General features: G+C 71.4%; 405 protein-coding genes, 1 tRNA gene, 1 other RNA gene and 1 pseudogene (2 of these 408 cut by a window edge). 132 read left to right on the top strand and 276 right to left on the bottom strand.

Features of this window, described 5'->3' with window-relative positions:
• Both ACQP1V_RS08565 and ACQP1V_RS08560 read left to right on the top strand, forming a co-directional pair.
• Positions 1–1081 carry the 3' portion of an extracellular solute-binding protein gene (locus ACQP1V_RS08565; protein ID WP_433420615.1) on the top strand. It extends 752 nt beyond the left edge of the window, so the window shows 1081 of its 1833 coding nt (coding positions 753–1833); its start codon lies beyond the left edge, outside the window; the stop codon is at positions 1079–1081.
• Positions 1082–1096: 15 nt separating this feature from the next.
• Positions 1097–1846 (top strand): hypothetical protein, encoded by a 750-nt coding sequence (locus ACQP1V_RS08560; RefSeq protein ID WP_433420613.1) that lies wholly within the window; start codon positions 1097–1099, stop codon positions 1844–1846.
• 27 nt (positions 1847–1873) lie between these two features.
• Here ACQP1V_RS08560 and ACQP1V_RS08555 read toward each other — a convergent pair whose 3' ends face one another.
• A complete protein-coding gene (locus ACQP1V_RS08555; protein ID WP_433420611.1) occupies positions 1874–2818 on the bottom strand; it encodes a threonine ammonia-lyase in 945 nt (314 codons plus the stop codon).
• Between the two features lie 103 nt (positions 2819–2921).
• Here ACQP1V_RS08555 and ACQP1V_RS08550 point away from each other — a divergent pair, with 103 nt between their 5' ends.
• Together ACQP1V_RS08550 and ACQP1V_RS08545 are read left to right on the top strand one after the other, a co-directional pair.
• On the top strand, positions 2922–3242 hold the full coding sequence (locus ACQP1V_RS08550) for a hypothetical protein (protein ID WP_433420608.1): 321 nt from the start codon (positions 2922–2924) through the stop codon (positions 3240–3242).
• A gap of 84 nt (positions 3243–3326) precedes the next feature.
• Positions 3327–3968: a LysE family translocator gene (locus ACQP1V_RS08545; protein ID WP_387408552.1), complete on the top strand. Its 642-nt coding sequence runs from the start codon at positions 3327–3329 to the stop codon at positions 3966–3968.
• Between the two features lie 21 nt (positions 3969–3989).
• Here the strand turns inward: ACQP1V_RS08545 and ACQP1V_RS08540 are convergent, their stop codons facing one another.
• Genes ACQP1V_RS08540 through ACQP1V_RS08520 form a run of 5 tightly spaced genes read right to left on the bottom strand, consistent with a single transcriptional unit; the run spans position 3990 to position 10302 of the window.
• Positions 3990–5579, bottom strand: coding sequence for an acyl-CoA synthetase (locus ACQP1V_RS08540; RefSeq protein WP_433420605.1), 1590 nt, complete (start codon positions 5577–5579; stop codon positions 3990–3992).
• A gap of 21 nt (positions 5580–5600) precedes the next feature.
• Positions 5601–6749: a thiolase domain-containing protein gene (locus ACQP1V_RS08535; RefSeq protein ID WP_433420603.1), complete on the bottom strand. Its 1149-nt coding sequence runs from the start codon at positions 6747–6749 to the stop codon at positions 5601–5603.
• A complete protein-coding gene (locus ACQP1V_RS08530; protein WP_433420600.1) occupies positions 6742–7794 on the bottom strand; it encodes a lipid-transfer protein in 1053 nt (350 codons plus the stop codon). The genes ACQP1V_RS08535 and ACQP1V_RS08530 overlap by 8 nt, the downstream gene beginning before the upstream one ends.
• Positions 7794–8762: a Zn-ribbon domain-containing OB-fold protein gene (locus ACQP1V_RS08525; RefSeq protein ID WP_433420597.1), complete on the bottom strand. Its 969-nt coding sequence runs from the start codon at positions 8760–8762 to the stop codon at positions 7794–7796. Before ACQP1V_RS08525 ends, ACQP1V_RS08530 begins: the two co-directional genes overlap by 1 nt.
• Positions 8752–10302, bottom strand: a complete 1551-nt coding sequence (locus ACQP1V_RS08520; RefSeq protein ID WP_433420594.1) for an acyl-CoA synthetase — start codon at positions 10300–10302, stop codon at positions 8752–8754. The genes ACQP1V_RS08525 and ACQP1V_RS08520 overlap by 11 nt, the downstream gene beginning before the upstream one ends.
• A gap of 293 nt (positions 10303–10595) precedes the next feature.
• On the opposite strand from ACQP1V_RS08520, the gene ACQP1V_RS08515 reads away from it, so the two are divergent.
• Complete coding sequence (locus ACQP1V_RS08515) at positions 10596–11411, top strand: crotonase/enoyl-CoA hydratase family protein (RefSeq protein ID WP_387408547.1); 816 nt, start codon at positions 10596–10598, stop codon at positions 11409–11411.
• A 115-nt stretch (positions 11412–11526) separates the two neighbouring features.
• Positions 11527–12369 (top strand): SGNH/GDSL hydrolase family protein, encoded by an 843-nt coding sequence (locus tag ACQP1V_RS08510; protein WP_433420591.1) that lies wholly within the window; start codon positions 11527–11529, stop codon positions 12367–12369.
• A 23-nt stretch (positions 12370–12392) separates the two neighbouring features.
• On the opposite strand, the gene ACQP1V_RS08505 is transcribed toward ACQP1V_RS08510, so the two are convergent.
• The 6 genes from ACQP1V_RS08505 to ACQP1V_RS08480 all read right to left on the bottom strand — a co-directional run bounded on the left by ACQP1V_RS08505 (position 12393) and on the right by ACQP1V_RS08480 (position 19772).
• Entirely contained in the window at positions 12393–14252 is a 1860-nt protein-coding gene (locus tag ACQP1V_RS08505; RefSeq protein ID WP_433420589.1) for a hypothetical protein, read from the bottom strand.
• Positions 14253–14428: 176 nt separating this feature from the next.
• A complete protein-coding gene (locus tag ACQP1V_RS08500) occupies positions 14429–15541 on the bottom strand; it encodes an NAD(P)H-dependent flavin oxidoreductase (RefSeq protein ID WP_067129191.1) in 1113 nt (370 codons plus the stop codon).
• 206 nt (positions 15542–15747) lie between these two features.
• Positions 15748–16506 carry a decaprenylphospho-beta-D-erythro-pentofuranosid-2-ulose 2-reductase gene (locus ACQP1V_RS08495; RefSeq protein WP_433420586.1) on the bottom strand — a complete coding sequence of 253 codons (759 nt, stop codon included), beginning with the start codon at positions 16504–16506 and terminating at the stop codon, positions 15748–15750.
• A gap of 28 nt (positions 16507–16534) precedes the next feature.
• On the bottom strand, positions 16535–17875 hold the full coding sequence (locus ACQP1V_RS08490; protein WP_433420583.1) for an FAD-binding protein: 1341 nt from the start codon (positions 17873–17875) through the stop codon (positions 16535–16537).
• Positions 17872–18852 carry a decaprenyl-phosphate phosphoribosyltransferase gene (locus tag ACQP1V_RS08485; protein ID WP_433420581.1) on the bottom strand — a complete coding sequence of 327 codons (981 nt, stop codon included), beginning with the start codon at positions 18850–18852 and terminating at the stop codon, positions 17872–17874. The genes ACQP1V_RS08490 and ACQP1V_RS08485 overlap by 4 nt, the downstream gene beginning before the upstream one ends.
• On the bottom strand, positions 18852–19772 hold the full coding sequence (locus ACQP1V_RS08480; protein WP_433420578.1) for a DUF3068 domain-containing protein: 921 nt from the start codon (positions 19770–19772) through the stop codon (positions 18852–18854). Before ACQP1V_RS08480 ends, ACQP1V_RS08485 begins: the two co-directional genes overlap by 1 nt.
• Positions 19773–19883: 111 nt before the next feature.
• On the opposite strand from ACQP1V_RS08480, the gene ACQP1V_RS08475 reads away from it, so the two are divergent.
• On the top strand, positions 19884–21215 hold the full coding sequence (locus ACQP1V_RS08475; protein WP_433420575.1) for an acyltransferase family protein: 1332 nt from the start codon (positions 19884–19886) through the stop codon (positions 21213–21215).
• A 37-nt stretch (positions 21216–21252) separates the two neighbouring features.
• Here the strand turns inward: ACQP1V_RS08475 and ACQP1V_RS08470 are convergent, their stop codons facing one another.
• From ACQP1V_RS08470 to ACQP1V_RS08450, 5 genes are all read right to left on the bottom strand, one after another.
• Positions 21253–23574 carry a penicillin acylase family protein gene (locus tag ACQP1V_RS08470; protein WP_433420572.1) on the bottom strand — a complete coding sequence of 774 codons (2322 nt, stop codon included), beginning with the start codon at positions 23572–23574 and terminating at the stop codon, positions 21253–21255.
• A 7-nt stretch (positions 23575–23581) separates the two neighbouring features.
• Positions 23582–25795 carry an FtsX-like permease family protein gene (locus ACQP1V_RS08465; RefSeq protein WP_433420569.1) on the bottom strand — a complete coding sequence of 738 codons (2214 nt, stop codon included), beginning with the start codon at positions 25793–25795 and terminating at the stop codon, positions 23582–23584.
• Positions 25792–26484: an ABC transporter ATP-binding protein gene (locus ACQP1V_RS08460; RefSeq protein ID WP_433420567.1), complete on the bottom strand. Its 693-nt coding sequence runs from the start codon at positions 26482–26484 to the stop codon at positions 25792–25794. The genes ACQP1V_RS08465 and ACQP1V_RS08460 overlap by 4 nt, the downstream gene beginning before the upstream one ends.
• Positions 26481–27008 carry a PadR family transcriptional regulator gene (locus ACQP1V_RS08455; RefSeq protein WP_387408537.1) on the bottom strand — a complete coding sequence of 176 codons (528 nt, stop codon included), beginning with the start codon at positions 27006–27008 and terminating at the stop codon, positions 26481–26483. Before ACQP1V_RS08455 ends, ACQP1V_RS08460 begins: the two co-directional genes overlap by 4 nt.
• A 137-nt stretch (positions 27009–27145) precedes the next feature.
• The gene (locus tag ACQP1V_RS08450; protein WP_433420563.1) at positions 27146–29080 is read right to left on the bottom strand and encodes a hypothetical protein; all 1935 of its coding nucleotides are present in this window, start codon (positions 29078–29080) and stop codon (positions 27146–27148) included.
• A gap of 80 nt (positions 29081–29160) precedes the next feature.
• On the opposite strand from ACQP1V_RS08450, the gene ACQP1V_RS08445 reads away from it, so the two are divergent.
• A complete protein-coding gene (locus tag ACQP1V_RS08445; protein WP_433420561.1) occupies positions 29161–29913 on the top strand; it encodes a class I SAM-dependent methyltransferase in 753 nt (250 codons plus the stop codon).
• Here ACQP1V_RS08445 and ACQP1V_RS08440 read toward each other — a convergent pair.
• From ACQP1V_RS08440 to ACQP1V_RS08405, 8 genes are all read right to left on the bottom strand, one after another.
• The gene (locus ACQP1V_RS08440) at positions 29854–30897 is read right to left on the bottom strand and encodes a DUF3068 domain-containing protein (RefSeq protein WP_433420558.1); all 1044 of its coding nucleotides are present in this window, start codon (positions 30895–30897) and stop codon (positions 29854–29856) included. The genes ACQP1V_RS08445 and ACQP1V_RS08440 overlap by 60 nt on opposite strands.
• Positions 30894–32759, bottom strand: coding sequence for a hypothetical protein (locus ACQP1V_RS08435; RefSeq protein WP_433420555.1), 1866 nt, complete (start codon positions 32757–32759; stop codon positions 30894–30896). The genes ACQP1V_RS08440 and ACQP1V_RS08435 overlap by 4 nt, the downstream gene beginning before the upstream one ends.
• A gap of 5 nt (positions 32760–32764) precedes the next feature.
• Positions 32765–37105 carry an alpha-(1->3)-arabinofuranosyltransferase domain-containing protein gene (locus ACQP1V_RS08430; protein WP_433420552.1) on the bottom strand — a complete coding sequence of 1447 codons (4341 nt, stop codon included), beginning with the start codon at positions 37103–37105 and terminating at the stop codon, positions 32765–32767.
• Positions 37106–37128: 23 nt separating this feature from the next.
• On the bottom strand, positions 37129–38382 hold the full coding sequence (locus tag ACQP1V_RS08425) for a glycosyltransferase family 4 protein (RefSeq protein ID WP_433425782.1): 1254 nt from the start codon (positions 38380–38382) through the stop codon (positions 37129–37131).
• Between the two features lie 267 nt (positions 38383–38649).
• Positions 38650–38781, bottom strand: coding sequence for a hypothetical protein (locus ACQP1V_RS08420; RefSeq protein WP_281195720.1), 132 nt, complete (start codon positions 38779–38781; stop codon positions 38650–38652).
• A 136-nt stretch (positions 38782–38917) separates the two neighbouring features.
• Entirely contained in the window at positions 38918–40486 is a 1569-nt protein-coding gene (locus ACQP1V_RS08415) for a hypothetical protein (protein ID WP_433420549.1), read from the bottom strand.
• A 6-nt stretch (positions 40487–40492) separates the two neighbouring features.
• Positions 40493–42724 carry an acyl-CoA dehydrogenase gene (locus ACQP1V_RS08410; RefSeq protein ID WP_433420547.1) on the bottom strand — a complete coding sequence of 744 codons (2232 nt, stop codon included), beginning with the start codon at positions 42722–42724 and terminating at the stop codon, positions 40493–40495.
• A gap of 79 nt (positions 42725–42803) precedes the next feature.
• Positions 42804–43589 (bottom strand): hypothetical protein, encoded by a 786-nt coding sequence (locus ACQP1V_RS08405; RefSeq protein ID WP_433420544.1) that lies wholly within the window; start codon positions 43587–43589, stop codon positions 42804–42806.
• A 129-nt stretch (positions 43590–43718) separates the two neighbouring features.
• Here ACQP1V_RS08405 and ACQP1V_RS08400 point away from each other — a divergent pair, with 129 nt between their 5' ends.
• Positions 43719–44774 carry a S1C family serine protease gene (locus ACQP1V_RS08400; RefSeq protein WP_433420542.1) on the top strand — a complete coding sequence of 352 codons (1056 nt, stop codon included), beginning with the start codon at positions 43719–43721 and terminating at the stop codon, positions 44772–44774.
• A 72-nt stretch (positions 44775–44846) separates the two neighbouring features.
• Entirely contained in the window at positions 44847–45878 is a 1032-nt protein-coding gene (locus tag ACQP1V_RS08395) for an adenosine deaminase (RefSeq protein WP_433420540.1), read from the top strand.
• 258 nt (positions 45879–46136) lie between these two features.
• On the opposite strand, the gene ssrA is transcribed toward ACQP1V_RS08395, so the two are convergent.
• The 5 genes from ssrA to ftsE form a co-directional block, all read right to left on the bottom strand.
• Positions 46137–46522: a transfer-messenger RNA gene (gene ssrA / locus ACQP1V_RS08390) on the bottom strand.
• Positions 46523–46828: 306 nt separating this feature from the next.
• Positions 46829–48712, bottom strand: coding sequence for a penicillin-binding transpeptidase domain-containing protein (locus ACQP1V_RS08385; RefSeq protein WP_433420537.1), 1884 nt, complete (start codon positions 48710–48712; stop codon positions 46829–46831).
• A 3-nt stretch (positions 48713–48715) separates the two neighbouring features.
• Positions 48716–49198 carry an SsrA-binding protein SmpB gene (gene smpB, locus ACQP1V_RS08380; protein WP_067129232.1) on the bottom strand — a complete coding sequence of 161 codons (483 nt, stop codon included), beginning with the start codon at positions 49196–49198 and terminating at the stop codon, positions 48716–48718.
• Between the two features lie 60 nt (positions 49199–49258).
• The gene (ftsX, locus tag ACQP1V_RS08375; protein WP_067129236.1) at positions 49259–50158 is read right to left on the bottom strand and encodes a permease-like cell division protein FtsX; all 900 of its coding nucleotides are present in this window, start codon (positions 50156–50158) and stop codon (positions 49259–49261) included.
• A 74-nt stretch (positions 50159–50232) separates the two neighbouring features.
• Positions 50233–50922, bottom strand: a complete 690-nt coding sequence (gene ftsE, locus ACQP1V_RS08370; RefSeq protein ID WP_067129239.1) for a cell division ATP-binding protein FtsE — start codon at positions 50920–50922, stop codon at positions 50233–50235.
• Between the two features lie 179 nt (positions 50923–51101).
• On the opposite strand from ftsE, the gene ACQP1V_RS08365 reads away from it, so the two are divergent.
• Positions 51102–51287, top strand: a complete 186-nt coding sequence (locus ACQP1V_RS08365; RefSeq protein WP_387408520.1) for a hypothetical protein — start codon at positions 51102–51104, stop codon at positions 51285–51287.
• A gap of 244 nt (positions 51288–51531) precedes the next feature.
• Here ACQP1V_RS08365 and prfB read toward each other — a convergent pair whose 3' ends face one another.
• Positions 51532–52641: a peptide chain release factor 2 gene (gene prfB / locus ACQP1V_RS08360; RefSeq protein ID WP_387408519.1), complete on the bottom strand. Its 1110-nt coding sequence runs from the start codon at positions 52639–52641 to the stop codon at positions 51532–51534.
• Positions 52642–52762: 121 nt separating this feature from the next.
• On the opposite strand from prfB, the gene ACQP1V_RS08355 reads away from it, so the two are divergent.
• Positions 52763–53824 carry a hypothetical protein gene (locus tag ACQP1V_RS08355; protein WP_433420532.1) on the top strand — a complete coding sequence of 354 codons (1062 nt, stop codon included), beginning with the start codon at positions 52763–52765 and terminating at the stop codon, positions 53822–53824.
• Positions 53825–53842: 18 nt separating this feature from the next.
• Here ACQP1V_RS08355 and ACQP1V_RS08350 read toward each other — a convergent pair whose 3' ends face one another.
• A complete protein-coding gene (locus ACQP1V_RS08350) occupies positions 53843–58717 on the bottom strand; it encodes an NAD-glutamate dehydrogenase (RefSeq protein WP_433420529.1) in 4875 nt (1624 codons plus the stop codon).
• Between the two features lie 584 nt (positions 58718–59301).
• Here ACQP1V_RS08350 and ACQP1V_RS08345 point away from each other — a divergent pair.
• Positions 59302–60777, top strand: a complete 1476-nt coding sequence (locus tag ACQP1V_RS08345) for an FAD-binding oxidoreductase (protein WP_433420526.1) — start codon at positions 59302–59304, stop codon at positions 60775–60777.
• A 9-nt stretch (positions 60778–60786) separates the two neighbouring features.
• Here ACQP1V_RS08345 and ACQP1V_RS08340 read toward each other — a convergent pair whose 3' ends face one another.
• Both ACQP1V_RS08340 and ACQP1V_RS08335 read right to left on the bottom strand, forming a co-directional pair.
• Positions 60787–61590 carry an ABC transporter permease gene (locus tag ACQP1V_RS08340; RefSeq protein ID WP_387408515.1) on the bottom strand — a complete coding sequence of 268 codons (804 nt, stop codon included), beginning with the start codon at positions 61588–61590 and terminating at the stop codon, positions 60787–60789.
• On the bottom strand, positions 61587–62306 hold the full coding sequence (locus ACQP1V_RS08335; protein WP_433420522.1) for an ABC transporter ATP-binding protein: 720 nt from the start codon (positions 62304–62306) through the stop codon (positions 61587–61589). The genes ACQP1V_RS08340 and ACQP1V_RS08335 overlap by 4 nt, the downstream gene beginning before the upstream one ends.
• 169 nt (positions 62307–62475) lie before the next feature.
• Between ACQP1V_RS08335 and ACQP1V_RS08330 the strand changes: the two genes are divergently transcribed.
• Together ACQP1V_RS08330 and ACQP1V_RS08325 are read left to right on the top strand one after the other, a co-directional pair.
• Positions 62476–63684 (top strand): sensor histidine kinase, encoded by a 1209-nt coding sequence (locus ACQP1V_RS08330; protein ID WP_433420519.1) that lies wholly within the window; start codon positions 62476–62478, stop codon positions 63682–63684.
• The gene (locus ACQP1V_RS08325) at positions 63681–64355 is read left to right on the top strand and encodes a response regulator (RefSeq protein WP_387408512.1); all 675 of its coding nucleotides are present in this window, start codon (positions 63681–63683) and stop codon (positions 64353–64355) included. Before ACQP1V_RS08330 ends, ACQP1V_RS08325 begins: the two co-directional genes overlap by 4 nt.
• 7 nt (positions 64356–64362) lie before the next feature.
• Here ACQP1V_RS08325 and ACQP1V_RS08320 read toward each other — a convergent pair whose 3' ends face one another.
• The 4 genes from ACQP1V_RS08320 to ACQP1V_RS08305 form a co-directional block, all read right to left on the bottom strand.
• Positions 64363–65814: an ATP-binding protein gene (locus ACQP1V_RS08320; protein ID WP_433420516.1), complete on the bottom strand. Its 1452-nt coding sequence runs from the start codon at positions 65812–65814 to the stop codon at positions 64363–64365.
• Between the two features lie 82 nt (positions 65815–65896).
• Positions 65897–67816 carry an acetoacetate--CoA ligase gene (locus ACQP1V_RS08315; protein ID WP_433420513.1) on the bottom strand — a complete coding sequence of 640 codons (1920 nt, stop codon included), beginning with the start codon at positions 67814–67816 and terminating at the stop codon, positions 65897–65899.
• Positions 67817–67878: 62 nt separating this feature from the next.
• Entirely contained in the window at positions 67879–68772 is an 894-nt protein-coding gene (locus ACQP1V_RS08310; protein WP_433420510.1) for a serine hydrolase, read from the bottom strand.
• Complete coding sequence (locus ACQP1V_RS08305; protein WP_433420507.1) at positions 68769–69716, bottom strand: LysR substrate-binding domain-containing protein; 948 nt, start codon at positions 69714–69716, stop codon at positions 68769–68771. Before ACQP1V_RS08305 ends, ACQP1V_RS08310 begins: the two co-directional genes overlap by 4 nt.
• Positions 69717–69847: 131 nt before the next feature.
• Between ACQP1V_RS08305 and ACQP1V_RS08300 the strand changes: the two genes are divergently transcribed.
• Positions 69848–71422, top strand: a complete 1575-nt coding sequence (locus ACQP1V_RS08300; RefSeq protein WP_433420504.1) for a penicillin-binding transpeptidase domain-containing protein — start codon at positions 69848–69850, stop codon at positions 71420–71422.
• Here the strand turns inward: ACQP1V_RS08300 and ACQP1V_RS08295 are convergent.
• The 12 genes from ACQP1V_RS08295 to ACQP1V_RS08240 all read right to left on the bottom strand — a co-directional run bounded on the left by ACQP1V_RS08295 (position 71409) and on the right by ACQP1V_RS08240 (position 80809).
• On the bottom strand, positions 71409–72110 hold the full coding sequence (locus ACQP1V_RS08295) for an HAD family hydrolase (RefSeq protein ID WP_433425781.1): 702 nt from the start codon (positions 72108–72110) through the stop codon (positions 71409–71411). The two genes, ACQP1V_RS08300 and ACQP1V_RS08295, sit on opposite strands and share 14 nt — an antisense overlap.
• A gap of 31 nt (positions 72111–72141) precedes the next feature.
• Positions 72142–72774 carry an HAD family hydrolase gene (locus tag ACQP1V_RS08290; protein WP_433420502.1) on the bottom strand — a complete coding sequence of 211 codons (633 nt, stop codon included), beginning with the start codon at positions 72772–72774 and terminating at the stop codon, positions 72142–72144.
• Positions 72771–73076 carry a hypothetical protein gene (locus tag ACQP1V_RS08285; RefSeq protein ID WP_433420499.1) on the bottom strand — a complete coding sequence of 102 codons (306 nt, stop codon included), beginning with the start codon at positions 73074–73076 and terminating at the stop codon, positions 72771–72773. The genes ACQP1V_RS08290 and ACQP1V_RS08285 overlap by 4 nt, the downstream gene beginning before the upstream one ends.
• A gap of 108 nt (positions 73077–73184) precedes the next feature.
• Positions 73185–73811: a DUF4232 domain-containing protein gene (locus tag ACQP1V_RS08280; RefSeq protein WP_433420496.1), complete on the bottom strand. Its 627-nt coding sequence runs from the start codon at positions 73809–73811 to the stop codon at positions 73185–73187.
• 312 nt (positions 73812–74123) lie between these two features.
• Complete coding sequence (locus tag ACQP1V_RS08275; RefSeq protein ID WP_433420494.1) at positions 74124–74699, bottom strand: DUF6912 family protein; 576 nt, start codon at positions 74697–74699, stop codon at positions 74124–74126.
• Positions 74700–74720: 21 nt separating this feature from the next.
• Complete coding sequence (locus tag ACQP1V_RS08270; protein ID WP_387408502.1) at positions 74721–75362, bottom strand: HAD family hydrolase; 642 nt, start codon at positions 75360–75362, stop codon at positions 74721–74723.
• Positions 75363–75401: 39 nt separating this feature from the next.
• Positions 75402–76757, bottom strand: a complete 1356-nt coding sequence (gene nagZ, locus ACQP1V_RS08265; RefSeq protein WP_433420491.1) for a beta-N-acetylhexosaminidase — start codon at positions 76755–76757, stop codon at positions 75402–75404.
• A 63-nt stretch (positions 76758–76820) separates the two neighbouring features.
• A complete protein-coding gene (gene ptsP, locus ACQP1V_RS08260) occupies positions 76821–78509 on the bottom strand; it encodes a phosphoenolpyruvate--protein phosphotransferase (protein ID WP_433420488.1) in 1689 nt (562 codons plus the stop codon).
• Between the two features lie 2 nt (positions 78510–78511).
• On the bottom strand, positions 78512–78769 hold the full coding sequence (locus ACQP1V_RS08255; protein WP_067129293.1) for an HPr family phosphocarrier protein: 258 nt from the start codon (positions 78767–78769) through the stop codon (positions 78512–78514).
• A gap of 254 nt (positions 78770–79023) precedes the next feature.
• Positions 79024–79470 (bottom strand): PTS sugar transporter subunit IIA, encoded by a 447-nt coding sequence (locus ACQP1V_RS08250; RefSeq protein WP_067130336.1) that lies wholly within the window; start codon positions 79468–79470, stop codon positions 79024–79026.
• A gap of 33 nt (positions 79471–79503) precedes the next feature.
• Entirely contained in the window at positions 79504–79740 is a 237-nt protein-coding gene (locus tag ACQP1V_RS08245) for a glucose PTS transporter subunit EIIB (RefSeq protein ID WP_067129296.1), read from the bottom strand.
• 34 nt (positions 79741–79774) lie between these two features.
• On the bottom strand, positions 79775–80809 hold the full coding sequence (locus ACQP1V_RS08240) for an SIS domain-containing protein (RefSeq protein ID WP_387408499.1): 1035 nt from the start codon (positions 80807–80809) through the stop codon (positions 79775–79777).
• A 160-nt stretch (positions 80810–80969) separates the two neighbouring features.
• Here ACQP1V_RS08240 and ACQP1V_RS08235 point away from each other — a divergent pair, with 160 nt between their 5' ends.
• The 3 genes from ACQP1V_RS08235 (at position 80970) to ACQP1V_RS08225 (ending at position 83824) form a co-directional block, all read left to right on the top strand.
• A complete protein-coding gene (locus ACQP1V_RS08235) occupies positions 80970–81710 on the top strand; it encodes a GntR family transcriptional regulator (RefSeq protein ID WP_245658178.1) in 741 nt (246 codons plus the stop codon).
• A 41-nt stretch (positions 81711–81751) separates the two neighbouring features.
• Positions 81752–83122 (top strand): PTS transporter subunit EIIC, encoded by a 1371-nt coding sequence (locus ACQP1V_RS08230; RefSeq protein WP_433420485.1) that lies wholly within the window; start codon positions 81752–81754, stop codon positions 83120–83122.
• A gap of 201 nt (positions 83123–83323) precedes the next feature.
• On the top strand, positions 83324–83824 hold the full coding sequence (locus ACQP1V_RS08225) for an Rv3235 family protein (RefSeq protein ID WP_433420483.1): 501 nt from the start codon (positions 83324–83326) through the stop codon (positions 83822–83824).
• 186 nt (positions 83825–84010) lie between these two features.
• Here ACQP1V_RS08225 and secA read toward each other — a convergent pair whose 3' ends face one another.
• Positions 84011–86830, bottom strand: a complete 2820-nt coding sequence (gene secA, locus ACQP1V_RS08220; RefSeq protein ID WP_387408496.1) for a preprotein translocase subunit SecA — start codon at positions 86828–86830, stop codon at positions 84011–84013.
• A 205-nt stretch (positions 86831–87035) separates the two neighbouring features.
• On the opposite strand from secA, the gene ACQP1V_RS08215 reads away from it, so the two are divergent.
• Both ACQP1V_RS08215 and ACQP1V_RS08210 read left to right on the top strand, forming a co-directional pair.
• Positions 87036–87311 carry an HGxxPAAW family protein gene (locus ACQP1V_RS08215; protein WP_067129314.1) on the top strand — a complete coding sequence of 92 codons (276 nt, stop codon included), beginning with the start codon at positions 87036–87038 and terminating at the stop codon, positions 87309–87311.
• Between the two features lie 60 nt (positions 87312–87371).
• Positions 87372–88637: a winged helix-turn-helix domain-containing protein gene (locus tag ACQP1V_RS08210; RefSeq protein WP_433420480.1), complete on the top strand. Its 1266-nt coding sequence runs from the start codon at positions 87372–87374 to the stop codon at positions 88635–88637.
• Between the two features lie 7 nt (positions 88638–88644).
• On the opposite strand, the gene ACQP1V_RS08205 is transcribed toward ACQP1V_RS08210, so the two are convergent.
• The 6 genes from ACQP1V_RS08205 to mtrA all read right to left on the bottom strand — a co-directional run bounded on the left by ACQP1V_RS08205 (position 88645) and on the right by mtrA (position 95675).
• Complete coding sequence (locus tag ACQP1V_RS08205) at positions 88645–89325, bottom strand: response regulator (protein WP_433420477.1); 681 nt, start codon at positions 89323–89325, stop codon at positions 88645–88647.
• 133 nt (positions 89326–89458) lie between these two features.
• A complete protein-coding gene (gene hpf, locus ACQP1V_RS08200; RefSeq protein WP_433420474.1) occupies positions 89459–90109 on the bottom strand; it encodes a ribosome hibernation-promoting factor, HPF/YfiA family in 651 nt (216 codons plus the stop codon).
• Between the two features lie 556 nt (positions 90110–90665).
• Complete coding sequence (locus ACQP1V_RS08195) at positions 90666–91409, bottom strand: ComF family protein (RefSeq protein ID WP_433420471.1); 744 nt, start codon at positions 91407–91409, stop codon at positions 90666–90668.
• 53 nt (positions 91410–91462) lie between these two features.
• Positions 91463–93256 (bottom strand): LpqB family beta-propeller domain-containing protein, encoded by a 1794-nt coding sequence (locus ACQP1V_RS08190; protein WP_433420468.1) that lies wholly within the window; start codon positions 93254–93256, stop codon positions 91463–91465.
• The gene (gene mtrB, locus ACQP1V_RS08185) at positions 93246–94979 is read right to left on the bottom strand and encodes an MtrAB system histidine kinase MtrB (RefSeq protein WP_433420465.1); all 1734 of its coding nucleotides are present in this window, start codon (positions 94977–94979) and stop codon (positions 93246–93248) included. The genes ACQP1V_RS08190 and mtrB overlap by 11 nt, the downstream gene beginning before the upstream one ends.
• A gap of 18 nt (positions 94980–94997) precedes the next feature.
• Positions 94998–95675: an MtrAB system response regulator MtrA gene (gene mtrA / locus ACQP1V_RS08180; protein WP_030509347.1), complete on the bottom strand. Its 678-nt coding sequence runs from the start codon at positions 95673–95675 to the stop codon at positions 94998–95000.
• A gap of 332 nt (positions 95676–96007) precedes the next feature.
• On the opposite strand from mtrA, the gene ACQP1V_RS08175 reads away from it, so the two are divergent.
• The 5 genes from ACQP1V_RS08175 to ACQP1V_RS08155 are packed head-to-tail and all read left to right on the top strand — an operon-like array spanning position 96008 to position 101603.
• A complete protein-coding gene (locus ACQP1V_RS08175; RefSeq protein ID WP_433420462.1) occupies positions 96008–97408 on the top strand; it encodes a glycerophosphoryl diester phosphodiesterase membrane domain-containing protein in 1401 nt (466 codons plus the stop codon).
• Complete coding sequence (locus ACQP1V_RS08170) at positions 97405–98091, top strand: DUF4129 domain-containing protein (protein WP_433420460.1); 687 nt, start codon at positions 97405–97407, stop codon at positions 98089–98091. The genes ACQP1V_RS08175 and ACQP1V_RS08170 overlap by 4 nt, the downstream gene beginning before the upstream one ends.
• Complete coding sequence (locus tag ACQP1V_RS08165) at positions 98088–99257, top strand: DUF4350 domain-containing protein (protein WP_433420458.1); 1170 nt, start codon at positions 98088–98090, stop codon at positions 99255–99257. The genes ACQP1V_RS08170 and ACQP1V_RS08165 overlap by 4 nt, the downstream gene beginning before the upstream one ends.
• Positions 99254–100228, top strand: coding sequence for an AAA family ATPase (locus tag ACQP1V_RS08160; protein WP_067129337.1), 975 nt, complete (start codon positions 99254–99256; stop codon positions 100226–100228). Before ACQP1V_RS08165 ends, ACQP1V_RS08160 begins: the two co-directional genes overlap by 4 nt.
• A gap of 52 nt (positions 100229–100280) precedes the next feature.
• The gene (locus tag ACQP1V_RS08155) at positions 100281–101603 is read left to right on the top strand and encodes a DUF58 domain-containing protein (protein ID WP_433420455.1); all 1323 of its coding nucleotides are present in this window, start codon (positions 100281–100283) and stop codon (positions 101601–101603) included.
• 177 nt (positions 101604–101780) lie between these two features.
• Here the strand turns inward: ACQP1V_RS08155 and ACQP1V_RS08150 are convergent, their stop codons facing one another.
• Positions 101781–102773, bottom strand: coding sequence for a stage II sporulation protein M (locus tag ACQP1V_RS08150; RefSeq protein ID WP_433420453.1), 993 nt, complete (start codon positions 102771–102773; stop codon positions 101781–101783).
• Between the two features lie 45 nt (positions 102774–102818).
• On the opposite strand from ACQP1V_RS08150, the gene ACQP1V_RS08145 reads away from it, so the two are divergent.
• Positions 102819–103859 (top strand): RDD family protein, encoded by a 1041-nt coding sequence (locus ACQP1V_RS08145; protein ID WP_433420451.1) that lies wholly within the window; start codon positions 102819–102821, stop codon positions 103857–103859.
• A 162-nt stretch (positions 103860–104021) separates the two neighbouring features.
• Here the strand turns inward: ACQP1V_RS08145 and ACQP1V_RS08140 are convergent, their stop codons facing one another.
• Together ACQP1V_RS08140 and ahcY are read right to left on the bottom strand one after the other, a co-directional pair.
• Entirely contained in the window at positions 104022–105269 is a 1248-nt protein-coding gene (locus ACQP1V_RS08140; protein ID WP_067129346.1) for an adenosylhomocysteinase, read from the bottom strand.
• Positions 105270–105320: 51 nt separating this feature from the next.
• Entirely contained in the window at positions 105321–106748 is a 1428-nt protein-coding gene (ahcY, locus tag ACQP1V_RS08135; RefSeq protein WP_433223084.1) for an adenosylhomocysteinase, read from the bottom strand.
• Positions 106749–106949: 201 nt separating this feature from the next.
• Here ahcY and ACQP1V_RS08130 point away from each other — a divergent pair, with 201 nt between their 5' ends.
• The 3 genes from ACQP1V_RS08130 to ACQP1V_RS08120 all read left to right on the top strand — a co-directional run bounded on the left by ACQP1V_RS08130 (position 106950) and on the right by ACQP1V_RS08120 (position 109291).
• On the top strand, positions 106950–107282 hold the full coding sequence (locus ACQP1V_RS08130) for a MerR family transcriptional regulator (protein WP_387408482.1): 333 nt from the start codon (positions 106950–106952) through the stop codon (positions 107280–107282).
• A 78-nt stretch (positions 107283–107360) separates the two neighbouring features.
• Complete coding sequence (locus ACQP1V_RS08125) at positions 107361–108605, top strand: histidine kinase (RefSeq protein ID WP_433420449.1); 1245 nt, start codon at positions 107361–107363, stop codon at positions 108603–108605.
• Between the two features lie 20 nt (positions 108606–108625).
• On the top strand, positions 108626–109291 hold the full coding sequence (locus ACQP1V_RS08120; protein ID WP_433425779.1) for a response regulator transcription factor: 666 nt from the start codon (positions 108626–108628) through the stop codon (positions 109289–109291).
• Between the two features lie 9 nt (positions 109292–109300).
• Here ACQP1V_RS08120 and ACQP1V_RS08115 read toward each other — a convergent pair whose 3' ends face one another.
• The 5 genes from ACQP1V_RS08115 to ACQP1V_RS08095 all read right to left on the bottom strand — a co-directional run bounded on the left by ACQP1V_RS08115 (position 109301) and on the right by ACQP1V_RS08095 (position 113406).
• Positions 109301–110230: a cation diffusion facilitator family transporter gene (locus ACQP1V_RS08115; protein WP_433420446.1), complete on the bottom strand. Its 930-nt coding sequence runs from the start codon at positions 110228–110230 to the stop codon at positions 109301–109303.
• A gap of 32 nt (positions 110231–110262) precedes the next feature.
• Positions 110263–111420, bottom strand: coding sequence for an SIS domain-containing protein (locus ACQP1V_RS08110; RefSeq protein ID WP_433420444.1), 1158 nt, complete (start codon positions 111418–111420; stop codon positions 110263–110265).
• Entirely contained in the window at positions 111417–111590 is a 174-nt protein-coding gene (locus ACQP1V_RS08105) for a Trm112 family protein (RefSeq protein WP_084258702.1), read from the bottom strand. Before ACQP1V_RS08105 ends, ACQP1V_RS08110 begins: the two co-directional genes overlap by 4 nt.
• A 5-nt stretch (positions 111591–111595) precedes the next feature.
• On the bottom strand, positions 111596–112951 hold the full coding sequence (locus tag ACQP1V_RS08100) for a phosphomannomutase/phosphoglucomutase (RefSeq protein WP_433420442.1): 1356 nt from the start codon (positions 112949–112951) through the stop codon (positions 111596–111598).
• An 89-nt stretch (positions 112952–113040) separates the two neighbouring features.
• Positions 113041–113406 (bottom strand): DUF3499 domain-containing protein, encoded by a 366-nt coding sequence (locus ACQP1V_RS08095; RefSeq protein WP_066933011.1) that lies wholly within the window; start codon positions 113404–113406, stop codon positions 113041–113043.
• Between the two features lie 126 nt (positions 113407–113532).
• Here ACQP1V_RS08095 and ACQP1V_RS08090 point away from each other — a divergent pair, with 126 nt between their 5' ends.
• The gene (locus tag ACQP1V_RS08090; RefSeq protein WP_387408476.1) at positions 113533–113991 is read left to right on the top strand and encodes a metallopeptidase family protein; all 459 of its coding nucleotides are present in this window, start codon (positions 113533–113535) and stop codon (positions 113989–113991) included.
• 11 nt (positions 113992–114002) lie between these two features.
• Here the strand turns inward: ACQP1V_RS08090 and ACQP1V_RS08085 are convergent, their stop codons facing one another.
• The 4 genes from ACQP1V_RS08085 to ACQP1V_RS08070 all read right to left on the bottom strand — a co-directional run bounded on the left by ACQP1V_RS08085 (position 114003) and on the right by ACQP1V_RS08070 (position 120960).
• Complete coding sequence (locus ACQP1V_RS08085; protein ID WP_433420440.1) at positions 114003–115466, bottom strand: DUF5719 family protein; 1464 nt, start codon at positions 115464–115466, stop codon at positions 114003–114005.
• The gene (locus ACQP1V_RS08080; protein WP_433420438.1) at positions 115463–118303 is read right to left on the bottom strand and encodes a glycosyltransferase; all 2841 of its coding nucleotides are present in this window, start codon (positions 118301–118303) and stop codon (positions 115463–115465) included. Before ACQP1V_RS08080 ends, ACQP1V_RS08085 begins: the two co-directional genes overlap by 4 nt.
• Before the next feature lie 167 nt (positions 118304–118470).
• Positions 118471–118728 (bottom strand): WhiB family transcriptional regulator, encoded by a 258-nt coding sequence (locus ACQP1V_RS08075; RefSeq protein ID WP_061253439.1) that lies wholly within the window; start codon positions 118726–118728, stop codon positions 118471–118473.
• A 192-nt stretch (positions 118729–118920) separates the two neighbouring features.
• A complete protein-coding gene (locus ACQP1V_RS08070; RefSeq protein ID WP_433420435.1) occupies positions 118921–120960 on the bottom strand; it encodes a hypothetical protein in 2040 nt (679 codons plus the stop codon).
• 168 nt (positions 120961–121128) lie between these two features.
• Between ACQP1V_RS08070 and cofD the strand changes: the two genes are divergently transcribed.
• On the top strand, positions 121129–122085 hold the full coding sequence (gene cofD, locus ACQP1V_RS08065; protein ID WP_433420433.1) for a 2-phospho-L-lactate transferase: 957 nt from the start codon (positions 121129–121131) through the stop codon (positions 122083–122085).
• Positions 122082–123389, top strand: coding sequence for a coenzyme F420-0:L-glutamate ligase (locus tag ACQP1V_RS08060; RefSeq protein WP_433420430.1), 1308 nt, complete (start codon positions 122082–122084; stop codon positions 123387–123389). The genes cofD and ACQP1V_RS08060 overlap by 4 nt, the downstream gene beginning before the upstream one ends.
• 18 nt (positions 123390–123407) lie before the next feature.
• On the opposite strand, the gene ACQP1V_RS08055 is transcribed toward ACQP1V_RS08060, so the two are convergent.
• The 6 genes from ACQP1V_RS08055 to ACQP1V_RS08030 all read right to left on the bottom strand — a co-directional run bounded on the left by ACQP1V_RS08055 (position 123408) and on the right by ACQP1V_RS08030 (position 132657).
• Entirely contained in the window at positions 123408–125093 is a 1686-nt protein-coding gene (locus ACQP1V_RS08055; RefSeq protein ID WP_433420427.1) for a substrate-binding domain-containing protein, read from the bottom strand.
• A gap of 175 nt (positions 125094–125268) precedes the next feature.
• Positions 125269–127869 carry a bifunctional FO biosynthesis protein CofGH gene (locus ACQP1V_RS08050; RefSeq protein WP_433420424.1) on the bottom strand — a complete coding sequence of 867 codons (2601 nt, stop codon included), beginning with the start codon at positions 127867–127869 and terminating at the stop codon, positions 125269–125271.
• A 319-nt stretch (positions 127870–128188) separates the two neighbouring features.
• Positions 128189–129157, bottom strand: a complete 969-nt coding sequence (locus tag ACQP1V_RS08045; protein WP_433420421.1) for a DNA-3-methyladenine glycosylase family protein — start codon at positions 129155–129157, stop codon at positions 128189–128191.
• 165 nt (positions 129158–129322) lie between these two features.
• A complete protein-coding gene (locus ACQP1V_RS08040) occupies positions 129323–130426 on the bottom strand; it encodes a sugar phosphate nucleotidyltransferase (protein ID WP_433420418.1) in 1104 nt (367 codons plus the stop codon).
• Positions 130427–130787: 361 nt separating this feature from the next.
• Positions 130788–131741, bottom strand: a complete 954-nt coding sequence (locus ACQP1V_RS08035; protein WP_433420415.1) for a lysylphosphatidylglycerol synthase transmembrane domain-containing protein — start codon at positions 131739–131741, stop codon at positions 130788–130790.
• 70 nt (positions 131742–131811) lie between these two features.
• The gene (locus tag ACQP1V_RS08030; RefSeq protein ID WP_387408466.1) at positions 131812–132657 is read right to left on the bottom strand and encodes a class I SAM-dependent methyltransferase; all 846 of its coding nucleotides are present in this window, start codon (positions 132655–132657) and stop codon (positions 131812–131814) included.
• A 234-nt stretch (positions 132658–132891) separates the two neighbouring features.
• Between ACQP1V_RS08030 and ACQP1V_RS08025 the strand changes: the two genes are divergently transcribed.
• Positions 132892–133839: a lysylphosphatidylglycerol synthase domain-containing protein gene (locus tag ACQP1V_RS08025; protein ID WP_433420412.1), complete on the top strand. Its 948-nt coding sequence runs from the start codon at positions 132892–132894 to the stop codon at positions 133837–133839.
• Here the strand turns inward: ACQP1V_RS08025 and ACQP1V_RS08020 are convergent.
• The 3 genes from ACQP1V_RS08020 to ACQP1V_RS08010 form a co-directional block, all read right to left on the bottom strand.
• On the bottom strand, positions 133809–134885 hold the full coding sequence (locus ACQP1V_RS08020) for a glycosyltransferase family 4 protein (protein ID WP_433420409.1): 1077 nt from the start codon (positions 134883–134885) through the stop codon (positions 133809–133811). The genes ACQP1V_RS08025 and ACQP1V_RS08020 overlap by 31 nt on opposite strands.
• Positions 134886–134895: 10 nt before the next feature.
• Positions 134896–135831, bottom strand: coding sequence for a glycosyltransferase family 2 protein (locus ACQP1V_RS08015; protein WP_433420406.1), 936 nt, complete (start codon positions 135829–135831; stop codon positions 134896–134898).
• A 93-nt stretch (positions 135832–135924) separates the two neighbouring features.
• Complete coding sequence (locus tag ACQP1V_RS08010; protein WP_433420403.1) at positions 135925–138090, bottom strand: hypothetical protein; 2166 nt, start codon at positions 138088–138090, stop codon at positions 135925–135927.
• Positions 138091–138362: 272 nt separating this feature from the next.
• Between ACQP1V_RS08010 and ACQP1V_RS08005 the strand changes: the two genes are divergently transcribed.
• Both ACQP1V_RS08005 and ACQP1V_RS08000 read left to right on the top strand, forming a co-directional pair.
• A complete protein-coding gene (locus tag ACQP1V_RS08005; protein WP_433420400.1) occupies positions 138363–139796 on the top strand; it encodes a hypothetical protein in 1434 nt (477 codons plus the stop codon).
• Between the two features lie 451 nt (positions 139797–140247).
• A complete protein-coding gene (locus ACQP1V_RS08000) occupies positions 140248–142482 on the top strand; it encodes an LCP family protein (protein ID WP_433420397.1) in 2235 nt (744 codons plus the stop codon).
• Between the two features lie 223 nt (positions 142483–142705).
• On the opposite strand, the gene ACQP1V_RS07995 is transcribed toward ACQP1V_RS08000, so the two are convergent.
• Positions 142706–143077 carry a hypothetical protein gene (locus tag ACQP1V_RS07995; RefSeq protein WP_433420394.1) on the bottom strand — a complete coding sequence of 124 codons (372 nt, stop codon included), beginning with the start codon at positions 143075–143077 and terminating at the stop codon, positions 142706–142708.
• 223 nt (positions 143078–143300) lie between these two features.
• Between ACQP1V_RS07995 and ACQP1V_RS07990 the strand changes: the two genes are divergently transcribed.
• The 3 genes from ACQP1V_RS07990 to ACQP1V_RS07980 all read left to right on the top strand — a co-directional run bounded on the left by ACQP1V_RS07990 (position 143301) and on the right by ACQP1V_RS07980 (position 147315).
• A complete protein-coding gene (locus ACQP1V_RS07990) occupies positions 143301–145253 on the top strand; it encodes an acyltransferase family protein (protein ID WP_433420392.1) in 1953 nt (650 codons plus the stop codon).
• 60 nt (positions 145254–145313) lie between these two features.
• Complete coding sequence (locus ACQP1V_RS07985; protein WP_433420389.1) at positions 145314–146486, top strand: glycosyltransferase family 4 protein; 1173 nt, start codon at positions 145314–145316, stop codon at positions 146484–146486.
• A gap of 94 nt (positions 146487–146580) precedes the next feature.
• The gene (locus ACQP1V_RS07980; RefSeq protein ID WP_387408456.1) at positions 146581–147315 is read left to right on the top strand and encodes an acetoacetate decarboxylase family protein; all 735 of its coding nucleotides are present in this window, start codon (positions 146581–146583) and stop codon (positions 147313–147315) included.
• Between the two features lie 40 nt (positions 147316–147355).
• Here the strand turns inward: ACQP1V_RS07980 and ACQP1V_RS07975 are convergent, their stop codons facing one another.
• Positions 147356–148057, bottom strand: coding sequence for a hypothetical protein (locus ACQP1V_RS07975; protein ID WP_433420387.1), 702 nt, complete (start codon positions 148055–148057; stop codon positions 147356–147358).
• Positions 148058–148076: 19 nt separating this feature from the next.
• The gene (locus ACQP1V_RS07970; RefSeq protein WP_387408454.1) at positions 148077–148427 is read right to left on the bottom strand and encodes a hypothetical protein; all 351 of its coding nucleotides are present in this window, start codon (positions 148425–148427) and stop codon (positions 148077–148079) included.
• Positions 148428–148593: 166 nt separating this feature from the next.
• Between ACQP1V_RS07970 and ACQP1V_RS07965 the strand changes: the two genes are divergently transcribed.
• Positions 148594–150576 (top strand): histidine kinase, encoded by a 1983-nt coding sequence (locus ACQP1V_RS07965; RefSeq protein WP_433420384.1) that lies wholly within the window; start codon positions 148594–148596, stop codon positions 150574–150576.
• Positions 150564–151205, top strand: a complete 642-nt coding sequence (locus ACQP1V_RS07960; protein ID WP_433420381.1) for a response regulator — start codon at positions 150564–150566, stop codon at positions 151203–151205. Before ACQP1V_RS07965 ends, ACQP1V_RS07960 begins: the two co-directional genes overlap by 13 nt.
• Positions 151206–151238: 33 nt before the next feature.
• Here the strand turns inward: ACQP1V_RS07960 and ACQP1V_RS07955 are convergent, their stop codons facing one another.
• From ACQP1V_RS07955 to ACQP1V_RS07930, 6 genes are all read right to left on the bottom strand, one after another.
• Positions 151239–152120: a glycosyltransferase family 2 protein gene (locus ACQP1V_RS07955; protein WP_387408451.1), complete on the bottom strand. Its 882-nt coding sequence runs from the start codon at positions 152118–152120 to the stop codon at positions 151239–151241.
• 202 nt (positions 152121–152322) lie between these two features.
• Positions 152323–153081 (bottom strand): CDP-alcohol phosphatidyltransferase family protein, encoded by a 759-nt coding sequence (locus tag ACQP1V_RS07950; protein ID WP_387408450.1) that lies wholly within the window; start codon positions 153079–153081, stop codon positions 152323–152325.
• Positions 153059–154099 carry an iron-containing alcohol dehydrogenase family protein gene (locus ACQP1V_RS07945; protein ID WP_433425777.1) on the bottom strand — a complete coding sequence of 347 codons (1041 nt, stop codon included), beginning with the start codon at positions 154097–154099 and terminating at the stop codon, positions 153059–153061. Before ACQP1V_RS07945 ends, ACQP1V_RS07950 begins: the two co-directional genes overlap by 23 nt.
• Before the next feature lie 170 nt (positions 154100–154269).
• The gene (locus ACQP1V_RS07940; protein WP_433353341.1) at positions 154270–155001 is read right to left on the bottom strand and encodes a sugar phosphate nucleotidyltransferase; all 732 of its coding nucleotides are present in this window, start codon (positions 154999–155001) and stop codon (positions 154270–154272) included.
• A gap of 132 nt (positions 155002–155133) precedes the next feature.
• Positions 155134–155757, bottom strand: a complete 624-nt coding sequence (locus ACQP1V_RS07935; protein WP_433420377.1) for a DUF5941 domain-containing protein — start codon at positions 155755–155757, stop codon at positions 155134–155136.
• 32 nt (positions 155758–155789) lie between these two features.
• The gene (locus ACQP1V_RS07930; RefSeq protein ID WP_433420374.1) at positions 155790–157316 is read right to left on the bottom strand and encodes a CDP-alcohol phosphatidyltransferase family protein; all 1527 of its coding nucleotides are present in this window, start codon (positions 157314–157316) and stop codon (positions 155790–155792) included.
• Between the two features lie 129 nt (positions 157317–157445).
• Between ACQP1V_RS07930 and ACQP1V_RS07925 the strand changes: the two genes are divergently transcribed.
• Positions 157446–158852, top strand: coding sequence for an SDR family NAD(P)-dependent oxidoreductase (locus ACQP1V_RS07925; protein ID WP_433420371.1), 1407 nt, complete (start codon positions 157446–157448; stop codon positions 158850–158852).
• A gap of 18 nt (positions 158853–158870) precedes the next feature.
• On the top strand, positions 158871–160637 hold the full coding sequence (locus ACQP1V_RS07920) for a CDP-glycerol glycerophosphotransferase family protein (RefSeq protein WP_433420368.1): 1767 nt from the start codon (positions 158871–158873) through the stop codon (positions 160635–160637).
• Positions 160638–160668: 31 nt separating this feature from the next.
• On the opposite strand, the gene ACQP1V_RS07915 is transcribed toward ACQP1V_RS07920, so the two are convergent.
• Positions 160669–161655, bottom strand: coding sequence for a glycosyltransferase family 2 protein (locus ACQP1V_RS07915; RefSeq protein WP_387408445.1), 987 nt, complete (start codon positions 161653–161655; stop codon positions 160669–160671).
• Here ACQP1V_RS07915 and ACQP1V_RS07910 point away from each other — a divergent pair.
• Complete coding sequence (locus tag ACQP1V_RS07910) at positions 161654–161779, top strand: hypothetical protein (protein WP_387347851.1); 126 nt, start codon at positions 161654–161656, stop codon at positions 161777–161779. The genes ACQP1V_RS07915 and ACQP1V_RS07910 overlap by 2 nt on opposite strands.
• Before the next feature lie 8 nt (positions 161780–161787).
• The gene (locus tag ACQP1V_RS07905) at positions 161788–163275 is read left to right on the top strand and encodes an LCP family protein (protein ID WP_433420365.1); all 1488 of its coding nucleotides are present in this window, start codon (positions 161788–161790) and stop codon (positions 163273–163275) included.
• A gap of 17 nt (positions 163276–163292) precedes the next feature.
• Here ACQP1V_RS07905 and ACQP1V_RS07900 read toward each other — a convergent pair whose 3' ends face one another.
• Positions 163293–164495 (bottom strand): MFS transporter, encoded by a 1203-nt coding sequence (locus ACQP1V_RS07900; protein WP_433420362.1) that lies wholly within the window; start codon positions 164493–164495, stop codon positions 163293–163295.
• Positions 164496–164692: 197 nt separating this feature from the next.
• Positions 164693–165409 carry a TetR/AcrR family transcriptional regulator gene (locus ACQP1V_RS07895; RefSeq protein ID WP_433420361.1) on the bottom strand — a complete coding sequence of 239 codons (717 nt, stop codon included), beginning with the start codon at positions 165407–165409 and terminating at the stop codon, positions 164693–164695.
• Between the two features lie 85 nt (positions 165410–165494).
• Between ACQP1V_RS07895 and atpB the strand changes: the two genes are divergently transcribed.
• Positions 165495–166283, top strand: a complete 789-nt coding sequence (atpB, locus tag ACQP1V_RS07890) for a F0F1 ATP synthase subunit A (protein ID WP_433420358.1) — start codon at positions 165495–165497, stop codon at positions 166281–166283.
• A gap of 12 nt (positions 166284–166295) precedes the next feature.
• Here atpB and ACQP1V_RS07885 read toward each other — a convergent pair whose 3' ends face one another.
• The 4 genes from ACQP1V_RS07885 to ACQP1V_RS07870 form a co-directional block, all read right to left on the bottom strand.
• Positions 166296–166787 (bottom strand): hypothetical protein, encoded by a 492-nt coding sequence (locus ACQP1V_RS07885; protein WP_433420355.1) that lies wholly within the window; start codon positions 166785–166787, stop codon positions 166296–166298.
• 145 nt (positions 166788–166932) lie between these two features.
• Positions 166933–168354, bottom strand: coding sequence for a DUF2079 domain-containing protein (locus ACQP1V_RS07880; protein ID WP_433420353.1), 1422 nt, complete (start codon positions 168352–168354; stop codon positions 166933–166935).
• A gap of 319 nt (positions 168355–168673) precedes the next feature.
• Positions 168674–169453 carry a methylenetetrahydrofolate reductase gene (locus ACQP1V_RS07875; RefSeq protein ID WP_387408439.1) on the bottom strand — a complete coding sequence of 260 codons (780 nt, stop codon included), beginning with the start codon at positions 169451–169453 and terminating at the stop codon, positions 168674–168676.
• 165 nt (positions 169454–169618) lie between these two features.
• The gene (locus tag ACQP1V_RS07870) at positions 169619–171745 is read right to left on the bottom strand and encodes a prolyl oligopeptidase family serine peptidase (protein ID WP_433420351.1); all 2127 of its coding nucleotides are present in this window, start codon (positions 171743–171745) and stop codon (positions 169619–169621) included.
• An 896-nt stretch (positions 171746–172641) separates the two neighbouring features.
• Between ACQP1V_RS07870 and ACQP1V_RS07865 the strand changes: the two genes are divergently transcribed.
• The gene (locus ACQP1V_RS07865; RefSeq protein WP_433420348.1) at positions 172642–173109 is read left to right on the top strand and encodes a hypothetical protein; all 468 of its coding nucleotides are present in this window, start codon (positions 172642–172644) and stop codon (positions 173107–173109) included.
• Between the two features lie 192 nt (positions 173110–173301).
• Here ACQP1V_RS07865 and ACQP1V_RS07860 read toward each other — a convergent pair whose 3' ends face one another.
• A complete protein-coding gene (locus ACQP1V_RS07860; protein WP_433420345.1) occupies positions 173302–173790 on the bottom strand; it encodes a nitroreductase family deazaflavin-dependent oxidoreductase in 489 nt (162 codons plus the stop codon).
• On the bottom strand, positions 173787–174245 hold the full coding sequence (locus tag ACQP1V_RS07855; protein ID WP_433420343.1) for a hypothetical protein: 459 nt from the start codon (positions 174243–174245) through the stop codon (positions 173787–173789). Before ACQP1V_RS07855 ends, ACQP1V_RS07860 begins: the two co-directional genes overlap by 4 nt.
• 335 nt (positions 174246–174580) lie before the next feature.
• Here ACQP1V_RS07855 and ACQP1V_RS07850 point away from each other — a divergent pair, with 335 nt between their 5' ends.
• Together ACQP1V_RS07850 and ACQP1V_RS07845 are read left to right on the top strand one after the other, a co-directional pair.
• Positions 174581–175237 carry a TetR/AcrR family transcriptional regulator gene (locus tag ACQP1V_RS07850; protein WP_433420340.1) on the top strand — a complete coding sequence of 219 codons (657 nt, stop codon included), beginning with the start codon at positions 174581–174583 and terminating at the stop codon, positions 175235–175237.
• Positions 175238–175442: 205 nt separating this feature from the next.
• Entirely contained in the window at positions 175443–176264 is an 822-nt protein-coding gene (locus ACQP1V_RS07845; protein WP_433420337.1) for a ribosomal RNA small subunit methyltransferase A, read from the top strand.
• Positions 176265–176303: 39 nt separating this feature from the next.
• On the opposite strand, the gene ACQP1V_RS07840 is transcribed toward ACQP1V_RS07845, so the two are convergent.
• From ACQP1V_RS07840 to ACQP1V_RS07830, 3 genes are all read right to left on the bottom strand, one after another.
• Positions 176304–178481, bottom strand: a complete 2178-nt coding sequence (locus tag ACQP1V_RS07840; RefSeq protein ID WP_433420334.1) for an MMPL family transporter — start codon at positions 178479–178481, stop codon at positions 176304–176306.
• Between the two features lie 320 nt (positions 178482–178801).
• Positions 178802–179035: a hypothetical protein gene (locus tag ACQP1V_RS07835; RefSeq protein ID WP_433420332.1), complete on the bottom strand. Its 234-nt coding sequence runs from the start codon at positions 179033–179035 to the stop codon at positions 178802–178804.
• Complete coding sequence (locus ACQP1V_RS07830) at positions 179032–179391, bottom strand: ArsR/SmtB family transcription factor (RefSeq protein WP_433420329.1); 360 nt, start codon at positions 179389–179391, stop codon at positions 179032–179034. The genes ACQP1V_RS07835 and ACQP1V_RS07830 overlap by 4 nt, the downstream gene beginning before the upstream one ends.
• A gap of 263 nt (positions 179392–179654) precedes the next feature.
• On the opposite strand from ACQP1V_RS07830, the gene ACQP1V_RS07825 reads away from it, so the two are divergent.
• The 5 genes from ACQP1V_RS07825 (at position 179655) to ACQP1V_RS07805 (ending at position 182775) form a co-directional block, all read left to right on the top strand.
• Positions 179655–180203 carry an SHOCT domain-containing protein gene (locus ACQP1V_RS07825; protein ID WP_433420327.1) on the top strand — a complete coding sequence of 183 codons (549 nt, stop codon included), beginning with the start codon at positions 179655–179657 and terminating at the stop codon, positions 180201–180203.
• 107 nt (positions 180204–180310) lie between these two features.
• Positions 180311–180577, top strand: a complete 267-nt coding sequence (locus ACQP1V_RS07820) for a hypothetical protein (protein WP_433420324.1) — start codon at positions 180311–180313, stop codon at positions 180575–180577.
• A 340-nt stretch (positions 180578–180917) separates the two neighbouring features.
• A complete protein-coding gene (locus ACQP1V_RS07815; protein WP_433420321.1) occupies positions 180918–181106 on the top strand; it encodes a hypothetical protein in 189 nt (62 codons plus the stop codon).
• A gap of 27 nt (positions 181107–181133) precedes the next feature.
• Complete coding sequence (locus ACQP1V_RS07810; protein WP_433420320.1) at positions 181134–182402, top strand: FAD-dependent monooxygenase; 1269 nt, start codon at positions 181134–181136, stop codon at positions 182400–182402.
• Positions 182403–182457: 55 nt separating this feature from the next.
• Positions 182458–182775 (top strand): hypothetical protein, encoded by a 318-nt coding sequence (locus ACQP1V_RS07805; RefSeq protein ID WP_433420317.1) that lies wholly within the window; start codon positions 182458–182460, stop codon positions 182773–182775.
• A 121-nt stretch (positions 182776–182896) separates the two neighbouring features.
• On the opposite strand, the gene ACQP1V_RS07800 is transcribed toward ACQP1V_RS07805, so the two are convergent.
• Together ACQP1V_RS07800 and ACQP1V_RS07795 are read right to left on the bottom strand one after the other, a co-directional pair.
• Positions 182897–183343, bottom strand: coding sequence for a DUF1801 domain-containing protein (locus ACQP1V_RS07800; protein WP_433420315.1), 447 nt, complete (start codon positions 183341–183343; stop codon positions 182897–182899).
• A 137-nt stretch (positions 183344–183480) separates the two neighbouring features.
• Positions 183481–184644 (bottom strand): acyl-CoA dehydrogenase family protein, encoded by a 1164-nt coding sequence (locus ACQP1V_RS07795; protein ID WP_433420312.1) that lies wholly within the window; start codon positions 184642–184644, stop codon positions 183481–183483.
• Between the two features lie 89 nt (positions 184645–184733).
• Here ACQP1V_RS07795 and ACQP1V_RS07790 point away from each other — a divergent pair, with 89 nt between their 5' ends.
• Together ACQP1V_RS07790 and ACQP1V_RS07785 are read left to right on the top strand one after the other, a co-directional pair.
• On the top strand, positions 184734–185420 hold the full coding sequence (locus tag ACQP1V_RS07790; RefSeq protein ID WP_433420310.1) for a TetR family transcriptional regulator: 687 nt from the start codon (positions 184734–184736) through the stop codon (positions 185418–185420).
• 145 nt (positions 185421–185565) lie between these two features.
• Complete coding sequence (locus ACQP1V_RS07785; protein WP_387408422.1) at positions 185566–186885, top strand: UDP-glucose dehydrogenase family protein; 1320 nt, start codon at positions 185566–185568, stop codon at positions 186883–186885.
• A gap of 61 nt (positions 186886–186946) precedes the next feature.
• Here the strand turns inward: ACQP1V_RS07785 and purE are convergent, their stop codons facing one another.
• From purE to ACQP1V_RS07770, 3 genes are all read right to left on the bottom strand, one after another.
• A complete protein-coding gene (purE, locus tag ACQP1V_RS07780) occupies positions 186947–187468 on the bottom strand; it encodes a 5-(carboxyamino)imidazole ribonucleotide mutase (protein WP_067129489.1) in 522 nt (173 codons plus the stop codon).
• A complete protein-coding gene (locus tag ACQP1V_RS07775) occupies positions 187461–188630 on the bottom strand; it encodes a 5-(carboxyamino)imidazole ribonucleotide synthase (RefSeq protein WP_433420306.1) in 1170 nt (389 codons plus the stop codon). Before ACQP1V_RS07775 ends, purE begins: the two co-directional genes overlap by 8 nt.
• A gap of 65 nt (positions 188631–188695) precedes the next feature.
• Positions 188696–189646, bottom strand: coding sequence for a hypothetical protein (locus ACQP1V_RS07770; protein ID WP_433420304.1), 951 nt, complete (start codon positions 189644–189646; stop codon positions 188696–188698).
• Positions 189647–189969: 323 nt separating this feature from the next.
• Here ACQP1V_RS07770 and ACQP1V_RS07765 point away from each other — a divergent pair, with 323 nt between their 5' ends.
• Positions 189970–190455, top strand: a complete 486-nt coding sequence (locus ACQP1V_RS07765) for a GtrA family protein (protein ID WP_433420301.1) — start codon at positions 189970–189972, stop codon at positions 190453–190455.
• On the opposite strand, the gene ACQP1V_RS07760 is transcribed toward ACQP1V_RS07765, so the two are convergent.
• The 9 genes from ACQP1V_RS07760 to ACQP1V_RS07720 all read right to left on the bottom strand — a co-directional run bounded on the left by ACQP1V_RS07760 (position 190428) and on the right by ACQP1V_RS07720 (position 197715).
• Positions 190428–191696 (bottom strand): ATP-binding protein, encoded by a 1269-nt coding sequence (locus tag ACQP1V_RS07760; RefSeq protein WP_433420298.1) that lies wholly within the window; start codon positions 191694–191696, stop codon positions 190428–190430. The two genes, ACQP1V_RS07765 and ACQP1V_RS07760, sit on opposite strands and share 28 nt — an antisense overlap.
• A gap of 26 nt (positions 191697–191722) precedes the next feature.
• The gene (locus tag ACQP1V_RS07755) at positions 191723–192391 is read right to left on the bottom strand and encodes a response regulator transcription factor (protein WP_030451323.1); all 669 of its coding nucleotides are present in this window, start codon (positions 192389–192391) and stop codon (positions 191723–191725) included.
• Between the two features lie 264 nt (positions 192392–192655).
• Positions 192656–193141 (bottom strand): bacterioferritin, encoded by a 486-nt coding sequence (gene bfr, locus ACQP1V_RS07750; RefSeq protein ID WP_387408411.1) that lies wholly within the window; start codon positions 193139–193141, stop codon positions 192656–192658.
• 16 nt (positions 193142–193157) lie between these two features.
• A complete protein-coding gene (locus ACQP1V_RS07745) occupies positions 193158–193337 on the bottom strand; it encodes a (2Fe-2S)-binding protein (RefSeq protein WP_067129517.1) in 180 nt (59 codons plus the stop codon).
• Positions 193338–193454: 117 nt separating this feature from the next.
• Positions 193455–194060: an MBL fold metallo-hydrolase gene (locus ACQP1V_RS07740; RefSeq protein WP_433420295.1), complete on the bottom strand. Its 606-nt coding sequence runs from the start codon at positions 194058–194060 to the stop codon at positions 193455–193457.
• Positions 194061–194109: 49 nt separating this feature from the next.
• Positions 194110–195195, bottom strand: coding sequence for an S-(hydroxymethyl)mycothiol dehydrogenase (locus ACQP1V_RS07735; protein ID WP_067129524.1), 1086 nt, complete (start codon positions 195193–195195; stop codon positions 194110–194112).
• A 63-nt stretch (positions 195196–195258) separates the two neighbouring features.
• Positions 195259–196278, bottom strand: coding sequence for an adenylate/guanylate cyclase domain-containing protein (locus ACQP1V_RS07730; protein ID WP_084258715.1), 1020 nt, complete (start codon positions 196276–196278; stop codon positions 195259–195261).
• A gap of 17 nt (positions 196279–196295) precedes the next feature.
• The gene (locus tag ACQP1V_RS07725; protein ID WP_433420292.1) at positions 196296–196808 is read right to left on the bottom strand and encodes a PH domain-containing protein; all 513 of its coding nucleotides are present in this window, start codon (positions 196806–196808) and stop codon (positions 196296–196298) included.
• 73 nt (positions 196809–196881) lie between these two features.
• Entirely contained in the window at positions 196882–197715 is an 834-nt protein-coding gene (locus ACQP1V_RS07720) for a biotin--[acetyl-CoA-carboxylase] ligase (protein ID WP_433420289.1), read from the bottom strand.
• Between the two features lie 170 nt (positions 197716–197885).
• Here ACQP1V_RS07720 and fdhD point away from each other — a divergent pair, with 170 nt between their 5' ends.
• Positions 197886–198752, top strand: a complete 867-nt coding sequence (fdhD, locus tag ACQP1V_RS07715) for a formate dehydrogenase accessory sulfurtransferase FdhD (protein ID WP_433420286.1) — start codon at positions 197886–197888, stop codon at positions 198750–198752.
• Positions 198753–198786: 34 nt separating this feature from the next.
• Here fdhD and ACQP1V_RS07710 read toward each other — a convergent pair whose 3' ends face one another.
• The 3 genes from ACQP1V_RS07710 to ACQP1V_RS07700 form a co-directional block, all read right to left on the bottom strand.
• Positions 198787–201441 carry a phosphoenolpyruvate carboxylase gene (locus tag ACQP1V_RS07710; RefSeq protein WP_387408398.1) on the bottom strand — a complete coding sequence of 885 codons (2655 nt, stop codon included), beginning with the start codon at positions 201439–201441 and terminating at the stop codon, positions 198787–198789.
• A gap of 105 nt (positions 201442–201546) precedes the next feature.
• Positions 201547–203106 carry a hypothetical protein gene (locus tag ACQP1V_RS07705; protein ID WP_433420282.1) on the bottom strand — a complete coding sequence of 520 codons (1560 nt, stop codon included), beginning with the start codon at positions 203104–203106 and terminating at the stop codon, positions 201547–201549.
• Entirely contained in the window at positions 203082–203858 is a 777-nt protein-coding gene (locus ACQP1V_RS07700; protein WP_387408394.1) for an ABC transporter ATP-binding protein, read from the bottom strand. Before ACQP1V_RS07700 ends, ACQP1V_RS07705 begins: the two co-directional genes overlap by 25 nt.
• A 138-nt stretch (positions 203859–203996) precedes the next feature.
• On the opposite strand from ACQP1V_RS07700, the pseudogene ACQP1V_RS07695 reads away from it, so the two are divergent.
• From ACQP1V_RS07695 to ACQP1V_RS07670, 6 genes and pseudogenes are all read left to right on the top strand, one after another.
• Positions 203997–204433, top strand: a pseudogene (locus ACQP1V_RS07695) (lytic polysaccharide monooxygenase); the annotation flags it as partial.
• The gene (locus tag ACQP1V_RS07690) at positions 204434–204751 is read left to right on the top strand and encodes a carbohydrate-binding protein (RefSeq protein WP_433425775.1); all 318 of its coding nucleotides are present in this window, start codon (positions 204434–204436) and stop codon (positions 204749–204751) included.
• A gap of 60 nt (positions 204752–204811) precedes the next feature.
• Complete coding sequence (locus ACQP1V_RS07685) at positions 204812–206401, top strand: acyl-CoA carboxylase subunit beta (RefSeq protein WP_433420279.1); 1590 nt, start codon at positions 204812–204814, stop codon at positions 206399–206401.
• Between the two features lie 291 nt (positions 206402–206692).
• A complete protein-coding gene (locus tag ACQP1V_RS07680; RefSeq protein WP_067129554.1) occupies positions 206693–207634 on the top strand; it encodes an NYN domain-containing protein in 942 nt (313 codons plus the stop codon).
• Positions 207635–207810: 176 nt separating this feature from the next.
• Complete coding sequence (locus ACQP1V_RS07675; RefSeq protein WP_433420276.1) at positions 207811–209313, top strand: DNA-3-methyladenine glycosylase 2 family protein; 1503 nt, start codon at positions 207811–207813, stop codon at positions 209311–209313.
• Between the two features lie 104 nt (positions 209314–209417).
• A complete protein-coding gene (locus ACQP1V_RS07670; RefSeq protein WP_433420273.1) occupies positions 209418–209882 on the top strand; it encodes a methylated-DNA--[protein]-cysteine S-methyltransferase in 465 nt (154 codons plus the stop codon).
• A gap of 41 nt (positions 209883–209923) precedes the next feature.
• Here ACQP1V_RS07670 and ACQP1V_RS07665 read toward each other — a convergent pair whose 3' ends face one another.
• The 12 genes from ACQP1V_RS07665 to ACQP1V_RS07610 form a co-directional block, all read right to left on the bottom strand.
• Positions 209924–210937 (bottom strand): hypothetical protein, encoded by a 1014-nt coding sequence (locus ACQP1V_RS07665; RefSeq protein WP_433420270.1) that lies wholly within the window; start codon positions 210935–210937, stop codon positions 209924–209926.
• Positions 210934–211617, bottom strand: a complete 684-nt coding sequence (locus ACQP1V_RS07660) for a hypothetical protein (RefSeq protein WP_433420267.1) — start codon at positions 211615–211617, stop codon at positions 210934–210936. The genes ACQP1V_RS07665 and ACQP1V_RS07660 overlap by 4 nt, the downstream gene beginning before the upstream one ends.
• 80 nt (positions 211618–211697) lie before the next feature.
• A complete protein-coding gene (locus ACQP1V_RS07655; protein ID WP_433420265.1) occupies positions 211698–214913 on the bottom strand; it encodes a BTAD domain-containing putative transcriptional regulator in 3216 nt (1071 codons plus the stop codon).
• Complete coding sequence (locus ACQP1V_RS07650) at positions 214910–215362, bottom strand: pilus assembly protein TadG-related protein (RefSeq protein WP_433420262.1); 453 nt, start codon at positions 215360–215362, stop codon at positions 214910–214912. The genes ACQP1V_RS07655 and ACQP1V_RS07650 overlap by 4 nt, the downstream gene beginning before the upstream one ends.
• 155 nt (positions 215363–215517) lie before the next feature.
• Positions 215518–215952: a TadE/TadG family type IV pilus assembly protein gene (locus ACQP1V_RS07645; RefSeq protein ID WP_387408376.1), complete on the bottom strand. Its 435-nt coding sequence runs from the start codon at positions 215950–215952 to the stop codon at positions 215518–215520.
• Positions 215949–216395, bottom strand: a complete 447-nt coding sequence (locus ACQP1V_RS07640; RefSeq protein WP_433420260.1) for a TadE/TadG family type IV pilus assembly protein — start codon at positions 216393–216395, stop codon at positions 215949–215951. Before ACQP1V_RS07640 ends, ACQP1V_RS07645 begins: the two co-directional genes overlap by 4 nt.
• On the bottom strand, positions 216392–216652 hold the full coding sequence (locus tag ACQP1V_RS07635) for a hypothetical protein (RefSeq protein ID WP_433420257.1): 261 nt from the start codon (positions 216650–216652) through the stop codon (positions 216392–216394). The genes ACQP1V_RS07640 and ACQP1V_RS07635 overlap by 4 nt, the downstream gene beginning before the upstream one ends.
• Positions 216653–217591, bottom strand: coding sequence for a type II secretion system protein (locus ACQP1V_RS07630; protein WP_433222872.1), 939 nt, complete (start codon positions 217589–217591; stop codon positions 216653–216655).
• Complete coding sequence (locus ACQP1V_RS07625) at positions 217588–218541, bottom strand: type II secretion system F family protein (protein WP_433420255.1); 954 nt, start codon at positions 218539–218541, stop codon at positions 217588–217590. The genes ACQP1V_RS07630 and ACQP1V_RS07625 overlap by 4 nt, the downstream gene beginning before the upstream one ends.
• A complete protein-coding gene (locus tag ACQP1V_RS07620; RefSeq protein WP_387408366.1) occupies positions 218541–219860 on the bottom strand; it encodes a CpaF family protein in 1320 nt (439 codons plus the stop codon). Before ACQP1V_RS07620 ends, ACQP1V_RS07625 begins: the two co-directional genes overlap by 1 nt.
• Positions 219857–220639: a hypothetical protein gene (locus ACQP1V_RS07615; protein WP_433420252.1), complete on the bottom strand. Its 783-nt coding sequence runs from the start codon at positions 220637–220639 to the stop codon at positions 219857–219859. Before ACQP1V_RS07615 ends, ACQP1V_RS07620 begins: the two co-directional genes overlap by 4 nt.
• Before the next feature lies 1 nt (position 220640).
• The gene (locus tag ACQP1V_RS07610) at positions 220641–221324 is read right to left on the bottom strand and encodes a hypothetical protein (protein WP_433420249.1); all 684 of its coding nucleotides are present in this window, start codon (positions 221322–221324) and stop codon (positions 220641–220643) included.
• 767 nt (positions 221325–222091) lie between these two features.
• Between ACQP1V_RS07610 and ACQP1V_RS07605 the strand changes: the two genes are divergently transcribed.
• On the top strand, positions 222092–226927 hold the full coding sequence (locus ACQP1V_RS07605) for an FtsK/SpoIIIE domain-containing protein (RefSeq protein ID WP_433420247.1): 4836 nt from the start codon (positions 222092–222094) through the stop codon (positions 226925–226927).
• Positions 226928–227038: 111 nt separating this feature from the next.
• Here the strand turns inward: ACQP1V_RS07605 and ACQP1V_RS07600 are convergent, their stop codons facing one another.
• Complete coding sequence (locus ACQP1V_RS07600) at positions 227039–227311, bottom strand: WXG100 family type VII secretion target (protein ID WP_387408358.1); 273 nt, start codon at positions 227309–227311, stop codon at positions 227039–227041.
• Between the two features lie 120 nt (positions 227312–227431).
• On the opposite strand from ACQP1V_RS07600, the gene ACQP1V_RS07595 reads away from it, so the two are divergent.
• The 4 genes from ACQP1V_RS07595 (at position 227432) to eccB (ending at position 234016) form a co-directional block, all read left to right on the top strand.
• On the top strand, positions 227432–228160 hold the full coding sequence (locus ACQP1V_RS07595) for an SDR family NAD(P)-dependent oxidoreductase (RefSeq protein ID WP_433420244.1): 729 nt from the start codon (positions 227432–227434) through the stop codon (positions 228158–228160).
• Positions 228161–228337: 177 nt separating this feature from the next.
• Entirely contained in the window at positions 228338–229546 is a 1209-nt protein-coding gene (mycP, locus tag ACQP1V_RS07590; RefSeq protein ID WP_433420241.1) for a type VII secretion-associated serine protease mycosin, read from the top strand.
• Positions 229547–229786: 240 nt separating this feature from the next.
• Positions 229787–232321 (top strand): protein kinase domain-containing protein, encoded by a 2535-nt coding sequence (locus ACQP1V_RS07585; protein WP_433420238.1) that lies wholly within the window; start codon positions 229787–229789, stop codon positions 232319–232321.
• Positions 232322–232603: 282 nt separating this feature from the next.
• Complete coding sequence (eccB, locus tag ACQP1V_RS07580; protein ID WP_433420235.1) at positions 232604–234016, top strand: type VII secretion protein EccB; 1413 nt, start codon at positions 232604–232606, stop codon at positions 234014–234016.
• 42 nt (positions 234017–234058) lie between these two features.
• Here eccB and ACQP1V_RS07575 read toward each other — a convergent pair whose 3' ends face one another.
• The 10 genes from ACQP1V_RS07575 to ACQP1V_RS07530 all read right to left on the bottom strand — a co-directional run bounded on the left by ACQP1V_RS07575 (position 234059) and on the right by ACQP1V_RS07530 (position 241885).
• Positions 234059–234799: a hypothetical protein gene (locus ACQP1V_RS07575; protein WP_433420232.1), complete on the bottom strand. Its 741-nt coding sequence runs from the start codon at positions 234797–234799 to the stop codon at positions 234059–234061.
• Positions 234800–234853: 54 nt separating this feature from the next.
• Positions 234854–235900 (bottom strand): hypothetical protein, encoded by a 1047-nt coding sequence (locus ACQP1V_RS07570; protein WP_433420229.1) that lies wholly within the window; start codon positions 235898–235900, stop codon positions 234854–234856.
• 23 nt (positions 235901–235923) lie between these two features.
• A complete protein-coding gene (locus tag ACQP1V_RS07565) occupies positions 235924–237219 on the bottom strand; it encodes a hypothetical protein (RefSeq protein WP_433420226.1) in 1296 nt (431 codons plus the stop codon).
• Between the two features lie 11 nt (positions 237220–237230).
• Positions 237231–237752, bottom strand: a complete 522-nt coding sequence (locus tag ACQP1V_RS07560) for a hypothetical protein (protein ID WP_433420224.1) — start codon at positions 237750–237752, stop codon at positions 237231–237233.
• 25 nt (positions 237753–237777) lie between these two features.
• Positions 237778–239280 (bottom strand): WXG100 family type VII secretion target, encoded by a 1503-nt coding sequence (locus tag ACQP1V_RS07555; protein WP_433420221.1) that lies wholly within the window; start codon positions 239278–239280, stop codon positions 237778–237780.
• Positions 239281–239353: 73 nt separating this feature from the next.
• The gene (locus ACQP1V_RS07550) at positions 239354–239773 is read right to left on the bottom strand and encodes a hypothetical protein (RefSeq protein ID WP_433420218.1); all 420 of its coding nucleotides are present in this window, start codon (positions 239771–239773) and stop codon (positions 239354–239356) included.
• A 120-nt stretch (positions 239774–239893) separates the two neighbouring features.
• On the bottom strand, positions 239894–240208 hold the full coding sequence (locus tag ACQP1V_RS07545; protein ID WP_067129627.1) for a WXG100 family type VII secretion target: 315 nt from the start codon (positions 240206–240208) through the stop codon (positions 239894–239896).
• Positions 240209–240241: 33 nt separating this feature from the next.
• Positions 240242–240568, bottom strand: a complete 327-nt coding sequence (locus tag ACQP1V_RS07540; protein WP_433420215.1) for a WXG100 family type VII secretion target — start codon at positions 240566–240568, stop codon at positions 240242–240244.
• 163 nt (positions 240569–240731) lie between these two features.
• Positions 240732–241187, bottom strand: a complete 456-nt coding sequence (locus tag ACQP1V_RS07535; protein WP_433420212.1) for a YbaB/EbfC family nucleoid-associated protein — start codon at positions 241185–241187, stop codon at positions 240732–240734.
• A gap of 182 nt (positions 241188–241369) precedes the next feature.
• Positions 241370–241885, bottom strand: coding sequence for a YbaB/EbfC family nucleoid-associated protein (locus ACQP1V_RS07530; RefSeq protein ID WP_433420209.1), 516 nt, complete (start codon positions 241883–241885; stop codon positions 241370–241372).
• 166 nt (positions 241886–242051) lie between these two features.
• Between ACQP1V_RS07530 and ACQP1V_RS07525 the strand changes: the two genes are divergently transcribed.
• A complete protein-coding gene (locus ACQP1V_RS07525; RefSeq protein ID WP_387408328.1) occupies positions 242052–242366 on the top strand; it encodes a hypothetical protein in 315 nt (104 codons plus the stop codon).
• A 110-nt stretch (positions 242367–242476) separates the two neighbouring features.
• Positions 242477–243223 (top strand): hypothetical protein, encoded by a 747-nt coding sequence (locus tag ACQP1V_RS07520; RefSeq protein WP_433420206.1) that lies wholly within the window; start codon positions 242477–242479, stop codon positions 243221–243223.
• A 49-nt stretch (positions 243224–243272) separates the two neighbouring features.
• Here ACQP1V_RS07520 and eccD read toward each other — a convergent pair whose 3' ends face one another.
• Positions 243273–244709 (bottom strand): type VII secretion integral membrane protein EccD, encoded by a 1437-nt coding sequence (gene eccD / locus ACQP1V_RS07515; protein WP_387408324.1) that lies wholly within the window; start codon positions 244707–244709, stop codon positions 243273–243275.
• Between the two features lie 125 nt (positions 244710–244834).
• Here eccD and eccCa point away from each other — a divergent pair, with 125 nt between their 5' ends.
• The 5 genes from eccCa to ACQP1V_RS07490 all read left to right on the top strand — a co-directional run bounded on the left by eccCa (position 244835) and on the right by ACQP1V_RS07490 (position 253534).
• On the top strand, positions 244835–248842 hold the full coding sequence (eccCa, locus tag ACQP1V_RS07510) for a type VII secretion protein EccCa (RefSeq protein ID WP_433420203.1): 4008 nt from the start codon (positions 244835–244837) through the stop codon (positions 248840–248842).
• Positions 248843–249011: 169 nt separating this feature from the next.
• Positions 249012–249329: a hypothetical protein gene (locus ACQP1V_RS07505; protein WP_433420200.1), complete on the top strand. Its 318-nt coding sequence runs from the start codon at positions 249012–249014 to the stop codon at positions 249327–249329.
• A 31-nt stretch (positions 249330–249360) separates the two neighbouring features.
• Positions 249361–250467, top strand: a complete 1107-nt coding sequence (locus ACQP1V_RS07500; protein WP_433420198.1) for a WXG100 family type VII secretion target — start codon at positions 249361–249363, stop codon at positions 250465–250467.
• Positions 250468–250596: 129 nt separating this feature from the next.
• Positions 250597–252024: a hypothetical protein gene (locus ACQP1V_RS07495; protein WP_433420195.1), complete on the top strand. Its 1428-nt coding sequence runs from the start codon at positions 250597–250599 to the stop codon at positions 252022–252024.
• Positions 252025–252301: 277 nt separating this feature from the next.
• Positions 252302–253534 carry a pentapeptide repeat-containing protein gene (locus ACQP1V_RS07490; protein WP_433420193.1) on the top strand — a complete coding sequence of 411 codons (1233 nt, stop codon included), beginning with the start codon at positions 252302–252304 and terminating at the stop codon, positions 253532–253534.
• Here ACQP1V_RS07490 and ACQP1V_RS07485 read toward each other — a convergent pair.
• Complete coding sequence (locus ACQP1V_RS07485) at positions 253511–254902, bottom strand: NAD(P)H-quinone dehydrogenase (RefSeq protein WP_433420190.1); 1392 nt, start codon at positions 254900–254902, stop codon at positions 253511–253513. The genes ACQP1V_RS07490 and ACQP1V_RS07485 overlap by 24 nt on opposite strands.
• Before the next feature lie 151 nt (positions 254903–255053).
• On the opposite strand from ACQP1V_RS07485, the gene ACQP1V_RS07480 reads away from it, so the two are divergent.
• From ACQP1V_RS07480 to ACQP1V_RS07470, 3 genes are all read left to right on the top strand, one after another.
• Complete coding sequence (locus ACQP1V_RS07480; protein ID WP_433420188.1) at positions 255054–255506, top strand: gamma-glutamylcyclotransferase; 453 nt, start codon at positions 255054–255056, stop codon at positions 255504–255506.
• Between the two features lie 142 nt (positions 255507–255648).
• On the top strand, positions 255649–256452 hold the full coding sequence (locus ACQP1V_RS07475) for a purine-nucleoside phosphorylase (protein ID WP_387408308.1): 804 nt from the start codon (positions 255649–255651) through the stop codon (positions 256450–256452).
• Positions 256453–256460: 8 nt separating this feature from the next.
• On the top strand, positions 256461–258104 hold the full coding sequence (locus ACQP1V_RS07470; RefSeq protein ID WP_433420185.1) for a phospho-sugar mutase: 1644 nt from the start codon (positions 256461–256463) through the stop codon (positions 258102–258104).
• A 108-nt stretch (positions 258105–258212) separates the two neighbouring features.
• Here ACQP1V_RS07470 and ACQP1V_RS07465 read toward each other — a convergent pair whose 3' ends face one another.
• The 4 genes from ACQP1V_RS07465 to ACQP1V_RS07450 all read right to left on the bottom strand — a co-directional run bounded on the left by ACQP1V_RS07465 (position 258213) and on the right by ACQP1V_RS07450 (position 261116).
• Complete coding sequence (locus ACQP1V_RS07465; protein WP_433420183.1) at positions 258213–258782, bottom strand: PH domain-containing protein; 570 nt, start codon at positions 258780–258782, stop codon at positions 258213–258215.
• Positions 258779–259867, bottom strand: a complete 1089-nt coding sequence (locus ACQP1V_RS07460; RefSeq protein ID WP_067129699.1) for an adenosine deaminase — start codon at positions 259865–259867, stop codon at positions 258779–258781. Before ACQP1V_RS07460 ends, ACQP1V_RS07465 begins: the two co-directional genes overlap by 4 nt.
• Before the next feature lie 186 nt (positions 259868–260053).
• Positions 260054–260410 (bottom strand): cupin domain-containing protein, encoded by a 357-nt coding sequence (locus ACQP1V_RS07455; protein ID WP_433420181.1) that lies wholly within the window; start codon positions 260408–260410, stop codon positions 260054–260056.
• A gap of 13 nt (positions 260411–260423) precedes the next feature.
• Positions 260424–261116 (bottom strand): AMIN-like domain-containing (lipo)protein, encoded by a 693-nt coding sequence (locus ACQP1V_RS07450; protein ID WP_433420178.1) that lies wholly within the window; start codon positions 261114–261116, stop codon positions 260424–260426.
• A gap of 168 nt (positions 261117–261284) precedes the next feature.
• On the opposite strand from ACQP1V_RS07450, the gene ACQP1V_RS07445 reads away from it, so the two are divergent.
• Entirely contained in the window at positions 261285–263153 is a 1869-nt protein-coding gene (locus ACQP1V_RS07445) for a hypothetical protein (RefSeq protein ID WP_433420176.1), read from the top strand.
• A gap of 204 nt (positions 263154–263357) precedes the next feature.
• Positions 263358–263537, top strand: a complete 180-nt coding sequence (locus ACQP1V_RS07440) for a hypothetical protein (protein ID WP_433420174.1) — start codon at positions 263358–263360, stop codon at positions 263535–263537.
• A gap of 36 nt (positions 263538–263573) precedes the next feature.
• Here ACQP1V_RS07440 and ACQP1V_RS07435 read toward each other — a convergent pair whose 3' ends face one another.
• A complete protein-coding gene (locus ACQP1V_RS07435; RefSeq protein ID WP_433420171.1) occupies positions 263574–265007 on the bottom strand; it encodes an MFS transporter in 1434 nt (477 codons plus the stop codon).
• 101 nt (positions 265008–265108) lie between these two features.
• Here ACQP1V_RS07435 and ACQP1V_RS07430 point away from each other — a divergent pair, with 101 nt between their 5' ends.
• Positions 265109–265510: a MarR family winged helix-turn-helix transcriptional regulator gene (locus tag ACQP1V_RS07430; RefSeq protein ID WP_433420169.1), complete on the top strand. Its 402-nt coding sequence runs from the start codon at positions 265109–265111 to the stop codon at positions 265508–265510.
• A 72-nt stretch (positions 265511–265582) separates the two neighbouring features.
• Here ACQP1V_RS07430 and ACQP1V_RS07425 read toward each other — a convergent pair whose 3' ends face one another.
• From ACQP1V_RS07425 to ACQP1V_RS07385, 9 genes are all read right to left on the bottom strand, one after another.
• Positions 265583–266887, bottom strand: coding sequence for a thymidine phosphorylase (locus tag ACQP1V_RS07425; protein WP_387408295.1), 1305 nt, complete (start codon positions 266885–266887; stop codon positions 265583–265585).
• Between the two features lie 49 nt (positions 266888–266936).
• Positions 266937–267335, bottom strand: a complete 399-nt coding sequence (locus tag ACQP1V_RS07420; protein ID WP_387408293.1) for a cytidine deaminase — start codon at positions 267333–267335, stop codon at positions 266937–266939.
• Positions 267332–268603, bottom strand: coding sequence for an ABC transporter permease (locus ACQP1V_RS07415; protein ID WP_433420165.1), 1272 nt, complete (start codon positions 268601–268603; stop codon positions 267332–267334). The genes ACQP1V_RS07420 and ACQP1V_RS07415 overlap by 4 nt, the downstream gene beginning before the upstream one ends.
• A complete protein-coding gene (locus ACQP1V_RS07410; RefSeq protein WP_433420162.1) occupies positions 268600–269727 on the bottom strand; it encodes an ABC transporter permease in 1128 nt (375 codons plus the stop codon). Before ACQP1V_RS07410 ends, ACQP1V_RS07415 begins: the two co-directional genes overlap by 4 nt.
• Entirely contained in the window at positions 269724–271346 is a 1623-nt protein-coding gene (locus ACQP1V_RS07405; protein ID WP_433420159.1) for an ABC transporter ATP-binding protein, read from the bottom strand. Before ACQP1V_RS07405 ends, ACQP1V_RS07410 begins: the two co-directional genes overlap by 4 nt.
• 61 nt (positions 271347–271407) lie before the next feature.
• Positions 271408–272469, bottom strand: a complete 1062-nt coding sequence (locus ACQP1V_RS07400; RefSeq protein ID WP_433420156.1) for a BMP family lipoprotein — start codon at positions 272467–272469, stop codon at positions 271408–271410.
• Between the two features lie 422 nt (positions 272470–272891).
• Positions 272892–274139: an amidohydrolase gene (locus tag ACQP1V_RS07395; protein ID WP_084258725.1), complete on the bottom strand. Its 1248-nt coding sequence runs from the start codon at positions 274137–274139 to the stop codon at positions 272892–272894.
• Positions 274140–274528: 389 nt separating this feature from the next.
• Positions 274529–275710, bottom strand: a complete 1182-nt coding sequence (locus tag ACQP1V_RS07390) for a glutamate--cysteine ligase (protein ID WP_433420153.1) — start codon at positions 275708–275710, stop codon at positions 274529–274531.
• A gap of 62 nt (positions 275711–275772) precedes the next feature.
• A complete protein-coding gene (locus ACQP1V_RS07385) occupies positions 275773–275979 on the bottom strand; it encodes an SCO4848 family membrane protein (protein ID WP_067129737.1) in 207 nt (68 codons plus the stop codon).
• A gap of 98 nt (positions 275980–276077) precedes the next feature.
• On the opposite strand from ACQP1V_RS07385, the gene ACQP1V_RS07380 reads away from it, so the two are divergent.
• On the top strand, positions 276078–277241 hold the full coding sequence (locus ACQP1V_RS07380) for a D-alanyl-D-alanine carboxypeptidase family protein (protein WP_433420150.1): 1164 nt from the start codon (positions 276078–276080) through the stop codon (positions 277239–277241).
• 28 nt (positions 277242–277269) lie between these two features.
• Here the strand turns inward: ACQP1V_RS07380 and ACQP1V_RS07375 are convergent, their stop codons facing one another.
• The gene (locus ACQP1V_RS07375; RefSeq protein WP_433420147.1) at positions 277270–278529 is read right to left on the bottom strand and encodes an MFS transporter; all 1260 of its coding nucleotides are present in this window, start codon (positions 278527–278529) and stop codon (positions 277270–277272) included.
• 82 nt (positions 278530–278611) lie between these two features.
• On the opposite strand from ACQP1V_RS07375, the gene ACQP1V_RS07370 reads away from it, so the two are divergent.
• Positions 278612–279439: a LysR family transcriptional regulator gene (locus ACQP1V_RS07370; protein WP_433420144.1), complete on the top strand. Its 828-nt coding sequence runs from the start codon at positions 278612–278614 to the stop codon at positions 279437–279439.
• 20 nt (positions 279440–279459) lie between these two features.
• Here the strand turns inward: ACQP1V_RS07370 and ACQP1V_RS07365 are convergent, their stop codons facing one another.
• The 3 genes from ACQP1V_RS07365 to ACQP1V_RS07355 are packed head-to-tail and all read right to left on the bottom strand — an operon-like array spanning position 279460 to position 282810.
• Positions 279460–280395, bottom strand: coding sequence for a YihY/virulence factor BrkB family protein (locus tag ACQP1V_RS07365; protein WP_433420142.1), 936 nt, complete (start codon positions 280393–280395; stop codon positions 279460–279462).
• 47 nt (positions 280396–280442) lie between these two features.
• A complete protein-coding gene (gene trpS, locus ACQP1V_RS07360) occupies positions 280443–281450 on the bottom strand; it encodes a tryptophan--tRNA ligase (protein ID WP_433420139.1) in 1008 nt (335 codons plus the stop codon).
• A gap of 43 nt (positions 281451–281493) precedes the next feature.
• Positions 281494–282810 (bottom strand): hemolysin family protein, encoded by a 1317-nt coding sequence (locus ACQP1V_RS07355; protein ID WP_433420137.1) that lies wholly within the window; start codon positions 282808–282810, stop codon positions 281494–281496.
• Positions 282811–283002: 192 nt separating this feature from the next.
• On the opposite strand from ACQP1V_RS07355, the gene galE reads away from it, so the two are divergent.
• Positions 283003–283950, top strand: coding sequence for a UDP-glucose 4-epimerase GalE (gene galE, locus ACQP1V_RS07350; protein ID WP_433420134.1), 948 nt, complete (start codon positions 283003–283005; stop codon positions 283948–283950).
• Between the two features lie 35 nt (positions 283951–283985).
• Here the strand turns inward: galE and ACQP1V_RS07345 are convergent, their stop codons facing one another.
• Together ACQP1V_RS07345 and ACQP1V_RS07340 are read right to left on the bottom strand one after the other, a co-directional pair.
• Positions 283986–285143, bottom strand: a complete 1158-nt coding sequence (locus ACQP1V_RS07345; RefSeq protein WP_433420131.1) for a hypothetical protein — start codon at positions 285141–285143, stop codon at positions 283986–283988.
• 93 nt (positions 285144–285236) lie between these two features.
• Positions 285237–286688, bottom strand: coding sequence for an MDR family MFS transporter (locus ACQP1V_RS07340; protein WP_433420128.1), 1452 nt, complete (start codon positions 286686–286688; stop codon positions 285237–285239).
• 55 nt (positions 286689–286743) lie between these two features.
• Here ACQP1V_RS07340 and ACQP1V_RS07335 point away from each other — a divergent pair, with 55 nt between their 5' ends.
• Positions 286744–287418, top strand: coding sequence for a PadR family transcriptional regulator (locus ACQP1V_RS07335; RefSeq protein WP_433420125.1), 675 nt, complete (start codon positions 286744–286746; stop codon positions 287416–287418).
• 103 nt (positions 287419–287521) lie between these two features.
• Here the strand turns inward: ACQP1V_RS07335 and ACQP1V_RS07330 are convergent, their stop codons facing one another.
• Positions 287522–288151 (bottom strand): hypothetical protein, encoded by a 630-nt coding sequence (locus ACQP1V_RS07330; RefSeq protein ID WP_387408263.1) that lies wholly within the window; start codon positions 288149–288151, stop codon positions 287522–287524.
• A gap of 147 nt (positions 288152–288298) precedes the next feature.
• Between ACQP1V_RS07330 and ACQP1V_RS07325 the strand changes: the two genes are divergently transcribed.
• Complete coding sequence (locus tag ACQP1V_RS07325) at positions 288299–289381, top strand: helix-turn-helix domain-containing protein (RefSeq protein ID WP_433420122.1); 1083 nt, start codon at positions 288299–288301, stop codon at positions 289379–289381.
• A gap of 33 nt (positions 289382–289414) precedes the next feature.
• On the opposite strand, the gene ACQP1V_RS07320 is transcribed toward ACQP1V_RS07325, so the two are convergent.
• The 4 genes from ACQP1V_RS07320 to ACQP1V_RS07305 form a co-directional block, all read right to left on the bottom strand.
• A complete protein-coding gene (locus tag ACQP1V_RS07320; protein ID WP_433420119.1) occupies positions 289415–291613 on the bottom strand; it encodes a bifunctional serine/threonine-protein kinase/glutamate ABC transporter substrate-binding protein in 2199 nt (732 codons plus the stop codon).
• 284 nt (positions 291614–291897) lie between these two features.
• Positions 291898–293115 (bottom strand): NADP-dependent isocitrate dehydrogenase, encoded by a 1218-nt coding sequence (locus tag ACQP1V_RS07315; RefSeq protein ID WP_433420116.1) that lies wholly within the window; start codon positions 293113–293115, stop codon positions 291898–291900.
• A gap of 96 nt (positions 293116–293211) precedes the next feature.
• Positions 293212–293493 carry a DUF3017 domain-containing protein gene (locus ACQP1V_RS07310; protein WP_169806530.1) on the bottom strand — a complete coding sequence of 94 codons (282 nt, stop codon included), beginning with the start codon at positions 293491–293493 and terminating at the stop codon, positions 293212–293214.
• A gap of 171 nt (positions 293494–293664) precedes the next feature.
• Positions 293665–294786, bottom strand: coding sequence for a citrate/2-methylcitrate synthase (locus ACQP1V_RS07305; protein ID WP_387408254.1), 1122 nt, complete (start codon positions 294784–294786; stop codon positions 293665–293667).
• Positions 294787–294967: 181 nt separating this feature from the next.
• Here ACQP1V_RS07305 and ACQP1V_RS07300 point away from each other — a divergent pair, with 181 nt between their 5' ends.
• Positions 294968–295618 carry an FHA domain-containing protein gene (locus ACQP1V_RS07300; RefSeq protein WP_067129791.1) on the top strand — a complete coding sequence of 217 codons (651 nt, stop codon included), beginning with the start codon at positions 294968–294970 and terminating at the stop codon, positions 295616–295618.
• 68 nt (positions 295619–295686) lie between these two features.
• Here ACQP1V_RS07300 and ACQP1V_RS07295 read toward each other — a convergent pair whose 3' ends face one another.
• The gene (locus tag ACQP1V_RS07295; RefSeq protein ID WP_433420113.1) at positions 295687–297483 is read right to left on the bottom strand and encodes a phosphatidylglycerol lysyltransferase domain-containing protein; all 1797 of its coding nucleotides are present in this window, start codon (positions 297481–297483) and stop codon (positions 295687–295689) included.
• Positions 297484–297690: 207 nt separating this feature from the next.
• Between ACQP1V_RS07295 and ACQP1V_RS07290 the strand changes: the two genes are divergently transcribed.
• On the top strand, positions 297691–298821 hold the full coding sequence (locus ACQP1V_RS07290) for an alpha/beta hydrolase (RefSeq protein ID WP_433420111.1): 1131 nt from the start codon (positions 297691–297693) through the stop codon (positions 298819–298821).
• A gap of 7 nt (positions 298822–298828) precedes the next feature.
• Here ACQP1V_RS07290 and ACQP1V_RS07285 read toward each other — a convergent pair whose 3' ends face one another.
• The 3 genes from ACQP1V_RS07285 to purN form a co-directional block, all read right to left on the bottom strand.
• On the bottom strand, positions 298829–299680 hold the full coding sequence (locus ACQP1V_RS07285; protein WP_433420108.1) for a bifunctional methylenetetrahydrofolate dehydrogenase/methenyltetrahydrofolate cyclohydrolase: 852 nt from the start codon (positions 299678–299680) through the stop codon (positions 298829–298831).
• 29 nt (positions 299681–299709) lie between these two features.
• A complete protein-coding gene (gene purH / locus ACQP1V_RS07280; protein WP_433420105.1) occupies positions 299710–301251 on the bottom strand; it encodes a bifunctional phosphoribosylaminoimidazolecarboxamide formyltransferase/IMP cyclohydrolase in 1542 nt (513 codons plus the stop codon).
• A 67-nt stretch (positions 301252–301318) separates the two neighbouring features.
• A complete protein-coding gene (purN, locus tag ACQP1V_RS07275) occupies positions 301319–301948 on the bottom strand; it encodes a phosphoribosylglycinamide formyltransferase (protein WP_433420102.1) in 630 nt (209 codons plus the stop codon).
• A gap of 157 nt (positions 301949–302105) precedes the next feature.
• Here purN and ACQP1V_RS07270 point away from each other — a divergent pair, with 157 nt between their 5' ends.
• Positions 302106–302510, top strand: coding sequence for a hypothetical protein (locus ACQP1V_RS07270; RefSeq protein WP_433420099.1), 405 nt, complete (start codon positions 302106–302108; stop codon positions 302508–302510).
• 19 nt (positions 302511–302529) lie between these two features.
• Here the strand turns inward: ACQP1V_RS07270 and ACQP1V_RS07265 are convergent, their stop codons facing one another.
• The 4 genes from ACQP1V_RS07265 to ACQP1V_RS07250 form a co-directional block, all read right to left on the bottom strand.
• A complete protein-coding gene (locus tag ACQP1V_RS07265; RefSeq protein ID WP_387408242.1) occupies positions 302530–304143 on the bottom strand; it encodes a cell division protein PerM in 1614 nt (537 codons plus the stop codon).
• Positions 304144–304306: 163 nt separating this feature from the next.
• The gene (gene sucD, locus ACQP1V_RS07260; RefSeq protein WP_061253308.1) at positions 304307–305182 is read right to left on the bottom strand and encodes a succinate--CoA ligase subunit alpha; all 876 of its coding nucleotides are present in this window, start codon (positions 305180–305182) and stop codon (positions 304307–304309) included.
• Positions 305182–306363, bottom strand: coding sequence for an ADP-forming succinate--CoA ligase subunit beta (gene sucC / locus ACQP1V_RS07255; protein ID WP_433420096.1), 1182 nt, complete (start codon positions 306361–306363; stop codon positions 305182–305184). Before sucC ends, sucD begins: the two co-directional genes overlap by 1 nt.
• A 168-nt stretch (positions 306364–306531) precedes the next feature.
• Positions 306532–306930, bottom strand: a complete 399-nt coding sequence (locus ACQP1V_RS07250; protein WP_433420093.1) for a cobalamin B12-binding domain-containing protein — start codon at positions 306928–306930, stop codon at positions 306532–306534.
• Between the two features lie 326 nt (positions 306931–307256).
• Between ACQP1V_RS07250 and ACQP1V_RS07245 the strand changes: the two genes are divergently transcribed.
• On the top strand, positions 307257–308144 hold the full coding sequence (locus tag ACQP1V_RS07245) for a hypothetical protein (protein WP_433420091.1): 888 nt from the start codon (positions 307257–307259) through the stop codon (positions 308142–308144).
• 100 nt (positions 308145–308244) lie between these two features.
• Here ACQP1V_RS07245 and pcrA read toward each other — a convergent pair whose 3' ends face one another.
• Positions 308245–310476, bottom strand: coding sequence for a DNA helicase PcrA (pcrA, locus tag ACQP1V_RS07240; protein WP_433425773.1), 2232 nt, complete (start codon positions 310474–310476; stop codon positions 308245–308247).
• A gap of 204 nt (positions 310477–310680) precedes the next feature.
• Between pcrA and ACQP1V_RS07235 the strand changes: the two genes are divergently transcribed.
• From ACQP1V_RS07235 to ACQP1V_RS07225, 3 genes are all read left to right on the top strand, one after another.
• Positions 310681–311175 (top strand): hypothetical protein, encoded by a 495-nt coding sequence (locus ACQP1V_RS07235; protein WP_433420088.1) that lies wholly within the window; start codon positions 310681–310683, stop codon positions 311173–311175.
• Positions 311176–311376: 201 nt separating this feature from the next.
• Positions 311377–312489: a sensor histidine kinase gene (locus ACQP1V_RS07230; RefSeq protein WP_433420086.1), complete on the top strand. Its 1113-nt coding sequence runs from the start codon at positions 311377–311379 to the stop codon at positions 312487–312489.
• Positions 312490–312571: 82 nt separating this feature from the next.
• Positions 312572–313249, top strand: a complete 678-nt coding sequence (locus tag ACQP1V_RS07225) for a response regulator (RefSeq protein ID WP_433420083.1) — start codon at positions 312572–312574, stop codon at positions 313247–313249.
• 22 nt (positions 313250–313271) lie between these two features.
• Here the strand turns inward: ACQP1V_RS07225 and ACQP1V_RS07220 are convergent, their stop codons facing one another.
• The 4 genes from ACQP1V_RS07220 to ACQP1V_RS07205 form a co-directional block, all read right to left on the bottom strand.
• Entirely contained in the window at positions 313272–314039 is a 768-nt protein-coding gene (locus ACQP1V_RS07220) for a CPBP family glutamic-type intramembrane protease (protein WP_433420079.1), read from the bottom strand.
• Positions 314040–314122: 83 nt separating this feature from the next.
• Positions 314123–315580 carry a glutamate-cysteine ligase family protein gene (locus tag ACQP1V_RS07215; protein ID WP_433420076.1) on the bottom strand — a complete coding sequence of 486 codons (1458 nt, stop codon included), beginning with the start codon at positions 315578–315580 and terminating at the stop codon, positions 314123–314125.
• 28 nt (positions 315581–315608) lie between these two features.
• Positions 315609–316247 (bottom strand): response regulator, encoded by a 639-nt coding sequence (locus tag ACQP1V_RS07210; protein ID WP_387408224.1) that lies wholly within the window; start codon positions 316245–316247, stop codon positions 315609–315611.
• Between the two features lie 76 nt (positions 316248–316323).
• A complete protein-coding gene (locus tag ACQP1V_RS07205) occupies positions 316324–317508 on the bottom strand; it encodes a PspC domain-containing protein (RefSeq protein WP_433420073.1) in 1185 nt (394 codons plus the stop codon).
• A gap of 134 nt (positions 317509–317642) precedes the next feature.
• Between ACQP1V_RS07205 and ACQP1V_RS07200 the strand changes: the two genes are divergently transcribed.
• The 13 genes from ACQP1V_RS07200 (at position 317643) to ACQP1V_RS07140 (ending at position 331926) form a co-directional block, all read left to right on the top strand.
• Complete coding sequence (locus ACQP1V_RS07200; RefSeq protein WP_433420070.1) at positions 317643–319871, top strand: PspC domain-containing protein; 2229 nt, start codon at positions 317643–317645, stop codon at positions 319869–319871.
• Positions 319861–320067, top strand: coding sequence for a hypothetical protein (locus ACQP1V_RS07195; protein WP_067129851.1), 207 nt, complete (start codon positions 319861–319863; stop codon positions 320065–320067). Before ACQP1V_RS07200 ends, ACQP1V_RS07195 begins: the two co-directional genes overlap by 11 nt.
• Before the next feature lie 52 nt (positions 320068–320119).
• The gene (locus ACQP1V_RS07190) at positions 320120–320698 is read left to right on the top strand and encodes a CGNR zinc finger domain-containing protein (RefSeq protein ID WP_433420067.1); all 579 of its coding nucleotides are present in this window, start codon (positions 320120–320122) and stop codon (positions 320696–320698) included.
• Between the two features lie 355 nt (positions 320699–321053).
• Positions 321054–321497 (top strand): VOC family protein, encoded by a 444-nt coding sequence (locus ACQP1V_RS07185; protein WP_067129857.1) that lies wholly within the window; start codon positions 321054–321056, stop codon positions 321495–321497.
• A gap of 55 nt (positions 321498–321552) precedes the next feature.
• The gene (locus ACQP1V_RS07180) at positions 321553–322440 is read left to right on the top strand and encodes a pyridoxamine 5'-phosphate oxidase family protein (RefSeq protein ID WP_433420063.1); all 888 of its coding nucleotides are present in this window, start codon (positions 321553–321555) and stop codon (positions 322438–322440) included.
• A complete protein-coding gene (locus ACQP1V_RS07175; protein ID WP_433420060.1) occupies positions 322440–322628 on the top strand; it encodes a ferredoxin in 189 nt (62 codons plus the stop codon). Before ACQP1V_RS07180 ends, ACQP1V_RS07175 begins: the two co-directional genes overlap by 1 nt.
• Before the next feature lie 40 nt (positions 322629–322668).
• On the top strand, positions 322669–323121 hold the full coding sequence (locus ACQP1V_RS07170; protein WP_433420057.1) for a nuclear transport factor 2 family protein: 453 nt from the start codon (positions 322669–322671) through the stop codon (positions 323119–323121).
• A 78-nt stretch (positions 323122–323199) separates the two neighbouring features.
• On the top strand, positions 323200–323691 hold the full coding sequence (locus tag ACQP1V_RS07165) for a (2Fe-2S)-binding protein (protein WP_433420054.1): 492 nt from the start codon (positions 323200–323202) through the stop codon (positions 323689–323691).
• Entirely contained in the window at positions 323688–326105 is a 2418-nt protein-coding gene (locus tag ACQP1V_RS07160) for a xanthine dehydrogenase family protein molybdopterin-binding subunit (protein ID WP_433420051.1), read from the top strand. The genes ACQP1V_RS07165 and ACQP1V_RS07160 overlap by 4 nt, the downstream gene beginning before the upstream one ends.
• The gene (locus tag ACQP1V_RS07155; protein WP_433420049.1) at positions 326102–326965 is read left to right on the top strand and encodes an FAD binding domain-containing protein; all 864 of its coding nucleotides are present in this window, start codon (positions 326102–326104) and stop codon (positions 326963–326965) included. Before ACQP1V_RS07160 ends, ACQP1V_RS07155 begins: the two co-directional genes overlap by 4 nt.
• Positions 326966–327091: 126 nt before the next feature.
• Complete coding sequence (locus ACQP1V_RS07150; RefSeq protein WP_433420046.1) at positions 327092–327946, top strand: SRPBCC domain-containing protein; 855 nt, start codon at positions 327092–327094, stop codon at positions 327944–327946.
• Positions 327947–328033: 87 nt separating this feature from the next.
• Entirely contained in the window at positions 328034–330841 is a 2808-nt protein-coding gene (locus ACQP1V_RS07145; protein ID WP_433420044.1) for a CDP-glycerol glycerophosphotransferase family protein, read from the top strand.
• On the top strand, positions 330841–331926 hold the full coding sequence (locus ACQP1V_RS07140; RefSeq protein ID WP_433420041.1) for a glycosyltransferase: 1086 nt from the start codon (positions 330841–330843) through the stop codon (positions 331924–331926). Before ACQP1V_RS07145 ends, ACQP1V_RS07140 begins: the two co-directional genes overlap by 1 nt.
• On the opposite strand, the gene ACQP1V_RS07135 is transcribed toward ACQP1V_RS07140, so the two are convergent.
• The 3 genes from ACQP1V_RS07135 to ACQP1V_RS07125 are packed head-to-tail and all read right to left on the bottom strand — an operon-like array spanning position 331916 to position 334953.
• Positions 331916–332956: a sulfotransferase family protein gene (locus ACQP1V_RS07135; RefSeq protein ID WP_433420038.1), complete on the bottom strand. Its 1041-nt coding sequence runs from the start codon at positions 332954–332956 to the stop codon at positions 331916–331918. The two genes, ACQP1V_RS07140 and ACQP1V_RS07135, sit on opposite strands and share 11 nt — an antisense overlap.
• Positions 332957–333014: 58 nt before the next feature.
• Positions 333015–334079, bottom strand: a complete 1065-nt coding sequence (locus ACQP1V_RS07130; RefSeq protein WP_433420035.1) for a sulfotransferase family protein — start codon at positions 334077–334079, stop codon at positions 333015–333017.
• On the bottom strand, positions 334054–334953 hold the full coding sequence (locus ACQP1V_RS07125) for a CDP-alcohol phosphatidyltransferase family protein (protein ID WP_387408196.1): 900 nt from the start codon (positions 334951–334953) through the stop codon (positions 334054–334056). The genes ACQP1V_RS07130 and ACQP1V_RS07125 overlap by 26 nt, the downstream gene beginning before the upstream one ends.
• Positions 334954–335129: 176 nt before the next feature.
• On the opposite strand from ACQP1V_RS07125, the gene ACQP1V_RS07120 reads away from it, so the two are divergent.
• Positions 335130–336671 (top strand): stealth family protein, encoded by a 1542-nt coding sequence (locus ACQP1V_RS07120; RefSeq protein ID WP_433420032.1) that lies wholly within the window; start codon positions 335130–335132, stop codon positions 336669–336671.
• 18 nt (positions 336672–336689) lie between these two features.
• Here ACQP1V_RS07120 and ACQP1V_RS07115 read toward each other — a convergent pair whose 3' ends face one another.
• The 5 genes from ACQP1V_RS07115 to ACQP1V_RS07095 form a co-directional block, all read right to left on the bottom strand.
• Positions 336690–338171, bottom strand: coding sequence for a glycosyltransferase family 39 protein (locus tag ACQP1V_RS07115; RefSeq protein ID WP_433420029.1), 1482 nt, complete (start codon positions 338169–338171; stop codon positions 336690–336692).
• Complete coding sequence (locus ACQP1V_RS07110) at positions 338168–341491, bottom strand: CDP-glycerol glycerophosphotransferase family protein (RefSeq protein ID WP_433420026.1); 3324 nt, start codon at positions 341489–341491, stop codon at positions 338168–338170. The genes ACQP1V_RS07115 and ACQP1V_RS07110 overlap by 4 nt, the downstream gene beginning before the upstream one ends.
• 100 nt (positions 341492–341591) lie before the next feature.
• The gene (locus ACQP1V_RS07105) at positions 341592–345014 is read right to left on the bottom strand and encodes a CDP-glycerol glycerophosphotransferase family protein (RefSeq protein WP_433420023.1); all 3423 of its coding nucleotides are present in this window, start codon (positions 345012–345014) and stop codon (positions 341592–341594) included.
• A gap of 58 nt (positions 345015–345072) precedes the next feature.
• The gene (locus tag ACQP1V_RS07100; RefSeq protein ID WP_433420020.1) at positions 345073–346743 is read right to left on the bottom strand and encodes a glycosyltransferase family 2 protein; all 1671 of its coding nucleotides are present in this window, start codon (positions 346741–346743) and stop codon (positions 345073–345075) included.
• The gene (locus ACQP1V_RS07095) at positions 346740–348680 is read right to left on the bottom strand and encodes a glycosyltransferase (RefSeq protein ID WP_433420018.1); all 1941 of its coding nucleotides are present in this window, start codon (positions 348678–348680) and stop codon (positions 346740–346742) included. The genes ACQP1V_RS07100 and ACQP1V_RS07095 overlap by 4 nt, the downstream gene beginning before the upstream one ends.
• 239 nt (positions 348681–348919) lie before the next feature.
• On the opposite strand from ACQP1V_RS07095, the gene ACQP1V_RS07090 reads away from it, so the two are divergent.
• Positions 348920–349681: a polysaccharide deacetylase family protein gene (locus ACQP1V_RS07090; RefSeq protein ID WP_387408183.1), complete on the top strand. Its 762-nt coding sequence runs from the start codon at positions 348920–348922 to the stop codon at positions 349679–349681.
• A 161-nt stretch (positions 349682–349842) separates the two neighbouring features.
• Here the strand turns inward: ACQP1V_RS07090 and guaA are convergent, their stop codons facing one another.
• The gene (gene guaA, locus ACQP1V_RS07085) at positions 349843–351390 is read right to left on the bottom strand and encodes a glutamine-hydrolyzing GMP synthase (RefSeq protein WP_433420015.1); all 1548 of its coding nucleotides are present in this window, start codon (positions 351388–351390) and stop codon (positions 349843–349845) included.
• 124 nt (positions 351391–351514) lie between these two features.
• Positions 351515–352573 (bottom strand): alkene reductase, encoded by a 1059-nt coding sequence (locus ACQP1V_RS07080; RefSeq protein WP_433420013.1) that lies wholly within the window; start codon positions 352571–352573, stop codon positions 351515–351517.
• Between the two features lie 104 nt (positions 352574–352677).
• On the opposite strand from ACQP1V_RS07080, the gene ACQP1V_RS07075 reads away from it, so the two are divergent.
• Entirely contained in the window at positions 352678–353181 is a 504-nt protein-coding gene (locus tag ACQP1V_RS07075; RefSeq protein WP_433420010.1) for a MarR family winged helix-turn-helix transcriptional regulator, read from the top strand.
• 61 nt (positions 353182–353242) lie between these two features.
• Here the strand turns inward: ACQP1V_RS07075 and ACQP1V_RS07070 are convergent, their stop codons facing one another.
• Together ACQP1V_RS07070 and ACQP1V_RS07065 are read right to left on the bottom strand one after the other, a co-directional pair.
• A complete protein-coding gene (locus tag ACQP1V_RS07070; RefSeq protein WP_433420008.1) occupies positions 353243–354952 on the bottom strand; it encodes a GMC oxidoreductase in 1710 nt (569 codons plus the stop codon).
• Positions 354949–356484: a succinic semialdehyde dehydrogenase gene (locus tag ACQP1V_RS07065; protein WP_433420006.1), complete on the bottom strand. Its 1536-nt coding sequence runs from the start codon at positions 356482–356484 to the stop codon at positions 354949–354951. The genes ACQP1V_RS07070 and ACQP1V_RS07065 overlap by 4 nt, the downstream gene beginning before the upstream one ends.
• Positions 356485–356646: 162 nt before the next feature.
• Between ACQP1V_RS07065 and ACQP1V_RS07060 the strand changes: the two genes are divergently transcribed.
• Positions 356647–358821: a serine/threonine protein kinase gene (locus ACQP1V_RS07060; protein WP_433420003.1), complete on the top strand. Its 2175-nt coding sequence runs from the start codon at positions 356647–356649 to the stop codon at positions 358819–358821.
• 32 nt (positions 358822–358853) lie between these two features.
• On the top strand, positions 358854–360983 hold the full coding sequence (locus ACQP1V_RS07055) for a beta-propeller domain-containing protein (protein WP_433420000.1): 2130 nt from the start codon (positions 358854–358856) through the stop codon (positions 360981–360983).
• 78 nt (positions 360984–361061) lie between these two features.
• Here ACQP1V_RS07055 and ACQP1V_RS07050 read toward each other — a convergent pair whose 3' ends face one another.
• On the bottom strand, positions 361062–362804 hold the full coding sequence (locus ACQP1V_RS07050; protein ID WP_433419997.1) for a glycerol-3-phosphate dehydrogenase/oxidase: 1743 nt from the start codon (positions 362802–362804) through the stop codon (positions 361062–361064).
• 382 nt (positions 362805–363186) lie between these two features.
• On the opposite strand from ACQP1V_RS07050, the gene ACQP1V_RS07045 reads away from it, so the two are divergent.
• Positions 363187–364068 (top strand): SIS domain-containing protein, encoded by an 882-nt coding sequence (locus ACQP1V_RS07045; protein WP_433419995.1) that lies wholly within the window; start codon positions 363187–363189, stop codon positions 364066–364068.
• A gap of 86 nt (positions 364069–364154) precedes the next feature.
• Positions 364155–365297 carry an N-acetylglucosamine-6-phosphate deacetylase gene (gene nagA / locus ACQP1V_RS07040; RefSeq protein ID WP_433419992.1) on the top strand — a complete coding sequence of 381 codons (1143 nt, stop codon included), beginning with the start codon at positions 364155–364157 and terminating at the stop codon, positions 365295–365297.
• A gap of 130 nt (positions 365298–365427) precedes the next feature.
• On the opposite strand, the gene ACQP1V_RS07035 is transcribed toward nagA, so the two are convergent.
• Together ACQP1V_RS07035 and guaB are read right to left on the bottom strand one after the other, a co-directional pair.
• Positions 365428–366546, bottom strand: a complete 1119-nt coding sequence (locus tag ACQP1V_RS07035) for a GuaB3 family IMP dehydrogenase-related protein (RefSeq protein ID WP_174550693.1) — start codon at positions 366544–366546, stop codon at positions 365428–365430.
• A 93-nt stretch (positions 366547–366639) separates the two neighbouring features.
• Complete coding sequence (gene guaB, locus ACQP1V_RS07030) at positions 366640–368121, bottom strand: IMP dehydrogenase (RefSeq protein WP_433419989.1); 1482 nt, start codon at positions 368119–368121, stop codon at positions 366640–366642.
• A 496-nt stretch (positions 368122–368617) separates the two neighbouring features.
• Between guaB and ACQP1V_RS07025 the strand changes: the two genes are divergently transcribed.
• Positions 368618–369610, top strand: coding sequence for a helix-turn-helix transcriptional regulator (locus ACQP1V_RS07025; protein WP_433419987.1), 993 nt, complete (start codon positions 368618–368620; stop codon positions 369608–369610).
• Positions 369611–369808: 198 nt separating this feature from the next.
• Complete coding sequence (locus ACQP1V_RS07020; RefSeq protein WP_067130444.1) at positions 369809–370186, top strand: DUF5319 domain-containing protein; 378 nt, start codon at positions 369809–369811, stop codon at positions 370184–370186.
• Here ACQP1V_RS07020 and ACQP1V_RS07015 read toward each other — a convergent pair.
• The 4 genes from ACQP1V_RS07015 to groES all read right to left on the bottom strand — a co-directional run bounded on the left by ACQP1V_RS07015 (position 370147) and on the right by groES (position 373301).
• A complete protein-coding gene (locus tag ACQP1V_RS07015; protein WP_387408157.1) occupies positions 370147–370317 on the bottom strand; it encodes a hypothetical protein in 171 nt (56 codons plus the stop codon). The two genes, ACQP1V_RS07020 and ACQP1V_RS07015, sit on opposite strands and share 40 nt — an antisense overlap.
• Before the next feature lie 52 nt (positions 370318–370369).
• Positions 370370–370996 (bottom strand): sigma-70 family RNA polymerase sigma factor, encoded by a 627-nt coding sequence (locus ACQP1V_RS07010; RefSeq protein ID WP_157570275.1) that lies wholly within the window; start codon positions 370994–370996, stop codon positions 370370–370372.
• Between the two features lie 296 nt (positions 370997–371292).
• Complete coding sequence (groL, locus tag ACQP1V_RS07005) at positions 371293–372918, bottom strand: chaperonin GroEL (RefSeq protein WP_433419984.1); 1626 nt, start codon at positions 372916–372918, stop codon at positions 371293–371295.
• Between the two features lie 71 nt (positions 372919–372989).
• On the bottom strand, positions 372990–373301 hold the full coding sequence (groES, locus tag ACQP1V_RS07000) for a co-chaperone GroES (RefSeq protein ID WP_067129946.1): 312 nt from the start codon (positions 373299–373301) through the stop codon (positions 372990–372992).
• A 669-nt stretch (positions 373302–373970) separates the two neighbouring features.
• Between groES and ACQP1V_RS06995 the strand changes: the two genes are divergently transcribed.
• Together ACQP1V_RS06995 and ACQP1V_RS06990 are read left to right on the top strand one after the other, a co-directional pair.
• Positions 373971–375215 carry a THUMP-like domain-containing protein gene (locus tag ACQP1V_RS06995; protein ID WP_433419981.1) on the top strand — a complete coding sequence of 415 codons (1245 nt, stop codon included), beginning with the start codon at positions 373971–373973 and terminating at the stop codon, positions 375213–375215.
• A gap of 174 nt (positions 375216–375389) precedes the next feature.
• Positions 375390–376214: a hypothetical protein gene (locus tag ACQP1V_RS06990; protein ID WP_433419978.1), complete on the top strand. Its 825-nt coding sequence runs from the start codon at positions 375390–375392 to the stop codon at positions 376212–376214.
• A 140-nt stretch (positions 376215–376354) separates the two neighbouring features.
• Here the strand turns inward: ACQP1V_RS06990 and tsaD are convergent, their stop codons facing one another.
• From tsaD to ACQP1V_RS06940, 10 genes are all read right to left on the bottom strand, one after another.
• Entirely contained in the window at positions 376355–377392 is a 1038-nt protein-coding gene (gene tsaD / locus ACQP1V_RS06985) for a tRNA (adenosine(37)-N6)-threonylcarbamoyltransferase complex transferase subunit TsaD (RefSeq protein WP_387408149.1), read from the bottom strand.
• Entirely contained in the window at positions 377379–377849 is a 471-nt protein-coding gene (gene rimI / locus ACQP1V_RS06980; protein ID WP_387408147.1) for a ribosomal protein S18-alanine N-acetyltransferase, read from the bottom strand. The genes tsaD and rimI overlap by 14 nt, the downstream gene beginning before the upstream one ends.
• On the bottom strand, positions 377846–378568 hold the full coding sequence (gene tsaB / locus ACQP1V_RS06975; protein WP_433419976.1) for a tRNA (adenosine(37)-N6)-threonylcarbamoyltransferase complex dimerization subunit type 1 TsaB: 723 nt from the start codon (positions 378566–378568) through the stop codon (positions 377846–377848). The genes rimI and tsaB overlap by 4 nt, the downstream gene beginning before the upstream one ends.
• A 59-nt stretch (positions 378569–378627) precedes the next feature.
• Positions 378628–379128 (bottom strand): class F sortase, encoded by a 501-nt coding sequence (locus tag ACQP1V_RS06970; protein WP_433419973.1) that lies wholly within the window; start codon positions 379126–379128, stop codon positions 378628–378630.
• Positions 379129–379193: 65 nt separating this feature from the next.
• Complete coding sequence (locus tag ACQP1V_RS06965; protein WP_433419971.1) at positions 379194–379826, bottom strand: hypothetical protein; 633 nt, start codon at positions 379824–379826, stop codon at positions 379194–379196.
• A 140-nt stretch (positions 379827–379966) separates the two neighbouring features.
• A complete protein-coding gene (gene tsaE / locus ACQP1V_RS06960) occupies positions 379967–380422 on the bottom strand; it encodes a tRNA (adenosine(37)-N6)-threonylcarbamoyltransferase complex ATPase subunit type 1 TsaE (RefSeq protein ID WP_433419969.1) in 456 nt (151 codons plus the stop codon).
• Positions 380423–380713: 291 nt separating this feature from the next.
• Positions 380714–381766, bottom strand: a complete 1053-nt coding sequence (locus ACQP1V_RS06955) for an alpha/beta fold hydrolase (RefSeq protein WP_433419966.1) — start codon at positions 381764–381766, stop codon at positions 380714–380716.
• A gap of 56 nt (positions 381767–381822) precedes the next feature.
• Entirely contained in the window at positions 381823–382977 is a 1155-nt protein-coding gene (gene alr, locus ACQP1V_RS06950) for an alanine racemase (RefSeq protein ID WP_433419963.1), read from the bottom strand.
• A 40-nt stretch (positions 382978–383017) separates the two neighbouring features.
• Entirely contained in the window at positions 383018–384523 is a 1506-nt protein-coding gene (locus ACQP1V_RS06945; RefSeq protein ID WP_433419960.1) for an NAD(P)H-hydrate dehydratase, read from the bottom strand.
• Positions 384524–384650: 127 nt separating this feature from the next.
• Positions 384651–385001, bottom strand: a complete 351-nt coding sequence (locus tag ACQP1V_RS06940; protein ID WP_387408131.1) for a holo-ACP synthase — start codon at positions 384999–385001, stop codon at positions 384651–384653.
• A 252-nt stretch (positions 385002–385253) separates the two neighbouring features.
• Here ACQP1V_RS06940 and coaA point away from each other — a divergent pair, with 252 nt between their 5' ends.
• From coaA to ACQP1V_RS06910, 6 genes are all read left to right on the top strand, one after another.
• The gene (coaA, locus tag ACQP1V_RS06935) at positions 385254–386177 is read left to right on the top strand and encodes a type I pantothenate kinase (protein ID WP_387408129.1); all 924 of its coding nucleotides are present in this window, start codon (positions 385254–385256) and stop codon (positions 386175–386177) included.
• Positions 386178–386185: 8 nt separating this feature from the next.
• Positions 386186–387199, top strand: coding sequence for a DUF389 domain-containing protein (locus ACQP1V_RS06930; RefSeq protein WP_433419957.1), 1014 nt, complete (start codon positions 386186–386188; stop codon positions 387197–387199).
• An 81-nt stretch (positions 387200–387280) separates the two neighbouring features.
• The gene (locus tag ACQP1V_RS06925; protein WP_067129982.1) at positions 387281–388183 is read left to right on the top strand and encodes an ABC transporter ATP-binding protein; all 903 of its coding nucleotides are present in this window, start codon (positions 387281–387283) and stop codon (positions 388181–388183) included.
• Positions 388180–389046, top strand: coding sequence for an ABC transporter permease (locus ACQP1V_RS06920; RefSeq protein ID WP_433419954.1), 867 nt, complete (start codon positions 388180–388182; stop codon positions 389044–389046). Before ACQP1V_RS06925 ends, ACQP1V_RS06920 begins: the two co-directional genes overlap by 4 nt.
• Positions 389043–389996, top strand: coding sequence for an ABC transporter ATP-binding protein (locus tag ACQP1V_RS06915; RefSeq protein WP_433419951.1), 954 nt, complete (start codon positions 389043–389045; stop codon positions 389994–389996). Before ACQP1V_RS06920 ends, ACQP1V_RS06915 begins: the two co-directional genes overlap by 4 nt.
• A 120-nt stretch (positions 389997–390116) precedes the next feature.
• Positions 390117–390833 (top strand): ABC transporter permease subunit, encoded by a 717-nt coding sequence (locus ACQP1V_RS06910; protein WP_433419949.1) that lies wholly within the window; start codon positions 390117–390119, stop codon positions 390831–390833.
• 66 nt (positions 390834–390899) lie between these two features.
• On the opposite strand, the gene glmM is transcribed toward ACQP1V_RS06910, so the two are convergent.
• From glmM to rplM, 3 genes are read right to left on the bottom strand one after another with little or no spacing between them, the layout of a single operon-like run.
• Positions 390900–392258 carry a phosphoglucosamine mutase gene (gene glmM / locus ACQP1V_RS06905; RefSeq protein WP_433419946.1) on the bottom strand — a complete coding sequence of 453 codons (1359 nt, stop codon included), beginning with the start codon at positions 392256–392258 and terminating at the stop codon, positions 390900–390902.
• A 1-nt stretch (position 392259) separates the two neighbouring features.
• A complete protein-coding gene (gene rpsI, locus ACQP1V_RS06900) occupies positions 392260–392781 on the bottom strand; it encodes a 30S ribosomal protein S9 (RefSeq protein WP_067129996.1) in 522 nt (173 codons plus the stop codon).
• A 30-nt stretch (positions 392782–392811) separates the two neighbouring features.
• Entirely contained in the window at positions 392812–393255 is a 444-nt protein-coding gene (rplM, locus tag ACQP1V_RS06895) for a 50S ribosomal protein L13 (protein ID WP_387408118.1), read from the bottom strand.
• Between the two features lie 482 nt (positions 393256–393737).
• Between rplM and ACQP1V_RS06890 the strand changes: the two genes are divergently transcribed.
• The 3 genes from ACQP1V_RS06890 (at position 393738) to ACQP1V_RS06880 (ending at position 398465) form a co-directional block, all read left to right on the top strand.
• A complete protein-coding gene (locus ACQP1V_RS06890; protein WP_433419943.1) occupies positions 393738–394472 on the top strand; it encodes a CAP domain-containing protein in 735 nt (244 codons plus the stop codon).
• Positions 394473–394599: 127 nt separating this feature from the next.
• Positions 394600–395988 (top strand): hypothetical protein, encoded by a 1389-nt coding sequence (locus tag ACQP1V_RS06885; protein WP_433419940.1) that lies wholly within the window; start codon positions 394600–394602, stop codon positions 395986–395988.
• A 110-nt stretch (positions 395989–396098) separates the two neighbouring features.
• Positions 396099–398465, top strand: a complete 2367-nt coding sequence (locus ACQP1V_RS06880; protein ID WP_433419938.1) for a hypothetical protein — start codon at positions 396099–396101, stop codon at positions 398463–398465.
• On the opposite strand, the gene truA is transcribed toward ACQP1V_RS06880, so the two are convergent.
• The 49 genes from truA to ACQP1V_RS06635 all read right to left on the bottom strand — a co-directional run bounded on the left by truA (position 398455) and on the right by ACQP1V_RS06635 (position 436455).
• On the bottom strand, positions 398455–399360 hold the full coding sequence (gene truA / locus ACQP1V_RS06875; protein WP_433419935.1) for a tRNA pseudouridine(38-40) synthase TruA: 906 nt from the start codon (positions 399358–399360) through the stop codon (positions 398455–398457). The two genes, ACQP1V_RS06880 and truA, sit on opposite strands and share 11 nt — an antisense overlap.
• Positions 399361–399467: 107 nt before the next feature.
• Entirely contained in the window at positions 399468–399962 is a 495-nt protein-coding gene (rplQ, locus tag ACQP1V_RS06870; protein WP_433419932.1) for a 50S ribosomal protein L17, read from the bottom strand.
• 186 nt (positions 399963–400148) lie between these two features.
• Positions 400149–401165 carry a DNA-directed RNA polymerase subunit alpha gene (locus tag ACQP1V_RS06865; protein ID WP_061253237.1) on the bottom strand — a complete coding sequence of 339 codons (1017 nt, stop codon included), beginning with the start codon at positions 401163–401165 and terminating at the stop codon, positions 400149–400151.
• Positions 401166–401362: 197 nt separating this feature from the next.
• Positions 401363–401989, bottom strand: a complete 627-nt coding sequence (gene rpsD / locus ACQP1V_RS06860) for a 30S ribosomal protein S4 (protein ID WP_067130017.1) — start codon at positions 401987–401989, stop codon at positions 401363–401365.
• 20 nt (positions 401990–402009) lie between these two features.
• Positions 402010–402414 carry a 30S ribosomal protein S11 gene (gene rpsK, locus ACQP1V_RS06855; RefSeq protein WP_020542285.1) on the bottom strand — a complete coding sequence of 135 codons (405 nt, stop codon included), beginning with the start codon at positions 402412–402414 and terminating at the stop codon, positions 402010–402012.
• Between the two features lie 34 nt (positions 402415–402448).
• Positions 402449–402829, bottom strand: coding sequence for a 30S ribosomal protein S13 (gene rpsM / locus ACQP1V_RS06850; RefSeq protein ID WP_387408104.1), 381 nt, complete (start codon positions 402827–402829; stop codon positions 402449–402451).
• A gap of 388 nt (positions 402830–403217) precedes the next feature.
• Positions 403218–403331, bottom strand: a complete 114-nt coding sequence (rpmJ, locus tag ACQP1V_RS06845) for a 50S ribosomal protein L36 (RefSeq protein WP_003956441.1) — start codon at positions 403329–403331, stop codon at positions 403218–403220.
• Positions 403332–403379: 48 nt separating this feature from the next.
• Positions 403380–403601 (bottom strand): translation initiation factor IF-1, encoded by a 222-nt coding sequence (infA, locus tag ACQP1V_RS06840; protein WP_012887858.1) that lies wholly within the window; start codon positions 403599–403601, stop codon positions 403380–403382.
• Positions 403602–404005: 404 nt separating this feature from the next.
• The gene (locus tag ACQP1V_RS06835; protein ID WP_433419929.1) at positions 404006–404437 is read right to left on the bottom strand and encodes a DUF1707 SHOCT-like domain-containing protein; all 432 of its coding nucleotides are present in this window, start codon (positions 404435–404437) and stop codon (positions 404006–404008) included.
• A gap of 73 nt (positions 404438–404510) precedes the next feature.
• Complete coding sequence (map, locus tag ACQP1V_RS06830) at positions 404511–405338, bottom strand: type I methionyl aminopeptidase (protein WP_433419926.1); 828 nt, start codon at positions 405336–405338, stop codon at positions 404511–404513.
• Between the two features lie 114 nt (positions 405339–405452).
• Positions 405453–406106, bottom strand: a complete 654-nt coding sequence (locus tag ACQP1V_RS06825; RefSeq protein ID WP_067130026.1) for an adenylate kinase — start codon at positions 406104–406106, stop codon at positions 405453–405455.
• A complete protein-coding gene (gene secY, locus ACQP1V_RS06820; RefSeq protein WP_067130029.1) occupies positions 406106–407413 on the bottom strand; it encodes a preprotein translocase subunit SecY in 1308 nt (435 codons plus the stop codon). Before secY ends, ACQP1V_RS06825 begins: the two co-directional genes overlap by 1 nt.
• A gap of 168 nt (positions 407414–407581) precedes the next feature.
• Positions 407582–408037, bottom strand: coding sequence for a 50S ribosomal protein L15 (rplO, locus tag ACQP1V_RS06815; RefSeq protein ID WP_433419923.1), 456 nt, complete (start codon positions 408035–408037; stop codon positions 407582–407584).
• A gap of 2 nt (positions 408038–408039) precedes the next feature.
• Positions 408040–408222 carry a 50S ribosomal protein L30 gene (gene rpmD / locus ACQP1V_RS06810; RefSeq protein WP_067130034.1) on the bottom strand — a complete coding sequence of 61 codons (183 nt, stop codon included), beginning with the start codon at positions 408220–408222 and terminating at the stop codon, positions 408040–408042.
• Between the two features lie 3 nt (positions 408223–408225).
• Positions 408226–408858: a 30S ribosomal protein S5 gene (gene rpsE, locus ACQP1V_RS06805; RefSeq protein WP_067130036.1), complete on the bottom strand. Its 633-nt coding sequence runs from the start codon at positions 408856–408858 to the stop codon at positions 408226–408228.
• Between the two features lie 70 nt (positions 408859–408928).
• The gene (rplR, locus tag ACQP1V_RS06800) at positions 408929–409306 is read right to left on the bottom strand and encodes a 50S ribosomal protein L18 (RefSeq protein ID WP_067130039.1); all 378 of its coding nucleotides are present in this window, start codon (positions 409304–409306) and stop codon (positions 408929–408931) included.
• A 2-nt stretch (positions 409307–409308) separates the two neighbouring features.
• On the bottom strand, positions 409309–409851 hold the full coding sequence (rplF, locus tag ACQP1V_RS06795; RefSeq protein WP_387408095.1) for a 50S ribosomal protein L6: 543 nt from the start codon (positions 409849–409851) through the stop codon (positions 409309–409311).
• A gap of 18 nt (positions 409852–409869) precedes the next feature.
• Positions 409870–410268 carry a 30S ribosomal protein S8 gene (rpsH, locus tag ACQP1V_RS06790; RefSeq protein ID WP_066933619.1) on the bottom strand — a complete coding sequence of 133 codons (399 nt, stop codon included), beginning with the start codon at positions 410266–410268 and terminating at the stop codon, positions 409870–409872.
• Positions 410269–410428: 160 nt separating this feature from the next.
• Entirely contained in the window at positions 410429–410614 is a 186-nt protein-coding gene (locus tag ACQP1V_RS06785) for a type Z 30S ribosomal protein S14 (RefSeq protein ID WP_061253226.1), read from the bottom strand.
• 2 nt (positions 410615–410616) lie between these two features.
• Complete coding sequence (gene rplE, locus ACQP1V_RS06780; protein ID WP_067130045.1) at positions 410617–411186, bottom strand: 50S ribosomal protein L5; 570 nt, start codon at positions 411184–411186, stop codon at positions 410617–410619.
• The gene (gene rplX / locus ACQP1V_RS06775) at positions 411186–411476 is read right to left on the bottom strand and encodes a 50S ribosomal protein L24 (protein ID WP_245658205.1); all 291 of its coding nucleotides are present in this window, start codon (positions 411474–411476) and stop codon (positions 411186–411188) included. Before rplX ends, rplE begins: the two co-directional genes overlap by 1 nt.
• 9 nt (positions 411477–411485) lie before the next feature.
• Positions 411486–411854: a 50S ribosomal protein L14 gene (gene rplN / locus ACQP1V_RS06770; RefSeq protein WP_055482781.1), complete on the bottom strand. Its 369-nt coding sequence runs from the start codon at positions 411852–411854 to the stop codon at positions 411486–411488.
• 342 nt (positions 411855–412196) lie between these two features.
• Entirely contained in the window at positions 412197–412481 is a 285-nt protein-coding gene (gene rpsQ / locus ACQP1V_RS06765; RefSeq protein WP_433419918.1) for a 30S ribosomal protein S17, read from the bottom strand.
• Positions 412474–412710 carry a 50S ribosomal protein L29 gene (rpmC, locus tag ACQP1V_RS06760; RefSeq protein ID WP_061253673.1) on the bottom strand — a complete coding sequence of 79 codons (237 nt, stop codon included), beginning with the start codon at positions 412708–412710 and terminating at the stop codon, positions 412474–412476. The genes rpsQ and rpmC overlap by 8 nt, the downstream gene beginning before the upstream one ends.
• Positions 412710–413129, bottom strand: coding sequence for a 50S ribosomal protein L16 (gene rplP, locus ACQP1V_RS06755; RefSeq protein WP_067130055.1), 420 nt, complete (start codon positions 413127–413129; stop codon positions 412710–412712). The genes rpmC and rplP overlap by 1 nt, the downstream gene beginning before the upstream one ends.
• A 2-nt stretch (positions 413130–413131) precedes the next feature.
• Positions 413132–413980 carry a 30S ribosomal protein S3 gene (gene rpsC, locus ACQP1V_RS06750; RefSeq protein ID WP_066933634.1) on the bottom strand — a complete coding sequence of 283 codons (849 nt, stop codon included), beginning with the start codon at positions 413978–413980 and terminating at the stop codon, positions 413132–413134.
• Positions 413980–414333, bottom strand: coding sequence for a 50S ribosomal protein L22 (gene rplV / locus ACQP1V_RS06745; RefSeq protein WP_067130058.1), 354 nt, complete (start codon positions 414331–414333; stop codon positions 413980–413982). Before rplV ends, rpsC begins: the two co-directional genes overlap by 1 nt.
• Before the next feature lie 31 nt (positions 414334–414364).
• Positions 414365–414643, bottom strand: a complete 279-nt coding sequence (gene rpsS, locus ACQP1V_RS06740) for a 30S ribosomal protein S19 (RefSeq protein ID WP_030451498.1) — start codon at positions 414641–414643, stop codon at positions 414365–414367.
• 11 nt (positions 414644–414654) lie between these two features.
• Positions 414655–415491, bottom strand: a complete 837-nt coding sequence (rplB, locus tag ACQP1V_RS06735; protein ID WP_066933640.1) for a 50S ribosomal protein L2 — start codon at positions 415489–415491, stop codon at positions 414655–414657.
• Positions 415492–415633: 142 nt separating this feature from the next.
• Positions 415634–415936, bottom strand: a complete 303-nt coding sequence (gene rplW / locus ACQP1V_RS06730; RefSeq protein ID WP_067130061.1) for a 50S ribosomal protein L23 — start codon at positions 415934–415936, stop codon at positions 415634–415636.
• Complete coding sequence (rplD, locus tag ACQP1V_RS06725) at positions 415936–416583, bottom strand: 50S ribosomal protein L4 (protein ID WP_433419915.1); 648 nt, start codon at positions 416581–416583, stop codon at positions 415936–415938. Before rplD ends, rplW begins: the two co-directional genes overlap by 1 nt.
• Positions 416580–417233, bottom strand: a complete 654-nt coding sequence (gene rplC, locus ACQP1V_RS06720) for a 50S ribosomal protein L3 (RefSeq protein WP_067130068.1) — start codon at positions 417231–417233, stop codon at positions 416580–416582. Before rplC ends, rplD begins: the two co-directional genes overlap by 4 nt.
• A 14-nt stretch (positions 417234–417247) precedes the next feature.
• Positions 417248–417556, bottom strand: coding sequence for a 30S ribosomal protein S10 (gene rpsJ / locus ACQP1V_RS06715; RefSeq protein WP_012887830.1), 309 nt, complete (start codon positions 417554–417556; stop codon positions 417248–417250).
• 250 nt (positions 417557–417806) lie between these two features.
• Entirely contained in the window at positions 417807–419000 is a 1194-nt protein-coding gene (tuf, locus tag ACQP1V_RS06710; RefSeq protein ID WP_067130071.1) for an elongation factor Tu, read from the bottom strand.
• A 102-nt stretch (positions 419001–419102) separates the two neighbouring features.
• A complete protein-coding gene (fusA, locus tag ACQP1V_RS06705; RefSeq protein WP_433425771.1) occupies positions 419103–421151 on the bottom strand; it encodes an elongation factor G in 2049 nt (682 codons plus the stop codon).
• A gap of 84 nt (positions 421152–421235) precedes the next feature.
• Positions 421236–421706, bottom strand: coding sequence for a 30S ribosomal protein S7 (rpsG, locus tag ACQP1V_RS06700; RefSeq protein WP_067130074.1), 471 nt, complete (start codon positions 421704–421706; stop codon positions 421236–421238).
• 1 nt (position 421707) lies between these two features.
• Positions 421708–422082, bottom strand: a complete 375-nt coding sequence (gene rpsL, locus ACQP1V_RS06695) for a 30S ribosomal protein S12 (protein WP_067130077.1) — start codon at positions 422080–422082, stop codon at positions 421708–421710.
• 602 nt (positions 422083–422684) lie between these two features.
• Entirely contained in the window at positions 422685–426560 is a 3876-nt protein-coding gene (locus tag ACQP1V_RS06690) for a DNA-directed RNA polymerase subunit beta' (protein WP_433419912.1), read from the bottom strand.
• Between the two features lie 23 nt (positions 426561–426583).
• Positions 426584–430048, bottom strand: a complete 3465-nt coding sequence (gene rpoB / locus ACQP1V_RS06685; protein ID WP_433419909.1) for a DNA-directed RNA polymerase subunit beta — start codon at positions 430046–430048, stop codon at positions 426584–426586.
• Positions 430049–430462: 414 nt separating this feature from the next.
• Positions 430463–430978, bottom strand: coding sequence for a hypothetical protein (locus tag ACQP1V_RS06680; RefSeq protein WP_433419906.1), 516 nt, complete (start codon positions 430976–430978; stop codon positions 430463–430465).
• Entirely contained in the window at positions 430975–431490 is a 516-nt protein-coding gene (locus ACQP1V_RS06675; protein WP_433419903.1) for a hypothetical protein, read from the bottom strand. Before ACQP1V_RS06675 ends, ACQP1V_RS06680 begins: the two co-directional genes overlap by 4 nt.
• Before the next feature lie 139 nt (positions 431491–431629).
• Positions 431630–432019 (bottom strand): 50S ribosomal protein L7/L12, encoded by a 390-nt coding sequence (gene rplL, locus ACQP1V_RS06670; protein WP_067130090.1) that lies wholly within the window; start codon positions 432017–432019, stop codon positions 431630–431632.
• A gap of 81 nt (positions 432020–432100) precedes the next feature.
• Complete coding sequence (gene rplJ, locus ACQP1V_RS06665) at positions 432101–432625, bottom strand: 50S ribosomal protein L10 (protein WP_067130093.1); 525 nt, start codon at positions 432623–432625, stop codon at positions 432101–432103.
• 229 nt (positions 432626–432854) lie between these two features.
• Positions 432855–433679: an LppX_LprAFG lipoprotein gene (locus tag ACQP1V_RS06660; protein ID WP_433419900.1), complete on the bottom strand. Its 825-nt coding sequence runs from the start codon at positions 433677–433679 to the stop codon at positions 432855–432857.
• A gap of 184 nt (positions 433680–433863) precedes the next feature.
• Positions 433864–434577 carry a 50S ribosomal protein L1 gene (gene rplA / locus ACQP1V_RS06655; RefSeq protein ID WP_387408072.1) on the bottom strand — a complete coding sequence of 238 codons (714 nt, stop codon included), beginning with the start codon at positions 434575–434577 and terminating at the stop codon, positions 433864–433866.
• A gap of 74 nt (positions 434578–434651) precedes the next feature.
• The gene (rplK, locus tag ACQP1V_RS06650; RefSeq protein ID WP_067130099.1) at positions 434652–435083 is read right to left on the bottom strand and encodes a 50S ribosomal protein L11; all 432 of its coding nucleotides are present in this window, start codon (positions 435081–435083) and stop codon (positions 434652–434654) included.
• Positions 435084–435224: 141 nt separating this feature from the next.
• The gene (gene nusG, locus ACQP1V_RS06645) at positions 435225–435995 is read right to left on the bottom strand and encodes a transcription termination/antitermination protein NusG (RefSeq protein WP_387408068.1); all 771 of its coding nucleotides are present in this window, start codon (positions 435993–435995) and stop codon (positions 435225–435227) included.
• A gap of 52 nt (positions 435996–436047) precedes the next feature.
• The gene (secE, locus tag ACQP1V_RS06640) at positions 436048–436305 is read right to left on the bottom strand and encodes a preprotein translocase subunit SecE (protein WP_067130467.1); all 258 of its coding nucleotides are present in this window, start codon (positions 436303–436305) and stop codon (positions 436048–436050) included.
• A 77-nt stretch (positions 436306–436382) separates the two neighbouring features.
• Positions 436383–436455 (bottom strand) — tRNA-Trp (locus ACQP1V_RS06635).
• 197 nt (positions 436456–436652) lie between these two features.
• Between ACQP1V_RS06635 and ACQP1V_RS06630 the strand changes: the two genes are divergently transcribed.
• Positions 436653–437858, top strand: a complete 1206-nt coding sequence (locus ACQP1V_RS06630; RefSeq protein WP_433419896.1) for a pyridoxal phosphate-dependent aminotransferase — start codon at positions 436653–436655, stop codon at positions 437856–437858.
• Positions 437859–437916: 58 nt separating this feature from the next.
• On the opposite strand, the gene ACQP1V_RS06625 is transcribed toward ACQP1V_RS06630, so the two are convergent.
• From ACQP1V_RS06625 to ACQP1V_RS06610, 4 genes are all read right to left on the bottom strand, one after another.
• A complete protein-coding gene (locus tag ACQP1V_RS06625; protein WP_433419893.1) occupies positions 437917–439296 on the bottom strand; it encodes a hypothetical protein in 1380 nt (459 codons plus the stop codon).
• 19 nt (positions 439297–439315) lie between these two features.
• Positions 439316–439819, bottom strand: coding sequence for a SigE family RNA polymerase sigma factor (locus tag ACQP1V_RS06620; RefSeq protein ID WP_067130111.1), 504 nt, complete (start codon positions 439817–439819; stop codon positions 439316–439318).
• A gap of 132 nt (positions 439820–439951) precedes the next feature.
• Positions 439952–440914 (bottom strand): PASTA domain-containing protein, encoded by a 963-nt coding sequence (locus tag ACQP1V_RS06615; RefSeq protein WP_433419890.1) that lies wholly within the window; start codon positions 440912–440914, stop codon positions 439952–439954.
• Positions 440911–441411, bottom strand: coding sequence for a SigE family RNA polymerase sigma factor (locus tag ACQP1V_RS06610; protein WP_067130117.1), 501 nt, complete (start codon positions 441409–441411; stop codon positions 440911–440913). The genes ACQP1V_RS06615 and ACQP1V_RS06610 overlap by 4 nt, the downstream gene beginning before the upstream one ends.
• Positions 441412–441479: 68 nt before the next feature.
• Between ACQP1V_RS06610 and ACQP1V_RS06605 the strand changes: the two genes are divergently transcribed.
• Complete coding sequence (locus ACQP1V_RS06605; RefSeq protein WP_433425769.1) at positions 441480–442505, top strand: adenosine deaminase; 1026 nt, start codon at positions 441480–441482, stop codon at positions 442503–442505.
• Between the two features lie 15 nt (positions 442506–442520).
• Here ACQP1V_RS06605 and ACQP1V_RS06600 read toward each other — a convergent pair whose 3' ends face one another.
• The 3 genes from ACQP1V_RS06600 to ACQP1V_RS06590 all read right to left on the bottom strand — a co-directional run bounded on the left by ACQP1V_RS06600 (position 442521) and on the right by ACQP1V_RS06590 (position 447284).
• Positions 442521–443636, bottom strand: a complete 1116-nt coding sequence (locus tag ACQP1V_RS06600; RefSeq protein ID WP_433419888.1) for an ATP-binding protein — start codon at positions 443634–443636, stop codon at positions 442521–442523.
• Between the two features lie 262 nt (positions 443637–443898).
• The gene (locus ACQP1V_RS06595) at positions 443899–446166 is read right to left on the bottom strand and encodes an ATP-binding protein (protein WP_433419885.1); all 2268 of its coding nucleotides are present in this window, start codon (positions 446164–446166) and stop codon (positions 443899–443901) included.
• Positions 446163–447284 carry a LuxR C-terminal-related transcriptional regulator gene (locus ACQP1V_RS06590; protein WP_433419882.1) on the bottom strand — a complete coding sequence of 374 codons (1122 nt, stop codon included), beginning with the start codon at positions 447282–447284 and terminating at the stop codon, positions 446163–446165. Before ACQP1V_RS06590 ends, ACQP1V_RS06595 begins: the two co-directional genes overlap by 4 nt.
• 178 nt (positions 447285–447462) lie before the next feature.
• Here ACQP1V_RS06590 and ACQP1V_RS06585 point away from each other — a divergent pair, with 178 nt between their 5' ends.
• Together ACQP1V_RS06585 and ACQP1V_RS06580 are read left to right on the top strand one after the other, a co-directional pair.
• Complete coding sequence (locus ACQP1V_RS06585; protein ID WP_387408054.1) at positions 447463–448194, top strand: class I SAM-dependent methyltransferase; 732 nt, start codon at positions 447463–447465, stop codon at positions 448192–448194.
• Positions 448195–448332: 138 nt separating this feature from the next.
• Entirely contained in the window at positions 448333–450210 is a 1878-nt protein-coding gene (locus tag ACQP1V_RS06580) for an acyl-CoA dehydrogenase family protein (RefSeq protein WP_433419879.1), read from the top strand.
• Between the two features lie 95 nt (positions 450211–450305).
• Here ACQP1V_RS06580 and ACQP1V_RS06575 read toward each other — a convergent pair whose 3' ends face one another.
• From ACQP1V_RS06575 to ACQP1V_RS06550, 6 genes are all read right to left on the bottom strand, one after another.
• Positions 450306–451451 carry an acetyl-CoA C-acetyltransferase gene (locus tag ACQP1V_RS06575; protein ID WP_067130139.1) on the bottom strand — a complete coding sequence of 382 codons (1146 nt, stop codon included), beginning with the start codon at positions 451449–451451 and terminating at the stop codon, positions 450306–450308.
• Positions 451452–451626: 175 nt separating this feature from the next.
• Positions 451627–452526: a class F sortase gene (locus tag ACQP1V_RS06570; RefSeq protein ID WP_387408050.1), complete on the bottom strand. Its 900-nt coding sequence runs from the start codon at positions 452524–452526 to the stop codon at positions 451627–451629.
• A 10-nt stretch (positions 452527–452536) separates the two neighbouring features.
• Complete coding sequence (locus ACQP1V_RS06565) at positions 452537–453463, bottom strand: hypothetical protein (protein ID WP_433419875.1); 927 nt, start codon at positions 453461–453463, stop codon at positions 452537–452539.
• Between the two features lie 158 nt (positions 453464–453621).
• Positions 453622–455223, bottom strand: a complete 1602-nt coding sequence (locus ACQP1V_RS06560) for a DUF2079 domain-containing protein (protein WP_433419872.1) — start codon at positions 455221–455223, stop codon at positions 453622–453624.
• Between the two features lie 6 nt (positions 455224–455229).
• Positions 455230–456261 (bottom strand): class F sortase, encoded by a 1032-nt coding sequence (locus ACQP1V_RS06555; protein WP_433419869.1) that lies wholly within the window; start codon positions 456259–456261, stop codon positions 455230–455232.
• Between the two features lie 14 nt (positions 456262–456275).
• The gene (locus tag ACQP1V_RS06550; RefSeq protein ID WP_433419866.1) at positions 456276–457694 is read right to left on the bottom strand and encodes a hypothetical protein; all 1419 of its coding nucleotides are present in this window, start codon (positions 457692–457694) and stop codon (positions 456276–456278) included.
• Positions 457695–458018: 324 nt separating this feature from the next.
• On the opposite strand from ACQP1V_RS06550, the gene ACQP1V_RS06545 reads away from it, so the two are divergent.
• Complete coding sequence (locus tag ACQP1V_RS06545) at positions 458019–459164, top strand: acyl-CoA dehydrogenase family protein (protein ID WP_387408040.1); 1146 nt, start codon at positions 458019–458021, stop codon at positions 459162–459164.
• A 12-nt stretch (positions 459165–459176) separates the two neighbouring features.
• Here the strand turns inward: ACQP1V_RS06545 and ACQP1V_RS06540 are convergent, their stop codons facing one another.
• The 3 genes from ACQP1V_RS06540 to ACQP1V_RS06530 all read right to left on the bottom strand — a co-directional run.
• Complete coding sequence (locus ACQP1V_RS06540) at positions 459177–459338, bottom strand: hypothetical protein (RefSeq protein WP_433419863.1); 162 nt, start codon at positions 459336–459338, stop codon at positions 459177–459179.
• A 107-nt stretch (positions 459339–459445) separates the two neighbouring features.
• Positions 459446–460222 (bottom strand): alpha/beta fold hydrolase, encoded by a 777-nt coding sequence (locus ACQP1V_RS06535; protein ID WP_067130160.1) that lies wholly within the window; start codon positions 460220–460222, stop codon positions 459446–459448.
• Between the two features lie 44 nt (positions 460223–460266).
• A protein-coding gene (locus ACQP1V_RS06530; RefSeq protein ID WP_433419861.1) for a SpoIIE family protein phosphatase crosses the window boundary here: on the bottom strand, positions 460267–461373 show its 3' end. Its footprint extends 1119 nt past the window's final position; 1107 of the gene's 2226 nt are visible here — the last part of the coding sequence; its start codon lies beyond the right edge, outside the window; it ends in the stop codon at positions 460267–460269.

The raw sequence follows: 461373 nt of genomic DNA, 5'->3' as shown, positions 1-461373 counted from the left end.
CGTCCAGGGCGTCGAGCGGTCGATCGTCCACTACGGCGACACCACGCTCACCTTCCTCGCGAACCTCCAGCACGCCGACGACCAGGGCGCGGCGATGTCGTACATCTCGGCCGTGACCGTCGAGGAGAAGTCGGTCTGGGACTACAACCAGGGCAACCCGAGCGGCGACCCGAAGACCCTCGGCGACCACCCGAAGCCGAAGGTGCCGCTGGTGGCGATCTATCCCAAGGAGGGCACGCTCTTCTCGGACAACCCGTACGCGGTGCTGTCCTGGGCGGGCGACGAGAAGCGCGCCGCCGCGCTCGACTTCCTGAAGTTCCTCCACGAGGACGAGCAGCAGAAGAAGTTCGCGTCGTACGCCTTCCGCTCGGCCGACGGCAAGCCGGGTGAGCTGATCTCCGCCGCGAACGGGCTGGACCCGAAGCAGCCCGCGACCACGCTCAGCGTCCCGATCCCGAACGTGCTGGACAAGACGCTCAAGAGCTGGGCCCAGCTGCGCAAGCCGGCCAACGTGCTGATCGTCATGGACACCTCCGGCTCGATGGGCGCCGAGGTGTCCGGGACCGGCAAGACCAAGCTCGACCTCGCCCGCGAGGCCGCGATCAACGCGCTGCCCCAGTTCGGTCCGAACGACCGGGTCGGCCTGTGGATGTTCTCCCTCAACCAGGGCGGCGGCAAGGACTACCTCGAACTCGCCCCCATCGCCAAGAACAACAAGAAGACCCTGGAGATCAAGCTGAACGGCCTCATCCCGAACGGCGGGACCGGCCTGTACGACACCACGCTCGCGTCGTACCAGCACGTGATGTCGCACCGGCAGGGCGACGCGATCAACGCGGTCGTCTTCCTGACGGACGGCAAGAACGAGGACAACAACTCGATCTCGCTGAACACGCTGATCTCCAAGCTGCGCACGGAGGCCGGGCAGGACACGGTCCGCGTGTTCACGATCGCCTACGGCTCGGACGCCGACCTGGAGACGCTCAAGAAGATCTCCCAGACCACGGACGCCGCGGCCTACGACTCCCGCAAGGCCGGGAGCATCGACGACGTCTTCACCGCCGTGATCTCCAACTTCTGAGTCAGGAGCCCTCCCGTGTCCCGTTTCACCGACGAGCTCCGCGACCCCTGGGCGCTCCTCATCGGCGCCACCGCGGGCGGGGCCGCCTGGGCCGTCAACGTGCCCCCCGCCGCCGCGGCGGGCGTCGGGGCCGCGGTGTGGCTGGCCAAGTCGTTCGCCTCCGCGTGGGTGTCCACGGGCGGCGAACGCCGCCGGGACGAGCCGGAACCGCCGCCGGTCACCAAGGGCAGTCCGGAGGAGGGGTGGCTGCGGCGGGCCGAGCGGGCCGCCCGCTCGTTCGCGGACCTGACCGCCTCGATGCGCGGCCAGATCCTGCTCGACCGGATCGCCGCGATGGCGCCGCAGGTCGACGACACCGTCGCGACGCTGCGGCGGCTCGCCGGGCAGGCCTCGGTCACCGGCGCCGCTCTGGCCCGCTTCGACCCGCGCCAGCTCAGGCAGGAGCGCGCGCGGCTCGACCAGGCCCGCCGGGCGGCCACGCCGGACGTCGCGGGCGAACTGGACCGGTCGATCGCCGCGCTGAACGCGCAGCAGGAGGTGTTCGACCGGCTGACGGCCGCGCGCGGACGGATCCTGGCCCGCCTGGAGTCCGGCGCGATCAGCCTGGAGGGCCTGGTGGCGCGAGTGATCGAGATGTCGGCGATGACCGCCACCTCGGCGGTGGACGGCGGCACGGCGGCGCTCGACGAGCTGACCTCCGAGCTGGAACTCACCCGGCAGAGCCTGCGCGAGGCCGAGGAGGCCACCCGCGGCGACCTCGGTTAGCGGGGCCGGTTCGGTTCCGGGCCTCGGTCAGCTCGGCAACAGGCGGGCGAGCTCGGCGGGACCCGCGTTGGCCCCCGTACAGACCACGGCGACCTTCCGCCCGGCGAATTCGTCGCGGCGGGCGAGCAGCCCGGCCAGCGCGGCGGCGCCCGCCCCCTCCGACAGGGTGTGCGCGTGGGTGAGCAGCAGGCGCTGCGCCGCGTTGATCTCGTCGTCGCCGACCAGCGTGAAGTCCGAGAGGTCCGCGCGCATGATGTCCTGCGGGAGGGCGAAGGCCGATCCGGTGGCCAGCCCCTCGACGGTCGTCTTCACCGGCCGCCGAACGGCCTCGCCGAGACGCCAGGAGTCGTACGCCGCGGGCGCCTGCGCCGACTGGACCGCGATCACCCGGCAGCCGGGCGCGACGGCCCGCGCGACCACGCAGGCGGCCGCCGCACCGGTGCCCGATCCGACCGGGACGAAGATCGCGTCGAGGTCGGGCCGCCCGGCGAGGATCTCCAGGTAGAGCGTGCCGACCCCGGCGATGATGTCCGGCTCGTCCGCCGGACTGATCAGCCGCGCCCCCTGCCGCACGGCGCTCTCCCGCGCGTGCCCGGCCGCCTCCACCATGGTCGCGCCGGCGATCTCGACGGTCGCGCCCAGGGCCTCCACCGCCGCGACCTTGGCCGGGTTGGGGTTCTCCGGCATCACGATGGAACAGGGGACGCCGAACAGCCGCGCGGCGTACGCCACGGACTGGGCGTGGTTGCCGGTGGAGTACGTCAGCACGCCCGTCGATCGACCTTCCATCCGGGCCAGCAGCGTGATGCCGCCGCGGACCTTGAACGCGCCGGTCGGCTGGACGTTCTCGTGCTTGACGTGCACCTCGACCCCGGCGACCGCGTTCAGCACGGGATAGGACCACATCGGCGTCTCGGGCAGGTGGGGGGCGAGCAGCGTCCGGGCGCGCAGGACATCGCGAAGATCTGTCATGCGCTCCAGGGTCGCGGGCCCGGCATTCATCAGTCCAACAGAGATTTTCGCGGTTTCATATAGATGGGGTTGATATTTCCATTTGATCCGTCAGGGGGCGACGATGCTCGATCCCGTAGGGCTCCGGGTGCTGGTCGCGGTCGCGGCGCGAGGCTCCGTCGCTGACATGGCCCACCGCCAGAGTCGGCAGTCCTTCGTCGACGAGGTCCTTGCACTGATTCCAGTCGAGGAGTACACAACGGACGTCGCGCGAGTCCACGCGCGGCTCATGGCGCATGTCCGGCGACAAGGCAAGCCGCGCGGGGCCTACGATCTGCAGATCGCTGCCACCGCCGCCGCCACAGCGCGAACGTTGATCACGATGGACTCCTCGGCGGCCTTCGACGATCTGCCCGGGGTACGGGCGAGGGTCGTTCCCGTCTGAGCCGCGACGGGTGCCGGGGCGGCGTCTCAAGGGGCGGGAAAACGGGATGTCGCGGGGGTGGGGTGCGTGGTTATGCTCCGCTCCATGCCCGAGATCACCACTCTCCTTCTCTTCGCGGCGGCCACCATGGCGCTGCTCATCGTGCCCGGCCCGGCCGTGGTCTACATCGTGACCCGCAGCGTCGCCCAGGGCAGGTCCGCAGGTCTGGTCTCGGTGCTCGGCGTACACGCGGGCTCCGTGGTCCACGTCGTCGCCGCCGCGCTCGGCATCAGCGCCGTGCTCGCCGCCTCGGCCACCGCGTTCACGATCGTGAAGTACGTCGGCGCGGCCTACCTCGTCTACCTCGGTGTACGGAAGCTGATGGCCCGGGCCCCGGAGGGCGAGGAGCCCGCGATCGAGCGGGCGTCGCGGACCCGGCTCTTCGCCGAGGGGTTCGTGGTCAACGTGCTCAACCCCAAGACGGCGATCTTCTTCCTGGCGTTCCTGCCACAGTTCGCCGACCCCGCGCGGGGCCCGATCGCGCCGCAGATCGTGTTGCTCGGCGTGATCTGGATCGTGCTCGGGATGGCCAGCGACGGCACGTACGCGCTGCTCGCCTCGGCGCTCGCCGGGCGGCTGCGGCGCTCCGCCCGGGCCCGGCGGCGGATCGACGTGGGCAGCGGTGTCGTGTACCTGGGGCTCGGCGCGGTGGCCGCCCTGGCGGGCGAGGGCGCCAGGAAGCTCTGAGCCGCGCCGAGCGCGCCCGGTTCAGGTGGCGACGGCGCGTGCCGCCGTCTCCTTGGCCCACCGGTAGTCGGCCTTGCCCGCGGGCGAGCGGACCATCTCGTCCACGAACGCGTATGTACGGGGCACTTTGTAGCCCGACAGCCGCTCCCGGCAGTAGGCGTCGAGTTCCTCCCGGGTCGGGGCGGTCCCCTCGTACGGCTGGACGACGGCGGCCACCCGGGAGCCCCACCGCTCGTCGGGGATGCCGGTGACCACGGCGTCGAACACCGCCGGGTGGCCCTTGAGCACCGCCTCGACCTCCTCGGGGAAGACCTTCTCTCCTCCCGTGTTGATGCACTGGGAGCCGCGGCCGAAGACGCGGATGGTGCCGTCCTCCTCCACCAGGGCGAGGTCGCCGGTCAGCAGCCAGCGGGTGCCGTTCTCGTCGGTGACGAAGGTGCGGGCCGACTTCTCCGGGTCCTTGTAGTAGGCGGTGGCGATCCGTCCGGCCTTGGCCACCGTGCCCATCTCGCCGGATCCCGGCTTGACCGGGCGCAGCGCGTGGTCGAGCACGGCGATCGTCGAGTTGGTGTTGGGCTGGTACTTCATGCCGGACTCGGGCGAGGAGTCGGACAGCGCGGACGCGGTGTACCCCGACTCGGTGGAGCCGAAGTTGTCCACGATCATCACGTGCGGCAGCACCTCCTGGAGGCGGTCGCGGACCGCCCCGGTCAGGATGGCGCCCGTGGAGCTGATCACGCCGAGCGCGGACAGGTCGTAGGAGCCCGACGCGACCTCCTCGGCGAGCGGGCGGGCCATCGCGTCGCCGGTGAGGTTGACGGTGAGGACGCCGTTGCGCTCGATCGCGCGCAGGGCGTCGGCGGCGTCGAACTTCCGGGTGTAGACGATGGTCCCGCCGAACCACCAGGCGATGTACGTCGCCATCTGGGCCGCGCCGTGCATCAGCGGGGCCGCCGCCATCATGACCAGCGGGCCGGCGTTCCTGGCCTGCTCGATCAGCGCCTCCGGCGTCTTCACCGGCTCGCCGTACGGGTTGCCGGCGCCGAAGGCCATGAAGAGGTCCTCGACCCGCCACATCACCCCCTTGGGCATGCCGGTCGTGCCGCCGGTGTAGATGATGTAGAGATCGTCGCCGGAGCGCGGCGGGAAGCCCCGGGTGGGCGGGCTCCCCTCCAGCGCCGTGTCGTACGGCACCGCGCCCGGCACGCGGGAGTCGCCGCCGACCGCGATGAGGTGGCGCAGTTCGGGGGCGTCCGGGGCGACGGCCGCGACCCGGTCGTCGAACTCCACGTCGAACAGGAGCGCCGCGATGTCGGAGTCGCGGTAGAGGTAGAGCAGTTCGGACTCGACGTACCGGTAGTTGACGTTCACCGGCACCGCGCGGATCTTCAGCGCGGCCAGCAGGCCGACGACGTACTCCACCCCGTTGCAGAGGTGGAGCCCGACGTGCCGGCCGGGCCCGATCCCGTGCGCGGCCAGGTGGTGGGCCAGCCGGTTGGCCCGCTGGTCCAGGTCGGCGTAGGTGACGCGCTCGTCGCCACAGACGACCGCCGTGCGGTCCCCCACCGCGTCGGCGAGTCCCTCGAACAGGTCGGCGTGGTTGAACTCCATCGCGGGGACCTTCCCTGCCGTTTAGGGTTTCCGGTTGCTGACGATCCACATGGCGAAGAACTGGGCGCCTCCGCCGTACGCGTGGCCGAGAGCGGTGGCGGCGCCCTCGACCTGGTGCTCTCCGGCCATGCCGCGCACCTGCAGCGCGGCCTCGGCGAACCGGATCAGCCCGGACGCGCCGATGGGGTTGGAGCTCAGCACTCCGCCGGAGGGGTTCCACGGGATGTCGCCGTCGAGCGCGGTGCATCCGGCCTCGGTGAGCTTCCATCCCTCGTTCTCGGGGGCGAAGCCGAGGTTCTCCAGCCACATCGGCTCATACCAGGAGAACGGGACGTAGACCTCGGCGACGTCGATGTCCCTGCGCGGGTCGGTGACGCCCGCCTGGCGGTAGACGTCGGCGGCGCAGTCCTTGCCCGCCTGCGGGCTGACGGTCTCCCGCCCGGCGCGCGTGAGCGGCTCGGAGCGCATGGCCGCGCCGTGGATCCAGGCGGGCGTCCCGGTGACCGCCTTCTCCGACGCCAGCACGATCGCGCACGCGCCATCGGAGGAGGGGCAGGTCTCCAGGTACCGGATCGGCTCCCAGAGCATCGGGGTGGACTCCACCATGGCGCGGTCGATCCCGGGGATGCGCAGGTGCGCGTACGGGTTCTTCAGCGCGTTGCGCCGGTCCTTGACGGCGACGAGGGCGCCGATGTGGTCGGGCGCGCCCGACCTGCGCATGTACTCGCGGATGTGCGGGGCGAAGTAGCCGCCCGCGCCGACGACCAGCGAGGCGCCGAACGGCAGGTGCGTGGACAGCGCCCAGGTGGCGTTGGACTCCGACTGCTTCTCGAACGCCACCACGAGCACGCGGTCGTGGACGCCGCCCTGGATCAGGGACGCGCCGACCAGCGCGGTGGAGCCGCCGACCGAGCCCGCCGTGTGGACCCGCGTCATGGGCTTGCCCGCGGCGCCGAGCGCGTCGGCGAGGTACGCCTCGGGCATCATGACGCCCTCGAACATGTCCGGGGCCTTGCCGACGACGACCGCGTCGATGTCCGCGAAGGTCAGCCCGGCGTCGTCGAGCGCGCGCATGGCGGCCTCGCGGACCAGCCCGGCCATCGAGACGTCCGTGCGCTTGGTCGTGTAGCGCGTCTGTCCCACACCGATGACGGCGCAGCGTTCACCCACGACGGGCTCCTTCCTCGGACAGGGGCGCCGACTCCAGCACGGCGACAAGGTTCTGCTGGAGGCAGGGCCCCGAGGTCGCGTGCGCGACGGCCCGGCGGGCCCGGCCGTCGAGGATCCGCCGCGCGGCCTCGCCGAGGCGGATCAGCCCGGCCGCCATGACGGGGTTGGCGGCGAGCGGCCCGCCCGAGGGATTGATCACGGTGTCCTCGGGCAGGTCGAGCGCCGCGCGCAGCATGGGCTCCTCGTGGCTGAACTGCACGTGCAGCTCGGCCACGTCCACCGGCCCCTTGCCGACGCCCGCCGCGCGGGCCGCGTCCGCCGCCGACGGCGACCTGGACAGGTCGCGCATCCCGAGGTAGTGCGGCTCGATCCGGTGCGCGATGCCGCCGATGTACGCCGGGGTCTCGGCCAGTTCCCTGGCCAGGTCGCCGGCGGCCAGCACGACCGCCGCGGCCCCGTCGGTGATCGGCGCGATGTCGTACGGCCGGAGCGGTTCGACCTCGTACTCCGTTCCGGAGGGGTCGGGCAGGTCGAGGGCGTGGGGGTTGGCCCGGCCGTCGGCGCGGCTGCGCCGGACGATCTCGTCCAGTTCGGCCCGGTCACCGCCGAGGGCGGCGGCCTGCAGGGCGGCGTAGGAGACCTGGTCGAGGCCGAGCGGCGCGAGATAGTACGGATCGAGCTGGAGCGTCATGACCTCCCGCAGGTCGCCGGTCGACGACTTGCCGAAGCCGTAGACGAGGGCGGAGTCGATGTCGCCGTGCTGGAGCCGGACCCACGCCTCGTACAGCGCGAACGCGGCGTCCATCTCGACGTGGCTCTCGCTGATCGGCGGCCAGGCGCCGAGCGCGTCGAGGGCGGAGACGAAGGAGAACGGCGCGCCGGTGAGGTAGTCGCACGAGCCCGAGCAGGTGAAGCCGAACCGCGACAGCCCGGTCGCCCGGCGGACCTCCTCGATCACCGGATGCAGCGTCTCGGCCTCGGTCAGGCCGGTGTTGTGTCCGGTGTGCGCGGTCTGGGCGAACGCCACGACGGCGACGTCGCGCATCACACCCCACCTCCCGGCACGTCGGCGGAGAGGTCGACGTCGGGCTCGCCGGTGGGGGCGAACCACCTGATGTTGGCCATGGACATCGTGCGTTCCTCCGGAGGCACCCAGACGGCGCGCACCCGCATCCCCTGCCGCACCTCGTGCGCGGGGACGCCGCCGACCAGAGCGATCATCGGGATGTCGGCGCCGTCGAGCAGGATGTACGCGGAGACGAACGGCACCTCGGGGGCGCGCGGGTCGGGCAGGTTGTTGATGGCGAAAGTCGTGACGGTGCCGGTGTCGGAGACCTCCCGCTCCTCCTGGATCAGGACCCCGCAGGACGGGCAGGAGGTGCGGTAGGGGACGTACACCTGGTCGCACGTGGCGCACCGGCCGCCGAGGATGACGCCATCCTTGATCTTCGTGAAGAAGCGGGTGAGCGCCGCGCCGGGGCGCACCCGGTACTCCGCCCGCACCGGCGCGTTGATCATGGTGACCTCGGGGACGAAGCACTCGATGTCGGTGATGTTCCCGGAGGGCCGCTCCCGCCAGCGGGGCCGGACCCGCAGCCCGGGCCGCATCGCCTTGGCGGCGCCCGCGTCCACGGCGTGGACGAGCGAGGTGTCCGCGCCGTCCAGCCTGATCGTGGCCCAGGCGAACGGCCGGTCAAGGGGGTGGCCCGCGCGCGGGGCGCGCACCCACGCCCACGCCTGGACGGTGCCGGCCGGCCCGACCTCGACGTACTCGCCGGTCACGGCCTCGCCGGTGTCCGGGTCGTACTCCAGGGGAGGCACCAGCACCCGGGCTCCCGCCGTGCGGACGCCGACGATGCGCCGGTCGCGCAGCTCGGTGAGGAAGCGGCCGATGACCGGGCCGGTGCTGCGGGTGTAGCCGCCGGGGAACTCCAGCACGTGCCGGGCCTCCAGCGGGTCGGGCCCGGCGGCCGGGGTGCCGGCGGGTAAAGCGGACGGCGGGTCAGATGGCACGATCCCTGCCTTCCCAGTAGGGGGCGCGGAGCTTGCGCTTGAGCAGCTTGCCGTTCGGCTCGCGCGGCATCTCGTCGATGAAGTCGATGCTCCTGGGCCACTTCATCTTCGACAGCCGGCCCTTGAGCGAGTCGAGGATCTCGGCGGCCAGCTCGGGTCCGGGGGTGGCGCCGGGCGCGGGCTCGACGATGGCCTTGATCTGCTCGCCCCACTCGTCGTCCGGGATGCCGAAGACGGCGGCGTCGGCGACCTTGGGGTGGACCAGCAGCTCGTTCTCGATCTCCGCGGGGTAGATGTTCGCCCCACCCGAGATGATCATGTCCGCCTTGCGGTCGCAGAGGAACAGGAAGCCGTCCTCGTCGAGGTAGCCGATGTCCCCGACCGTGAAGTGGTCGCGCAGCCGGGCCGCCTCGGTCTTGGCCGCGTCGCCCTTGTACTCGAAGCCGGAGCCGGCCATCTTCATGTAGACGGTGCCCGGGGTGCCGACGGGCACCTCACGCAGGTCGTCGTCCACGATGAGGATCTCGCTGATCGGCCAGGCGTTGCCCACGGTGCCCGGGTGCTTCTTCCAGTCCTCGGGGGTCGCGACCGTGCCGCCGCCCTCGGTGGCCGCGTAGTACTCGTAGATCACGTCACCCCACCACTCCAGCATCTGGAGCTTGACCGGGACCGGGCAGGGCGCGGCCGCGTGGATCATCCACCGCAGCGAGGACAGGTCGTACGCGCGGCGGGTCTCCTCGGGCAGCGTCAGCAGCCGCTTGAAGTGCGTCGGGACCATGTGGGAGTTGGTGACCCGGTACTTCTCGCACAGGCGCAGGGTCTCCTCGGCGTCCCACTTGTCCATGTAGACGAGGGTGTGCCCCATGTGCAGGGCGGTGCCGCCGAACTGCGTGACGGCGGTGTGGTAGCTCGGCGAGGTGACCAGGTGGACGTTGGGCCGTCCGCTCGTGATGCCGAAGAACCCGAGCAGGAACGACAGGAGCTCGGCCGAGTCGTCCGGGTCCGCGCCGCTGAGCGGCCGCCGCACACCCTTGGGGCGGCCGGTCGTGCCCGAGGTGTAGTGCATGGTCGCGCCGGCGGTGCGGTTCTCGGGGAGGCTGTCCGGGCGGCCGTCGATCAGTTCGGCGAACGGGCGGAACCCCTCGACCCGGCCGAAGGCGAAGCACCGCTCCGGCGCGATGCCGGCCTCCTCGGCGCCCTTCGTCCCCTCGGCCGCGTACCGCTCGTCGACGAAGAAGGCCTTGGCCTCGCTGTCCGCGACGATGTAGCCGATCTCGGGTCCGGTCAGGTGCCAGTTGACGGGGGTGTAGTACCACCCGGCCTGTAACGCGGCGAGGTAGAGCGTCAGGCCGTCCACCCCGTTGGGCACCAGTCCGCAGATGCCGTCCCCCGGCTGGAGGCCGAGCTCACGGAGGCCGTGGACCAGACGGTTCGCCCGGGCGAGCAGGTCTCCCGCCCGGTGTTCCGTGCCGTCCGGATCCACCGCGGCGATCCAGTCCGGGTCGGCCTGCGCGATCCTCCAGAAACCAAGCGAGCCCATTCCATGCTCCCTGTCCGGTGCGTTTCGGCGCGCCCTTCCGTGAGCCGAGGACTCCGTCGCGGCGCGGTCTCTCCCCCTGTTTCTGCCCCCAGAACACGCCAGGCTGTGGGTCGGCCCCTGGCCCGGCCGGCGATGCCAAACGAGAATCGGTTCTAGTACGTTGCGGGCAGACTAACCCCGGGCACCGCCGCCGATCAAGCGCTTGATTTGTCAATCTGGCGGCGGCGGGCGGGGCCGATCTAGGATCAGGTTCTCTCTTGCGTGACCAAGCGCTTGACTAAGCGGAGGTGTCCGTGGATCTCCTGCCGATCAGCACGCCGCACTGCCGGGTCGAGAGGGACGGCCCCGTCGTGATCGTCACGATGGACCGCCCCGAGGCCAAGAACGCGCTCTCGACCGACATGCTGGTCGGCCTGGCCGACGCGTGGGCCTACATCTCGGCCGAGCCGGAGGTCCGGGCAGGCATCCTGACCGGCGCGAACGGCACGTTCTGCGCCGGAGCCGACCTCAAGGCCATGGGGTCGCCCTCGGGCGACGAGCGGACCCGCCGCCGGGCCGCGGAGATCGGGGACTACCACTGGAAGGGCCTGCTCCGCGACACCGCGTCCCTGCCCACCAAGCCGATCATCTCCGCGGTCGAGGGGTACGCCGTGGCCGGCGGCACCGAGCTGCTGGTCGGCACCGACCTGCGGGTCGTCGCCGAGAGCGCCACCCTCGGCCTGTTCGAGGCCAGGCGGGCGCTCTTCCCGATGGGCGGCTGCGCCATCCGGCTCCCGCGCCAGATCCCGTACGCGTTCGCGATGGACATCCTGCTCACCGGCCGGGCGATCAGCGCGTCCGAGGCGCTGGCGATGGGCCTGGTCAACCGGGTCGTCCCGGACGGCACGGCCCTGGAGCACGCCCGCGAGCTGGCCGCCGAGGTGGCCGCGTGCGGGCCGCTCGCCGTCCAGGCGATCCTGCGGACGTACCGCGAGACGCTCGGGATGGGCGAGGCCGAGGCGCTGGAGGTCTCCGACGCCATCGGATGGCCGGTCATCGGCTCGCAGGACGCCAAGGAGGGCGCGCTCGCCTTCCGGGAGAAGCGCCCGCCGGTTTACCGCGGAGCGTGACCGGGGCGCCGCGGGCGTTGTGAATTAGGACTGTTCGCGACACCGGGGGCACGTTACGATCCCTCCCGCCATTACCAAGCAGTAGCTTGGCTCACCCCCCGAGGAGGACGTCACGATGCCCCCGCGTATCGCGATCACGACCGCCGTCGGCGCCGCCCTGCTGGCGCTCGCCCCGGCCGCCCCCGCCCAGGCCGACGACGTGACCTACTACCTCGCCCTCGGCGACTCCCTCGCCGTCGGCGCGCAGCCGCTCGGACCGGACAACGCGACCATCCCGACCGACGAGGGCTACGCCGACCAGCTCTACGCCAAGCTCAGGGCGGAGGAGCCCACGCTGCAGCTGGTCAAGCTCGGCTGCCTCGGCGAGACCACCAAGTCCTTCGTCCAGGGCGGCGTCTGCTCGTACGACGGCGCGAAGTCGCAGCTCGCCGCGGCCAAGAAGTTCCTGCGTGAGCACGGCGCCAAGGTCAGGTACGTGACCGTCAGCATCGGCGCGCAGGACATCTACGGCTGCATCACGCCTGACGGCGGCGCGAACACGGGCTGCATGCTCAAGGGCACCGCCTCGGCCGCCCTCTACATGCCGCAGGTCGTCGGCGCCCTGAAGCTGGCCGCGCACCACTCGACCCGGCTGATCGGCATGGACTGGTACAACCCCGGCGTGGCCGCCTGGCTGCTCGGCGACGACGGCAAGAGCCAGGCCAAGCAGTCCGTGCTGCTCAACGACACGCTCAACAGCACCCTGCAGGTCAACTACGGCGCCTGGGGCTTCAAGGTCGCCAAGGTCAACGCCGACTGGCAGTCCAAGGACTGGACCGAGGACACGCCGTTCGGCTGGCCGCGCAACGTCTGGGAGCTGGTGGCGCGGAGCTGGATCGCCAACGTGCCCGGCGTCTGGCTGCCGAAGGGCCACGGGTACGGCAACATCGCCGACACGTTCTCCGCCGTGGCCCGCTGATATCCGGCCGCCGGACCCTCAGGTCACGGGGTGGTGTTCGGGCCGGGGATCCCGAGCACCACCCCGGTCACGCACAGGTCCACCGACGGGTCCGCCAGGGTGAGCGTCATCGCGGCGCCCGTCCCCGTGGCGGGGAAGTAGACCCGCGCCTGCCCCGCGCGCAGGGAGAGCTCGGCCCGCGCCGCCCCGAGCCGGGCCGTCGCCGCGGTGGCCCGCTCGGCGACGTAGGTGAACCCGGCCACGGCGTACGCCCCGTCGGACCGCACGGGGAGCGTCACCGTGCCACCCTCCTGCGGGAAGCACCGGCTGCCCCGCTCGGGCGCGGCGTATCCGCCGACGATCCGCGGCGGCACCAGGCTCCGGCCGTCCTCGGCGAGGACCACCGGCTCGGCGGCGGGGCGCGGGTGGCGCATCCGCTCCCGGAGCGGTTCCGGGGCGAGCGGGCTGAGCAGGTGCGAGCTGAGGTTGCTCTCGCCGAACCCGTAGATCAGCACGTCCGCCGGGAGCCACTGCGGATAGACGTCGGCCGTCGCCGGGGCCGCGGCCAGGGTGGCCCGGACCGCCTCGACGTAGCCGCGCGCCCGCGCCCGCTGCGCCGCGAACTGCGCCGTGTACGCGTCCGCCGAGACGTACGACGCGATGAGGAACGCGCCCACCAGCACGACCGAGACCGCCGGGACGGCGAGGCCGCGCGGCGGCAGCGCGCGGTACGGCCGCGCCTCCTCCCCCACCGGCAGGATCGTCAGGCCGGCGCAGAGGGCGAGGACGACGGCGGCGTCGGCCACGTAGCGCGGCTCCAGGGCCTGCGCCTCGAACGTGCCGCGCCCGAGCAGCACCGGGACCAGGTCGACGACCACCAGGTAGGCGAGCAGGATGGCCCACGCCCGCACCGCCCGCGCCCGCAGGACCAGCGTCGCCGCCGCGTACAGCCCGAGCACCGCCCACGCCAGCGCGACGCCCCACCAGGAGGGCGCGACGATCCCGCCGAACCAGGCGTCCGGGCCGCCGAGGGCGGTGGTGGGGAAGGTCTCGCCCAGGAGCCGCGCGGCGAACAGCGCGGTCTCGCCGGCTCCGGGCAGGCCCACTGGCTGGTGGCCGGTGTCGGCCCGGACGACGTACAGCACGGCCGCGGGAACGAGGACCGCGGCGAGCGCGCCCCAGACGGGCAGGTTCCGGCGCAGCGCGGTCCAGCAGCCGCGCGGCCACGGACCGGCCGTGAAGTACGCGCTCGAGAGCAGGAACAGCAGCAGCGGGATGCCGACCGCCGCCTTGAGGAAGTACGCGGCCAGCCCGAACAGGTACCACCCGGCGACCGCGACGACGTGCCGGGCCCGCCGGGTGCGCACGTAGTGCGCCTGCGCGGCGAGCGCCATGCAGATCGCGAGCTGCAGCGGCACCTGTTCGAGCCCGGCGGCCCACCACAGCAGGCCGGGCAGCGTCAGCGGCGTGAAGAGGTACAGCCCGAACGGCACCAGGATCAGCGCCCGCGCCCCGAACAGCACCCGCAGCAGCCGGTACATCGCGAACGAGGCGGCGGCCTGGAGCACCAGCAGCGCGCCGCTCGCCAGCTCCCAGCCGTACGCGTCGATCCGGGTGACGACCCACGCGAGCGCGAACCCGGCGGGCAGCAGCTTCGGACCCCACGGCGCGGTGAGGTAGTCCCACCCGAGGCCGCGCTCGGCGGCCCTGGCCACGAAGGCGAAGTCGTCACCCCAGAAGTAGCCGCGGCCGAACAGCGACCACTTCCAGAGCAGCTGCGCCGCGACGAGCGCGAGCGCGGCGGACGGCAGCGCCCACCGGCGCAGGAACGCCACGCTCACCCAGCGGGGGAGGTCGATCTCGAAGCTCCTCGGCGAAGCGCCCGTTCCAGCTCTCGATTCCACCGGCTCCGCTCCCCCGTGAGGTCGGCATCTCCCCGCAGCGGCCGAAAATCCTGCTGAGGGTCACGTTCTACCGCAGATCACCACAAGGGGATGAGCACGCCGCGATAACGGTTGCTCACGGAGCCGGTGGGCCCGATTTCCGGGACGCTCTCGACGTCGGCGCGGGGTGTGGCCGCTCAGTCGCCGGAGACGCGGCCGAGGCGCTCCATGGTCTCCACGTAGCCCTCGACCAGGTCGAAGACGACCTGCTTGGCCGACTTGACCTGGTTCATCGTGCCGATGATCTGACCCGCCGGGAACGTGGCCAGCTCGCCCGCGTCCGACCGGCCGATCCGGCGCAGCGCGTCGGAGATCAGCATGAACTGGAGCGGCATCGGCAGCGTGCCGGGCGACTCCGCCGACTCCCAGGCGTCGGTCCACTCGTTCTTGAGCAGCCGGGCGGGCTTGCCGGTCCAGCTCCGGGAGCGCACCGTGTCGCGTGAGGTGGCGGCGAGGATCCGCTGCCGGGCCAGCTCGGGCGTGTCGGCCTCCTCGACGGTGAGCCAGATCGAGCCGGTCCACACGCCCTCGGCGCCGAGCGCCATGCCCGCCGCCATCTGGCGCCCGTCGCCGATGCCGCCCGCGGCCAGGACCGGCACGTCCACCGCGTCCACCACCTGGGGGATGAGCACCATCGTGGAGATCTCGCCGGTGTGGCCGCCGGCCTCGGTGCCCTGGGCGACGACGACGTCCACGCCCACCTCGACCTGCTTGACCGCGTGGCGCGGCGTGGAGGCGAGCGCGGCCACCTTGACGCCGTGGGCGTGTGCCTGCTCCACCACGTCGGCGGGCGGCGGGCCGAGGGCGTTGGCGAGCAGCGCGATCGGGTGCCGCAGCGCCACCTCGACCTGCGGCCGCGCGGTCGCGTCGGTCCAGCCGAGCAGCACCTTGCCCGGGTCGTCCCCGGTGAGCGGCGGCACGTTGTGCCGGGCCAGCAGGTCCTCGACGAACTGGCGGTGCCCGGCCGGGATCATGCCCTGGAGCCGGGCGAGCAGGTCGGCGGGAGAGTCGACGCCGAGGTCCGCCCCCTCGTAGGAGGCCGGCATGACCACGTCCACGCCGTACGGCCGGCCGCCGACGTGCTCGTCGATCCACTTGAGCTCCAGTTCGAGCTCTTCCGGGGTGTAGTAGAGGGCGCCGAGCACTCCCATGCCGCCGGCGCGGCTGACCGCGGCGACGACATCACGGCAGTGACTGAACGCGAAGATCGGGAACTCGATCCCGAACATGTCGGTGACACGTGTCCGCATGGCCCGACTGTATGCCGGGCCCCAGCGCACTGCAACGTGTTCTAGTGAGAACCTTTCTGCGGCTTTTCTGAACGCCGACCTACTGATCAGTAACCAGAGCCGGACAGTCAAATAGAACGCGTTATACAGATCATTTCCGATATGTCGCCCGGCGGCTCCACCGAGCCGCCTCGGAGCCTCCCGCGGGACGCCCCTTTCGCGCGCCGTCAGCGGGGCATCCGCCGCCAGATCGCCTGCGGCAGCAGCCGCATCACCGCGAAGGCGGGCCGCAGCCGCGCCGGGACCCACACCACCCGCGCCCGCGACCTGAGCGCCTCGATCACCGCGTCGGCGACCTCGTCCACACCCACCGCCATCGGCGCGGGCGTCATCCCCTCGGTCATCCGCCCGATCACGAACCCCGGGCGGACGATCAGCACCCGCGCCCCCGAGCCGTGCAGGGCGTCCCCCAGCCCCTGCGCGAAGCCGTCCAGGCCGGCCTTGGCCGAGCCGTACACGAAGTTGGCCCGGCGGACCCGTACCCCGGCGACCGAGGAGAGCACGACCAGCGTGCCGTGGCCCTGCTCGCGCAACCGCCGCGCCGCGGCGAGCCCGGCCGAGACGTGGCCGCCGAAGTTGACCGCGACGTCGCGGGCGGCCGCCTCCGGATCCCGGTCGTAGACCGCCTGGCCGCCGAGCACGCCGAAGGCCGGGATCACCACGTCGAGATCGCCCAGCTTGGCCGCGGCCGTGTCGATCACGTCCTGGTGCGTCTCGGGCCGGGACGCGTCGAAGTCGACCACGTGCACCTCGGCACCGAGCCGCCGCAGCCGCTCCAGCTCCTCGTCCGGGACCGCGCCGCCGCGCGCCGCCAGCATGACCCGGCGCGCGCCGTCCCGGACCAGCCGGGCCACGATCGCCAGGCCGATCTCGCTCCTGCCGCCCAGCAGCAGCACCGTGTCCACCGAACCGAGCGCGTTCCTCACGCCCACCCCTCCTCACCCGACGGCCGGTTCACAGCCGCAGCCTCCTGGCCAGATCCGACCGGAACACGCCGTCCGGGTCGGCGGCGTCCCTGATCGCCCGCCACTCCTCCAGCCGGGGATAGCTCGCGGCGACCGACGCGGCCGACGTCCGGGAGTCCTTGGCCAGGTAGAGCCGCCCGCCCGCCTCCACGACCCAGTCGTCGAAGACCCGCAGCAGCCCGGCCAGCCCCGGCACGCCCGCCGGGATGTCCAGCGCCAGCGTCCAGCCCGGCATCGGGAAGGACAGCATGCCAGGAGTGCCCGCGCCGAACCGCTTCAGCACCGTGAGGAACGACACCACCCGGCGGGTCGACAGCGTCCCGACCACCCGCCGCAGGGTGTCCTCCGCCCCGAACGGCACCACGAACTGGTACTGCACCAGGCCGCCCGAGCCGTACATCCGGTTCCAGCCGGCGACGGCGTCCAGCGGGTGGAAGAAGGGGGTGACGCCCTGGATCAGTCCGCGCTTGGCCGTGGGGGCCTTGCCGTACCAGACGGCGTTGAACGCGCCGACGGTGGCCCGGTTGAGCAGGCCGTCCGGCACCCGGGGCGGCGCGACCAGGCGCTGCCGGGGGCCGAACGCGAGCGGGTCGCCGCGCACCACGCCGCGGACGTCCGCGCGCGTCGCGTGGTCGCCGCGGGTGAGCACGCTCCGGCCGGTGCGCCCGCCGCGGGCCATCAGGTCGATCCAGGCCACGGTGTAGCGGTAGCGGTCGTCGGTCGCGGTCATCACGTCGAGCGTCTGGTCCAGGTCGCGGGTCCGCTCGACGTCCACCCGCATCCGGGACGTCTCGATGGGGACGCACGCGAAGGTCGCCTCGACGATCACGCCGGTCAGCCCCATGCCGCCCACGGTCGCCCAGAACAGGTCGTCGGCCGGGCCGAGGACGCGGACGCTCCCGTCGGCCGTGACCAGGGTCAGCGCGCGCACGTGCGCGGCGAACGAGGAGTCGACGTGGTGGTTCTTGCCGTGGACGTCGGCCGCGATCGCCCCGCCCACCGTGACGTACCGCGTGCCGGGTGTGACGGGCACGAACCAGCCGCGCGGCACCAGGGCGGTCATCAGGTCGTGCAGGCTGGTCCCCGCCGACGCGGTCACCTCGCCCGCCTCCGGGTCGAGCGTCCAGGACGGCCGCAGGGCGGTGCAGTCCAGGACCGTGCCGCCGGCGTTCTGCGCCGCGTCGCCGTACGCGCGGCCGAGGCCCCGGGCGAGGAACCCGCGCCCGGCCGTGTTCTCCTTCACCAGCGCCGCGACCTCGTCGGCGGAGCGGGGGCGGGCGAGCGTGGCGGGGGTGGGGGCGGTGCGTCCCCAGCCGGTCAGAAGCGTCATGTCAGGTAGATCCCGATGGCGAGCAGGAGGAGCAGCAGGCCGAGGAAGACCTGGAGGGGCCGGTCCTTGAGGGCCAGTTCCTCAGGTTCCTCCCCTATGCCGCGATCCACAAGTAGCGCGTGTCTCAGGACGACGAGGACGAACGGGACGATGCTCAGCGCGTGCAGGCCGAGGGCCGCCCCCTGGTGCTCCTGGAGCGCCCACAGGCAGTACGTCACGATCATCGCGCCCGAGGTCATCGACCGGACTCCGGATAGATAGGACGTGGTGTACACGCTGAGCGTCGAGCGGGTTTCCCGCGCCTTGCCGGCGTTCCGGCTCTTCGCGGGGTGGGTAACTTTCACCCCCTTCCGCTCCTGTGCGCGCAGCTCGGCCTCCCGCTTGCCCGCGACCAGCAGGAGCGACCCCAGCGTGATCACGACCAGGAACCAGCTCGTGACCGGCACCGCCACCGCCACCGCGCCCGCGTACGCCCGGATCACGTGGCAGCCGGCGACCGCGACGAGATCGACCACCGGCTGGTGCTTGAGCCAGATCGTGTAGCAGAAGGTCAGCACGAGATAGCCCGCGACGACCGCGCCAAGCCGCCATCCCCCGGCCAGGCCGACGGCCAGGCCCGCGACCAGCAGCACCGCGCCGGCCGCCCGCGCCACCGGGACCGGCACGATCCCCGCGGCGATCGGCCGGAACCGCTTGCGCGGATGATTGCGGTCCGCCTCCACATCGGCGGCGTCGTTGAAGAGGTACGTCGCGCTGGCCGCCAGGCAGAACGCGGCGAACGCGATGAGCGAGCCGCGCGCCCCGGGCCCGGTCGTCAGCACCCCGGCGGCGGCCGGGGCCGCGAACGTCAGCACGTTCTTCAGCCACTGCCGGGGACGGCAGGCCCGCACCAGCCCGACGGCGAGGGACCTGCGCGCGCGAAAGCCCGCCGGCGGCGATGCCACCGGCGGGCGGACGGGGGCGCCTCCGCGCCCCATCAGGCGCTGCGGGACGACGGGACGCGGAGCAGCACGATCCCGCCGAGGATCAGGGCCACGCCCAGGATCAGCGAGACCAGCGGGAGTGTGATCGTGATGAGGGTGATCTGGCTCAGGTTGCCGCGAACCGTCTTGGCCAGGTCGGAGACGGACTTCGGCGTCATGACGGCGGTCGCGACGAAGGCCGGCCGCCGCTCGACGCCGTCCCTGGTCTTGAGCACCTCGTGGCGCTGCTGTTCCTGCTTCACCGGCGCGCCGGTCCTCGGCTCCACCCAGAACGTGTTCACGCCGTCGTACACGCGGTCGGCCGCGACGTCACCGGGCTCCGTCATGCCGAGCAGCGAGGCCGGGAGGTTGAGGCTGTCGACGACCGTCGGCGGCACCTGCTGCACGAACTTGTAGACCGAGAGGCCCTCGATCGTGTCCTCGCCCGCGAACACCGCGTCGTACGCCTTGCGCGTGGACGAGTTGAAAACCTTGTACGTCTTCTTCTCGACGCCGAAGGGGAACAGGTAGATCTGGCCTTCGAGCTGCACCGGCTCGCTGTCCACGTTCGCGCCGCAGCAGTTCACGCCGGCGCCGTCGTACTTGTTGAAGGCGCTGCGGAACTCGGTCCAGGAGATGCCCGGCCGCCCGTTGGTGACGTCGCTGGCCGAGGTGAACTGGTCCCAGACGACGTGGTCGTCCTTCGCCTCCTTGACGTCGCCCCGGGTGGTCACCGTGATGTCGACCGTTCCGGTGAGCACCTTCAGGTCCGGCTTGCTGAAGTACTGGGCGTTCTCCGCCCTGAGATAGGTGATCGAGTACTGGTCGGCCGGGGCCTGGATCAGCTGGCCCGCGTCCACGAATTTGACCAGTGGTGCGAGAACGATGAAGAACGCGCCGGCTGCCAACAGAACCAAACCAACTAAGCGGCGCATCGCTCCTCCTGGGGGGTGGGGGCATCGTCTGCCGTTTTCGTTCTGAAAACCGGTTCTATTTCGCGATATGTTAGTGCGGAGAGTGATCCACGTCACGAGGGATGCGGAAAAGTGACCGAAACAGGTTCTAGTAACGGCCCGCTCTCCTTCCCTCCGACCGCCCTTCCGGACAGTCCGTCGTCCGGATCTCCCGAGCCCGCCCCAGCGGAGGCCGAGCCGGTCGGGCTGCCCTCCGTCACCGGGCACCAGACGTCACTCGACGGCATCCGCGCGCTCGCCGCCCTCGGCGTCCTGCTGTTCCACGTCGCGATCGAGACCGGCGCCGCGCTGCGCAACGGCTTCACCGGCGGGCTGCTGGCCCGGGGCGAGGTGGGCGTGCCGATCTTCTTCACGCTGTCCGGGCTGCTGCTGTACCGGCCGTGGGCCCAGTCCGCGCTCTCCGGCGGCCGCGAGCCGGACACGCAGACCTACCTGTGGAAGCGGCTCTTCCGCATCATGCCGGCGTACTGGCTGGTCGTCGTGGTCGCCCTGCTGCTGTGGGCCGAGGAGCACCGCACGGACGCGTGGACGTGGACCGAGATGCTGCTGCTCCTGCACAACTACGACATCGACCACTGGTGGTTCGGCCTCGGCCCCCGCGGGCTCGGCCAGATGTGGAGCCTCTCGGTCGAGGTCGCGTTCTACCTCACCCTGCCGATCATGGCCGCGCTGCTCCGCGCGTACGCGACCAGGGGAGGCGTCACGGACGTCGGCCGCCGGGCCAGGCGGCTGCTGGTCGGCCTCGCCGCCGTCGGGGCGCTCTCGTACGTCTACACGATCTTCGAGTTCCACCCCGAGTACCGGCCCTGGATGAACCTGTGGCTGCCGCGCTCGTGGACGTTCTTCGTCCCCGGCATGATGCTCGCGGTGATCGCCGCCTGGGCGCGGCTGGAGGACGGCCTGCCGCGCCGCTTCTGCCACGCCATCGCCTCGTCCACCGGAACCCTCTGGCTGGTCGCGGCCCTGGCGTACGTCATCGCCTCGACGCCCGTCACCGGGGCGCGGTTCGTCGGCATCGACGGGATGTGGACCGGCCTGTTCGAGCAGGTCCTCTACACCACGGTGGCGTTCTGCCTGGTCGCGCCGGCCGCGCTGCAGCCCGACCGGCCGAACGTCGTGCGCTCCCTGCTCGGCAACCGGGTGATGAGCTACCTCGGCCGGATCTCCTACGGCGTGTTCCTCTGGCAGTTCATCGTCCTCTACCTGTGGTACGAGTTCACCGGCCAGCAGACCTGGACCGGCGACCTGCTGCTCAACTTCGTCCCGGTGGCCGCGATCACCGTCCTGGTCGCGCACCTGACCTACCAGTACGTCGAGGAGCCCGCCCGCCGCCTGATCCGCTACGTGAACACGCCGCGGCCCGCGGAGCCGAAGGAGGAGCGGGCCCTCGAACCCGCTCCCTGACCGAGTCGCCGTCAGCGGACCGGAGCGGTTTCCACGCTCACTCGTGCACGGTGGTGGTCCGCAGATGCGGGTCGGCGGCGATCTCGGCTTCGGTGAAGCGCCCGGTGACCCACTGGCCGCGCGAGAACACCACCGTCTGGTCGGTGTGGTGGGGCGAGGCGGGGTTCGCGGATTGGGAGTAGGTGAGGACGGTGCGGGCATGGGGGCCGTCGGGGGTGAGCTCGACGGCCATCATGAAGCTGGACCCGGTGTCCACCTCCGGATAGCGCCCGTCCGCGCCGAGCTGGCCGCGCATGCGCACCCTGTCGAAACAGCCCTCGCCCTCGGTGCAGCCGGGAAGCGGGATCGAGGAGTAGCGCTGCGCCTGACCCGGGGTGAGCATCAGGGGGATGTGGTTGGCCTGGAAGAAGAGCACCGCGTCGGCCAGGGCCTGCCGCACCGCCGGATGGTCATGCTTGAGCCCCCGAGGGGTGGTCAGCGGATGTGCGGAGTCGAACGGCACCCGCCACGGGCTGAACCCGGGCTCTTCCGGCCCGGTGGGACGCCCCAGCCGGGTGAAGAACTCGCGCCACAGGATGGCCCCCTGACCGTCCAGGGTGGCGCGCCCGTCCCAATCCCGCAGCGTCCCGCATGCCTCGCGCACGTTCACCCGCGTGCCGTCTGACGCGGTCGGCTCGGGGTGGCTGCGGCACAGCTTCAGCAGGTCCGAGCGCATGAGCTCGAAGCTGTAGTTGCGCTTGGCGTACGCGGTGGCCTGCAGCGTGTCCAGGGTGAAGCCGGGCGTGCCGAGCCCGTCGGTCCCGGACAGCCGCCGGTCGATCATGTCCAGGCTGACCCGGGGGCGCGGCTCCAGCTCGGTGCCCGCCATGCCCCACGCGCGCTGGAAGCCGGTGAGCGGCTCCGACGGGTTCGTCATCCAGAAGGTGTTGTTGGAGTTGGCCACGTAGTCGGCGCGGGTCAGCCTGGGCTGGTTGGCCGGCCCGAAGATGCCGGGCACGACGGCGTCGCGATCCTTGCCCCACAGGCACGTGGAGGTCGAGCCGTCCAGGACGTATGCGTCCAGCCCCGGAATGGGCGAGGGCTTGGCGCAGCGGCGCGCCTGGGCGTCGGTGACGTTGGGGACGACCGAGCTGTCGGCGAAGTAGGCGGTCCCACCGGCGTCGGTGGCGAGCGTGTGGACGAACGACATGCCCTGATGGGCGTCCTGGGCCGCGCGTAGCTGGGTGACGTCTTTCGCTTTGGCCATCGCCAGCCACTCGTCGGCCGCGCGCAGGTTGGCGGCGTTGGCGTCGCCCAGCGCGTACGCGACCGCGTCGGTGTGCCCGACGGCGAGCACCGGGCCGTACCGCGAGGTGTAGAGCGTGTGGCCGGCGACGGTGCCGTCCTGCAGGGTGACCTCCACCTCCTGGCGACCCAGCGGCTCCGCCCGGCCGTCCACCAGGTAGCTGGTACGGTCGCCCGCGAGCTTCAGCCGGTAGACGGTGAAGCGCTGGGCGTGGGAGACCGTGTGGGTCCAGGCCACGCTCGCGTTGTGGCCGATCTGGACGACCGGCGTGCCGTACAGGCTGCCGCCGGAGACGTCGAGCACGCCGGGGATGGTGAGCTGCACCTGGTAGAAGCGGCGGATCCCGTTCCATGGGAAGTGCGGGTCGGCGAGCAGCATGCCGTGGCCGTCGCGCGTCGCCTCGCGGCCCAGCGCCCAGCCGTTGCTGCCCGCGGCCGGTCTCTTGACCGGGCCTTCGGTCTCGGGCTCGCCGACCCCGGTGATGGCCTCCTTGAGCTGGGAGCTTCCGACCATGCGGTTGAGGTCGAGCAGGTTGTTCCAGATGTCCATGGCGGTGATGGGTCCGACCCAGGCCTTGCCGCGGCAGGTGGGATCGGGCAGGTTCGCCACGCCGGTGTCCGCCAGGTACCGGTTGTACCCGGCGGCGTAGCCGTCGACCAGGCGGCGCAGTTCGTCGCTCGGCCCCACCGGCGCGGGCCGGGCCAGCAGCCGCCGCACGACGCCCGAGTCCGCGACGCTCTTGTAGTAGACGTCGCTGGCGAGGTTGGTGACCGGGCTGACCGGGTCGTCGGACTTGGCGGTGGCGCCGAAGTACCGGGATCGCTCGCCCCGCAGCGTCACCGCCCACGAGGCCAGCACGCACAGGTTGTCCTGCGCGAAGGCGTAGCCGTACCCGAATCCGAGTCCGCCGTAGTCCTTGGCGGAGATGTGCGGGATGCCGTACTCGGTGCGCCGGATCGTGGCGGAGTAGCGCGCGTCATCGGCCGCGGCGGGCGCGTTCGTGCCTGTCAGCGTCACGGTGAAGGCGAGCAGGACCAGCGCGATCAGCGCGGCCGGTCGCGGTCTGAGCTTCATCGGGCTCCTATTCGAAACGGGCGTTGTCGGGCGCGGTCATACGCTTGAGCAGCGGCAGGCCCGTGAGGATCACGAGGAGGGAGGCGGCCAGGCCGCCGCCGACGGCCGCGAAGTAGGCGGGCCCGGGCATCGCCAAGGAGGCGCCCTTCATCGCGAGCTGCTCGATGACCGGCTCGGCCACGCCGAAGCCGGCGCCGGCGGCGAGCACGGCGGCCAGGACGAGGGGCAGCGCCGACTCCAGCAGCACCACCGTGGCAAGTGTGCGTGTGGGCGTGCCGGCCAGCCGCAGCAGGGTGAACGGCTGCCTGCGCTCCACCAGGCCGCCGCCGACCGCCACCACGAGGCTGCAGCCGCCGACGACGAGGGTGAGCGCCACCATGGCCAGTGCGACGCTTTCCGCCCGGGAGTACAGGTCGGCTCTGGTCTGGGCGACCTCGGCGAAGGTCATCGGGGCGTCGGCGGTGTGCTCCGCCAGCAGCGTGCGCAGCCGTTCCAGCGCCGCCGCATCGCCCGTGCTGATCAGGACGGCCTCCAGGTCGAGTCCCGTGGCGGTGACGGACTGGCTGGCCGGGCCCGCCAGCGGAAGGAGCTTGTCGATGGTGAGGGGGTTGTCGGCACCGACGATGCGGGCGAAGTTGCCCGTCACCGCCTGTGCCCCCACGGGGCACCGGCCGAGCACGGGGAAGCGGGCCAGGCTCGAACACTCGACGACGGATCTCGCCGGCGGCGGGCCGTCGAGCGGCGGGCGGGCATTCTCCTGGTCGGCCCGTGCGTAGATCGGCAGCACGTCCACGCCCGGATAGGCGCGCAGCCGGGTGAGCAGATCCGCCCCCTCCCGCGATGACAGGCCAGGGGCGCCCGGCCGGGAGAACGAGGCGCCCAGCACATCGGTGAGCGCGCCGCCGGCCACGGCCTGCTGGCCCGCGACCACCGTCGGCACGAGGGCCGCGATCGTCGTCCCGATGAACACCGCCAGCACCAGCCCGCTCACCGACCGGAAGGCGGCCTTCGGGTCGGCGGCCAGGCGCTGCGCGGCCAGCAAGGTCGCCGCGCCGCGGGTCAGCCGAGCGGTCAGGCGCGCGGCCAGCATCGTCAGCCACGGACCGGCCAGCACCAGACCGACCATGATGAGCGCGATCCCGGCGTCGGCCAGCAGGGCGTCGGGTTTGCCGTCCTGGAACGCCGGGCCCGCGAACAGGCCCAGCCCGGCCAGGAGCGGGATCACCCGCCATGCCCTCGGCGGTGGCGGGGTGGTCTTCCTGGCCACGCCGAGGGGTGAGATCCGCACCCGGCGCAGTGACCACAGGGCAGCGCAGGCCGCACCGAGCGGCACGCAGGCGAGCACCACCGCGTACTGCCAGGGGCTCGGGACGGCCATCTCCGGAAAGAAGGACGAACCGGTGATCCGCACCCCGGCCACGGCAGGTCGCACCAGCTGGAAGAGCACGACGCCGGCCAGCGCGCCGAGCAGCGCGCCCAACGCGGCATCCACCGCGGCGAGGATGTTGACCTGGCGGGAGGTGCCGCCGACCAGCCTGATCGCCGCGAAGCGCGTCTCGCGGCGGGTGGCGGCCAGCCGGGTGGCGGCGCCCACCAGCACCAGCAGCGGGACGATCAGCCCGATGGCCGCGATGCCGAACCCGAACTGGTAGACGTCCGCGCTCTCGTCGACCGCGGGCTCGGTGGCGACTGTGTCGACCTGGCGGGTGCCGATCATGGCGGCGACCTGCTGCGGCGTCCGCCCGACCACGATGGCCAACTCGTCTGGCCCGGACAGCGCGGCCTGGCCGATCAGGCCCGCCCGCGTCCCGGGGAAGCGGTCGGCGAGTTGCTCGCGGGGCGCCGAGTCCAGCAGCCTGGTCAACGCGGGCGAGGCGTAGTACTGGCCGGGGCCGGGCATGCGGGAGAGGCCGGGGATCACCGGCGCCCGGGCACCGAGCGCGGCGGCGTCCAGCCGTTTGATCGTCTGGCCCGCGTAGTAGTCCTCGCGGAAGTTCCACAGCGCGCCGTCGGCGGTGCTGTCCAGGGCCCAGCCGCTGGGCGCCGTACCTCGCGTGCACTCCCAGCAGGGGCGGCCGTTGGTGGCCTGGAAGGCGTTGAAGAGCGACAGCGTGGCCAACAGCACCGCGACGCCGACCGCCACCCCCGCCACGATCAGCGCCAGCCTGGCCGCCGTCTCCCTGCCGCTGCGCAGCGATAACCGCAGCCCCAGCAGGATCATCGGACGACCCCGCTCGCGTACGGGTCGGTCAACCGGCCGTCGCGCACGACGACCTCCCGGTCGGCGGACGCGGCCACCCGGGCGTCGTGGGTCACCACGATCACGGTGGCGCCCTCCTCGCGGGCCAGGGCCACCAGCAGCTCCATCACGAGCTCGCCGGTGAGCGAGTCGAGCGCGCCGGTCGGCTCGTCGGCGAAGACGACCCGCGGCCCCGTCACCAGTGCCCTGGCGATGGCCACCCGCTGCGCCTGCCCGCCGGACAGCTCCCCGGTGCTCCGGTCGCCCAGGTCGGCCACCTCCAGGCGCTCCAGCCAGGAGGCGGCCCGCGCGTAGGCGTCCTTGCGCCGGGTGCGGCCGAGCAGCAGCGGCAGCGCCACGTTGTCGGCGACGGTCAGCTCCGGCACGAGCTGGCCGAACTGGAAGACGAAGCCGAAGGCGGTGCGTCGCAGTTCACTGCGGCGTCCGTCGTCCAGCGTGTCCAGCCGCCGCCCGTCGAACCACACCTCGCCGCTGTCCGGGGTGAAGATCCCGGCCAGGCAGTGCAGCAGCGTCGACTTGCCGGAACCGCTGGGTCCCATGACGGCCAGGACCTCGCCCGCGGTCACCGACAGGCTGGCCTCCCGCAGCGCGGGCGTGTTGCCGTAGGAGCGGCTGATCTCCTCGGCCCGTAGCAGAGCGTTGACGATCACTGGTCGCGCACCGCCTCCGCCAGCGCGCCGAGCCGGGCCTGGGTGATGTCGATCCACCGCAGGTCGGCCTCAAGGCGGAACATGCCGTGATCGGCGAGGAGCGCGTCGACCAGGTTGCCGGTGCGCTTGATCTCGGTCAGCTCTCGCATGCGTCGTAGATGGGTCGCGCGCTGGGCATCGAGGTAGCCCGCCGCGTCGCGCCCCAGCATCAGTGACAGCACGACCTTGGTGAACAGCACCGTGTGCAGGTACGGCTCGGCCGCGACCGGCTCGGCCAGCCACGCCTCGACCTCGTCGCTGCCCAGGGGGGTGATGGCATAGCGCTTGCGGTCGGGACCGTCTCCCGGTTCGCTCTGCCCGGCGGTGACCTTGCCGTCTCTGGCCAGCCGGCCGAGCGTGGAATAGACCTGCCCGAAGGGTAAGGACTTGCCCCCGCCCAAGAAGGTGTCGTAGTCGCGTTTCAAGTCGTATCCGTGGCTCGGCTCCCGTTCCAGCAGGCCGAGCAATGCGAGGGGCACACTCATGATCGCGACTATACCCTGAGGGTATATACGGCGCGTATACGAGACTCGCGGCGTCGGACGCGCCGGCGGCGGCCGCGGGCTCGTGCCGCTCTCCCGCGTTCCTCTGGAGCTTGACCGGGATACGGCGCCGCGCGGGCTCAGGGAGCGTCGGCGGGGACGGCGGCGCCGAAGGCCACCGCCTTGAGGCAGAACCCGGTGGTCCCCGGGTCGTCGAGGGCGATGCGCAGCCCGTCTCCGGCCCCCGGGTGGGGGAAGTAGACGAGCCGGCTCTCCGCCGTCGCGGGCAGGTCGAGCCGCCGGATCACCTCGCCCAGGGACACCTCGACCGTGACGGGACGCGTGCTGCGGTACGACAGGGCGCCCACCCCTTCGGGGCCGCCGAACGACTCGACGGGGAAGGCGACGGCACCGGCCCGCAGCTCGTAGCACGCCCGTCCCTTGGCCCTGCCCCCGACGCTGCGGCCCGTGGTCCCCGTGGCCCTGCCGCCGTCGCCGTTCAGGTCCTCCACCATGTCGAAGTACCCATAAAGGTGATCTATCGCCACGATCTTCCCCGAGTCGTCCACGACGTACGGCCGTTCGGCCGGGGCGGGGTCGCGCATCCGGGCCCGGAGCGCCTCGTCCGCAAGCGGGGCGAGGACGCGCGAGGTCAGTCGCCGGTCGCCGTTCCACGGCAGGACCACCTGATCGGGAACGGGCCGAGGGTAGATCTGGGCTCCCTCGGGCAGCCGGGCCAGCGCGTCCCGCACGTTCTCCACGTACGGCCGGACCCGGTCGGCGGCGGTGACCGTGTTCCCGTACGCGTTGACGGACGCCACCGAGGCCACCAGGAACGCGACGGTGAGCAGGGCCGTGGTCAGCGGCATGACACCGGGCAGCGGCCTGCGGTAGGCGTCGCCCTCGCCCCGGAGCGGCAGCGAGCTCAGCGCGAGACAGACGGCGAAGACGACGACGGCGTCGGCGACGTAGCGGGTCTCGGTGCCGACCAGCGCCGTGTACCTGCCCCGCGCCAGGATGGTCGGGATCGCGTCGGCGACGACGACGTAGAGGGCGGCGACGGTCCACGCCCGCCAGGCGCGCCTGCGGTAGAGGCAGGTGAACACCACCACGGCGGCCAGCGCGAGCCAGGAAACCACGATCATGGCGACCGGCGGGTCGGCGAGCCCTCCGGTTCCGGCCAGGCCGCCCCAGTTCAGCGGGCCGCCGACGATCCCGGTCGGGAAGGTGCGGCCGAGCATCCAGCCGGCGAGGCCGAGGGCCACGTCCGCCTTGGGAGTCCCCGCCCCCTCCTCCCCCGCGGTCCCCTGCCGCAGGAGGTAGAGCAGGGTGTAGCCGGCGAGCAGCGCCGCGTACGCGCCCCAGACGCGGGGGCGGGCGCGCAGCTCGCGAACCGCCGCCCGCACCCAGCCTTGCGTACGGCCCGTCCCGAAGTACGCGGTGGTGAGGGCGAAGGTCACGAGGGGCAGGAAGGCGCCCTTGGTGGAGAACGCCATCCCGAAGGCCGCCCAGGCCAGGCCCTGCCAGGCGTGCCGCGCGGTCCCGTCGCGCAGGAACCGCGCGTGCGCGGCCAGGGAGAACACCATGGCGACCTGGAGCGGCACGGCGTTGAGCGCGGCCGACCACCAACTCAGCGCGGGCACGGTGAGCGGCGCGAAGAGGTACAGGGCGAGCGGGACGAGGATGCCGACCCGGTCGCCGAAGAGGCGGCGCAGCAGCACCAGCATCCCCACGGACGCCACCGCCTGCAGCGCCAGCATGACGGCGGCGACCAGGAACCAGTTATAGGGGGCGATCCGGGAGAGCACCCAGACGAGGCCCAGCGCGCCGGGCATGAGGTGCCCCTTGTGCACGCGGGTGAGGTAGTCCCAGGTGAGGTTGTGCTCGTACGCGTCCCCGACGAAGAGGAAGTCGTCCTCGATGAAGTAGCCGCGCGCGAGTACCCCGCCCTTGAGCAGCAGCGAGATCACGATCAGCGCGAGCGCCGCGAGGACGACCGGGCCCAGCCGCAGCGAGGGGATGCGGATCTGGACGACGTCCGGCCGCCCCTCTCGCGCGACGTCCGTCTCGGTCATGGAGGACCCTTCCGCAGAATTCGCCAATGAAACAGGTTCTATATCGCAACACGTTCTATATACCGTGTAAGCTCCGCCGCGTGGAGACCCACATCCCACCCTTTCGCGCCGACCTCGCCCGCTCGGTCCGGCTGCTGAGCGCGTTCCGCAAGGAGCAGACCGACCCCGACTTCTTCTACGGCATGCTCGCCACCGACACGGTCGCCCAGCTCCGCGGCTACACCCGCCTGGACGGGGCGCTGGTCGTGGACGTGGGCGGCGGCCCCGGCTACTTCGCCGACGCCCTCCGGGAGGCCGGCGCGCGCACGATGTGCGTCGACTGCGACGCCGGCGAGATGCGGGCCAGGGACGGCGCCATGCCGGAGGGCGCGGTGCTCGGCAGCGCCCTGTGCCTGCCGCTGCGCACCGGCTCCGTGGACGTCTGCTTCTCCTCCAATGTGCTGGAACACGTTCCGGACCCGGGCGCGATGGCCGCCGAGATGGTCCGGGTCACCCGGCCGGGAGGGCTCATCTATCTCTCGTACACGAGCTGGTTCTCGCCCTGGGGCGGCCACGAGACGTCGCCGTGGCACTACCTGGGCGGCCACCGCGCGGCCCGCCGCTACGAGCGCCGATACGGCCGCCGCCCCAAGAACGTCTACGGCGAGAGTATGTACGCGGTGACCGTGGCGGAGATGCTCGCCTGGGCCCGCCGTGAGCACCTCCGGGGGGACGCCGAGCTGGTCGAGGCGCTTCCGCGTTATCACCCCCGGTGGGCCAGGCATGTCGTCCTCCTACCGGGCGTCCGCGAGGTCGTGACCTGGAACCTGCTCCTCGTGCTCCGCAAGCGCTGACCTGCGGAGCAGCAGCCCCGCACCGACCAGGACGGCGCCGAGTGCGACCCCGGCGATCGGGAGGACCACGCGGATCCACCGCGTCCACGACGCGAACGCCTCGGCCTCGGCCAGGTTCGCGGCCAGATCCTCCGCCGGCGTGCGCAGATCCGCCTGGAGGGCGACCAGCCGGTCCACGCCGTCGGCGGTGCGGAAGGTGTGGCGGACCCGCTCCTCGGTCTTGACCGGGACGCCGCTGACCGGCTCCACCCAGATCGTCCGCTCGGTCCGCGCCCAGCGGGTGACCGGCGCCGAGCGCGTCCCGGGCAGGCCGAGCAGCCGCCCGGGGAGCGGCGTCGCCACGTCCTCGATCTTCACCGGCAGGGTGCGCTGCGTGTACCGATAGGTGAGCGTGCCGTTCAGCGTCTCGGCGCCGGAGAACGCGATGGGCAGCGCCCGCCGCGACTCGACGTCGTAGTACTCGTAGTCGCGCTCCTGCGCGCCGAGGGGCCACCGGAAGGCCAGGCCGGACTGGCGGGCCGAGGTGTCGCCGTCCACGTACGCGCCGCAGCAGTCGGCGATCGCGCCGGTCCGCCGGTCGAAGCCGACCCGCCGCTCGTGGTAGCCGATCCGGTCGCCTTCGAGCGTGGTGAGCGAGGCGAACTCGATCCACACCGCGTGGTCGTCGTCCCCGGCTTTCGCGTCGCCGGTGACCGTACGGGTCAGCACGATCGGCCCGGCGCGCCTCCGCTGGGTCCCCGGGTCGAAGAACGCCGCCGACTTGGCGTACAGGCGGGCGACCGACGACCGCTCCAGCGGGGCGCGCACCACCTGGTCGTACACGTAGCCGCGCAGCAGCGGCACCAGCGTCAGCAGGAAGCCGCCCGCGCCGACCAGCACCAGCGCCAGGGCGCGCCGCGTGGCGGCCGTGCGCAGCAGAGCGGCGGCCGCGCGGGCCGCGCTCGCGAGGGCCGGGGTGGAGGTCAGGGTCGTGGGCGGGGTCATGGCGTGGGCACGGCCTCCCCGACGGTGACGTCGCCGGTGCAGAAGCCGCTGCCCGCCGGGACGTCGGTGACCAGCACCCGGTCGACACCGGGCGGGACGAGGAAGAAGACCTTGCCGAAGCCCTCCCTGAGGAGGAGCTGGGTGCTCCTGTCCCCGATCCACAGCGTCACCCCGACCGCCACGCGCGAGGCGTACCCGAGCCGGACCAGCGTGCCCGCCGGACCCGCGGCCGTGGCCGGCCTCCTGATCGGCACCTCGACGGCTGCTCCGGACGCCGGCCAGCACCCGTCGAGGGCGGTCGGCACGGTCCTCTCCCCCTTCACCTCGGCCGGGACCAGCCGTCCGGCGTCGTCGAAGACGAACCCCACGGGCGACGCCGGGGGCCGGTACATCCGCTTCCGCAGCTCCGGCGGCGCGAGCGGCCCGAGCACCCGCGAGGTCAGCGCGTACGGGCCGTAGGACGGGGCCAGGACGTCCGTGGGCGCCGTCCGGTCGTAGACGACGGCGTCCGCGGGGGCGGCGGCGAGGGCCCGCTCGGCGGTCGCGAGGTAGGAATGGCGCCGCGCGCTCCCGAGGTGGCCGCCGAAGACGGCCGTGGACGCCAGCGAGGCGACCGTGAACCCGCCCACCAGCAGGCCGCCCAGGCCGTAGACGGCCTCCCGGGACGGCAGCGCCCTGCGGTACGGCGCCGCCTCGCCCGCGATCGGCAGCACGGCGAGGGCCGCGACCAGCGCGAGCAGCGGCACCGCGTCCGCCACGTAGCGCGAGTCGCTGCCCGCGAAGGAGCCCACCAGGGAGACGCGGCCGTAGAGCGGCGGCACGATGTCCGCGACCACGACGTACGCCAGGAGGATCCCCCACACGGCGGCGGCGTGGCGGCGGTAGCGCACGGTGCCGGCGAACAGGGCGGCGACCGCCACGAAGGAGAGCGCGACGAGCAGGCCGGGCGGCGACGTCACCGCCCAGTCGCCGCCGGAGAACCACTTCCACGGCCCGCCGAGCACGGTCGGCAGGAACGTGCGCGCGACCAGCTCCCACACGAACCCGACCGCGTCGTCCGCCTCGGGCACGCCGGCGCCCTCGGCGTCGCCCGCCGCCGCGCGGACCAGGTACAGCGCCAGGTAGGCGAGGAGCGTCCCGCCGTACAGGAGCCAGACCCGGGCGTGCCGCCGCAGCGCGGCACGCGGGCCGCCGAAGTAGACGGCGGTCAGCGCGAGCAGGACGAGCGGGATCGCGAACGCCTTGAGGAAGAAGGCCAGCCCGAACAGCGTCCACCCGGCGGCGGCCGCGACGTGGACGGCCCGCCCGGAGCGCAGGTACAGCACGTGCGAGGCGACCGCCATGGGCAGCGCGATCTGCAGCGGCGCGGTGTTGAGACCGGCCGCCCACCAGGCGAGCGCGGGCACGGTCACCGGGGCGACGAGGAAGACGAGCAGCGGCACGATGACGGCCCGCCGCGGCCCGAACACCACCCGGAGCATCCGGAAGACGGCCAGGCCGGCGCACGCGTGCAGCGCGAGCACGGTGCCGCTCGCCAGGCCCCAGCCGTACGGCGCGAGCCGGGCGGTCACCCAGGCGAGCAGGAAGCCGCCGGGCATGAACTGGCCGTGGTGGACCCGGGTGAGGTAGTCCCAGGTGAGGCCGCTCTCGACGGCGCGCGCCATGAACTCGAAGTCGTCCTCCTTGAAGAACGCCTCGGCGACGACGGACGCCTTCCACGCGGTCTGCAGCAGGACGAGTCCGAGCGCGGTGAGGAGGAGGCCGTGCCGGCGGAGAAGGTCACGCGTGCCGCCGAGGAAGGACACGAGTTCGGGCGAGAGCGTGATCCGGATCTTCGCCGTTCCCTCGACGGGCGTGATCACGTTTGTCACGGTACTCCCGAAAGGCTGGGATCACGAGTGGCGATCTCGACCCGCGGCGGCGGCGAGGGCGAGGGCGAGGGCGCCCGGACGACGGCCGGCCGGCCGGGGATGTTCCCGAACAGGCAGCCGAGCAGCGCCAGGCAGAGGAGCTGGGGCACCAGATCGGTCAGCGGGCGGCCCCACGCCGCGTTCTCCATGCCGAGCAGGTACGTCCCCACGGCCAGGCTCAGCCCGGCGAGCGCGAACGCCACGATCCCGAGGCGCGGCGAGGCGAGCGCCCGCAGCAGGCGGAACAGGACGCCGCGTCTGGCGTGCGCGGCGGCCGAGACCCGGCGGAACCACACCGTCGCGGCGAAGAGCGCGGCCAGCACGACGAGGCCCGCGACGCCGCCGGTCCAGAAGCCGTACGCGGCGGCGACCGGCCAGAGCCACCGCGCCGCGACACCCCTCGGCGCGCAGGCGGGCAGGACGCGGCCGTCCCGGCGGCGGGCGGGCACCAGCGCGAGCGCGACCACGAGGAGGGAGAGGACGCCTCCCGCCACCAGCCCGGCGCGGTACACCGCGTCCGGCTCATACCGCATGGTCACGGTCCCCGCGGTGCCCTCGGGCAGGATCCACGCCTGCCGCCAGCCGTCGAGCCGCACCGCGGTCAGCGCCCGGTCGCCCGCGTAGGCGTGCCAGCCCTGGTTGAAGTTCTCGTTGACGACCAGGTAGCTCTCCTGGCCGGCCGCGACGCGGACCCGGCGCTCCCAGCCGGTCCACTCCTCCTCGTCGACCGCGCGCATCGCGGTGGCCGGCCCAGTGGCCGGAGCCGTCGCCGCGCCCGGGGCCCGCACGACCGCCGTCTGGATGCGGTACGGATCGTTCGCCGCCGCGGTCAGCCGGGTCTCTCCGGGGAGGACGTTCACCCGCTCGCACGACCGGTACGTCAGCTCCCGGCCGGCCAGGACGTCCGCCAGCGTGCCCTCGACGATCTCGGTGTTCACCGGCACGTCGTTGACCCGCAGCGTCGGCCCGTAGCCGCAGGGCAGCCGCAGCGGGAAGCCGCCCAGCCCGCCGAGGGGACGCACGCCGGGGATCGTGATGTCGGTGACCTCCAGCGAGCGCGAGCTGGGCGCGCTGAACTCGATGGTCAGCTCGCGCGCCTTGAGCGGAGGGAAGGCGATCCAGCCGTCGCGGCCCACCCAGCCCTCGCGGACGCCGCCCTCCGCCCGCAGCGTCACCCGTACGGGAGGGGCCCCGAGGTGGGAGTCGGGGAAGACGACCTTGATCCGGGACAGCGTGGTCACCTGGGCCAGCCGCACGTCGAGCGACGGCTTGCGGTCGAACGGGTAGGCGTACCAGACCGTCTTGGGGTCGCCGTCGAAGGCGGACCTGGCGAGCGCCGCCGGGTGGCCGGTGAAGGTCGAGGAGCTCGTGACGGTCAGCGGGTCGTTCGGGAGCGTGGTGAGCTTCTCGATCGCCGTGCGGTCGGTGAGCACGGCCCGGCCGGTGACGACCCGGTCCCCCGACCCCTGCGAGACGTAGGAGCGGTCGAAGCCGTACCCGTCCTCGCCCAGCACCTCCAGCCGCCCCGAGCACGTCCACACGTAGGAGCCGCGCATGCAGCCGGGCACGTTCCCGTTGCGGCTGAACGACACGGTCGCCTCGCCGGACCGGTCGCCGGGCACCTCGGGGACGACGATGGTACGGCCCGGCCGTACGCCGGGGATGGTCAGCTCGGTGACGCCGACCCGGCTGCCGAGCGTCGTCTTCGGCGAATAGGCCAGCCGGGTGACCCGGACGCGGATCCGGCTCGTCTCGCCGGGCGGGACGGCGAGCCGCTGCTCATCCTCGGTGGCGCGTACCGGCTGGCGCAGCGTGCCCGCGTCGGTCTCCACCTCGATCTCCGACGGCGGCGGCCCGATCGCGGCCTGCTCCAGCGCGATCGTCACGTACGGCAGGCGGACCGGCCGGGTGAGGCGCACCTCCAGCCACTCGCCGACCGCTCCCTTCCAGCCGCTGGAGCGCCAGCCCGTCCGCCGGTCCCCGTCCAGCGCCGCGTACGGCTGGCGCCCGGGGTCGCGCGAGCCCGGCATGGCGGTCACGTCCGCCTCGGACGATGAGGCGCGCACGTCCACGATCTCGAACAGCCGGGCGGTCGACTGGAACGTCGTCCACGCCGGGTCGGTCAGGTCGGTGCCCGGGTCGGGGTCGTCCCTGGTCAGGGTGGCGGTGGACGACTGCCTGAGGTCGCTGAGCGCGACCCCCCTCTTCCGCAGGGTGTCGGTGACGATCGTGTCGTACGGCGGGATGTCCAGGGCGCCCGGGTCGTCCCCGAGAATCACCGGGCGGTCGCCGGAGAGGAGGTCCTGCTCGGCGAGGGTGAGCAGGGCCTCCGGCGCCCCGCCCACCCGCAGCGCGCCCGCGACCGGCACGGTCCCGGCGCGCTGGGCGGGGTCCCCGACCTGGTAGATCTCCACCGCGTGGTACGGCTGGTCCAGCCAGCCGGAGGCGGTGTCGTTCTGGGCGATCCCGACGCCGGGGCCGAACTGCGCCACCAGCCTGAGGCCGGGCGAGTCCTCGATCGCCTGGTGGACGCGGGCCGGCCAGGCGCCGCCGATCGTGCGCCGGTCGAGGTCGTTGCGCACGACGAGGTGGGAGACCCCGATCCGGCGCAGGGTGGCGGTGAGCCCGACCGACCCCCGGCCGCTGGAGAAGCGGTCGTCGATGGCCGCGAGCAGCCGGGTGACGCCCGCCGACCCCCACGGCACGATGGTGTACGTCGCCCAGCGCGTGGTGAGCAGCGGCTGCATGGGCTCGTCGAGGGGGCGGCCCCACAGGTATTCGCCGCGCTTGGACCCGGGCAGGGCGAGCACCGTGCCGTCGCCCGCGTTGTCGTCCAGCCAGGTGGTCGCCTGCTTCCAGTAGTCCGGAATCTCCGCGAACGCCCCGGAGGGGGCGAGCCCCTGGGCGACCACGGGCACGCAGGTGAGCGCGACCAGCGCGGCGCTCGCCGCGGCGAGCGGCGGCCGCCACCGCGCCCGGGCCAGGGTGAGCAGCCCGGCCAGGCCGAGCGCCATGGGCAGCCGGATCAGCGCGTCGAACTTGTGCAGGTTGCGGAACGGCGCGAGCACGCCGTCGAGCAGGCCGAGCACGGGAGGGTTGAGCGGGCCCGCGACCGCGCTGGCGTGCCCGGCGACCACGATCGCCACCCCGGTCAGGAGCGAGATCAGCAGGAAGGCGCGCTCGGGCAGGTCACGGCGCAGCAGGCCGGCCAGTCCGAGGCAGGCGGTCAGCACCGTGACGACGATCAGCCAGGGGCGCAGCGCCTGCTCGTAGGCCACGGCCATCCACGGCTCGCCGTCCACGGACAGGAACGCGAGCCAGCTCGACGTGCCGCGCAGGGTGTTGGTGAGCGACGTGACCTGGGTGGTGGCGGCGGCGTTCTCGATGTACGGCAGGAACGAGAAGACGTACCGGCCCATCACCAGCAGCGGGACCAGCCACCAGCAGGCGACGGCGGCGACCGCGCCGAGCCACCAGGCGAGCAGCCGCCGGCGACGCGGCCCCGGCGTCCGGGTGAGCAGGTAGACGAAGGGGACGATCAGCACGGCCAGTTCGGCGGCCGCGTTGACGCCGCCGCAGAACAGGAACGCGACCCCCGACAGCGCCGCCGCCCGGCGCGGCCCCAGCTCACCCCTGGCCCCCTTGACCAGCGGCAGCATGACCCACGGCAGCAACGCGCTGGGCAGGAACTCCGAGGAGTTGATGCCGATCAGCGCCTGCGCGTGCGGGGCCAGCGCGTACGCGAACCCGGCGAGGATCCGGGCGCCCGGCGTGCCGATCCGCAGCGCGCGGGCGAGCTGGACCGTCCCGAGGAAGGCGGCGCACAGCACGAACGTCATCCACAGGCGCTGCACGTTCCACGCGGGCATGTCCAGCGCGAGGAACAGCGCGTAGAAGGGGCCCATCGGGAACAGGTAGCCGTACGCCTGGTTCTGCAGGTGGCCGAAGTAGGCGTCGTCCCACAGGTGCAGCGCGCGGCCGAGGAACGCCAGCGGGTTGACCGCCATGTCGAGCTTGGTCTCGGCGATGATCTTCTCGGTGGCGGTGTTGAAGGCCACCGCGGCGAGGAGCAGGCATCCCGCGAGCAGGCGCAGCCGATGCCGGAAGCGCGCGCTGTAGCCGCCGTCCCCGCCACCGCCGTCCCGCCCGCCGCCACCGCCGTCCCGCCCGCCGTCACCGCCGTCGTGGTGCGACCGCGTCCCGGGGTCGGCCGCGGCGCGGCTCTCCGTGCCGTTCTCACGGCCGTTCCGGGGGCCGTTCCCGAGGCCGTTCTCCTGGACTGAGGGGGGTGGTGCCACCTGGCGGATCCAGCCGGCAAGGGTCACTGAGCTGCTCCGGGAAGGGGGGTGCTCTTGGCGAGCTCGGCGGCGATGAGATCCGCCATGCTAGCTCCGGTTTTGCCCCATGTGAACTCCCTTGCCCAGTTTCGGCATGCAGCCTGGATCCGGGCGCGCCGCGCCGGGTCGGCCAGCTCCTTGAGCGCGCGTTCGACGACGGCTGCCAGGCAGTCGCCCTCGCGCACCAGCCAGCCCGTCACCCCGTCGTTGACCGAGTCGCGCAGCCCGGCCACGTCGTACGCCACGGTGGGCACGCCGAGCGCCGCCGCCTCGATCACCGTGAGGCCCCAGCCCTCGAACTCCGAGGCGGTCACGTTGAGCACCGCCGCTTTGATGACCGCGTTCTTCTCCGGCTCCGAGAGGTAACCGTGCAGGCGCACCCGCTCGGTCACGCCGCGCTCCCGCGCCCGCCGCGCGAGCGCGTCCAGCTCGGGACCGCGCCCGACCACGTGGACGGCCAGGCCCGGCCACGCCTCACGCAGGTCGGCGGCGAGGTCCACGACCCGGTCGATCCGCTTGTGCCCGACGAGGCGGCCCACGTACACGAGGGCCGGCTCGCCCTGCACCGGCATGTCGGCGATGGGCCGGGCGACCGGGCTCCCGTTGGGGATGACCACGATCGGCGCCTGCCAGCGCAGCCGGGCGCGCAGCTCGTCGCGCGACGACTCCGAGACGGTGACCGTGGTCCGGTTCCGGTACACGACGCGGGCGACCGGCCCCTCGACGAAGCAGCCGATCCACGCCAGCCAGCGGGGGAAGAACGCGTAGAACTGCCGGTCGTGGACGTGGTGGACCAGCGACACGACGGCGGTGCGCCGCGCGACGACCAGGGGCGCGAAGAACGGGATGCCGTTCATCGAGTCGATGACCAGGTCGAACCTCCGCCGCCTGAGCAGCAGCCACAGCGACACGAGCAGGTAGACGAGGTAGCGATTCCCCATCCGCCGCAGCTCGATGTCGTCCCGCCGCTCGGCCGCGCGCTGCCCGGGCTCCCGGCTGGTGACGAAGTGGACCAGCGCGCCCTCGCCCACGAGGAAGCGGCTGACCTGCCAGGCGTACTCCTCGGCGCCCCCGGCGGCCGACTGGAGCGGTTCGCGGAAGTTGAGCACGGCGACCCGCACGCCGCGCAAGGAGCGCTGGGGGGCGGCGGCGGCCCCGAGGAGCTGGGGACGGTGCCGGCCGCGCCGCTCGGGCGCGAACGGGCCGCCGTTCGCGCCCACTTCCGGTACGGCCACGATCACTCCTCCCGTTCCTCGTACGGCTCCGCCGCACTGTGCTCCCTGGTGCGGGCTCCGCCGCACCCTGAGTCCGGTACGGCTCCGCCGCGCCCAGCTTTCTGATGTGGCTCCGCCGCGTTCTGCGAAGAAAATCGGAAAGGCGGGAAATTTCGTGAATACTTGCGGCGGCCCGGAGACCCGGAAAAAGGCATGACGAAACAGAACCCATCGCCCGCCGGGCCCGCGGACCGGAATTACCGGTGATCTAGATCAGTGCGATCGGAGAGATCAGCGAGTGCCGTAGTTGTAGAGCGGCTTGTTCGGAGGCTCCGGCGTCGGCGATGCGACATTGACAACCGCCACTGAGGCGACGCCGGCGAGCACCGCTCCGACCGCCAGCGCGGCAAGCACCTTCAACATCGTGCCTCTCCCTCCCGGGTCCGTACGCAGTGTGCCGAGAGTAGAACGTGATACAGGTCATAAGCCAGAGCGTTAGTCAAACCGTGACAATGCAAGTTACCCTCTGGTACTGGCCCAATTGCCGAATAATCGCAGCTCACAACCGCAACAAGAGCAGCTCTCCGGCACGGAGAATCGGCCGCACACCGGGAAACCGAGACGAGAACTCGTTCTCATTTTTTTGCGCGATGAGAACGAATCTCACTTCTTCGCGGACGAACGCCGCGGTGAGCGGGCCGCGCCCGTCCCGGATCAACGCGCCGATCCGCCGGGCCCGCGGCGCCTCCGCGGCGACCCGGATCACGCCCCCGGCCCGCCGCTCGACCACCAGCGTGTCGTCCCACAGGACCGGCCGGGCGAACATCTTGGTGGCCGGATCGAGGATCACCCGCCCGCCGTTCCACGCGAACGCGCGGTGCGCGCCCCACGGCAGCGACACCAGCGCGCCCGGGGCCGGGTCGGCGTTGACCACCGCCTGGACCCGCCGCCACTCGTCCGGATAGTCCACCGCCGCCAGCCGGCCGAACGCGCCCAGGGCGAACGTCGGCAGCACCAGGACCGGCACGGCCGCCGCGGCGAACCCGATCCGCCCGAGCCGGTCGGCGGCGTACGCGAAGCCCAGCGCCTGGCAGAGCACGAGAGGCACGATGAAGAGCTGGCCGTCGCGGAACGGGCCGAACCCCGGCCACCACCCGATCAGCCCCTTGAGCACGCCGGGCGCGAACGCGCCGAGGCCGGCCACGCCCAGACCCACGACAGCCGCCACGGCCGACCCGCGGGCGAACCGCCGCTCCCCCGCGACGGCGGCCCGGGCGAATCCCGCGAACCCGGCCAGCGCCACCAGGCTGAGGACGAGACGTACGGCGGCGACGCTCCACGAGCCCTGCCCCGGCACCTCCGCCTCGGCGTTCCAGACACCCCCGAGGCTGAGCAGGCTGCCGAGCGTCCCGAAGGGCCCGTCGGCCCGCGCCGCGAACGCCTCCACCCCCGCCGGGTCCGTCACCGCGCGCGAGCCCAGCGCCGGGACCAGCCACGGCAGGCTGAGCACCGCGACGAGCAGCGCGGTCACCGGCACGCCCGCCCGCAGAGCGCGGGGCCGCCCGGACAGCGCCGCCACCGGCAGCACGGTGATCGCGGTGACCAGCGTCGCCTGGAAGCCGCCGACCGCCGCCGGGACGAGCGCCGCCGCCAGCCGTACGGCGTCCCGCCGGGTGGTGGGGCCGCGCGCCGCCGCGCGCACCGCCCAGGGCAGCCCGGCGAACCCCAGGAGCAGTGCCCACTGGCCGAGCAGCAGCCGCTGCGCGAGATAGGCGTTCCACGCGTAGAAGGCGGCGGCCGCGAGCCGCGCCGCCGGCCGGTCCCCCGGCAGCAGCGCCGCCGCCCCCGACGCGGCGAGCACGAAGACGCCGAGCAGGAGCGCCTTCTGCACCACGTCCGCCGGGAGCGCGAGCGACAGCAGCGCCACGACCTGGTCGCTCGGCACCGCCCGGGGGAAGCCACCGGACCCGCCCGATCCGAGGACCAGCGGCGGGTCCGGCACGAACACCATGTCGTACCGCAGCACGTACCCCGGCCCCAGCGCGGGCCCGAGCGCCAGCGCCCCGAGCAGCAGCCCGAGCGCCGCAGGGCCGAGGCGGGCGAGCGCGCGGGCGTGCCGGGGGGCCAACCGGGACTACTTACCCGGTTCCGGATCGCGGGGCAGGCCCAGCATCCGCTCCGCGATGATGTTGAGCTGCACCTCGGTCGTGCCTCCGTAGATCGTCATCGCGCGGGTGGCGAGGATGGCCCGGTTCCAGTGGCCCGCGTCGCCGAGCTTCCAGTCGGCGGCGGTCACCGCCGCCGCCCCGAGGAGGCCGACCGCCACCTGCGCCACGTTCTGCGCGTGCGAGGTGGACAGCAGCTTGCGCACGGACGCGTCCGCGCCCGGCTCGTTCCCGGCGAGCTGCTTGAGCGTGACCCGCAGCGACAGCGCGTTGATCGAGTGGCTCTCGCAGACGACGTGGGCGAGCTCCTGCCGCTCCACCGCGGTGAGCTCCCGGCCGAGCCTGCCGCACAGGCCGAGCAGGTCGGGGACCGAGGCGCCGGTCCCGCCCGAGCCGGACGACAACGACACCCGCTCGTTCGACAGGGTGTTGCGGGCGACCTTCCAGCCCTCGTTGACCGCGCCAACGACGAGGTCGTCCGGCACGAACACGTCGTCGAGGAAGACCTCGTTGAACAGGTTCTCCCCCGTCATCTCGGTCAGCGGCCGCACGGTCACGCCCGGCGCCTTCATGTCCACGATGAAGTACGTGATGCCCTTGTGCTTGGGCCGGCTGCTGTCCGAGCGGGCGATGCAGATGGCCCACTCCGCGACGTGCGCCACCGACGTCCAGATCTTCTGACCGTTGAGCCGCCAGCCGCCCTCGACCTTCTCCGCCTTCATCTGCAGTGAGGCGAGGTCGGAGCCCGCACCCGGCTCGGAGAAGAGCTGGCACCAGATCATCTCGCCGCTCAACGTCGGCGGCAGGAAGCGCTCCTGCTGCTCCGGCGTGCCGTACGTGACGATGGACGGCACGACCCAGGCGCCGATGATCATCTGGGGCAGCGCGACCTTCGCCGCGCGCAGCTCCTGGTGGATCAGGACCTGCTCCAGCGGGTTGGCGCCCCGGCCCCACGGCTTGGGCAGGTGCGGCAGGACGAAGCCGGAGGAGGCCAGCGCGCGCTTCTGCTCGCTGCCCCGCTTGCCGGGGCCGTCCGGCGCGGTGGGCAGCTCGGCGATCCGGGCGATCTCCTCCCGGATCGCGGCGCGCAGCCGCTCGGCCTCCTCGGGCAGGTCGATCTCCAGCTCGCGGGAGACCCCGCCGAGCGCCAGCGAGGCGACGGTCTCGGCCCAGTCCGCCGACGGCCCGAGCAGCGCCCGCACGCTCAGCGCGCGCCGGTAGTACAGGTGTGCGTCGTGCTCGAAGGTGTAGCCGATGCCGCCGAACGTCTGGATGGCGTCCTTGGCGCACTGCACGGCGGCGTCGGGGGCCGTCACGCCCGCGATCGCGGCGGCGTAGGCCAGCTCCTCGCCGGTGGCGCGGGTCGCGTCCCACACCGTCGCCCTGGCCTGCTCCAGCGCGACCAGCATCCGCGAGATCTTGTGCTTGATGCCCTGGAACTGCCCGATCGGGCGGCCGAACTGCACGCGTACCTTGGCGTAGTCGGCAGCGGCCGAGACGCACCAGGAGGCGACGCCCGCCGCGTCCGCGCCGAGGACGATCGCGGCCAGATTGAGGACGTCCGGGCCCTCCAGTCCGTCGAGCACGCGCTCGGCGGGCACGGCCACCGACGCCACCTCGACCTTGGCCACGCCGCGGGTGAGGTCGAGCGACGGGATCGCGGTGACGGTCGCCTGGGCCGCGTCCAGCGCGACCCACTCCTCGCCGCGGTCGGTCGAGACCGGCAGCACCAGCACGTCGGCGAGCGTCGCGCCGAGTACCGGCTCGGCCACGCCGCTGATCGTCAGCACGCCGTCCTCGCGGACGCCGGAGATCGCTCCGGTGAGCGCGACCGCCCCGACCAGGGTGCCGTCGGCCAACCCGGGCAGCAGCTCCGCGTGGGCCTTGCCGTCGGCCGACAGGATCGCCGCGCCAGCGAGCACGGTCGGCACGATCGGGCCCGGGGCCACCCGCTCCGAAAGCGCCTCGATCGCCACCGCCGCCTCCAGCAGGCCGTACCCGGCGCCGCCGTGCTCCTCGGGGATGTGCAGGCCGAGCAACCCCTGTTCGGCCAGGCCGGCCCAGAAGGGAGGCCGTTCCTCGGCCCCGCCGCCGGCGGCCGCCACCGCGCTCCGCACCACGTCGGCGGGAATGGTGCGCTCAGCCCACCGGGTGACCGACTCGCGCAGCGCCTCGTGTTCCTCGCTCAGACCGATCGCCATCCGACCCTCCAGGCTCGAACCGTCGCAGGGAAATGCCCCAGAATCATATTCTGGAGCTTTGTTCTCCGGCTACACCTCTCTACATCGGGCGAAGGGTCCAAAAGAGCATATTGAGGTCGCGATAGAGCTCCTGGCTCGTGTCGGGGACCGTGGCGAACAGCAGCGCGGGCTTCGTCCTGCCGGTGCCGACCACGGCCACGATCGCCTCGGACACGTGCCTGCGCCCGTCGATCCGGTACGTCACGCGGTAGCCGAGCAGCCACCCCGACCCCCGGCGCAGCGGCTGCGACGCCGTCCAGTCGAGGGAACCGCCCTCCGGTTGGAAGCGCAGCGTCCACCTCGCCGCCCGCGCCGCGACCGTCCGGTACGCCTCCGGCGCGGTGAGGGCCTCCGGGACCGCGCCCGGCATCGGGCAGGAGACGATCAGCGCCCGGCCCGCGCGCTGCGCGTGCACGAACGGGGCCGGGGCGGTGGCGGTCCGCCACGGGGCGGCGAACCCGGCGTACCCGATGCCCGACTTCGCGTCCACCACGAAGTCCCCCGCCGGCGTGCCCGCGCCAGGGTGAACCACCATGGACAGCGCCGTGGGGACCGGGGGCAGCCGGACCGGCCGCGGTACGGCCGAGGCGGACGTGGAAGGGGCCGCCGAGGCGGCGGGACCGGTCGCCGACCGCCCCTGGTGGAGCGACGCGGGCGCGGCCCCCGGCCGGTCGCCGGAGAACGCCGTGAACACCAGCACGATGGCGGCGGCCGTCCCCGCGCACGCGAGCGCGGTGTAGATCAGGCGGGCCCGCCGCGGGCCGGGAGGCGGCTCCGGCCGCATCTGGGGCATCGGGGTCGTGTACGGCTCACCAGCCTCGGCCATGCCCGCAGATTACGCGACAAACGCCGGGTCGCGACGGCATTGTCACAGTCCGTCAGGAATACCTCCCTCCATGGGGGTAGTCGCTCGCGCATGGGATGTTCACGCACCCTCGGCCGCACCGCGGCGTCGATGGCACTGCTCGTCGGCACGGCCTGCGGAAGCCCGACAGCCGGCCTCACGGCGGGGCTGTCCGCTCCGACCGGGACGCCGCCCCCGTCACCGACCGCCCCGGCCGGCGCGCCACCCGCGCAACCGGGCGGCACGTCCGGGCAGGAGAGCACGTACGAGCAGGTCATCAAGCGGGTCCTGCCATCGATCGTGCAGATCACCACCAAGCAGGGCCTGGGCTCCGGCATCGTCTACGACAAGGACGGCCACATCCTGACGAACGCCCACGTGGTGAATGGGGCCAAGCGGTTCTCCGTGACGCTTGCGACGGGCGGGAAGCCGCGGACCGCCCGGGTGATGAACGTCTTCCCGGCCGGCGACCTCGCCGTGATCAAGGTGGACAACACGCAGGGCCTGCAGCCCGCGTCCTTCGGCCGCTCCGCCGACCTGCGGGTGGGTCAGATCGTGTTGGCCATGGGGAACCCGCTCGGCTACTCCGGCAGCGTCACCGAGGGCATCGTCTCCGGGCTGGGCCGCACCGTCAGCGGATCGAGCGGCGAGGGCACGCCCACCTCGACCATCCCGGACGCCATCCAGACCTCCGCCGCGATCAACCCGGGAAACAGCGGCGGCGCGCTGGTGGACCTGAACGGCAACGTCATCGGCATCCCGAGCCTGGCCGCGGTCGACCCCGAACTGGGCGCGGCGCCCGGCATCGGCTTCGCCATCCCGAGCGACACGGCGACCGACATCGCCAACCAGATCATCAAGAACGGCCGGGTCGTCAACAGCCGCCGGGCGGCGCTCGGCATCCAGGTGGGCACCGCGGTCGACGCGCTGGGCTCACCGATCGGCGTGCTGGTCGGCCGGGTCACCAACGGAGGCGCCGCCGAACAGGCCGGGATCAGGCCGGGCGACGTGATCGTCAAGGTCAACGACACCCCGACCCCGAACACGACGGCGCTGTCCGAGGCGCTCGCCCGGCTCCGTCCCGGCGAGAGCGCCAAGGTCACGCTGCTGTACCCGAGCGGGACCACGAGCACCGTCACCGTCACCCTCGGCCAGCTCCCCGGCTGATCCTGACATTCTTGTGTGAGAAAGGGCGTTCGGGCTTGGTATGGAGTCGGCGGCCGTTGTTACCGTCATCCGGTGATCGCTCCCGACCTCACCGAATTCATCGCCGGACTGCCCAAGGCCGAGCTGCACGTGCACCACGTGGGCTCCGCGTCGCCCCAGATCGTGGCCGAGTTGGCCGCGCGCCACGAGGGCTCCACGCCGGTCCCGGCCGACCCCGACCTCCTCGCGGACTACTTCGTCTTCCGCGACTTCGCCCACTTCATCGAGGTGTACCTGGCCGTCGTCGACCTGATCAGGGACCCCGAGGACGTCTGGGCGCTCTTCCACGGCGTCGGCCGCGATCTGGCCGCGCAGCGGGTCAGGTACGCCGAGCTCACCGTCACACCGCACCTGCACCTCTCCCGGGGGTTCGCCGCCGCCGAGTTCTGCGAGGTGATCGAGGACGCCCGGCGCGCGGTCGAGCGCGACTACGGCACGATCCTGCGCTGGTGCTTCGACATCCCCGGCGAGGACGGCATCCCCGGCGCCGACCAGACCCTCAAGGTGGCCCTGGAGCAGCGTCCGGACGGCCTGGTCAGCTTCGGCCTCGGCGGTCCGGAGATCGGCGTGCCGCGCACGCAGTTCGCGCCGCACTTCGCCGCGGCCCGCGCCGCCGGGCTCCGCTCCGTCCCGCACGCGGGCGAGACGACCGGGGCGGCGACGGTCTGGGAGGCGATCCGCGAGCTGAAGGCCGAGCGGATCGGGCACGGCGTGCACAGCGTCGAGGATCCCGCGCTGCTCGACCACCTCGCCTCCGAGGGGATCGTCCTGGAGGTCTGCCCCACCTCGAACGTGCGGACCCGGGCCGTCGGAAGCCTGGCCGAGCACCCACTCGCCGCCCTGGTCAAGGCGGGCGTGCCCGTGACGATCAACTCCGACGACCCGCCCATGTTCGGCACCACCCTGAACGACGAGTACGCGGTGGCCGCGGAGCTGCTCGGGCTCGACCGGGACGGCGTGGCCGACCTGGCCCGCAACGCCGTACGCGCGTCGTTCCTCACGGTGGAGGGCAAGAACGCCCTGATCGCCGAGATCGACGCGTACGCGGCGGGCGCCGACGCCTGAAAGACGCGAGCACGCCGCTGGTCGCCCGGCTGCGCGCCGCGAGCCCCGAGTTCGCCAAGTTGTGGGACCGGCACGAGGTCGCGGTGCGGCGCGGCAGCCGGCTCGGATCGGCCGCCCCCTGAACAAAGCAAAAACCCGCGGAAGACGGCCGCTAGGCCATCGACCACGGGTCAACGACGGAGTTCCAAGGGGGGCGCCCCCTGGGCAAAACAAAGACCCGCGGAAGACGGCTGGTAAGCCATCGACCACGGGTCTCCCATGTGGAGGTGGCGGGAATCGAACCCGCGTCCTTCAACACCAAGACAGGGCTTCTCCGGGTGCAGCCTGTTACGTCTTTCTCAGCCCCGGCAATCTCACAGGCGAGTCGCCGACGGGCTCAGTCACTGTTTGGTTTCCCGATCGACCCCGTGACCGGGTCGGCCGGTTGAGCCTTCTAGCGATGTCAGATCCGGGCCGAAGGCGCTCCCGGGCTGACAGAGGTCACTCGCTGCTTAGGCGGCGAGAGCCAGGGAACCCTGGCTGACCTCAGTGCGCGTGTTATTGGCACTTATTGGTTTGCGGTCACAGTGTTAACGAGGTTATGTCCGCAGTCCTCGACCCGCTTCCCCTGACTTGCAATGTCGAAGTCGAAACCGGTCACCCCCTGTTGAATTTTCAACCCGACCCCCGTGGGGATCGGCATCGCAACCATACATGCCCAACACCAGGCATGCGAACCCAATTCCCGACCAACGTCCGGAGACGGCGAAGCCCCCGGAGGCGCGCCATCACGCACGCCCCCGGGGGCCGACCGGCAGGGTCGAGCCGGTCCGGACGGCAGGGCTCCCCCCGAGATGGAGCCCTGGTCTCATCACGGTGACTGAGTCCGCAACCCCCCAAGCGGTGCTCAGTCACTTAGACAGACGCCTGGGGAGGCCCCGATGGTTGCTCGCCTCTCAAAATTTTTTCTGTCAGGGCTTCTTCAGGTCCGCCGCGCGGAAGAACCGCCCCGCCACCGTCGCCGCCGCGGAGGCGTCGGTGCTCTCCGCCACCACGGCGACCGCGATGTCGCCCTGCCAGCCCACGAACCACGACAGGTCGCGCCGCTGCTTCTTCACGACGTAGCCGATGCCGGCCGCCACGCCGTACACGGGGTCGCCGGGAGCGGCGGCGGCACGGGCCGACCCGGAGGTCACCCCGGCGCGCATGAGCGTGCGGATCTGCTCGACGACCGTGGGGTCGAGCGGTACGGGCGCGGGCGGCGCGGCCGGGGCCACCTCCGCGGTGGGGTCCGGCGAGGACGGCGAGGTGACCAGCACCGGCGGACGCCAGGTGCCCGACTTGACCGCCCCGGCGACGAGCGCCATGGTCAGCGGGCTCACCCGCACGCTCTGCCCCGCGATGAGCTTGGCGGTGGCGGCGTCGCTCGCCGGCTTCGGCCGGGAGCCGCTGAACGAGGCGAGCGGGAGCTCCCACGGGCTGCCGATGCCGTACTTTTCCGCGCTCGCGACGACCGCGTCACCCGAGACCCGCCGGGCCAGGGACGCCAGCGCGGTCACACAGCCATGCGCGAAGTCGGCCGCGAACGACGGGGTGGCCCCTCCGGTGTATCCGACGTGCTGGAACCGCGCGCCGGCCACCGAGCGGTCCGCGCTGCACGGCACCTTCTGCTTGGGGTCGAAGCCGCTCTTGAGCAGCGCGTCGGTGGCGATGATCGAGAAGGTGGTGCCGGCGGGGAACTTCCCGGCCAGAGCGTCCTTCTGCTGGCTCATCCCCTGGGTGGAGACCGCGCGGATCTCGCCGGTGGACGCCTGGAGCGCCACCAGCGCGACCTGCTGCGACGTGGCGACGGCGCTGTCCCCCGCGGCCTGCAGGCCGGAGTCGATCGTCGTGCGGACCGAGGTGTTCGCCCGGCCCGGCCACGCCTTGAGCTCCTTGACCTGCTTGCCCGAGGAGTCGAGGATCACGACCTTGGTCTCGGTGGAGCCGGTGAGCTGGTCCTGATAGGCCTTCTGCAGGCCGTCGCGGCCCACGGTGTCGCCGGCCCGCTGCGGGCCGCCGAGCTGCTGCTCCGCCTCCGGGGTGATCGCGGCGACGCGGCCGACGATGTCCTTCGGCGACTTGGGCGCCACCGGCAGGCTGTCCGTCAGGATCGTGATGCCCGTGATGGCCTTCAGCTTGTCCCTGACCTGGCCGAAGGTTTTGCCGCCGAACGTCGCGAGCGGCACGAACGACTGCGGCGGCGACGACTGGATGCGGCTGAGCAGGCGGTCCTCCGCGAACCCGGTCACCTGGGACAGCTTCTCGCACAGCGCCGCCTTGTCGGCGATCTTGTCCGGATAGACGCCCGCGACGTAGCGGATCGTCTCGTCCTGCAACGACTCGCCCGCCCGGTCGAGGATCGGCTGCCGCGCCAGCGCCTCCACGTCCACGGCGAACCGCTCCCCGGCGTGCAGCTCAGGGTGGATCACGCTCGGCGACCACTGGATCTTCCACTGGCCGTCCACCCGGTGGAGCGGCAGCGTGCTGTCGTACTCCCACAGCGGGTTGTTCTCACCGAGGTCCACCTCGGCGTGGTACTCGGCCTTCGCGCTGTCGCCGTCACGCTTCACGCCCTTGAGCGAGAACCGGAACGACGCGGCGTCGAGCTGGACGCCGACGTCCTCCAGAGCCTGCCGTACGACGGCCGGGTCGCCGTCGGCCCTACGGGCCGCGCCCGCGTAGTCCCCTCTCTGCCAGCCCACGAGGAAATCTCGTACGGCGTCGAGCGGGGACGGCTCCTCGAAACAGGCGGTCAGCATGGGCACGGCCAGCCCCAGGGCCAGCGCCGCCCGTACGGCTTTCGCGACGGACACGGCCTAGCGGCCCCCCCGACGCCGGACGGCGTTGGACATCGCCCGTGCCATCTCGCGGCCGGCCTGCTTCTCCATCAGGGTCTGCCGCTTATCGTAGTCCTTCTTACCGCGCGCGATGCCGATCTCGACCTTGGCCCTGCCGTCCTTGAAGTACAGGGAGAGGGGGATCAGGGTCAGGCCGCGTTCCTTGAGGACCTGGTGGATCTTGCCGATCTCCTTGCGGTGCAGCAGCAGCTTACGGGTGCGCCGCGCGGCATGGTTGGTCCACGTGCCCTGGCTGTACTCAGGGATGTACGCGTTGATCAGCCATGCCTCACCGCCGTCGACGGTCGCGTAGCCGTCGGTGAGATTGGCCTTTCCGGCCCGGAGGGACTTGACCTCCGTGCCGGTGAGGACGAGCCCGGCCTCGTACGTGTCCTCGATGAAATAGTCGTGCCGGGCACGCTTGTTCTGAGCGATGAGCTTGCGCCCGATCTCACGTGGCATATAGGGAGCCTACCGGCGGCCGGAGCCTCGAACGGCGCGGGAGAGCGCGACCATGGCCCGTCACACCTTCAGGTAGCGCCGGAGGGTCACGAAGGACGCGAGGAGACAGATCACCACACCCACGACCATGGTCAGCGTGATCACCCCGGCGAGCGTGTTCCAGCTCAGCGGCGCGGTCATGTACATCTGGATCTGGTCGAAGATCAGGATCTTCGTGACGATCAGCAGGACCGCGGCCAGAACACCACCGATCAGGCCGGCGATGACGCCTTCCATGACGAACGGAAGCTGGATGTAGACGTTCGAGGCGCCGACCAACCGCATGATGCCGGTCTCTCTCCGGCGGTTGTACGCCGAGAGCCGGACCGTGTTGCCGATCAGCAAGGTCGCCGCGAGCACCATCAGGATGGCGATCGCGAGGGCCATGTTGCGGAGCTTCCCCATGAAACCGAAGACCGAGTCGAGGATCTGCCGCTGGTTCACGATGTTGGAGACGCCCACCTGGCCCTTCAGGCTCTCCTCGACCGCCGACGCCTTGTCCGGGTCCTTGAGCTTCACCCGGAAGGATTCGGGCAGGTCCTCCGGCTTGATCACCGAGAGCAGGATGTTGTTGCCCCCGTTTTCCTTGAAGTTCTGGTACGCCTGGTTCTGGTCCTCGTAGTCGACCTTCTGGACGTCGGGCAGGCCCTCGATCGCCTTCTTCAGGTTGGTCTTCTGGTCCTGGGTGATCGCGCCCTTGTTCTTGCAGGCGGGGAACGCGTCGTTCTTCCCACAGAGGAAGACCGAGAGCTCGACCCTGTCCATCCAGTAGTTGGTCAGGGACGAGACCTGGGAGTTGATCATCAGTCCGATGCCGAGCAGCCCCATGCCGACCGCGACGGTCACGACGACCGCGATGGTCATCGTGAGGTTTCGGCGGAGGCCGATCCAGACCTCGGAAAAGATGAAATTGGCCCGCATGCTCCCTGTTACTCCAAACTGAATACGCGGCGCCCAGGCGGCGCCTCGCGCCGCCCCGGACCGCCACTCATGGGCTAGTACGCCTGGCCGTACACCCCGCGCGACTGGTCACGGACGATCTTGCCGTCCTCCAGCTCGACCACACGCTTCCGCATGGAGTCGACGATGGCCGCGTCGTGCGTGGCCATCAGCACGGTGGTGCCGGTCCTGTTGATGCGGTCGAGCACCTTCATGATGCCGATGCTCGTCGCCGGGTCGATGTTCCCGGTCGGCTCGTCGGCAAGGAGGATCATAGGACGGTTCACGAACGCGCGGGCCATGGCAACCCGCTGCTGCTCACCACCCGACAGCTCCTCCGGCATGCGGTGGGCCTTGCCTTCCAGGCCGACCAACTCGATGACCTCGGGGACGACCTTGCGGATGAACCGGCGGGGCTTCCCGATGACCTCGAGGGCGAACGCCACATTCTCGTAGACGTTCTTCTTGGGAAGCAGCCGGAAGTCCTGGAAGACGCATCCGATGCGGCGCCGCAGGTGCGGCACCTTGAAGTTCGAGAGCTTCGCGAGATCCTTACCGGCGACGTGGATCGCGCCGGAATTGGGCCGCTCCTCCTTGAGGACCAGCCTGAGGAAGGTGGACTTCCCCGATCCCGATGGACCGACGAGGAACACGAACTCGCCCTTGTCGACATCCACGCTCACGTGGTCGAGGGCGGGCCGGTTCTGGTTCGCATAGACCTTGGAGACATTATCGAAATGGATCACGGGCGCATCACGGCATGCCAGTCTAGGGGTTGGGACAACCAGCCCGGAGGGGCCGGTCTCTTTACGAAGGATCGACGTTCCGATTGGCGGAAGGCCAGTCTAGGGGGTAACACTGGCATGGAACGTCCATAACGGAAACAAAACGATTAGGGTCTACCTGAGGGGAAGGGAGAGCTGCCATGAGCTGTGAACATCTGATCTGCGCCGCGTGCGCCGGCCCCGTCGTCGAAGGCCGCTGCCCGGTGTGCCGAGCGGGCCGGGCCAAGGTCCACCACCACGGCTTCCTCGGGCTGCCGCCCATGGTCATCGCCCTGACGGTGGTCCTCGCCCTGGCCCTGCTCGCGCTCAAACACGTCGGCGGCTGAGCTGAATGGCCTCGCTCCGCTCGGCGGGCTCGGGGCGCCCGAAGGCGATGTCTTCCCTCGTCACTCGGGGCCTCGTCCCTCAGCCCACTCGTTCCTCAGTCCAGACACCGCCGCGCCCCTCGCGTGACGGTTTGGCACCGTAAAGATCCATGTGGCGCTCGCGCGGGCTCGGGGCGCCCTACGGGCGGCTCGCGCAGGGGTGTGACCCCTCGCGGGGTCGCGAGGGGTCAGGGAGGGCCGGACCCTACTGGTTCTCCTGGCGGCGCATCCAGCGGATCTCGCCCTCGATGAACTCGTCGAGGTCGCCGTCCAGCACAGCGGTCGGGTTGCCGGCCTCGACGGCCGTACGCAGGTCCTTCACGATCTGGTACGGGTGCAGGACGTAGTTGCGGATCTGGGTGCCCCAGGACGTCGTGGACTCGCCGCGGAGCTCGTTCATCGCGGCGGCCTCCTCCTGGCGCTTGCGCTCCAGCAGCTTGGCCGACAGGACCGCCATCGCGGAGGCCCGGTTCTGCAGCTGTGAGCGCTCGTTCTGGCAGGAGACCACGATGCCGGTGGGGACGTGGGTGATCCGCACCGCGGAATCCGTGGTGTTCACGCCCTGGCCGCCGGGACCCGAGGACCGGTAGACGTCGACGCGGAGGTCGTCCTCGTTGATGTCGATGTGGTCGGTCTGCTCGACGACCGGCACGATGTCCACACCCGCGAACGAGGTCTGGCGGCGGCCCTGGTTGTCGAACGGGCTGATCCGGACCAGGCGGTGCGTGCCGTGCTCGCCGCGCAGGGTGCCGTACGCGTAGGGCGCCTTGACGGTGAACGTGGCCGACTTGATGCCGGCCTCCTCGGCGTACGACGTCTCGTAGACCTCGGTCGAGTAGCCCTTGCGCTCGGCCCAGCGCAGGTACATGCGGAGGAGCATCTGCGCCCAGTCGGCGGCGTCCACGCCGCCCGCCTGCGAGTTGATCGTGACAAGCGCCTCGCGGGAGTCGTACTCGCCGGACAGCAGCGTGCGCACTTCCAGGGCGCCGACGTCCGACTTGAGCGCGGCCAGCTCCCTCTCGGCCTCGGCGAGCGTCTCGTCGTCGCCTTCCTCGGCGGCGAGCTCGAACATGATCGGCAGGTCATCAAGGCGCCGGGCCAGGCCCTGCACCCGATTGACCTCGCCCTGCAGGTGAGAGAGCTTGCTGGTGACCCGCTGCGCCTGCTCCACGTCGTTCCACAGGTCAGGCGCGGCAGCCTGCTCCTCCAGCTCGGCGATCTGCTTGTGCAGGGCGTCGAGGTCGAGCACGTCCTGAATGCTCTTCAGTGTGCCGGTAAGCTCGTTGATCTCTTCGGCTGGATCGATGACTGCCACGTCTGTAAAGGGTACGCGAACACGGGACCGTGTTGAGTACCGCGCCTGGCTACGATGTGGCCGGGATGTGGCCCCTCGTGCGGCCGCTGTCAGCGTGCCGCGTGCGCGAGAGGAGGCCACGGTGGACGGAGCCGCGCGTGTGCTCGCTTCCGCCTGCCGTCCGGCGGCTCTCGCGCTCGTCCTGGTCGCCACCGCCGCCTGCTCGGCGGGCGCGCCGACGCCCTCGCCCAGCCCGGTCGCCGCCACCGCGAGCGCGTCGCCCTCGGCGAGCCGCCCGCCGGCCCCGCCCGCCGTGACGCTGGCGGAGGCCCGCAGCGCGCTGGACACCTTCCTCGCGACCGACGACGTCGTCCGCGCCGGCCGGGCGCAGCGCTGGACGCTTCAGCTCTATCGGGACGGCCAGCGCCCGATCACGGTCTCTCAGCTCCACTCCTCCGGTGGGAAGCCGCCCCGCTACACCTGGGGCGAGCGCACCCTGCTGGTGCCCCGGCTGCCCGCCAAGGCGTCCCGGCAGTGGTTCGCCGCGGCCGTGGAGCGCCGGGACTCCTCCGGGCAGGCCAGGACCGCCCTGCTGACGTTCGTACGGCAGAACGCCGATTCGGCGTGGCAGAACAGCTTCCAGTCCCTGCTGTACAAGGGCGAGAAGGCCCCGAAGGTGGCCCTCGACCCGGACGGCTACGCCCTCGCCCTTGATTCCCGCGATCAGAGCGTGGCGATCAGCCCGAACCTGATGGGCCCGCTGCACGCCACGATCGCCGAGGAGGGCAAGGACGGCTTCGCCTCCGGCCTGATCGCGCCCGGCCCGCAGACCACCGGGTACGCCACTGAGATCAAGAAGCGGCGGGAGAAGGCGCGCCAGGCCGACTGCATGAACTTCGACTCGCTGTTCGCCTCGGCCGTGGACTACCCGGTCTTCGCGCTGCGCACGAAGGACGGCGGCGGCCTCTTCCTCTACACGCTGCTCCGGACGAGCACGTGGTCACCCGTGCTGAGCTGCGGGTACGGCCGGCCGCTCGCCATACCGAAGGACGCCCGCTGGGACCTGAGCAACCCGGTGGTGCGCAGGGAGCGGCGGATCATCGAGACGCAGCAGTACGCGAGCGCGGTGCCGCCCAAGAGCTCCACCGCGCCCGCGCACGTCATCGGCTACGACGGCCGGGTGACCAAGGCCACGACCCGCTGACCTCGGTCACCCCGCGTCTCATTCGCCGGTGTGCGGCAGGTTGCTGGACGCGACCAGGGTGCGCACCGCCCGCAACGCCACCGACAGGGTGGCGAGGTCGAAGTGGTCGCTCTCCCAGATCTCGGACAGCGTCTGCCTGGCCCGTCCGACGGCCGCCTCGTTCGCCTCCGACCAGCGGGCCAGCCGCTCCTCGGGAGACAGCCCCGACTCGCTGTGCAGCAGCACCTCCCTGGTGAGGGTGGCGTGCGCGGCGTACAGGTCGTCGCGGAGCGCGGAACGCGCCATCGAGTTCCACCGGTTGTCCCGGGGCAGCGCGATGACCCGCTCCCTGAGCCGGGCGAGCTGCAGGCGGTCGGCCAGGTCGAAGTACACCTCGGCGACCTCGTTCAGCGGCAGCCCGGTCAGCGCGGCGATCTCGACCAGGTCGAACGTGGAGTACGCGGGCACCATCGCGGCGACCCGCTCGGCCAGCTCGCCCGGCACGCCGCGCGCCACGAAGCCGTCCCTGCGCTCCTCGTACGCGGCCAGGTCGAGGCCGGTGAGCAGCTTGGGCAGGTGCGGCAGCAGCGTGCTCGCGCCGTCGGCGAAGAACCGGGCGGTCGACGTGAGGTCGAGCGGCGGCCGCCGGTTGCTGAGCAGCCAGCGGGTGCCGCGCTCGGAGAGCTTGCGCCCTTCGAGCAGCATCGCGAGCCGGGTCGCGGTGTCCACCTCGACGCCCAGCGCCTCGACCTGGCTGGTGAGGCTCGGCAGGTCGAAGACCTCGCGGGCGACGAGGTAGGCCCGGACGATGTCCGGGGTGGACGCGCCGGTCTCCTCGCCGAAACGGAACACGAAGCTCGTCCCGCCGAAGTTGACCACGTCGTTCACGACCCGGGTCGTGATGATCTCCCGGCGGAGCGGGTGCGCGTCCATGGAGCCCTGGTAGCGGTCCCGCAGCGCGGACGGGAAGTACGACACCAGCCACGGAGCGAGGTAGGGGTCGTCGGGCAGGTCGGAGGCGAGCAGCTCGGCGTCCACCACGAGCTTGGTGTAGGCGAGCAGCACCGAGAACTCGGGCTGGGTGAGCCCGAGGCCGGACTGCCGCCGCTCGGCCAGCGCCTTGTCCGAGGGGAGGTGCTCCAGCTCGCGGTTGACGAGCCCGGCCCGCTCCAGCTTCCGCAGGTAGCGGGCGTGGATGTGCAGCATCTCCGGCGCCTGGGCGTGAGCCGCGGCGAGCACGACGTTCTGCGCGTAGTTGTCGCGCAGCACCAGCTCGCCGACCTCGCCGGTCATGTCGAGGAAGAGCTCGTCGCGCTGCCGGTCGGTCAGATCGCCCTCGCGGACGGCCTGGTCGAGCAGGATCTTGATGTTCACCTCGTGGTCCGAGGTGTCCACACCGGCGGAGTTGTCGATGAAGTCGGTGTTGACCCGCCCGCCGTTCAGGGCGAACTCGATCCGGCCGAGCTGGGTGAAGCCGAGGTTGCCGCCCTCGCCGACGACCTTGCAGCGCAGGTCGGCGCCGTTGACGCGCAGGCCGTCGTTGGCCTTGTCGCCGACGTCCGCGTGGCTCTCCGACGCGGCCTTGACGTACGTGCCGATGCCGCCGTTCCAGAGGAGGTCGACGGGGGCCTTGAGTATCGCGCTGATCAGCTCGTTGGGCGCGAGGGCGGTGACGCTCTCGGGGATGCCCAGCACGACCCGCAGCTGCGGCGAGAGCGGGATCGACTTGGCGGTGCGCGGCCAGACGCCGCCGCCCGCCGAGATCAGCGAGGAGTCGTAGTCGGCCCAGGAGCTGCGCGGCAGCCCGAACAGCCGGCGGCGCTCGACATAGCTCGTCGCCGCGTCGGGCGACGGGTCCACGAAGATGTGCCGGTGGTCGAAGGCCGCCACCAGCCGGATGTGCTCCGACAGGAGCATGCCGTTACCGAAGACGTCGCCGGACATGTCGCCGACGCCGACGACGGTGAAGTCGGTGGTCTGGACGTCCACGCCCAGGCCCCGGAAGTGGTATTTCACCGACTCCCAGGCACCCCTCGCGGTGATGCCCATGGCCTTGTGGTCGTAGCCCACGGAGCCGCCGGAGGCGAAGGCGTCGCCGAGCCAGAAGCCGTACTCCTTGGCCACCTCGTTGGCGATGTCGGAGAACGACGCGGTGCCCTTGTCGGCGGCGACCACGAGGTAGGTGTCGTCGCCGTCGTGCCGCACGACGTCCGCCGGCGGGACGACCTCGCCGTTCACCAGGTTGTCGGTGATGTCCAGCAGGCCGGAGATGAACTGCCGGTAGCAGGCGATGCCCTCGGCCAGCACCTCGTCCCTGCCGCCCGCGGGCGGGTGCTTCACGACGAACCCGCCCTTGGACCCGGTGGGCACGATGACGGTGTTCTTCACCATCTGCGCCTTGACCAGGCCGAGGATCTCGGTGCGGAAGTCCTCCATGCGGTCGGACCAGCGCAGGCCGCCGCGGGCGACCTTCCCGAACCTGAGGTGGACGCCCTCGACGCGCGGCGAGTAGACGAAGATCTCGTACTTCGGGCGGGGCAGCGGCAGCACGCTGATCGCCTGCGGGTCGAACTTGAGCGAGATGTACGGCTTGCGCCCGCCGCCCTCGGCCTTCTGGTAGAAGTTCGTCCGCAGCGTGGCCGCGATCATCTCCAGGTAGGCCCGCAGGATGCGGTCCTCGTCGAGCGAGGCGACCTCGTCGAGGGAGGCGTGGATCTCCTCCTTGAGCGCGTCGCACAGCTCTGACCGGACCTCCTCCGAACGCCCGGGAGCGAGCCGCGCCTCGAAGAACCGCACGAGCAGCCGGGCCAGCCGGATGTTGCCCAGCAGCACCTTCTCGATGTAGTCCTGGCTGAACGTGGTGCCCGCCTGGCGCAGGTACTTGGCGTACGCGCGCAGGATCTCGGCCTGCTCCCAGGTGAGGCCGCCGGCCAGCACGAGCGCGTTGAAGCCGTCGTTCTCGACCTGGCCGCGCCACAGGGCCGCGAAGGCGTCGTGGAACAGCCGCTTGACGTCGTTCCTGTCGACCTCGCCGGAAGGGGTGTAGCGCAGGCCGAAGTCGTAGATCCAGGCGTCCTTGACCGCGTCGCCGTCCCGCCTGATCTCGTACGGCCGCTCGTCCACGACCTCGACGCCCATGCGCTGCAGCAGCGGCAGGGCGTGCGACAGGGAGATGTGCGCGCCGATCCGGTAGATCTTGAACCGCCGCTCGCCCTCGGCCGCGCCGTACGGCTCGTAGAGGTTCATCCCGATGTCGCCGGTCTCGTCCTCGCGGAGCTCCTCCAGCCGCTTCAGGTCGGTGACGGCGGTACGCGCCGGGAAGTCGGCCTTGTAGCCCTCGGGGAAGGCGTTGGTGTACCGGGAGACGAGGGCGGGGCTCTCCTCGGGGGAGCACAGCCCGGCGATGGCGTCGACCAGGTCCTCGTCCCAGGAGCGTGTGGCGGCGGCGAGCCGCGCCTCCAGCTCTTCGACGTCGACCGGCACCTCGGCCAGCGACTTGCCGCGCTCGCCGCGGATCACCACGTGCAGGCGGGCCAGCGGCTGCTCGCCGATCATGGTGCTGTAGTCGAGCGAGGAGCCGCCGAGCGTCTTGAGCAGGATCTCCTGCATCCGGAGCCGGATCTTGGTGGTGTACCGGTCGCGGGGGAGGTAGATCAGACAGGAGATGTAGCGGCCGTAGTCGTCCCGGCGCAGGAACAGCTTGACCTGCTTGCGCTCGCGCAGCCGGAGCACGCCGAGCGCGATCGGCAGCAGCTCGTCCACCGGGATCTGGAAGAGCTCCGCCCGGGGGTAGGTCTCGAGGATCTCCTTCAGGTCCTGGCCGTCGTGGCTGTCGGCGGCCAGCCCGGCCCGGTCGAGCACGTCGGCGAGCTTGCGCCCGAGCACGGGCATCCGCGTGATCGACTCGTTGTACGCGTCGTGGGTGAACAGGCCCAGGAAGCGGCGCTCGCCGATCACCTCGCCCTGCGGCGAGAAGAGCTTGACGCCGATGTAGTCGAGGTAGGCCGGGCGGTGCACGGTGGCGCGGCTGTTGGCCTTGGTGACGATCAGGAGCTGCTTCTCGCGGGCCTTGGCGCGCACCTTCGGCGGCAGCGCGGCGAAGCTCTCCGAGCCCGCCTTGTCGGCGCGGAGGATGCCGAGGCCGGTGCCGGGGATGGCGCGCAGCGCGTCGCCCTCCCCGGTCTGCTCTAGGCGGTACTCGCGGGAGCCGAGGAACGTGAAGTGGTCCTCGGCCAGCCAACGGAGCAGCTCGACGCTGTCCGCGATCTCACCGGCGGCGAGCGGCGGCGGGGCGGCGGCGACGTCCTCCGCCGTGTTGACGGCCAGCGCCCGCATCTTGGGGAAGTCCTCGCCGGCCTGGCGGACGTCCTGCAGGACCCGCTGCAGGTCGGACTCCAGCTCCTTGAGCACGGCGGGGTCGGTCTGCCGGTCGATCTCGAGGTGCATCCACGACTCGGGCAGGAACTGGCCGCCGGCCTCGTCCTGGTCGGAGCCGAGCATCGTGCCGGCCATGTCCCGGTGGACGCGCATCTGGGGGTGGACGAGAAGCTGGATGCCGATGTGGTGCCGGTCGAGCTCCATCGTCACCGAGTCGACCAGGAACGACATGTCGTCGGTGACGATCTGGATCACGGAGTGGCCGGGGTCCCAGCCGCACTCCTCCAAGGTCGGCGTGTAGGCGCTGACCAGCGCCCTGCCCTGGGGCCGGTACCGGGCGAGGTGCCGGTGGGCCATGGCCGGGCCGTACACGTCCACGGGGTCGCGGTCGGCCAGGTCCTCAAGGGGGACGTGGCGATAGTAGTCACGGAGGAAGGCGAGGATGTCCCCGCCCGAAGAGGCTTCCGGGGTGGGCGCGCACTTCTCGGCGGCGGCGCGGAGCAGTCTGTCCAGCGCCTCCTCCGGCTCGCGCTCCATCCGAGTCCCGTCAGGTTCCGGCTCTGTCTGGGCCGATTCCGATCCACGCGCCGTTCCCGGTTCGCGCCGGCTCCCCGCCGTCTCGAGCGGCATCTCGCTACTCACTCCTTTGTGAGGTACTGGATATTCGTCGCGGTCCGGTACCACCCCATGGCAAGGCGGCCGATCCGCGAAAGGGGGAATCATGTGTGGTCGGCACCCGCTGTCGGGATTCCGATGACCTCAGCGGAGGGTCCGTGACCTCGTGATAGGAGGCGGACCGGTCACACCGGAAGAGGACGGTGCGACCAGCATCCCACAGCGCGGGGCGCAGCCCCCGCGATCCGACCGACGCGTCCCCGACATGTCATCTCTCCTCAGGTGCCCGTCTCGTCCCCCGATCCCCATTGACCGGGAGCTCCACGCCACCCACGTTCCCGATACCACCTCAGAACGCCACACACGTCAACTCGACCGTCCCCGGCCGGACGCCTACGGCGCCGGGCTTCGCACCGGGCCGAGACAGCCCGGTGACGGGAATGTGACCAAACCATCATCGATCACAGGACGTCTCACGAGGGAGATCAAACCTCGGGGAGTTGACCATGATCGATCGACGTGCCTTCCTCCGTGTGTCGGCGCTGGCGGGGACGGCGCTCGCGTCGGGTGCGGCCCTCGCCTCCGGCACACCCGCGTGGGCCGGTCCGCGCCCGGCGGACTGGTCGGCGCTCGGCCGCGGGCTCGGCGGGCGGCTCGTCCGCCCCGGCGACGCCTCCTACGACGCCGCGCGCAAGGTGTTCAACACCGCGTTCGACGGGGCGCGCCCGGCCGCCGTGGCGTACTGCAAGACGACCGCGGACGTGGCCGAGTGCCTGTCCTTCGCCCGCAGGTACGGCGTGGCGGTGACCTCGCGGTCGGGCGGCCACAGCTACGCGGGCTGGTCGACCGGTCCCGGGCTGGTCGTCGACGTGTCGCCGATGAACACGGTCGGCTACTCAGGCGGCCGGGCCACGGTCGGCGCGGGCGCCCGGCTGGTGGACGTCTACTCCCGGCTCGGCGCGCACGGCGTGAGCATCCCCGCCGGGTCCTGCCCGACGGTCGGCGTCGCCGGGCTGACGCTCGGCGGCGGCATCGGCGTGGTCTCCCGCAAGTACGGCCTGACCTGTGACGTGCTGGAGTCGGCACGGATCGTGACCGCCGACGGGCGGGTCCTCACCTGCTCCGCCACCCAGAACCCCGACCTCTACTGGGCGTCGCGGGGAGGCGGCGGCGGCAACTTCGGCGTGGCGACGTCCTTCACGTTCCGGACCCACGCCACCCGCGACGTCACCGTGTTCTTCCTGCACTGGCCGTGGCAGAAGGCGGCGGTGGCCGTCCGGGCCTGGCAGGCGTGGGCGCCGTACGCGCCGGACGCGATGTGGTCCAACCTGCACCTCAACCACGACCCCTCGCTCGACGTGCAGATCGGCGGGCTCTACGTGGGCGGCCGGGCGGGCTGCGAGCGCCTGCTCGCCGACCTCGTCCGGCGGGTGGGGTCGGACCCGTCCAGCCGGTGGATCTCCCCCTCGTCGTACGGCCACGCCATGATGATCATGGCGGGCTGCTCGACGCTGACGGTGTCGCAGTGCCACCGCCCCGGCTCCCTGCCCGGCCAGACCGCGGACGGCCGGCTGGTGCGCGACACGTTCTCCGCCAAGTCGCACATGGCGTACGCGCCGCTGTCGGCGGCGGGGATCGGCGCGCTGGTCGGGCAGGTGGCCGCCTCCGGGCGGCACTCCGTGCTGCTCGACGCCCTCGGCGGCGCGGTCGGCCGGGTCGCGCCCGACGCGACCGCGTACCCGCACCGCCGGGCCCTGTACAGCGTGCAGTACTACGCCCACCGGGCCGGGGCCGCCGCCTGGGCCAGGGCGGCGCACACGGCGATGCGCCCCCACTTCGGCGACCACGCCTACGTGAACTACATCGACCCCGAGCTGACGGGCTGGCGGCGGCAGTACTACGGGGCCAACGCCGAGCGGCTGGCCCGGGTCAAGGCCGCCTACGACCCGGACCGCCTGTTCCGCCTCCCCCAGGGCGTCTGAGAGGTCCCGTCACGCGTCGCGGCGGCGGAACAGCACCGCCGCCGCGGCGAGGGGCACCACGATGTACGCCGCGAGCGCGACCGCCGCCCAGGCGGGCGACAGGACGGGGACCCGGGCCCACGGCCCGACCACCACCTCCTCGGATCGCCATCCCAGCGCGCCCGCGATCTGGTCCGGCAGGTTGGGCAGCATGACCGCCGACAGGCGCGTCCCCCAGGGCGCGGGCAGGTAGGTGATCGCGGCGGGGATCACGAACAGCAGCGCGACGACCGACACGATGCCCCCGGCCGTGGACCGCGTCGCCACCCCGAGGGCCAGGCCGACCATCGCGAACACCGCCACGGAGAGCCCCAGCAGGAGGAGTTGCGGCGCCTGCTGCGCGACCGGCGCGCCGTGGTCGGGGATGGGCCGGTCGCCGACGAGCGCCCGGGTGACGAGGAAGGTCGCGAACACGGCCGCCTGACCGGCCGCCAGCGCGACGGCGGCCACCGCCGCCGCCTTGGCCGCCAGCAGCGTGCCCCGCGCGGGCACGGCGACGAGGCTGGACCTGACGGTGCCGTGCGCGTACTCCGAGGTGATCGCCAGCACGCCCAGCACGCCCAGGGCGAGCTGGACCATCGGCAGCATGTACTCCTCCATCGGGATCACCCGGAAGTTCTCCCGCCGCTCCGGAGGCAGCCCGTCGAACACCGCCATCCCCTGCCAGACGAACAGGGCGCCGATGACCACCGCCAGGGCGACCACCGCGAGGACGACGTACGTCGAGCGGACCGAGCGGATCTTCAGCCACTCCGACGACAGGGACGCGATCATCGGCCCGCTCCGTGCTCCACGCTGCCCGCGGTCAGCCGCAGGTAGGCATCCTCCAGCGACCCGCCGTCGGACACGAGCTCACGCAGCGGGCAGTCCGCGATCAGCCGCCCCCGGCCGATGATCACGAGGTGGTCGGCGGTGAGCGCCATCTCGCTCATCAGGTGGCTGGACAGCAGCACGGTGCGCCCCTCTGCGGCGAGCGAGCGCATCAGCTCGCGGATCCAGCGCACGCCCTCCGGGTCCAGGCCGTTGACCGGTTCGTCCAACATCAGCACGGCGGGGTCGCCGAGCAGCGCGGCGGCGATCCCGAGGCGCTGCTTCATGCCGAGGGAGAACGTCCCGGCCCGCTTCCTGGCCACGCCCGCCAGCCCGACCAGCTCCACCAGCGCGGCCACCCGTCGCGGCCCGATCCCGTTCGTCCGGGCCAGCGCGAGCAGATGATCGTACGCGCTGCGCCCGGGATGCACCGCGCTCGCGTCGAGAAGCGCGCCCACCTGGTGCAGCGGGCGGCGCGTCGCGGCGTAGCGCCGGCCGCCGATCAGCCCCTCCCCCGAGGTCGGCGCGTCGAGGCCGAGGACGACCCGCATGGTGGTCGACTTCCCGGCCCCGTTCGGGCCGAGGAACCCGGTGACCTGCCCCGGCCTTACCTGGAAGGACAGCCCGTCAACGGCGACGGTGCTCCCATAGCGCTTGACGAGGTCTCTCACTTCGATCATGCCGGCCACGATCCCGCGCGGCGTCCGTCCGGCACATCGCGCCGGGGCGGGATTTCCCGGGTCGGCCGCCGCTCCGACACCGTCGTACGGACCCGGCCGGATGTCAGACCAGGGGATGACGGCCTCCGGGCGGAGGCGCGGCCGGAGCCCGGCGGGTACGGTCGGCCGGGTGCACGCTTCCCTGACGGAGAGCCCCGGGAGCGCCTCCGGGGACCGGTGGGCGCTCATCGCCTTCGACTGCGCGGTCGCCCTCTGCTACACCTCCCTCGTGGTGGTGGTCACGCTCCAGTCGGACCGGGCGACCTGGACGCCTCCGTGGGCGCAGGCGCTGGTGCTCGCAGGTGTGGGACTGCCGGTGGCGGTCCGGCGGCTGTGGCCGGTCACGGTCCTCTCCGTCGTCCTCACCATGTCGCTGGCCGCGCTGCTGCTCGGCGTCCTGCGCGACCCGTTCCTCGCGGCCTGCTACGCGCTCTACGCCGTCGTGCTCGCCCGGCGGCCACGCGGCAGGGTCGCGACCTCGATCGCCGGCGTGCTCACCGCGGCGGGCTTCACCGGGCTCCTCGCGTTCGGGATTTCCCTCCCCGAAACGCCGTCGTGGTGGATGAACCGGCTCGGGTCCATCCCGGTCAGCCTCGTGGCCATGGCCGGCACGCTGACGGTCGCCCGTGCCGTACGGGGACGCCGGTACTACGCCGCGCGCTGGGCCGAGCAGGTCGCACAAAGAGCGGTGGCCGAGGAGCGGCTGCGCATCGCGCGTGAGTTGCACGACGTCGTCGCGCACGGCATGAGCCTGATCGCGGTCAAGGCCGGCGTGGCCAACCACGTCGCCGAGGCCCGGCCGGAGGAGGCTCGCGAGGCGTTGCGCGTCATCGAGACGGCGAGCCGCGACGCGCTCGCCGAGATGCGGCGCATGCTCGGCGTCCTGCGGTCGGAGCAGGAGCCGGACCCCGGCGGGGGCGGCCTGGACGCGGAGGGCGCGCTCGGCCCGGCGCCCGGCCTCGCGGGGCTGCCCGCGCTGGCGGAGCGCGCGGGCATGGCGGGCGTCCGGGTGGATCTGGAGGTACGCGGCGCCGAGAGGTTGCCGGACAGCGTCGAGCTGTCGGTCTACCGCATCGTGCAGGAGTCCCTCACGAACGTGGTGAAGCACGCGGCCCCGGCCCGCTGCCGCGTACGGGTCGAGGCCGGCGCCGGCGAGGTGCGGGTCGAGGTGAGCGACGACGGCCCCGGAAGGCGCACCCTCCCGCCCGCTCCCGGGCACGGGCTCGTGGGGATGCGCGAGCGCGTCATGATGTACGGCGGAACGTTCGCCGCCGGACCGCGACCCGAGGGAGGCTTCGAGGTGTCCGCTCGCCTGCCGCTGACCGAGGCGCCGCGATGACCACGGCCTCGGAGGCCCCGGTGCGCGTGCTCATCGCCGACGACCAGGCCCTGCTGCGCGGCAGCTTCCGCCTGCTGGTGGAGACCGCCCCCGGCCTGACCGTGGTCGGCGAGGCGGGCGACGGCGCGGAGGCGGTGGAGCTGACCCGGCGCGAGCGCCCCGACATCGTCCTCATGGACATCCGGATGCCCGAGATGGATGGCATCGAGGCGACCCGCCGGATATGCGGCACGCCGGAGACCGCCGGGACGCGTGTGATCATCCTCACCACGTTCGACCTGGACGCCTACGTCTACGGCGCGCTCCGCGCGGGCGCGAGCGGCTTCCTGTTGAAGGACACGCCGCCGTCGGGCCTGCTCGCCGCCATCGACGTCGTCGCCTCCGGCGACGCGCTCCTCGCGCCGAGCGTGACCCGCCGCCTCATCGCCGAGTTCGCCCGCCGTCCGGAGCCCGCGCGCCGTCCCGCCTCCACGCTGGACGGGGTGACCGAGCGCGAGCGCGAGGTGCTCACGCTGATCGCGCGCGGGCTGTCCAACACCGAGATCGCCGACCATCTGTGCGTCAGCATGGCCACGGTGAAGACGCACGTCGGCCGGCTGCTCGCCAAGCTGAACGCCCGCGACCGGGCCCAGCTCGTCATCGCCGCGTACGAGGCGGGCCTCCGCCCCTGACCCGGCCTCAGCCGTACAACGTGGCGAGATCGGCGAGGAGGATGCCCTGGTCTCCCGCCGCGGCCTCCGTGAGCGAACGGTCGAATCCCGCGCCGCTGTAGAGGGCGAGCACGGTGTCCCGGGTGTCCAGCCCTCGGATGTGCAACTGGTCCCTGGCCTGTTGGAGGCGTCCCAGGTGCCGGAGTGTCATGACTTCCGACCACTTGGCCTCGCCCACGGAGAGGAGCCGTCGCCTGTGGGTGCCGTCCTGGGCCCCGAGTGCGATCACGTCGACCTCGATGTTCTGCCCCCTGCCGCTGCCCGGTGCGACACCGGCTGCCACCTCTGAGGGCAGCTCACCGGCCCATTCCACTCCCAGCGCGAACTGCCGGCAGATGTGCTCGAAGTGCGGCCCGATCACCTGCGACGCGAACCTGGACCGCGCGCCGTTCCACACCTGGGCCGCCCGGCCTCGTTCGAGCTGGCTCCACGAGGGCCGCATGATCGACTCGTAGAAGGTCACGAGCGGCTCGGCGACACGGTAGACGGACGCCTTCCGGATCGGATCGATCTCCTTCCTGATGAGCCGGCAGCCTTCCAGCACGGCGAGCGGATGCGCGATGTCGGTCGACTTGCGTTCCATGTGACCGGCGATGCCGCCGCGCGTGTTGTTCCCTGCGGCAATCGCGCCCAGGGCGGCGTGGTACAGCGCCTCGTCCCGTACCTCCATCTCGTTCGAGAGGAGGTAGCGGGCTTCGCGGAAGAGCGGCGACTCCGTACTCAGGACCCTCCTGATCACCCAGTCGTCGAACTCGTCCGGCCCCGCGGGTGACTCGCCGTCGACGAAACGGGTCCGGTAGGCGGGAGTCCCCCCGGTGATCGCGTTCAACTGGATCGCGAGCCGCAGATCGGAGATGCCCCAGAATCGCCGCGCCACGTGATAGTCGAAGGGGTGCACCACGAGTTCGAGCGAGGCCCGTCCCCGCAGGGGAGCCTGGCCTGCGAGCAGTTTCCCCATCACGGACATGGCGGACCCGGCGAGGATCAGGCGCGTGCGGCCGCGCGCCGGACGGTTCGCCCCGCGCGCGTCGATCTCCCTTTGCAGGAGCGAGGGGATGGCATGATCCGCCTTCATCAGGTACGGGAACTCGTCGATGACGATCAGCCGGTCCGGGCACCTGTCCAGGAGATAGGTGATGGCCTCGTCCCAGTTGGCGAACGCCAGCGTCCCTTCCACACCGAGATAGCTCGCCACCGCGGTGCCGAACTGGCGCAGGGCGTCCGCGGAGGTCGATTCGACCGCAACGAAGTAGAAGCCGCCGAGCGCGTCCGCGAGGGCCTGGAGGAGAAAGGTCTTCCCCTGCCGCCGGCGACCGCTCACGACGGCCAGACGCATCTCGTCGCCCGGCGCGGTCGCGAACCGCGCCAGCGCGGCCCACTCGCGCTCACGGTCGAAGACGTACTCCGGCTTGGGCACCACCGCATACCCCTCCTTATAAGTACGCTTCTAAGAGCTCTACTTCTTAGAAGCGTACTTATAAGGATGCTCATCGGTCAGGCGGTCAGGGTTTCGGCACGAAGTGGGTGAGGACCTCGGGATTGGCCATCGCGTCGCGGTTGGCGGCCTTCTCGACCGGGGTGCCAAGCAGGATCTTCCGTACCGGGACCTCCAGCTTCTTGCCGGAGAGCGTCCGCGGGATGCCGGGGACCCGATGGAACTCGTCCGGCACGTGGCGGGGGGACAGCTCGGTGCGCAGCGCCCCGCGCAGCCGCGCGACCAGGTCCTCGGTCAGCTCCGCGCCCGCCGCAAGGGTGACGTACAGCAGCAGCCGCCCGTCCTGGCCGAGCTGCCCGGTGTCGATCACCAGGCTGTCCTCGATCTCCTCGAACCGCTCGACGACCCGGTAGAACTCGCTGGTCCCCATGCGGACGCCGCCGCGGTTGAGGGTGGAGTCGGAGCGGCCGTAGATCACGCATCCGCCGTCCGGAAGGATCTTGATCCAGTCACCGTGCCGCCAGACGCCCGGGTAGTCGGCGAAGTACGACTCGCGGTAACGGTCGCCGGACGGGTCGTTCCAGAACATGACCGGCATGGACGGCATGGGCGTGGTCACCACGAGCTCGCCCACCTCGCCGACGACCGGGTTCCCGGCCGCGTCGAAGGACTCGACCCGGGCGCCCAGGCAGCGGCACGGGATCACACCCGCCCGGATCGGCAGCAGCGGCGTCGCGCCCACGAAGCCCGTGCAGACGTCCGTGCCGCCGGAGAACGACCCGAGCTGCACGTCCGGCTTCACGTCCGCGTAGACCCACGCGAAGCCCTCGGGCGGCAGCGGCGACCCGGTCGAGCCGATCCCCCGCAGCCGCTCCAGCCCGGACGGCCGCAGGCCCGCCTTCATCGAGGCCACGATGTACGGCGCGCCGGTGCCGAAGTAGGTGACGCCCTCGTGCGCGGCCAGCTCCCACAGCGCCCCGGTGTCCGGGTGGGCGGCGCTGCCGTCGTACAGGACGACGGTGGCGCCCACGAGGAGGCCGCCGATGAGGAAGTTCCACATCATCCAGCCGGTGGTGGTGTACCAGAAGAACACGTCGCCCTCGCCCAGGTCCTGGTGGAAGCTGAGCGCCTTGAGGTGTTCGAGCACGATGCCGCCGTGGCCGTGCACGATCGGCTTGGGCAGCCCGGTGGTGCCGGAGGAGTAGAGCACCCACAGCGGGTGGCCGAAGGGGACCCGATCGAACGCGGGCTCGGCCGCCTCGGCGCGCAGCGCCTCCCAGTCCAGCTCCTCGCCGGCGACGACGTCCGCGGCGGGGACCGAGGGGATCCACACCGTCGCGGCCAGGCTGGGCAGCTTGGCCGCGATGTCGCGTACGACGTCCGCCCGGCCGAACTCCTTGCCGTTGTAGCGGTAGCCGTTCACGGCGATGAGCACCTTCGGCTCGATCTGGGTGAACCGGTCGATGACGCTGGGCGCCCCGAAGTCGGGCGAGCAGGACGACCAGATCGCGCCCAGCGACGCCGTGGCCAGGAACGCGATCAGCGCTTCCGGGATGTTCGGCACATATCCGGCGACTCGGTCGCCGCGCCCCACGCCGAGCCGGATCAGGCCCGCCCGGACCCGGCCCACCTCGGCGCGCAGCTCACCCAGCGTGTACGTCCGCCTGTTTCCGGATTCATCACGAAATATCACGGCAAGGCGGTCGGGGTCGCCGCGCAGCGCGTTCTCGGCGTAGTTGAGGGTCGTGCCCTCGAACCAGGTGACGTCGGGCATCGTCCCGCTGAGGACCGGCCCGTCGCCCCGGTCGCCAACCACGGCGAAGTAGTCCCAGATCGACGTCCAGAACTCGGCCGGAGACTCGACCGACCACTGCCATATGTCCTGGTAGTCACCCTTCCTGCCGAGCCACTCGGCGTAGCGGGTGATCTTTGCGTTGCGCACGACCTCCGCGGTGGGTTCCCACAGCAGAGCACCTTCCTCGACCATGCCCCCATCCTGACGAGGCCGGCCCGCCGTGTCACCATCTCCGCCCACATACGACAGACCCGTCATATGGTGCCCGCCCCCATGAACCGCGACCGCAGATGATCCACCGCGACCCGCGCGGCGGTCCCGATCGCCGCGTCCGCGCGCGGCTGGTTCTGGGCGGTGCCGATCGACCGGGTGAACACGGCGATGGCGTACCGGCCGCCATCGGGGTACTCGATGACACCCACCTCGTTCCTGACCGTCGGCAGCGTCCCGGTCTTGCCGCTGACCGCCACGTCGTCGTACGGGAAGCCGGAGGCGAGCCGGTGCGGCCACACCTGCAGACCCATCAGCCGGCGCACGGCGGCGCACGCGGCGGGCCCGGCGGCCTCGTCCCGCCAGATCATGCCGAGCAGCCGGGTCATGTCCCGGCACGTGCTGCGGCTGGTCCTGGCCGGGTCGAGCACGCGGAGCCGGGAGAGCACGGCGGGATCGGTGGTCATCTGGGAGAGCTCGGCCATGTCCGCCGCCCCCGCGTCCTCCCGCATCGCCGTGAACAGATCGGCGCACGAGTGCTCGACCCACGTGCGGGGCAGACCGAGGTCCGCGAGCGTGGCGTTGACCTCGCCGAGGCCGATCCGCGCGAGCAGCGTGTCCGCCGACGCGTTGTCACTCACGCTGATCGTGAGGTAGGCGAGGTCCCTGAGCGAGGCCGTGACCTCGTCCAGCATGGCCGAGACGCCGGTGCCGCCCCCGGGACGCCCCTCAGGGGACACCGTGACCCGTTCCGCCGGGTCGACCAGCCCGCGCTCCGCCTGCCGGTAGAACGCGACCAGCAGCGGCACCTTGAACACCGAGGCCAGCACGACCGGCTCGTCGGCGCCCAGGCCGACCTCGCGGCCGGTGTCGATGTCCACCGCGTGCAACCACCCGGTGACCCCCGCCGTACGGAAGATCTGTTCGAGCTGCTTCACGAGAGGAACCCCGTGGCGGGACGGGGGGCCACCCACGTGCGCGGCGGCGCGCCTTCGTCGGACATCCCCGCATCATCCCGCAGAACGCGTGTCGTGAGATCGGCGAACCCCGCCACATGCTCGGACGGCTCGCCACGCCAGGCGGTGGAGATCCGCCAGGCCAGCGGAGAGCCCACCAGCGGGCGCCAGACCACCCCGGGCACGTCCGCGCGCTGCCCGAGCGCGACCGCGGTCCCGGCGAGGACGAGCCCGATCGTGAACTGGCCGTGGACGGCGTGCCGGACCTCGGCCGGGACGAAACCGTGCCGCCGGCAGCCGGCCAGGGTCTCGTCGTGCAGGCCGGGTTCGAGCGCGCGCGGCGGCAGCACGAGCTCGCGCCCGGCCAGGTCGGCCAGGTGCACCGTGGCCAGCGTGGCCAGCTCGTCCTCCTCGCGCAGCAGCACCCCCGGGTGCTGGACCAGGACGGGGCCGAAGCCGAGTCCCGACGCCGCCACGGGATGCCGCAGCACGCCCAGGTCGAGCTCGCCGCCGAGCAGCGCGTCCACCTGGTCCGACGTGCCCATCTCGGTCGGTATGAGCCGTACGTCGGGGTTGCCGCTGCGGAACCGGGCGATCAGCGCGGCGAGCACCGACGCGCCCAGGTCGGGCGGGACGGCGGCGCGCAGGCTCGTCGTGTCGCCCCGCACAGTCCGCGCCATCAGTTCCCTGATCCGCTCGGCCCGGGCCACGAGCTCGCGCGCCTCGGGCAGCAGCAGCCGCCCGGCGCCGGTGAGTCTGACCTGGCGACTGGTCCGGTCGAACAGCCGGACGCCCAGCTCGTCCTCCAGCCGCTTGACCCGCTGGCTGAGCGGGGGCTGCGCCATGCCGAGCCGGGCCGCCGCGTTGCCGAAGTGCAGTTCCTCGGCGATGACGACGAAGTACCTCAGGTGCCGTACGAGGTCCATGGGCTGTGATGATATCCGAATCAATATCAATGTGAAACCGATATCACTATTGGACACGAACGCCGAGGTCTGGTCCTCTTGCCTGCACGGACACACAAGGGGGAAATGTGCCGGAATTTACGGAACGTAGAGTGCAGCGACACCAGGTGAAGAAGCGGCGCCGGTGGCCGTTCGTGACGGCCGCCGCGCTCGTACCGGTCCTGGCGGCCGGCGGCGCGGTCTGGGCGCTGCGCACCACGGGGTCGCCCGAGGAGACCGCGGCGTCCTTCCTCGCCGCCTGGTCCAGATCCGACTACGCGGCGATGCGCGCGCTGACCGCCGACCCGCCCGCCGAATTCGAGCGCACGTACAAGGACTTCCGCGCCACCCTGAAACCCACCTCCGCCCGGTTCGCCGCGAAGGGGAAGGCCCGCGCGAACGACGACGGGAGCGAGTCCGTACGGTTCCGCGCGGTGCTCGACGCGGCGGTGGACTTCTCCTACGACGGCCGGCTGCGGCTGGTGGAGCGCGACCGCGCCTGGCGGGTGGCGTGGACGCCGGCTGCGCTGCATCCCGGCCTCGCCGGCGGCGGCAGGTTCCGGGTCACCTCCGCCGAACCGGATCCCGCGCCGATCACGGCGGCCGACGGCACCAGGATCGACACCCCGGACACGCCCGGTTCGGTCCAGCAACTCGTCGAGGCGCTCAAGGAGCGGTACGGCCCCCGCCTCGCCGGAACCCCGTCCGCCCGGGTGGACCTCGTCGGCGCGGACGGCGTGGCCCAGCCCGTCGCCGCCGCCGAGAAGTCGCCGGGGAAGGCGCTCAAGACCACGATCGACCTGGGCGTCCACCGGGCCGGGGCCCAGGCCCTGGAGCAGGTGTCCAAGCCCGCGTCGCTCGTCGCGCTGCGACCCTCGACCGGCGAGATCCTCGCCGTCGTGAACAAGCCGGGCGGCTTCAACCGCGCGCTGCTCGGCACCTACCCGCCCGGATCGACGTTCAAGGTCGTCACCGCGTCGGCGCTCGTCGCCGACGGCATGAGCGCCACCGAGACTGTGAAGTGCCCGGCGGAGCAGACGATCGGCGGCTACACCTTCCACAACTCCCACTTCGAGGACTTCGGCACGATCCCGCTGCTGGCGGCCTTCGCCCACTCGTGCAACACGACGTTCGGCGACCTCGCCGTCAGCCGTCTCGGCGCGAAGCGGATGAGCGCGGTCGCCTCCGGCTTCGGCTTCGGGCTGCCGATCCAGCCCGGCGTGCCCGCCGTCCGCGCGCAGTTCCCCGCCCCCGAGGACGCGACCGACCTCGCCTCAGCGGCGATCGGCCAGGGCAGGGTGCTGGCGAGCCCGCTCAACATGGCCGCCGTCGCCGCCGCCATCGCGGACGGCACCTGGCGACCGCCGCGGCTCGTGCCCGCCGACCTCGTCCCGTCCGGCGGCTCCGGCCCGCGCGAGCTGGAGCCGGGCGTGGTTCGCGCGCTGCGCCGCCTCATGCCGGCCGTCGTCTCCGAGGGCACCGCCCGGGGCGTCGCCTTCCCCGCCGGCACGGCCGGCAAGACCGGCACCGCCGAGTACGGCTCGGGCAAGGAGCCTCCATCGCACTCGTGGTTCATCGGCTACCGGGGCGACCTGGCGTTCGCCGTCATCGTCGAGGGCGGCGGCATGGGCGCCGCCGTGGCCGCGCCCGCCGCGGCTCGCTTCCTGAGCGGCCTCAGCGGCCGGTGAGACGGGCGACGGCCGCCACGACCTCCGAGGCGTTGGACAGGTCGGGCAGGACGATGTCCGCCCCCGCCTCACGCAGCTCGGCGGCGGTGGACCGGCCCGACGCGACCGCGATCATCGCCGCGCCGCCGATGCGGGCGGCCTGCACGTCCCGGGTCGAGTCGCCGATCAGCACCGTGTTCGCGGAGGTGAACGCCCCGCCGTACCGCTCCTTGGCCCGGCCCTGGGCCACCTGGAGCAGCGTGGCCTTGGGATAGACCTCCTCGCCGTACCCCCCGACTTCGAAGTCGATCGCCTTGTCCAGCTTGAACGCCGTCAGCTTGTGGACCGCGTTGCTCCGGATCGTCCCGGTGAGGACCGACTGGATCACGCCGTCGAGCCGGGACACCGCCTTGAGCGCGTCCTTCGCGCCGGGCATCGCCCGTCCCTCGGTGGTCAGCCGCTTGCGCTTCGCGGCGAAGCTGACCGCCAGCGCGTCGAGGAACTTGGGCAGGTGATGGTCCTCCACCGCGATGCCGTTGACGGCCAGCGTCTCGAAGACGATCTCGGAGTCGGGACGGCCCATCGCCGGGGCGAGCTTCACCAGCGGCCGCCCGGTCACCATGCGGAACGCGTCGGCGTACGCCTCCCGGGTGACGATGGTGACGTCGACCAGGGTGAGATCGACGTTCCAGAGAACGAGGCGGTTGATCGTGGCCTCCGAAGGGGGACGCGGGCCGGGTTCAGATCAGGTCGAGGGCGTTCGCGAGCGAGTCGACGACGGGGACGCCGACGGCGCCCAGCTCGGCGCGGCTGCTCATGCCGCCCGTGTAGAGGATGGCCCGCGCGCCGACATGCTGGGCGGCGTACGCGTCGTCCACGCTGTCGCCGATCACGACGACCTTCTCCGGGTCGACGCCGAGGGCCAGGACGTGCGCGGCCATGTGCTCGGCCTTGGGCCCGCCGGCGGCGGCGCGCAGGCCGTCCACCCGGCTGAAGTGCCGGTCGATGCCCATCTCGCCGATCTTGGGCACCAGCCGCTCGTGCGTCCACATCGACAGCAGCGACTGAGTCCGCCCGGCGTCCTCCCACTCCTGGAGGCAGGTCAGGGCGCCGTCGGCCAGCCCGCAGGCGAGCATCAGGCGGTGGTAGTGGTCGTGGAACCCCTCGTCGAGAAGCTCCCACTCGCCGTCGCGGAGCGACCTGCCGAGCATCCGCTCGTACGCCACCCAGATGGGGCGGGTGTAGACGGCGCGGAAGCCGTCGGGGTCGAAGGGGCCGACGCCATACGGGCGGAAGACCTCGTTGGTCGCGCCCACCACGGCATCGATGTCGTGAAACAGCGTGCCGTTCCAGTCCCAAACAATGTGTGTCATATCAACATGGATGATATCCAGCCACGCGTCGAGCGGCGGCCGTACGCACCCGACCCAGCGTCATCGAGTGCGGCACCTACCTCCTCACCCACGTGCAGCAGGTAGCCGAGGTCAAGGGCGTGCTCTCCCCGGCCCCGGCCGGGGCTCAGTACTCGGCTGCGGCCGGAGCCCAGGACGTGCCGCTGTGGAAGCAGAGTCGAGGTGCTGACGTACAGCCGGGTGGCCAGGGCGCCGTAGCTGCGGCCCGAACGCTCCTTGAGCTCGCGCAGCATCGCCGCGAACTCCTCGCGCTCCACACCCATGTGCTGCCCTTCCCCCACCTCGGCCCGGCCCGGGATGCCGTCGATCCGCGGATCACGGTACCGACACCCCGGGCGAAGGCCCGACGCAGGGGAGCGCAGCGGGGCAGGTCAGCTCCGGCCGACGGTGGCCGTGGAGGCGGCCGCGTCGGCGACGTTACCGCGGTACAGGCCGAGCTTCGGCTTTCCCACCTTCGCGCCGGGGCCGAGCGGGAAGTTCTGGGTGTCGGAGTTGGGCATCCGGTCGTCGGGCAGGATGTTCAGCTCGTTCACGTCGGCCGCGCTGCCGCCGCCGGGGTTGAGGTCGACCACCGCGTACGCCTTCTGACCGGGCGCCACCGGGTAGGCCGGGGGACCGCCCAGCTCGCCCGGCACCAGCGGCGTGAGGTCCTTGCTGTGGTCGGCGGCGCGCGAGTTGCCCAGGCTGACGAGCGGGTAGTAGCTCAGGCCGCAGGCGGTGGTGCCCTGGTTGCGCACCTCGATCACCCGCTGGTTGGGCGCCTCGGCCCGGGCGGTCATCTTGACGGCCAGCTTCTTGGCCTCGCAGGGGTGGGAGTAGGCGTAGGCCTCACTGCCACCGGCCTTGCCCCCGCCGCCCGCGGTGGTGGCAGCGGCAGACTGGGAGAGCTTCGCAGGCTGCGCCTCGCCGCCGTCGTCGCCGGACTGACAGGCGGTCAGGGTGAGGGTGGCGCCCAGGGCGAGAGCGGCCGGGACTAACAGGGCATGGCGAGCGGACATGGTGGTTCCCCCGTAACGGATGTGGGTGAAGGAGTGGACCGGGCGGCGGGCCATCGACGCCGACCGCCGAGAACCACTTTGGCCCGCGGTCCGTCCCGTCCGCAGCCTTTCCTGGAAAAGTCGGGACACTGGAACGGTCCCACCCCTTCTGACCTGCGGTTTCATACCCGCTTGGAATGGCCTTCCGGAACGTCCTGGGGCCGTTCGGGCCGCTGGGAGCCGGCAGAACAGCATCGGCGCCGCTCGACACGCGACACCGACGCAGGAGCGCTCCGCTCCCTCGACCCCGGGGAACGTTTGGCGGACAGCGACCTAAACCAGCAGGTCGGGGATCTCCTGGGTCGCGTACCACATCAGCTCGTGGGCCTCGGCTTCGTCCACGGCGAACCGGGCGTCGTCGTCCCCCAGGTCGGCGGCGGGCAGCGCCGCGACGGCGGCCTCGACGTCCGGAGCCGCGGCGGCATCGTCCACGTGTGCCGAGGCGATCCGGGACATCGGGACCGGCTCGGTCAGCCGCACCCGCGCCCGCTCGTCCGGATCGGGGCTCATCGCGACCCAGGCGTCCGGCACCTCGGCCGCCAGCACGACCCGCCGAGCCGGCCCCGCGGCCTTGCCCGCCCCGGCCGACTCCGCCCCGATCTGCTCTGTACCGCCCGGCCCGGTGAGGTCGCCCGCCCGCTCCCCCGCGTCTTCCTCGGCGAGCATCCGCAGCGAGGCCCGCGCCGCCTCGGTCAGGGCGACGTACTCCAGCTCCTCGGTGTCGCCGGAGGTGTACCACTCGACCAGCGCGGGCGTCACCGCGTACCCGGACAGCGGCGCGGGGCCGAGCTCGCCCTGCGCGACCACACGGGCCAGCGCGGAGAGCGTGCACGGGAGATAGACGCGCATGGGAACCTCTCGTCGGTCAGGTCAGGGGCGCAGCGGCAGGCCGAACAGGGCCTCCAGCTCGCCGATGGTGGCGAAGGCGTCGCTGTGGTGGATACCGACCAGCCCGAGCGCCCGGGCCGCGACGATGTTCGCCTCGATGTCGTCGATGAACACGCACTCCTCGGCGGGCAGCCCGACCTGGTCGAGCGCGTGGTGGAAGATGCGCGGCTCGGGCTTGCGCATGCCGACCTCGCCCGAGATGACGATCGCGTCGAACAGCCCGTCCCAGGAGGCACGGGGATAGTCGTTCTCCCAGGAGTTGGACAGCAGGCAGGTGCGGATGCCGGCCGCGCGGGCCCGCCGCAGCATCTCGTTCATCTCCTCGACCGGCTCGAACCCGAGGAACATCCGGGCGAGCAGCCCGTCGGCCACCGGCGGGACGCCGTCGAGGGTCATCAGCCTGGCCGCGAATTCCTGCTCGAAGTCGGTCGCCGAGATCTCACCGCGTTCGAGCGCGTGGATGGCGCTCTCACCGCCGCCCTCGTAGGCGTGCAGGACCAGGTCGCGCATCACGTCCTTGTAGTGCGACGCGTCGATCCGGTCCTGGGCGAGCCAGCCCGCGATCGAGTCGGTGAGGCTCGTGGTGAGCACCCCGCCCCAGTCGATCAGCACTCCCTTGAGCACGACACCTCCTGGTGGAATCTGGTTCAAAAGAATAGAGCGTCAGGGAAGGTTCGCCTCCCGGGCGAGCCGTCGGGCGGCGCTCAGATGGGCCGCCGAGCGCACCGCCGCGGGGTCGGTCGTGACCTTGCCGAACATGCCCCGCTTCGCCTTGAGCCGGAGGATCCGGGTCACCGAGGCGTCCAGGCGGGCGGCCGAGATGCGCCCGGACTTCACCGCCGCGAGGACCGCGCCGTACGCCTTGGGCATGTCCGGCGGCATGAGCAGCACGTCCGCCCCGGCCAGGACGGCGCGCACGGCCACCTCGGCGTCACCGTACTTCTCCCGCACGCCCGCCATGTTGAGCGCGTCGGTGCTGATCACGCCGTCGAAGCCCAGCTCGTCGCGGAGCAACCCGGTCAGGATCGTGCGGGACAGCGTGGCCGGGTCGCCCGAGGGGTCGAGCTTCGGCATGACGACGTGCGCCGACATGATCGCGTCCACACCGTGCGCGATGGCCTCACGGAACGGCGGGGCGTCGAGCTTGCGCCACTGCGCCTTCGTGTGCGAGATCACCGGGAGGCCGGTGTGACTGTCTGTAGAGGTGTCGCCGTGACCGGGGAAGTGTTTGGCGGTCGAGGCGATGCCGGCGGCGTGGAAACCGTCGACCGCCGCGCCCACCATGGTGGCGACCTTGCCGGGGTCGGAGCCGTAGGCCCGGGGCCCGATCACCGGGTTGCGCGGGTTGATGTTGACGTCGGCGACCGGCGCGAAGTCCATCGTGATGCCGAGGGCGCGCAGCTCGGTGCCGGTGAGCCGGGCGGCGGCCCGCGCGTTCGCCGGGTCGCCGGTCGCGCCGATGGCCATCGCCCCCGGGAGTTTGGTGACGACCGCGGAGAGCGGCGAGACCGTGCCGTTCTCCTGGTCCACACCGATCATCAGCGGGACCCGCGACGCCGCGCGCAGCCCGGTGGTCAGCGCGGCGATCTGCCGGGCGTCGGAGACGTTGCCCGCCCACGGGAACATGATCACGCCGCCCGGGCGGTACTTCTTGATCACCTGGATCGGGCTGCCCGCCCCGAACCGCGCGCTGTTCTCCTGGTGCGCCGCGTCGGCGCGTGAGCCGTACACCGCAGGCATGAAGAGCTGACCGACCTTCTCCTCCACGCTCATCCGGGCGAGCGTGGCGGCGACGTCTCCCGTCGCGGCTCCGGTGCCGCCGTCCTCCGCCGCCGCGTCGCCCGCACCGGTCGCCTCCCCGGACGGCGTCCCCTCCGGGGACGGCGTCGCGCCCGCCTCGCCGGGCGCGGCGGAGGAAGGGGGAGCGGCGGGGGTGGGGCGCGCCGTCTGCTCCGCCTCCACCGCGGAGCAGCCCGCCATCGCGATCACCAGCAGTCCGAGGCCCAGTCGTCGAAACACCCCTTCACCGTATCCGCGCTTCGCACCATCCGTCCCACAGTTATCCACAGGCGCTAGCGCCCCTCAAAGCGACAGATCGGCGAGGGCCGGGAGTTCGGCGCGGGCGGCGGCCCGCGCGGCCGACGCCGTACCGGCCGCGCGCGCGGCGGCCGCGGCCCGGCGGCAGTCGTCCACGGTGTGCCGGGCGAGCGCGGCGCGCACCCGGGGCAGCGCGGACGCGGCCATGGAGAGCGACGTCACGCCCAGACCCACGAACACGCAGGCCAGCGCGGGGTCGGCCGCCGCCTCACCACAGACGCCGCAGTCCCGGCCGGAGCCCCCGGCGGCCGCGGCGGTCAGCGCGACGAGGTCGAGCACGGCGGGATGCCAGGGGTCCTGCAGCCCCGCGAGCGCCCCCGCCTCCCGGTCGGCGGCGAGGGTGTACTGCGTCAGATCGTTCGTCCCGATCGAGAAGAAGCCGGTCACCGCGGCGAGGTCGGCGGCACGCAGAGCGGCCGCGGGGATCTCGATCATCACTCCGGCCGAGGGCAGCCCGGCCGCGCGGCACGCCTCGCCGAACCAGACGGCCTCCTCCGCCGTGGCGACCATCGGCGCCATCACCTGAACCCGCGCCGACGTGCCCTTGGCCGCCCTGGCCAGCGCTTCGAGCTGTGCGGCCAGCACCTCGGGGAAGCGGCGGAACAGCCGCACCCCGCGCTCGCCGAGCGCGGGGTTGGGCTCGGGAGCCGGCGGCGGCAGGAAGTCGAGCGGCTTGTCGGCCCCGGCGTCGAGGACGCGGACGATCACCCGCGAGCCCGAGAACGCCTCGAACACCTCGCGGTAGGCGTCCTGCTGCTCCTCCCAGGTCGGCGGGTCGACCCGGTCCAGGAAGAGGAACTCGGTGCGGAACAGGCCGACCCCCTCCGCGCCCGCCGCCAGCGCGGGCGCGATGTCGGCCGGCCCGCCCACGTTCGCGAGCAGCGGCACGGCGTGGCCGTCGGCGGTGGCGCCGGCCCCCGAGACGGCGGCGAGGAGCGCCGTGCTCTGCTCCGCCGCCCGCACCGCCCGGGCCACCTCGTCCTCGTCCGGCGACAGCCGTACGACGCCGGTCGAGCCGTCGACCAGCAGTGGCGTGCCGGGCGGGATCGCGCCCGCCCCCGCGCAGCCCACGACCGCGGGCACGCCCAGCGCGCGGGCCAGGATCGCGGTGTGGCTGGTCGGCCCGCCCTCCTCGGTCACGAACGCCACGACCGTCGCGGGGTCGAGCAGCACGGTGTCCGCGGGCGCGAGATCCCTGGCCACCAGCACGTACGGCTCGGCGGGGTCGGCGGGCAGGCCCGGCAACGCCAGGCCCTCCAGCGCCGCGACGACCCGGTCCCTGATGTCGTCGAGGTCGGCGGCCCTCGCGGCCAGGTAGCCGCCCGCGGCGGCCAGCAGCTCCCGATATCCGGTGAAAGCGTCGAAGACGGCGCGGGAGGCCGCGACGCCCTGCTCGATCAGCTCGGCCACCCTCGCGGCGAGGTCGGGGTCGCGGGCCATCATGGCCTGCGCGGCGAGGACGTCCCGCGCCTCGCCGCCCGCCTGGTCGCCGCGCGCGGCGAGGTCGGCGGCCACCCGCTCCAGGGCCTGCTCGGCCCGCAGCAGCTCGGCCCGCGCGTCCCCGCCGTGACGCGCGGCCCTGGGCGGCTCGGGGACGTCGCGCACCAGCCGGTGCGCCGGGCCGTAACCGGCGCCCGGGCTCACGCCCAGGCCGGCCAGCCGATCCGCGTGCATGGTCAGGGCGCCGACGCGATGGCGGCGAGCCGGTCCAGGAACTCGTCCGCGCCCTCGGCGTCGGCGCTGATGACGATGGTCTCGCCCTGGCGCACGTCCAGGGCCAGCACCGACAGGATGCTCTTCGCGTTCACCGGCGGGACGCCGAACTTGGCGACGGTGACGTCGAAGGGCGCCTGGGCCGCGGTCTGCACGAACGTCGCGGCGGGACGGGCGTGCAGCCCCACTTCGGACATGACGGTGACCTTACGCTCGGCCACGTTTCCTCCTCTTCTGTCGGGGTTCTCCCAGCGGTTTTCTTGCGGATTCCCCCGGATCGTCGGGGTCTCCCACGCGGATTCTGCTCGCCCCGGGCGGTCCACCGCCAACCGGGCCCCCGTTCGGCACTCATTTACCCGGCGGTCCGGCGTTCACGACCGCTCAGAGCCGCTCCGGAGCCGCGGTGGAACAGCGGACGACCCGCCAGGGCCCCGGCGCCGTCCTGGAATCGCCAGGCCGCTTTCGGGGGCCGCCGTCACGACCAGTGGAACAGCTCGTCGCCCGCGCCCACGCCACCGCGGACCTCGCCGTCGACCTCGCCGGCCGCCGCGTCCAGGGCGACCACCGGGCAGATCGGCGACCGGCCGCCCGCCTCGACCGCGGCCGGATCCCAGAAGACCACCGGCTGACCGGCCCGGACCCGGTCCCCCTCGGCGGCGAGCAGCCGGAAGCCCTCCCCCTTGAGCTGCACGGTGTCGATGCCGAGGTGCACGAGGACGCCCCGGCCGTCGTCCCCCAGGACGATGTAGGCGTGCGCGCGCAGCTTGACGATGGTCCCGCTGATCGGGGCGACGGCCTGGCCGGGCTCGCGCCGGGGGTCGATCGCCGACCCGGGCCCCACCATGGCCTGGGAGAAGACCGGGTCCGGCACGGCCACCAGACCGATCGCCGTCCCCGCCACCGGGGCGAGAACCGCCGTCACCACGCCCCCTCCTGTCCGGCTCGCCCCACGGCGTCAGCCGATGAGCTCCTCGATGTCGCTCGCGATCGTGTCGGCGTCGGGGCCCACCACGACCTGTACGACGTTGCCCGCGAGCATCACGCCGTGGACGCCCGCCGCCCTGAGGGCCGCCTGGTCGACCTTGGAGGCGTCGTACACCTCCGTCCGCAGCCGCGTGATGCACGGCTCGATCTCGATGACGTTGTCCACACCACCGAGCCCAGCGATGATCGCCCGGACATCTGCCGCCATGTCGGTCCTCCTCGAAATGCGTGCTGTGCGCAGGCTAATCCGTCTGCGTGACCTTGTTCAGACCTCGCGGAGCGTCGGGGTCGATGCCCAGCCTGCGGGCGAGCGCCTCGGTGAGGAGCTGGCCGGGGACGATCAGGCCCATGGGCGCCACCCATTCGGGCAGGTCGGGGCCGTTCAGCGCGGCGGTGGCCGCCGCGGCGAGCGCCGTGCCGCCGCCGACGCCGAACGCGGAGGCGCCCGCGCCGGTGACCCGCTCGGCGAGCGCGACCGTGCCGGGCAGCGTCGGCCCCTCGCCGGCCGCGACCAGGATGGCCGGGGTGTCCTCGTCCACGACGGCGATCGGCCCGTGCAGCAGGTCCGCGTACGACAGACCCATCGCGTGCAGGTAGCAGGCCTCCTTCAGCTTGAGCGCGAGTTCGAGCGCGGTGGAGAAGGCGAAGCCCCGGCCGGAGACGACCACGCCGGGCTTGCCGACGAGGCCCTCGACCACGGCGGCCAGGTCGCCGGGGTCGTCGACCAGCTTCTCCACCGCGTCCGGCACCCGCTGCAGGTCGTCGGCGTTCACGTCGGCGCCGACCCCGAGGGCGAGCACCGCGAGCGCGGCGAGCTGCGTGGTGTACGTCTTGGTGGCCGGGACGGCCTTCTCCTCGCCCGCCAGCGTGCAGAGGGCCAGGTCGGCGACCTCGGCCAGCGGCGAGGCGGGGCCGCCGTTGGTGATCGCGACGGTCTTCGCGCCGCAGCTCTTCGCCCAGTCGAGGGTCTCGACGATCTCCTCGGTGCGGCCGGACTGGGACAGGCCCACCGCCAGCACGCCGTCCAGGTCGACCCTGCGGCGATAGGTGGTGGCGATCGACGGAGCGCCGAGCGCGCACATGCGACCGGCGCGGGCCTCGATCAGGTAGCGGCCGTACACCGCCGCGTTGTCCGACGTGCCGCGCGCGACGAACAGCAGGTGCCGGGTCTGCTCGGCGAGTCGCCGCACCTCGTCCACCCGGGGCAGCAGCGCGTCAAGCGTGGCGCGGAGCGCGGCGGGCTGCTCGGCGATCTCGCTGCGCATCTTGGTCGTCATTTGGTGCCATCCTCAAATCTCGGCTTGGCGAGACCTTGCCGTTATCGATCCGTCTCTGGTCCGTACATTGACACACAATTCCCAGCTGTGGTCTAGTCCGGACTAGACCAGCACGAACCATAACCCAACTGAAATGATCAGATCGAGAGGGGAGGGATCAGTGGCTCAGATCGATCCGGACAGCCCGGTGCCCAAGTACTTCCAGCTCCGGGAGATCCTGCTCGATCTCATCGAGAGCAACGAGCTGGCGATCGGCGCGGCGATCCCCTCCGAGCGCGAGCTCTGCCAGCGGTTCCGCCTCTCCCGCATGACGGTGCGGCAGGCGGTCGACCACCTGGTGTCGGAGGGCAGGCTGCACCGGGTGCCGGGCAAGGGCACGTTCGTCGCCCGCCCCAAGATCGAGCTGGCCCTCCAGCTCACGTCGTTCAGCGACGACATGCGGGCCCGAGGCCTCACGCCCGGCTCTCGCGACCTGGACCGCCGGATCGTCCGGGCCAGCGCCCACCTCGCGCGTGAGCTCGGCATCCAGCCCGGCGACGCCGTCCACTTCATCGAGCGGCTGCGCACCGCCGACGGGGAGCCGCTCGCCATCGAGCGCGCCCACATCCCCGTGGCCCTCGCCCCGGACCTCGACGCCTACGACCTGTCCGGGCGCTCGCTGTACGCGCTGCTCGAATCGCGGTACAGCCTGGTGCTCGACGCGGGCGAGCTCACCATCGACGGCGGCATCGCCGACCCGGGCGACGCCGACCTGCTCAAGCTGCACAGGGGCGGCGCGGTCCTGCTGCTCGCCCGGCGTTCCTTCGCCGGCGGGGTGTGCGCCGAGCTCGGCGTCTCCACCTACCGCGCCGACCGTTACCAGCTCAGAACGCTCCTGGAGATCCCCGTCCGGCGTCCATAGCGCAAGCGATCCTCCCGAACCCCAGCCCTGGAGGAACACCGATGAGTTCACGCTCGGCCGAGACGGGACCACCCGCCGTTCCGTCGTCGGGATCCGTCGTGATGGGCCTGCTGCAGCGTCTGGGCCGTTCCCTGATGCTGCCGATCGTCGTACTGCCCGCCGCCGCGATCCTCAAGCGGTTCGGCCAGCCCGACATGCTGGGGTCCAACGGGCCCGCGCCCGGCGGCCTGGCGGACGTGGCGGGGTTCGAGTGGGTCGCCCACGTCGCCACCGTGCTGCTCAACGCCGGCGACGCGCTCTTCGACGCCCTGCCGCTGCTGTTCGCGGTGGGTGTCGCGGTCGGCTTCGCCCGCCGCTCGGACGGCTCGACGGCCGTCGCGGCGCTGGTCGGTTACCTGGTCTTCGACCGGGTGACCAAGGGGCTGTTCTTCCAGGCCCCCGCCGTGGACGCGGTGCACAAGCGGGTCGCGCACACCGTGGTCGGCGCGGACGGCGTCGCGCTGGACACGATCAACTGGTCCGCGAACAACCCGACCGGGGTGCTCGGCGGCATCGTCATCGGCGTCGTCACGGCGCTGCTGTGGCAGCGGTACTACCGGATCAAGCTGCCCGCCTGGCTGGCTTTCTTCGGTGGCCGGCGGTTCGTCCCGATCGTGACGGCCTTCGCCGGGGTCGTGCTCGGCGTCGTCTTCGGCCTGATCTGGCCGCCGGTCGGCGAGTGGATCAACAGCCTCGGCAAGGTGATCGCCGACAACAGCGTGGTCGGCGCCGGCGTGTACGGCGTGGCCAACCGCCTGCTCATCCCGCTCGGCCTGCACCACATCATCAACTCGATCGTGTGGTTCCAGGTGCCCGGCTGCTCGAACGCGGCCGGCGCGCAGTTCGCCGGCGACCTGACCTGCTACCTCCAGGGCGCGGACGGCTTCGGCTCGTTCATGACCGGCTTCTTCCCGGTCATGATGTTCGGCCTGCCCGCCGCCGCGGTGGCGATCTGGCGGGCCGCGCCCGCCCACCGGCGCCCGGCCGTCGGCGGCATCATGATCTCCGCGGCGCTGGTCTCCTTCGTCACCGGCATCACCGAGCCGATCGAGTTCGCGTTCATCTTCGTCGCCCCGCTCCTGTTCGTGGTGCACGCCGTGCTCACCGGCATCTCCATGGCGCTGACCGCCTGGCTGGGGGGTCGGCTCGGCTTCGGGTTCTCCGCCGGCGCCACCGACGCCCTGCTCAACATCAGCAAGAGCAACACCCACCAGTTCTGGCTGGTCATGGGCATCGGCGTCGTCTACGCCGTGATCTACTACGCGGTCTTCAGCTTCCTGATCAAGAAACTGAACTTCATGACCCCGGGCCGCGAACCCGAGCCGGACGTCGACTCCGGCGAGAGCGCGGAACCGGTCCGCACCCGCCTCTGATCCGGTCAGGGCAAAACCCCGTCACACGTGCGCCGTAATCCGGTGGGCGCCACTCCAACCGCCTGCTGCACCGGCCGGACCTTGCCCGCATAGCGTCACATCACCACCCCTCAGGCCGGAAAGTTGGCGGCGTTCGTATCAACCGGCCGGGCCGGAATCTCTAGTAGTCGTCACGTCCGCCGACGAACCTGGGGGGTTCCGATGCCCGAACCGACGCCGCGCCCGATCCGCCTGCCACGGCTCCTGCCCGTTCCCACAGCCGATCCCGCGTACGACGAGGCCCCGACCGGCCGCCTGTGGCCGGACGGGGCCGTGCCGGACGACCCGCCCCGGACGTACGGCGCGCTCGCCCTGGCCTCGGGCGGCGGGCCGCTCCTCCACGGCCCGTCCGGCGCGCTGCCCGACGAACGGCGGCTGCGCGGCCTCGGCCGCGCCATGGCGGAGATCCTCTGCGGGCGCCGCCCGCCCGCCACCGTGCAGGACCGGCTCAGCGAGCGCGCGTACGGCGAGCTGATCCGGGCCGGGAAGATGATCGACGCTCCACGGCCGCCCATGGTCGGCGCTCCGCACATCCAGCGGCCGGACGACGGCGTGGTGGAGATGTGCCTGCTGATCCATTGCGGGCCGCGCAGCCACGCCCTCGCCCTGCGCCTCGAACGCCGGGGTGTCCAGTGGCTCGTCACCGACTTCGAGACCGCGTGACGCCAGGGGACGTGGCGCCGCTGGACGGCCCGCCGACGCCGAAGCGGTCCCATGCCGCCCGATGCGCCTGTGATGCTCTCAGGCGCGGTTCAGCGGGCGGGCGCGGGACGGCCGGCGGACCGCTTCGCACCCGAAAAGGGGAGGCCCCCGCCGGATCTCCGGCGGGGGCCTCCCCTGATGACGCGATCAGGCCTCGACGTTCTTCGGGTCGCCGTGGCACCGCTTGTACTTCTTGCCCGAGCCGCACGGGCACGGGGAGTTGCGCTCCACGTTGCCGTACGCGGCGCGCTGCTCCGGCGTGGAGCGGACCCGGCTGACCTCGACGTCGCCGGTCTCGCCGGGCGCCGTGTAGACCATCTCGCTGGGGCGGGCCGGCTGGCGCAGCGCCCTGGCGATGATCGAGCTCGCCTCGTGCACGGAGTCGTCCGCGTGCTCGTGGTCGTGGTCGTGGTCGTGCTCCTCGACGATCGGGTTCGCCTGGACCTCGACCTCGAGGTTGAACAGGTAGCCGGCCGACTCCTCCTTGATGCCGTCGAGCATCGCGGAGAACATCTCGAAGCCCTCGCGCTGGTATTCCACCAGCGGGTCCTTCTGCGCGTAGGCGCGCATGCCGATGCCCTCCTGGAGATAGTCCATCTCGTAGAGGTGCTCGCGCCACTTGCGGTCGATCACCGAGAGGATCACCCGGCGCTCCAGCTCGCGCATCGCCTCGGAGCCGAGCTCCTCCTCGCGCCGCTGGTACGCCTCAAGCGCGTCGGCCTTGATCTTCTCGGCGATGAGATCGGCGCTCAGGTCCTCGCGCTCGCCGCCGACCTCCTGCACGAGCTGCTCGACGGTCATCGAGACCGGGTAGAGCTGCCCGAAGGCCTTCCACAGCTTGTCGAGGTCCCACTCCTCGGCGAAGCCCTCGGCCGTGGCGGCCTTGACGTAGTCGTCGATCACGTTGGTGACGAACCCGCGGACCTGCTCGTGTAGGTCGGCGCCCTCAAGCACCCGGCGACGCTCGGCGTAGATCACCTTGCGCTGCCGGTTCATGACCTCGTCGTACTTGAGGACGTTCTTGCGGATCTCGAAGTTCTGCTGCTCGACCTGGTGCTGGGCGGACGCGATCGCCTTCGAGACGATGCCGGACTCGATCGGCACATCGTCGGGGATGTTCAGCCGCGTCATGATCATCTCGACCCGCGCGGAGTTGAACAGCCGCATCAGGTCGTCCTCCAGCGACAGGTAGAACCGGGACTCGCCCGGGTCTCCCTGACGGCCGGAACGGCCGCGGAGCTGGTTGTCGATGCGGCGGGACTCGTGCCGCTCGGTGCCGAGGACGTACAGGCCGCCGAGTTCGGTGACCTCCTCGTGCTCGGTCTTGACGGCTTCCTTGGCCTTCTCCAGCGCCTCGGTCCAGGCCTTCTCGTACTCGTCGGGGGTCTCGGTCAGAGACAGGCCGCGCTGCTCCAGCTCGAGGCCGGCGCGGAACTCGGGGTTGCCGCCGAGCATGATGTCGGTGCCGCGGCCGGCCATGTTGGTCGCGACCGTGACGGCGCCCTTGCGCCCCGCCTCGGCGACGATCGTGGCCTCACGGGCGTGGTTCTTCGCGTTCAGCACCTCGTGCTGCACGCCCTGGCGCTTGAGCATCCGCGACAGCTTCTCGGACTTCTCGACGCTGGTCGTGCCGACCAGGACCGGCTGGCCCCGCTCGAAGCGCTCCTTGATGTCCTCGACGCACGCCTGGAACTTGGCGTCCTCCGTCTTGTAGACGACGTCCGCCTGGTCCTTACGGACCATCGGCCGGTTCGTCGGGATGGGGACGACGCCCAGCTTGTAGGTCTGGTGGAACTCGTTGGCCTCGGTCGCGGCGGTGCCGGTCATGCCGCCGAGCTTGGCGTAGAGGCGGAAGTAGTTCTGCAGGGTGATGGTGGCGAGAGTCTGGTTCTCGTCCTTGACCTTCACCCCCTCCTTGGCCTCGATGGCCTGGTGCATGCCCTCGTTGTAGCGACGGCCGTGCAGCACGCGCCCGGTGAACTCGTCGACGATCAGGACCTCGCCGTCGACGACGATGTAGTCCTTGTCCTTCTTGAACAGTTCCTTGGCCTTGAGCGCGTTGTTGAGGAACTGCACCAGGTGGGTGTGCTCGGGCTTGTAGAGGTTGTCGATGCCGAGCCAGTCCTCGACCCTCTCGACGCCGGCCTCCAGGACGCCGACCGTGCGCTTCTTCTCGTCGACGACGTAGTCGCCGGTGCTCTCCTCGCCGTCCTTGCCCTCGGTGCCCCGGCGGAGCCTGGGCACGATCTTGGCGAACTCGGCGTACCACTTGCCGGACTGCTCGCCGGGGCCGGAGATGATCAGCGGGGTGCGCGCCTCGTCGATGAGGATCGAGTCCACCTCGTCGACGATGGCGAAGTTGTGGCCGCGCTGGACGCACTCCTCGATGGACCACGCCATGTTGTCGCGCAGGTAGTCGAAGCCGAACTCGTTGTTCGTGCCGTACGTGATGTCGGCGTTGTACTGCTTGCGCCGCTCGTCCGGCGGCATGTTGGCGAGAATGACGCCGACCTCGAGGCCGAGGAAGCGGTGGACGCGGCCCATGTTCTCGGCGTCACGCTTGGCGAGGTAGTCGTTGACCGTGATGACGTGAACGCCCTTGCCGGAGATCGCGTTCAGGTAGGCGGGGAGAGTACAGGTGAGCGTCTTGCCTTCACCGGTGCGCATCTCGGAGATGTTGCCCATGTGCAGGTTGGCGCCGCCCATGAGCTGCACGTCGTACGGGCGCTGCCCCAGGACTCTGCGCGCGGCCTCGCGGACGGTGGCGAACGCCTCGGGCAGCAGGTCGTCGAGCGACTCGCCGTCGGCGTGGCGCTGCCGGTACTCGGCGGTCAGGGCGCGCAGCTCTGCGTCGGACAGGCTCTTGAAGTCTTCTTCAACGGAGTTGACCTGCTCGGCGATCCGCTTGAGCTTGCGCAGAGTCTTGCCCTCGCCGGCGCGAAGGATCTTGTCGAGAATGGCTGCCACTTTTAGTAAAGCTCCTCGCAGGTCTACCCCGGCGGATCCACCGGAGTGTGAGGACGAGACATACTTCCCCGCTGCCATCGTAGGCCGTTCCATCACTGGACACAGCCACCTGAGAGAGGACGGAGCGGCGTCATTACAACGGCCGAAGCCTCTCAGTCGTTCCCCGGCTCGCGTACCGACAAGGCCATCGGGTAGAAAACGGTGTATGGCAGAAAGCGCACATCAGGGCAGTCATGGCGGAAGCCCCAAGTCTTGGCTCGCCGTCATCATCATTGTCGCCGGTTTCACCGTCGGCGGCGTCGGCCTCACTCTCGGGCCGAGTTGGATCACTTTCTGGGTCGGAGCGGGCATCTGCGCGGTCGGTGGCGTGGTCGCCCTTCTGGTCGACATCTTCTCCGATGTGATCATCGACGCCCCGCGGGTGATGCCCGAGCGCGAGCACCGCTCCCCCTTCGAGCACCACGAGCTTCCCCAGCACTGATCCGGCCCCGTAACACCGTCGTAGTCGTTTTGTCGGTCACAGCGTCTAACATCGGCCGCTGTGACGGACCTGACAGCAGACGAGGCCCGCAGGATCATCCTCCGGGCCCAGGGTTTCCTCGGCGCCCGCTCCCGGAGTGGCGGAGTGCGCGGCATGCTCCGGCGCGTGGGCGCGGTACAACTCGACACCATCTCGGTGCTCGCACGTTCTCATGAACTCGTCGCGTACGCCCGGCTCGGGGCCATCGGCCGGGCGGCGGCCGAGCGGGCGTACTGGCGCGATCCGGCGCAGGCCTTCGAGTACTGGTGCCACGCCGCCTGCATCCTTCCCCTCGAACACTGGCCCCTGTACGCGTTCCGCCGCCGCGCCTACCGGGAGCGGCGGTACCGCTGGCACGAGGTGCCGCCCACGGTGGACAAGATCCTGGAGCAGGTCCGGCAGGACGGCCCGATCACGACGACCGACCTCGGCGGCGCCCGGGTCGATCGGCGTGCCTCCGGCGCGACGCAGGCGGGCGAATGGTGGGACTGGTCCGACGCCAAGATCTCGATCGAATACCTGCTGGACATCGGTGAGGTGGTCTGCACCCGGCGGGTCGGCTGGCGGCGCGTCTACGACCTGGCCGAGCGGGCCGTCCCCCGTGACCTGCTCGACCGGGAGGTGACCGACGCGGAGGGCGTGGCCGCGCTCACCGCCATCGCCGGCCGCTCCCTCGGCGTGGCTACGCGGGCCGACCTCGTCGACTTCACCCGGGTCACGGGCAGGTACGCGGAGCTCCTCGACGACGCCCTGGAGAGCGGGGCCGCCGGGCTGGCGCCGGTCCGCGTCTCCGGCTGGCCGGCCGCGCGGGCGCGGCGGGGCGCCACGGGCGACGGGGCGGCCAACGCCTGGGCCGATCCGGCCGCCCTGGAGGGCGAGCCCCGCGGACGGCACCGCACGACGCTCCTGTCCCCTTTCGACTCGCTCATCTGGGAGCGGGCGCGCGCCGAGCGCGTCTTCGGGCTGAGCCACCGTCTGGAGGCTTACGTCCCGAAGCACAAGCGCGTGCACGGATACTTCGCGATGCCGGTGCTGGCCGGCGGGCGGATCGTCGGCCGGGTGGATCCGGCCCGGGAGGGGTCGGTTTTCGTCGCCCGGCAGGTCGGGTTCGAGCCGGGGCCCCGACCGGCCGCGGCCGTCGAGGCGATGCGGGACGCGCTGTGGGAGGCGGCGAGCTGGGTCGGCTGCACAAGCGTCCGCGTCGAGCGCGTCACCTCGCCCGAGCACGAGGGTCCGCTGCGGGCCGCGCTCGCCGCTCAGGCGGAGCCGCCGGACGGCCCCGCCTGAGCCACCGTCAGGTGATCTCCAGCAGGCGCTCCCGGACGGCGTAGACAACCGCCTCCATCCGGGAGTGCAGCTGGAGCTTCTCCAAGATGTTGCGCACGTGGTTCTTGACGGTGTTCTCGGAGATGAACAGATCCTTGGCGATCTCCCGGTTGTTCATGCCCTTGGCGACCAGCCGGAGCACTTCCATCTCGCGGTCGGTCAGCCGGGGCACCGGGAGCTGCGGCGGCCGTTCGGCCTCCTTGCGGCTCATGTGCTGGAACTCGCTGATCAGCTTGGCCGCCATCGCCGGGTTGATGAGCGACTGGCCCTCGTGAACGCCGCGCACGGCGTCGGGCACCTCGTCCAGCTGGACGTCCTTGAGAAGGTAGCCGGTGGCGCCGGCCTTGATCGCGTCGAAGAGGTCCTCCTCCTCGTCGCTCACGGTCAGCATGATGATCCGCGTGCTCGGCACCGAGTCCTTGATGCTCCGCGTCGCCCCGATGCCGTCCTGCCGGGGCATCCGCACGTCCATGAGCACCACGTCGGGAAGCAACCGGCCGGCGAGCTCCACCGCTTCCTGGCCGTCGCTCGCCTCGCCGACCACCTCGATGTCGTCCTCGGCGGCCAGCGCGAGCTCCAGACTGCGGCGGATCAGCGCGTGGTCGTCCACGATGAGGACGCGGATCGGCTCACCGCTTCGCTCCCTCACTTCTCCTCCTTGCGGGGGTCAAGGTAGCCGGGTCGCCATCATTACACGGCTTCCGGCGCGAGAGAGGATCTTCGTTCGCGGGGGACGGGCCGGGCCCGTGGATTCCGCGGGGCGCGGAATCCACGGGTGGCTCCTATCGCTCGACCAGTCTGAGCACGCCGTAGCTGTAGCCACGCCGGCGGTAGACGACGCTCGGTTGCCCGCTTTCCTTGTCTCTGAAGAGGAAGAAGTCGTGCCCGACGAGCTCCATCTCAAGAAGAGCCTGGTCGATCGTCATCGGGTCGGCCTCGTGGAACTTCTCCCGGACGACGAGCGGCCCCTCGCCGTCCATTTCGATCTGCACGATCGGTTCCTCGTACGCAGTCTGCTGCGGGACCTCGGTCCGGGACTCAGCCTGGAGCGACGGCCCGGTGACCTCCGGGGTGGCCTCGCCCAGTCCGGCCGTGAGGATGCCCACCGAGGGCGGGCTGCTCTTCCCGTGATGGACCTTGCGCCGGTCCGCCAGCTTGCGCAGGCGGGCCTCCAGCTTGCTCAGCGCGAGGTCCAGCGCCGCGAAGCGATCGTCCGCCGCGGCCTCGGCGCGGATCGCCGGGCCCCGGGAGCGGACCGTCAGCTCCACGCGCTCCCGCTGATCGCTCATCCGAGGATTCCGCTCCTTGGACACTTCCACGTCCGCCCGGATGAGCCGGTTGTCCAGTCGCTCGATTCTGGCCAGCTTCGTGGTCACGTGCTCACGGAATCGGTCACTCACACCGGTGTGCCGTCCCTTGACGATGATGTCCACGCAAAAGCCCCCCTTCGCATCTCGACTGTGATGGAGAGCGCGACGCGCTCGCGGCACCCGTCCGGCCGACCTGGTCTTCGTCCCCACATCCGCCTGCTGAGGGATTCGCAGCTCTTTGCCACTAACGCCCTTCTCTCCTTGCGGGGGACATCTGGACCCCCGGGAAGGCAGGACTTACCTCTAAGCCGCACCGTGATCGGACGACCAAGAGTCGCCTTACGTGGACCGTTTCGCCTGCGGCTGGCATCGGCTAGCAGAACCGGCCCCCTCAAGGGGGTCGATCCGGCGCAACCACGGACCCGAACGGGTGCCATGTCCTGAACGCTAGTCGCTGCCGGGCCGAATGTCAGCCGCGCGCCTCGCCGATCGATCACAGTCGGTGACCTCCGGGAAGATCCGTCCCCCGCGCCACCGGTCCGGCGCGAACGGTTCGCCCCTGTCGCCCAGGGGTACAGTGCCCGCTGAACAGGACTTCCTGTCCATCGCGGACCAAAGTTGTGGCATCGGACACAAAGCCTGGATCGATCGTTTCTTTACCCTCCGTCAACGGCGTGATCTATGTCTCCCCGGCGTGTCGCGCCATCGGATTCCGGCCCCTTTCCCGGGTTCTCGGCGTGGCGGCGACGGTGATCGCCAGCGGCACCTCGGCACCGGTCTCCCGTACGGCGCGGGCCGCCTCCGCGAGGGTCGCGCCGGTGGTGACGATGTCGTCAACCAGCAGGACGGCGCCCACACGGCCCCCAGAGGGCCGTGCGACGGCGGGGCGGCCCGGGGCTGCCACGAATGCGTCCCGCAGGTTGGCGGCCCGCTGCGTGGAGCTGAGGCCCGCCTGGTCCGCCACCCGGCGGCCCTGCCGCAGCATCGGCGCGGCGGTGACCGGCAGCCCGCGCCGCCGCAGCAGTTTCGCCGCCCCGGACGTGATCACGCCGACCGGGTCGTGGCCGCGCCTGCGCGAGGCGGCGCGGGCGCTGGGCACGGGCACCAGGGCGACGGAGGGATGCCCAGGACGCCAGGCGTGGGCCGCGAGGGCGGTCTCCGCGACCTCGGCCAGGACCGCGGACAGCAGAGGGGCCAGGGCCGTACGGCCGCGCTCCTTGTAGGCCAGCAGGACCCGGCGGGCGGCGCCGTCATAACGGGTCGCCGACCAGCACTCGGGCAGGCCGGGAGGAACCGGGTCGGGCGGGCGCGTCGCCGGCTCGCGGAGGACCTCCTCCAGGCAGAGCGGGCAGACGAGCGCGCCGGGCTCGCCACACCCGGCGCACCGGGGCGGCAGGACCAGGTCGAGCAGGGCCGCGAGCACCCGCCCACCCTGTCAGGGACCACCGACACTTCCGCCCCGGCCCGGGGCGGCTGTCAGCCGAGGGGGTAGACGGGGGTGCTCGCGCCGTCCTTGGCCTCGGTCACCCATTGGCTCTTCTTGGCGTCCCAGGACAAGACCTCGCCTCTGTCGCCGCTGTCGTCGCTGTCGTCGCTGCCGGCGAGCAGGGAGTCCCCCGCCGCGCTGATGGTCGACACGTGCGCGGCCGACTTGGGCTCCTCGGACCGCCCGTCGGTCACCGAGTACACGGTGTAGACGCGCCCGCCCTTGAGGCTGTCGGACAGGACGACGACGTGCTGCCCGTCCTTCCAGGCGACGTCGAGGATGCGCTGGTTCTCCTTGGCCTCCACCAGCGTCCGCAGCTCGCCGATCCGCGGGTTGCCCTCGTCCCGGATGATCGGGCCGGTCCGCACCTCGGGTCCGTGGCCGTTGTCGACGATCATCGCCACGCGGGCGCCGTCACGGGCGACGCGAAGCGCCTCGACGTTGGCCTCGGCGATGTCGGCCGGGATGAGGACCCGCTGCGGCGCCGCGCCGTACGCGGTCCAGACGCGCAGCTCGCCGGCGATGTTCTCGGCCGCCCACACGGCGCCGTAGCGGTCCCAGGAGGGCGGGGTGAGGGTGCTGCCCTTCGTGCCGCCCATCCACTTGTCCCAGCGGCTGTCCTCGGTCATGGAGGAGACGTAGACGGCGCCGTCGTCGCCGAGCGCGGCCACCTTGGCCATCCGGTCGGTGCCGGAGATCGCCGGAGAGGAGAAGCCCATGGTCTTCTGGCCCGCCACGCCCTCGACCACCGGGTCGTCCGCGTCGTGGTCGATCCGGTGCAGCACCCCGCCCCTCATGAAGTAGGCGGGCTGCTCTCCGGTGAGGACGGCGGGGTTGAACTCGGGGTAGTTCTGCGACTTGATGCTGCGGCCGTCCCCCGGGAGCGGCTCCCCGTTCACCTGGATCTGGATGCTCTGGCCGGGGACGACCTGGCCGAGCGTCCAGGCGAGCTGCGCGCAGACCGCCCTGAGCTGGTCGGACCGGTCGCCGATCACCGCCATCGCGGAGGTGAAGTCGAGGATCACGCTGTCGCCGTCGGCGGCGACGCGGATCAGCCGGGTACCCTCGGGGAGGACGTTCCCCACCGCGCCGCGCAGCGACTGCCCGGGGCCGCGCAGCAGCCACCGCACCAGGGTCTCCACCTGGCTCTCGCTCGGGTCGATCGGGATGGCGACGTGATCGGCGACGAGCCACCTGCCGCTGACGTCCGGGTAGTAGAGGTCGAACGCCTCGTACGCGCGCTTGATGTCTGAGGACGAGAGAAGCAGTCCCGGCGGTGCGGCGGAGATGCGCCACTCCTCGCCGACCTTCTTGAGCGCGAACGTCACGTCCCGGTCGGCGCCGGTGAGCGTGAGGTCCTGGTAGCGCCCCTCGCCGTCGATGGTCGCGGCGACCGTGCCGCGGAAGGTCATGGTGACGCCGCTGCCGTCGCTCTCCTCCTTGGGGCGGGTCGCGTCGAAGACGGTGACGCCGCTCTCGGGGTTCCACTCGGTGAGCGCGTCGCCGGTGAGGTACTGCTTGGCGATCTTCCAGTCGGGATCCTCCACGCTCGCCATCGCGGCGCGGAAGCCCGCGACGATGTCGAGCGGTTGGGCGCCCGCCTTCGGCGGCGAGGCGATCATCCGCACGTACGGCGCGTTGAGCGGATCGCTGTTGCTCTCCTCCTTGGCCGGGATGGGGCTCCCGCTGGTCGGGATGATGGCGCACGCCGTCCCGCCACCCGCTAGCGCGAGCGCGGTGACCGCGGCCGCCGCGTACCTGAGCGGGCTCGACCTAATCCACATCGAAGACGCCCCCGTCCCCCATCCCCGTGGGCAGCGCGGACACGTGGCCGCGCCAGCTCCGCCGCATCTCGACCTCGGGCGGCACGAGGGGGAGCGGCGACCCCTTCAGTTCCGCCCCCTCCTGGCGCGGGAGCGAGAGCCGGAACTGGGTCCCCTCCCCCGGCGACCCCCACGCCTGGAGCCAGCCCCCGTGCAGCAGCGCGTCCTCGCGTGAGATGGCCAGGCCGAGCCCCGTCCCCCCGATGGTCCTGGCCCGCGAGGGGTCGGCCCGCCAGAACCGGTCGAAGACCAGGTTCTCCTCGCCCGGCTTCAGCCCCACGCCGTGGTCGCGCACGGCGACCGCCACGGCGTCCCTGTCGCCGCCCAGCGTGACGACGATGTCCTTGCCCTCGCCGTGCTCGATCGCGTTGAACAGCAGGTTGCGCAGGATGCGCTCCACCCGGCGGCTGTCCACCTCGGCCATGCAGGGCTCGCTCGGCAGGCGCAGCTCGAAGCGGGTCACGTGCTGCTCGGCCAGCGCCTCGGAGTCGCCGATCGCGCTCAGCACCACGTCGCGCATGTCCACCGGCTCCAGGTCGAGCGTCGCGGCTCCCGCGTCGTACCTGCTGATCTCCAGCAGGTCGGCGAGCATCGACTCGAAGCGTTCGAGCTGGTTCTGCATCAGCTCGGCCGAGCGCCGGGCGGCCGGTTCGAAGTCGTCGCGACTCTCGTACAGCAGGTCGGCGGCCATCCTGACCGTGGTCAGCGGGGTGCGCAGCTCGTGCGACACGTCGGACACGAACTGCCGCTGGACCTGGGACAGCTCCTCAAGCTGGTGGATCTTGACGGCGAGGTTGGACGCCATCTCGTTGAACGACGTGGCCAGCCGGGCCAGGTCGTCCTCGCCGCGCACCTTGAGCCGCTCCTCCAGGCGGCCGGCCGCGAGCCGTTCCGCCGCCTGGCGGGCGAGCCGTACGGGCGTGACGACCTGGCGGGTGACCAGCGAGGCGATGGCGGCGAGCAGCAGCACGAGGACGGCGCCGACGACGATGAGGAGCTGCCTGATGGACGACAGGGTCCGCTCCTCCTCGCCCATCGGGAAGAGGTGGTAGATCTCGTAGACGGTGCCGTTGTACGAGACGACCTTGGCGCCGACCACCATGCCGATCTCGGGGGCCTTGCCGAGGAAGTGCAGCGGGACCCCGATCTGGGCGTAGGGCGGGTCCAGCGGGCCGAGTTTGCGCACCTTCTCGCGCATCTTCTCGGGGACGCTCCGCCAGTCGATGTTGCCGGTCGCCCGGTCCTCGCCCACGGCCATGTCGTTGCGGATGACCACGCTGTAGCGGGACCCGGCCCGCTCGGCGAGGCTCTTGGCGACCAAATCCACGGGGTTGTCCGACGAGGTCGGCGCGCCGTCCCCGGACGCCTGCTGCTTGGTGGAATCGCCGGCGAGGGGGGCGTTCTCCAGGTAACCCGAGATGGTGGTGACGTTCGCGGCGGCCTCGGCGACGGCGGTGTTCCTGCGACCGTCGACCATGGACTTGACGATGGACTGCATCAGGAAGACGCCGAGGACCACGACCACGGTCATCGAGATGACCAGGGTGCTGGTCACCACCTGGAGCTGGAGCGAGCGCCGCCACACGCCGCGGGCCCGGCGCGCGGCGCGCCGGGCCCTCCGGCGGACGCCGCGCACGATCTGGCGTGGGCTCCTCCGGAGGGGATGTTTGGCGGGGACGGGCATCGCGGGTCGACCGGGAGGTTAGGCCGGGCCGGCCTTGTATCCGACGCCGCGGACCGTGACGACGATCTCGGGGTGCTCGGGGTCCTTCTCGATCTTGGCGCGGAGCCGCTGGACGTGCACGTTGACCAGCCGGGTGTCGGCCGCGTGGCGGTAGCCCCAGACCTGCTCCAGCAGGACCTCGCGGGTGAAGACCTGGCGCGGCTTTCGGGCCAGGGCGACCAGCAGGTCGAACTCCAGCGGCGTCAGGTTGATGGTCTCCTCGCCGCGCTTGACCGAGTGCCCGGCGACATCGATGGTGATGTCCCCGATCTGGAGGATCTCGGGGGTCGGCTCGTCGGTGCGGCGCAGCCGGGCGCGCACCCGGGCGACGAGCTCCTTGGGCTTGAACGGCTTGACGATGTAGTCGTCGGCGCCGGACTCCAGCCCGAGCACGACGTCGATGGTGTCGCTCTTGGCCGTCAGCATGACGATCGGCACGCCGGACTCGGCGCGGATGCGACGGCACACGTCGATGCCGTCGGCGCCGGGGAGCATCAGGTCGAGAAGGACCAGGTCGGGCCGCGTGTCCCGGAATGCGTCGAGCGCCTTGTCACCGTCGGAGACGAAGGACGGCTCGAATCCCTCCCCGCGCAACACGATGCCGAGCATCTCGGCGAGAGCGGCGTCGTCATCGACGACCAGCACGCGTCCTTTCATGGCCCCTCATTCGTTCTACGCAATTGGAGAGATATGGGCGATATCACACGTTCACCGGAAGGCTACCGTGGCGACCGTATGAGCGATACACGACCATGACAAAGGAAGGAGTTTAGGCGCACGGGGCGGAACGCGCGATGATGTGACCAAATGCGGCCAGAGTCGCAGGGCGCCCTTTGCCCGGCCGAACAGGAATTCCCGCCCGGATCCGCGCGAAGCTCTTGATCGTTTCGCTATTTCGATCATGGAAGTGGCGTTCACGCGGGCGGGATCGGGCTTTCCCGCGCCGCCTCTCCCTGCCACGAGGTCGTACATCATGCCAGGATTGGGACATGACAGACGGCCCTGACCACGACGGCCCCGCCCCCGATGTGCCGCCCGGTTGGGCGCCCGACCAGCCTCCGGCCTACTGGGGGCACCAGGGATCCTCCTGGGCCTCCCCGGGCGGGCCGGGCGAGACGCCGCCGCCTCCGCCCCCGCCGCCGCAGGGCCAGCCGTACGGGCAGTCCCCCTACGGCGGACAGCCCCAGTACGGCGGACAGCCCGGCGCGTACGGCCCATACGGCTCCTACGGCGCGTACGGCCCGGGCCCGCAGGGGTTCCGGCCGCCGCCGCAGGCACCGCGGCCGGGGATCGTCCCGCTGCGGCCGCTGGCCCTCGGCGACATCCTCGACGGCACGATCAAGATGGTGCGGTCACACCCGAAGGCCACCCTCGGCCTGTCGGCGATCGTGGCGGCGATCACCACGCTCCCGGTGTCGGCCGGGCAGGCGATCTACGTGCGCTCCACGTCGGAGCTGCTCGCCGACCCCGAGGCGTTCGGGACGGCCGACGCGCTGGGCGGGCTGGCCGCGCAGGCCCTCGGCACGCTGATCTCGATGGCGCTGACGTTCGTGGCCACCACGATCCTGACCGGCATCATGACCCGGGTGCTCGGCCGGGCGGTGTTCGGCGGGAAGATCACCGTCGGCGAGGCCTGGCGGCTGACCAGGCGGCGGCTCCCCGCGCTGTTCGGGCTCGTGGCGCTCGAAGGCCTGATCCTGATCCTGCCCGCGTTGCTCATCTTCGGCCTGTTCATCGGGCTGTTCACGTCCGGAGCCCTGGAAGACTCCTCCGGCAGCATCGTCGGCCTGGTCGGCCTCCTCATCCTGTGCCTCGCCGCCTACGCCGTGTACGCGCTGTTCTTCAGCACCAAGTTCGCGCTGTCGGCACCGGCGGTGGTGCTGGAGGGACGCGGCCCGGTGGACGCGATGCGCCGCTCGTGGCAGCTGGTCAAGGGCGACTCGTGGCGGATCTTCGGCATCGTGCTGCTGACCGGCCTGCTCGCCGGGCTCATCGGCTCCCTCCTGTCCTTCCCGTTCTCGCTCGCCGGCACGATGGTCGGCCTGATGGGCGGCTCGTCGGCGGGGATAGCCGTGGTGGTCACCATCCTCACCGCCCTCGGCAGCACACTGAGCGCGATGATCACCTATCCCTTCCAGGCCGGCGTGAACGGCCTGCTGTACGCCGACCGGCGGATGCGGGTGGAGGCGTTCGACCTCGTGCTGCGCTCGGCCGCGGCGCAGAACCAGACGCAGGGCTGGGTCCATTCCTCCGTGGACGACCTGTGGGACCCGTCCAACGCCGCCGCGGCCGGCGCCGGGGCCTCCGCGTACGGTCCCCCGTACGGCACCGGCCCGGGCCAGGACGGGTGGGGCGGGTACGGCGCGCCTCCGGGCGGTCCCCGGCTGTGACCCTGCCCGCATCCGCGCCGGCCGCCGCCCTGGCGGCGCTCGGCCCGCGGCTCCCCCGGGCGCCCGGTCCCCCGCTGGACCTCGGCCGTGACGAGGCCGGGCAGGAGGCCGCGAAGGAGTTGCTGCGCTCGGGATACCAGCAGGAGTCCCTGGTCGACCGGTTGTGGCGGCACCTGACGCAGCTCCTCGGCGACCTGTTCGACAGCGCGCCCGGAGGGCGGGCCGGGGGCGTGGTCGCGCTGATCGTCATCGTCGTGGCGCTCGTCCTGCTGGCGGCGCTTCTGGTGTGGTCGCTGCGCCGCGTGTCCCGGTCCCGCCGGGCCGTGGAGGAGGGCCTCCTCGGCGGCGCCGTGCGCACGGCCGCCGAGCACCGAGCCGAGGCCGAACGGCTGGCGGCCGCCGGGAGCTGGGCCGAGGCGATCAGGGAGCGGCTCCGGGCGATCGCCCGCGACCTGGAGGAGCGGGCCGTTCTCAGCCCCATGCCGGGCCGTACCGCCGCCGAGCTGGCCGCGGACGCCGGACGAGTGTTGCCCGCCCACGCCGCCGCGCTGACCGCCGCCGCGCGGCTCTTCGACGACGTCACGTACGGCGAGGCCCCGGGCAGCCGGGAAGGTTACGCGGGCGTGGCCGAGCTGGACGGGCGCCTCGCGGCGGCCCGGGTGAGCCTGGGGGCGGACGCGTGAGCGCCGCGACCCCGCCGACGTCGGTCTCCACCTCTCCGACGGCCGGGAGCATGTGGCGAGGCGGGCGCGGCGTGCTCGTGATCGCGTTGCTGGTGCTCGTGACCGCGGTGGTCCCCGTGCTGCTGTCGTCGCCGGGCACGGGCGACCGCCCGCTCGATCCGGCCGACTCCTCGCTCCAGGGCGGCAAGGCTCTCGCGCAGCTGCTCCGGCGGCACGGCGTGTCCGTCGAGCGGGTGGAGAGCGTCTCCGCGATGGCCGCGAGCGCGGGCCCGGACAGCCAGCTCCTCATCGGCGACACCGTCGCGCTCAGCGCGGACGACGCGCGGGTGATCGCCGCGTCCGGCGGGGACCGGCTGATCGCGGGCCCCCAGACGCACCTCGACATCCTGGCCAAGGGCGTGCTCACCGGCAAGGACGTCCGGTCCAGGTCCCGTGAGCCGGGGTGCGCGCTCCCCGAGGCGACCCGCGCGGGCAGCGCCTTCGTCGGCGGCGTTTCGTTCGTGGCCCCCGCAGGCGCCATCGGCTGCTATCCGGCGGCGGGGCGGCCGACGCTCGTACGGCACACCGTGGACGGCGCGACGGTCACCGTGATCGGCGACAGCGCGTTCATGACGAACATGCGCCTCGCCGAGGACGGCAACGCCGCGCTCGCGCTGAACCTGACCGGAGCCAAGCCCCGGCTGATCTGGCTCACCGCCCCCGAGAAGCCGGCGACCGGCGTAACCGGCACCGGCGAAGGCAAAACGCTGGGCGAGCTCATCCCGGACGCCGTCCCGTGGGCGATGCTGCAACTGGCCGTCGCGGTGGCCGTGGTCGCCGTGTGGCGGGGACGCCGCCTCGGTCCCGTCGTCGCCGAACGGCTGCCGGTGGTCGTCCGCGCGTCCGAAACCGTGGAGGGGCGCGGTCGCCTCTACCGGGCGAGGCGGGCCAGGGACCGGGCCGCCCAGGCGCTGCGCGCCGCCGCGATCGACCGGATGGCCCCCCGCCTGGGGCTGCCCCCGACGGCCTCACCCGAGGAGATCGTCGCCGCGACCACCGTACGGACCGGGCGGGAGGCGCCCGAGGTGCGCTCCGCGCTGTACGGGCCGGCGCCCGCGGACGACGGCGCCCTGGTGACCCTGGCCGGACAGCTCGACACACTCGAAAGGCAGGTACGAGACTCTTGACCACATCTACACCCGGCTCCCCGGGGGCGGACGCGGCCCGCGAGACGCTCGCCACGTTGCGCGCCGAGGTCGCCAAGGCGGTGGTGGGGCAGGACTCGGTCGTCACCGGGCTGGTGGTCGCGCTGCTGTGCCGGGGGCACGTGCTGCTCGAAGGCGTCCCCGGCGTGGCCAAGACGCTGCTGGTCCGCACACTCGCCGCGACGCTCTCGCTGGACTTCAAGCGGGTGCAGTTCACGCCCGACCTGATGCCCGGCGACGTGACCGGCTCGCTCGTGTACGACGCCAGGACAGCGGAGTTCGAGTTCCGCGAGGGGCCCGTCTTCACCAACCTGCTGCTCGCCGACGAGGTCAACCGGACCCCGCCGAAGACCCAGGCCGCCCTCCTCGAAGCGATGGAGGAGCGCCAGGTCAGCGTGGACGGCGCGGCCCGCAAGCTGCCCGACCCGTTCATCGTCGTGGCGACGCAGAACCCGATCGAGTACGAGGGCACCTACCAGCTTCCCGAGGCCCAGCTCGACCGGTTCCTGCTCAAGCTGACCGTGCCGCTGCCGCCGCGCGAGCAGGAGATCGCCGTGCTGGAGCGGCACGCGCTCGGCTTCGACCCGCGCGACCTCTCCTCGGTCGTCGCCGTCGCGTCCGCGGCCGACCTGGACGCGGGCCGGGAGGCGGTCAAGCAGGTCCACGTGGGCGCGGAGGTGCTCGGCTACATCGTCGATCTGGCCCGCGCCACCCGGAACTCTCCCTCGCTGCAGCTCGGGGTGTCCCCGCGCGGCGCGACGGCGTTGCTGGCCGCCTCCCGTGCCTGGGCCTGGCTGTCCGGCCGCTCGTACGTGACGCCGGACGACGTGAAGGCGCTCGCCCGGCCCGCGCTGCGGCACCGCGTCCAGCTCCGTCCCGAGGCCGAACTGGAGGGCGCGACCCCGGACGGCGTCCTGGACGGCATCCTCGCCGGCGTCCCCGTCCCCCGCTGATGACGCCGATGACGCTGATGACGCGCCGATCGGTGAACGGAGGGACGAGGCGGTGGCGCTGACCGGACGGGCGGGCCTGCTCGCGGCGCTGGGCGCGCTCGTGGTGCTGGTGGCGCCCGCCCCGCCCGTGGCCGTGCTGGGGCTCGCGCTGCTGCTCGCCGTACTCGTGGTGGTCGACCTGCTGCTCGCCGGCGGCGTACGCGGGCTGCGCCTCCACCGCGACGGCGAGCGGCTGGTACGGCTCGGCGAGTCGGTAACGGTCGGACTGGTCGTGGAGAACCCCGGCCGCCGCCGCGTCAGGGGCGTGGTGCGCGACGCGTGGCATCCGTCGGCGGGGGCGGCGCCGCGCCACCTGAAGCTGGACGTCCCCGCTGGGCAGCGCCGCCGCCTGGTCACCACGCTGACGCCGACGCGCAGGGGCGACCGTGAGGCGGTCACGGTCACCGTACGGTCGGTCGGCCCGCTGGGCCTGGCCGCCCGCCAGGGGTCGCACCTGGTCCCGTGGTCGGTGCGGGTGCTGCCGCCGTTCCTCAGCCGCAAGCACCTCCCCGGCAAGCTGGCCCGGCTGCGGGAGCTGGACGGCCGCCACCCGGCGCTCGTCCGGGGCCAGGGCACCGAGTTCGACTCGCTCCGCGAGTACGTGGTCGGCGACGACGTACGGTCGATCGACTGGCGGGCCACCGCCCGGCGCAGCGACGTCGTGGTGCGCACGTGGCGGCCGGAACGCGACCGGCGGGTGCTGATCGTCCTGGACACCGGCCGCACGTCGGCCGGACGCGTCGGCGTGGCGCCCCACCCCGGGCAGCCGTCCGGCTGGCCCCGGCTCGACTGGTCGATGGACGCCGCGCTGCTGCTCGCCGCCCTCGCGGCCCGGGCGGGCGACCGGGTCGACTTCCTCGCCCATGACCGCACGGTGCGCGCCTGGCTGTCCGGAGCGTCCCAAAGCGACCTGCTGTCGTCGCTGGTCAACGCGATGGCCCCGATCGAGGCCGAGCTGGTGGAGGCCGACGCGCCGGGGATGATCTCCGCCGTGCTGGCCAGGGCGAAGCGCCGCTGCCTGGTGGTGCTGCTGACCGACCTGAACGCCGCCGCGATGGAGGAGGGCCTGCTGCCGGTCCTGCCGCGGTTGTCGTCCCGCCACACGGTGTTGGTCGCGGCGGTCGCCGACCCGCGGGTGGCGGACATGGCCTCCGGCCGGGGTACGGCGGAGCTGGTCTACGACGCGGCGGCGGCCGAGCGGCTGCGCGGCGAACGGCGCTGGATCACCGCCCGGCTGCGCGGGCAGGGGGTCGAGGTGGTGGACGCCCCGCCGGAGGAGCTCGCCCCGGCGCTCGCCGACGCCTACCTGGCACTGAAGGCAGCCGGCCGCCTGTGATTTTGGCCTCGCTTCGCTCGGCGGGCTCGGGGCGCCCTCAGTCGATGTCTTCCCTCGTCACTCGGGGCCTCGTCCCTCAGCCCGCTCGTTCCTCAGTCCAGACACCGCCGCGCCCCTCGCGGGTGTGTGATTGGGCGCCGTAACGATTGATGGTGCTCGCGCGGGCTCGGGGCGCCCTTAGGCGGTGGGGGCGAGGTCGGGGGCGCGTTCGATGTCGCCGGTCTCACCCGCGCGGGCGGCCCGGCGGCCGAACACGACCACGTAGGCCAGGAAGAGGACCTCGGCCAGCACGCCGATGCCGATCCGCGCCCAGGTCGGCAGCCCGGACGGCGTGACGCCCGCCTCGATCAGCCCGGAGATGAGCAGGACGACGACGAGGCCGAGGGCGACGCTCATCACCGCCCGCCCCTGCTCCGCCAGTGCCTCGCCCCGCCGTCGCGGCCCCGGGTCGATGACCGTCCAGCCGAGCCGCAAGCCCACCCCGGCGGCGAGGAACACCGCGGTCAGCTCAAGCAGGCCGTGCGGGAGGATCAGCCCCCAGAACACGTCCGCCTTGTCATGCGCCGTCATCAACCCGCCGGTGAGGCCCACGTTCGCGGCGTTCTGCCACAGGATGTACGGGATCGGCAGCCCGAGGAGGACGGCCGAGATGATGACCTGCGCCGACACCCAGGCGTTGTTGATCCACACCTGTCCCGCGAACGAGGCGGCCGGGTTCTCCGAGTAGTAGTCGGCGAAGTCGTGCTCGACCAGCTGCCTGATCTCCTCGGGGGTGCCGACGGCCGCCTGCACGTCCGGGTTGCCCACCACCCAGGCGCCCATCACGTACGCGACCACGAGCGAGGCGAGGGTGGCGCCGAGCCACCAGCGCCGGGCGCGGTAGGCGACGACGGGGAACGAGACGGTGAAGAACCGGACCGCCTCCCGCCAGGCGGGCGTGTGTGCCCCGGTCACGGCCGAGCGGGCCCGCGCCACCAGCGAGGAGAGGCGGCCGACCAGGACGGCGTCGGTCGAGGCCGAACGGACGACGGACAGGTGGGTCGCGACCCGCTGGTACAGCTCGACGAGCTCGTCCACCTCGGCCCCGGCGAGGTGGCGGCGGCGCCGTACCAGGTCCTCCAGCCGGTCCCAGGCGGGCCGATGGGCCGCGACGAACGCATCGATGTCCACGGTGGGCACTCTATCGATCGCTAATGCCCCAGTAGGGTGCGGTATGTGGCCGATGTTGTGACCGGCGAGGCCGTCGTCGTCGAGGTGCGGATCGCGCAGCTCCCCACCCGGGGCGTCGCGCTCCTCATCGACTGGGTCGTCCAGTGGGCCGCCCTCATCCTGATGTACATCCTGCTGGGCAGCGCGTCTGTGGTCACAGACATGGCGCTGGCGACGGGGCTGATGATCCTGGTGACGGTGCTCGTGCTGGTGGGCTACCCCGTCGCCTTCGAGACCGCGAGCAGGGGGCGCAGCCTCGGCAAGCTGGCGATGGGCCTGCGCGTGGTCGGCGACGACGGCGGGCCCGAACGGTTCCGGCAGGCGCTGTTCCGGGGGCTCGCGGGCTTCCTGGAGTTCTGGATGTTCTTCGGCGCGCCCGCGCTCATCACGTCGCTGGTCAACCAGCGGGGCAAGCGGCTGGGAGACGTCTTCGCGGGCACGATCGTCATCTCCGAGCGCGGGCCGCGCCAGGAGCCGCCGCCGGAGATGCCGCCGGGGCTCGCGCCGTGGGCCGCCTCGCTGCAGTTGTCGCAGCTCACCGGTGAGCTGGCCGACACGGCCCGGCAGTACCTGAGCCGGTGGCACCAGCTCGGCCCGGACATACGGCACCAGATGGGCGTCCGGATCGCGGGCCAGGTGTCCGCCGTGGTGGCTCCCCCGCCGCCGCCCGGCCTGCCGCCGCACACCTATCTCGCCGCCGTCCTGGCGGAGCGACGCCGCCGCGAGGAACTGCGCCTCGCCCAGGTCAGGGCCGCCGCGCCGCCCTTCGGAGCCGCGTACGGCGGAGCCCCGTACGCGGGCGCGCCCGGATCCCCGTACGGCGGTGCCTCCTACGGGTCTCCCTATGGCGGGTCTCCCAATGGCGGGTCCCCATACGACGGGGCTCCGTACAGCGGGTCACCGTATGACGGGGCTCCCTACGGGGGCGCTCCTCACGGCGGCACACACGGCGGCGCTCCCCAGGGCGGCGCGCCGGCTCCCGTGAACCCGCCGCCTCCTTCGGATCCCGCCGGCCCCACTCCGGGGGGATTCGTCCCGCCAAATTGAGGTGTAAAAGCCGCACAACGGGGCACATGTGACGATCTGCGGGCGACAAGGGCATGCCGCAAGGGGGCAGGGTGGAGGCGGCCGGCCGCATAGGGACAGAGGCGGCCGGCCGTCTCCACCCGACTCAACCGCCAGGAAGCACCGCCCGGACGCCGCCCGTGCTCAGGAGCCGGCGCGCCAGGAGTGCAGGTAGTCCTCCTGCTCGGCGGTCAGCTCGTCGATCGCGATGCCGGTCGCCGCGAGCTTGAGCCTGGCCACCTCGGCGTCGATGTCGGCGGGCACGTCGTACACGCCGGGCGGCAGCCGATCCGCCTCACCGGCGAGCCAGGCGATGGTGAGGGCCTCGGCGGAGAACGACATGTCCATGACGGCGGCCGGGTGCCCCTCGGCAGCGGTCAGGTTGACGAGGCGGCCCTCGGCGAGCAGGAGGAGCCGTTTGCCGTCCGCCAGGACGTACTCGTCCACGTTGGGGCGCACCCCGTAGTTCACCGACGCGGCCAGCCCCTCCAGGGCGCGAACGTCGATCTCGACGTCGAAGTGGCCCGCGTTGGCCAGGATGACGCCGTCCTTCATCACCGACAGGTGCTCGCCCCGGATGACGTCGCGGTTGCCGGTGACGGTGACGAACACGTCGCCCACCCGCACGGCCCGCCCCATCGGGAGCACCTCGTAGCCCTGGAGCGCCGCGTCGAGCGCCTTCACCGGGTCGATCTCGGTCACGACCACCCGCGCGCCGAGCCCCTTGGCCCGCTCGGCCACGCCGCGCCCGCAGAACCCGAACCCGGCGACGACGACGGTCCGCCCGGCGAGCAGCGCGTTCGTGGCCCGCATGATGCCGTCGAGGGTGGACTGGCCGGTGCCGTACCGGTTGTCGAACATCCGCTTGGTGCGGGTGTCGTTGACCGCGACGACGGGGAATTCCAGCGCCCCCTCGGCGGCCATCTGGCGCAGCCGGATGATCCCGGTCGTGGTCGCCTCACAGCCACCGCGCACGGCGAGCTCCGTGCGCTCGGTGTGCAGAATGTTGACCAGGTCGCCCCCGTCGTCGAGCACGATGTCCGGGGAGACGTCCAGCGCCTGGTGGATGTGCCGGTAGTACGTCTCCATGTCCACCCCGGCCCGGGCGCGTACGGCGATGCCGTACGCGCCGAGGGCGGCGGCGACGTCGTCCTGCGTGGACAGCGGGTTGGAGGCGGCCAGCGCGATCTCCGCGCCGCCCGCCCGGAGCGCGCCCATCAGAACGGCGGTCTCCGCCGTCACGTGCAGGCAGGCGGCGACGCGCAGGCCGTCCAGCGGCCGCTCGTCGGCGAAGCGCGCGGCGATCGCGGTGAGCACCGGCATCGACCGCCGCGCCCACCCGATGCGCCGCTCGCCCGCCTCGATCAGGTCGGTCAGCTCGCGCGCCGTCATCGTCGTCCCCGCCCGCCGGTCGTCCCGCCCGGGTCCGGCCGGATTGCTCGATCAGTAGCGGTAGTGGTCCGGCTTGTACGGCCCCTCGACGTCGACGCCGATGTACTCCGCCTGCTTCTTGGTCAGCGTGGTCAGCTTGACGCCGAGCGCGTCGAGGTGCAGCCGGGCCACCTTCTCGTCCAGGTGCTTGGGCAGCACGTAGACGCCGACCGGGTACTGCTCGGTCTTGGTGAACAGCTCGATCTGGGCGATCACCTGGTTGGTGAAGGAGTTCGACATCACGAAGGACGGGTGGCCCGTCGCACAGCCCAGGTTCATCAGGCGGCCCTCGGCCAGCACGAGGATGGAGTGGCCGTCGGGGAAGATCCACTCGTCGACCTGCGGCTTGATGTTGTTCCGCTCGATGCCCGGGATGCGGGTCAGCCCGGCCATGTCGATCTCGTTGTCGAAGTGGCCGATGTTGGACACGATCGCCTGGTGCTTCATCTGCGACATGTGCTCGGCGGTGATGATGCCGAAGTTGCCGGTCGTCGTGACGAAGATGTCCGCGATGCCGACGACGTCCTCCAGCGTGGTCACCTGGAAGCCGTCCATCGCCGCCTGCAGGGCGCAGATCGGGTCGATCTCGGTGACGATCACGCGGGCACCCTGGCCGCGCAGCGCGTCGGCGCAGCCCTTACCCACGTCGCCGTAGCCGCAGACCACGGCCACCTTGCCGCCGATCAGCACGTCGGTGGCGCGGTTGAGGCCGTCGATGACCGAGTGGCGGCAGCCGTACTTGTTGTCGAACTTCGACTTGGTGACGGAGTCGTTGACGTTGATCGCCGGGAAGAGGAGCCGGCCCGCCTTGTGCATCTCGTACAGGCGGTGCACGCCGGTGGTGGTCTCCTCGGTGACGCCCTTGATGTCCTCGGCGATCCGGGTCCACCGCTTGTCGTCGGAGACCGTACGGCGCAGCGTCTCGAGGATGACGCCCCACTCCTCGGGGTCGTTCTCATCGGCGACCGGCACGACACCGGTCTCTTCGAACTCGGCGCCCTTATGGACGAGGAGCGTGGCGTCGCCGCCGTCGTCGAGGATCATGTTCGGGCCGGAGCCGTCGGGCCACATGAGCGCCTGCTCGGTGCACCACCAGTACTCCTCCAGGGTCTCGCCCTTCCAGGCGAAGACCGGCACGCCGGAGGGGCTGTCGACCGTGCCCTCGGGGCCGACGACGACCGCGGCGGCGGCGTGGTCCTGCGTCGAGAAGATGTTGCAGCTCACCCAGCGGACGTCGGCGCCGAGCGCGACCAGCGTCTCGATGAGCACGGCGGTCTGGATCGTCATGTGCAGCGAGCCCATGATCTTCGCGCCCTTGAGCGGCTGCGCGGCGGCGTACTCCCTGCGGGTCGCCATCAGTCCGGGCATCTCGTGCTCAGCGAGTCGGATCTCCTTGCGGCCGAACTCCGCAAGTGAAAGGTCGGCGACCTTGAAGTCCATGTGTGTCCCTCCGTATCAGTCGCCTGCGAGTTTAGGCGTCCCGCGCGGCACGACGCACGCCGAGAGGTCCGAACCTGACACAAGAATGTAAGGTTCACGCCTTCGGGGCTGCCAAAGGGCCGTCGCGGTGTCTACCGTTGCCACGGGGACGTCACGCGACGGGGCGTCGCCGGGGGAACGGGGAACGGAGCGGGGAGCCCGATGCGGATCACAGAGGCGGCCAAGCGGCTCGGCATGTCGCCTCGCATGCTGCGGTACAGGGAGGCGCTGGGGCTGCTGCCGCCCATCCGCGACCAGGGCGCGCACCGCAGGTTCGGCCCGGAGGAACTGGGGGCCGTCGGCCAGGCCCTGGAGCTGGAGCGCCGTTTCGACGTCTCCCCCGCCGAACTGGCCTTCGCCCTCCGGGCGCTGTCCGAGCCCGCGGTCGCCCAGGCCGTACGGGACCTGGGCGTGCGGATCGGCCGCATCCAGGCCCCGCGCCGGGCGCTGGACTTCGAGAAGGAGAAGGCCCTGCGCCTGCTCAGAAACCGCTGACCTGGCCGATGACTCAGTGGATGAGTTCACTCGAAAGAGTGACGACGCCATATCCGGACATCCGCCACAATTCCCGTCATGAATCACACGGCGAAGCTCGACAAGGTTGAGCGGCAGGTGGCGGATCTCGATCTCCGGAGGATCATCGAGTCCCCTCTCCTCGACATCGTCATCGGTGTCGGCCTCTTCCTCCTCGCGCTGGACCGGCTCGGGGCGTTCCTCGGCTACCTCAACACCCTCCAGGTGCTCGCGGCCGGGCTCGCCACCCTGCCGCACATCCTGCGCCGTCGGATGCCCCTCGTCGTCGTGGCCCTGACCGCCCTCGGAGCGCTCGGCCTGGTGTACCTCGGAGGCGGCAACATCTTCGGCCTGTCGGCCCCTGTCTACGCGTCGGGGCTGCTGTCCGCCTACACGGTCTTCCGTCAGGTGCGCCGGGGGACCTCCTGGCTCCTCTGCGGTGTCGCGATCGTCCTCCCCATCCTTCTTGGTTTCTGGTACCGCTTCCCCTTCGCGACGCCCTCCACCCTTACGTGGCAAATGGTCGTCGCCCAGGTGCCGCTTAGAGCTACACCTTTCATGCTGGCCGCGGCGGCGCTGGCCGCGGCGGCGTTCCTCGCCGACGTACGGCGCAGCCGAACCGAGGTGCGGCAGGCCCGGGCCGACAATGTGGAGGCACTGCGCGAGCAGGCCGCCATGGGCGAGCGGGCCAGGATCGCCCGCGAGATGCACGACGTGGTGGCCCACTCGATCTCGCTGATCGCGGTCCGGGCGGAGGCGGCGCCGTACACGCTCAAGGACCTCCCCGATCCGGTCCGGACCGAGTTCGCCGAGATCGCCACGTCGGCGCGGGAGACGCTGGGCGAGATGCGCAGGCTGCTCGGCGTGCTGCGGGCCGACAGCGGCGCGGAGACCGTACTCGCTCCACAACCGGGGCTGGAGCGAGTACACGAGCTCATCGAGGGACACGGCGGCGACGTGGACCTCGACATCGTCGGCGAGGAGCGACCGCTGCCGCAGGCGGTGGACGTGTCGGCCTACCGCATCGTCCAGGAGTGCCTGGCCAACGCCCGCGCCCACGCCCCCGGCGCGCGGGTGTCCGTCGAGCTGGCCTATCAGCCGAACCTCCTGTCCATCCGGGTGGCCGACGACGGCCCCGGCCCCGCCTCGGACGCCTCGGGCGGGCACGGCCCCGCCTCGGACGCCTCCGGCGGGCACGGCCTGATCGGGATGCGGGAGCGCGCCCTCGCGCTGGGCGGCTGGTTCAGCGCCGAGCGCGGCCCGAACGGCGGCTTCCTCGTCCGCGCGGGGCTCCCGACCGAATGACCGACTCCGCAACCGCGACGATGACCAGCGTCATCGTCGCCGACGACCAGCCCGTGGTGCGGCGCGCGTTCGCCGCCATCCTCGACGCCCAGCCGGACCTCACCGTGGCCGGGACCGCCGCCGACGGGGCGCAGGCCGTACGGCTCGCCCACGCCGTACGGCCGGACGTCGCGCTGATGGACATCCGGATGCCCGAGATGGACGGCATCGAGGCGGTCCGGCGGATCGTCGCCGACCTCCCCACCCGGCCCATCATGATCACGACGTTCGACCTGGACGACTACGTCTACGACGCGCTCGCGGCGGGCGCCGCCGGGTTCCTGCTCAAGGACGTGACGGCCGCCTCGCTTGTGGAGGCGGTGCGGATCGTCGCCAGGGGCGACGCCCTGCTCGCGCCGAAGGTGACGCGGCGGCTGATCGCCGAGTTCGCGCAGCGGCACCGCAGGGCCCCTCGAGCACCGGACGGCACGCCGCTGACGCCCAGGGAGACGGACGTGCTGACGCTGATCGCCCGCGGCATGTCGAACGCCGAGATCGCCGCCGAGCTGGTGGTGTCCGAGCACACCGTGAAGACACACGTGGCGCGCCTGCTGGCCAAGCTGGGCCTGCGCGACCGCACCCAGGCGGTCGTCCACGCGTACGAGACGGGCCTGGTCAGGGCGGGGACGGGCGGGGCTCGGGAATGAGCGGCGGGCTCAGCTCACCGGCGCGTTGCTTGAGCGGTAGAGGTCGGGCTCCAGGTAGATGACCCGGGCGATCGGCACGGCCTCGCGGATGCGCCGCTCCGCCTCGTCGATCCCCTGGGCGACCTGCGCCGCCGTGTCGTCGTGCTCGACCGCGATCTTGGCCGCGACCAGCAGTTCCTCGGGGCCGAGGTGCAGCGTCCGCATGTGGATGACCCGGGTGACCTCCGGAGCGCCTTCGAGCGCCGCGCAGATGCGCTCCTCGACCTCCGGGGCGGCGCTCTCGCCGATCAGCAACGACTTCGTCTCCACAGCGAGGATGACCGCGATCGCCGCGAGCAGCAGGCCGATCATCAGCGTGCCGATGCCGTCCCAGATCCCGTCGCCGGTCACGACGGCCATCGCCACACCGAACAGCGCGAAGAGCAGGCCGAGCAGCGCGCCGAAGTCCTCAAGCAGGACGACGGGCAGCTCGGGGGCCTTCGCCCGGCGGATGAACGAGAACCACGAGTGGTCGCCCTTGAGGGGGCGCGACTCTTTGATGGCGGTGCGGAACGAGAAGCCCTCGGCGATGATCGCGAAGATCAGCACCCCGAAGGCCCACTGGGGCGCCTCCACCGGGTGCGGGTCGGAGATCTTGTGCCATCCCTCGTAGATGGAGAACAGAGCGCCGACCGTGAACAGCACGACCGCCACCACGAAGGCGTAGAAATAGCGCTCGCGCCCGAAGCCGAACGGGTGCCTGCGGGTGCGCGCCCGCTCCGCCCGCCTGCCGCCGATCAGGAGCAGCGCCTGGTTGCCCGAGTCGGCCACCGAGTGCACCGATTCGGCGAGCATGGAGGACGACCCCGTGAAGAGGAACGCCACGAACTTCGCAACCGCGATCGCCAGGTTGGCGCTCAGCGCCGCGATGATCGCCTTGGTACCGCCACCCGCGCTCACAGAACACTCCTCACGAATCGACCAGAGGGATCCTATTGGGAAACCCTGGCCCGAAGCTCAGCGATGACCGACATCGGCGCGGGGTCGAGGCCGTAGCCGAGAGCGAGGTAGACAGCGGCGAAATCGCCCAGGCCGACCAGCGCGGCCAGCCGCTCGAACGGGTGCGCACCCTCGGACGCGATCTCCGAGACCGGTACGCCACGGTCCTGCGCGAGCCGCAGGGACGTCTGGCGGCACTCGGCCACCTGCGGGTGCTCGTCGGCGTCGCGCAGCAGGAACAGCCGCACCCGTGCCCGGGGGCCGGACGCCTCGTCGTCGCCGAAGTCCTCGAAGATGTCCCGGGCGGCAAGGGGTCCGTCGAGGACGCCCGCCTGGTCGTGCGCGGCCTCGGGCAGCGCGCCCCAGACGGCGGGACAGCCGGCCTGCTCGGCGAGCTGCGCCGCCAGCCGGTGCGCGGCCACGGCGGCGATCGGCGCGGTGCCCCAGATCATGGGGATGCCGTCGGCGAGCTCCATGGCGAGGGTCTTGCCGGGGTTGATGAAGGAGTCGCTCGCCGGCCGGCACCGGTGCGCGATGTCCTCAAGGCGCTGCGCCGCCGCCTCGAAGACCGGCTCGTCCGCGTCGGTCAGACCGAGCGCGGACGCGGCGACCAGCAGCGGCACCGCGAGGCCCCACATGGTCGCCTGGGGCTGGCCCGCCACCGACGAGATCGGCACGAAGGGCGCCCCGGCCTGCGCGGCGAGCGCGCTGAGCGGGGTGTCCGCCGGGCCCGCCGCGAGCAGCGAGCACCCCCGGCGCACCGCCTCGGCCCCGAGCGCGAGCGCCTCGTCGCCCCGCCCGGTGAACGACAGCACCATGACCAGGTCGGCCGCGCCGATCCAGCCGGGCAGGCGGTAGCCCCGGACGGTCACGACCGGCACGGGCGCGCCCGGCCCGCAGACCGCGTTCAGGACGTCGCCCGCGATCCCCGCGGCGCCGACGCCCGCCACCACCAGGGCGCGCGGCCTGCCCTGCCCGGCCACCCGGGCCGCCCCCGTCTCCACCGCGGCGCGGTACGCGGCGCGGATCTGGGCGGCCGAGGACGCCACGGTGCGGAGCATGCCGGACGGATCGCCGTCCGCAAGGCACGCCTGGTCGTCAAGCCTGCTCGGGTCGAACCGGGGGACGGACGCCCCGCCCGAGAGCGTCATGCCTTACGCGCCTCGTCCACGAGCAGGACGGGGATGTCGTCGCGCACGGGATACACGAGCCCGCACGACTCGGAGGTGCACGCCAGCTCGTCGGCGTCCGCGCACGGCCGCAGCGGGGACTTGCACGCCGGGCAGGCGAGGACGTCCAGCAGCCAGTCGTCGATCTTCAAATCTGTCAGCTCCTTAGGGCGGCGAGGACCTCGTCCCGCACGGCCGCCATCTTCTCCTCGTCGGCCGCCTCGGCGTTCAGGCGCAGCAGCGGCTCGGTGTTGGACGGGCGCAGATTGAACCACCAGTCGCGGCCGTCCACCGTAAGGCCGTCCAACTCGTCGAAGGTAACACCCTCACGACCCGTGAAGGCCCAGCGCACGGTCTCCAGGGCGGCGGCCTGGTCGGCGACCTCGCTGTTGATCTCGCCGGACGCGGCGTAGCGGGAGTATCGCCCGAGCAGCTCCGACAACGGCCGCTCCTGACCGCCGAGCGCGGCGAGCACGTGCAGCGCCGCGAGCATCCCGGAGTCGGCGAACCAGAAGTCACGGAAGTAGTAGTGCGCGGAGTGCTCGCCGCCGAAGACGGCGCCGGTGTGGGCCATCTCCGCCTTGATGAAGGAGTGGCCGACGCGGGTGCGGACCGGGACGCCCCCGTGCTCACGCACGATCTCGGGCACGCCCTTGGAGGTGATCAGGTTGTGGATGATCGTGGCGCCCGGGTGCCGGGCCAGCTCGCGTGTCGCGACCAGCGCGGTGATCGCGGACGGGGAAACGGACTCGCCGCGCTCGTCGATCACCCAGCACCGGTCGGCGTCGCCGTCGAAGGCGATGCCGACGTCGGCGCCCTGCTCGACGACGGCCTTCTGCAGGTCCACCAGGTTCGCCGGTTCGAGCGGGTTGGCCTCGTGGTTGGGGAAGCTGCCGTCGAGCTCGAAGTAGAGCGGGGTCAGCTCCACGGGCAGGCCGGCGAACACCTCGGGCACGGTGTATCCGCCCATGCCGTTGCCCGCGTCGACCACGACCTTGAGCGGCCGGACGCCGGAGAGGTCGACGAGCGTCTTGAGGTGCGCGGCGTACCCCGCGAGCACGTCCCGCTCGGTGACCGTGCCCGCGCCGGGCGTGCCGCCGAGGCCCGACTCCAGCAGCTCGGCGGCGCGGTCGCGGATCTCGCCGAGACCGGTCGCGCTGCCGATCGGCACCGCTCCCGCGCGGCACATCTTCATGCCGTTGTAGCGGGCGGGGTTGTGGCTGGCGGTGAACATCACGCCGGGCAGCCCGAGACTGCCGCTGGCGTAGTAGAGCATGTCGGTGGAGCCGAGCCCGGCGTTCACCACGTCGGCCCCGCGCGAGGTCGCGCCGCGCGCGAAGGCGGCGGCCAGCGGGCCGGACGACGCGCGCATGTCGTGCGCGATCACGAGGGAACGTGCCTGTGTCACCTCGGCGAAGGCCGCCCCGACCGCCTCCGCGATCCGCTCGTCGAACTCGCCCGGTACGACGCCGCGCACGTCGTACGCCTTGAAGATCTTGGTGAGGTCGCCCACCGCAGCCCCCCATCGTTGGATTTGCCGCGCCCGAGCCTACAAGGCGCCACCGACACGGCGCGCGTGATCCGTCGGCGGCCGGTCGGTCGTCACCGCTCCCGGTTGGGCTGGGCGGACTTGAGCACCCTCAGGTGACCGCGGCGGCCGACCTCGACGGCCTGACCGACGGGCTCGCCCGCGGCGGGCGCGGGCCGGGCGGCCTCGCGGACCGCGTTGGCGAGGGCTTCCAGATCGTCGCCGCTCGGCGCTCCGGGCTCGGACGGGAGCCGCACGACCTCCCAACCCCGGGGGGCGGTGAGCCGTTCCGCGTGCTCGGCGCACAGGTCGTAGCAGTGCGGCTCGACGTACGTCGCGAGGGGGCCGAGAACCGCGGTCGAGTCGGCGTAGACATACGTGAGTGTGAAGACGGCAGGCTGCCTGCAGGCGGTACGGGAACAGCTGCGGACGGGGCTCACGGAGGGACCGTATCCGGTCCGCGTTCACATTGCCACCACCCTGCCGCTCTTAACGAGCGTGTCGCCACAATCCGGACACCGCCTCACCCTCGGTACGGCGCGCCGCCACTCCTTTAAGCTGGCCGCGTGAGCGAGCGAAGCGGAGATTCCCGGCGCCGGGTGCGGCGGCGCGACCGGCACGGCCGCGGGCTGCGCGGACCATTGGCGCCGTCGCACGTCCCGATCGCGAAATCGCGCGGCGAACGCTTCGACGACCTGGTCCTCGACGCGGTGGACCGGCTGAAGCCCCGGTGGGGCAAGCAGCTCGCGACGATGGAGTTCGCGGTGGAGGAGGTGCCGCCGCCGGCCGAGCTGATCGACGGCCCGGCGCGGCTGGAGAGCGACCCGATCCCCTTCGGCCGGGCGGAGACCGCGGCGGGATCGGAGCCCGCGGTCGTGGTGGTCTACCGCCGTCCCCTTGAGGCGAGGGCGCGCGACCGCGACCAGCTGGGGGCGCTGGTGAGCGACGTCATCGTGGAGCAGGTCGCCAGCCTGCTCGGCCTCACCCCGGAGACGATCGACCCCGGATACGACGACCGGCACTGACCCCGCGCCTGCTACGGCAGGACCGCGCCCGGCCACTCGGCGGTGACGGGCACCAGCGCCCAGGTCCGCGCCTGCGCCAGCGGCTGCACGGTGAGCAGCACGCCTTCCGGGGTGTCCTCGCTCAGCACTCGTCCGCCGTACACGGGGCCCGATCCGGCCACCGGCATGACGTGGACCGCGAAGCCGGAGCCCGAGCCCGCCGGCGGCTTGAGTTTGATCTCCTTGCTCCGGGCGGCGGGCAGCGCCACCTCGACCGGCGCGGCCGGGGCGCCGTTCTGCGGCAGGATCCGGATCCGCACCGTCGCGGCGCCGAAGGGCGCGGACAGCACCAGCCGGGACTGCTGCCCGCCGGCCTTGGCGGACTTCGCGCCCGGACCGCCGTCGGCGACCACGCTGCCGAGGTCGATCGGCGCGGCGCCCGCGATGAAGGCGACGTCCTGTCGCGAGCCCGTACCGGTCATCCTCATCCCGGCCACGATCGGCTGGTCGGCGGTCAGCACCAGGGCGCCGGCCTGGCCTCCGACGCCCGTGGTCAGGTCGAGCGTGGTCGTGGAGCCGGCCGGCACCTCCACGGTCTCCTTGTTCTTCAGCGCGTACGAGCCGTCCTTCAGCACCGCCTTCACCTGGACGACGGCGTCCTGCTCGCCGGGGGTGGCGACGTACAGCTCGCGCTGGCCCGCGCTGCCCGGGATGCCGGGCACGACCACGCGGGTGGACGGCGGCGCGGCGGCGGGGAGCCAGTCCACCCCGCGGCCCTCTCCCAGGGACGCCCGGACCGCGGCGGCCACCCGGCCGCCGCTGGTGGTCACCTGCACGGCCATCACCAGCGGCGACGGCGCGAGGTCACGCAGCTTGACCTCGCGGTACTCGCCGGGCTTGATCACCATGCCGTTGCCGCGGTCGGAGAGCACCGGCCCCTCGCCCGCGTAGATCATGACGGCGACGTCGGCCGCGGCCTCGTCGGAGTTGGCCAGGTGGAGGGTGATGTCGGCGGCGGCCGGGCCGGGCCCGATGAACCACGCCTCGGCTCCGGGCTCGACGCAGCGCACGCCGGACAGCCCCCGCAGCGCCCCGGAGGTGACGCGGGTGGTCTGCGCGGCCTCCAGGCCCGCCGCCGCCGCGCCCATCCCGGCGACCGTGACCGGCCGGGTGCGCGGCGGGACGTCCCGCCGCCACAGCGCGCCGACCTTGTCGAGCGTGGCCAGCGGCTTGCCGCCCTTCATCTGCTCGACCGTGGCCGCGCCGGACCCGCCGTTCCCGGCTCCCTGATCGGCGGGGGGCGTGATCACGCTCAGCCGGCCGCCGCCGGGGTCGGGGCACACCATGGACACCGACTCCACCGCCGTCTTGACCTTCTGGGCCGCCTTCGGCGGCACGGGCGCGGGACGGCTGACGAAGGCCACGCCGTACAGCGCTCCGAGCACGACCAGCACCAGGGCGAGCAGGCCGAAGCGGTTCTCGATCAGACCCTTCATGCGGGCACCCGCTCCTCGGGGTTTCTCGGACGTCTCCGGGAGGTCCGGGCCGGCTCCGGCGCGTCGCCGTAGTCGTCGTACTGCTCCGCCGTACGGGCGCCGGGCGAGGCCAGGACCAGCACGAGCGCGACCAGGGCCGCCTGCGCCCACAGCCAGGTCCGGTGCCATCCGTCACCCCCGGCCGGAGGGCGCGGCACCGTGACCGTGCCGACCACGCGCCACAGCCCGCCCACCTCCGAGAGGCTCATCCGCGCCAGCGCGGGCTCGGAGTCGAGCGCTCGCTGCAGCGAGATCTCCACGGGGCCGGGCGCGGTGACGAACTGGATGCCGTAGGCGGCGAGCGTCCGCACGTCGTCGCCGCCCCTGCCGGAGGCGAGGCCCGCGACGGCCGCGCCGACCCGGGCGGTGTCCGCCTCCGGCGAGCGGAGGTCGGACTCGCCGATCAGCGGCGCGCGTCCCGGCAGGATCGTGTACGTCAGGCGGCCGCCCTCAGGGCGCATGAGCAGCGTGCGTTCGCCGCGCGGCGAGAACGCGGCGGCGAGCGGCGGCAGGGGATCGCGCAGGTCGCCGCGCAGCGGGCCGCCCGCCCCGCCCGCGATCCACAGGCCGGCCGCGGCCAGCGGCGTGGCGAAGGCCACCACGACGATCAGCAGGGCGCCCAGCCGCCGCATTACACCCGCCGCGCGGAACTCGGCGATCCGGTGCGCGGTGAGCGCGGTGGCGACGAGCAGGCCGGTGGCGGCGAACGCCAGCGGGACACCGGGCCACTCGCCGAGCCTGCCCACCACGACCGCGAGCAGCACGCCGAACAGCGTGACCCCCCAGCCGATCGCGACGACCGTCTGGTGGCGGCGCAGCAGCAGCGCGCCGAGGGCGACCGCGACCAGGCCGCCGGTGACCCAGACGGGCGGCGTCCCCGGCCCGCCGGGGTTGAGCATGAGCAGGGCCTCCGCGCTCACCCGCGGGTCGGCGAGCGCGGGGTCGGCCAGCCCCGATTCGAGCAGGATGCGGCGCGGCTCCCGGACGATCTCGACGAGCCAGGGGAACAGCAGGACGATCGGCGTGCCGAGGCCGATCCCCAGGGAGAGGCCCGCACCGCGCCGGATGCCGCCGAAGGACACGGCGGCGAGCCCGCCGAGGATGGCGACCATGACGTAGACGAGCGGATCGAACGCGGCGCCGACCGCGAGGAGCAGGCCGAACCCCCACGCGGCGCGGCGCGACCCGGCGACGACCCGGGTGGCGAGCGCGGCGTAGCCCGGGATCAGGATGAGGATCAGCGCGGTGCCGACCCGGCCGGCCGCGATCACGCCGGTCGCCACCGGCAGCAGGGCATAGGTCGCGGCCAGCCACACCCGGGCCGGGGTGTAGGAGATCATCCGCCTGGTCGCGACGTACGCGGAGAGCCCGGCGAGGGGCACGCAGCCGAGCAGCAGGACGGACACGGCCAGCGCGGTGTTGCCGAAGAAGAGGGTGGACAGCGCCGCGATGACCGCCACGTACGGCGGGGCCCAGGTGTCCGAGCCGAGTCCGGCGACGTGGTGGTTCTCGGTGTAGAGCCGCCACAGGTCGGAGGCGCCGCCGGTGACCGGGACGAGCGCGCCTCCGCCGAGCAGCCCGCCGCCGGTGAGCAGCGGCCACGCGGCGGCCACGGTGATCCCGGTGAGCAGGAGGAAGAGCAGCACCCCGGGGCTGGAGGTGATCCGCTGGAACAGCCCGGAGTCGGTGAGCAGCTCGTCGCCGTCGTCCTCGGCGGCGCCGGCGGCGTGGTGCCGCCCGGCCGAGTCGACCGGCCCCTCCCCCGCGAGGTACCGCTGGACCATGTCGGCCAGCCGCCGCCAGGTGGCACCGGGCGGGGTGAACAGCCGCGCGACCGCGGGATATCCCTGTTTCCTGCCTTTCTTCCGCGCCCGCCGGGCCTTGATGAGCCGTCCGGGACGGCCAAGGACCGAGCCGAGCGCGGCGAGCTCGTCCAGCGCGTTGGCCGGCTGCTTGGCGAGGAGGAAAAGGACCGTGCGGGCCAGTGAGCCGGCGATGTTGCGGAAGATCGAGCGGACCAGCGCCAGGAACGGCAGGTTCGCCATGATCACGAACAGGCCGTTGCGCCGGTCGAGGCGGCGGGGGTGGTCGTCGCTGACGGCGATCCGCCTGCGGCGCCGGGACGCCGCCTCCGCGTGCCAGGCGACGGCGGTGGTCACGTTGAGCACGCGGTGTCCAGCGATCCTGGCCCGCCAGCACAGGTCGAGGTCGTCGCGGAAGAGCGGCAGCACCGGGTCGAGCCCGGCCAGCTCCTCCCACACGTCGCGGCGGATCAGCATGCCCGCGGTCGAGACGGACAGGACGTCGACCACGCCGTGGGGGCCGTCGTGCTGGCCCTGGTCGTACTCGCGGGGTTCGAGCCCGGTGTCCCTGCGCCCGGATCGGCCGACGGTGGCACCGATCTCCAGCAGGACGCGCCGGTCGAGCCAGTCACGGAGCTTCGGTCCGAGGATCGCGGCCTTGGGGTTCTCGTCGGCGGCCCGCAGCAGCGCGCTCAGCGCGTGCGGGTCCGGAGCGCAGTCGTCGTGGAGCAGCCAGAGCCACTCCTGCCCCTGGGCGCGCGGAAGGCGTCGCACGACCTCGTGGACCGCCGCGCCGAACCCCGCGGAGCGGGGCAGGCTCAGCACGCTGCCCTGGCCGAACGCCTCGGCGAGGAGCCGGCCGCTTCCGTCACGGCTGCCGTTGTCGACGCCGGCGACGCGGTCGAGCGGCCGAGACTGGCGGAGCACCGCGTCGAGCGTCTCCTTGAGCCATCGGGCGCCGTCGTGAGCGACGACGATCGCGGTGACGGAGTGCACGTGGATGAGTCCTCGGGGGGTTGTCCCGCGATCTCATTACACGTCACGAAGCCGCGGGGGATTTCAGGTCAAGCGCGACAACCCTACGGCACCCCACGCTGAACCGATCAAACCGAGAGCCTTAAAACGCCGGCGGGGCCACGCGCCGATCGCGTGGCCCCGCCGAATCACACCGCCTGGCGCTTGATCCGGCGCCGTTCCCGCTCCGACAGCCCGCCCCAGATGCCGAACCGCTCGTCGTGTTCGAGCGCGTACTCAAGGCACTCCGCTCTCACCTCGCACGAGCGGCACACCTTCTTGGCCTCTCGGGTGGAGCCACCCTTCTCCGGAAAGAACGCTTCCGGGTCGGTCTGAGCGCACAACGCACGCTCTTGCCACCCAAGATCCTCACCGTCGAGCGCCTGTGCCATGACCTGGTCGGCCATTGCACACCTCCCTGTCGCTCGCCAGCCCACAATGGAGCCCCCCATGGAACGCCTTCCTGGTTACCCAGTTATTGGAAGGCGTAACAACATGACTGTAATTACACGCGCGTCTCGCGTGTGGCGTCAAGCGGCATACCGATACCCGGGGAAAGACCAGCTTGCCCCGGTTTCGCGACCCTTGTGTTAGCCGTATCAGCGTTGGGAACCGTACCAGGGGGCCTGCGGGTCAGATCCGTGACCTGCCTGCTCTGTGCTCACACCTTCCTCAAGCTTTGCCTGCGACCGCTCGGGAGCGTAGATCGCGGTCGGATCAATGGTGTCCTCGCGACGCGACGGCCCGCTGAGCGGGTCCCCTTGATAGAGGTTGGCGTCGAAACGCATGGTCTGGTCGCTCGGGGCGGAGTATCGGGAGGGCTCGGGCGTCTGGGAGTGCCCGAGCGGGTTGTCGTAGTAGTCGGGATAGTCCTGGGGCGCGGTCTGGGAGCCGGCGTAGTCCACCGGCTGGGAGTGCTGCTGGTAGTTCTGCGCCTGCTGGTAGGCCGCCGCGAGCTGCTGCTCCCTCGGGTCCACGCCCGGCTCGTACGGCCGGGACGGGTCGAAGGCCGTGGCCGGCTGCTCGAACGAGGAGCCCTGGTCGGCCCCCTGGCCGCCGAAGTGGCCGCCCTGGTGGCCGGAGAACGCCCCCTGGCCCTGCTGCCCCTGCTGGCCATAGGGCTGCTCGGCCTGCTGGCCGTACGCCTGCTCGGCCGGGTGACCCTGCTGGCCGTACGGCTGCTCGGCCTGCTGACCCTGCTGGCCGTACGACTGCTCGGCCTGCTGACCCTGCTGGCCGTACGACTGCTCGGCCGGGTGGCCGTAGGACTCCTGCTGGTACGGCTGGGCCTGCTCGGCGGCCGGGTAGCCGGGCTGGCCGAAGCCCTGGTCGGCGTACCCCTGGTTGGCGTAACCGGGCGTCTCGGTCTGGGGCGCCGGCGGGAACGGGGAGCCGTCCTGCCGGGACCCGAAGGCGCCGTAGCCCGCGCCCTCGCCCTGCTGCCCGGCGTAGCCGTGCTGGTCGAACATCGGACCCTGCGGCGGCTGGGAGTAGCCGCCGGTCTGCTGCTGGAACGCCTGCGGAGCGGGCTGCACCGGCTGGACGGGCTGCACCGGCTGCGGCTGCGGCTGCGGCTGGCCGGGCCCGGGCTGGTGGGGCGCCTGCTGCTGGGAGGGCTGCTGGGCGCCGTACGGCACGACCGCGGCGGCCGAAGGCTCGGAGGCGTACGCCGGGGAGTCGGAGCCGTAGCCCTGGGCGCCGAACTGGCCGGCGGGCTGGGCGTCCTGCTGGGGGAAGCCCTGGGTACCCTGCGCGTACCCGTCCTGGTAGCCCTGCCCCGGCGCGTACGGCTCGGCGGGCGAGGGGTTCTGGACCGGCGACGGGGAGGCGGGGGAGCCCGGCCCGGCGGCCGCGGCGGCGAAGGGCTGCTGGTCGTGCTGCGGCCGGCCGTACGGGGACTCCTGCTGGCCGAAGGACGAGTCCTGGGACTGACCGAACCCGCCGTCCTGCGGGTGACCGAAAGACGAGTCCTGACCCTGACCGAATCCGCCGTCCTGGGCCTGTCCGAAGGACGGCTCCTGCCCGGGGATGTACGCCTGCTCCAGCTGGGTGGGCGCGAAGGAGGGGCTGCCCTGCGCGCCACCGCCCTGAACCGGCTGCACCGGCGAGACGGGCTGAATCTGGGGGGCCTGGAGCGCCTGCTGCGGGTTGTAGCCGCCGAAGCCCTCCTCGGGGAAGCCGCGGAACCGCTCCTCGGAGCGGGCTGCTCCCCTGCGCGGCACGTCGGCGCCGATGGAGCTCCGGGCGAACAGCATCCCGACGGCGGTGAGCGCGACCTGGGGCAGCGCCAGGATCAGGTATTCGATCTTGTCGCCGAACGACCCGCCGGCGAAGAACCCGATGACCATGGTGACCAGGCCGAGCAGGGTGGCCAGGCCGAGCAGGGCCATGGTGCCGAGGTTGACCAGCCGGGCCCGAGCCGTGGGGTCGCCCGCCCGGGTCACCAGCAACACCGCGGCCGCGGCCAGCGCAGTGGGCACGGGACTCACGAACGCCGGCAGGGTCGCCATGGCGCGCAGCGTGAACGAACTCGACCCGAAGAAGAGGTGGACGACGCCGAGGAGGACGTTGGTGGCGACCACCGCCAGCATGATCCATGCGGCAGGCTCGCGCAGCCGTCCGGTATCAACCCTGAGCACCACTACCCCCAACGCCTTCCAAAAGACACTCGGGGAAGTTTCGCACAAGAGCGACTTTGGTGTCGGTAGACGCAAGAACCTCATCTTATTACAAGTGTTGCCTACGTCACATTTAGCCTCATATGAGGCGCGTGCCGCCGTCGACCAGCCGAGTGCGAGACTGGCCGCATGCGCATCGTTTGCCTCGCCGGCGGGATCGGCGGCGCCCGTTTCCTCCGCGGCCTCAAGGCGGCCTGTGTCGAAGCCGCTCCCGAAGAGCCCGCCGAGATCACCGTCATCGGCAACACCGGAGACGACATCACCCTGTTCGGCCTCCGGGTCTGCCCGGATCTCGACACCGTGATGTACACCCTCGGCGGCGGCATCAACGAGGAGCAGGGCTGGGGCCGCACCGGCGAGACGTTCACCGCCAAGGAGGAGCTGGCCGCCTACGGCATGGAGCCCCAGTGGTTCGGGCTGGGCGACCGCGACTTCGCGACCCACATCATCCGCACCCAGATGCTCGCCGCGGGCTATCCCCTGTCGCAGGTCACCGAGGCGCTGTGCGCGCGCTGGCAGCCCGGCGTACGGCTACTGCCCATGACCGACGACCGGGTCGAGACCCACGTCGTCGTCGAGGACGAGCAGGGCAGGCGCGCCATCCACTTCCAGGAGTGGTGGGTGCGGCTGCGCGCCTCGATCCCGGCCCGCCAGATCGCCCTCGTGGGCGCGGACGAGGCGAGCCCGGCGCCCGGCGTGCTCGACGCCGTACGCGAGGCCGACTTCGTGATCCTTCCGCCGTCCAACCCGGTGGTGAGCATCGGCACGATCCTCCAGATCCCCGGCATCAGGTCCGCCCTCTGCGAGAAGACCGTCGTCGGTGTCTCCCCGATCATCGGCGGCGCGCCGGTGCGCGGCATGGCCGACGCCTGCCTGACCGCCATCGGGGTCGAGACGAGCGCCCAGGCCGTTCTGGAGCTGTACGGCTCGGACCTGGTCAACGGCTGGCTCGTGGCCGAGGAGGACAAGGCCGTCTCCCTTTACGGCGTGGCCGTCGAGGCGCGTCCCCTCCTCATGGACTCCCCCGAGGCCACCAGGGACATCGCCGCCGCCGCGCTCACGCTCGCCCGCGGGCTCGCCTCGTGACCGCGCGCGAGGACGGCGTCGTGTCCCGTGTCACGATCACCGGCGTCCCCGGCCTGCCCGAGATCCGGCCGGGCGACGACATCGCCGCCCTGGTGACGGACGCCGTACCCGACCTGGCCGACGGCGACATCCTCGTCGTGACATCCAAGATCGTGAGCAAGGCGGAGGGCCAGGCCCGGCGGAGCGACAGCCGCACCGAGGCGATCATGGAGGAGACCGCGCGGGTGGTCGCCCGGCGCGGCGACACGGTCATCAGCCAGACCCGGCACGGGTTCGTGATGGCGGCGGCCGGGGTGGACGCCTCGAACACCGAGCTCGGCACGATCCTGCTGCTGCCGGAGGACTCCGACGCCTCGGCGCGGCGGATCAGGAAGGGCGTGCGGGCCCGGTCCGGCGCCGACGTAGGGGTGATCGTCTCCGACACCTTCGGACGTCCCTGGCGGCACGGGCTGACCGACGTGGCGATCGGTGCGGCCGGGGTGCGGCCGATGGACGACTTCCGGGGCGCGACCGACGCGTACGGGAACCCGCTTCGGGCGACGGTGACCGCGCTGCTCGACGAGATCGCGGCGGCGGCCGAGCTGGCCAAGGGCAAGCTCGCCGGAGTGCCGGTCGCGGTCGTGCGCGGGCTCGGCCACCTCGTGACGAGCGAGGACGGCCCGGGGGCGCGCGTCCTGGTCCGCCCTCCGGACGAGGACATGTTCCGGTACGGCTCCGCCGACGTGGTCTTCGCCCGCCGGACGATCCGGGAGTTCTCCGCCGCCCCGGTGGATCCGGAGGCGGTCCGGCGGGCGGTGGCCGCGGCCGTCGCCGCCCCCGCGCCGCACCACACGACCCCGTGGCGGTTCGTGCTCGTCGAGACGCCCGAGGCGCGTACGGCGCTGCTGGACGCGATGCGGGACGCCTGGATCGCCGACCTGCGCGGCGACGGCTTCTCCGAGGAGTCGATCGCCCGGCGGATCAGGCGGGGTGAGGTGCTCAGGAACGCCCCCTACCTGGCCGTTCCGTGCCTGGTGATGGACGGGTCGCACACCTATCCGGACGCGCGCAGGAACGCCGCCGAGCGCGAGATGTTCGTCGTCGCGGCCGGCGCGGGTGTACAGAACTTCCTGGTCCAGCTCGCGGTGGAGGGCCTCGGCTCGGCCTGGGTGTCGTCCACCATGTTCTGCCGGCCGGCCGTACGCGAGGTGCTCGGCCTGCCGGAGAGCTGGGACCCGATGGGCGCGGTCGCCATCGGCCACGCCGCGGCGCCTCCCAGGGACCGGCCGCCGCGGGACGCCGCCGACTTCGTGGTCACCCGCTGACGGCCGCGCCGCCCGGGCTCAGCCCGCCGAGCCCGGGCAGGTCGGGTGGCACAGCCGCCGGGCCAGCGCCGAGAGGAAGACGTCGATGATCTGGCCCGGCTGCTCGGCCACGTAGAGCTGGCCGTTGGTGACCGAGACGATCTCGTTCAGCGCGTTCCTGTCGGCGCCCGCGCCGAAGGCGACCACGATGATCTGCACCGGCCGCTCGGGGTCCCACTCCGCGCGCAGCGCCTTGACCAGCTCGGCCCGGGAGAGGCCGTTCCCGTCGTCCTTGCCCGCGGTGAGCAGGAGCAGCGAGTTGTTCATCAGCGGGTCGTAGTCCCCGGACACCTCGCGGAATCCGGCCAGGATCGAGTCGTACAGGGAGCTGGTCCGGCCGGGGAGCGCGCGGATGCCGTCCGCGATCCGGAACAGGCTGGTCCTGCGGATCTCCTGTCCCGAGTCGGGCTTGGCGATCGAGCCGAGGCTGACCAGCTCGCGTTTGTCCGCCCGTCCGGCGATGTGCCGGGCGAACTCCCACACGCCGATGGAGGTCTCGTCCGGGAACATCCGGATGCCGATCTTGGCGGCCTCGATCGCCACGTCGAGCCGGGTCTGGCCGCCCGCCCTGATCGGCTCCGCGGTCTCCTTGGAGACGTCGGCGAGGACCAGGATCCTGGTCGGCGGCGCCAGCCTGCTCCAGGCCTCCAGCGCCTCGTCGATGACCTCCGGGGTGATCGAGGGGCGCGGGTCGGGCGCGTCCGCCGGGATGTCCGGGCCGACCGGGAACGGCGGCTCCCCGCCGTCCGCCGTGCGGAAGCCGTCGCGGCGCATGGCCTCCTGCGTCTCGGCCGAGCGCAGCCAGCTCGCGAACAGCCGCGACCCCGCCGACCGGTCCGGCTCCGCCGAGGTCACGACGTACGGATAGTCGAGGGTGATCGTGCCCTCCTTGGGGTGGAGGGCGACGGCGGGCGCGGCGCCCGCCATCTGGTTGTGCGCCCACACCGACTGCTCGGGGACGACCACGACCGGACGCGCCCAGAAGCCGGGAGCGTCGACGGCGCCGAGCATGCTCCGGTAGTCGGGGGCGGATCCCGCCTGCGCCATCCGCACGAAGGCGGTGAGCTGCTTGCCCGCGTCCGGCCCCGTCCCGACGATGTCCCGGGCCGCGGCGACGGCGGCGATGCCCGCGCCGGAGACCGATGGGTCGGGGACGCGGACCACGTCGGGCTCGCGCTCCGTGGGCTCCAACCGGCCCCGTACGGTGGCGGGGAAGAGCATGTCCCAGCTCATCGCCGTGCCTCCGGCCGCGAACCGGTGCGCGAGCGGCCGGCTGGTGGCGAACACCAGCGGAGACGTGGCGACGACCGTCTCCCCCGACGCGACTCCCTGCGCGCCCTGCTTGCGAGCCAGCCGCACCCAGGCCGAGGAGTCGGCGATCCAGCCGTCCGGACGGCGCGGCAGGACCCCCGCGCGGTCGCCGATCAGGGTGCGCAGCACGGGCGCCGGCGGCTGCTCGGCCACCTGGACCTTGACGCACCGCCCGTCCACCTCGGCCCCGCTGTCGTTGAACAGCCGGGCCGCCTCCATGACGGGCGGCGCGATGTCCACCGCGGCGGCCACCGCGACCACGACCGGGTCGCGGACAGAACACGTTCCGGGCGCCGCGCCCACGAAGCGCACGGCCACTCCCACCAGGAGAAGCGCCGTCCCCGCGCCCGCCATGAGAAGGCGCCTCCGCACGGGAGGGCGCGGCTGGTCAGCGGATGTCGCGGCGCGGTGACGTCCGTACGGCACGGGCATGACCCCTCTCAGGCAAGGGATCACGATTGTGCCTAGCCGCCCGGTGCGGGACGCAAGCCCCTCGACGGGGAATTTGTAGAACTTGTTATAAGAACGCTCACAGGACCGGCAGGGTCCTCCTGACGCTCTGGCACACGCCGTCGCTGCGTTCGGCCGCGGCGATCCGCTCCGGGGTCGGCACGCCGTACTCCGTGGTCCGCTGTCGCAGCGGGCGGCCCGTGGGGGCGACCATCGCGGCGATCTCGCTGATGGTCTTGTAGGAGCCGTTCTCCGAGCCGGCCATCCGGCTGATGGTCTCCTCCATCAGGGTGCCGCCGAGGTCGTTGACGCCTCCGGCGAGCACCGAGCGGCACAGGTCGTCACGGAGCTTGACCCACGAGCACTGGATGTTCGGGATCGCGCCGTGCAGCATGATCCGGGCCAGGGCGTGGACGGCGCGGTTCTCGCGCGCGGTGGGCCCGGGGCGCGCGATCCCGGCGAGGTAGATCGGGGCACTGTGATGCACGAACGGCAGTAGCACGAACTCGCGGAAGCCGCCCGTCTCCTCCTGGATGTCGCGGATGAGGCGGATGTGACGGACCCAGTGCTCGTGCGTGTCGACGTGGCCGTACATCATGGTCGAGGTCGTCGGGATGCCGGCCCGGTGCGCGGCGGTGATCACCTCGATCCACTCGGCGGCCGGAAGCTTGCCCTTGGTCAGCACCCAGCGGACGTCGTCGTCGAGGATCTCGGCGGCGGTCCCCGGCAACGAGTCCACCCCCGCCTCCTTGGCCGCGTGCAGCCACTCGGCAATGGACAGGTTCGTCCGGGCGGCGCCGTTGACGACCTCCATCGGCGAGAAGGCGTGGACGTGGATGTCCGGGCAGCGCTCCTTGACCGCGCGGGCGATGTCGAAGTACGCGGTTCCGGGCAGGTCGGGGTGGATCCCGCCCTGCATGCAGACCTCGGTGGCGCCCGCGTCCCACGCCTCGGCCGCCCGGTCGGCCACCTCGGAGAGCGACAGCGTGAAGGCGTCGGCGTCCGTACGACGCTGCGCGAAGGCGCAGAACCGGCACCCGGTGTAGCAGACGTTGGTGAAGTTGATGTTGCGGTTGACGACGTAGGTGACGTCGTCGCCCACCGCCTCGCGGCGCAGGCCGTCCGCGATCCGGGTCAGCTCGTCGAGGCCCGCGTCGTCCGCGCCCACGCCGTTCTGGTCCCCGGCCAGGCCGAGCAGGGCCAGCGCCTGCTCGTCGGTCAGCGCGGCCGGGTCGCGCTCCGCGACGCGCAGCGCCTCCCGTACCTCGGCGGCCACCCGGCCGGTGGTCGCGGGGCGGGGCAGCCGGGCGCGGAGGGCGTCCCAGTCGCCGTAGACACTGTCGAAGTCGGCCCGGCGGTCGGCCGTCCGCCCCTCGGAGTCGATCGCGACGTGCAGGTCGGCGCGGCCGCTACTCGCCGCCGCGGCCTGGAAGCCGCCGTCGGGCTCCTGCCAGGGCCGCCCCTCCGGTGTCACGCCCTCCCGGGCCAGGCCGGTACGGGGGTCGGCCAGGGCGGCGACGTGCTCGCGCAGCCGGGGGTCGAGCCACGGCTCCCCAGCCACCACATATTCCGGATATATCGTGAGCCGTTCCTTGAGCTCGAACCCGGCGGCCGCCGTACGCGCGGCGAGGTCGTCGATCTGGGGCCACGGGCGTTCGGGGTTCACGTGATCGGGCGTGAGCGGTGAGATGCCGCCCCAGTCGTCGATGCCCGCGCGGATCATCAGGGCGTACTCGTCGTCCACCAGATTCGGCGGCGCCTGGATCCTGACCTTGGGGCCGAGCACGAGCCGGGCCACGGCGATCGTCGCGGCGAGCTCCCGCAGGTCGGCGTCCGGCATGCCGCGCATCGCCGTGTCCGGCTTGGCGCGGAAGTTCTGGACGATCACCTCCTGGATGCCGCCGTACTCCCTGGCGACGCGGCGGATCGCGAAGATCGACTCGGCGCGGTCCTGAACCGTCTCACCGATGCCGATCAGGATGCCGGTGGTGAACGGCACGCTGGTGCGCCCGGCGTCCTCCAGTACGCGCAGCCGTACGGCCGGGTCCTTGTCGGGTGAGCCGTAGTGCGCCTGGCCCTTCTCGGCGAAGAGCCGCTCGGACGTGGTCTCCAGCATCATCCCCATGGACGGGGAGACCGGCTTGAGCCGCTGGAGGTCCCGCCACGTCATCACGCCGGGGTTGAGGTGCGGCAGCAGCCCGGTCTCCTCCAGCACCCGCACCGCCATGGCCCGCACGTACGACAGGGTGTCGTCGTAGCCGTGCGCGTCCAGCCACTCGCGCGCCTGGTGCCAGCGGTCCTCCGGGCGGTCTCCCAGCGTGAAGAGGGCCTCCTTGCAGCCCAGCGCCGCACCCTGACGGGCGATCTCCAGCACCTCGTCCGGCGGCAGGAAGGGGCTGTCGAGCTTGTGCGGCGCGGTCGCGAACGTGCAGTAGCCGCAGCGGTCCCGGCACAGCCGGGTCAGCGGGATGAAGACCTTCCTGCTGTAGGTGACGACCCCCGAGCGACCCACGGCCGCCAGCCCGGCGTCCCTGACCCGTGCGGCGTGGTCGAGCAAGGTCTCCAGGTGATCGCCTCGGGCCTGCAGCAGGACGACGGTCTCGGTGACGTCGAGGGCCTTGCCGTCCCGCGCCCGAGCCAGTGCGCGCCGCAGCGCGGCGTCCGTGGGGTTCGCGCTCATGGGCTGCACATTACGGCGCGCCCCGGCGACGGCACCCGGCGGGGGCGATCATCGATTCAGCATCCCTTAAGAGATAGTGGAGAACATTTCAATAGACGTGAATAGATGCACGGGCACATACTTGAGGCATCACCCAACGCCACCGAGCCGCCACCGGTTCGGCCGTCCCCTCGCAAGGAGTCCGCCATGAGCTGGTTCGTCATCGCCTTCATGATCGCCGTCGCGGCGCTCGCCCCGTTCCTCGGCGCCGACACCCGGGACGGCCGCGACTGGAAGCTCGGCTAATGGGCTGTCCGCGGACCTCGGCCGCCGTGGACGGTCAGAACGACCGGTAGTCGCGCACCGACATCCGCGGGCCGCGCGCCGGCGGCCGTGGAGCGCCGAGCGCGATCAGCCACGCCACCCGGTGGCGCTGCCCCCGGAACGGCTCCAGGAGCTCCAGCATGGCGGCGTCGTCCACCTTCTGTCCGGTGAGCGCGTAGCCCACGTGGCCCGCCAGATGGAAGTCCCCCACGCTGGGCGCGTCGGGGTCGCCGTGGGCGCGCTGGCGGACCTCCGCCGACGTCCACACCCCGATCCCCGGAAGCGCCCGCAGCAGGCGGTCCGCCTCGGCGCACCCGCCGGACGGCGCCGTGGCCGTCGCCTCCAGCCGGGCCGCGTACCGCGCCGCGTTCACGATCGTCCGCGCGCGTACGGCCTCGGCCCCGGCGCGGTGCCAGTCCCAGGACGGGATCCGGCGCCACACCTCGGGCGCCGGGATGACCACCATGCCCTCGGGCGCGGGGCCGGGCGGCGCCTCGCCGTACCGGCGCATGAGCCACCGCCAGGCCCGCCACGCCTCCATGCCGACGACCTTCTGTTCGAGCACGGCGGGGACCAGCGCCTCGAAGACGCGCAGCGACCGGCCGACGCGCAGGCCCGGGATTCTGGCGGCCAGCTCGGTGACATAGGCGGCCGTACGCGCCGCGCCCGATGACGCCGCCCGCGCCAGCACGTCGGCGAAGGCCGCGACGTCGTCGTCCGCCCCGAGCAACGAGGGCAAGGTGTCGAGCAGCCACTCCGCGCCCGGGCCCCACGCCTGACCCAGGACCTCTCCGGCCGAGGCGGTGACGCGCAGCGTGCCGGGGCCGTCAGGAGTACGGCAGACCCGCCAGAACGCGCCGTCGGGAGTGCGGCGCCAGGCCGGGTCCCCGCCGCCGTGCGGGTGCGGCGACAGCGTCAGGACCAGGTCGAGGGCACCCGTGGGCCGCCACCGGCGTTCCCGCTCTCTCACCGCCGTGCTCGTCATCGCTCCCGCCACCACACCGTCTCAACGTAGTCGCCGACGGGTACCCTCCGATCCCGGGACCGCGGGCCGTTCAAGACGCGGCGGCGTCCCGATGACGACAGGACGCCGGGGATGACGCGCGCCTGCCTGCCGCCTCGGGGACTCGCGGGGAGGCCCGGACGGACGTCAGATGTCGCTGGAGAACCGCACCGAGCACTCGTCCAGCGTCACGCCGGGCCAGATGCGGGCGCCGGCGGCGAGCTCGTTGCCCGCGCCGATCACGGCCCCGTCGCCGACGACCACGTCGCGGAGCACCGCGCCCGTGGAGACCCGGGCCCCGGTACCGATGATCGAGTCGATGACGGTCGCCCCCGGCTCCACCACGGCCCCGTCGCCGAGAACGCTGCCCTGCACGGTGGCCCCGGCCTCGACCGTGACCCCGGCGCCCACGACCGTGCCGCCGCCGACCTTGGCCTCGGACGAGACGCTCGCTCCGTCCAGCAGGAGGAGCTCGCCCACCGGGCCGGGCAGGGCGGGCGACTCCAGCCGGCCCAGCACGAGGTCGGCGGACCCCTGGACGAAGGCGGCCGGGGTGCCCACGTCCAGCCAGTACGACGCGTCCGAATAGCCGAGGACCAGCTCGCCCGCCTCGATCAGCCCGGGGAACGTCTCCCGCTCCACCGAGACGACCTGCCCGGCCGGGATCGTGTCGATGACCGAGCGCTGGAACACGTAGCACCCGGCGTTGATCCGGTTGGTGACCGGATTGGGGGTCTTCTCCAGGAACGCGGTGACACGGCCGTCGGCGTCGGTCGGCACACAGCCGAACCGGGACGGGTCGTCCACCTCGGTCAGGTGGAGCGTGGCGGCGGCGCCGCGTTCGACGTGCATCCTGATCTGGTCGGACATGTCGTGCCCGGAGAGGATGTCGCCGTTGAGCACCAGCACGGGGTCGTCCGCCCCGCAGGTGAGCGCCTCGGCCGCGTTGCGGATCGCGCCGCCGGTGCCGAGCGGCGTCTCCTCGGTCATGTAGACGATCTCCAGCCCCAGGCCGGAGCCGTCGCCGAAGGCCTCGGCGAACATCGAGGCGCGGTAGGAGGTGGCGAACACGATCCGGCGCACCCCGAACGAGCGGGCCTTCGCCAGTTGGTGCGCGAGGAACGGAACCCCGGCGGTCGGCAGCAATGGCTTCGGCGTAAAAAGCGTCAAGGGCCGCAAACGCGTACCTTGGCCCCCAACCAGAAGAATCGCCTCATAATGGGCCGACTCCGGCAAACAGCTCGTCCTCACATTGGCGAGGTTAGCCTAACGATCCGCAGGACGCCGTGACGAAACCAGATGTGCCCGACCTGAGACCTGCACGTGGAATTCCGCTGGCCAGGCAAATGCCGCGAATCGCGCAATCGGCCACAACGGCAGGGTGGCCGGGATCACTTTCATCCGTCCGGGCGGCATCGGCCACCACACCACCCGAGCGCCAGACCGGCCCCAGGCCGGAGACTGGTCGGGCTGGTATCCGCCGGGCCGAAGAACTGTCCGCGGAATACCTCAAAGAACGCGAATCGGAGGAGAAGGAGCGATGACGAACTTTCCTAAGTGGAGCGACATCCGCGGCGACATCGTGGCCACCCCAATCCTCCGGGGCGCGTGGTCAGTCCTCCGACTGGTCGCCGCGCAACGATCCGGCGGGTGACTCGACCGGTACGGCAGGGGCCGACCGGCGCGCGGCCAGGCCGGCGAGGCCGGCGCACACGAGGTCGCCCACGGAGACGATCAGCCGCGAGCAGAGCGTCGCGGCGATCGCGGCGTCCTGGCTGAGCACGGGAGCCAGCGCGGCGACCATCGCGACCTCGCGCACCCCCACACCGGCCGGGGCGATCACCACGATGAAGCCCAGGGACCAGGCCAGGGCGAACGCGCCGACGCTGAGCAGCGCCGCCTGCGGGCCCGACGCCCCGAGCCCGTGGACAATCAGCGCGAGATGCGTGCCGTACGCCGCCCAGCCGCCGAAGGCCCAGCCGCACGCGACCAGCACGCCACGGCGGGTCAGCGGCCGCTCCAGCGGAGCCCGGCGCAGCAGCCGGAGCCCGCGGTTGATGCACCAGTTGACCACGGACGGGTGCAGGGCCGCCGCGAGCACCGGGATCAGCAGCAGCAGCCAGGCGAACCGGGCGACGGAGCCGCCCGCGAGCACCGGCAGGGTCACGGCGGCCGTCAGGAGGCCGCTGCCCAGATAGACGGGATAGGTGAGGAAGAAGGCCGCCGCGCTGCGCGCCCGGGGGATGCCGTGGTCGCGGCCCATCTCCATCTGCGCGAGCACCGGCCACAGCGAGCCCGGGATGTACTTCCCCAGCTGGCCGACGAAGAAGATCTTGGCGGCGTGCGTGAACGCCAGCGGCGAGCCGAGATCGGCGAGCAGTGCGCGCCACATCATCATGCCGCAGCCCAGCGCGGCGATCACGGCGAGCAGCGAGCCGCCGAGTTCCAGCCACGACAGCCGGGCGAACCCCTCGGACACCTCGGTCCACCGGCTGGCCACCGCCCACACGCCGAAGCCCAGCGCGACGGCCAGGAAGAGCAGCCGCAGCGCCTTGCGCCCGGTCACCTGCTCTCCCCCCGCACGCCCCGCACCGCCGCGCCGCCGACGGGCGCACCCCGAAGGTCTCGCGTGCGGGTCACGGCGTGCGTACCGGCTCGGGCGGTTGCGGGAGCGCGGGCCCGCGCGGACGACGTGGCCTCCGGGTCGCGACCCACAGGTATGTCGGCACGATCGGGAGCAGCGCCTGCAACGCCGTACGCGGCGCGCGCTCCAGGGTGCCCTTGGCGGCCCGCCCGACCGCTCCGGGGAACAGCTCGCCACCGGCGAACTGCTCAGGCGAGGCCAGCACCGGGAACGTGTAGTCCCACACGTGGAAGTCCCTGAGCATGCGGCGCAGGCCGCCGCGGGTGCGGAAACGCTCGTAGTAGCTGTCCGCCCGGCCGAACGCCCGCACGTAGCGGTCGGCGGCGGCGGGCGGCAGATAGGACAGGAACGGCAGCTTGTAGTGCGGCTCCATGACACCGAGCCGGTTGCCGAGGCCGAGGTAGAGCACGCCGTCGTCGGACAGCACCCGGTGCATGTCCTTGATCACGGCGTCGGGGTCCACCACGTGCTCGTAGATGTGGTTGAACACCAGCACGTCGATCGAGCCGTCCGGGAACGGCAGCGCCCCGCCGTCGGCGCACACGAACTCGACGCGCTCGCCGAAGCGATCCGCGGCCTTGCGCAGCCCGGGGACGTCGATGTCCACCCCGAAGGTGCGGCTCGCTCCGGCGCCCGCCAGCTCGTCGGCGATGAACCCGGCGGAGCAGCCGATGTCGGCGACGGTCAGCCCGGCCAGCGGGCGGGCGGGGTCCTGCGCGCCCAGGAAGTGCCCGAGCACCGCGATGATCTTCGCTGCCTTGCGGCGGCGCTTCTCCTCGTCCAGCATCGCGGACTGGAACTCGGAGTACTCAAGCTGGGCGGCCCGTTGCCTGCTCACCTGTCGCTCACCACTCCCCGGCCGCCGCGCGACCCGATCCGCTCGCCCCGATCCGCCGGGCCCCACAGGGCCCGCCGCCGCTCATCGGCCCGCTCACCGCTCTCGCGCCTCCCGCGGCGCGCACCCGTCGCTTCCCACGCCGCCCAACAGTACCGGCGCGCCCGGGCCTCCTCGGCCCGCCCTGTGGAAAACTCACCCCTACCAAACGGTAGCTTCGGGCCGTACTCTTGGCGGATGCTGCGCCGCCTGCGATCGAGCCCGCTGCTCAGGGGCCTGCTGGCCCTGATCGCGCTGGGGTTCCTGGCATACGGCCTGGCCAGGAACTGGACGGAGACCTCGGCCGCCCTCGCCCGCCTCTCGTGGTGGTCGCTGGCCGGCTGCGCCGCCGCCGTGCTGGCCGGCTTCGCCTTCATGCTGCTCGCCTGGAGGACCGTCCTGGGCGGCCTCGGCTCGCGCCTGCCGTTCCCCGTGGCCGCCCGCGTTCTCTACGTCGGGCAGCTCGGCAAGTACATCCCCGGCTCGGTGTGGGCGTTCGCCGCGATGATGGAGTTGGCCCGTGACCACGGGGCGCCTCCCCGGCGCACGTTCAGCGCCACGGCGCTCGCCCTGGTCACCTCGCTCGGCTGCGCGCTCACCCTGGCCGCGGTGACGCTCTCCCGCCAGATGGCCGGCCAGGCGTGGCAGTTGCTCGCGCTGATCCCGCTCATCCTCGTCGGCCTGCACCCCCGCGTGATGACCTGGGGCCTCAACCTCGCCCTCAGGATCGCCCGCAAGGAGCCGCTCGACCGGGTGCTGAGCGGCGCCGACATGGCCAGGGCCGCCGGCTGGACCATGGCCGGCTGGCTCTGCTACGGCGCCCACCTGTGGTTTCTCGTCGCCGGCATGCGCCCCGGCGGGCTCTCGCTCTACGCCGTCGCCGCCGGAGCGTACGCGCTGGCCTGGGCGACCGGCATCCTCACGGTCGTGGTCCCGGCCGGCATCGGCGTACGCGAAGGCGCCATGGTCGTGGCCCTGGCGCCCGTCCTCGACACCCCGAGAGCGTTGGTGGTCGCGGTCGTGTCGCGGGTGGCCTTCACGCTGGGGGACGCCGCGTGGGCCGGGATCGGCTTCCTGCTCGCCCGCGTCGCCCCGAGCCCGGCCCTCCCCTCGGGTCAGGAGAGCCCGGGCAGCGTGTCGAGGTAGGTGTTCCAGAACGGCTCGGGATCGACGGCCTTGACCCCCTCGGCCAGCCGCCGGGGCGTACCGGGCCGGTAGAAGCGCGTGATCGCCTCGGCCAGCGCGTCGGCGGAGCCCGGCTCGACGAGCAGGCCGTCCACGTCGTCGGTCACGTTGTCGGGCAGCGCGCCGACCCGCGTCGCGATGACGGGGACGCCGTGCTCGTGGCCGAGCCACACATTCTGGCTGGCCGTGGCCGAGCGGTAGGGCAGCACGAGCGCGTCGGCGCGCGCGAACAGCGCCGGCACGTCCTCCGCCGGGACGTATCCCGGCCGCAGCTCGACCCGCTCGTCCAGCCCCAGCTCGCCGATGAGTGACGTGGTCTCCTCCAGACCGCCCCAGAACTCGCCCGCGACCGTGAGGCGCACGTCCGGGACCCGGGCCAACGCCCGCAACAGCAGGTCGAGCCCCTTGTACGGCCGTACGATCCCGAAGAACAGCAGCTCACGGCGCGGCTCATCGCCCCGGGCGGCGACGCCTCCGGACGCGGGCAGGTGCGGCGCGAGCGCGGACACCGCGACCGGGACCCCGGTGAGCCCGCGGGCCAGCTCCGCCTGCTGCTCCGAATGCGCCAGGACCGCGTCCACCCGCGCGAGCAGCGCCTTCATCAGCGGCCGATCGTACGGCTTGTGCTCGTGCGGCAGCACGTTGTGGCACAGCGCCACCACGCGCGTCCGGCGGCGCAGGCCGAACAGGATGCCGAGATAGGCGGGCACCTGGACGGGGCTGAGCACGGCCAGGATCACGAGGTCGGCGTTCCGCAGGCGCCGCCCGCAGCGGAGCCAGCCGTCGGGCCGCCGCCAGTCCAGCTCGCGGCGCGTCCCGGGGTACGGCTCGCCCTCCGGCGTGTCGATCGTCTGCTGCCCGGGATAGAGGAAGGAGGGGTACTGCGCCCGCCAGGACTCGATCACCACGTCGTGGCCGCGCGCCCGCAGCCGGTGGGCCAGCTCGGTGGTGTGCTGGGCGCCGCCTCCCTTGTAGGGGTAGGTCGGACCGACGATCGCGATCCTCATCGTGCCGCCGTCACTCGGACCGGGAGCGGACGATCAGGTCGGCGAGCAGCGCCAGCGACCCGATCAGCAGGCCCGAGACGAGGATCAGGATCGTGTTGCTGGTGAAGTAGAAACTGAAGCCGTACTTCACCACGTCAAACAGGCTCTTGACCAGGCCGATGCCGACCAGCCACAGCGCGGGCGGCATCAGGACCTTCAGCGGGTTGAAGTACATGATCATCCGGAGCACCTGGAGGATGTACCGGTAGGCGTCCGAGACGAAGCCGAACTTCGACTTGCCGGCCCGCTTGGCGTACTCGATGGGCAGGTAGTAGACGTCGTGCTGGTTCGACAGGAACGCCAGCGTGATCGTCGTGACGCAGGAGAACCCGGGCGGCAGCAGCCGCAGGTACGGCTTGGCAACCGACTTGCGGAACGCCCGCAGGCCGGAGTTCAGGTCGGGGATCTTCTGCCCGGCCAGTTGTTCGGCGACCTTGCGGATGAACCACTTGGCCGGCACCCGCAGGAACTTGTGCGAGCCCTCCTCGGTGGTCCGCGCGCCGACGACCTGGTCGACGGTCGGGTCCTTGTCCAGGATGCCGACCAGCTCGGGGATGCGCTCGTTGGGGTACGTCATGTCGGCGTCGGTCCACACGACGATCTCGCCGCGCGCCTCCTGGGAACCGATCCGGCGCACCGTGCCGGATCCGCCGTTGCGGTGGAACGCCTTGATCCGCATGTGCGGGAACCGCGGCGCGGCCTCCCGGAGCCGGGCCAGCGTCTCGTCGGTCGAGCAGTCGTCGACGGCGAGCAGCTCGTACGTGTAGCCGCTGGAGTCCATGGCGGCGCAGATGCGCTCGACCTCGTCGATCACGTGGTCCTGCTCGTTGTAGCAGGGCAGGACGATCGTCACGTATGGGGTGTCGGCGGGGATCACGGCGCTTCCAGAGGTATCGGGCGTGCTCACGTCGGCAAAGGGTACTCTGCCGCGGCCACCTCCCTGCCCCACATGGGGATCTCGTACGGCTTTCTCCCCACTAACCCTCAAGGCACGGCGGGACTAACGCGGCTCCTGGGGGACGGTCATCCAGACGTCGGATCCGAGGCTCCAGACGGCGTCCGGCGGGCCCACGAGGGAGCGCTCGTCCTGGCTCGTCCGTAGCCCCAGCACCTGGGTGGCCGTGCCGTACCGCGTGAGCTGGGCCTGCTCGGCGGCGAGCAGCACGGGCCGGCGGCCGGTGGCCCGCACCTTCCCGATCACCCTGCGCACGTCGAGTGCCAGGGCGACGCTCGCCCCCTCGAGGTTCTTGACCCGCGCGGTGGGGACACCGCACTGTCCGCGAATCACCTGGGTGAACCTGTCTCCGGTGACCCGCTCGATGATCAGCACGGACGCGTCGCGCGGGATCGCCGCGCACATGCGGGCGATGCCGTCCGCCTCGCCCCGCTCGACGGGCGAGAACGCGGTCCCGATCGAGGTGACGGCGGGGGGAACCACGAACAGGAGCGCTCCGGCGACCATGGTGAGGCGGGTGCCGCGTCCCGCGCGGTGGAGGCGGTCGCGCCCCCAGCGCAGCCCCCAGACCGCGAGCAGGATCAGTCCGGGGATCACGACCGGCACCAGCCGCCGCGCTGCGAACGGGTGGTCCGGCGTGATCGCGGGACGCCACAGGGTCGTCACGGTCGTCCAGCCGACGATCGCGAGCGGGAGCAGCCACTCCAGGCCCCTCCCCCTGGCGAGGCGCCGCGCGAGGACCGCGGCGGCGAGCGTGGCCAGCACGACCACCGGAAGCCCGACGTACCAGATGACCCAGTAAAGGGAGTCCTCGTAGTAGAGCCGGGTGCCGTCCACCGGGAGACGGTTGGCCATCTGGGTCTTCTCGATGAAGTCGGCGTTGAGCTTGTCCTCCCATGTCACCGCCACGCGCCGCACGATCTGCACCCAGGGCCGTACGGCGAAGCCCGCCATGACGAGCACGACCAGCGCGGCGGCCCATCCCGGCAACGCCGACACCCGGAACAACTCCGGCAGCCGCGGCAGGCGGGAGAGCCCGGACCGTCCCGGCTGATCGCCCCGCTCCGGCCGGCCGGGCCGTTCCGGATGATCGGTACGTCCGGGGCGGGCCCGGCGGGCGGCGAGCCGGACGGCGATCCTCGGCGCGAAGACCGCGCCCGCGGCGGTGACCACGACGACGGCGGCGCAGATCGCGAGCAGCGGCAGCAGCGACCCCGAGAGGTAGTTCAGATAGGGCCGGGCCAGCAGGTAGCAGGCGGCGAAGCCGCAGAATCCGCCCACCCCGAGCCCCGCGAGGAGCGGCACGCCCAGCCGCCCGTCCGGGAACCGCCGCGCCGTCTCCGCGCCCGCCGGCGCGGGCGGCCAGGAGATGCGGCGCAGCGCGATCAGCACCCCCGCGTACGCCAGGACGGGGAGCACGTCACGCAGGCCGTCGATCCGTACGAGCAGGGCGAGGCCGAAGACGAGCCCGGCCAGCGCCGCGGCGGTGCGGGCGCCGTCCCCCACCCGGAGCCGGTGGCGGGCGTCGAGCAGCAGCGTCATGCCGCCGAACAGCAGGATCAGGGAGGGGATCTCGCTGAACGTCGTCCGCGACGTGTAGAGAATGGGCAGGCTGACCGCGAAGACCAGGGCCGCGAGCGGCGCCCAGCGGGCACCGGCCAGGCGGGCGGTGGTCCCGGCGACGACAAGCACCGCCAGCGCGCCCAGCACCGGCGGGACCAGCAGGAGCCCGGGCACCCCGCCGAGCCAGTAGCCGATCGCGTCCAGCATGGGCGGCCCCGGCATGAACTGGGGCACGACCGCGCCGTGGAAGTCGTAGAACCCCACACTGTCGAAGCGCAGCGCGGGGTCGAGGCCGCCGAAGTCGGCCTGGCCGTACGGGATGGGCAGCGACCCGTGCCGGGCCAGCCAGATCGCGTACTGCGCGTACGTCGCGGGGTCGCGCCGCACGAAGATCTGCTCGGAGCGCAGGAACCCGTTGAACAGTCCGGACGCGACGGCGATGCCCGCCACGGCGGCGGTGTGCCGTCCAAGGGCGGGCACGCTCTCCGGGAGGCGGCGCAGGCCGAGGACGCACAGGAGGAGGGCCGCGCCGCCGCCGAGCAGCGCCATGGGCAGCGGCCGGAACCAGCCGAGCAGCAGCAACGGCAGGCCCGCGAGCAGCCATCCGGCGAGCGCGAGCGCGGGCACGGCGGAACCGACGGCGAGCACCCGGCCCGCCGACGGCAATGTCGTTCGCGGCCGGAGCCGGCCGAACCGTTTTGTCGGGATGAGCCGAGCGTAACGGCCCGCCGCGGATGATCGGCCCACGCGCCTGCCCCCGACCGCGCCCGGACTCTCGCGGCGCTCGAACTGTCACCGCGGCGGGGTAGCGTACGCCGGGAAGAACGCGGGGGACGGGGAACGCCGGGGGGACGGGGAGTCAGGTGTCGTGGTTGCGGCGCATCGCGCCTTGGGCTCGCCGCCACAGGTGGTTCCTGGGGGTGCTTGGACTCGGCGCCGCCCTCCGGGTCGTGACCATGCTCGGGTACCGGCCCGCGCTGTGGTTCCCGGACTCCTACAGCTACGTCGTGACGGCGATGCGGCCGAAGCCCGATCTGGTGCGCCCGGCGGGCTACTCGATGTTCCTGCGGCTGCTGGAGCCCCTGCACGACTTCGGGTTCGTGGTGCTCACCCAGCACGTGCTCGGCCTGCTGACCGGCGCGATGATCTATCTGGCGGTGATCCGCCGCCGCAGGCCGCTCTGGGCCGGCGCGCTCGCCTCCGCACCCGTCCTGCTCGACGCGTACCAGGTGCAGCTTGAGCACCTGCTGGTCTCCGACGCGCTGTTCACGTTCCTGCTCGTGGCCGCGGTCTTCGTGGCGCTGCGCCCCCTGACCTGGCGAACGGCCGTCGCCACCGGCCTCCTCCTGGCCGCGGCGACGCTGACGAGGACGGTGGGCCTCCCGCTGATCGCCGCCTTCGCGGTCCTCCTGCTCTGGTACGGCTCGCGCGCCGCCGGGAAGGCCGCCGCGGACGACGCGACCGGCCAGGCGGGCGCGGCCCAAGGGTCACGGCGCGGGCTTCCCTGGCGGGTCGTCGGGGCGTTCCTCGCCGCGGCGCTGGTCCCCGTCGCCGCCTACGCGGGCTGGTTCTGGGCGGCCCATCACCGGGTGGGGCTGGTCGGGTCGAACGGCGCCTTCCTGTACGCGCGGACCATGTCCTTCGCGGACTGCCGGGTCATGCGGCCCCCGGCCGACCTGGCCGTCCTGTGCGACGACCGGCCTCCGGCCCGCAGGCCGCCGCCGCAGGACTACGTCTGGGACCCGGACTCGCCGCTGGTCCGGCTGCCCGGCATCACGTTCCTCAGCGAGACCGACGCGCTGGCCGGCCGGTTCGCGTGGCTGGCCATCCGCAGCCAGCCGCTCGACTACGTGTCCACCACGGTGGACGAGTTCGCCCGGACGTTCGTGTGGGGCCGCCCGGTCTATCCCGACCTCGAGGTCTACAGGTATTACGAGTTCCCCTCGAAGACCCCCGCTCCGCCCGGACGCCATCCCGCGGTCGTCGGCACCCGATTCGCCGAGCTCTACCAGCGGGGCCCGATCTCCACCCGGGTCGTCGAGCCGTTCGCCGGGGTGATGCGGGCCTACCAGAGCGTGGTGTTCCTGCCGGGCCTGCTGCTGCTGCCCGTCCTCCTCTTCCCGCCGCTGGCGGCCGCCGCACGGTGGGCCCGCCGGCTGACCGCCTCCCGCGGGTCGGCGTCCCGTACGGGTGACGGGTGGCGGCTGGCCTGGGCGGTGCCGTGGGCGGTCGCGGTGTCGCTGTTGCTCATCCCCGCCGCCACGGCCGAGTTCGACTACCGGTACGTCCTTCCGGCGACCCCGCTGGCGTTCCTCGCCGCCGCGCTCGCCCTGCGCCCGCGCTCCCGGCGCTGACCGGAGCCGTACGAAGCTAACCCGCTCTGACCGCCCTGACCGGCCCTGACCGGCGCCCTACGGAGCCGCGCGACCCCCATGGTCCGGCGTCTGCCGACCGCTGTGGACGGCTGATCGACGCGGGCTCCGGCCACGCTCTCGGGCGACCTCCGCGCTGACCTGGAAGATTCCTGAGAGTCCGACAATCATCAAGTATTTGGCATACCCCGAAATATCTATGTTTGAGTATGCTTCGCGCTGGATCACCCCGGTCGAAGCAAAAGACAGGTCACGTCCCAAATCAGCGATCTACCCGTTCGTTCACGCGTGCGTGGCCTAGCCTTCGGCGAAGAGCTGTCATGCTCTCGGTCAAATGGCCGTAAAGCGAGGAGGAAAACGTGTGCGTGCGGAGCAGTAGTCGGCCCAGCTGTTCGCCCACACATCCGGCGCGCCTCGCATCGAGGAGGAGCGCATGAGCGACCGCCGCCAGCCTCCGGGTACGCCGGGGAACGACCAGCGGGTCTGGGCACGCGAGGACACGGGACCGCACTACGGCCAGGGGGATCGGCAGGGCCGCCCCGACCGGCGGGACCAGCCCGGCGGCCCGCGCGGGCGCGACGGCCGCCCCTCCCGGCAGGAGGGGTATCAGGACTCCCCTCGCGACGCCTACGCCCAGGACGCCCACAACGCGCCGCGCGGCCGTCGCGGGGGTGGCGGCAGGACCGATGAGCACCAGGACCAGGGATACGGCGCCCCCGGATATCGCGATCAGGGGTACCAGGAACCCGGTTACCAGGACCGGGCCCACCAGGGCCAGGGATATCAGGACCAGGGGTTCCGGCAGGACGAGTACGACGAGCCCGAGCGCGGCCCGTGGGGTGAGCGCGAGCCCGACGACGACTACCTCGACGACCCGCCGAAGCGGCGCTGGGGACGGCGTTCCAACGTCGACCCCTGGGACGAGCCCGACGACGAACCGCGCCGCAAGCTCTGGGGGCGCCGCAGGTCCGGCGACGACGATGACGCCGCCGACGCCACCGACGAGGGTGCCGGGGGCGAGCCGGACGGCGGCCGGGGTCGCGCCAAGCGCGGCGGCCGGCGCGACGAGCACCACGAGATGGGCGGGGACGACCCGCACGACGACGACGCCCGGCGGGGATCACGCCGGGGGCGGGGCGACGGCGGCCGTCCCGGCGGTCCCCCCGGCGGCGGTCCGGGCGGTCCGGGCTCGCGCCGCCGCGACTCGGGCGACGCCAAGCGCGGCCTCGGCGTGCTGGGCTGGACCAGCATCGCGATGACCACCGTCCTGGTCGCGGGCACGCTCACCGGATACAAGCTCTACCGGGACACGTTCGGCATGATCCATGTCGGCCAATCAGACGACGACCTGGACAAGAACCGCCCGAAGAACGAGACCGGCGCCATCAACGTGCTGCTCGTCGGGTCCGATTCCCGGGCCGGCGACAACAAGAAGTACGGCCAGCACATGCAGGGCGACGGCGAGCGCACCGACACGATCATGCTGCTGCACATCGCCCCGAACCGGGACGGCGCGACCCTGGTCAGCTTCCCCCGCGACTCCATGGTCCTGATCCCCGAGTGCCGCGACGTCAGGACCAAGGCCGTCGTCGGACAGCACCTGGGCATGATCAACTCGGCGTTCTCGTCCGGCGGCATGATCTGCACCCGCCGCACCATCGAGTCGCTCACCCAGATCCCCATCGACCACTACGTGAAGGTCGACTTCACCGGCTTCAAGAACATCGTGAACGCCCTGGGCGGCATCGAGATCTGCCTGCCGAAGGACGTCAACGACAAGCAGGCCAAGCTGGTGCTGAGCAAGGGCAGGCACACCGTCAAGGGTGAGACCGCGCTCGCCTACGTGCGCACGCGGCACGGCCTCGGCAACGGCGGCGACATCGACCGGATCGACCGCCAGCAGGTCTTCATCTCCCAGGTGGTGAAGAAGGCCACCAGCAGCGGAATGCTCACCGACTTGCCCAAGCTGCAGAAGTTCATCGCCGCCACGGCCGACTCCGTCACGATGGACAACAAGCTCAACGGCGACGCGCTCATCCAGATCGCGATGAGCGCATCCAAGCTCAGCGCCAAGGGATTCAAGGGCACCAAGGTGCCCTGGGAGCCGTACACCCTGGACAAGAACCGCGTCCAGTGGAAGCAGCCGGACGCGAACAATCTGTTCGCCGGCATCCGGGGCGACGTGGAGGTCACCGCCTCCCCGAGCCCGGCCGCCACCTCCTCCGGTGGCACCGCGCCCGCCGCTCCGAAGGTGACCAAGCCCGAGCAGGTCAAGGTCCAGGTGTTCAACGGCACCAACACGGGTGGCAAGGCCAAGGAAGTGGCTGAGGCGCTGGCCGCCGAGGGCTTCCGCGTGGTCGGCGTGGGTGACGCCCGCAAGGCGGACGGCACCGACCAGCCGACGACCATGATCCGCTACGCCGGTCAGGGCTGGGACCAGGCCAAGATCCTCAGCGGCAAGCTGGAGGGTGAGGTCAAGCCCGAGACCGGCAAGCTGGCGACCGGCCCGGTGACCCCCTTCACGTCCGAAAAGACACCGGCCAAGCCCGGACGGGTCGCCGGCCCGATCATCCAGCTCGTGGTGGGCGCGGACTGGAAGGGCGTCAAGATCCCGCTGCAGGTGGGCGACGACGCCGTGACCTCCGAGACCGACATCTGCAAGGGCTGAGGTCAGTCCCTCACAGCGATTATTGATGTCCGTTACAGGGGTGATCCATGAGACTTGCGTTAAGGTTGGGCGGAGCGGACGCATTCCGTGCTTCCACGTTCGCCTGACCGCACGGGACGTCCGCGCTAGCGTCTTGGACGCAGGCTCCGTCTCGAATGAGCCACCGGCCCCCGCTCGGCGAACCTTGAGAGTTTTCTCCCGTGACTGACACTCGCCCATCCCCTCACGTACCGGGAGCGAACCCGGGCGAACCGCACGATCCCTCCGAGGACGCGCCCACCGGAGTGATCGGCCGCATCACCGGCGAGTGGCCGCCGCAGCCCGCCGCTCCCGGCGACGGCACGCCCGGGGACGCCCCGGCGCCCGAGCCGCCCGCACGGCAGCCCTGGGCGGCCACGCCTACGGGAGGCCACTTCGGCGCCTCCCAGGAGCCGCCGTCGACCGGGCACTTCGCGTCCTTCGGCTCCGCGCCCGCGTCCCCGACCGGGTCGGCGGGCTCGCCGCACGCCGCCGGGCCGGCGGGCGCCTCCGGCTCGGCCAGGTCCGGCAATCCGGCCGCGGCGCCTTCCGGCAGCAGGCCGTCCCACCCTGGCACCCCTGAGCCGGGTGCCGCGGGTCCGTCCGGCTTCGCGACCGGCGCGGAGCGCTTAGGCTCTCCGGCCTCCGGTACGGGCGCCTCGGCGGCCCCCGCCCCGGAAGCCGGCCTCTCGGGAGGCTCAGCCTCCGGAGGCCGAACCCGACCGTCCGCGTCCGGAAACGGCTTCGCGGGAACGCCCGCCCCGGGATCCGGAGCGTCGGCACCCGCCGCACGATCTGGAGTGTCCGGATCCGATGCGCCGGTCCGGCCCGAAGAGTCCGCTCCGTCCCCCTCCTTCGAGGCGTCGCCCGCGCCCTCGGCCGCCGGCTCGTTCTCCGAGCCCAAGCCGGCGTCTCAGGGATCCGCGGCCGAAAGCCCGGCCACGGCCCCGGCCCCCGAGACCTCCGCCGATCTTGGCGCCGATCTTGGCGCCGACCTCGGCGCCGAGCACCGGCCCCTGCCCAAGCGCCGTCCGCGCTCGCCCAGGGCCGACGCCGCGCAGGCGACGGGAGCGCCCGAGCAGGCCTCCCAGGGCTTCGACTACTTCTCCACCGGCCACGCGGCGGACGCGGGAACACCTCCCGCGGCCGGACCGGCCGCCGCGCCCGAGCAGAGCCTGTTCGGCGGCGCCCCGCCCGAGAAGAGCCGGTTCGGCAGATCCGCCCAGCGCCCGTACCCCGCGCCCACCCCGGATCTGGCCGCGCCCGCGGACGCCCCGATTCAGGACCCCTTCGCGGCGCCCGAGCAGGAGCCCGTCGCCGCGGAGCCGCCCGCGCCCACGACCGAGCGTCTGCCGCAGCGTCAGCGCCGCGGCTCGGCCATCTACGGACAGGCGCCGACGCAGTCGATGCCGGCCGTCCCGGCGGAGCCGGCGGCTCCCCCGGCCCAGCAGTGGCCCGAGCTGCCCGCGGACCCGTGGGACCCGTGGCGCCGGGCCGGGCACGAGGTGCCACAGGGCCTCGCCGTACCGGGCACCGAGCAGCCTCCGGCCGCCGCGCCGCCCGCGCCCGCTGCCCCGGAACCCGCTCCGGAGCCGCTCCCGCTGCCCGCGTGGGCCCAGGCGCCCCAGCAGGCGTCGCCGTACGGGCCCGGGTCGGCGCCCGGATTCGGCGAGACGCGGCCTCCGGCCGGGTGGGAGGAGCAGGAGCTCGAAGAGGAGCCCGCTCCGCGCCCCAAGCGACGCGACCCGTACCTGGACAACGTCAAGTTCCTGCTGATCGCGCTCGTGGTGACCTCGCACGCGATCCGCCCGACGGTCGACACGGACGCCAACCGCGCGCTGTACATCTTCATGTTCTCGTTCCACATGCCGCTGTTCGTGATGATCAGTGGCTATCTGTCGAAGAACTTCTGGAACTCGAACGCGAAGACGAACAAGCTCGTCGACACGTTCCTCGTGCCGTACGTGATCGTCCAGTTCGGCTACTCCGCCCTCCGCGTCGCCTTCGGGCACAAGTGGAGCGTCTCGATCCTCGATCCGTACTGGCTCAACTGGTATCTCATCGCCCTGTTGTTCTGGCGATTGTCCACGCCCGTGTGGAAACGGATGAGATATCCGGTGCTCACCGCGTCGATCGTCTGCCTGATCTCCGGACTGTCCCAGCTCAGCGGTGATTTCAGCATCGACCGCGTGTTCGGCCTGCTGCCCTTCTTCGCGATGGGCCTGGTGCTCAAGCCCGAGCACTTCGACCTGCTCCAGCGCGCCTGGGTCAAAATCGCCGCCGGCGTCACCCTGCTGGTCTGGGCGGTCGCGGTGTACATCCTCGCGCCGCGCCTCAAGTTGAGCCTCTGGTACTTCAACGCCAGCTACCACGACCTGCACATGACGTGGTGGTACGGCATGGGCTTCCGTCTGGTGTTCCTGGCGGGCGTCACCGTGATCTGCTTCAGCGTCATGGCCCTCGTGCCGCGGCGCCAGATGTGGTTCTCCGAACTCGGCACGCGCACGCTCTACGCGTACCTGCTGCACGGCGTTCCGGTGATGATCGGCAAGGAGATGGGCTGGCTGAAGGTCTCGTGGCTGAACGGGCCCCTCGGCGTGCTGACCGTCCTGACCGGCAGCTTCGTGCTGGCGACCATCCTGTGCCTGCCGATCACCCGGACCCTGTTCAAGTGGATGCTGGAGCCGCGCCTCACCTGGCTCTACCGCAAACCCAGGAAACCGGTGGAGCCACGGCCGGAAGTTCAGCGGTAGTTCCGCATGGATTAACGCGCCACATCCGGGCGCGACGGGATGAGACCCCAGAGTCGACACATGAGGGTATGTGTCGGCACGATCGTCCACCACCCCGAGGACGCCCGGATCGCGCACCGCCAGATCCGGGCCCTGCTCGACGCGGGGCACCAGGTCACCTACGTCGCCCCGTTCACCCACTGCAACGTGACGCCACCGCCGGAGATCCGCGCCGTCGACGTCCCCCGGGCCGTCGGCCCGCGGCGCCTCAAGGCGCTCCGGGCGGCGCGGGCCGCGCTGGCGAAGGGCTGCCGGGACGCCGACCTGCTCCTGGTCCACGACGTCGACCTCCTGCTCGCGCTGCCCCGCCGCAGGCCGGTGACCGTCTGGGACGTCCACGAGGACATGCGCGGGGTGCTGGAAGGTGAGGCGTACCTGCCCGGGCCGATGCGCCCGGTGCTGCCCCGGCTGATCGGCGCGCTGGAGCGGCGGGCGGAGCGCCGCCTGCACCTCATCCTCGCCGACGAGTCGCTGCGCGCCCGCTTCCCTGGCGGCCACCCGGTGGTGCCCGACCACACCGACGTCCCCGCCGTCGCGCCCGCCACCGGTGACGACCGGCTCGTCTACCTCGGTCGCGTCTCGCGAGCCCGCGGCGCCGCCGAGATGATCGAGCTGGCCCGCCGCCTGCGGCCGTACGGGATCCGGCTCGACGTGATCGGGCAGGCCGACGCCGGCGTACGGCCGCTGCTGCGGGACGCCCAGCGGGAGGGCCTGCTCGACTGGTTCGGGCACGTGCCCAACGCGCACGCGCTGCGGATGGCCGAGGGGGCGCTGGCGGGGCTGTCCCTGACGCACGACGTGCCCGGCTTCCGCGACGCCCTGCCGGCGCGGGTCATCGAGTACATGGCGCGCGGCCTCCCTGTGATCACCACGCCCCTGCCGGGCGCGGCCTCGCTGGTGACCGGGACCGGCTGCGGCCTCCTGGTCCCGTTCCCGGGCGCGGGCACCGACCTCCCGGCCGAGGGTGCCGCGGGCCGCGATCCCGGGGACACCGTGCAGGCGGCCGTGCGGGCCGTCCTCGCCCTCCGGGACGATCCCGCGACGCGTGCCGCGATGGGCGCCCGGGGGCACGCGGAGGCGCAGCAACGGTTCCACTGGCCGGTATGCGCCCCCGAGTTCGTGGCCCAGCTCGAACGCTGGGCGCGGGCTCCGCACCCCGCCGCCCGCCCCAGCGGGCACGCCCTCACCGCCTGACCGGAAGCCCGGGCCGGCCGTACGGGACGCCGATGAGGCCCCGAGCGCGCGAACGGCTACCGCCCGGGCACCCGGGCTTGTTCTACTGGGATGCGTGAGCAGCCATCTCATCCAGGGACGCCGGATCGACATGCCGGTACGGATCAGGGACGCGTCGGTGGGCGCGGCCACCTACCTCGTGCGAGCCGACGCCGCCCGTGCCGTGATCGCGTATTCCGGGCTGGACGTGACCGAGGTGCTGCCCGGCAAGGCCGCCTGCACGCTGGTGTTCGTGCAGTACCGCGACGGTGATCTGGACGCCTATCACGAGTTCGGCATGGCGTTCCTGATCCGGCCTCCCGGCTCGGGCCGCCCGCCGGGACGGGGGCCGCTGGCGGGGCTGAAGGACGTCCGCGCGGCCGGCTCCGGCGCCTTCGTCCACTGGCTGCCGGTCGACCAGGGGTTCACGCTGGAGGCGGGCCGCCGCATCTGGGGCTTTCCGAAGGAGCGGGCCGACATCGACCTGCGGCTGGCCACGCCGTACAAGCGGTGCGTGCTGCGCAGGGACGGGCGGCTGGTGCTCGACCTGCTGATCCGCCCCGGCCTCCCGCTCCCGCCGGGCGGGCTGGCCGGGGTGGACGCCTACTCCCACCTGGACGGGGTCACCCGGCGGATCCCCTGGAAGGCGCGCGGGAGCGGGGTGCGGGCGCGGCCCGGCGGCGCGCTGATCAGGCTGGGAAACCACCCGATCGCCAAGGAGCTGAGCGAGCTCGGCCTGCCGGGCAAGGCTCTGATGACGGCGACCGCCGATCACGTGACGATGTCCTTCGAGGACGCCGTCGCCGTGTGACCGGCCGCGTCGCCGTTTCGGCGTACGGCCCGCCACGACCTCATCGGCGGGCGGCCAGAACGCGCGTACCGGCGACGGCCAGGCCGACCCCCTCCAGGCACGCGCCCGCGAACTCGAACCATTCGCTGCCGACGATGAGCCCGGCCACGTGCAGCACGGGCCAGGCGATGACCGCGGCGCCGGCCCAGACCGGGACCACGCGGCCGCGGAGGAAGGCCAGCCCGAGCAGCAACGTCCCGACCAGGTTGCCGAGCACGAAGAGGAGGAACACCCACAGGGTGGACGGGTCGCTCTGCAAGCCGTCGATGACGGCCGCGTAATCCGCGGCGTTCCCCGGGTGCTCGACCATGGCGAACGTGACGTTCCCGGCGAAGACGATCCCGAAGTAGCAGATGTACCCCGCGCCCATGAGCAGCGCGCCGACCGAGCCGAGTTTCCGGCCCCGGCCCACGAGGAGCCCCCGGGCGCCGACGACCGCCGGGACCATGAGCAGGCACCCCAGCAGCGCGGCGACGGTGCTGAGGCGGATCAGGCCGGGATGGGCCTCCGACAGGGCGAGCGACTCCGCGCCGGTGCTGTCGCCTCCCCCGGCGCGGGTGGCCCACGCGTACGCGCCGTTGGAGACGGCCAGCGCCCACGGCGCGGTGAACATGGCCAGGACTGGCGCGATGCCGGGCCGCGGCGGTTCCGCCGACGGCGACGTGCCGGAGGTCCGCTCAGACGGGGGCAGGGACGTTTCCATGATTCTCCTTGAGACGTGATCAGGCGCGGGCGCGCAGCGCCGGAGCGACCAGCGCGACACCGGCGAGGGTCAGGACGACGCCGAGCCCGGCGAGGACGCGTACGGGACCCGGCACGCCGTCGGCGAAGAACGCGGGGACGGCGCCGAGCCCGGACAGCAGCCTGGTGACGATCACGACCACCGCGCCGGCCCGGCCGCCGCGCCAGGCGAGCACGACGCCGACCAGGGTGAGCAGCCCAAGGACGGCGCCCGCGACGGCCACCGCGAACGGCGGGTGCTCGCCGTCGCCGAACGGCATCGTCACGACGTCGACAAGGCCGAGCAGACCGGACAGGATCAGCCCGGCGACGAGAGTTCGGGAGCGGTTCACGCGACCCTCCTTGGGTGGACGGATCTCTCCATGACCGCAGTGTCCGCGCATCGCGCCGGCCCGCGGATCGGTGCCGTCCCGGGAGCTCGCCCCGTGCCGGCCCGGGTTCCGATCTCCGTGCTGCCACGTATTCACGGGCCCTGTCCGCCGGGCCTACCGTTGGCACGTGCCGTCTCCCCGCGCCCTCGCGTACGCCGCCGCGGTCGGCGTGTGCGGGCTCGCGGGCGCCGGGGCGGTGCTGGCCGGGCTCGCCGGCGGCGGGGACGCTGTCGCCGCGTTCCTGATCGGCGCGGCGTTCACGCTGCCCTCCCTCGTGCTCGGCGTGGTGGTCGCGGTGCGGCGGCCGAACAGCGCGGTCGGCCTGCTGCTCGTGCTCGTCGGCGCGACCGCGATGTGGCTCGGGGTCGGCGAGCTGTACTCGCTGGCGGTCGCCCGGCGGCCGGGTCTGCCGTTCACCGAGCTGTACGCGGCCGTGTCCGAGGGCGACTGGATGTTCCTGTACGTCCCGGCCGCGCTGCTCATGCTCGTCTTCCCCGACGGCCGCCTTACCGGGCCGCGCCGGCGCTGGACCGCTGCCGGGCTGCTCACCGTCTCGGTGCTGTTCACGGTGATCGCGGCGTTCAACCCCGATCCGTACCCGCCGCCCTTCCAGCACACGCCGCTCCTCCTGCGCGTGGATGAGCCGTACCTGTCGCTCCTGAACGCCGTCGGGATGGCGCTGCTGCCGGTCTTCCTCGGGCTGCTGGTCGCGTCCGCGGCCGCGATGGTGCTGCGCTACCGGCGGGCGACCGACGCGGTGCGGCGGGCGCAGCTCAAGTGGCTCGCGCTCGGCGCCTCCGTCCTGCCGCTGACGCTGCTGCTGTGCTGGGCCGGGTACCTCTTCACCGGCGGCGCCGACCTGGTCCTGATCGGCCTGGCGGCGACCGCCCTGACGGTCCCCGCGGCGACCGCGATCGCCGTGCTGCGGCACGACCTCTACGACGTCGACCGCGCGATCAGCGCCGCCGTCACGTACGGCCTGGTGACCGCGATCCTGCTGGCCTTCTCGACCGCCGCCTCGTTCGTGGTGGGCCTCGGCGCGGGCCGTGCCTCGCCGGTGGCGGCCGCGGCGGCGACGGCGGTGTGCGCGGCCGCGCTGGCCCCGCTGCGCGTACGGCTCCGGCGCTGGGTGGACCGGCGCTTCTACCCGGCGCGGCAGGCCGCCCTCGCCGCCGTCGAGGACCTTCGCGCCCGTTCGCACGCCGGCCAGGCGCAACCCGAGCAGCTGGAGGAGACGCTGCGCGGCGCGCTGCGCGACCCCGAGCTGCGGGTCGGCTACCGGCTGCCCGGCGAGACCGGCCTGGTGGGCGCGTCCGGCGACCCGCTGCTCCCCGGCCCGGCCCACGTGGCCCCGGTACGGCTTGGCGGGCACGACATCGGCGCGATCGTCCGCGGCGCGACCGGCAGCCGGGAGCTGCTGCGCGAGGTGGCGTCCGCGAGCGCCCTGCTCGTCGAGGTGGTACGGCTGCGCATCGAGGTCAGCCGGGCGCTCGACGAGGCCGAGGCCGGCCGCGCCCGGCTGCTGCGCGCGGGCTACGAGGAGCGGCGGCGGCTCGAACGCGATCTGCACGACGGCGCCCAGCAGCGCCTGGTCTCCCTCGGCATGGCGATGCGGCTCGCCCAGCGCCACCTCTCCGACGGCACGGTGGACGTCGACGGCCTGCTGGACCGGTGGGTCGCCGAACTGGCCGCGGCCGTCGCCGAGCTGCGGCAGATCGCGCACGGCCTGCGCCCGAGCAGCCTTGACGACGGGCTCGGCGCCGCGCTCTCCCTGCTCGCCGGGACGGCGCCGGTGCCCGTGACGCTCGACGTCGCCGACGGCGACCTGCCCGACGACGTCGCCACGACGGCGTACTACGTCGCGAGCGAGGCCATGACGAACGCGGTCAAGCACGCCGCGCCCGCCGCGATCGGCGTCCAGGTCAGCCGCGCGGGCGACCGGGTGACCGTACGGATCAGCGACGACGGCCCGGGCGGGGCCGTGATCCGCCCCGGCGCGGGGCTGGCGGGGCTGACCGACCGCGTCACGGCGGCCGGGGGTACGCTCCGGCTGTCGAGCCCGGCCGGCGGCGGAACCCTGGTGGAGGCGGTGCTGCCATGCGCGTGGTGATCGGTGAGGACTCGGCGCTGTTCCGCGAGGGGCTGGCCCATCTGCTCGCGGATGCGGGGTACGACGTCGTGGCCAAGGCCCAGGATGCCCCCGGCCTGGTCGCCGCCGTCGACGCCACGGCCCCGGATCTGGCGATCATCGACATCCGGATGCCGCCCGATCTCACCGACGACGGCGCACGAGCGGCGCGGCGGATCCGCGCCGCCCATCCGGAGCTGGGGATCGTCCTGCTCTCACAGCACGTGGAGTCCCGGCACTCGGTCGAGCTGGTGTCCAGCGGGCGGTTCGGCTACCTGCTCAAGGACCGGGTCCTCGACGTCGACGACTTCCTCGACGCGCTCCGGCGGGTGGCGGCCGGCGGCTCCGCCCTCGATCCCGAGGTCGTCTCCCGCCTCATCGGCGCGCACCGGGCGAGCGACCCCCTGCGCTCGCTGACCGCCCGGGAGCGCGAGGTGCTGGCCCTGATGGCCGAGGGCCGCACGAACGTCGGGATCGCCCGGCGGCTCTGGCTCACCGATCGTACGGTCGAGACCCACGTCAGCTCGATCCTCACCAAGCTCGGCCTGTCCGGATCCGACGAGGACCATCGCCGCGTGCTCGCGGTCCTCGTCTATCTCAACCGGTCGTGAGGAGCCGGGTTCAGGCGATCGCGTCCAATGTGCTCAGACGATCGGCGGGCGGCCGAGGCGGAGCATCCGCCACGCCGTGCGCCAGGCCATCGGCCGGCGCTCGCCGGCGGGCTCGCGCAGCCCCTCGCGGAAGCCCTGGAACCACGCTTTGAGCGCCGGCGACGACCGCTCCCGCAGCAGGGTGAGGACGATCCAGTTGCCCAGGTACAGCACGGCCAGCGACCAGGGCAGGTTCCTGCGCGCCAGCCACACCCGGTTGCGGGCGTTCAGCCGGTAGAAGTCGGTGTGCCGGCTCGGGAGCACCAGCGGGTGGTACATGACGGTCTGCGCGTCGTACTCGATCCGGTAGCCCTCGCCCAGCAGCCGCCAGGCCAGGTCGGTCTCCTCGTGCGCGTAGAAGAAGCGCTCCGGCAGCCCGCCGACCTGGAGGTAGGCCGAGCGCCTGATCGCGCAGGCGCCGCCGAGGAACGTGGTCACCGGCGAGGAGCGCTCGGGGTCGCCGGCGCGGAGCCGGGGGACGTGCCGCCGCTGCACCGAGCCGCCGTCGGGGTCCATCACGCGGAAGGAGATCACCGCGAGGTCGGGCTCTGAGGCGAAGCGCTCGCGGACGTGCGCGACCAGCTTGCCGTCGGCGTACCATCCGTCGTCGTCGAGGAACAGCACGACGTCGCCCGAGCACTCCTGGACACCGCGGTTGCGGCCCATGGGGATGCCCGCGTTGTGGCCGATCCGCACGGTCTTGACCGTCGCCCCGGAGCCGGGCCGCGGCCGGGCCGCGATCTCCGGCACGTCCGCGCCGTTTCCGACGATCACCACTTCGACGTCGCCGTCGGTCTGCGTGAGGGCGGACTCGACCGCCCGGTTCAGCTCGGCGACCCTGTTCCCCATGGTGAGGATGACGCACGAAATCTTCACCGCGTCATCGCCTCGACGCGTGGCAGCGAGCACACGATTTCATGATCACCGAGTCTGTACGGCCGAACCATCCCGAACCTGTCTGGTTTACTGCGCATCAAGGGTATCGGAACTGTGACCGAAGCCCCACCAAACACTCGGACGCGGCAGGCGGCCTCCCGGTTCCTCGATCCCCCTTCCGTAAACGTCGAGAAGTCCGGTGTCACGAGAGCCGCCGCGACGCCAGGATGCTGACGAGATGCAGCACGAGCTGGAGACCCGCGATCACCGCGCAGGCGACGGTGAGGATCCGCGTGGCCGGGAACCAGAAGTCGAGCAGCGCCGCCACCACCACGATCAGGGACAGCTCGACCGCCTGGATGACGCGGTGGAAGCGCAGCGCCGCGGCCACCTTCCGCGCCGCGCCGAGCCCGCGCGACTGGAAGTGCCCGGCGGACGCCTCGGTGGCGGCGGTCAGGCCGGAGCGCGCCCGGGCGACGTCGACCAGGTCGGTCTCCGCCTTGATCAGGATCGCGCCGAGCGCGGCCGCGACGCCGAGCACGGTGTACCAGTCGGGCAGCACCTGCGACGCACGGAAGCCCAGGCCGATGAGCAGCGCCGCCTCGGCGAGGTAGTGGCCCACCCGGTCGAGGTAGACGCCGGCGATCGAGGTACGGCCGGTCCACCGGGCGAGTTCCCCGTCCGAGCAGTCGAGCAGCAGGTAGACCTGGATCAACAGCGCGGCGGCGACGGCGGCCCAGAACCCGGGGATCGCGAGCACGGCGCCCGCGAGCACACCGCACACGATCATCAGGCCGGTGACCTGGTTCGGCGAGATCGGGGTCTTGGCCAGCACCCAGGTCGCGTAGATGGACAGTTTCCGCATGTACAGCAGGCCGGCCCAGTGCTCGCCGCTGCGACGGTCCATGGTGGTCTGCGGCTGCGCGACCGCGCGCAGCTCAGCGACCGACGGCGCGGACATAGCCCTCCACCCTCGTCTTGACCTCGGTCTCCGACAGCCGGAGGTGCTCGAGGATGGTGTATCTGCCGGGCCTGGTCGACGGCGCGAGCATCACCGCGTCGGTGAACTGGTCGACCGTCAGGCCGAGGTCGCCGGGCGTGACAGGCAGCGCGTGCTGTCTCAGGCAGTCAGTGATCTGATCGAGGCGCCGGCTGTCCTCTCTCAGGAAGAAGCAGAACGCCGCGCCCACTCCGGCGATCTCGCCGTGGTTGGACGTTCCGGGAAAGAGCTGATCCACGGCATGAAGGATCTCATGGTCGCCGCCACTCGAAGGACGGCTCGACCCGGCGACGACCATCGCCATCCCGCTGAGGATCAACGACTCGGCGAGGACGGTGAGGAATCCGTCGGACTCGATCGAGTCGGAGCGGCCCACCACCGCCTCGGCGGCCGTGCGGGCCATGGAGACCGCGACGCCGTCGATGGGCTCGCCGCGCTCGGCGTTGCCGAGCTGCCAGTCCTCGATGGCGGACAGGTTGCTCAGGACGTCGCCCACCCCCGCGCGGACCAGGGCCGGCGGCGCGCCGTGGACGAAGTCGAGGTCCACCATGATCGCCAGCGGCATCGGCACGCCGAACGAGGGCTTGCCCCCGTCGTGGACCAGGGAGGCGACGGGCGAGCAGATGCCGTCGTGCGAGAGGTTGGTGGCGACCGCGACCATCGGGATGCCAGCGAGGGACGCGGCGTACTTGGTCGCGTCGATGGTCTTGCCGCCACCGATGCCGATGACCGCCTCGTACGCCCCCTTCCGCAGGTCGGCGCCGAGGGAGACGGCGGCGTCCACCGACCCGTCGGCCACCCGGAAGACCTGGGCCTCTCCCAGGGTCGGTGCGATCACCTCCGCGATCTTGTCGCCCTGACTCACTCCGACCGCGACGGCGACGCGGCCGGAGGTGGCGACCCGGCTGTCGGACAGCAGCGCACCGAGTTGGGCGATCGCGCCCCGCCGTACCTCCATGATCAGAGGGGCGGGGAGCATCCTGGCCAGAATCGGCAAGAGGATCTCCTTAGGCGACGAGAGCTAACGCGCCGCCGGGCGGGATCTGCCCGGCGGAGCGATGTCCAGGGGGGTGCGTCGCGAGGCGGCGGGTCCACGTCCCCCGCGACATGAAGGAGCGGGGAGTGACCTGGCGCGCGCCGGGCCGCGGCCTAGTAGCGGCACGCGATCTCGCGCGCCTTGGCCAGGTCGTCGTGGTTGTCCACCTCGACCCAGTCGACCTTGCCGATCGGAGCGACCGAGATCTTCTCGCCCCGGCCGACCATCTCCTGGTAGCCGTCCTCGTAGTAGAGCTGCGGGTCGCGCTCGAACGTGGCGCGCAGCGCGTCGGCCAGCCGCTCGGCCGCGCCGGGACGGATCAGCGTGGCGCCGATGTACTCGCCGTACGCCTCGGCCGGGTCCATCAGCTTGGTGATGCGCTTGAGGCTGCCACCGTCGAGGGTGACCTTCATCTCCTCGTCGGCCAGGACCTTCACGTCGTCGACCGCGAGGAGGATGTCGCTGGTGGCCTCCGCCGACAGCAGGGTCTCCTCGACCGAGACCGGGTGCACGGTGTCGCCGTTGACCAGCAACGCGCCCTGCGCGAAGTAGTCGCGGGCGCACCACAGGGAGTAGGCGTTGTTCCACTCCTCGGCCTTGTCGTTGTGCACCAGGGTCAGCTTCACGCCGTACCGCCGCTCCAGGTCCGCCTGGCGCTCATGGACGGCCCCTGCCTGGTAGCCGACGATGATGACGACGTCGCGCAGGTCGACCGCGGCGAGGTTGCGCAGGGCGATGTCGAGGATCGTGGTCTCGCCGTCGACCGGCACGAGCGCCTTGGGCAGCGTGTCGGTGTACGGCCGCAGGCGGCGTCCGGCTCCGGCGGCCAGCACCATTCCCAGCAACGTGCACTCCTAGAGGTCGATCGACTGACAGTAACCCCAAAGATTAGTTGCCTTTGTGCCCTGATCGGGTAATCCGTACGCCCGGCGGCGTTCATCCGCGTGGTTCATGTGGCGCGGACGGTGGCCGCCGGGTCAGTCGCCGGCGCCGAGGTCGGCCGCCTCGACACCCGAGCGCGGCGCCGCGAGCCAGCAGGTCACGCTCTCCCAGCAGAAGAGGCCCGTCAGGTAGAGGCAGAGCAGCGCGAACATCCCGGTGACCAGGCCGAGAGCGCCGCCGACCGCGACGGCGAGCATCCGGCCGTCCCAGCCGAGGCCGGCCACCGGCAGCCAGGGCGGCGGGTACACGTGCTGCCGCACCCGGTACACGGTGTCGTAGTGGTGGAACACCACCGCGCCGAGCAGTGCGAAGGTCAGCAGCGGCGGGACGTCGTGCGCGAAGCCGACGCTGGCCACGAAGCCGTACTCGGTGAGCCGCAGGATCGGCGGGACCAGCCAGTCGAGCCGTCCGTCGTGCCGGTGGGAGCTGCCCGGACCGGCGAGCAGCAGGGCGACCGCGGGGGCGAAGACGGCCAGGCCGTCGGTGCCCGCGATGCCGACGAGCAGCAGCACCCCGGTCACGAAGGCCCCCGCGACCGCAGGCGGCAGCGGCGGGAGCTGGCCCGCGACCAGCGCGCCCATCGCCCGGGACAGCATGCCGTCGTCCCGGTAGGCGACGACCGCGCTGCGCGGCACCGGCGTCATTTGTACGGAGACCATGCCCGCTCCCTCGCCCTGTGCGAGACCCGTTGTCATGTGAGAGACCTGCCGACGCGACCGGCGAGGGTGTACGCGAGCGCGACCGCGCCCCAGCCGAGCAGGGCGATGAAGGTCACCCTGGCGTTGAACACGGCCGCGGTGACGGCGATGAGCGCCATCCGCTCGCCGATGGGCAGCACGACGACTTTCTTCGCCCACCGGGTCGCCGTGCCCAGGTCGAGCCTCCGGGACAGGCCGACCACGCGGCTCGCGACCGTTTCCGGAGGAGCGCCGCCCCCGTCGGCCCGCCGGCGGGCCGACGGGTCGTCCGGGCGGGACAGGTCGGCGGCGACGGAGAGCGGGATCGGCGGGCGCTCCTCGCCCCACGCCGCGTCCGCCAGCGCTCCGGCGTACGAGAAGTCGATCATGTGCCGGAGCGCCTGCAGCAGCATGGCGGCGACCGCGAGCGCCCAGATGCCGCCCGGCCCGGTCGGCCCCGCCGGGACGCTCGCGGCGTAGCCGATGGCCAGCCCGGCGTACATGAGGTATTCCTTCACCCGGTCGAAGGTGGCGTCGAGCCAGGCGCCGAGCGGCGAGAAGCCGCGGGTGTAGCGGGCGAGCTGGCCGTCCACGCAGTCGAGCGCGAACGACAGCAGGAGCGCCGCCGCGCCCGCGATCTGGGCGGTCCGCTCCCCCGCCGTGAACCAGATCGCCGCCACCACGGCCAGGCCGACCGAGACGCCGGTGACCGCGTTGGGCGTCATGCCCAGCCGCGCGGCGATCCGTACGAGATGGGGGGACCAGGTGCTCACGCAGTAGGTGGTGAACAGGCCGTCGTCGGACTTGACCGCGGCCCGCAGCCGGGCGGCGCGCTCGTCCACCTCGGCCAGGCGGCGCACCGCCGCGTCCGCCGCCGTCTGGCCCGATGCCCGCGCGCAGTGCAGCCCGCCCAGCGGCGCGGCCTGCACGGGGACCCCGGCGCGCACCAGGCCGGCGAGCAGCAGGTCGGCCACCTCGCTGTCGCCCGCCCGGCCGAGCCCGCGGTGCTGCGCGAGGTCGGCGAGTTCCTCGGCCACGTCGGCGAGGCCGGCGAGATGAGCCTCGCCGACCTGTAGGACGCCGCGGAAGGTGGCGTCCGGCGACTCGACCCGGTGGAAGGAGTTGCCCGCCGCCGCGATCCGTCCCCGTTCGGTGCGCACCGGCGGCAGGAGCGGCCCGGCGGCGCCGGGCTCGACCAGCGCGCGCGAGCCGCGTGAGGGATGCTCCAGCACCGCGGCGAGGGCGTCGGTGTGGGCGACGAGGTCGCCGTACAGCACGGCCACGGGGCCGCTCGCGGCGCGCGCCGCCTTGGCGACCGCGCGCAGGTCGTCGGCGAGGCCGCCCCCGGTGTCCTCGGCCCGGGTGACGACCTGGACGTCACGGACGGAGAGCGTGCGCAGTTGGGCGGTGAGGCGGTCGAGGAGGGTGGCGCTCCCCGACGTGAGACGGGACGCGGGTGTGGTCGCGAAGACCACGGCGACCGCGCCGGTCGAGGCGCCGGGTGTGGTGCCGGGCGTCTCCCGGGCCGCTGCTGCCCCCATGGGTCTCCCACTCCGCTGTGATCACTTCCGGGTCCACACCGCAACGTAACTGAGTGATCACGGGGTGGCAATGCCATTCGGCAGCGGTTCGCGAACGGCCTGCGGGTATGGTCAGTCCGGGGAGGCATCATGATCGCGAAATCGCGTCTGCGTACGGTTGGAGTCGTGCTGGCCGGCGGGGTCGGCCAGCGGGTGGGGCTGAACACTCCGAAGCAGCTACTCAAGATCGCCGGCAGGACGATCCTGGAGCACACGCTCAGCGTGTTCGACGGCCATCCGGAGATCGACGAGATCGTCGTGCTGATGACCCCCGGCTTCGCCGACGAGGTCGCCTCCCTGGTCGAGCGGAACGGGTACACGAAGGTCACCAAGATCCTCGAAGGGGGCGCGTCCCGCACCGAGACCACGTGGCGCGCGCTCCAGGCGCTCGGCGACGAGGAGTGCGACGTGCTGCTGCACGACGCGGTCCGCCCGCTCGTCGAGCCGCGCATCATCAGCGACTGCGTGACCGCGCTCGCCCGCTACGAGGCGGTGGACGTGGCCATCCCGTCGTCCGACACCGTCGTCGTGTCCGCCCCGGGGCCGCGCGGCGAGATCATCCGCGACATCCCCGACCGCTCGCGGCTGCGCCGCGGCCAGACCCCGCAGTGCTTCCGGCTGTCGGTCATCCGGGCGGCGTACGAGCGGGCCTTCGCCGACCCCGACTTCGAGAAGCTGCCCGCGACCGACGACTGCGGTGTCGTGCTGCGCTACCTCCCCGACGTGCCGATCTACATCGTGCCGGGCAGCGAGCACAACATGAAGGTCACCCACCCGGTCGACGTGTTCATCGCCGACAAGCTGTTCCAGCTCGCCGAGAGCACCGCCCCCGCGCCGACCGAGGAGGGCTACCACGAGGCGCTGCGCGGCAGATGCCTGGTCGTCTTCGGCGGCAGTTACGGCATCGGCGCCGACATCGTGCGGCTCGCCCGCGGCTACGGCGCGACGGTCCACCCCTTCTCCCGGACCGTGAACGGCGTGCGTGTCCAGGACGCCGCCGCGGTCGAGGACGCGCTCGCCCGCGCGTACGCCGAGACGGGCCGCATCGACTACGTGGTCAACACGGCGGCGGTCCTGCACATGGGCAAGCTGGGCGAGGCCGACCACTCCACCATCGAGGAGACGATCGGCGTCAACTACCTCGGCCCGGTCAACATCGCCCGCGCGTCGTTCAAGTACCTGGCGGAGACGCGCGGCCAGCTCCTGCTGTACACCTCGTCGTCGTACACGCGGGGGCGGGCCGACTACAGCCTCTACTCCTCGACCAAGGCGGCGGTCGTCAACCTCACCCAGGCGCTCGCCGACGAGTGGGCGGACCAGGGCGTCCGGGTCAACTGCGTCAATCCCGAGCGCACCGCCACACCGATGCGGTTGCGCGCGTTCGGCGACGAACCCGCCGGAACGCTGCTGTCTCCGGCCGCGGTCGCCCGTACCAGCCTCGACGTGCTGATCTCCCGCCTCACCGGACACGTCATCGACGTGCGGCTCACCAGGTGACTGGGTACGCAGCGATGCATGGGGGGATCGTTCAAGGGAAGAAACGCGCTGCTCAGCTGGGTGGTGCTCGCGTCATATCCGGCCCTGACGGCGGCCGCGCTGTATCCGCTTCCATGGGTCTTCGTGATCCTGGCGCCGTTGTCGTACGCCGCGGAGGCGGCCCTGCCTTCGGGCGCCGCGGAACGGCTCGGCCGACTACAGCTCCCGGCCACGCTGCGCTTCATGATGCGCGAGATGGCGGCCGTGCTGCTCCTCGCCAGGACCGCCGGAGCGGAGTCCCCGTGGTTCGCGCTCCTCGCGGGCGGGCTGTTCCTGTTCCACTGGATGCGCGCCGTGCAGAGCGGTCTCGCCACCTATCTGAACCGGTGCCACAACCTGAAGCCGGTCGACACCAGGAACCTCGACGTCTCCTCCCCGCCCGCGCCGCCTGAGACGCTGGTCAACTGGCGCGGCGCCCGCCTGCTGTACCTGGACGCGCTGCCCGTCGGCACCGCCGCTTTCGGCGCGCTGACCGGGAACGACTGGCTCGGCTCGGCCGGGGTGGCGGGCGCGCTCGTCCTGGAGACCGCCGCCGTGCTGGCGCTGTCCGTCTACGTACTGCGGGCCGCTCCGCTGGCCGACCGGCGGCACGTCGTCGCGACGGTGGACGAGCGGGTCCGCGCGTACCGCCCCGAGGTGCTGCTCTACTTCTCCGGCCCGGCCGACTCGGCGTACCAGGCGACGATGTGGCTGGGCGCGCTGGAGCGGATCCGCAGCCGGGTGCTGGTCGTGCTGCGGGAGCGGGATCTGCTCGGCGCGCTGGGCCGGACGACGCTCCCCGTTCTGTGCGTCCCCTCGGCGGTCGACCTGATGAACTTCCGCGGCCTGGACACGGCGCGGGTCGCCCTGTTCGCGTCCAACGTCGGCAACAACATCCACATGCTGCGGGTGCCCGGCGTCACCAGCGTCTTCGTCGGCCACGGCGACAGCGACAAGGAGGCGTCGTTCAACCCCTTCACGAAGGTGTACGACGAGGTCTGGGTCGCCGGTCCGGCCGGGCGCGACCGCTACCGCCGCGCCGGGGTCGGCGTGCGCGACGAGGCGATCGTGGAGGTCGGCCGCCCCCAGCTCGCCGGGGTGCGGCGGACCGGTCCGGGCCTGCCGTACCCGAGCGTCCTGTACGCCCCGACATGGGAGGGGTGGACGGACGACCTGTTCCACACGTCGATGATCACGATGGGGCCCGGGCTGGTGCGCGGGCTGCTCGCCCTGGGGGTACGGGTGATCTACAAGCCGCACCCGCTCACCGGGCACCGCTCCGCGCCCGCGCGCCGGGCGCACGCCGCGATCATGCGGACGCTGCGCGACACCATGACCGGGGACGCGACCGTGCCCCACCTGGTGGTGACCGGGGACGAGCCGCACCTGTACGAGTGCTTCAACCAGGCCGACCTGCTGATCAGCGACATCTCCAGCGTCATCGCCGACTTCCTGGCGAGCGGCAAGCCGTACGCGGTGACGAACGTCGCCGGGCTGCCGGAGCGCGAGTTCCGGGAGCGGTATCCGACCGCCTCGGCGGCCTACCTGCTCGGCCCGGACTGCGCGGAGCTGCCCGGCGTGGTGTCACGGATCCGCCCAGGGGAGGACGTGCTGGCGGAGGCCAGGCACGAGCTGAGGAGCTATCTGCTCGGGCCGGACCATCCGGACGCCCTCACCCGGTTCGACGAGGCCGTCATGGCTGCCCGCGCGAGAGCGGGCGCGGCGGCGGGCCGGAGCCTCGCGACGGCGGGCGACGAGGTCGCCTGACCGTCCGGGTCACCGCCCGCCGCCTGTGCGGCTATTCGCTGTAGTGATCCTGTACGGGCATCCGCTGCACGGCGGGACGCGGCTTGCTGAGCCCCGGCGGGCTGGTCAGGAAGCCGGTGCCCCATGAGACGTGCATCGTGGCGTAGACCAGCGGCAGCCGGAGCAGCGCCGCCCCGGACAGCTCCCGCCCGGTAAGCGCTGAGCCGGCCAGGATCGCCGCGATGTACGCCCCCGGGATGAGCAGTCCGGGCCAGAAGAACGGCGACACGACAAGGCCGAGGGCCATCGCGAGCACCGCCGCGGGCGGCGCGAGGTAGCGCAGGTTGATGGTCCCCTGGTGGGTACGGGAGACCACCCGCCGCCACCGGCCGTAGTAGAAGTACTGCTTGGCCAGGGCTCGGACGTTCGGCCGGGGACGGTAGGACACCCGCATGCGCGGCTGGAAGTAGACCAGGCCGCCGGTCTCGCGGATGCGGTGGTTCATCTCCCAGTCCTGGGCGCGCTGGAAGTGCTCGTCGTAGCCGCCGACCCGCTCCAGCGCCTCCCGGCGGAAGACGCCGAGGTAGACGGTGTCGGCGGGGCCGGCCTGGCCGCCGGTGTGGAACCGGGCGTTGCCGACGCCGATCTTGGAGGTCATCGCGCAGGCGACGGCCTGCTCGAACGGGCTGACGCCCTCGGCGGCCATGATGCCGCCGACGTTGTCCGCGCCCGTCTGCTCCAAAGTCTCGACGGCGGTGGCCAGATAGTCGGGCGGCAGCATGGCGTGGCCGTCCACCCGGGCGATGATCGGATTGCGGGACGCGGCGATGGCCGCGTTGAGGGCGTTGGGCGTGCGGCCGGTGGGGTTCGGCACGACGACGACGCGAGGGTCGGCAGCGGCGATCGCGTCGGCGACCTCCTGCGTGCGGTCGTGCGATGGGCCGACGCTGAGGACGACCTCGATGGGGCCCTCGTACTGCTGGGCGAGGACCTGCCGTACGGCTTCAGCCAGGTGCCGCTCCTCGTTGAGCACCGGCATGATCACCGAAATCGGCGGCCAGTGGCGCGTGCGCGACTGGCTCGTTTGTGGCGAGTCGGGGAAGGGCTTCATGGCCTGGCTCACGCTACTGTACGTGGGGGCGGAGACGGCAACCGAAAGGTGACCGCGGGGATGCGTGGCGACCACGAGGAGGACTCCGGCGTTCGTGTGGGGGGCGACGGCAACGGCGGGGTCAGGCTCGCGGCGCGGCGGGCCAAGCGCGGCCGCACCAGCCTCCGCTCGCTGATCGTCTCCGGCTCGCTCTCGACGGCGGTGCTGCTCGGCTCCGGGGCGCTGTGGGCGATCCCCAACTACGCCATCAGCCAGGTCAAATCGGTCGACGCGGGCACCGAGGCGTCGGCGCCGCAGGGCGCGATGAACATCCTCCTGGTCGGCGTGGACAAGCGCGACGACCTCAGCCGCCGGCAGCAGAACCAGCTCCACCTCGGCCGTGAAGAGGGCCAGCGCACCGACACGATGATGGTCATCCACCTCTCGGAGGACCACACGAAGGTCACGGTCGTCAGCCTCCCCCGCGACAGCTGGACCGAGATCCCCGGCTACGGCACCCACAAAATCAACGCGGCCTACCAGTACGGCGGGGCCAAGCTCGCGGTGCGCACCGTGCAGGAGGCCACCGGCCTCAAGATCAACCACTACGTCGAGGTCAACATCCTGGGCTTCATCAATGTGGTGGAGTCCCTCGGCGGCGTCACCGTCTGCACGCCGGTCCCGATCAACGACCCGAAGACGAAGCTCGACCTCCAGCCCGGCACGTACGACCTCAACGGGGCGGACGCGCTCGCCTACGCGCGCACCCGGGCCACCGCGCGCTCCGACCTGGACCGGATCGACCGCCAGCAGCAGGTGATCTCGGCGCTCATGCAGAAGGCCCTGAGCGGCGGCACGCTCACCAACCCCGCCAAACTGACCGGCCTGGTCAACTCGGCGCTCAAAACGCTGACCGTCGACGACGCCCTCAAGAAGGACGTCTTGGGCCTGGTCGGCCAGCTCAAGGACGTCTCGACGGACGACGTTTCGTTCGCGACCGTCCCCCTCTCCGACGTGAACTTCACGACGCCGACCAAGGAGTCCGCCGTCCTGTGGGACAAGAAGGCGGCGCGTGAGCTGTTCCAGCGCATCGACTCCGACCAGCCGCTCACCGGCCCGACCGCCACGGCGTCGCCCAAGAGTTCGCCCAAGGTCTCGCCCTCGGCGTCCGCGTCCCCGGCGCTCACCGTGCCGCCCCAGCGCATCTCGGTCCGCGTGCTGAACGGCACGCTGATCACCGGGCTCGGCGCCAGGACGAAGACGGCGCTGGTCGAGGCCGGCTTCATGGTGCCCGCCCCGGCCGGCGACACCGCCAAGCGGGACACCACCACCACCGTCGTCCGGTACGCCAAGGGCCGCGAGGACTCGGCGCGCACCGTCGCCGCCGCGATCCCCGGCTCCGAGCTGCGAGAGGCGAACGTCCAGGGCGTCGAGGTGATCGTCGGCCAGACCCACAACACCGTCAAGAAGGTGAAGGTCGCCGCCGAGCAGCCGACCGCCACCCCGTCGGAGACCGCCACGCCCGCGACGTCGGCCAAGACGGCCACGGAGAACATCTGCAAGAAGTGACCCGGCCGCGGGCCGGGTCACGCCGCTTCGGGGGCCCAGCGCTGCCGTACGGGCGTGAAGGCGGCGGCGCCGGCGACCAGCAGGCATCCGGCCCCGGCCGCCAGGTAGACCGCGGAGGAGCCGTACCCTTCCGCGGCGGCGGTGAGCACGGCGGCGCCGACCGGCCCGAGGGCGTAGTGGACGGTCCAGAACGCGGACGTGACCCGTCCGAGCAGGTGGTCGGGGGTGACCTCCTGGCGTAGCGACATGCTGCAGATGCCGGCGATGGTCGTGGCGAACAGGAACGCCGTCATCATCACCGCGACGACCGTGACGTGCCCCGCCATGCCCAGCGAGATGACGGCGATCCCGCCCAGGGTTTGCGCGCCGATCCAGCAGGGGCCGAAGCCGAACTTCCGGCGCGCGCGGCCGACGAGCGCGGACGCGGCGATCGTCCCGGCCGACGCGACCGCGAGGACCGTCCCCACGGCGGCGTCCGTCTGCCCCAGGTCCTCTTTCAGGTGGTAGATGGTGATGTCGGTCAGCCCGGTCGTGACGAAGATGAAGAAGGACAGCAGCACGGTGAGCGAGCGCAGCACCGGGTGCCGCCACAGGAACCGCACGCCGTCCAGGAAACCGGCGAGGCCGCTCATCGCCGGGGCGGGGCCGCGGTCGCCGCGCGGCCTCGGCCGTACGAGGCACAGCCCGAGCGCGGAGACCGCGAAGCTCGCCGCGTCCACGCCGATCGCGATCGAGGGGCCGAACGCCCCGGCGACCACCCCGGCCAGCACCGGCCCCGCCACCCCGGCCACCGCGTACGACGCGGAGAGGCGGCCGTTGGCCTCGGTGATGCGGTCCGGATCGACCAGCGCGGGCACCACCGTCACGTACGTGACCTGGAACGTCATGCCGAAGACCGCGCCGAGGGGGACGATCACATAGAGCAGCCACACCTGCGGCGCGAAGAGCCAGACGATCGGGATGAGCCCGTAGAGGACGGCGCGCGCGACGTCGCAGACGATGAGCACCGTGCGGCGGTCGAGGCGGTCGGCCACGACCCCGGCGAAGAGCCCTGTGACGACCGACGCGACCCCGGACAGGCCGGTCAGCAGGCCCATCTGGAGCACCGAGCCCGTCGCCTTGAGGGCGAGCAGCGGGATCGCGACGGCGGTGAACATGTCTCCGGCCACGGAGAGCGTCTGCGCGATCAGGAAGATCGTGAACCCGCGGTCTCTCCGCACTTACGGCCCCTCCGCTACATGATCGACCGATGATCGCCGCATCACGTTAACCGTCAGGCCGTCCGGGCCGCATCACGTTAAACCGCCGGGCCGTCGGAGGCGCGTCACGTTGATCCGGCAGCCTGTCCGGGCACATCAGGTCAGACCGTCAGGCTGTCAGACCGTCCGGGCCGCCGCCCTCGCGATCGCGCCGCCGATCAGCGTTCCGGCAGCCGGGCCTCGATGCCGTCCAGCAGGCGTTCGAGGCCGTATTCGAACCGCTCCTCGACGTCGCCGTACGCGCGCCCGCCCTCGGTCGCCATCTTGGTCACCATGGGGTGGTCGCCGCTCGCGATGATGGACATCAGGTACGGCTTCTGGAGGGCCGTCCACTCCCTCAGGTCGAGGCCGGTGCGGCGCAGCGCCTCGGCCTCGGCGAGCTCGCTCTGCACGAACCCGTTGACGTAGGCGAAGACCCCTCCGATGAGCGTCAGCATCTCGTCGACGCCGAGGCCGAGGCCGTCCACCATGTGGAGGGACGCCTCCAGGAGCCGCAGCCGGTTGGGGCTCGCTCCCTGGCGGCTCGCGGCCAGAGGCGCCAGCCATGGATGGCGCAGCATAGTCAGCCGCGCCCGCCGGGCCAGCGCGCCGAGATCGGCCTTCCAGTCGCCGCTGAGGACGGTGCCCTCCGGGAGGTACCGCGCGACGACGGCGTCGATCATCAGCTCGATCACGTCGTCCTTGCCCGAGACGTAGCGGTAGAGCGACATGGTCCCCGCGCCGATCTCGGTGGCGAGCCTGCGCATCGAGATGGCCTCCAGGCCCTCGGCGTCCGCGACGCGGACCGCCGCCTCGGTGAGCGCGGCCCGGCTGTAGTTCGGCTGCGGGCCCCGGGCCGGCCGCTCAGGGCGCATCCACAGGTTCTCGCGCACCATCGTCTCCCCCTATTGCGTACGCCGTACCGGGTAAGTATGGTCGAAACATAATTGAGTACGCCGTACCCGGTTTCATGGAGACCCCGTGACGATTCCCCTGGCAGACGATGTGTTCCGCGCCCCCGGCGTGGAGCTTTTCGACTTCCCCCCGCTGTGGGAGGGTGCGCCGTATTGGCTGACCAAGCCGGTCGTGCTGGCCGTCGGTGGGGCGCTGGTGGTGTGCGCGCTCGCCTGGGCCGCCTTCGCCAGGCCGACGCTCGTGCCGCGCGGGATGCAGAACGCGGGCGAGCTCGTCTACCTCTTCGTGCGCGACCAGGTGGCCCGGCCGTTCCTCGGCAAGGACGCCGAGCGCTGGATGCCGCTCCTGCTCAGCCTGTTCTGCCTGATCCTGCTCTGGAACTTCATCGGGGTCGTCCCGGGGCTCCAGTTCCCGGTGAACGCCCACATCGCGTTCCCCATCGTGTTCGCGCTCGTCGCGTACGTGATCAAGATCTATCTGGGGATCAGGCACCAGGGGCTGGTCGGCTACTTCAAGAACCTGATGTTCCCGCCGGGCCTGCCCAAGCCGCTGGCCCTCACGCTCTACGCGCCGCTCGAACTGCTCTACACCTTCGTCACCGCGCCGTTCACGCACGCCGTACGGCTGTTCGCCAACATGTTCGCCGGGCACCTGCTGCTGGCGTTCTTCAGCGCCGCCGGGTTCTGGCTCCTGCATGAGCAGCCGTCCCTGGCGGGAGCGCCCGTCGGGGTCCTGAGCGTGGCCGTCGCGGTCGCGATGACGGCGTTCGAGATGTTCATCCAGTTCCTGCAGGCGTTCCTGTTCACCCTGCTCACCGCGATGTACATCGGGGCCTCACTCCATCCCGAGCACTGATGCGGGAGACCGTCAGCGGACGGCGTCCTGGGCGTCCTGATAGGCGGCGGCGATCTTGATCTCGTACTCGTGGTGATCTGTCACGGTCTCGCGGTCGTCCGGGTAGCGCACGCAGAATTGCGCCGCGGTCCCCTGGATCCGCTTCGCGAAGCAGCGCCCGTCCGGTTCGTCGTCCGAAGCGGGTACGGGGCTCCAGCCGTCCTCCCGCGCCGCGTCCGCGTAGAAGGAGGCCACGTCGGCGCGAGACGTCGTCAGGTCGTGGCGGAAACCCCGCACGGCATAGGGAATCCTGTCGTCGCCGTCGCACCCGGGATAGGGGCGCTTCACCGCTCGCGCCCCCGGCGGGTGGAGGCCGAGGGCGGGCAGAGACGCGAGGGCGGCGGCCAGCCGCTGCTCCTCGACGGTGCAGCCGGACGCGTCGACGACCACCGCGCGGACCCCGGCGACGGCGAGGCCGCCGGCGAGCGCCAGACCGGCCAGGACCAGCGTGATTCCCCAGCGCATCGATACAGGGCCCGCACTTCTCGGAGGGGTTTCGCCGCGCGCCGCGTCGCTGATCCTTTTCATGCTGTCTCCGTTCGCTCGACGCCGTGGCGACACCAGAGGACGGCCCAGCGTGCCCGCCGCGCTGTTTTCGACCGGCCTTTCATCATCCACACCGATCCGCGGACGACGGGTCGCACAGCACCACGTAGCGGTCCCGCGAGAAGACCTCGCGATATCCGCGGCGCCGTAATAGTTGAACGTCGGCAGCCTGGTCCTGGACCGAATCGAAATGGGGCTGCCTGTCGTTGAGATCAGCCAGTATCCACGGGGCACGCTCGGGCCGTAGGGCCGTTTTCGCGGCCCAGGCGACGACTGTGGCCCGCGCGGACATATTCGGCCCGAGCGCGCCCGCCGCCTCCACGAGGACGCCGTCCGGAATCCGCCGAATGGCCTCCTGCGCCGCGGCGAATCGCGGCCCCGTGCGGTACCAGCTCGGTGAGAACAGATTGCCCAACGCGAAGAACGGCACGATCCCGACCGCCGCGACGGCGACGACGGCCGTCCAGGGCCAGACCACGTGCCGGAGTCGCCGCCCCTTCACCATGCGGCGCAAGCGCGCGCCGCCGTCCACCGCGGCGCAGAAGAGAGTCATGACGACCGCCGCGTTGTAGTGATAGCGCGTCCCCCACCAGCCGGCGGCCCCCGGGTCCGTGGCGAGCATCCGTTCGGCGAGCAGGACCGCCGCCGGCAGCACGTACGGCGACAGCAGTGGAAGGAAGAGCAAGGGAGCGAACAGCAGGAGCAGCGTCACCGGCTTCGTTCCGGGGGTGGCGAGGACGTGCAGGATCTCCTGCGGCCGGGTCACGATGTGGACGACCGCCTCGCCGACGTCGTCGCCCCATCCGCTGTAGTACCAGTAACGGCGCGGATCTCCGCCGAAGGCCGGGACGAGGACGTAGCCGACCAGCCAGAAGAAACCCACCCCACCGAGGACCATCGCGACGCCCGTACGCCGCCACTCGCGCAGGAAGAGAAGGCCCAGCCCGAGGCCGGCGACGAGGAGCGCCAGGTCTTCCTTGACCAGGAGCAGGGCCGTCGCCGCGGCCAGAACGTGCCATCGGCGCCCGGCCTGCAGTCGCTCGAACAGGATCGCGGTGATCAGCGGCACGAACGCGTATTCGTGGAAATGGAAGTTCACCGTCTCGGCGACCGGCCAGGAAATGACGTAGGCGATCGCCAGCAGATACGCGGAGGTCACGCCGAGAGCGCGCCGCGCGTAAACCCAGAAGGGCACCACGGCCAAGGCCAGCAGGGCGGCCTGCGCCACGATGAGCGTCTCCGGGCCATTGTGGATCCAGTAGAGCGGGGCCAGCACCGCGAGAATCGGCGAGAAATGGTCGCCCAGCAGCGAGAACGCCGAGCCGAGTTGCTCCCAGTTTCCCTTCACGGTCGAGAGGGGCGGCCCGAACCCCGCGTACCCACGTACACCCTGGTCGAATATGACCAGGTCATAAATCCCGGTCCTGAACGTGAAAAACTTGACCAGCCCGAGCAGCGAATACGCGAGGAAGGCGACTACCGCCACAACTCCCACCGCGTACCGGTGGCGGAAGAATGCGCGAGATCGACCCGAGAGCATGAGGTCGAGCATGTCATGATCTTGCTCTCCGCCACCGACGATCCGCAAAAATGGAAAGAACCGACATTCTGCGCGTTTTGTCGGGTTTACCCCTCCAGAAAATCCGACATAACGCCATAGTCACGCACTATGTCCATGAAATACCCGAGACAAGGTTCCGCACGTCACGGTCACCGTCCTTCCGCGGGAAGCGTCCGTTGACCTGCGCCCCGTTCGTCACCGGTGGGTCGACCGGAGGCCCTCACCGCACCACGGCAGGAGAGTCTCAGAGCGCTCTGGACAGCCGGGCTTCCACCTCGCGATAGCGGGCCACGGAGATCAGGTGCACGCCGTCGAAGGCGCCCGAATCGCGGATGCGCAGCACCTGCTCACAGGCGGCCTCGACTCCGGCGAGCCGGTCCCCCGCCACGCGCTCCACCAGCTCGGCGGGGATGTCGATGTCCGGGATCGCGGCGGACAACCGGCGGGCGTGGTTCTCGCTGGCGATGACCATCACCCCGGCGTAGACCGGCACGTCGACCGGGTTGGCCTCGCGCCAGCGCAGCAGCGCCTCCAGAGAGAAGCTGACCTGGGCGAACACGAAGTCGGCCGCGCGCTTCCAGGCGGGCAGGGGGCGCAGCCCCGCGGCGGTGCCGACCCGGAAGGCGGGGCAGCCCGCGAAGGCCGGGTCCTCACTGAGCGAACGAACCTCGTCGATCATGGATCGGACGGTGAGGTCGCTGGTCCGGTTGCCCGTCGTGGGCTTGTCGCCGTACACGAAGAGGAACTGGTCGACCCCGTAGGCCGCCGCGGTGAGCAGGTCCCGGCGGAAGCCCAGCAGGTTGCGGTCGCGCGAGTTGAGGCAGGCGATGCTCCTCCCGCCCATCGCCTGGACCTCGTGGGCGACGGCGACGCTGGACACCGTGGCCCGGCCGATGTGGTTGTCCGGGATCAGGAAGGAACCGGCGATCTGGCTGAGGGTGCCGATCTGGTGGCGGACACGCGTGAGGTCGGGACGGGTCGGCGGCTCGATCTCGCAGACGAGCTCGAAGGGGCGATCAGTCATGCCGCCAAACCTATGGGAATCGTGATCTCCAGGCCGGGCGTTCCGGCCAACTTGCACCGGGCCGGCCGTTCGGCCCGCAGACCGCCGCCCCAGAACCCGGCAGGCTCAGGGTCATCGTGGATCAATCGCGCCCGCTTTCGCGCGCCGCCTGATTTCAGTAGTCACTCAGCGTGATTCGACGGCGGTCTCGTGAACGCACATGCGTGGTTCTTCCGGCGACAGACCGGTGTATTTTCCGGCGAAGGCCAGGATGTCCGCGGTCATGGCGCGTTCCTTGCTCGCGGGAGACGCGGCGTGGGCGGTGTCGGGTTCTCGGCGCATGAGGATCGGCCGGTCACTGCTGGTGGCGTACTGGAGGGCCGCGCACATTTTGGTGACATGGGCTTCGCCGGTCTGCAGATCGGTTACCGCGCCGGCGAGAAGGAATGCGGGATAGGGAACTCCGCGCGTGACGTTGTGGTACGGGGAGTATGTGAGTAGCCATTGGAGTTCTTCGGGCCGGGAGGCGCTACCGAATTCGTCCGTCCATGTGCATCCCAGGCCGAATTTTTCATAGCGCACCATGTCGCACAGCGGGCCTTCGGCGATGACCGCGGCGTACAGGTCGGGTCGCTGCGTGGCCGCGGCGGTGACCAGGAGTCCGCCGCCGGACTGGCCGTAGATCGCCAGTTGGTCGCGAGTGGTTCGACCGGTGCCGATGAGCCAGGTCGCGGCGTCGTTGAAGTCGCTGATCGCGCGGTGTTTGTACGGTCCACGGCCGGCGTCGTGCCAGTGTTGGCCTTCTTCGCCGCCTCCGCGTACGCAGGCGACCGCGTACGTGCCGCCGGCGCCGACCCATGCGGCTGCCAGGGGGAAGAACCATGGGCGCATCGGCATGCCGAAGCTGCCGTAGCCGTAAAGGAGGGTGGGCCGCGGGCCCGCACGTTCATCAGCCGGGGTGAACAGGAACAGCGTGATCTCGGTGCCGTCGGCGGCGGGATAGCGAACGCTGCGGCTGCGGATCTCTGCGGTATGTCCGGCTGTTGTGGCGCCGGTTTCCTGTTCGGTCGTCCCGCTGATCGCGTCGTAGCGATAGATGGTGGGAGGGGTGGCCACGTCGCAGTAGCTGAACCACGCGTGACGTCCGTGCGGGACGTTCGTCCGCAGGGAGGACACGACGCCCGCGCCGGGAAGGGGCAGGCCGGTGAGCGGCCGGCCGGTGTCCAGGTCGTGCAGGGTCAGGGTGGAGGTGCCGTGGCGGGCGCGTGCCACCAGGAGGAGGGGCCGTGGAAGTGCCGGGTCGTCCAGGACCAGGCACTCGTCCAAGGGGGCCTGCGGATCTTCGGCGACCAGCGTGCGCCAAGCGGCCGGGTCCGTGTCGTGCAGGCGCGCCGTACAGATACGGCCACATGGGGCCTGGTAGTCGGTGACCAGCAGCAGATCTCCGTCCGCGAGGAAGCGCGGAAGAACCCGGGCGCCTGTGGTGCGTCCGTCCACGATCCTGACGAAACGCGGGGCTTCCGGATCGATGAGCTCGGCGACGTACACGTCGTTGGGTGAGGCGGTCCCGACCACCGCGGTGATCGCCAGATAGCGGCCGTCGGCGCTGACCGTGAGTCCGTAATAGTGGTCCGGGGCGTCCTCTCCGCCGAACACCACCGCGTCGCTCTGCCAGGGCGTTCCGATCCGGTGCAGCCGCACCCGCCGCTGCAGACGCATGTCGCCGGGGGCCAGTTCCTCGTCGGGAACCCGGCTGACGTAGTAGAACGCGTCCCCTCCCGGCAGCCAGGCGAGCGAGGTGTTACGGGCGCGCGGCAACGGCCCGTCCACCGTCTCCGCGGTACGCACGTCCAGCACCGTGATGTCGCTGCCGGGCTGCTCGGCGACCTCCATCTGGACGGCCACGCGTTCACCCTCGCGCGACGGCCACCAGGCATACAGCCCGGTATGGCCGGACGGATCGATCGCCGCCGGATCGACCAGCACCCGCCTGTTCCCCTCGGCGTCGACGACGAGCAGGCGCCGTTGCTCATCCCCGCGGAGCTGCTCGGCAAGGAACATGACCGGGCCACGCGCCATCGGAGGCTCGGACACGCCGAAGGATGACACCTGATCCAGCAAGGACGCCCACGATCGCGTCTCCGGCCATCCGGTGCTGTGCGTCCGGAACAGTCGGTCCTGCGCCGCGGCCCAATCCCGCACATGCGCGTCATCGCCGTCTTCCAGCCACCGGTACGGATCGGAAACCGGGAATCCGAACAGATCCTCCACCACATCGCCGCGCCGGGCGGCAGGGTAAAACAATCGCGCCATAAACGCCCCCAATGCGTCGCCCCGCTATATAGGTCGAGGTACTGCGGCCGGCACGCACCGCAGTACCTCGATTCGCTCAGCGGCTATGACTGACCGCGGAGAATGTCCGCCTGCCAGCCGCGTGCACCACCAACGCGACTAGCCGGAGCGTTCGCTGCATAGGGCAGGTATCCGCTCATGTAAGCCTCCCGGATTCGGCGATTCGCCCGGAGTGAGCGATTCCACAACTATATCTCCACGCCTGGATCAAGAAAGGCAGGCGTCACCCGACGGCGAGCGCTGGCGCTCCCGGCTTTTCGGCACGCTCTAGCCGAAAAGCCGACCGGCGTATCGACTATCTCCCTGCCAAGATCCACCGCAAAAGAAAAACGCATACGGGAATGCCGGATGAAACTCGATCTCACGCAAAAGCTACTCGGAGCCTTTCGAGATAGATCCCAGGACTGACGGAGTCCTCGCATCGCGAGACCGAGAGCAATCAACGGGTCACCGAGGTCATCGCGAGCCCCCTTGACGACGCGGAGCGGATTTCGCGGCCGCTCCTCCACCGCCCTCGGCCACATCCCCGCAGCAGGCGGAGGCTTCGTTCAGGTTGAAGAGCCCGTACGCGGTCGCCCGCCCCTTCGACGCAGACACCATCCGGTGGCACCACCTCGGACACGGCCCTCGGTGCCGCCGCTCTCGTAGGCCGGCGGGACCATGACCATGCGCTGGATCCGGCCGGCGCCCTCGTAGACCTGGGTGATCTCCGACGTGCGATCAGACCGCCGCCGAAAAATAACTCGATCATTGAAATGAGCAGTGGTTACCCTTGCGGGCGTCTCGCATCACTTCTCGCTGTTTTCGGTACTCCCACGGAACAGCGACGAAACAGAACAGAAGCGTGGAGGCGCCCCATGGCGATACCCAAGAAGGGCTCACGCCCCATCAGCGTCGACGGCACCGCCTTCCGTTGGCGCGTCCGGCATAAGGCCACCCGCCCCCAGGGCAACGCCGGGAATCCCCTCACCCTCGCCGTCGAGCGGGCCGAGGACCCGGGGCGTGTTCTCGTCGTGTCACTTCCCTGCGCCCGGCCGGACAACTCGCTCGGAGAACGGACGATCGCGGTTCGCCCCGCCCTCGTCGCCGGATGCATCCGGCGAGCCGTCGAACAGGGCTGGAACCCCGGGCAACCGGGCTCGGCATTCGCCCTCACCGTCACCGAGGACGAACTGGCCGTGCTTCTGGGCGAACCGCCTCAGTACCTGATCCCCTTCCTCTGGGGCGTGATCCCTGAAGGCGGAAGCATCGAAGACCTCCCTCGTTGCACCGAAATCTGGAGCCGCGACAAAGAAGACGCCGGCCAGGCGTCTTCTGTTGTATAGGGAAGAGCAGATACCTCGGCGACGCTTCCTGCCCTGTTCAGCCGGTGATTGCGCAAGACGGTGTCGCTGTACGGCGCGATTCAGGACCGGCCACTCGTCGATGTAGTCACCGCCATGCCGCGACATGCGAAGCGACGGAACCCCGCTTTCCGAGGGAAGCGGGGTTTTCGCTGATCAACCCCTATTTGAGGATCACCGGCCGCGGATCCGGAAGACCGGGTACCGGTGCGCGATCGCCTCGAACTCCGACAGCGGCGCCCGCCGGTCTACGGGGATGTGGGGCCGCGCGCCAGGGGCGACGGCGAGATAGCGACGGAGCACGGGAGCTCGTTGCTCCACCGGAATCTCCTCCAGTGTGACCTCCTCGCGGCCACGCCGACGCAGGATGGCGTGGCCACCCGCGGCGCGGACGTTGCGCACCCAGTTCGCGTCCGGTCCGAGCATCGACACCAGGAAGCGCTCCCCGTCATGTTCCGCGACGGCGACCGGCAGCGATGTCGGCCGGCCGGTAGTCCTCCCGACAACCTCCAAGGTGACCGCATTTTGCGGGGAGAAGACTCCCGATGCGTACAGCCGTGCGTCGATGCGGTTCCACGCCCGCATGAACGCCCCCGGCCGACTGCCTTCGTACAGCTTGCGCTTGAGCGCACCGAAGTACCCGGCCAGCGACTGAATGATCATGCCTGCGACGCCGGTCGCGCTCTCCTCCACAGCAGCGCGACCGCCAGGAGTCCGGCCAGGCTCGGCACCATCCCGACCCAGCCAAGCAGCGGCGGCAGGCCCGTGTCTCCGGAGCTGTCCCGCACGAGCAGGGTGAACAGGCCGACGCTCAAGCCGAGCGCGAACACGAGGGTCGCGACGCTGCGGGCCCACCGCTTGCCCGCCCCGACCGCCCAGATGGCGAAGAACCAGCAGCTGATGCCGAGCGCTCCGACAACTGACAGGCAGACAAGCCACGTCATGACGGCGGTGTCGACGCGGTCCTGCGGGAAGGTGGGGTAGCCGGCCCGGATGTGACCGGCCAGCACTCCGCCGGTGGCACGGTCGATCCACGGGACGATCGTCGCGACGACGGTGAGCCCGAGGCCCGCGTACATCGCGCCGACGGCTGATTGCTGACGCCGTGTCTTGGTCATCGATCTGTCTCCTTCAAAGTAAGCCGCACATGCCGTGCGCAACTGGCGGAATCAGGTGGTCACGCCGCTGCGCGGGCCGTGGTGGTGGGCGTTGCCGATCCACGTGCGGGTCGATTCGTAACGGCGGTTCGTCATGTCCCTTCCTCGGCCTTCTCGGTACGCCATCCGGCCAGGCAGCGAGTCATGGCCGAGCTGACAGCACCAGCTGATCCACACAGGTCGCGACGGTTTCCGGGGCAACGCACTGAGGCCCTACTACCTACACCGTAAGTATTACCTACGGCGTAGAATATAGGCCTACGGTGTAGGTTGAGCAAGGAGCGAGAGGACGGCGAGTGACGAAACGCGGACAGGGCAAACCGGCCGGGCTGAGCCGCGAGCGGATCGCCGTCGCGGCGGTGGACCTTGTCGATCGCCAGGGGCTTGAGTCATTCGGGGTGCGGCGCCTGGCATCCGAACTCGGCGTCGACCCGATGTCGATCTACAACCACATCAAGGGCAAGGCCGCACTGCTGGACGCCGTCTCCGAAGCCGTCCTGGCCGAGGTCTCGGCCACCGCCGCGCAGTGGCCGGACGACTGGATGGACATCGCGCGCACCATGGCCCGCGGATACCGGGACATGGCGATACGCCATCCCCGGATCTTCCCTCTGCTGGCGACCCGAGCGCAGACCTCAGCGGTGGCGTTCGAGGCGCTTGAGCGGCTCACCACGGCCATGCGCCGCGCCGGGATCGCCGACCAGGCGATCGCGGACGCTCCCCTGGTTCTCTTCGGCTTCCTCAACGGGTATCTGCTCGCCACCTTGAGCACGGATCCCGGCGAGGCCGGTGGCCCCGCGACGGGCGCGGCCGAACCGGCGTTCGATCCGGCCCTGTATCCGACGATGGCCGCCCTGGCTCCCCTGCAAGCGGGCTTCGGTGGTGAGCCTGAGTTCGAGCGGATGCTGGCAACGGTCCTGGCCGGCATCGCCGAGGGCGCGGCCAGAGCGTAGGCGGCGCGTTAAATGCGTTGCGAGCGGCCACGACGCCTTCGTAAGGTCGGCGGCATGCATCGCACGTCCTTCGTCTTCATCCGTATCCGCAGCGGCCGGGCTCTGGCTCGCTAGCGAACGCGGTGACTTCTTAGCGCGTCCGCAAGAGCGCGCCCAGGGCCCTTCGAGATCCCATTCGTCTCGAGGACCCGAAAGGGCTGCAGCTGTGGCGCAGAACTTCGCACACGGTAACTATTCCCACACTCAGAAGAAGGCCAGGAACAGCGGCGGCGGGCGCACCCCCAGCGACAGGGCGCGGCGCACGCTTTCCCAGAACCTCCTGGCCGACACCCATGCCATCGACCTGATGATCGAGGCGGCGCGACCGCACGGGCTCGTCCTCGAACCCGGCGCCGGCGAAGGTGCGCTGACGGCCGCCCTGGCCACGATGGCGGGCGTCGAGGTCGTCGGCTACGAGAACGACCCGCTGCTGGCCGCCAAGCTCAGGGCCAGGACGGGGCTGAAGATCGTCAAGGGCGACCTCACCGCCGCCACGCCGCCGCAGGAACCGTTCGCGGTGGTCGGCAACACCCCGTACCCGATCACGTCGCAGATCGTCGACTGGTGTCTCCGGGCCCCGGCGATGACCTCGGCGACCCTGCTCACCCAGTTGGCGTACGCCCGCGAGCACTCGGGCGACCTCGGCCTGTGGAGCCTGGTCACGGTCGAGAGCTGGCCGTGGTTCCACTGGGAGTTGATCGGCCGGGTCGGCCGGGAGAGCTTCCGGCCGGCGCCCCCGGCCGACTCGGGCATCCTGCGCATCGAGCGGCGGCCGGAGCCGCTGATCGATGCCGGCGGGACCTGGCGGGAGCTGGTGGAGCTCGGTTTCACCGGGGTCGGCGGCTCCCTGAGCGCCTCGCTCAAGACCCGCCACCAGGGCGTGGACGACGCACTGGCCCGGGCGGGCGTGGAGCGCGACACGGCGGTCGGCCACGTCCACCCGGACCAGTGGATCACCATCTACCGGGAGATTCATCACGATCTTTAGGCTCGGTCCACCACGTCGTCCGCCCCGTGCCCGGATGGTTCACACGCGCGTCGTGACTCCTCCGGGCGCGGGCACGCCGTGCGGCGCCGGGTGGAACGGCCACCACACTGCCCGGCCGAGAAGCGTCATCGCCGACGGCAGAATCAGAACGCGGATGACGAAGGCGTCCAGCAGCACGGCGGTCGCCAGGCTGAAGCCGATCTGTTTCATCTCGGCCAGGTGCAGGAACACGAAGGCGGCGAACACGGTCACCATCACGACGGCGGCGCTGGTCACGACACCGGCGGACGTGCCGATGCCGTCGACCACGGCCTGACGGGTGGGCACCCCGCGCATCACGGCCTCCCTGATCCGGCTCACCACGAACACCTGGTAGTCCATCGACAACCCGAAAAGGATCACGAAGAGGAACAGCGGCACCCGGGACCCGATCGCGTTCGTGGCGCTCGGGTCGAAGCCGAACAGCACCGACGCCAGGCCGTGCTGGAAGAACACCACCAGCAGGCCGAACGCTCCGGCTGCGGACAGCAGGTTGAGCGCGATCCCGACCAGCCCGAGCACCAGCGAACGGAACATCACGACCGACATCACGAAGGTCGCAAGCAGCAGGAACCCCACGACGAGCGGCAGCTTGGCGTCCTGGTTGGCGAGGTAGTCGGCGTCGCGGGCCACATCCCCCGTGACGGCCGCCTCCACCCCCGGCAGCCGGCTGACCGTGGCGGGCAGGTAGTCGTCACGGAGCCGGTCGAGCGACTCCCGGGCCTTCGGCGAACTCAACCGGAACGGAGTGGACAGTTCCAGGACACTGACGCGCCCGTCGGCCGACTCGCGTGCCTTCGCATGCTTGGCGAACAGCGGGTCCGCCTGCGCGCGTTGCGCGAGATCTCGCAGCGCCCGCGCGACCTCGGCCGCCTGTCCGGGCTCGGACCGTACGACGACCTGGTGCTGGACAAGCAACTCGGGGAACGCGGCGGTCTGCCGGTCGTACACCTGCAGCGCGGGGATCTCGCGTGAGTGGCTGTCCTTGTTCAGGACCCTCAGTTGCATGCCCAGCGCGGGAAGCGCCAGTGCGACCATGACCAGCACCGACAGGCACAACGTGATCGCCGGATGCGTGCTCGCCGGACGCAGCAGGGCGCTCCAGACCCGGCTCGTGCCGGCTCTCTTGGGTGCGACCGGCCTGCGCCTGCGGGCCGCCCGCCCGCCGATCTTGACCAGAAGCGCGGGCAGCACGGTGAGCGAGCTGATCACCGCGACCAGGACGACGACGATCGTGCCCGTGGCGAGGGAGGCGAAGACGATGTCCCCGGCCAGGTACAGCGTGGCGGTCGAGATGATCACTGCGAGGCCGGAGACCACGACGGCGCGGCCCGAAGTGGCCGCCGCAATCTCCACCACCGCCTCCGGGCTGAGCCGTCCCCCGGCGCGAGCACGCTCCTCGCGTTCCCGCTTGAGGTAGAACAGCGTGTAGTCGACGCCGACCGCCATGCCGATCAGCAGGATGACGTTGTTGCCCACACCGGCGTCCGGGACGATGTGCGAGACCATCATGCCGAGCCCCATCGCGGCGGCGATCGACGAAAGCGCCAGCAGCAGCGGCACACCCGCCATGACCACCGAGCCGAAGACCAGCAGCAGGGTCACCAGTGTGATCGGCAACGTGATCGCCTCGGAGAGCGCCAGGTCGTCGCCGCGCTGCTTGTCGACGCCCTTGCTGATCGAGGGGCTGCCGGTCTCCTCCACGACCAGGTTCGGGTGCTCCTTCTGCACCTGCGAGGTCTGGTCCAGCAGCGCGTCGACGTGCTTGCGGGCGTCGAGTTCCTCGCCCTTCATCGTCACGTCCACCCGGAGTACTGAGCCGTCCAGCGATCGCACCGGCGGGTCGACGTGGGCGACCTCGGGCAGAGCCGTCATGCGAGCGGTGAGGTCCTTCACGACAGCGCGGGACGCCGCCACGTCCAGCGGACCGGACCTGGCGCGGACCGTGACGTACTCCACGGGCCTGCGCTGCAGGTCGCCCGCGGCGGCCATCGCCTCCGCCCGGCCCGCCTCGCCGACCCGGTAGTCCTCGGTGGACGCGCTGCGGGTGCCGACTGCGGCGCCGGCACCGAGACAGAGCGCGACGAGCAGGAACCAGCCGATGATGGCCCGCCATGGATGGGCGGCGCTCCAGCCCGCGACCCGAACGGTCAGCGGCCGCCTCGTCTCGCCGTTCACCGGCCCGCGCCGTTCGGCTCGGGGACGGCACTGCGGGATGATTTGCGTTCGAGCAGCATGAGCTGCTCTCCTTTCCTTGAGGTTCGTGTGCGTTGAAGGCACGCCGTCGAGGCGTGGGGCACGCGACTTCGTTTCCGGGGTGGCGAGTGCCAGCTCGCCACCCCGCTCTACTACCGGCCGCTCATCAGAGCCTGGACGACGGGTGCCGCCTCGCGGCGCACGCCGTCTCACCGGTTGCGGTGAAACAGACGACCCCTCCGGCATCGCCCGCGAGTGCCAGCTCGCGTTCAACGCCGTCCGGGCTGTCCCTGATCATGCGCTCATCCGACGCTCCGGAGGATCCGCTCGACATCGGACAACCGGGTGGAGAGCTCGGCCAATTGCGCCTGGAGCTGATCCTGGTTGCTTACGGTCAGCTCGGCCAGCCGGCGGTACTCCGACATGGCCTCGATCTCGGTGCGGTGAAGCGTCAACCGGAAGTAGAAGACCATGCCGGCCACGACCATGACAGTGAGAAACAGGAAGACCACGCTGGGAATGATGATCTCCTTCAACTCTGTGGCTCCTGCATGTCATCGGGTCCTTCCCGGTCGTCGTTCCGTGAACCTTGATCCATCCGCGCCGCCTCATCCCTCTGCGCGGCCTCGTCGGCCAGGAGGGCGTCGAGGACCGTGTCCACCGACAGGCGCACATCGAACGGCGCCAGCTGGAAGTACTTCATCGCCTTGCCGTCCGGCGAAAGCTCCAGTTCGCCGGTGACCAGCCCGGCCTTCTCCATCCGCTCCAGGTGCATGTAGAGCAGCGGACGGGAGATACCGACCCGCCGGGCGAGCTCGCTCACGTGGACCCGCCCCTCGGCGAGCCTGGCGATGATCCTCAACCGCTGCGGATGCCCAAGGGCTGCGAGCACCGCCAACAGCTCCTCACTGGTCAGAACTCCTCCGCGGCATTTCAGCGTTACACCTGTTAGCCAACACTGACAGGTGGCCTCCCGCACCGTCAACTCAGGAACTGCTGCGCTCACGTCGCACGCTCGGAGCTTCCCCACTGTCCAGGGATCTTGGCGTAAGGCCCGTTCTCGCCGAAGATGGTCATCAGACTCCTCGAAGCCGGTCCCCGGCGGAGGGCGGGCGTCGAAGCCGGAGCCTTGAGCAGGATGAGACGGAGGAGAGCATGGCCGAGGGAGCACACAGGCCTGACATCCAGGCCGCGGCCGACCGTATGGCCAGCAAGTTCGGGTCCAGGCGCGAGATCCGCCATCTGGTCGACTACCTCCTTGAGGGTGAGGCCGTCGAGCAGATGGCGGGCGGTACCTTCGGCCCCGGCATCGGGCTTGTCGTTCTCACCGACCGGCGGCTGCTGTTCGTCAAGGACGGTTTGGTGGCGAAGGTCGCCGAGGACTTCATGGTGGGGATGATCTCTACGGTGCAATGGGATCCGGGCTCGTCGCACGGCACACTGACCGTGACCTCCTCCGGCGACAAGGCCAAGATCGAGGACATCCACAACGACGACGGAGCCCGCCTCGCCGGCGCGATTCAGCACCGCCTGGCCGGCGCGCGATCCGCCGCCCCTCCGGCCCCGGCTCCGGCCGAGGCTCCCGTCTCCGGAGATGATGATGTGTTCGAGGCTTTGCGGAAGCTGGGGGAGCTCCGCGACCAGGGTGTGATCACCGACGCGGAGTTCGCGGCGAAGAAGGCCGAACTGCTCGCCCGGATCTGATCCGCCACCCGTCGCGGCGCGCGTGCGGGGTTTCCGCACGTCAAGGACTACTTGAGGAGCTGGCGAGCCATGACCAGGCGCTGGAACTTCACCTTCAGTTCCGCACCGTGACCAGGGAGAAGGGACGAGACGACCCCGACGACTTCTCGGGGATCGGCTTCGGCGGCCTGGCCTTGATGTTGACCGTCATGGTCCTGAGCCACCCTTGGCAGTCGCTCAAGGAACTGCTCAGGGTGGTCCGTCGACTGGGCCGCCGCGGGGCGCTCAGGCTCGCAATGGTCCCTGCCGCACTGGTGGCCGCAATCGTGTTGTGGCGCCAAAGGGATCGACGCCCCACTTTCGAGGACTACCTGCATGGCCGCGACGAGGAATGAGACCACTCGCGACCGAGATCTTCCTCCGGATCGCCTGGTACAACAACCGGCGAAGGCACCGATGGGCACCAGGATTGGAATCCAGAGACGACGAACCCCGCTTCCCACAGAAGGGAAGCGGGGTTTCGCATGTCAGGGGCTACTTCATGAGCTGGCGGGCCATGACCAGGCGCTCTCGCCGCCTACCTCGCCGCCGCGCGCGTGATCGGAATCGACGGCCGGTGAGACCTCGGCGCGACGCCTCCCCTGACGGAACCGTGATCAGCGTGAACTGATCGCGGCGCCCTGAACGGAGTACGGCTCCCACCCCCCACCGGGGCGGGAGCCGTACCACTTTCGGGTGAAGCGTTTCGGCCCGGCACTGATCTCCGTACGGGAGGTCCGGATCCTCCCGGAACACATCGGGCCGGACGAACCGCTCGCGCCGGAGTTCCGCGACCACCGGGACGCGCACGCGCCCTGGCGGCTCGGCGCCTGGCTTGATGACCTGGACAGACACCACCGTCTGCTACTCTATGTAGCTACTTGATTACTATAAGCAACAACGGGGGCTATTGTGAAGATCGCCTGCGTCGGCGGCGGACCCGCCAGCCTGTACTTCTCGATCCTGATGAAACGCGTGGACCCATCCCACGACATCACCGTCCACGAGCGGAACCCAGCCGGTTCGACATACGGCTGGGGTGTGACCTACTGGGACGAACTACTCAACTACCTCCACGGCGCCGACCCCGAATCCGCACGCGCCATCGAGGAGAACTCAGTCCACTGGAACAGCTGGGAGATGCACGTCTACGACCGCGCCACGGTGGCGACGGTGACAGGGGAAGACTGGGGCGAAGGCTTCGGCATCGGCCGGCATCAACTGCTCGACATCCTCACCGAACGCGCCCGCTCCCTCGGCGTGCACATCGAGTTCGAACACGAGATCACCGACAAGGACGAACTCGCCGACGCCGACCTCGTCGTCGCCGGCGACGGCGTCAACAGCCTGCTGCGCGAACGCCACACCGACCGCTTCGGCTCCGAGATCACGGTCGGACGCAACGTCTACGCCTGGCTCGGCACCACCAAGGTCTTCCGCTCCTTCACCTTCGCCTTCGTGGAGACCGCGCACGGCTGGATCTGGTGCTACGGCTACGGATTCAGCAAGGACCACAGCACCTGCGTCATCGAATGCTCCCCCACCACCTGGGAAGGACTCGGACTCCACCAGGCGAACAAAGCCGACAGCCTGGCCCTCCTGGAGAAACTCTTCGCCGACACCCTGGACGGACACCCACTGATCGCCCAGGCGAACACCGAAGACGGCACACACTGGCTGAACTTCCGCACCCTGACCAACCGGACGTGGTACCACGACAACCTTGTCCTGCTCGGAGACGCCGCGCACACCACCCATTACTCCATCGGCGCCGGCACCGCCCTCGCACTGGAAGACGCCGCCTTCCTGGCCAACGCACTACACGGGGAGACACAACTCCAGACCGCCCTCGCCCGCTACGACCGGGAACGCCAAGCCGCGATCCGCCCCTCCCTGAGAGCGGCCCGCTACAGCGCCCGATGGTACGAGAACCTCCCGCGCTACGTCGGCCTTCCACCGGAGCAACTGTTCGAACTGCTCGGCCAGCGGCGCTCCCCGCTCCTCCCGCACATCCCACCACGGCTGTACTATCGGCTCGGCCAGGCGGCCGATCAGTTCTACTACCGGCTCGACCAGGTGGCCGAGCAGTTCAGGTCGCTACGCAACCGCGGACGCCGGCCGGACCCCGGACCACACGAACCAAACACGCCGGGACACCCGGACGAGATGATCCCGCGCTGACCCGCCCCGGGACGAAAGCGCGGAGAAGCCGAACGGCAAGCTCAGGACGTACAACTTGCTGTTCCGCCGGACCGACGACAAGTTCATCCGGGCGCGCGGCTACGGCGAACTCGTCTGGAAGCCCGCCCTCGTCGCCGCCGACACCATCCCGGCCCCCGAGAAGGACACCCGCGCCCGGAAGCGGTTCACCACATCTCGCAAGGAAGGGCTCCACCAGCTCAGGCACTACTACGCCAGCATCATGCCGGCCGGAGCCGTGGACACAGGAAACCCCGCCTCCCGAATACGGGAGGCGGGGTTCCTGCACGTCAAGGGTTACTTCAGGAGCTGGCGGGCCATGACCAGGCGCTGGATCTGGTTGGTGTCCTCGTAGATCTGGGTGTTCTCCGATGCGCTCTTGGGCCACCTGCGATATCCGCTGGATCTTGCCGCTGACCTGGGCGTACGCTTTCCGCGACCTTTCATCGGTTGCCGTTGATTTCGGCGGCTCCCCGTTATCGTCGGCGTTGGCTGGCCCGGTCGACGCCCTTATGCACCCGCACCGTGCGGTCGATGAGCTCGCGCAGCGCGCTCTCATCGACCTCGTCGAGCCGTTTCAGGTAGAGGCATCCCTTTCCGGTTTTGTGTGAACCGAGCCGGGCGAGCACCGATGCGTGCCGCTCCTCGAACCCGCCCACCAGGTAAACGACGAGCTGCTGCTTGCGCGGCGAGAAGGCAGCCAGGGGCCAGTCGCCCGTGCGCCCGCTCTCGTAGGTGTAGCGGTAGCTGCCGAAGCCGACGATGCTCGGGCCCCACATCACCGCGGCCTCGCCGGTCACCTCGCGCAGAATCGTGCAGAGGCGCTCCGCGTCGGCCCGCCGGCGTTCGTCGGGGACTGCGGCCAGGAAGTCGTCGACGCTGGCGTCCGTCGGGACCGTCACCGGCTGTTTCGATGTCGCCATGAAGTCATGCTCCCACGTCAGTCTGACAAAGCTCGTGGGGCGCATAGGGACGGAACAGTGATCGTTTAGGACTCCCTCCCAGAGCCAGCGAACCCCGCCTCCCGAATACGGGAAGCGGGGTTTGTGCACTTCAGGGGTTACTTGAGGAGCTGGCGGGCCATGACCAGGCGCTGGATCTGGTTGGTGCCCTCGTAGATCTGGGTGATCTTCGCGTCGCGCATCATGCGCTCGACCGGGTACTCCCGCGTGTAGCCGTACCCGCCGAGAAGCTGGACGGCGTCGGTGGTGATCTCCATGGCGGCATCGGAGGCGGCGCACTTGGCCGCGCTGGAGAAGAACGTCAGGTCCTTCACCGTGGCGCCGCGCATGGCGGCCTCGGACTTCGCGGCGGCGGCGTAGGTAAGCTGCCTGGCGGCCTCCAGCTTCATCGCCATGTCCGCGATCATGAACTGCAGGCCCTGGAACTCGGCGATCGGCTTGCCGAACTGCTTGCGCTCCTTGACGTACCCGATGGCGTAGTCGAGGGCGCCCTGCGCGATGCCGAGCGCCTGGGCGGCGATCGTGACGCGGGTGTGGTCGAGGGTGGCCAGCGCGGTCTTGAAGCCGGTGCCCGGGTCGCCGACCATGCGCCACTCGGGGATGCGCACGTTCTCCAGGATGACCTGCCGGGTGGGCGACCCCTTGATGCCGAGCTTCTTCTCCTTCGCCCCGAAGGAGACCCCCTCGTCGGACTTCTCCACCACGAACGCGGAGATGCCGCGCGCCCCGGAGGACGGGTCGGTCACCGCCATGACGGTGTAGTACTCCGACACCCCGGCGTTGGTGATCCACATCTTGGTGCCGTTGAGCACGTAGTGGTCGCCGTCCTTCACGGCCCGGGTCTTCATCGACGCGGCGTCGGAGCCCGCCTCGGGCTCGCTGAGCGCGTACGAGAACATCGCCTCGCCGCGGGCGACCGGCGGCAGATAATGCTGCTTGATCTCCTCGGACGCGGACAGCAGCAGCGGGACGGTGCCCAGCTTGTTGACGGCGGGGATGAGCGAGGACGAGGCGCAGGCGCGGGCCACCTCCTCGATCACGATCACGGCGGCGAGCGCGTCCGCTCCGGCCCCGCCGTACTCCTCCGGAATGTGTACGGCGTGGAAGTCTGAGGCGACGAGGTCCTTGTAGACCTCCCAGGAGAACTCCTCGTTCTCGTCCGCCTCCGCGGCGCGCGGCGCGATCTTCTCATCCGAGAGGGCACGGACGGCTTCGCGGAGCATCTGGTGCTCCTCGGACGGCTGGTACGACTCCGCGTCCACGGCTTATCCTCCTTTATGGCATTTTGTGCATCACTATAGGACACTGAGTGCCACCCGAGAAGGTGCTCTTACACGAAAGGACGGGATACGTGCCGGCTCGACGCGACGTACGGCGGAGCTTGACCGCCGCCGCGCTCGACCTGTTCCTCGCCCAGGGGTTCGACGAGACGACGGTCGACCAGATCGCCGAGGCCGCGGGCGTGGCCAGGCGCACCTTCTTCCGGCACTTCAAGGTCAAGGAAGACGCGATCTTCCCGGACCACGACGCCATGCTCCGGGAGATCGTCGCCCATCTGGAGGCGGCGTCGCCGCTGGTCCCGCCGCTGACGGCGGTCACAGAGGCCGCGCTGATGGTCCTGGGCACCTACGCCGCCGATCCCGAGACCTCCGTCAAGCGCTACGAGGTGACCCGGCGCGTCCCGTCCCTGCGCGAGCACGAGATCGCCGCGACCAGCCGCTACCAGCGGGCCTTCGCCGCGTTCCTCAACGAGCGCGACGGCGCGGCCGAGCCCCGGCGGCTGCGCCACGAGGTGATCGCGGCGGCCGTCGTGACCACGCACAACCACGTGCTGCGCGCCTGGCTGCGCGGCGGCGGGACCGGCGACGTGCAGGACCGGCTGTCCGAGGCGCTGTCCGGCATCCTGGAGGGGCTGGAGCCCTGGCTGGACGACCGCGACCGGCCCCGGGACGGCGAGGACGACGTCCTGGTCGTGGTGGCCCGCCGCGACACCCCGCTGTGGAAGATCGCCCAGGAGATCGAAGCAGCCAGAGGGTGAACGACGGATTGCCCTGCGGGGAAGGGATTTTGCACGTCAAGGGTAGCCGTCCCGGGCCCGCGTCGCTGTTTGCCGAGGTGCTGACTGGGGCAGTTGACTGGCCCGATACCATGCGCACACCCCGTACAAACAGGTAGATGGGAGCATGCCCGTGCCATACCGCCTCACAGTGCTCGGGACCGGATACCTGGGAGCCACCCATGCGGCGTGCATGGCCGAGCTGGGCTTCGAAGTGCTCGGTCTCGACGTCGATGCCGGCAAGATCGAGCGCCTGATGCGCGGCGAGCTTCCCATCCACGAGCCCGGCCTGGAGGAACTGCTCCGGCGCAACCTCGCCAGTGGCCGACTCAGGTTCACCACGTCCTACCAGGAGGCGGCCGAGTTCGGCGACGTCCACTTCGTCTGCGTCGGCACGCCGCAGAAGAAGGGCGAGTACGCCGCGGACGTCTCCTACCTCGACGCCGTCGTCGATTCCCTCGCCCCCTATCTCGACCGCGAGTGCCTGGTCGTGGGCAAGTCGACCGTGCCCGTCGGCACCGCCGAGCGGCTCGCCGAGAAGCTGGTACGGCTCGCGCCCGCCGGGTCGCAGGTCGAGCTGGCGTGGAACCCCGAGTTCCTCCGTGAGGGCTTCGCGGTCCAGGACACCCTCAAGCCCGACCGCATCGTCCTCGGTGTGACCTCGGAGCGCGCCGAGAAGGTGCTGCGTGATGTCTACGCGCCGCTCGGCGACATCCCGATGGTCGTGACCGACTATCCGACCGCCGAGCTGGTCAAGTCGGCGGCGAACGCCTTCCTTGCCACCAAGATCTCCTTCATCAACGCGATGGCCGAGGTGTGCGAGGCCTCCCACGCGGACGTCAAGCAGCTCTCCCTGGCGCTGTCGTTCGACGAGCGGATCGGCGGCAAATTCCTCAACCCCGGCCTGGGCTTCGGCGGCGGCTGCCTGCCCAAGGACATCCGCGCGTTCATGGCGCGGGCCGGTGAGCTGGGCGCCGACCAGGCGCTGACGTTCCTGCGCGAGGTGGACGCCATCAACATGCGCAGGCGGGCCCGCATGGTGGACCTGGCGCGCGGCCTGGTCGGGGGTTCCTTCCACGGCTGCACGGTCGGCGTCCTGGGCGCGGCCTTCAAGCCCAACTCCGACGACATCCGCGACTCGCCCGCCCTCGACGTGGCGGTGACGATCAGTCAGTCGGGCGGCCGGGTGACGGTCTACGACCCGGTCGCGCTGGACAACGCCCGCCGCGCCCACCCGAGCCTCGGGTACGCGGACAGTGTCACCGGCGCGGTCAGCGGCGCCGACGTGGTGCTGCTGCTGACCGAGTGGCAGGAGTTCGTGCTCCTCGACCCCGAGGAGCTGGGCCAGGCGGTGCGGACCCGCAACATCGTGGACGGCCGCAACGCCCTCGACGCCGAGACCTGGCGCGCGGCCGGCTGGAACTACCGCGCCCTCGGCCGCCCGTAGCGCGAACCCCCACCTGCGCGGCCGGGAGGGTTCCCGGCCGCGCAGGTGGGCGGACAGCTCGCTAGGAGAGCGAGCCCAGCGTCCGCGCCTCGGCGCGCAGCCGCTCGCCCTTGGCGTACGCCTGGGACTTGAGGTCGGTCTGGAACGCCTCCATCCGGCTCCGCAGGGCCGGGTCGGCCGCGGCGAGGATGCGTACGGCGAGCAGGCCCGCGTTGCGCGCCCCGCCGACGGCCACGGTCGCGACCGGCACCCCGGCCGGCATCTGGACGATCGACAACAGCGAGTCCATGCCGTCGAGGTACTTCAGCGGAACCGGTACGCCGATCACCGGCAGCGGGGTGACCGAGGCCAGCATCCCGGGCAGGTGGGCCGCGCCGCCCGCGCCCGCGATGATCACCTTCAGCCCGCGGGAGGCGGCGCGGGTGCCGTACTCGATCATCTCGGCGGGCATCCGGTGCGCGGAGACGACGTCGGCCTCGAAGGGGACGTCGAACTCCCGCAGCGCCTCGGCGGCCTGGCGCATGACCGGCCAGTCCGAGTCGCTGCCCATCACGATCCCGACGGTGGCTCCGGTCTCAGACATCGTTCGGCCCCCTCAGGCAGTCGGCGGCGTGCCAGGCGCGGGCCCGGACCTGGTCGAGGTCGGTGCCCAGCGCGGTGACGTGCCCGATCTTCCGACCAGGCCGTACGTCCTTGCCGTAGAAGTGGATCTTCACGCCGGGGTCGTTCGCCATGACGTGCTCGTACCGGGCGAAGACGTCCGGGTCGGGCCCGCCGAGCAGGTTGACCATGACCACGACCGGGGCTGTGAGCGACGGCGAGCCGAGCGGCAGGTTGAGCACCGCCCGCAGGTGCTGCTCGAACTGGGACGTTCTGGCGCCCTCGATGGTCCAGTGGCCGCTGTTGTGCGGGCGCATGGCCAGCTCGTTGACGACCAGCCCCGACTTGGTGGCGAACATCTCGACGGCCAGCAGGCCGGTCACGCCGAGCTGCTGCGCGATGCGCAGGGCGATCCGCTGCGCCGCCGCCGCGTTCTCCGGGTCCAGGTCGGGCGCGGGCGCGATCACCTCGACGCAGATGCCGTCCTTCTGCACGGTCTCCACGACCGGATAGCTGACGCCCTGCCCGTGCGGCGACCTGGCGACCAGTACGGCCAGCTCCCGCTCGAACGGCACGAACGTCTCGGCCAGCAGCGGCACACCGGAGTCGACGACCTCCCGGGCCTCGTCCGCCGACGCGCACACCCAGACGCCGCGGCCGTCGTAGCCGCCGCGCACCGCCTTCAGTACGACCGGCCAGCCGTGCTCCTCGCCGAACGCCTCGACGTCGGCGAGATCCGAGACGCGCCTCCAGGCCGGGCAGGGAGCGCCGATCTCGGTCAGCCGCTCGCGCATCACCGCCTTGTCCTGCGCGTGGACGAGCGCCTCCGCGCCGGGGTGCACGGCCACGCCGTCGTCGAGGAGGGCCTGGATGTGCGTGGTGGGCACGTGCTCGTGGTCGAAGGTGACCGCGTCGCAGCCTTTCGCGAAGTCACGCAGGTCGCTCAGGTCGCGGTAGTCGCCGATGCGGGTGTCCACGATGACACGGGCGGCGCTCTCGTCGCGGGAGTTGGCCAGGACCCGCAGCTCGACGCCGAGGGCGATCGCGGCCTGCTGGGTCATCCGGGCGAGTTGTCCCGCTCCCACGACACCGACCACCGGGCCGACGACCGGTCGGGGGGTAGGGGGCACGTTTGGGCTGTTCACGACATGTCAGCCTACCGACCCCCCGGACCGGGAATTCTCGCCGCCGGGCATCTGCGCGACGGCGGTCAGGACACCGTGACGTCGGAGAGGGCCCGGCGCATGGCGACCGTGTCGAGCACGCCCTTCGCCGACACCCGGGTGGCGAGGAAGAGCAGCTTGTGTCCGGTGACCGTGCCCCCGCCGGTCGCACCGCGTCCCGTGAAGGCCCCTACGGTGGCCGCCTTGTACGCGGGACGGCCCGCGCCGGGCTTCTGGGTGACGACGATCCGCAGGGTGTGGAACACCAGCGCGCCCCCGCCGGGCAGCGGGAGCGCGTACGCGGGCCCCTCCAGCCGGGCCTCGGCGGACATCCGGTCGGGCCGGTCGGCGGCGGACCGGTCGGTCAGCTCCCGCAGCAGGTCGCGCATCGGGTCGCCGGAGCGCACCCGCACCCCGCTCACGCCCGCCGGGTCGGTGAGGAAGGCGAGCAGCCTGGTCGGCGCCAGCCCCGCCCGGACCCGCGCGTCCCGGTTCGGCTCCGGCGCGACCTGCCCCTCCTCCAGCTCGGGGAGCGCGCCGACCACGGGGACGGGCCCGGCGCCGAGCCGCCACCGCCCGTCGGACCGTACGAACACGAAGTAGGCGGGCCGCGGCTTGTGGGCCAGGGCCGCGAACCAGGGCAGATCCCCGGGCTGCTCCGGCAGGTAGAACTCGGCGTCGGTGTAGCCGCCGGCGGCGGGGACCGGGTTCCCCCGCCTGGCCGCCTGGCAGGCCCGGCCGGACAGGACGCTCTCCGTCCATGTCGTGAGGAACTCGATCTTCGCGCAGTCGCGCCGCTTCCAGGCGTCGGCGAGGTCGGCGAGCGCCGCGAAGGCGGTCGTGGCGTCCTCGCGGGTGGCCGTCACCGGCCGGGGTGTCGCGTCGCGGGACGGCCGGGCGGCCGCGGCGGGGCCGCGCTCGCCGCATCCGGCCAGCAGGGCGGTCCCGAGCACGGCGGCGAGGACGGCGGAGGGCCCGATCAGGGGACGGCGCGGCACGGCTGAGCCACCTTTCCAGTCACGCGTCCGGTCGTGGGCGCTCGCGGCGCCCTCCCGTGGGCGCGTGAACCGCCGCACGCCGGCGTACGCGCTCACGACCATCAGAACCGGCTCATGATCCCCGAACCAGTCGGGAGAGTAGCCCGTCCCGCCCGCCTTGACCCCACATAGCCCGATATTTCATGAAACTTTCTTCCGGTTCTGCGAAGATCAGCCCTCCTTCCCAGGTGGTGAAATCGAAGCGGGGTGACGGGGACCACTGCGAGCCCGGTTACCGGTAGCCTGGATAGAACGCAGTGCAGGCCGGGAAGGATCAGCGAGTCGTGCAGCTTCTCCGAGGCGTCTACGAGCGGTTCGCCGCCATCCTCCATGAGCTGATCAAGTTCGGTCTGATCGGCGGGCTCGCGTTCGTGATCGACTTCGGCGGCACGAGCCTGCTGCGCTTCGGCGTCGAGCTGGGGCCGCTGACGTCCAAGACCGTCGCGACCGTCGTCGCCGCCACGTTCGCCTACTTCGGCAACCGCTACTGGACGTTCCGGCACCGCGAGCAGAGCGGCCTCGCCCGCGAGTACATCATGTTCTTCCTGCTCAACGGGGTCGGCCTGGCCATCTCGCTGGTCGTCATCAGCTTCGTCACCTACGTGCTCGGGCTGCACGACGCCGTCAGCTTCAGCGTCGCGCAGATCATCGGGCTGGTCCTGGGCACGCTGTTCCGCTTCTGGTCGTACAAGAAGTGGGTGTTCCTGGAGGTCCCCGACACCCCCGCCTCGGTGGTCGAGAATCAGGCCGGACCGCTCACCACCCGGTAGCGCCCGTCGCCCTCGACGTGCCGTAGGAAGATCGCGAAGGTCGCCGGCCGTCGCTTGATCAGCTCCAGCCGCCCGCCGTCCGCCGCGACGATCGATCGCGCGAGCGTCAGACCGAGCCCGGTGCCGCCGGCGCCGCTCACGTTGCGTTCGAAGACCCTGCCGCCGAGCTCCTCGGGGATGCCCGGCCCCTGGTCCGCCACCTCGATGACGATCGACTTCTCCGTGCTCGTGGTGGTGATGGTCACCGTGCCGCCGCCGTGCTGGAGCGAGTTCTCCAGGAGGGTCGCGACGGCCTGACTCAGGCCGCCCGTCGTGGCGAGCGCCCGCAGGCCGCGGCTGCCCACGAGCTTGATGGAGCGCTGCGCCCGGCGGAAGGCGGGCTCCCATTCCGTGACCTGCTGGTCGAGGACCTGATCGACGTCGATCGCCTCGGCCTGGGCGTGCCGCTGCCGCCGGGCGGCGGCGAGCAGCTCGTCGATGACCGCCGTCAGCCGCTCGACCTGCACGATCGCGGCCTCACCCTCCTCGCGGACGATCGCCGGCTCCCCCGCCGCCGCGACGATCTCCTCCAGGCGCATGTTCAGCCCCGTCAGCGGCGTGCGGAGCTGGTGCGAGGCGTCGGTGGCGAACTCGCGCTCCCGGCCGAGCAGGTCCGCGATGCGGACGGCGCTGCGGTCGAGCACCTGCGCGACGCGGTCCAGCTCCGGGATGCCGTATCTGTGCCGGCTCGGCCGGGCGTCACCTGAGCCGAGCCGCTCCGCGATCCTGGCGAGGTCCTGGAGTGGCAACGTCAGACGGAGCGAGGTCACGATGGCCAGCCCGACCGCCACACCCAGTGCCGCCAGGATGAGCGCGACAATGAGCACCAGCCGCGCCCGGACGCCCTGCTGGACCTGCGCGGCGTCCTGGCTGACCCGGACGTAGCCGTTCTCCGAACGCGCCTCTTCCGTCATCTGCCGGTGCGCGGGGGGCGCCGTACCCGCCGCGATCGGCGCGACCCCCTGCACGAACACCTGTATGTAGCGGTCGGGATAGTTCTTCTCCAGCTGCTTGGGGTCGATGGACTGCTCCTGGCTTATGGAGTATTCGACCCCGATCAGCAGCCGTGTGGCCTCCGAATGCAGCTCTGTCGCGGCCTCGTCGTGGATGAGTCTGACGACGACCACGCCCAGGGGGACCCCGAGCAGCAGTACCGCGATGACCGCGACGAGCAGCATCGAGGAGAGCAGGCGCCGACGCACGTGCTAGTCCCTTCGCCCATGCGGGCCTATTCGCGCTCGAATCGGAAGCCCACTCCCCTGACAGTGGTGATGTAACGCGGCTTGGCGGCGTCGTCCCCGAGCTTGCGGCGGAGCCAGGAGATGTGCATGTCGAGGGTCTTGGTCGACCCCCACCAGTTGGTGTCCCACACCTCCCGCATGATCTGCTCGCGGGTGACCACCTTGCCGGCGTCGCGGACGAGCACGCGCAGTAGGTCGAACTCCTTGGTGGTCAGATGGAGCTCCTTGTCCCCCATCCAGGCACGGCGGGAGTCTGCGTCGATCCTGACGCCCTGGACCACAGGTGTTTCGGAGGTGCCCCTCCGAAGCAGTGCCCGTACGCGGGCGAGCAGCTCGGCCAAGCGGAACGGCTTGGTCACATAGTCGTCGGCCCCGGCGTCGAGGCCGACGACGGTGTCGACTTCGTCGACACGTGCGGTGAGAATCAGCACCGGCGTGCCGTGCCCTTCGGCGCGGATCCGGCGCGCGACCTCAAGGCCGTCCATCTCGGGCAGTCCAAGGTCGAGAACAATGAGGTCGACACCTCCCGACAAAGCCCTTTCCAGGGCCTGCGGGCCATCAGGGCTCACCTCTACCTGATAGCCCTCCCGACGCAATGCGCGCGCCAGCGGCTCGGAAATCGAGGTGTCGTCCTCGGCGAGAAGTACGCAGGTCATGGTGCGATCGTAGGACCTTAAGGGGTTGTTTCCCGGCCACAGCGCGCGGTTTGACTTGTCGTTGACCCATCAATTGACGTAGGCAAACCCTGATAAATGGTCATTAGTCCGCACGCAAGGGTTCCAGCTTTTCGTGGCAGATCCCTGTCCGCCGTACCCAAAAGACGGATTGCCGACACGCGGCCGCCGGTTCTTAAGCAGAACGGAAAGGGCGGCAAAAAAGAACGCCCGCCGGAATGGGCGGGCGTCAAATGTCCGGAAATTTCAGGATGAGGACGAGGGCGGCTCGGCGTACCGCTGGAGGTAGAGCTGCTCCCCGAGGCTCTCGTAGAGGCCCAGCTCGGTCTCCAGGTAGTCGATGTGCATCTCCTCGTCCTTGAGGATGTCCTCGAAGATGTTGGCGGACGTGATGTCGCCACGCTCGCGCATGAACGCGATGCCCGGCTTCAGCCGCTTGACCACGCTGTACTCCAGCGCCAGGTCCGCCTGGAGCTGCTCCTTGACGGTCTGCCCGATGTGCAGCGTGTTCAGCTTCTGGTAGTTGGGCAGCCCGTCCAGGAAGAGGATGCGGTCGGTGAGCCGCTCGGCGTGCCTCATCTCGTCGAACGACTCGTGCCGGGTGTACTCGGCGAGTTTGGTGTAGCCCCAGTTCTCCTGCATCTTGGCGTGCAGGAAGTACTGGTTGATCGCGGTCAGTTCGCTGGTGAGCTGCTCGTTGAGCAACGCGATGATGTCCTTGTCGCCCTGCATCCCGGGCCCCCTCGGTCTATGCGCTGGTGACGAGGGCATCCGCCCTCTTCAGCATCGCACAGACCTTGCGCACACAGAGTGCACAGTCCCCTCCGGCGCCCGTCATGTCGCGCACCTGGCGGGCACTCTTCGCGCCGCCGGCGATGCAGTCGTGCACCTCGTCCTCGGTCACGGCTCGGCAGATGCACACGAACATGGGTCCTCGCTAAGGGGAAATCAGGTAAGGCATACCTAAGATAACGCACTCAGGTAAGGCTTGCCTAGGTGAGGCGCCCCACATCGTCGCAGGTGGACGATGTGGGGCGCCTTCCCGTTATGCGATGTTCGGCGCCTCGGCGCCGATGGTCGTGGAGTCACCGTGACCGGTGTTCACGACGGTGTCCTCGGGCAAGGTGAGCAGCCGCGTCCTGATCGACTCGACGATGGTCTCCCGCGAGGAGAAGGAGCGGCCGGTCGCCCCGGGGCCGCCCTGGAACAGGGTGTCGCCGGTGAAGACCGTGCCCAGCTCCGGGGCGTACAGGCAGACCGCGCCCGGGGAGTGGCCGGGCGTGTGCAGCACCCGGAGCTCCGGCCCGCCGGTCTCGATCACCTGACCGTCCTCCAGCGGCCGATACGGCACCTTGTCGCCGTACTCCATCTCCCAGAGGACCTGGTCGGCGGGGTGGAGCAGGATCGGCGCGCCGGTGCGTTCGGCCAGCTCGGCCGCGGCGTTGATGTGATCGTTGTGCGCGTGGGTGCACACGATCGCCCGCAACCTGCGGGAGCCGACGGCGTCGGCGATGGCGGCGGCATCGTGCGCCGCGTCGATCGCCACCACCTCATCGGCGGAGCCGACCAGCCAGACGTTGTTGTCGACCTCCCAGGTCCCCCCGTCCAGGGAGAACGTGCCCGACGTGATCAGGCGGGAGACAGCGCTCATCGTTGGTTCTCTTCTCGTGTCGTAGGGTTCGCCGGACGCGGAGGCGCCGTCACAGCACCACCACGGAGCGCAGCACCTCGCCGCGGTGCATCTTGGCGAACGCCTCCTCGACCTGGTCCAGCCCGATCGTCTCGGAGACGAACCCGTCCAGGTTGAGCCGGCCCTGCAGGTAGAGGTCGATCAGCATCGGGAAGTCCCGGCTCGGCAGGCAGTCGCCGTACCAGGAGGACTTGAGCGAGCCGCCCCGGCCGAAGACGTCGAGCAGCGGCAGGTCGAGCCGCATCTCGGGCGTGGGGACGCCCACCAGCACGACGGTGCCGGCGAGGTCGCGGGCGTAGAACGCCTGCTCGTAGGTCTCGGGCCGGCCGACCGCGTCGATGACGACGTCCGCGCCGTGGCCGCCGGTGAGCTCGCGGATCGCCTCGACGGCGTCGGTCTCCCGCGAGTTCACCGTGTGGGTGGCCCCGAAGTCGCGGGCCCAGGTGAGCTTGCGGTCGTCCACGTCCACCGCGATGACCTTTCCGGCCCCGGCCAGGTGCGCGCCGAGCACCGCCGCGTTGCCCACGCCGCCGCAGCCGATGACGGCGACCGAGTCGCCCCTGGTCACGCCGCCCGTGTTGATCGCCGCGCCGAGCCCGGCCATCACGCCGCAGCCGAGCAGCCCGGCGACCGCGGGCTTCGCCTCCGGGTTCACCTTGGTGCACTGCCCGGCGGCCACGAGGGTCTTCTCCGCGAACGCGCCGATGCCGAGCGCCGGGCTGAGGACCGTTCCATCGGCGAGCGTCATCTTCTGCGTCGCGTTGTGCGTGTTGAAGCAGTACCACGGACGTCCGCGCAGGCAGGCCCGGCACTGGCCGCACACCGCGCGCCAGTTGAGGATCACGTAGTCGCCCGGGGCGACGTCGGTGACACCGGGGCCGACCGCCTCGACCACTCCCGCCGCCTCGTGCCCGAGCAGGAACGGGAACTCGTCGTTGATCCCGCCCTCGCGGTAGTGCAGGTCGGTGTGGCAGACACCGCAGGCCTGGACGTTCACCACGGCCTCGCCCGGGCCGGGATCGGGCACGTGGACCGTCTCCAGCGTCACCGCCTCGCCCTTGCCCCGTGCGATCACACCCTGGACCTCATACGGCATTCTTGACACCTCATCTCGAATGGGAAAACCTCAGGATTTCCACCGTGCCGGAGTTCGTCAAGCTCACCGGCCTGTGGAAGGCGAGGTGCGACGAACGACATACGGTTGAACGAGCCCGAGGCCGCGGGCGGGACGGCGGCGGATCCGCATCACCTCGACCCCCTCGGCGCCCTCCAGCCGGTGCGCCATCTCGGCGTCGGCCAGGATCGCCCCGGGCCGTGCGATGGCGGTCAGCCGGGCCGCCAGGTTGACCGTCGTGCCGAACACGTCGCCCATCACCGGGAGCACCGGGCCGTAGGAGAGCCCGATGCGCACGTCGGGCCCCTCCTCGCCGCGCCCGTTGGACCGCTTGAGCTCGTCGACCAGGTCGAGGGCGATCCGTCCCGCGGTCACCGGATCGGTGGCGGTGAACAGCACCTCGTCGCCGAGCGTCTTGACCAGCCGCCCGCCGTGTGACGCGATCACGTCGGAGGTGCGCGCCTCGAACCCCTCGACCAGGTCGGCCAGCGCGAACTCGTCCAGCTGCCGCGAGAACGCCGTGAACGACACCATGTCGGCGAAGCCCACGGCCAGCGACAGGCGCGACGTGGTGGGCAGCTCCTCGGCCATCTCGGCGATGGCGAGCAGGCGGCTCGTGGTGGCGGCGAGCTGCGCCCGCCAGACGTGGAGCAGCGTCTGTTCGAAGTCCGGCAGGAACCGGGCGGCGATCTCCATCGACCGGGCCAGGTCCTCGTCGCTCGGCCGCGTCCCGGGCTCGAGGATCGCGCCCATCATGATCTCCGCCTGCCACTCCGCCAGCCGCGAGGTCGTACGGCCGAGCGCCCGCGCCATCCGGACGATCGCCTGTTCGTCGAGGAGGCCGGTCTCCAGCATCGCGCGGATCCGGCGCAGCGCGTCGACGTCGCCGTCGTTGAACGCGACGGCGTCGTCGGCGAGCGTGGCGAAGCCGAGCGCGCGCCAGATCCGCCCGGTGAACTCCTGCGGCAGATCGGCGGCGGCGGCGACCTCGCCGCGGGTGTAGCGGGGCGGCGACCCGACGAACAGCCGCCGGATGTCGTCAGAGGTGGGACGCCGTGTGGCCACCTTCCCCTCCTGCCGGGCTACTTGCCGTCGATGGTCCCATCGGAGGCATCCTCCACCAGGCGGAACAGCTCCTGGCGCACGAGCTGGATCTTCGGGATGTCCAGGAGATCGATCTCGCCCTTCTCGGAGGCCGACTCGACCCGGAGCGTCCCGCACCCGAGGAACCTCTCGAAGAACCTCTGGTCGGAGCTGACGCTGTTGACCTTCGCCATCGGGATGTCCTCTTCCGACTTGTTCAGGATGCCGGTGCTGATGGCGAAGCGGTGCGACGTCAAGGTGTACGACGTGGTCTTCCACCGCAGGTAGGGGATAAACGTCCACAGCGTCAGGGCGACGAACGCGACCACCCCCACCGCGATCCGAGCGTACGCGGCGTAGGTGTAGTCGCCGGGGATGAAGTAGATCGCCGCTCCGGCGACGGCCACGACGAGGACGAGGGCGAGGACGGGAAGCACGAGCCGCTTCCAGTGAGGGTGGAACGAGAGCACGAGGCGCTCGCCCTCGGTCAAATGGTGTTCGGGGAGACCCATGCGGCAAATCGTGGCACGTTCGGGGCCGGCGCGCGACGGTCCCCGCGGCGCGTCCGCCGATCTCCGCGGTCGTTCACGGGTTCGCGGGGCGCACGTGGACCACGTCGCCCGCGCTGAGCGCGTGCTCCTCGCCGCCCGCGCGTATGAGCAGGCAGCCGGTGCCGTCCACGCCGGTGGCGACTCCGATCAGCGCCCGGTTGCCCGGCAGCTCCACCCGGACCTCCTGCCCGATCGTCGCGCACGAGGCGAGATAGGCGGCGCGCAGGCCGCAGGCGTCCGGATCGCCGCCGACCGAGGTCCACTCGCGGTAGTGCGTCTCGATCTCACGGAGAATCGCCCGCAGCAGCGGGTCGCGGTCGAGGCAGGCGGCCTTCTCGACGGCCAGCGAGGTCGCCCGCTCGACCGGCAGCTCCTCCGGCCGCATCGAGACGTTGAGCCCGATCCCGACGACGATGCCGCCCTCCACCCGCTCGGCGAGGATGCCGGCCAGCTTGCGCTCCCCGATCAGCAGGTCGTTGGGCCACTTCAGCCGGACGTCCACCTCGGCCAGCCGCCGTACGGCAGCGGCGGCGGCGACGCCGACCAGCAGCGGCAGCCAGCCCAGCCGGGCGGGCCGCGCCGCCGCTGCGCCGGGCCGGAACAGCATCGAGACGGTCAGTCCGGAGCGCGGCGGCGCCGACCAGACGCGGTCCAGCCGTCCGCGCCCCGCCGTCTGGGCCTCGGCGACGAGCACCGCGCCCTCGGGCGCGCCGCCCCGGGCCGCCTCGGCGAGGTCGGCGTTCGTGGACCCGGCCCGTTCCACCACGGTGATCTCGGACCAGAGCGATCCGGGACGGACGAGGGCCTGACGCAGCGCCCGCTCCGACAGCGGCGGCCGATCAAGGTCGGTGAAGCGCGATTCCGGCATTTGCCCAGGCTACCGGCCGCGCCGGGTTCGCCTTCGATCGGGGACGGGCCCGGCGCCGCCGCGCGCGCCCGGCGGGCGTAGCCTGAACGCACCCGGGCGTCGGGACACGGGGCGGCGCACCGCCCGATCATGGTTCCAGGCCCGCCCCTGTGAGCAGCGACGATGGGATCGTGACCGTGCGACCGGCCGACAGCACCGCCCCCCGCCCCGGACCGGTCACCAGGATCCGGGTCCGGCAGGTGTCGGGCTCCGGCGTACGCGACCGGCGGGACGATCTGGCCACCGAGGAGCCGCTGGAGATCCGGCTCACCGCCGGAGGCGAGAGCCGTACGGTCGCGATCACCATGCGGACGCCCGGCGCGGACTTCGAGCTGGCCGCCGGGTTCCTGCACGGCGAGGGCGTCGCCGGCGCCGGGGACATCGCGGCCATCGGCTACTGCACGGACGCGGACCTGGAACCGGAGGCCCGCTACAACACCGTGACGGTCCGGCTGGCCGCCCCGCGGCTGCCGGACATCCCGCAGCTTGAGCGGCATTTCGTGACGTCCAGCGCCTGCGGGGTGTGCGGGACGGCCAGCCTGGACGCGCTGCGCGGCCGCTGTGCGCCCCTCGCCGACACGTCCCGGCTCACCGTCTCCCCCGAGGTGCTGTACGGCCTTCCGCACCGGCTCAGGCAGGCGCAGGGGGTGTTCGGGCGGACCGGCGGCCTGCACGCGGCGGGCCTGTTCACCGCCGACGGGACCCTGGTGACCGCCCGCGAGGACGTGGGGCGGCACAACGCCGTGGACAAATTGGTCGGCTGGGCGCTGCTGAACGGCCGGCTGCCGCTCGCCGAGCACGTCCTGCTGGTCAGCGGCCGGTCCAGCTACGAGATCATGCAGAAGGCGCTGGCGGCGGGCGTCCAGCTGGTCTGCGCGGTGTCGGCGCCCTCGTCCCTCGCCGTGGACCTGGCCCGCGAGTTCGGCCTCACCCTCGTCGGCTTCCTGCGCGACGAGCGGTTCAACATCTACTCCGGGGCCGAGCGGATCACCGCCTGACCCGGCGCCGGAGCCCGGCGCCGGGTTCGGAGGCTCAGCCGGTGTTCTGCAGGCCCGCGGCGACGCCGTTCACCGAGAGGAGCAGCAGCGTGGACAGCCGGTCCCGCTCGTTCTCGGAGAGGTCGCCGTCGGCCCGCAGCGCCGACAGCGCACGGAGCTGGAGGTGGCTCAGCGCGTCCACGTAGGGGTCGCGGAGCTGCACGGCCCGGGACAGGACGCGGCGGTTCTCCAGGAGCCGCGTGTGCCCGGTCGTCTCCAGGACGAGCTTCCTGGTCAGGTCGTACTCGGTGAGCACCTGCCCGGCGAAGTCGTCCCTGCCGCCGAGCGCGAGATAGCGCGCGGCGATCGACCGGTCGGTCTTGGCCAGCGACATCTCGACGTTGTCCAGCAGCGACGCGAACAGCGGCCACTCCCGGTAGGCCGACCGCAGCTCCGCCAGCCCGCCACCCGAGACCACCTCGGCCAGGCCGCTGCCCAGGCCGTACCAGCCGGGGAGGTTGACCCGGGTCTGCGCCCAGGCGAACACCCACGGGATGGCGCGCAGGTCGTCCAGGGAGCGGGGCGCGCCGAGCCCGCGGCGGGCGGGACGCGAGCCGAGCCGCAGCGAGCCGATCTCCTCAAGGGGGCTGACCAGGGCGAACCACTCGGGGAAGCCCGGCGCCTCGGTCAGCGCCCGGTAGGCGCGCTCCGATGCCGACGCCACCCGCTCGGCCAGCGCGCGGAACTTCGCCGCCGCGGCGGCCGTACGCGACTCGACGGTGGGCGTGGACGCGAGCAGCACGGCGTTGGTGACCTGCTCGATGTGCCGCCGCGCGATGGCGGAGTGCCCGTAGCGGGCGAAGATGACCTCGCCCTGCTCGGTGACCTTGAACCGGCCGGCGACCGAGCCCGGGGCCTGGGCGAGCACCGCCCGGTTCGCCGGGCCGCCGCCCCGGCCGAGGGCGCCGCCCCGGCCGTGGAAGAGGGTGAGCTTGACGTCGTTGTCCTTCGCCCAGGCGGTCAGCGCGGCCTGCGCGTCGTACAGGCGCAGCGTCGCGGCGGCTGGGCCGAGCTCCTTGGCCGAGTCGGAGTAGCCGAGCATGACCTCGAGGCGGCGGCCGTTGGCGGCGAGCCTGCGGCGTACCGGCTCCAGCTCCAGCATGCCGGTCAGCACGTCGGCGGAGTTGTCCAGGTCGGCGCCGGACTCGAACAGCGGCACGACGTCGAGGACCGGGGCCCGGTCGCCGAGCGCGTGCCGGGCCAACTCGTACACGGCCGCGATGTCGTCGGCCGAACGGGTGAAGGACACGACGTACCGGGAGCAGGCGGTCACGCCGAACCGCTCCTGGATCCAGGCGATCGTCCGGATCGTGGCGAGGACCTCCTCGCCGCGCTCGGAGAGCGACCCGGCGGCGATCTCCTCCAGGGTGGCCGCGTGGACCTGGGAGTGCTGGCGCACCTCCAGCTCGGCCAGGTGGAACCCGAACGTCTCCACCTGCCAGATCAGGTGCTGCAGCTCGCCGTACGCCTGGCGGACGGCTCCGGCGCCGCGCAGGGACTCCTGAGCGATCCTGAGGTCGTCGAGCAGCTCGGACGGCGAGCGGTAGGCGAGGTCGAGGTCGCGGCTGCGGGTGGCCGCGATGCGGGTGGCGACGTAGAACAGCCACTGCCGATGCGGCTCCTGCGGCGAGCGGGTGGCCATCTCCGACACCAGGTCGGGGAAGTCACCGGTGGCGCGGGCCAGCGCCTCGCGCAGCTTCGCGGACGGGGGCGTGTCCATGGCGCCCGCGGTCATCGTGCGCCCGATCCGGGTGGCGGCGTTCTCCAGCGCGGTGAGCACGTGATCGGCCTGGATCAGGATGGCCTCGCGGGTGACCTTGGACGTCACGTTCGGGTTGCCGTCGCGGTCGCCGCCGATCCAGCTTCCGTACCGGATGAACGCCTTGGCGAGCGGCTCGCGCGTCCCCGTACCGGGTTCGAGCGCCGCGTCCATCGCCCGGTAGATCATCGGCACGGTGCGGAAGAGCGTCTCGTCGAAGGCCGCCATGGCGGTGCGCACCTCGTCGAGCGGGTCGAGCTTGGTCGAGCGGAGCTGGGCGGTCCGCCAGAGCAGGTCGATCTCCTCCAGCAGCCGCCGGTGGGCCTCCTCCCGCTCGCCGGCCCCTCTGCCGGGCGCGTTGTACGCGTCGAGCTGCCCGCTGATCCGCTGGATGGCGGTGACGACGGCGCGGCGCCGCGCCTCGGTCGGGTGGGCGGTGAGCACCGGACGGTATTCGAGCCCCTCGACGAGGTCGGCGGGCCGCTGGTCGCCGCCCAGCCGCTCGTCGCCGCGCAGCTCCTGCACGGCCTCCGCGAGCGACTCCCTGAGCGGAACGTCGTCGCGGTCCCGCTGCCCCAGGATCCGGATGCGGTAGTGCTCCTCGGCGAGGTTGGCCAGATGGAAGTAGCAGGTGAACGCGCGCGCGATCTGGACCGCGCGGTCGAGGGGCCACTCGGCGACGAGGGCGGCGACCTCGTCGGCCGTCGTGTCGCCGCGCCGGGCGCCGATCACCGCTTTGCGCAGGCGCTCGACGTCGGCGAGGAGGTCGGGACCGCCGTGTTCGGCGATCACCTGGCCCAGGAGTCCACCCAGGAGTCGGACGTCGGCACGGAGCTCATCAGGCATCTCCGTGACGGCACTCTGTCGTTCGGCAGGAGCGATGGCGGCCATGTTTTGAAGACTAGCGAGTTCGGTCACAACGTCGGATATCGGTCTCACCAATTGGACTAGACCACTGCGCCGTCGCCGCCGGCCAGCGGAAACGCCGCGCCGGCGTCAGGTCGGGCGGGACACCGCCGCGACGATCTCCGGAAGCCGGTTGTTCCCGATCATGCCGCCGAGCCTGCGGCCTCCCCACGCGGCCAGCAGCCCGTACGGCACGGCGAGCACGCTCACCCAGGTAAGGCCGAACAAGGCCGGCAGCACGACGGGAAGCGCGACCATGCCGACGCCGAGCATCCCCAGCAGGGAGCCGAGGAACGCCTCGCCGCCCTGCCCGGGGGCCGCACCGCTGAAGGCGTTGAGCCGCTCGGGAAGGGTGTAGGGCACGAGGACGCTGGTCACCGCCCCAACACCGAGGCTGACCCCGAGCACGCCCCACGCGGTGAACATCGCGGGGACGGACCAGAGCGGCTCGCCCGCGACAAGGGACGCGCCGACGGAGAGCACCAGCAGCAGCGGCACCGCGATGATCGCGGCGGCGAGCTGCCGCCCGGCGAAGTCGGCGCGTACGTCGCGCTCGGTGGAGAAGGCGACCGCGTTCATCCAGAGGGAGCGGCCGTCGATGCCGAAGGAGTTGGACGCCTGGATTCCGATGATCATCGCGGCCATGCAGACGGGACCGATCACGAACAGGGGGCCGCGCCAGGCCTCCGGTCCGCGCAGCGAGAACATGACGATGCCGGACACCACGAGCGCCATGAACCAGGCGATCCGGCCGCGCGGCTCCCGCCGGGCGTACTTGAGCTCCTTGGCCGCGACCGCGCCGACCATGCCCTGCGGCAGGAGGCCGCCCAGGCGCGACCGGCGTACGGCGCCGCCGCTCTGGTTGGAGGAGTCGGGCGTGACCAGGGCGCGGCGCAGCGCCGCGATCCACAGCCAGGCGAGCACCGCGACCGCCACCACGAGGACCGCGAGCTCGCCGAGCCCGGCGAGGCCGCCGCTCGCGATCGCGTGGGCGGCCATGCCGGGCGGCGTCCAGCGCAGCACGGAGGCCGCCGCGTCGAGCATCGCGGCCGGGTCGGTGGACAGGCCGCCGTTGACGAGCAGCCCGGGGAGCTGGAAGACCAGGAGGAGCAGCACGGCGCCGACCGCGAGCGCGTCACGCCCGCGACGGCTGCGCAGCGAGGCCGACAGCGCGGTGGTGACGGCGCGCGAGGCGACCAGGCACAGCGCGAACTGCAGCAGCACGGCCGGGATGCCGATCAGCACGCCGACCGGCCCGGACGCGAGGCCGACCACCGCGCCCGAGAGCGCGACCAGCGAGGCCAGCGGCCACGGTCCGGTCGCGGAGGCGGCCAGCAGCCCGGCCGCCATCTGCCGGGTGGTGAGCGGGAAGAGCGCCAGCCGGGACGGGTCGAGCGTCTCGTCCAGGCCGAACGCCAGCAGCGGGACGAAGATCCACCCCAGTGTGAACAGGGTGAACGCCACGATCCCGATGTTCAGCGCGATGTCGGGGTCGGTGGCCAGCCGCAGCAGGGAGAACAGGGTGAAACCCCCGGCGGCGCAGGCCAGCGCGAGCAGGGAGGTGAAGGCGAAGCCGAGCTGCTTGGCCACGTCACCGCGCAGGTTGCCGCGGATCAGCCGCAGCTTCAGACGGACGAAGAGCCCAACCACGACAGCCCCTCCTCTCCGGTCCCGCGCGCGCCGACCAGGTCGAGGAACGCCTCGTTGAGCGTGCGGCCGTTCCGGATGACGTCGAGCGGCCCCTGGGCCACGACGCTGCCCCGGCTCATCACGGACACCCAGTCGCAGAGCCGCTCGACAAGGTCCATGACGTGGCTGGAGAAGACGACCGTGGACCCGGACGAGGTGTACCGCTGAAGGACGTCGACCAGCGTGTTCGCCGAGACCGGATCGACACCCTCGAACGGCTCATCGAGGAAGAGCACGTCGGGGTTGTGCAGCAGCGCGGCGGCCAGGCCGATCTTCTTGCGCATGCCCGTGGAGTAGTCCACGACCAGCTTGTCCTGGGAGTCGACGAGGTCCATGACGCGCAGCAGCTCGGCGGCCCGCTGCTCGACCTCGGCGCGCGGGATGCCCCTGAGCTCGCCGTTGTACATCAGGAGCTCACGGCCGGAGAGCCGCTCGAACAGGCGCAGCCCCTCGGGGAGGACGCCGATGCGCGACTTGACCTTGACCGGGTCTCTCCACACGTTGTGCCCGTTGATCTCGACCAGGCCGGCGTCCGGCCGCAGCAGCCCGGTGATCATGCTGAGGGTGGTGGTCTTGCCCGCGCCGTTGGGGCCGACCAGTCCGGCGAAGCTGCCCCTGGGCACCACGAGGTCCACACCCGCGACGGCGACCTGCGCGCCGAATCGTTTGACGAGTCCTTGGGTGCGTACTGCCTCGGGCTTTGCTTCAACCATGCCCTCAACTCTGCCAGATCACCGGTGGTGGACGCGTGGCCGCCGGCTGCGAGCTTAATCACGCTGACCAGGAGCATTTACTGTTAGGAAACTTTCCTTTAGATTTGCCGTAATCACCCCCAGCGAAGGAAGCACGACATGCGAAGAATGATCGCGTTCTTGGCAGGGCTGGCCGTCGCCCTCGCGACCGTGGTGGTCGTCGCCTCGCCGGCGTCGGCACACGGGTACATCTCCGACCCGCCGAGCCGCCAGGCGAACTGCGCCGAGCGCCGCGTGCCCAACTGCGGACAGATCATCTGGGAGCCGCAGAGCTGGAAGGCCCCAAGGGCCTGCGGAACTGCAGCGGCGGCGACGCGCGGTGGGCGCCGCTCGACGACGAGACCAAGCCGTGGCCGGCCGCCAGCGTCGGCGACACGGTCACGTTCAACTGGCTGATCGAGGCCCGGCACGCCACCAGCACCTGGGAGTACTACGTCGGGGACACCCGGATCGCAGTGTTCGACGACCACGGCAGGGAACCGGGATCGACCGTCGCGCACACGGTGAGCCTCGGCGGCAGGACCGGCCGCATCAAGGTGCTCGCCATCTGGAACATCGCCGACACCGAGAACGCCTTCTACAACTGCGTCGACCTCCAGGTCGGCCCCGGCGGCGGCGACCCGAGCCCGTCGCCCAGCCCGAGCCCGAGCCCGAGCACGCGGCCCACGCCCAGCCCGTCGCCGACGTCGAGCCCGACCTCGGGTCCGGCCGGCGACTGGACCGCCGGCACCGCGTACCAGGGCGGTGACGTGGTGATCTACAACGGCGTCGCCTACCGCTGCCTCCAGGCGCACACCGCGCTGGTCGGCTGGGAGCCGCCGAACGTCCCCGCGCTCTGGCGGCGCGTGGCTTGACGCACTCCCCGGCGGGGGTCGCCCCGTGCCGGAGCGGCCCCCGCTGGTTACCCTGCGAACATGACCGCGGAACGGGCACCTGAGATCGACGTCCACACGACCGCAGGAAAGCTCGCCGACCTGGAGCGCCGCCAGGACGAGGCGGCCCACGCCGGTTCGGCGAGGGCGGTGGAGCGACAGCACGCCAAGGGCAAGATGACCGCCAGGGAGCGGGTGCGCGCCCTGCTGGACGAGGACTCGTTCGTCGAGTTCGACGCCATGGCCAGGCACCGGTCCACGAGCTTCGGCCTCGACCGGGAGCGCCCATACGGCGACGGCGTGGTCACCGGCCACGGCACCGTGGACGGCCGCCCGGTCGCCGTGTTCGCGCAGGACTTCACGGTCTTCGGCGGCTCGCTCGGCGAGGTCTTCGGCGAGAAAATCGTCAAGGTCATGGACCACGCGCTCAAGACCGGCTGCCCGGTGGTCGGCATCAACGACTCCGGCGGCGCGCGGATCCAGGAGGGGGTCGTCTCCCTCGGCCTGTACGCCGAGATCTTCAAGCGGAACGTGCACGCGTCGGGCGTGATCCCGCAGATCTCGCTGGTCATGGGCCCGTGCGCGGGCGGCGCGGTCTACTCCCCCGCCCTGACGGACTTCGTGCTGATGGTCCGGGAGAAGTCCCACATGTTCATCACCGGCCCGGACGTCATCAGGACCGTGACCGGCGAGGAGGTGACGTTCGAGGAGCTCGGCGGCGCGCACGCGCACGGCTCCAGGTCGGGTGTGGCGCACTACGAGGCGGCGGACGAGGAGGACTGCCTGGAGTACGCGCGGGCGCTGCTGTCCTACCTGCCGTCCAACAACCTGGACGACGCCCCCGTCTACACCGCCGACACGCCGATGGAGGTCACCGGCGAGGATCTCGAACTCGACGCCGTCATCCCCGACTCGGCGAACAAGCCGTACGACATGCGCTCCGTGGTCGAGCGTGTCCTGGACGACGGCGAGTTCCTGGAGGTGCACGCGGGCTTCGCGCCGAACCTCGTGGTCGGCTTCGGCCGGGTCGACGGGCGCTCGGTCGGTGTGGTCGCGAACCAGCCGTTGAGTTTCGCCGGAACGCTCGACATCGCCGCCTCCGAGAAAGCCGCGCGTTTTGTACGGACTTGTGATGCTTTTAATATTCCGGTCTTGACATTTGTTGATGTTCCGGGATTCCTGCCAGGTACTGACCAGGAATGGAACGGAATCATCCGCCGCGGCGCGAAACTCCTCTACGCGTACGCCGAGGCGACCGTCCCCCTGGTCACGGTCATCACCCGCAAGGCGTACGGCGGGGCGTACGACGTCATGGGGTCCAAGCACCTCGGCGCGGACGTCAACCTCGCCTGGCCGACCGCGCAGATCGCGGTCATGGGCGCGCAGGGCGCGGTCAACATCCTCTACCGTCGCGAGCTGGCCGCGGCCGAGGACCCCGAGGCGGCCCGCGCCGGGTTCGTCCGGGAGTACGAGGACACGCTGGCCAACCCCTATCTGGCGGCCGAGCGCGGATACGTGGACGCCGTGATCAGGCCGTCGGAGACCAGGGTCCAGATCGTCAGGGCGCTGCGCTCCCTCCGCAACAAGCGGGCGGCACTCCCACCCAAGAAGCACGGGAACATCCCGCTCTGACCGGCCCGGAGGCGATATGCACCGGAATCGCGCGCGACGCCCCGACTCGGGAGGAACTCGCCGCACCCGTCCCGGGCGGCACTCCCGCCCCGATACCGGGCGCAAAGAATGGGCAAACCCCGCACATGGGATGCAGAAGGGACTGCTGCGCACTCATGGGGCTCGGCGTTCGGCCATGCTTCGGCATTAGATCAGCGGAACAGGGTGTCAACGGCCTCAAGAGTTGGGAGTATCTAGAAAAGGGGGAGATATAGTCAGCCGATCATCTAGTGACGAGTCCTGGAGGACAACATGGCCATCCCGGACCTCACCGCACACAGCATGGCTGCCAAGTACGCGGTCCTCGTAGACGTCGGTTACCTGTACGCGGCGGCCGGCGAAGTCCTACTGGGGGCGAAAGAGCGCAAAGAGTACCGAGTCGCCGCCGACGAGCTGATCCAGTCGCTGCAGAAGCACGCGCTGGAGCGCATTCCCGGCGAGCTGCTGCGCGTCTACTGGTACGACGCCGCGCGGGACCGGGTCCCGACCGTGGACCAGCGCGTGATCGCCCAGCTTCCCTGGGTGAAGGTACGGCTTGGCAACCTGAACGCGCGTGGCCAGCAGAAAGGCGTGGACGCCCAGATCCGCAGCGACCTGGAAGCCCTCGCCCGGCACCACGCCGTCAGCGACACCGTGTTGATCGCGGGCGATGAGGACATGGTTCCCGCGGTCGAGGCCGCGCAGGCATACGGCGTACGTGTTCATCTTTGGGGGGTTGAGCCGCCGTTCGGCACCAACCAGGCCGAGCGGCTGGTGTGGGAGTCCGACACCGTCGAGATATTGAGCGCCGATTTTCTCCGTCCCTACTTCAACCGCGCGCCCGTCCCCGTCCCCGTGCCCGTCACGCCCGCGCCGTCACCGGCGCAGGTGTTCGCCGGCCGTACGGTCAAGCCGGTGCCGAAGGCGCCGGTCGGGCAGATCACCAAGCTGGGGCCCGGGCGGCCGCACGTGGAGGAGGTCGGCGAGCACGTCGCGCAGAAATGGATCCTCACTCGGGGCCGCGACAACATCCGGGACCTACTTCCCGGGCCCATCCTGCCGACCGTGATCGACACCGAGCTGCTGATCGAGGCGGAGAAGGAGCTGGGCCACTCGCTGCGCCCGTACCCGGAGGCGCGGGTGTGGCTCCGGGACGGCTTCTGGGCCAGGGTCTACCGCGAGTTCGACCTCGGGGTCGGCGTCTCAAGCAAGTGACCGCCCGGCCGCGGAAGGAGAACGTGGCCGGGAGGTGTGCGACGACCGCGGGCGGCGGGTTCCGGCGCGCTCGCGCCGGGGACGGCGGAGCGGTCGGCGCCGGGCGTGACCAGCCTCGACGGTGAGGTCTGATTTCCGCCGGTGCGTGGGGGCGGACAGGGCATAACGTCGAATACGTGAGCACCCGAGAACTTGACTTCGACTCGTGCTACGCGGCGGCCTCCGCCCGTGATTCCCGCTTCGACGGGCGTTTCTACACGGCGGTCACCTCCACGGGCATCTACTGCCGACCGATCTGCCCGGCCAGGACTCCGGCGCGGAAGAACGTCCGGTTCTACCATCACGCCGCCGGCGCCGAGGCCGCGGGCTTCCGTCCCTGCCGCCGGTGCCGCCCCGAGCTGAGCCCGGGCGCGCCCGGCTGGAACGTGCGGGCCGATCTCGTCGGACGGGCGCTCCGCCTGATCAGCGACGGCGACGCCGACGACCACGGCGTCGCCGGGCTCGCGCGGCGGCTCAACGTCACCGAACGCCATCTCCACCGGCTGTTCGTCGCCGAGTTGGGCACCGGGCCGCTCGCCGTCGCCAGGACCAGGCGGCTGCTGCTGGCCAAGCAACTGCTCACCGAGACACATCTGCCGATGACCGACGTCGCGTTCGCGGCGGGCTTCGGCAGCGTCCGCCAGTTCAACGCCGCCATGAAGGAGTCGTACGGCTTCGCCCCCGGCGACCTCAGGAAGGCGAACGGGCCGATGGGCGGCGCGCCGGGATCGCGCCTGCTCCCCCACGGGCTCACGTTGCGGCTGCACTACCGTCCTCCCTACGACGCGGCGGCGCTGTTCCGCTATCTGGCCGCCCGTGCCATTCCGGGCACGGAGGCGGTCACCCAGCTGGACGAGCAGAGCGAGGGGAGCTACCTGCGGGCCGTCCCCGGCGGCTGGATCGCGCTGGCTCCCATGGCCGACCACATCCGGCTCACTGTACGTACCGGCGACACGCGGCAGCTCGCCCGGATCGTGGCCCGCTGCCGCCGCCTGCTCGACCTGGACGCCGACCCCGAGGCGATCGCCGCGGTGCTCGGCACGACGTCCGTCGGCCCGCTGGTCGAACGGCGTCCAGGGCTGCGCGTGCCGGGCGCGTTCGACGGCTTCGAGCTGGCCGTACGCGCCGTGGTTGGGCAGCAGATCTCCGTCGCCGGGGCGCGGACGCTTCTCGGCCGCATCGCGGCCCGGGCGGGCACCACCGCCACTGCGCCCGGCCAGGACGGGGCGGACGGCGAACCCGCCGCGCCGGTGACGACGCTCTTCCCGACGGCCGAGCGCCTCGCCGAAGCCGACCTCGACGGCATCGGGCTCACCCGGCGCAGGGTCGCCACGCTGCGGGCGCTCGCCGAGGCGGTCGCCGAGGGCCGGATCGACCTCGACGGCGCCGAGGACGTCCCAGAGACGACGGCCAAGCTGCTCACGATCCCGGGCATCGGCCCGTGGACCGCGAGCTACGTCGCGCTGCGCGCGCTCGGCGACCCGGACGCCTGGCCGGGCGGCGACCTGGTGCTGAAGAAGACCATGCAGTGCCTCGGCATCCCGGCCGATCACGCGGAGCGATGGCGGCCCTGGCGGGCGTACGCGGCGCTCCATCTGTGGAGCTCGACCGCCGACCCGGCCGCCGTCTGCGCCATCTGAAGAACGTCGGACAAGAACGCCAGACAGGAGGGAGCGGCGGGCCGGTCCGGCCCGCCGCGATCGAAATGATCGTTGCTCAAGTGCTGTCCACCCCCGTGGGTCCGATGAGCGTGCTCACGCGGGACGGCGCCGTCGTCGCGGCCGGGTTCTGCGCGGACCCCCACGACCAGTTCGTCCGCCTTCCGGCCGCGCTCCAGGAGCTGCCGCTGGTCGAGGGCGACCTCGGTGACATCGCGCAGGCCGTCCGCGACTATCTGGACGGCGAGCTCGACGCCCTGGACCGGGTCCCGACGACGCAGCCGGGAACTTCGACGCGGCAGCGTCTCTACACGGCGCTGCGCAGCGTGCCCGCCGGCACCACCGTGTCGTACGGCACGCTGGCCGAGATGGCGGGGCTGCCGAAGACAGCGGCCCGGGCCGCGGGGTCGGCGTGCGCGCAGAATTTGATCGCGCCGTTCGTGCCGTGCCACCGCGTCCTGCCCACGACGGGCGGGTTCGGCGGCTACTACTACGGCGTGCCGGTGAAGGAGTGGCTGCTCGCCCACGAAAGCCGCCGGCCCACCTCCTGACGACAGGGCCGTCGGCCGGGACCCGGCATGGGCCCCGGCTGTCAGCCCGTGACGACGGACTGGACCTCGCCGACGGGGACGTCCCTGGTGACGGTGGCCCGCAGCGGCGTGTACGCGATGGGCGCGCCGCCCTGGCCGACCGCGCCGGTCACCGGCCACACCGCGGTGACCGTCATGGTGTAGACCTGGCGCGGCAGGTCGATCGAGGCCCTCAGGTAGCGGACGCCGCAGGTGAAGTCGCCGCCCTTGGCGTACGGGTGCCCGGTGGCGCCGCAGCTCTGGCGCACCTCGGCGCGGTCGGACGTGGTGCCCGCGTCGATCTCGATGTTCTTCAGCGTGGCGGTCACCGTCGCGCTCATCACGCCGGGCAGGGTGGCGGTCACCGAGCGGGTCACCGGTCCCGCGCCGTCCAGCCAGACCCAGGTCGGCAGGTTGACGAAGCTCCGGGCGTCCGGGCTGAGCTTGAGCTTCGGCTCGGGGACGGTCAGCGCGGCCCGCGCGATCTGCAGCAGTTCCTCCGGGGTGATGCCCGCGGGAGGGGTCTGGCCGTTCTGCACCCACACGGCCGGGGTGAGCGCGCCGGCGCAGGCCAACCCGTTCGGGTCGGCATCGTTGTACGCGGGGCGCCACCAGCGCCCCTCCTGCCCCAGCTTGTCGCGGTAGCGCTGGAGGAGGCTGTTCGTGTCCCCGCCGGAGCCGGCGAGGTCGGGGTCGGCCCCCAGAGCGTGGCGCAGCGCCTCGTCCTGCTCGCGCACCATCTCGTCGGCGTTCTTGTACGGCTCGTACCAGCAGGGGCGCGGGATCCGATAGCCGTCGCCCTTCGCACCTCCGCCGCCGAGGCCGTTGCCGGACAGCACGATGGAGGAGTTCCTCAGCCGGATCCCGGCGGTGCGGCCCTCCTGGAACCCCTCGGCGGTCGGACGGCCCGGCCCCGGAGTCGGAGCCGCCGACACGGCGGCGCGCGCGGCCGGAGACAGGGACAGGACCAGGGCAAGGGGCAGGGGCAGGGCCAGGACCGCGGTCAGGGGCCGGGACCGGGCGGCGGACGATCTCATCGGACGCACCTCTTCGCGGACGCGGCGGGATAGGTGGCGAGGCGGAACAGCCTGACCCGCCAGACGCCGTGCTCGTCCCGGCCGATCGACCCGGCCCACAGGTAGGTCGAAAGCGGCGGCCGGGTCCAGCCCGGCTGGTCCGCGATCGGCTGCCCGGCCAGGTCGGTCATCCGGATCCCCGACTCGTCCACGCAGCCGAGCACCAGCACGCCCATCCGGTCGCCGATCGTGACCTCGGAGTCGATCCGCAGCGCGTAGAGCCGGGCCACGCCGCGCGCGGAGCGCCCGCGATCGCGGAACGCGTTCAGGCGGGTCGCGATGTCGCCGACGGCGCTCTCCTCCACCTTCTGGAGGTAGGAGCGGTCCCGTCCGCCGCTGGTGACGGCCCGCCACATGGCGGTGTAGCTCTCGGCGTACGTGCGGAGCGCTCCGGCCACGTGGGGGTCGGTCCCCGCGGGCCACTCGATCTCGACGCGTACTCCGTCGCCGGCCGCGACCCGCTCGGTGCCCGGGCCGATCGGCGACTCCGTGGGACGGCCGGGGCCGGGCGACGTCTCGCCTACGGCGGTCGCGAGGGCTCCGGCCGGCTCGAACCGCGGCTCCGGGTGAGCCGGGGCGCAGGCGGCGGCGATGAGACCGCCGGCCAGCACGGCGGCGGCGAACCGGACGTCACGTCGCACCGGCGGCCTCCTCAGTGCGGAACGCGGGTACGGCCGGCCCGCGCCCCCGCCGATCCGCCGCCGGGGCCGTCCGGCGCTCGTCACGCGAGCCGCGGGGCGCCGAGGTCCGACGCGAGGTCGCGGCGCCAGTCGGGGAGCAGCTCATCGATCAGCGCCTCCGTTTCGGGAGCCATGCCGTCTCCGTACGGATGGGAGGCGGCCCTTCGGTGCAGGCCGTCGACCACGGCACGCAGCCGCGTGGGATCGCCCGTGGCGTGCGCGGCCCGCAGCAGGTCGCGCCACAGGCCCTCGTCGTCGGCGGCGAGGAGCAGCCCGGCCCGGGCCGCCGCGACCGCCGACTCGGCCTCGCCGCGGGCCAGCCGCAGCTCGCCGAGGCGGTGCGCGGCGTCGGCCACGGCCGCGGTGACGTCGTACTCCAGGGAGTCGGCGGCGAGCCAGGCGTACCGGCCCGCCGGGCGGCCGGCCAGCAGCGGTCCGCGCACCAGCCCCACCGCCTTCTCCAGGAGGAGAACCTCCGCCTCGGGATGCTGGTCGCGGGATCGGCGGACCAGCTCCTGGAACAGGTGCCAGTCGCTCCTGATCTCGGGGCCGAGCCGCAGCCGTCCCGAGTCGTCCCGCTCGACGTGGGGGCGGCCCTCGTCGTCGGCGCCGAGCCAGTCGACGACGCGGGCGATGGCGGCGTCGCGGACCGCCGCCTGCGCGCCGCGCGGCCACAGGACGCCGCCGAGCACGACGGGGTGGACCCCCGCCGGGTGTGCGGCCAGGTAGACGACCATCTCGTGGGCGAGCGCCGCCCTGCCCTCCTCCAGGGACGGCGCCGGGCCGATCTCGATCGGGCCGAGGATGCGGACCTCGATCGACGGGGGCGCGTCGGGCACCCGCACCTCGGGCTCGGGCAGCGGCTCGCCGTCCATCCGCTGGGCCGTACGGAACAGGTCGACGACGGCGGCGTAATGGCGGCGCGGGAGGAGCTGGGCGTCGACCTCGAAGCCGAGCGCGTCGATCCTGGCCCGGTCGTCGCCGGTGATCTCCCAGGTCCAGGTCGCGTGCGCCGTGCCGCCCGCCACGACGTAGCCGGTGGCCGTACGGGTGGCCTTGCCGAGCAGGGCGAGGCGGCGCGCCTCGTCCTCGTCCGGGCGGATCGCGGAGAGCAGGTAGTGGGGCGTCCAGGCGGGGTCGGCGACCCGGGAGCGGACCCGCCCGGTGAGGACGTCTCCGCTCTCCCGCGCGGCGCGTTCCTCCAGCTCGGGCAGGACCTCGGCGAGGCTGCCCGCGACGCGGATGCGGTCGGGGGCGATCAGGGTGAGCTCCTCGCCGAAGCCGACGAGGGTGAGCCGCATGTGATCCGACCAGCGGTTGGTGGCCAGCTCGACGGCGAGCGCGGACATGGCGGCCACGGTCTGCGGACCCTCCATCGCGACGACGCCCTGCGCGGCCTCCAGGTCCACGAGGACCCGGCCGCCGTCGGCGGCGCCCAGCGAGACGAGCCCCGGGTACGGAGCGGGCGCCCCGGTGACCTCCCCCTCGTCGATCCGGCGCCCCTCCTGGGCGGGGAGCCGCCAGACCTGCCCGCCGTCGCACGCCTCCCAGGGCGCGGGCGCGTCCAGGTCGGCGGGGTGGATCCACAGATCCAGCCCCCTGCTGGACAGGTGGATCGCGTAGATCGTCGGCGGGCGCCGGTCCTGCTCGGCGAGCAGCCTGCCCAGCAGACGCAGGCCGAGGTCGAGCATGCGGCTGCCCGGCGCGTCGGCCCCGAGGCGGATCGCCACCTCGGCCCGCGCGGCGTCCCCTCGCGGCGGGACCACCCGGCGGCCGAACGCCCGCCGCCAGAGCTGTTCCCTGCGCCGCCGTCCGAGCAGGGCGAGCAGCCCGGCCGCCACCAGCGACGCCGCCGCGAGGTAGTCGGCCAGGTCGAGCCCGGCGTCGTCCTCCTGGGCGTGGCGTCCGGACAGGGAAGGCTCGCCGTCCGTCCGCCTCTCCTGCGACGGGTGCAGTGAGCCGTCCGACGAGCGGGACGGCGGATGGCCGGCGTTCTCCTCGCCGCGCCGCTCGGGCAGGGCGGGCGGCGGCAACCGGACCTCGTCCTTTCCCGCCCTCGCGTCGCCCTTCGCGTCCATGTCGTGGCCCAGGTCGTCGCTCAGATCACCGTGCGTGTCGGACGGCATCCGGGGGTGATGGTCCAGCGTGACCGGCCGGTCCTCATCTATCGGGACGATCAGGACGTTCCGCGCGTCGTCCGGCATGTCGAGGACCCATCCGGGCCGGATCAGGTCGGCCATCCGCAACCGGCTGCCGTCGGGCTGCTGCTTGTGCTGGTTGAGCCGGAAGATCTCCGGATAGCGGCGGCCCTCGCCGAGACACTTCTCGGCGATCTCCCAGAGGCTCTCGTGGTGCCGTCCGTGCGGGGGCTGCACCACGTAGACCTTCTTCACCTCGCGCGCCTGCAGCGGCGGCCGGTCCTCGGCCGTGACGACCGGCGCCGACAGCGTGGCGGCCTGCGGGCGGATCGCCGGCGGCTGGCCTCCTCCCGTCACGGGCCCGATCACCGGGCCGGCCACCGCCGCCGCGGCGAAGAGCAGCAGCACGGCCGAGACGAGCCGGTTGGCGAGCGCCTGGGTACCGCCGGACAGGGGCACCCGCGCGGGCATGCCCACCCGGCGGATGCCCGCGTACACCTCCACGATCACGCAGACGAACAGCTGCAGCCAGGCCAGCCACACCAGCAGGACGAGGATCGCGGTGACCGTCTCGGGGCCGACGTCGCTCGTGAGCAGGTCGAGGTCGCGCAGCTCGGGCCGCAGCGGCGGCCCGGCCAGCCGGATCAGCGCGTACGGCACGCCGCCCACCAGGGCGACCAGGGCCAGCAGCGCGGTGATCCCGGCGAGGACGTCGCGGGCCGTACGGCGCGGCGGGATGCGGACCGGGCGGCGGAGCGCGGACCGGCGGCCGGGCTGCCGGTCCGGGTGGCGGCCGGGGTGTTGGGGCGCGCCGAAGGCGGGCCGGTCGCCTTCCCGCGTGGAGGACCGGCCCGGCCGCTCGGGCCCGTCGCCGTACGGCATGGAGGACCGCGGCCGCTCCCGGGTGGAGCGCTCCGATTCGCCGCCGTACGGCCGGGTGGATCGTCCGTCCGGCGGCGCGGGGTCGCGGGACGGCGGGAACGCGGGCGGCAGCGGCGCGCGCTGCCCGGGAGGGCGGCCGCCTCCGGGAGGGCGCCCCCCGCCCGGCGGGCGTCCCGCTCCCCTGGGCCGGCGCGGCGAGTCCGAGCCGCGCGACCACGAGTTCCCGTCATCGGTCATACGTCCCCCGCGTCCCCCGCGTCCGGCCCGGCGGTGGCGGTCGCCGCCGCCTCCGAGCCGCTGAATCCGAGCATCGACAGGAAGATGGCGTCCCATCGCACGCCGACCTCGACCGTCACCTCCGCCTGGCCCCCGCCGATCTCGCACCGCCTCATCTGTACGTTCGGGTCGTCGTGGGCCGCCGCGATCTCGCGCGCCCGGCCGCACACCGTGCCCTCGTCGGCGAGCAGCCGGACCCGGCCGTCGGCCCGCAGCGCCTCGACGTCGATCTGGTCGGCCGCCGCGCGCGCGGCCTGTTCGGCGACATCGGCCGCCCTGAGCCGGGCGTTGATGGCCGCGCCGCCGTCCACGAGCAGCCCCGCGAGCAGGAACACGGCCACGGAGAAGACGACCACGAAGACCGACATCGACCCCCGCTCGCCTCCGGGAACCGTGGCCGGGTCGGTCACTTCGCCGGAAGGAACCTCCGGTCCTCGCGAAGCCCGCTTCGCTGGGCCAACGCTGCGGTCCTCGCTCCCTTCCGCTCCGCTCCCTCGCCCCCGGTGAACGTGTGCGCACAGCGCCCTGGACGACGGGACACGGCCGAGCCGGTCGGGTGTCGTGGTCACTCCACCCTCCGGAACTGTTCCAGCGGCGCGACGGACGTCCCCTTCATCCGCCGGGCCGCGCCGAAACCGAGGAAGTCGAGGTTCAGCTCGCACGTCACCGCGACGTGGACGACGCCGCCTTCCTTCCACTCGGTGCCGGACAGGCCGACCTGGGGGTCGCACTCGCCGGAGAGCGCCGCCTTGGCCGTCTCGGCGGCGGCCGACTCCGCCTCGGCCCGGGTCCGCTGGACGGACGCGGCGCGGGCCGCGTCCCTGGCCGCGCCGTTGACCTCTCCCTGCGCCTCGACGACCCGCCCCGCGCCCACAAGGAACATGAGGAAGAGCAGGAGGACGGGCGCGAGCATGACCGTCTCGACCGTCATCGACCCGGCGTCCGGGGGGCGGCGGCGGGCGGCGGCGCGGGCGGGCGGGCGCCGTACGGACCGGGTCACCGGCAGCCGTCCGAACCGTCGTCGGGGCGGAAGCACTCGATGGGTCCGCCGAAGTCGGACGTGACGGTGAAGGTCAGGTCGGGCAGCAGCGGCACCACTTGTACGGCGCTGCCGGTGACCTCGACGCCGCGCTGGTCGCCGCGTTCCCAGGCGCGCGCCGTCGCGTCGCGCAGGATCTTGGGCCCGATGGCGCGGACGATCTGCTCGGCCTTCGCCTCGGCGGCGGCCTGCCAGTCACCGGACGTCCCGGCGGCGCGGGCGATCCTGGCGCCTTCCCTGGCCGCGGCGTCGGCCACCTGGCGTCCGTGGAACCAGAGCGCGAGCTGTACGACGAGCAGCACCACGGCCAGCACGATCGGCATGATCATGGCCAGCTCGATGACGGTCGCCCCGCGCTCGCCGCGGCGGCGGGCGCCGCGCTGTCCGCCCGCGGGGCGTGTCACTGATCGCCCCCGGTGAAGACGCCTCCCCCGCCGCCACCGCCACCGCCGCCACCGCCGCCACCGCCACCGCCGAAGTTGGAGGTGATGTCGGCCTCCCTCTGGGAGACGAGGTTCTTGATGAGGGTGGCCAGACCCAGGGCGACCCCGGCGATGATCGCCGTGATGATCACCCATTCGACGGCCGAGGCCCCCTTGCTCGGCGCGTTACGGGCGCGCTCCATCCGCACGTGCAGCATCGCGATCAAATAGGTGAGCATCTACGCCCCCAACATCTTCATGGCCGCCGGGAAACTGAGAAAAATCACGAAACCGGCGCACAGCAGGAGCTGGGCCACCAGCATCGACTGGGATCGCTCCCCCGCCTTGCCCTCGACCTCCGCGAGCTCGCGCCGCCGCAGGGTGGCGGCACGCGCGCTCAGCGAGGAGCGGACCTTGGCGCCGTCGTCGGCGACCAGGCCGAGCGCGGCCGACAGGTCGCGCAGCTCGTCCACGTTGATCTCGTCGCCGAGCCGTCCGAGCGCCTGCCACGGCGTGATGCCGACGATGCGGGCGTTCCCGAGCGCCTCGCGGATGCGCTCCATCGCCCAGTTGGCGCCCGCGCCGGGGGTCCCGTCCGGGCTGCCGACGGCGACCGCCATCATCAGCGCCTCCGGTACGCCGCGCCCGCCCGCGAGGTTCATCGCGACGAGGTCGAGGAACGCGCCGACCGCGTGCCGGAAGTCGCGGCGGCGTACCGCGGCGTCCCGGCGGATCTGCAGGTCGGGCAGCAGGAAGAAGGCCGCGGAGACCGCCAGCGCGGACCAGAGCGGGATGCTCAGCGACAGTCCCCACCCCATCAGTGCGAGCCAGCCCACGAGCAGCGGGAACACCAGGAGCCCGGCCGCCGCGAGCAGGACCTTCGTCGCCAGGAAGCCTTCGAAGGATTTGCCGAGAAGCGCCAGGTCGGCCCGGATGGAGCGCGCCTCCCACCCCCTGGCGGCGTAGAGGCGGGCGAGGCGCAGGCCGAGGTCGCGGCGGAACGCGCTGACGTGCTCGTCCGGCGCGATGAGCGGGGCCTTGGGCAGCTCCGCGCCCGCCTGCGCCGCGTCCAGGGCCGTCAGCCGGGCGAACAGCCCGGGCCGGGGTGGGAAGAGCGCGCGGAAGAGCAGGAAGAGCCCCAGGCCGAGTACGGCTCCCGCCAGCGCGGGCTCGGTCATCGCACGCCTCCCGTCCGGAGCGGGCGGCCGCCCCTTCCGTCCCCCGGGTCCTCCGCGTCGCGTCCGGCCTCGCGCGGCTCGCCGCCCGGCCCCGACGTGTACGGCGCGAGGATCCGGGCGGGCTTGTCGAAGCGGGCCAGCCGGCGCATCCACGCGAACCCGGCGCCGAACAGCCCCGCCACCACGACAAGGACGGCCTGGCCGAGCAGGCTGCCGTACTCCGCGACGTACGAGCGGTTGAAGACCACCAGCGCGGCGGCGAAGGCGAGCGCCGTGCCGACCACGATCTGCACGCTCTTGCGGGTGGAGCGGCGCTCGGCCTCGACCCGCCGCCGCATGTCGAGCTCCTCGCGGGCGGACACGGCGAGCGCGGACAGCACGTCGCGCAGACCGGGGCCGCGCAGCCGCGAGTTGAGGATCAGCGCCGCCACGACGAGGTCGGCGGAGGGGTCGTCGAGCTCGTCGGCGAACATCCGCAGCGCGTCCCCCAGCGGCATGCGCGAGTGCAGCCGGTCGACGAGGGCGAGCAGGTGCGGCCGGAGCATGGGCGCGGCCGCCCGGATGGAGGAGGGGATGGCCTGTTCGAGCCCGGCCGCGCCGGCGATGGTGTCGCGCAGCGACTCGGTCCACGCGGCCAGCCCTTCGAGGCGCCGCATGGCGGCCCGCTCCTCGGCCGCGCCGCCGGCCAGGCCGCGCCAGGCGAGCACGAGCAGCACGGCGCCCACACCCATGACCGGCCACCCCGTCACCAGCAGGACGACGACTCCGGTGATCACGCCGACCGCGGTGCGGGTGGAGAGGGTCCTGAGCAGCTCGCGGCGGGCCGCCTTCCGGTCCGGCGCGGCGGGCCGGGGGCGCATGCCGTACAGGGCGAGCACGAGGAGGAACAGGCCGCCGCCGGTCAGCGCACCGGCCAGCAGCACCAGCGGATCGAGGAGCCCGGCGGGCATCAGCGCCACACCTCCCGCGTGGGGTCGTAGCCGTGCGCCGCCAGCTCGTCGAGGCAGGAGATCGGGGCATGGGGGACGACGCGGTCGCCGGCGGCGGTGAAGACCTCCGAGGACAGCACCCGCCCGTCGCAGCCGGTGACCTCGCGGACGCTGGAGACGAAGCGCCGCAGCGTTCCGCCGCGGTGGTAGTCGTTGCGCTTCTCGATGAAGACGACGAAGTCGATCGCGCCCGCGATGAGCATGTGGGTCGCCTCGATGGGGAGCCGCTCCTCCGCCTGGAGCGCGTACGTCGCGATGCGGTTGAAGACCTCCATCGAGGAGTTGGCGTGGATCGTCGAGAGCGAGCCGTCGTTGCCCTGGGTCATCGCGTTGAGCATGGTGACGATCTCGTCGCCGAGGACTTCGCCGACGATGACGCGCGAGGGGTTCATGCGCAGGGACCGCCGTACCAGCTCGGCCATGGTGATCTCGCCCTGGCCCTCGGAGTTGGGCAGGCGCTGCTCGAACGCGACCACGTTGGGGTGGAGTTCGGGGAACTGGTCGAGGCCGAGTTCGAGCGCGCGCTCGACGGTGATGAGCCGCTCGCTCGACGGGATCTCGTTGGCGAGCGCCCGCAGCAGGGTCGTCTTCCCCGCGTTCGTCGACCCGGCGAGCATGATGTTCTTGCGCGCGGCGACGGCGGCAGCGAGGAACCGGCCCAGCTCGGGGGCGAGCGTGCCGTTGCCCACCAGGTCGCTGAGGAACACCTTGCCGAGCCGGGCGCGGCGGATCGACACGGCGGGCCGCACGGTGACGTCCATGACGGCCGACAGGCGGGACCCGTCCGGCAGCCGCAGGTCGAGCTGCGGGTTCGCGGTGTCGAACGGCCGGGACGACAGGCCGGAGTACGCCGCGAGGATCTGGATGAGCTCGATCAGCTCCTCGTCGGAGTCGGCGACGGGCTCGTGCGCGACCTCCTGGCCGTCGGCGTAGCTCACGAACACCCGGTCGCAGCCGTTGATGTCGATGTTCTCGACCTCGGCGTCGTCGAGGAACGGCTGGAGGCGGCCGACGCCGAACAGCGCGGCGTGGATGCCCGCGGCGAGGGCCTCCTCCTCTTCCGCGGTGGGCGGGGTGCGGCCGACGCCGATCTCGCCCCTGGCGTACTCCTCCAGGACCTGGGCGATCAGGGCGCGGGCGAACTGCCGCTCGTCCTCACCGGTCATCGGCGGGATGCCGCTCGCCTGGTCCAGCCGCCGCTGGTGGGCGAGCCGGTCGCCGACCTCCTGGCGGAAGCGCTTCACCAGCGCGTGGTCGACGCCGCCTCCCTGCCCGCTCATCGGCCCGCTCCGCCGCGCCCCGCCGTGTGGTCCGGCCGCCCGGCCGGCTCACGCGGGGACAGCAGCGCGGCCAGCCGTCCGGCCAGCTCACGCGCGGTGCGGATCAGCAGGCTGCGGTCGAGCCGCCCGCCCCACTGGCCGCGCAGCAGCTCGGCACCCTTGGGGTCGTACGCGAGACCGGCCACGAAGGCGGCGTCCCAGGGCGCGACGATGCGCCGGACCTCCTCGATCGAGGCGCGGTACGACCGGGGATCGGCGATCACGACCACGACGGGCCGCCCGTCCAGCAGGGCGAGCCGTTCGCGCAGGTGGGCGACGTGGTCGAGGCTCGGCCGGGTGAAGAGCACGACCTGGGTGGCCTCGGCGACGAAGTCGCCCATCTCGGCGTGCCCGCCGAGGCGCCCGCAGTCGGCCAGCACGTCGGCGCGCGGCAGCGCGGCCAGGGACCGGCCGAGCGGCCCCCACAGCCAGGTGAGGCCGCCGGCCTGCTCGCCGTGGGTCAGGCCGGTGAGGACGTCCAGCCCGCCGACGAGCTTCTGCGTGTGCTCGTAGATCTGCTCGGCGTGCAGGCCGTGCCGGGCCACCGCTCCGAGGCTGAGCAGGCCGCGTGCCGGGTTCAGCACGCCGCCGTCCTCGGCGGGCAGCCGGTAGGCGAGATCGCCGCCGGACGGGTCGCATTCGGCCAGCAGCACCGGGCGCGGCCAGACCGCGCCGAGGGCGGTCGCCGCGGTCGTCACACCGGGCGCCCCCTTGTCGGCGGCGAGGACGATGAGGGCCACGTCACCCGGCTCCCGGCAGCACGGCCAGCGCGATCTCCCCGCTGGAGGCGTACGCGGCGACGACGGGCGAGATGGACGCGTCGACCACGATCGAGACCAGCCCGCCGCCCGACCTTCCGGGCGCGCCGATGCCGTGGACGCGGGCGGCGGGCGCGAGCACCCGCTCGGCCGACCCCTTGCCGCTCGCGGGGACGTAGATGACCTGGACGACGTCGCCCTTGCCCATGCCGACCGGCGCCTGGCCGGCCTTGAGCGACAGGCCCACGATGGCCTTGCCCGGGCCGAGTTCCTCGCTCGACCGGGTGACCATGGGGTTGGTCAGCAGCGTGCCGGGGAGCAGGGTGACGGCGGCGTAGGTCTTCTCGACCTCGCCGCGGAAGCGCCAGGGAACGTAGTCGACGCCGGTGTCGGCGATCTCGACCTCCTTCATGGCGGAGGCCGGGATGAGCTGCCCCGCGCCGACCCGCTGCACGATGCCCACGGCGGAGACGCGGTCGCCGCTGCGCAGGACGAGCAGCGTGGTCGCCAGTGCCCCGCCGAGGATGAGGAGGACGGCGAGCGCGGCCAGCGCGGGCTTGCGCTCGCGCGGCGGCACGGGGAGCCCCCGCGAGGCCGGTCCGGACAGCCCGGGACGCTCGTTCGCCGGTACGCGTCCGTCGGAGGCGGGCTTGTCGCTGATCCTCATGGGTGGGGGACTCCCAAGGACGATCGCTTCCGCTACTGAAATGAGGGCCGGATTAACGGTCGCGCCTTCATCCGCAGTATTGGTCAGTTCGAATTACAGAATTGACACCATTATCGACACTCACGCGCTTCCGTGTGGCCGGAAACCGGCCTTCCATGCTTATCCGTTAGGAATACCGGTGTCAATGCCGGCTTGATCAATGCTTGTTTACCACCATCCCTTTCCAGTGGTTGAATTTCGTGATAAGAAGCACTCTGTCTGCATTGATCACATTGGTCCCGCCGGCCCGTACGCCCCCCGGCCGTACGGCGGAGAAGGCCGCCCGGAGTTTCCCGGGAACCGGGAGATATCCGGGGGCGGCCCCGCTAGCTTGTCCTCGGCCGGGCCCTTTCGCGTGACGCCGCCTCGGAGGGACGCTCCCCGGGAAAGGGCTCCGTTGCCGGCTCCAGGGCGCCGCCCGCTCACCGCGTCCGGGATACCGCCGCCGGTCCCCGTACGAGTTCCCGGCATGACGACATCCCCGGAGGTTCTTCGCGCCGGAATTCCCACCATGGATTCCGGCGGAGGCTCCCCGATCGGGTGCGCGGGTGCCCGGCCGGAATGCCGAGAACGGGTTCCGACCGGAGGCGTCCCGGCGGCAAGGTCCGGCCGAGCCGGGCGACGCGCGACGCGACCGGCCACGCCAGGAGCCACACCACAGGTAACGCCACGAATCACGCGACGGCGGACCGCCCTCCCCCACGAGGGCGGTCCTTGGGGGTCTGGGTATGCGGATCACGCTCACCGTGGTGGCCGAGCACGGCCACCGCGACGTGCTGGTCGAGGGCGACGAGTCCACCACGGTCGGCGCGCTGGCCGGCGCGCTCGCCGGCCCGGCCCGCCCGTCCAACGTCGTACGGCTGCCGCCCGCCAGAGCGCCGTACGACCTGGACCGGGGGCGGCGCCGCCGGGCCGAGGGCCCGAAGCTGTGGGTGGACGGGCGGCCCCTCGACCCCGCCGCCCGGGTCTTCGGGCTGATCCGCGACGGCGACCTCGTCGCGCTCGACGGCGTCGCGGCCGCGGCGACGATGGCCGAGGAGCCGGACGGCGTGATCGAGCTCCGGGTGGCCGGCGGCCCCGGAGCGGGTTCCGTCCACCGGCTCGGCCCCGGCCTGCACACCCTGGGATCCGACCCCGGGTGCGCGGTCGCCGTGCCGGATCCCGCGCTGCCGCCGCACGCCGCGACGATCCGGGTCGCGCCGGACGGGGTCTCCGTCGAGCCGGCGCACCCCGCCGCCCGGCTGGAGCTGGACGGCCGGCCGGTACGCGAAGCGACCCCATGGGCCGCCCGCCGTACGCCGCCGAGCCCCGCCGAGGCGTCCGGCGGGAGCGCCCGGCGCGCCGCACGACGCCACGCCAGGAAGGCCCGCCGGGCGGGCAAGGCGGGCCGGGGAATCGATGCGGCGGGGCGCGCCGGCCGCGACGAGGCGGCGGGCCGGGGAGCCGCCCGGGACGTGCGCCGGGCCCTGCTGTCCTGCGGCGTCTCGGTGTTCTCCGTCGGCCCGGTGGAGCCGCCGGACGCCCACCTGGACGCGCTCCCCGACGGCGGACTGGCCTACAACCGGCCCCCGCGGCTGCGCGCCCCGGAGCGGCGCCCGCGCCTGGAGGTGCCCACCGAGCCCAAGCGGGCCGAGGGCGCCCGGCTCCACCTGCTCGCCGCGCTGCTGCCCGCGGTGTTCGGCGTGGGCATGGCCGTGGCGTTCCACAACGTGTACTTCCTGCTGATCGCGCTGATGAGCCCGTTGATCATGTTCGGCCAGTGGGCGAGCGACCGCAGGCACGGCAGGAAGAAGCACCGCCAGGCCGTCAAGGCGTACCGCGGGCGGCTCGCGGCGTTCGAGGCCGAGGTGGCGGAGGCGCGCGAGGAGGACGAGGCGGCCCGCGGGGAGGCCGCGCCGGACCCGGCCGAGATCCTGCTGACCGCGACCGGGCCGCGCCGCCGCCTCTGGGAGCGGCGGCTGCACGACCCGGACAGCCTGCGGCTCCGCGTCGGGCTGGCCGACCTGCCCGCGGACATCGCGTACGCGCCCGAGCGCGGAGCACCCGCCGACACCGAGCTGCCGGAGCCGCCGCTCGCGCGGCACGTGCCGGTCGCCCTGGCGATGCGCAGGCTCGGCGTGGCGGGCGTGACCGGTCCGCGGGAGGCGGCGATCGGCTCCGCCCGCTGGCTGGTCGGGCAGGCGGCGGCCCTGCACAGCCCCAGGGACCTGGCCGTCGTCGTGCTCTCCGCGCACGCGGACGCCGCCGAGCAGTGGGGCTGGGTCCGCTGGCTCCCGCACTGCGCCGCGGAGGGGGGAGCCACCGGGGCCGCCTCCCTCGTGTCCGGCTCGGTCGCCCTCGTCGGCGCGGACCCGGAGGCCGCCGCCCGCCGGGTCGCCGATCTCTCCGCGCTCATCGGCGAGCGGCTCGACCCGGCCGAGACCGCCCCGTCCGGCGCCGGCCCGGGCCCGTTCGGCGGGCCGCTGTCCGGGGGGCCGGCGGGCTGGGGGGACCTCGGCCGGGCCGGGAGCTCCCGGCCCGAGGAGGCGGCCGAGCCGGCGTTCGCGGCGTACGACGAGCGGCCCTGCGACGTGCTGGTCGTCCTCGACGGCGCCCAGGTGCTGCGCGGCCTGCCGGGGATGCCGCAGGTGCTCAGGCAGGGCCCGCGCGCCGGGGTGTACACCGTCGCGATCGACGACGACGAACGGCTGCTCCCGGAGGAGTGCGCCACCGTCGTGTCCTGCGACCCGGACGGGTCGGTACGGCTCCGCGGCGGCGGGCTGGACGCGATCGGGCCGATCCGGGCCGACCAGGTGTCGGCGTCGTGGGCGGAGCGGCTGGGCCGGGCGCTGGCCCCTCTGCGCGACGTGAGCAGGGACGACCAGGCGTCGGCGCTCCCCGAGTCGGTGCGGCTCCTCGACCTGGTCGCCGCCGAGGGCATCGCGCGGCGGTGGGGGCGCTCCACCCGCGCCGTCATCGGCGTCGGCCCGGACGGGCCGTTCGAGATCGACATCAGCAGGGACGGCCCGCACGCCCTGATCGCCGGGACCACGGGCGCGGGCAAGTCCGAGCTGCTGCAGACGCTGATCTGCTCGCTGGCCGCCGCGAACCGGCCCGACGAGATGACGTTCGTGCTCATCGACTACAAGGGCGGCGCCGCGTTCAAGGAGTGCGTACGGCTGCCGCACACGGTCGGGATGGTGACCGACCTGGACGGCCACCTCACCCAGCGGGCCCTGGCGTCGCTGGCGGCCGAGATCCGGCGCCGGGAGCGGCTGCTCCTGGCCGCCGGAGCCAAGGACATCGAGGACTACCAGGCGGCGCGGGAGTCCCACCGGGCGGGGAAGGCCGTGCGCGAGCTGCCGCCGCTGCCCCGGCTGGTGCTGGTCATCGACGAGTTCGCCGCGATGGTGTCCGAGCTGCCCGACTTCATGGACGGCCTGGTCGACATCGCGCGGCGCGGCCGTTCGCTCGGCATCCACCTGGTCCTCGCCACCCAGCGGCCCGGCGGCGTGGTCACCGCCGACATCCAGGCGAACACGTCGCTGCGCATCGCGCTGCGGGTGACCGACGCCAGAGAGTCCGACGACGTGATCGACACCCCCGACGCGGCGCGCATCTCCAAGGCGACCCCCGGGCGCTGCTATGTGCGTTCCGGCTCCGGCCAGCCCGTCGCCGTACAGGCGGCGCGGATCGGGGGGCGCACGCCGGACGGCGGCGACGGGGACGGGAGCGGGAGCGGCGGCCCGCGGGTGATCGACCTGCCGTGGCGGGCGCTGGGACATCCGCTGCCCGCCGCGGCGGAGGCCGCGCCGACGTCCGGCACGGACCTGGCGCTGTTCGTGGACGCGATCGACGCGGCGGCCAGGGGCGTCACGCGGTGTCCGAGCCCGTGGCTGCCGCCGCTCCCGGAGACGGTGACGCTGACGCCCGAGCGCGGCGTGGACGGGCGGCCGCCGCAGCCGGGCGGCGCGTCGTCGCTGCCCTTCGGGCTGACCGATCTGCCGTGGCTCCAGGCCAGGGGCCCGCTCGGCCTCGACCTGGAGCGCGGCGGCCATCTGCTGATCGCCGGGTCGGCCCGGAGCGGGCGCTCCACGGCCCTGCGCACGATCGCGGGGTCCGTCGCAGCGTGGGCCTCCCCCGAGGACGTCCACCTGCACGTGATCGACTGCGGGTCCGGCGCACTGCGCCCGCTGGTCGGCCTGCCCCACTGCGGGGCGGTCGTCACCCGGGACCAGCTCGACCGGGTCGAACGGCTGCTGTCCCGGCTGCGCGAGGAGGTGGGCCGCCGCCAGCAGCTCCTCGCCGAGGCCGGGTACGCGTCGCTGGCCGAGGCCAGGGCCGCGTGCGCGCCCGGAGCGGCCCGGCTCTCCGGGCCGTCCGGGGAACCGCCGGTCGGGCGGCTGCCGTGGCTGGTGCTGCTGCTCGACCGCTGGGAGGGCTACGTCGCCGCGTTCGAGAACTACGACTACGGGCGGCTCCTCGACGCGCTGCTGCAACTGCTGCGCGAGGGCCCCGCGGTGGGGCTGCGCGCGATCGTCACCTCCGACCGGTCGGGGCTGCTCGGCCAGATCTCGACCGTGTTCGAGGACCGCCTCGTGCTGCGTCTGGCCGACCCGGCCGACTACGGGCTGGCGGGGCTGCCGGTGAAGGACCTGCCTTCCTCCCTGCCGCCGGGCCGCGCCCTGTCCCTCGGCGAGAACGGGCTGGTGGAGAGCCAGATCGCGCTGCTCGCCGACGACCCGTCCGGCCCCGCCCAGGTGGCCGCCCTGCAGGCCCTCGCCCGTACGGCCGCCGCCCGGTTCGGCGGGGACCCGGAGCGGAAGGGGGCGTGGGCGTGGCGGTCCGCGCCGCCGCTGCGCGTGGACGCGCTGCCGGTCCGCGTCACCGCCGAGACGGCGATGGAGCTGGCTCCGGCGTTCAAGCCGCCCTCGCCCCTGTGGGCGTTGCTCGGCGTGGGCGGGGACGCGCTCGAACCGCTGGGGCTGGACCTTCTCGCCCAGGGGCCGGCGGCGGTGGTCGGTGGCCCGGCCCGCTCCGGCCGGTCGTCGTGCCTGGTGACGGCGGCGCGGTCGCTGGCCGGGCGGGGGACGCCGGTCCTCGTGGTCACGCCCCGCCGGAGCCCGCTGCGGGCGCTGGCGGGGGCTCCCGGCGTGCTCGCCGTACTGGACGGCGAGGCCAGGAAGGTGGCGGGCGCCGAACCGGACGGGCCGTCGGACGCGCAGGACCCGCGCACGATCCTGGACGGCAGGCGGGAGTACGTGGTGATCGTCGACGACGCCGAGCTGATCTCTCCGGACTCGCCGCTCGGGCTGGCCCTGGAGGAGATCCTGCGCTCCGCCCGGGACGGTGAGCACGGTCTCCTGATCGCGGGGGCGACGGGCGACCTGGCGACGGCCTACCGGGGGTTCGCGGCGGAGGCGCGCAAGTCGAGGACCGGCCTGCTGCTGTCGGTGCAGAGCCCGGCCGACGGCGACCTCTTCGGCGTACGGCTGCCGCGCGGCGCGGTCGGCGGCCCGCCGGGGCGGGGGCTGCTGATCACCTCGGGGACCGCGACCCCGATCCAGGCCGCGCTCCCCGGATGACGGGGGCGCGGCCCGGACCGGAGCCGGGAAGCGACGGCGAGACGGCATCCGTCCCGGGCACGCCGGACGACGTGCGGCGCCGGGGGGAGCGCGCCGGGGGCCTGGGCCGGACTACCTGGTGGCGGACTCGATGTTGCCGCGGTAGGTGTTGATCACGCGGGCCGCCTCGCTGAGCTCTTCGGACATGCGCTGGAAAGCCGACCGATAGCTCTGCCACGCCTCGCTGAAACGCTGCGCGCCGGGCCCCGTCCATGCGGTGCCGACCTTGGCCGCCTCACGGTCGAGACTCGCCATCGTGGCGCGAACCTGGTCGGCCTGCTGAGTGAACTGGGCCGCCATGCTCTGCATCTCCGCGGGGTCGCCGCCGAGCAGGCTGTTACTCATTCAGTGGCTCCTTCGTCGACAGTTCGGGCGCCCTCACCGTAGATCACATACCGTCTCTGTAAAGGTATTATGCCGACTGGTTATAAAGACGGGTAAAACCCTTATAAAAGGGAGTAGACCATGCGAAATGTGGTGATCACCGGCGGGGCGACCGGCATCGGTTATGCGATTGCGCGCCATTTCACCGAGGCCGGGGAACGCGTGACCATCACCGGCAGGCGTGAACACGTGTTGAAAGACGCCGCCGCGCGGCTCGGCGTCGCGTACGCCGCTTTCGACGCGACCGATCCGGACGCGGTGGGCGAGGCCGTCAAACGGCTTCCCGCGACAGTCCACGTCCTGGTGAACAACGCGGGCGGCAATACGGACCGGGCACGTCCCGCGCCCCAGGGCCTGCGGGCGGTGGCCCAGGCGTGGCGGGCCAACCTCGACCTGAACCTCATGTCCGCCGTGCTCGTGACCACCGCGCTGCTTCCCCGGCTGGGAGAGGGCGCGCGCGTGGTGAACATCGGCTCGATCGCCGCGCGCGGCACCGGCTCCGGCTCGTACGGCGCGGCGAAGGCGGCGCTCGAATCCTGGACCGCCGACCTGGCGGCGGAGCTGGGCGGCTCCGGCGGCTCCGGCGGCACGGCCAACCTCGTCGCGCCCGGTCTGGTCCTGGACACCGAGTTCTTCGGGGACGGCCTGGACGAGGAGGGCGTCCGGCGGCGGGTGGCGAGCACCCGGAACGGCCGGCCCGGCACACCGCACGACGTCGCCACGACGGTCGGTTTCCTCGCCTCGCCCGACGCCGGGCACATCACCGGCCAGGTGATCCACGTCAACGGCGGCGCGTACCTGGGCCGGTGAGCCCGCGGGCTTGACCTGGCCCCCTGTCTCGGCCCGGAACCGGCGGCCCCGGTTTCCGGGCCCGCGGTCCGGACAGCGCGGGGCCACGACCGCCCGCCCGCCGGAAATGTCGGTCTTGAGACGGTGGGAGGACGCCAATAGTCTGTCCCGCTGGATCTACTGCCGTGGGGGTCGGTCATGCGAGGTCTGGTCGGGGTCGCGCTCGCGGCGGCGACGGCACTGCCGATCGCGCTCGCGGCGCCGCCCGCACCCGCGTACGCACGCGCCGGGAAGGCCGCCGCGCACACCGGGAAGTTGGCGCGCGCGGCTTTCCCGGCGTACGCGAGCGACACCTGCGCGCCGTCCAAGCCGGGCAGCCTCACGCTGAGCGAGCCGTGGGCGCAGCGGAGGCTCGACTTCACCTCCGTGTGGCCCCTCACCCGGGGGCGCGGCGTGACGGTCGCGATCGTGGACAGCGGGGTGGACGCCCGCCACCCGCAGATCAAGGTGGCCAAGGCGGTCGACCTGACCGGGACGGGCACCCGGGATTGCATGGGCCACGGCACGAGCGTGGCCGGGATCATCGCCGGGATCGCGCGCAAGGGAAGCCCCTTCGTCGGCGTCGCCCCGGACGCCCGGCTGATCTCGATCAAGCAGACCAACGCGGAGCGCGGCAATCCCGCGCTGCTCGCCCGGGCGATCGCGAAGGCGGCCGACCTCGGCGCCCAGGTGATCAACGTCTCGGTCAGGGCCACCGACCGCATGGACCTGAGGAAGGCGGTGGGGTACGCGCTGTCGAAGGACGCCGTGATCGTGGCCGCCGCCGGGAACGCGACCAAGGACGACGGCACGCCCTCGCCCGCGTACCCTGCGGCCTACCCGGGCGTCCTCGCGGTGGGATCGTCCACCCCGGACGACGAGCTGGCCGAGTTCTCCAACATCAGCACGCCGGTCGCGGTCCTCGCCCCCGGCCAGGACCTGACCAGCACCTGGCCCGGCGGCACATACCAGAAGGATCTGAAGGGCACGAGCCAGGCGACCGCGTACGTCTCGGGGGTGGTCGCCCTGGTCCGCGCCCGCTATCCGCAGCTGGACAACGTACGGGTGCGGCGGCGTGTGGTGCTGACCGCCGACGGCACGAAGGGCACCGGGACCGGCGCGGGCATCGTCAACCCCCGGCTGGCCGTGACGATGCTCCTCCCCTCGGAGGTCGTCGCGGTCGCGCCCCAGCAGCCCGAACCGCTGACGGAGGCGGCGATCACCAAGGCCCCTCCGCCGGACGAGCGCACCATCGGCATGGCGGCCATCGTGGCGGGCGGCGCGCTCGGCACGGCGGTGCTCGTCGTCGTGGCCGCCGTCCTCACCCCGCTGGGCCGCCGCAGGAGATGGCAGCCCGGCCGGAGCTGACCGGCAGCCCGGCGGAAGGCGAGCGGGGGCGGAACGGGAGCCGAACGCGAGGCGACACCCGGCCCACATCGCGGACAACACCCGGCCCACATCGCGGACAAAATGCGGGCGACGTCCCATCTCGGCGGGCGTTTCCCAAATAGACATCGAAAACCGGTGATACGGCAGGGGCACCTTTGGTTGAATGTGATCTGATCATGAATGCCCTTATTGAACTGATACAGCCCGGAAGGAAGTTCGATGGGCGAGATGCTCCCCTTACTGCCTGACGATCCAGAGCAGGTAGGCGGCTACACCCTCCACGGGCGACTCGGCGAAGGGCCCCGAGGAGTCGCTTACCTGGGACGCCCCTCTCCGGAGGCAGAGGCGTCCGTCGTCAAGCTGATGCACCCCCGGCCGTCCGCCGACGCGGAGGCCCGGGACCGGCTCGTTCAGGAGCTGACCGAGGCCAAGGGCCTCTCCGGATCGCACGCCGTGCCGCCCATGGAGGCAGGCTGGCTGGGCGACCGACCGTACGTGGTGCGCGGATACGTCAACGGCGCCTCCCTCCAGGAGACCGTACGCACCGACGGGCCGCTGGAGGCCGACGCGCTGGAGCGCCTCGCCCTCGGCACCCTCACGGCTCTCACCGCGATCCACGCGGCCGGCCTGGTCCACCGCGGGATCACCCCCGACAACATCCTGATCGGCACGGACGGCCCCAGGGTGTCCGACATCGGCATGGGCGGGTCGGACGGCGCCTACCGCGCCCCCGAGCAGGTACGCGGCGAGCCCGGCGACGTGCGCTCGGACCTCTTCTCCTGGGCGGCGTCCATCGCCTACGCGGCGACGGGGACGGCCCCCGACGGCTCCGCGCGCAAGGACGCCCCCAGCGGCCCGGACGCCACCGAGAAGCCCGGCGCCTCCCCGGCCGAGGGCGGTCCGTCGGCCGATGCCACGGTGAACCTCCGCGAGGCCATCGCCGCCGCCAAGGCGGCCGGCGCGAAGGAGTCCGCCGCCGAGAAGCCGAGCCCTGCTGGGTCCGACGCCTCCGTCTCCGCCGAGAAGCCGGCGTCTGACGGCTCCACGGTGGAGGGCGGTCCGTCGGCCGAAGCGACGGTGAACCTCCGCGAGGCCATCGCCGCCGCCAAGGCGGCCGGCGCGGCCGGCGTTCCCGGCCCCGCCGCGGGCTCCGGAGGCGCGCCCGCCCTGGACGCGGTCCCGCAGCCGCTGCGGCGGATTCTCCTCGCCTGCCTCTCCCCCGACCCCGCCGCCCGCCCCACCGCCAGGAACGCGATGCTGCGGCTGCTCGGGGAGGACGACGCGGCCCCGGCCCCGTCCACGGACGTCATGGTGGCGGGCGCGCCGATGCCCGGGGGCCCCATGGCCGGCGTCGTCCTGCCCGCCCAGCAGCCCTTCTCCGGGCCGAACGGCGGGCAGCGCTGGGGAGCGCCTTCGATGCCCGGCGCCGTGCCGCCCGCGCACGGCCCGCACCAGAACGGTCCCCACCCCAACGGCCCGCATGGGAACCCGATGGCCGGTCCCGGCCAGGTCTGGCAGGGTCCGCCCCCGCAGCGCCCCGCCGCACCGGCGTGGGGAGCGCCTCCGATGCCCCACCAGGCGCCGCCCGGCTCGCCGGCCGGTGGGCCGACGCTGCAGAATCAGGGCGCGCCACAGCGCAAGGGGCCCTCTCTCGCGCTGGCCGCGTCGCTGGCCGCCGTTCTCGCGCTGTCCGTCGGCGGAGTGTGGGCGGCCGGGCACTACACCGGCACGGCGTCGTTCGACAATGCGGCTGCCGAGGGGACGGCGAAGGCCACCAACGCGGCGGCGGCTCCGGCCGATGCCATCCCCTCCGCCGAAACCACCGGCAAGAAGCGGCAGCAGCCCCAGACCCAGGTGACCGTCCCGTGGGCGAGTACCCCGGATCCGGACTCCACGGGCGTGTTCCCGCTGACCCTGCCCACCGACTGGGTGGACGAGACCCCCGCGCCCACCGTCACCGCGACGTTGCCGAACATCCCGATCACGCCGCCGGCCGTACCGACCTGGCAGCCTCAGTCGACCTGGCAGCCGCAGGCGACCTCGGCGCCGACCGCGACCGCGGCCGAGACGCCGACCGCGCGGCCGTCGCGCACCCGCCGGCCGAGGCCGAGCCCGTCTCCCACCACGGAGCCGCCGGCGCCCGCCGAGACGCCCACCGAGACGCGGGCGCCGGAGCCGGAGCCCACCACCCAGGCACCCGAGCCGACCCGGACCAGGCGACCCGAGCCGACCCGGACCGGGCGACCCGAGCACACCTGGACCAGGCGACCCCAGCCGACCCCGACCCCGACCAGGCAGCCCGAGCCGGAGCCGGAGCCGACGAAGGTGATCGCCCCGCCTCCCACCAAGAAGGCCGAGCCCGAGCCGGCGAAGACCCAGGCCCCGCCGCCGCCTCCGGCCAAGGCGGAGGAGGCCCGCAACCCGTACTCGCCGCAGCAGGTCTGCAACTCCGGCGGTCACGGGTCCGGTTTCTACGTCCAGCGGTCGGCGAGCTTCGACGGCGGGACGGTGTACCAGCTCTACAGCGACGCCTCCGGATACAACTGCGTGGTCGCCATGAAGACGACGAACGTCGGCAAGGCCAGCTCGATCTGGGCCAAGCTCGAAGTTCAGGGCGGCGGCAACTCGGGCGACAGCGGGTCGTTCGAGTACTACGCCGGTCCGGTGATGCTGTCCGGGAAGGGCCACTGCGTGCGTTACTCCGGCGGCAGCGGCTCCGGCAGCGGCGGAGGTGACTGGGCGAACTGCGGGTGACCCCGGCCGGGAACAAGCCCGGGGTTCCCGACGGCGGGTCCCTTCGCGGTGATCCGCCGTCGGGGACGCCCCTCGGAGCCCGTCCGGCGGATGCCGAAAGAGGCGCGGCGGCCACGACGATCGTGGCCGCCGCGCCTTCGGCCGTCCTGACCGGGTTCCCCTCCCGGGCCCGCCGCCCACGGCCCGCCCACGGTCCCGAGGGGATCGTGTTCCGCCGCACGCCGACCCGTACGCCCGCCACCGCCCCGCACTGATCACCCCGTACCGGGAGAACGGACTGGAATGCAGACCCGAAAGGATCTCTACCAGGCGCATCGGCTGATGACGCAGCGCCTGGGCACGGCCCTGCTGCAGGCGGAGCCGGACCTGCCGGAGGCCCCGATGCGCCGGCACACCGTCGCGTCGTTCGGCGGCGTCATGCTCGCGGTCCTCGTCATGGCCGTCTTCGGGATCTGGGGACTGCTCAAGCCTGGCGGCGCGACGAGCCTGACCGATCCCGGCCAGTTGCTCGTCGAGGAGGAGAGCGGCGCCGTCTACATCTACAGCGAGGCCGGCAAGACGCTGCTCCCCGTCGCCAACTACGCGTCGGCGCGCCTGCTGCTCGAAACCCCCGACGTGACCGTGCGCAACGTGTCGGCCAAGTCACTCGCGGAGTTCGACCGCGGCCCGCTCGTGGGCATCCCCGGCGCGCCGGCCTCGCTCCCCGCGCCGGAGAAGCTGGTCCGCGGCCCCTGGTCCGCCTGCGTGACGGAGGTGGCGGACGCCGCCGGGTCGCGCACGTCGTACGTGACCTTGGTGGGCGGCAAGGACGTCGGCGGCCGCCAGATCGGCGAGGACGCCATGGCGGTCGAGGACGGGCGGCAGGAGTGGCTGATCTGGGGCGACCAGCGGATGCGCGTCGTCGGCGACGCCGCACGCTCGCTGGTCGGGGCGAATCCCAAGAAGGTGCCCGCCGCCTGGCTGAACTCCCTCCCGGAAGGCCCCGGCTTCCGCAGTCCGGACGTCCCCGGCCGAGGCCGCAGGCTGCGCGGTCCGGACGGCACGAGCGCCGTCGTGGGCCAGGTGTTCACCGTCCCGGCGATGGCCGGAACCCCCGCCCGCTGGTACGTCCTGATGGGCGACGGGCTCGCCCCGATCTCCATCACCCAGGCGAGCCTCCTGCTGGAGGACCCCGAGAGCAAGAAGAAGGCGTACGGCAGGCGGCCGGTCATGCCCATCCCGATCGACGCGGCCACCGCGAACAGCGCGCCCGTGTCGAAGACCGACATGACGGTCCCCGGGATGCCCACCGATATGCCGAAGATCATGACGCCGGACCTGTCCGCGCCGCTGTGCGCCGTCTACGCCGACAGCGAGTCCGGCTCGGCCCGGGCCCGGCTGACCATCGGGAGCCGGATCGAGATCCCGGCGCCTCCGGCGAGCGGCGACCAGGAGCATTTCGACCAGGTACTGCTCCCGCCGGGGGCGGCGGCGGTGGCCGGGGTGCTGCCCGGCGACGGCGCGGCGGTCCACACGTACTTCCTGGTCACCGACCAGGGGCGCCGGTTCGCGGTCGCGTCCGCCGACCTGCTCGCCGACCTCGGCTACCAGGTCTCGGACGCCGCACCGGTGCCGACGCAGATCCTCCACCTGATCCCCGAAGGCCCGGCGCTCGACCCCGCCGCCGCCAGGAAGCCCCTGCAGTACGGCCAGTGACCGGCGCGCCGGCGGGACTCCCCGGCCCGGCTTCCGGCTTTCCTAGCCCCCCGACATCCCCGGGATCTGCGAGACCTTCAGGTCCTGCTGGAGCCCGGCCTCGTCGGTGTACTTCAGGTACCCGCCGGAGTAGTCGGCCGGCTGCTGCGGAAGCGCCGTCGTGCTGGGGAACAGGGAGCCCGTCTGCGAGCTCTGCCAGTTCACCAGGCCGACGACTCCGGCGATCATGAAAACGGCCCGGGCCTGATTCGCCAGGACCTTCCTCATCGCCGTCGCGAGGCTGGTCAGCGCGGAACTCGACGCGATCCGGACCGCGATCTTGGAAGGGGGGTAGGCGATGCATAGGTACTGCAGCGCGGCAATGGCGGCCAGTACGCCGGCCACGGAGACACAGATTATGACGGCGACGTGGTACATCCTCGCGGTCTGGTCAAGGGAGTCACCCGCCGCGTCGTGGTTGCGCTTGAGCTGATCGACTCCTTGCACGAAGGTGTCCACGACGGAGCTGAAGGTCGAATACGCCGGCCCCTTCCACTTGTCCTTGAACGAGTCCCTCATCTGGACGATGTGGTCCTTGAGGGCGTCGAGGTCGACGTTTTCCGCCTCCTTCCCCGGCGAGCGCCAGTCGGCCGCGGCCGCGGCCATGGCCTCCGGATCGGAGACGAACGACGTCATCATGAGAACGATGGTCCTCGCGATCGGGTACTCCCACAGAAGCACCGCGGAACCGCCGGCCACCGACACCGCGTTCATGATCAACATCTTGTCGCTCTCGTAAGCCACGAGCCGCTTCCTCTATTCCTTCTGGCTATTCCTTCTGGTGGCGCCGGACGGCGCTCAGTCGATCTGACCGATCACCGGAGGGGCCACGTCGTCGTCCGCGCCCCAGTCGCCCTCGTCACCGGTGAGGAAGGCCGACTTCTCCCTCTCGTTCTCCTGCGTCCCGCCGCCGCCCCCACCCATCGGGGGCATGTACGACATCCCCGTGCCGCCCGCTCCCGCCGCGCGCGCGGCGTCGGCGGCCGTCCGGCCCAGCCCCGCCCCCGGGGCCGTTCCGGAGGAGCCGGGTCCGCCGGTGGTCGTACCGCCCGGCCCGGATCCCGGCCACCCGGAGCCGCCGGGGTACTGCCCCCCGGGGATCGTGGCCCTGTTCGGATCGAGTCCCGCGAGGTTGGTGCTCGGATCGCCGATCGAGGGGATGTCTCGGGACGGGAGATCGGTTCCCGAGCCGAGGTCCGGCCGGTTGAGGTTCGGGTCGGTCGGCCCGCCGGTTCCGGGAGATCCGGTGCCCGGCCCGTTCCCCAGGCCATCCGGATTCGGAACGTCGGGCCCCTTGCCCAGGTCATCCGGATTGGGAACGTTGGGCCCCTTGCCCAGGTCATCCGGATTGGGAACGTCGGGCCCCTTGCCCAGGTCATCCGGATTCGGAACGTCGGGCATCTTGCCCAGGTCATCCGGATTCGGAACGTCGGGCATCTTCGGATCCGGAGTGCCGGGGATCTTCGGCGTGCCGGGGATCTTCGGATCCGAAGTGCCGGGGCCCTCTTCCTTGCCGCCGGGGTTGGTGCGGTCGTAGTTCTCGTCCATGTCCTTGAGCGCCTTCTCCCAGGACGCCAACGCCTTCTGGGCTTCCTGGAGGGCGTTCGCCGCGGCCTTGCGCGCGGTGTCGTGCGCGCTGGCCAGGCCGATGCCGATGGCGCCGAACCCGGGAAACCCGATCTCGATCGAACCGGTCGCCTGCGAGATCCTCCCGAGGGCGGGGGCGCGTTCCGAGAGTTTGCTGCCGAGGCTCGCCACCTCCCCCTTCGCCGGGAACTGGAGCTCTCTGTGGCCCATCAGGTCGGCGGCACTCGGGATGCCCGAACCGGACGAGGAGTCAGTCATGTGTACGCGCCTTCCGCTGTCCGCTACCCGAGCACCGGGGGAATGCTGCTGCCGCCCTCGCCCCAGACCTCGTCGTCTTCCATGAGCCAGGTGGAGTTCTCACGGTCCGCCTGCCCCTCACGGCCCTGTCCGCCGCCGTGCGCGCCGGCCCCCATCATGCCGTTCGCGCCCGCCGCTCCCGCGCCGCGAAGACCCGTACCGCGGGACGCCGCCCCACCTCCGGACGAGCCGCCGGCCACGCCGCCGAGACCCGGCACGATCCCGGCGGAGCCCCCTCCGAAGGCGCCGGAGCCGGACGAACCGCCGGAGCCGGGGAATCCGACGGAGGAGGGGCCGCTGAGCGTGGTCGCCGGCGGAGTGAGCGTCCCCGGGCCGCTGTACCCGGCCAGATCGGCGGTGCCGGAGCCCGATCCCGTGCTCGATCCCGGACCGGTTCCCCCTCCGGAGAGGCCGCCGGGCGTCACCCCGGTCCCGTCCCCTCCCCCGAGACCGCCGGTGGACGGGCCGAGAACGGGCGGCGTGACCCCATCGGCGCCGGGGCCGCCGAGCCCGAGGTCGCCCGGGATCGAGCCGGGCCCTCCGAGGCCGTCGACGTCCGGAACCGATCCGTTGACGTCCGGAACCGAACCGCTGACGTTCGGAGCCCCGTCGAAGCCGGGCAGGGGGCCGCCCATGCCCGAGGGCAGCTTCAGGTTGACCTTCTCCGGGTCGTACTGGACCTGCGTGAGGTCCGGCAGCTCGATGTCGTTGGGGTTGGGCAGCGCCTGCTGGACTTCGGACGGCAGCGTCGCGTAATTCTCGACGATCCGCTCGTTGACCCGCTTCAGATGGTCGGCGGCGCGCTTTTCCGTACGAGAGCGGCCCCACCACACATCGGCCCAGTCGATGTCGTGGTCGGAACGCGAATCCTCGCCGACCTTCTCGACCACGTTCTGCTGCGCGTACACGAGAGTGTCGGCGTAGTCCTGGAGCGACCGTCCGGTCTTCCCCAGCTTCGCGGCGAGCTCGCGCGCGCTCGCGTGCAGGCTCCGGAGCTGCTTCTGCATCTCGACCGCCTCCGGGCCCTTGTAGTGCTCGGCCAGCTTGGTGGCGGCGCTTTTCACGTCCGTGGCGAAGCTGTCGAGCAGCCCCTGGGCGGCGGAGTAGTACTGCCCGGCCCGGCGCACTGAGTTCGGGTCGCTGTTGTCCACCCAATCCTTGATCGTGTCGATGTTGGAGTGGAACAGGGTCGCCCAGAAGCCGGTGGCGAGATCGACGTCCTTGGTGGGAGCGATCGTGAACTTCTTCAGTTCGATGTTTACGATCTTCGGGTCCGTCATCGTGCGCTCCGTCAGACTTCGCGCGAAGCGTCGGCCCCGTTGGCCTGCTCCGCTCGGTCATAGCTGTCCACCATCGTCAGCAACGCCTGGGCGGCGGCGTCGGCCCGCGTGACCAGGTCCGCGTACGCGCCGGTCCCCGCCTGCAGGTGCTCGCCTCCGGGGGAACGGCTGTCCCCGTCGTGTTTGATGGCGCCCTCCCCGACAAGCTGGCTGAACGCGACATTCGCCGCCGCGTAGAAGGACTGCGCCGCCCGCCACGAGCCGTAGCGCTCCGCGGCGAGCCCGCACTCCCGTCGCAGGTCCGGCAGCGATCCCGCGCCGGACGGGGGCCCCGGCAGCGGCCGGTTGTCCCCGGGGGCGTGCGCCACGAACCGGGCCGGCGCCTGGGTCTCCGTGATCAGGGCGTCCAGGGCCGTGCGCAGGTTGCCGGCGATCCGCTTGATCTCCGGACGGTTGAGTTCCGGGCTACCCGACCCGCTCGCGTCGTTCTTGTCCGTCAGACCGGGCCAGTCCGGGTCATACTCGAGCGCCATGCGCACCATCCTGCTCTGGTAGGGATCAGCCGATCACCGGCGGAATGACGCGATGGCTGGAGTCCCAGGCGTCGCGATCCTCGTTCAGCCAGGTGGTCCTCTCCTGACTTTCCCGGTCACCGGCGGCGCCGGCTCCGGCTCCGCCCATCGGCATGAACGGCATCGACGATCCCGCCGGACCCCTGGGCGCCACAAGCCCCGGCCCGCCCGGGCCCGGCGTACCCGATCCCGGCCCGCCCAGGATCGACGGGGCCCCCGGCGCCACCGTTCCGGGTTGGGTCACCACGCCGCCAGTCACCCGCGGATCGACCGAGATGAGCCGGCCGTTCGCGTCGCCGATGACCGGATTCGTGATCGGCATGTCCCGGACACCGGCCGTCTCGGTGCTCTGACTGTCGCTTCCCGCCAGGTCGTTCTGCCCGATGACGGAGGGGGCGGTACCGTCGCCCGTGCTCGTCGCGGGGCCCGCACCGGTGTCCGTCCCGGGAGCCGATCCGGGGTCGGAGCCGGTCCCGGGGGCGCCGGGATCGCCCGCGCCGCCTGACGGGTCGGTCGTGCCACCGCCCGCTTCCGGGGATCCCGGGGATCCCGGGTTTCCCGAGCCGCCGGAACCGCCGGTGTGACCGCCTCCCGTGCCGGAGCCGTCCGTCCCGTGGGATCCCCCGCCGCCCGAGCCGGAGCCCGCCCGCGGCGACGAGCCCCCAGAACCGCCCGAGCCACCGCTGTGGTCCGCACCGCCGGTGCCGCCGGAACGGACTCTCGACGTGCCGCCCCCGTCCGAGCCCGACGACCCGTCCCCGTAGGTGACCTGGCGCCGTGGTGGGGACTCCCCATCCGGAGGCGACACCTTCGGCAGCTCGTACGTCACGTTAGGAGGGATGTGATCCGCGTAGACCTCGACGATCTTCGTGTTCAGCTCGTCCAGCACTTTCCTGGCGAGGTTGTCCGCGAACGCCTTGGCCGCCAGATAGGTGCCCTCGGTCTTGATGCCGGTGTAATTGGAACGCAGGAGACTGGGGGGAAGGCCCGTTTGGCCGCCGATGACTCCGTCCGAGTTCTGCCCCGACAGGATCGGGCTCGGGACGCCCGTGGTGTCCGTCAGCGACGGGCGCGTGTTCGACTGGAACGGAGTGGCCCCCGAAGGCGGCAGCCCGACCAGAGAAGAGTTCTGCTGGGGGTAGCACCCGGGCAGTTCCTTCTGCAGATTTCCCTGGATCTGCTCGATCTCGGTCCTCGCCTTGGGGAGATGGACCTCGCCGTACAGCCTGAGCGCCTGGCTCATCCCCCGCATCTTCGTGGCGAGTTCCTCGCCCGCCGCGGTGAGGAGCCGCAGCGCCTTCTGAACGTCGGCGGCGGCCGGCCCCTTCCACGCCTCGGCGAGCCGCTGCGCGCGCGCCTGGATCGCGTCCGTCATCAGTTCGATGTTCGAGGCGGCGTGTGTGTAGGCGAATCCGGCGTCGCTCACCATCGCCGGCGCACATTTCCGCAACCATGCCGCGATCTGGTCCGTGCCGGTGGGAGCGGTCACCGGGGCCGCCGTCGGGGGCTGCCCCGTTTTGATGCTGAGAGTCTTTCGATCGGTGTCCACGGCGGCCCCCCTGTCAGGCGCTCCCGTTGCCCTCGTTCGCGCGGTTCGTCTTGGCGTACTCGTCGGCCTGGGCTTCCATCACGAGCATCACGGTCTTGTAGACCTCGGCCCACCGCTGGTAGGCGTCCAGCAATGCCCTGCCGCCCTTGGCCGCCGTGTCGGCGAGCACCTTCGCGTCCGCCCACTCACCGAGCTGTCCGGCCCCGATCTTCTCCAGGCCGCTCTGCTCGACACTCTTCACCGAGCCGGTCGTATAGCCCTCGTCGAAGGCCGCTGCCTCGACGCCGGCCAGGTATTCCTTCAACTCTCCGGCGATCGTCCTGATCGTGGCGACGTTGTATTGCACCGGAACGTCACCGTCCAGGCCCGGCCATTTCGGGTCGAGCGGGAGCGTGTCGCCGCCGTCGCCGCCCATGGCGTCCTTCTGCGTCATGTCACCCCCACTCACGACCTGCGAGGCCCGTCACCGAGCCATCCGCGGAATCGAGCACGGAAGGGCCGTCCCGGCCGTCGAGAACGCCGACGGCCCGGGAAGACCCGTACGAGCGCTGGGTCAGCCGTTCACCCACATGCTCTTGTTCCTGATCTCCGCCGCCTTGTAGTTCTCGTTGGCGATCTGGATGGCCCGCTGCATCTCGTCCAGCTGGCTCCGCATCTTGGTGGCGGCGGCGTCCCACTTCCGCTGGTGCTCGCGGAAGAACGCCTCCGCGCCGTCGTCGCCCTCCCAGTGACCCGAGAGGTCCTGCTGGAGCTTGGCGAGCAGGTCGGACGTGGCCCGCTCGAAGTCACCCAGGATCTTGACGAAGTCCTCCTGGGCCAGATCCATGTGGCCGAAGTTGACCTTGGTAAAGTCGAGTTCAGCGGACACTGCGCTCTCCGTTCCTGCCTGACTGGCTTTCGGTCACTTGATGTCGACGTTGATCAGCGACTCGACCCGGCCCACGCCGGCCTGGACGTCCTGGTCCGCGGCGTCGTAGACGATGGCGTTGACGCCCATCGTGTCCGCGATCGACTCGAGGTCCTCTCGGACCGTCCTCATACTGTCGTTCCAGGTGATCATCGCCCGCTTGAAGACGGCGGCCGCCGGGCCCATCCATCCCGTGGCCAGCAGGCCGTTCGCCGTCGTCTCGACACCCGAGCGAAGGCCCTCGATGTACTGGGCCGTGTCGACGACATGGCCGGACGCTTTCGTGATCTGTGCGGGGCTCGCCCCAAAGAACTGCGACATTCCGTCACCTCCGTGACATGTGGCCGGTCTGGCCCCGGACGCTCCCGGCGTCAAGGACACGTCGTACGGATATCACCAGACCGCATCGTATGCCTCAAGATCTACCTAGCTAACATGCATGCATATTACGGATAAGTAAACTTTGATCAACCTATCCGTGTCACTATGCGCCTTCGAGCCGCTTCTGGATATGGCCGAGCTCGGCCATCACGCCGTCGAAGGTCCGGTTGTAGAGCCCCTCGGCCTCTCTGACCCGGTCCATCGCCGCGTCGGGGTCCTTGAGGAGCTTCATGGGGTCGTTCTCCTTGCCGAAGACCTCCTCGGACGCCTCCTCCACCTGCCGCTGCATGTCCTCGGCCGCCGCCCGGATCGTCTCCTTGATCTTCTCGGCGAGCTCGCCCGAGCTGAGCCGCATCGCCTTGGGGTGCAACTCCAGCTCGCGCAGGCCGGCCCCGGCGTATTCCACGGTGACCAGGCGGTCCTCGTCCTGCGCCCGGCCGACCAGGTCCGACAGGACGCGCTCGAACTGCTGCATCTGCTCGATCTGCTGATCGCCGCGTCGCATGAGCTGCTCGATGTCGATGTTCGCGAAGTCGCCGAAGTCGCCGAAGTCCGTCATCCGTCGCCCCCATCTCCGGTGCCGGCAGCCGTCCACGTGCCAGAAATCACATATGGACACATTTAGAGGGCAACGTACCTCATCGACCCTCGCTTTCACCGGCCTTTCCGGTCATGTGATATCCGCTGAAATAGGCGAAGCCACCACTGACCAGGCCGAACCCGCTCCTCCCGCTGACCGGGTCAGCCGGAGCCGTTCCGGAACCGCTCCAGGCGGGCCATCCGGCCCTCCATCGAGTCGAGGAAGGAGTCCTGGATCGCCTCCAGCCTCCGCCGCGCACGGTCGATGTCCAGCGCCCGGTCGGCAGGGCGGCCGGGCTCCCTCCCGTCGACCGAAGACTCCGCGCGCCCGCCGGGCGCGTCCGGAAAGGCTCCGCCCAGAGGGTCCTCCAGCGCCGAGCCGAGCACCTTGGCGGTCCGGCCCTGGGCGTCCTCCTGCGCCGCCCGTACGGCGCTGACCACCGCCTCGGCCAGACCCTCGCTGTCCTGCCGCATCACCCGGGGATCGAACCGCACGTCCCTGATCCGGCCCTCGCCGTCCACGATGGCACGGATCATGCCGCCGGCGGCCTCGCCCTCCCCGGTCACCTCGCCCAGCCGTCCCAGGGCCTCGGTCAGATCGCGGAGGGTGCGTTCCGCCTCCCGGGAGATCCGGTCGATCTCCTCCGTACGCACCGTCGCGGGATCGAAGTCGAACATCCCTGCCCCCTCATGATCGCGTCATCCAACTTGATCATCGGACGGTGAACCGACCCCCAGCGCGCGGTGTCCGCGCCCCCAACCCGACATGAACAAACACCCCCCACCTGCGCGAACGCCCCCGACGCCGTGGCCGCCGGAACGATCACGGTGATATGGAGATCACATGTCTCCGAACCCCAACCAGGACCGGTACGTCACCTCGAACGGCATCAACAAGCTCCGGAACCGGCTCGCCGACGACGTCATCCCCCAGTTCGAAAAGCGCAAGAGCCAGGTGGACGAGACCGTCCTCGGCCCCTGGGACCTCGGCATCTCGGGCAGCGCGATCATCCTGTCCACCTACGAGACCGCGATCGTCAGGGCGCGCGGCCATCTGAGCGACGCCATCGACACGGCCCAGCAGTGGAGGGAACAGCTCGGCATCGCCCAGGCCAACTGGCGCGACGCCGAAGACGCGAGCACCGTCAAGTACGTCTGACGGTCCGCACACCGGCCCGTGCCGCCAGGGACGCGAGCCGGACGAAACCTCACGCCGCCGAGCCGGGGCCTTCCCGGTGCGTCGGCATCATCGGGAAAGGCGGAATGAGCATGGGCAAGCACGCGGGCGCTCCCGCGGTCGAGGCGCTCTCGAACCTGAGACGGGCGCAACTCCTCGCGGGAGGGGGCCTGCTCGCGCTGACGTTCGTGGAGAGCCTCCTGGTCGACGACGAGGCGGTCATCCACGCGGCCAACAACTGGCTGGCGCTCGCCCGCGAGCTGGACGGTGGCCCCAAACGGCTCATCGCGCTCATGCTGGCCGAGTCGAGGGAGGACTGGATCGCCGACGACCACCTCGCGTTCGAGGACGCCGCCGTGGCCTTCCAGTCGGAGCTGGAGGTGCTGCGGGGCACGGTCAGCGACACCGCCGGGCTGCTCGACGAGGTCGGGGCCACCTTCCGCGACTTCGGATGGGCGGTGTTCGCGTTCTCGGTCACGCTTCTCGCCACGGCGATCTCCGCGGCGGTGCTGACCCTCACCCCGGTCGGACCCCAGGCCCGGGTTTACATCCGCGCGCTCATGCAGGCGGCGGACAAGATCCTCGCCGCCTGGGGCAAGGCCCTGATCGGCTATCTCAGCGCCGTGGCGGTCCTCATCGGGTACCTGTGGCGCAAGGAGATCCAGCTGAGGAACGTGGAGCCCACCGGCGACGTCGCCCTCGATTTCAAGCAGGCGACGATCGACGTGAACCGCTCCCCCACCTTCAAGAAGCCCGGGCCCCCGGGGACGCCGCCACCCACCGCCGGCTTCGAGTGGCTCTCCCCCAAGCGCGACGTGCCCCTGCCGTACGGCCAGTAAGAGCCCGTACGGCCGACGAAGCCGGGCGGTGGGACCGGCCCGGACGAGATCAGCCGGACAGGCCGCGGATCCAGGCGTAGACCTCCAGCACGCCCAGCGCGAGCGGGAACAGGCCGGCGGTCAGCATGACGTCGACGATGTCCCCGGCCCGTCCCCAGAACGGGGACGGGCGCCCGGTCGGCAGCCACAGGCCGAGACCGGCCGGGATCGCCGCCGCCCACATGAGCCCGATCACGAGCGCGACGGACCAGACGCCGCCCACCCGCGTGCTCAGCGTGAGCGTGAGCAGGACGAGCCCGGCCAGCGCGGGCACCGTCAGCCAGAGCCGCTGGGCGACGCCGTGGAAGACCCGCGTGCGGAGAACCAGGGACAGCGACAGCGCCAGCGACATGACCGGCGCGATCCACCCCTCGTCGAGCACGAGCAGCGGCTGGGCGGCGAGCACGGCCAGCCCGATCCCCGCGACGATCCCGGTGGCGTAGCGCTGCGCCTGGCCGGTCCGCTCAAGGATGGAGGCGCTGTCCACCCGCTCGTTGTCCGCGCGCAGCTCCTCGGCCGTGGTGGGCATCGAGGGCAGCGGCATCCGGGCCAGCCGGAACGCCAGCGACGGGACGATCGGGCTGCACGCCAGCAGGAGCGACGCGGCCACCGCGGCGACCCCCGCCGCGGGCGCGTCGAACACCATCACGATCGCGGCGCACACCGTCCCGGTCACCGAGGCGATCGCGGTGCCGAGGAACGCGGGCACGCCGTCGGCCACCGCGGCCCCGCCGACCGCGGCCACGAACGCGACGCAGGCGAACCCGGCGAGCAGGTGCGGCGCGCCCAGACCCGCGAGCCCGGCCGGTCCCGCCGGGGCGAGCAGCCCGGCCAGGAACCCGTACGGCAGGGCCGCGTAGCCGAGCGCCGCACCCGCGCCCGAGTGGCCGAGCGCCCGGGACAGGGAGGCGGCGGCGAGAAGCAGGAGGAGGGCGAGCACGCCCGCGACCACGGCCACCACGCCGAGTGCCGTGCCGGACAGCACGAGCGCGGGAACCCCGGCGACGAGAAGGGCACAGGAGGCTCCCGTCCCGAGCAGCCGGGTGTGCCGGCCGCTCCAGGCGTTCCTGCCCTCCTTGACGCCGGTGGCGACCACATCGGCGACGTCGTCGAACATCGCCGGGGGCAGCACGAACTCGCGCGGGCGGAGGTAGAGCACCTCACCGTCGAGGACGCCGAGCGCGCCGAGGCTCTGCCCGAGGTCGAAGGGGGTGCCGCCGAGCCGCTGCAGGATCCATCCGGGCGCGGCGGCGTGCTCTCCGTCCACCTCGCCGAGCGCGCGCAGCAGGCCGGGCATGACGTGCGGCAGCGGGATGTCCGACGGCAGCGCGAGGTCGGCTCTCTTGTGCGGGCCGACGATCGTGACGTGGCAAAGCGCCGGCAGCCGGGCGCCCGCCGCGGCGAGAGCCCCCTGCGACATCGGCTCATGGGCGGCCAAGGACGTCACTGCCGTACTCCCTCCGCGTGCGGAACAGCGAACAACGCGAACATAGCGCGCCTACGTTCCTCCACTCGGACGTAAACCGCATCTGGTAAGAAAAAGATCCACACGATCAGAAGGGGGCGTCGAGGGTGAGCATTGTCATCGTGCGCCGACCCGAGCGGCGCCCCAGCCCCAAGCCGCCGCGCGGCGAGGTCCTGCTGGAGCCGCCGCCGGAGGTACCGGAGGTGCAGCCGCAGGGACTCACCGGCGTGCTCACCTACCTGCCGATGGTGGCGGGAGCGGCGGCCATGGGGCTGATGTTCACCGCGGGCGGCAACGGCAACCCGATCATGTACGTGTCGAGCGGCCTGTTCGCGGTGTCCATGGTGGGGATGAGCCTCGGCCAGATGGGCCGCCAGTCCGGCGAGCGCAAGAGCCGGATGAACGGCCTGCGCCGGGACTACTTCCGCTACCTCTCCCAGGTGCGCAATCGGGTCCGGCGGGCCGCGAAACAGCAGCGCGAGTCCCTCGAATGGAGCGGCCCCGCCCCGGACTCCCTGTGGTGGCTGGCCATGGGCCCGCGCCTGTGGGAGCGACGCCCCCGCGACGACGACTTCGGCACGGTACGCCTCGGGACCGGCGTGCAGAAACTCGCGATCCAGCTCATCCCGCCGGACTCCAAGCCGGTCGAGGACCTGGACGCGCTGTCGGCCGGCGCGCTGCGCCGGTTCGTCCGGGCGCACTCCACGGTGTCGAAGCTCCCGGTGGCCGTCGCCCTGCACGCCTTCTCCCGGATCAAACTGACCGGCGACCCCATCGCCGTACGGGAACTCGTCCGGGCGATGATCGCGCAGATGGCGGTGTTCCACTCGCCGGACGACATGCGGATCATGGTGTGCGCGGGCCCCGAGTGGATGCCCCAGTGGGAGTGGGTCAAGTGGCTGCCCCACGCGCTGCACCCGGAGGAGACCGACGCCGCCGGCCAGGTGCGGCTGATGACCGAGAACCTCGCCGAGCTGGACCGGCTCGTGGGCGCCGATCTGAAGGAGCGCGCCCGGTTCCGGCCGGGCGCGGCCGCCGACGCCCTGCCGTACCACGTCCTGATCCTCGACGGCGGGCGGGTGCCGCTCGACTCCCAGCTCGGGACGGACGGCATCCAGGGCGTCACGGTGATCGACCTGTCCGGGTCGGCGAGCGCGGTCGAGGAGCAGAGCACGCTGCGGCTGGACGTCCAGCCCGACGGCTTCTTCATGGTCAAGCTGGATCACGCGGGCAAGGAGAGCAAGACCCGCCTCGGCGACCCCGACGGGCTCGACTTCCTCAGGACCGAGGGGCTGGCCCGGCAGCTCGCCCCACTGCGCGCGTCCACGGCCAAGGGCAGGGAGTCACAGGACGTCCTCGCCACGAACACCTCGCTCACCGACCTGCTCGGCGTCGGCGACGCCGCCCGCGTCGACCCCGTCCTCACCTGGCGGCCCCGGGCCGGACGCAACCGGCTGCGCGTCCCCATCGGGCTCGGCGCGGACGGCCGCGTGGTCGAGCTCGACATCAAGGAGTCCGCCCAGGGCGGCATGGGCCCGCACGGCCTGGTGATCGGCGCCACCGGATCGGGCAAGAGCGAGCTGCTGCGTACGCTCGTGCTCGGGCTGGCCATCACCCACTCGTCGGAGATCCTCAACTTCGTCCTCGTCGACTTCAAGGGCGGCGCGACGTTCCTCGGCCTGGAGAGCCTCTCCCACGTCTCCGCGGTCATCACCAACCTGGAGGACGAGCTGCCGCTCGTCGACCGCATGCACGACGCCCTGCACGGCGAGATGGTGCGCCGCCAGGAGCTGCTGCGCGCCGCGGGCAACTACGCCTCGCTGCGCGACTACGAGCGGGCCAGAGAGCAGGGGGCCGACCTCGCGCCGCTGCCCACGCTCTTCGTCGTCCTCGACGAGTTCAGCGAGCTGCTCACCGCCAAGCCCGAGTTCATCGAACTGTTCGTCATGATCGGACGGCTCGGCCGCTCGCTCGGCGTCCACCTGCTGCTCGCCTCCCAGCGCCTGGAGGAGGGGCGGCTGCGCGGCCTGGACACCCACCTGTCGTACCGGATCGGGCTGCGCACGTTCTCCGCGATGGAGAGCCGGGTCGTGCTCGGGGTGGCCGACGCCTACGAGCTGCCGCCCGCCCCCGGCAACGGCTACCTGAAGTTCGACACCACCGGGATGACCCGGTTCAAGGCGGCCTACGTCTCCGGCGCGTACGAGCCGAGCGCCGGGCAGCCGGTCGCGGCGGACGGCAGCGCCCCGACGCCCCGCGTCGTCGAGTACGGCCCGGCGTACACGCCCGAGCCCGAGAAGCCGAAGGAGACGCCGGAGGCCGGAAAGCCGGCCGAGGCCGCCGCTCCCGAGGCGCCGCCGCAGCAGCGCAGCCTGCTCGACGTCGTGGTGACCCGGATGAAGGACAAGGGACCGGCCGCCCATCCCATCTGGCTGCCGCCCCTCGGCGCCCCGCCCAGCCTGTCCCACCTGCTCCCGCCGCTGTCGGTCACCCCCGAACTGGGACTGTCCACGACGGGCTGGCAGGGACGCGGAGGACTGCACGCCATCATCGGCATCATCGACCGGCCGTTCGAGCAGCGCCGCGACCCGTTCTGGGTGGACCTGTCCGGCGCGGCCGGTCACGTGGGCATCGCGGGTGGCACGCAGAGCGGCAAGAGCACCGTCCTGCGCACGCTGATCACCGGCATGGCGCTCACCCACACCCCGCGCCAGGTCCAGTTCTACCTGCTGGACTTCGGCGGCGGCGCGCTCGCCTCACTGGACGGGCTGCCGCACGTCGGCGGCGTGGCCAGCCGCCTCGACGCCGACCGGGTGCGCCGTACCGTGGCCGAGATCTCCACGCTCCTGCAGCAGCGGGAACGCGAGTTCGCCGAGCAGGGGATCGACTCGATCACGGACTACCGCCGGCGGCTGGCCGAGGGCAAGTTCCAGGGCGACGGGTGGGGAGACGTCTTCCTCGTGGTGGACGGCTGGCTCACCATCCGGCAGGACTTCGACTCGCTCGAACCCGTGATCACCGACCTGGCCGCGCGCGGCCTCGGGTACGGCATTCACGTCGTCGCCGCCACCAACAAGTGGTCGGAGTTCCGGCCCGGCATCAGGGACCTGTTCGGCACCCGCATCGAGCTCAAGCTGGGCGACGCGTACGAGTCGGAGATCAACCGCAAGAAGTCGCTGGCCGTGCCGGAGGGTGTGCCGGGGCGCGGCCTGACCAGGGACGGCCTGCACTTCCTGTCCGCGCTGCCGAGGATCGACGGCGTCCAGCGCGCCGACGACCTGCCCGACGGCCTGCGCGCCCTCGTCCAGTCGGTGCGGGACGCCTGGAAGGGACGACCGGCCCCCGCCGTACGGCTGCTGCCGTCCGTGCTGCCCGCCGAGACGCTGCCCGCGATCGAGCAGACCGGTCCCCGGATCCCGATCGGCATCGACGAGAACACGCTCTCGCCGGTGATGGTCGACTTCGACACCGACCCGCACTTCGTCGTGGTGGGCGACACCGAGAGCGGCAAGACCAACCTGCTGCGGCTGGTGACCGAGGGCCTGGTGGCCCGGCGCACCCCGCAGGAGGCCATGATGATCGTGGTCGACTACCGCCGCTCGCTGCTCGACACCGCCGTGACGGACCACCGCATCGGGTACGCCGCGTCCGGGCCGGCCGCCGCCGAGCTGATCAACGACGCCCGGAACGCGCTGCTCAAGCGGCTGCCCCCCGCCGACCTCACGCCCGAGCAGCTCCGGGCGCGCAACTGGTGGCGCGGCTCCGACCTCTACATCGTGGTGGACAACTACGAGCTGGTCGCCACCTCGTCCAACCCCCTGCTGCCGCTGGCCGAGCTGCTGCCGCAGGCCCGCGACATCGGCCTGCACCTGGTGATGTCCCGGTCGATGGGCGGCCTCGGCCGCGCCATGTTCGACCCGCTCATCCAGCGGATCAAGGACATGGCCAGCCCGGCGGTCGTCCTGTCCGGCAACCGGGACGAAGGCTTCCTCTTCGGCAACGTCCGCGCGCACCCGCTCCCGCCCGGCCGCGGCTACCACGTGGACAGAAAGTACGGCAACCGCCTCATGCAGACGGCCTTCCTCCCGCCGCCGCAGCCCCCGGAGGCGAGCTGATGGGGACCCCTATCCGCCCTTCTCCCTCCTCTCGGCCTCCTCGGCATGGCGACCCGGCCTCACGCCGGACGGTTTATGAGCGTCTGCCCGGTCACGGCGTTTCGCGCGAGGATCTTTTTACTATGCTCCGATTCGTCGACTTTGTCGGACGCTGGAAGGAGTCGGCCTCGTGGAGGGTCTCGATTTCCACTTCGAAGCGCTGGAGCAGTGCCGTACCGCGGTGCGCGAGGTCGCAGGGGAGTTCGGCGCTCCGGCCGTCGCTCACGCTCCCACCGAGACCGTGAAGGCCACGGCGTTCGGCAAGCTGGACGGCTCGGCCGGCCTGGCCGGCGCGATCAACGGCATCGACGACAAGCTCTCCTCCGAGCTCGGCCGGATCTCCGGCGTGCTGGACGGCGTCGTCGACTCCCTGACGACGGTACAGAACAACATCCACCGGGTGAACACGGCGAGCGAGCAGGACGGGAAGCGGCAGCGCGAGGCGTGATGTCCCCCACATCGACGAGGAGGGCGGGCCGGTGAGCGAGCCGAAGGACGTGGCACTGCCCCAGCTCGGCGCGATATCGAGAGGCGGGGAGCTTTCGGCGCTCCTCGACAAGGTGAGCGGGCAGCCGGACGTGATCCGGGGCGTCGCGAAGCGCTGGCGCGGCACCATGAAGCTGGTGGGCGAGCAGGCCGGCTCGCTCGCCGGCGCGGTGGGCAGGGTCGACGACGCGTGGCAGGGCGCGTCCTCCGACGCATTCGTCACCTACATGGGCAAGTACGGCCCGGCCGCCACCGAGCTGGACGACGCGCTGGAGAAGGCCGCGACCGCCCTCGACAAGGCGGCGAACGAGCTGGAGAAGGCCCGCGCCGATGTCTACGCGACCTGCGAAGGTGTCATCCGCGACGCGGGGCAGTACGCGAAGGACAACCCGGACGCGGAGGCGGCGGAAGCGGACGCGTACGAGGGGTCGTTGGTCGAGGCGGCGCTCTCCACGGCGGGCAAGCGCGTGGAGGACGCCGACGAGAAGGTGAACGCGGCCCTCAGAACCGTCAACGAGCTGAGCGAGCACGGGATGACGCTGCTCGCGGGCATCAAGAAGCCGGGGAACGACGATTTCGTCCCCGCCTCCGCGACCTCCGACCTCGGATGGGCGCGCACGCCCGGCTACACGCCCTGGGCCGCGTCCGGCACACCGACGACGCTCGCCGCCTCCGGCGGGGGCGGTTTCGGCGGCTACGGCCCGAGCGGCCCGCCGCCGCCCGGAGGAGGCCCCGCGGCGCCCGCCGAGGTCAAGGCGTGGATCGAGGAGGCCGTGGCCATCCTCAAGGCACGCGGATACCCGGCGTCGAAGATGAACGTCGACGACATCTGGATGATCATCCAGCACGAGTCCGGCGGGAACCCGCGCATCGTCAACACCTGGGACTCCAACGCCGCCAAGGGGACGCCGTCCAAGGGCCTCATGCAGACGATCGACCCCACGTTCAACGCGTGGTCGCTCCCGGGGCACAAAGACATCTACAACCCGGTGGACAACATCATCGCGGGCGTCCGGTACGCAATCGCCCGGTACGGATCCGTCTCCGCGGTGCCGGGAGTGGTCGGTGTGAAGACCGGGACGGGCTACCGGGGTTACTGACCGCCACCGCCACGTCACAAGGGGATGATTGAACCCGGCATGGATCGGTTTCGCGAGCGGATACGGTTTCGCAGGGCAGGAACAATTACGCATCACGGTTCGTCCTCAAGGGCGAAGGAGGCTTACGCCGTGACCATCACCCATCCGCTGGGCCGCGTGGGGGCCGCCGTTGCGGCGGTCCTCATCGGCCTGTTCACGCTGTTCGCCGGCGGGGCGGCATCCGCCTCATCCGCCGTCGCGGCTCCCCCCGACGTCTCGACGGTGCTGGCGCACTGGAAGGACCAGAAGGATCCGCTGTTCGTGCAGGACGGCAGCCCGCTGTCCTCCGGCGAGCAGGGCGACATCCGCGACGCGCTGAAGAACTCAGAAAGCAAGATCTACATGGTCGCGCTGCCCGACGGGTCGATCACGACCAATCAGGACGCCGGCACCTACATCACCTCGCTCGGCCTCGCGCTCAGGAACGCGGGCCGTCCGCAGGCGACCGTCGCGGTCCTCGACGGCAAGACCCTCTACGCGGGGTCGAGCGCGCTCCCGCGCCGGTCGGCGAGCGCCGGCCAGATCGCCCGGGCCGCCACGGACGCCAACAAAGACATTGCCAGCGGTGTGCAGGACTTCGTGAACCGCATCAACATGGCCGTCAACGGTGGGGGCAAGGACGTGCTCGCCCCCAAGCCGGTGAGCGGCGGCGGTGGCGGCGGCAGCGGCCTGCTGGTCATCCTGGGTATCGCCGTCGTCGGAGGTGGCGCTTTGTGGGTCTTCTCTCGCCGTGCCAAGCGCAAGCGCGAGGAAAAGGAGGCGGCCGAGCTCGCCGCCGTCAAGCAGACGGTCGAGGAGGACGTCACCAAGTTCGGTGAGGAGATCACCGCGCTCGACATCGACGTCAAGATGCTGCCGCAGTCCGAGACCTCGGGCGACTGGCAGCGGGCCCTCGACTCGTACGAGCGGGCCAAGAACGAGCTGGCCGCCGTCAAGCGCGCCGACGAGCTGCGCACGGTGACCGCGTCGCTGGAGGACGGGCGGTACGCCCTCGCCTGCGTCAAGGCCCGCGTGAACAACCAGCCCATCCCCGAGCGGCTGCCCCCGTGCTTCTTCAACCCGCAGCACGGCCCGTCCGCGCGTAACGTTCGCTGGGCTCCTCCCGGCGGCGCCCCGCGCGACGTCCCGGCCTGCGCGGCGGACGCCGAGGCGGTCGAGCGCGGCTTCGACCCGCAGATGCGCGAGGTCGTGGTGAACGGCGAGCGCCGTCCGTACTGGGACGCCGGCCCCGCTTACCAGCCCTACGCGTACGGCTACTACGGCGGCTTCGGCGGTGGCGACATGCTGACCGGCATGCTGGTCGGCACCATGCTCGGCAGCGCGTTCGGCGGCTTCGGTCACGGTGGCTACGGCAGCGGCTACGCGGACGGCCTCGCGGCGGGCAACGCGGACTCCGGAGGCGGCGACTGGGGCGGCGGAGGCGACTTCGGCGGCGGAGGCGGCTGGGGTGGCGGCGGCGGCGACTGGGGTGGCGGTGGCGACTTCGGTGGCGGCGACTTCGGCGGCGGCGACTGGTGAGTACCGCGGCGGGCGGTCACGCCGATCGCCCGCCGATCGCCCGGCTGACCGCGTCCCGGTCGGCCACCGATCACCGCTGATCGCCTCGGCCCATCGGTCCTGATCGCGGGGGCCCGCCGGCGCGGGCCCGGTTCCAGCAGGTGACCTCGCACCCTCGGGTGCGAGGTCATCGGCTTTTCCGGCACTTTGGGACGCTCCCGGACCGGGGCAGGCGTGCGGCCTACCTTCGCCGCGAGAGACTTAGGACCGTTCTCGGAGGTTTGCGAGGAGGCTTTCGTTGCGTCGCTTTCGAGCGTTGTCCGTCGTGCTCGTGATCATCGCCGTCGTGCTCCCCGTACCGCTCAGCGCCGCGGTCGCGGGGGCCGATACCGCGGCGCTGTCGGCGGGCTGCCGGCCCGGCAGCGGGCCGGACATGCGCGGCGAGGACTTCACCGACGCCGAGGACCTCCCCAACGACCTGCAGTGCGCGAACCTGACCGGCGCCACCCTCGACGGCGCCGATCTCTCCAACCGGGACCTACGCGGGGTGATCCTGCGAGACGCCTCGCTCAAGGACGCCGACCTGACCCTGGCGCACGCCGAAGGCGTCGACCTGCGCGGGGCCGATCTCAGCGGCGCCGAGCTCGGCCAGTTTCACGGCAAGCAGGCGCAGCTGCGCAGCGCGATCCTCAAGGACGTCTACGCGGGCCAGGCGGACCTGAGCCGCGCGGACCTCACCGGCGCGGTCCTGGCCCGTGCGCAGCTGACCCAGGCCAACCTCACCGGCACCACCTTCGTCGGCGCCGACCTCAGCAAGGCGATCCTCGGCCAGGTGACCGCGCGGACCGCCGACTTCACCCGGGCGACGATGCGCGCCACCAAGCTCAGCCAGGCCCATCTGGAGAGCGCCGTGTTCGCCGCCGCCGACCTCGGCGGGGCGGCGCTGGGTCAGGCCGAGATGGAAGGCGCCGACCTCACCGGCGCGAACGTCGAGGGCGCGTCCTTCGTCCAGGCGCGGGACGTGAACCTCGCCGGTTCGCGCGGCACGCCGGCGGTCGCCCCCACCACGCTGCCGTCGCCCTCCCCGAGCGGCGACCGGAGCCCGGGCTCCGCCGACCGGGCGATCGCGGAGGATCCCGTACGGACGGTGACGGGGCTCCTCCTGGTCGTCCTGAGCGCCATCGGGCTCACGATCACGCTGTTCTTCTGGGCCGCCGCCCACCGGCGCAGGAGGCGCGACGCCGACGCCTTCGATCTGGAGCGCCAGGTGCTCGCGGAGGATCTCACCCAGCTCGGCGCCGAGATCAACACGATGGACGCGGAGCTGCGGCGCGACGACGGGACGCCGACGGAGCCCGGCGACCAGCGGGAGTGGCGGGCCGCGCTCGACGCGTACGAGGCGGCCAGGCACGTGCTCACGGTCGCGCGCACCTCCGGCGAGCTGCAGGGGGCCGTATCGGCCGTGGAGCACGGGAGGGCGTCGCTGCGCCGGGTCAGGACACGGCTGTCAGATCACGGTGGTCAGCGGTGACATGAGGCGGCGGGCCGCCTCGGTGATCGACCCGGACAGCGAGGGATAGACGGCGAACGTCTGCGCGAGCTGGTCGACCGTGAGCCGGTGCTGCACCGCGACCGACAGGGCGAGGACGAGCTCGGACGCGCGGGACGCCACGATCACGCCGCCGAGCACGATGCCCGTGTTGGGACGGCAGAAGAGCTTGACGAAGCCGTCGTTGAAGCCCTGCATCTTGGCCCTGGCGTTGGTGGCCAGCGGCAGCTTGACGACGTTGGCCTCGATCTCGCCGGACTCGATCTGCCGCTGCGACACGCCGACGGCCGCGATCTCGGGGTCGGTGAAGATGTTCGCGGCGACGGTGGCCAGGCGGATCGGCTGCACGGCCTCGCCCAGGGCGTGCCAGACGGCGATCCGGCCCTGCATGGCGGCGACGGAGGCGAGCATGAGGACACCGGTGCAGTCGCCCGCCGCGTAGACGCCGGGCGCGGAGGTCCTGGAGACCTTGTCGACCTCGATGAAGCCGTTCCGGTCGAGCCGGACGCCGGCCTCCTCCAGGCCGATGCCGGCCGTGTTGGGGATCATGCCGACGGTCATCAGGCAGTGGCTGCCCTCGGCGGTCCTGCCGTCCTCCAGCGTGACGACCACGCCGTGCTCGGTGCGCTTGACCGAGGCGGCGCGGGAGCGGCCCATGACGTTCATGCCACGGCGCCGGTAGACCTCTTCGAGCACCTCGGCGGCGTCGGCGTCCTCGTTCGGCATCATCCGGTCGCGGGAGGAGACCAGGGTCACCTCGGAGCCGAGCGAGCGGTAGGCGCCGGCGAACTCGGCGCCGGTCACACCCGAGCCGACCACGATCAGGTGCTCGGGCATCTCCCGCAGTTCGTAGAGCTGGCGCCAGGTGAGGATGCGCTCGCCGTCCGGCTCGGCGCCGGACAGCACCCTCGGGTGCGCCCCGGTCGCGACGATGACCACGTCGGCCCGGATCGTCCGGTTCCCGGCCCGGACGACCTGGGGGTCCACGAGCCGGCCCTTGGCGCGGATGACCTCGACGCCCTCGGCCGCGAGCCGCGCGGCGATGTCGGCGGACTGCGCCTGCGCCAGCTCCTTGACGCGCTTGTTCACCAGGGGCATCTCGACCATGACGCCGCCGCAGTCGCCGTCCGCCCCTCCGTCGAAGTGGACGCCCACCGAGGCCGCGTCCAGCAGCGCCTGCTTACGGACCGAGGTGGCGATCAGCGTCTTGGAGGGCACGCAGTCGGTGAGCACGCACGCGCCTCCCGGCCCGTCCTGCTCGACGACGGTGACCTGTGCTCCGAGTTGGGCGGCGACCAGGGCCGCCTCGTAGCCGCCGGGGCCGCCACCGATGATCACGATCCTTGTCACGTGCCCTATTCTCCCGCATAATCCCGCTAGTCAGGGATGAGGGGGATGCGTAAGGGTTCGGCTGCGCGGGAAGTCCCTGATTTCACCGGGAGATGGCGGGTCCTGCGTCATGACCGTCCGGTGACGCGCCTTGTGGTTTAGGCTTCGTGCCGTGCCTGTCTACGCGGCCTACAGCAGCAACATGGATCCCAAGCAGATGGCTGAGCGGGCCCCGCATTCCCCGATGCGCGGCACCGGTTGGCTTCCGGACTGGCGGCTGACCTTCGGTGGCGAAGACGTCGCCTGGGAGGGCGCCCTCGCCACGATCGTCGAGGACTCCGGCAAGCAGGTCTTCGTCGTCCTTTACGACGTGCCCGAGTGGGACGAAACCTCGCTCGACAAGTGGACCGGCACTGAGCTGGGCTTCTACCGCAAGGTCCGGGTCCGGGTCGCGACGCTCGACGGCGACGTGCTGGCCTGGACGTACGTCCTCGACTCCTACGAGGGCGGCCTGCCGTCGGCCCGCCACCTCGGCATCATCGCGGACGCGGCGGAGAAGGCCGGGGCGCCGGACGACTACGTGAAGGATCTGCGGACCCGCCCCTGCAAGTCCCTGGGCGACTGAGCGTCGCGGGCCTTCCGCCCGTTTCATCCCCTGCCGTCGAGCCTCTCCGGTTTTGGCAGATATCGCCAGATCTTGTCGCGCGACGTCGGGTCCGCCGTTTTCTGGCTGGGATGGTTCATCCGCTTCTGTACGCTCGGTGAACGTGACCAACGACGCTTACGCACTGGCGGCAGAGGCCGCGGCCACCCTGAAGAACCTCACCGGCATCGGATCCTTCGACGTCGCCCTCGTCATGGGGTCGGGCTGGGTCCCGGCCGCGGACGTGATCGGCGAGACCGTCACCGAGTTCCCCGTGACGAAGCTGCCCGGCTTCGCCCCGCCCGCGGTCGCCGGGCACGCGGGCACGATCCGCGCGGTCAGGACGACGTCGGGGAAGAACGCCCTGATCCTGCTCGGCCGTACGCACCTGTACGAAGGCCGCGGCGTGGAGCCGGTGGTGCACGGCGTGCGCACCGCCGTCGCCGCGGGGGTGGGCACGGTGGTCCTCACCAACGCCGCGGGCGGCCTGCGCCCCGAGACCCAGAACGTGGGCGACCCGGTCCTGATCAGCGACCACATCAACCTGACCGGCGCGGTCCCGATCACCGGGGCCACCTTCATCGACCTGACCTCCGTCTACTCGCCCCGGCTGCGCGACCTCGCCCGCGAGGTGGACCCCTCCCTCGCCGAAGGCGTCTACGTGGCCTTCCGCGGCCCGACGTACGAGACCCCGGCGGAGATCCGGATGCTGCGCACCCTCGGCGGCGACCTGGTCGGCATGTCCACCGTGCTGGAGGCCATCGCGGCCCGCGAGGCGGGGGCGGAGGTGCTCGGCATCTCGCTCGTGACCAACCCGGGCGCCGGCCTGGTGGGCGAGCCGCTCAACCACGAGGAGGTCCTGGAGGTGGGCCGCGCCACCGCGGCCCGGATGGGCGTGCTCCTCGCCAAGGTCGTCGACAAGCTGTAGGGGCACCCATGAGCGATCTCATCGAGCGGGCGCGGGAGTGGCTGTCCCAGGACCCGGACCCGGAGACCCGCGCGGAGCTGGAAGCGCTCCTCGCCCGCGACGACGAGGCCGAGCTGGCCTCCCGGTTCGGCTCCCGGCTGGAGTTCGGCACCGCGGGCCTGCGCGGCGAGCTGGGCGCGGGCCCGGCGCGGATGAACCGGGTGACCGTGATGCGCGCCGCCGCCGGCCTGGCCCGCGTCCTCGGCCCCGGCCGGCACGTGGTGATCGGCTACGACGCGCGGCACAACTCGGACGTCTTCGCCAGGGACACCGCCGCCGTGCTGACCGGCGCGGGCCTGCGCGCCTCCGTCATGGACGGCAGGTGGCCGACGCCCGTGCTGGCCTTCGCCGTACGCCACCTGGGCGCGGACGCCGGCGTCATGGTCACCGCCTCGCACAACCCGCCCCGGGACAACGGTTACAAGGTCTACTGGGGAGACGGCGCCCAGATCGTGCCGCCGATCGACGCGGAGATCTCACGGGCGATCGACGCGGTCGGCCGGGTGGACGAGTTGCCGCTCGGCGACTCGTGGCAGACGCTCACGCATGAGGCGATCGTCGTCCCCTACCTGCGGGCGCTGGCCGGCCTGCCGGTCGGTGACGCCCGGGACGTCCGCGTCGCGTACACGCCGTTGCACGGGGTCGGCGCGGAGACGCTCGCGGAGGCGTTCCGCGGCCTGGGCTTCGCGGTCCCGGCGACGGTCGCCGCGCAGCGCGACCCCGACCCGGACTTCCCGACCGTCGCCTTCCCCAACCCGGAGGAGCCGGGGGCGATGGACCTCGCGCTCGGCCTCGCGGAGGAGACCGGCGCGGACATCGTCCTGGCCAACGATCCCGACGCCGACCGGTGCGCGGCCGGGGTGCCCCTTCCCGGCGGCGGCTACCGGATGCTCACCGGCGACGAGCTGGGCTGCCTGCTGGCCGAGCACGTGCTGCGCGCCACCTCGGGTGACGACCGCCTGGTCGCGACGACGATCGTCTCGTCGTCACTGCTCGGCAAGATCGCCGCGGCGCACGGCGCGCGGTACGCGGAGACGCTGACCGGCTTCAAATGGATCATGAAGGCGGGTCCCGGCCTGATCTTCGGCTACGAGGAGGCGCTGGGATACAGCGTCGGCTCCGCCGCCGGGCTGCCCGTCCACGACAAGGACGGGATCGGCGCGGCGCTCACCGTCGCGGGCCTGGCCGCGGCGGCCCGGCGGGACGGCAGGACGCTGCTCGACCTGCTCGACGACCAGGCCCGCCGGTACGGCCTGCACGCCACCGGCCAGCTCTCCGTCCGGGTCGACGACCTGTCGATCATCCAGCGGGCGATGGCCGGACTGCGCGCGGCTCCGCCGGTCAAGCTCGGCGGCCGGGAGGTCGAGTCCGCCGAGGATCTCGCCGCCGGTCTGGCCGGGCTGCCCCCGACCGACGGCCTGCGGTACCGGCTCGCCGGCGGCGCCCGCGTGGTCGTCCGGCCGAGCGGCACCGAGCCGAAGCTCAAGTGCTACCTGGAGGTGGTCGTCCCGGTCACGGGGCCCGCGTCCGGGGACGTCGAGCGGGCGCGGACGGCGGCCGCCGCCGACCTGGCCGCGCTCAAGGCGGACCTCGCCGCCGCGATCGGCGGGTAGCGCGGGGCGCACACGCGCGAGACCGGGACCCGCAGGGCGCGAACGCCCGGTGAAGCGGGTCCCGGCAGGGCAGGACGGCCGCCCACGCGGGGCGGCCGTCACCGCGGCTCAGGTCAGGGCGATGGTCACCACGACGAGGGCGACCGCGACCGCGAGGCCGGCGATCGCCACCGGCGACCACGACATGCTGATCGCCCCCGAGGCGTTCCGCTTGCGCAGCACCGCCATCTCGGAGAGCTGCTGCGCCACCCAGTCGGCGTGCGTGCGGCCTGCCGCGGCCGCGTCGTGCCGCCGCTGGTCGGACGCCTGCGCCTTGTTCGCCCGGCGGACCGCCTTGGCCCGCTCGCGGGCGCTCGGCTGGGGGCTCCAGCAGCGGATGGTCGTGTCACCGGCCACGATCACGATCGCGTTGGAGACCCGCACCTGGTCCACCGAGCTCCACGGCACGTACGCGGTGCGGAACGGGTTGCGCACCCGGACGCCGCCCTCCTCCGAGATGATCGCCGGGCGCAGCGCCAGCAGCCCGACGAACACCGTGATGACGCCGAGCACCGCCCCCGCGATCAGCGCGGACGGCATGCTGCCGCGGGAGATCAGGTCCCAGGCGTTCCAGGTCGCGAAGACGATCCACGCCCACCCGAAGACCCACGCCAGCTTGGAGCGGAAAACCTGTTTCATGCGTGCCACTTCAGTTGGGCGAAGCCCGGCTTGATCACACCGTTGATCAGCGCGAGCCTCTCGTCGAAGGGGATGAACGCCGACTTCATCGCGTTGACCGTGAACCACTGCAGGTCGTCCCAGCCGTAGCCGAAGGCGTCCACCAGTTTGGCGAACTCTCCGGTCACGCTGGTCGCGCTCATCAGCCGGTTGTCGGTGTTGACCGTAACCCGGAAGTGCAGCCGGCGCAGCAGCCCGATCGGATGCTCCTCGATGGACGGCGCGGCCCCGGTCTGCAGGTTCGACGTCGGGCACATCTCCAGCGGGATGCGCTTGTCCCGGACGTACGCGGCCAGTCTGCCGAGCTTGGCCTCGCCGTCGTCGGACAGCGCGATGTCGTCGATGATCCGGACGCCGTGGCCGAGCCGGTCGGCCCCGCACCACTGGATCGCCTGCCAGATCGAGGGCAGGCCGAACGCCTCGCCCGCGTGGATGGTGAAGTGGGCGTTCTCCCGCTGGAGGTACTCGAAGGCGTCGAGGTGGCGGGTGGGCGGGTGGCCCGCCTCGGCCCCCGCGATGTCGAACCCGACCACGCCCACGTCGCGGTAGCGCACGGCCAGCTCGGCGATCTCCATCGAGCGGGCCTGGTGCCGCATCGCGGTGAGCAGCGTGCCGACCCTGATCCTCGGAGTGCCGTCGGGGCCGAGCGAGCCGATCCGGAAGCCCTCGATGACCGCCTCCACGACCTCGTCCAGCGAGAGGCCGCCAGAGGTGTGCTGCTCGGGCGCGTACCGGACCTCGGCGTAGACGACGCCGTCGTCGGCGAGGTCCTCGGCGCACTCGGCGGCGACCCGGACCAGCGCCTCGCGGGTCTGCATGACCCCGACGGTGTGGTCGAACGTCTCCAGGTAGCGTTCGAGCGATCCCGAGTCGGACGCCTCCTGGAACCAGGCGGCGAGGTTCGCGGGGTCGGTGGACGGCAGCCTGCCGTAGCCGGTGTCACGGGCGAGATCGATGATCGTCTCGGTGCGCAGGCCCCCGTCGAGGTGGTCGTGCAGCAGGACCTTGGGCGCCTGGCGGATCTGCTCCCGCGTCGGCGTGTTCACGCGCGCTCCCCCGCCCGCCGCGCGGAACCGCTCGTGTTCCCGGCTCCGATATGACCGCTGCGTCGCTCACTCATCGCTTGTCGTCACTCCTCCGCGCCCAGCGGCGCCCGGGCCCCGGACGCCGCTTTCACTCATCTCGGCATCCTATGCCACCTGCGAAAACAGGGATCATGTGCTGTTTGCCGATTACGCGTCGTCGCGGTTGGCAGTCTCGGGCGAGAACGCCGGGAGGCACACGGCCACGTACTCGGCCCCGGACGGCCCGGAGCGATAGCGGATCTTCTCGCCCGGCTCGCTGACGAACGCCTGACCTGCCCCGACCTCGGTGGCGCCGCCCTCGTGCTCGACGATCACCGAGCCCTTGAGCACGAGGGTGTACTCGGCGAACTCCGGCGTCTGCGGCGGCTCCTCCCACTCCGGGGGAGCCTGCATGTGCGCGATCGAGACCCGCTCGTCGCCGCTGTTGACCCGTCCGACGTACTCGTCGATGACCTTTCCGCCCGGGACCGGGATCCGGGTGGCCGCGTCAATCCTCCGTACCATGTGTCCCAGTCTGTCAGTGGGCCACGTCGATGACGATCCTGGACGGCCCCGACTGCGCCAGCACCCGGAACCCGGCCTTGCGGGCGAGCACGAGGCCGACGCTCACGATGCCCTCGAAGTCGCCGTTGTTCACGATGTGGCGGACGTTCGGCAGGTTCGCCGCGACCTGGCGGGGGCCCTTCCAGGTCGGGTCGCCCGCGCGGTTGTGCGCGGCCGCCGGGGTGATGCGCACCTGGAGGTACGCCCCGCCCGCGAGGCCGACCGGGTCGCCGGAGGCGTCGTGGATGAGCTTGTCGGTCCAGGCGACGGAGTAGCCGGGCATCGCACCGGAGAGGTCGATCACGACGCGGTCGAAACTCGCGTGCCGGGCGAACCTGACCCCGGTCACCGTGGGCGGCTTGGCCGGGTGGCGGGAGACGGTGACCGGCTTGGTGCTCGTGGGCGGCGCGGGCTCGCCCGGCTTGGCCGCCGGGTTCCCGGTGGCGGCGGCGTTTCCCGTGGACGTCGCGTTTCCGGTGGACGTGCCGGTCGGGGCGGTCGGGGCGGCGCTCTCCCGCCCGGCTCCGGTCCCCGGGGAGGCGACCGTGGTGGTGGCGTCTCCGGCCATCCCGCCGCTCGCGCCGCTCGCGGTGGTTGTCGTGGTCCCGCAGGCGAGGGTGGCGGCGATCGGCACGAGGGCGAGAGCCAGGGCGCGCGACGTCTTCATGGCGATTCTCCTGTCGAACGTTCCACTGCGAACGGATGCGATTGCGTGCCACCTGATTAGACGCATGCGCCGGGCCCGGAGTTCGGATCTCCGTTAATGTGGCCGCCGTACCGGGTCTCACATTGCGAAATATCCGCATCTATTCGCCCAGCACAGTGGAGGGCAGCGATGAGCTCCGAGGGCGACCTGGGCCGGCTGCAGGGGTTCGACGCGTTCGTCGCCGACCAGGCCCAGCCGCTGGCGCGTACGGCCCTGCTGCTCACAGGGGACCGGTGGAGCGCGCGGACCCTCGTGGTCGACGTCCTGACCAGGATCGCTCTCACCTGGCCCACCGTCCGCTGGGCCAAGCCCACCGACTCGGCCCGCCGGGGGCTCTTCGCGTCCTTCCTGACGTGGGCCGGCGGCCGGACGGAGCCGGCCGCCCAGAGCTCAGACGGCCTCAGCGCCGCCGCGCCGACGTTCAGGGACGCCCTGGGGGCGCTGCCGTCGTCGCGCCGCGCGCTGGTCGTGGCGCGCTTCCACGAGGGGGTGCCGGAGGCGGAGGCCGCCGCGCTGTGCCGTACCGATCCGGGGACAGCGCGGGCCGAGATCGCGGCGGCCGTCGCGGAGCTGCGCGCCCACGTCCCGGGTCTCACGGCACCCGAGAAGGAGTCCGTGCCAGAGCCCGAGCCCGGCACCGGCGGGTGGGCCACGACCTGGGCCCCGCCGACGCCGGAGCAGGAGCAGGAGGCGCCCCGGCAGCACTCCTGGACCTCGGTGCCCTCGTCGGTGCTCCCCTGGTCCGGCGGAGGCGCCGCGGCGCCCCCCACCGGAGCCGCGGACCTCGGCCCGGAGGGCGAGGCGCTGCGCCGCGCGCTGGACGCCCTCGCCTCCGAGATGCCGCCCATGGGCGACGTCTTCGACCAGGTCGCGGGGACCGCGCGGCGGCGCCGCTCCACCCGCGGCCGCCTCGTCACCGGCGTCTCCGTGGTTGTGGCCGCCCTCGTGATCGTGCCCGTGGTCTTCGGCGCGACCTCCCTGATCAGCGCGGCCAACGAAGCGTCCGACCGCACCACCGAGGGCCCGTACGCGACATCGGACGAGGACGACTCGTCCGGCGACGCCCTCCCCTCCACGGTGGACGCCCCCATCCGGTACGCCTACCGGGCCCGCTGCCTGGTGGACGACACCGAGGAGGGCCGGTGCTACGAGTGGCGAGTGGTCACCGCCGAAGGGCGACAGTACGTGATCTACGACGCGGGCGTCAGGACCGATCCCGGCGGAAACCAGTTGCTCGCGATCACCCCGGACGGGAACAACATCGCGTACTACAACACCTCCTGGTCGGACTTCGTGATCATCGACCGGCGGCACTCGGTGCCGGAGGAAAGCGAGCTCGTCGAGGTCGGACAGCGCCTCACCAAAGACACGTCGCTGGCGATCTCACCGTCGGGTCGGTGGGTGGCGGCCGGGTTCGGCACCGGAGGGCGGGCCCGGCCGACCCGGGTGCGCGACTTCACCAGGCGCCACAATTGGACGTTGCCACGCAGGCTCCACGTCCTCGCGGTGGCCGACGACGGCACGGTCACCGGCACGGTCGGCCAGGTCGGCGGCGGGAGGCCGGTCGATCTGGTGCGGATGCGCCCGAACGGCCGGGTACTGAACCGGATGCGCCTGGACGGCCCGCTGCTCGCCCCCGACCTGCCCGTGGCCGCCGTCGCGTCCCCCAGCGGGCGCACCCTGGCGGTGGTCGCCGAGGTCGCCCGCCCGGGAAGGGCCACCGCGGTCCGGGTGGCGATCGTGGACGCCGTCGCGGGCCGGGTCCGCGGGAGCTGCCTCGCCTCGCTGCCGCCGGGCACCGAGGTCCGCCGCGTCCACGGCTGGGGAGGCGCGCGCGAGGTGGTCGTCGAGACCGGCCCCTCGTCCAGGAAGAGCGACCGCGTCTCGTCCGCGACGGCCGTCGAGGTGCGGTCGTGCCGTCTCCGCGGCATCGCTCTCGACGGCCGGGCCGAGGCCCGCCCCCACTGGGCCCTGGGCGCGCTGAACGAGTCCCAGTGACGCACCAGGCAATGTTTCGCCCCGTGGCGGTTGGACTCGCTCCGCCTCGCGGCAGGGTGTGCGGTTGGGCCGGAAGGTAGGCATTCAGCAGGATGCCGGTGCGAATCGAGTGGCGGCCACGGGACGATCGTGGACGCAACCCCGATGACAGACGTCCGTCCGACGGTTGTGGCGCGAGCCGAGCATGCGCAAGGAGATGAGCCATTGAGCAGCTATCGCAAGTGGCGCGAGAGCGGTCACCTGGAGCGTGCGATCGAAACCGCCGGCGGCGTAGAGGCGTCCGAAGACGAGGTTCATCACCTGCGCGAGGAGGCGCAGGGATGGCAGCTCGCAGGCAACGGGCGCGATCCTGATCCTTGCGATGGAGGACCAGAACACGCGTGAGGGGCGCTTCCCCCGTGGAGCGCCCCTCACCCGCCGTCAGACCGTTTCGAGGGCCTGCTCCGCGGCGGCGGTCGCCGTACCGGAGCGGGAGCGGGAGCGGGAGCGGAGCCGCAGCCCGCTCACCGCGACGGCCAGGCCGAGCAGGGCGAACAGGGCCGAGACGATGATCGCCGAGCGGAAGGCGCCGATCGGGTCGGCCGTCGAGCCGGAGGTCAGGACCGCCGTCACGATGGCCAGCACCACCGCGCCGCCGACCTGGCCGGAGGTGTTGAGCAGGCCGGAGGCGAGCCCCTGCTCGTCGTCGGACACCCCGTTGGTGGCCTGGATGTTGAGCGACGGGAAGGAGAGCCCGAACGCGATCCCGAGCAGCGCCATCCCGGGCAGGACCATGGTGGCGAGGCTGGGGTGCGTGTCCAGCCGCAGGAACATCGCGTAGCCCGCCAGCAGCGCGACCGAGCCGAGCGCGATCAGCCGCCCGGTGCCGTACCGGTCGGCGAGGTCGCCCATCTTGGTCGAGCTGACCGCGACCAGCAGCCCGGCGGGCAGGAACGCCAGCGCGGTCTCCAGCGCCGACCAGCCGAGCAGGTTCTGGAAGTACTGCATGGCGACGAACTGGAAGCCGACGTACGAGCCGAACAGGATGACGAGCCCGATGTTGGCCCGGACCAGCGGCGCGGAGCGCAGGATGCCGAGGCGAACCAGCGGGTGCCGGACCCGGCGCTCCAGCCACACGAACAGGGCGAACAGCGCGGCCACGGCGACCGCGGAGAGCACGGTCCGCCAGAGCGGCACGTCCGGCGCCTGGACCACGGTGAAGACCAGGAGCAGCATCGCCGCGGTGATCGTGATCGCTCCGAGGATGTCGTGGCCGCCCTCGCCGCGCTCGTCGGAGCGGGGCAGCAGCCGAAGGCCGGCGACCAGGGCCACGATCGCCACCGGGACGGGCATCAGGAAGGTCCAGCGCCAGCCGATCTCGGTCAGCAGGCCGGAGAGCACGAGCCCGAGGGAGAAGCCGCTCGCGCCGCAGGCGGTGAAGATGCTCAGCGCCCGGTTCCTGGCCGGTCCCTCGGCGAAGGTCGTGGTGATGATCGACAGTGCCGCGGGGGCGGTGAAGGCCGCGCTCATGCCCTTGACGAAGCGCGCCGCGATCAGCAGCGCGCCGTCGTTCATCAGCCCGCCGAGCAGGGACGCGACGGCGAAGACGGCCAGCGCGACGAGGAAGACCCGGCGGCGGCCGAGCAGGTCGGCGGTGCGGCCCCCGAGCAGGAGCAGGCCGCCGTAGCCGAGCACGTACCCGCTCACGACCCACTGGAGGGCGGCGGTGGACATGCCGAGGTCGGCCTGGATGGCGGGCAGCGCCACGCCCACCATCGACACGTCGAGGGCGTCGAGGAAGACGACTGCGCATAGAACGCTGAGCGCACCCCACGGGGGCGCCCCCCAGCGCTCGTTCGTTCCGGATGAGGTCATGGCGGGAGACATTACATGCATCTGCATTCAATGCACAAGCATTTAATGCATTTGCATACACTGCTCGCCCGTGCTAGGCTCCGCGCGAAAAGGAGGCTGGGATGGCTCGCCACAAAACCGGCAATGACGTCATCGACAAGTGGCGCGAGCTGCTCGCGCGGCACGCCACCGTCTCCTGCGCACTCGATCGCGAGCTGGGTGAGCGGCACGGCCTCGGCGTGAGCGAGTTCGAGGTGCTGGATCACCTGGCGGAGGGCCTCTCCACCTGTGACACGGGCGGCAAGGAGAAGTTCCGCGTGCAGGAGCTCGCCGACGAGGTCCATCTGAGCCAGAGCGCGCTGTCCCGGCTGATCGCCCGCCTGGAGCGCGAAGGGCTGGTCACCCGCGCGATGTGCGAGGCCGACCGCCGGGGCGTGTTCGTCCTGCTCACCGACGAGGGTAGGAAGCGGCACGCGGAGGCCGCCCCCACTCATCTCGCGGTCCTCACGGCCCATCTCGGCTGACGCCGTCACCTCGGGCCCGGTACGTGCGGCGAGCGCCGGTCCTGAAAGCTCGCCGCACGTACGCGTGAGGGGTCAGTCGCGGGCGAGGTCCCCTTCGGTGATGCGGTCGATCACCAGCGGGAACAGGGCGGGGTCGGCGACCTCGCCGATCTCGTAGCCGCCCTCAAGCACGGCGAGCGCCCGCTCGAACCGTCCCGGTTCGTCGGCGTGCAGGGTCATCAGCGGCTGCCCGGCGCGCACCGTGTCGCCCGGCTTGGCGTGCAGGGTGATCCCGGCGCCGAAGGAGACGGCGTCCTCCTTGCGCTCACGCCCGGCGCCGAGCCGCCAGGCCGCCACGCCCACGCTGAGGGCGTCCAACCGGCGCAGCACACCCGAGGACGGCGCGACGACGTCCATCGTCTCGGCCGCCACGGGCAGCGGCGCGTCCGGGTCGCCCCCCTGGGCGCCGATCATCCGCCGCCAGGCGTCCATCGCGGAGCCGTCCTTGAGCGCCTGCTCGGGGTCCTTGGCCCCCGGTACGGCGGCGGCCTCCAGCATCTCCCTGGCCAGCCGTACGGTCAGCTCGACGACGTCGGAGGGGCCACCTCCGGCGAGCACCTCGACGGACTCCGCGACCTCCAGGGCGTTGCCCACGGCCCGGCCGAGCGGCCGGTCCATCGCGGTGAGCAGGGCGACCGTCCTGACCCCGGCGTCACCGCCCAGCGCGACCATGGTCTCGGCCAGCTCGCGGGCGTCGTCCACGTTCTTCATGAACGCGCCGGAGCCCACCTTGACGTCGAGGACGAGCGAACCCGTGCCCTCGGCGATCTTCTTGGACATGATGGACGAGGCGATCAGCGGGATCGACTCGACCGTCCCGGTGACGTCCCGCAGCGCGTACAGCTTCTTGTCCGCCGGGGCGAGGCCGCTGCCCGCCGCGCAGACGACGGCGCCCGCGGTGCGGATGACGTGCAGCATCTCGTCGTTCGACAGCGACGCGCGCCAGCCGGGGATCGACTCCAGCTTGTCGAGCGTGCCGCCGGTGTGGCCGAGCCCGCGCCCGGAGAGCTGCGGCACGTACGCGCCGCACGCCGCGACGAGCGGGGCGAGCGGCAGAGTGATCTTGTCGCCCACGCCGCCCGTGGAGTGCTTGTCGGCGGTCGGCCGGTCGAGCGCCGACCAGTCCATCCGCTCGCCGGACCGGATCATGGCGAGGGTCCAGTCGGCGATCTCCCTGCGGTTCATGCCGTTGAGCAGGATCGCCATCGCCAGCGCGGACATCTGCTCGTCGGCCACGCCGCCCCGGGTGTACGCGTCGATCACCCAGTCGATCTGGGCGGTGGACAGCTCGCGCCGGTCCCGCTTGGTGGTGATGATCTCGATCGCGTCGAACCCCATGGTTCCCCCCAATATCGCGTACGGCCCCACGTAAGCCGCACGTCCTGAATTATCGCGACAGGTCGTCAGGGCCGAAGGCGAACGGCAGGAGGTCCGCCAGCCGCCAGGGGCCTTCCGGGGTCTCGACCAGCAGCTCGGACCCGCCGTGCTCCAGCAGGAGCTGGCGGCAGCGCCCGCACGGCATCAGCAGCTCTCCGTGCCCGTCCACGCAGGTGAACGCCACCAACCGCCCGCCTCCGCTCGAATGCAGCGCCGACACGAGCCCGCACTCCGCGCACAGCCCGACGCCGTACGACGCGTTCTCGACGTTGCAGCCGGTGACCACCCGCCCGTCGTCCACCAGCGCGGCGGCGCCCACGGGGAACTTGGAGTACGGCGCGTACGCGTGCGCCATGGCCTCGGTCGCCTGGGCGCGCAGCGCGTCCCAGTCGATGGTCGGCTTGGTCATTTGGCCTGTCCTCTGCGATAGGGAACGCCGTCGGCGGCCGGCATGCGCAGCCGCTGCGAGGCGAGTGAGAGCACCAGCAGCGTAGTCAGGTGCGGTGTGAACGACGTGAACGCGTCCGGGACCGTGTCGGTCACCGCGAAGACCGCGAAGACCGCGATCGCCGCGATCCCGGTCACCAGGGCGGCCCGGTTCCTGCGCTGCCGTACGAGCTGGAAGATTGCGACGGCGGCGAGCAGCAGGGCGACGACGAGCAGCAGCGCGTGCACCGAGGTACCGCCCTGCCGGAGCTGGAGCGCGTCGGTGTAGCCGAACAGGGCCGCGCCGCCGGCCAGGCCGCCGGGCCGCCAGTTACCGAAGATCATGGCGGCCAGGCCGATGTAACCGCGCCCGCCCGTCTGCCCGTCACGGTAGATCCCGGCGGCGACGAGCGAAAGGAACGCCCCGCCGAGGCCGGCGAGCCCTCCGGAGACGATCACCGCGATCCACTTGTACAGGTAGACGTTGACGCCCAGCGACTCCGCGGCGACCGGCCGCTCGCCGCAGGACCTGATCCGCAGACCGAAGGCCGTACGCCACAGCAGGTAGAACGACAGCGGCACCAGCAGGATCGCCAGGATCGTGAAGTACGAAACGTTCTGCGTGAGCCCGTGGAGGACGCCGGCGACGTCCGACACCAGGAACCAGTGCTTGTTCTGCAGTTCCAGCAGCGGCTGGCCGATCCCCGGCACGTTGAACGTCCCCATGTTCGGCACCCGCGGCGACTGCTTGGCGCCGCCGCCCTTCATCGGGGAGAAGACCAGCTTGGAGAGGTACTGCGTGAAGCCGAGGCCGACGATGTTGATCGCGACACCCGAGATGATCTGGTCCACGCCGAAGGTCACGGTGGCCAGCGCGTGAACGGCGCCGCCGATCGCGCCGCCGATCGCCCCGGCGAGCACCCCGGCCCAGGGGTTGCCGAACTGGAGCGCGCCCCAGGCGCCGAACCAGGTGCCGAGGATCATCATGCCTTCGAGGCCGATGTTGACCACGCCGGCCCGCTCCGACCACAGGCCGCCGAGCCCGGCGAGACCGATCGGTACGGCGAGGCCCAGCGCGGCGCTGATCGTGCCGCCGGAGGTGATGTCGTTGGCGCCGGTCAGCAGTCGGGCCAGCGACAGGAGGATGACCAGCGCGGCGAGGCCGAGCAGCAGGATGGGGAAGGTCAGCCTGAACCGGCGGGCCGGCGGCGCGGCCGCCGGCTTCTCCGCCGCGACGTCCGTGGCGGTCATGCGGCGGCCCCTTCCGTCTCGGCCGGAGCGGCGAGCTCGCGGCTGACCCGGTGCTGCGCGGCGACGATCCGATACCGGTGCACCAGCTCGTACGCGATGATCACCGAGAGCACGATCACGCCCTTCATGATGTCGACGAGCTCCTTGGAGATGTGCAGAATCTGCAGCGCGTTCGAGGAGCTGTCAAGGAACGCCCACAGCAGGGCGCCGATGGCCATGCCGACCGCGTTGTTCCTGCCGAGGAGGGCGATCGCGATACCGGTGAAGCCCAGCCCGGCCGGGAAGTTCAGGCTGTACTCATAGGAGCCGCCGAGCAGCTCCGGCATGCCGACGAGGCCGGCCACCGCCCCCGAGACGGCCATCGCGCTGATGACCATGCGCTTGACGTTCACCCCGCTCGCCACCGCGGCCGGCTCCGACCGGCCAGTGGCGCGCAGGCCGAACCCGAACCGGGTCCGGTTGAGCAGCACGGCGTACCCGATGCCGGCGACGATCGCGACGACGAGGAAGCTGTTGACCTCCATCGGCGTGCCGGGGATCAGCGCCCATCCGGGAGCGTGCGCGTCCTCGGGGATCGGCTTGGTGCCGATCGCGTTGCCGTTCAGCACACCGAGCCGGTCGGCGGTCAGCAGCCAGCCGGTCAGGCCGGTGGCGATGGCGTTCAGCATGATCGTGGAGATGACCTCGCTGACGCCGCGGGTCACCTTGAGCAGACCGGCGATCGAGGCCCACAGGGCGCCGACGAGCACGGCCACGAGGACCACCAGCAGGCTGTTGAGCACGCCGGGCAGCAGCCCCGCCCCGCCGACGGCCGCGGCGAGGAGCGCGGCGAGCCGGTACTGGCCGTCGACGCCGATGTTGAACAGGTTCATCCGGAACCCGACCGCCACCGCGACGGCAGACAGGTAGTAGGCGGCCGCCGTGTTGAGGATCAGCACGATGATGCGCGGCGTGGAACCCTGGTCGATCAGGGTCGTGAAGGCGTCCACCGGCGAGTTGCCCGCGATCAGCAGGACGACGGACGTCACCAGGCCGGCGAAGACGACGGCGAGAACCGGAGCGACGACCGCGAACACGCCGTCGAGCTTCACCCGCCCGGTCAGGCGTTCCATGAATCCACTCATGCTGTCTCCTCGCCGGCGCCGGTCATCGCGGAGCCGAGCTGCTCGGGGGTCACGGAGGCGGGATCGACGTCGGCGACGATCCGGCCCCGCAGGATGACCTTGAGCGAGTCGGACAGGCCGATGAGCTCGTCGAGGTCGGCGGAGATCAGCAGTACGGCGAGGCCGGCGGCCCGCGCGTTCCTCAGGTGGTCCCAGATCGCGGCCTGCGCGCCCACGTCCACACCCCGCGTCGGGTGTGAGGCGATCAACAGCGCCGGTTCGCCACTCATCTCCCGGCCGACGATCAGCTTCTGCTGGTTGCCGCCGGACAGGGCGGCGGCGTCCACGTCGATGCCGGGGGTGCGGACGTCGTACTCCTCGACGATCCGCTGGGTGTCCTTGCGGGCGCCCGCACGGTCGATCCAGATGCCCTTGACGTTCGGCTCACGCGTCTGGTGGCCGAGGATGCGGTTCTCCCAGAGCGGCGCCTCCAGCAGCAGGCCGTGCCGGTGCCGGTCCTCGGGGATGAAGCCGATGCCGCCTTCGCGCCGCTTCAGCGTGGACCAGCCGGTGATGTCCGCGCCGGCCAGGCTGACCGTCCCGGCGTTGATCGCGCGCATGCCCATGATGGCCTCGACCAGCTCGGCCTGGCCGTTCCCCTCGACGCCGGCGATGCCGAGGACCTCGCCCTTGTGGATCGTGAACGAGATGTCGTCGAGCAGCAGGCGCACACCCGCTGCCCGCAGTTCCTCGGCGGAGGCGCCCTTCACGACGGGTCCGGCCCCCGGGTCCGCCATCGTGAGGCCGGAGACCTCCAGCGTGACGACGTCGGTGACGGTGGACTCGCGGGTCTCCGGGCTGGGCAGTTCGCTGCCGACCATCAGCTCGGCGAGCTTGCGCGCGGTCACCTCGCGGGGATCGACGCTGGCCACGGTCGTGCCCCGGCGGATCACCGTGATCGCGTCGGCGACCTTGAGCACCTCGTCGAGCTTGTGCGAGATGAACAGGATCGTGAGGCCCTCGCGGACCAGCACCCGGAGGTTGTCGAAGAGCTCGTCCACCTCGTGCGGCACGAGGACCGCGGTGGGCTCGTCGAGGATGAGGATCCGGGCGCCGCGGTAGAGGACCTTGAGGATCTCCACCCGCTGGCGGTCCCCGACCCCGAGTTCCTCGACCAGCGTGTCCGGGTCGACGCCGAGGCCGTACGCGTCGGAGATCTCCCTGATCTTCCTGCGTGCCCGGCCGAAGTTGATGGCGATGCCGAGCTTGCGCGGCTCGCTGCCGAGGATCACGTTCTCAAGGACCGTGAGGTTGTCGGCCAGCATGAAGTGCTGGTGAACCATCCCGATCCCGGCGGCGATGGCGTCGCCGGGGGTGTGGAAGTTCACGACCGCCCCGTCGATCCGGATCTCACCCTCGTCCGGGCGCTGCATGCCGTAAAGGATCTTCATGAGCGTGGACTTGCCCGCGCCGTTCTCACCGACGACGGCGTGGATGTGTCCCTTGGTGACGCTCAGGCAGATGTCCCGGTTCGCGACGACTCCGGGAAACCTCTTGGTGATCCCCTTCAGCTCAACGGCGGGTTCTGTGGCGATTGCGGTGGTTATGGCGGCCTCCCCCACACGAAGTGCCTGGGTCACAGGCACGGTAGGCCGAGGAGCCCGGAGCGGTCGGCTCCGAGCCCCCCGGAAAGACGGCAGGTCAGGGGGTCGTGGAGACCGTGATCTCGCCGTTGATGATCTTGTTCTTGTACTCGTCGAGCTGCGACTTGATGTCGTCGACCTTGCCGCCGGTGGTGGAGAAGTCCACGCCGCCCGCCTTCAGGTCGAACCGGGACTCACCGGCCTTGACGTTGCCGCCGACGAAGTTCTTGAGGTAGTCGTAGACCGCGACGTCGATCTTCTTCAGCATCGAGGTGATGATGACATCGGCGACGGCCTTGTCCGCCGTCTTCGCCTGGTCGGAGTCCACGCCGATCGCCATGGCGCCCGCGTCCTTGGCGGCCTCGAAGACACCGCCGCCGGAGCCGCCCGCGGCCTGGTAGACCACGTCCGCGCCGGCGTCGTACATGCCCTGGGCCGCGGTCTTGCCCTTGGCCGGGTCGTTGAAGCCGGTGAAGTCCGGGGGCTGGCTCAGGTACTTGGTCTGGATCTTGATGTCCGACTTGACCGCCTTGGCGCCCGCCACGAAGCCCGCCTCGAACTTCTGGATCAGCGGGACCTCGACACCGCCGACGAAGCCGACGCTGCCCTTCTTGGACTTCAGCGCGGCCGCGGCGCCGACCAGGAACGAGCCCTGCTCCTCAGCGAAGACCAGGTTGCTGACGTTGGGGCCGGTGGCGTCGGCATCGTCGATGATCGCGAACTTGACGTCCGGGAACTCGGCGGCGACCTTCTTCACGGAGCCGGAGTACGCGAACCCGACCGCGATGATCGGGTTGAACCCGGTCGAGGCGAGCAGGCGCAGCCGCTCCTCCTTCTGGGCGTCCGTCTCGCCGGGAGTGGTCTCCAACTCGTTGGTCTCGAGACCGAACTCGGCCTTGGCCTTGTCCAGGCCCGCGGCGGCGGCGTCGTTGAACGACTGGTCACCACGTCCGCCGATGTCATATGCCAGGCCGACCTTGGCCTTCGCCGCGGCGGGCTCCGACGACGCGCTCGCGCCCGTCTCGGTCTTGGCGTCACTACCTCCACACGCGGCGGCGGCCATGAGCATGGCGCCCGCAGCAGTGGCGGCAGCCAGCTTGCTTACTCGATTGCGGAGCAAGGTGTTACTCCCCTTCCGTGTCCCGCCGTCCAACCGGTCCCGCGCGCACGACGCGCGCCGACCCTGCACGGAAGATAGTTGTTTGACCTGCATAGACCAAATGGGCGCACGAGTCCGAAACCTGTCCGTTATGCACCTCTCGCCACCTTGTGACCAGCGAGTAAGTTCGATCTATCCCGAGAGGCGCACGGAGGACTCGGCACCGGTCCTCACCACAAGATCATCGAACCCGTGGCGACAGCGCTTTCGCACGTCGTGGCCGGTGTGAGAAGAAGGCCGGGAAAGGGCCGGAAGGGGTCGGGGCGGCGGCAGGGGGCCGTACCCAGACAAACGTGCCGGAGCGGCGGTGTCCGCCCACTCCGGCACGTCGAGTCACACAGGGATGTCCGCGGCGGCGTCCACCGGGACGTTCAGGAAGGCCGTCAGCGGGCGCCGTCGCCCCACAGCGCGGTGAGCGCGGTGGCCGCCAGGGTCTTGACCCCGACCCCGATCGCCCGCTCGTCCACGTCGAACTCAGGACGGTGGATGTCGACCTCGTTGACCGCGCCGGGGACGCGGGTGCCCAGCCGGGCCAGCGCGCCGGGCACCGACTCGAGGTACCAGGAGAAGTCCTCGCCGCCGAGGCTCTGCGGGGTCGGCACCGCCGCCGTCTCCCCGACCATCTGGACCACCGCGTCGTGCAGCATCTGGATGCTGGTCGCCTCGTTCACCGTCGGCGGCGTGCCACGGCGATAGTCGATCTCCGCCTCGACGCCGTACGCCGAGGCCACCGAGTCGACCAGCGACGCGATCAGGTCGGGCGCCTGCTGCCACGCCTCCTCGTCGAGCGAGCGGACCGTGCCCTTGGCCTCGCCGACGTCGGGGATGGCGTTGAACGCCGAACCGGCCGCGATCTGGCCCCACACGAGGCTGAGGCTGGAGCGCGGGTCCACCCGGCGGGACAGCGCGGCCGGCAGCTCGGTGATGATCTTGCTCAGTGCGTACACGAGGTCGACCGTGAGGTGCGGGCGGGCGGTGTGCCCGCCGGGACCGGTGACCCGGACGGCCATGCTGTCGCACGACCCGGTGATCGGACCGGTGCGCAGGCCCACGTGCCCGACGTCGATCCGGGGGTCGCAGTGGAGCGCGAAGATGCGGTCCACGTCGCTCAACCCGCCGTCGCGCATGACCACGAGCGCGCCGCTCGCCGTCTCCTCGGCGGGCTGGAAGATCAGCCGGACCCGCCCGGGCAGCGCGCCCGCCTCGGCCTGAGCGGCGAGGAACAGCCCCGCGCCGAGGACGGTCGCCGTGTGGACGTCGTGGCCGCAGGCGTGGCAGGCGCCCGGCACCGTCGAGCGGTACGGCACGTCCTTCTCGTCGTCCATGGGCAGCGCGTCGATGTCGGCGCGCAGCGCCACGGTGGGGCCGCTCTCCCGGCCGAGGTCCACCCACAGGCCGGTGCCGCGGGTGAGGATCCGCGGCTTCAGGTCGGCCTCCAGCAGCCGCTGGACGATCTTCTCCGTGGTGCGGTGCTCGTTGAAGGCGGTCTCGGGGTGGGCGTGGAGGTCGCGCCGGAATTCGATGAGCTCATCGCCGTGCTCGCGCAGGAAGCCGGTCAACTGCCCGGCGAGGTCGCCGCCCTGGGGAACCTCCGCGTTGTCGGGGGGCGCGAGCCTCGATGAGATCGTCACAACTCTTTCCTTCCTCGGGCGAACCGCGGCCCACGGGCCTTGGAGGGTGCCGTTCCCTCTGCCCGGCGCGATTCGCCGGTTATCGTGATGGCGCTCAGCGGGACGCGACCGCGTCGCGCCGTGTGCCGGACAGCCGGGGTCCGGAGATCGGCTGAGCGTCGCCGTCGTACCCGCCCTCGCCCAGGTTCGGTGTCAAACGCCCGAGCGGATCTCTGTGGAGTCCCGCTCCACCCGGCGGGCCGCGATGTCAGGCCACACCGAAGAGCGAAAGGGTCGCGTAGACATGTCCGCCACGACCGACCCTTCGTTCGCAATCTTTCCACGGTTCCGCCGGGCAAGATGGGCGATTGACACAGTATTTACGACGAGAACTCGATCATCACCTGCTTTCAGGTCCCGGAGTGACCGGGACCGCCGGCCGACAGCCCGGGGGGCGAGGTGACGAACCTGTCCTCCGCGAGTTCGACGATCGTCGCGTCCACGACGTCCTCCAGCGAGCCGCCCGCGGCGAGGATCGCCCGCTGCCGCTCACAGGAGCTCCCCCGGTCGAGCACCTCGCCCATGACGGCGAGCTCGTCCGCGCAGCCGAGCCGCTCGGCGACCGGGTCCAGCTCGCGCCGAAGCTCGTAGAGCGCGTCGCGCACCGGCGCGGTGGACCCCTGGTCGTCCGTGATGACGTCGGCGTCGAGGCCGTACCGGGTGGCCCGCCACTTGTTGTCCCGCACGACCCAGGCCGGCGGCCGTGGCAGCTTGTACCCCCGGTCGAGCTGCTGGTCGAACTGCTGGACCAGGCACTGGGAGAGTGCGGTCACCATCCCGACCTCACGGAGGGTGGGGATCCCGTCGAACATCCGGATCTCGATGGTTCCGAAATCTGGATGTGGCCGGATATCCCACCATACCTCCTTTATGCTCCTAATTGTCCCGGCGCGTACCAGAGTGTCCATATACTCCTCGAACTCCGTCCAGTCGGCGAGGAGGTGCGGCGGGCCGGCCGTGGGCAGCGCGCCGAAGACGATCGCCCGGCTGGACGCGAGCCCGGTGTCCTGCCCGCCCCAGCAGGGGCTCGACGAGGTCAGCGCGAGGAAGTGCGGCAGGTACGTGGCCAGGGCGTTGACGATCGGGATCACCTTGTCCCGGTCGCGTACGCCGACGTGGACGTGCACCCCGAAGGTCTGGATGCGCCAGGCCAGCCACTGCATCTCCTCGACCAGCTCGGTATACCGCTGGACGGGGGCGTAGACCGCGTCGCGCCAGTCGCTGATGGCGTGCGTGCCGGTGCAGGCCAGCGACATCCCGCGCGGCTCGACCGCGTCGCGGAGCCGGTCGATGCTCTTGCTCAGGTCGGCCACCGCCTCCGCCGCCGTGTGGCAGATGTCGGTGACGATCTCGATCTGCGACTGCATCAGCTCGTGCATGGCCTTGGGCCGCGCGCTCTCGCTCAGCTCGGGGACCGCGGCCAGCACCTCCTTCGCGTCCTGGCGCAGCCGCCTGGTGTGCCGGTCGACGAGCTGCAGCTCCCACTCCACTCCCAGAGTCGCCCCACGCGAAGGATTGAACTGGATCGCCACCGCGGACCTCCCGTGCTCGGAATCGGCGTTCTCCTACGCCGTACCCGATTTATCCGCCCGGTTTACCCCCTTCTACTACCTGGTTTCCAGGATCGGATGGCGACCACGGCGAGTACGAGGGCCAGGATGATGTTGACCGCGATGAGGATGCCGTGCACGACATAGAAGCTCGTCGGGTGCCCGTCGGCCAGGTTGAACCCGAGGTTGATCCATTCAAAGACCATGAAAGCGGCCAGGGCCAGGAGAAAGCCCGATACACGTCTCGACATGCTCTCAGTATCGGCATTGCCACCGAGTGCGTACGCCCGCGATCTTTGGGGGATCTGTCACATCATGCGCAAAGATCCAAAGCTAGGCTGAGGCCCCTATGAGGACCAGCCTGCGCGCCCTCGGGGCGGCCTTCACCGCGGCGACCACCGTCGCGACGCTCAGCGGCGTCACGCTCTGCACCCCCGCCGCCGCGCGTACCGCGCCGGCCGCGCGCGAGGGCGCCGTCGGCGGCGACCTGCTCGCCGGACATGGGCTGATCGCCCCCGACGGGATCAAGGCCCCTCCCAAGACCACCGCCTCCTCATACGTCATCGCGGACGCGGAGACCGGCCAGGTGCTGGCCGCCAAGGACCCGCACGGCCAGTACCTGCCGGCGAGCACGCTCAAGACCCTGACCGCGGTCACGCTCATCCCCCGGCTGGACAAGACCAAGACCGTGAAGCCCAGCCAGGAGGCGTGCGACGAGGAGGGCAGCGCGGTCGGCCTGGTGCCCAAGCCCATCTACAAGGTCGACGACCTCATGCGCGCGCTGCTGATGGTCTCGGGCAACGACGCCGCCAACGCGCTCGCCGAGGCGCACGGCGGCCTCGCGGTCACCCTCGCCGACATGAACAAGGTGGCCCGCAAGCTCCAGGCGTACGACACCGTCGCCAAGACGCCGAGCGGCCTGGACCGTCCCGGGCAGCGCAGCTCGGCCTACGACCTCGCGCTGATCGCCAGGGCCGGCCTGGCGCTCCCCGAGTTCCGCAAGTACGTGAGCACGAAGACGGCCAAGTTCCCCGCGCCCAAGGGCTACTACGAGATCGGCAACCACAACAAGCTGCTCTGGCGCTACCCCGGCATGATCGGGGTGAAGAACGGCTGGACCACGAAGGCGCTCGGCAGCTTCGTCGGCGCGGCCAGCAGGAACGGCCACACGATCATCGTCTCGATCATGCACTACGAGGGCTCCTTCTGGGACGACGTCGCCAAGATGCTCGACTGGGGCTTCGCCGCGCGCGGCCGGTCCACACCGGTGGGCGTCCTGGTCGATCCGGTGCCGGACACGCCGCCGTCCGCCAAGGCGCTCCCGCGCTCGGGCCCGGCGCTCGCCGGAGGCGGCGCCACGCCGATCGCCTCGGGCACGCCGGTCGCCGCCGTCGACCGCGGCGGCAGCGGGACCGTCGCCGCGGTGATCGCGGGCGGGGTCGGCCTGCTCGGCGGCCTCGTCTGGCTCGTGTACGGCCTAGCACGCCGGCACCGCCGCGCCGGCCACACCTGACCGGCGGGCGCGGCCGCGGGACGGCGGCTCAGCCCGCGGCCGCCCGCGCCCTCGCGCTCCCGGCCGCGTAAACGACCGCCGTCACGGCGGCGAGCCCGGCCGCCACGAGAAGCGGGTCGCCGAAGCCGCCGAGCACGGCGACGCCGAGAATGGCGCCCACCTGGCGGGCCGCGTTCACCGCCCCGCCGGCCGTGCCCGCCGTACCGGGCGGCGCCGCGGCGACCACGCCCGCCAGTAGCGCGGGGAAGCAGAACGACAGCCCGAGTCCGGTCACGACCAGCGACGGCCCGAGCAGGTCGGTGCGCGCGACCCCGGCCAATCCGGCGGCGAGCAGAACCAGGCCGCCGGTGATCGGGGCCCGCGCGCCGTACCGGGCCACGAGGCGGCCGGTGAGCAGCGGGTTGACGGTCATCGGCAGGGTGAGCGGCAGGAAGGCGAGCCCGGCGGCCACCGGTGCCAGATGCCGCCCCTCCTGGAGGGTCAGGGTGAGCACGAAGAGCGCTCCGGAGAAGGCGAAGTTCGCCACGGCGCCGGCCACCAGTTCGGGCCAGGCGGCGCGCAGCAGCCCGCCCGGCAGCGCCGGAGCCTGGCTGCGCCGTTCCACCGCCACGAACGCGACCAGCGCCGCGGCCGCCACCACCCCCAGGAGCGGGGAGCGCCCGGTCACCGCCTGAGCGAGCGAGGCGAGGAAGGCGCACGCCGACGCCTGCACGGCCCAGTCGATCCGGCGCAGCCCGCGCGGCGACACCACGCCCCTCGCGCCCAGCAGACCGAGCGCGGCCAGGGGCGGGTTGATCAGGAAGGTCGCCCGCCAGCCGCCCACGTCCACCAGCAACCCGCCGAGAAGCGGGCCGAGCGCGAGGGCGCTGCCCGTCACGGCGGCCCAGACGCCCATCGCCCGCGCCCTCTCCTGCGGCCGCGGGTGGAGCTGCGCGATCAGGCCGAGGGAGCCGCCCAGGCAGAGCGCGCCGGCCACGCCGAGCAGCGCCCGCAGCGCGACCAGCGCCCCGAGCGCGGGTGCCGGCGCGCACAGCGCCGAGAGCAGGCCGAAGGCGGCCACGCCCACCCGGAACACGCGGGCCGCGCCGTACCGGTCGGCCACCGCCCCGCCGACCAGCAACGACGCGGCGAAGGCGACCGTGTACCCGTTCACCGCCCACTGCTGCCCGGCGAGCGAGCCGCCCAGCGTCGCGCGTATGTCGGGCAGCGCGATGGTGAGCACGGTGGTGTCGAGGAGCACCAGGAAGTACGCGAGCGCGAGGCTCAGCGAACGCAAGCGAGACGTCATGCCGGTCACCCTGCTGAACCGGACATCCTGCCTCAACAGCTCCCACCGGAGGCGGCGTTCGGGATATCCGTATGCTCGGGGCGTGGAACTGCGGCATTTGCGGGCATTTGTAGCGGTCGCCCGGTTCGGCACCGTCACCGAGGCGGCCAGCGCGCTGGGACTGGCCCCCGCCTCGGTGTCGGAGCAGGTCCGCAGACTGGAAGGGTCGCTCGGCGTCGCGCTGTTCACGCGTACGTCACGGGGCATGCGACCCACCGAGGCGGGCGCGCGGCTGCTCGACCGGGCCCAGACCCTGCTCGACCACGCCGACGAGGTACGGCGCGCGGTGACGGGGGCGCGGCAGCGGGTCCGGGTGGGCGCGCTGGAGATGCTGGCGGCGACCCGGCTGCCGTCCGTCGTGCGGCGGCTGGCGGAGCGGCGCCCCGACATCGACCTGGAGATCTCCTCGCTGCCCCGCAACGTGCTGCTCGCCGAGCTGGCCACGGGCGGCGTCGACGCCGGGCTGTTGCTCGACTCCGGCCTGCGGGTCGGCGCGCTGGGCTTCCCGGCGCCGCCGGACCTGGAGCACCTGGACGAGGCCGAGGTGGCGTTGGTGATGGTCGCGGCGCCCGGTCACGCGGACCGCACCCTGCTGGTGACCTCGCCCGAATGCTCGGCGCGGCTGGCCGTGGAGCGGACCGTCGGCCGGGAGGTCCCGCGCCGGGAGCTGCCGAGCGTCGCCACGGTCAGGGAATGGGCCAGGCAGGGGCTCGGCATGGCACTGCTGCCCGACTTCGTCGTGGAGGCGGACCTGGCGTCGGGCGCCCTGGTGGCGCTGGACGTCGCCGCGCCCACCCTGGCCCTGCGGCTGGTCTGGACGCGCGGCCGCGAGGAGCCGCTACGCGACGTCCTCTACGCGTTGAGCGCCTGACCCCGGCCGGGAGAGACGGCTCAGGCGGGGAGGGCGGGGGACGGCACGGGCGTCGGCTCAGGCGGCGGGCCCATCCCCGAAGTGGCCGTCCAGGCGGCCGCGTAGAGGACGACGCGAGCCGACAGGTTGATCCAGACCAGCATGCCCACGACGACGGCGAACGTGCCGTACACCGGGTTGGTCAGCGTGTGGGACAGGATCAGCGTCGCGAGCTGCTTGAGCACCCCGAAGACGAAGGCGCCGAGCAGGGCGCCGCCGAGCACGACCCGGAACGGCTGCGGCGCCCGCGCCAGCCACGCGAAGATGATCAGGAAGAGCACGAGGTCGGCGACGAGTCCGGCGAGGAAGCCGGCCAGCCAGACGGCCACGCCGACCGGTTCGGAGCCGCCCAGGCCGAGCCATCCGGCGACCGTGCTGGTCGCCCCCACGGCGAACGCCCCGATGGCGGCCGACACGAGGAGCGTCACCCCGGTGAGGAGCAGCGCGACCAGGTCCCTGAGCTTGGCCCGCAGGAAGGCGAGCGGCGGCTCACGGCTCATCCAGATCTCGCGGAGCGCGAAGCGCAGGGCGTCGACCGCGCCGAGCCCCGCGTACAGCAGGCCGACCAGGCCGAACACGCCCGCCCCCGCCCGCGCGTCGGCGATCCGGCTGATCTCCAGGCGGTCGGCGAGGCCGGGGAGCTGCTGGTTGATCGCGTCGGTGAGCGCAGTCCGCGCGTCGGGGCGCGCGGCCAGGACGAAGCCGAGCAGCGCGAACGCCAGCGCGACCAGCGGAAAGAAGGACAGGAACGCGAAGTAGGTGAGGGATCCCGCCAGCCGGCTCCCCGACTGCACCTCGTAGCGGTGCGCGGTGCGGACGAGGTGGTCGAACCAGGGGAAGTGGACGCGTTCCCGCTCCATCAGCCGGCGGCCGCCCGCCCGGACCCTCTCGACGAACCGTGTGATCCTCCCGAACATGACACCCCAGCCGGAGGACTACCCCGGACCGAGGCCCGGGGATCAGATCAGGAGGAGGAAGGCAGGAAACCCACGCGCTCGCGCACCTCGGCCATGGTGGCGCGGGCCACCGCGCGGGCGCGCTCGGCTCCCACGGCGAGCAGCCGGTCCAGCTCGGCGTCGTCGGCGAGCAGCTTCTCCGTGCGCTCGCGGATCGGTCCGAAGGTGTCGAGGACCAGCTCGGCCACGTCCTTCTTGAACGCGCCGTAACCCTGGTCGGCGTAGCGGGTCTCCAGCTCGGGGATCGGGGTGCCGCTCAGCGCCGACTGGATGCGCAACAGGTTGGTGACGCCGGGCTTGTTCTCCTCGTCGGCGCGGACCTCCGTGCCGGTGTCGGTGACCGCGCGCATGATCTTCTTGCGCAGCGGGCCCGGCTGCTCCAGCAGGTCGAGGATGCCCTGCGGGCTGGAGGACGACTTCGACATCTTCGCCGTCGGCTCCTGGAGGTCGGTGATCTTCTCGACCTCCTTCAGGATGTACGGGTTGGGCACCTTGAACGTCTGCCCGAACCGGCTGTTGAACCGCTGCGCGAGGTCGCGGCTGAGCTCCAGGTGCTGCTTCTGGTCGACGCCCACCGGCACCTGGTCGGCCTGGTAGAGCAGGATGTCGGCGGCCATCAGGATCGGGTAGGTGAACAGGCCGACGCTGGCCGCGCTCTCGCCGTACTTGGCCGCCTTGTCCTTGAACTGGGTCATCCGGGCGGCCTCGCCCATGCCGGTCTGGCAGGCGAGGATCCAGGCGAGCTCGGTGTGCTCACGCACGTGGCTCTGCACGAAGACCGTGCAGCGCTCGGGATCGAGACCGACCGCGAAGAGCTGGGCGGCGGCGATCCGGGAGCGGCGGCGCAGCTCCTCGGGAGCGGGATTGACGGTGATCGCGTGCAGATCCACCACGCAGTAGAACGCCTCATGGGTCTCCTGCATCGCCACCCACTGCCGGACCGCGCCGAGATAATTTCCCAGGTGGAAGGAGTCAGCGGTGGGCTGGATTCCAGAGAGCACGCGAGGACGATCCATAGCACCTCATTCTGTCAGCAGATCAGCCGTGCCCGTGACACGCTCACTCGGCCGTCCCGGACGCCTCCGGGGCCTCCGGGGCGGCGGGCGCGCGGATCACGCGGACGCGTGCGACGCGGCGGCCGTCCATCTCGATCACGGTCAGCCTGGCCCCCGGCGCCTCCGCCGTCTCCCCCGCCTGCGGCAGGTGCCCGAGCGCGGCCATGACGTACCCGCCGACCGTCTCGTACGGGCCGTCGGGGAGGCGGACGCCGGTCTCGGAGGCGAAGTCGTTCAGGTTGACCAGGCCGTTCACCTCGATGACGCCGGCCACGACGCGCACCGTCCCGGCCGCCTCGTCGTACTCGTCGCGGATGTCGCCGACCAGCTCCTCGACCAGGTCCTCCAGGGTGACGATGCCACGGGTGCCGCCGTACTCGTCCACGACGATCGCCAGATGGTGGCCCTCGTCCCGCATCTCGGTGAGCGTGGGCAGCACGCGCTTGGTGGCGGGCACGAGCTTGACCGGCCTGATCGGCACGAGTTCGCTGATCGGCTCGATGCGCCCGGTGAGCACGGGATCGAGCAGGTCACGAACGTGTACGAATCCGATGATGTCGTCATACGAATCGCGATAGACCGGGAACCGGGAGTGCGGCATGGTCGCGGCCAGCACCGCGGCCTCGGCCAGCGGCGTGTCCGCGGCCATGAACTCCACCTCGGTGCGGGGCAGCAGGACCTCCCTGAGCTGCCGCTTCCCGGCCGTGAACACCTCGGCGATCACGTTGCGCTCGTCCTGTGTGAGCTCCTTGTGGCCCACGATGATGTCGCGGAGCTCCTCGGTGGTCATCGCGGCCCGGTCGGCCGAGGGGTTGCCGCCGAGCAGCCGGACCACGCCGTTGGTCGACACGGACAGCAGCCAGATCACCGGCCGGGACAGGGTCGCGACCAGGTCGAGCAGCGGCGCGAGCGCGAGGGACATCCCCTCGGCGCGCTGCCGCGCGAACCGCTTGGGCGCGAGCTCGCCGAAGACCAGCGTGAAGTACGAGATGGCCATGGTGACCACGGTGAACGCGAGCGGCGCGGCGACCGCGGCGGACAGCCCCCAGCCCTCCATGACGGGTTCGAGCCGCTCGGCGAGCGCGTCCGCGCCGAGCGCGGCGGACAGCACGGTCGCGACCGTCACCCCGACCTGGACGGCGGACAGGAACCGGTTGGGGTCGCGGGCGAGCTTCTGCACGCGCGCTCCCCTGCGCCCCCGCTGGCTCAACCTGCGTATCTGGCTCTCGCGCAGGGAGACCATCGCCATCTCCGCCGCCGCGAAGAACCCACAGATCAGGATGAGCAGCGCGACGAGGGGGATGGCCACCGCGACACTCACGGTCGCCCCTCGCGGACGCGGGCACGGCACCCGTGCTCGCCGACCCGCTCGCTACTCTCGCTCACGACTTCGTCCGTTCGCACGGTACTGATCGGCTCAGCCTACTGCCTGACATGAGACCTGTGTCTCGCCTCAACGGCATAAGCTGGGAGGAGACGTACATAATCCAACAAATTCAATCAGGAGCCAACAATGCGGCTGATGGTCACGGGTGGAGCGGGATACATCGGCAGCGTCGTGGCGGCGCAGCTCGTCGAGGCGGGGCATGACGTCACCGTGCTCGACGATCTGTCGACCGGCCACGCCGACGCCGTTCCCGACGGCGCGCGGTTCGTCAAGGGGTCGATCACCGAGGCCGGTGACCTGCTGGCCGAGGGGTTCGACGGCGTGCTGCACTTCGCCGCCAAGTCGCTCGTCGGCGAGTCCGTCGAGCGGCCGGGGCTGTACTGGTCGCACAACCTCGGCGGCACCCTCGCCCTCCTCGACGCGATGCGCCGGGCGGGCGTCGGCCGCATCGTCTTCTCCTCCACCGCCGCCACGTACGGCGAGCCGGAGAGCACGCCGATCCCTGAGACCGCGCCCACCCGGCCGACCAACCCCTACGGGGCGTCCAAGCTCGCCGTCGACACCGCGCTGACCGCCTACGCGGGCCTGTACGGCCTGGCCGCGGTGAGCCTGCGCTACTTCAACGTGGCCGGCGCGTACGGCCGGTTCCGTGAGCGGCACGACACCGAGACCCACCTGATCCCGAACGTGCTCAAGGTGGCGCTCGGCGAGCGGGAGTCGGTCAGCCTGTTCGGCGACGACTACCCCACGGCCGACGGCACCTGCGTACGCGACTACGTCCACGTCGCCGACCTGGCCCGCGCGCACCTGCTCGCCCTGGACGCCTGCGCCCCCGGCACGCACACCGTCTACAACCTGGGCAACGGCACCGGGTTCTCGGTGCGCGAGGTCGTCGAGGTGTGCCGCGAGGTCACCGGGCACGAGATCCCCGCGGTGTTCGGCCCGCGGCGGCCCGGGGACCCGGCCGTGCTGGTCGCGTCGTCGGAGAAGATCCGGCGTGAGCTCGGCTGGGAGCCCGGCCACACGACGCTGCACTCGATCGTGCGAGACGCCTGGACCGCCATCCGGTCGTAAAAACCCTGCTTCACGGGGGGAATTGTGATGGGATCTCACATGTGAGAGTGGACGGGCTTTCTCCGCTGGTCATCCGGGCCGCGTTGGTGGCTCTGGTCCTGCTCGGCAGCATGGCGGCGGCCGCCGGCGTGGTGTTCGCCACCGGCGGTCCCCCGGCGGGCGTCACCCCCGAGCGCATGGCCAGGACCGCCGATCCGATCTGCGTCGCCCACTGACTCGGCGGGGACCGCGCCGAGGCCCGGGGAAGCGTCCGGGCCCACCTCCGGCGCCGCTTCCGACGTCACAGCGGGCCTCGCGGCGGGCGTCACGGCAGGCCTCGCGGCGGGCGTCACGGCAGGCTTCACGGCGGGCTTCACGGCGGGCGCCACGGCGATCCGCATGGACGCCGAGTTGTTGGCCGGCCGCGGATCGCCCACCTTTCCGCCGTAGACCGTGGCCCGGGCGCCAACCGTGTCGACGGCCCGCCGCGGCGCCTGGAACGTCAGCTCGATCAGGCTCCTCGTCCCCGCGCTCATCAGCGGAAGCGCGCATCCCACGAACCCGGCCGCCTCCTGGCAGCGCGCCCCCGCCGCGGAGACGAATCGGGCCCGCCGCGGCTCCAGGAACACGTACGCGTCGCGCACCGTCTTCGGCCCCAGATTGCTCACGGTCGCCGTTATGGCGAACCGCCCGCCGGGCGGCGCCGTACGCGCCACGGAGGCGAGCCGGACGGCGAGGTCGGCCCCCTCGGCGACCGGGGTGACCACTTCCGCGGTGTTGTTCTCCGGGTGCGGGTCGGCGATCTGGGAGGTCAGCTCCGCCTGGGCGCGAAGGGGGCCGTGCGCGGTGGGCCGTACCAGCCCGGTGATGACGACCTGGCCGGTGCCGGACGCGTGCACGTCGCGGGGCGTGCGGCAGACGACCTCACCGGTGCCGCGTCCTGGGCCGCACTCCCCGACGTTGACGTTGATGATCTTCACGTCTCTCGGAAGGCGGATGGTGAGCACGGGAAGCACCGCGTCCCCCGGGCCGTGGTTGCGCACCCGTACGTCGTAGACCACCGGCTGGCCGGGCTGGGCGGTTCGCGGCGACGCGGTGATCTCGACGCCGAGATCCGCCCCTCCCCACCGGGCGTCCGCGCGTGCGGCGTGCGGCGCTCCCGCGGCGATCAGACAGACGAGACCCGCGACAACCATGACGACCAGACGACCCATGCGTGCTCCCCCAGAAACGTAGGAGATCAATTCAATGGGGTGTCACAGAGGCGCGGCTGCCCGACACGCCGTCCCGGCCGGAGGTCGCCTACATCATCCCACCTGCGCCAACGCCGCCTCCCCCTCGTCGCGTACGGTCGCGCTGCGGGTGATCTTGCGGTCGGGCATCAGGGCGAGCACGACGAGGGCGACGATCGCGCCCGCCACGCCGAGCCAGGGGATGACCGTCGCGCTCGCGGCGGCGTGCGCGGCGGGCAGGCCGTGCAGCGGCGCCTCGCGGGCGATCACGGAGCCGTACTCGGTGCCGGCCACGGCGAGGGCGACGGAGCCGCCGATCTGGCGGAAGAAGGTCAGGTTGGCGCTCGCGGTGCCGACGAACCCCGGCGGCACGGCGTTCTGGGTGGCCACGGTGAGCCCGGACAGCATCGGGCCCACGCCGAGGCCGATGAGGGCCATCCAGCCGATGAGCGCGGGCGTCGAGGTGCCGACGGTCAGGTTCACGCAGAGCAGCGTCCCCGCGACGAGGAAGAACGGCGCGACCACCAGCCACGGCTTGCAGCGGCCGCTGCGGGAGATGAGCGCACCGGTGATCGCGCTGCCCGCGACCATGGCCAGCATCAGCGGGTAGATGCGCAGGCCGGACGAGGTGGCGCTCTCGCCCTGGGCCTCCTGGAAGTAGCGCGGCAGGAAGACCACCCCGGCGTACATGCCGAACGCGGTGGCGAAGGACGCGATGTTGACCAGCGTGTACGTCCGGTTGGCGAACAGGTGCAGCGGCATGATCGGCTGCGCGGCCCGCCGCTCGACCAGCACGAACACGACAACGAGCACGGCGGACGCGGCGATCGGGCCGAGGACGGAGCCGCTGGTCCAGGAGTTGCCGTCCAGCCCCTTCTCGGTCAGACCGATGAGCAGTGCGCTGATGGCGGCGGTGAAGACGGCGATGCCGAGGTAGTCGGGCCGGGCTCCTCCCGTGTCGCCGGGGCGGTGCGGCAGCCGGAGCCAGATGATGGCGAGCAGCGCGACGCCGATGGGGACGTTGACGTAGAACGCCCAGCGCCAGCTCGCGTGGTCGGTGAACAGTCCGCCGAGGAACGGCCCGGCGATGTAGCTCAGCGCCATCACACTGCCGAGCGCGCCCTGCACCTTGCCGCCGCGCTCGCGTGGGAAGAGGTCGACGACCAGCGCGAGGGAGAGCGGTAGCAGCGCCCCCGCGCCGAGGCCCTGCAGGCCGCGGAACGCGATGAGCTGGCCCATGTCCTGCGCGACCCCGCTCAGCGCGGAGCCCACCAGGAAGATCGTCACGCCGACCAGCATGAGGGGCTTCCTGCCGTACGCGTCGGAGAGCCGGCCGTAGAGGGGGACGGTCACGGTGGACGTGAGCAGGTACGCGGTCACGACCCACGTGTACAACCGGGCGCCGCCGAGTTCGGCGGTGATCCGGGGCAGCGCGGTGCCGACGATCGTCTGGTCGAGCATCGCGAGGAACATGCCGCCGAGAACGGCGAACAGCAGTAATCCGTTCTTGTTTGTGTCTGTCTTCACATGTTGAAGATGACATGTAAGAAGTGACATGTCAACGCGCAGATATAGTGAGCCCATGTCGCTGCGTATCGCGCTCCTCGGCCTGCTGTCCGTCTCCGGCCCGGCCAGCGGGTACGACCTGACCAAGCGATTCGAGACGTCGCTCGCCCATGTGTGGCAGGCCGGGCACAGTCAGATCTATCCGGAACTCGGCAAGATGGCGGCCGACGGGCTGATCACGGTCGAGGCCGAGGGCGCGCGCGGCCGAAAGATCTACACGATCACGCCCGACGGCCGGAGCGAGCTGCACCGCTGGCTCACCGAATACACCCCGACGACCGCGCCACGCAGCGAGATCGCGCTCCAGGCGTTCCTGACCCCGCTGCTGGACGTCGAGGAGGCCGTCGCGCTGGTGGAGCGCATGAAGGCGAACTTCGAGAGCCGGCTCCAGGAACTGCTGGCCGTGCGGGGCCTCGGAAAAGAACCTGGATACGGTCGGTACGCCCTGGATCTCGGCATCCGCCAGACCCGGATGGCGGTGGGGTGGGCCGCCGACACGATCGCCGACCTCAAGAAATCCGCACCGTCGGACGCGGACGCCGGCCACGCGACCCGCGCGCCGGAAACCCCGGAAACCCGGGCCCCCTCGGAAAGCCGGGAAAGCCGGGAAAGCCGTGGAACCCGGGAAAGCCCAGCCCCCTCGGCCCCTCGGGAAAGCGGCGGAAAGACCGCGGCCGCGGAAGAGGAATAACAAGAAAACAGCCGGAAGCCGCGCCGGCCGGAACACTCGTGCTGTTCCGGCCGGCGCGGCCTGGATTTCGCGCCGGGTTCTCCACTCAGAGATCAGCCGGTCGTCACTTCGGGTAGTGGCAGATGGTTCCCCCGCAGTTGGTGCTGCCCCCGCCACCGCCGACCGGCGGCACGAAGCTGCTGTACGGCATCACGGTGCCGTTGGGCATGACGATGTCGGTCGCGGCGGCGTCGTTGTTGCTGGAGGCGATGGCCTGGTAGATCTCCCAGATCTTCTTGGCGAACCCGAAGACCTGCCCCCAGTCGATGCCGTTGTTCCAGTGGACGATCTGCACGGCGTAGGTCCGCGACGCGATGTCCCGCGACACCTGGCCGCTCCAGTTCTCGGTGCGCTTGGAATAGCCGAAGGCGGTGCCGTTCACGCCCCAGCAGTCGCCTCCCACCTCGGCCAGCGCGCCGCCGTCGCGGTCCATGAGCACGGCCTTGGCGCACAGGCGCACGCCGGTGAGCCAGACGCCCGACTCCACGGTCGACGTGCCCTGGACGGTGCCGTCGTCATAGACAGCCACGGTGGTGTCGATGGTCTTGTTCTGGTTGTTGTTGTGCCAGGAGTGTTTGCTGTTCTGCGCGACGACGGTGGCCGCGTGCGCCGCCGGCGTCAGCACGCTCAGTCCGGCCAGCGCGGTGACGACCGCCACCAGGCCACCGAGCAGCCTCCTGGTCAGGGCGCTCATGCCTGTACGAGATCTCGGGGCATTCTGGGGGGTGAGGGATCGCAAAGCATCCTCCCTAGGTATGGGATCAACTCCCCCACTATCGAGTTTTCTATTTCATCCGCGCGATGGGGGAAATTGCGTATAGACCGCCCCTACTATGATCTTGTGGCTCTGGGCGCATCCGATGTCAAACGTCTGTTGGACGCGCTGCGCGAATGCGAGCGCGTGCCCGGCGAAGAGGCGTTCCCGCAGTTATTGAACGTCGTTTCCAGTGTGGTGGCCGCCGACGTCGTCGCGATCAAAACCGTGAACCCGCGCGGCCGTCATTTCGACCATCACCTTCATCCCCGGGTGGACGTGGGCACCGACCTGGGAGGCGCGCTGGCCCGGCTCTTCTTCCAGCACCCGCTGCTCGGGCACGTACGCCAGGCCGTGGGGAACGGCGGCCCGATCCGGCTCAGCGACGTGGTGCCCCGCGGCGCCTGGCACGGCCACGCGCTCTATCAGGAGTTCTACCGGCCGCAGGGCATCGAGCATCAGATGATGTGCGTGCTGAACGTCTATCACGGCACGATCACCTGCCTCGGGCTCAACCGCACCGGCGGCGACTTCAGCGACACCGACCGGGAGCTCCTGGAACTGGCCCAGCCCTATCTGGCCGCCTTCCTCCGCGCCAGGCACGCGACCTCCTGGCTGGAGGCGGCGCTGGCCACCCTGGACGGCGCCGACGGCAGCGCCCACGGGCTGGTGCTCCTGGGCCCGCACGCGACGATCAGCGCCGTCAACCGCACCGCCCGCGTGCTTCTGGCCGCCTACTTCACCGACCGGACGGGCGAAGGCCGCGTACTGCCCAGCGAACTCGCCGCCTGGCTGGCCGCGCGGCACCGGACGTCCGATCCGACGGCGCCCTTCCTCGCCACCGACTACGTGACCGAGCGGGGCGGCCGGCGCCTGACGATCCGGCTGTTCCCCCACGGCGCGTGCGGGGCGCTGCTGCTCACCGAATCCGCCCCCCACCCCACCACGCCGCTGACCGCCCGCGAATCCGAGGTGTTCTGGCTCGTCGCGCACGGCCGTTCCAACGTCCAGGCCGCGCGCACGCTGCGGATCAGCCCGCGGACGGTGGAGAAACACCTCACCAACATCTACGCGAAACTCGGCGTCGCCAGCCGTACCGAGGCGGCCCTCCGCCTCTTCGGCCAGACCGGGGCCCCCGACGTGTCGGACGCCCACATCCCCTGGCCCTGATCGCCCGCGAAGCCGCGGCGCACGGATCGACGCTCAGGAGCCGCAGGTGAGGGGCGCGGGAAGTTTGTCCTCGGCGTCGAAGTCGACGTCCCCGAAATGCCGCTCAAGCAGCTTCTTCAGCGTGCCGTCGGCGTACATGCGGGAGATCGCCGCCTGGACGGCCTCGCACGTGCGGGCGTCTCCCTTGGGCATGCCGACGACATAGCGCTGGTCGGTCAGCTTGAGACCCGCCACCGCGAGCCGGAGGCCGCGCACCCGGTTGGCGAACCCCGCCAGGATCAGGTCGTCTCCCGGTACGGCGTCCACCTGGCCGGTGACGAGCTTGTCCATGCAGGTCGCGTAGTTGTCGACGGCGACCGGCTCCACGTCGACCCGGTCCTGGATGAGCGCGACCGACTGGCTGCCGCTCGGGGCGCACACGCGCTTGCCCGCCAGGTCCTCGATCCGCCGGATCGGCGAGCCCTTCGGCACCAGCACGTCGGTGTGCGCCACGTAGTACGGCCCGGCGAAGCCGACCGGATCCGCCCTGTTGTCGTCGTACGCGTAGGTCGCGACGACGAGGTCGACGTCCTGGCCGGTCAGCACCTTGGCCCGCTCGGCCCGGCCGATCCTCTTGAACGTGACCCCGCCGGCCCGTACCCCGAGCTCGGTCGCGATGTACTTCGCCACGTCCACGTCGAAGCCGGCGAAGGAACCGTCACTCCCGCCGAGTCCGACCCCGGGGAGGTCGCCCTTCACCCCGATGGTCAGCTTGCCCGTCTGCAGCGCCTTGTCCACGACGGAGGAGGAGGTCCCGGCGGCCGACGAGCCGCGCGCACCGCCCCCGCCCGTCGGCGTCGGATCCGGTAGGCCGGAGTCGCCTCTCAGATACACGGCCGTCAGCGTCCCGCCCGCGACAAGTGCGGCGGCCGCCGCCAGGACCGCGACGATCAACCGCCCGCGGCGGCGACGCCGCCCCGCGCCGGCGGGGTGCGTTTCGCCGTTATTCCCCACATCTTGGCGACCGGCGTCGTGGCGTCCGGGGTCCTGCGAGCCGGTCCGGTGGGTCGCCCAGGTCTCCGTGCTCCACGTGTGGACGTCCCGCACGTAGATGTCCTGGGCCAGCTCCCGCCCAGGAGGCAGGTCCGGGGCGTGCGACTCCGCCACGTCCCGCCCCCGCGTACCCCCCGCGGGGCCGTCCCCTGGCCCGGCCTCCCACGCCTGGAGCGCCGGTTCATCGGGGGCGTGTTCCCGGCTGATCCGGGATTCGTGCTCCGGCAACCGGCTTTCGCCGGATCGGGAGGCGCGAGACCGGGGCGCGCTCCCGGGGCTCTCCCCGGTCGCCGCCACCTGGGGCACCCGCATCTCCCGGGTGATCTCGCCCGGCTCCGGGGCGGCCGCGGTGGCCCCCTCGGACAGCACGACGGTGGACGCGTCCCCCGACTCGGGACGGCCGAGCAGGCGCAGCAGGATGCTGTCCGCCGTCGGCCGGGCGGCGGGAAGCTTGTTCAGGCAGGAGCGCACCACGCCGCGCAACGGCTCGGGCAGCATGCTCACGTCGATGTCGTGGTTGAGCACGCGGTTGAGCACGACCGCGATCGAGTCGCCGCCGAACGCCACCGCGCCCGTGGCCGCGTACGCGATGGTCGACGCCCAGGCGAAGACGTCGGAGGGCGGCCCCACCATGTCGCCCGAGATCTGCTCCGGGGACATGTAGGCCGGTGTGCCGATGGCGCGGCTGGTGATCGTCCCGGTCGAGTCGATGATCCGCGCGATGCCGAAGTCGACCACGCGCGGCCCGTCGGGGGCGAGCAGCACGTTGTCCGGCTTGAAGTCCCGGTGGACGATACCCGCGTGGTGGATCGCCGTCAGCGCGGTCGCGGTGCCCACGGCGAGCCGCTCCAGCGCGGGCCCGCTGATCGGCCCGTTCTCCTCCACGACCTCACGCAGCGACCGCCCGTCGATGTACTCGCTCGCGATGTACGGCGTGTCGCCTTCGAGGTCGGCCGCGATCACACGGGCGGTGCAGAAGCTCGCGACCCGCTCGGCGGCCCGCAGCTCGCGGCCGAACCTGGAGCGCGCCATCGCGTCGCCGCTGAACTTGATGTGCAGCAGCTTGACCGCCACCGGCTCCCCGGACTCGCCGTGGCCCAGATAGACCACGCCCTGTCCGCCCTCGCCGACGCGCCCGGACAGCACGAACGGCCCGAGCCGGAGCGGGTCCCCCGGGCCGAGCGGCGCGACGTTCGGCATCCAAAGCCCCCACGATTCGGCAAAGTTTCGACCAACAGAACTTTACGGCTCCCATGACCGTTTCCCAGCCCCCCGATATCGTGCCGTGACCAGGCCCGCGGCCCCGTCCCACGATCACGCCGGCCGCGCTCGGCGTGAAGGGCGTGCCGAGCCCCTTCACCACGTGGCCGGCAAGGGGGCGTGCCGAACGCGCCCCTGCGACAGCGAGGGACATTCCCACGCCCCGGAAACGACGAAGGGCCGCCCGCCAGAAAGGCGAGCGGCCCGTCACCGGGGCGGCATGGTCAGCCGGCCATCTTCTTCTTCAGGTTCTCGTCCAGAGCCGCGAGGAAGTCCTGGGTGGTCAGCCACTCGGCGTCGCCGCCCACCAGGAGCGCCAGGTCCTTGGTCATCTGGCCGCCCTCGACGGTCTCGACGCAGACCTGCTCCAGCTTGTTGGCGAACTCGATCACCTCGGGCTGGTTGTCCAGCTTGCCGCGGTGCGCCAGGCCACGGGTCCACGCGAAGATCGAGGCGATCGGGTTCGTGGAGGTCGGCTTGCCCTGCTGGTGCTGGCGGTAGTGGCGGGTCACCGTGCCGTGGGCGGCCTCGGCCTCGACCGTACGGCCGTCCGGGGTCATCAGCACGCTGGTCATCAGGCCGAGCGAGCCGAAGCCCTGCGCCACGGTGTCCGACTGGACGTCACCGTCGTAGTTCTTGCACGCCCAGACGTAGCCGCCCTCCCACTTCAGCGCGGAGGCGACCATGTCGTCGATCAGGCGGTGCTCGTAGGTGATTCCGGCCTTCGCGAACTCCTCCTTGAACTCGGCCTCGTAGACCTCGGCGAAGATGTCCTTGAACCGGCCGTCGTACGCCTTGAGGATCGTGTTCTTGGTCGACAGGTAGACCGGGTAGTTCCGGGCCAGGCCGTACCGCATGGAGGCGCGGGCGAAGTCGCGGATCGACTCGTCCAGGTTGTACATCGCCATCGCGACGCCGCCGCCGGGGAAGTCGAAGACGTTGAGCTCGACCGGCTCGCTGCCGTCCTTCGGGGTGAAGGTCAGGGTCAGCGTGCCCTCGCCCGGCACCTTGATGTCGGTCGCGCGGTACTGGTCGCCGAACGCGTGACGGCCGACCACGATCGGCTTGGTCCAGCCGGGGACGAGCCGCGGCACGTTCGACATGATGATCGGCTCGCGGAAGATGACGCCGCCGAGGATGTTGCGGATCGTCCCGTTCGGGGACTTCCACATCTTCTTCAGGCCGAACTCCTCGACCCGGGCCTCGTCCGGCGTGATCGTCGCACACTTGACGCCGACGCCGTGCTGCTTGATGGCGTTCGCGGCGTCGATCGTGACCTGGTCGTCGGTGGCGTCGCGGTGCTCGATGCCGAGGTCGTAGTACTTCAGGTCGACGTCGAGGTAGGGAAGGATCAGCTGGTCCTTGATGAACTGCCAGATGATCCGGGTCATCTCGTCGCCGTCAAGCTCGACGACCGGACCCGCTACCTTGATCTTGGGCATGCGTGTGGTTCCCCTTCTGAACTAACACTGGCCAGACGGTCCGTTTTGCGGCTCACTGGCCGTTGAGGCTATCGGACGGGCGGAACGCGCCCGTGGCTAGGTGCTGTGCAGGCGCAGCAGCAGACTCAGCGAGCCCGCCACCAGGGCCGCGCCGAACACCAGGAGCACGAGGGCGTCCGTCCGCCGCGTGCGGACGCCCAGCAGGCCGGCCCGGTCCTCCGGGACGATCAGCCGTAACGCCGCGCCCGCGATCAGCGCGAACCCGATGACCGCGCCGCCCACCCAGATGGCGACGCCGTAGGCGATCAGGCCCAGCCCGGCGACCGCACCCGCCACGACCAGCAGGTACGGCCCCAGGGGCTTACCGCTCACACTCACCAGCGCCTATGGTGACCCCTCACTCCTCGTCCGGTGCGGCGCCCGCTCGGTCGCCCACCGCTTGTGTTCGCACTCCCGCTCGCCGGGCAGGCTCGCGGGCACGTTCATGTGCGCTCGCCGCGCATTCCGCCGCCGTGCGCCCGCTCGGGCTCGCCGCGGCGGTCGCGCCGCTCATCGCTCGTCGATCGGCTTCCACTTCTGGTCGCGCTCGCCGATGTATTCGCTGTCCGGACGGATCAGCCGGTTGTCGGCGTGCTGCTCGATCACGTGCGCGGTCCATCCGGACATTCTGCTGACCGAGAACACCGGGGTGAACAGGTCCGTCGGGATGCCCAGGTAGTGGTAGACCGTCGCCGCGTAGAAGTCCACGTTCGGATACAGGCCCTTCTCCGCGAAGACGACCTCCTCCATCTCCTTGGACATCCGGTAGTACGTGTCGTCGCCGGACGCCTCGCCCAGCTCCCGCGACATCTTCCGAAGATGTGTCGCCCGCGGGTCCTCCGTCTTGTAGACCCGGTGCCCGAAGCCCATGATCTTCTCACCCGCCGCGAGCTTGTCCCGTACCGTCTGCGCCACCCCGGAGGGGTCGATCGCTTCCAGCGTACGCATGACCTGCTCGTTCGCGCCTCCGTGCAGGGGGCCCTTCAGCGTGCCGATGGCCGCGACGATCGCCGAGTGCATGTCGGAGAGGGTCGCGGCGCAGACGCGGGCGGCGAACGTGGAGGCGTTCATCGTGTGGTCGGCGTGCAGCACCAGGCACGTGTCGAAGATCTCGACCTCGCGCTGGGACGGCGTCCTCCCGGTGATCTGCAGCAGGAAGTTCGCCGCGATGCTCAGTTCGGGGTCGGGGTCGGGGATCGTGGCGCCGGTGCGGGCCGCGTGGTAAAGAGCGACCAGGAGCGGCTGCTGCGCCGTGAGGCGGGCGGCCTTGCGCAGGTTGGCGTCGGCCGCGTTGGAATCCTTGTCCGGGTCGTCGGCGCCGGCGAGGGAGACGAGCGTGCGCAGCGCCTCCATCGGTTCCTGCTTCGCGGCGATCTCCGGGATGTTGCTCGCGACCAGCCCCCCGAGGGCCCGCCCCCGGACGAGTTCCGCCCCATAAGCGGCCAGCTGGTCGCGGGACGGCAGTGAGCCGTGCTGAAGCAGATGCGCGGTCTCTTCGAAGGTCGTGCGGCCGGCCAGATCGTGGATGTCGTAGCCGCGATAGAAAAGCCGGCCGGCCTTCCCGTCGATGTCGCTGAGCGCTGTGGACGCGGCGACGACATCGGCGAGGCCTTTCGTGGGCTTGTCCGCCATGAGTGTTTCCTCCGCTTATCTTCGCCCGAAGTCTACCCGTGAGCAGGCAAAGCGCCCCGCAGAGGTCCAGACCAATTTCAAGCGTGATTCTCCTTGCGGCAAAGGAGATTCCCGATCCCCACGTCTGGGTAAGCCGGATCTGTAGCGAAAGTAACGGCGGGCTACCTGGGGAGGAACTGCCGTGGAGGGGCCGTTCATTCGGATCGAGGACAGCGGCGAGGTCATCGCGCTGCGCCCCGAGATCACCACGATCGGTCGGGGCAAGGGCGTCGACATCCGGCTGACGGATCCGAGCGTTTCGCGGCTGCACGCCGAATTCGTTCGGCGCGGGCCCTATCTGTACGTCGTCGACCTGGGGCTGTCCCGCAACGGCACGCGGGTGAACGGCAGGCCGATCGCCCGGAGGGTGCTCGACGACGGCGACGTGGTCTCCTTCGGTGCCGCCAGGGCGCGGGTGGGCGGCATCCCCCGCGAGGACTTCACCCCCGAGGTCGAGCTGCGCCGGGCCGCCGCGCCCGAGCTGACCCGCCGCGAGGTCGACGTGCTGACCTCGCTGTGCCGTCCGGCGCTGTCGGACGAGGCGTTCGTCGCCCCGGCGACCGCGCGGGAGATCGCCGACGACCTGGTGGTGACAGAGGCGGCGGTCAAGCAGCACCTGCTGCGGCTCTACCAGAAGTTCCGCATCCCGGAGGGGACGAACCGGCGCACCCGGCTGGCCAACGAGGTCGTGGCGCTCGGCTTGGTGCGGCCGACCCCGGTGATCCCGACCCAGCGGCCCACCGATCCGGCGCACCACCACACCCCGCCGACGTCGAGCCGCCGCGCGAGCTGACGCCGTACGCCCGCACGCGGCATGGCGTGCGGGCCCGCCGTGCCGGCGAGCCCGCATGTCGTGCCGGTTCACCGGATCGCGCCACCGACCTCGGCCCCCCTCCCCCGCGGGAACGGCAGGCCGCGCAGGTCCATGCTGAGGAACGCCTCGGCCTGCAGCACGGAGACGCCGATCCGCGGCAGGTCGCGGGCGTGCGGATACACCAGGAACCTCGGCTCCCAGATGGGCCGGAACTTGGCGTTGAACTTGTACAGCGACTCGATCTGAAACCAGCGGGAGAGGAAGACGAGGAGGCCGCGCCACGCGCGCAGCACCGGGCCCGCGCCGAGGCGCTCCCCCCTGGCCAGCGCCGCACGGAACATGGCGAAGTTCAGGGAGACCCGGGCGATGCCGAGCTGCGGCGCCGCCTGCAGCGCCCGGACGATGAGCAGCTCGTTGAGCCCCGGGTCGGCCTCGCGGTCCCGGCGCATCAGGTCGAGCGAGATGCCGTCCGCACCCCACGGCACGAAGTGCAGGACGGCGCTGATGTCGCCGCCGGGCCGGTCGGCGCCCGCCCCACTTCCCAGGCCCTCACCGCTGTCGCCGCTCGTCTTGTGCGCCGTCACCACGACACAGCCGGCGTCCGACGAATCGCCGAACCGGCCGAGGGCCATCGAGAAGCCGCGTTCGGTCTCGGTGCCGCGCCAGAAGTCGGCGGCGTCGCGGATGCGCGCCTTCTCCTCCTCCGACAGGTCCCCCACCCGCCGGACCCGGCAGGTGTAGCCGAGGCGCTCGACCCGGTTGACCATCTGCCGCACGTTGCGCATGGCCCGGCCCTCAAGCGTGAAGTCGGCGACCTCGACGACGGCCTCGTCACCCAGTTCGAGCGCGTCCAGGTCGCCGACCCTGGTCCACACCTGACCTCCGGTCTCGCTGCATCCGATGACCGAGGGGACCCAGGCGTGCCGCCTCGCCTCCGCGAGGAAACGGTTGATCGCGCCCGGCCACGCCTCGACGTCGCCGATCGGATCGCCGCTGGCCAGCATGACCCCCGCCACGACCCGGTACGCGATCGCGGCCTTCCCGCTCGGGGAGAAGATGACGCTCTTGTCGCGCCGCAACGCGAAGTAGCCCAGGGAGTCCTGCCCGCCGTACTTGCCGAGCAGGGCGCGGAGCCGGTCCTCGTTCTCGGGGCTGAGCGCGGCGACGGGCCGCTCCGGCCGTAGCGCGAGATAGATCGTCGTGATGGCGGTGAGCGCGCCGAGCCCGGCCAGCGAGTAGTACACCAGGTCGGATATGTGCTCCGAGGAGTACTGCACCGGCCCTTCGAGGCCGAACAGACCGAGCACCACGTGCTCCATCTGGTCGGCCAGCGTGGGCGTGCCGATCACCGAATGGGTGTGCATGGCGACGAAGAGCCAGCCGATGACGAGGTTGAAGGACCCGAGGATCAGGAAGTTCCACAGTGCGCGCCAGCGGGAGCGCGGATCCGAGAGCGCGTAGAACTCGCGCCGGTTGACCAGCAGCACCACGCAGAGGGCCAGGCTCACCGCCGCGGCGGCCGGATGGCGCCAGCGCAGGGCCTCGACGGCCGCGCCGACCGGCAGCAGCACCACCACGGCCCGCCAGGCGCGCACTTTGCGTCTTCGCAGCGCGTGCGCGAGCATGATCAGCAAGATGCCCACGAGGAGCGTTCCCGCCTGCGCCAGCGTGGTGACGCTGCCCGGCAGGACGCTGGCCACCTCGTTGAACCGGCTCGTCCGGACATGCGGCACGACCGCCTTGACGATGTCAAGGATGCCGATGACCAGCGCGGCGTATCCCGCCGCCGCCGGGACCCACGGCCGCGAGACCCCGCCCCGCAGAAGGCTCATCTGAGTAGCCACGAATGCACAATAGGTGATGTATCACAGTCCGTATCGGACTAACGACAGCCTTACCCAGAGTGAGTACCTTTAACGATGCGTACCGCAGGCCGGCGATGATCAAGCATCATGGCGGCGTGGGGCGACGCGAACCGCGCCCGGAGAAGCCTCCGGGCGGGGCGGAACCATGAGGGATCGGCGCGTCCGGGCAACCGCAGGGGGACGGTCTTGGAACTGACATCGATCACGCTGCAGGTGTTCGTCGCGGCGCTCGCCGTCGCCGCGCTCGCCGCCACGGTGTGGCTGTGGCCCCGGCTGAGCGGCCAGGGATGGCTTCCGGTCACGGGCCGGATCGGCGTCCTCGTCGCCGACCAGATCCTCACGCTGGCCGCGCTCGGGCTGGCGCTCAACTCGTACTTCGCGTTCTACGCGTCCTGGAGCGACCTGCTGGGCACGGACACCTCGACCGCCCCCATCATCCCCGCGACGGGCGCGGCGGCCGGCGCGGGCGAGGTCCAGGTGCTCGGCAGCACGCCGGTGGCCTCGGCGCGCCCCGGCTCCGGCCGTTCGGGCGGACGCCTGGAAGAGGTGGTCGTGTCAGGACCGCGGAGCGGGCTCAGCGCCCCCGCGTACGTCTACCTGCCGCCGCAGTACTTCGAGAAGAAGTACGCCACCGCCCGCTTCCCGGTGATCGTGGGCCTGACCGGATATCCCGGGGACGCCAAGAACCTGGTCACGCGGCTGAACCTGCCGCAGCACGCCGCCGGCCTCATCGCCGGGCACCAGATGCATCCGACGATCATGGTGCTCATGCGGCCCACCGTCGCGCCGCCCCGCGACACCGAGTGCGTGGACGTCCCGGGAGGGCCGAAGGCCGAGACCTTCCTCAGCACGGACCTGCAGCACGCGATCTCCACCGCCTTCAGGACCGGCACGGACGCCCAGAGCTGGGGCGTGCTCGGCGGCTCCACCGGCGGCTACTGCGCCCTGAAGCTCGCCATGAAGCACCCGGAGGTGTTCTCCGCCGCGGTGTCCCTGTCGGGCTACTACCACGGCCTCATCGACGTCACCACGGGCGACCTCTTCGGCGGCGACAAGCGGCTGCGGGACGAGCACGACCTGATGTGGCGGCTGGCCCACCTGCCCGCCCCGCCGGTCTCGGTACTCGTGACGAGCAGCGAGCACGGCGAGGCGAACTACACGGCGACCAAGGCGTTCCTCGCCGCGGTCAAGCCGCCCATGCAGGCGTCGTCGCTGATCCTGCCGAGCGGCGGGCACAACTTCGCCACCTGGAACCGGGAGGTGCCCCAGGCCCTGCCCTGGCTCGCGCAGCAACTGCACGACCCCGGGCGGGCCTGACCCCGGCTCAGCCGGCCGCGCGCTCGGCCGCCTCGACCACGTTGGTGAGCAGCATCGCCCGGGTCATCGGGCCGACGCCGCCCGGGTTGGGGGCGACGAACCCGGCCACGTCGCGGACGTCCGCCGCGACGTCACCCGCGATCTTGCCGTCCACCCGGGAGACGCCCACGTCGAGCACCGCCGCGCCGGGCTTGACCATCTCCGCCGTGATCAGGTTGGGCACGCCGGCCGCGGCGACGACCACGTCCGCCTTGCGGGTGTGCCAGGCCAGGTCCTGGGTGCCGGTGTGGCAGGTGGTCACCGTGGCGTTCTCGGAGCGGCGGGTCAGCAGCAGGCCGAGCGAGCGCCCGACCGTGATGCCGCGCCCGACCACGACGACCTCGGCGCCCTTGAGCGGCACGCCGTACTCCTGCAGCAGGTGGACGATGCCGCGCGGCGTGCACGGCAGCGGGGCGTCGACCATGTGGACGAGACGGCCGAGGTTGACCGGGTGCAGGCCGTCGGCGTCCTTGGCCGGGTCCATCCGCTCCAGCAGCGCCATCGTGTCGAGGTGGCGCGGCAGAGGGAGCTGCACGATGTACCCCGTGCACTCCGGGGACGCGTTGAGCTCGTCGATCGCCGCCTCGACGTCCGCCTGGGTCGCCGTATCCGGCAGGTCCACGCGGATGGACGCGATGCCGACCTCGGCGCAGTCCCGGTGCTTGCCCGCGACGTAGATCTGGCTGCCGGGGTCGTCGCCGACGAGGATCGTGCCGAGGCCCGGCGTGACGCCCTTGGCGGCCAGGGCCGACACCCGCTCGGCGAGGTCGACCTTGATCTTGGTGGCGGTCGCCTTGCCGTCCAGAATCTGCGCGCTCATTGCTCTCCTAACGGTGATGACCGTGCCGATCAGTGGAAGAAGTGGCGGGTGCCGGTGAAGTAGAGGCTGATGCCGGCCGCCTCCGCGGCGGCGATGACCTCTTCGTCCCGGATCGAGCCGCCCGGCTCGACGATCGCCTTCACCCCCGCCTCCGCCAGCACCTGCAGGCCGTCGGCGAACGGGAAGAACGCGTCGGAGGCGCCCACCGAGCCCGCGGCGCGCTCGCCCGCGCGGGACACCGCGAGACGCGCGGAGTCGACCCGGTTGACCTGGCCCATGCCGACGCCCACGGTGGCGCCGTCGGAGGCCAGCAAGATCGCGTTCGACTTCACCGAACGGCACGCCCGCCAGGCGAAGGTGAGGTCGGCCAGCACCTCGTCCGGCACGGCCGGGCCCGCCTTGAGCTCCCACGTCGCCGGGTCGTCGCCGGGCGCGTCCACCCGGTCCGCGGTCTGCACCAGCAGGCCGCCGTCGATCCGGCGGAACTCCGCCGCGTTGGCCGGGCCGGACGGGCAGACGAGCAGCCGGAGGTTCTTCTTCCCCTTGAGGATGTCGAGCGCCTCGGGCGTGAACGACGGCGCGACCAGGACCTCGGTGAAGATCGGCGCGACCTGCTCCGCGAGCTCCCGGGTGACCTCACGGTTCACCGCGATCACGCCGCCGTACGCGGAGACGGGGTCGCACGCGTGGGCCTTGCGGTGCGCCTCGGCGACGTCCGCGCCGACCGCCACGCCGCAGGGGTTGGCGTGCTTGATGATCGCCACGCAGGGCCGGTCGAAGTCCCACGCGGCCCGCCACGCGGCGTCGGCGTCCACGTAGTTGTTGTAGGACATCTCCTTGCCGTGGAGCTGCTCGGCGTTCGCCAGGCCGGCCTCCCGGCCGGAGTAGAGCGCGGCGCCCTGGTGCGGGTTCTCGCCGTAGCGCAGCGGCGCGCGCAGCTGCCACGCCGCGCCCATGAAGGACGGCCACTCGCCGTCGGGGGCGTACACGTTCGCGAACCAGGAGGCCACGGCCACGTCGTAGGCGGCGGTGTGCGCGTAGGCCGTGGCGGCGAGCCGCCGCCGCTCGGTGACGGTGAAACCGCCCTCGGCCACCGCCGCGAGCACGCTGGTGTACGCGCGGGGGTCGACCACGACCGCGACGGTGCTGTGGTTCTTGGCCGCGGCGCGGATCATCGCGGGGCCGCCGATGTCGATCTGCTCGACGCACTCGGCGTCCGAGGCGCCGGAGGCGACCGTCTCGGCGAACGGGTAGAGGTTGACCACCGCGAGCTGGAACGGCTCGATCTCCAGCTCGTCGAGCTGCTTGACGTGCGACGGGTTCGCGCCGTCGGCGAGCAGGCCCGCGTGGACCCTCGGGTGCAGCGTCTTGACCCGGCCGTCCAGGCACTCGGGGAAGCCGGTCAGCGACTCGACCTTGGTCACGGGAACGCCGAAGGACGCGATGGCGGCGGCGGTGCCGCCCGTTGAGACGATCTCGACGCCCGCCGCCTCAAGGCCCCGGGCCAGCTCTTCGAGCCCGGTCTTGTCGTATACGGCGATCAGCGCGCGCCGAATGGCGATGCGGGTCACTTCGTGATCCTCTCTGTTCCGTTTTCGCCCAGCTCATCTGCTGGGTCGTTCTGCCCGGAAACCGGGGTCAGGCACGCCCCAGGCGTACCCGCCGGCCGGAGACCGTCCAGCCTTCGCGTGCCATGCGCCCGACGACCTCGACGAGCAGCCTGCGCTCGACGGTCTTGATCCGCTCGTGCAGCGTCTCCTCGTCGTCGCCCTCGCGCACCGGCACCGCCTCCTGCGCGATCACCGGGCCGGTGTCCACCCCGGTGTCGACCAGGTGGACCGTGCAGCCGGTGACGCGGACGCCGTAGGCCAGGGCGTCCCGTACAGCGTGGGCCCCGGGAAAGGAGGGCAGCAGCGCCGGATGCGTGTTGACCACCGGGAAGGAGTCGAGGACGCGATGGCCGAGGATCTTCATGAAACCGGCGGACACCACGAGATCCGGCTTGTAGGCGGCGATCTTCCCGGCCAGCGCCTCGTCCCACTCGTCGCGGCCGGCGTGGTCGGCCACCCGCTCAACGAACGTGGGCACCCCGGCGCGCTCGGCCCGGGCCAGCCCCTCGATGCCGTCACGGTCCGCCCCGACGGCGACGATCACAGCGCCGAACGACGGGGTCGCCGCATCGAGAAGGGCTTGTAGGTTGGTTCCGGAACCGGAGACGAGCACCACGAGCCGGGCGGCCTCTGCGGAATGGTGAGGTCCGGATGGCACCGGGCTGACTCCTTCGGGACGGCTGGTGAGGAGGCGCAGGCAGCGGGCCCTCGCCGGTAGAAAGGGTATCGGGCTCCGGCCACAGGATTCGAAGGCGGCCCGGCGAAAAGCCGGGGCGCCGCGGCAAGGAATTGCGCGGAAGGCAAAGGTGGGGATCGTGACGGCACCACTGCAGACGCCGGCCTCCGATCTGGGGGGCCGCCGGGCGTTGTTGCTCGCCCTGGCGGCGCTGATCTGCACGTTCATGCTGCCCGCCGCCGGGGTCGTGCTGGCGGTCCTCGGTTTCACGGTCGCGATCCGCGACGTGCGCACGCTGAGCCGGGTCCGCCGTCCGGTCGGCGTGGCGGTCACGGCGCTGGTCGTGTCGGCCGTCGCGTTCATGTTCGGCGGCCTCCTTGTGGCCACCCAGCTCTTCTTCTCCACCGAGATCAACGCGTACGTTGAGTGCGGCAAGGGCGCGGGGACGGTCACCGCCGAGCACGACTGCATGAACGAGCTCAAGAACTCCGTGGCGCGCAAGCTCGGCGTCACCTGGCCGGCCGACCTCCCCTTCCCCGGCTAGCGACTCCCCCACAGGCGCGTCAGGAGTCGCGTTCCCAGGCGTAGGGGTCGACGTAGATCACGTGGCCGCCGCGGTCGTCGGACTCGTCCACGATGTCGTTCCGCGGCGGCCGTACCGGCTCTGAGCGGGCGGCCCGGATCGCGGCGAACGTCTCCGCCGCCGCGGCGGCGTGCTCGTCGGTCCAGTCGTCCTTGATCACGGGGATGGGCTGGGTGTCGGCCTCGGTCGCGTCCAGCCAGTGGCCGGGAAGGGCGCGGGCCGCCTTGACCTTCTCGGCGCGCCGGACCTTCCCCGCCGCCTTGGCGATCACGGCGCTCGCCTTGCGTACCGGCTCGGGGGTCGCCGGACGGCGCGAGATCAGCAGCCAGTTCGCGATGCCGGCCGAGATGCCGGCCGCCACACCCACCTCCAGCGCCACCGACAGCGCCACCTCCCACGGCGAGGGCCCGACGGCGGACAGGCGCGCCCCGCCGAGCGGGCCGCCCGAGAGGGCCGCGAGCAGGCCCGCCGCCGCTCCCGAGGCCAGGCCGCAGCAGAACCCCCACAGCGGTGCCGCCTCGATCGTCGGGGTCGGGGCGACCCGGGCCATGACGACCCCGGCGACCGCCCCGGCGAGGAACGGCAGCGCGATCACGCCCATGATCCAGGTGGGGGCGACGCCGGACTCCGGCAGCGCGCCGAGCAGCGGCACGGTGGGGACGGCGCTCAGCTTCACCCCGGTCGGCGCGACGAGGGTGCCGGTGCCGATGGCGAACCCCGGCCCGGCGATGTACGCCATGCCCCAGATCGCGGCGTTGACGAGGTAGAGGGCCTCGACCAGCAGCAGGAGAAGCCCGCCGACGAACCCGGGGCTGAGCGTCTCCGAGAGCTGCCGGATCTCGGGGAACTTCACCGCGATCGCCACCAGGACCAGCAGCAGCCCGGTGGCGAGCATGATCGACAGAGCGACGGCCGTACCGGCGACGACCGAGCGGGTGCGGTCCGGGAGCAGGCGGAGCATCGACTTCCACGGGCCGATCGTGCGGGCGGTGGCCAGCGACCCGGCCAGGAACGCCAGCACGAAATGGCTGGCCAGCGCCTCACCGAGGAACGGCTGGGTGACCTCGTTCTGCGCGACGAGGGAGATCATCCCGGCGAGCAGCGCGTACGGCGCGGCCAGCGAGACGCCGGCCTGGGCGACGAGCGCGAGCTGGGCCCGGCGCCGGGCGTTCTCGACGTCGCGCGGCGTCCCCTTGGGCAGCCGGGCGGGCATCCGGAGCCGGAGGTCGGCGTCGCGGGCCATCCACAGACCGGCCCGGTAGAGCAGGACGCCCGGCAGGATGGTCAGGCCGAGCGGCAGCAACCCGACCCTGCCGCCGGGGATCGCGAACCCGGCGTGGTGGGCGGCCAGCCAGAGCTGGCAGGCGGCGCGGAAGACGCCGGGCAGCCCCTGCCCGAACGCGCCCCGTGGGGCGGCGGCCCAGCCGATCAGGGTGAGGGTCGTCAGCACCGCGAGGCCGACGCCGAGGGTGCCCGCCCCGGCGAGCATGCCCGACACGGGGAGCGGCCTGCGGGTCTCGTCGTCGTCGCCTTTGGGGAAGCGGCTGAGAACGGCACGGGGGGCTGTCCGCAGCTGATCGAGAAGAGCCGTCACAATAGTCGATGTTCTCAGGAAGGTACGGCTTCGCCGTGCTGCGCCGCCCGCGTGTCGCCCGTTTCGTCCGCCCGGGCGGGTGTTTCCGGTCCCGGACGCGAATCACCCCGCGGGATCCTCGGCTGAGGATCCCGCGGGGTGATTCGATCGCGACGCTACGGCGTCAGCGGGACTGCATGATCTCGCGCATGAGGCGCGCGGTCTCGCTGGGGGTCTTGCCGACGCGGACGCCGACCTTCTCCAGCGCTTCCTTCTTGGCCTGGGCCGTACCGGCGGAGCCGGAGACGATCGCACCCGCGTGGCCCATGGTCTTGCCCTCGGGGGCGGTGAAGCCCGCGACGTAGGCGACGACCGGCTTGGTGACGTGCTCCTCGATGTAGGCCGCGGCCCGCTCCTCGGCGTCGCCGCCGATCTCGCCGATCATCACGATCGCCTCGGTGGCCGGGTCGTCCTGGAACGCCTGGAGGGCGTCGATGTGGGTGGTCCCGATGACCGGGTCGCCGCCGATGCCGACGCAGGTGGAGAAGCCGAAGTCACGCAGCTCGTACATGAGCTGGTAGGTCAGCGTGCCGGACTTCGACACCAGGCCGACGCGGCCGGGGGTGGTGATGTCCGCCGGAATGATGCCCGCGTTGGACGCGCCGGGCGAGGCGATGCCGGGGCAGTTCGGCCCGATGATGCGGGTCTTGTTGCCCTTGGCGCCGGCGTAGGCCCAGAACTCGGTGGTGTCGTGGACGGGCACGCCCTCGGTGATGACCACGCAGAGCGGGATCTCGGCGTCGATGGCCTCCTTGACGGCGTCCTTGGTGAACGCCGGGGGCACGAAGACGACCGACACGTCGGCGCCGGTCTGCTCCATGGCCTCCTTGACCGTGCCGAACACGGGCAGGCCCTCGTGGACGGTGCCGGCCTTGCGGGCGTTGACACCGCCGACGACCTTGGCGCCGGAGGCGAGCATGCGGCGGGTGTGCTTGGTGCCCTCACCGCCGGTCATGCCCTGCACGATGATCTTGCTGTTCTCGGTCAGCCAGATAGCCATTACGCACCTACCGCAGCGAGCTCGGCGGCGCGCTTGGCCGCGTCGTCCATGGTGTCCACCAGCTCGACGCGGGGCAGCCCGGCGTCGGCCAGAATCTGCCGCCCCAGAGCGGCGTTGTTGCCGTCCAGGCGCACCACCAGCGGGTGCGTCACGGCCTCGCCCCGGCTCTCCAGCAGCTGGAACGCGGAGACGATGCCGTTGGCGACCGCGTCGCACGCGGTGATGCCGCCGAAGACGTTCACGAAGACCGACTTCACCGACGGGTCGGAGAGGATGATCTCCAGGCCGTTGGCCATGACCTCGGCCGATGCGCCGCCGCCGATGTCGAGGAAGTTGGCCGGCTTGGGCTGGCCGGGGAAGGCCTCGCCGGCGTAGGCGACGACGTCCAGCGTGGACATGACCAGGCCCGCGCCGTTGCCGATGATGCCGACCGTGCCGTCGAGCTTGACGTAGTTGAGGTGCTTCTCCTTGGCCCGCGCCTCGAGCGGGTCCTCGGCGGCCTTGTCGACGTACGACGCGTGCTCCGCCTGGCGGAAGTTCGCGTTCTCGTCGAGGGTGACCTTGCCGTCGAGGGCCTTAACCTGGCCGTCGGCCGAAAGGATCATGGGGTTGACCTCGACGAGCGTGGCGTCCTCGTCGACGAAAACGGCCCAGAGCTTCTCGATGAGGGCGGCCGCGCCGTCCAGCGACTGCTCGGGCAGGCCGCCGGCCTGCGCGATCTCGCGCGCCCTGGCGAGATCGACACCCTCGATGGGGTTGACCGGAACCTTGGCCACCTTCTCGGGTGCGGTGTGCGCGACCTCTTCGATGTCCATGCCGCCCGCGGCCGAGCAGATGGCCAGGAACGTACGGTTCGCACGGTCGAGGAGGAAGGAGAAGTAGTACTCCTCGGCGATCTGGCTGGCTTCCTCGATCAGGACCTTGTGGACCGTGTGGCCCTTGATGTCCATCCCGAGAATCTGCTTCGCCTTTGCGTGAGCGTCGCTCGCGTCGTCGGCCACCTTCACGCCGCCGGCCTTGCCGCGGCCCCCGGTCTTGACCTGGGCCTTGACGACGACACGCCCGGTGAGCTGCTCGGCAGCCGCGCGCGCATCGTCTGCGGTGTGCGCCACGATGCCGCGCGGCACCGGGATGCCGTACTCCGCGAAGAGCTCCTTCGCCTGATGTTCGAACAGGTCCACGAGGGTCCGTCCTTCGGCTGATCTTCGTAATGTCGAGGGCCAGGCGGGGTGACCTGCCTGGCATTTCCGCGCATGAAGCCTAGCCCCAGCGAGGAGGTGAAGGCGTCATGGGGTACCGGTAAGTCCTTGCCAAGGGCTGACGGATAGGGCAAAGTTACGCAAAAGATCCTAAATCCCTGTCGGGATGGCGGACCGCACCCAGCCGACGATCTCATCTGTCGTCGCGCCCGGCGTGAAGATGGCGGCCACCCCCATTTCCCGGAGTTCGGGGATGTCGCCCTCGGGGATGATCCCTCCACCGAAAACCACGATGTCCTCGGCGTCCTGCTCCTTGAGGACCTCCAGCAGGCGGGCGAAGAGGGTCATGTGCGCGCCCGACAGGATCGACAGCCCGATCGCCGCGGCGTCCTCCTGGATCGCAGCCCGCACGATCTGCTCGGGGGTCTGGTGCAGGCCGGTGTAGACGACCTCCATGCCCGCGTCGCGCAGCGCCCGCGCCACCACCTTGATCCCGCGGTCGTGCCCGTCCAGTCCCGGCTTGGCAAGAACGATCCGAATCGCCCCCATCGCGACCTCCTCGCAACGCGACCGCCTTCACATCCTCGCCGACTCGTGCCCGGCCGTCCACGCACGGAAGCACCGACCCGCGAGCCATGGCGAGGGCCTGAAGGCGTACGCGGACCGGAGTCACCCCGCACGGCGGACGGGACAGTGCAGCGAGGAACGATCCACGACGCTCTCGGAAACCATTACGGAAATCCACAGGAAATGTCGATTTTCGTGACTTTACTGTGATCATCGCGCGGCAGGATGCAGCATGATCACCTCATCTTGATCACCTTCTCCGCGTCAGGGGAAGGCATCCAACAGGAGGAACCCCCCTTATGAGGCGAATGATCGCCACTGTCGCCTGCGCGGGAGCCGCGGCGCTGATGGCCCCCACGATCGCCGCCCCCGCGTACGCGCAGACGCGTGCCGCGGACCCGGTCTCGGCCCTCGCGAAGCAGTTCAAGGTCAAGCGCGGCGTCCACATGACGTCGGCCACGAAGATGAGTGTCGCCGGGATGCCCGGGTTCAAGACCAGGACGGAGGGCGACGTCCAGTTCGGCCGCTCAGGCATCGTGGCCTCTGACCTCACGACCAAGAACGACTTCGGCAACCTCTTCGAGGATGACGAGGACCTTCAGGGTCTGAACGAGCCGATGCGGACCATCACGATCAACAAGACCGCCTACGTCTCCGGCGGCATCTTCGGCGACATCATCCCGTCGGACAAGACCTGGCTCCGCGTACCCACCGGGGCCTCTGCGACGTCGCTCGGCGGCGACCAGTTCGTCAACGTGTTCAACGCGCGCAGCCTGCGAGCCGTGCTCGCGACCACCAAGGCCAAGGGCAACGGCGGCACACTCGACGGGACGCGGACCACGGTCTACCGCGGCTCCATCACGCTCAAGCAGCTCGCGGCGTCGTCCCCGGCGATGAAGAAGCAGCTCGCCGACCTGGACGCCAAGTCCGGCAAGACCGTGCTCAACTGGAAGCTGTGGGTCGGCGCGGACCAGCTCGTCCGCCGCGTGACCACGGCCGTGACATTCACGATCAAGAGCAAGAAGATGTCCATCGACATGGACCTGACCGGCGACACCAAGTTCACCAAGTGGGGGTCGAAGGTCTCCATCACCGCTCCCCCGGCGAGCGAGGTCGCCACGTCGGCCGACATCGACGGCTCCGTGCCTGAGGTGCCGACCATCATCACCCCCGGCATGATGGCGGCCAAGAGCTAGCCAGAGACAGCCTGCGGTAACCAGAAGTGAACGAGGGCCCCGCGGAACCGTTTCCGGTCCGCGGGGCCCTCTCACGTTCAGTACGCCCGCCCGCGCGGCGTCAGAGCTTCTCGACCTTGGCGTAGGCCAGCATCAGGGTCTTCTCACCGTCGGAACCGAAGTCGATCTTGACGCGGGTCTTCTCCGCCTGGCCCTCCACCGCGACGACCGTGCCGAGGCCGAAGCTGTCGTGGGTGACACGGTCGCCCGGGGTCAGGCTCGGGATCGGCCGGCCGGTCTTCTTGGGCGCGGACGCCGTACGGCTCTCGCGTGAGGTGGCCGCCCCCCACGCGGTCTTCGCCGGGTCGCCGCGCCACTCGACGAGCTCGTTCGGCACCTCGGACAGGAACCGCGACGCCGGGTTGAACGACGGCGCCCCCCACGCCGAGCGCACCGCCGCGCGGGACAGGTAGAGCCGCCGCTGGGCGCGGGTGATGCCGACGTAGGCGAGGCGGCGCTCCTCCTCCAACTCCTTGGGGTCGCCCATGGAACGCATGTGCGGGAAGACGCCGTCCTCCATCGCGGTGAGGAACACCACGGGGAACTCCAGCCCCTTCGCGGTGTGCAGGGTCATCAGGGTGACGACGCCGCCGTGGTCCTCGCCCTCGGGGATCTGGTCGGCGTCGGCCACCAGCGAGACCTGCTCAAGGAAGTCGACCAGCGTGCCCTCGGGGTTGCCCTCCTCGAACTCCGCGGCCACCGCGATCAGCTCGTTGAGGTTCTCCAGGCGGCTCTCGTCCTGCGGGTCGCCCGACGTCTCCAGTTCGGTGCGGTACCCGGTGGCGGCCAGCACCTCCTCGGCGAGCTCGGACAGCGACAGCTCCTTGGCCCGCAGATCGTCGAGCAGGGCGGTGAACTCCCTGATCGCGTTCAGCGAGCGGGTGGCCAGGCCGGGGGCCTCGTCGGCCCGGCGCAGGCCCTCCCAGAAGCTGATCCGCTCGCGGCTCGCGAACGCCTCGATCATCGCCTCGGCCCGGTCGCCGATGCCCCGCTTGGGCACGTTCAGCACGCGGCGCAGGGAGACCGTGTCGTACGGGTTGGCCAGGACCCGCAGGTAGGCGAGCAGGTCCTTGACCTCCTTGCGCTCGTAGAAGCGCACCCCGCCCACCACCTTGTACGGCAGGCCGGTCCGAATGAAGACCTCCTCGAAGACACGCGAGGCGGCGTTGGTGCGGTAGAACACGGCCACCTGGCCGGGGGTGGCCCCCTCCTCGTCGCAGAGCCGGTCGACCTCCTGCGCGACGAACGTGGCCTCGTCGTGCTCGCTGTCCGCGACGTACCCGATGATCTTGGGACCGGCCCCCTGGTCGGACCAGAGGTTCTTGGGCTTGCGGCTCTCGTTGCGGGCGATGACCGCGTTGGCGGCGTTGAGGATGGTCTGGGTGGAGCGGTAGTTCTGCTCCAGCAGGATCGTCTTCGCGTCCGGGTAGTCGCGCTCGAACTCCAGGATGTTGCGGATCGACGCGCCGCGGAAGGCGTAGATCGACTGGTCGGCGTCGCCCACCACGACCAGCTCGGCGGGCTCGACCCGCTCGTCGCCCGCCTCGTCCGGGCGGACGAGGTCACCGTCGGCCGTCCGGAGCGCGGGCCGCCCCACCAGCTCGCGAACCAGCACGTACTGCGCGTGGTTGGTGTCCTGGTACTCGTCGACCATCACGTGCCGGAACCGGCGGCGGTAGTGCTCGGCGACCTCGGGGAAGAGCTGGAACAGCGCGACCGTGAGCATGATCAGGTCGTCGAAGTCCATCGCGCCGGCCTCGGTGAGCCGCGTCTGGTAGGTGCGGTACGCCTCGGCAAGCGTGCGCTCCAGGTGCGTCTGCGCGTTCGCCGCCGCCGTCTCGTAGTCGATCAGCTCGTTCTTGAAGTTGCTGACCTGGGCGGAGAACGTCTTGGGCGGGTAGCGCTTGGGATCGAGGTCGAGCTCGCGGCAGACCAACGCCATGAGCCGCTGCGCGTCGGCCTGGTCGTAGATCGAGAAGTTGCTGGTGAAGCCGAGCCGCTTGGCCTCGCGCCGCAGGATGCGCACGCACGCGCTGTGGAAGGTCATCACCCACATGGCCTTGGACCGGGGACCGATGAGACGGTCGACCCGCTCCTTCATCTCCTTGGCGGCCTTGTTGGTGAAGGTGATCGCCAGGATCTCGCCCGGCTGGACGCTCCGCTCCGACAGCAGGTACGCGATGCGATGGGTGAGCACGCGCGTCTTTCCCGAGCCGGCCCCGGCGACGATGAGCAGGGGACCGCCCTGATGGAGCACGGCCTCACGCTGATGCGGGTTGAGACCGTCAAGCAAAGGATGGGTGATGGCTCGGGTGGACACGTCCCTAGCGTATGGCCGCCCACCGACATCCAGCACCCGGATCGGCCACTGGACGGGCCCGCCTCCCTGTACCCGCCGCGCCAACCTGCGCGCCTCGTCTCCACCTGTGGGTGGAGATCGGTTTCTCCACCCGCGCGCCGATCCGCGACGGGGCACCCGGTTTCTACGTTGTCGTGCATGGAATCCACGCAGATCGCCGCGCTGAGTGTCGCCGTCGTGCTGTTCGTCGTCTACCGCCAGATGATGACGCGCCGTACCGAGAGGCGAGGCCTCTTCGTCTTCGCCGGGGCGATGATGCTGGTCGGGCTCGCGGGCGGCGGCGTCGTGGACATCCGGCATCCGGCTCTCGGCGTGCTGATGCTGATCGTGGAACTGGCCGTCGCCGTGGGCTTCGGCTTCCTGCGCGCCGCGACCGTACGCGTGTGGCGGGACGAGGCGGGGGTGACCTGGTCCAGGGGCACCGGCTGGACCGCCGCGGCCTGGCTGGCCTCGCTCGCGTCGCGGGTCGCGCTCTTGGGCGCCGGGTACGCCCTGGGGCTTTCCCCCGCGCCCACGTCCGTGCTGCTCTTCGTCGGCCTGACCATCGCCGTCCAGTCCGTCGTGGTGACCCTGCGGGCCCGGACCCTGCCCCGCGTCCCCGCACGACCGGCGAGCAGCCCCCTGACGTCGTGAGGGGCGCGGCGGTGTCTGGACTGAGGAACGAGCGGGGAGCGAGGGACGAGCGACCCCGCGAGGGGCGCGGCGGTGTCTGGACTGAGGAGCGAGCGGGGAGCGAGGGACGAGCGACTCCGAGCGACGAGGGAAGACATCGCCTTAGGGCGCCCCGAGCCGCGCGAGCGGAGCGAGCGCAAATAGACACAGTAACGTCATGGCGTGACGACGCCCGGCAAGACGACACGTTCCCGCGCCGTCCTGCGTGTGGGGCTGATCGTGCTGTTCGTGATCGCGCAGGCCGCGGGCCGGCCCGGCTTCGGCCTGTCGGGGCGCGGGCTCGCGGTCGCCGGCCTCACGCTCGCCGTCGCCGTCACCGTGGCCGCCGGGGTCCTGCCGGTCGATCGAGAAGGGACGCCCCGGAGGGTGGTCCTCGGAATCCCCGTCAAGATCCTGTCACTCTGCCTCGCCGCTGTGGCGTCGGTCGTCCTGATCGAGGTAGCGGATGCGAGCAGCCCGGCCATCGCCGCCCTGCTCTTCGTCGTCGGGGCCGCCGCCGTCCGCCACCCGCCGCGGCACTCGGTGCCGGTGGCCGTCGTCGCGCTGGTGGGGCTGCTCGTCGGCGGCGCGGCGAGCGGTGACATGGCACAGGATCTGAGCCTGTGCCTGAGCGTCTGCTCGGCGTACCTCATCATGCACACGATCGCGCTGCGCCGGGCCACCAGGAAGGCCGAGGCGCGCGAGGCGGTGCTGGCCGAGCGCGCCCGCATCGCGCGCGAGATCCACGACATCCTGGCCCATTCGCTGTCGGCCCAGATCGTGCATCTGGAGGGCGCCCGGCTGCTGCTGCGCGCCGACCGGGCCGGCGAGGCTCTGGAACGCGTGGACCGCGCCAGGGAGTTGGCCAAGAACGGCCTCGAAGAGGCGCGCAGGGCCGTCGCCGCCCTGCGTGAGGATCTGCCGCCGCTGCCCGTCGCGCTGCGCGCCCTGGCCGGCGAGTTCGGTACGGCGACGGGCCGTGAGTGCGCGGTCGAGGTGTCCGGGCCGGAGCGGCGGCTGCCTCCGGAGACCGAGCTCGCGATCGTTCGCACCGCCCAGGAGGCGATCACGAACGTGCGCCGCCACGCGCCCGGCTCGCCGGCGCTCGTCCGGCTCGGGTTCCGAGACGGCGCCTGCGAGCTGGAGGTGGTGAACCCCGCCTCCGAGGTCCCCGGCACGCCTGGGGGAGGATACGGGCTCGTGGGGATGCGCGAGCGGGCCGAGCTTCTCGGCGGGACGCTGGAGGCGGGCGAGTCGGACGGCGGTTTCCGGGTGCGGCTGCGGGTGCCGGCGTGACCGCCCGCCTGCCCCTTCACCCGGCTGCGCGAGCGGGCGCGTTCCCGGTCGTCGCCCCGCGTACGGCGAAGGAGGGCGGCGCGTGACGGCGCGTGTTCTGGTGGCGGACGACCAGTCGGTGGTCCGCGAGGGGCTGGTGCTGCTGCTCGGCCTGCTGCCCGGGATCGAGGTCGTCGGGTCGGCGGGCGACGGCGAGGCCGCGCTGCGGCTGGTCGCCGCCGAACGCCCCGATGTGGTGCTCATGGACCTGCGGATGCCCCGCATGGACGGCGTCGAGGCCACCCGGCGGATCCGCGCCGAGTTCCCGGACACCCAGGTCGTCGTCCTGACCACGTACGCGGACGACGAGTCGGTCTTCGCCGCGCTCCGGGCCGGCGCGCGCGGTTTCCTCACCAAAAGCGCCGACGCCGACGAGATCGCCCGGGCCGTGGAGGCGGTCATGAACGGCGACGCGCAGCTCGATCCGGGCGTGCAGCGCCGGCTGATCAGCACGGTGACGGCCCTTCAGGTCCCTTCCGACGCCTCCGCGCGTACGGCGGGTGGCCGGGGAGCGGCGCCCGCCGGGCTGACGCCGCGCGAGCTGGAGGTGCTGCGGCTCATCGCGCGCGGCCTGTCGAACGCGGAGATCGCGGCCGCGCTGTACGTCAGCGAGGCGACGGTGAAGACCCACATCAACAACCTCTTCGCGAAGACCGGCCTGCGGGACCGGGCGCAGGCGGTCGCCTACGCGTACCGGAACGGGCTCGCCGACCCGTCCTGACGCACCCGTGGGATGGACCCGGCTACCTCCGGTCGCGGTCGAGGCGGCGGGCCAGGCGCGCCGCGACGTAGCCGAGGGAGTTGGTCCCCAGATGGGTCAGGGCCGGGGCGAGCAGGCCACCCCGGCGGCGCAGCTCCCCGAAGAGCAGACCGGCCACCGTGGTGGACGCCACGGTGGCCGCGACCAGACGGACGGCGGTCGCCGCCGGGGAGCCGGACGTCGGGGAGCCGGACGTCGGATGGCCGGGGGCCGCCGCGGAGGAGCCGGACGCCAGGTGACCGAGCGCCGGGTTGGCCCGCGCCATGTCGATCGCCGGGAGGACGTGCCACAGCCCGAAGCACGCCGCCGCCGCGACGCCGGCCGTACCCGCCGGGAGGGACCGGCCGAGCAGCGCGGGCAGGACGCCCCGGAAGGCGACCTCCTCCAGCAGGACCGTGCCGATCGGCACCTGGACCAGCGCCTCCTCCAGGAGCCGGGCGCGGGACAGCGTGAGTGCGCGCTCGTCGAGGAAGAGCGGGCGGGTCCGAGGGAGGGCGACCCCGGCGGCGTACGCGGCGGCCACTCCGGCAGCGAGCGCCCCGCCGAGACGCGCCCCGCGGCCCGCGCCCGAGAAGCCCAGCTCCGCCCAGGTCAGGCCGTCGCGGCGGGCGATCGCAAGCAGGACGGCGGTGGCGGCCGCCGAGGTCACGGGCGCCCAGCGCCGCGCGATCCGGTTGTTCGACACGTTCGCCAGCGCCAGCACGCCGAGCGCGCCGGCCACCGGGCCGACGCGCGACCTCCCACGCCCCATCGGGGACTCCACCGCCCTCCCGAACCCGTCCCGGCGCCTCCCGGCGAGCCGTCCGGGGAGACGGCCCCCACTCTCTCAGCCGGTCAGTCCCAGAGGTGGACCGGCTCGTTGGTGTGCATGTACTCGATGTAGCGCAGGGTCATCCGGCGCAGCGCCTCGTGGTCGCCGCCGAGCGCCCGCGCGGTGTCCACCTGCCAGGTCGCGCCGTTGCGCGCGGTCAGGCAGCGCTGCTCGATGATCCCGAGCAGCCGGTCCCGATACGGCGCGCCGACGCCCGAGAGTTCGAGCCCCTGGTCGGCGAGCGGCAGCAGGCGGCGGCAGACGAGCTCGACGGCGGGCACCTCGCCGAGGTCCGGCCAGTACAGGTGGGCGTCGAGGCCGTACCTGGCGGCGTTGAGCAGGTTCTCCTCGGCGACGGCGAAGGACATCCGGGTCCACACGGGCCGCTCGGCCGCGGCCAGCATCCGCAGCAGGCCGTAGTAGAAGGCGGCGTTGGCCGTGATGTCCGCGACCGAGGGCCCGGCGGGCAGCACCCGGTTCTCCACCCGCAGGTGCGGCATGCCGTCCACCACGGCGTAGACGGGGCGGTTCCAGCGGTAGATCGTGCCGTTGTGCAGGGTCAGCTCGCCCATCTCGGGTATGCCGCCGCTCTCCAGCACCTCGCGCGGGTCCTCCTGGTCGCAGATCGGCAGCAGCGCTGGAAAGTATCGGACGTTCTCCTCGAAAAGGTCGAAGGCCGAGGTGATCCAGCGCTCGCCGAACCACACCCGTGGCCGCACGCCCTGGGCCTTCAGCTCCTCCGACCTGGTGTCCGTCGTCTGCTCGAACAGCCTGATCCGCGTCTCGCGCCACAGCTCCTTGCCGAAGAGGAACGGCGAGTTGGCCGCGATGGCGACCTGCGGCCCGGCGATGGCCTGCGCCGCGTTCCAGTGCGCCGCGAACTCGGACGGACCGACCTCCAGGTGGAACTGCAGGCTGGTGCAGGCCGCCTCCGGCGTGACGCTCGCGGCGTACGTGTCGAGCCGCTCGACGCCCTCGATCTCGATGTGCAGGTCCTCACCGCGGGCGGCCAGGATCTGCTCGTTGAGCAGGCGATAGCGGGCGTTCGTCGACAAAGACGACACTTCGACGTCGCTCTCCCGCAGCGTCGGGAGGATACCGACGAGCACCAGGTGCCCGCCGACGGTCGCCGCCCGCTCCTCCGCCCGGTTGAGCCGGTCGCGAATGCTCTCCTCCAGCCGCAGCGACCCGTCCCGGTAGAGCCCCTGCGGCTGGATATTCATCTCGACGTTGAACCGGCCCAGTTCGGGGCCCCAGTCGGGCTCGGCGATGGCGGCGAGGACCTCGTCGCTCTTCATCGTCGGCTCTCCCCGGTCGTCGACCAGGTTGAGCTCGATCTCCAGACCTGCTCGCGGCCGCCGCAGCTCGAACCGCGACTCGTGCAGCATCTGGGCGAAGACGTCGAGCGACCGCCGGATCTTGTCGCGGTACCGGCGACGATCCTCCCCGGTGAACACCATGGCGGGTACGTCACGCCCCATCAGACCAGCGTACGCACCCTCAAGCGGGTCAGACCAGCCTGCGGGCGGTGGCCCAGCGGGACAGCTCGTGCCGGTTGGAGAGCTGGAGCTTGCGCAACACGCTCGACACGTGCGTCTCCACGGTTTTCACCGAGATGAACAGCTCCTTGGCGATCTCCTTGTACGCGTACCCGCGCGCGATCAGCCGGAGCACCTCGCGCTCGCGCTGGGTGAGCGAGTCCAGCTCGGGATCGATGGGCGGGGCCTCGGAGGAGGCGAACGCGTCCAGCACGAACCCGGCGAGGCGCGGCGAGAAGACCGCGTCGCCGTCCGACACCCGGATGATCGCGTCGGTCAGCTCGGCGCCGCTGATCGTCTTGGTGACGTAGCCGCGCGCGCCGCCGCGGATGACGCCGATCACGTCCTCGGCCGCGTCGGACACCGACAGCGCCAGGAACCGCACCTGCGCCCCGGACCCGAGGACCCGCCTGAGGACCTCCTGGCCGCCGCCCCCGGGCATGTGCACGTCGAGCAGCACGACATCCGGCTTCAGCTCGGCGATGGACGCGACCGCGCTCTCAACGTCCTCGGCCTCGCCGACCACCTGGATGGACGGCCCCAGCTCCGCGCGGACGCCGGACCGGAACAACCGATGGTCGTCGACGATCAGCACGCGTACGGTCTTCATTGCTCTTCACCATTCCTTGCTCGTCCCGCGCGGCCCGGCACCGCGCGGGTTCGTCCGCCGCCTTCGCGACGCCCGATCAGGACTCCCTCTTCATCGTCAGCATGACCTCGGTCCCGTCGCCGGGCTCGGTCCTGACCCGGGCGCTTCCGCCGTTGCGCTCCATCCTGCCGATGATCGACTGCCGGATGCCCATCCGGTCGGCGGGAACGTCGTCCATATCGAACCCCTTGCCCCGGTCCCGTACAAACACGGTGACCTCGTCGGGCTCCACCTCGGCGTACACCGAGATCACCGGGGCGCCGGAATACCGGGCCGCGTTGACCATCGCCTGGCGGGCGGCCTGCAACAGTGCGCCCAGTCTCTCGTCCAGGTCGCAGTCGCCGACGCAGACGATCTCGATCGGGACGCCGTGGGCGTCCTCCTCCTCGGCGGCGACCCGGCGTACGGCCGCGGCCAGCGTGGCGTCGGCGTCCTGCTTGGGCTGATAGAGCCAGTTGCGCAACTCCCGCTCCTGGGAGCGGGCCAGCCGCGTCACCTCGCGGGCGTCGTGCGCGTTGCGCTGGATCAACGTCAGCGTGTGCAGCACGGAGTCGTGGACGTGCGCGGCGACCTCGGCCCGCTCCTCCTGGCGGATGCGCTCGGTACGCTCCCGCTGCAGTTCCTTGACCAGGGAGGCCAGCCACGGGGCCGCGATCAGCAGCATGCCGCCCACGACCACGGCGGTGAACACCAGACCGGTCTTGGCCTTGGCCAGTTCGCCGCTCGCGGCCAGGAAGCCGAAGGCACCGACCACGACGAGCAACGCGCCGATGAGGGTCCGGACCCAGCCCGTGTTGACCTGGCGCACCGCTCCGGACATCCAGCGCTGTCGCCGGCTCGGGTCGGCCTGCTGCCAGAGGATCAGCGCGCCGATGCCTCCGGCGGCGATCGGCCACGTGCCGATGCCTCCGTCGAAGGCCCCTGTGATCCAGCCGAGCCCGGCGACGGCCACCCAGAGCACGCCGTACGCGGCGAACTGCCCCCAGTCGCGGGCCGGTTCGGGGCCTTTGGCCTCTTCCTTCGGCGTGAACATCCACAGCGCCGCGTAGGCGACGACGCCGAGGCCGTTGACAACGGTGAGCAGCAGGAAACCCAGGCGGAGCACGACAGGATCGAGCCGCAACTGGGCGGCGGCACCCTGCGCGACGCCCGCGACGACACGGCCGGAGGCGGGCCGGACGAGGCGGGGCCCGGCATCGGGAACAGTAGGCGTTTCAGACATCTCGCGAAGCATCGTCACACGATGTGCACCATGGTCGCATCAGGGCGTGCCCTGATACGCCCCCTGAGGGGTCGGGGGCGAGTCAGGGGTTCCCCCGATGGCCGACGCCGGTGGCGAACCGCCACGATGGGACCATGACCGAAGCACCGCCCACCTCCACCGAAGACCCCGCACCCGCTGGCGAGCGGGTGCTGCAGCGGTCCGCCGAGGGCCGCATGATCACCGGTGTGTGCGCGGGCCTCGGACGCTACGCCGGCATCGACCCCGTCCTGCTCCGCGTGGGTTTCGCCGTACTCGTCCTCGGATCCGGCATCGGCATCATTCTCTATATCGCCGCCTTCCTGCTGATGAAGGACAGCGCGGGCCGGCCCGGATACGTGGAGCAGTGGACCCGCCGCATCTTCGACACCGAGACCGTGCTGGCGCTGCTCGCCGCGGTCTTCGCGTTCGGCCTGATCATCAACGTGGCGTCGGGCGGGATCGACATGGGCACGATCGTCGTGGGCACGCTGCTCGCGATCGCGCTGCTCGCCGCGCACGCACGCGGCGTCGACCTGCTGCCGCTGGCCAAGTCGCTGCCCGATCGGATCTTCGGCCGCCGCGGCACGACCCCCGCCCATGAGAACGCCTTCCCCTGGCCCGGCGCCCACGCCACCCCGTCCGGCCCGTACGGCATGCCGCCCCAGGCGCCGTACGAGGGCGGCCCGTACCCGCCCGGTCAGTACCCGCCCGGCTCTTACGGCCATGGCTCGTACGCGCCCGGCTCCTACGGCCGGCCGCCGCAGGCGCAGGCACCGTACGCGCAGGCGCAGGCACCGTACGCGCAGGCGCCGTACCAGCCGTACGCGCAGGCGCCGCAGGGCCAGGCCGCGTACCGGCAGGAGCCGAACGGGCAGGGGCCGCATGCCGCGGCTGGTACTGCGGCGTTCGCCGGGCCGCCGCAGACCCCGGGCGCCCCGGTGCCGCCCGTCACGGAGCCGACCTGGGCCGCCGAGCCCACCGCCGGCCCATCCGTGGGAGGCGAGACCGACGGCAAGGCGGGCGGAGACGGCGCGCCCGACGCGACCAAGCTCCTGACGTCGCCGGTTCCCCCGGCCGCTTCGCAGGCGGAGCCCCTGGACGCTTCGGACACGGACTCTTCGAACACGCGCGTGGCGGAGGTGCCGTCGGCCGACTCGGTCGCGCCCGGCGCACACCAGGCGGAAGCTCCATCGGCGGCCGCGGCGGCGGCCCAGGCTTCGCCGACCGCCCACCTGAGGGACGTCCCAGCGGGGCCGGAGGCGTCGGTCCCGTCCTCGGCTGAGGCGCCCCTGAGTTCCCCGGTCACGGCGACGCCACCCACGCCTGGCACTCCACCGCCCGCCGGGACCGGTTTCCGGCGGCTGTCCGACCTGGCCAGGGAGGCCGGGCGCGGCCCGTACGACTACGGGGCGAGCGAGCCGTTCGCGCCGCACGGCCCCTACGCGGGATCCGGGCGCACGCCCTACCCGCCCGTCGACCCCCCGTACCTGCGGGACGTGGAAAGAAGCGCCGCCCGGCAACCGGCCCGGCAACCGAAATCGAAATCTTTCATCGGCGGATTGACCATCTGCCTCGCCCTGATCGTTGGAGGGATCATGGTGGCGGTGCAGCAGAGCACCGGTTCTCCCAGCATGCCGGTGATCGGCGGGGCTGTCCTCGCCACGATCGGGACCGGTCTGCTGATCGCGACGTGGTTCGGGCGGGGAGCGGGTCTGGTCGCCGCCGGGGTCATCGTGTCGCTGGCCCTCGTCGCGGGATCGACGCTGGGCGGCATTCCCAAGAACATCGGCTCCTTCTCCTGGCACCCCAGCGAGGTCACCCAGCCCGGCAGGGAGTACGCCGTCGGCGTGGGCGACGGCACGCTCAACCTGACCGATCTCCCGCTGGCCACCGGCTCGCGCGTCCGCTTCGACGCGTCCGTCTCGATCGGGCGGATCACGGTGATCGTGCCGACCACCGCCCGGGTCGAGGTCCACGGGTACGCCAAGGTGGGCGAGGTCATGATCGGCAACAAGGTCGAGGACGGCATGGACGTCCAGTTCAGCCGGGTCCTGGAGCCCGACAAGGCCACCGGCGACGCGCCGACGATCGAGCTGCACGTGAAGGCCGGCATCGGCGATGTGGAGGTTCTCCGGGGCGACGACGCGACGGCGCGCGAGCCTCTCCTGCCCAGCAGGGTCGGCGGCCGGGATCCGCACCGCCCCACCGACCCGCCGACGGCGCCACCGCCCCTGCCCAACGGGGTCGACGGTGTGCCGGCGCCCCGCGGCGCCGACGCGCCCGCGATGGCACCGCTTCTGCCCGCGCTGGTCGGCAACGTGGAGGTGCGCAGTGGCGCGTGACCCCGAGCGGCGTCCCGGACGGACCCACCCGACCGACTGGCTCGCCCTCCTGTGCGGCCTGCTGTTCATCGGGGTCGGCGTCCGCTACATGATCACGCCCGCCCCCGACTCGGTCATGATGCTGCTGCTCCTCATCGTCGGCATGGGGTTCTCCGCCTTCGTCGCGATCCTCTCGAAGGTCGCGCGCAAGCGCTGAGCAGCACGCTCGTCTCACGGAACATCCTGCGATCGCCCGTTAGACTGGAACAATGTTGGCCCTGGAGTTCGTCAGCACCGTCCGTGCGACCCGTACCGGCCGGGTGGACGACCTGACCGACACCGACGGCACGACGGCGTGGGTGCGAGAGCACGCCGAGCCGCTCGGGATCGACGCGGCTTCCTTCGTCGCCGACGAGGCTCTGCGGGCCGAGGTGGTCGAGCTGCGCCAGGCGGTGCGCGCCCTGTTCGCCCGCGCCGTCTCCCCGGAGCAGCCCAGCAGCGCCGACGCGCACCTGCTGCCCTCGTTCGCGGAGGCGCTCCACCTGGTGAACGACACGGCGGCGGCGGTGTCGCTCGCGCCCCGGCTCGACTGGCCCGCCGACGGCGCGCCGAACATCGCGATCGTCCCGGCGAGGCCGGCGAGCGTATCCGCGCGGGTCCGCGCCGCCCTCGCCTCCTCCGCCATCGAGTTCCTCGCCGGTCCCGGCCGCGAGCGGCTGCGGACCTGCCACGCGCCACGCTGCGTGCTCTACTTCCTCAAGGAGCACGTCCGGCAGGAATGGTGCTCCGTCGGCTGCGGCAACCGCGCTCGTGCCGCACGGCACTATCGGCAGCACAAGGCTCATTGAATCCACCGCACATCGCGCGGCGACGCCCGGCCTGAACGCCGTACACCGTCCCCTGTACGGGACGCACCACCACCAACGCCCTCGCATGGGCAGCCCTCGCCGAACGCCCTGTGCCGGCGTCCGGCCTGAACGCTCCTGACCCGCGCGCCACGCGCGGGCGCCCCCTGACGCGCCACCGGCCCGCTCCCCGGCGGCCCCTCCACGCTTCCCGGTGATCCGCGTCCGAAGAACGACGCCCACAGTTACCGCTCACCGGTTGTGTGATCCATATCACTCATGACATAACGGACCTAGGTCATTAGTTCCGTTATATTTCTAACGGAACAACCCGTTAGAACCGTGAGGAGAAACCCCCATGACCTTCAAGACCGGCCACGTCGGGCTCAACGTCTCCGACCTCGACGCGTCCACGGCGTTCTACGTCAAGGTGTTCGGCTTCGACATCGTGGGCGAGTCCCGCGAGGAGGGGCGCCGCTTCGCCTTCCTCGGGCTCGACGGCACGCTGGTGCTGACCCTCTGGGAGCAGAGCGAGGGCAGGTTCGGCACCGGGACCCCCGGCCTGCACCACCTGTCCTTCGAGGTCCCGGACATCGAGGCGGTGCACCGGGCCGAGGCCGCCATCCGGGAGACCGGCGTCACCGTGTTCCACGACGGCGTCGTGCCGCACGGCGAAGGCGCGTCCTCGGGCGGCGTCTTCTTCGAGGACCCCGACGGCATCCGCCTGGAGATCTACACGACCACCGGCGCCGACGAGCGGCCCGCCCCCACGTCGGGCGCCCCGACCTGCGGTTTCTTCTAAACAACCGGTATCCGGGCAACTGACATCGAACAGCCGTCGGGGAAGGAAGACGAGGATGCGGCACATCGGAGAGGTCGCGGTCCAGCGCCGTGCGGGCGTCCAGGCCGAGAACTGGGGGTCGGCGAACGCGCGGCCGAACATCCCCGAGGTGGCGGCGGGGTTCCTGACCGCCCAGCGCATGCTCGTCATCGGTACGGCCGGCCCCGACGGCCGCGTCTGGGCCGGCCCGCTGACCGGGCCCGCCGGTTTCGCCAGGGCGTCGGGGCCGCAAACGGTGGTGATCGACGCGTTACCCGGCACGCATGACCCGCTGTCCGGCGTGTTCGACAGCGGGCACGACATCGGCATGCTCGCCATCGAGCCGAAGACCCGGCGACGGATGCGGATCAACGGCCGGGCCCGGCACGAGGGGAACGGCCTCATCGTCACCACCGATCAGGTCTACGCGAACTGCCCCAAGTACCTGCAGACTCGCGAAATCGCGGACGAGCCCGCCCTCTCGACGGCCGCCACATACAGGAGGGCCGCGCTCGACCCCGGGCACCGGGAGTGGATCGAGAAGGCGGACACGTTCTTCGTCGCCACGCACGCGGACGGGCTCGGCTCGGACGTGTCCCACCGGGGCGGCAATCCCGGCTTCATCCGGGTCGTGGACGAGCGCCGTCTCGTCTGGCCGGACTACGTCGGCAACTCGATGTACATGACGCTCGGCAACCTGGAGCTGAACCCCGCCGCCGGGCTGCTCTTCCTCGACTGGGCCACCGGCGACGCGCTGCACCTGACCGGCCGGGCCCGGGTCGACTGGGACCCGGGTGACGTCCCCGGCGCGCAGCGCCTGGTCGAGTTCGACGTCGACGAGGTGATCCAGGTCGGCGGCGCGAGCCCGCTGCGCTGGACCTTCGGAAATTACTCCCGTTTCAACCCACAGCCAAGGAATCAATGATGCGCGTCTACGTCGACAGGGAACTCTGCCAGACACACGCCCAGTGTGTCTTCGCGGCACCCGACGTGTTCGAGCTCGACGAGAACGACGAGCTGCACTACGTCGCCGAACCGGACGAGTCGCAGTTCGCGGCCGTCGAGGAGGCCGCCCTGCTCTGCCCGGTGCAGGCGATCTCCTTCCAGGACTGACCAGGGCCGAGAACGGCGCCACGCAGAAAGGCCATCCGCCATGAAACCACCGGTTCCTCCCTTCACCGAGGAGACCGCGCGCCAGAAGGTGCAGGCCGCCGAGGACGCCTGGAACACCCGCGATCCGAAGGTCGTCGCCCTCGCGTACACGCCCGACTCGGTCTGGCGCAACCGGGACGAGTTCGTCACGGGCCGCGAGGAGATCGAGCGGTTCCTCACCCGCAAGTGGGAGCGGGAGCTCGACTACTCGCTCCGCAAGGACCTGTGGGCCTTCACCGGTGACCGCATCGCGGTGCGCTTCCAGTACGAGTGCCGCGACGCCGACGGACGGTGGTGGCGCAGTTACGGCAACGAGCTGTGGGAGTTCGACGCCGCCGGGCTGATGCGCCGCAGGGAGGCGAGCATCAACGACCTGCGCATCGACGAGGGCGAGCGGCGGATATTCGGCCCGCGGCCCGCCGAAGAGCGGGGCCTATCTTTCCCCCTGGCCTGACTTTTGGGGGTTGACCGGCCGAAACAGGGGCGTACGTTCGCAACTATCCGGTCTCGCCTCTTGTCCGGGAGGGATTGCATGCCCCGAATCTCCGTCACCGTCGACGGCATCCGCTACGACGAGGAGGTGGAGCCGCGCCTTCTCCTCGTCCATCTCCTGAGAGATCGACTGGGGAAGACGGGCACGCCGATCGGCTGCGACACGAGCAACTGCGGCGCGTGCACGGTGCTCCTCGACGGCAGGAGCGCCAAGAGCTGCTCGGTCCTCGCCGTACAGGCGGACGGGTGCGACATCGTCACGATCGAGGGCCTGTCCACGGAAGGCACGTGGCATCCGATGCAGCGGGCGTTCCACGAGGAGCACGCGCTCCAGTGCGGCTACTGCACCCCGGGCATGATCATGGCGGCGATCGACCTGCTGCACGACGACCCCGATCCCTCCGAGGAGACCATCCGCGAGGGGCTGGAGGGCAACCTCTGCCGCTGCACCGGCTACTGCACCATCGTCCGCGCCGTACGGCGGGGCGCGCGGGAGATGTCGCGGGATCAGGAAGGGGCGGCGACGTCATGACCGAGCAGCTCGACGCCGGCGTGGCGGCCTGGCAGATCAAGGAGAGCGACGTCCTCGACGGCCGGGAGGTCGGCCGGGCCCGGCGGCGCAAGGAGGACGCCCGCCTGGTCACGGGACGCACCCAGTGGACCGACAACATCCAGCTCCCCGGCATGCTGCACGTGGCGTTCCTGCGCAGCCCGATGGCGCACGCGCGGATCATCCGGGTGGACACGTCGGTGGCGCGCACCCAGCCGGGGGTGGTCGCGGTGTTCAGCGGCGCCGACTTCGCCGCCGAGCAGGGCAGCCTGCCGTGCGCGTGGCCGGTCAGCGAGGACATCGTGATCCCCGACCACCCGCCGATGGCGGTGACCGAGGTCCGCTACGTCGGCGAGGCCGTCGCCTGCGTGGTCGCCACCGACCGCTACAAGGCCGCCGACGCACTGGACGCCATCGAGGTCGACTACGAGCCTCTCGACGCGGTGACCGACATGACCAGCGCGCTCGACGAGGGCGGCCCCAAGGTCCACGAGGCCGGGAACAAGGCGTTCACCTGGACGTTCGCCCAGGGCGACATCGAGGCGGCCTTCCGCGACGCGGCCGTGCGGGTGGAGCGCACGTTCGTCCAGCAGCGGTTGATCCCGTCGGCGATGGAGCCGCGCGCCGTCGTGGCGCAGACCGACGGCGACGCGTTCACGCTGCACTCCGCGACGCAGATCCCGCACATCCTGCGGGTGATGCTGGCGCTGACCACCGGGATCCCCGAGCACAAGCTGCGCGTCGTCGCCCCGGACGTGGGCGGCGGCTTCGGCTCCAAGCTCCAGGTGACCGCCGAGGAGGTGCTCTGCCTGCTGATCACCCGCCGCCTCGGCAAGCCGGTCAAGTGGACGGAGTCGCGTTCCGAGGGCAACCTGACCGTCCACCACGGCCGCGACCAGCTCCAGCGGATCAGCGTGGCCGCCGACGCCGACGGCCGGATCCGGGGCGTCAAGGTGGACCTGCTGGCCGACATGGGCGCGTACCTCATGCTGGTCACGCCGGGCGTGCCGCTGCTCGGCGCGTTCATGTACTCCGGCGTCTACAAGATGGACGCCTACGACTTCACCTGCACGGGCGTCTTCACCACCAAGGTGCCGACCGACGCCTACCGCGGGGCGGGCCGGCCGGAGGCCACGTTCGCGATCGAGCGGATGGTGGACGAGCTGGCCGCCGAGCTGGGCATGGACCCGATCGAGCTCAGGCGGCGCAACTGGATCCGGCACGGCGAGTTCCCGTACACGACGGTCTGTGGCCTGACGTACGACTCCGGCAACTACGAGGCGGCCACCGACCGGGCGCTCGCGCTGTTCGGCTACGACAGGCTGCGCGCCGAGCAGGCCGACCGCAGGGCGCGCGAGGATCCGGTCCAGCTCGGCATCGGCGTCTCGACGTACACCGAGATGTGCGGACTCGCGCCGAGCCGCGTCCTCGGCAGCCTCTCGTACGGCGCGGGCGGCTGGGAGCACGCCTCGGTCCGGGTGCTGCCCACCGGCAAGGTCGAGGTGGTCACCGGCACCAGCCCGCACGGCCAGGGCCACGAGACGGCGTGGAGCCAGATCGTCGCCGACGCCCTCGGCGTGCCGTTCGAGGACGTGGCGGTGCTCCACGGCGACACGTCCTCCTCGCACAAGGGCATGGACACCTACGGCTCACGCTCGCTCGTCGTGGGCGGCATCGCGGTCGTCCAGGCGTGCGAGAAGGTGAAGGAGAAGGCCCGCCAGGTGGCGGCGCACCTCATGGAGGCGTCGCCGGACGACATCGAGTTCTCCCGGGGCGAGTTCCGGGTGCGCGGCACGGGCACGTCGCGGACCATCCAGGAGATCGCGCTGGCCACCTTCGCCGCGCACGATCTGCCGGACGGCTTCGAGCCGCGCCTGGACGCCGACGCGACCTTCGACCCGGACAATTTCTCGTTCCCGCACGGCACGCACCTGTGCGCGGTCGAGGTGGACACCGAGACGGGCGCGACCAGGATCAGGTCCTACGTCGCGGTGGACGACGTCGGCAACGTCGTCAACCCGCTCATCGTGGAGGGCCAGGTCCACGGGGGGATCGCGCAGGGCATCGCCCAGGCGCTCTTCGAGGAGGCGGTCCACGACGCGGAAGGCAACCTGCTGACGACCACCATGGCCGACTACCTGCTGCCGTCGGCGGCCGATCTGCCCGCGTACACGACCGACCGCACCGAGACCCCGGCCACGACCAACCCGCTCGGCGTCAAGGGCGTCGGCGAGGCGGGCACGATCGCCTCCACCCCCGCCGTCGTCAACGCCGTCGTCGACGCGCTGCGCCCGTACGGGGTGCGTGACGTGCCGATGCCCTGCACCCCCGAGCGCGTCTGGCGCGCCCTCGGCCAGGCCCGTACGCCCCAGAGCACGGACGGAGGTCTGTCATGATCCCGGCGTCGTTCGACTACGTCCGGGCGTCGTCGCTGGACGAGGCCCTGGCGACGCTCCGTGAGCACGGCGAGGAGGCGAAGGTCCTCGCCGGGGGACAGTCCCTGCTGCCCCTGCTGCGGCTGCGGCTCGCCTACCCCGGCACGCTGGTGGACCTCGGCCGCGTCGAGGAACTGCACGGCGTCGCCGACCGGGGTGATCACGTGCTGATCGGGGCGATGACGACGCACTACGAGGTCGTCACCTCGCCGGTCGTACGGGAGCACTGCCCGCTGGTCGCGCTCGCCACGGCGACCGTCGCCGACCCCGCCGTACGGCACCGCGGCACGTTCGGCGGCTCGCTGGCGCACGCCGACCCGGCCGGGGACCTGCCCGCGGTGGCCCGCGCGCTGGACATGGAGTTCGTGGTCAGGTCGCCGGAGGGAGAACGGGTGATCCCGGCGGCGGACTTCTTCCTCGACTACCTGGAGACCGCGCTCGATCCCGGGGAGATCCTCACCGGGGTCCGGGTGCCCAAGCTCGGCCCGGGCTGGGGCTTCCACTACGAGAAGTTCCACCGTACGGCCCAGGCGTGGGCGATCGTGGGCGTCGCGGCAGCGGTGCGCCGGTCCGGCGGCGCCGTCGAGGAGGCCCGGGTGGCGTTGACCAACATGGGGCCGGTCCCGGTCCGCGCCGTCGGCGTCGAGCAGGCGGTACGTGGCGCCGATCCGGGCGCGAACGGAGCGCTCCGCGCGGCGGCGGAACGGGCGGACGAGGATGCCGATCCGCCCTCCGACCTGCACGCGCGGCCGGACTACCGCAGGCACCTGGCCCGGGTTCTCACCCGCCGCGCGCTGCTCGCGGCCGCCGGGGCCGCCTGATCCGGAGAGGTACGCGACCCGGGCGCGGTGGCGTCGTCCGGCGCCCCGCGGCCGGTGGCGACGACGGGCGCCCGGGTCGTACTGTCACATGAAGAGACCGGCGCAGCCGACGGAACGGAGTCGTTCATGGCAATGCGGTTCGAGCACGAGTTCACGGTGCCGGTCCCGGTCGAGCGGGCGTGGTCGGTGCTGCTGGACGTCGAGCGGGTCGCGCCGTGCCTGCCGGGGGCGACGCTGGACTCGGTGGAGGGCGACGCCTACATCGGCGGCATGAAGGTCAAGGTGGGCCCGATAACGGTGACCTACCGGGGCAGGGCGTCGTTCGAAGAGGTCGACGAGGCGGCGCGCGCCCTGACGCTCAAGGCGTCCGGCAAGGAGGCGCGCGGCCCGGGCACGGCCGGGGCCACCGTGCACGCCCGCCTGGTCCCCGAAAGTGATCACACCCGGGTGCGGGTCGAGACGTCGTTCAACGTCACCGGGCGGCCCGCGCAGTTCGGCCGGGGCGTCATGGCCGAGGTCGGAGCCAAGCTGATCGACCGCTTCGCCGGCAACCTCGCCGCCCTCCTCGCCGAGGAGCAGGGTGCGGCCGCCGTACCGCGGCAGGGCGCGGGCGGCGCCGCGACGCTCCGTCCGGCGACGACCGACGAACCGCGGCCGGCCGAACCCACCGGGGAGCCGAGGACGGCGGAGGAAGCGCGGGAGGCGGGCGCACCGGCGCCGCACCGGCATCTGGCGGCGGTGCCGTCCCCGGCGGAGCCTGCGGCCGGGACCGCCAGGGCGGCCAGGGCGACCAAGGTGGCCGAGGTCGCCGAGATCCGCCCCACGGGTACGCCGGCGCCCGCGCCCGCCGGGGGCGGGGAGGCCCTCGACCTGCTGCGCATAGCCGGGGTCCCGGCGCTCAAGCGGCTCGCCACGGTCGCGGGCGCGCTGGCCACGATCGCGCTCATCGTCCATCTGATCCGGCGACGCTCCGCCCGATAAACCAGCAAAAATCCCGCCAAATCAGGACGAGTCGCCAAGGGTGGGGGAAGACCCCCGAGTGTCGAGACCGGCATTCGGGGGGTTCGCATGGCGGTGCGGCCGGACGTGACCGTGGTGGTGATCGCCTACAACGACGCCGCCCGGCTGCCGAGGGCGGTCGGCTCGCTCCTCCGCCAGTCCCTGCACAACCTGGAGATCGTCGTCGTGGACGACGGGAGCACCGACGACACCGCCCGGGTCGTCCGCGACATGCCGGGGGTCCGCTACATCCGGCGCGGAACCAACAGCGGCGGCTGCGGCGCGCCGCGCAACGCGGGGATGGACGCCGCCCGCGCGCCGTACGTGATGTTCCTGGACAGCGACGACGAGCTGCCGCGGCACGCCTGCAAGAGCCTGCTGACCGAGATCGAGCGGACCGGCGCCGACTTCGTCACCGGCCAGATCTCGCGGCTGTTCGAGAGAAGCGGCAGCATGTCGCCCTACTACCCCTCGCTCTTCCGCCGCCGCCGGGTGGTCCCGGGCATCGCCGCCGACCCCGCGATGTTCCTGGACGGGTTCTCCACGAACAAGCTCTACCGCCTCGACTTCCTGCGCGAGCACGGCCTCCGGTTCCGCGAGGACCTGTTCTACGAGGACCACGTCTTCACCGCCGAGCTCTACCGCGCGGCGCGGCGGTTCGCGGTCGTGCCGTGGCCGGTCTACCTGTGGCACCGCTCGGACGGCGGGGACCCGTCCATCTCGCTGCGCCTCGGCGCCGTCGAGAACATCCGGCACCGGGTGGCCGCGGCGGAGGCCGCCGACCGGGTGCTGCGGCAAGGCGGCCTGCCCGAGCTCGTCCCCAAGCGGCAGCACCGGTTCGTCGTCCAGGACCTGCGGGTCTACCTCAACGCGCTGCCCCGCTTCGACGCGACGTGGACCGGGGAGTTCGCCGCCGTGGTCCGGCCGTACCTGGCGGCGCTCGAACCCGGCGTCCTCGATCGCGCGGACCCGATGGTCCGGGTGTGCGCGCGGCTCATCCTCGCCGACCGGCTCGCGGACCTGCGGGTGGCGGCCCGCTCACTCACCGGGGCCAGGGCCGCGCCGCGCGCGGCGGTCGTCCGGGACGGCCTCACCTACTGGGGCTCCGACGCCGACCCCGCCTTCGACATCACGGCCATGCGGCTGGCCGAGCTGCCGTTCGCCGCCGCCCGGATCAGGCACGAGGTCGTCGAGGCGTCCCTGTCCGGGACCGTACTCTCCCTCACCGTCCGCACCTACGACCCGTTCGCGGTGCTCCACCGCCACCCGCCCGAGGCGGCCCACCTCGTCCTCGGCGGCCATCGCGTACGGCTCTCGCCCCGGCGGCTCCCCGAGGGCGGCTACACCGTACGGGCCGAGGTGGACCTGGCCGAGGCGAACCCCGGCCCCTTCTGGTGGGCCGGGTACCACGATCCGAGGATCACCTTCACCCGCGCGGACGGGCACGCCACGGGCGACCGCCTCCTCGCCGACCCCTCCCTGCCGCCCCTCGTCGCGTCCACGCCCGCCCACCGGGTGACCGTACGGCCCGAAGGCGACAGCGCCACGCTGCGCACGGTGTGGGAGCGGCGCGGCCCGTCCCGGCACGTGGTGCCCCCACTGCTCGCCCTGCGCCGGCGGATCATCAGGCACCCGAGGTACCGGAACCTCAAACTCCGGGCCTACAAGGGCCTGATCAGGGTCGTGCCCCGGCGGCGCGACCTCGTGCTGTTCGAGGCCGACTGCGGCCGGGGCTACACCGGGCACCCCCGGTACATCCACGAGGAGATCCGCCGCCGGGGGCTGCCGCTGCGCGCGGTCTGGTCGGTGTCCGCGCACCGGAAGAATTTCCCCGCCGACGTCACCAAGGTCCGCAGGATGAGCTGGCGCTACCTGTGGACGATGGCGCGGGCCGGATGGTGGGTGGACAGCCACGGCATGCCGCTCGGCTTCCCCAAGCCGCCCGGCACCCGCTACCTGCAGACCTGGCACGGCCAGGGGTCCAAGTCGGTCGGGCTCGACTCCCCCGACCTGCGCGGCGACTTCCCTGGCCCCCGCGAGCAGTGGCGCGCGAACGTGGCCCGCTGGGACGCCCTGGTCGCGCCCAGCGCCGAGTTCGAGCGGATCTTCGTGCCCGCCAACGAGTATGCCGGGCCGCTGCTGCGCTTCGGCTCCCCCCGCTGCGACGTGCTCGTCCGCGGGGACGCCGGAGCGGCGGCGCGGGTCAGGAGCCGCCTGGAGATCGACGAGGGCGTCCGGATCCTGCTGTACGCGCCGACCTATCGGGACCGCGCGAAACACTCCGGCAGGTCGGTGCGGGTGGACCTCGACCGGCTGGCGGCCGAGCTGCACCCGGAATGGGCGCTCGTCCTGCGCACCCACCCGGTGGAGCGGTTCGCGGTGCCCGAGCGGCTGCGCCACTTCGTCCGGGCCGCGGGCGGCTACCCGGAGATCAACGACCTGATCCTCGCCGCGGACGCGCTGCTCACCGACTATTCGTCCGTCATGTGCGACTTCGCGGTCACCGGCAAGCCGATCGTGCTGTACACGGACGACTGGGAGGAATACCGCCAGGTCGAGCGTGGCCTCCACCACGACCTCACCGAGATCGCCCCCGGCCCGTGCGTCACCACCACCGATGAGCTGGTCCGGGTGCTCCGCGACCTTCCCGCTCCCCTCCACGACGAGCGGTACGCGGCCTTCCGCGAGATGTGGTGCGCCAGAGAGACGGGAGAGGCGGCGGCCCGCGTGGTGGACGCGTTCTTCGCGGAGGCCGCCGCGCCGCGCCCCTCGCTCGCCCGCTCCCTCGCCGCCGCCGTCGCCGGGGTCGTCGCCCCCGCCCTCCCCGCGCGCAGGCGCCGGGTCCGCGAGGCGCCCCTCCCCGAACGGCCGGCGTGATGCGGACCGTCCTGTTCGCGTGCCTGGACGCCGACACGCTGGGCGGCATCCAGCGGGTCACGCACACCGTCGCCCAGGGGCTCGCCGAGCGCGGCTACGAGGTCCACGTGGCCGGGCTGCACGCCTCCGCGGACCCCGTCCGCTACGTCGAGCGCCCCGCCTACACCCGCCACGTCGTGAGCGCGGCACCGCCGGACCGCCGCTGGGGCCGGTCCGGCCGCCGGGCGGTCGCCCGGCTGCTCGCCGGGATCGGGCCCTGCTACGTCGTGATGACCTCGCCCGCAGTGGTCACCAGGATGCGGGACCTGCTGGACCCGCGCCGCCACCTCGGCATCGGCCAGTACCACGGGTCGTTCGACCACGCCCTCGGCTCGTGGCACTTCCGGTCCGTACGGGCGCACTACGGCGCGCTCGACCAGGCCGTCTTCCTCAGCGCGGACGACGCCCTGCGCTTCGCCGAGGAGGCGCCGCTGCCGAACGCCTGCCACCTGCCGAACCCGCTGCCCGGCTGGCCGTCGGCGGTGTCACCGGTCGACGGCCGCCGGATCCTGGGCGTGGGGAGGCTGGCCGCGGTCAAGCGCTTCGACCGGCTGATCTCCGCGTTCGCCCTGGCCCGCCGCACGGCGGCGGGCCAGGGCTGGGAGCTGCACCTGATCGGGGACGGGCCGGAGGAGGGGCGGCTACGGCTGCACGCCGCGAAGGAGGGCGTGGCGAGCAGCGTGGTGTTCCGGGGACGGGTACCGGCGGCGGGGATGCCGCGGGAGTACCTCAAGGCGTCCGTGGTGGGGTTGTCGAGCGAGCACGAGGGACTGCCGCTGGTCATCGGGGAGGCGGCGTCGTACGGAGTGCCGTGCGCGGCGTTCGACGTCTCCGGGGGCGTCCGGTCGCTGGTGCTGCGCGAGCGGACCGGCCTGCTCGTCCCGCCGGGGGACGTCCCCGGGCTCGCCGCCGCGCTGTCCCGGCTGATGGGCGCCGCGGACGAGCGGCGGCGGCTGGGCGCCGCCGCCCGCCGGCACGCGGAGCGGTTCCGGCTGGAACACGTGCTCGACCGGTGGACGGCGCTGTTCGCGCACGTCAGCCGTTGACGAGCTCGCGGGGGCGCCGCACGGGGAGGCCGGCGCGCGTGCGCTGACCGTCGGTCAGGAGCGCCGGCAGCGGGCCGGGCTCGCGCAGGCGGACCAGCAGGTCGCGGTTGCGCTTGCGCCACCGGGCGGCCCTGCGCTTGCCCGCCGCGGCCTTGTACGCGGAGAGGTGCTGGCGCTCGGCCTTCGGCGCGCCGCTCAGCTCGTACCCGCAGGACACGAGCCGGTCGCCGAGCACCTCCTCGCAGAGCGCGATCTCCCACGGCTCCAGCCGGGCCGCCCAGCTCCCGGAGCGCGCGGTGGTGACCTCGCCGTGCGTGTTGCGGTGCCAGACCTTGTGCGCGGGCACCGCCACGCGGGCCACATGCCGCGGCTCGCACATCGCCGGGTCGTAGTCCTCGCCGATGAACGCGCACAGCTTCCTGAGCTCGCTCTCCGGGTCGGCCGTCAGGTCCTCGTACCGCAACTGGAAGAAGGTGTCCGCGGGGAGCCTGCGGGCGTTGCGGGTGCCGAAATCGATGGCCTCCGCCCAGTTGGACACGGCGTGGAAGCTGTCCAGCGTGTACCAGGGCATCTCCTTCAGGGAGGCGACGCAGTCACGGCCGTCCCTGATGAGGTGGATGAACTGGGCGTCGGGGAACATGCGCATCAGCATGTCCACGTGCTTGAAGTAGCTGGGCCGCTTGTCGCCCCAGCGCGACTTGCCGAACCGCTCGGCGTAGCTCTTGAAGACGGTCCCGATGACCGAGCCGAAACTGCCCGGCCCCATCATCGCCGTCTGGACGAACTCCGCCTTGTCCAGGCCCAGCTCGCGGAACTTGGTGTTCCTGCCGTTCGCGATCCACTCCGCGAGCCTGCGGCGGTTCTCCGCCTGCCGCATGTCCCCGTACGACTTGCGTGAGAAGTAGGCCGGGACCAGGAACCGCGTCTCCGGCGGAACCGCGATGCGCGGGTGAGAATGCAGCATGAGCTGCAGCATCGTCGTGCCCGAGCGCGGGCAGCCGACGACGAAGATCGGCCTGTCCGACTGCATGGAAATCAATCCCCCTGTGTTGGAAACTCAGCGTGTGACGGCGCGGAAGGCCGATGGCTCAGCGCGCGGCGACGTGGTGCTCGGGCCGGCGGGCCGGCCGCGCGGGGAGCCCCGCGAGCCCGCGCTGTCCCTCGGTCAGCAGCGCGGCCACCGGGCCGGGCTCGCGGAACCGGTCGATCCGCTCGGTGATGCCCTTGCGCCAGTGCCTCCTGCGGAAGCGCGCCTCCACCTTCCGGTAGGCCGCCAGGTGCTCGCGGGCCGGCTGCGGCGCTCCGCTGAGCGTGTAGCCCTGGTCGAGGAGGCGCTCCCCAAGCACCGCCTCGACCAGCCCGATCTCCCACGGCTCAAGCCGCTCGGCCCAGGTGCCCGACCGATCCGTCGTCACCTCCGAGCGGGTGTTCACGTGCCAGGTCTTGCGCTCCGGCACGACGTCCGCGACCCGGTACGGCTCACGCATCGCGGGGTGGTACTCCTCGCCGATGAACGCGCACAGCCGGGACAGCGCGTGCTCCGGATCGGCGGTCAGCTCCTCGTACCGCAGCTCGTAATAGCTGTCGGGTGCGAACTTCCGCGCCGCCCGCCGCCCGAGGTCGATCGCCTCGGCCCAGCGGTGCGCCGCGTGGTAGACGTCCTCGCCGAACCACGGCATCTCCTTGAGCGAGGCCACGCAGTCCCGGCCGTCCCTGATCAGGTGGATGATCTGGGCGTCGGGGAACATGGCCAGGATCTCGTCGAGATGGCGGATGTACGGCGGCCGCTTGTCACCCCAGCGGGGCTTGCCGAACCGCTCGGCGAACATCTGGTAGACGAGGCCGACGACCGAGCCGAGGCTGCCCGGCCCCTCCACGGCCCGCGTGACGTACGCGTCGCGGTCAACCTCTAGGTCTTCGAACTGGGTGCGGTTCCCGTCGGCGATCCACTCGGCGAGCTTGCGCCTGTTGGCGGCCTGGCGCATGTCGCCGTACTTGTGGCGCCGGTTGTAGGCGTGGACGACGATGCGGGTCTCCGGCGGCACCGCCAGCCGGGGATGAGCGTGCAACATGAGTTGGAGGAGGGTGGTGCCCGACCTCGGGCACCCTACGACGAAGATCGGCCGGTCAGACAAGAACCTTCTCCCTTTCATTCACCGGCACGGCCCGGGCCACCTCTCTGGTCGCCAGCCAGGCGCGGTAGACGAGGACGGATTCGAACGCCAGCAGCAGCGCGCCGCTGACGGCGGACGTCCAGAGCCAGGCCACGGCGCCGAGGAGCGGCCCGACCACGAAGACGGCGGCGTGGAACTCGATGCCGCTGATCAGGTGCGAGCGGACGCGGTGTGCGACGAGGAACATGCGGACGCGGTCGTACCAGGGGAACTGCGCGCGGAAGCCCCGCTGCAGGTCGACCAGCTCCCGGCCGTCCTCGTCACCGGCCCGCTCGAACTCGCGGCGCACTTCCTCGGTGCTGCTTCCGGGGGCGGAGGCGCCGAGCAGTTCGTCCATGAAGACGCACTCGGCGCCCGAGTTCTCCCTGGCGACGGCTCGCGTGGTGTCCCTGACCCGCTTGAGCTGCGGGCCGTTGATGTAGCGGAACAGGTCGAGGACGACGACCCCGGCCCCGGCCACGATGTAGATGACGTCACCGGTACGCGCGTACAGGGCGGAGGCGATGCCGAACGCGCAGCAGAGCACCCGGAGACGGTCGCCCACGTAGTCCAGCCACAGCCCGAACGGGGTTCCGGTGCCCTTGAGACGCGCGATTTTCCCGTCCATGCAGTCGACGGTGAAGCTCACGAAGAACAGGACCGCCCCCGCGATCAGCAGTTCCTGGGCGAAGCACACCGCGGAAGTGAGGCCGAACACCATGGAGAGCCGGGTGAGCCCGTTCGGCGTGATCGAGGTGTGATTGGCCACCAGGAGCGCGAGCCGGCAGGCGATCGGATCGACCAGGAAGACGGTCCACCACGAGTCCCTGCGCTTTCGCACGGCGAGCACATCGTCCAACGTGAAGCTTCCCATGGACGTAAGCATGACTACAGGGAGTAGCCGGTCACATGCGAATCGGTGCTAGGGAGGTCAACTCGTTGCCAGTTCTTGACTCTCCCCCCGACCTCGTCGAAGGGTCCGGCGATCGGGGCGTTCATCCGTTACAGTCCGTTACAGTCCTGTTCCGGGGGGAGATCATGCAGGTCGGAATGTTGTATCAACGGCTGCGCAAGCGCTTGGCGGCAGGGGGGACCACACCGGGAACGGCGCTGGTCAGGAAGGACGCGGGCCCGCTACAAGCCCAGCGCGAGACCTTCGGGCTGGTGTGCTCGGTGCTCGCGGGCGCGGGAGTGCCGTACTTCTGCGTGCGCCCGCCGCGCGGCAGACCGCCGGCCGTGGCCGTCCCGGCCACCCATCAGTCGGAGGCGCTGTCGGCCCTGGCCCGCTGCGAGCAGCCGCTGCTCGCCGGGCGGCAGCCGTACGGCAGGCGGGGCGAGCGATCGGCGGAGGTGGGCGAGATGCACCCGCTGCGCCGCGCCGGCGATCTGGGGGGCGCCCGCGTGCTGCGGCTCGCGCTCTACTTCACCAGCCCGTCGCGCACCCTCGCCCTCGGCTCCGAGTACGGCTGTGACCTGGAGTTCTGGGCGGCCGAGGGAGACACGCTGGTGGCGCCGCGCCCCAACCGCTCGTGCGACATCGTGCCGCTGCACGGGCGCACCGTCCAGGGCGGCGAGGAGCTGTTCAACAACCTCGTCTCGCCGTCGCGGAGCATCGGGACCTATCCCACGCGGCCGGAGTTCACCCACCGCCTGATCGACGACATCGACTTCCCGATCGACGCGGTCTACACCTGGGTGGACGGCTCCGACCCCGCCTGGCGGGCCCGCAGGGACCTCGCGCTGACCGGCGGGCTCAGCGAGCAGGCCACCACGGACGCCCGCTTCACCAGCCGGGACGAGCTGCGCTACTCGCTGCGCTCGCTGCTGACGTACGCGCCGTGGGTGAACCGGGTGTGGGTGGTGACCGACGGGCAGCGGCCCTCCTGGCTGGACACCTCCGACCCGCTCATCTCGGTGGTCGACCACAAGGAGATCTTCGCGGACTCGTCCGTGCTGCCGGTCTTCAACTCGCACGCGATCGAGACGCAGCTCCACCACATCGACGGGCTTTCCGAGCACTTCCTCTACCTGAACGACGACTTCTTCCTCGGGCGGCCCCTGCCGGCGCACACCTTCTTCGAGGGGAACGGCATGCCGCACTTCTTCCCGAGCGTGGTGCACGTGCCGTTCGGCTCGCCGGCGGACGAGGAGTCGCCGGTCCACGCGGCCGGCATGAACAACCGGCGCATCCTGGAGACGCTGTCCGGCCGGACGATCACCCAGAAGATGAAGCACGTGCCCTACGCCCTGCGCCGCTCCCTGATGTACGAGATCGAGGAGCGGCTCGCCGACGATTTCGCGGCGACGGCGCGCGGGGCCTTCCGCAAGTCCAGCGACATCTCGGTCGTGTCGTCGCTCGCCCACTACTACGGCTACCTGACCGGCCGCGCGATGCCCGGTCTGGTCGAGTACACGTACGTCGACCTGGCGCTGGAGGAGACCCCGGTCAAGCTGCGCCGGATGCTCGCCAAGCGCAAGCACGACGCCTTCTGCCTCAACGACACCGCGCCGACGACGGAGGATCAGGACGCGCTGCTGATGCGCTTCCTGGAGGCGTACTATCCGACGCCGAACCCGTTCGAGCTCTCCTGACTCCGGCGCCCCGCGCGATCAGGCGGCGGCGCCGCGGAAACGGGCCACGGCCACCCCACCGGAGACCCAGTGCCCGGTGCACGTGAAGGGCTCGGGGAGCAGGTCGTCACCCCATCCGGTGGCCTCCATCTTCCTGGTGTAGCCGACCACCCAGAGCGTCCGCACGCCGTCCAGCCGGGCCGCGGCGACCCGGCGGCCCACGTCCAGCCCGGAGAAGCTGCCATCCGTTTCGGGTGATCTGCGGAGCAGCACGTCGTCGAGGCGGTCGAAGACGCCCGGGTAGACGGCGGTGTACTTGCGCACCAGCCCCGGCGCGAAGGCGACCGCGTCGCCCGGCCGCGCCGCCCGCTCCAGCACCGCCATGAGCGGCTCCGGGTTGTCCATCCGGCCGTCGGGCCCTCGGGTCGCCAGGTGGCCGGGCGCCGCCAGGCCGAACCCCACCGCGAGGAGCGGGACCACGAGGGCGCGCGGCAGTGCGGCGAGCCCGGCCCCGGCCAGCAGGGCGGCGGCGGGCACGCAGCACAGCACGTAGCGGAAGACGAAGTACGGGTGGACCGCCCACGACACCGTCAGCAACGCGAGCGGGGCCAGCAGCAGCCAGGGCAGCGCCACCCGCGCCACGGCTCCGCATCGGGCCGCGCCGTACAGCGCGAGCCCGAGGACCAGCGGCGCGAGACCCGGCCACGCCGAGCCGGTCACCCCCAGGTCGCCGAAGAGCCTGATCGCGAGCAGGCGCACGTCCTCGGGGCCGGGTGAGCGGATCCAGCCGACCTGCGCGCTCTGTCTGGACGCGAACCAGGCCAGCGGCAGCACCGCCGCCAGCGCCGCACCCGCCGCCGCGCACCAGGGCGCGAGGATCCGCCGCGGCGCGGCCCGGCCCCGCCGCGCTTCCATGAGGGCGTACACCCCGTGGCCGCCGGCGACCAGGAAGGCGAACAGGTTCAGGTAGGCCAGCCCGGTCAGGGCGGCGCCGTACAGGAGAAAGCGCCGCCGGGAAGGGGCGCGGGCCGCGCGCACCAGCAGCAGGGTCACCCCGACCGTCGCGGCCATGGTGAGCGCGTACGGCCGGGCCTCCTGGACGTAGCGGGAGAGGATCGGCGTCACCGCGAGGAGCAGCCCGCCGTACAGACCGGCTCGGGGATGGCCCAGTTCGCGCCCCAGGACGGCGAGGCCGCTCGCGGCCAGCGCCCCGGCGAGCACCGAGGGCAGGCGCAGCGCCACGTCGCCGGTGCCGAACAGGGCGCTCACCACGTGCATGAACGCGTAGTAGACGCCGTGGACGGCGTCCACCTGGCGCAGCAGGTCCAGCATCTCGGCGGGCGTGCGGGTGACCGCGCTGACCGTGGCCGCCTCGTCCCGCCAGACGGGCGGCCGGTTCAGCCCCCACAGCCCGGCGATCAGGGCGGTCAGCGCGGGCAGCCCGGGGAGCAGCAGGCCGGCGCGGCGCGCCCGGGACGGCGCGAAGGGGCGCGTGAGCGCGCCGGTCGAGAGCAGGCTCATTCGGGCTCCATCAGCATCCGGTCCACGACGCGCTGGGACGCCTGGCCGTCGTCGTAGGGGCAGAACCGCACCACGAAGTCCCGGTATCCCGCGGAGGCGCGACCGTGGGGGCCCCCGTAGAGGTCCCGGTCCTCGCACTCGGTCCCGGGCTCCACGGGATCCGCCCGGTGCCTGCCGCGCCCGCCGCCGGGGATCCCGTGGGCCGCAAGGTGCGTGCCGCGGCCTCCGAGCGCCGCGCGGACCGCGTCGACCACCCCGTCGGAGGTACGGACGATCGGGCCGGGGGCTTCCTTCTCGAAGTCGAAGTAGAAGCCCCGGACCTGGTCGCGGTACCGCTCCAGGTCGTAGGCGAAGAAGACCATGGGCCGTCCAGTGCAGGCGAAGTCGAACATCGCCGACGAGTAGTCGGTGATGAGTACGTCCGTGACGGCCAGCAGGTCCGCCATGTCGGGAAATCTGGAGACATCGAAGGCGCGCCCGCCCAGCACCGTCGGGCCGGCCTCCGCGATCGCGCGCCCTCGGGCCGTGCCGCCGACGTCCGCAAGGCCGCCAAGGCCACCAACGTCCGCGGCGCCCCCGGCGTACGAGAGCGGCGGCGGCATCGCCATCCGGCCGGCCATCAGGTAGTGGGGCCGGACCAGCAGGACCGTGTCCTCACCCAGAGCCCGGGCGACCCGTTCCGCGTCCAGCGCCAGCCCGGTCCGCCCCCGGCGCGCGTGCTCGTCGTCGCGCCAGGTAGGCGCGTAGAGGACGACGCGCGTGCCGTCGGGAACGCCGAGCGCCCGCCGCACCCGCTCGCCGTGGCCGGGGCGCAACAGCACGTCGTTGCGCGGGTAGCCCGACTCCAGCACCTCGCCGTCGTACCCGAACGCGCCGCGCAGGATCGGCGTGGAGAACGGGTTCGGCGACAGCAGCAGGTCCCACATCGCGGCGTAGCGGTTGAGCCCCTCGTAGATGTCGCGGCTGGCCAGCGGCTTTCCCCTGACGTCGCGGCCCAGTCGCTTGAGCGGGGTGCCGTGCCAGGTCTGCACGAACATCTGGTCCGGCCGCTTCTCGTACCAGGACGGCTGGGTGCGCCGGTTGGCGACGACGAACCGGGCGGTGCCGAGCGCCTCCTCGTGCTCGCGGGAGCCGTACAGCACTGTGCGGACGCCGTCGGGGACGGTGAACTGGCCGTCCCTGGTGGCCCAGACGAGGTCCAGGCCGAGGTCGCGCCGCAGCAGCTCCTCGCACACGGCGCGCGGGTTGCAGGAGTACTGGCCGCCGCCGTAGCTGTCGAACAGCACCGCGTCCCTGATCCGCGAGCGGTGGTGGCGGCGCGCACCGCGCAGCCTGCACAGGGCGTACCTGCCGCGCTCGTCCGGGCGCAGCGCGGGCCTGACCAGCAGCCGCAGCTCCCCGCCCGGTCCGGGCAGGACGGAGATCCGGTGCACGGCGGTCGTGTGCGGCTCCGGCGGCGCGGCGACCAGTTCGGCGGCGAGCGCGAGCGGCCGGTCGCCGAGGAGAACGCGCCACCGCCCGCTGCGCGGCGGCAGCCCGTCCGCCGTGACGCCGACGGTCGCGCTGAACCGCGAGCCGGACCAGTCGACCGGCCACTCGTGCCGCTCACCCGAGTCACCTGAGTCAACCGAGTCGCCGGAGTCGCCGAGCCGGAGCACCACCCGGTCCGTACGGCTTCCGCCCTCGCCGCTCAGGACCAGCTCGTGTGCCTCGGTCCAGCGGACGCCGGTGATCAGGGGGATCGAGTCGGCGGCGCCGGACGCGGGGTCCTCGGCGAGATGACGCCCGGCGACACGCGCCCCCGGCACATCCCCGGACGCGTGAGTGGAGGCGGCGGCCGTGAGGACGAGCCCCTCCTGCGGGGTGAGGGACACGTGGAGGTCGCCGATCCGGAAGGAGCGCTCCCCCGCGTCCCGGTGGCCGCGGGCGCGCTCCGCGCGCTCGACGCCGCGCGTGGACACCTGAGCGCGCAGCGCCCACGTCCCCTCCGGCAGCCGGGCCGGATCGACGTCGGCGACGAACCCGGACCTGTCGTGGGAGACCGCGGACTGGCGGGAGTCCGCGGTCGCGTCGGGCCACTCCGTGCCGCGCGCCCTGAGCGGGATCCGCCGGTCGCCCGATTCGAGCCAGACCTCGATGTCGCAGAGCTTGCTGTCCACCAGGCGCAGGTAGGCGTGCCCGGTGACGCGCAGCCGCTCCCCGGCCGGCCGTACGTCGTCGACCACGACGTGGGCGCGCAGCTCGGGCCCGGCCTCGTAGATCTCGTCCGGCACCCGGGGGTCGTCGAGGAGGGGGTAGTCGAAATACCAGGCCGAGCCGCGCCGGACCAGGCCGTGATCGTCGATCTCGGTGCGGGTGAACCGTCGGACGGCGGCCAGCTCCTTGACCATGCCGGTCCGTACGAGATGGATCTGGAGCCGCTGGATCGCGGGCAGCCCGGCGGCCGCGGCCGGGTGGAACGCGTCGAGGGACGCGCGGGCGCTGTCGAACAGCCGCCGCGCGACCCCGGCCCGCGCCGTGGCGAGCATCTCGATGAGGAGGGGGAACTCGGTCTCGGCGATGTGCTGGTCGTGCCGCCGCCACAGCTTGCGCGCGTGCTCGGCCAGGAAGGCCGAGACGGTCGCGGCCGAGGCGAGCGACCGGGCGACTCGCTCGGGGTCGCCCCGGCGGTCCCGGGCCGAACCGGGCCGGGCGCGCCAGAGATACACGGGATCGGCGAGCACGTCGGTCGCGGAGGACAGGACGTGCGCCGGGATCGCGACCGGCGCGTCCTCGTACGGCCCCTCCGGGAAGGTGAAGCCGTGCGCGTCCCAGAAGGAGCGGCGGAACACCTTGTTGACGACGTGCCGGTCCTGGATCAGCTCGCGGTGCGCGCGGATGTGCGTGCGCGGCACGGTCGCGCCGAATCCGGGGACCACGGAGCGGGCCTTGACCGTACCGTCGCGGCGGATCCGGGTCACCGCGCCGCAGGCCAGGTCGGACCCGGTCTCGTCGAGCGTCTCGACCATGAGGCGGTAGGCGTCCGGCGGAACCAGGTCGTCACCGTCGGCGAACGCGAGGTAGTCGCCGGAGGCGCGGGCGATCCCTGCCTCCCGCGCCGGGCCCGGCCCACGGTTCGGCCCGCGGACGACCGTGAATCTGGAGTCGGCGGCGGCGAGCGCCGCGGCGACCGACGGCCCGCCGTCGGTGGAGCCGTCGTCCACGAGGATGTACTCGACGTCCGTGAGCGTCTGCGCGCGCAGCGAGGCGAGGCACTCCGTGAAGTGCTCCTCCACGTCGTGGAACGGGACGATCACCGAGAGTCTGGGAGCCGTACGCACGCGGTCAGGATGCCCCGTGATCACCCGATGGAGCCGTGCGCACGTCGGTCGCCTTACCGTCGCTTGAATCATCCTTGACCATGTCCCGCCGCGCGTCGCGCTAGACCCGCTCAGGCGTCCCGTCCACGATCTCGCCGAAGACCCGGTCGACGACCCGGCGGGCGGCCCGGCCGTCGTCGAGCGGGCAGAACTTCGTCACGAAATCGTGGTACAGCCCGGCGTACTTGGCCGCCACCTCGGCCACGTCGGCGACCGCCGCGGCGACCTCGTCCGTGGTGGTGAGCAGCGGCCCCGGCGCCTCGGCCTCGAAGTCGAACGGGAACCGGCCCGCCCACTCGTCCACGTCGTCCGCGAAGAACAGCATGGGCCGGCCGGTGAGCGCGAAGTCGAACATCGCCGACGAGTAGTCGGTGACCAGGACGTCCACGAGCGGGTAGAGCTCGCGGACGTCGGGGTGGGCGGACACGTCGTGGACGCCGTCGCCGAAGCCGGTCACGGGGGCCTGCGCCGCCAGGGAGGGATGCCTGCGCACGAGCACGATGTGATCGTCGCCGAGGGCCGCCCGCAGCCGGTCGAGGTCGAGCCGCGGCTTCTCGCGGGCGGGACGCCGGGCCGGGGCGTACAGGACGACCTTCCTGCCCTCGGGCAGGCCGAGGCGGCGGGCGGTCTCGGCGGCGACGGCGTCCCGGCCGGGAGCGCTGAGGAAGTCGTTGCGCGGCAGCCCGGTCTCCAGGATCTCGCCCTGGAAGCCGAGCGCGTCCCGCAGCAGCGGCGTGCAGCGCGGCCCCGGTGAGAGCAGGTGGGTCCACCGCCCCACGTCGCGCTCCGCCCGCGTGGGGACGCAGCAGTTCCGGGTCTGCAGCACGGTCTGCCCCGGACGCGGCTCGAACCACGGGGGCAGGTGGTCGTCGACGACGATGTACCGGCAGCGCGCCAGCGCCTCGTAGTACTCGCGACCGGCGGTGCGGACGGGCTCGACCCCGGGCGGCAGCGCGACCTGCCCGTCGCGGACGTTCCACAGGAACGCGAGGTCGGCGCCCCGGTCGCGAAGCTCCTCGTACACGGCGCGCGGGCTGCCGGAGAAGCGGCGGCCCGCGTGGCTGCTGAAGAACACCTCGGCGCGGAGCGGACGCTCCCGCATCGCCGGGTACACCTCCAGGCGCAGGGCGCGCTGCGCCTTCTTGCCGCGCTCGCTCGGCGCCAGGTCACTCCCCACGGACAGCACGGCGCGTCCGGCGTCGTCGGCGGCCAGCTCGAACCTCCGCCGGGCCGTCTCCAGCACGAGCGGGAAGTCCGGCTCGAACTCCAGCGGCAGGTCGCGCCCTCCGGCTCGCACGGCGAGGCCGTACCGGCCCTTGGGCAGCGGCAACGGCCCGGCCGGGGTGTCCAGGGCCTCGGGCGCGAGCAGGCCGCCGAAGCGGGCGCCGCCGCCGTCCATCGGGACGAGCCGCTCGACGGAGCGGTCCGGCGCCGCGACGACGAGGGCGCGCGGCCCCTCCTGCGGCTCGGCGAACCCGCCCTCGATCAGCAACTCGCCCCCGGCCAGCCACTCGACGTACTCGGCGTACGCGGCGGCGGCCTGATCCCTGAGCACGAGCTCCCCGGAGGGGTCCCGCAGGACGACGATCTCCCGGTCGCCGCGGCCGACCCGGCGCGGGGCGAGCTCTTCGGCCACGGTCACGGGCGTCACCTCGCCGCCCGCGCGGTCCACGGTGGCCCGCCACCGTACGGGCAGGTCGAGCAGCCCGGCGTCGACGCCGCCGAGGGCGAACCTGCGCGCCGGGAGGAGGGCGGCCAGGTCCACCTCGACCTCGAACGTCCGGCCGTCGGTGCTGACGGGGGCGGCCAGCGGCACGCCACCCGGCTCACGGGCGAGGCGCAGCACCGGCTGCGGCCCCAGCTCGCCCACCACCTCTCCCCGGAGGAGCAGCCGCCCCTCCCGTATGGCGTGGCCGGTGACCCGCGCCGCCTCGCGCTCGACCCGCAGGACGAGCGCGCCCGCCTCGGTCAGCGCGGGCGTGACGTAGTGCCCCGGCAGCGCGGGCTCCAGGCTCCGGGCCCCCGCGTGGTCGGCGAACGAGGCGCCCGGGTCGGCGAGCGGCCCGCGCCGCATGAGTCCGCGGTGCATCACGTGCAGCTCGACCCGCCACCGCGCGCCGCCCTCGCTCGCGTCGGCGAGACGGCGGGGATCGACGGCGAGCCGGAACCCGCCCCAGTCACGGCGGCCGCGGGGCCTGCCCCGCCGGGTGAAGATCGCGGTACGGGTGACGGCGGCGGGGACCCGGACCCGGCGGCCGCTCCCCTCCTGCACGAGGGTCGCGAAGACCTGCTGGTGGAAGCGCCGGGTCGGCCGCAGGTGCCGGATCGTCACCCGTCCCTCGACGACCAGCCTCCCCTCCTCCCACCGCACCCGGTCGAGGCGGGTCACCGGCGACAGCTCGCCGCGCAGCCGCGACACCTCGGCGGGGACGTCCCGCCGGTTCAGGAGCGGCGTGTCGAGGTAGTGGCCGCGCAGCCGCCGTACGACCTGCTCGCCGGGGTGCGCCCGGCTCTCCCACTCCATGACCGCGAGCAGGTCGGCGAGCCGCCGCTCGCCGACCAGATGCCACTTGAGCCGCCGCGCGGCGGGCAGCGCGGCGAGGACGGACGGCGCGACATCCGCGAGGTAGGCGCCGGCGAGGTCGAGGAACCGGGCCTGGAAGGCGTCCGAGGCGGCGTCCACGACATCGAGGAAGTTCACCATGTCGTGGTCGAGCACGACATGGTCCCAGGCCGGGATGTGCTTCTCCAGGCCGTGCTCGACGAGGAACCGCCGCACCGAGGCCACCGCAGCGAAGCGGTCCGCAAGTCCCCTGACATGGCTCTTGTCCTGGGTGATCGACGGCCGGCCGCCGTCGCGCTCGCGCCACAGGTAGACGGGCGCGGGCAGCATGTCCACCGAGCGCGCCAGGAAGTGCCCGGTCAGCGCCACCGCGATGTCCTCGTACAGCATGCCCTCGGGAAAGCGGAGGCCGTGCGCGTCCCAGAACGAGCGGCGCCACATCTTGTTGGTGACCAGCCGGTCCTTCAGGAGCACGGGCCGGACGCTGACGTGGGTGGCCGCCGCCGGTGCGACGAAGATCTCCCGGTGCATCGCGGACTGCCGGGCCCCGCGCGGGTTGAACCGCCGGACGTTCCCCGTCGCCAGGTCGGAGCCGGTACGGCGCAGCTCGGCCAGCAGGTACTCGACCGCGTGGAGCGGGAGCAGGTCGTCGGCGTCGAGGAAGCAGACGAACTCCCCGGTCGCGTGGCGCAGGCCGGCATTGCGCGCCGCCCCCAGCCCCGCGTTGGCCTGCCGCAGCAGCCGGAACCGGGGGTCGCGCTCGGCGTAGCGCCGGGCGACGGCGGCGCCGCCGTCGGTCGAGCCGTCGTCCACCATGACGGCCTCCAGGTCGTGCCACGTCTGCGCGGCGACCGACTCCAGGCAGGCCTCCAGGTACGGTTCCACGTCGTAGATCGGGATGATGACGCTCACGCGGGGCACGGAGGGGTCCTTCGAAGTCGTCGGACGTCGTCTCTCCCGGGGCCGCTGCCGGGCGCGGTCACGCCCGGCCCCGTTGCGCCGCGGGCCACGGCAGCGCGACCGGGCGGGCGACCCGGCGCATGACCGGACGCGCGACGCGCCGGATCATGACCCGGGTGGCGCGGCGGCCGGCGTGCCGCCACCACCTGCGCGTCACCTGGCCCCGCGTCGCCTGCCGGCGCCACCGGTTGACCCGGTCCTGCAGCACCAGCGACCTGGCCCGGCACTTCTCCAGCTCGGCCTGCAGCCGTTGCGGGCTGACCGTCGTGGCGGACTCGGCGCGCACGACGCCCCACTTCTCGCCGACGTCCCAGAGCGTGCCGAACACCTCGTGGACCACGTCGTCGAGGTCCTCGTCCGGGTCGGCCACCAGGCGGGCCCGGCTCAGCGCCGCCGTACGCTCCAGCCGGGCGTGGACGACCTCGTCCCGCTCGTCGAGGGCGAGCGACAGCACGCCGAGGGTGTTGCGGTCGGCGAAGGCGATCAACCGGCCCAGCGCGTCCTGGCCGGGCACCCACCCGGCGGGGCAGTGGAACCGGAACGGCGTCGGGAAGCAGGACTCGGGCAGCTCCTCGGTGAGGGTCACCCGGGCGTCCCCCTCGTATCCCGCCCTGATCAGCCGCAGGTCCAGGTCCGGGTCGTCCAGGGGCGTGCGGCAGGCGTCGCCGAGGCGGCTCCACGGCCCGGTGATCCGTACGGACACGTCCGGGGTCCAGCTCGCCAGCAGTCCGTCGACCGTGGCCCTGACGTCTTCGAGCGAGGCGTCCCGGGCGTCCACGACCGCCTCGACGTACGGCACGCGGTAGCCGCGGCCGGGGGTCGTGCGCAGCCAGCGGAAGCTCGGCACCCGCTCGCCGAGGTAGGGCCAGTTGTGCCGCTTCACCTCCTGCTCGCGCCGCATGACGGTGGAGTCGCCGAGGTGCCAGGCGCGGGCGGCCCGGTCCGGGACGAAGACGGCGCCGGCCTGGGCGAGGCGGTAGCCCAGCTCGGTGTCCGCGCCGAGCGGCAGTGACTCGTCCATGCCGCCGGCCGACCGGAACAGCTCCGCCGGGACCGACGCGGAGGCGCCCACGTGGACCGAGAACGCGTCCGCCCCGGCGGTCCGCAGATCGTCGGTGCGGTTCCAGCGCTTCTCCGTCCACTGCGGCGTGCTGTCCTCCTCGTGGAACAGCTTGGCGACCGCGCCCGCCTCGGTGGCGACCAGGACCTCGTTCGGCGTCAGCTCACCCGGCCGCCACTCCACGAACCTCAGATGGCCGAGCACGACGAGGTACCCGGCGAGGTGGTGCCAGCGCATGTGCGCCTCGACGTGCCCGGGGAAGGGCACGACGTCGTCGTCCATCCAGTGGACGACATGGCCCTCGGCCGCCGCCGCGCCCAGGTTGCAGGCGTGCGGCTTGCCCCACCGCCCGTCCTCCGGGCGGAGCAGCCGCGTGCGCTCCGGCCGGATTTCGGGGAGCCGGGCGATCGGCCGCTCCCCGTCGTCCACGACGATCACTTCGAGCAGGTGGCGGGGGTAGGTCTGGGCGGCCAGAGCGGCCAGGGTCAGGGGAAGAATGTCACCGGTGCCGCTGGTCGGGACCACCACGCTCACCGAGAGACAGGGCGTCCACTCGCCCGGCTCGGGAACGCCGTCGAGGACGCCGTGGTCGTTGGCCGGGATGCGCGGCTGCCGGATCGGGGATGTCACGGTTCCTGCCTCCAGTAGCCCACATGGGGCGTCGAAGCGCTTTCCATCAGTTGGTTGAAATGAAGCCCGCGCCACTGCTCCTGGTACGACTTGAGGAACGCCTGGACGGGGTGTCTCCAGGTGTGCGTCCGGGACTGGCGCCGGCGCAGGACGTAGTTGAGGCCGTGGGTGCGGTAGATCCGCCCTCCTGCGGCCTCCACGGACTCCAGGAGCTGGCCGTCCACCGTCTTGGCGATGGGGCGGAACCCGCCGACGGTCTCGAACATCTCGCGGGTGACCAGCATGGTCCCGCCCGCCACCAGCGAGGTGAACCGCTCGGTGCCGAGACGGCGGCGGACGGTGGTGTTGATCGGCTCCAGGTAGACGAACTCGGCGGCCGACCCGACCAGCTCGGCCCCCGAGTACCGCTGGGCGAGCAGGAGGTCGGCCAGATGGTCGGGGCCGTACCAGTCGTCGTCGTCCACCTTGGCGAGGAACGACCCGGACGCGACGGCGGCTATGCGGTTCAGCAGCTCGCCGAACGGCACGCCCGCCGCGGCCTCGACGACCGTGATCCGCAGCGACGAGTCGGCGATCGCCCCCTGGACGCCGGCCTCCCTGGCGGAGAACCCGTGCAGCCCGAGGATCACCTCGGCGCGCACCCCGCGCTGCCGTTCCATCTGTTCCAGGGCGAAGGCGACCATGTCCTTGCGGCACGTGCACAGCAGGACGGAGACGGGCGGCTCGTGGGGCAGCGCCAGCCCGGCCGAGACGGCGATGTTCCGCCAGCGCGGGATCGCGCCGTGCGTCCGCAGCGCGGCCCGCCGGAGGCGCACGCTGATCTCCTCGCGCCGCAGCTCGGACCCGAGCTGCTCCTCGTCCACGGCCGCGAGCGCGTCGGACAGCTCCGCGCCGAGCGCCGGGTCGGCGATCCTGTCGGCGTTGAGGATCACCGGGATGCCGGCGGCGGCGAGCCCGGCGACGATCCGCGCCCGGACCAGGCCGTCTGCCTCCACCCCGTGGACGGCGACCCCGACCGCGTCGCGGAGCCGGGCGACGTCGACGTCCGTCAGCTCTCCCTCGGGGGACAGCCGGACCAGCTCGTCCAGCCCGCTGGTGATCGAATACCCGCCGGCCCGGCCGGTCAGCGTGGCGACCGGCCCCTTGGCGTTCTGGCGGAACCCGATGGGGTTGACGACGGTCTCGTCCACCGGCGGGAGCAGGTCGGGGTACGCGGGGCCGTCCAGGACGGCGGTCAGCGGCGCCCGGTCGGCGACCGGGATCCGCGCGTCCGGCCACGGCCGCGCCGACCGTTCGACGACCCGGAGCACCAGGTCGCAGCCCGGGGCGTCCCGCCGCTCCGTCACGGGCCCCTCCACCGCGGTCAGGGTTACGTTCGGATCGCCGGGCCGCCAGCCGCAGGCGCTCTCGCCGGCCAGGCCGACCACCGGCTGGGCCAGGTGGCGCCGTCCCCCGAGCATGCCGTACAGGATGTGGGTGAGGACCTCGCCGCCGGGCACCGGCGCGGAGAACGTCGCCTCCACGCGCCAGCCGCGCCTGCGCCGCGCGATCCGCAGATCGGCGAGGAGGTGCCAGGCGGGGCTCTGCCCCGCGACGGGGAGCGGCTGGGCGGCCCACGGCGGCGCCTCCGCGATGACGACGCACACCTGGGTCGCGTCCGGGACCAGCGCCCCGAACGGCGCGGCCCGGCGCAGGTCGGCCGGTGTCCTGGCGGCGACGACGGCGCGCTCGACCGCTTCCCGGGGCGGGGGCTGGCCGGGGTCGGCGCCGTCCAGAACGGTCCAGGGGCCGGGGAAGTCCTCGCAGACGCGATCGAGCAGGGCCGGGTGGGAGCCGAACCCCAAACAGCCTCCCCAGGTCGCGCCCATGGTGCCCACCACCTCCAGGAGTGCCGGATTGCGTCGTTCTGACGCCCGAGCCAGCATCGCGAAGGGCACTCCGGGACCGACCGTATACCTCCGATCCTTGGGGCAACATTTACCGCCACTGGAGACGGGGAATACGCCGCGGCGGCCGTCGTGGGCGGCATTCGCCCCCGATCTGGCATGGAGGGAGTTTCGGCAGGTCAGCCGGGCTTTTGCGGGGATTGGATGGTGTGGGCGTTCGGTCCCCTTCCAGAGGATTGCCAGGTGGACACGTTACGATGCCGCATTACAAACCCCCGAGGAGCACCACTATGGCATTGCATCGTTTAGCACCACTTGCCGCCATTTGTGCGCTAACCCTGTCGGCCACCCTCACCGCACCCGCCCAGGCCCAGGTTCAGACGCACTCCACGGCCACGCAGCAGCGGGCCGCGGAGCCGTACTGCGAGACGCACAAATGCATCGCCCTCACCTTCGACGACGGTCCCGCCGAATACACGAACGACCTGTTGAAGGTGCTGAAGAAATACAAGGCGAAGGCGACGTTCTTCCTCATCGGCAACCGGGTGCAGAAGCATCCGAAGGTGACGAAGAACATCGCCAAGGGCGGCCATGAGGTGGGCAACCACACCTGGAGCCACAAGTACCTGACCGACCTGGAGTACAAGGCCATTTACTCCGAGGTGAAGAAGGGTCAGGACGCCATCAAGAAGGCCACCGGCAAGACGCCGGTGCTCTTCCGTGCCCCCGGCGGGCTGATCAACGATGGCGTCCGCACGATCATCGGGAAGTTCGGGATGGTCCAGATCCCGGGCACGGTGGCCACACAGGACTACATCAAGGACTATCGCGACGTCGAGTTCCTGACGGGCCGCGCCCTGGACATCGCCGACCAGGACGAGGTCATGCTGATGCATGAGACCGTCAAGGAGACCATCGAGTCCCTGCCCGCGGTGCTTGAAGACCTGACCGCCCAGGGCTACTCGTTCGTGACGGTCTCCAAGCTGCTCGAAGGCCAGAAGCTGACCCCGGGAGAGAGCTATCCCGACCAGCTCCCGATGAGCGGCGACTGATCCCTCCGCCCGCGCGTACGGCGGAAGGCCGCGCCGGGGAGGGCACGGACGGGACGTCGTCCCGCTCGTGCCCTCCCCGGCGCGACACGAGCCTCTCCCCCGGCCGCCGCCCGGCCCTTCTCAGAGCCGTCAGGCGGCGGCGATCCCCCGCGAGCGCGGGGTCACTCCCACTCGATGGTGCCCGGGGGCTTGCTGGTGACGTCCACGACCACCCGGTTGACCTCGCGCACCTCGTTCGTGATGCGGGTCGAGATCCGGGCGAGCACGTCGTACGGCACGCGAGACCAGTCGGCGGTCATCGCGTCCTCGGACGTGACCGGCCGGAGCACCACGGGGTGGCCGTAGGTGCGGCCGTCGCCCTGGACGCCGACCGAGCGGACGTCGGCGAGCAGCACGACCGGGCACTGCCAGATCTCCCGGTCGAGGCCGGCGCGGGACAGTTCCTCGCGGGCGATCGCGTCCGCCTCGCGCAGGATGTCGAGCCGCTCGCGGGTCACCTCGCCGATGATCCGGATGCCCAGGCCGGGGCCGGGGAACGGCTGCCGCCACACCATCGCGGCAGGCAGACCGAGCTCCTCGCCGGCCCGCCTGACCTCGTCCTTGAACAGCGTCCGCAGTGGCTCGACCAGCGCGAACCGCAGGTCCTCGGGCAGGCCGCCCACGTTGTGGTGGGACTTGATGTTGGCCGTGCCGGTGCCGCCGCCGGACTCGACGACGTCGGGGTAGAGCGTGCCCTGGACGAGGAAGTCGACCGGCCCGTCGGCCAGGATCGCCCGCTGCTCGTCCTCGAAGACCCGGATGAACTCGCGGCCGATGATCTTGCGCTTCTCCTCCGGGTCGACCACCCCGGACAGCGCCTTGAGGAATCGCTCCTCGGCGTCCACCACCCGCAGCTTGACGCCGGTCGCCTCGACGAAGTCACGCTCGACCTGCTCGGCCTCGCCCTTGCGCAGCAGGCCGTGGTCGACGAACACGCAGGTCAGCCGGTCACCGATGGCCCGCTGCACAATCGCGGCGGCGACCGCCGAGTCGACCCCGCCGGACAGCGCGCAGATCGCCCGGCCGTCCCCGACCTGCTCACGCACGGCGGTGATCGCGTCGTCCACGATGTTGAGCATGGTCCACGTGGGACGGCAGCCGGCCGCCTCCAGGAAGTGCTTCATGACGGCCTGGCCGTGCTCGGAGTGGAGCACCTCGGGGTGGAACTGCACGCCGTAGAACCCGCGCTCGGGGTTCTCGAAGCCGGCCACCGGGGTGTCGGTGGTCGAGGCGGTCACCGTGAACCCGGCCGGGGCGGCCACCACGGAGTCGCCGTGCGACATCCAGACCTGCTGGACCGGCGGGAGTCCGGCGAAGAGCGCGCCTCCCTGCACGACCTTGAGCTCGGTGCCGCCGAACTCGGCCGCGCCGGTCTTGGCGACCTCGCCGCCCAGGGCCAGGGCCATCGCCTGGAAGCCGTAGCAGATGCCGAAGGTCGGTACGCCGGTCTCGAACAGGCCCTCCGGGACGGCCGGGGCTCCCTCGGCGTACACCGACGACGGCCCGCCGGACAGGATGATCGCCTTCGGCTTTCTGGCCATCATCTCCGCGACCGGCATCGTGGACGGCACGATCTCGGAGTAGACGTGGCACTCACGCACTCGTCGCGCGATCAACTGCGCGTACTGCGCGCCGAAGTCGACGACAAGGACAGTGTCGAACTCAGACACCGGAAGGACCCCCAAAGGCTGCGAGCGGTACGTCCAGTCTATCGGCGGCCTCCCGGCGCCCGGCCCACGTACGGTTCCCCCGGGGACGGGGATCGTCGCTGATCGCCCGGGGTGCGGCGGGGTCCTACACCAGCTGGGCGGCCAGGGCCGGATAGTCGGTGTATCCGCGGTGGTCGCCGCCGAAGGCGGTGGCGAAGTCGGGCTCGTTGAGCGACGCGCCGAGCCGGAGCCGCAGCGGCAGGTCGGGGTTGGCCAGGAACGCCGAGCCGAACGCGACCAGGTCGGCGCCCCACTCCAGCCGCCGGGAGGCGGTGGTGGCGGGGTCGCCGGCGCCCGGCTCGTTCACGATCAGCGTGTTCGGCCAGAGCTCACGGATCCGCCGGTCGAGGCCGTCGTCGCCGGACGTCATCAGGTGCACGTAACCCAGGTCGAGGCCGGCCAGGGCGGCCACCAGGGCCGGGTAGACCTCGTGCGCGTCCTCCTCGGCCAGGCCCTGGGAGCCGTTCGCCGGCGAGAGGCGGATGCCGACCCGGGACGCGCCGATCGCCTCCGCCGCCGCCTCTGCGACCTCGACGGCGAACCGGATCCGGCCGGCCACCGAGCCGCCGTACCGGTCGTCGCGCAGGTTGGCGTTCTGCGACAGGAACTGGTGGATCAGGTAGCCGTTCGCGCCGTGCAGCTCCACGCCGTCGAACCCGGCGTCGACCGCCCGCCGGGCGGCGTCCGCGAAGTCCCGCACGGTCGCCTCCGTCTCGGCGAGGGTCAGCGCCGCCGGCACCGGGTAGTCCTGCAGGCCGGTGTACGTGTGGATCTGCCCCGGGGCCGCCACGGCCGAGGGCGCGACGGGCAGCAGGCCGGTGTTGTCGGGGTGGCCGACCCGGCCGGCGTGCATGATCTGGGCGAAGATCCGGCCGCCCGCCGCGTGGACGGCGCCGGTCACATCCCGCCAGCCGGCCACCTGCTCGTCGGTGTGCAGTCCGGGGGTGTTCACGTACCCCTTGCCGGCCGCGCTCGGCTGGACACCCTCGCTGATGATCAGGCCGGCCGACGCCCGCTGGGCGTAGTAGAGCGCGGCCAGGGAGGCGGGGACGCCGTCCGCGTGCGCGCGGGAGCGGGTCATGGGTGCCATGGCGAGGCGGTTGTGCAGCGGCAGGCCGGCGAGGTCGTACGACGTGAACAACATGCTAGATCCTTTCTTGGTCGGCCAACTTGTGCGGCCAAGAAATACTTCTACATCTTGGCTGGCCAACTTGCAAGAGGTAGGCTGATCACCGGAGGGAGGCCGACATGGCGGAGTCGGTGATGTACGAGGCGACCATGGAGCCCGGGTCGCTCCCGGTGGCAGAGGATCACAACGGGCTGAGCTGCCTCATGGCCAAGGCCGCGCTGGGCCATCGCGTCCTGCTCGCCGGCCTGCTGGCCGAGATCGATCTCTACCCCGGCCAGGACCGGGTGCTGCTCGCCCTGTGGGAGCACGGCCCGCAGTCGCAGAACAAGCTCGCCGCCCTGCTCGGCATCGACGTCTCGACAATGACCAGGAGCCTGCAACGCCTGGAGCGGAGCGGTTTCGTCAACCGCTCCCCGTCCCCGGCCAACCGGCGGGTCAGCATGGTGAGCACCACGCCCAAGGGCGACGCCCTGCGGCCGGAGGTCATCCGCGTCCTCGGCGAGGTCCACCGGCGCATGGTCGAGGGGCTCACCGCCGAGGAGGTCGCCACGCTCTGCGCGCTGCTCGGCGTGGTGCGCGACAACGTGTGCGGCGACGAGGCGTGCGACGTCGGCCCCTGCTGACGCCGGGGGGCTTCGCGAGGACCGCAGCGAAGGCCCCGCGAAGTGACCGAACGGCCGATAGCTAGGTGATGTCCACGATGGGCAGGCGTAGCGCGCCGGGAGCGGCTGCCGGGACGACCGGGCGGCGCGGGGCGACCGGCGCGATCCGCGCGTAACGCGTGCCGAGCGCGGGACGCGGGTCGGGGTCGCCCTTGTTGGGCCAGAACGCCATCGCCCGCTCCGCCTGGGCGGTGATCGTGAGCGACGGGTTCACGCCGGGGTTGGCCGAGACCGCCGACCCGTCCACCACGTGCAGGCCCTCGTAACCGTAGAGCCGGTGGTAGGGGTCGATCACGCCGGTCTCCGGCGAGTCCCCGATCGCGCAGCCGCCGAGGAAGTGCGCGGTCGCCGGGATGTCGAACAGGTCCAGCCAGGCCCCGCCCGCGATGCCACCGATCTCCTCGGCCGCGAGCCGCGCCGCCCGGTGCCCGGCCGGGAGCCAGGTCGGGTTCGGCTCGCCGTGGCCGGGCCCGGCGCGCAGCTTCCCCCGGCGCATCGAGAGCGTGATCGAGTTGTCCTTCGCCTGCATGACCAGGGCGATGATCGCCCGCTCCGACCACCGGCGGAGATTGAACAGGCGCGGCACCAGATGCGGGCGGCGCGCCGCCTCGCCGAGGAACCGCAGCCAGCGGGGCGCGCCGCCGCCGTCGATCAGCAGCGTGCGCAGCAGGCCCATCGCGTTCGAGCCGTCGCCGTACCGGACCGGCTCGACGTGCGTGTGCGCGTCGGGGTGGAACGAGGACGTGATCGCCACGCCGTGGTTGAGCTTGTCGCCCTTCGCCGACGGCCGCTCGAAGCCGAGCAGGGCCTCGGAGTTCGTCCGCGTCAGCGTGCCGAGCCGGGGCGAGATCCGCGGCAGCGTGCCCCCGCGCAGGCGGTGCAGCAGCCGCTGCGTGCCGTACGTCCCGGCGGCGAAGACGACCTGCCGGGCGGTGAGGACCCGGCGCACGCGTGGGGAGCCGGTCCTCGTGACGGAGACGGCGTAGCCGCCCTCGACCGGGCGCACGCCGGTGACCGTGGCCTCGGGGTGGACCCGCGCGCCCGCCCGCTCGGCCAGGTACAGATAGTTCTTGATCAGCATGTTCTTCGCGCCGTGACGGCACCCCGTCATGCACTCGCCGCACTCCGTGCAGCCGCGGCGGCGCGGCCCGGCCCCGCCGAAGTACGGGTCCGCCACCTCGACGCCGGGCTTGCCGAAGAACACCCCGACGGGAGCGAGGCGGAAGGTGTCGCCCACCCCCATGCGCCCGGCCACGGCGCGCATCACCTCGTCCGCCCTGGTGAGCGTCGGGTTGCGCACCACGCCGAGCATGCGGGCGGCCTGGTCGTAGTACGGCGCCAGCTCGGCCTTCCAGTCGGTGATGCCGCTCCACTGCGGGTCGCGGAAGAACGGGTCGAGCGGCTCGTACAGCGTGTTCGCGTAGACGAGCGAGCCGCCGCCCACGCCCGCCCCGGCGAGGACCATCACGCCGTTCTTACCGCCGATCACGTGGACGCGCTGGATGCCCTTCAGGCCGAGTGCCGGCGCCCACAGGAAGTCGCGCAGCCGCCACGACGTCTTCGGCAGCGTGCTCTCGTCGAAGCGGCGGCCCGCCTCCAGAACGGCGACGGAGTACCCCTTCTCGGTCAGCCGGAGGGCGGCGACGCTGCCGCCGAACCCGGAGCCGATGACAACGACGTCGTAGTCCACCGCTTCCTCCTCGCCCGTCCTGCCGACCACCGCGTCCGTCACTTCAGGTGGAGCTTCCTCATCATCTTCAACAGCCCGGCCAGGGTGTCGGCGTACCGGTCGTACGTCATACCCAGGACCGGGTCGAACCCGAGCCAGGACGCCTGACCGGCGACGGTCTGCGACTCGGTGTACTTCAGCAGGCCCTCGGCTCCGTGCCGGCGCCCGAGGCCGGAGGACTTCATGCCGCCCATCGGGGCGTCGTAGGAGGCGTAGGCGGCGGCGTACCCCTCGTTGATGTTGACCGTACCGGCCTTGATCCGCGCGGCGAGGGAGCGGCCGCGGGCGAGGTCGCGGGTCCAGACCGACGCGTTGAGGCCGTAGAGAGTGTCGTTGGCCATCGCGACGACCTCGTCCTCGTCGCGGAAGCGGTACAGCGCCACGACCGGGCCGAAGGTCTCGTTGCCGCACACGTCCATCTCGTCGGTGACGCCGGCGAGCACGGTCGGCTCGTAGAACAGCGGCCCGAGGTCGGGGCGGGCCTGGCCGCCGGTGAGCACCGTCGCGCCCTTCTCGACCGCGTCGGCGACGTGCGCGGTCACCGCGTCGAGCTGGCGGGGGAAGGTGAGCGAGCCCATCTGGACCGACCAGTCCAGGCCGGCGCCGATCTTCATGTTCTGGGTCGCCCGGATGAACCGGTCGGTGAACGCGTCGTAGATCGAGTCGTGGACGTAGAGCCGCTCGATCGAGATGCAGAGCTGGCCGGCGTTGGTGAAGCAGGCCCGCAGCGCGCCGTGCGCGGCCCGGTCGAGGTCGGCGTCCTCCAGCACGATCATCGGGTTCTTGCCGCCGAGCTCCAGGGAGCAGCCGATGAGCCGCTTGGCCGCCTCCTCGGCGATCTTGCGACCGCCGCCGGTGGACCCGGTGAACGCGACGTAGTCGGCGCCGTCGATCAGGGGGTCGCCGATGACGGCCGGGTCGCCGGTCACGACCTGCCAGATCTCGCGCGGCATCCCCAGCTCCGCGAGGAGGTCGATCGTCCACAGCGTGGAGAGCGCGGTCTGGCTGTCGGGCTTGTGGACCACGGCGTTGCCCGCGATCAGCGCGGGGACCACGTCGGTCACACCCAGGGAGAGCGGGTAGTTCCACGGGCTGATCAGGGCGACCGTGCCCTTCGGATGGCGCTGCTCGACCACCTGGGTGGCGATCGGGAAGATGCCCTTGCGCTTTCTCGGAGCGAGCAGCCGGGGCGCCTGCCGCGCGTAGTACAGCGCGCACCCGGCGACGTCGAGCACCTCCTCGAAGGCGTGCCGCCGGGCCTTGCCCGTCTCCATCTGGACGATGTCGAGGATCTCCTCGCGCCGGTTGAGTATGGCGTCGTGCAGCCGGAGGAAGGGGGCGATCCGCTCCGCGACCGGCCGCGCCGCCCATGCCTCCTGGGCCGCCCTGGCCGCGGCGTACGCCCGGCGGACGTCCTCGGCCGTCGAGACGGGGAGCTCGACGAGGGTGTCACCGGTGAAGGGCGCGGGGACCTCCACGACCTTCCCCTCCGAGGCGACGTGCCGGACAATGCGCTCAAGCATGCGGGGGTCCATGCCCGGAAGGATATTCGGGAGCAACACTCGTGGCTACTGGTCGGTAGGCAACCATCGGGACACGAGGGTTCCGACCGCTGGGATTACCCGCCAGAATCCAGCTATGCCAGGAAATGTCGAGCCATACGGGAATCTCGCGCCGACCGGGAGCACCGCTCTGTGATGACGGGCCCCGACGTCGCCCCACTGCGGCCGACGGATCCGGGCCGCCTCGGCTCCTACGCCCTCACCGGACGGCTCGGCGAGGGTGGCCAGGGAGTCGTCTATCTCGGTACCGGCCCCGGGGGCGAGCCGGTCGCCGTCAAATGGCTGCGCGGCGACCTCGCGGGCGACCCCTCCATGCGCGAGCGCTTCCTGCGCGAGGCGACCTCCGCCAAGCGCGTGGCGCCGTTCTGCACCGCCCAGGTCATGGACACCGGCGTCGAGCAGGAGCGCCCGTACATCGTCAGCGAGTACATCGAGGGGCTCTCACTGCAGCGGCGCGTGCAGACCTCCGGACCCATCTCCGGCCCGGCGCTGCACCGCCTCGCCGTGGGCACCGCCACCGCTCTCGCGGCCATTCACCAGGCCGGGGTGGTCCATCGCGACCTGAAACCGGCCAACGTCATCATGGGCCCCGACGGGCCGCGGGTAATCGACTTCGGCATCGCCCGCGCGGTGGACTCCTCGCACACGCTCAGCTCGCAGCCGGTCGGCACGCCGTCGTACATGTCGCCGGAGCAGATCATGGGCGAGACGGCCGGGCCGCCCGCGGACCTGTTCGCCTGGGGCTGCACGATCGTCAGCGCCGCCACCGGGCGGGCGCCGTTCGGCAACGACACGATGCCCGCGGTGATCAACCGGATCCTGAACGCCCCTCCCGACCTGGGGAACCTCGACGCGCCGCTGCGCGACGTGGTGACCGCCTGCCTGGCCAAGGACCCGCGGGCCCGGCCCACCGCCGAGCAGGTGCTGCTCCGCCTGCTGCAGAACTCGGCACCCGGCCCGGCCGACCTGAGCGACGCCGCGGCCGCGGCGTCCTCCGGCGGGCCGGCGCCGACGCGCCCCATGCCCGGCGGTCCCCCGATCCCGTCGACGGATCCCGGGGCGTACGGGCACCCGGGACGTCCGTACGCCCCCGGCCCCTACCCTCCCCCTCCCCCGTCGCCGTCGCCGCAGGCCGTCTCGCCGCCCTATCCCGCGGCGTACCGGCCGGGAACCTACCCCACGGCCACCGGCGGACCGGACGGCGGACGCTCCGGTCGCAGAACGGCGCTCGTGGCGGTGACGACGGTGGCCGCGCTCGCCGCCGTCGCCTTGGTGGCCTGGCTCGTGATCCCCGGCGACACGTCCCATCCTCCTGCGGCGTCGTCGGGCGCGGGCACGCCCACCGTCTCGTCGCCCTCGTCGTCGCCGACGACGACGCCCACCCCCACCGTCCCGGCCGTGCCGACGTCCGGGCTGACCAGGGTGAAGCTGCCCGGCGTGCGGGCCACGCTGTACGAGCGCCCGGACGACCCGGTGCGGCTGACCTACTACGAGGTCGAGGACAAGGCCAAGGAAGTCTGGATCAACTACCTCCGGAGCTCGGCGAACGGATCGTTCGCCAAGAACACCAAGTACTGGGAGCAGACGCTCTCCCTGGACGGCAAACTCTCCGCCGGGCGGAGCAAGGAATACACCGATGACGACTACCACGGCGTCGACATCATCACCAGGGCCACCGGCGCCGTCCGCACGGTAAAGACCGTGAAGCACCCCCTGACCTACGAGTACGGCGAGTGGACCCGCACGGGCGACCGCCTCCTGTTCAGCATCAGGAACCCGGGCGGCAACACGTGGACGACCAAGGGGTTCGTCGTGGTCGACATCGCCCGCGGGACGGCCCGGGTGAAGCAGATCAACGACCCGGCCATCAAGGAGGGCCGGTTCTACTGGAACGGCGACGAGACCATGGTCGCCACCTACTTCCGCAGCGGGAAGACCGCCGGGGTCCGCTTCTACGACCTCGACGGAAAGGTCGTCAGGACCCTCGACGGCGTCGGCACGCCGTACAGCACGTCCTCGGGGCTGTTCTCACCGTCCGGCGACGCGATGGTCACGGAGTGCCGGGACGCACGGAGCAAGGTGTGCGTGTGGGACTCCACCTCGGGGGCGGAGACGTCCCGGTTCGGCGCCAGCTGCTCCAAGGTGCTCGGCTGGTGGGACGCGACGCACCTGTTCTGCTGGAACGCGGCCGAATCGGCTGAGAGGAAGGTGATCGTCGTCGATCTCGACGGCTCCACCGTGCGCACCCTGCTGGAGACCACCCAGTCGGACATCCTCGGCCCCTTCTACGTGCGTTCCGGCGGGGGCTGAACCCGCCCGCGGAGTGATCCGTAACTAGGGGCATGAGGACATCGATTCGTACGGCGGGAGCCATCGCGCTCGCCGGGCTGCTCGCCGCGGCGTGTTCCGGAAGCCGTGCGGCGTCCGCTCCCGAGGCGGCCGACCTGAGCGGGAAGATCCGCCTGGTCTCCTACACGAACTGCGACGACATGCTGGCCGGTCTGCGCGGCGCGGCCGAGAAGAACGTCACGCAGTGGGGTTTCGGCGAGGCCGTGATGTTCATGGCCAGGGACGCCAAGGCCATGGACACCATGGCGGAGGGCAAGCAGGCGTCGGTTCCGGAGCAGGCGCACTCCACCACGAACGTGCAGGAGGCCGGCGTCGACGAGCCGGACCTGGTCAAGACCGACGGCAAGCGGGTAATCACCGTGAACCAGGGCGTGCTGCGCGTGATCGACGCCGCGACCCGCAAGGTCACCGGGACGCTCCGGCTGGTTCCCGAGGAGGACAGCTGGTTCCCGGCGGACCTGCTGGTGTCCGGCGACCGCGCGCTGGTGCTGGTCCAGAGCGGCGGCATCATCCCATTCGGCGCGTTGGCGAAGGTACGGCCGGGATCCGACGGGCCCAGGTACATGCTCGTCGACCTGTCCGGCCCGCCGAAGCTCCTCGGCACGCTCAGCACGCGCGGCTCGCACATCGACGCCCGCCAGATCGGCTCCACCGTACGGATCGTGGTCAGGTCCCAGCCCGAGATCGCGTTCCCGCCGCCGAAGCCCGACGCCACCCCGCAGGACATGCTCGCGGCCAACCGCGAGGCCGTGCGCACCGCGCCCATCGAGGCGTGGCGGCCCCGGTTCGAGGTCACCTCCGATGAGCGGACCCGTACCGACCGGGTGGGGTGCGACCAGGTCAGCCACCCGGACGAGTTCACCGGGACCTCGATGCTGACCGTCTTCACCGTGGACCTCGCCGGGACGCTCGACGCGGTCCCCCCGATCAGCGTGGCCGCCGACGGCGACACCGTGTACGGCACGGACAACAGCCTCTACGTGACCAGCAACCCCCGCTGGTGGTTCCGTCCCATGCCGATCGACGACGCGCCGCCCACGCCGCTGGACGAGCCGACCAGCTCCGACGTCGCCCCCAAGATCGAGCCGACCGCGAGCCCGGCCGAGGAGGTCACCGTCATGCCGGAACCCCAGATCACGCCGGAGGAGGGCGGCGCCTCCGCGACGGCCACCCCGATCCCGGAGCAGGTCACCGCCACATCGAAGCCCCAGATCACACCCGAGGAGATCACGCCCAGGCCCACGCCGACCGCGCCTCCGGAGCAGACCGAGGTGCACCGGTTCGACATCACCGGCACGGGAGCCCCGCGCTACGTCAGCTCCGGCGTCGTACCGGGACGGCTGCTGAACCAGTACTCGCTGTCCGAGCACGCGGGCCACCTGCGGGTGGCGACCACGTCGAACGCCGAGGTGTTCGGCGGCCCCGCCGAGAAGAGTTCGAGCGGCGTCTACGTCCTCAAGGCCGACACGCTCTCCCAGGTGGGCGCGGTGACCGGCCTCGGGAAGGGCGAGCGCATCTACTCCGTCCGGTTCATCGGCGACGTCGGCTACGTCGTCACGTTCCGCCAGGTGGACCCGCTCTACACGCTCGACCTGCGCGACCCGGCGGCGCCCAAGGTCACCGGCGAGCTGAAGATCTCCGGCTATTCGGCGTACCTGCACCCGGCGGGCGACGGGCGGCTGCTCGGCATCGGCCAGGAGGCGAGCGCGCAGGGCCGGACCCTCGGCACCCAGGTCTCGCTGTTCGACGTCGCCGACCCGGCGAACCCGCGGCTGCTCTCCCGCTTCCACCAGCAGGAATCCGGCTCCGAAGCCGAGTGGGATCCCCACGCGTTCCTCTACTGGCCGCAGAGCGGGCTCGCGATGCTGCCGCTGCAGAACTACGGCGCCGACTGGCGCAACGGCAGCTCGGCGCTCGTGCTCAAGGTCACCGACGGCGCGATCACGAAGGCCGGCACCATCCGGCACCCGGGCGTCACGGGCAGGGACGACGTCCCGGCGCCCGACCCGTCCATCCGCCGCTCCGTCGTCATCGGCGACATGGTCTGGACGTTCTCCGGGCTCGGTGTGAAGGTCAGCGACGCCGCCACCCTCGCCGACCGGGGCTGGATCCCCTTCACCTGACGAGCGGTGCAGTACACCTGAGGAGTGTCTGACAAATCAAGCCCTGCTGCGCGCGGCCAGCATTTGTCAGACACGACCCTAGGCCGGGCGGTCCTCGGGGACCGCGACCGGCACGATCTCCGGGGCGCCGAGCCTGATCGCGTCGGCCTCCTGGTCGGTGTCCTGCTCCTGAGAAGCCCGCTCGGCCTGGACCCGCTTGGTGTAGTACTCGACCTCCCGCCTGACCTGCTCGGCGTCCCAGCCGAGCGGGCCGGCCATGAGCTCGGCCACCTCCTGCGCGACCGCGACGCCCCGGTGGAAGGTCTCGATCGAGATGCGGGTCCGCCGGGTCAGCACGTCGTTGAGGTGCCGGGCGCCCTCGTGCGTGGCCGCGTACACGATCTCGGCCCGCAGGTGGTCGTCCGCCCCGGACAGCGGCTGCCCGAGCGACGGATCGCTCTCGACGAGCATCAGCACCTCGTCGATCAGCGAGCCGTACCGCTGGAGCAGGTGCTCGATCCGCGCCACGTGCAGCCCCGAGGACTGGGCCAGCCGGTGCCGGGAGTTCCACAGCGCCTGGTAGCCCTCCGCGCCCACGAGCGGCACCTGGTCGGTGCAGGACGGCGGCACCCGCTGGTCCAGCCCGTGGGCGACCGCGTCCACCGCGTCGGCCGCCATCACACGGTACGTCGTGAACTTCCCTCCGGCGATCATGACGAGTCCGGGTACCGGATGGGTGACGACGTGCTCGCGGGAGAGCTGCGAGGTCTCCTCGGACTCCCCCGCCAGCAGCGGGCGCAGGCCCGCGTAGACGCCCTCGACGTCGTCCCGCGACAGCGGCACGGACAGCACCTCGTTGACATGGTCGAGCACGTAGTCGATGTCGGCCCGCGACGCGGCCGGGTGCGCCTTGTCCAGCGTCCACTCGGTGTCGGTGGTGCCGATGATCCAGTGCCGTCCCCACGGGATCACGAACAGCACCGACTTCTCCGTGCGCAGGATGATCCCGGTGAGCGACTGGATGCGGTCGCGCGGCACCAGGAGGTGCACGCCCTTGGACGACCGTACGTGGATCTGGCCGCGCCCGCCGACGAGCTGCTGGATGTCGTCGGTCCACACGCCGGTGGCGTTCACCACCTGCCGGGCGCGCACGTCCAGCTCGGCGCCCGTCTCCAGGTCGCGGACCCGCACGCCGGTGACCCGCTCGCCCTCCCGGAGGAAACCGACGGCCTGGCTGCGCGAGGCCACGTACGCGCCGTACGTGGCGGCCGTGCGCAGCAGGGTCATCACGTAGCGCGCGTCGTCCACCTGGGCGTCCCAGTACTGCACCGCGCCGACGAAGGCGGCCTTCCGCAGCGATGGCGCGACCCGCAGGGCGTGCCGCCGGGAGAGGTGCCGGTGGCCCGGCACGCCCCGGGTGATGCCGAACGAGAAGCCGAGCGTGTCGTACAGCGCCAGCCCGGCCCCGATGTACGGACGCTCCCAGCCCCGATGGGTCAGCGGGAACAGGAAGGGGACGGGCCGGACCAGGTGCGGGGCGATCCGCTTGAGCAGCAGCCCGCGCTCACGCAGCGCCTCCCTGACCAGGTCGAAGTTAAGCTGTTCGAGATAGCGCAGGCCGCCGTGGATGAGCTTGGATGAGCGCGACGAGGTGCCGGAGGAGAAGTCCCGCGCCTCCACCACCCCCACCGAGAGCCCGCGCGTCGCGGCGTCGAGGGCGACGCCCGCCCCCACCACTCCGCCTCCGACCACGACGACGTCGAGTTCCTCTGCCGCCATCTGGGCCAGAGCGTCCGCGCGCTCGGCCGGGCCGAGCCGCGCCGCGCCTGTTCGCGCCGTCATAAAGCTCCTCTGAAGATACGGCGGTGGTTTGCGTTATGGGTGTTCTACCCCGATTTGTCCAGCCAAACTACCCGCCAGTAGCCCCACTGGTGCTCATGCCCCACAGCGCTTATGGCGCTCGCTTCGCTCGCGCGGGCTCGGAGCGCCCTCAGTCGATGTCTTCCCTCGTCACTCGGGGCCTCGTCCCTCAGCCCACTCGTTCCTCAGTCCAGACACCGCCGCACCCCTCGCGTGATGGTCCGGCGCCGTAATGAGCACAGGCGCTCGCGCGGGCTCGGGGCGCCCCTCGCTCTCCGCTTGGCCACCGGCACCGACCCTAGATATGCACAAATGTGCGCGTTTCTGCTATAGATGGTGCAGAAATAGACAAAAGGAGCCTGCCTTGACCACTCACACCGAGGTGGAGATCGCATCGCAACCGGCCTGCTGGCGCAGGGCGGCCGAGCTCGCCTCCGCGGCCGGTACGGCGCTGCCCCGCGAGGGCGAGCGAGTGGCCGTCGTGGGATGCGGCACGTCATGGTTCGTCGCCCAGGCGTACGCCGTGCTGCGGGAGCGGGCCGGCCACGGCGAGACCGACGCCTTCGCCGCCTCCGAGACGCCCTCCGGCCGCCGCTACGACCGGATCCTCGCGCTGACCCGCTCCGGGACCACCACCGAGGTGCTCGACCTGCTCCGCGGCACCGGGACGCCCACCATCGCGATCACCGCCGACCCCGCGACACCGGTCATGTCCCTCGCCGACGACGTCGTGGTGCTGGACTTCGCCGACGAGCGCTCCGTCGTCCAGACCCGCTTCGCGACCACGCAGCTCGCCCTGCTCCGCGCCCACCTCGGCGAGGACCTCACCCAGGCGATCGCGGACGCCGAGGATGCCGTGGCCGAGCCGGTGGCCGCCGAGCTGATCGAGGCCGAGCAGTTCACGTTCCTCGGCCGCGGCTGGACCTGCGGCCTGGCCGCCGAGGCCGCGCTGAAGATGCGCGAGGCCGCCCGCACCTGGACCGAGAGCTATCCGGCGATGGAGTACCGCCACGGGCCGATCAGCATCGCCGGGCCGGGCCGGATCACCTGGATGCTCGGGCAGGACGTCCCGCCCGGCCTGGCCGACCAGGTCGCGGCGACCGGCGGGACCTTCCTGTCCGGCGGCCGGGACGCCCTGGCCGAGCTGGTGAAGATCCAGCGTGTCGCGGTCGAGCGTGCCAGGGCCCGCGGCCTCGACCCGGACCGCCCGATGCACCTCACCCGATCGGTGATCCTGGAGGCGTGACCCCACCTCCGGTCGCGGCAGGATGGACCCATGCACGAGGACTCCGGGAACCGATCACCGCGACCGCCGCGGGCCGGGAGGGCGACATGAGCATCACCCTTTCCGACGCCCGCGTCGTCACTCTGGACGGCGAGCACGACGGCTGGCTCACCATCGAGGACGGCCGCATCACCCATATCGGACACGGCGCCGCGCCGGGGAACGGCCATAGTCTTGGCGGCCGGCTGGTCGTCCCCGGCTTCGTCGACATGCACAGCCACGGCGGGGCCGGCGGCTCGTTCCCCGACGGCGACCCCGGCACCGCCGCCGAGGTCGCGGCGTTCCACCTGGGCAAGGGGACGACCACCATGGTCGCCAGCCTGGTCACCGCCCCGCTCGACCGGATCGCCCGCGCGGCGTCCGCCCTGGCCGACCTCTGCGAGCAGGGCCTCCTCGCGGGCATCCACTTCGAGGGCCCGTACATCGCGCGGAGCAGGTGCGGCGCGCACGACCCGGCGCTGCTGCGCGACCCGTCCCGCGAGGAGCTCCGGCAGCTGCTCAAGGCGGGCCGGGGGCAGGTCCGGATGCTGACGATCGCCCCCGAGCTGCCCGGCGCGCTCGACGTCATCAGGGACGCCGTCGCCGACGGCGTCATCGCCGCCCTCGGGCACAGCGACGCCGTCTACGACAAGACGATCGAGGGCATCGAGGCGGGCGCCAGCGTGGCGACCCACCTCTACAACGCGATGCCGCAGCTCGGCCACCGCAACCCGGGCCCGATCGCCGCCCTGCTGGAGGACGACCGGGTCACGGTCGAGCTCATCAACGACGGCGTCCACGTCCACCCCGCCATGCTCGGGCTGGCCATCCGGGCCGCCGGCTCCGGCCGTACGGCGCTGATCACCGACGCGATGGCCGCGGCCGGGATGGGCGACGGCAGGTACCCCCTCGGCCCGATGACCGTGGACGTGAAGGACGGGGTGGCCCGCATCGCCGACGGCGGCTCCATCGCGGGCAGCACGCTCACCATGGACGTCGCGTTCAAGCGGACGGTCGAGCAGGTGGACGTGGCTCCCGCCGAGGTGGCGCGGATGGCGTCGCTCACCCCCGCGCGGGTGCTCGGCCTCGACCACGAGATCGGCTCGATCACGGTCGGGAAGTACGCCGACCTGGTGGTGCTCGGCGACACCCTGGAGGTCGAGGGCGTCATGCGCCGCGGCGTGTGGATCCGCCGCCCCTCAGGAGCGTGAAAAACGACGCGAGCCCCTCGAAAACGAGGGGCCCGCGTTCGTTCGTCCACTCAGGTCCGCGCCCAGAGGGCGGCCGACCCTCTCGTGGCGGATCGGTCACCGCCGGGTCGCCACCCGGGGAAGTGGGATCTCAGGGCTGGGGCGGGGCGACGACGACCTCGACCCGCTGGAACTCCTTCAGGTCGGAGTAGCCCGCGGTCGCCATCGTGCGCTTCAGCGCGCCCATGAGGTTCATGGAGCCGTCGGCGAGCGAGGACGGCCCGTGCAGGATCTCCTGCAGCGTCCCGATTGTGCCGAACTCGACGCGCTTGCCGCGCGGCAGCTCGGGGTGGTGCGCCTCGGAGCCCCAGTGGTAGCCCCGGCCCGGCGCCTCGGCCGCGCGGGCGAGCGGCGAGCCCACCATGACGGCGTCCGCGCCGCAGGCGATGGCCTTGGCGATGTCGCCCGAGCCGCCCATGCCGCCGTCGGCGATCACGTGGACGTAGCGACCACCCGACTCGTCCATGTAGTCGCGGCGCGCCGCGGCCACGTCCGAGATCGCGGTGGCCATCGGCACGACCACGCCGAGAACGTTGCGCGTGGTGTGCGAGGCGCCGCCACCGAAGCCGACCAGCACACCCGCCGCGCCGGTCCGCATGAGGTGCAGCGCCGCCGTGTACGTGGCGCAGCCACCCACGATCACCGGCACGTCCAGCTCGTAGATGAACTGCTTGAGGTTCAGCGGCTCGGCCCGGCCGGACACGTGCTCGGCCGAGACCGTCGTGCCCCGGATGACGAAGATGTCCACGCCGGCGTCGATGACGGCCTTGTGGTAGCGCGCCGTCTTCTGCGGGGAGAGCCGCACCGCCGTGGTCACGCCCGCCGCGCGGATCTCCTCGATCCGCCGGCCGATCAGCTCCTCGTCGATCGGCGTCGTGTAGATCTCCTGCAGCCGGCGGGTCGCGGCGTCGCTGTCGAGGGTCGCGACCTCCTCCAGCAGCGGCGCCGGGTCCTCGTACCGCGTCCACAGCCCTTCGAGGTCCAGCACGCCGAGACCGCCCAGCCGCCCGATCTCGATCGCCGTCCGCGGGGACACGACGCTGTCCATGGGGCTGACCACCATGGGCAGGTCGAACCGGTAGGCGTCGATCTGCCAGGAGATCGAGACCTCCTCGGGGTCGCGGGTGCGCCGGGACGGCACGATGCCGATCTCGTCCAAGGCGTACGCGCGCCGCCCGCTCTTGCCGCGCCCGATCTCCACCTGAGTCATATCGTCCTACTCTTTCCCATCTATACGGCTACGGCTCCCGCCGAGAGGCGGCAGCCGTACGGCGTCGCAGTCGCTCGCCACCCGTGACAGAACTTATCGGCGGTGGTAGTTCGGCGCCTCGACGGTCATCTGGATGTCATGCGGGTGGCTCTCCTTCAGACCCGCCGCCGTGATCGGCATGAGCTGCGCCTTCTCGTGCATCTCGGCGATCGTCCGCGCGCCGGTGTACCACATGCCCTGGCGCAGGCCGCCGACGAGCTGGTGCGCGACCGCCGCGACCGGGCCGCGGTAGGGGACCTGTCCCTCGATGCCCTCGGGGATGTACTTGTCCTCGCCGGCCACGTCCGCCTGGGCGTACCGGTCCTTGCTGAAGGACTCGCCGCCGCGCTCGCGGTTGCGCACCGCCCCCAGCGAGCCCATGCCCCGGTACGACTTGAACTGCTTGCCGTTGATGAAGATCAGCTCGCCGGGCGACTCCTCGCATCCGGCGAGCAGCGAGCCCAGCATCACCGCGTCCGCCCCGACGGCCAGCGCCTTGGCGATGTCGCCGGAGTACTGCAGACCGCCGTCGCCGATGACCGGAACGCCCGCGGGCGCGCAGGCGAGCGACGCCTCGTAGATGGCGGTGAGCTGCGGCGCGCCCACGCCCGCGACCACACGGGTGGTGCAGATCGAGCCGGGGCCCACGCCCACCTTCACCGCGTCGGCGCCGGCGTCGACGAGCGCCTGGGCGCCGGCCCTGGTGGCCACGTTGCCGCCGATCACGTCGATCTTGGTGTTGGCCTTGACCTTGGCGATCATCTCGCACACGCCCTGGGAGTGCCCGTGCGCGGTGTCCACGATGATGACGTCCACCCCGGCCTCGATGAGCGCCTGGGCGCGCTGCTCCGCGTCGCCCGCGACACCGATGGCGGCGCCGACCATGAGGCGGCCGCGCGCGTCCTTGGTGGCCAGCGGGTACTGCTCGCTCTTGGTGAAGTCCTTGACCGTCATGAGGCCCTGCAGCCGGCCGGCCTCGTCGACCAGGGGCAGCTTCTCGACCTTGTTCTTGCGCAGCAGCCGGAACGCGTCGTCCCGCGACACCCCGACGGGCGCGGTGATCAGCGGCATCCGCGTCATCACCTCGCGGACCGGCCGGTTCTGGTCGGCCTCGAAGCGCATGTCACGGTTGGTCACGATGCCCACCAGCACGCCGTCCGCGTCGGTGACCGGTACGCCGGAGATGCGGTAGGTGGCGCAGAGCCGTTCAACGTCGGCGAGGGTGTCGTCCGGAGAACAGGTCACCGGGTCGGTGACCATGCCCGCCTCGGAACGCTTGACCAGATCGACCTGCGTCGCCTGCTCCTCGACGGACAGGTTGCGGTGCAGGATGCCGATGCCGCCCTGGCGGGCCATCGCCACGGCCATGCGCGCCTCGGTCACCGTGTCCATCGCCGCGGAGACCAGCGGAAGGCGCAGCGTGACGTTGCGGGACAGGCGGGTCGTCGTATCAGCCTCGCCGGGCTGTAGGTCCGAGTAGGCCGGAACCAGCAGCACGTCGTCGAACGTGTATCCCTGTGCGGTGAACTTGGCCATCCGTGACCCCTCCTTCGCCTCGGCGGAGCCCTCGCCAGCCCCCTGTGCAAGTGTAGTGGTCTCGCTCAAACCTCCTTGTCAAGGCTTGACACCCCCTCGCCTCGGGAAAGGCGGGCCCACCTGGGGAAGCGACTCCGTACGCGCCTCCCGCGCCGCCTCCGGCGTGACGCACGGCACTGCCCGGACACAAAGAAGTGGGGGGACCGGCTAACCGGTCCCCCCACCATCGGCGACAATCGCGATCCCGCGACCCGAGCCCCCCTCCGCGCCCGGTGGCGCCGGATCGCGGCAACGTGCCGACGCTGTGTTAAGAGTGCGTCACACTCCGTTGATAAGCAATGTCTCACCCTGCAATTGCACAAAGCTGCATATGCGTTCCGCGGAATGCCGGAACCTCCGGACAGGCCCGGAGCCCGGGGATATCCTCGCCAGACGGCGCGCTCGGGGACGTTCCCACCCCCGGCGGCGCCGGCGACCCGAGCGCGCGGAGCGAGCCATGAACACGACGCGAAACGCCGATCCCCTCCAGGCCCTCGGTCTCGGCGAGGCGGAGACCGCCGTGTACACCACGGTGCTGCGCCTGCACCGCGCCACGCTCGACGAGATCGCCCAGGCCGTGGACGAGCCCGTGGAGAGAGTCGCCGGCCTGCTGGCGACCCTCATCCGGCTCGGCGCGGTGGACGAGGCCGCCGGGGAGTACCTCGCCCGCCACCCCGCGGCCCCCGTCGGCCGGATGGTCACCGAACGGCTCGCCCTGCTGGCTCTGCAGAGCCGCCAGATCGACGACATGCTCGCCGCCGTCGCCGACCTGGCTCATGACTACGACTCCGGCCGCGCCTTCCGTACGGGCGAGTTGCGGGTGCGGTCCCTGACCGGCGCGGACGAGATCTACGAGGCGGTGATCGCGCTGGCCGGACGGGCGCCCCGCGCCGAGTTGGTGGCCGCCCTCCCCGACCGGCGGACGGCCGGCGACTTCTTCGAGAAATACGCGGACATGTGGATCCACGCGATCAAGGAGGGCGACCTCACGTCGCGCCTGATCATCCCGGTGTCCGCGCTCGGCGTCCCCGCCTTCCGCGAGGCCGCCGGGCTCCTCAACCGGGCGGGCGCGGAGGTGCGCTCCCTGGACCAGGTGCCGAGCTGGTTCTTCACCCTCGGCCACGACGCGGCCGGGCTGCCGGTCCAGTGGGGCGCCTCGCCTCCCGAGCACGCCTACAACTGCTCCCTGGTGCAGTCCCCCGTCGTCGTCGGCGCGCTGCGCGCCCTGTTCACCGAACTGTGGGGAAGGGCGGTGCCGGTCGCGCGTCCCGGAGGGACCATCCAGGTGCTCCGGCTCGCCGCCCAGGGGCTCTCCGACGAGTTGATCGCCCGGCATCTCGGCCTCTCCGTCCGCACCGTACGCGCCAGGTTCGCCGAGGCCATCGCCGAGCTGGGCGCCAACTCACGGTTCCAGGCGGGAGTGGAGGCCAGCCGCCGATCCTGGCTCTGATCACGGCCACACGACTCCGTGCCGGGGTGACGCCCAGCCCCCGATCCTGGCCCCGGCCTCCTGTCGTACCGGTCCAAGCCAGGATTTCCGGCCCGATTTCCTGCCGTATTCAACGCCCGGTTCAACGTGAAACACGTGCACCTGTCCGAGTGGGCCCACTTCCGCTCATGGGAGCGGGCCGGGTCATAAGGTGGGATGGTGCTGGAAGACGTCCCCCGCGACCCCTTCGCGGACGACCCGAACGACCCGTCAACCGAACTGGGTGAGCCCGACGACCAGGAGCCGCTGACCCTCGCCGAACGCGACGAGGCCCTGACCGACCTCGCCGACGTCGAGGTCTTCCGCTCCCTGCTCGAACCGCAGGGCGTTCTCGGGCTGGTCCTGGACTGTCCCGAATGCGGCGAGCAACACTACTTCAGCTGGGACCTGCTCCGGGGCAACCTGCGGCAGATGATCGACAACGGGCGGCCGCAGGTCCACGAGCCCGCCTTCCAACCCGACCCCAGCGACTATGTGAGCTGGGAGTACGCCCGCGGCTACGTCGACGGCGTGATCGACACAGAAGAGAGCCGCTGACCGTCCACATCGGCGATCAGCGCGCCGAGCAGACGAACGGCGACGTCGCCCGCCCCCTGACCGAGGGCGATGGCCTCCCGCCGGGCCAGCGCGTCCAGAAGAGCGTCGGTCCGCGCAACATCCGCATCCACTGCTGCATCGTCGCACGCCGCCGGAGGGGTCGGCGCACGAGGGCCGCGATGATCAAGCAATCGATTCCAGATCGGCCATCTGCCTGAGCCTCGTCAGCGCCCGATGCTGCGCGACCCGTACCGCGCCCGGGGACATGCCGAGCACGTTTCCGGTCTCCTCCGCCGACAACCCGGACACGACCCGCAGGATCAGCAGCTCGCGCTGGTTGTCCGGCAGCCGCGACAGCAGCGCCCGCGCACGCTCCGCCTCGATGTAGCGCACCACCGTCTCCTCCGGCCCCGGGCCGTCATCCGGCCCGTCCGGCAGGTCCTGCGTCGGCACGGCGGACCGCACCGAGCTGCGCAGCGCGTCCGCGACCTTGTGCGACGCGATCCCGAACACGAACGACGCGAACGGCCGGCCCATGTCCCGATATCGCGGCAAGGCCGACAGGACGGCGATGCACACTTCCTGGGCCACGTCGTCGGCGATGTGATAGTGACCGGAAACCCTTCCCAGTCGTGCACGGCAATAGCGCACCACCATCGGGCGCAGATGCCTCAGAAGCGATTCGATCGCAGTGCGATCTCCTTGTACGGCAAGGCTGGTCAGTTCCCTGAGGTCGGACTCATCCGATCTCGTCGCAAGCCTTACCCCAGTTGCGGCGTCGGCGACGCGTCCCTCGGTCACGTTAGGCATGATGCCCGCCACGATCGCGCATGTCGTCATGGTTGACGGCTACGGATTGGTCACATTGACGCGTCGATAACGGGAGGTAATCGATTGAACACAAGAGGGTTTGAATATTTCAGATGAATGACCCAATAGGCAATTACATGTCAGATGTTCGACGCGGCGACGACGCGCCGGCCGGGACTTAGGTTTACCGCAAAAAGAAGTACGGCCCCCGCGTCCGCGAGAGCCGTACTGTGCTGCGCTTCTTGATCGGGCCATCGGCCCGACACGCGGCGTTTCCTGGCCGGGTCTACGACCCGTCAGTGGCCGTGACCGTGCCCGTGGCCGTGACCGCCGCCGGCGGCCGGGGCCTCCTCCTCGGGCTTGTCCACGACGAGGGCCTCGGTCGTGAGCAGCATGCCGGCGATGGACGCGGCGTTCTGCACGGCCGAGCGGGTGACCTTGACCGGGTCGATGACGCCCTGGCCGATCAGGTCGCCGTACTCGCCGGTGGCGGCGTTGAGGCCGTGGCCGACCGCCATCTCGGCCACCTTGAAGGTCACGACGTACCCCTCGAGGCCGGCGTTCTCGGCGATCCAGCGGGCGGGCTCGACGAGCGCCCTGCGGACGACCGCCACACCGGTGGCCTCGTCGCCGGACAGACCGAGGTCGTCCAGCTCCTTGGCCACGTGCACGAGCGCGGAGCCACCGCCGGAGACGATGCCCTCCTCGATCGCGGCGCGGGTCGCGGAGATCGCGTCCTCAAGGCGGTGCTTCTTCTCCTTGAGCTCGACCTCGGTGGCCGCGCCGACCTTGAGCACGCAGACACCGCCCGCGAGCTTGGCGAGGCGCTCCTGGAGCTTCTCGCGGTCCCAGTCGGAGTCGGACTGCTCGATGGCGAGCTTGATCTCCTTGACGCGGTCCTCGATCGCCTTCGCGTCGCCCGCGCCGTCCACGATGGTGGTGGAGTCCTTGGTGACGACGATGCGGCGAGCGGTGCCGAGCACCTCAAGGCCGACGTTGTCGAGCTTGAGGCCGACCTCCTCGCTGACAACCTCGCCACCGGTGAGGATGGCGATGTCCTGCAGCATGGCCTTGCGGCGGTCGCCGAAGCCCGGAGCCTTGACGGCGACCGAGGTGAAGGTGCCGCGGATCTTGTTCGTCACCAGGACGGCCAGGGCCTCGCCCTCGACGTCCTCGGCGATGACGAGGAGCGGCTTCTTCGTCTGGACGACCTTCTCCAGGATCGGCAGGAAGTCCGCGATCGAGGCGATCTTGCCCTGGTTGATCAGGATGTAGGCGTCCTCAAGGACCGACTCCATGCGCTCGAGGTCGGTCGCCATGTGCGGCGACAGGTACCCCTTGTCGAACTGGAGGCCCTCGGTGAAGTCCAGCTCCAGACCCATGGAGTTGGACTCCTCGACGGTGATGACACCGTCCTTGCCCACCTTGTCGAACGCCTCGGCGATCAGCTCACCGATCTTCGCGTCCTGGGCCGAGATCGTCGCCACGTTGGCGATCTCCTGCTTGTCGGCGACCGGACGGGCGCCGTCGAGCAGCTTGTCGCTGACGGCCTTGGCCGCCGTGTCGATGCCCCGCTTGAGCGACATCGGCTGCGCGCCGGCGGCGACGTTGCGCAGGCCCTCGCGGACCATCGCCTGAGCCAGCACGGTGGCGGTGGTCGTGCCGTCGCCCGCGATGTCGTTGGTCTTGGTCGCCACTTCCTTGGCGAGCTGGGCGCCGAGGTTCTCGTACGGCTTCTCCAGCTCGACCTCGCGAGCGATGGTGACACCGTCGTTGGTGATCGTGGGAGCACCGAACTTCTTGTCGATGACCACGTTCCGGCCGCGGGGGCCGAGCGTAACCTTCACGGCGTCCGCGAGGGCGTTCACGCCACGCTCAAGAGCGCGCCGCGCGTCCTCCTCGAACTCCAGGATCTTGGGCATTCACGTCTCCTTATGAGAGCGCCGGAGCCCCGGGAACGGACGTCCCGGGGCTCCTCATGCTTCTGCGCGGCCTACTTCTCGATGATGGCGAGCACGTCACGGGCCGAGAGCACCAGGTACTCCTCGCCGCCGTACTTGACCTCGGTGCCGCCGTACTTGCTGTAGAGGACGATGTCGCCCTCCTTGACGTCGAGCGGAATACGCTTCTCGCCGTCCTCGTCCCAGTTGCCCGGGCCCACCGCGAGGACCTTGCCCTCCTGCGGCTTCTCCTTGGCGGTGTCCGGGATGACCAGACCGGAAGCGGTGGTCTGCTCGGCCTCAAGCGGCTGGACCACGATGCGGTCACCAAGCGGCTTAACGGGAACCTTAGTGGCGGTCGTCACGATCGGACCTCCCCTTCAGATTGCGATGAATGAGCTGAAGAGGCGACCAGCGGCCTGCCGTCGCGGGTGTCAGACCTGCCTCGTCGCTGTTGGCACTCTCGCTAGGCGAGTGCCAACACGAAACAGTATGCAAGGGGACCCTGACAGTCAACACGAACCCCCGCCGCAGGTCAGCTACGGCGTGCCGCTGTGTCTATTGCGCTCGCTCCGCTCGCGCGGGCTCGGAGCGCCCTCAGGCGATGTCTTCCCTCGTCTCTGTGTCTATTGCGCTCGCTCCGCTCGCGCGGGCTCGGAGCGCCCTCAGGCGATGTCTTCCCTCGTCACTCGGGGCCTCGTCCCTCAGCCCACTCGATCCTCAGTCCAGACACCGCCGCGCCCCTCGCGCCCCACTGTTGGCTTTCTCACCGTGACGGCTCTCACAGTGCTTATTTGCGCTCGCTCCGCTCGCGCGGGCTCGGAGCGCCCTCAATCGATGTCTTCCCTCGTCACTCGGGGCCTCATCCCTCAGCCCACTCGTTCCTCAGTCCAGACACCGCCGCGCCCCGAGCGTGATGATTGGGCCCCCTAACGATCGATGGCGCCCGCGCGGGCTCGGAGCGCCCTCAGGCCAGGCACCGGCGCGCCCCTCGCGGGTGGGTTGGGTTGGGGAGGGCGATAGCGTCGGGAGGCGTGGACCTTGAGGCGTTCCGGGCGCTGATGACACCGGAGGGGCGTACCGCACTGGCCGAGGCCGTACGGGTGACGAGCGAGGGGCTCAATCCGGTGGCGGCGGCGACCAGGCTGCGGCGCTCGTACGAACCGGCGCTGACCTCGGCCGCCCTCACCCAGGCGGCCCTCCGGCGGCGGGCGGAGGCCAAGTTCGGCGTGGACGCCGCCCTGATGTACTTCACCCCGCACGGCCTGGAACAGGCGACCCGGACCGAGGTGGCCGCGCACCGCGCCCGCCGCGTCGCCGCCGCCGTGCCCGCCGGAGCCGGAGCGACCCCGGCGATCGGGACGGCGGGGCCGCGCGTGCTCGACGTGTGCTGCGGGATCGGCGGTGACCTGATCGCCCTCACCCGGGCGGGCTGCGCCGTGGACGCCGTGGACCTCGACCCGCTCACCGCCGAGGTCGCCCGGGCCAACGCCGCCGCGCTCGATCTCTCCCACCTGGCCACGGCTCGTACGGCCGACGCCGCCGACACCGACCCGTCCGCGTACGACGTGCTGTTCGCCGACCCGGCCAGGCGCGGGGCGCGCGGAAGGGTCTTCGACCCCATGGCCTACTCGCCCACGTGGCCGGTGACGCTTGAGCTGGCCTCTCGCGCTCCGGCGGCCTGCCTCAAGGTCGCGCCGGGCATCCCGTACGAGCTCGTCCCGGAGGGGGCCGAGGCCGAGTGGGTCTCGTACAAGGGCGAGGTGAAGGAGGCCGCGATCTGGCTCGGCGGCCTGGCCCGCGTCCCGGAGCCGGGCGCCGCCGTTCCCGGGAGCGGCTTCGCGCGGCGGGCGACGCTGCTGCCATCGGGCGAAACTCTCGTCCCGACGGGGGCGGAGGCCGGAGTCGGCTCGGTGGCCCGCTACCTGTACGAGCCCGACGGGGCGGCGGTCCGGGCGCACCTGGTCGCCGAGGTCGCCGACCTGGTCGGCGGCCACCTGATCGACCCCCGGATCGCCTACATCACCGGCGACGCGCTGGTGCGCACGCCGTGGGCCGCCGCCTACGAGGTACACGAGGTCATGCCGTTCTCGCTGAAGGCGCTGCGCGCGGCGCTCAGGAAACGCGGCGTCGGAAACGCGACAATCAAGAAGCGCGGCTCGGCTGTCGATATCGACCAATTGTCGCGAAATCTACGACTTTCGGGGGATAATTCAGCGACAATCGTTCTCACCCGGATCGCCGAGCGCCCTTACGCATTCATTTGCCAGCCCGCCTGACCTGGTGCTATTACCAATCCCGGGCAATCCGGCGATAACCACGACGTTTCTCCGTCCAACCGAAGAGCGGCGCCGTACGCGGCTACAGTGGGCGGTCGGGCGTGCCTCGCCCTATCACGTATCCCTCGAAACCGGACCAACCCGCCGTTTTTTCGGTGGGCGAAGGAGCTTTCGGTGGACCACTCGAGCCACGGCCTCCTCCAATCTGGCAGCCAGACCGCCGTCTCCGAGCGGATGCGCGAGCTCCTGGCCCGCGCGGCGCAGGATCACGTCTACGAGCAGCGCACCCAGGGCGCGGTGCTCGACGAGATCCGCCAGCGCCTCGAAGGCATGGAATGGCTGCTCCGCGAGCTTCGTGAGCGCGGGCTCGGGGGGATCGGCGGCCTCGCGAGCATGATCGAGGCGGTCGGCGACCAGATCGACGTCCTTTCCGCGAAACCCCCGACCTGGGCCGAGAACCTCGCCCAGCACGTCGAGGTGGTCCGCGACCAGATCGAGGAGGTCGGAGAGCGCGTGGACCGGCTCCGGACCGGCGTGGACGCGGCCGCGGGCCGCTTCAACCGGCTCGACAGCGCCATCGGCGAGCTGGCCCGGGCCGCAGAGCGGCTGGGCGGGCAGCTCGACGGCGTCGAGGGCCGGATCGCCGCCGTGGAGGGCCGCCTGGTGGCGACGGATGAGCACCTGACCGACCTACGGGCGCACATGGGCGGCATGACCACCACGCTCGGCGCCACGGACGCCAGGATCAACACGATCGACGGGCATCTGAGCCGCCACGACGACCGCTTCGACGTCGTGGAGGGCCGGATCGACGGCCGCTTCACCGCCCTCGACGAGCATCTGATCTCGACCGAGACCCGCCTCACCGGCCGCGTGGACGCCGTCCGGCAGCGGGTGGACGAGGTCGGCCGCCGAGTCACGGAGATCCAACGCGAGGCCGCCGCCCCATCGGAGGCCGCACCGGCCCCGAACGCCGTGGCCCGGCAGCGGCAGCTCTGACGCCGGCCCATCCGTCCCCTGGCCGGCTCAGAGCCGGCCACACGAGACGCGGACGCGCATGACCGCCCGCCACCTCGGCAGGCTGAGCTCGCGAACGGTCGTCACCGCCAAACCCTCGCCCGTCCAGGCGAGGGAGCGGGTCAGACGTTGACGGTCGTGATGGGCAGCGACGAGTCGGCCGGGATGTCCAGCGCGGACGGCTGGATGCCCGCCGCGATCAGCTCGGAGCCCAGCGCGGCCACCATGGCGCCGTTGTCGGTGCACAGACCTGGCCGGGGCACGCGGAGCCGTACGCCCGCCGCGTCGCAGCGCTCCTGGGCGAGCGCGCGCAGCCGCGAGTTGGCCGCCACACCGCCGCCGATGAGCAGGTCCTTCACGTCGTAGCGGCGGCACGCCTGGAGCGCCTTGCGGGTCAGCACGTCCACGACCGCCTCCTGGAAGGACGCGGCCACGTCGGCGACCGGGATCGTCTCACCCGCGGCCGTACGTGCCTCGATCCAGCGGGCGACCGCCGTCTTGAGCCCCGAGAACGAGAAGTCGAACGTGCCGTCGTCGTACTTGCCGCGCGGGAACGCGATGGCCGTACCCGAGCCGGAGGTCGCGGAGCGGTCGATGTGCGGGCCGCCGGGGAACGGCAGGCCGAGCACCCTGGCCACCTTGTCGAACGCCTCGCCGGCGGCGTCGTCCACGGTCGAGCCGAGCGAGATCACGTCCTGGGCGACGTCGGGGACCAGCAGCAGCGACGAGTGGCCGCCGGACACCAGCAGGGCGATCGACGGCTTGGGCAGCGGCCCGTGTTCGAGCTGGTCCACCGCGACGTGGGCGGCGAGGTGGTTGACGCCGTAGAGCGGGACACCCAGCCCCAGCGCGTACGCCTTGGCCGCGGCGACGCCGACGAGCAGCGCACCGGCCAGGCCGGGGCCCGCGGTGACCGCGACGGCGTCGATGTCGGAGAAGCGCAGCCCGGCCTTGGCCAGCGCGCTCTCCACGGTGGGGGCCATGGCCTCCAGATGCGCGCGCGAGGCCACCTCGGGCACCACGCCGCCGAAGCGGGCGTGCTCCTCCATGCTGGAGGCGATCGTGTTCGCCAGCAGCGTGTGGCCGCGGACCAGGCCGACCCCCGTCTCGTCGCAGGACGTCTCGATCCCCAGGACGATCGGCTCGTCACGCCCGCTCATGCGCACCTCCTCTGAGATCCCGCACCATGGTGATGGCGTCGGTCCCGTCGTCGTAGTAGTTCCGCCGGACGCCGAGCCGCTCGAAGCCGAACCGCTCGTACATCGCCTGAGCGGGCGCGTTGTCCGACCGGACCTCCAGGAAGACCTCGCACGCGCCGCGCCGCTCCGCCTCGGCGAGCAGCTCGGTCAGCAGGGCGGCGCCGACGCCGGACCTGCGGTGCCCGGCGAGGACGGCGATCGTCTGCACATCGGCCTGGTCGGCGGCGGCGGCCAGTCCCGCGTATCCGACGATCGTGTCGCCGTCCACCGCGACCACGTAGTGCCGGGTGCGCGGCTGGTCGTCGATCTCGCCGCGCAGCATCGCCTCGCTCCAGGCGTCGAGCGGGAACGTGATCCGCTCGATCTCGACCACGGCGGGAAGATCCTCCCTGGTCATCTGGCGCAGGACGGCGGTCACGCGGTCACCTTCTTCGGCGCGCTGGGGATCTGCGCGTCCGGCCTGCGCAGGTAGATCGGCCGCGCCGGGCCGAGCACGGCCAGCTCGCCGGCCAGCTCGACCGAGTCGATCCGCCCGTCGGGCACCCGGGCCACCTCGGCCGCCTGCTCGGGGGTCAGCCCGGCCAGGTGCTCGGCGGCGAGCGCGGCGAGCGCCCCCGCGGACGGGTACTCCGGGTCGGCGACGCGGTCCGGCCCGATCGTCTCGGCGTACATGCGGGCGCCCGCGCCGATCACCGGAAGCTCTCCCGGCAGGTCGTGCGGCCGGTCCACGCGCGGCCCGTCCAGGCGGGTGCGCGCGTCGCCGTACCGCGCCCAGAAGACCTCCTTGCGCCGGGCGTCGGTCGCCACCAGGAACGGCTCGGTGCGGCCGGAGGCGAAGGCGATCGCGTCGAGCGTGCAGACGCCGTACGCGTAAACGCCGACGGTCGCCGCCAGGGCGCTCGCGGTCATCAGTCCGACCCGCAGCCCCGTGTACGGCCCGGGGCCGGCTCCGGCGACGACGGCGGTCACATCACGTAGGGAGGCGTCGCACTCACGCAGGACGCGCTCGACCGCGGGAGCGAGCAGCTCGCCGTGGCGTCGGGCGTCGACCGTCGTCGACTCGGCCAGCACGCGGGCGCCGTCGTGCAACGCGGCCGTGACTGCGGGGGTAGCGGTATCCAAGGCCAAGACCAGCACAAAGGCCAAGCCTAGCCGCTGTCGGGTCTCCTCCGTCCCGGCGGAGCACAACCTGGACACTACGCGCGAGGATCGCTCCCGGCCCGGGAGGCGTAGACGATGACGTTGTCGCGGTACTCGTGCCGGGCCCAGTCGAAACTGCCGCCGCAGGTGATCAGGCGCAGGCCGTCCTCGGTGTACACCCGCTCGGCGGGGAAGTCGTTCTTGGGCACCCGCTCGACGGAGTCGACGCGGTATTCGGCCGTTTTGCCGTCGCTCCGCAGCACCTTGACCACCTGACCCTTGCGCAGCTCGCGCAGCCGGTAGAAGACCGCGGGCGCGGTCTTCGTGTCCACATGGCCGATGATCACGGACGCGCCGCCGTCCCCGGGAACGGAACTGCCGGTGTACCACCCGGCCGTCCCGGGCTTGTCGAACGGCGGGAGCTCCACGTCGCCCTCCTTGGAGAGGCCGAGTTTCATCAGCGGGGCCTTCAGCTTCAGCGCGGGAATGTCGATGCGCTTGGGCACGACCCCGGCGACCGGGGCGGCGGCGGGTTGCTCACCCTGCCGGTGGCTCATCGCGAACAACACCAACCCGGTGGCGATCCCGGCTATGACCACTTTCCGGGACGAACCGGCCAAATTCAGCCCCTAGCGCGTCTGCGCGCCACTCCGACCGCGACCGCGGCGGCCACGACGACGGCGATCGCGGTCGCGCCGGCGGGCATGCCGGAGTCCTCCTCGGGCGCGCCCGCCGCCGTGCCGCCGCCACCCGCGTGCGGGGCGCGGGTGGGGATCTTCGTGGGCGTGTGCTCGGGGGCGGGCTTCCCGGTGACCTTGAGGGAGGCGCTGCCGACGTCGTTGGTGGCCTCACAGCGCACCTCGACCTTGTAGCCGCCCGGCTTGGCATCGGCCCGGACGTTCGCGCCGCCACGAACCTGCGGGACGCCCGGAGTCGAGTCGGGTGAGGCCGTGTCGGTGGGCGCGACCAGCGTCACCAGGCCGGTGAACGCCTCCGAGCGCGCGGTGGCGCGATAGTCGGTGCCGCCCTGCGGCAGCGGGCAGTACGCCGTGATGTGGACGGTCCGAGTGGAGCCGCCCTCGACCTTGGCCGGGTCGACCGTGACCCGGATGTCCTGGCGGGGCACGGTGGCCGACGGCGACGCCTGATCCTCCGATGCGGAGGGCGTGGATCCAGCCGTCTGCGCTTCAGCGGTGCAGCCCAGCCCGCCGAGCAGGATCATTCCCGTGACGGCAGCAAGCCTGACCTTGATCATCCGACCACCCCTCCGGACCCTGTATACCCCGAAAATCTATGCCAATCCATGGCTAAGGATCTTCTTATTGGGTGATTCACAACGAATCAGTTGGGCCCCAGATCAGGCCGGATATCGGCAGCCCCGGGAGGGGATTTCGGCTAGACCAGAGATGCCGGGACGGCGGACCAGCGCTCGCCGACCCCGCGCAGCCGTACTCGCCGGTCCTCGCCCTCGGCGTCACGCTCGATGAGGACCTCCAGCCGGTCCTCGGCGAGGCCCTCGACGAGCCCCTCACCCCACTCGACGACGGTGACCGAGTCCTCAAGGGAGGCGTCCAGGTCGAGATCGTCGACCTCAAGCGCGCCGCCGATGCGGTACGCGTCCACGTGCACCAGGGCCGGTCCGCCGGACAGCGACGGATGGACCCGCGCGATGACGAACGTCGGCGACGTGATCGGGCCGCGCACCTTCAGCCCCTCGCCGATGCCCTGCACCAGCGTGGTCTTCCCCGCCCCGAGAGGCCCGGTGAGCACCACCAGGTCACCCGGGTGCAGCAATTCCGCGATCTCCGCGCCCAGTGCCCGTGTCTCCTCGGTGGTACGGACGGTTCTCACTGGTCGCTCCTCCGTCCGGCCGGGATCACCCAGCCGCTCGCCTGACTTCCACACCGGTAACTCACTGTACGGGTGCGTTCATGGGGCTCGCTCCGCACCGCACTTATGGCGCTCGCTTCGCTCGCGCGGGCTCGGGGCGCCCTCAGGCGATGTCTTCCCTCGTCACTCGGGGCCTCGTCCCTCAGCCCACTCGTTCCTCAGTCCAGACACCGCCGCGCCCCGAGCGTGATGGTTCAGCGCCATAACGACTGATGTGCTCGCGCGGGCTCTGGGCGCCCTTTCGGCGGGGGATCAGGGTTCGTCGCGTTCGACGCGCTTGAGGAGCTCGCGGAGCGCGTTGTTGACCGCGGCCGGGCTCTCCAGCTGGACGAGGTGCGACGCGTTGGAGACGGTGGTGAGCTGGCCCGTCGGCACGGCCGCGGCGATGGCACGGCTGTGGTCGGGCGGGGTCAGCCAGTCGCGCTCGCCGACGATGATCGAGGTGGGGACGTTGTTGAGCACGTCGAGCGCGGTCAGCTTGTCGTGGGACATGAGCGCCGGATAGAAGTCCGCGATCACCTCGGACGGGGTGGCCCTGATCATGGACTCGACGAAGTCCACCACGGTCGGGCTGACGTTCTTGGAATCGCCGAACCCGAGATGGCGCACGGCGAGGAAGGCGACGTCGTTGCCCGCCTCGCGCCCCCGGTCCACCAGCTCGCCGCGCTTGCGCATGATCGACACCGCCGACGGGACCGTCTTGTGCACGACCTTCGACATCAGCGCGGGCAGGCCGAGCGTGAGCTCGGCGAGCTTGCCCGCCGACGTGGAGATGAGCGCCACGCCGCGCACCTTGTCGTCGAACAGCTCCGGCCGCCGCTCCGCCAGCGCCATGATCGTCATGCCGCCCATGGAGTGGCCGACGAGCACGCACGGGCCGGGAACCAGTTTCTCGATCACGAGCGCGAGGTCCTCGCCCAGGCGCTCGATCGTGCAATCGCTCGCCTCCGCCCGCGCCGACGCGCCGTGGCAGCGCTGGTCCCACGTCACCAGCCGGTACGTCCCGCGCAGCTCGCGCCGCTGGTAGTGCCAGGAGTCCGAGGCCAGGCAGTAGCCGTGGCACAGCACCACGGTGAGGGGAGCGTCCTCCGGGCCCTCGACCTCGGCGTGGATCAGCACTCCGTCGGAGGTGGTCAGCGTCACCTCGCGGCCGCGGATCTCGCCGAAGGGCTCACTCGCCTCCAGGTCGGGGCGCAACCGTATCCGGCCGACGGCGTACCGCTTCGCCATGGCCGCTGCCGCCGCGCCCGCCGAGACGGCGCCCACGACGGCACCGGCGAGCCCGACCTTGCGGCGTGTGCTCATTCCTACCCTCCTCGTGACGGCGGCGCGCTGCCGGCCCGGTCCACGTGATCTCCCCGCTAGTCCACGTAAACGCGCGGAACGCGGGATCCGATCCTGGTCACGATCTCATGGGTGATCGTGCCGAGGGAATCGGCCCACTCCTGGCAGGTGGGCTCGCCTCGCGTGCCGGGCCCGAAGAGGATCACCTCGTCACCCTCGGCGACGGCGTCGTCGCCCGCGTCCACGACGAACTGGTCCATGCAGACCCGGCCCGAGACGCGCCGCCGGTGGCCGGCGAGCAGCACCTCCGCCCGGTTGGTGGCACCCCGCAGGATGCCGTCCGCGTAGCCGAGGGGCACCAACGCAAGCGTCGTCTCGCGCTCGGTGACGTACAGGTGACCGTAGGAGACGCCGGAGCCGGCGGGGACCCGCTTGGCCTGGGCGAGCCGCGCCACGAGCGTCATGGCCGGGCGCAGCCCGAAATCTCCCATCTCGGGGATCGGGCTCAGTCCGTACGAGGCGATGCCCGGCCGGACCATGTCGTACCGCGCCTGGGGCAGGGTGAAGGTGGCGGCGGAGTTGGCGATGTGGCGGATCGCGTCGCTCGGCACGCGCATCGCGTCGGCGATCCGCAGCGCCTCGCCGAACGCGGCGAGCTGCGCCTCGGTGGCCGGGTGCCCGGGGATGTCCGCGCAGGCGAAGTGGGACCACATGCCCGCGATCTCGACGACGCCCTCGGCCCGCGCGGCCAGCGCGGACTCGATCAGCGCGGGCCAGGCCGACAGCGGCGCGCCGCCGCGCGACATCCCGGTGTCCACCTCCAGGTGGACCCGGGCGGTGCGGCCGGTGCGCGCCGCGGCGGCCACGATGGCGTCGATCAGCCAGGGGGCGCTCGCGGACAACTCCACGCCCTGGAGCAGCGCCTCGTCCAGCGGCTCGTCCGGCGTGATGAGCCAGGCGAGGATCGGCGCGGTGATCCCCTCGGCGCGCAGCGCCAGCGCCTCGCGGACGAACGCGGTGCCCAGCCTCGACGCCCCGCCCTCCAGGGCGGCCCGCGCGGAGGGGACCAGGCCGTGGCCGTAGGCGTCGGCCTTCACCGCGACCATGACGTCGGCGCCGGCCGCCTGCTCGCTGAGGAGTCCGACGTTGTGCCGGATCGCCGCGAGGTCCACCCTCGCCTCGGCAGGGGTCCGGACCTGGTCTTTTGTATCGACGACGATCGGGAAACTCATCGTTCCAGTTTGTCAGGTGATCGCGACCGGTCGGGCCGTGTCACAGCGCGCGGACCACGTCGGGAAGGGCCTCGGCCACGTCGAGCGCCGCGATCGCCGCCTCGCCGCCGGGCCGCGCGCCGCGCGCGGAGCCGGCCGCCGCGACCCGCCCCGCGAGCCCGTGCAGGTACGCGGCACAGGACGCGGCGTCGTAGCAGCTCAGCCCGCCGGCGAGCAGGGCGCCCGCGATGCCGGACAGGACGTCTCCCGTGCCGCCGGTCGCCAGCCACGGCGTTCCGGTGGAGTTGACCCGCACCGGCCGGTCCTCCTCGGCCACCAGGGTGGTGGACCCCTTCAGCAGCACGGTCGCGCCCAGCTCGTGCGCCGCGCGGCGGACGTGCTCGATCCGCCGCGCCTCGACGTCCTCACGCGGCACGTCGAGCAGCCGCGCCAGCTCCCCCGCGTGCGGGGTGAGCAGCGTCGGCCCCGTCCTGCGCAGCAGCGACCTGTCCCGGGCGACGTGGGTGAGGCCGTCGGCGTCCACGAGGACGGGCAGGTCGGTGCCCAGGATCTCGGCGACGAGGTCGCGGGCGTACGACCCGGTGCCGAGGCCCGGCCCGACCACCCACGCCTGCACCCGGCCGATGTCGTCGAGCACGCCTGTCGAGCCGGGGGCGAGCACCGTCGTGACGGCCTCGGGCCAGCGGGCCCTGACGTAGCGGACGGGCTCCTCGACGCTCGCGAAGCGCACCATCCCCGCCCCGGCGCGTACGGCGCCGCCCACGGAGAGCACGGCCGCGCCGGTGAAGGTGTCGCTCCCGGCCACGATGCCGAGGACTCCCCTGCGGTATTTGTCCGACTCGGCCGCCGGGCTCGGCAGCAGGCCGGCGACGTCGCCGGCGGTCGGCGCGGCCACGTCCGCGTCCGGCAGGTACGGCCCGAGCCCGATGTCCACCAGCTCCACCGTCCCGCAGAACGACGCGCCCGGATCGACCAGCAGACCGATCTTGTACGCGCCGAACGTCACGGTCGCGTGGGCCCGGACCGCGGGCCCGTCCACGCGGCCGGTGCTCGCGTCCACCCCGCTCGGCACGTCCACCGCGACCACCAGGCCGGGAGCGTCCGCGACGAGCCCGGCCAGCGTGCCGTACGGCTCGCGCAGCGCGCCCGCGCTCCCGATGCCAACCAGGCCGTCCATGACGAGGTCGGCGGCGGAGACCAGCTCGCGGGCCGCGTCGGGGGCGAACTCGGCGGCCCGGCCGCCCGCGGCGCGCAGCGCGGCCAGGCCCGCCTGGTGGGCGCGCGACCCGGCGAGGATCGCGTCCACCCGGGCGCCCCGCGCGGCCAGCCGGGCCCCGGCGTACAGGGCGTCTCCCCCGTTGTCGCCGCTCCCGATCAGCAGGACGACGCGGGAGCCGTACACGCGGCCGCGGACGCGGGCGAGCGCCCGGGCACAGGCGGAGGCGAGCCCGGAGGCGGCGCGGCTCATCAGGGTGCCCTCGGGCAACCGCGCCATCAGCGCCCGCTCGGCGGCCCTGATCTGGTCGGAGGTGTACGCGGTCCGCATGGGTCCGACGCTATCCCGGGGACGATCACGCGCGCGACGACCGGTCGCGGCGCGTGACGGCGAGGGCGACGCCGGCCCTCCCGCCCGGCCGCACCTGGCCGCGGCCGGCGCCCATCGACGAGAGGGCCTACGACTCGGCGATCACGTAGGCGATGGCGACGCCTCCGTCATGGGTCAGGGAGATGTGCCACCTCTTGACCCCGAGGGCGCGGGCCGCCTCGCCCGCCGTGCCGGTGACGCGGAGCAAGGGCCGGCCGTTCTCGTCATTGACGACCTCGGCCTCGGCGTGGGCGGTTCCGGGCGGGCAGCCGAGGGCCTTGGCGACCGCCTCCTTCGCGGCGAACCTGGCGGCCAGCGACTCCGTGCGCAGCCCGCGCTCCGCCTCGGTGAACAGCCGCTCCCGGAGTGCGGGGGTGCGCTCCAGCGTGGCGCCGAACCTCGCCACGTCGACGACGTCGACTCCGATTCCCACGATCACAGGGCGAGGCTACCCGCCCTCCGGCCGTCCGGACCCGACCCGCCGGAGCGCCGCGGGCCGGCTCGCCCATGTCACCCGCACACCATTTTGTGCTACTTTGCCCCCAATTTGGGGGCTGTCGGTCGCTGCCGACTCCTTGGAGCCCCACCCCTTTCCCCGGAATCCGCGGCCGCAATCCACCGGTTTCATCCACAGGCTGTGTACCGCTCCCGACCGAAGACGTTTTCGACCGGCTGAGTAGGCTTGGCCGACGTGGCAGATGGAGACGTGTACGTCGAGCTCAGCCGTGCCCAGTGGAGGGACCTCCGCAAGAGCACGCCGCTGACCCTCACCGAGGCGGACCTGGAGGATCTGCGCGGCGTCGACGATCCGATCGACCTCGCGGAGGTCACCGACATCTACCTCCCGCTGACCCGGCTACTCAACCTCCACTTCACCGGGTCCCGCCAGCGCAGCGCCGCCGTGGGGGCCTTCCTCGGCGAGCGCGACGAGCGCGTGCCGTACGTGCTGGGCATCGCGGGCAGCGTCGCGGTCGGCAAGTCGACCACAGCCAGGGTGCTGCACGCCCTGCTGGCCCGCTGGCCCGAGCACCCCCGGGTCGATCTGATCACCACCGACAGCTTCCTCTACCCGAACAAGGTGTTGGAGGAGCGCGGCATCATGCACCGCAAGGGCTTCCCGGAGAGCTACGACCGGCGGGCGCTGGTCAAGTTCGTCGCCGACGTGAAGGCGGGCACCCCGGAGGTGACCGCCCCGATCTACAGCCACCTGGAGTACGACATCGTGCCCGGGGCGAGCCAGAAGGTGCGGCGTCCGGACATCCTCATCGTCGAGGGCCTCAACGTGCTGCAGCCCGCGCCGCCCACGTCCCTCGCCGTGTGCGACTACTTCGACTTCTCGATCTACGTGGACGCCCGGAACGAGGACATCAGGTCCTGGTACATCGACCGGTTCCACAAGCTGCGCCGCACGGCGTTCGCCGACCCCAAGTCGTACTTCGCACACATCGCGGACCTGTCGTACGAGGAGGCGACCGAGTTCGCCAAGAACGTGTGGCGTGACATCAACGAGCGCAACCTCGTCGACAACATCGCGCCCACCCGCGGCCGGGCCGGGCTGATCCTGCGCAAGGGACCCGACCACTCCATCAGCCGCATCCGGCTGCGCCGTACATAATCGTCGTCGTGCTGCATCTGCGCGTGATCATCCCGGCCGGGCGTACGGACCGGGTGCTGAAGGCGGTCGACCGGGCGACCGGGGTCGCCAGCATCGTCGTGATGCCGAAGGCGGCGCGCCGCCCCAAGGGCGACGTGCTGCTGCTCGACGTGGCCCGCGAGGCGGCGAACGACCTGATCGAGGAGCTGAAAGGCCTCGGCCTCGAAGACGACGGCGCCATCGCGATCGAGAACGTCGAGCTGACGATCTCACGCGCCGCCGAGGAGGCGCAGGAGCAGGCCCCGGGCGAGGGCGACGACGCGGTCATCTGGGACCAGCTCGCCCAGCGCGTGACCGCGGACTCCCGCGTTACCTGGGCGTTCCTGGCCTTCCTGGCGATCGCCACGCAGATCGCCGCGATCGGCGTGCTCATCCCGTCGCAGATCCTGATCGTCGGCGCCATGGTGCTCGGCCCCGAGTTCGGCGCGGTCGCCGCGATCTGCTTCGGTCTCCTGCGCCGCGAGCCACGGCTGATCGCGGTGGCGGTGCGGACGCTGGCCGTCGGGTTCGGCGCGGCCGTCCTGGTCACCTTCCTCTGCGCGTTCGTGTCGCGCGGCATCGGCTGGGTCGAGCCCGAGATGCTGCGGCACAACCAGGAGGTGTGGTTCATCGTCTCGCCGGACAGGTGGTCGTTCATCGTCGCCGTGCTGGCCGGCGCGGCGGGCGTGCTCTCGATCACGGCCGGCAAGTCCTCCGCCCTGGTGGGGGTCTTCATCTCGGTGACCACCGTCCCCGCCGCCGGTTACATGGCCGTCGCGATGGCGCTCGGCCGCTGGGACGAGGTCGGCCACTCGCTGGCCCAGCTCGCCGTCAACATCGCCGGCATGGTGGCCGCCGGCACGGCGACCCTGTTCGCGCAGCGCTTCCTCTGGCAGCGGTACGGCGGCCGGGTCCCGGTCGTCTCCCCGCCGCCGCGCCCGGCGGCCCCCGCCGTACGGCACCGCGCCAACGGCGGGACCAGGCGCACCGGCACCAGGAGATGAGGCACCCCCGCCACGGTATGACAGACGGTTCCTCCTCTTGACGGAGGTCTCGGAGGGTACCCGGCGAGTAGTCTGCGGATCATGACAATCCTCGCAACCGAGGGTCTGACCAAGCGGTTTCCCCGTGTGACGGCGCTCGACCAGCTCTCGATCACCGTCGGCACCGGCGTGACCGGGCTCGTCGGCGCGAACGGCGCCGGCAAGTCCACGCTGATCAAGATTCTGCTCGGCCTGCTCCCGGCCACCTCCGGCCGGGCCGAGGTGCTCGGCATGGACGCCGCCACCCGCGGGCCGGAGATCCGCCGTGTCGTCGGCTACATGCCCGAGCACGAATGCCTGCCGCCCGACCTGTCCGCCACCGAGTTCGTGGTGCACATGGCGCAGATGTCCGGCCTGCCGCGCACCGCCGCCCGCGAGCGGGCGGCCGACATCCTGCGGCACGTCGGCCTGCACGAGGAGCGGTACCGCCCGATCGGCGGCTACTCCACCGGCATGCGGCAGCGGGTCAAGCTTGCTCAGGCACTCGTCCACGATCCCCGGCTGGTCTTCCTGGACGAGCCGACCAACGGTCTCGACCCCCAGGGCCGTGACGACATGCTCGCGCTGATCCGGCGGGTCGGCGCCGAGTTCGGCATCAGTGTCCTGGTCACCTCCCACCTGCTCGGCGAGCTCGAGCGAGTGTGTGACCACGTCATCGTGATCGACGGCGGCGCCCTGCTGCGCTCGTCCGCGATCGGCGAGTTCACCCAGGCCACCCAGGCCATCGCCGTCGAGGTCGAGGAGGGGCTCGAACCCCTCGCGGCCCGGCTGGCCGAGCTGGGCGAGGCGGTGGCGGTACAGGGCCGCATCCTGACCGTCCAGGTCCGCTCGGAGGGCACCTTCGACGCCGTACGTGACGCCGTCTGCGATCTCGACCTCCACCTCGTCCGGCTCGAACAGCGTCGCGGCCGCATCGAGGACGTCTTCAAGGAGCCGGCGGCATGACCGAGCACACCGCGATCATTCACGACATCGGCTACCGGCACTACGAGGGGCCCAGGCTCGGCCGGGGGAGCGCGGCGCGTGCCCTCACCCTGCACAGCCTGCGCGGCGTCTTCGGCCTCGGCCGGACAACCCGCGCCAAGATCATCCCGTTCCTGCTTGTCGCGATCATGGTGCTGCCGGCCGTGGTGTCGATCGCCGTGATGGCCCTGGCCAAGCAGCCCGGCATCCCCTACTACTCGTACGCGGTGGCGATGCAGGCCGTGCTCGCCATCTTCCTGGCCTCGCAGGCGCCGTACCTGGTGGCTCCCGACCTGCGCTACCGCGTGCTGCCGCTGTACCTGTCCCGCCCGGTGACCGTGCTCGACTATGTCGGAGCCAAGTTGGTCGCCATGACGACCGCGCTGTTCCTGCTGCTCGCGGTGCCGCTCACCGTCATGTACATCGGCGAGCTGCTGGTGGACCTGCCCGACCCGCCGCGCACCCACGACTACATCGCCTCCGTGGTGTCCACCCTGCTCATCGCCCTGCTGCTGGCCTCGATCGGGCTGGCGCTCGCGTCGTTCACGCCGAGACGCGGGCTCGGCGTCGCCTCGGTGATCGCGTTCTACCTGTTCACCTCGGCGGTCTCCGGGGTGTTCTACGCCGTGCTCGTGAGCACGGGCCGCGAGGCGGCCGCCGGCTGGACGATGCTGATCAGCCCGTTCTTCCTCGTCGACTCCGTGCAGGTGGCGCTGTTCGGCACCCCGCCCGCCAACAGTGGGGGTTATCCCGCGGGTCCCTGGCCGGCGCTGATCCTGCTGGCCGTGATCGCCCTCGCGCTGACGGCGCTCATCTCGCGCTACCGGAAGGCGGCCTCCTCATGACGGTCACCACCGTTCCCACCGTCGCGACCCGGCCGGGCGTCGTCCAGCTCGCCGGGGTCTCCCGCTGGTACGGCAACGTGGTCGCCGTCAACGACGTCACGATGACGATCGGGCCCGGCGTCACCGGACTGCTCGGCCCCAACGGCGCGGGCAAGTCCACGCTGCTGCACATCATGGCGGGCTTCCTCGCCCCGTCGAACGGCACCGCCACGCTGGGCGGGCAGCAGATCTGGCGCAACCACGACATCTACCGCCATATCGGCCTGGTCCCGGAGCGGGAGGGCGTCTACGGCTTCCTGACCGGATGGCAGTTCGTGCTGTCCGCCGCCCGCCTGCACCGGCTGCCGAACCCCGAGGAGGCGGCGACCCGCGCCCTCGACCTCGTCGAGATGACCTCCGCCAAGGACCGCCGGGTCGAGACGTACTCCAAGGGCATGCGCCAGCGGGTCAAGGTGGCCGCCGCACTGGTCCACGACCCGCAGGTGCTGCTGCTCGATGAGCCCTTCAACGGCATGGACCCGCGCCAGCGGCTCCACCTGATGGACCTCGTCCGGCGGATGGGCGCCGAGGGCCGGACCATCCTGTTCAGCTCGCACATCCTGGAGGAGGTCGAGCGGGTCGCCGAGCAGATCGAGGTCATGGTCGCGGGACGGCACGCCGCCTCGGGCGACTACCGCGAGATCCGCCGCCGGATGACCGACCGCCCGCACATCTTCCGGGTCCGCTCCAGCGACGACCGGCGGCTGGCCGCCGCGCTGATCGCCGACCCCAGCTCGGGGGCGGTCTCCCTCACGGACGGCGGGCTGGAGGTGCAGGCGCTCGACTTCGGCCGCTTCACCCGGCTGCTGCCGAGGGTGGCCCGCCACGCCGGGGTCCGCCTCTGGCAGGTGTCCCCCACGGACGAGGACCTGGAAAGCGTCTTCTCCTACCTCATCCAGCCCCGTGCGTGACCACAGGCCGGGACCACCCGGACGAACCCCCGGAACCGTATCTCACCGGGCTCCGCGCGCGGCGGCTCCCGTCCCTGACCGCGCGCAGGACGCCCGGAGCAGTCGAGCGGAGCGAGACCAATGAACACCGTCGTAGCTGACATCACGTACCGGGCGATGCTCGGCCGCAAGCGGATCCTGCTGCTCGTGCTGCTGCCGCTCGCGCTGGTCGCCGTCGCCGGGCTGCTCCGGCTCATCGGAGGGCCCAGCGAGGGCACGGCCGTGATGCTGATGAAGTCGTTCGCCGTCGGCACGATCCTGCCGCTTCTCGGGCTGGTCGCCGGCACCGGCGTGATCGCGCCCGAGATCGAGGACGGCACGATCATGCATCTGCTGTCCAAGCCGATCTCGCGGCCGGTGATCACCTTCACCAAGTTCGTCGTGGCCGCGTCCCTGATGGCGGTGTTCGCCGCCCTGCCCACGTTCCTCGCGGCGTACCTGCTGATCCAGAACGAGTCCGGCATCGCGTACGGCTTCGCCCTCGGCGCCCTCCTCGCGGGCATCGCCTACGCGGCCGTGTTCCTGCTGCTCGGCGTGCTCACCCGGCACGCGGTGACGATCGGCGTCATCTACGCCCTGATCTGGGAGGGCCTTGTCGGCGGCTACGTGCCCGGGGCGCGCACGTTCTCGATCCAGCAGTGGGCCCAGTCGATCGCCGACCAGGTGTCGACGTCCGCGTTCTTCAAGGCGGACGTCTCGATCGGCTTCGCCGTACCGGCGATCGTCATCGTGACCGTCGCCGCCCTGCTGTTCGCCGGGCAGCGCCTGCGCAGCCTGTCCCTGACCGGCGAGGAGTGACGTGAAATCACTGTGGCCTCCGCCGGACGGCGGAGGCCACAGTGATTTCTCAGTCTTTCGACGGGATCACGCGCAGCAGGCGCGCACAACCTCGGCGAGACGGTCGGCGACGGCCTCGGCCTGGTCGTACGACCCGGCCTCGACCATGACCCGCACCATCGGCTCGGTCCCGCTCGGGCGGATCAGGACCCGCCCCTCGTCACCGAGCTCCGCCTCCGCCGCGGCCACGGCGGCGGCCAGCTCCTCGGAGGAGCGCACCTTCACCTTGGAGACGTCCCGCACGTTGACGAGCACCTGCGGGAGCTTCGTCATGACGGAAGCCAGGTCGGCCAGCGACCTGCCCGACTTCGCGACCGTCGCGAGCAGGTGCAGCGAGGTGAGCAGCCCGTCGCCCGTGGTGGCGTGGTCCAGCATGATCACATGCCCGGACTGCTCGCCGCCGAGGGTGAATCCGCCGTTCTGCATCGCCTCAAGGACGTACCGGTCGCCGACGGCGGTCTCCACCATGGTCAGCCCGGCCTCGCGCATCGCGATCTTGAAGCCCAGGTTGGACATCACGGTCGCGACGACGGTGTTCTCGGGCAGCCGGCCCTCGGCGTGCATGGCGGACGCGAGGACCGCCATGATCTGGTCGCCGTCGACCTCGTCGCCCGCGGCCGTGACGGCCAGGCAGCGGTCCGCGTCGCCGTCGTAGGCGATGCCGACATCCGCTCCGCACTCGACGACGGCCCTCTTCAGCTCGTCCGGGTGGGTGGAGCCGACGCCGTCGTTGATGTTCAGCCCGTCAGGAGCGACGCCGATGGTCTCCACCACGGCGCCCGCACGCAGCAGCGCCTCGGGGGCGACCATGTGGGCCGCGCCGTGCGCGCAGTCCACGACGACCCGCAGGCCGTCAAGGGGATGCGGCAGGGTGTCGAGCAGGTGCGAGACGTACCGGTCGGCCTCGCCGAACGCCTCACGGACCCGGCCGACGGACGCGCCGACGGGCCGGTCCCACTTCTCGCCCAGCCGCTCCTCGATCTCGTTCTCCACGGCGTCGGCCAGCTTGAAGCCGCCGCGCGCGAAGAACTTGATGCCGTTGTCCGGGGCGGGGTTGTGCGATGCGGAGAGCATCACCCCGAGGTCGGCCCCCAGAGCCGAAGTCAGGTACGCGACCGCCGGGGTGGGCAGCACGCCGAGCCGGAGGACATCCACGCCAGACGACGCAAGGCCGGCGACGACCGCGGCTTCCAGGAACTCTCCTGAAGCTCGCGGGTCCCGGCCTACGACGGCGATCGGGCGGCCACGCCGCCCGACGCTCGCGTGGAACGCCCCGGCATCGCCGAGGACATGAGCCGCCGCCACGGACAGATCCATGGCCAGCTCGGCCGTGAGGTCGCGACCCGCGACCCCACGTACCCCGTCGGTGCCGAAAAGGCGCCCCAACTTAACGCTTGCTGTACTGCGGAGCCTTGCGGGCCTTCTTGAGGCCGTACTTCTTCCGCTCCGTGGCGCGGGCGTCACGGGTCAGGAAGCCGGCCTTCTTCAGCGGAGGCCGGTTGGTCTCGGCGTCCAGGATGGCGAGCGCGCGGGACAGACCCATGCGCAGGGCGCCGGCCTGGCCGGTCACGCCGCCGCCGCCGATGCGGGCGATGACGTCGAACTGGTCCTCGGCGCCGAGCGTCACGAAGGGCTCGTTGACGATCTGCTGGTGGACCTTGTTCGGGAAGTAGGCGTCCAGCGAGCGGCCGTTGATGGTCCACTTGCCGGTGCCCGGCACGATGCGGACGCGGGCCACGGCCTCCTTGCGGCGGCCGGTGCCGTACGAGTTGCCCGTGGTGACGGGGCGGCGCACGACGCCCTCGGCGCCGGGGGCGGACTCGGTGGTGTACTCGGAGGGAAACTCCTCGGACGAGAACTCGTCCTGCTCGCCCTCGACGAGCGTCTCGATACCGTTGGACTCGGCCACGGTTCTCCTCTTACTTTCCTGGCTCGGCGATTACTGGGCGATCTGGGTGATCTGGAAGGGCACCGGCTGCTGCGCCTGGTGCGGGTGCTCGGAACCGGCGTAGACCTTGAGCTTCTTCGCCATCCTCCGGCCGAGAGCGTTCTTGGGGAGCATTCCCTTGACCGCCTTCTCAACGGCGCGGTCCGGGCGCTTCTCCATGAGCTCGCCGTAGGTCACGGAACGCAGACCGCCGGGGTAACCCGAGTGACGGTAGGCCTTCTTCTGCTCGAGCTTGTTGCCGGTCAGGGCCACCTTGTCGGCGTTGATGACGATGACGAAGTCACCGGTGTCAACGTGCGGGGCGAAGATCGGCTTGTGCTTGCCGCGGAGCAGGGTCGCGACGTGGCTGGCCAGCCGGCCGAGCACGACGTCGGTGGCGTCGATGACGTACCACTGACGTTCGACGTCGTTGGGCTTGGGTGAGAACGTGCGCACGGCAGTGCCTTCTGTCGGAAATGTGAACTCACGGTAGGTTGCGCAGGCACGACGGCAACCTTCCGTCTCCACATACATGGGAGAAGACGCCGGACGCGCCGTACACAGGTCACAGGAGGACCGGTGCACACAACGAAACAGCAGATTATCCGGCCTCGCCCTCCTGGTCAAAACGCGATGCCGACGAGGGGCCCGGCGATCACACAAGGAGCCGGCCGGAGACGGCGGCACGCGGGCGGGACGCCGCCCGCTCACGCGAGCCGGGAGACCTGAGACGCCGAGACACCGGCGCGAGGACGGCGGTCCGTGCCGGAACGCGGGCGGCACTGGGGGAAACACAATGAGCACGCGGGGAAACACAGGGAGAAGCAATCCCTCGCTCCTCTTCATCCTCATCGCTGTACATCCCTATATTTGACTGCGGTATGTGGCAGCCCCCTCACACCCGGCACCCCCAACGGAAGCCCCGCCGCGGGACTCACGTGGGTCTGCTCGCCTGCGCGGTCACCCTTGTGCTCGCCGGCGTCGTCATCGGCCGGGTCACCACCAAGAGCGGCGTCGACCAGGTGTATCTCCGCAACTCCGAGCCGTCGCCCTCGAAGACGTCCGACTCCTCGCCCCGGCACCGCCCGCCGCTCGATCACGTGGCGCGGGCCGAGGGGCCGTCGTCCCTCGCCCGCTCGGCTCCCCCGACCCGGCCGCCGACCAGGAAGCCGTCCAACATGATCGACGGCTCGTACGGCGGGTCGCAGTGGAACACCTTCGGCCCCGGCTACGACGGCGAGTCCGGCACGCTGGGCGGAGACCGCGGCGGAGACGGCGTGGGCGCCGCGGTCCTCAACGGCCTGGAGGCCGAGGTCATACGGCTGGCGAACGCCGAGCGGCGCAAGCGGGGCTGCGCGCCCATGCGGGTCGACAAGCGGCTCGTCCGCTCCGCCCGCCTGCACTCCCGGGAGATGGCCGCCAGCAACACCTTCGAGCATTCCTCGCCGGACGGCCGCTCGCCCTGGGCGCGCATGGAGGCGGCGGGCTACCTTGAGGGCGGCGCGGAGAACATCGCCCGCGGCTACCAGACCGCCCGCGAGGCGATCGAGGGGTGGATGGCCAGCAGCGGCCACCGGCGCAACATCCTCAACTGCGGTCTGGTCGCGACCGGTGTGGGCGTCGATCTCGGGCCGGGCGGCCCGTGGTGGACCCAGGACTTCGGCTACTCCTGACCTTCCTCCGCCGCAGGTCACGCCCACCGTCGGGGTCGATCTCAGGCCGGGCGCCGCACGGCCGGACCAGCACTTCGGTTATTCCTGACTTTCCTCATCTGCCGTGATACGCGGCTAATCTCAGCGCATGGGTTATCCCGGCGACCAGCAGCCACACCGCCAGCCGTACCTCCCCCAGGGCGAGCCGCCGGCCGCAGCCCGCCGCCCGGAGGCGCGGCCGTACGGCTCGGCGCCCGCGCAGCCCGGAGCGCCCGGGCAGCCGGGCCCGGGGGCCCCGGCGTTCGATCCGTGGCGGCGGCCGCAGCAGGTGGGCGACGACCCGGGCGGGAACCAGGGCGGCAGCCAGGGTGGCCGGCCGGGGAGCCGCCAGGCCGGAACGTGGGCCGAGGCGGCGTCGCGGCCCGGCGGCCCCGCGGGCGCCGGCTGGGGGCCTGAAGACGCATCGGGCGGACGCCCGGGAACGGCGCCCTGGAACGCGGCCGGGCTCTCGGGAGACGCCACAGGCGGCCACGGGCAGCCGGGGGCGGGCACCCCGCCCGGCACCCAGCAGCAGGGCGGCTTTCCCCTGGGATCTCCCACGGGCGGCTTCCCGTCCGGCGCGCAGCCGGGTGACCTCACGTCCGGCGGCCCCGGGCCGAGCGGCACAGAGTCCGGCGGCGCCCGGCCGAGCGGGACGGAGTCCGGCGCGCCCCTCGCCACGGATCCGCGAGGAGGCCGGGCATCCGGCCCCAGTGAGCCGTCCCGGGCCGAACGGCGCGCCGCCGAGTCGTCCGAGCCGCCGTGGGACCCGTACGGACCGGTCCCCCTCTGGCGGCGGCCGCTCGTACTGGTTCTGGCCGGGCTCGCGCTGATCGGCGCGCTCTTCGCCGGCCTGTGGGTCGCGGCGAGCCGGGAGGAGCCGCCGCGCGCCGCTCCGAAGCCGAGCCCCACGCCGCCTCCGATCTCCCCCGCCCCCGGCGGCAAGTACGGCTACGCCGGCTCGCGTACGACCGACAAGACGCCGCTCACCGCCACGGAACTCTTCGGGCAGAAGAAGGTCACGGCCGGCAGCCGGTCGTACCTCCGGACGAAGGTGAGCAAAGAGAAGAAGTGCGCCGACGGCGTCTCCGGCGAGAAGATCACCAAGGCCCTGAAGGACGGAGGCTGCACGCAGCTCATCCGCGCCAGCTACAAGGACACCAAGGGAAAGATCATCGGGTCTATCGGCGTCGCCAACGTCAAGACCACCACCGCGGCCAAGAAGGTGGCGTCGGCGGGCGGCGGCAAGGAACGGCAGGACTTTCTCAAGCCGCTGCCGGGCACCGACGACATCAGCAAGTTCCTCGGCACGGGAGACGCGTACGCGGGCGGCTGGATCCACGGGCATTACACGATCCTGCTGTGGTTCCAGTTCAAGGACGGCCACAACCCGAGCAAGACCGAACTGAAGCGCCTTTACCAGGCGGCTCTGGACATCACGGAGAAGACGGTCTTCCCAGCGCTCGACACGAGGTCACTGACCGGAGGACACGGCTGATCCGCGAAACCATCTTTCCGCCGATCTTTCTGGACAAACGCCGCTCCCTGGCTGCGCACGAACGCCCATAGCGGCACGATGATCTCGTCTGCGCCGATACGCTTCCGCATATGCGTGGCCAGGATCCCGTTTCCGAGCACGAACACGGCGCCGACGGCTCAACGGCACCCGCTGTGCCACCGCCGAGCTTCGGCCACCCCGACGAGATATCGCCCGACGTCCCCGACGAGGCGTCGCCGGGCTATGACTGGTTCGCCCGTCCCCAGCACGAAACGGCAGGCGAGGCGTCGTCGCCTCAGGACTCGCCGAGCGCCGTTCAGGGGACGGAGCGCGCGGTCGCGCCCGCCGCCTCGCCCGACGATCAGTCTCCCGCCTCCGCGGAGTCTCCGCGGCACCCGCCGGCCGCCTTCGGCACGCCCGCCTTCCCCGCACAGGGCGACCCGCAGGAGGCCGACGCCCCGCGCAGGCCGTTCCGGGAGATCTCCGAGCGCGACCAGTACGAGACCATCGACTTCCCCGCGATCGACGTCACCAAGCCGTGGGTGCCGCCCAGCGGCCAGGGCCACTCCGGCGCGGGCGCCGGGGCCGCGCGCCCCGCCCCGACCGCGGACCACGATCCAGAGCCCGCCGCTGCCACCGCGGAGTTCGACAGCCCCGCGGAGCCCGGCACGGCCACCGAGCCCGCCGAGGACGCCGAGAACGACCGGTCCGAGGCGACGGCGGCCACCACGATATGGCCGGCGGCGCGGCAGGACACGGCCGACGACGCCCCGGCGGACCACCCCGGCGGCACGTTCGCCCCGCCCGCCGAAGCGTCGCACGCCGCCGGGCAGGCAGAGCCCGAGCCCGTACGCGCTCCGTCGGACGCCGCGCCCCGGGGCGAGGAGGCCACTCCGGGTCCCCGGGATCACGTGGGAGAGCCGTCCGCTTCCCCCGCGGAGCCGACGTCTCCGCTGCCGCGCCCCGAGACGGAATGGGCGACGCGTTTCGACGAGGACGCCGTCCCGGACGACACCGATGCGCCGTCGCAGCAGACCGCCGACGCTCGCGGGCCGGCGGAAGGGGAGGCGGATCCGCACGACCGTCCGCTCCCCGTCTCGGACCACGATCTGGACGCCGAGCCCGAAGCCGCCGCCGAGCCGGAGGGCGATGGCCACGAGCCGGAAGGCGCCGAGCAGGCGTCCCCCGCCGCGGGCGAACAGGGGCCGACCGTCCCGCTCAAAGCGCCGGCGGCGCAGGAGGAGCCCTCCCGGCCCAGGATCCCGGCCGAGCCGGGCGACGTCCCCGTGTGGCCGCCCCGGCTTCCCGGCGAGGCCGCGGCCGCGCCCGACGCCCCCGTCCCCACGGCATGGCCCCCGGCCGACTCGCCCGCCCCCGCCGCACCGGCTGGTCCGGCCGGGGACGGTGTGGCCGGCGACCGCGCCGACGCGGTCGCCGAGGTCCCCACCGAAGCGGACGCCGACGGCGCGCCAGGCTCCCCTGGCGGTCTCGCCCCCGCGCACCCCGCCGCACCCCGGGAACTGGCCGCCGACCTACCCCCAGACCGTACGGACGACCACGCGGCGGCCTTCCACGCCGGCGCGGCGGCCGCGCCGACGGCGTCCGGGACGGCGACCCAGCCGCTGCCGTCCGGCGCGGCGCAGGGCCAGGTCCTGCTCGCGCCCGGGCCCGCGCCCCGGCCCGGCGGCCTCCCTGTCCCGGTCACCGCCCCGGCGACGGCGCCCGCGAAGCGTTCCGGCGCCGGCAAGCGAGTCTTGCTCGGCGCGGGCACCGGCGTCGCGGTGGTCGCCATCGGCGCCGCCGCCTATCTCGCGTACACCGGGGGGCCGGAGGAGTCCGCGGCCCCCGGCAACGCGCCGTCGAACGCCGTCGCGCCGACGGCCGCCGCGCCCGCGGCGGAGCCGAGCACGGCCGCGAGCGCGAGCGCCGGCACGGGCCAGAACACGGGAGCGCCCCTCGACTCGGAGGAGACCGATCCGGGCAAACTAACCCTGACCGAGACCTTCCCGGATGCCCGGATCACCCTCGCCGGGCGCAGCTTCAAGCGGGTCAAGGTCAACGTGACCGACAGCTGCGAGCAGGCGGCGGCCGGGGCCTTCGCCGAAGCGCTCAAGCAGCGGGAGTGCCGCCGGGTCCTCAGGGCGACCTACGTGGACGCGAAGCAGCGCTACGCCGTGACCACCGGCATCGCGGTGCTGCCGAGCAAGGAGGCGGCCCTCGCGGTCGACCGGACCAAGAACCTGAGCGGCAACCTCTGGTTCTGCGGGCTCAACGGCGACACCGGCAGCGGCGCCGACCGGGTGGCGATCTCCGGCGGGTACGCCGCGGGCATGGTGTGGGGCCGCTACATCGTGTTCAGCTACGCGACCTACGCCGACGGCCACACGCCGACCACCAAGGAGCAGGACCTCGGCCCGGTCAGCGGCGCCTTCCGCGACCACACCGCCGAGGTGATCGGCAAGCGCGTCACGGACTGAGCGTGCGCACCCGGCGCGTCGCCGTGGCGCGCCGGGCCAGCTCCTCACCCGCCGGATAGCCGACCTCCTCCAGGGTCAGCCCGTGCGCCGGGGCCACGTGGACCCCCGATTCGCGTACGGCGCGGGCCAGCACCTGCCCGGGCCACTCGACGGGCTGCCTGCCCTCGCCCACCGCGAGCAACGAGCCCACCAGCGCCCGGACCATGGAGTGACAGAACGCGTCCGCGATCACGGTCGCCTGGACGATTCCGTCCTCACCCCGCACCCAGTCGAGCCGCTGCAGCTCGCGGATCGTCGTGGCGCCCTCACGCTTGCGGCAGAACGCGGCGAAGTCGTGCTCGCCGATCAGCCGTTCGGCGGCCGCGTTGAGGAGATCGACGTCCAGCGGACGGTTGTGCCACAGCACCTCCCGCCGCCGCAGCGGATCGGTCCCGCCGGGGGCGTCGCACACGCGGTAGACGTACCGGCGGAAAAGGGCGGAGAATCGGGCGTCAAACCCCTCAGGAGCCACCGAGACGGCATAAACACGCACATCCAGGGGAAGCACACCGGCCAGCCTTCTCGTGAGCGCAGCGAGCCAATGAGCGCCCTCCGCGCGCCAGGCGTCCTCGGGGTCGGTCTCCGGATCCCGCTGCCGGGCCCGCGCGGTGTCGGCCACCGCGAGCCGCGAGAGCGGCAGGTCCACATGTGCCACCTGCCCCCGCGCGTGCACCCCGGCGTCCGTACGGCCGGCCACGGTCAGCTGAGGGGCCGGGTCCATCCGGAGGATGCGGCCCAGCGCGCCTTCCAGCTCACCCTGAACGGTCCGTCGCTCCGGCTGGCGGGCCCAGCCGGAGAAGTCGGTGCCGTCGTAGCCCAGATCGAGCCTCAGCCGAACTTCGCGGTCCACGTTCATCCTCCCGTACGGCGCACGACGGCCGTACCAAAACGAAGAGCGGGCCCAGCGATCCCGCAGGGAACGCTGGACCCGCTCACAGGCCTTTGATCAGCACAGGCCCTTGATCAGGCCTCGTCCTTCTTGGCCTCGGTCTCGGCGGCCTCGGCGGGAGCCTCGGCGGCCGGGGTCTCAGCGGCCTCCTGGACCGGAGCGGCCGGGGCCGGAGCCTCGGCGGCCGGGCGCGTGACCGTGACCGGGTTCAGCTGCTCGGCGACCAGCTCGATGAGCGCCATGGGAGCGGCGTCGCCCTTACGCGGGCCGAGCTTGGTGATGCGCGTGTAGCCACCGGGACGCTCGGCGAACGTCGGCGCGATCTCGGTGAAGAGGTGGTGCACGACGCCCTTGTCGCGGACGACGGTCAGCACCTGGCGACGGTTGTGCATGTCGCCCTTCTTCGCCTTGGTGATCAGCTTCTCCGCGAGCGGGCGAAGACGCTTGGCCTTGGCCTCGGTGGTGCGGATCCGGCCGTGCTCGAACAGCTGGGTGGCGAGGTTCGCCAGGATCAGCCGCTCGTGCGCCGGGCTGCCGCCGAGACGGGCGCCCTTGGTGGGCTTAGGCATGTTGTTTCTCCTTGAGAGACAACCCGCTCCGGCCGTATCAGGTACCGGAGTCGGGGCGGCGGACTCCGGAGAGCCCGCCTTCGGCAAATCTGTGGTTCCGCCGCTTCACCCGGACGGCCGGGCTGCGTTCCGGTGCCGCGGCGGCGGTACGCCCACCGCCTCGGCGCCGGAACGCTGAGACACGATCTAGTACTGCTCGGTCTCGATGAAGCCGCCGTCCTCGTCGTCGTACCCGCCGCCGGCGACCGCGCTGGGGTCGAATCCGGGCGGGGAGTCCTTGAGGGCGAGGCCCATCTCGTGCAGCTTCTGCTTGACCTCTTCGATCGACTTGGCGCCGAAGTTGCGGATGTCGAGCAGGTCCTGCTCGCTGCGGGCGACGAGCTCACCCACGGTGTGGATGCCCTCGCGCTTGAGGCAGTTGTACGAGCGAACCGTGAGGTTCAGCTCCTCGATCGGCAGCGCCAGGTCCGCGGCCAGGGCGGCGTCGGTCGGCGACGGGCCGATGTCGATGCCCTCGGCCTCGACGTTCAGCTCGCGCGCGAGACCGAACAGCTCGACCAGGGTCTTGCCGGCCGAGGCGACCGCGTCGCGCGGCTTCATCGACGGCTTGGTCTCGACGTCCAGGATCAGCCGGTCGAAGTCCGTGCGCTGCTCGACACGGGTGGCCTCGACCTTGTAGGTGACCTTGAGGACCGGGGAGTAGATGGAGTCGATCGGAATCCGGCCGATCTCCTGGCCCGGCTGCTTGTTCTGGGCCGCGGAGACGTAGCCGCGACCGCGCTCGACGGTCAGCTCCATCTCCAGCTTCGCCTTGCCGTTCAGCGTGGCGATGTGCAGGTCGGGGTTGTGCACCTCGACACCGGCCGGCGGCGCGATGTCGGCGGCGGTGACCTCACCCGGGCCCTGCTTGCGCAGGTACATCACGACCGGCTCGTCGTGCTCGGACGAGACGACCAGCGACTTGAGGTTGAGGATGATGTCGGTGACGTCTTCCTTCACCCCGGGCACGGTCGAGAACTCGTGCAGCACGCCCTCGATGCGGATGCTGGTGACCGCCGCCCCCGGGATCGAGGACAGCAGCGTGCGCCGCAGCGAGTTGCCGATGGTGTAACCGAAGCCCGGCTCCAGCGGCTCGATGACGAACTTGGACCGGTGCTCCTCGAGCGACTCCTCCAGGAGGCTCGGGCGCTGTGCGATGAGCATGTGGGATCTCCCCTGTTTCCGGGATGATTCCGCCGCGTCCCCCACCGCCGGTCGCTGCTCGCGACCCGGCCGTACCAGGACCGGTTTCCTCTCCCTATACGGCGGCGCCCGCTATTTGACGCCACTCGCCTACAACCATGATGCCGTACGGCCCGCACCAGGCGAGCCGTACGGCCATCGATGTTGCTCGGGAGCTCTTACTTGGAGTAGAGCTCGACGATGAGCTGCTCCTGGACCAGCGTGTCGATCTGCTGGCGGACCGGGAGCTGGTGCACGAGGATGCGCATGCTGTCCGGCACGACACCCAGCCACGCCGGGACGGTCTTGTCACCGGCGGTGGCGCGGGCCACCTCGTACGGCAGCAGGTTCCGCGACTTCTCGCGAACCTCGATGATGTCGTGCTCGCGGACGCGGTACGACGGGATGTCGACCTTCTTGCCGTTCACCAGGATGTGCCCGTGGCGCACCTGCTGGCGGGCGGCGTCGCGCGACTCGGCGAAACCGGCGCGGTAGACCACGTTGTCGAGACGGCTCTCCAGGATCTGGAGGAGGTTCTCACCGGTCTTTCCGGCCTTGCGGTTGGCTTCCTCGTAGTAGTTGCGGAACTGCTTCTCGAGGACGCCGTAGATGCGGCGGGTCTTCTGCTTCTCACGAAGCTGGAGCTGGTACTCCGACTCCTTCGGACGGCCGCGGCCGTGCTCACCCGGCGGGTAAGGACGGATCTCGATGGGGCACTTCGCGGACTCGCACTTCTTGCCCTTGAGGAAGAGCTTGGTCTTCTCCCGGCGGCAGAGCTTGCAGTCCGCACCCGTGTAACGAGCCATTTCTCTCTATCTCCTGGAGCTCAGACGCGGCGGCGCTTCGGCGGACGGCAACCGTTGTGCGGAACCGGAGTCACGTCCTGAATGGACCCGACCTCGAGCCCGGTCGCCTGCAGCGAACGGATCGCGGTCTCACGGCCGGAACCAGGTCCCTTGACGAAGACGTCGACCTTGCGCATGCCGTGCTCCATGGCCCGGCGGGCGGCGTTCTCAGCGGCCATCTGCGCGGCGAACGGGGTGGACTTACGGGAGCCCTTGAACCCGACGTGGCCGGCGCTGGCCCAGGAGATCACGTTCCCGTTCGGGTCGGTGATCGAAACGATCGTGTTGTTGAACGTGCTCTTGATGTGGGCGTGCCCATGAGCGACGTTCTTCTTTTCCTTGCGGCGCACCTTCTTCGGTGCGCCCTGGCGGCTCTTCGGCGGCATTTAAGCGCTATCTCCTGGAATGTGGCTGCTAGGACTACTTCTTGCCCGGCTTCTTCTTGCCGGCCACGGTCTTCTTCTTGCCCTTGCGGGTACGCGCGTTCGTCTGCGTCCGCTGACCGTGGACCGGCAGACCCTTGCGGTGCCGGATGCCCTGGTAGCAGCCGATCTCGATCTTGCGTCGGATGTCGGCCTGAACCTCGCGACGGAGGTCACCCTCGATCTTGAAGTTCGCTTCGATGTAGTCACGCATCGGCACGAGCTCGGCATCGGTGAGCTGGTGGACGCGCAGGTCCGGGCTGATGCCCGTCGCATCCAGGATCTCCTGGGCGCGAGTGCGGCCGATTCCGAAAATGTAGGTGAGAGCGATCTCCAGCCGCTTGTCGCGGGGGAGGTCGACGCCAACCAGGCGAGCCATGGTCGGGCATTCTCCTTCGTGGTGGCGGAGGTCCTACGCCTCACTTCCCCTCCCCATGCCCGGGGCGAGGGCCCCGGCCTCCGACCGGGGGTCTCCCGTGCGGTACGGCTTCCCATCGGGAACGCCGCCTTCACGGGTGTGACGCGCGATTACTTTTCACTGGTCCCACATGGCTCGAGCCCGCTACTTGAGCGGACTCTCATGGGGACCTTCTCTGCGACCCTGGACGAGCCCGCCTTGCCTCTGCCCCGTCGTGGCCCGCTCTTCAGCGAGCCACCGGATGCCCGGCTCGGCTTTCCTCACGTCCGGACTGGTCGAGTCCGCCTCACCTTGCACACATCCGGTCCGTTCTCACGGACCGCACCGTGCCCGGCTCGGCTTCCTCTCCTTAGCCCTGGCGCTGCTTGTGACGCAGGTTGTCGCAGATCACCATGACACGACCGTGCCGGCGAATCACCTTGCACTTGTCGCAGATCTTCTTGACGCTCGGCTTGACCTTCATAGTCCTTAGTTCGTTCCTCAGACGGCCCGCCCTGTTGTGAAGGGGGGCCTACTTGTATCGGTAGACGATCCGCCCGCGACTCAGGTCGTAGGGGCTCAGTTCCACGACCACTCGGTCGTCCGGGAGAATTCGGATGTAGTGCATCCGCATCCGTCCGCTGATGTGGGCCAGGACCTTATGGCCGTTGTCGAGTTGCACCCGGAACATCGCGTTCGGGAGCGACTCAACCACAGTGCCCTCGATCTCGATGGCGCCGTCTTTCTTGGCCATGTCCCTCGCGTTTCACTGATCGGTCGTCTGAGGTTTCGGATCACTACGCAGCCGCGACCTTCATGGCGCTTCCAGAGAGCGGCAGCCAGCAAGGCCACCTACAGCGCAAAAAGTCATAGTGAGCCGACAAAGGAGTGTACGACAACCCGCCCAGAAATGCGAAACGGGCTGCGGTGTCTCCACACCAGCAGCCAGGCTACCCCAGATCACCGTCTCGTCACACACCGCCGTACGCGATGGGGACGGGGCGGCTCAGCTCGCCCTGCCCGCGCCGTTCCGGAGCCACTGATCGCCCGGCGAGGCGGACGCGGCGGGACCGAGCCGGCTGTCGCAGAGCACCTACCCGGGTGGCCGTCGCCTCGATCACATCTGGCGGGTAAAGAGTGCGCCCGCACCCGCCCGGGTCACGGCCGGCGCTGGTCCTTGCCGAAGATCGTGCCGGCCAGCAGGATGGCGCCCCACGGCCCCATCACCCACAACGGCCACGGATAGACCCACTGGACCGACGTCACCACGACGATGAGCCAGATGACCCAGTTGATGGCACTCGCGGTCGCCCAGGCGGCCCAGGCGGCCTTGAGCCCCGTCTGGCGGCCGCGGGCGGGCCTCTGACGTGCCTGACCGGAGACCGTCGCGGGGAGCCGGTGGAGGTCGATGTCCGGCAGGTCCCCGGTCAGCGTGGCCAACTCGCCGTATGTCTTGCTCTCGTAGACCTGCGCCAGCCGCTCGTTGAACTCGTCAACGGACAATCTGCCCTCGGCGACGTGCTCCCGCAACGCGGCGGCCACCCGATCACGATCGCCGTCGGAGGCTCGCATCTCCGGAGTTGCCGCCATCACCATCTACTCCCGCCGCTCCGCATAGTTAGCCCCATTATGTGGCACGCGCGGGCGAAGGAGGGTCAGGGAATCAGGCCTGTTCGCCCGAATGCGCGGCGAGCTCGCCGAAGCGGGACGCGCCGCCGTCGATCGCGGTGAGCACCAGTGGGCCGTTCTCCGTCACCGCGACGCTGTGCTCGAAGTGCGCCGACGCCTTGCCGTCCACCGTGACGACCGTCCAGTCGTCGCCCAGGACCCGGGTGCGGTCGGTGCCGAGGTTGACCATCGGCTCGATCGCGAAGCACATGCCCGGCTCGAAGCGCGGGCCCCTCCCGGGACGGCCGTGGTTGGCGACCCACGGGTCCATGTGCATCTCGGTCCCGATGCCGTGCCCGCCGTACTCCTGCGGGATGCCGTAGCGGCCCTGGGAGCGGACGTACTTCTCCACCTGGAAGCCGATGTCCGACAGGTGGCCGCCGACCCGGAGCGCGGCGATGCCGCGCCACATGGACTCCTCGGTCACCCGCATCAGCTCGGTCAGCGCGGGATCGACCTCACCGACCGGCACGGTGATCGCGGAGTCGCCGTGCCAGCCGTCCAGGATCGCCCCGCAGTCGATGGAGATGACGTCGCCTTCACGCAGCTTGCGCTGGTCCGTGGGGATGCCGTGGACGACCTCGTCGTTCACCGAGGCGCAGATCGTGGCGGGGAACCCCTGATAGCCCTTGAACGACGGAATCGCACCTGCGTCCCTGATCGCCTTCTCCGCGATGACGTCCAGGTCGAGCGGAGTCAGGCCGGGTTCGACCGACGAGCGCAGCAGTTCGAGCGTCCTGCCGACGACCAGACCGGCCGCCCGCATCTTCGCCACCTGCTCAGGCGTCTTCACCTGGATTCCGTGCTTGTTCTTCTTGAACACTCTGGCACCCCCTGGGGTGTTCTAACGGCCGGACTATCAGGCCAATTCCCCCGATTCTGCCCTAAAGCGCCGGACGCCATCCCACGAATGGGATGGCGTCCGAAAGGGAGAGCGTCAGGTACCGGACGTGCGCAACGCCGCCAGCGCCCGTCGGGTGACCTCGTCGACCGGTCCGGTCGCGTTCACCCGTACGAGGATGCCCTCGTCCGAATAGAAGTTGACCAGCGGGGACGTCTGCTCCTGGTAGACCTCCAGGCGCCGCCTGATGGTCTCCTCGCGGTCGTCGTCGCGCTGGAACAGCTCGCCGCCGCACGCGTCGCACACGTCCGCCACGGAAGGGGGGTCGAAGTCGACGTGCCACACCTTGCCGCACTGGCGGCAGGTGCGCCGGCCGGCGAGGCGTCGTACGACCTCCTCGTCGTCGACGACCAGTTCCAGAACGATGTCCAGTCCGGTGCCGAACTCGGCGAGCATCTTCTGCAAGATCTGCGCCTGCGGCACGTTGCGTGGGAAGCCGTCCAGCAGGAAGCCCTGCTGCGCGTCCTTCTCGCTCAGCCGATCGCGGACCATGGCGACCGTCACCTCGTCGGGGACGAGGTCGCCGCGGTCCATGTACCCCTTGGCAAGCTTGCCGAGTTCCGTGCCGCCGGAGACGTTGGCGCGGAAGATGTCACCTGTCGAGATTTTCGGGATCGACAGATGCGATGCGATGAACTGGGCCTGCGTCCCCTTGCCCGCTCCGGGGGGCCCGACCAAGACGACGCGCACTATCTCAGGAAGCCCTCGTAGTTGCGCTGCTGAAGCTGGCTCTCGATCTGCTTGACCGTGTCCAGGCCGACACCAACCATGATCAGAATGCTGGTCCCTCCGAACGGGAAGTTCTGGCTCGCACCGACCACCGCCAGTGCGAGGATCGGGATCAGCGAGATGACACCCAGATACGGCGCACCGGCGGCCGTGAGCCGCGTGAGCACGTAGTTGAGGTACTCAGCGGTCGGCCGGCCCGGACGGATGCCCGGGATGAACCCACCGTACTTCTTCATGTTGTCGGCGACTTCAACGGGGTTGAAGGTAATGGACACATAGAAGTAGGTGAAGAAAAGGATCAGCAGGAAGAACGTGGCCATGTAGACGGGGTGGTCGCCCGTCACCAGGTTCTGGGCCAGCCACTCGACGACCGGGCCGGGGTTCTCGCTCCTACCGAAGATGGTGACCAGCAGCTGCGGCAGGTACAGCAGCGACGAGGCGAAAATGACCGGGATGATGCCGGCCTGGTTCACCTTGAGCGGAATGTAGGTGGAGGTTCCGCCGTACATGCGGCGGCCCACCATGCGCTTCGCGTACTGCACCGGGACGCGGCGCTGCGCCTGCTCGATGAAGACGACCACGGCGATCATCACGATGCCGACGATCATCACCATGACGAACTTGAACGCGCTCTGCCGGAAGATGTTCATCAGCTCGGACGGGAAGACCGCGACGACCTGCGTGAAGATCAGGATCGACATGCCGTTCCCGATACCGCGGTCAGTCACGAGCTCACCCAGCCACATGATCACCGCGGTGCCCGCGGTCATCGTGATCACCATGGTGATCAGGGTGAAGATGTCCTCGTTCAGGAGGATCGGCAGGTTGTTGTTCGGGAAGAGCTGTCCCGAGCGCGCCAGGGCCACGAAGGCCGTCGACTGAAGGATGGCAAGACCGATGGTCAGATATCGCGTGTACTGCGTGATCTTCGCGGTGCCCGCCTGGCCTTCCTTCTTCAAGGCCTCGAGGCGGGGAATCACGACGGTCAGCAGCTGCAGAATGATGCTCGCCGTGATGTACGGCATGATGCCGAGGGCGAACACTGAAAGTTTCAGCAGCGCGCCACCGCTGAACAGCTGGACCATCCCGTAGATGCTGCCGCTGTTGCCCGCTTGCGCCTGCTGCAGCGCTTTGGCGACGTTCTCGGAGTTGACACCCGGGGTCGGCAGCACCGAGCCGAGCCGGAACAGCGCGATGATGCCCAATGTGAAGAGCAGCTTCTTGCGCAGGTCAGGCGTCCGGAATGCCCGGGTAATCGCGGATAGCACGGTACCTCCTGCGCGCCTGTGACGCGGTAAAGGTCGGCGATGACGCGAAGGCGTGCATCGGGATGTCTATTTGCGAGTGATCGACGGGACGGAGCCCGCGTTCAGCGAACTCTAACGCACTACGGGCGCGGAGGCTCATAACGAACCTCCGCGCCTCGCATTACGTGCCTAAAGCTCGGAAACCGAGCCACCGGCCGCAGTGATCTTCTCCTTGGCCGAACCAGAGAAGGCATGCACCTTCACGTTCAACGCCACAGAGATCTCACCGGTTCCCAGCACCTTGACGAGCTGGTTCTTGCGGACCGCACCCTTCGCGACCAGACCCTCGACGGTGACCTCGCCACCCTCGGGGTACAGCTCGCCGAGCTTGTCCAGGTTGACGACCTGGTAGGTCGTCTTGAACAGCGCGTTCGAGAAGCCCTTCAGCTTCGGCAGCCGCCGCTGGAGCGGAACCTGGCCACCTTCGAAGCCGAGCGGGACGGTCGTACGCGACTTGGTGCCCTTCGTACCGCGACCGGCGGTCTTCCCCTTCGACGCCTCGCCGCGACCCTTGCGGATCTTGGCCTTGTTGGCACCGGGAGCCGGGCGCAGGTCGTGGAGCTTGAGCGGAGCGTTCTCAGGCATGACTAGTCGACCTCTTCCAGCTCGACGAGGTGCGTCACCACGGCGACCATGCCCCGGATCTCCGGGCGGTCCTCCTTGACGACGACATCGCCGATTCGCTTCAGGCCCAGCGAGCGCAGCGAGTCACGCTGGTTCTGCTTGCCACCGATCTTGGAGCGGACCTGGGTGATCTTCAGACGCGCCATGGCCTAGCTCACCGCCTTCGCCGCCGCGGCAGCCTCGGCCAGGCCCTCGGCCCGAGCCTTCAGCATCGCCTTGGGAGCGACGTCCTCGATCGGCAGGCCACGACGGGCGGCGATCTCCTCGGGCCGGCTGAGGCCCTTCAGAGCCGCCACCGTGGCGTGCACGATGTTGATCGGGTTGTCCGAGCCGAGCGACTTGGACAGGACATCGTGGATGCCGGCGCACTCCAGGACGGCGCGCACCGGGCCACCCGCGATGACACCGGTACCGGGCGAAGCCGGACGCAGGAAGACGACGCCTGCGGCTTCCTCGCCCTGCACGGTGTGCGGGATGGTGCCCAGGATGCGCGGCACCTTGAAGAAGTGCTTCTTGGCCTCCTCGACGCCCTTGGCGATCGCCGCGGGCACCTCCTTGGCCTTGCCGTATCCGACACCGACCAGACCGTTGCCGTCGCCGACGATGACCAGCGCGGTGAAGCTGAAGCGCCGACCACCCTTGACGACCTTGGCGACTCGGTTGATCTTAACTACGCGCTCGATGTACGAGACGCCCTTGTCAGCGGCGCCACCGCGGCGATCGTCACGACGGTCCCGCCGCTCGCCACCGCCGCCGGCGCCGCGACGCGGAGCTGCAGCCATCAGTGGTTCCTCTTCTCATTGCTCATCAGACGGGCCATTCGGTGCATCTCGCACCCTCGGAACGGAGTCATCAGAACTCCAGCCCGCTTTCGCGGGCGCTGTCCGCGAGGGCCGCGATGCGTCCCGCGTAACGGTTGCCACCGCGGTCGAAGACGACAGCGGTGATCCCGGCGGTCTTGGCCCGCTGAGCGAGAAGCTCGCCGACCTTCTTCGCCTTGTCGGTCTTGTCACCCTCGGCGCTGCGCAGCGTGGGGTCCATGGTGGACGCGCACACCAGCGTGTGGCCCTTGGTGTCGTCGACGATCTGCACGAACAGGTGCCGGGCAGAGCGGTTGACGACCAGGCGCGGACGCTCCTGCGTGCCGAAGAGGTTCTTGCGGACACGGATGTGACGGCGGGCTCGCGAAATGGCGCGAGCGGCGGTGTGCTTGCCGTACTTCGCGGTCATCGCTACTTACCAGCCTTTCCGACCTTGCGGCGGATAACTTCGCCCTGGTAGCGCACACCCTTGCCCTTGTAGGGGTCGGGCTTGCGCAACTTACGGATGTTCGCGGCGACCTCGCCGACCTTCTGCTTGTCGATGCCGTCCACGTGGAACAGCGTCGGCTTCTCGACGCGGAAGGTGACGCCCTCAGGGGCGTCCACGATCACCGGGTGGCTGAAGCCGAGAGAGAACTCCAGCTGCGCCGGGCCCTTGGCCTGGACGCGGTAACCGACACCGACGATCTCGAGCGTCTTGCTGTAGCCCTGCGTCACACCGGACACCATGTTGGCGATCAGCGTGCGAGACAGACCGTGCAGCGCACGGACCTTGTTCTCGTCGTTGGGGCGGGTGACGGCGATGTTGCCGTCCTCGGCCCGAGCCACCTCGATGGGCTCGGCGACCGTGTGAGAGAGCGTGCCCTTCGGGCCCTTGACCTGGACATCCCGGCCGTTGATGGTGATGTCAACACCACTCGGTACGGGGATGGGCAGCCGTCCGATTCTCGACATGCTGGATTCCTCCCCTCGTTACCAGACGTAGGCGAGGACTTCCCCGCCCACTCCACGCTTGCCGGCCTGCTTGTCGGTCATGAGGCCGCCGGACGTCGAAATGATCGCGACGCCCAGGCCGCCCAGAACGCGGGGCAGGTTGTCCTTCTTTGCATAGACCCGCAGACCGGGCTTGGATACCCGGCGCAGGCCCGCGAGCGAACGCTCACGGCTCGGCCCGAACTTGAGCTCCACCACGAGGTTCTTGCCGACCTTGGCGTCCTCGACGCTCCAGGCCTGGATGTAGCCCTCCTGCTGGAGGATCTCGGCGATGTGCGCCTTGATCTTCGAGTACGGCATGGTCACGGTGTCGTGATACGCCGAGTTCGCGTTACGCAGACGCGTCAGCATGTCTGCGATCGGGTCGGTCATCGTCATGGCCGGTGGCCTTCCTCACCGTGGTTTCCACCCATGATCCGTGTCTAGGACACGTGGTGGACCTACGGTGCGGTCGTGGACGCCTGATGGCGTCCGGTTGATATGACTTCTTGGTGCGGCGGGCGCCGCGCGGGGCCATGGTCCCGGCCCCGCGACGGGACTACCAGCTCGACTTGGTGATGCCGGGCAGCTCACCCCGGTGCGCCATCTCGCGGAAGCACACGCGGCAGAGCCCGAACTTGCGGTACACAGCGCGGGGACGACCGCAGCGCGAGCACCGAGTGTACGCCCGGACCTCGAACTTCGCCTTACGCGCTGCCTTGACCTTCAGCGACGTCTTCGCCATGATCAGGCCTCCTTGAAGGGGAACCCGAGGTGCTTCAGCAGCGCCCGGCCCTGGTCGTCGTTCGTTGCGGTGGTCACGACCGTGATGTCCATGCCCCGCTGCCGGTCGACCTTGTCCTGGTCGACCTCGTGGAACATGACCTGCTCGGTGAGCCCGAAGGTGTAGTTACCGTTGCCGTCGAACTGCTTCGGCGAGAGGCCGCGGAAGTCCCGGATACGCGGGAGCGCCAGCGACAGCAGCCGGTCGAGGAACTCCCACATGCGGTCGCCGCGCAGCGTCACGTGGGCGCCGATCGGCATCCCCTCACGCAGCTTGAACTGCGCGATGGACTTGCGGGCGCGGGCCACGGCGGGCTTCTGACCGGTGATCACGGTGAGGTCGCGGACGGCGCCCTCGATCAGCTTGGAGTCACGAGCGGCCTCGCCGACACCCATGTTCACCTTGATCTTGGTGATCGTGGGCACCAGCATGATGTTCTCGATGCCGAAGTCCTCACGCAGCTTCGCGATGATCTCCTCGCGGTAGCGCTGCTTGAGACGCGGGATCGTGCGCTCTTCAGTCGTGGCGGTCATCAGTTGTCCTCACCCGTCTTGTCGGCCTTCTCGTCGGCCTTCTTCTCGGGCTTCTCGTCATCCTTGAGCTTCTTGACGTTGCTCACGTGGATGGGAGCCTCCATGGTCTGCACGCCGCCTTCCTTGGCGCCACGCGGGCCCTGGTGGGTCACCTTGGAGTGCTTCTTGACCAGGTTCACGCCTTCGACCACCACGCGGTCCTCGCGCGGGAGGGCGGCGATGATGCGGCCCTTGGCACCCTTGTCCTTGCCGGCGATGACCTGGACGAGGTCACCCTTCTTCACATGCAGCTTCGGCATTTACAACACCTCCGGAGCGAGCGAGATGATGCGCATGAACTTCTTGTCACGCAGCTCACGGCCGACGGGGCCGAAGATACGCGTGCCCCGGGGGTCACCGCTGTCCTTGATGATGACTGCGGCGTTCTCGTCGAAGCGGATGTAGGAGCCATCGGGGCGGCGGCGCTCCTTGACGGTGCGCACCACGACAGCCTTGACAACGTCGCCCTTCTTCACGCCGCCGCCGGGGATGGCGTCCTTCACCGTCGCAACGATGATGTCGCCGATGCCCGCGTAGCGCCGGCCCGAGCCGCCGAGCACGCGGATGCAGAGGATCTCCTTGGCACCCGTGTTGTCGGCGACCTTGAGTCGCGACTCCTGCTGGATCACGTCAACTCCTGTTTGTCGCGCCGGTTCTCACCTGGGAGGTGAGCCTGGCGGAACCTGATGTGGTCTTGTTCCCCCGGCGACAGCCGTCCGGTCGAGTCCACCTCGCCGCGCACCGCGCCGTACGACATACGCCGTCCGGCCGTGCCCGCCTCGGTCGCCCCTCCGGCGCACCGCCGCCGCAGGCGGACCGGGCCCGTCTGGGCCCGACCCCTTGGACACCGTCATGGGGGGCGGTCTCCCACCCCCCACGAGGCGCGCTCTGTGCGGGTGGTCCGGGGGCCTACCCGGCCGGTACGGCTTTCGCCGACCGCCCGGGGACAGACCCGCCGTCCCTACCCTGGCTTACTTGGCCTTCTCGAGGATCTCCACGACCCGCCAGCGCTTGCTGGCGGACAGCGGCCGGGTCTCCATCAGGAGAACGCGGTCGCCGACGCCGCAGGAGTTCTGCTCGTCGTGAGCCTTGTACTTCGTCGTACGGCGAATGATCTTGCCGTACAGCGGGTGCTTGACGCGGTCCTCGACGGCGACGACAACGGTCTTGTCCATCTTGTCGCTCACCACGAGACCCTCACGGGCCTTGCGGTAGTTCCGCGCCGACTTCTCGGTTGTCTCAGCTGCCTCAGCCATCGCTCGACTCCTTCTCGACCGTGACGATTCCGAGCTCGCGCTCGCGCATCACGGTGTAGATACGGGCGATCTCGCGGCGGACGGCCCGCAGCCGCCCGTGGCTCTCCAACTGTCCGGTCGCCGCCTGGAAGCGGAGGTTGAACAGCTCCTCCTTGGCTTCCTTCAGCTTCTGGACCAGAACATCCTGGTCCTCCACACGCAGCTCACCGGCGGTCAGGCCCTTAGCCATCACGCCTCACCCACTTCACGCTTAACGAACCGGCACTTCATGGGGAGCTTGTGCATCGCGCGCCGCATGGCCTCACGGGCCACCGGCTCGGCTACACCCGAGAGCTCGAACATGACGCGACCGGGCTTGACATTGGCGATCCACCACTCCGGCGAACCCTTACCGGAACCCATGCGGGTCTCGGCCGGCTTCTTGGTGAGGGGACGGTCCGGGTAGATGTTGATCCACACCTTGCCGCCACGGCGGATGTGCCGGGTCATGGCGATACGAGCCGACTCGATCTGGCGGTTGGTCACGTAGGAGTGCTCAAGCGCCTGGATGCCGAACTCGCCGAACACGACCCTGGTGCCGCCCTTGGCGGCGCCGCTGCGGTCGGGCCGGTGCTGCTTACGGTGCTTGACCCTGCGCGGGATCAGCATGGTCAGCTCCCTTCAGCACCCGGCTGCTCCGCCGGGCCGGTCTCAGGGGCGGCCTGTGCGGCAGCCTCGGTTCTGGGGGCGCGGTCGCCACGACCACCGGCGCCACGACGCGGACGGTCGCCGCCGCCACGACGCGGACGGTCACCGGCGCCACCACGACGATCGTCGCGCTCACGGCGCTGGCCCGCACGGGCACCGGCCGCGGCGGCCTCGCGCTCGGCGCGGCTGGTCGGGGCCTCACCCTTGTAGATCCACACCTTCACGCCGATGCGGCCGAAGGTGGTGCGGGCCTCGTAGAAGCCGTAGTCGATGTCGGCGCGGAGCGTGTGCAGGGGCACGCGGCCCTCGCGGTAGAACTCCGAGCGGGACATCTCAGCGCCGCCCAGACGACCGGAGCACTGCACCCGGATGCCCTTGGCGCCGCTCTTCATGGCGGACTGCATGGCCTTACGCATGGCCCGGCGGAACGAGACGCGGCTGGAGAGCTGCTCGGCCACGCCCTGCGCGACGAGCTGCGCGTCGATCTCGGGGTTCTTCACCTCGAGGATGTTCAGCTGGACCTGCTTCTTGGTCAGCTTCTCCAGGTCGCCGCGAATGCGGTCGGCCTCAGCGCCGCGGCGGCCGATGACGATGCCCGGCCGGGCGGTGTGGATGTCGACCTGAACGCGGTCCGTGGTGCGCTCGATCTCGACCTTGGAGATACCGGCCCGCTCCATGCCCTTCTGCAGCATGCGACGGATCGCCACGTCCTCGGCAACGTACGACTTGTAGAGCTTGTCGGCGTACCACCGGCTCTTGAAGTCGGTCGTGATGCCGAGGCGGAACCCGTGCGGGTTAACCTTCTGGCCCACTAGCGGGTCCTTCCCTTCGGCTCGCGGGACTCCACAATCACGGTGATGTGGCTGGTCCGCTTGTTGATCCGATAGGCACGACCCTGGGCACGCGGCCGGAACCGCTTCAGCGTCGGTCCCTCGTCGACCCACGCGCGGCTCACGACGAGCGTCTCACGGTCGAGCTTGAAGTTGTGCTCAGCGTTCGCGATCGCGCTCGAGAGCACCTTGTAAACGGTCTCGCTCGCCGCCTGGGGAGCGAACTGCAGCACGGCCTGCGCCTCCGAAGCGGGCAGCCCGCGAATGAGGTCCACCACACGGCGGGCCTTCCGGGGCGTGTGGCGCGCGTACCGCGCCTGTGCCCTGGCTTCCATCGCTGTCTCCTTGATGCTTGCTTGAAGGCGCTTACCGCCGGCTGCGGCGGTCTTCCTTGACGTGGCTGCGGAACGTCCGCGTGGGAGCGAACTCTCCGAGCTTGTGACCGATCATCGACTCGGTGACGAACACCGGGACGTGCTTGCGGCCGTCGTGCACGGCGATCGTGTGACCCAGCATGTCGGGCACGATCATGGAGCGCCGCGACCACGTCTTGATGACGTTCTTGGTGCCCTTCTCGTTCTGAGCGTCCACCTTCTTCTGAAGGTGGTCGTCCACGAAAGGACCCTTCTTAAGGCTACGTGGCATTTCGGCTGCTCCTACCGCTTCTTCCTCTTGCTCCGACGACGGATGATCAGCCGGTCGCTGGCCTTGTTCGCCTGTCGGGTGCGGCCCTCCGGCTTACCCTTCGGGTTCACCGGGTGACGACCGCCGGACGTCTTACCCTCACCACCACCATGCGGGTGGTCGACCGGGTTCATGGCGACACCGCGGACCGTGGGGCGCTTGCCCTTCCAACGGTTACGGCCGGCCTTACCGATGTTGATGTTGGCCTGCTCGGCGTTGCCTACCTGACCGACGCTGGCCCGGCAGCGGACGTCGACCTGGCGCATTTCACCGGACGGCATACGCAGCGTGGCGTACGCGCCCTCCTTCGCCAGCAGCTGGATCTGCGCGCCGGCGCTACGGCCGAGCTTCGCGCCACCGCCCGGACGGAGCTCCACCGCGTGGATGAAGGTACCCGTCGGGATGTTGCGCAGGGGCAGGCAGTTGCCCGGCTTGATGTCGGCGCCAGGGCCGTTCTCGATGCGGTCACCCTGCTTGAGACCGGTCGGCGCGAGGATGTAGCGCTTCTCGCCGTCGGCGTAGTGGAGCAGCGCGATCCGGGAGGTCCGGTTCGGGTCGTACTCGATGTGCGCGACCTTGGCCGGGATCCCGTCCTTGTCGTGCCGGCGGAAGTCGATGATCCGGTAGGCGCGCTTGTGTCCGCCGCCCTGGTGCCGGGCGGTGACCCGGCCGTGGACGTTACGGCCGCCCTTGCTGTGCAGGGGAGCAAGCAGCGACTTCTCGGGCGTGCTGCGCGTGATCTCGGCGAAGTCCGAGACGCTCGCGCCGCGGCGACCCGGGGTCGTCGGCTTGTACTTACGGATGCCCATCTTTTTCGTTCATCCTTCGTCGGTTCATACCGGTCGGAGTCCGCCTCACGGCGGTCCCCCCGGTGCTAACTACGTGGGTCGGGTGCCCGGTGCCGAACCTCAATCGGTACGGCAGGGCACCCTTCCCTTACGCGGCGGACCCTCAGCCGATCTGGCCGAAGATGTCGATCCGCTGACCCTCAGCCAGGCTCACAATCGCGCGCTTGGTGGTGGGGCGCTGACCGAATCCCGTCCGGGTCCGCTTGCGCTTGCCCTGGCGGTTGATCGTGTTAACGCTGGTGACCTTGACGCCGAAGATCTGCTCGACGGCGATCTTCACCTGCGTCTTGTTGGCACCCTTGCGCACCAGGAACGTGTACTTGTTGTGCTCATCGATCAGGCCGTAGCTCTTCTCAGAGACGATCGGCTTGAGGATGATGTCGCGCGGGTCGGCGATCTTCTCCATCAGACCTCTTCCTTCCCGCTGTTCGCGAGCCGCGCCACGACCTGGTCGTAGGCCTCCTGAGTGAAGACCACGTCGTCGAAGCACAGAACGTCGTAGGTGTTCAGCTGCCCGGCGTCCAGCAGGTGGACCTCGGGCGCGTTGCGCAGGCTGAGCCAGGTCAGCTCGTCGTTCTCGTCGACGACGACGAGGACGCTGCGAGCCTGCGTGATCTTGCGGAGCGACTCGAGAGCGGCCTTGGTCTTGGGCGTCTCGCCCGTGACCAGCGTGCTCACGACGTGCACACGGCCGCCGATCGCCCGGTCGGAGAGGGCGCCACGGAGCGCGGCGGCCTTCATCTTCTTGGGCGTCCGCTGGTCGTAGGACCGCGGCTGCGGGCCGTGGACGACGCCACCGCCGGCGAACTGGGGAGCACGGGTCGAGCCCTGGCGGGCGCGGCCGGTGCCCTTCTGGCGATACGGCTTCTTGCCGCCACCCCTGACGTCGCCACGGGTCTTGGTCGCGTGGGTGCCCTGCCGGCGAGCGGCGAGCTGGGCGACGACGACCTGGTGGATCAGCGGGATGTTGACCTTGGCGCCGAAGATCTCCTCCGGCAGGTCGACGGTGCCCGTCTTGGCACCGCTGGCGTCGAGGACGTCAATGCTCGTCACTTCGCAGCCCCCTTCTTGGCAGCGGTGCGAATCAAGACCAGGCTGCCATTGGCGCCGGGAATCGCACCCTTGATCAGGATGAGGTTCTTCTCGGCGTCCACGGCGTGGACCTTCAGGCTCTGGATGGTGGTACGGGCGTTACCCGAACGACCAGCCATGCGCAGGCCCTTGAAGACGCGGCCCGGGGTGGCGCAGCCGCCGATGGAGCCCGGAGAGCGGTGCTTGCGCTGCGTACCGTGCGAGGCGCCCAGACCACCGAAGCCGTGGCGCTTCATGACACCGGTGAAGCCCTTGCCCTTGCTCTTGCCCGTCACGTCGACGTGCTGTCCGGCCTCGAACGCGTCCGCGAGGACCTCCTGGCCGACCGTGTACTCGGACGAGTCCTCGGTGCGAACCTCGACGAAGTACCGGCGCGGCGTGATGTCGTGCTTGCGCAGGTAGTCGCCCAGCGGCTTGTTGACCTTGCGCGGGTCGATCTGGCCGTAACCGAGCTGGATGGCGGAGTAGCCGTCCTTCTCCGGCGTGCGTACCCGGGTCACCACGCACGGACCGGCCTCGACCACGGTGACCGGGACGATCCGGTTCGCCTCATCGAAGACCTGGGTCATGCCGAGCTTCTTGCCCAGGACGCCCTTGATCTGCTTAGCCATGTCAGTGCGTTCCCTCAGAGCTTGATCGAGATGTCAACGCCGGCAGGGAGGTCGAGACGCATGAGCGAGTCGACGGTCTTCGGCGTCGGGTCGATGATGTCAATCAGCCGCTTGTGCGTGCGCATCTCAAAGTGCTCGCGGCTGTCCTTGTACTTGTGCGGCGACCGAATGACGCAGTACACGTTCTTCTCGGTCGGCAGCGGCACCGGGCCAGCGACCTTGGCGCCGGTCCGCGTCACCGTCTCGACGATCTTCTTGGCCGAGCTGTCGATGACCTCGTGGTCATACGCCTTAAGCCGGATGCGGATCTTCTGTCCCGCCATAATGGCCTCGGTGTCCTTCGCTGTCGTCCTATTAAGCTTCGTACGGCCTACTGCCGCTGGTAGTCCCACGTAACAGACAGTCCGGAGCAGGTCCGTTCTTCCGTGATCCGGCAGTCGTTTCGGTCACATTCCGTCCGAAACGGCTGCGAGATCACGGTCAGGTCTCCCGTGGGGTGAGGAGCCGGAGGGCTCCCCTCGTGGATCGGCGGTCAGGCCCTGATGCGGGCCCGACCGCCGCCCCGCGATCGTACTACTTGATGATCTTCGTCACGCGGCCGGCGCCGACGGTGCGGCCACCCTCGCGGATCGCGAACTTGAGGCCGTCCTCCATCGCGATCGGCTGGATGAGCTGGACGGACATCTCGGTGTTGTCACCGGGCATGACCATCTCAGTGCCCTCCGGCAGGTTCACGACACCGGTCACGTCAGTGGTCCGGAAGTAGAACTGCGGACGGTAGTTGTTGAAGAACGGCGTGTGGCGGCCGCCCTCGTCCTTGGACAGGATGTAGACCTGAGCCTCGAACTCGGTGTGCGGGGTCGTGGTGCCCGGCTTGATGATGCACTGGCCGCGCTCGACGTCCTCACGCTTGATGCCGCGCAGGAGCAGACCGACGTTGTCACCGGCCTGGCCCTCGTCGAGCAGCTTGCGGAACATCTCGACACCGGTGACGGTGGTCGTGGTGCTCTTCTCGCGGATGCCGATGATGTCGACGGTCTCGTTGACCTTGACGATGCCGCGCTCGATACGGCCGGTGACGACGGTGCCGCGACCGGTGATCGAGAACACGTCCTCGATCGGCATCAGGAACGGCTTGTCGGTGTCACGGGTCGGCTCGGGAACGTTGTCGTCCACGGCGGTCATGAGCTCGACGATCGCGTCGCCCCACTTCTCGTCGCCCTCGAGCGCCTTCAGCGCCGAGACGCGAACGACCGGCAGGTCGTCGCCCGGGAACTCCTGGGCGGAGAGCAGCTCGCGGACCTCGAGCTCGACGAGCTCCAGGATCTCCTCGTCGTCGACCATGTCAGCCTTGTTCAGGGCGACAACGATGTAGGGAACGCCAACCTGGCGAGCCAGGAGGACGTGCTCCTTGGTCTGCGGCATCGGGCCGTCGGTGGCGGCGACCACGAGGATCGCGCCGTCCATCTGCGCCGCACCGGTGATCATGTTCTTCACGTAGTCGGCGTGACCGGGGCAGTCCACGTGAGCGTAGTGGCGCTTCTCAGTCTGGTACTCGACGTGAGCGATGGAGATGGTGATCCCGCGGGCCTTCTCCTCGGGCGCCTTGTCGATCTTGTCGAACGGGGTCGCCTCGTTGATGTGCGGGAAACGGTCGTGAAGCACCTTGGTAATCGCCGCGGTCAGAGTGGTCTTGCCGTGGTCGATGTGCCCAATGGTGCCGATGTTCACGTGCGGCTTGGTCCGCTCGAACTTGGCCTTGGCCACTGGTCTGTCTCCTTAGAGATTCTGACTTGACTTTCGTCTTCTAACTCAGGTTCCGTACGACGGGGCGTGACGAGCACGCCCCGCGTACGCGGGCGAGGTGCGTTACTCGCCCCGAACCTTCGCGACGATCTCCTTGGCGATGCCCGGAGGCACCTCCGCGTAGGAGTCGAACTGCATGCTGTACACGGCCCGGCCCTGGGTCTTGCTGCGCAGGTCACCCACGTAACCGAACATCTCCGACAGCGGGACGAGGGCCTGAATGACCTTGGCCCCGGTCCGGTCTTCCATCGCCTGGATCTGTCCGCGACGACCGTTGAGGTCACCGATGACGTCACCCATGTAGTCCTCGGGCGTGGTGACCTCAACGGCCATCATCGGCTCGAGGATTACGGCGTCAGCCTTACGAGCGGCCTCCTTGAAGGCCATCGAACCGGCAATCTTGAAAGCCATTTCGGACGAGTCGACCTCGTGGTACGCACCGTCCTGCAGCGTGACCTTCACACCGACCATCGGGTAGCCGGCGAGCACGCCGAACTCGGCGGCCTCCTGGGCGCCCGCGTCGACCGACGGGATGTACTCCCGCGGGATGCGGCCACCGGTGACCTTGTTCTGGAACTCGTAACCGTCGTTGCCGTCGCCCAGCGGCTCCAGGTCGATGATGACGCGCGCGAACTGGCCGGAACCACCGGTCTGCTTCTTGTGCGTGTACTCGACCTTCTGCACCTTGCGGCGGATGGTCTCGCGGTAGGCGACCTGCGGACGACCGACGTTCGCCTCGACCTTGAACTCGCGGCGCATACGGTCGACGAGGATCTCCAGGTGAAGCTCGCCCATGCCCCAGATGACCGTCTGCCCGGTCTCCTCGTCGCGACGAACCTGGAAGGACGGGTCCTCCTCGGCCAGCCGCTGGATGGCGGTGCTGAGCTTCTCCTGGTCGCCCTTGGTCTTGGGCTCGATGGCGACGTTGATGACCGGCGCCGGGAAGTTCATCGACTCCAGGACGACCGGGTTCGCCACGTCACTGAGCGTGTCACCGGTGGTGGTGTCCTTGAGGCCCATGACGGCGACGATCTGACCGGCCGCCGCGGACGAGCGCTCCTCGCGCTTGTTCGCGTGCATCTGGTAGATCTTGCCGATCCGCTCCTTCTTGCCCTTGGTCGAGTTGACGACCCCGGTGCCGGTCTCGAGCTTGCCCGAGTAGATGCGGATGTAGGTGAGCTTGCCCAGGTGCTGGTCGCTCATGATCTTGAAGGCCAGCGCGGCGAACGGCTCGTCCACGTCCGCGTGCCGCTCGATGATCTCGTCCTCATTGCCGACCGCGTGGCCCTGGAAGGCCGGAATGTCGGTCGGCGCCGGCAGGTAGGCGACGATCGCGTCGAGCAGGGGCTGCACGCCCTTGTTCTTGAACGCGGTGCCGCACAGGACCGGGTTGAGCGCGCCGCTCAGCGTGGCGCGGCGGATCGCAGCGACGAGCTCCTCCTCGGAGGGCTCGACACCCTCGAGGAACTTCTCCATCAGCTCGTCGTCGTTCTCCGCGACGGTCTCGACGAGCTTGTCGCGCCACTCGCGAGCCGCGTCGGCGTGGTCGGCCGGGATGTCGACGACGTCGTACATCTCGCCCTTGGCCGTCTCGGCGCTCCAGAGCAGGCCCTTCATCTTCACGAGGTCGATGACGCCCTTGAAGTCGGCCTCAACGCCCCACGGAAGCTGGACGGCGAGCGGCGTCGCACCGAGGCGCGACACGATCATGTCGAGGCACCGGTGGAACTCGGCACCGACCCGGTCCATCTTGTTCACGAAGCAGATGCGGGGCACGTCGTACCGGTCGGCCTGCCGCCAAACGGTCTCGGACTGCGGCTCGACGCCGGCGACGGCGTCGAAGACGGCTACGGCACCGTCGAGGACACGCAGTGAGCGCTCCACCTCGACGGTGAAGTCCACGTGACCGGGCGTGTCGATGATGTTGATCGTGTGATCAAGCCAGCTACAGGTCGTCGCGGCAGACGTGATCGTGATGCCGCGCTCCTGCTCCTGCTCCATCCAGTCCATCGTGGCGGCACCCTCGTGGGTTTCGCCAATCTTGTAATTGATGCCGGTGTAGAACAGGATGCGCTCAGTCGTGGTGGTCTTGCCCGCATCGATGTGGGCCATGATCCCGATGTTGCGGACCCTGGCCAGTTCAAGAGCGGTCGTGGTGGCCACTGCTTTGCGTCCTTAACTCGTCGTTGGTGCCGACTACCAGCGGTAGTGGGCGAAAGCCTTGTTGGACTCGGCCATCTTGTGCGTGTCCTCGCGCCGCTTCACGCTGGCACCAAGGCCGTTGCTGGCGTCGAGGAGCTCGTTCATGAGCCGCTCGGTCATGGTCTTCTCACGCCGGGCCCGGGAGTACTGGACGAGCCAGCGGAGAGCCAGGGTGGTGCTGCGCGCGGCGCGCACCTCGACCGGGACCTGGTAGGTGGCGCCACCGACGCGGCGGCTGCGGACCTCCAGGGTGGGCTTGACGTTGTCGAGCGCACGCTTGAGCGTGACGACCGGGTCGTTGCCGGTCTTCTCCCGGCAGCCCTCGAGGGCGCCGTAGACGATCGACTGCGCGATCGAACGCTTGCCGTCCAGGAGAACCTTGTTGATCAAGGCAGTCACCAGCGGCGAGCTGTGCACCGGGTCTGCGATCAGCTGGCGGCGGCCAGGGGAACCCTTGCGCGGCATGTCAGCTCTTCTCCTTCTTAGCGCCGTAGCGGCTGCGGGCCTGCTTGCGGTTGCGGACACCCTGGGTGTCCAGCGAGCCGCGGATGATCTTGTAGCGAACACCCGGCAGGTCCTTCACACGACCGCCACGCACGAGCACGATGGAGTGCTCCTGAAGGTTGTGACCCACACCCGGGATGTAAGCCGTGACCTCGATGCCGTTGGTGAGCCGAACACGGGCCACCTTACGCAGCGCCGAGTTGGGCTTCTTGGGGGTCGTGGTGTAAACGCGGGTGCAAACGCCGCGCCGCTGAGGGCTCCCCTTGAGGGCAGGCGTCTTGGTCTTAGTGACCTTGTCCTGCCGGCCCTTGCGGACCAACTGCTGAATCGTGGGCACCGCGTCTCCGTTTCGTGCCTAGCCGGTGATACGTGAACCCCGGATCAGATCACCGCCCCGGCACGATCGCGGCCCGCTGACGCGAACCCCTCACTGCCCGGATCGGCACCCATTCCAGGTTGTGCTTTCGCAGGTACTGCCGGTGTCATGACCTGCTGGTTTTGGAACCCCTTCGACCCCCGCGCTCGGGCGTGTCGCGCACTCGTCGCACCACACCCGGTCGGACCCGGTCGATCTGGAGGAGTCCTGCGGCGCTCGCGCCCACCCCCGGCATCGGGGACGACTCTTCAAGCACACGCATGCGAGCCCATGAACCATGGGCACGAAGGAAAAGACTACCCAGCCCCTCGCAACACGTCAAAACGGATGCGGGTGGTGGTTCGTGATTCGTGTCATGGTCCGCGTGACCCACTCTGCCGCAGGTCACTACAAGCTCGGAGCGATTATACCTGAACGACGCGCCCTTCCGTGCAATTCCACCGATGCGGGGGGCCGGTCGGCCACGCGTGTCCGACAGACCCCCGCCGCCCCGCTTGTACGGCCCCGTACGCGGAAGCGCCCGGCATCTGGGCTTCCAGATGCCGGGCGCTTCCGTCGCCTGACTAGCGGCCGTACTGGCCGAAGTCGTATTCCTCCAGCGGCACGGCCTCGCCGCTGCCGGTGCCGAAGGTGTACTCCGCGGCGGAGCCGTCGTAGCCACCGACCGTGTACATCGCGGCCTTGGCCTCCTCGGTCGGCTCGACCCGGATGTTGCGGTACTGGGGCATACCCGTACCGGCCGGGATGAGCTTACCGATGATGACGTTCTCCTTGAGGCCGAGCAGCGAGTCCGACTTGGCGTGGATCGCCGCGTCGGTGAGGACCCGCGTCGTCTCCTGGAAGGACGCCGCCGACAGCCAGGACTCGGTCGCCAGCGAGGCCTTCGTGATACCCATCAGGACCGGACGGCCGGAGGCCGGCTGGCCGCCCTCTGCCACGGTCTGACGGTTCATCTGCTCGAAGCGCGGCCGCTCGACGAGCTCACCGGGCAGCAGCTCGGTGTCACCCGACTCCAGCACGTTCACGCGCTTGAGCATCTGCCGGACGATGACCTCGATGTGCTTGTCGTGGATCGACACACCCTGCGAGCGGTACACCTGCTGGACCTCGTCCACCAGGTGGAGCTGCACGGCGCGCGGGCCGAGGATGCGCAGCACCTCGTTCGGGTTGCGCGCACCCGCGATCAGCAGCTGGCCGACCTCGACACGCTGTCCCTCGGAGACCAGCAGCCGCGACCGCATCGACACCGGGTAGGCGATCTCCTCGGAGCCGTCGTCCGGAGTGATGACGATCTTGCGGGTCTTGTCGGTCTCGTCGATCCTGACCCGGCCGGTGACCTCGCTGATCGGGGCCACACCCTTGGGGATGCGGGCCTCGAATAGCTCCTGGACACGCGGCAGACCGTGGGTGATGTCGGCGCCCGCCACACCACCGGTGTGGAAGGTCCGCATCGTGAGCTGGGTGCCCGGCTCACCGATCGACTGGGCGGCGATGATGCCGACGGCCTCGCCGACGTCGACCAGCTTGCCGGTGGCCAGCGAACGGCCGTAGCAGGTGGCGCAGACGCCGATCTTGGCCTCGCACACCAGCGTGCTGCGGGTCCGGACCGTCTCCACGCCCGCCGCGACGAGCGCGGTGACCGCGGCGTCGTTGATGTCCACACCGGCCGACGCGATGAGCTTGCCGTCCACCTCGACGTCCTCGGCCAGGATGCGGCCGTGCACGTTGCTCTCGGCGTTCTCGGCCTTGACCAGGTTGCCCTGGGCGTCCCGCTCGCCGACGTGCAGCGGGACCGCGCGGTCGGTGCCGCAGTCGATCTCGCGGACGATGACGTCCTGGGCGACGTCGACCAGACGACGGGTCAGGTAACCCGAGTCAGCGGTCCGCAGCGCGGTGTCCGCCAGACCCTTCCGCTGGCCGTGGGTGGAGATGAAGTACTCCAGCACCGACAGGCCCTCGCGGAAGGAGGACTTGATCGGCCGCGGGATCGTCTCACCCTTGGTGTTGGACACCAGACCGCGGATGCCCGCGATCTGCCGGACCTGCATCTTGTTACCGCGGGCGCCGGAGTTGACCATCATCCAGACCGGGTTCGTCGCCGGGAACGCGTTGACCATGTCGGTCTCGACGTCCGCAGTGGCGTGGGTCCAGATCTCGATGAGCTCCTGACGGCGCTCCTCGTCCGTGATCAGACCGCGGTCGTACTCACGCTGGACCTTGTCCGCGCGCTTCTCGTACGACTCCATGATCGCGGCCTTGTTCGGCGGGGCGACGACGTCCTCGATCGAGATGGTGACACCGGCGCGCGTGGCCCAGTAGAAGCCCGCGTCCTTCAGCGCGTCCAGCGCCTGCGCGACCTCGACCTTCGGGTACCGCTCGGCCAGCTCGTTGACGATGGCAGAAAGCTGCTTCTTGCCGACCTGGTAGTTCACGAAGGGGTAGTTGCCGGGCAGGGTCTGGTTGAACAGAGCCCGACCGAGCGTGGTCTCCAGCCGGATCGGCTGACCGGCCTCCCAGCCCTCCGGAGCCTCCCAGCCGCGCGGCGGCGGGACGTCCTTGAGCCGCACCTGGATCTTGGCCTGCGGGTCCAGCTCGCGACGGTCGAACGCCATGAGCGCCTCCGCCACGGTGGCGAACACGCGACCCTCGCCCAGGGCGCCGTCCTTCTGGGTGGTCAGCCAGTACAGACCGATGACCATGTCCTGGGTGGGCATCGTCACCGGCTTGCCGTCGGCCGGCTTGAGGATGTTGTTCGTCGACAGCATCAGGATGCGTGCCTCGGCCTGAGCCTCGGCCGACAGCGGCAGGTGCACGGCCATCTGGTCACCGTCGAAGTCCGCGTTGAACGCGGTGCAGACGAGCGGGTGGATCTGGATGGCCTTGCCCTCGACGAGCTGCGGCTCGAAGGCCTGGATGCCCAGGCGGTGCAGCGTCGGCGCACGGTTGAGCAGCACCGGGTGCTCGGTGATGACCTCTTCGAGCACGTCCCACACGACCGGGCGGGCGCGCTCGACCATGCGCTTGGCCGACTTGATGTTCTGCGCGTGGTTCAGGTCGACCAGACGCTTCATCACGAACGGCTTGAACAGCTCCAGCGCCATCTGCTTGGGCAGGCCGCACTGGTGCAGCTTGAGCTGCGGGCCGACGACGATGACCGAACGGCCGGAGTAGTCGACACGCTTGCCCAGCAGGTTCTGACGGAAGCGTCCCTGCTTACCCTTCAGCATGTCGCTGAGGGACTTCAGCGGACGGTTGCCCGGACCCGTGACCGGACGGCCGCGGCGGCCGTTGTCGAACAGCGCGTCGACGGCCTCCTGGAGCATCCGCTTCTCGTTGTTCACGATGATCTCGGGCGCGCCGAGGTCGAGCAGACGCTTGAGGCGGTTGTTCCGGTTGATGACCCGGCGGTACAGGTCGTTCAGGTCGGAGGTCGCGAACCGGCCACCGTCGAGCTGCACCATCGGGCGCAGGTCCGGCGGGATGACCGGGATGCAGTCCAGGACCATGCCACTCGGCGAGTTCCGCGTGTTGAGGAACGCCGCGACGACCTTGAGCCGCTTGAGGGCGCGAGCCTTCTTCTGGCCCTTGCCGCTGCGGATGGTCTCGCGCAGGTTCTCGGCCTCGGCATCCAGGTCGAAGCTGTTCAGCCGCTCCTGGATCGCCTGCGCGCCCATGCCGCCACGGAAGTACCGGCCGAACCGGTCGCGCATCTCGCGGTAGAGCAGCTCGTCGCCCTCCAGGTCCTGGACCTTGAGGTTCTTGAACCGGCTCCACACCTCGTCGAGGCGGTCCAGCTCACGCTGGGCGCGGTCGCGGAGCTGCCGCATCTCGCGGTCGGCTCCCTCACGCACCTTGCGCCGCGCGTCCCCCTTGGCACCGGCGGCCTCGAGCTCGGCCAGGTCGGCCTCGAGCTTCTTCTGCCTGGCCTCGATGTCCGCGTCACGGCGCTGCTCGACGTGCTGCCGCTCGACGGAGATCTTCGCCTCCAGCGACGGCAGGTCGCGGTCGCGCATCTCCTTGTCGACGTGCGTGATCATGTACGCCGCGAAGTAGATGACCTTCTCGAGGTCCTTCGGCGCCAGGTCCAGCAGGTAGCCCAGGCGCGAAGGAACACCCTTGAAGTACCAGATGTGCGTGACCGGAGCGGCCAGCTCGATGTGGCCCATCCGCTCACGGCGCACCTTGGCCCGGGTCACCTCGACGCCGCAGCGCTCACAGATGATGCCCTTGAACCGGACGCGCTTGTACTTACCGCAGTAGCACTCCCAGTCCCGGGTCGGGCCGAAGATCTTCTCGCAGAAGAGCCCGTCCTTTTCCGGCTTGAGCGTCCGGTAGTTGATCGTCTCTGGCTTCTTCACCTCGCCGTGCGACCACTGACGAATGTCGTCAGCCGTCGCAAGGCCGATCCGCAGTTCGTCGAAGAAGTTGACGTCTAGCACTTTTGATCCCCTCAGCTTCTAGATCAGACCTCTTCGACACTGCTCGGCTCACGCCGGGACAGGTCGATGCCGAGTTCTTCAGCGGCACGGAAGACGTCCTCGTCGGTGTCCCGCATCTCGATGGACATGCCATCGCTCGACAGGACCTCGACGTTGAGGCAGAGCGACTGCATTTCCTTGATGAGGACCTTGAACGACTCGGGGATGCCCGGCTCGGGGATGTTCTCGCCCTTGACGATGGCCTCGTAGACCTTCACGCGGCCGAGAACGTCGTCCGACTTGATCGTCAGCAGCTCCTGCAGCGCGTACGCGGCGCCATAGGCCTCGAGGGCCCACACCTCCATCTCACCGAAGCGCTGGCCACCGAACTGGGCCTTACCGCCGAGCGGCTGCTGGGTGATCATGGAGTACGGACCGGTCGAACGCGCGTGGATCTTGTCGTCGACCAGGTGGAGCAGCTTCAGGATGTAGATGTAGCCGACCGAGATCGGGTGCGGGAACGGCTCGCCGGAACGGCCGTCGAACAGCCGCGCCTTGCCGTTCTCGCCGACCATGCGCGAACCGTCCCTGTTGGCCAGGGTGTTGTTCAGCAGGCCGACGATCTCCTCCTCGTGGGCACCGTCGAACACCGGGGTGGCCACGTTGGTGCGCGGCTCGACCTTGCCGAGCCCCTTCTCACGCAGGCGCTCCGCCCAGGCCTCCTCGACGCCGGAGACGTCCCACCCTCGGGCCGCGATCCAGCCGAGGTGGGTCTCCAGCACCTGGCCGACGTTCATTCGTCCCGGAACGCCCAGCGGGTTCAGGACGATGTCGACCGGCGTGCCGTCCTCGAGGAACGGCATGTCCTCCACGGGGAGGATCTTGGAGATGACACCCTTGTTGCCGTGACGGCCGGCGAGCTTGTCGCCGTCGGTGATCTTACGCTTCTGGGCCACGTACACGCGGACCAGCTCGTTCACGCCGGGCGGAAGCTCGTCGCCCTCCTCGCGGCTGAACACGCGGACGCCGATGACCTTGCCGGACTCGCCGTGCGGCACCTTCAGGGATGTGTCGCGGACCTCGCGCGCCTTCTCACCGAAGATCGCGCGCAGCAGCCGCTCCTCCGGGGTCAGCTCGGTCTCACCCTTGGGAGTGACCTTGCCGACGAGGATGTCACCGGTCGTGACCTCGGCGCCGATGCGGATGATGCCGCGCTCGTCGAGGTCGGCGAGGACCTCCTCGGAGACGTTCGGGATGTCCCGGGTGATCTCCTCGGGGCCGAGCTTGGTGTCACGGGCGTCGACCTCGTGCTCCTCGATGTGGATCGAGGAGAGCACGTCGTCCTGCACCAGGCGCTGGGACAGGATGATCGCGTCCTCGTAGTTGTGACCCTCCCACGGCATGAACGCGACGAGCAGGTTCTTGCCGAGCGCCATCTCACCGGTGTCGGTGCAGGGACCGTCGGCGACGACCTGGCCGGCCTCGACCCGGTCGCCCTCGTGCACGATCGGCTTCTGGTTGAAGCAGGTGCCCTGGTTGGAACGCTTGAACTTCGCGACACGGTAAGTGGTGCGCGTGCCGTCGTCGTTCATCACGGTGACGTAGTCGGCGGAGACCTCCTCGACCACACCGGGCTTCTCGGCGCTGATGACGTCACCGGCGTCCGTGGCGGCGCGGTACTCCATGCCCGTGCCGACCAGCGGGGCCTCGCTCTTGAGCAGGGGCACCGACTGGCGCTGCATGTTCGAGCCCATGAGCGCGCGGTTGGCGTCGTCGTGCTCGAGGAACGGGATCATGGCGGTCGCGACCGACACCATCTGGCGCGGCGAGACGTCCATGTAGTCGACCTCGGACGGGTGGACGGCCTCGAACTCGCCGCCCTTCCGGCGGGCGAGCACGCGGTTGTCAGCGAAGGAGCCGTCGGCGTTCAGGGCCGTGTTGGCCTGGGCGACGACGTGCCGGTCCTCCACGTCCGCGGTCAGGTAGTCGATCTCGTCGGTGACCCGGCCGTCGGTGACCCGGCGGTACGGCGTCTCCACGAAACCGAAGGAGTTGACCCGGCCGAAGGACGACAGCGAGCCGATCAGACCGATGTTCGGGCCTTCCGGCGTCTCGATCGGGCACATACGGCCGTAATGGGACGGGTGCACGTCACGGACCTCGAAGCCGGCCCGCTCACGGGACAGACCGCCCGGACCCAGGGCCGAGAGACGACGCTTGTGCGTCAGACCGGCCAGCGGGTTCGTCTGGTCCATGAACTGGGACAGCTGGGAGGTGCCGAAGAACTCCTTGATCGACGCCACGACCGGGCGGATGTTGATCAGGGTCTGCGGCGTGATCGCCTCGACGTCCTGGGTCGTCATGCGCTCACGGACGACGCGCTCCATGCGGGCCAGGCCCAGGCGGACCTGGTTCTGGATGAGCTCGCCCACCGTGCGCAGACGGCGGTTGCCGAAGTGGTCGATGTCGTCCGTCTCGACGATCACCGAGCCGTCGGGACCCATGGTCTCCTCGCCGGCGTGCAGGCGCACGATGTACTCGATCGTGGAGACGATGTCCTCGTCGGTCAGCGTGCCCTGGGTGATGTCGGCGTCGACACCGAGCTTCTTGTTAATCTTGTAACGCCCGACCTTCGCAAGGTCGTAACGCTTGGGATTGAAGTACAGGTTCTCCAGCAGCGTCTGCGCGGACTCCTTGGTCGGAGGCTCGCCCGGACGCAGCTTGCGGTAGATGTCGAGCAGAGCATCGTCCTGGCCGGACGTGTGGTCCTTCTCCAGGGTCGCCCGCATCGACTCGTACTGGCCGAAACGCTCCAGAATCTGCTCGCTCGTCCAGCCGAGTGCCTTGAGCAGCACCGTGACGGGCTGCTTGCGCTTGCGGTCGATGCGAACGCCGACGCTGTCACGCTTGTCGATCTCGAACTCGAGCCAGGCGCCGCGGGAAGGGATCACCTTGCAGCCGAACAGGTCCTTGTCGGAGGTCTTGTCGACCGAACGGTCGAAGTAGACACCCGGGGACCGAACCAGCTGGGAGACCACGACACGCTCGGTGCCGTTGATGATGAAAGTGCCCTTCGAGGTCATGAGCGGGAAGTCGCCCATGAACACCGTCTGGCTCTTGATCTCACCGGTGGTGTTATTGATGAACTCCGCCGTGACGAACATCGGGGCGGAGTAGGTCATGTCCTTGTCTTTGCACTCGTCGACCGAGTACTTGGGCGGCTCGAACCGATGGTCGCGGAACGACAGGGACATGGTTCCGGAGAAGTCCTCGATCGGACTGATCTCCTCGAAGATCTCTTCGAGACCAGACTGGGCCGGAACGTCCTTGCGCCCGGCCTGGCGAGCCGCCTCGACCCGACCCTTCCACTTCTCGTTGCCGAGCAGCCAGTCAAACGACTCGGTCTGCAGGGCGAGAAGGTCGGGAACTTCGAGTGGCTCCTCGATACGTGCGAACGACACGGTACGGGGACCGGCGGGTACGGCGGAGGCGTTGCGCGAGGCTGCCAACAGATGTCCTTCCGAGGGCTCGCGGACTGACTACACGCACGCCAGACGACCATGCAACAGAGTTACTCAGAGAAGCGGGTCGTCAAAGGGCAGCGCAAAGGGGCAGTGTAGCCGATGGGCATACACCTGTCCACTCCGCTCTCGCTCTGCGCTCCACGTTGGTGGCAGCATCACCCGTCAGCGGCGATACGTCAAGCCCGAGGACCGACATTTCGGCCGACTGATGCCCAGCACGCTGCGTTTTCCCGCTCACATGAGCCGTCGAACGTCACCGGACCCAGACGATACCCGCGAGCCCGTCCGGCTAACGCTCTGTCACGTGGCGAGCCGAACGCTGACCAACGGTCGACACTGCCAGTGATCGATATGTCCTGCCGTAGCCAGCGCCAAACATAGTCTTTGCTAACAATTGAATTAAGGGGCCCCGAGAACGGGCGTGTCGCCCAGGAGCGTGGAGAGATCAGAGACCAGCCAGCGGCCGTTCTCCCTGGTCATCACGAGACGGAGCCGATTCTGCCCGACCTCCTGGGTCGGCCGGTCCTGTCCGGTTTCGCGCCCACTGGTGACCGTGTTCAGGAAAACCAATATCCGGACCTCCTCGGAGGTCGCCGACTCGACCGCGGCGCCCGCCACGACGGCCTGCCGTACCTCCTGCCGCTGGCGGGCGAGCCGCGGCAGCGTGGCGGCGAGCCGGGCATAGCGTGCGGCCAGCGCTCCGGTCGTGTGGCTCCTCGCCCGGGCAAGGTCCTCGTCCATCGTCCGGTAGTCGTAGGACAGCATGTCCGCCGCGTACGAGCGGGCCGCGGTCACGGCCTCCCGCCCGGCCGAGACATCGCCCTCAAGGCGGCCCAGATCCGCGTACAGCCAGGCCACGGTGGCGGCGAGGCCGGCCGCCGCGGCGGCGAGCAGCACGGCGAGAGTCCGTCTCACTGCACCAACTCCGCCCTGGAGACCAGCCAGCGGTCCCCCACCTTGGCCACCTCCATGCGCCATCGGTAGGCGCGTTCCTCGGGCTCGCCCGCTCCGCCCGGGTCGCCGCCGCCCCTCTTACCGTCCGCTCCCCAGCGGATCAGCGCGTCGCCCACGACCAGGACCTCGGCGGAGCGTCCGCCGTCCGCCATCGACACGAGGCCGGCCGCGCGCAGCACCCCGGCCTGCGAGACCTCGCGCCGGAGGGCGGCCTGTCGCATCGCGTCCCGGCCCTTCACGTAGCCGTCGCGGGCCTGCCCGGTCGAGGTGGCGACGAGCCGCGCCACGTCCTGGTCCACCGTGCGGTGGTCCAGTGTGAGCAGGGCGGCCGCGTGGACGGCGGCCGCCCGGACGGCAGCCTGGCGGTCCCGCTCGTCCTGCCGCGCCTCGTTCCGGGCCACCCCGAGCCACAGCGCGGCCGCGGCCAGCGCCGCCACGAGCACCGTCAGCCCCGCGATCAGCGTCCGTCCCACCGATGCATCACCCCCGATCATGTCATCGCACGCCGGAGGGTCTCCCGCTACACATTCCGGCCGGAGTGGGCGCGGCCGTATGAACGCGGAAAGGGCGGCCACCCGAGGGTGACCGCCCTTTCGCGGAAAAACGTCAGTGTTACTTGACGCTGACGGTGGCGCCGGCGCCCTCCAGGGCAGCCTTGGCCTTCTCCGCCTGCTCCTTGTTGACCTTGCCGTCGAAGACGGCCTTCGGAGCGCCGTCCACGAGGTCCTTGGCCTCCTTGAGACCCAGGCTGGTGAGGGCGCGGATCTCCTTGATGACCTGGATCTTCTTGTCGCCGGCGGCCTCGAGGATGACGTCGAACTCGTCCTGCTCCTCGGCCTCCTCAGCGGCGGCGCCACCGGCAGCCGGGGCGGCGGCGACGGCGACCGGAGCGGCGGCCTTGACGTCGAAGGTCTCCTCGAAGAGCTTCACGAAGTCGGACAGCTCAAGGAGGGTCATCTCCTTGAAGGACTCGAGCAGCTCGTCGGTGCTGAGCTTCGCCATGGTGTGTTCCTCCGTGTGGATCTAGCAAAAAAGTGCAGGGACCGCGGTGTGCGCTTCCCCCCAGGCCCGTCGTGGACGGACCTACTCGCCGGCCTCTTCGCGCTTGGCGCGCAGGGCCTCGGCCAGTCGAGCCATGTTGGTGGGCAGCGCGGCGAAGGTGGCGGCAGCCTGGGACTGCTTCGCCTTCAGCGCACCGGCCAGCTTCGCGAGGAGAACCTCGCGGGACTCAAGGTCGGCAAGCTTGGAGATCTCGGCCGGGGTCATCGACTTGCCGTCGACGACACCACCCTTGATCACCAGAAGGGGGTTGGCCTTGGCGAAGTCACGCAGACCCTTGGCCGCCTCGACCACGTCGCCCTTGACGAACGCGATCGCGGTCGGGCCCTGGAGCAGCTCGTCCAGGGCGTTGATCCCGGCGTTCTGAGCCGCGATCTTAGCCAGCGTGTTCTTCGCCACGGCGAACTTCGCATTCCCACCGAGAGCAACGCGCAGCTCCTTGAGCTGCGCGACGGTGAGACCGCGGTACTCGGTCAGAACGGCGCCGCTGGAGCCCTCGAACTCGCTCTCGAGTTCGGCAACCGCGATCGCCTTATCCGCCCTCGCCATGGGCCTCCTTCCAGATGTGCCACCGGCGAAGGCGTCCGAAAAAGGAGGAGCCCCGGCGCAGGCGCACGGGGCTGGCACAGGCGCGCACACGGCGCCCGGAAGCTCACATCACACCTACGCGGGTCGCCCACAGAGTGGATCCTTCGGTCATCGGACTGGTGGCAGCCCGGCGACGACCGGCGGTCTTTGGCAAACGCCACAGTAGGGCATCAATCCGCCTGATGCCAAATCACTCGGCGTGGAGGTTCCGCGGCAGTTCTCCGACCTCATCCGCGGAGGGCGCCTTGATCGTCGTGGGCTCGTTGAACGAGGTGAAGGCGACGGTGGCGTTGAACGCGCCCTTGTCGGTGGGGCCGCCCTTCAGCGTGACCTTCCGGGGCAGGCCGTCGGCGTCGATCCACGCGTCGAACTTCATGTCGTCGACCTTGGCCAGGCCGCCCTCCGCCTTGACGCGCTCCTCGGGGGCGAGCTGCTTCACGGCCTCGGCCACCGGGAACGTGCCCGAGTAGTGCGTGGTGTCCACGCCGCCCACCTGCTCGGCGCCGACAGCCTTGGCGTCCTTGGAGGCGGTCAGGAGCGCCGCGCTGGTCTTGAGGTCGATCTGCTGGGCCCGGCCGAGGACCTCGTCCACGTTGACGCCTCGGGCGTCGCCGACTTCCTTGAGGTCCACCTTGATCCACGGCTTGGTGTTGCCCAGCAGGGTCTTGAGGGCGTCGGACTTCAGGTACACCGTGTCGCCCATAAGGATCACCCGGAGCCCGCCGGGGACGTTCTGGCCGGCGAAGGTGATCTGGTCGAGGGTGAGGTCCGTGGCCAGCGTGGGCTTCTGCTGGGAGCGCAGCTTGCCTTGGATGATGCCGGTGCGGTCCGTGCCGGCCGAGAGGTCCACGACGAGGTCGGCGGTGTAGGAGGTGACCTCCTGCGCCTTCTGGGAGGCCTGCTGCAGCACCTCGGACGCGGACAACCTCACGTTGCCCAGAGACGTGGCGGCGGGTGCGCACCCCACGACACCGATTACGGCGGCCGCCCCGGCGGCCAGCAGAAGTCGACGCATGTCTTTGTCCTTTCTTTGCGGACGACTGCTCTCGACCCTATGGCGCTCGCGCGCTATCTGCGCGACCTGCGCTATATCCCCGCAATATCCCGACATATCGCAGCCGGACTCCGCAGTTCTGGGGCCGTACACGCGAGAACCCCCGCCCGGATGCCCGGACGGGGGTTCTCGTCGACAGATGAGATCAGGCGTCGATCTCGGCGGTCAGCGCCCGCGTCACGTTCGGGTCGACCGGGATGCCGGGGCCCATGGACGTGGTGAAGGTGACCTTCTTGAGGTAACGGCCCTTGGCGGCCGACGGCTTGAGACGCAGCACCTCGTCGAGGGCGGCGGCGTAGTTCTCGACGAGCTGACGCTCACCGAAGGACGCCTTGCCGATGATGAAGTGCAGGTTCGCGTGCCGGTCGACACGGAACTCGATCTTGCCGCCCTTGATGTCGGTGACAGCCTTGCCGACGGCCGGGGTCACGGTCCCGGTCTTCGGGTTGGGCATGAGACCACGCGGACCGAGCACGCGGCCGAGGCGGCCGACCTTGCCCATCAGGTCCGGCGTGGCGACGACGGCGTCGAAGTCGAGCCGGCCCTTGGCCACCTCGTCGATCAGCTCGTCGGCACCGACGATGTCGGCGCCCGCGGCGCGAGCCTCCTCGGCACGGTCGCCGGTCGCGAAGACCAGGACCCGGGCGGTCTTACCGGTGCCGTGCGGGAGGTTGACGGTGCCGCGGACCATCTGGTCGGCCTTGCGCGGGTCGACGCCCAGACGCAGGGCGACCTCGACGGTGGCGTCGAACTTGGCGGTCGCGGTCTTCTTGGCCAGCCGGACACCCTCAATCGGGCTGTACAGGCTGTCGCGGTCGACCAGGTCGGCCGCGTTCTTCCAGTTCTTGCTGCGCTTCACTTCTCGCTCCTCATGGAGTTCGTGGTCTGGGCCTGCGCGGGCCCTGCCACAGTGCTGTCTTCGTCGGTCGGGTACTACTCGGCGATGGTGATGCCCATCGACCGGGCGGTGCCGGCGATGATCTTCTCAGCAGCCTCGATGTCGTTGGCGTTGAGGTCCTGCATCTTGGTCTCGGCGATCTGACGCAGCTGGTCCTTGGTGAGCTTGCCCACCTTGTCCTTGTGCGGGTTCGCGCTGCCCTTCTGCAGACCGGCGGCCTTCTTGATCAGCTCAGGCGCCGGCGGCGTCTTCGTGATGAAGGTGAAGCTGCGGTCTTCGTAGATCGTGATCTCGACGGGGATGATGTTGCCCCGCTGAGCCTCCGTCGCAGCGTTGTACTGCTTGACGAAGTCCATGATGTTGACGCCGTGCGGACCGAGCGCGGTACCGACCGGCGGCGCGGGCGTGGCCTGGCCAGCGGGAAGCTGGACCTTGACCAGGGCCGCGATCTTCTTCTTGGGAGGCATGCTCTCTCCGGGTCCTTGACTAACTTGAATCTCTCAGCCCGGGCCCTCACCACGTGAGGACACGGCGACACCGCTAACGGTGCCGCCGCCCGGGCCCACCCTCACGACCGTGAGGACGACTTAGGAGTGTATGCCAGGCCGTCAGATCTTGGAGACCTGGTTGAACGACAGCTCGACAGGGGTCTCGCGGCCGAAGATCGACACGAGCACCTTGAGCTTCTGGGACTCGATGCTGATCTCGCTGACCGTGGCGGGAAGCGTGGCGAACGGGCCGTCCATGACAGTGACGGACTCGCCGACCTCGAAGTCGACGGTCGCGGCGGTCGCCTTGGAGGCCGCCTTCTTCACTTCCTCGGCCGGCTCGGGCGCCAGCAGCTTGGCGACCTCGTCGAGGTTGAGCGGGCTCGGCTTGTTCGACAGCCCGACGAAGCCGGTGACGCCGGGCGTGTTGCGCACCGCGGCCCAGGACTCGTCGGTGAGGTCCATCCGGACCAGCACGTACCCCGGAAGCACACGCTCCTTGATCGGAGTCTTCTTGCCGCCCTTGAACTCAGTGATCGTGTGGGTCGGCACCTCGACCTGGAAGATGTAGTCCTCCATGTTGAGGGAGCTGGTACGGCTCTCGATGTTCTGCTTCACGCGGTTCTCGTAGCCGGCGTACGAGTGGATGACGTACCACTCGCCGAACTGGCCGCGGAGCTGACGCTTGAACTCCTCGACGGGGTCGACGTCCGGGACGACATCGCCGTCCTCGTCGACCTCTGCCACGGCGTCGCCCGAGTCGGCGTCAACGTCAGCGTCAGCGCCGTGCTCGCCGGCGGCAGCGGTGTCGTCGACCTTCTCTACGGCCTCGTCCGGCTCGGTCTCCCACTCTTCGCGGGAGCCATCGACCGGCAGCGGGGACTCGGACACGGTGACTCTTCCTCTTTCGTCGGTGACATGACGTGCGACGATCAGGGTCGGATCACGATCCGCCGAAGACCGCCAACACACCCTTCGTCAGCAGGAAGTCTATCCCGGCCACGATCGCGACCATGATTAGAACAAAGCCGAGGACCACAGAGGTATAAGTGATCAGGTCCTTACGCCTCGGCCAGATGACCTTACGCAGTTCGGCGACAACCTGCCGGTAGAAAAGTGCGGGAGAGGTGCGCTTGGCCTTCTTCTCACCGCTTGGCTTGCCTGGCTTTCCTGCGGTCTCACCGCGGGTGTCGATCGCCACAGTCCTCACCTGATCCGTCGTGTCCATCGCAACTTGCGGCGCGCTTTCACGCCAGTTGGTGCGCGGACCGCACTCCGCAGGGCACGAGGGACTCGAACCCCCAACCGCCGGTTTTGGAGACCGGTGCGCTACCAATTGCGCTAGTGCCCTAAGCCGTGCACCACCATACCGGAGAAACGGATCGACATTGCCGAACGTTCCCGTCGTGGTCCACTAGACGCAGAAGTGTACGTGGGAATGGCGACTTCGTCGAACCAGATCGTCCGCGCGGTTCAAAGCTACCCGGCCGACTGTCCAGATGGTGGTAAGCGGCGGAAGGATTCCCGCAGGTCTGAAACGATGGAGGCATGACCCGACCTCGCATCTCCGCGCGCATTTCCGCGATCTCAGAGTCCGCGACGCTGGCCGTGGACGCCAAGGCCAAGGCCATGAAGGCGGCCGGTCGCCCGGTCATCGGCTTCGGCGCGGGCGAGCCCGACTTCCCGACGCCCGACTACATCGTCGAGGCGGCCATCGAGGCGTGCCGGAACCCCCGGTTCCACAAGTACACGCCGGCCGGCGGCCTGCCCGAGCTCAAGCAGGCGATCGCCGAGAAGACGCTGCGCGACTCCGGGTTCCAGGTGGACGCCTCCCAGGTCCTGGTGACCAACGGCGGCAAGCAGGCCGTCTACGAGGCGTTCGCCACCTTGCTGGACCCGGGTGACGAGGTGCTTGTCATCGCCCCGTACTGGACGACGTACCCGGAGGCGATCAAGCTCGCGGGCGGTGTCCAGGTGGACGTGGTGACCGACGAGACGACGGGCTATCTCGCGTCGATCGAGCAGCTTGAGGAGAAGCTGACCGAGCGGACCAAGGTGCTGCTGTTCGTCTCGCCGTCCAACCCGACCGGCGCCGTCTACTCGCCCGCCCAGGTCGAGGAGATCGGCCGCTGGGCGCTGGACAAGGGCCTGTGGGTCGTCACCGACGAGATCTACGAGCACCTCGTGTACGGCGGCGCCTCTTTCTCCAGCATCGCCACGGCCGTGCCCGAGCTGCGCGAGCGCGTGGTCGTCCTGAACGGCGTGGCGAAGACGTACGCGATGACCGGCTGGCGGGTGGGCTGGCTCATCGGGCCGTCCGACGTGGTGAAGGCCGCGACGAACCTGCAGTCGCACGCCACCTCCAACGTGTCGAACGTGGGGCAGGCCGCCGCGCTCGCCGCCGTCTCCGGCGACCTTTCCGCCGTGGCGATGATGCGCGAGGCGTTCGACCGCCGCCGGCAGACCATGGTCCGGATGCTCAACGAGATCCCGGGCATGGTGTGCCCCGAGCCGCTGGGCGCGTTCTACGCGTACCCGTCGGTGAAGGCGCTGCTGGGCAAGGAGCTGCGCGGCCGGCGGCCGGCCTCCTCCGCCGAGCTGGCCGAGCTGATCCTCGAAGAGGCCGAGGTGGCGCTGGTGCCGGGTGAGGCGTTCGGCACCCCCGGCTACTTCCGGCTGTCGTACGCGCTGGGCGACGACGACCTGGTCGAGGGCGTCAGCCGCGTGGCCAAGCTGCTCGCCGAGGCGCACTGAGCGACTTCTTCTAGACGGAAAGGCCCGGACCATCACGGCCCGGGCCTTTTTTCCGTCCCTACGGCTGCCGCGCGCTGAGGCTGCGTACCAGCCGGTCGAGGTCGAGATCGGGATGCGCGGTCGAGGACATGGTGTCCTCGACCGTGGTCACCACGACGGCGAGGCCGGTCCGCGGCTCCCAGGCGAAGCTTCGGGTCCACATGAGCCGCGGCCGGCCGCCGACCCGCACCGTCTTGGTGGAGTCGGCCCGGAGGCCGCGGACGCCGCCGACGGTCGCTGTTTCGGGCGTCGTGCGGAAAGCGTCCTTCCGCCACAGGTCGGTGCCGACGAGCCCACCTCGGTGGACGGACAGGGCGACGTACCAGCCCTTGCCGGGGGGATGCCCCCAGTACGTCGTCGTGGTGGTCCAGTTCCACCCCAGCGTGCGGTCCCTGGCCGCCTCCGGCACGGACCGGAGGGCGGGGGGCACCTCGACGCCGTCCACAGAGGGCCCGGCCGGCGGCGGGGCCGGCTCGATACCCTCGGCCACCCGCCGCATCTCGTCCTCGGTCGTACCCATCGCCCAGATCCGCACGCCGAGGCCGGGCTCGATGAGCCACATGAGCATCCGGCCCTTGTCGATCTTCACGCCCTTGCTCGCGACGCGCCCCTCCAGGGCGCGGGCCCGGCCTACGGTGGTCGTCCGCGCGTCGAGGAACTCCTCGTTGGTCGGCCAGGAGACCCGGCGCAACGCGCTCAGGTCCTTCGCCCGGTCACCGCGCACGACCTCGACGGCCATGGAGGCGTTCTGATCATCGCTCCACCACCGGCCGAGCCCGTCGAGGATCTCCCGCGGCTCGCCGGAGACCAGGCGGAAGCGTGCGGGCATATAGGTCACGCGCATCGTGTCCAGGGCGGGATCCCAGGGAACGTGGAGGCCCATCGCCACCGGTTCGAGGTACTCCTTGGCGGAGGCCGAAGTCGTCACCCGCAGCACCAGGCCGTCCCGCTCCCACCAAATCAGGTCGTCGCGGCCGGCGGATATCAGGCCGCCTCCGCGGTGCCGCCAGAGCGTGCCGCCGGGCAGGAACCCGCGCTGCTGGAGGTCGAGGTAGCCGCCCGCGAGATCCTTCGGCCGGTAGACGGTGACCTGGATGGTGCGATCGCCCTGGCTCCAGCGGGCGGCCTTCCCCCGCAGACCGTGATCGTTCACCTCGAATGTCGCGGGCCGTCCGAATCCGTCGGGAAGGTCGTGCACCTCGACGCCGTCCACGCTCTCCGCCGCCGTGACGGAGACCACGTGCCGCTGTTCCTGGATCACGTGGTACGCCGGGACCGCGGCCAGTACGACGGCGACGACGGCGATGGCCGTCGTCGCGGTCTTCCTCCGGCGCGTACGCCGGACGACCCGGTCGGCGAGGTCGGGGGCGATCCGCAGCTCGGCCGTCGCCTCGGTCATGGCGCACCTGAGCCGACTCTCAAGATCCGACAAGGCCGGTCACCTCCTCACCGAGCCACGCGCGGAGCCGTACGAGTGCCTTGAACGCCTGGCTCTTCACCGTGCCGATGGAGCACCCGAGGATCTGGGCGGTCTGGGACTCGGTCAGGTCCTCCCAGTACCTGAGTACGACGACAGCGCGCTGGCGCGGTGGGAGGATGCGCAGGCCGTCCACGAGGATCTGGCGCAGCTCGACGTCCGAGGTGGCCGGCGCGGGCCGGTCGGGCGGGGAGTGCGTCGGGATGAACTGCAGGATCGCGCGGCGCCGGGCGCGGCTGATCGCAAGATTGATGATGATCTTTCGGACGTAAGGCTCCGGTGCGGCGTCCGCGCGGAGCCGGTGCCAGTTGCGGCAGGCCCGTTCCAGCGCGCTCTGGAGGACGTCCTCGGCCTCGTCTGGGGAGTCGCAGGCGAGATACGCCGTGCGCAGCAGGCTCGTGCCCCGGGCAGCCACGAACTCCGCGAACCCCTCGGGAGGATTCACTCGGCTCTGTCCAGTGTCATGCCCTCTTGTACGCCCCAGGCGAGAAAAGGGTTGCCCGGCCGCAGCGCGGCCGGGCAAGGCGTCCCTGTGAAACCCGACGAAGCACAGGGGCGCGGGCGAGTCGCGGGAAGGTCAGTTCCGGACGACCACCCCCTCGGCGATCTTCTGGATCTCCGTCTTGTCCGCGTCACCCAGCTTCGCGGCGAACGTGGGACTCATCATGAGCTCGACCGCGAGGTCGGCGCGGGGGAACCAGACGAGGGTGAGGGTGTTGTCCTCCGCCCTCTCCGCGACCAGCTCGCCGCCTTCGGTGAGCCGGCCGAGGTATCCCTGCCTGCCGTGGATCGTCACCGAGTCGCCCTTCGCGATGCCGCGCCGGGCACGGGCGGCCTTCCCCTTGTAGACCACCGCCTGCACCGAGTAGTCCCCGGTGCTCGCCCGGCTCGACTCGACCCACGTGGTCGTGTAGCTCGTCTTGCCGAAGCCGTCCTTGCCCGACCACTTGCCCCATTCGAGGCCGTCGGGCAGGTAGCGCAGGTGGATGCCGCCGAAGGTCCGGCCGTCGCCCAGGTCACCGAGATCCTGGGGCTGCCCGTTGTCCGTGGCCTCGGACTTCTCGTCGGTCGTCGGCACCGCGGTCGTCGCGATCGTGACCTGCACACGGCCCCCTTCGGGGGCGATGTGCCCGGCCGGTGGTTCCTGCGCGATGACCGTTCCCGGCTTGTGCCCCTCGTCCACAACCTTGCGCCAGTCCACGGCGAGGCCGGCGGCCTTCAGGACCGCACCGACCTCCTGATGGCTCAGCCCGATCACGTCCGGTACTGAGATGCCAGGGGTCGCGATCCCGTCGACGCCGTCCTTCGGCGTGTCCGCGACGGACGCCCCGACCTGCGCCGGGGCCGGGCCGGAGGCCGCGGAAAGGTACACGGGCACGGCTCCGGCGACGGCGACCGTCAGGAGCGCCACTCCCGCCGTACGAAACCTGACCACGCTGCGGCGGCTGCGCCGCCGGATGCGCTGCCCCATCGAGGGCGGGGCGTGGACGGCGGCCACCCGGGACGCCATCGCCTCCTTCAGCGTCTCTTCCACGTTCATGCTGACACTCCTTCCAGTGTTGCGAGACGTGTGCGGATTCGCGCCAGGCCACGGGCGGCCTGGCTCTTCACGGTCCCGGCCGAGCAGCCGAGCGCCGCCGCCGTCTCGGCCTCGGACATGTCCTCCCAGTAGCGCAGGACCAGCACGGCCCGCATCCGCGCCGGGAGCTTCCCGAGCTCCGCGAGCAGGAGCTCGCGCAGGCCGGGGTCCGGCGACTCCACGGGCGTGTCCGGAGGGCTGGCGAAGGTGATCTCCTGGATCACCCGCCTCCTCCGGGCCCTGCTGATGGCGGCGTTCACGACGACGCGGCGCGCGTACGCCTCAGGGTTGTCGCGCCTGATGCGCGGCCAGTGCCGGTACACCTTCTCCAGGGCGCTCTGGACCAGGTCCTCGGCATCGTGGGGGGACGCGCCGCAGACCAGGACCGCGGTGCGGAGCAGGGCGGTGCTCCGGGCGGCCAGGAACTCGTCGAAGGCCGCCTCGTCTTCTTCGGTCATCAGCTCCCCTTTCGCCCGTCCACAACGCGTGAAGGCCGGACCAGGTTGAGACGCGGATGCGGCAGGATATGGAAATGCCGCGCTCTCTCGTCACGCTCCCCAAGGCCCACCTGCACCTTCACTTCACCGGCTCGATGCGGCATTCGACGCTGATCGAGCTGGCCCAGGAGCACGGGGTCCACCTTCCCGACGCCCTGGTGCAGGACTGGCCGCCGAAGCTGCGCGCGACCGACGAGCGGGGCTGGTTCAGGTTCCAGCGGTTGTACGACATCGCCCGATCGGTGCTGCGGCGCCCCGAGGACGTCTACCGGCTGCTCAAGGAGGCGGCGGAGGACGAGGCCGCCGAGGGCTCGCGCTGGCTGGAGATCCAGGTGGACCCGTCCGGGTACGCCGCGCGGTTCGGCGGGCTGACCTCGACGCTCGAGCTGGTGCTCGACGCCGCGGCGCGGGCCTCGGCCTCCTCGGGCGTGGGCGTCGCGGTGATCGTGGCGGCCAACCGCACCCGGCATCCCCTCGACTCGCGGACCCTCGCCCGGCTGGCCGCGCAGTACGCGGGGCGGGGCGTGGTGGGGTTCGGCCTGTCGAACGACGAGCGGCGCGGCCGGGCCCGGGAGTTCGACTCCGCGTTCCGGATCGCCAAACGGGCCGGGCTGCTGGCCGTGCCGCACGGGGGAGAGTTGATGGGCGCGGCCAGCGTCGCCGAGTGCGTCTACGACCTGGACGCCGACCGGGTGGGGCACGGCATCCGCGCGGCCGAGGACGACCGGCTGCTCGAAAGCCTCGCCGACCGGCAGATCGCGTGCGAGGTGTGCCCGCTGTCGAACGTCGGGCTCGGCGTGGCCGAGAGCCCGCAGGACGTGCCGGTGCGCAAGCTGTTCGACGCGGGGGTGCCGATCGCGTTCGGCGCGGACGACCCGCTGCTGTTCGGGGCCCGGCTGCTCCCGCAGTATGAGCTCGCGCGGGACGTCTACGGCTTCCGCGACGCGGAGGTCGCCGAGCTGGCCCGGCAGTCGATCCGCTCGTCCACGGCGCCCGACTCACTCAAGAAGGAGCTCCTCGGCGAGATCGACGTCTGGCTCACCCGGCCGGAGTAGCCGCCCGGGGCCGGTTCAGTGTCCCGGGCCGGGGTGCGGGCGGCTGGACTCGGGCCTCCTGGCCGGGTCGCCGCAGGCGCGCCGTCCGGGATGACGCATCCCGCGCCGCAGGGCAAGCGAGTGCTCGCGGTGGCGGCGGACGACCGCGCGTTCCTCATCGATCGCGCGGAGCCACTCCCGGCCGTAGTCCCGCATCATGCCGAGCATCCGGAACCGCTGGCCGTGCCGGATCAGTACGGACTTGTCGGCGAGCCGGGAGAGCAGGCCGGGCACGCCGCGCAGCCGCTCGTCGGCGCAGACGTCCGCGGCCGCGGCGGCGTCGAACGTCCCGGCGAAAACGGAGAGCCGGGCCCACAGCAGCCGTTCCTCCGGGGTGCACAGCTCGTGGCTCCACCCGACCGCGGTGCGCAGCGTCCGGTGCCTGCCGGTACGGCCCCGCCCGGCGAGCAGCGAGAAGCGGTCGTCCATGTGGTCGAGCAGCTCGCCCGCGGTCAGGGCGCGCAGCCGGCCGGCGGCGAGTTCGAGCGCGAGCGGCACGCCGTCCAGGCGGCGGCAGAGCCGTACGACGGCGTCAGAGGGCTCGAACCCGGGACATACGGCGCGGGCCCGGTCACGGAACAGCCGTACGGCGTCGCAGTCCTCGGCGGTGACCGGGAGCGGGCGTACGGTGTGGACGCGCTCGCCCGGGAGGCCGAGGGGCTGCCTGCTGGTGGCCAGGACGCGCACGCCGGGAGCCGCCCGCAGGATCTGGCCGACCAGCTCGCGGCACGGGCCGAGAAGGTGCTCGCACGTGTCGAGGATCAGGAGCATCCGGCGGTCGGCGAGATGCTCGGCGAGGACGTCCCCTTGGGGGCGGGCGGCCTGCTCGGGCAGGCCGATCGCGGCGCCGATCGTGTGGGCCAGCAGGGCGCCGTTGCGCTCGCCGGACAGCTCGGCCAGCCAGGCGCCGCCGGGCAGCTCCCCCGCCGCCTTGAGCGCGAGCCGGGTCTTCCCGACCCCCGCGACCCCGGTCAGTGTGACCAGGGACTCCTCCTGTAGCAGCCGCCCCACCTCGGCCAGGTCCACGTCTCGTCCCATGAAGGTGCTCGTCTCGGCGGGCAGGTTGCCTCGCCGCCCCAACGCATCGATCACCAAATCCGCCCTCTCATGCATGGCCGGCCCAGCCAATCATGAGTGCGTAATCGACTGACTACTCAGGGTTGAAGATTGCCCCACCCCGGTGGAGATTCACCACCCCGGGGGAGGAGGTTCGACGGCGGGACGATCCCCCTCGACCTGAACCCGCCGCCGAACCCTGCCGCAACGTCGTCCCCCGCCGCGCGGCGATCGACCGGTCGGCTTCCCCCCTATTCGGCCAACCGGACACGATAAGTATCCGAATGATCGCTGTGTGTTACATCGGGAGGATGCCCGATCCCTTCTCCGATGTGGACCTGGCGGGGGTGGAGCGCCGCACCGCCACCCAGGCGGCGATCTGCACGCGGGACGACATGCGCAGCTTGGCCAGGATGTTCTCCACGTGGGTGTCGGCCGTACGCTCGGCGATCATCAGTCGTTCCGCGAGCTCCCGGTTCGACAGGCCGTCCGCGATCAGCTCGGCCACCTGGAACTCCCGCGGTGTGAGGCAGGCGCCCTCCTTCGGCGGGTCCCCGAGCGCCCGCCGGTAGGCCGCGTCCAGGTCGAGGCCGGCCCCTTCGGCGAGAGCCGTACGGAACGTGGGGCCGCCGGCGAGGCCGCGCGCGATCTCGGCGCAGGTGGAGTGGCGGGCACCCCAGTAGGGCGCCTCGTCCAGCCGGATGCCGGCCTGGGCGCCGAGCCCCTCGACCGCTCCCAGCAGCGTCGCGGCGAGTCCTCCCCTGCCCGTGGCGGCGGCGAGCCACGCCTGGATCTCGAACCCGGCGAGCGCGCCGGCCAGGTCGCCGAGGTCGCGGCCGAGCCGGAGCGCCTCGTGGTTGCGCTCCTCGGCCTCGGCCAGGTCGCCGTTCTCCCAGGCGAGTACGGCCAGGCCCTGGTTGGCGACGGAGCGGCTCCAGCAGTCGCCGTTGAGCGTGCCGCGCCACACCGCGTCGTCGAGCACCTCCTTGGCCCGTACGCCGCCGGACCTGGCCAGGGCGAGGCCCGCCTGGCTGAGGACGCAGGCGGGGTTACGGCCGAGGAGCCAGGCCGGGCCGGTGCCTCTCCGGGCGGCGAGCAGCCCGTCGAGCCGCCGGGCCGCGTCCTCGTCGTCGCCCCCGGCGAACGCGACGACCGCCGCCGCGTGGGCGCCCCACACGTGCGCCCCCGGGCCGCGGCGGCACTCCTCCATCCGCGTACGGGCCCGGTGCACGTCGAAGTGGCGGGCCTCCACCCACGCGGCGGCCCAGAGCGCCTTGACGCGGTGCGGGGTCGGCCGCCCGGTCGCGGCGAGCGCCCGGTCGAGGTAGCGGCGGCCCTCCCGGTGACGGCCGCAGGCGATCCACAGCGGCCACAGCGTCCCGGCGAGCTCGACCGCGACCCGGGGATCTCCGGCGAGGGAGTGGTCGAGGGCGGCCAGGAAGTTCGGCAGCTCATCGGCCATCCGGCGGGCCCACGCGACCTGTCCCGGCCCGGCCCACTCCGCCTCCGCGCGGCGCGCGAGCCGCAGGTAGGCGTCCCGGTGGCGGTCGCGCACGGCCTCCTCCTCACCCAGCTCGCGCAGCCGTTCCGCCCCGTAGGCGCGTACGGCGTGTAGCAGGCGGTAGCGGTCTCCCTCGCGCAGCAGGACGGATTTCTCGACCAGCCGGGCCAGCAGGGCGAACACGTCGTCGCGCGCGAGCGCGCCGTCGGCGCACACGTCCTCGGCCGTCTCGCGTTCGAAGCCGTGGGAGAACACCGAAAGCCGGGCCCACAGCAGCCGTTCGTGGGGCTCGCACAGCTCGTGGCTCCAGCCGATCGCGGTGCGCAGGGTGCGGTGCCTGCTCTCCCCCGTCTCGGACTCGGCGCGGCTCAGCAGCCGGAACCGATCGGTCAGGCGGGCTCTGATGTCCTGGACGGACAGCGCCCGCAGCCGGGTCGCGGCCAGCTCGATCGCGAGCGGCACGCCGTCGAGCTCCTCGCAGAGCCGTACGACGTGGGCGCGGTTGGCGCGATCGACCACGAAGTCGGGCACCGTGGCCACGGCCCGGTCGGCGAACAGCGTCACCGCGTCGGCGCCGAGCGGGAAGACGGTCACGACGTGCTCGCCCGGCGCGTCGAGGGGCTCTCTTCCGGTGGTCAGCACGCGCAGCCCCGGGCAGCGCTCCAGCAGGTGTCCGGCCAGTTCGGCGCACGCGGCCGGCAGGTGCTCACAGGTGTCGAGGACGAGGAGCATCCGCCGGCCGCCGACGCGCGCGGCCACCACGGCGACCTCCGCCTCGCCGGGGCCGCCGGGATCTTCGCCGTCTCCCGGACCGGCCAGGGTCGCGGCGACGTGCGGGAGGAGGTCGCGCGGGTCGCGGAGCGCGGAGAGCTCCACCAGCCAGACGCCGTCGGGGAACCGCCGGTACGCGTCGGCCGCGACCTGGCGGGCCAGCCTGCTCTTGCCGACTCCCGGAGCGCCGGTCAGGGTGACCAGCCGGGCGCGGCCGAGGAGCCCCGCGACGTACTCCCGCTCGTCCGCGCGGCCGACGAAGCTGGCCGGCTCGGCGGGCAGGTTCCCGATCATCGGTCTCCCCGTCTCCGGACGACCCAGGCGGCGACCTGCGTACGGGAGGAGAAGTTGAGCTTGGCCAGGATGTGCTCCATGTGCGCCTCGGCGGTGCGTTTCGAGATCACCAGCTTCTCCGCCACCTCGCGGTTGGACAAGCCGTCCGCGACGAGTTCGGCGACCTCGTGCTCGCGCCGGGTCAGTACCGGCGGGCCGTCCATGTCGGACGTGCGGCGCGGGCAGGGGACGGGCCGGTCGCGGCCGTGACCGCGCGGCGGCCGCCCGGCGCCCGCCCGCGGCACGCGGAAGCGGACCTCGCCGCCGCTCTCCTCGCGGATCAGGAGGGACTTGTCGATCAGGCCGATGAGCGCGTCGAGCAGCTCGGCGGGCGGCGGGATGTCCGCGCAGACCCGTTCGGCGTCGGCCAGGCCGAACAGGCCGGGGAACGCGGCGACCCGCGACCACACATGCCGTTCGTCCGGCGAGCACAGTTCGAGAGCGCGGTCCAGTGCCCCGCGCGCGGCCGTCTCGTGGAAAAGGTCGTCGAGCAGGTCCTCGATCGCCGGCTCGGGTTCGGCGCACAGCCGTCGCGCCGCCAGCTCGATCGCGGAGGGCATCCGGCCGAGCCGTTCGCACAGCCGGGCGGCGGCCTTGCGGTTCACGTCCGCGATGCCGCGGCCGGGCGCGCGGCCGGCCAGCAGCGCGACGGCGTCGGCGGGCGGCAGCGGGCCGACGGGGAGCAGGTGCTCTCCCACAACGCCGAGCGAGCGCCGCCCGGTCGCCAGGATGCGCAGGCCGGGCGCGGTCCTGAGCAGCGACTCGGCGAGCGCCGCGCAGGGCCCGGCCAGGCGTTCGACGCCGTCGAGGACGAGCAGGAGGCGGCCGTCCCCCGTGCCGACCGCCTGGACGGCGGTGCGGGCGAGCGCCGCCGGGCCGGCTTCCCGGGACACGTCCACGACGTGGACCCCGCCGGAGAAGGCCTTGCGCACGCTCCACGCGGCTTCCTCCGCCAGCCGCGACTTCCCGACGCCGGAGAGCCCGGTCAGGGTCACCAGTCGCGAACGGCCGAGCAGCCGCCTGATCTGTGCGATCTCGGCCCGGCGGCCGAGGAAGGCCGGAAGATCGCGTCGCTCCATCGCAGCCTCGAATCGTGGGGGGACTTCACTGCACCCGGCGCTCCGGTGCACGAATGGTAACCCCGGCATCGCGCACGGGAACGGGCGTTTCACCGGTTGCCGTGCCGGAACCGCAATCGCCGCTTCGAGGCGGGCATTAGACTCTGCGCCACTGCCAGCACGCGCGAACGAGGATTGTATGTCTGGGTATGACCGGGTAGTCCAGCCGGCGGCTGGAGACGAGGCACTGGAGAACCACCTCGGTGGGGACGAGGCCAAGAACTACCGGCAGTACGAGTTCGACATGGTCGCGCCGCACGTGGGCCGCTCGATGCTGGAGATCGGATCGGGTCTCGGGCACTTCGCGGAGCAGTTTCTCCCCCGGCTCGACCGGCTCGTGGTGAGCGACTTCGACCCCTACTGCGTAGACCAGCTCAAGCAGCGCTTCGCCAAGCGCGACGACATCTCGGTCCTCCAGTTCGGCCTGCCGACGGAGATCCCCCTGGACGACCCCGTCGACACGGTGATCATGATGAACGTCCTTGAGCACATCGAGGAGGACGTCGAAGCGCTGCGCTCCCTCGCCAAGGTGACCAAGCCGGGCGGGCGCATCGTCATCTGGGTGCCCGGATACATGCAGCTGTACGGCGAATTCGACCGCAAGGTCGGCCACGTCACCCGTTACACCCCGGCGACGCTGGGCCGTACGGTGGTGGCCGCCGGGCTGCGTCCCCAGGTGCTCAAGCCGATCAACTTCCTGGGCGGCATCGCCTGGTGGGCCGCGGTACGGCGCGGCGGGGTGGGCTACCCCGACCCGCGGCTGGTCAAGATCTACGACCGGACCGTCGTCCCGGCCACCCGCTTCATCGAGCGGTTCGTCCGGCCCCCGTTCGGCCAGACGGTCTTCTGCGTCGCCCGCGTTCCCGGCTAGCCATCACGCGCTCGGCCGTACGATCCGGCGTTTCGTGACGAATCCGGTCCGCCGCCGTCCGGGGCTTGCCCGTTTCCTGGGGGTTTCTGGGGCTACTCGCGGGTAGCACGAAGGCATCCACTGCCTCAGGAGGTCGGCATGACCGAATACGCCAAGGCACGCGAGGTCGCCGAGCAGGCCCGAGAGACTGAGTGGGCCCGGCCGAGCTTCGGCAAGCAACTGTTCCTCGGGGACTTCCGGCTGGATCTCGTCCATCCCGCGCCGCGGCTCAGCGAGCGGCAGACGAGGAACGGCGAGCGGTTCCTCCAGACGCTCACCGCGTTTCTGCGCGACAGCGTCGATCCCGCGGTCATTGAGCGTTCCTCCGTCATCCCGGACGAAGTGGTCAAGGGCTTGCGCGGAATCGGCGCCTTCGGGATGACGATCGACGAGCAGTACGGCGGGCTCGGACTGAGTCACCTGTACTACTGCCGCGCGTTGATGCTGGTCGCGTCCTACTCTCCCGCGCTCGCGGCGCTCTTGTCGGCGCACCAGTCCATCGGCGTGCCGCAGCCGCTCAAGCTCTTCGGCACACCGGAGCAGAAGGAGCGTTTCCTGCCCCGATGCGCGCAGGGTGAGATTTCCGCATTTCTCCTGACCGAGCCGGATGTGGGGTCAGATCCGGCGCGGCTGGCGACGACGGCGACGCGCGACGGCGACGCGTACGTCCTCAACGGCGTCAAGCTGTGGACGACCAACGGCGTCGTGGCCGACCTGCTCGTCGTCATGGCCAGGACCGGCGCCCGGATCTCCGCCTTCGTCGTCGAGGCCGACTCCCCCGGCATCACGGTCGAGCGCAGGAACGCGTTCATGGGCCTGCGCGGCATCGAGAACGGCGTGACCCGCTTCCACAAGGTCCGGGTCCCGGCGGAGAACCTCATCGGCCGCGAAGGGCAGGGCCTCAAGATCGCCCTCACCACGCTGAACACGGGCCGGCTGTCGCTGCCCGCGACGTGCGCGGGGGCGGCCAAGTGGACCGCCAAGATCGCCCGCGAGTGGGGCGCGGAGCGCGTCCAGTGGGGCCGACCGATCGGCGAGCACGAGGCCGTCGGTCGCAAGATCTCCTTCATCACCGCCACCGCGTACGCCATCGAGGCCGTGGTGGATCTGGCCGGGCGGCTGGCCGACGACGAGCGCAACGACATCAGGATCGAGGCCGCCCTGGCCAAGCTGTACGGCTCGGAGATGGCCTGGCAGATCGCGGACGACCTCGTCCAGATCAGGGGCGGGCGGGGCTACGAGACGGCCGAGTCGCTCCAGGCCCGTGGCGAGCGCGGGGTACCGGCCGAGCAGATGCTGCGGGACCTGCGCATCAACCGCATCTTCGAGGGCTCCACCGAGATCATGCACCTGCTCATCGCGCGCGAGGCCGTGGACGCCCACCTGACGGTCGCCGGCGACCTCATCGACCCGAAGGCCGACCTGCGGGCCAAGGGCCGGGCGGCGACCCGGGCCGGCGGGTTCTACGCCCGGTGGCTGCCCGGGCTCGTGACGGGGGCCGGCCAGCTCCCGAACTCCTACTCCGAGTTCGGGCCGCTCGCCCACCACCTGAGGTACGTCGAGCGGACCTGCCGCAAGCTCGCCCGCTCCACCTTCTACGGCATGTCGCGCTGGCAGGGGAGGCTGGAGCACCGCCAGGGGTTCCTGGGGCGGATCGTCGACATCGGCGCCGAGCTGTTCGCGATGACCGCGACCTGCGTCCGCGCCCAGGAGGACGCGGCCACGCATGGGAACGCCGCGCTGGAGATCGCGGACACCTTCTGCCGCCAGGCCCGGCTGCGCGTGGACGCGCTGTTCGCGCGGTTGTGGATCAACTCGGACACGGCCGACACCCGGCTCGCCCGCCGGATCCTGGCCGGCCGCTACGCGTTCGTCGACGAGGGCACCCTCGACGCCTCGACGGACGGTCCGTGGATCGCGTCCGGCGCCCCGGGGAAGTCGACCGCGAAGGACGTCCACCGCACCATTCCGTCGTAACCGCCGTGAACGCGGACCGGCCCGGGCGGTCACCCCGCCCGGGCCGGATCGCTCTCATCAGGCCCGGGCGGGGAGAACCCGCCGGGCCTCCGGCGTCAGAGACGCTCGATGATGGTCACGTTCGCCTGGCCGCCGCCCTCGCACATCGTCTGCAGGCCGTACCGGCCGCCGGTGCGCTCCAGCTCGTGCAGCAGCTTCGTCATCAGGATCGCGCCGGTCCCGCCCAGCGGGTGGCCGAGCGCGATGGCGCCGCCGTTCGGGTTGGTCCGGGCCGGGTCGGCGCCGATCTCCTTGAGCCACGCGAGCGGCACCGGGGCGAACGCCTCGTTGATCTCGACGACGTCGATGTCGTCGATGCCCAGCCCGGCCTTCGCCAGGGCCTTCTTGGTCGCCGGGATGGGCGCGGTCAGCATGTACACCGGGTCGTCGCCGGTGAGCGTGAGGGTGACGATGCGGGCCCGGGGCACCAGGCCGTGCTCGCGGACCGCGCGCTCTGACGCGATCAGCACCGCTCCGGACCCGTCGGAGATCTGCGACGAGGTCGCCGCGGTGATCCTCCCGCCCTCGCGCAGCGTCTTGAGCCCGGCCATCTTCTCCAGGGTGGTGTCCGGCCGGGGGCCCTCGTCGTCCTCGACGCCGTTGACGGGGGCGATCTGCTCCTTGAAGTAGCCGTTGGCGACGGCCTTGGCGGCACGCTGGTGGCTCTCGTAGGCGAACCGCTCCAGCTCGTCGCGGCTCAGGTCCCACTTCTCGCACATCAGCTCGGCGCCGCGGAACTGCGAGATCTCCTGCGTGCCGTACCGCTCGACCCACCTGTCGCCGAACGGGAGCGGCATGCCCTTCTCCAGCGCGGCGGTGATGGTCGACCCCATGGGGACGATCGACATCGACTCGACGCCGGCGGCCACGACCAGGTCCTGGGTGCCGGACAGGACACCCTGCGCGGCGAAGTGGATCGCCTGCTGGGACGAGCCGCACTGCCGGTCGATGGTGACCCCGGCGACGTTCTCCGGCAGGCCGGCCGACAGCCAGGCGTTGCGGGCGATGTCCATCGACTGGGGGCCGAACTGCATGACGCAGCCCATGATCACGTCGTCGACGGCGGACGGGTCGACGCCGGTGCGCTCGACCAGCGCCTGGAGCGTGTGCGCGGCCAGGTCGGTGGGGTGGACCGCCGACAGCCCGCCCTTCTTCTTGCCGACAGGGGTGCGGACCGCCCCGACGATGTACGCCTCTGCCACAGTGCCTCCCACAGGAAACCGAGCAATGTTCGGTTATCTGGAGGCTACAACAGAACGTTCATCCATGTATGCCGCGATATGAGAGTTAACCGAAGCCATACCCGGCACACGGCCGCAGACCCCCGGTGAACCGGGACCGTGCGGACCGTGGTCGGCCGCCCCCGCGCCGCGGCGCTCAGTCCTCCGCGTAGCGGGTGCTCGTCATGGTGGCGTACACGATCACGTTGTCCACATAGTGGCCCGTGTTGTGGTTGTACGACCCGCCGCAGGTGATCAGCCTCAGCTCGGCGTTGTCCTGGGAGCCGTAGACCCGGTCCGTGGGGAAGGTCTGCTTGTTCGCCTGCTCGACCCCGCCCACCGTGAAGATCGCCACCGTGCCGTCCATCCGGACGACCTCGATCGTGTCGCCGTGCCTGAGTTCGTGCAGCCGGGTGAAGACGGCGCTGCGCGTCGTGGTGTCCTTGTGGCCCAGCATGACGGCGGGACCCGGCTCACCCGCCGTGGGGCCGCCGCGATACCAGCCGACGAGGTTGTGGTTGTTGATCGGCGGCGTCTCGATGGCGCCGCTCTTGTCGGTGCCGACGGACTTGATCGGAGCGCTCACCCCGATCTTGGGGATGATCAGCCGCTTGGGTGACGACGGTTGCATCGCAGGGGCCGCGGGAAGCGGCGCCACCGGCGGGGGCGCGGTCGCGGCGGCCTGCGTCAACGGCTGGTCCGTGCCGCCCGGCCCGACCGTGGGGGCCAGGCCGTCCGACCTGATCTTCAAGGTCTGCCGGGCCGGCGACTGGTACTCCTCAGGCGAGCCGATGATGAAGAACACGCCGACGACCACGGTCACGATGCCCGCGATCGCGGCCAGGATCAGCACCCCGCGGATGGCCGCCGTGCCGCCACCCTGCGCCTGCGGTTGCGGCTCCGGCTCCTGGTACGCCTGCGGATATACGACCGGGGCCGGGTGGAACACCGGCTGGCCGTACACGGGCGGCGGCTGGCCGGGCGCGCCGTAGGGCGGCACCGGCTGCCCCGGCGGGTACTGGCCCGGTGGGTACTGGCCCGGCGGCGGTGTGGTCACTGCGGGAACCTCACCGTTCGGCGGTGCGCCGCCGGGCCCGCAGCACGAGCCCCCCGGTGGCCGCCGCCAAGACCAGGGCGGTTCCCGTGAGCACGAACATCCGGCCGTCCGGCCCCGCGTCCGCGCCGCCTCCGGTGGCCGCGCCGCCCCCGGGGGTCTTCTTGACCTGCGTGTCCTTGGACGGCTTCGCGGTCACGGTCTTGAGGACGGTGTGCGTTCCCAGCGGCGACGGGGATTCCGTCGGACTCGGCGAGGCAGAGGGGGAGGCGGAGGGCGAGGCGGAGGGCGAGGCGGAGGGGGAAGCCCCGGCCGCCGTCAGCTGAACCGTCGCCAAAGCAGGAAGAGTGTTCGAGGGAGCATCCGCCGCGATCTTGCACTCGTACAGCTTCGCCGGCGTGGCGGCCGCTCCTTCCGCGGCGGGCTTCACCACGTTCAGTGCGAAGTCCTTGGCCGTGAGGACGATGGACGACGCCCCGGCGGACGGGGTGATGGTCAGCGTCGCCGCGGGCAACGGCCCGAGCGGAGATTCCTTGAGTATCTGGGCCGCCACCGAGGCGGAAGGCGAGGGCGTGGAGACCGCCGCCGTCGCGGCAGTCGGGCTCACCGACGCCACGACCGTGGGGTGCAGCTGGATCCACGCGCCCGCCGGGATGTCCTCGGGCGCGGCCAGCGGGGAAGCCACGGGGGCCGTGATGGTCAACGTGGCCGTGAACTGCGTCCCGACCGTCGCGGACGCCGGCGCCTGCAGGTTCACGGTGAAGTCATGGGTCACGGCCGTCTGCGCCTGACCGTCGACATACGGAGTGCAGCTGTACGTCACCGTCTTGCTGTCCGCGAGCGCCCCGACCGCCGAAAAGACGCCGATCAGGACGGCTGCGCTGGCTGCTCCGGCGGCGGCTTTCGTGGCGATACGACGCCGTGCCTTTGACTTCAGCACTTCCTTCACTCCCGTGGTCGGTTTCGGTCGGGGCTTTACCAGGCGTACCAGGATTCCGCGCTTGTGTCTCGGTTAGGTTGAGATCTTATGAACTCTGTCTGGGAATCGCCTCATATGTAGCGAAACAGAGTCAAGAAAACCCGGAGAACCTGGAAGCCTCACTGACCGGTACGGCGCAGCACCATGTACCCCTCGCGGTCGAAAACCGCCTGGTAGCCCTGCTGGAGCAGCTCGTCGACCCGGGCCCGCTGCGCGTCCGGCGAGTTGAACGGGAACACCGGCCGGGCCACGTCGGCGACCACCCAGGGGGCCATCCGGGCCTCTGGCCCCCACACGACCACGGTCGCCCGTCCGGTCAGCGCGGGACCGATCTCGTTCGCGGCCTCCACCACCACGCCGGACGGCACCAGGGCCGACGCCTCAGCGGCGGCCACCGCCCGCGCGTCACGCCGGTAGAAATCGGCGTGCACCAATTGGCCGAGACCGAAACGCGGCACCAGCGTCAGCGCGACCACGACGACGCACACCGCCCAGTGGGCCGGCAGCGCCCGTCCGTCGATCCCGGGCCACCGCCTCCTCACGATGCGGCCCAGGCGGACGATCCCGTCCACCCCCGCGCAGATCAGGATCGCGACCACGAAGGCGTTGTACTGGTAGTCCGGCACCCACCACGACGGGCGGTCCGACAGCAGACGTTCGAGCACGTGCGGTACGGCGATCAGCGTGAGCGGCGAGAACAGGCAGGCGAAGAGCACCGGCCAGCCGAGCAGCACCAGCGTGTCGACCTTGCCCGCGTCGTCGACCAGCAGTGCCAGGGTCCGCAGCGGGTGCGTGACGACGTTCACGGCCAGCTCGCCGACGTCCTGCCCGAGATGCCCGTACGCCCAGAAGTCCCCGGTGTCCCCGCCCAGCATCGGGATCAGCGCGCCGCGCACCAGCCCCGTCCACGCTGCGCCGATCGCCGCGACGCAGACGCCGTCGAACCGGCGGCCGGTGACCAGGAGACAGGCCCCGAAGCCGATGACGGTCAGGCCCATATCCTCCTTGACCAGTAGCAACGCGAACATACAGAGGAACGACGTGAGGAACCGGCGTGCCTGGTAGCGCTCGATCATCGCGGCGGTCAGCACCGGCACGAACGCGACCTCATGAAAATCGAAGTCGGCGGCCTCGGCGACCGGCCACGACAGCGCGTACGCGATCGCGACCAGATAGGCGGGGCCGATCCCGAGGGACCTGCGCGTGAACAGCCACAGGAACGGGATCGCCAGCGCGAAAAGCACCGCCTGCGCGAGAATGAGCGTCTCCGGCCCGTCGCGCAGCCAGTACAGCGGGGCCAGCACCGCCAGGATCGGCGAGAAGTGGTCGCTGAGCTGGAGGTAGTCCATCCCCCGCCCGGTGAACATGCCGAGCACGGGGCTCACCGGCGCGGAGAACCGGGCGTACCCCCGCACCGCCTGGTCGAAGATGACCAGATCGAAGGTGGTCGCCCGGAAGGTGTGCAGGCGGACCATGCCGAGCAACTCGTAGACGACCGCCGCCAGGGCGGTGATCAGCCCGACCCGGTACCGGTGCCTCAGCCACGCCGGCCGGGCCTTCCCCGCCCTCGTCCCGGAGCCGGACACCGCTTCGCCGCCCGAACCGCCGTCGTGATCGGCCGTCTCGGCACCGGCCCCCTCCGGGACGCCGGGACCATCCGGATCCGAGGCGGAACCCGCGCCGTCCCCCTTGACGGGCGGCGCGGAGGTCTCGGAGCCCACCGCCCGCTATTTCGCGTTGCGGGTGCCGGTCATGGTCGCGTACACCACGATGTTGTCCGTGTAGCTGTGGTTCTTGGCGTTGTAGACGCCGCCACAGGTGATCAACCGGAGCCCGGACGTGGCGATGTTGCCATACACCCGGTTCGTCGGGAACGTCGTCTTGCCCACCTGCTCGACGCCGTCCACCGTGAAGATCGCGCTCTTGCCGTCCGCGCGGCGGACCTCGATCTTGTTGCCGCGCCGGAGCTCGCGGAGCCGGCTGAAGACGGCTGCGCCGGAACGGGTGTTCACGTGGCCGAGGATCACCGACGGTCCGAGCTCTCCGGGGGCGGGCCCCAGCCGGTACCACGCGGCGATCTTGGGGCGGCTCAGCGACGGCGTCTGGATCTCGCCCGACTTCAGTACGCCCACCGAGCCGAGCGCGGCGTTGACGCCGATCGACGGGATGCGGATCCTGATCGGCTTGGCCGACGCCGCCTTGCCGGTCTTCGCCGGGGACGAGGACGACGAGGTCGTGGTCGTCGTGATCGTCAGCGGAGGCAGCGGCTGGAGCGCGGGCAGCGGCGGGGGCGCGGTCGGCGCGGCGGCGGTCAGCGACGTCCCCGGACCGCCAGGACCCACGGTCGGCGGCAGGAACGACCCGGCCCCCTGCAGGGCGACCACATCGCCGGGGACCGGCCTCGCGGTCTCCACCTCCTCCTGCGTGGGCGACAGCACGGCGAGCAGCCCGGCCATGATGGCCGCGATGCCGCCGAACGACCCGCCGACCAGCAGCGTGGCGAGCACGGGCTGGGGCAGCGGCTTGCGCGCCTTCGGAGCCGGAGTGGCCACAGGAGCCGGAGCAGCCGCAGGGGCCGGGCCAGCCGCAGGAGCCGGAACGGCGCCGGGTACCGGTGCCGCCACGGGAACCGAGGCGGTCACCGCCGCCGGACCGGTCGCACCGCTGTCGGCGGCCGGGTCCGGCTGCCCCGCGCGGGTCTGCGCGGCGTCGCCGTCGGCCTGGGGCGTGTCGTCGTGCGCGTCAGGAGTCGAGTTCATGGCCGTCAATCCCCTCAAACCGTCCGCGACCGGTCATTGGCGTGCGCCGCGCGCCTGCGCAGGAGCACGACACCGCTGAAAACGCCCCCGAAAACCATGGCGCCGCCGGAGCCGATGAGCAGCGCCGCGGGGGAACGCGGCGTCTCCGGCGCCTCTCCGGTCTGGGCTCCGCCCTTCGGCGTGACCTTCACCTGGGGCGAGGTCGGCGTGCTCGCGGGCAGCGTGATCGTCGTGGTGATCGTCGGCGTCGGGCTGCCGATAACGACCACGCTCGTCAGCTTGCTCTGCGAAGGAGTGGGGGAAGGACTGCCGCCCGGACTCTTACTGGGAGTGGGAGTCGGAGTGGAGCCCCCCGGAGGCGGCGACACCACCGACCCCGACGGGCTGGACGACGGCTCCCCCGACGGGTTGGAGGTGCCAGACGGGTCCCCCGAGTTCGAACCCCCGGGAGACGGCTGCTCCGTCGCGGGATCACCGATGGTGACGTTCACCGAGACCGGCGCGCTGACCAGGTTGCACTCGGCCCGGTAGTCCTTCGGCGGGCTGACCAGCTCCCTGGTGATCACCCGGAACGCGTCGAGCTGGGTCCACTTGCCGTCGTCGACGCTCCTGATCTCAACCTTGTGCTCGCCGTACGGGAGGCCGCGGAAGCGCCACAGGGTCTGCCCGCCCTTGTTGGCGTCGTTCACCGTGCTGCCGTCGTCGTTCTTCGAGGGGTCGATCCGCGGCGGCGACCCGGGCTGGCCGTCGATCAGGATGTCCACCGGCCCCGCGCGCTGGTCCTTCTGCGCGACGTACTCCACGCCCGTGCCGGTGAAGGTGAACTGCGCCCACTTGCCCGCGCTCGTCGTCCGGTGCAGGTCCAGGTGGTGGTCGTTGTTCTGGCTGTCCTGGTCGTTGAGGTCCTGCCAACCGTCGCTGTACAGGATCTCCGGGTCGTCATCGTTAACCATGACCTCGGACGCCGGCGGCCGGAAGTCCACGAACAGCTTGCGCGGGGTCACCTTGAGGGTCCCCGCGCGGTCGATGTGCGCGAAGTCGGAGATCCCCTCGGGGAGATCGAGCGGGCTGCCCTTGACCATGGCGTCCGGCTGGTCGACGCTGCCCATCGGCCTGAGGACGCCTTCCCACGCGCCCGCGAGCTGGATGTTGCCGGTCACCTCGATCTTGCCGCCCTGGGGGAGCCGCGCGGGCGCCCCGAAGCGGGTGACGTCCCGGTAGTTCAGCTTCCACCCGACGTTGAGCGGCTCTCCGACGTTCACCACGGTCGGAACGGTGACCTTCGTCCGGAGACGCACCGTACCTGAGCCCGACTGCGCGATCCCGCCGGTGCAGGCGTAGTCCACGACCAGCTCAGCGGTGCTCGCGCCTGCCGAGAGAGACGGGACCACGATGGCCGCCGCACCTGCCAAGCCCAGGACCGAGGCGGCCACAGTCCTCCGGAGACCCGTTCCCCAGCGATTCACCGCATGCTCCGATCACGAAAGCCGCATTCCGTGCGGCCATAGCAAACCGAGGGTAGATCTTATGGGTTTCACCAATCCCCCAGGAGGGCGAAAAGCGGAAAGGTGGCGTACTTGTAACCCAGCGTTCCCTTTGATCCGCCATCCGCCCGATTTGCGACGCCGGCGGCGCCCCCACGATCGCCCGCGCCCCCGCCCGCCGGGCGACCCGGGACACGTCCGGCCGGTATACCTCCGAGTAACAGAATCGTATTCTGGTCAGCGAGATGTCCCCCGGCCCGGAAGGCGTGTCCGATGCAGCGAGACCTCTTCGAGGACGAGCACCTCCTCTTCCGCCAGACCGTCCGCGAGTTCCTGGCCCGCGAGGTGGTGCCGCACCATCCCCAGTGGGAGAAGGACGGCATCGTCCCGCGCGAGGTCTGGAAGAAGGCGGGCGAGATCGGCATGTTCGGCTTCTCCGTCCCCGAGCAGTACGGCGGATCCGGCATCACCGACTTCCGCTACAACGCCGTGGTCGTCGAGGAGATCATCAGGGCCGGCGCGAGCGGCCTCGGGTTCTCCCTCCACAACGACGTCATGGCGCCGTACTTCGTCGATCTGACCGACGACGAGCAGAAGGAGCGCTGGTTGCCCGGGTTCGTGTCGGGCGAGCTGATCACCGCGGTCGCCATGACCGAGCCGGGCGCGGGCAGCGATCTGCAGGGCATCCGCACCACCGCCGTACGCGACGGCGACCACTACGTGGTCAACGGGCAGAAGACGTTCATCACCAACGGCATCAACTCGGACCTTGTCGTGGTCGTGACCAAGACGGATCCGACGGCCGGGGCCCGCGGCACCACCCTGTTCGTGGTCGAACGGGGCATGGAGGGCTTCACCCGGGGCCGCAACCTCGACAAGATCGGCATGCACGCGCAGGACACCGCCGAGCTGTTCTTCGACAATGTCCGGGTCCCCGTCGCCAACCGGCTGGGGGACGCGGACGGCCAGGGCTTCGTCCAGCTCATGAACAACCTGCCGCAGGAGCGCCTGTCCATCGCCGTCGCCGCGGTGGCCGCGGCCGAGGCCGTGCTGGAGACCACCATCGAGTACTGCAAGAACCGCACGGCGTTCGGCCGGAGCATCGGCTCCTTCCAGAACACCCGGTTCGTCCTCGCGGAGCTGGCCACCGAGGTCGAGATCGCCCGCCACTACGTGGACAAGTGCGTCACCGTGCTGAACCGCCGCGAGCTGACGGTCGTGGACGCGGCCAAGGCCAAGTGGTGGACCACCGAGCTGCAGAACAAGGTCGTGGACCGCTGCCTGCAGCTCCACGGCGGCTACGGCTACATGACGGAATATCCGGTGGCCAAGGCCTGGCTCGACAGCCGGGTGCAGACCATCTACGGCGGCACGACCGAGATCATGAAGGAGATCATCGGCCGGTCCTTCGGCTTCTAGGATTCCACCGGCTCAGCGCATGTGCTGGCCCCAGATGAGCAGCATGGCGATCACGAACACGATCATCACGCCCGTGTATCCGACTGCGCCGAGCCGGAAGAACCTGCGCACTTTGTTGAGCAACCAGGCGAACAGGAAGGCCAGGAAGACCAGCAGGATGAGTCCGGGGTCCATGCCGACCAGTATGCGGCGGATTCTCCGCGTGTGCGGGGGTAAACCGACGCCGGCCCGGCGGTTCGGGTCATACGCCGAGGTCAGCGGGACTCCGGCCGGGGCAGCGGTCAGCCGCCCGTGGTCTCCAGGATGACCCGGGCGACCAGCGCGGGATCGTCGCTCATCGGCACGTGGCCGCAGCCCGCCAGCAGCTTGGCCCGCTGCTGCGCCCACCGCCCGGCGCGTACGGCCTGACGGCGCGGCAGGAGCCGGTCGCGGTCGCCCCAGGCGATCGTGATCGGCGCCTTCGGCGGCGGGGGCGGGGCCAGCCACGCGAAGCAGTTCAGCATCTCGTCGAAACCCGCGGCGTTCCGCAGCGCCTCCGTGCCGAGCAGGATCTCCTCGTCGGGGATCCTGGTCGGGTCGGCCACGAGCAGCCACAAGGAGGCCGCCCGCCCGAGGGCCGACGACATCAACGCCGCGGCCGTCCCCTCCGACGTGCTGCGCGCCGCCTTCCGCAACGCCCGCAACGCCGTGCGCGCGTACAGCAGTTCGGTGCGGGACCAGAACCCGGCGGGAGACAGCGCGACGGCGCTGCGGACGACACCGCGCGAGGCCATGTCGAGCGCCACGTAACCGCCCAGCGAGTTGCCCGCGACATGCGGCTGCGAGATGCCGAGCTTGTCGCAGAACTCCTCGATCGCGAACGCGGCCGTCTCCGCGTTGTACGGCGTTTCCGGCGGGAACGGTGGCGACGCGCCGAACCCGGGAAAGTCGACGGCGATCACATCGTGCCGCTCCGCGAGCAGATCCATGACCGGCAGCCACGCCTGCCAGTGGTGCCCGATGCCGTGCAGCAGGACGAGAGGCGGCCCCGTCCCCCGGCGCTCGTACGTCAGCTCCATACGTGCGAGTCAAGCACCCGAGGGGCGGTGCCGTACAGGACGACTCAGCGACCGCCGACCGGAATCTCGAACCAGACCGCCTTGCCCTCGCGGGTGGGACGCGACCCCCAGCGCTTGGCGAGCTGATCGACGAGGTAGAGGCCGCGGCCCCCCTCGTCGTTCTCCCCGGCGCTGCGGATGCGCGGCAGCCGCAGGTCCTGGTCGAACACCTCGACCCACACGGACTCCTCGCCGCGGCGCAGCCGCAGCGTGAACTCCTTGTCGCTGGCGACCTCGTCCTCGAAGCCGGGGACGTCCCACGACTCGTCGAACGGCAGCGGCGGACCGTCCATGATCAGGTCACGGCGGGGGACGTTGGCGCTCGCCGCGTGCAGCACCACGTTGGTGACGACCTCGGACACCAGCAGGCAGGCCAGCTCGGCGCGCTCCTCCGGGACCTCCCAGCGCTCGAACGCGTCGGACGCCATGCGCCGCGCCTCACCCACCATGATCGGCTGGGCGGGGAACGTCTGCTCCTCGTACTGGAGCTCGGCGCCGACCGAGCGGATCACGAGGATCGCCATGTCATCGTCGATCTCTCCGGGGATGGCGCTGGTCGCCGCGTCGGCGATCCGCTCGACGCTGTCCCCGGCGATCTTCGCGACCTTGTCGCAGAGCATCCGCAGCGTCTCGTCCTCGCTCGGCTGCGGCTCCTCCGAGTCACGCGGGGGCCGCCGGTCGACCAGGCCGTCGGTGTAGAGCAGCAGCGCCGCGCCGGGTGGCAAGACCCGGGTCTCCTCCTTGTAGACCAGGTCGGCGTGGACGCCCTTGGCGTGGACGCCGAGCGGCTGACCGACCTCGCTGATGTCGAGCTCGCTGACGTTGCCGTCGACGATCAGCAGCGGCGGCGCGTGCCCGGCGTTGGCGAACGAGAGCTGCCGCGACCAGGCGTCGTAGACGAGGTACTGGCAGGTGACGATCGGCGGGTTGGTGATGTCCTCGCCGAAGTCGTCGCGTTCGGGGGCGGCGACGATCCGGGTCCACTCGTCCAGGCGGGCGAGGATGTCGGCGGGCGGCTTGTCGTCCTGGGCGAAGGCGCGCAGCGCGGCGCGGAGCTGCCCCATGACGGCGGCCGCCTTGGCCCCGCGGCCCTCGACGTCGCCGATGACGAT

It is taken from the genome of Microtetraspora malaysiensis (assembly GCF_050947145.1).
GTDB lineage: Bacteria > Actinomycetota > Actinomycetes > Streptosporangiales > Streptosporangiaceae > Microtetraspora_A > Microtetraspora_A malaysiensis.
Note: the sequence above shows the minus strand (reverse complement) of the source record. Positions and strands in the feature narration are given on the sequence as shown.

What these genes read in the sequence shown, in the direction of transcription:
- ACQP1V_RS08555 (WP_433420611.1), bottom strand. Translation starts at nt 2,818, where the DNA reads ATGACAGATCTTCGCGATGTCCTGCGCGCCCGGACGCTGCTCGCCCCC.
- ACQP1V_RS08550 (WP_433420608.1), top strand. Translation starts at nt 2,922, where the DNA reads ATGCTCGATCCCGTAGGGCTCCGGGTGCTGGTCGCGGTCGCGGCGCGA.
- ACQP1V_RS08545 (WP_387408552.1), top strand. Translation starts at nt 3,327, where the DNA reads ATGCCCGAGATCACCACTCTCCTTCTCTTCGCGGCGGCCACCATGGCG.
- ACQP1V_RS08540 (WP_433420605.1), bottom strand. Translation starts at nt 5,579, where the DNA reads ATGGAGTTCAACCACGCCGACCTGTTCGAGGGACTCGCCGACGCGGTG.
- ACQP1V_RS08530 (WP_433420600.1), bottom strand. Translation starts at nt 7,794, where the DNA reads ATGCGCGACGTCGCCGTCGTGGCGTTCGCCCAGACCGCGCACACCGGA.
- ACQP1V_RS08520 (WP_433420594.1), bottom strand. Translation starts at nt 10,302, where the DNA reads ATGGGCTCGCTTGGTTTCTGGAGGATCGCGCAGGCCGACCCGGACTGG.
- ACQP1V_RS08510 (WP_433420591.1), top strand. Translation starts at nt 11,527, where the DNA reads ATGCCCCCGCGTATCGCGATCACGACCGCCGTCGGCGCCGCCCTGCTG.
- ACQP1V_RS08500 (WP_067129191.1), bottom strand. Translation starts at nt 15,541, where the DNA reads ATGCGGACACGTGTCACCGACATGTTCGGGATCGAGTTCCCGATCTTC.
- ACQP1V_RS08490 (WP_433420583.1), bottom strand. Translation starts at nt 17,875, where the DNA reads ATGACGCTTCTGACCGGCTGGGGACGCACCGCCCCCACCCCCGCCACG.
- ACQP1V_RS08485 (WP_433420581.1), bottom strand. Translation starts at nt 18,852, where the DNA reads ATGGGGCGCGGAGGCGCCCCCGTCCGCCCGCCGGTGGCATCGCCGCCG.
- ACQP1V_RS08480 (WP_433420578.1), bottom strand. Translation starts at nt 19,772, where the DNA reads ATGCGCCGCTTAGTTGGTTTGGTTCTGTTGGCAGCCGGCGCGTTCTTC.
- ACQP1V_RS08470 (WP_433420572.1), bottom strand. Translation starts at nt 23,574, where the DNA reads ATGAAGCTCAGACCGCGACCGGCCGCGCTGATCGCGCTGGTCCTGCTC.
- ACQP1V_RS08465 (WP_433420569.1), bottom strand. Translation starts at nt 25,795, where the DNA reads ATGATCCTGCTGGGGCTGCGGTTATCGCTGCGCAGCGGCAGGGAGACG.
- ACQP1V_RS08455 (WP_387408537.1), bottom strand. Translation starts at nt 27,008, where the DNA reads ATGAGTGTGCCCCTCGCATTGCTCGGCCTGCTGGAACGGGAGCCGAGC.
- ACQP1V_RS08450 (WP_433420563.1), bottom strand. Translation starts at nt 29,080, where the DNA reads ATGACCGAGACGGACGTCGCGCGAGAGGGGCGGCCGGACGTCGTCCAG.
- ACQP1V_RS08440 (WP_433420558.1), bottom strand. Translation starts at nt 30,897, where the DNA reads ATGACCCCGCCCACGACCCTGACCTCCACCCCGGCCCTCGCGAGCGCG.
- ACQP1V_RS08420 (WP_281195720.1), bottom strand. Translation starts at nt 38,781, where the DNA reads ATGTTGAAGGTGCTTGCCGCGCTGGCGGTCGGAGCGGTGCTCGCCGGC.
- ACQP1V_RS08410 (WP_433420547.1), bottom strand. Translation starts at nt 42,724, where the DNA reads ATGGCGATCGGTCTGAGCGAGGAACACGAGGCGCTGCGCGAGTCGGTC.
- ACQP1V_RS08405 (WP_433420544.1), bottom strand. Translation starts at nt 43,589, where the DNA reads ATGGCCGAGGCTGGTGAGCCGTACACGACCCCGATGCCCCAGATGCGG.
- ACQP1V_RS08400 (WP_433420542.1), top strand. Translation starts at nt 43,719, where the DNA reads ATGGCACTGCTCGTCGGCACGGCCTGCGGAAGCCCGACAGCCGGCCTC.
- smpB (WP_067129232.1), bottom strand. Translation starts at nt 49,198, where the DNA reads ATGCCACGTGAGATCGGGCGCAAGCTCATCGCTCAGAACAAGCGTGCC.
- ftsX (WP_067129236.1), bottom strand. Translation starts at nt 50,158, where the DNA reads ATGCGGGCCAATTTCATCTTTTCCGAGGTCTGGATCGGCCTCCGCCGA.
- ACQP1V_RS08365 (WP_387408520.1), top strand. Translation starts at nt 51,102, where the DNA reads ATGAGCTGTGAACATCTGATCTGCGCCGCGTGCGCCGGCCCCGTCGTC.
- ACQP1V_RS08350 (WP_433420529.1), bottom strand. Translation starts at nt 58,717, where the DNA reads ATGGAGCGCGAGCCGGAGGAGGCGCTGGACAGACTGCTCCGCGCCGCC.
- ACQP1V_RS08345 (WP_433420526.1), top strand. Translation starts at nt 59,302, where the DNA reads ATGATCGATCGACGTGCCTTCCTCCGTGTGTCGGCGCTGGCGGGGACG.
- ACQP1V_RS08340 (WP_387408515.1), bottom strand. Translation starts at nt 61,590, where the DNA reads ATGATCGCGTCCCTGTCGTCGGAGTGGCTGAAGATCCGCTCGGTCCGC.
- ACQP1V_RS08335 (WP_433420522.1), bottom strand. Translation starts at nt 62,306, where the DNA reads ATGATCGAAGTGAGAGACCTCGTCAAGCGCTATGGGAGCACCGTCGCC.
- ACQP1V_RS08325 (WP_387408512.1), top strand. Translation starts at nt 63,681, where the DNA reads ATGACCACGGCCTCGGAGGCCCCGGTGCGCGTGCTCATCGCCGACGAC.
- ACQP1V_RS08315 (WP_433420513.1), bottom strand. Translation starts at nt 67,816, where the DNA reads ATGGTCGAGGAAGGTGCTCTGCTGTGGGAACCCACCGCGGAGGTCGTG.
- ACQP1V_RS08305 (WP_433420507.1), bottom strand. Translation starts at nt 69,716, where the DNA reads ATGGACCTCGTACGGCACCTGAGGTACTTCGTCGTCATCGCCGAGGAA.
- ACQP1V_RS08290 (WP_433420502.1), bottom strand. Translation starts at nt 72,774, where the DNA reads ATGACACACATTGTTTGGGACTGGAACGGCACGCTGTTTCACGACATC.
- ACQP1V_RS08285 (WP_433420499.1), bottom strand. Translation starts at nt 73,076, where the DNA reads ATGGGTGTGGAGCGCGAGGAGTTCGCGGCGATGCTGCGCGAGCTCAAG.
- ACQP1V_RS08280 (WP_433420496.1), bottom strand. Translation starts at nt 73,811, where the DNA reads ATGTCCGCTCGCCATGCCCTGTTAGTCCCGGCCGCTCTCGCCCTGGGC.
- ACQP1V_RS08275 (WP_433420494.1), bottom strand. Translation starts at nt 74,699, where the DNA reads ATGCGCGTCTATCTCCCGTGCACGCTCTCCGCGCTGGCCCGTGTGGTC.
- ptsP (WP_433420488.1), bottom strand. Translation starts at nt 78,509, where the DNA reads ATGCACGCGGATCGGCTGGCCGGCCTGGGCGTGAGCCCGGGCGCCGGT.
- ACQP1V_RS08245 (WP_067129296.1), bottom strand. Translation starts at nt 79,740, where the DNA reads ATGGCGGCAGATGTCCGGGCGATCATCGCTGGGCTCGGTGGTGTGGAC.
- ACQP1V_RS08240 (WP_387408499.1), bottom strand. Translation starts at nt 80,809, where the DNA reads ATGACGACCAAGATGCGCAGCGAGATCGCCGAGCAGCCCGCCGCGCTC.
- ACQP1V_RS08230 (WP_433420485.1), top strand. Translation starts at nt 81,752, where the DNA reads ATGAGTTCACGCTCGGCCGAGACGGGACCACCCGCCGTTCCGTCGTCG.
- ACQP1V_RS08225 (WP_433420483.1), top strand. Translation starts at nt 83,324, where the DNA reads ATGCCCGAACCGACGCCGCGCCCGATCCGCCTGCCACGGCTCCTGCCC.
- ACQP1V_RS08215 (WP_067129314.1), top strand. Translation starts at nt 87,036, where the DNA reads ATGGCAGAAAGCGCACATCAGGGCAGTCATGGCGGAAGCCCCAAGTCT.
- ACQP1V_RS08190 (WP_433420468.1), bottom strand. Translation starts at nt 93,256, where the DNA reads ATGTGGATTAGGTCGAGCCCGCTCAGGTACGCGGCGGCCGCGGTCACC.
- mtrB (WP_433420465.1), bottom strand. Translation starts at nt 94,979, where the DNA reads ATGCCCGTCCCCGCCAAACATCCCCTCCGGAGGAGCCCACGCCAGATC.
- mtrA (WP_030509347.1), bottom strand. Translation starts at nt 95,675, where the DNA reads ATGAAAGGACGCGTGCTGGTCGTCGATGACGACGCCGCTCTCGCCGAG.
- ACQP1V_RS08175 (WP_433420462.1), top strand. Translation starts at nt 96,008, where the DNA reads ATGACAGACGGCCCTGACCACGACGGCCCCGCCCCCGATGTGCCGCCC.
- ACQP1V_RS08140 (WP_067129346.1), bottom strand. Translation starts at nt 105,269, where the DNA reads ATGACGGCGCGCGAGCTGACCGACCTGATCGAGGCGGGCGAGCGGCGC.
- ahcY (WP_433223084.1), bottom strand. Translation starts at nt 106,748, where the DNA reads ATGGACTTCAAGGTCGCCGACCTTTCACTTGCGGAGTTCGGCCGCAAG.
- ACQP1V_RS08130 (WP_387408482.1), top strand. Translation starts at nt 106,950, where the DNA reads ATGCGGATCACAGAGGCGGCCAAGCGGCTCGGCATGTCGCCTCGCATG.
- ACQP1V_RS08125 (WP_433420449.1), top strand. Translation starts at nt 107,361, where the DNA reads ATGAATCACACGGCGAAGCTCGACAAGGTTGAGCGGCAGGTGGCGGAT.
- ACQP1V_RS08120 (WP_433425779.1), top strand. Translation starts at nt 108,626, where the DNA reads ATGACCAGCGTCATCGTCGCCGACGACCAGCCCGTGGTGCGGCGCGCG.
- ACQP1V_RS08110 (WP_433420444.1), bottom strand. Translation starts at nt 111,420, where the DNA reads ATGACGCTCTCGGGCGGGGCGTCCGTCCCCCGGTTCGACCCGAGCAGG.
- ACQP1V_RS08085 (WP_433420440.1), bottom strand. Translation starts at nt 115,466, where the DNA reads ATGAAGGGTCTGATCGAGAACCGCTTCGGCCTGCTCGCCCTGGTGCTG.
- ACQP1V_RS08075 (WP_061253439.1), bottom strand. Translation starts at nt 118,728, where the DNA reads ATGGCCGACCAGGTCATGGCACAGGCGCTCGACGGTGAGGATCTTGGG.
- cofD (WP_433420433.1), top strand. Translation starts at nt 121,129, where the DNA reads ATGCGCATCGTTTGCCTCGCCGGCGGGATCGGCGGCGCCCGTTTCCTC.
- ACQP1V_RS08055 (WP_433420427.1), bottom strand. Translation starts at nt 125,093, where the DNA reads ATGGCGGGCGCGGGGACGGCGCTTCTCCTGGTGGGAGTGGCCGTGCGC.
- ACQP1V_RS08050 (WP_433420424.1), bottom strand. Translation starts at nt 127,869, where the DNA reads ATGAGCGCGAACCCCACGGACGCCGCGCTGCGGCGCGCACTGGCTCGG.
- ACQP1V_RS08045 (WP_433420421.1), bottom strand. Translation starts at nt 129,157, where the DNA reads ATGACGAGCACGGCGGTGAGAGAGCGGGAACGCCGGTGGCGGCCCACG.
- ACQP1V_RS08025 (WP_433420412.1), top strand. Translation starts at nt 132,892, where the DNA reads ATGCTGCGCCGCCTGCGATCGAGCCCGCTGCTCAGGGGCCTGCTGGCC.
- ACQP1V_RS08020 (WP_433420409.1), bottom strand. Translation starts at nt 134,885, where the DNA reads ATGAGGATCGCGATCGTCGGTCCGACCTACCCCTACAAGGGAGGCGGC.
- ACQP1V_RS08000 (WP_433420397.1), top strand. Translation starts at nt 140,248, where the DNA reads ATGAGCGACCGCCGCCAGCCTCCGGGTACGCCGGGGAACGACCAGCGG.
- ACQP1V_RS07985 (WP_433420389.1), top strand. Translation starts at nt 145,314, where the DNA reads ATGAGGGTATGTGTCGGCACGATCGTCCACCACCCCGAGGACGCCCGG.
- ACQP1V_RS07975 (WP_433420387.1), bottom strand. Translation starts at nt 148,057, where the DNA reads ATGGAAACGTCCCTGCCCCCGTCTGAGCGGACCTCCGGCACGTCGCCG.
- ACQP1V_RS07960 (WP_433420381.1), top strand. Translation starts at nt 150,564, where the DNA reads ATGCGCGTGGTGATCGGTGAGGACTCGGCGCTGTTCCGCGAGGGGCTG.
- ACQP1V_RS07950 (WP_387408450.1), bottom strand. Translation starts at nt 153,081, where the DNA reads ATGTCCGCGCCGTCGGTCGCTGAGCTGCGCGCGGTCGCGCAGCCGCAG.
- ACQP1V_RS07945 (WP_433425777.1), bottom strand. Translation starts at nt 154,099, where the DNA reads ATGCTCCCCGCCCCTCTGATCATGGAGGTACGGCGGGGCGCGATCGCC.
- ACQP1V_RS07935 (WP_433420377.1), bottom strand. Translation starts at nt 155,757, where the DNA reads ATGGTCTCCGTACAAATGACGCCGGTGCCGCGCAGCGCGGTCGTCGCC.
- ACQP1V_RS07930 (WP_433420374.1), bottom strand. Translation starts at nt 157,316, where the DNA reads ATGGGGGCAGCAGCGGCCCGGGAGACGCCCGGCACCACACCCGGCGCC.
- ACQP1V_RS07925 (WP_433420371.1), top strand. Translation starts at nt 157,446, where the DNA reads ATGATCGCGAAATCGCGTCTGCGTACGGTTGGAGTCGTGCTGGCCGGC.
- ACQP1V_RS07920 (WP_433420368.1), top strand. Translation starts at nt 158,871, where the DNA reads ATGGGGGGATCGTTCAAGGGAAGAAACGCGCTGCTCAGCTGGGTGGTG.
- ACQP1V_RS07910 (WP_387347851.1), top strand. Translation starts at nt 161,654, where the DNA reads ATGATCACCGAAATCGGCGGCCAGTGGCGCGTGCGCGACTGGCTCGTT.
- ACQP1V_RS07915 (WP_387408445.1), bottom strand. Translation starts at nt 161,655, where the DNA reads ATGCCGGTGCTCAACGAGGAGCGGCACCTGGCTGAAGCCGTACGGCAG.
- ACQP1V_RS07905 (WP_433420365.1), top strand. Translation starts at nt 161,788, where the DNA reads ATGCGTGGCGACCACGAGGAGGACTCCGGCGTTCGTGTGGGGGGCGAC.
- ACQP1V_RS07895 (WP_433420361.1), bottom strand. Translation starts at nt 165,409, where the DNA reads ATGGTGCGCGAGAACCTGTGGATGCGCCCTGAGCGGCCGGCCCGGGGC.
- ACQP1V_RS07885 (WP_433420355.1), bottom strand. Translation starts at nt 166,787, where the DNA reads ATGCGCTGGGGAATCACGCTGGTCCTGGCCGGTCTGGCGCTCGCCGGC.
- ACQP1V_RS07875 (WP_387408439.1), bottom strand. Translation starts at nt 169,453, where the DNA reads ATGACTGATCGCCCCTTCGAGCTCGTCTGCGAGATCGAGCCGCCGACC.
- ACQP1V_RS07870 (WP_433420351.1), bottom strand. Translation starts at nt 171,745, where the DNA reads ATGGCGCGATTGTTTTACCCTGCCGCCCGGCGCGGCGATGTGGTGGAG.
- ACQP1V_RS07865 (WP_433420348.1), top strand. Translation starts at nt 172,642, where the DNA reads ATGGCGATACCCAAGAAGGGCTCACGCCCCATCAGCGTCGACGGCACC.
- ACQP1V_RS07860 (WP_433420345.1), bottom strand. Translation starts at nt 173,790, where the DNA reads ATGATCATTCAGTCGCTGGCCGGGTACTTCGGTGCGCTCAAGCGCAAG.
- ACQP1V_RS07855 (WP_433420343.1), bottom strand. Translation starts at nt 174,245, where the DNA reads ATGACCAAGACACGGCGTCAGCAATCAGCCGTCGGCGCGATGTACGCG.
- ACQP1V_RS07825 (WP_433420327.1), top strand. Translation starts at nt 179,655, where the DNA reads ATGGCCGAGGGAGCACACAGGCCTGACATCCAGGCCGCGGCCGACCGT.
- ACQP1V_RS07800 (WP_433420315.1), bottom strand. Translation starts at nt 183,343, where the DNA reads ATGGCGACATCGAAACAGCCGGTGACGGTCCCGACGGACGCCAGCGTC.
- ACQP1V_RS07785 (WP_387408422.1), top strand. Translation starts at nt 185,566, where the DNA reads ATGCCCGTGCCATACCGCCTCACAGTGCTCGGGACCGGATACCTGGGA.
- purE (WP_067129489.1), bottom strand. Translation starts at nt 187,468, where the DNA reads ATGTCTGAGACCGGAGCCACCGTCGGGATCGTGATGGGCAGCGACTCG.
- ACQP1V_RS07755 (WP_030451323.1), bottom strand. Translation starts at nt 192,391, where the DNA reads ATGACCTGCGTACTTCTCGCCGAGGACGACACCTCGATTTCCGAGCCG.
- bfr (WP_387408411.1), bottom strand. Translation starts at nt 193,141, where the DNA reads ATGCAGGGCGACAAGGACATCATCGCGTTGCTCAACGAGCAGCTCACC.
- ACQP1V_RS07745 (WP_067129517.1), bottom strand. Translation starts at nt 193,337, where the DNA reads ATGTTCGTGTGCATCTGCCGAGCCGTGACCGAGGACGAGGTGCACGAC.
- ACQP1V_RS07740 (WP_433420295.1), bottom strand. Translation starts at nt 194,060, where the DNA reads ATGAGCGCTGTCTCCCGCCTGATCACGTCGGGCACGTTCTCCCTGGAC.
- ACQP1V_RS07735 (WP_067129524.1), bottom strand. Translation starts at nt 195,195, where the DNA reads ATGCCGTATGAGGTCCAGGGTGTGATCGCACGGGGCAAGGGCGAGGCG.
- ACQP1V_RS07725 (WP_433420292.1), bottom strand. Translation starts at nt 196,808, where the DNA reads ATGGGTCTCCCCGAACACCATTTGACCGAGGGCGAGCGCCTCGTGCTC.
- ACQP1V_RS07720 (WP_433420289.1), bottom strand. Translation starts at nt 197,715, where the DNA reads ATGCCGGAATCGCGCTTCACCGACCTTGATCGGCCGCCGCTGTCGGAG.
- ACQP1V_RS07710 (WP_387408398.1), bottom strand. Translation starts at nt 201,441, where the DNA reads ATGGCCGCCATCGCTCCTGCCGAACGACAGAGTGCCGTCACGGAGATG.
- ACQP1V_RS07700 (WP_387408394.1), bottom strand. Translation starts at nt 203,858, where the DNA reads ATGGTTGAAGCAAAGCCCGAGGCAGTACGCACCCAAGGACTCGTCAAA.
- ACQP1V_RS07685 (WP_433420279.1), top strand. Translation starts at nt 204,812, where the DNA reads ATGACCGCGGAACGGGCACCTGAGATCGACGTCCACACGACCGCAGGA.
- ACQP1V_RS07680 (WP_067129554.1), top strand. Translation starts at nt 206,693, where the DNA reads ATGGCCATCCCGGACCTCACCGCACACAGCATGGCTGCCAAGTACGCG.
- ACQP1V_RS07670 (WP_433420273.1), top strand. Translation starts at nt 209,418, where the DNA reads ATGAGCGTGCTCACGCGGGACGGCGCCGTCGTCGCGGCCGGGTTCTGC.
- ACQP1V_RS07665 (WP_433420270.1), bottom strand. Translation starts at nt 210,937, where the DNA reads ATGAGATCGTCCGCCGCCCGGTCCCGGCCCCTGACCGCGGTCCTGGCC.
- ACQP1V_RS07655 (WP_433420265.1), bottom strand. Translation starts at nt 214,913, where the DNA reads ATGACCGATGACGGGAACTCGTGGTCGCGCGGCTCGGACTCGCCGCGC.
- ACQP1V_RS07635 (WP_433420257.1), bottom strand. Translation starts at nt 216,652, where the DNA reads ATGCTCACCTATTTGATCGCGATGCTGCACGTGCGGATGGAGCGCGCC.
- ACQP1V_RS07630 (WP_433222872.1), bottom strand. Translation starts at nt 217,591, where the DNA reads ATGACCGAGCCCGCGCTGGCGGGAGCCGTACTCGGCCTGGGGCTCTTC.
- ACQP1V_RS07625 (WP_433420255.1), bottom strand. Translation starts at nt 218,541, where the DNA reads ATGCCCGCCGGGCTCCTCGATCCGCTGGTGCTGCTGGCCGGTGCGCTG.
- ACQP1V_RS07620 (WP_387408366.1), bottom strand. Translation starts at nt 219,860, where the DNA reads ATGAGCGGGCAGGGAGGCGGCGTCGACCACGCGCTGGTGAAGCGCTTC.
- ACQP1V_RS07610 (WP_433420249.1), bottom strand. Translation starts at nt 221,324, where the DNA reads ATGAGGATCAGCGACAAGCCCGCCTCCGACGGACGCGTACCGGCGAAC.
- ACQP1V_RS07605 (WP_433420247.1), top strand. Translation starts at nt 222,092, where the DNA reads ATGCGGATCACGCTCACCGTGGTGGCCGAGCACGGCCACCGCGACGTG.
- ACQP1V_RS07600 (WP_387408358.1), bottom strand. Translation starts at nt 227,311, where the DNA reads ATGAGTAACAGCCTGCTCGGCGGCGACCCCGCGGAGATGCAGAGCATG.
- ACQP1V_RS07595 (WP_433420244.1), top strand. Translation starts at nt 227,432, where the DNA reads ATGCGAAATGTGGTGATCACCGGCGGGGCGACCGGCATCGGTTATGCG.
- mycP (WP_433420241.1), top strand. Translation starts at nt 228,338, where the DNA reads ATGCGAGGTCTGGTCGGGGTCGCGCTCGCGGCGGCGACGGCACTGCCG.
- ACQP1V_RS07585 (WP_433420238.1), top strand. Translation starts at nt 229,787, where the DNA reads ATGGGCGAGATGCTCCCCTTACTGCCTGACGATCCAGAGCAGGTAGGC.
- eccB (WP_433420235.1), top strand. Translation starts at nt 232,604, where the DNA reads ATGCAGACCCGAAAGGATCTCTACCAGGCGCATCGGCTGATGACGCAG.
- ACQP1V_RS07570 (WP_433420229.1), bottom strand. Translation starts at nt 235,900, where the DNA reads ATGACTGACTCCTCGTCCGGTTCGGGCATCCCGAGTGCCGCCGACCTG.
- ACQP1V_RS07565 (WP_433420226.1), bottom strand. Translation starts at nt 237,219, where the DNA reads ATGACGGACCCGAAGATCGTAAACATCGAACTGAAGAAGTTCACGATC.
- ACQP1V_RS07560 (WP_433420224.1), bottom strand. Translation starts at nt 237,752, where the DNA reads ATGGCGCTCGAGTATGACCCGGACTGGCCCGGTCTGACGGACAAGAAC.
- ACQP1V_RS07550 (WP_433420218.1), bottom strand. Translation starts at nt 239,773, where the DNA reads ATGACGCAGAAGGACGCCATGGGCGGCGACGGCGGCGACACGCTCCCG.
- ACQP1V_RS07540 (WP_433420215.1), bottom strand. Translation starts at nt 240,568, where the DNA reads ATGTCGCAGTTCTTTGGGGCGAGCCCCGCACAGATCACGAAAGCGTCC.
- ACQP1V_RS07535 (WP_433420212.1), bottom strand. Translation starts at nt 241,187, where the DNA reads ATGACGGACTTCGGCGACTTCGGCGACTTCGCGAACATCGACATCGAG.
- ACQP1V_RS07530 (WP_433420209.1), bottom strand. Translation starts at nt 241,885, where the DNA reads ATGTTCGACTTCGATCCCGCGACGGTGCGTACGGAGGAGATCGACCGG.
- ACQP1V_RS07525 (WP_387408328.1), top strand. Translation starts at nt 242,052, where the DNA reads ATGTCTCCGAACCCCAACCAGGACCGGTACGTCACCTCGAACGGCATC.
- ACQP1V_RS07520 (WP_433420206.1), top strand. Translation starts at nt 242,477, where the DNA reads ATGGGCAAGCACGCGGGCGCTCCCGCGGTCGAGGCGCTCTCGAACCTG.
- ACQP1V_RS07470 (WP_433420185.1), top strand. Translation starts at nt 256,461, where the DNA reads ATGAGCGATCTCATCGAGCGGGCGCGGGAGTGGCTGTCCCAGGACCCG.
- ACQP1V_RS07465 (WP_433420183.1), bottom strand. Translation starts at nt 258,782, where the DNA reads ATGAAACAGGTTTTCCGCTCCAAGCTGGCGTGGGTCTTCGGGTGGGCG.
- ACQP1V_RS07455 (WP_433420181.1), bottom strand. Translation starts at nt 260,410, where the DNA reads ATGGTACGGAGGATTGACGCGGCCACCCGGATCCCGGTCCCGGGCGGA.
- ACQP1V_RS07450 (WP_433420178.1), bottom strand. Translation starts at nt 261,116, where the DNA reads ATGAAGACGTCGCGCGCCCTGGCTCTCGCCCTCGTGCCGATCGCCGCC.
- ACQP1V_RS07445 (WP_433420176.1), top strand. Translation starts at nt 261,285, where the DNA reads ATGAGCTCCGAGGGCGACCTGGGCCGGCTGCAGGGGTTCGACGCGTTC.
- ACQP1V_RS07435 (WP_433420171.1), bottom strand. Translation starts at nt 265,007, where the DNA reads ATGACCTCATCCGGAACGAACGAGCGCTGGGGGGCGCCCCCGTGGGGT.
- ACQP1V_RS07430 (WP_433420169.1), top strand. Translation starts at nt 265,109, where the DNA reads ATGGCTCGCCACAAAACCGGCAATGACGTCATCGACAAGTGGCGCGAG.
- ACQP1V_RS07425 (WP_387408295.1), bottom strand. Translation starts at nt 266,887, where the DNA reads ATGGGGTTCGACGCGATCGAGATCATCACCACCAAGCGGGACCGGCGC.
- ACQP1V_RS07420 (WP_387408293.1), bottom strand. Translation starts at nt 267,335, where the DNA reads ATGACCAAGCCGACCATCGACTGGGACGCGCTGCGCGCCCAGGCGACC.
- ACQP1V_RS07415 (WP_433420165.1), bottom strand. Translation starts at nt 268,603, where the DNA reads ATGACCGCCACGGACGTCGCGGCGGAGAAGCCGGCGGCCGCGCCGCCG.
- ACQP1V_RS07410 (WP_433420162.1), bottom strand. Translation starts at nt 269,727, where the DNA reads ATGAGTGGATTCATGGAACGCCTGACCGGGCGGGTGAAGCTCGACGGC.
- ACQP1V_RS07385 (WP_067129737.1), bottom strand. Translation starts at nt 275,979, where the DNA reads ATGTCGAGACGTGTATCGGGCTTTCTCCTGGCCCTGGCCGCTTTCATG.
- ACQP1V_RS07380 (WP_433420150.1), top strand. Translation starts at nt 276,078, where the DNA reads ATGAGGACCAGCCTGCGCGCCCTCGGGGCGGCCTTCACCGCGGCGACC.
- ACQP1V_RS07375 (WP_433420147.1), bottom strand. Translation starts at nt 278,529, where the DNA reads ATGACGTCTCGCTTGCGTTCGCTGAGCCTCGCGCTCGCGTACTTCCTG.
- ACQP1V_RS07365 (WP_433420142.1), bottom strand. Translation starts at nt 280,395, where the DNA reads ATGTTCGGGAGGATCACACGGTTCGTCGAGAGGGTCCGGGCGGGCGGC.
- trpS (WP_433420139.1), bottom strand. Translation starts at nt 281,450, where the DNA reads ATGGATCGTCCTCGCGTGCTCTCTGGAATCCAGCCCACCGCTGACTCC.
- galE (WP_433420134.1), top strand. Translation starts at nt 283,003, where the DNA reads ATGCGGCTGATGGTCACGGGTGGAGCGGGATACATCGGCAGCGTCGTG.
- ACQP1V_RS07345 (WP_433420131.1), bottom strand. Translation starts at nt 285,143, where the DNA reads ATGGGTCGTCTGGTCGTCATGGTTGTCGCGGGTCTCGTCTGTCTGATC.
- ACQP1V_RS07335 (WP_433420125.1), top strand. Translation starts at nt 286,744, where the DNA reads ATGTCGCTGCGTATCGCGCTCCTCGGCCTGCTGTCCGTCTCCGGCCCG.
- ACQP1V_RS07330 (WP_387408263.1), bottom strand. Translation starts at nt 288,151, where the DNA reads ATGAGCGCCCTGACCAGGAGGCTGCTCGGTGGCCTGGTGGCGGTCGTC.
- ACQP1V_RS07320 (WP_433420119.1), bottom strand. Translation starts at nt 291,613, where the DNA reads ATGCCGAACGTCGCGCCGCTCGGCCCGGGGGACCCGCTCCGGCTCGGG.
- ACQP1V_RS07315 (WP_433420116.1), bottom strand. Translation starts at nt 293,115, where the DNA reads ATGCCCAAGATCAAGGTAGCGGGTCCGGTCGTCGAGCTTGACGGCGAC.
- ACQP1V_RS07305 (WP_387408254.1), bottom strand. Translation starts at nt 294,786, where the DNA reads ATGGCGGACAAGCCCACGAAAGGCCTCGCCGATGTCGTCGCCGCGTCC.
- ACQP1V_RS07285 (WP_433420108.1), bottom strand. Translation starts at nt 299,680, where the DNA reads ATGAGCGCGCAGATTCTGGACGGCAAGGCGACCGCCACCAAGATCAAG.
- sucD (WP_061253308.1), bottom strand. Translation starts at nt 305,182, where the DNA reads ATGGCTATCTGGCTGACCGAGAACAGCAAGATCATCGTGCAGGGCATG.
- ACQP1V_RS07250 (WP_433420093.1), bottom strand. Translation starts at nt 306,930, where the DNA reads ATGGGGGCGATTCGGATCGTTCTTGCCAAGCCGGGACTGGACGGGCAC.
- ACQP1V_RS07245 (WP_433420091.1), top strand. Translation starts at nt 307,257, where the DNA reads ATGATCGCCACTGTCGCCTGCGCGGGAGCCGCGGCGCTGATGGCCCCC.
- ACQP1V_RS07235 (WP_433420088.1), top strand. Translation starts at nt 310,681, where the DNA reads ATGGAATCCACGCAGATCGCCGCGCTGAGTGTCGCCGTCGTGCTGTTC.
- ACQP1V_RS07220 (WP_433420079.1), bottom strand. Translation starts at nt 314,039, where the DNA reads ATGGGGCGTGGGAGGTCGCGCGTCGGCCCGGTGGCCGGCGCGCTCGGC.
- ACQP1V_RS07215 (WP_433420076.1), bottom strand. Translation starts at nt 315,580, where the DNA reads ATGGGGCGTGACGTACCCGCCATGGTGTTCACCGGGGAGGATCGTCGC.
- ACQP1V_RS07210 (WP_387408224.1), bottom strand. Translation starts at nt 316,247, where the DNA reads ATGAAGACCGTACGCGTGCTGATCGTCGACGACCATCGGTTGTTCCGG.
- ACQP1V_RS07205 (WP_433420073.1), bottom strand. Translation starts at nt 317,508, where the DNA reads ATGTCTGAAACGCCTACTGTTCCCGATGCCGGGCCCCGCCTCGTCCGG.
- ACQP1V_RS07200 (WP_433420070.1), top strand. Translation starts at nt 317,643, where the DNA reads ATGACCGAAGCACCGCCCACCTCCACCGAAGACCCCGCACCCGCTGGC.
- ACQP1V_RS07190 (WP_433420067.1), top strand. Translation starts at nt 320,120, where the DNA reads ATGTTGGCCCTGGAGTTCGTCAGCACCGTCCGTGCGACCCGTACCGGC.
- ACQP1V_RS07185 (WP_067129857.1), top strand. Translation starts at nt 321,054, where the DNA reads ATGACCTTCAAGACCGGCCACGTCGGGCTCAACGTCTCCGACCTCGAC.
- ACQP1V_RS07180 (WP_433420063.1), top strand. Translation starts at nt 321,553, where the DNA reads ATGCGGCACATCGGAGAGGTCGCGGTCCAGCGCCGTGCGGGCGTCCAG.
- ACQP1V_RS07175 (WP_433420060.1), top strand. Translation starts at nt 322,440, where the DNA reads ATGCGCGTCTACGTCGACAGGGAACTCTGCCAGACACACGCCCAGTGT.
- ACQP1V_RS07170 (WP_433420057.1), top strand. Translation starts at nt 322,669, where the DNA reads ATGAAACCACCGGTTCCTCCCTTCACCGAGGAGACCGCGCGCCAGAAG.
- ACQP1V_RS07165 (WP_433420054.1), top strand. Translation starts at nt 323,200, where the DNA reads ATGCCCCGAATCTCCGTCACCGTCGACGGCATCCGCTACGACGAGGAG.
- ACQP1V_RS07160 (WP_433420051.1), top strand. Translation starts at nt 323,688, where the DNA reads ATGACCGAGCAGCTCGACGCCGGCGTGGCGGCCTGGCAGATCAAGGAG.
- ACQP1V_RS07155 (WP_433420049.1), top strand. Translation starts at nt 326,102, where the DNA reads ATGATCCCGGCGTCGTTCGACTACGTCCGGGCGTCGTCGCTGGACGAG.
- ACQP1V_RS07150 (WP_433420046.1), top strand. Translation starts at nt 327,092, where the DNA reads ATGGCAATGCGGTTCGAGCACGAGTTCACGGTGCCGGTCCCGGTCGAG.
- ACQP1V_RS07145 (WP_433420044.1), top strand. Translation starts at nt 328,034, where the DNA reads ATGGCGGTGCGGCCGGACGTGACCGTGGTGGTGATCGCCTACAACGAC.
- ACQP1V_RS07140 (WP_433420041.1), top strand. Translation starts at nt 330,841, where the DNA reads ATGCGGACCGTCCTGTTCGCGTGCCTGGACGCCGACACGCTGGGCGGC.
- ACQP1V_RS07135 (WP_433420038.1), bottom strand. Translation starts at nt 332,956, where the DNA reads ATGCAGTCGGACAGGCCGATCTTCGTCGTCGGCTGCCCGCGCTCGGGC.
- ACQP1V_RS07130 (WP_433420035.1), bottom strand. Translation starts at nt 334,079, where the DNA reads ATGAAAGGGAGAAGGTTCTTGTCTGACCGGCCGATCTTCGTCGTAGGG.
- ACQP1V_RS07125 (WP_387408196.1), bottom strand. Translation starts at nt 334,953, where the DNA reads ATGGGAAGCTTCACGTTGGACGATGTGCTCGCCGTGCGAAAGCGCAGG.
- ACQP1V_RS07120 (WP_433420032.1), top strand. Translation starts at nt 335,130, where the DNA reads ATGTTGTATCAACGGCTGCGCAAGCGCTTGGCGGCAGGGGGGACCACA.
- ACQP1V_RS07115 (WP_433420029.1), bottom strand. Translation starts at nt 338,171, where the DNA reads ATGAGCCTGCTCTCGACCGGCGCGCTCACGCGCCCCTTCGCGCCGTCC.
- ACQP1V_RS07090 (WP_387408183.1), top strand. Translation starts at nt 348,920, where the DNA reads ATGGCATTGCATCGTTTAGCACCACTTGCCGCCATTTGTGCGCTAACC.
- ACQP1V_RS07080 (WP_433420013.1), bottom strand. Translation starts at nt 352,573, where the DNA reads ATGTTGTTCACGTCGTACGACCTCGCCGGCCTGCCGCTGCACAACCGC.
- ACQP1V_RS07075 (WP_433420010.1), top strand. Translation starts at nt 352,678, where the DNA reads ATGGCGGAGTCGGTGATGTACGAGGCGACCATGGAGCCCGGGTCGCTC.
- ACQP1V_RS07065 (WP_433420006.1), bottom strand. Translation starts at nt 356,484, where the DNA reads ATGGACCCCCGCATGCTTGAGCGCATTGTCCGGCACGTCGCCTCGGAG.
- ACQP1V_RS07060 (WP_433420003.1), top strand. Translation starts at nt 356,647, where the DNA reads ATGACGGGCCCCGACGTCGCCCCACTGCGGCCGACGGATCCGGGCCGC.
- ACQP1V_RS07055 (WP_433420000.1), top strand. Translation starts at nt 358,854, where the DNA reads ATGAGGACATCGATTCGTACGGCGGGAGCCATCGCGCTCGCCGGGCTG.
- ACQP1V_RS07050 (WP_433419997.1), bottom strand. Translation starts at nt 362,804, where the DNA reads ATGACGGCGCGAACAGGCGCGGCGCGGCTCGGCCCGGCCGAGCGCGCG.
- nagA (WP_433419992.1), top strand. Translation starts at nt 364,155, where the DNA reads ATGAGCATCACCCTTTCCGACGCCCGCGTCGTCACTCTGGACGGCGAG.
- ACQP1V_RS07035 (WP_174550693.1), bottom strand. Translation starts at nt 366,546, where the DNA reads ATGACTCAGGTGGAGATCGGGCGCGGCAAGAGCGGGCGGCGCGCGTAC.
- guaB (WP_433419989.1), bottom strand. Translation starts at nt 368,121, where the DNA reads ATGGCCAAGTTCACCGCACAGGGATACACGTTCGACGACGTGCTGCTG.
- ACQP1V_RS07025 (WP_433419987.1), top strand. Translation starts at nt 368,618, where the DNA reads ATGAACACGACGCGAAACGCCGATCCCCTCCAGGCCCTCGGTCTCGGC.
- ACQP1V_RS07010 (WP_157570275.1), bottom strand. Translation starts at nt 370,996, where the DNA reads ATGCCTAACGTGACCGAGGGACGCGTCGCCGACGCCGCAACTGGGGTA.
- groL (WP_433419984.1), bottom strand. Translation starts at nt 372,918, where the DNA reads ATGCCCAAGATCCTGGAGTTCGAGGAGGACGCGCGGCGCGCTCTTGAG.
- tsaD (WP_387408149.1), bottom strand. Translation starts at nt 377,392, where the DNA reads ATGAGCGGGCGTGACGAGCCGATCGTCCTGGGGATCGAGACGTCCTGC.
- ACQP1V_RS06970 (WP_433419973.1), bottom strand. Translation starts at nt 379,128, where the DNA reads ATGAGCCACCGGCAGGGTGAGCAACCCGCCGCCGCCCCGGTCGCCGGG.
- ACQP1V_RS06965 (WP_433419971.1), bottom strand. Translation starts at nt 379,826, where the DNA reads ATGATCAAGGTCAGGCTTGCTGCCGTCACGGGAATGATCCTGCTCGGC.
- ACQP1V_RS06955 (WP_433419966.1), bottom strand. Translation starts at nt 381,766, where the DNA reads ATGAGCACACGCCGCAAGGTCGGGCTCGCCGGTGCCGTCGTGGGCGCC.
- alr (WP_433419963.1), bottom strand. Translation starts at nt 382,977, where the DNA reads ATGAGTTTCCCGATCGTCGTCGATACAAAAGACCAGGTCCGGACCCCT.
- ACQP1V_RS06945 (WP_433419960.1), bottom strand. Translation starts at nt 384,523, where the DNA reads ATGCGGACCGCGTACACCTCCGACCAGATCAGGGCCGCCGAGCGGGCG.
- ACQP1V_RS06925 (WP_067129982.1), top strand. Translation starts at nt 387,281, where the DNA reads ATGACAATCCTCGCAACCGAGGGTCTGACCAAGCGGTTTCCCCGTGTG.
- ACQP1V_RS06920 (WP_433419954.1), top strand. Translation starts at nt 388,180, where the DNA reads ATGACCGAGCACACCGCGATCATTCACGACATCGGCTACCGGCACTAC.
- ACQP1V_RS06915 (WP_433419951.1), top strand. Translation starts at nt 389,043, where the DNA reads ATGACGGTCACCACCGTTCCCACCGTCGCGACCCGGCCGGGCGTCGTC.
- ACQP1V_RS06910 (WP_433419949.1), top strand. Translation starts at nt 390,117, where the DNA reads ATGAACACCGTCGTAGCTGACATCACGTACCGGGCGATGCTCGGCCGC.
- ACQP1V_RS06885 (WP_433419940.1), top strand. Translation starts at nt 394,600, where the DNA reads ATGGGTTATCCCGGCGACCAGCAGCCACACCGCCAGCCGTACCTCCCC.
- ACQP1V_RS06880 (WP_433419938.1), top strand. Translation starts at nt 396,099, where the DNA reads ATGCGTGGCCAGGATCCCGTTTCCGAGCACGAACACGGCGCCGACGGC.
- truA (WP_433419935.1), bottom strand. Translation starts at nt 399,360, where the DNA reads ATGAACGTGGACCGCGAAGTTCGGCTGAGGCTCGATCTGGGCTACGAC.
- rplQ (WP_433419932.1), bottom strand. Translation starts at nt 399,962, where the DNA reads ATGCCTAAGCCCACCAAGGGCGCCCGTCTCGGCGGCAGCCCGGCGCAC.
- ACQP1V_RS06865 (WP_061253237.1), bottom strand. Translation starts at nt 401,165, where the DNA reads ATGCTCATCGCACAGCGCCCGAGCCTCCTGGAGGAGTCGCTCGAGGAG.
- rpsD (WP_067130017.1), bottom strand. Translation starts at nt 401,989, where the DNA reads ATGGCTCGTTACACGGGTGCGGACTGCAAGCTCTGCCGCCGGGAGAAG.
- rpsK (WP_020542285.1), bottom strand. Translation starts at nt 402,414, where the DNA reads ATGCCGCCGAAGAGCCGCCAGGGCGCACCGAAGAAGGTGCGCCGCAAG.
- rpsM (WP_387408104.1), bottom strand. Translation starts at nt 402,829, where the DNA reads ATGGCTCGCCTGGTTGGCGTCGACCTCCCCCGCGACAAGCGGCTGGAG.
- rpmJ (WP_003956441.1), bottom strand. Translation starts at nt 403,331, where the DNA reads ATGAAGGTCAAGCCGAGCGTCAAGAAGATCTGCGACAAGTGCAAGGTG.
- infA (WP_012887858.1), bottom strand. Translation starts at nt 403,601, where the DNA reads ATGGCCAAGAAAGACGGCGCCATCGAGATCGAGGGCACTGTGGTTGAG.
- ACQP1V_RS06835 (WP_433419929.1), bottom strand. Translation starts at nt 404,437, where the DNA reads ATGGCGGCAACTCCGGAGATGCGAGCCTCCGACGGCGATCGTGATCGG.
- rplO (WP_433419923.1), bottom strand. Translation starts at nt 408,037, where the DNA reads ATGCCTGAGAACGCTCCGCTCAAGCTCCACGACCTGCGCCCGGCTCCC.
- rpmD (WP_067130034.1), bottom strand. Translation starts at nt 408,222, where the DNA reads ATGGCGCGTCTGAAGATCACCCAGGTCCGCTCCAAGATCGGTGGCAAG.
- rpsE (WP_067130036.1), bottom strand. Translation starts at nt 408,858, where the DNA reads ATGGCTGCAGCTCCGCGTCGCGGCGCCGGCGGCGGTGGCGAGCGGCGG.
- rplR (WP_067130039.1), bottom strand. Translation starts at nt 409,306, where the DNA reads ATGACCGCGAAGTACGGCAAGCACACCGCCGCTCGCGCCATTTCGCGA.
- rplF (WP_387408095.1), bottom strand. Translation starts at nt 409,851, where the DNA reads ATGTCGAGAATCGGACGGCTGCCCATCCCCGTACCGAGTGGTGTTGAC.
- rpsH (WP_066933619.1), bottom strand. Translation starts at nt 410,268, where the DNA reads ATGACGATGACCGACCCGATCGCAGACATGCTGACGCGTCTGCGTAAC.
- ACQP1V_RS06785 (WP_061253226.1), bottom strand. Translation starts at nt 410,614, where the DNA reads ATGGCGAAGACGTCGCTGAAGGTCAAGGCAGCGCGTAAGGCGAAGTTC.
- rplE (WP_067130045.1), bottom strand. Translation starts at nt 411,186, where the DNA reads ATGACCGCCACGACTGAAGAGCGCACGATCCCGCGTCTCAAGCAGCGC.
- rpsQ (WP_433419918.1), bottom strand. Translation starts at nt 412,481, where the DNA reads ATGGCTGAGGCAGCTGAGACAACCGAGAAGTCGGCGCGGAACTACCGC.
- rpmC (WP_061253673.1), bottom strand. Translation starts at nt 412,710, where the DNA reads ATGGCTAAGGGCCTGACCGCCGGTGAGCTGCGTGTGGAGGACCAGGAT.
- rplP (WP_067130055.1), bottom strand. Translation starts at nt 413,129, where the DNA reads ATGCTGATCCCGCGCAGGGTCAAGCACCGTAAGCAGCACCGGCCCGAC.
- rplV (WP_067130058.1), bottom strand. Translation starts at nt 414,333, where the DNA reads ATGGAAGCCAGGGCACAGGCGCGGTACGCGCGCCACACGCCCCGGAAG.
- rpsS (WP_030451498.1), bottom strand. Translation starts at nt 414,643, where the DNA reads ATGCCACGTAGCCTTAAGAAGGGTCCTTTCGTGGACGACCACCTTCAG.
- rplB (WP_066933640.1), bottom strand. Translation starts at nt 415,491, where the DNA reads ATGGGCATCCGTAAGTACAAGCCGACGACCCCGGGTCGCCGCGGCGCG.
- rplW (WP_067130061.1), bottom strand. Translation starts at nt 415,936, where the DNA reads ATGGAGAAGATCGCCGACCCGCGCGACATCATCCTCAAGCCGATCGTC.
- rplC (WP_067130068.1), bottom strand. Translation starts at nt 417,233, where the DNA reads ATGGCTAAGCAGATCAAGGGCGTCCTGGGCAAGAAGCTCGGCATGACC.
- rpsJ (WP_012887830.1), bottom strand. Translation starts at nt 417,556, where the DNA reads ATGGCGGGACAGAAGATCCGCATCCGGCTTAAGGCGTATGACCACGAG.
- fusA (WP_433425771.1), bottom strand. Translation starts at nt 421,151, where the DNA reads ATGGCCCACATCGATGCGGGCAAGACCACCACGACTGAGCGCATCCTG.
- rpsG (WP_067130074.1), bottom strand. Translation starts at nt 421,706, where the DNA reads ATGCCGCGCAAGGGTTCCCCTGGCCGCCGCCAGCTGATCGCAGACCCG.
- rplL (WP_067130090.1), bottom strand. Translation starts at nt 432,019, where the DNA reads ATGGCGAAGCTCAGCACCGACGAGCTGCTCGAGTCCTTCAAGGAGATG.
- rplJ (WP_067130093.1), bottom strand. Translation starts at nt 432,625, where the DNA reads ATGGCGAGGGCGGATAAGGCGATCGCGGTTGCCGAACTCGAGAGCGAG.
- ACQP1V_RS06660 (WP_433419900.1), bottom strand. Translation starts at nt 433,679, where the DNA reads ATGCGTCGACTTCTGCTGGCCGCCGGGGCGGCCGCCGTAATCGGTGTC.
- rplK (WP_067130099.1), bottom strand. Translation starts at nt 435,083, where the DNA reads ATGCCTCCCAAGAAGAAGATCGCGGCCCTGGTCAAGGTCCAGCTTCCC.
- ACQP1V_RS06630 (WP_433419896.1), top strand. Translation starts at nt 436,653, where the DNA reads ATGACCCGACCTCGCATCTCCGCGCGCATTTCCGCGATCTCAGAGTCC.
- ACQP1V_RS06625 (WP_433419893.1), bottom strand. Translation starts at nt 439,296, where the DNA reads ATGACCGAGGCGACGGCCGAGCTGCGGATCGCCCCCGACCTCGCCGAC.
- ACQP1V_RS06615 (WP_433419890.1), bottom strand. Translation starts at nt 440,914, where the DNA reads ATGAACGTGGAAGAGACGCTGAAGGAGGCGATGGCGTCCCGGGTGGCC.
- ACQP1V_RS06610 (WP_067130117.1), bottom strand. Translation starts at nt 441,411, where the DNA reads ATGACCGAAGAAGACGAGGCGGCCTTCGACGAGTTCCTGGCCGCCCGG.
- ACQP1V_RS06605 (WP_433425769.1), top strand. Translation starts at nt 441,480, where the DNA reads ATGGAAATGCCGCGCTCTCTCGTCACGCTCCCCAAGGCCCACCTGCAC.
- ACQP1V_RS06595 (WP_433419885.1), bottom strand. Translation starts at nt 446,166, where the DNA reads ATGATCGGGAACCTGCCCGCCGAGCCGGCCAGCTTCGTCGGCCGCGCG.
- ACQP1V_RS06590 (WP_433419882.1), bottom strand. Translation starts at nt 447,284, where the DNA reads ATGGAGCGACGCGATCTTCCGGCCTTCCTCGGCCGCCGGGCCGAGATC.
- ACQP1V_RS06585 (WP_387408054.1), top strand. Translation starts at nt 447,463, where the DNA reads ATGTCTGGGTATGACCGGGTAGTCCAGCCGGCGGCTGGAGACGAGGCA.
- ACQP1V_RS06580 (WP_433419879.1), top strand. Translation starts at nt 448,333, where the DNA reads ATGACCGAATACGCCAAGGCACGCGAGGTCGCCGAGCAGGCCCGAGAG.
- ACQP1V_RS06555 (WP_433419869.1), bottom strand. Translation starts at nt 456,261, where the DNA reads ATGAACTCGACTCCTGACGCGCACGACGACACGCCCCAGGCCGACGGC.
- ACQP1V_RS06545 (WP_387408040.1), top strand. Translation starts at nt 458,019, where the DNA reads ATGCAGCGAGACCTCTTCGAGGACGAGCACCTCCTCTTCCGCCAGACC.
- ACQP1V_RS06540 (WP_433419863.1), bottom strand. Translation starts at nt 459,338, where the DNA reads ATGGACCCCGGACTCATCCTGCTGGTCTTCCTGGCCTTCCTGTTCGCC.
- ACQP1V_RS06535 (WP_067130160.1), bottom strand. Translation starts at nt 460,222, where the DNA reads ATGGAGCTGACGTACGAGCGCCGGGGGACGGGGCCGCCTCTCGTCCTG.